The organism is Mycobacterium sp. EPa45 (assembly GCF_001021385.1).
Taxonomy (GTDB): domain Bacteria; phylum Actinomycetota; class Actinomycetes; order Mycobacteriales; family Mycobacteriaceae; genus Mycobacterium.
In genome coordinates, this window is record NZ_CP011773.1 from 341,644 (window position 1) to 803,016 (window position 461,373).

The window sequence follows — 461,373 nt, forward strand, 5'->3', positions numbered from 1 at the left end:
GCTTGACCCGGCCGTTGGAGATCTGGCCGGGTTGGTCACCGGTCACGCCGATCTTCTGCCGCAGCTGCCGCGCGACGTCGACGGCACCGGTGTTGTTGAAGTCCAGCCGCAGCGACACGACGTAGGGCCGGTCCGGGGCGGGTGCCGGCTGGCTCGGGTTGGGCACCACCACGACGCTGGGAACCTGCTTGGCCGCCTCCTCCAATTGGGCGACGGCGGTGTTCATGTCCGCATAGCTCGCGTCGGCGCGGGGTGCGGCGACGAGTGCGAGCGGGGAGGCGCCCTGTTGGGGGTAGTGGTCCTCGAGTTGATACTGCACATGCAGCGACTGGGAGCCGGCCACGTCGAAGCCGCCACCGGTCAGGTGGTTGGACTCCGCGAGGGCCAGATATACGGCCGGCACCAAAGCCAGCAACCAGCACGTGAAAACCAGCCAGCGGAATCTGCGCAGGTTGCTGCTCAGGCGCATCATGAACTGCTGGATGGCGATCTCCCCGCATTCTCCCCGGATTGCGTGGTTGCGAGCGTACCGCAGAAGACTGTGCGCTGACCTGTCGTGATCGGCGTCTTAGCTGGATTGAGACCTCCTGATCAGGCCTTCGTTACCCGAGCTCGATTGGCGGCCCAACCGTTGCCGGTGGCAGGATGTCCGATGACCACGCCAGGGGTCGGGGACCGTGCCGAGTCGCAGCGTTGCTGCGCAGCGGAGCGACGTCATCGATACGTCAGCGAATTCGAGGAGCCCCCATGCCTGCGCCCATCATCTCGTCGATCGCCGGCGTTCGCCGCGGTCTGTGCGCTGTGCTGGCCGCGACCGCGGCCGGCGGCGCGGCCGCACTGACGCTCTCCACGTCGTCGGCGACCGCGGCCCAGGATCCGTGCGCGGCCAGCCAGCTCGCCAAGACCGTCGGCACGGTGGCCACCAACACCGGGACGTATTTGGATGCCCACCCGCAGACCAACCAGGCGCTGACGACGATCTCCCAGCAGCAGGCCGGCCCCCAGACCGTGGTGGCGCTGAAGACCTACTTCGACGCCAACCCGCAGGCGGCCAAGGACTTGCAGGCGATCCAGCAGCCGTTGACGAGTATGTCCACGCAGTGCAAGTTGCCGGTGAGCCTGCCGCAGCTGCTCTCTCTGTTGCAGTCGGCTCAGGCCGGCGCGCAGGCCCCGGCCACCGGCAGTCCCGCCCCGCTGGGCAACGGTCCGTTACCCGGTCCGGCCAGCACCGGCACTCGGTGACCGGCGCGGCCCGGAATCTCCTGGAAAGGCCCTGAGCAGCTACGTCGGAACATTCTCACGATTGGTTAAGCTCAAGGCGCGAAAGTCTGCAGCAATTCTGCTTAGCTTTCCCCTGTCAGTAGCGGTTACTGGCACTGCTTCTCCCTACGCTAAGGAGTCCGAGCATGTTGCTTAATGCCCGTCTGGCCCGTCGCGCGGTCGTCGGAGCGATCGGCACGGGCGCCGTCGCCGGCGCGATGCTAATTGGCGCAGCCCCGTCCGCGCTGGCCGATCCGCCGCCGAACTGCACCGCCGCCGACCTTGCCGGAGTGGCCGCGGGTGTATCCGCCTCGACCTCGGCGTACCTGTTCACGCACCCGGACGTCAACGCGTTCTTCACCGGTCTGGAGGGTGCGCCGCGTGACACCATCCGGTCCGAGGTGAAGCAGTACCTGGACTACAACCCCTCGGTGAAGGCCGACCTGCAGGGCATTCGTCAGCCGCTGGTCGATCTGAAGAACCGCTGCGGTAGCGCTCCCGACGTTCCTGGCGCTTAGAACGCGGTGCGGGTAGGACAGCAGCCCGCGCAGGAAGGCGCCGGCCGCACCGTCCTGATGGTCGACGACGACCCGGATGTCCGGACTTCGGTGGCCCGTGGCTTGCGGCATTCCGGGTTCGACGTCCGGGTCGCGGCGACTGGCAAGGAAGCGTTGCGGCTGTTGGCGAATGAGAATCACGACGCACTGGTGCTCGACGTCCAGATGCCCGAGCTCGACGGTGTGGCAGTGGTGACCGCGCTGCGCGCGCTGGGCAACGACATTCCGATCTGCGTGCTGTCGGCACGCGACACGGTCAATGACCGCATCGCCGGTCTGGAGGCGGGTGCCGACGACTATCTGACCAAGCCGTTCGATCTGGGCGAGCTGGTGGCCAGGCTGCACGCACTGCTGCGGCGGGCCTCGCATTCGCATGAGGGTTCCGACGCCGTCACGATCGGACCGCTCACGATCGACACCGCCAGACGGCTGGTGTTCGTCAACGGCGACCGGGTTGAGCTGACCAAGCGCGAGTTCGACCTCCTGGCGGTGTTGGCCGAGAACTCCGGTGTGGTGCTGTCCCGGCAGCGACTGCTGGAGTTGGTGTGGGGCTACGACTTTGACGTCGACACCAACGTTGCCGACGTCTTCATCAGTTATCTGCGCCGCAAACTCGAACGCGAGGGTGTGCCTCGGGTGATCCACACGGTGCGTGGCATCGGGTATGTCCTTCGGTCGGAGCCGTGAGCCGGTCGTGAGTTCGCTGGGCCAGAGCCTGTCCCTGCGCAGCCGGGTTGCCCTGGCGGCCGCGCTCGCCGCCGCGATCGTAGTTGCCCTGCTGGCCGTGCTGACCTCGATCGTGCTGGCGAACAACGATGAGGCGCAACTGGATAAGCGTCTCGATTCGATCGTCGACGCCAGCATGTATCCCGAACAACTGCGCGATCCCAGCCGGGTGGTCACGACGGGACGATCACGGTCGACCGGCCAGGTCATGTTCCAGCGCGGGTTCCAGCTGCCGCCGCTGCCACCGGGAACCGCGACGGTCACCGTCAACAACGTCGACTATCGGGTGCGGACGGTGACCGTCGAGCAGTCCGGCGGGATCTTGGTCTCCATCGGTATCCGTGCCGACAGCATTCTGTTGAGCCGCGCCAGGATTCCGCTCTACGTGTTGATCGTGTGCCTGGCCGTGATGGTCGCGCTCGCGCTGGGCTGGATCCTGGCCGGGCCGGCGATCCGGCCGCTGCTGAAGCTCACCGAGCAGACCAGGCGGCTGGGCACGGGCCATGACCGGCTGGATCCGGTGCACGGCTCGCGGGAGGCCGAGGATCTCTCCGAGGCGATGATCGCAATGCTGAACCGGCTTGCGGATGCCCAAGCGGCGACCACGAATTCGCTTCAGGCGGCCCAGGATTTCGCGGCCAATGCCGCCCACGAACTACGCACGCCGCTGACCGCGATGCGGGCCGATCTGGACACGCTGCGGATTCACGATCTGCCACCCGACGAACGCGAGGAGGTGGTGGCCGACCTGTCCCGCGCGCAGCGCCGGGTCGAGGCGATCATCACCGCGCTGGGTCAGTTGGCCTCCGGGCAGCTGGCCCGCGCCGAGGATCGCGAGACGATCGATGTCGCGGAGATGCTTGACCGGGTAGCCCGCGAGAACATCCGCTCCGGGGTGAGCGAGATCATCGTGGAAGCCGACGAGGCAGGCACGGTGTGGGGCTGGCCGGCCGGCTTGCGGCTGGCCGTGGACAACCTGGTGCGCAACGCGATCACCCACGGCGAGGCCACCCGCATCGTGCTGCGCGCCCGCCGCGAGGGGCCGCTGCTGGCCATCACCGTGGACGACAACGGCCGCGGTCTGCCCGCCGAGGAACATCGAAAAGTGTTGGGCCGCTTCGCTCGTGGCAGCACCGCCACCGCCGGCGGTTCGGGTCTCGGCCTGGCGCTGGTGGCCCAGCAGGCCGCCCTGCATGGCGGCAGTATCGAGCTGTCCGACGGCCCGCTCGGCGGATTGCGTGCCGTGTTGACGGTGTCGACGGCTCCCGAGCCGGCCGCCCCGGCCGGGCAGGTTTAAGTACTGCGTCTGCGCACGACGGCCGCCACGGCGCGCCAGCCCAACAGCAACAGCGCGGTGACGATCGATGCGACGATGATGAAGCTCGTCGCCACGCCCTGAGAACTCGCCTTGCGCAACAACATTCCGACGATGACCGTGGCCAGCCAGACGATCACGCCGGTCGGTGCGATCGCGGTCGGCGCACGCCAGCCGCGGGAGATCAGCCAGCCGGCCAGAGTGCCGGACAGAAAAGGCCATGCGGTCTCGGCGATTCCGGGGAGCGTGAGGCCTTCGGCGTGGCTGCGGCGACCGATCGCGCAGAACACCACGACGCAGACGATGTCACCGGCCAGCGCCAGCGCGACCGGGCGGGTGTCGGTACGAACTGCCATGCTCGGATTCAAGCACACCGATACCTCAGTCCCGGGGTTCGTCGTCGGCGTCCGGGCACGGCGGCGGCAAGGGTCCCTGGAGCGCGGTGTCGGCCGGATCGTCGACGGCAGCGCCCTCGCTTTCGGCCTCCGCGGCCGCGATCTCGTCGGCGACGGCGTCCGGGTCCAGGGCTCCTTCGGTGCGGAACACGAAGAAGAACACCACCCACCCGATGGTCGAGATGAAGATCCAGCTGACCAGGCGATAGATCAGCATCGCCGAGATCGCCGCGGACAGCGCCATCCCGCTGGACACCAGCCCGGGTACCAGCACGGCCTCCACCACGAGCAGACCACCCGGCATCAGCGGAATCGACCCGACCGCGCGGGCCGCGGCGTAGGCGACGGTCAGCCCGGCCAGCGACGGCTTCCCACCGGTGGCGTAGGCGGCGAAGGCCAGGCACGCCACGTCGCAGACCCAGTTGAAGAACGACCAGCCGAACGCCACCCCGAGGGTGCGGCGGCTCAGGCTGACCGACTCAAGTTGCTTGAGCGTCTCGCGCCACTTGTGCAGCCCGGTGTCGGCGGGCTTGTTGCGCACCGAATTGACCCAGCCGAGGACCTTCACACCGATGCCGTCGATGAGTTCGGGCCGGGTGGCCACCGCCTGCGCGAGCAGCAACAGGGCGATGAACCCGCCAAGAGTGAACAACAGCGAGAACGGATTGTTCTTGGCGCCCAACAGGAATGCGCCGCCAAGGCCCAGCAGTGCCAGACCCACGACCTGCAGCGCACCCGACATCACCAGCTGCCAGGACGCGACCAGCGGAGAGGCGCCCCAGAGCCGCTGCTGCCGGTAACTGAACGTGGCCGAGAGCACCGGCCCACCCGGCATCGTGGTGCTCAGGGCGTTACCGGCGTAGAACGTCGCCTCGGAGCGCCACTGGTGCACGATCACCCCGGCCGAGCGCAACAGCGTCCGCTGGATCTGGGCGAAACTGTGCATCGACAGCATGGCCGCGGCGGCCGCCGCCAGCACCCACCAGCCGTTGGCCGAGAACAGGCTCATCCAGGCTTTGGCCAGCTGATCCCACACCAGGGTGGCCTCGACGACCAGCACGACCAGCGCGAGGACGAGCACCGCCCAGCGGACCCACCAGTACTTCCCGCGTGCCGGGGGTTCGTGATCCTCGCGGGCGGTGTTGACCGACGCGTCATAGGACACGCCGATCAGAGTAACGCCGTCGACATCCCGCGACGGTGTCCGGCACGGGATGTCGGGCTGGTCAGAGCGTCTTGGGTCCGACCGTCGTCAGACCGTACTTCGATACCTGCCAGCCGGCCATGAACACCCCGATCGGGAGAGCCTTGCCCTGTCCGACCGGGGCATTGTTCTCGGTCATCGAGCTGTCGTTGACGTACACCAAGCCCTTTTTCATATCGACTTCAGTGACCACGGCGGCGTGGTCGGCGTCGGTGTAGCTGTCGTCGTCGTCCTTCTCGTACCCGATCCCGGCCCCACCCCAGACGATCGCGACGGGATACCCGACCACCACGGCTTTGCCCTCGGCCAGCGCGGCCTGGAGGTCGCGAAGCGCTTCCTGGCCACCGGCCTGGGTCTGCGCATACTCCTTGGCAGCCACGGTGACGTTGTAATGCATCTGCATCAACACCCGCGCGTCCGCCGGATCGGCGGCTTCGTCGGTGTTCTGGTCTAGATACATCTTCGATCCTGGGTTCGCGACGCTGTCGGTGGTCTTCGCCCAGTCGACCCACTGCTGCTCGATGTCAGACGGAGGCGGGGTCTTGGTGGCTTGCGACACCGCCGCCGCGGCCGCTTGCAGGACGCAGTTGGAATAGCTCTGACTCACCCAGTACTGCTTGGCGTCTTCGGCGTTTCCGTACACCCCGGTGCCGGTGACAGTGACCGTGACCTTCTCGTCGATGGTGTCGGATTTCGCGGCGCCGATTCGGATGGCGAAGTTGTGCAGCGCATCCTGCAGCAGGCCGGCGAATCCGGGGAGCCTGGCGTCGCTTCCGTTGTCGATCCTGACCGTGAAGGAATCGGTGATGCCCGGCTGGATCAACGACTGATTTGCCGTGTAGACGAACGTTCCGGGAGCCTCGCCGGCGGTCACGGTCCCATACTTTGGCTGATCCTTGATCGTGTAGGTCACCCCGTAGCCGTTGTTGGCAGAGCCGCCGACGGTCACGGTGATCTGCTTGTCGGTCCCGTCCTGACCGCCGATCTCGGGACCGGCGCTGGGAGCGCGGTTGAAGAAGATGTAGGCGAGTCGGCGGCCGATCTCCTCGAACACCGCCGCCGGGGTTGCCGGCTGAGCGTGGGCCGACACCGCGGCGACAGCCGCCGCAGCCGCGGTCGGCGAGCCGTTGGCGCCCCGGGTGCCGGCCTGGCCCCCCGCCCCGTCCGGACTGCCACCTTCGGTTGCCTGGCCGGCTCCTCCGCCTTGTCCGCCGGTTCCGCCGTTGCCGCCCTTACCGCCATTACCACCCGAACCGCCGCTGCCGCCGCCGGTGGCCGCCGCGCTGTCGCCGGCGTTGCCAGCACCACCGCCGGCTCCGCCGACGCCGCCCTGACCGCCGCCCTGGCCGCCTTCGCCTGCGTTACCGCCGCCACCGCCGTTACCCGCGGCGCCGCCGTGAGTGGCTCCGTTCGCGCCGTTGCCGCCGACACCTCCGGTTGACCGCGCCGTCGCCACCCTTACCGCCACTTGCCGCCCGAACCGCCGGTCGCCTTGTCGGCGGACACGCGGCCGTCGCCGCCCTTGCCGCCCTCTCCACCCTTGCCGCCGGCGCCGCTGCTGCCCGGCGTGCCGTTCGAGGCGATGAACAGGAATCGGCCGGTACCCGGCGCGCCGCCGAGGGCCCCGCCGGCTCCGCCGTTGCCGCCGTCGCCGCCGTTGCCGCCGTCGATGAGGGCCGCATCGATGGTCTTTTCGTCCGGGCCATAGCCCTTTCCACCCGGGCCGCCGTCACCACCTGCGCCACCACTGCCGCCGTTGCCGCCCGTTCCGATGAACGCGCTGCCGTTGCCGCCGTGACCACCCGTGCCCCCGGCGCCACCGGACCCGCCGGTGCCACCGTCAACCTTGTTGCCGGGCGTCTTGTCGGGGTCGGAGCCATTGATGCCGACCACGCCGCCCTGGCCCTTGCCACCGTCACCGCCGTCACCGCCGGCACCGAAGAGCGAGAGCGCGCCGACGCTGCCGCCATTCCCGCCGTCGCCACCACCGGCACCGCCAGCACCACCGGCTCCACCGCTGCCCGCCCACAAGCCGCCGCGGCCGCCATTGCCGCCGGTACCGCCGTGGTCGGTGGCCGTGATGCCCTTCTCCGGACTGTCCCCGCCGGCGCCGCCATTACCGCCGAATGCCAAGAGCGAGAGCACCCCGCCACTTCCGCCATCACCACCGCGGCCACCGAACGAAGCCTTGCCGCCGGCACCTCCCTGGCCGCCGATGCCCCACAGGGACGTGGCCGCGGTGTCGCCACCCGACCCACCCACGCCGCCGGTCTGGCCGTTCAGGATCGCGTTTCCACCGGCGCCACCCGCGCCGCCGTTGCCGGTCACCAAACCGCCGGTGCCGCCGTGTCCACCGGTTCCGCCGGCAAATGCACCCGTCGACGTTCCGCCCGCGCCGCCCGCACCACCGTCACCGGACAGCCCGGCGGCACCGCCGTTACCGCCGAAGGAACCGGCTACCGCCTGTGCACCTGCGCCGCCGGCGCCACCGTTGCCGGACATCAATCCGCCGCGTCCGCCGTTGCCGCCGTCGCCGCTGTTCAGTGTGGCCACGCCGGCTCCGCCAGCGCCGCCGTTGCCGAACCAGCCCGCGTGTCCGCCTGCACCGCCATTGAAACCGGCGCCGCCGTTGCCGAATATGCCGCTGTTACCGCCCTGGCAGGCCGTGTTCGACGCGCAGGTATCGGCGGTCCACGAATAGCCGTTGCCGGACAGGATCCCGGCGTTCGGGTGCGCTGCGGTGCCATCGCCGACGAAGAAGCTGATGAGGTTCGCAGCTGCTGCTTCCGGCGTGGGGAGTGCCGACACGTTCGCGACGGCCGCTGCCGGTGTGGCGAGCCGGTTACCCGCCGCCTTCTTGCTCGATGTTGCTGTGTCCGACCCCGTGTTCGACGGTTTCGCGCGGGCACCGGACTTCTGTGCGGCCGAATGTCCGGTCGATTTCGACGGCCCCGCCGATGCGGAGCTACTCGAACTCGACGGCCCCTTCGCTCCCGCCGACCCGGTCGCGTCAGCGGAAGCCACCGCGGGCATCGACGCGATGGCGGCGCCGACGCCCAGCGCCACCACGGATGCACCCAGCCAGGCCAAGGCGTGCGAATTACCAAGGACGGCAAGGCCGAACTCGACGCGACTCAACCGCATCACATTCGATTCAGCGCTTGTACGACCTGATTTTGAGCCGACAGAATCCACGAACCAACCCCCCCGTTTGGGATCCGAGTCATCAGGAACGCCAGCGGTCGCAACCGGTTTCGGCGACGCAGCAAATGGAGCTTAAAACCAATTCACGCCGTCGTCTATAAACGATTTCAGTGTGCTTGTCGGCGCAAATATCGCCGCCGTTTGTTTTGCTGATTCGCCGCTGGCGCGTGACCGGGCGATTGCGACGAAACCCAGGTTCCATTCAGCGTAAGAGCCCACTCCCACTAGGCTTGGCCGCATGCCGGTGACTCGAGCTGCTGACGACGAATCGGTCGATCCCTTCCTCCGCAAAGCTGCAGCGTGGTCGTGGCGTTTACTCGTGGTCGGAGCGGCGATCGTCGCGCTGCTGTGGATCGTCCGCCGCCTCGAGGTCATCGTCGTACCGGTAGCCCTGGCGACCATGCTGGCCGCCTTGCTGTTGCCTGCCGTGGACTGGCTCGACCGCCGCGGTGCGCCGCGCGGTGGGGCGGTGGCCCTGGTGCTGTTGGCCGGCTTCGCCATCTTCGGCGGAATCCTGACTTTCGTTGTCAGCCAATTCGTTTCGGGCCTTCCCGGACTGGTCGAACAGGTCACGCACAGCATCGACAGCCTTCGTGGCTGGCTCATCGAGGGGCCTGCGCACCTGAGTCGCGAGCAGATCGACAACGCCGGCAACACTGCGATCAAGGCGCTGCGCGACAACCAGGAGAAGCTGACCACCGGCGCACTGTCCACGGCGGCCACGCTCACCGAGATCGTCACCGGCGCGCTTCTGGTGTTCTTCACGCTGATCTTCCTGTTGCACGGCGGCCGCAACATCTACGGCTTCGTGACCAAGATCGTCCCGTCACACACCCGCGAGCGGGTGCGTGACGCCGGGCGGGCGGGGTTCGGCTCGCTGATCGGCTATGTGCGGGCGACGTTCCTGGTGGCGCTCGTGGACGCCGTCGGCATCGGCACCGGCCTGGCGATCATGGGCATCCCCCTGGCGCTGCCATTGGCCTCACTGGTCTTCCTCGGTGCGTTCATTCCGCTGGTCGGTGCGGTGGTCACCGGGTTCCTCGCGGTGGTGGTGGCACTGCTGGCCAAAGGCGTCGTCTATGCCCTGATCACGCTTGGGCTGATCATCGCGGTACAGCAGCTGGAGGCGCACATCCTGCAGCCCCTGGTGATGGGCCGTGCCGTGTCGATCCATCCGCTGGCGATCGTGCTGGCGATCGCAGGCGGCGGCGTACTGGCCGGCATCGTCGGCGCGCTGTTGTCGGTGCCGCTGCTGGCCTTCCTCAACAGCGCCATCCGCGTGCTCGTCGCCGACGACCCCGCCGAGGAAGCGGCCGAACTCGAGGAGCGCGGCGACGCCGTCGTCATCGACGCCGAAGCCGACGTCGTCCCGCCGAAACGCCGCAAGGACTAGCCGGCCGCGGCTGACTGACTCAGAGCGACAACCGGCTCTCCGGTCTGACTACGAGCGCCCTTCGCGGCGCAACAGATCCGCCGCGCTGATGCCGCCGCCGCGGCGCTGGCGTTCCTCGCCCTCTTTCTTGCCGCGCGAATTCAGCTTCTCCGTGGCCACTTCGGAGTCGCCCTGATCGGGGCGGCTGACCGGGATGGCGCGGGTCTCCTCGGCGCTGACCGCGGGGGAGACGTCGTCGGTGCCGTTCTGGTCGTGCGGGGCCGGGATCGCCGTGGTGGTGTCCTCCGGAGCCGACATCGAATGCGTGGGCTCGGCCGACGGCGGCTGCGGTGGAGTCGGACCGGTGCCGGGCTTGCCCCGCAGCTCACCCAGCCACGACTCGATCTCCCGGTCCGGCGCCGGCGGCGCCGGCGGGCGGTGGGGCCGGGCCGCCGAGGTGGCGGTGTTCACCGCGTTCTTGACGACGTTCTTGGCCACCGAGAAGCGGGTGGTCGGGGCATCGGCAATCGCCCGGTCGCTGCGCTCCTGCCCACCGGCAGTAGTTGCCTCGACGGGATCCGGCATCCGCGCGGTCCCGGCCGCCGACGGTGCTTGCTGCGGCGGCGGATTGCGATATTCCGCGCGGCCCACGACACGGGGCATCGCCCGGCCCTCGCCGGGATGGGTCGGGTCGTGGACGGGACGGGCGGCCGGGGCAGGAGCGCCCGCACCGACCAGGGCGGGATCCGGCTCGCGCACGACCGGCCGCTTGCGCTCGTCGGGCAGGTGCGTCTCGCCGAGACCGATCCTGTTCTGCAGACGCTTCATCCAGCGCGGCGCCCACCAGCAATCGTCGCCGAGCATCTTCATGATCGCCGGCACCAGGAACATTCGAACGATCGTGGCATCCAGCAGCAGCGCGATCAGCAGACCGAACGCGAGGTACTTCATCATCACCAAGTCCGAGAACACGAACGCGCCGGCGACCACGGCCAGCACCAGGGCCGCCGCGGTGATCAGGCGGCCGGTGGTCGCGGTACCGATCCGGATCGCCTCGGTGGTGGACATGCCGCGTTCTCGGGCCTCCACCATGCGGGAGACCAGGAACACCTCGTAGTCGGTGGACAGGCCGTAGATCACCGCGATGATCAAACCGATCATCGGCGCCATCAGTGGCTGTGGCGTGTAGTTCATCACCCCGGAGCCGTGGCCGTCGACGAACATCCAGGTGAGCACGCCCATCGTGGAGCCCAGCGTGAGCGCGCTCATCAACGCGGCCTTGATCGGCAGCACCAGCGAGCCGAACGCGAGGAACATCAGGATCGTCGTCGTCACGATCAGGAGCACGACCATCAGCGGCAGCTTGGCGAACAGGCTATGGATACTGTCCTGCTCCAGCGCAGGTGTGCCGCCCACGTAGAGCGACACCCCCTTGGGTGGCGTGATCGACCGCAATTCGGTGATCTTCTTGGCCGCGTCGTTGCGGTTCACCAGACCGTTCTGGATCACCCGCACCGACGGATCCTTCGATGCCCCGTCGAGGTAGGACCGTTCCTTCCACATGGCGTCGGGGTTGTTGTCCGGGTCGGTGAACCCGCTGACCGCCATTGCCTTGTTGCGGACCTCCGCGACCTGCTGGTCGGTGACCGGTTGGCCGTCGTTGTTCTTCATCACCAGGGTCAGCGGCTCGGTGCGGAAGCCGGGGAAGATCTTGTCGAACTCCTCCTGAGCCGTGCGCACCGAGTTGTCCGGCGGCAGGTACTTCTCGCTGATGCCACCCAGGGACAGCTTCCCGAGCGGCACGATCAACACGATCATGAAGATCACGATCGGCGCGGCGAACAGGATGGGGCGCTTCATCACCCGGTTGACGAGCTTGCCCCAGAAGCCGGCCTCGACCTCTTCGCGGGTCTTGGTCTTCTGGGTCTTCTCGGCGAACCAGTCGATGATCGCGCGGGAGAAGCCCCAGTTACGCAGGAACGGCACCCGCAACAGCGTGCGGACGCCGAGCGCGTCGACGTTGGGGCCGAGGATGGCCAGGATCGCGGCCAGCACGGTGATCGACAGAATCGCCGACAGCATCACCGAGGCGATGATCGCGTAGGTGATCGACTTCAGGAAGCCCTGGGGGAACAGCAGCAGTGGCAGCGACGACGCCACGATGATGACCGCGGAGAAGATGACCGTGCGTCCCGACGTCATCATCGTCCGGCGGACCGCTGCTTCGGTGTCGTAGCCCTCGGCTATCTCTTCTCGGAACCGGCTGACGATGAACAACCCGTAATCGATCGCGATACCCAAGCCGATCAGGGTCACGACCGGTTGGGCGAAGAAGTGCACGGGTGTGACGAGGGCGATCAACCGCATGATGCCCAGCGCCCCGAGGATGGACAGGCCGCCGATGATGGCGGGCAGGCTGGCGGCGACCACGCCGCCGAAGACAAAGAACAGCAGCACCGCGACCAGCGGAATGGCGGCCACCTCGGCGCGCTGCTGGTCCTCGCCGATGGTGCCGGTCAGCTCGGCGGCCAGCGGCTGCAGGCCCGCGAGCTTGACGTTGACATCCTTGATGAAGAAGTCCTTGTCGACCTTCTTGTAATTGTTCAGGATCGTGTCGTCGTCATTGCCCTTGAGCTGGATCGACATGAACGCGTGCTTCTTGCTCGCGTCGGCCATGTTGGACAGCAACTGCGGGCTCTTGAAGTAGCCGATCGACCGCAGGATCTCGTCGGGGTGGTCTCGCTCGACCTGCGCGAGATTGTCCAGGATCTTCTTCTGGAAGTCCGGGTCGTCGACGGTCTTGCCGTCCGGTGCTGTGTAGATCGCGATGATGTGGCCGGACGTGTCTCGGCCGTAGGCCGCGTCGGCGATCAGCGACGCCTTCACCGAAGAGCTGCCCTCGTCGTAGAAGCCACTCTGGGTCACGTGCTTGCCGAGGCTGGCTCCGTAGATGCCGCCGCCGACGCACAGCGCGACCATGACCGCGATCACGATGTATCGGTAGCGATACACAGTTCGACCCCACCAGGCGAACACCTAAGCTCCTAACCAAATCTTCTGCGACCTGCGCATCGGTTTCTCCTACTCAGACGCGCGATGTCAGTAATGAGGACAGCGGCCGGAACGGTTGCAACCATGCCCCCTGCTCGGGGAGCGAATCTAGGCCGATTCGCGGCAGCGGCTCTCGGAAAACACCAGGAATGTCCTCCAGGTCGACAAACTCCAAGGTATCCGACGCTAACGCCCAGCTGGCATGTTCGCGAAATCCGAGCACGTAGGCCGGGGTGCCCGCCCTGGCGATTTCCTCGAGCGGCGCGCGGAACGCCTGCCCGTCGGCCGAGGCGACCAGCACGGCGGCGAGGCCCTCGGTGCGGCGGAGTTCGATGTGGGCGAGCATGTCGGAGTCGACGTCGCTGTCCTCGTCGACCTTCGGCTTGGCGAACACCGCGAAGCCCACGTTGCGCAGCGCCTCCACCCAGGGGCGGACGACGTCCGCGCTGCCGGGCGCGATGTTGGTGAACACTGTCGCCTCCGGTTCCACCGAGATTTCCGGGTGGCCGGCCGACAGTTCGGCAGTGCGGGCCAACAGCCAACGGCCCAACGCGTCGAATCGCGGCCGGTGTGCGGCCGTGGGGCGGCCGCCGAGGATCGAGCCCAAGCCCATGTCCAGGTTGGGTGCGTCCCAGACGAGAAGTACCCGCTGAACTGGCGGGCTCACCAGCTGATCGCCATCGTCCGGCAGGGCCGGAGCCGCCGCGTCGTGCATCACACTCATCGCTGCCTCACCCACAAGAGTTCGGCCACCGCGCTGCCCGCTTGAGCCGCCTTGGTCTCGTATTTGGTCGTCGGGCGCCGAACCGAAATCGGCAGCTCGTCGCCGGGCTGGACGCGGCGCAGCAGCGGTTCGGCGTCGCCGGCCTCGGCGATCTGCACGGCGTACCCCGCGTGATCGGTGGCGGCGTGCAGCACTCCGCCCGGCTGCAGCCGGTCGGCGATGAGCGCGATCGTGTGCGGCTGCAGCAGCCGGCGCTTGTGATGACGTGATTTTGGCCACGGGTCGGGGAAGAACACCCGGACTCCGGTCAGCGAGCCGGGGCCGAACATGTGCTCCAGGACGTCGACGGCGTCGCCGCGGACCAGCCGGATGTTGGACACGCCCTCTCGGTCGATGGCGCTGAGCAGCTGAGCGAGTCCGCGTTTGTAGACCTCGGCCGCCACCACGTCGATGTCCGGTTCGGCCATCGCCATCCCGAGCGTGGACGTCCCGGTTCCGCAGCCGATTTCCAGGACGACGGGCGCCTGTCTGCCGAACCACGCCGAGGTGTCCAACAGCCCTGCGGGTTTTTCACCGATGCGCGCCTGGGTGCCCATCTCCGGCCACAGCCGGTCCCAGGCGTCCTGCTGCGCCTCGGTCAACGTCGAGCGGCGCGAGCGAAAGCTGGTGATGCGCGGATACGGATGCGCTGGCCAGGCATCGGGCGTGGTTGAGCCCCCTTGGCGCTGCGCATGCATCAGTCCATGGTCGCTCATGAACAGAGGTGTACCCGCCTCGTGGTGCAGATTGATACCCAACAGTTGCCTTCCCCTGGTAGTGGCTCGCGCCACAGGCCCGCTGGTGTCAGCATGTCCGGTGTGGTGCGGGTCAGCGTGATCGGCCGTCCCGGGTGCGGTCGGCGCACGGTGACGCGGGTGCTGCATGCGGCCGGTGTGGCGATGGCAAGTGTGCCTGGCACGCCTGACCTCGATGTTTACGTGTTCGCCGAGACGCTGAAGCCCGAGGACCTGCGCGCGCTCGGCACACCGACACGGTCCGTCGTCGCCGTCCTCAACAAGGCCGATCTGACCGGCTTCGGCGGCGCCGGACCGGTTGCGGCAGCCGCCGAACGGTGCCGGATGCTCGGGGACCGCACTGGTGTACCGGTGTATCCGCTCGTGGGCCTTGCCGCAGTGGCTGCGCTGGACGACTCAGTCGTCGACGACGAGATGCTCGACGGGCTGCGGGCGCTGATCACCGAACCGGCTGATCTGGGCTCCACCGACCGGTTCGCGGCCGGCGAGCACCGTCTGCCGGGCTCGCTACGCCAGCGGCTGCTTGCCCGCCTCGATCTGTTCGGCATCGCGCACGCGGTGCTGGCGCTGCGTGGCGGCGCGGGCCGCGCGGAGGTCCTGGCCGCGCTGCGGCGGGCCAGCGCGCTCGACGGTCTGCTCGCCGGTATCGATGCTGCGGCTGCGCCGGTGCGCTACGAACGGCTGCCTGATTGCCCGACGGACGAGGCGGTCGACGCCAGAATGGCCGCGGCAATCGAGGTGGTGCGGGCCGCCGGCATGACGGTCGACGGCGGTGCCGGCGCCGCGGCGCACCTGCGGCGTGCGATCGTGTGGCAGCGGTATTCGCGCGGACCGGTCTCGCGGCTGCACGGCCGCTGCGGCGCCGATATCGCGCGCGGATCGCTGCGGTTGTGGGAACGCGCCGGCGGCGTCCCGGAGCCGCTACCGTGACCGAGCCCGTCGACGCTCTGCTGTCGCAGATCGACCCGAACCTGGCTGCGCCGTCGATCGTCCGCCGCGATGTGCTGCTGGTGGCCGGTCCGTGGCTGGCCGGCGCGAGCAGTGTGGCCCTCGCGCTGCGAGAGCAGCTGCCCGGACACACCGTGGTCGAAGCCGACGAGCTCGCCGCCAATGAGGCGCCGACCGCGGTGGTGTTCGTGGTTTCGGCGACGGCCCCGCTGACCGAGTCGGACTGTGTGCTGCTGGATTCCGTTGCCGGCGACACCGACACGGTGATCGGGGTGGTGGCCAAGATCGACGTGCACCGCACCTGGCGCGAGGTGCTCGACGCCGATCGCGCGCTACTGACTCAGTGGGCGCCTCGCTACTGCGATGTGACCTGGGTGGGTGCTGCCGCCGCGCCGGATCTGGGGGCACCCGTCGTCGACGACGTGGTCGCCGCAGTGCGGGATGCACTCGACGATGACTCCTTGGAGCAACGAAATCGATTGCGGGCGTGGGAAAATCGACTGCTGACACTGGCGCGTCGACTCGATCGTGAGGTGACCGGCGCAGGCCGGGAGGCGCGGCTGGCCGCACTGCACGAGCAGCGCACTGCGGTTCTGCAGCAGTTTCGGACGGACAAGTCGCAGCGAATGATCGCCCTGCGCAGCCAGATTCAGCAAGCCCGGCTTGCGCTGTCCTACTTCGCCCGCAACAGGTGTGCGTCGGTTCGGACCGAGCTGCAGGAAGACATCGCGTCCCTGAGTCGACGCACAGTGGTCGGCTTCCCCGACGAGGTTCGGCGCCGCGCCACCGAGGTGGCCGACGACGTCGCCGACGGAACCACCGGGCAGCTGACCGACATCGGCGACGTTCTGGGACTGGCCGTCGACCCGGTGGACTCGCGCCCGGTCGTCGACATAGGTGCCGCGCCGGTGCGCTCCCGCGGCCCCGAAACCCGCCTGATGCTGCTGTTCGGTGCGGCCTTCGGCGTCGGGGTCGCACTGACGCTGAGCCGGGTGTTCGCCGACCTCGCCCCGCGGTGGGCGGTCGGCGGTGCCATCGGCGGGGCGGTGACCGGGGTGGTCGTGACGCTGTGGGTGGTCGGTGTTCGCGGGCTGTTGCAGGACCGGGCGGTGCTCGACCGCTGGGTGGCGGAGGTGACCGGCCGGCTGCGCGCCGCGTTGGAGGAGTGGGTGGCCGGCTGTGTGCTGGCGGCCGAAGCATCGCTGGGCCGAGCCGTCGTCGAACGCGACGCCGTGGACAATGCGCGAACCGGGGATTCGGTGGCCCGGATCGACCGCGAGATTCGCCACCATGCGCTCGCCGTGACCCGTGCCACGGCGGCCCGCGACCGGGAGGGACCGGTCATCGGCCGGGCGCTGACGGCGGTGCGTGAGGAACTCGCCAGACTGAATCGATGCAATGCCCTCAATTACGGGCTTCTGAATCGTTCCTGTGAGTGATCGGACATAATCCCGATTAACCGCGGGTATCTCACCCGCGTTAACCTACTTTTCAGGGAGGACCGTGTCTCGGCGCGGAAACCGGCCTGCGTCCTGGCCACAAAAGTAAGCAGGAGATAGAGCGATGACTTCAGCGACCATTCCCGGTCTGGATAACGCACCGACCAAGCATGAGGGCCTGCTCGCTTGGGTCCAGGAAGTCGCCGAACTCACGCAGCCCGACCAAGTGGTCTTCGCCGACGGTTCCGAAGAGGAGTACCAGCGGCTGTGCGACCAGTTGGTCGCCGCCGGGACCTTCACCAAGCTGAGCGACTCCGAGGAGCCCAGCTCGTACCTCGCCCGCTCGGCCCCGTCCGACGTGGCGCGCGTCGAGTCGCGCACGTTCATCTGCTCGGAGCGCGAGATCGACGCCGGCCCCACGAACAACTGGATGGACCCGGCCGAGATGCGCGGCATCATGACCGACCTCTACCGCGGTTCGATGCGCGGCCGCACCATGTATGTAGTGCCGTTCTGCATGGGCCCGCTCGGGGCTGAGGATCCCAAGCTCGGCGTCGAGATCACCGACTCCGAATATGTGGTCGTCTCCATGCGGACGATGACCCGCATGGGCAAGGCCGCGCTGGAGAAGATGGGCGACGACGGCTTCTTCGTCAAGGCTCTGCACTCGCTGGGTGCGCCGCTGCAGCCGGGCGAAGAGGACGTGCCGTGGCCGTGCAACGACACCAAATACATCACGCACTTCCCGGAGACCCGTGAAATCTGGAGCTTCGGTTCGGGTTACGGCGGCAACGCGCTGCTGGGCAAGAAGTGCTACTCGCTGCGCATCGCCTCGGCGATGGCGCACGACGAGGGCTGGCTCGCCGAGCACATGCTGATCCTCAAGCTCATCTCCCCGGAGAACAAGTCGTACTTCGTCGCGGCCGCGTTTCCGTCGGCCTGCGGCAAGACCAATCTCGCGATGCTGCAGCCGACCATCCCCGGCTGGCGCGCCGAGACCGTCGGCGACGACATCGCGTGGATGCGCTTCGGCAAGGACGGCCGGCTGTACGCCACCAACCCGGAGTTCGGCTTCTTCGGTGTGGCTCCGGGCACCAACTGGAGCTCGAACCCGAACGCGATGAAGACCGTCGCGGCCGGTAACACCGTCTTCACCAACGTCGCGATGACCGACGACGGTGGCGTGTGGTGGGAAGGCCTCGAGGGCGACCCGCAGCACCTCATCGACTGGAAGGGCAACGATTGGACGCCCGACTCCGACGAGAAGGCCGCGCACCCGAATTCGCGTTACTGCACCCCGATGTCGCAGTGCCCGACGCTGGCCCCGGAGTGGGATGACCCGCAGGGCGTGCCGATCTCGGCCATTCTGTTCGGCGGCCGCCGCAAGACGACGGTGCCGCTGGTGACGCAGGCCCGCGATTGGCAGCACGGTGTGTTCATCGGTGCCACCCTCGGTTCCGAGCAGACCGCCGCCGCCGAGGGCAAGGTCGGCACCGTCCGCCGCGACCCGATGGCCATGCTGCCGTTCCTCGGCTACAACGTCGGCGACTACTTCGCCCACTGGATCAACCTCGGCAAGAACGCCGACGAGTCCAAGATGCCGAAGATCTTCTTCGTCAACTGGTTCCGCCGTGGCGACGACGGCCGATTCCTGTGGCCGGGCTTCGGAGAGAACAGCCGCGTGATGAAGTGGATCATCGAGCGCGTCGAGGGCAAGGCCAACGGTTCGACCACGCCGATCGGCATCGTGCCCAGCGCCGGCGATCTGGATCTCGAAGGCCTGGACGCCGATCCGGCGGACGTCAACGAGGCGCTGGCGGTCAACGTCCAGGAATGGCGCGACGAGCTGCCGCAGATCGAGGAGTGGTTTTCCTTTGTCGGCGAGAAGCTGCCGACCGGGGTGAAGGATGAGTTCGAGGCGCTCAAGCAGCGTCTCGCCGAAAGTTCCTAACCGCTGAGCGCACAACGAGGAGCCAGTTGACACCTGTCAACTGGCTCTGTCGTATTGTGCATCCATGCAGATCCGCGAGCATGCGCAGGCCACTCCCGACAAGCCGGCCGTCATCTTGTACCCGTCCGGAAAAACCGTCACGTTCGGCGAGATGGAAGCCCGGGCCAACCAGCTGGCACACCTGTTCCGCCAGGCCGGACTGGTCGAGGGTGACGCCGTCGCGATGCTCCTGGAGAACAACGAGCATTTCCACACGGTGATGTGGGCGGCTCGCCGCAGCGGCCTGTACTACGTGCCGATCAACACCCACCTGACCGCTGCCGAGGCGGCCTACATCATCAACAATTGCGAGGCCAAGGCCATCATCGGGTCGGTGGCGCTGCGCGAGACCCTCGCGGGCCTCGGCGCGGAATTGCCCGACGGCCTGCCGAAGCTGCTCGTGATCGTGGACGGCGAACTCGACGGCTGGCAGGCCTACCCCGACTGTGTTGCGGATCTGCCGACCACCCCCATCAGCGATGAGATCGAAGGCGACCTGCTGCAGTACTCGTCGGGAACCACCGGGCGCCCCAAGGGGATCAAGCGCGAGCTACCCCACCTGCCGCCGTCGGAAGCCCCTGGTCTGATGAGCGCTCTCGTCGGGTTCTGGATGGACCCCGACGGCATCTATCTGAGCCCGGCCCCGTTGTATCACACGGCGCCATCGGTGTGGTCGATGTCCATGCAGGGCGCCGGCATCACGGTCGTGGTGCTGGAGAAGTTCGACGCCGAGGGCACTCTGGACGCAATCCAGCGCTACCACGTCACCCACGGCCAGTTCGTGCCGGTGATGTTCACCAGAATGTTGAAGTTGCCTGAGAGCGTGCGTAACTCGTACGACATCTCCAGCCTGAAGCGCGTCATGCATGCTGCGGCGCCGTGCCCGGTGGAGATCAAGAAGCAGATCATCGACTGGTGGGGACCCATCGTCGACGAGTACTACGCCTCTTCGGAGGCCATCGGCTCGACGTTGATCAGCGCCGAGGAGTGGCTGGCCCATCCGGGTTCGGTCGGCAAGCCGATGCTGGGAAATCTGCACATCCTCGACGAGGACGGCAATGAGTTGCCCCCAGGAGAGCCCGGCGAGATCTACTTCGAGGGCGGTAATACCTTCGAGTACCTCAACGATTCCGAGAAGACCGCTGCGGCGCGGCATTCCGAGGGCTGGATGACTGTCGGCGACATCGGCTACGTCGACGAGGACGGCTATCTGTACCTCACCGACCGGCGCCACCACATGATCATCTCCGGCGGGGTGAACATCTATCCGCAGGAAGCCGAGAACATGTTGGTCACGCACCCCAAGGTGATGGACGCCGCGGTGTTCGGCGTGCCCGACGAGGAGATGGGCCAAAGCGTCAAAGGCGTGGTCCAGTTGGTCGATCCGTCGGAGGCGACGGACGAATTCGCCGAGGAGCTGCTGGCGTGGCTGCGAGATCGGCTGGCGCACTACAAATGTCCGCGGTCGATCTCCTTCGAGGCCGAATTGCCCCGCACCGACACCGGCAAGCTGTACAAACAGGAACTGATCGTCAAGTACTCGCCCGCGCCGACCGGCTAGATGCGTCTCATCGATCTCTGCGACCCGCCCCCGATCGGGGTTATCGGGCCGCCGGGCGTCGTGGTAGCGGTCGGGGAGTCATCGACACCCGAAGGTGAATTCTGGCTCGATACATCCACTTTCGCGTTGTCGGAGGGTGAGCAGGAAGATCGCCGGTTCGTCACGGTGGATTCGGTGAGCGACACGGTGGCCGAGCTGCGTGAGCGCTGCGCGCGTTGGCCGCACGCTGCTGCTGTGTGTGACGACGTGCTCCGGTCGGTGGACGTGACAGGTCCCGCGTTGCCGGGCATTATCACCGAATCACTGGCGTATTCGACGCTGCAGTCCGGACCCGAGTTCGCCCGCTGGCTACAATCCCGTGGGCCGGCAGCGTTGCGTGACATCCCCGACCCGGTACTCGCCGGGCGGGACGGCGGCACACTTCGGATCACGTTCAACCGGCCGCAGCGGCACAACGCGTTCAGTACCGATGCGCGGGCACTGCTGTTGGAGGCGCTGACCGTCGCGCTGCTCGACGACACAGTCACCGAGGTGGTGCTCGGCGGAAACGGCGCATCCTTCTGCAGCGGTGGTGATCTCGGCGAGTTCGGCACGTTCGCCGACCCGGCCAGCGCTCACCTCGCGCGAACCCGGCACAGCCCGGCGCTGGCTCTCGACGAACTGACGGGGCGGCTCGGCCGGTTGTGCCGGGCCGAAATCCACGGCCGCGTGCTGGGCAGCGGGCTGGAGATGGCGTCGTTCTGTGGCTGGGTGCGCTGCGATCCCGACGCGGTCCTCGGGCTACCGGAGCTGACGCTGGGATTGATCCCCGGGGCAGGCGGCACCGTGAGCATCACTCGGCGGATCGGCCGTTGGCGCACAGCCTTTTTGGTTCTCTCGGGCCAGACGATCGACCCGGCCACCGCGCTGGCGTGGGGTTTGGTTGATGAGGTCAGCTCGAGCGGCGCAGCGTGACCCGGTAGGTGTACTGCTCGGGCAAGAATTGGCTGACCGCCAGCTCGACCGGGGTTCCGGTGGTATCGGAGTACAACCGGTCCACCCGCAGCATCGGGTGCTCCGGTGGGCAGCCGAGTGCGCCGGCGACCACGTCGTCGGCGCACGCGACCGTGATCGACTGTGCCGCTTCGGCGATCGGTTGGTCGAGGTGCGGTTCCAGCACGCCGATGACGGTGTTGGTACCGACCGCGCCGTCGGCCAGCTCCGGAGAGTCGAACACCAGCCGGGCCACCGACTCCGGCAGGTGCACGGTGGTCACCACGAACGGGACGCCATCGTGCAGCCGGCGAAACACCACCGTGTAGACCACGTCGTGGTCGAGGCGAAGCCGGCTGGCCGCAGTCACGTCGACACGACGCGAAAGGCCCTGCAGCACTTCCATCGTGGTGTCTTCGGACAGGCTCATCAGGTCCTCGATGGAACCCAATTGCCGCAAATATCCCCGGGTCGCTCCGCTCCTGCCCGCCGGAAGATATTCCCGGGTCGCTCCGCTCCTGCCCGCCGGAAGATATTCCCGGTTGGCGTACGTCCCGCGGCCCGGCACCCGGTAGACCACACCTTCGGCCACGAGATCCTGGAACGCCCGGCGCACCGTCTGCCGGGACAGCCCGTGCTCGGCGACGAGCTCCGACTCGGTCGGCAAGCGCACCCCCTCGGGGTAGGACCCGGCCGCGATGTCGTCGCGAAGCCGTTGCCGTAGAACCTGATACGCGGGTGCGGGTTTCATGGCATCAAATGCCTCCGCGCGCCACCAGTTGACCGGCGATGACGTTGCGCTGAATCTCGTTGGTGCCCTCACCGACGATCATCAGGGGTGCGTCGCGGAAGTAGCGTTCGACGTCGTATTCGGTGGAGTAGCCGTAGCCACCATGGATGCGCACCGCGTTCAGCGCGATCTCCATCGCCACCTCCGAAGCGAACAGTTTGGCCATCCCGGCTTCCATGTCGCAGCGGCCCCCACTGTCGTAGCGCTCGGCGGCGTGGCGAGTGAGCTGGCGAGCTGCGGTGAGCTTGGTCGCCATATCGGCGAGGTAATTGCCGACGGCCTGATGCTTCCAGATCGGCTGGCCGAAACTCTCCCGGTCCTGTGCGTACGCCAGCGCGTCCTCAAGGGCTGCCGTCGCCACGCCAAGGGCGCGGGAGGCGACCTGGATGCGGCCGGTCTCAAGGCCTTTCATCATCTGGCCGAATCCGCGACCCGGCTCGCCGCCCAGGATCGCCGACGCCGGTACCCGGCAGTCGTCGAAGGCCAGCTCGCAGGACTCGACGCCTTTGTAACCGAGCTTGGGCAGGTCGCGCGAGATCGTCAGTCCGGGGGTCGGTGACTCGACGAGCACCACCGAGATGCCCTTGTGCCGCGGGGTGGCCTGCGGATCGGTCTTGCACAGCAGGGCGATCAGGCCGGACCGGCGGGCATTGCTGATCCAGGTCTTGGCCCCGGTGATCACCAGGTCATCGCCGTCGCGGCGGGCGACGCATGCCATGTTCTGCAGATCCGATCCGCCGCCCGGCTCTGTCAGCGCCATCGTCGCGCGTACCTCGCCGGTGGCCATCTTCGGCAGGTAGGTCTGCTTCTGCGCCTCGGTGCCGAAGATCTCCAGCAGCTTGGCCACCACGGTGTGTCCGCCCATCGCGCCGGCCAGGCTCATCCAGCCGCGCGCGAGTTCCTGGGTGACCTCGACGTAGCAGGGCATCGACACCGGGTTGCCGCCGTACTGCTCGCTGATCGCCAGGCCGTAGACCCCGATCTGCTTCATCTGCTCGATCCACGACTCCGGGTATGTGTTGGCGTGCTCGACCTCGCGAACCGACGGCTTGACGTCACGGTCGATGAACGCCCGCACGGTCTCCACCAGCATGGTCTCTTCGTCGTTGAGTGCTGTGATCACGTGGGCCGCTCCAAAAGGTCGTGAAATGTACGGCCATATTGACACGAACTGCGGGGAAGTACCAGTATGAGCGACTGTGACTTTGTACGGCCATATCGGCGGCGGCGAGGCCGGGGGACCCTACTTCGACGATCTGGTCGTCGGCCAGGTCTTCGATTGGGCGCCGTCGATGACGTTGACCTCCGGTGCCGCCGCGGCTCATCAGGCCATCCTCGGGGATCGTCTGCGGCTGTCTCTGGATGCGGATTTGGCGTACGCCGTGGTCGGTACCAATGCCCCGCTGGCGCATCCGGCGCTGGTGTGCGATGTCGCGATTGGTCAGAGCACGCTGGTCACCCAGCGCGTCAAGGCCAACCTGTTCTACCGCGGGTTGACGTTCTACCGCTATCCGGTCATCGGCGACAGCGTGTTCACCCGCACCGAGGTGGTGGGGCTGCGGCAGAACAGCGCCAAGCCCGGCCGGGCGCCGACGGGGCTGGCGGCGCTGCGGATGACCACCATCGACCAGGTCGGCCGTCTGGTGCTGGACTTCTACCGCTGCGCGATGCTGCCGTTGAGCGCGGATGCCGCCGACACCGGCCACGCCGACGATCTGTCGCTGATCGGCGCCGAGCTGCCTGCGGCGCCGGAGCCGGCGGCCGACTGGAACGCGTCGGCGTTCCGAGAGCGTGTTCCCGGCCCGCACTTCTACCCCGATATGGCGGGGTCGGTACTACGCAGCACCGCCGATGTCGTGAGCTCCGCGCCGGAGCTGGCCCGGCTGAGCCTGAACATCGCTGCTACACACCATGATTCGCGTGTCAGCGGTCAGCGTTTGGTCTACGGCGGCCACACCATCGGGCTGGCCCTGGCCCAGGCGAGCCGGCTGCTGCCGAATCTCGTGACCGTGCTGGGCTGGGCGTCCTGCGACCACACCGGTCCGGTGCATGAGGGCGACACCTTGTACAGCGAGCTGCATATCGAAGCCGCCGAACCGCTGCCCGATGATCGCGGCGGCGTGCTGACCCTGCGTTCGGTGGTCTATGCCGCAGCCGACGAGGGCGACGACCGTCAGGTGCTGGACTGGCGATTCACGGCCCTGCAGTTCTAGGTGGCCCCGGCCGCAGGTGGATGGTCGGTGCCCGCCTCTGCGCGCGAAGCGTCCGCTCCTCCCGGCGGCCCCTGTCCACGCTGCGGGGATCGACCGCGACGAGATATCTGGGCCGTTGGTTGTCGCGCTGAGGCGGACGACAAACCTGAGGCCTCTGCGCAGGGCCGCCGCACCGCGCAACAATGGACGGGTGAACGACTCCGGCGTCGAGTGGGCCAGCAGCGGGCTCGCCTGGCTGACCGGCCATGCTGACGGCCCGCCCGACCACTCGCGGTCCACGGTGCTGACCCGTGCCTTCGCCGTAGCTGCCGACATCACCGAACTCTGGGGGGCACGCGTCGACGCCGTCGCCGCGTTGACCGGCCGCGCCGCGTTGCTCGGACTCCACCGGCGCGGTCGTATCTCGACCGGCGGAGCAACCCGGCTGATGCCAACGCGCGACGGCTGGTGGGCGCTCACGCTCTCGCGCGCTGACGACACTGCCGCTGTTCCCGCGCTCATCGAGGCCGACTCTGAGCCGGACGATCCCTGGCCGGCGATTGCGCGTTGGTCCGCCCAGCGTTGCAGTGACGAGGTCCTCGACCGGGCCGCGTTGTTGGATCTGCCCGCGGCTCGCCTCGGCGAGACCCGCCCGGCGACACCTACGGTGCGAGCTGCCGGCCGCCGGGCACACCCGCGTCCGCCGAAGGGGCTCTTGGTGGCCGATCTGTCGTCGATGTGGGCCGGCCCGCTGTGCGGGCAGCTCCTCGCGGCGGCCGGTGCCGTCGTCGTCAAGGTGGAGAGCCCGGCCAGGCCCGACGGAACCCGATCCGGCAACCCCGCCTTCTTCGATTGGATCAACCACGGAAAGCTCTCCTACACCCTAGATTTCGACCATGATCATCCGCCGTTGCAAGCACTACTGTCCGCAGCCGACATCGTGATCGAAGGTTCGCGCCCCGGTGTGCTGGAGCGGCGAGGTTTGAGTCCCGAGGTACTGCCCGGCCCAGCCGGCCGCGTGTGGGTGCGCCTCACCGGTCACGGGCCGGACTCTCGGCGAGCCGCTTTCGGCGATGACGCGGCCGTCGCGGGGGGACTGGTCGGCGCCAGCCCGCGCGGCCCGGTGTTCTGCGCCGACGCCATCGCCGACCCCCTCACCGGCCTGGAAGCAGCACTGGCCGTGGCACATTCACTGCAGCGCGGCGGCGGGGAGACCGTCGATGTGGCGATGGCCGAGGTCGCCGCAACCTACGCGTCACTACCCACCGGCCCGTCAGAATCACCGAACGCCGCGGCCCAGCCGCAAGCACCCCTTCCCAACGCCCCCGCCCCGGCGCTCGGCGCCGACAACGCTGCCGTGGAAGAGCTTGTCCGACAGCGGACCTCGGTCACGTGCTGATCCAGCGGGCGCACCTCCTCGACGGGCGGATCGTCGACATCCGGGTGGGCGCCGAGATCCACGAGGTCGCCGAGCGGCTGACTCCGTGCCGCGGCGAGGACACGTTCGACGCCGCGGGCGGCACCGTGATACCGGGCCTGCATGACCATCACGTGCATCTGCGCGCCGCGGCAGCCGCACTGGATTCCGTCCAGGTCGGGCCGGCGCTGGTCCACAGCCGCGCCGAGCTTGCCGGCGTGCTGGCTCACGCACCGGTCGGCGAGGACGGCTGGATCCGGGCGGTGGGTTATCACGAATCCGCCGCAGGCCCACTGGATCGCGGTCTGCTCGACGCCCTCACTCCCGCTGTGCCGGTGCGTATTCAGCACCGCAGCGGTGTGCTGTGGTATCTCAACTCGGCCGGCCTCACCGCGGTCGGCCTGCCTGACCATCCCGACGGCAGACTACGCAGTTACGACAGCTGGTCGGACGCGGTCGCGCGCCGGGACACCTCGCTGGCCACGATCAGCCGGCGGCTCCTCGGTTACGGCGTCACCGGGGTCACCGACGCCACCCCGAACCTCGGCGCCGACGACATCGTCACGCTGACCGAGGAACACCGACACGGCGGCCTGCATCAGCGCGTGCGTTGGCTGGCGCCGGGAAAGCGGATCTTGCACGACGATTCGCTCGATCTCGACGAGTTGACCGACTGGATCGCCGATCGGCACCGGGACAACAGGGCCGTCGCCCTGCACTGCGTCACGGCCGGACAGCTGGTCGTCACACTGGCCGCGCTACGGGGGGCGGGTACCCATCCCGATGATCGCATCGAGCACGCGGCGGTGGTGCCCGCAGATATCATCGCCGAGCTCGCCGCCATCGGGGTGCTGGTGGTGACCCAGCCGAACTTCGTTGCCGAGCGCGGTGATCAGTACCTCATCGATGTCGATCCCCATGACCAGCCCGCACTCTGGCGGCTGGCATCGCTGCTGGACGCCGGCGTCCGGGTGGCGCTCTCAACCGACCTGCCGTTCGGCGATGCCGACCCGTGGGCATCCATGCGCGCCGCCGCGCACCGCACCACCAAGACGGGTAGCGTGCTGAACGCCAGCGAATGTGTTTCGGCCACAACGGCTCTCACATTGTTCACCGGACATGGCGAGCGCCCCGACCTGCCGAGGACGATCGAGCCGGGCCAGCCCGGAGATCTGTGCGTGCTCAGCGCAGCGCCGCCCGAAGTGCTCGACACCCTCGACGGTGACCTGGTGACCGCCACCGTGATCGCCGGCCACCTGCATCGCTAGCTCGCTAGCTGGATGTCGGCAGCTCGCGGAACGCCGTAGTCCGGTACGGCTCCGGCTCTTTCGGCAGACCCAGAACCCGCTCACCGACGATATTGCGCTGAATCTGGTCCGTGCCGCCGCCGATCGAGGTGAAGTAGGCATTGAGTGTGCGGAACGTGACCGCGTCGCCAACCGGGTTGTCCGGCCCGCTCAACATCGACTCAGGCCCGGCGATCTCGGTCTGCACCTTTGCCGTCTCGTGCAGGATCCGCGACATCGCGATCTTGCCCAGCGCCAGCAGCGTCGCGGCTTCGGCACGGTCTGAAGTCGCTTTGGCTCGCTGGGTGTTCCACCGGTTCACCGCCGCATACCCTTCGACACGCGCGATCTCCTGGCGGATGAACGAGTCGTCGAGCTTGCCGGCGCGCCGCGCCATCTCGACCAGGCTGTCGGCATCGGCCTGCGGCTTGCGGGCCGCGCGAGAGGTGCGCGCCAGATCACCCATCAGCCGTCGCTCGTAGCTCAGCGCCACCTGCAGCACCGACCATCCGCCGCCCGGTTCGCCGACCAGGTTCGCGTGCGGCACACGAGCGCCCGAGATGAAGACCTCGTTGAACTCCGACTCGCCGGTGATCTGATGAATCGGCCGGATCTCGACGCCGGGCTGGCGCATCGGGAACATGAAGAAGCTGATCCCGTTGTGCTTGGGCACATCCCAGTCGGTGCGCGCCACCAGCAGGCCGTAATCGGCAGTCTTGGCGAACGATGTCCACACCTTCTGGCCGTCGATCACCCAGTCGTCGCCATCCCGCTCGGCCCGGGTGCGCAGCCCCGCCAGGTCCGAGCCCGCGCCCGGTTCGGAGTACAGCAGGCACCACTTGGTCTCGCCGCGGATCGACGGGGGGATCAGCCGGTGCTTCTGTTCGTCGGTGCCGACGTCGTGCAGCGTGCAGGCGAACAGGTTGGCGCGGTCGTGCCCTGTGCCCGGTGCACCGAGCGCGGCGAATTCGGCTGCCACGATGCGCGATTGCGGGTCGGTCAGGCCCCGGCCCCACCACTGCGGCTCCCAGCTGGGTACGGCCCAGCCGGCATCGAACACCAGCTGTGCCCATTGACCGCGATCGGAGTTCGCATCCCAGTTATCGGCCAGCCACTGCCGGACCTCGTCGCGGACCTCGTCGTCGGTCATCGCTGTGCCTCCCGCAGTCGCACGTAGCGTTCCCGGTGCCACGCCGGTTCGCCGAACAGTAGGGCATCGGTGCGGGCCCGTCGCAGATACAGGTGCGCGGGATGCTCCCAGGTGAACCCGATGCCGCCGTGCACCTGGATGTTGTTCGCCGCCACCGTCACGTATGCGTCGGCGCAATATGCCTGTGCGACGGCCAAATCCGCGAGGCGGCCCGCGTCCTGGGCATCGAACGCCGCGGCGACATGCCGGGCCGCCGACAACGCCGACTCGGCCTCCAGCAGCATGTCGGCGCACATGTGCTTGATCGCCTGAAAGCTGCCGATCGCCCGTCCGAACTGGAACCGGGTCTTGGCGTAGTCGGCAGCCATCCGCATCACACACATCGCCCCCCCGGCCTGCTCGCCGAGCAACGCCACCGACGCGGCGTCCAACGCTTGATCGAGCGCGGCGCAACCCCCGTCCATGGTTCCGACCAACCGGGCCGGGGTATCGGCCAAGACCAGACGGCCCTGCTTTCGGGTCTGATCGACCGTCGACAGAGCGCTGATCTGCACGCTGTCGGGTTCGACTGCGAACACCGCATTTCCGGCCAACACGTAGATGCGCTCGGCGATGGTCGCGTCGAGGACGTAGGTCTTGGTGCCCGAGAGCCGCCACTGGGAACCGGCTGATTGCGCAACGGTTTTCGAGGCGCGGGGTGGTCGGGTCGACCCCTCCTCGGCGAACGCCACCGTGGTGATCAACTCCCCGGCGGCGATGCGCGGCAGTACCTCGGCCTGCTCACTCGAATCGCCCAGTGCGGCAAGCAACGCCGTCGTCAGCACCGCGGTGGACAGATAGGGCGCGCACAGCAGGGTGCGGCCCATGGCCTCCATGACCAGGCCCACCTCGACGGCACCGACTCCGGAGCCACCAAACTCCTCGGGTATCGCCAAGCCCAGCAGACCCATGCCGGCAAGCTCGGACCACACCGCCGGGTCGTACCCGGTGTCGGTGGCCATCAGCCTGCGGACCTCGGCCTCGGGTGATCGCTTGGCCAGCAGGTCGGTCACCGCGTCGGCCAGGTCCCGCTGTTCGGTGGTCAGCGACGGCATCGGCTCACGCCCCAAAACTCCGGCGCAGGCTTTCGCACTGGCTGGCAAAGAATGCCTTCGAAATGTCGGCCTTGGCCGCGATCCCGTCGAAACCGTGGAACGCGCCCGGCACCACGTGAACTTCGCACGGCACACCGGCAGCCTTGAGCCGCTCCGCGTAGTCGAGGTCTTCGTCGTGGAACAGGTCCAGCGTTCCGACTCCCAGCCACGCCGGCGGCAACCCGGCGAGGTCGGTGCGGCGTGCTGGTGCGGCGACCTCCGGATCGGCACCGCCCAGGTAAGCCCGCCAGCCGAACTTGTTGCTGGTGGCGTTCCACAGCCGCTGACCCGGGTTGTCGAGGTGCAGGCCCACACTGCGGTCGTCGATCATCGGGTACACCAGCAATTGGAAGACCGGTTTCACCCCGTCCCGATCGCGGGCCAGCAGAGCCAACGCCGCGGCGAGGCCGCCACCGGCGCTCGCACCGCCGATCGCGATGCGATCCGCATCGACCGCGGGCAGCCCGGCCAGCCACTGCAATGCGGTGTAGCAGTCCTCCAGCGGAGCGGGATAGGGATGTTCGGGCGCGAGCCGATAGTCGACGGAGGCCACCACGACGCCCAGTTGTTCGACGAACCGGCGGCACAGCATGTCGTCCTGGGCTGCAGTACCCAGGACGTAGCCGCCGCCGTGAATCCACAGCAGCGCCGGGGTGGTCGTCGACGCACCAACAGGCCGGTAGAGACGGACGCCGACGCCCGACTCCAACGTCAGGATCTCCACACCGTCGTTGTTGGGTCGCTGCAAGCCGGTCAGCCGGCGCAGGACCGGCAGGGTCCAGGGGGAGATCAGGTTGCGCGGGGTGAACCGCGCGGCTTTGCGCAGATCAGGATGGATGTCGGTGTTGACCACGCCGCCCAGTATGGCAACCCCCGATTTCGGCTAGGACAGGACCTTGATCCTCGACGACGCCGACAGTATCGTGGTGGCGGCAATTACGGAACTGTGCGTAGCGTAATTGCCGCTGGGTGAGAGGACACCGTCGATGACGACCAATCCGTATGCGGGGCAACCCTTCACGTCCTCCGACGAGGAGATCGCGGCGGCATTGGAGCAGGTCAGCATCCCAACTCTGCTGCTCTCGCTGGTGCACATCACCGGCGACCCGCGCTTCATCCGCGAGTTCAAACAGGCCGGCATCTTCCTCAACGAGGTCCAGGGCTTCATGTCCGAGGAGGACAAGGCGCGGGCGCGCGCGGTGGCGTTGGCGGTCATCGCCGACTACCGCGACCGCGGCTGCCCGGGTCCGGTGTCGCTGAGCGACGAGCTGATCGGGGAGATGCTGGACTGGGCGGCCTGCGAGCACGTCGACGACGAGTACCGCCCGATGGTTCTCGAGGAGATGGATCTCGAAGACGTCGACCCGCGCCGCCCCGCCGCGCTGGATCCCGCGGCGACGGCGGACTTCCCCGTCGTCGTGATCGGCTGTGGTGAATCCGGACTGCTGGCCGGGATCCGGCTCAAACAGGCCAACATCCCGTTCACGATCATCGAGAAGAACGCCGGCCCGGGCGGAACCTGGTGGGAGAACAGCTATCCCGGGGCCCGGGTGGATGTGGCCAATCACTTCTACTGCTACAGCTTCGAGCCGAGCAACGACTGGTCGCACTACTTCGCCGAACAACCCGAGCTGCGCGCCTACTTCGAGACCGTGCTGGCCCGGCACCAGCTCGACCAGAACGTCCGCTGGCAGACCGAGGTGGTCTCGGCCACCTGGAACGACGATGACGGTTCCTGGCGAGTCATGCTGCGGGACAAGGACGGAACCGAATCGGACATCCGCGCACGGGCGGTCATCACCGCCGTCGGCCAGCTCAACCGGCCCGCCCTGCCCGACATCGAGGGCGCCGACACTTTCGCGGGCCCGGCATTCCATTCGGCGGCATGGGATCACTCCGTCGACCTGACCGGTAAACGCGTCGCGCTCATCGGCGCCGGGGCCAGCGGCTTCCAGATCGCTCCGGCGATCGCTGACCAGGTCGAGCATCTGACGGTATTCCAGCGCACCGCGCAGTGGATGTTCCCGAACCCGATGTACCACGACAGCGTCCCGGACGGCGTGCGTTGGGCGATGAATCACCTTCCGTACTACAACCGTTGGTACCGCTTCCTGATCCTGTGGCCCGGCGCGGACAAGGGCTTGGAGGCGGCCCGCTCGGACCCGGACTACACCCACCCGGACGACCCCAACTACGCGGTCAGTGAGATCAACGCGGTGGCGCGCCTGATGTTCACCGACTGGATCACCACTGGAGTCGGTGACGATCAAGAACTCCTGAGCAAGGTGCTGCCCGACTATCCCGCTACCGGTAAACGCACGCTGCAGGACAACGGAACCTGGCTCACCACGCTGCGCCGCGACGACGTCGAGCTGGTGCGCACCCCGATCGAACGCATCACACCCCACGGTGTGGTCACCGCCGACGGTGTGACCCACGACGTCGACGTGATCGTGTACGCCACCGGCTTCCGAGCCACCGAGGTGCTCTACCCGATGGCGATCGTCGGCCGCGACGGTGTCGATCTGCGCACCTCCTGGGGCGAGCGACCCGCCGCTTACCTCGGCATCACCGTGCCCGGCTTCCCCAACTTCTTCATCTTGTACGGCCCGGGTAACCATCTGGCACATGGCGGCAGCCTGATCTTCAATTCCGAGTTGCAGATGCGCTACATCAACAGCTGTCTGGCTGAGGTCATCGAGAATGGTTGGCAGTCAATCGAACCGACGCAGGAGGCCACGCAGGAGTGGCATCGCCAGCATCAGGCCGAGATCAATACGATGGTGTGGGCGCACCCATCGATCGAGCATTCCTACTTCAAGAACGCCGACGGCGAGATCCACACCGTCAGCCCGTGGCGCTTGCCCGTCTACTGGAATGCGGTGCGTCACCCCGAGTGGTCGAACTTCGTTGTGACACAGGGAGAGTGAGGACACCATGCGCGCGGTGCTCATCGACACGCCGGGATCGGTCCGGGTCGACGATTGGCCCGACCCGGTGCTGCCTGGGCCGACGGGGGCGATCGTCGAGGTGACCGCGGCCGCGATCTGCGGCTCCGACCTGCACTTCTACGAGGGCGACTATCCGCTGTTCCAACCGGTCTCGCTGGGCCATGAGGCCATCGGCACGGTCGTCGAGGTCGGGCCGGATGTGCACACAGTGAAGGTCGGCGACCAGGTCATCGTGTCCTCGGTCGCCGGCTGCGGTCACTGCGCCGGGTGTGCGACCCAGAATCCGATCCTGTGCGCGTCGGGTCCGCAGATCTTCGGCTCGGGCGTGCTCGGTGGCGCGCAGGCCGAGCTGATGGCCGTGCCCGCAGCCGACTTCCAGCTGTTGAAGATGCCGGAGGGCATCAACACCGAGCAGGCGCTGCTGCTCACCGACAATCTGTCGACCGGTTGGATCGCCGCCAAACGCGCCGACATCCCCCACGGTGGCACCGCAGTGGTGATCGGCCTGGGTGCGGTCGGGCTGTGCGCGGTGCGCAGTGCGCTGTTTCAGGGTGCGGCACAGGTTTACGCGGTCGACCCGGTCGCGCAGCGGCGGGACCGCGCGGCCCGCCTCGGCGCGATCCCGATCGAACCGGCCGCCGCGCAGACCGTCGCCGAGGCCACCGACGGGCTCGGGGCGCACTCGGTGATCGATGCCGTCGGCAACGACACCACGCTGGACGATGCGCTGGCCACCGTTCGCGCCGGGGGCACCGTGTCGGTGGTCGGGGTGCACAACCTCAACCCATATCCGTTCCCCGCGCTCACCGCGCTGCTGCGCAGCCTCACCCTGCGTTGCACCACCGCCCCGGTTCAGCAGACCTGGCCGGAACTGATCCCGCTGCTGCAGAGCGGGCGCCTCGACGTCGACGGCATCTTCACCACTCGCCTGCCGCTGGACCAGGCCGCCGAGGGCTATGCCGCCGTCGCCGCACGCTCCGGCGAGGTGGTCAAGGTCCTCCTCACTCCGTGACCCGCGGTTGGCGTTTATCGGCCCTGCGCACTAGCTTTTCTTCGGTGATGTCCTCTGCTGCCGGTGCCGTCGCACGGTGGATCGCTCCGTTCTTCGCCCTCGCCGTCCTCGCCGGCCTGGTGGTGTCTGCCGCGCCGGTTCACACCGGCCCCATCCGCCTCGTGGATGACGCCGCCCCGGCCGGCGGATCGCCGTTCTACGTCGACCCGAACTCGGCAGCCATGCGGGCTTCGCGGGCCAACCCGGACAGCCCGGAACTGGCCTACATCGCCAACACCCCGCAGGCGTACTGGATCGACAATCTCGTCCCGGCCGCTGCGGTGAGCACCTACCTCAACGGGGCCTGGGCTGCCGGCGCCATGCCGATGCTGGCCATGTACTCCCTGCCGAACCGCGACTGCGGAAGCTTTGCCTCGGGCGGGTTCGGCTCGGGCGAGGCCTACCGCGGGTGGATCGATCGTGTCTCGTCCCAGATCGGGGGCGGCCCGGTGACGATCATCCTCGAACCCGACGCACTCGACATGGCCGACTGCCTGTCCGGCAGTCAGCGTCAGGAACGTTTCGACCTGATCCGCTACGGCGTCGACACACTGACCCGCAATCCGGCCGCCGCCGTCTACGTCGACGCCGGCCACTCCCGCTGGTTGCCTGCCGAGGAGATCGCCAACCGGCTCAACCAGGTGGGCATCGACCGCGCGCGTGGCTTCAGCCTCAACGTCTCGAACTTCCTCACCACCGATGAGGAAATCGGTTATGGGGACGCGATTTCCGGCATGACGGGCGGTAAGCCGTACGTCATCGACACCTCGCGCAACGGCAACGGGCCCGCCGGCGGTGAACTGTATTGGTGCAATCCGAGCGGCCGCGCGCTCGGCGCCCAGCCCACCACCGCCACCGGGAACGGCCACATCGACGCGTTCCTGTGGGTCAAGCGCCCGGGAGACTCCGATGGGTCCTGCGGACGGGGAAATCCGGGCCCGGGCAACTTCGTGAACTCCTTCGCGATCGAACTGGCTCGCAACGCAGGTCACTGACCCTCGGGCAAACCATCGTTTGCGGCGGGATTCACTGAGCACGACTGAATCTCGATTCGGCCAGCAAAGCAGTGAACATTGCCGAGGATTTGTCGTTTCGGAAAGTGTCAGCGGGGTACGCTCGCGCCATGAACCCGTGGACGACGGCTCGCTGGATGATGCAGGCCGGACCGGCCGACTACCTACTGGCGATGAGCGTGGCCTCCGCCCAGATTCCCGTGGTCGGCAAGCACCTCGAACCGCTGGGTGCGTTGAGCGCGATGAGTGTCTGGGGCGCCAGGCAGATGCCCGAACTCCTCGGTGCGGCCACCCGGTCGTGGCTGGCGCCGGACGCCGGCCGGGTACGCCGAGTTCAGCGCGAAAGCACGCGCGAGGTGGCCGAAGCGGGGCTGCGCGGTGTGGTCCTGCCCGAGGACCTGCAGATCGACTGGCCGGCGCCGGATACCAAACCGCCGGTCGCCCGGGCCTTGGAGCACCGTAAGCACCTCTACCGGTCGTCGGTGCGCTACGGCGATCATCCCACTCAGGTCCTCGACGTGTGGCGCCGGAAAGACCTGCCGGCCGAGCCGGCGCCGGTGCTGGTGTTCGTGCCCGGCGGTGCCTGGGTGCACGGCAGCCGGATGCTGCAGGGTTATGCGTTGATGTCGCATCTGGCGGCCCAGGGCTGGGTGTGCCTGTCGGTCGAGTACCGGGTTGCGCCGCACCACCGGTGGCCGCAGCACATCCACGACATCAAGGCCGCGATCGCCTGGGCCCGCGCCAACGTCGACCGGTTCGGCGGTGACCGTGATTTCGTTGCCGTCGCCGGATGTTCGGCCGGTGGCCACCTCGCCGCGCTCGCCGGGCTCACCATCGACGACCCCGAGTTCCAGGCGCACCTGCCGGAGGGGTCGGACACCGCCGTCGACGCCGTCGTGGGCATCTACGGCCGCTACGACTGGGAAGACCGCTCCACCCCGGAGCGCATCCGGTTCGTCGACTTCCTCGAGCGCGTGGTGGTCAACAAGAAGCAGAGCAAACACGGGGATCTGTTCCGTAAGGCCTCGCCGATCGCGCGGGTCCATCCCAAAGCGCCGCCATTCCTGGTGGTACACGGCTCCGGCGACAGCGTGATTCCCGTGGCGCAGGCGCAGAGCTTCGTCGAGCGATTGCGCGGGGTGTCGCATTCCCCGGTCGGCTATGTCGAATTGCCCGGTGCCGGGCACGGTTTCGACATGACCGACGGTGCCCGCACCGGGTCGGTGGCCACCGCAATCGGACTGTTCCTCAACCGGATTCATCGCGACCGCGCGATGATGTCCACCAAAGAGGTCATCTGAGTCTTGCCCCGCTGTATCGTCCCGACTGGGACGGGCGGTAGAGAGGGCTGAGGGATGAAAAGACTGCGTGGCTGGGATGCCGTCCTGTTGTACAGCGAGGCTCCGAACGTCCATATGCACACGCTCAAAGTGGCGATCATCGAACTGCAGGATCTCGGTGGTCGCACCTTCGGTGTCGAGGAGTTCCGCGACGTCATCCGGGGACGGCTCTACAAGCTCGATCCGTTCCGCTATCAACTGGTCAACATCCCGTTCAAATTTCATCACCCGATGTGGCGGGAGAACTGCGACGTCGACCTCGACTACCACATCCGCCCGTGGCGGCTGAAGGAACCGGGGGGCCGTCGCGAGCTCGACGAGGCGATCGGGGAGATCGCCAGCACCCCGCTGGACCGGGACCGCCCACTGTGGGAGATGTACTTCATCGAGGGCCTGGCCAACGGCCGGATCGCCGTGGTCGGAAAGATTCACCACGCGCTGGCCGACGGGGTCGCGTCCGGCAATCTGATGGCCCGCGGGATGGATCTGCAGAGCGGCCCCGACCCGGACCAGGATTTTCCGTGCGACCCCGCCCCCCGGCCCGGCGAGCTGGTGCGCTCGGCGTTCGCCGACCATTTCCGTCAGATCGCCAAGCTACCCGGCGTCATCAAGTACACCGCCGACGGGATGGCCCGGGTGCGCCGCAGCAACCGCAAACTGTCACCCGAGCTGACCATGCCGTTCACCCCGCCGCCGTCGTTCCTCAACCACATGCTCACCCCCGAAAGACGCTTCGCCACTGCGACTTTGGCTCTCGCCCAGGTCAAGGAGACCAGCAAGGCCCTCGGGGTGACGATCAACGATCTCGTGCTGGCCACCGCCGCCGGCGCGCTGCGGACGTTGCTGCTGCGCTACGACAAAGTCGCCGATCACCCGCTGCTGGCCTCGGTGCCGGTCAGCTTCAACTTCGACCCGGATCGCGTGTCGGGCAACTACTTCACCGGAATGATGGTGGCCGTCCCCGTGGATGTCGCCGATCCACTGGAGCGGGTGCGGCAGACACACGATGCCGCGGTGTTGGCCAAGGAAAGTCATCAACTCGTCGGACCGGAACTGGTCAGCCGGTGGTCCACCTATCTTCCGCCGGCACCGGCGCAGGCGCTGTTCAAGTGGTTGTCCACCAAGGACGGTCAGAACAAGGTGCTGAACCTGCCGATCTCCAACGTGCCCGGACCCCGCGAGCACGGGCGCGTCGGGGGCGCCCTGGTCACCGAGATCTACTCGGTCGGCCCGCTGACCACCGGCAGCGGAATGAACATCACCGTGTGGAGTTACGTCGACCAGCTGAACATCTCGGTGCTCACCGACAGCATCACCGTCGACGACCCGCATGAGGTCACCGAGGCTATGCTGCAGGCATTCTCCGAAATACGGGTCGCAGCAGGGCTTTCCGGTGAACTGGCGGTCGTGGAGACCGCCATGGCTCAGGCCTAGGGCCGCACCGCCGACTATGCCGGGGCGTCCTCGGACGGGATCGCTTCGGTCACCGCGCTCTCGGCACGCTCGATGCTTCGTTGGTGCCGGAAGCCGAGGATGATGCTGGAAATCAGCGAGATCGAGATGACGGCCTCGGCGATGAAGAACGACCCGAAGTCGATGATCGAACCGATCGGCGGGTTGCCGGGGACCGCATTGCGCAACGGGATCAACGCGAACAGGATGGCGGCCATCATCGAACAGCCGGGGAAGATCAAGCCGCGCCGCCAATGCAGGATGTAGAACGCCGCCACCACTGCGCCGGTCGCCAGGCCGAGCATCAGCAGCATGATGAACACGGCGAAGATGATGGTGGGCGCGCTGCGGTGCAGGCCGAGATTCACCACCGCGCCGCCGTTTTGGGAGGTGGCCGCCTTGGTGGTGATTCCGAAGAACGGGTCGGTGTTGACCACGGTGAGGGCGACCGGAACGTTGTTTCCCTGCGGATTGAAGACGTGCACCTCGAGCCGTCCGGTGTAGCGATCGAACGGGTAGTCGGTGACCGCGCCGTCCACGCTGACTTTCTGCTCGATGTCCGGGGCGGAGTCGCCGGCCTTGATCTCGGCCCTCCAGTTACCGATCGCGGCGGTCGTGAGCGTCGCGTCCTGGGCGAAATTCCCGTCCGGGTCGGCCAGTGCGCCGCTCGGCGCCACGTCGACGATCGTCACCGAAAGTTGTTGTGTCGCTGCGTCGACCTTGGTGATCCAGACGGTGACGTTGACCCGGTCGGGATTGTTGTCGTCGCCGAAGAAACTCTCCTGGTCGGTGTTGTTCCGACTGGCGAGATACCCCGTGATGCTCGCTGCCATCACCGCGATCAGCAACGCAACCGCGATGATCAGCCGGCGCATGCCGACATCGCGGACCCGTCGGATGTGGTTACGCATCCTTCTCCTTGTTCATCCAGCTTGCGTATACCCAGGACAGGAATTGTCCGACAGCTTCGGCTGACTGGTGTGCCCGCGGTGAGGACATGATGTCGAAACCGTGTTGCGCCCCCGGCAATTCGGCATAGAGCACCGGGCCTTGCGCCACCTTGCGGAACTCGTCGACGAACTCACGTGCTTCGTCGACCGGAATCACCGAGTCGTGTTCGCCGTGCAGGATGAAGAACGGTGGTGCCTCGGCGCGCACCCGGCGGATTGGCGATGCGGCGGTGTAGATGTCGCGGAACCTGGTGAACTGCCGCTTGACGACCAGACGTTCGAGGTAGCCGATGAACTCCCGGCGGCCATTGCCCTGCACGGTGTACCAGTCGTAGCGGCCGTACACCGGGACCGCGGCCATCACCGAGGTATCGGCATCCGGGAACCCGGGCTGGTACTGGAGATCATCGGCAGTCAAGGCGGCCAGTGCCGCGAGGTGCCCGCCCGCCGAGCCGCCGGTGATCGCCACGAAATCGGGGTCACCGCCGTAGTCGGCGATGTTCTCCTTGATCCACGCCAGCGCCCGCTTGACGTCGACGATGTGATCCGGCCAGCTATGAGTCGGGCTGACACGGTAATTCATCGCCACACAGATCCAGCCGCGATCGGCCAGGTGGCTCATCAGGGGGTAGCCCTGTGGACGACGCCAGCCGATCGCCCACGCCCCGCCGGGCACCTCCAGCAGCACCGGAGCCTTGCCGTCGCGCGGCAGATCGCGGTGGCGCCAGACGTCGGCCAGGTTGGCGCGGCCGTGCGGCCCGTAGCTGATCGTGCTGGACTTGTCGACGAAGCGGCGCCGCGACAACGTGGTCCGCCACGCCGGGGCGAGCGAAGCGACGGGAAAACGGCCCGCGGGCCGCCCGGACTTCGACGGTGTATTCGGCAGGGTCCTCAGCACGTCGGTGTAGTCCTCGCCGAGACCCTCGACCAACGCATCGTGCAGCACCGGCCCGGGTGTGGTCACATTGCGACGCTGGATCACCAGCAGGAACAACCACGACAGGGCCGTCAGCCCCAGGGCCGCGGCGCCGCGCCTGCCCCGGAAGTCGCCGCGCCGACCGCGCCGCACGGCATCGACGACGGAGCCGCCCAGGTACAGCATCGGCTGCTCCGAGGTGGGCCAGCCGAACGTGAAGGCCGCCAGGGTGGTGTAGCCCTGGCGGCCCAGTGGGCGAAACCCGTTGGCCGCGTTCGCTAATTCGACGATCGCGCGCGCAACAGGGCGCGGGCGCCGAAGCTCAGCCGTTAGACGTGCGCGCGATGAGTTCATTACGCAGGATCTTGCCAGTGCTTCCGCGCGGCAGTTCGCTCAGGATGGAGATTTCCCGCGGCACCTTGTAGTTCGCCAGGTTCTCCCGGACGTGGGCCTTGAGGTCGTCGGGGTTTGCGGTCGCTCCGTCGGTGAGGACGACGAACGCGACCAGCCGTTGGCCGAACTGTTCGTCGTCGACGCCGAGCACCGTCGCCTCGGCCACCTCGGCGTGGGCGGCCAGCGTCTTCTCCACCTCGATCGGGTAGACGTTTTCGCCGCCGGAGACGATCATCTCGTCGTCGCGGCCCACCACGAACAGCCGGCCCGCCTCATCGAGGCGGCCGATGTCGCCCGAGGACATGTAGCCGTCGTGAAAGTCCTTGGTATTGCCCGAGGTGTAACCGTCGAACTGGGTGGAGTTCTTCACGAAGATCCGCCCGACCTCGCCGGTGGGGACGTCGTTGAACTCGTCGTCGAAGATGCGGATCTCGGTGCCCATCGCTGGCTTGCCCGCCGTATCGGGCGCGGCACGCAGGTCGGCCGGAGTAGCGGTGGCGATCATGCCCGCCTCGGTGGCGTTGTAGTTGTTGTAGATGACGTCGCCGAACTCGTCCATGAACCTGGTGACGACGTCGGGTCGCATCCGTGACCCCGAGCAGGCAGCGAACCGCAGCGTGCGTCCGCTGTACTTCTTTCGGACATCGTCGGGCAGATCCATGATGCGGTCGAACATCACTGGCACCACACACAATCCAGTGGCCTTGTACTTATCGACGAGGGCCAGCGTCGCCTCCGGGTCGAACTTGCGCCGGGTCACCACGGTGCAGGCCATCGCCGAGGAGAACACCAACTGGGAGAAGCCCCAGGCGTGGAACATCGGGGCGACGACCACCGTCGTCTCACCGAGTCGCCACGGCGTGCGGCTCAGGATCGCGACGAGGTTGCCCGCTCCACCGCCGGAGTGCTTGGCGCCCTTGGGAGTTCCGGTGGTGCCCGACGTCAGCAGGATGAGCCGGCTCTTACGCTCATTCTTCGTGGCGCGCTGCCCGGCGTGCTTGGTTATCAGCTTTTCGACGGTGGGAGCCTCGGTCGGTTCGTCGGTCCAGGCGAGGATGCGGACCGCGCTGGGTCGGTCTGCCAGCGCCCGGTCGACCGATGGCGTGAACTCCTCGTCGTAGATGACGACGTCTGCGCCTTCTCGGTTGACCACCTCCGCCAGCGCCGGGCCGGCGAATGACGTATTGAGCAGCAGCACGTCGGCGCCGATCCGGGTGGCCGCGATCAGCGACTCGACGAACCCGCGGTGGTTGCGGGCCATGATGCCCACGACCTCGGGGGCGCCCCCCGGGAGCTGCTGCAGCGCGGCAGCCAGAGCATGCGCCCGCTGGTCGAGCTCGCGCCAGGTCAGTGTTCCCAGTTCGTCGATCAGGCCCGGGCTGTCGGGGCGGCGAGCGGCGGCGGTGGCGAACCCGGTGGCGATGCTCAGCCCCTCGTCGCGCGCGGCGGCCACCATCGCGACCGTGCGGTCCGGACGCATCGGAGTGAGGAGGCCGGCCTTGGCCAGGGTGACGACGGCATCGCCGACCGAGGTAAGCCGGGACAGCAGGTCCATCAGCCGATCACCGGCAGACGGCGTTCGGCGGCGAGTTCGTCCAGCGCGCGTTGCATCACGCCACGCACATGGGCGTCGACGGCGTGGATGTCGGGGTCCTCGCCGAACTGCTCGGTGATGTCGATCGGTTCGAGTACCTTCATGACGATCTTGGTGGGCAGGGGCACGTTCAGCGGGACGACGGCGCTCAAGCCGAACGGGAAGCCGAACGAGATGGGCAGGATCTTCGCCCGCAGCAGCTTGTCCAGTCGCAGCAGCTTGGCCAGGCCGGTGCCGCGGGAAAGGTAGATCTGGCTTTCCTGGCCGCCGATGGCCACCGTCGGCACGATCGGTACCCCGGCGTTGATGGCGGCCCTCACGTAGCCGGTGCGGCCGTCGAAGTCGATCTTGTTCTCGGCGAACGTCGGCCGGTAGACGTCGTAGTCGCCGCCGGGGAACACCACCACGACGCCGCCGGAGCGCAGCGCCTCGTCGGCGTTCTCGTGGTTGGCGCGGATGAACCCGTTCTTGATGAAGAAGTCGGCCGTCGGGCCGGTGAGCACCAGGTCGTGGCTCAGTGTGTAGACCGGCCGGTCATAGCCGAAGTGCTCATAGAAGCCGAGCGCGAACACCGGAACGTCCATCGGGAACAGGCCGCCGGAATGGTTGGACACCACCAGGGCGCCGCCCGCCGGGAAGGACTCCAGCCCGCGGACCTCGCTGCGGTGATAGAGCTTGAGGAACGGGCGCAGCACCCCCATCGTCTTCTCGACCAGACCCGGGTCCCACTTGGCCGTCTCGGTGCGTGTCACGTCGTTGGTGCTCACACATCCTCCTAGGAATTGAAACGTGTTCTAGTTTTGATGGTACCGGGCTGGCCGCGATCGTCTTACCTCGATAGTTACCATTCCGAGCGTGACTGAAAACGCCGTTACCGAAGAGCCCGCCGTCCTCACCGAGCGCCGCGGCCGGATTCTGATCATCACCATCAATCGGCCCAAGGCCAAGAACGCCGTGAACGCCGCGGTCAGCAATGGTCTGGCCGCCGCCATGGACGAGCTCGACGATGACCCGGGGCTGTCCGTCGGCATCGTCACCGGGGCCGGCGGCTCGTTCTGCGCGGGCATGGACCTCAAGGCATTCGCCCGCGGCGAGAACGTCGTGGCCGAGGGCCGCGGACTTGGCTTCACCGAACGCCCGCCGGCCAAGCCGTTGATCGCCGCGGTCGAGGGGTATGCCCTCGCCGGCGGCACCGAGCTGGCGCTGGCCACCGACCTGATCGTCGCGGCCAACGATTCGGCGTTCGGCATCCCCGAGGTCAAGCGCGGCCTTGTCGCCGGTGGCGGCGGGCTGCTGCGGTTGCCGCAGCGCATCCCGTACCAGATCGCGATGGAGCTGGCGTTGACCGGCGAGAACCTGTCCGCGGTGCGGGCCCACGAGCTGGGTCTGGTGAACGCGCTCGCCGAGCCGGGGCATGCGCTGGAGGCCGCGATCGAGCTGGCCGAGCGGATCACCGTCAACGGCCCGCTGGCCGTGGCCGCCACCAAGCGGATCATCACCGAGTCGCGCGGCTGGTCGCCCGAGGAACAGTGGAAGGAACAGGGCAAGATCCTGATGCCGGTCTTCGCATCGAAGGATGCCCAGGAGGGCGCCATCGCGTTCGCCGAGAAGCGCGCGCCGAACTGGACGGGCAGCTGACCGTTCGGCTCTTGACGTAAGCGTCAGTTAAGCCGACGATCTCCCTACCAGCCCGGCTAGAACCGTAGTTGGGATCGGTAGGGAGCTCGGGGGAGCTATGACTGACGGCATGGCGAAGAAACGACCGGCGGGGCGACGTCCCGAAACCGCGATCTGGTTGGGTACCGGCGCGCTGACGTTGGGCATCGGCGCGGCAGCACTGGTCGGCGGGACGGCGGTGGCGCACGCCGACACCGGAGCCGGCTCGGCAAAACCGTCCGTGGGTTCGGCGGCGCCGCATGCCGGACCCAAGGCCACCGGCCACAAGGCCCCTCGCGTCACGACCGCACGGCCGGCGGCTGCGGTGCACAAGACCGTGACGACTGCATCGGCCACCGCCTCCGCGGAAGTCGCACCGCCACCGTTGGTGAAGACGCCGCTGCAGGTGTTCTGCGACGGATCGGTCCGCGTGCTGATCGCACTCGGCGGCATGAGCCAGACCACCCCCACGCCGGCGCCGGGCAACCTGTGGCAACAGGGGCTGTACTCGGTGGCACGGTGGCTGGAAGACACCGTCAATCCGGCGGGCATTCCCAAGATCCAAGCCGTGAGCCTCGGCGAGCCGGATCAGCTCACCGGCGTCGTCACCGGGCGAATCGTGTCCAGCAACCCGGCCGGCGCTCCGCAGGCCTACCAGGTCACCGTTGATCCCAGTCTCGGGACGGTCACAGTCAACTCCGACGGCAGCTTCACGTTCACACCGCTGACGTCGGCGATCTTGGGTGCTCCGGACGGCGGCCTGACGGTGAAGATGAAGGTGTCCGCGTTCAACGGGGTGCAGCGGGCCAGCCAGACGGTCGCGGGTTCGGTCTACAACCCGTGGAGCCTGCTCAAGCAGACCATCAGCGTCGGCACCACCCCGCTGCAAGTGGCAGTCAGCCCCGATGGAACCCGCGCGGCGGTCACCAACGGGTCCGACGGTACGGTCTCGTTGATCGACACCGCCACCAACAAGGTCATCAGCACCATCGCCGTCGGCTCCTCACCGGCGGGCATCGTGTTCGACCCGACCGGCGCCCGCTTCTATGTCGTCAATGCCACCGGTGCGGTGACGGCGGTGTCGTTGCCGTCGAACACCGTGGGCGTACCGATCACGATCGGGACCGATCCACTGCTCATTGCGGTCGGGCCGGCCGGAACGCCCGCGGCGGGCAAGGTCTACGTCGCGAACTTCGGCACCAACGGAACCGGAAACACGGTGTCGGTCATCAACACCGCCACCAACCAGGTCACCGCCACACTGACCGTCGGCACGGGACCGGAGGAGGTGGCAGTCAGCCCCAACGGCACCCGGCTGTGGGTGGGCAACACCATGGCCAAGACCATCTCGGTGATCGACACCGCGACCAACGTGACGGTCAAGACGCTCCCGGTGTCCACCGGAGTCGGTTTCATCGCGTTCAGCCCCGACGGACAACTGGCCTACGTCTCGGATTTGACCACCCTCAACACGATCTCGGTCTTCAACACCGCCACCTATGCGAAGGTCGGCACCATCACGGTCGGCCAGCAGCCGGGCGGCATCGCGTTGAGCGCCGACGGCAGCGTGGCGTACGTGACCAACCAGATGGACAACACGGTGTCGGTGGTCAATACGGCAACCAAGACGGTGATCAAGACGATCACGGTGGGCCACAACCCGCTCGGTGTTGCCGTCAGCCCGGACGGCAAGTTCCTCTATGTCACCAACATCAACGATGCGACCGTCACGGTGATCCCGGTCTGAATCAGACCGCTCCGACCATCAAGTCCCACGGATTGCCGCCGGCGGCCAGTGCCAGCCGACCCAATCGTGTTGCGTACCAGGCGGTGTCGCCGAACTCTTCGATCCAGCTGCGGGCCCGCATGGTCGTCAGCCACAACCGATGCTCGAGTGTCACGCCGATCGCCCCGTGCAGTTGGTGGGCGGCGGTGACGACAGACGGCACGACGCGACCGAGCACCACCTTGGCCACTGTTACGGCGTAATCGGCTTGCGCACTGGCGAATCCGTGGTCGGCGACGGCGGCGACGGCGAGCTCGGTGGCCGCCCGCGCCCGTTCCACCTCGCCGGCCATCGCCGCCAACGTGTGTTGCACTGCCTGAAACGCGCTCAGTGGCCGGCCGAACTGTTCACGCTCCCTGGTGTGCGCCACCGAGAACTCGACCGCGGCATCCAGGGCGCCGACCGCCTGGACGCACCGCGCCCAGGCGCCGCGCCGCCTCAGTTCGTCGGCGGCGCCGTCCACGGTGACGAATTGCCCGGCGGCCACGCTGATGGTGCCGCGCGGTTCACCGCCGAGGTTGTGGCCATTGCTCACGGCAGTGGGCACCGTGACCGCCACCTGCAGTGCCTGGCCGTCACGCAACGCCACCACCGCGGCCCCGATGCCCGCGTACGGAACGCCGGTGACGGTTGTGCTGCCCGCCACTCCGGTCGCGATGGTCAGCGGTCCTTCGTCGGGGACCTCGAGACCGGCCTCGGCGGCGAGCCAGGCCGCCAGCACATCGGTTTCGGCCAGCGGAACGGTGACGGAGTGCCGGGCCAGCGCCCGCAGGACCACTGCGGATTCGGTTGCGCCGCCGCCTGATTCAGGGTCGCTAATCAGGCGGGTCAGCCCGGCGTCCTGCAGGTGCCGCCAGGCGGTTGCGTCGAACTCGTCGGGCAGGCCGCGATGCCCGATCCGCTCGTCGAACGACCGTGCTCCGATGTCTTCCGCCAGCCGCCGCAGGTCTGCGAGATCGTCGGTGCCGCCGCCGGTTCCGAACACGCCGCCGATCAGAGCTCGCGTCATCTCAGCCCCATTCCTCGAGCCACCACACCGCGCAGCACCTCGTTGGTCCCGCCGCGCAAGGTGAACAGCGGCGAATGCAGCCGCGCGACATCCAACAGTGCGCCGACCTTCTCGCGTCCCGGTGCCTCCGCGGCATAGGAGAACAGGTCGGAAGCCAACTCCACCGACTCCTGTTCGAAGCGGGTGCCCAGATCCTTGACCAGTGCGGCCTCGTTCGCCGGCGACTGGCCCGCGGCCAGTGCCCTGGCCACCGAGACCGACAGCTGTCGCAGCGAGATGACCCGGGCAAGTAGGTCGCCGACGGCCGCGGCGGTGTGGTCGTCGAGATCGTCCTGGTCGGCCAGCAGCCGCATCAGCGCAATCAGCAGTGGAGCGGTGCTCAGAATCCGTTCGGGCCCGCTGCGTTCGAACGACAGCTCGGCGGTGACCTGATGCCATCCCGCGCCGATGTCGCCGAGCAGATTCTCGTCACTGACGAACACCTCGTCGAATGTCACCTCGTTGAAGTGGTGTTCGCCCGACATCATCACGATGGGGCTGATCGTCGTTCCCGGACTGTCTGTGGGCACGATGAATTGACTGAACCCCGCGTGGCGCCGGGCGGGGTCCACCGGGCTGGTGCGGGCCAGTACGACGATCTGATGGGCCAGGTGTGCGCCGCTGGTCCACACCTTGGTGCCCGACAGCAGCCAGCCGCCGTCGGCCCTGGTCGCTTTGGCCGCCGACGCGGCCAGGTCGGAGCCGGCCTGCGGCTCACTCATCCCGATCGCCGAGAAGTACCGCCCGGCGGCGATTTCGGGCAGCAGTCGCCGGCGCTGTTCTTCGGATCCGTATGCCAGCAGACCCGGCGCGACCTGGCGGTCGGCGATCCAATGCGCCGCTACCGGCGCTCCCGCGGCGAGCAGCTCTTCGGTCACCACGTAGCGATGCAGGTGACTCAGGCCCTGGCCGCCGTAGTCGCGCGGAATGGTCAGGCCGAGAAATCCGGCGTCACCGAGCCGTGCGCTGAACTCCTCGTCCCAGCTCGACAACCAGGCATCAACGCTTGGCTGCCAACCGAATTCGCCGCGATCTTTACTCAGGAAGGCCCGCACCGAGGCGCGCAGCGCGGCAAGCTCGGGCTCGTTGGCGCACAGCGCGGCGAAACTATCGTTCACGTCGCTCACCGGTATCCCGTCACGCGCGCCAGGATCGCCACCTTGCCGTCGTCGCCGATAGCTTGGGCGTCTCCGATTGCGGAGTTACGTCCGACGCGCAACGCGGTTCCCTCGTAACGAGATTGATCACCGGCGAAGAACGGTCGCAGGAAATTGACCCGCAGCGACGCGGTGCGCAGCGGCTCGGCCTGCCCGTGGTTGATCGCTGCGGAGGCCACCAGTTCCAGCCCGGCGCTGCTGACTCCGCCGTGCACAATCCCGATCAGATTGTTGATGATCGAATCCGGTCGCTGGGCCAGCCGGTAGGTGCCGGCCTCCTCGGCCCGCCGTTCGGCGGACATCAGTTCGGTCATCGACGTCTGCGGCGTGCGCACCAAGGTGTCCGGCCCCCGCTGGATGGGTGCGTCGGGACCGCCGGTGATGGCGACGGTGCGCACGGTGCCGCCGCCGATCGTGCTGCCGCGGTGACTGAGCGTGCAGATGGCCAGCAGCGTCGCGCCGTGCGGGCCGAGCGGTCGGCTGCTCGCCACGACGGGTTCGTGCGGGGCGGCCTGAAGACTGTCGATCCCGTCCGGGCTCAGCTCGATCGAGAGCTCGCTGGACACCGTCCACTGCCCGGCTCCGCGACGGTAGAAGTTGGCCCGGCCGCCGACGTCGTCGACCAGGATCGCCAGCGGCCCGATCGTCGGCATCCCGGTGAACGGGTTGGTCAGATGGCCCACCGGCATGGCGGCCACGACGGTGAACTCGGTGAAGTTCTCGGCCAGTGTCGTGATGCCGAACCGGGTGATGACACTTTCCGGGGTCTCCGGGTCCTGGATGCCGGTGGCGGGTTCGGGTGTCGTCACACCTGGTATTCCAGCATCAGCGGTCGTGGTGCTGCACACCCGGTCCAGGAGCGCTTCGCCCGCTGCTGAGGTTTTGCGCGATCGATAGCTGAACTGTGCGTTACCGGCCGAGGATGAAGTAAGGCTCACCTCGCCGAAAACCGGGAAATACCTCCTCATCCACTGACGGTTCGGTAGCTTCCGTGAAACGGGCGGGCCGGGCCATCCCGCATGACGTGGGCGGGGGACTTCCGAAAATGACCGTGCGCAATTCGTTTCAGAGCATCGACCACATCGACCCCTCGCCCGGTTACGCCCGCTGGGTGGGGCGGGTCGGCGTGCTGGCAGTTGCCCTGGGCGTTGGCGCCGCGACGGCGGCGATGCCGATAGCCGCGGCAGACACCAACGGCTCGGGAAGCTCCACCGGTTCGAGTTCGCGCAACACCAGCCATGAGGGCTCCTCGGCCGATGCGCCCTCCAAGCGCGGGCCGGGAGTTGCACGCAGCGCCCCCCGCACTCGCGCCGCGGCGAAACCGGCGGCCCCGGCGAGTGGTTCGCAGTCAACCCCTTCCGCTGCGGACGACACTCCTGCAGCGACCGTCAAGCCGGCGGGCTCGGCCGAGTCGCCCAGCGTCATCGCCAAGCCGGCCTCGCCTGCTGCGAAGGTGGCCAATGTGGCGGCGCCGGGAGCGGCTGCGACGGCTGCCCTCGCCGGCAACCCGATCACCGATTTCATTCGGATGTGGGTCGGGAACGGCACCGCCGACAACCCCAATGGCGGCATCCTCTTCGGCAACGGCTACAGCTACACCACCGACACGTGCGCCGCCGCTACTGCGTGCAACGGCGGGAACGCGGGCCTGTTCGGTACCGGCGGGAACGGCTTCAACGGCGGGAACGGCGGCGCCGCCGGCTGGTTCGGCTCCGGCGGTGCAGGCGGTGCGGGCGTTTCCACCGTCAACGGTGGCAAGGGCGGCAAGGGCGGCGCCGGTGGCATGTTCACCGGTAACGGTGGCGACGGCGGCGCGGGCGCGGCCGGCACCGGTGCCGACGGTGGCGACGGCGGCAGCGTCGGGCAGCTGTCGCTCAGCGGCAGCGGTGGTTTCGGCGGCGCCGGCGGATCCGGAGTGACCGGTCAGACCGGTGGCGGCGGCAGCGGCGGTGGAAAAGGTGAGGCCGGCGGCAAGGGCGGCGTCGGTGGCAATGGCAGCTTGATCTTCGGTTCGGGCGGCGGCAGCGGTGCCGGCGGCAAGGGTGGCACCGGCGGCACGGGCGGTGCCGGCGCCGACGGTGTGAGCGGTGTCAGCGCCGCCGGTAACGGCGGTGCCGGAGGCGAAGGCGGCTCGGGCGGCACAGGTGGCGCAGCAGGCACGGGCGCATTCCTGTACTTCTTCGGCCGGGGCGGTGCGACTGGCAGCGGCGGTGTCGGTGGTACCGGTGGCGCGGGCGGTGTCGGGGGTGCGGGCAAGGGGGTCATGGCCGACGGTTCGACGCAGGCGGGCGGAAACGGCGGCGCGGGCGGCAAGGGCGGAACAGGCACTGCCGGTGCAGCATTCGGCACGGGCGGCGTCGGTGGTGCCGGCGGTGCCGGCGCGAGTGCCGGCACCGGAGCGACCGGTGGCACGGGCGGTGCCGGCGGCAAGGGTGCGGCAGGCACCGCCGCTGCGGCCGGCTTCGGTGGCGGCGGCGGTGGCGGTGGTGGCGGCGCTCACGTCGAGGCACTCAATGGTGGCGCTGTTGCCGGTACCGCCATCGGTGGCGCCGGCGGTGGCGGCGGTGACGGGACGGCTACCGTGGCCGGTATCGCGGGCGGCAAGGGCGGTGGCGCCAGCATCGTCGCGGACGGCACCCTCAGTTCGGCCACCGGCACGGCGACCGGCGGTGCCGGCGGCAAGAGCGGCGCCGGTGGTGGCCAGGGCGGCGATGGCGGTGCCGCGGGACTTCAGGCCGGCGCCAACGGCACCGTCGCTGGGAATGCGAAGGGCGGCAACGGCGGTGACGCCGCCGGCGCAGGCAGCATCGGCGGCGTGGGCGGCTCGGCCCAGCTGCAAGCGGGCACGTCGGCCAACACTCCCGTCGACTTCGGCCTGGTAAGCGGCAGCGCGAGCGGCGGCAACGGCGGTGCCGCCAGTGGTGGGGGCATCGGCGGTTCAGGTGGGGTCTCACTGGTCGTCGCCGCGGGGCCGACAGGCAGCGCGATTGGTATCACGTCCATCGGCGGCAGCGGCGGTGTGTCCAGCGTCAACGGCAAGGCCGGCGGGGACGGTGGTGAATCGCTGGTCAGCGGACTGAACGCCAGCATCACCGGCGGCACGGCGATCGGCGGCAGCGGCGGCGCTACCGTCGGCGGCGTCGGCGGTGCCGGCGGATACGGCTGGCTGCTGGCCAACGACATCTTCGGCCCTCAAGGCACCGCGATCGTCAACGGCACGTCGACCGCCGGCAACGGCGGTGACGGCGGAATCAACGGCACCGGCGCGAACGCGGCGGTCGGTGGCGACGGCGGTAGCGGTGGCAACAGCATCTATCAGAAGTCCGCCGGCCAGACGTCGACAAACGGAGTCAGCAAGGGCGGCAACGGCGGTGCCGGCGGCAAGGGCTCCAATATCGGCACCGCAGGTAACGGCATCGGTGGCGTCGGAGGCCACGGCGGGAACGGCGGCAACACCAGCGGCGTCCTGGGCGTGGGCACCGACGGCGATCCGGGCGGCAACGCCCTAGCCGACGGAACGCCGGGCACGGTCGGTACGCCCGGTACTGATAACCCCTGATCGATTGGAAACCAACGGGCACAGCCATTTCGGCTGTGCCCGTTGGTCATTCAGGAGTTCAGAGTCGGCACACCGAACTTCGTCACGAATTCCTTTGCCTTGATCAGGAATTCGAGCTGGGCGGCGACGGAATGAAGCGGCTGCAGGCTGCGCACCGAGCGGCACAGGACGACGGCGCCCTCCATTGCGGCCAAGGTCGTGTCCGCCAGCGCACTGGCGTCGGCTTCGTCGAAGCCCTCACGAAGATATGCTTGCCTGGAGGCCTCGCGCCAGCGGCCGAAGATCTCGCCGGCAACCGCGGTGAGTTGTTGTTCGTCATCACCGGAGCCGACCGCGGCGGCCAGCACCGGACAACCGGCGGTGTAATCGCTTGTGATCAAAGCGTCTTCCCACATTTCGACGTAGCGCCGAAGCAATACGCCGGCGTTTTCACAGGCGGCCTCGTCGATGGTGGAGCTGATCGCATACCCGGCGTACTCGAGCGCCTCGCGCAGGATCTGGCGGCGGCCTTCGGGGAAGTGGTGGTAGACCGAACCGCGCGGTGCGCCGCTGCGGGCCAGCACCTCGTCGACGGTCACTCCGGCGGCGCCGCGTTCGCGCAGTACCTCCGCGGCGGCCACCAGCATCTTGGTGCGGGTGGAGCTGCGGCCTGAGCGATCTGTTGTCGGTGTCCGGGTCATTCAGGCGGCGGGGGTGGGCCGGGCGGGATTACCCCGCCACGCCAGCGCTCGGACGCCGCGACCGAACAGCTGCTGGCGTTTGTCGGGTACCTGGCGCGTGAACCGGTGGCCGGCGATGTTCAGCTCGATCAGCCACATGATTCTCTCCTTGCAGGCAGATCTGGAGACTACCTCCATAACTATGCTTACGACCATAGGACGGCATCGCCGGCAACGCAAGTCCTAGGCTGACGCCAACGTTAACGGCAGGCAAACGGCCCTCAGGGGCCGACTGCCCAATTCCGCGCACCAGCACCTCTATGGTCAGAACCATAATCCGGAGCCCTGGTTGAACACCCTGATCAGCGCGGGTGAACCGAGCTAGGCTCGGGCTCAGCCGGCGATGAGGAGGACGCACGCGATGAGCCACTACAAGAGCAATGTTCGCGACCTCGAGTTCAACCTTTTCGAGTTGCTCGACTTGGAGAAGGCCCTCGACGACTATCCCGATCTCGACGCGGACTCGATCCGCGAGATGCTGGCCGAGGCGTCCCGCCTGGCCGAGGGGCCGGTGGCTGAATCTTTCGCCGAAACCGACCGGCATCCACCCACCTTTGACCCCGGCACCCACGCGGTGTCGTTGCCGGAACCGTTCCAGGCGTCGATGCGGGCTTGGCAGCAGGGCGAGTGGTTCCGCATCGGGTTGGCCGACGAAGTGGGCGGCGTCCCGGCCCCGGCGATGGTCACCTGGGCGATCGACGAACTCGTGCTGGGGGCCAATCCCGCCGTGTTCATGTACATGGCCGGCCCGATCATGGCCAACATCCTGTTCCACATCGGCAACGAGCAACAGAAGCACTGGGCGACGTTGGCCGCCGAACGCAACTGGTGCGCCACCATGGTGCTGACCGAGCCGGACGCCGGCTCCGACGTCGGTGCCGGTCGCACCAAGGCGGTCGACGCCGGCGACGGCACCTGGCACATCGAGGGCGTCAAGCGCTTCATCACCAACGGCGACGCCGGTGACTACTTCGAAAACATCCTGCACCTCGTGCTGGCTCGCCCGGAAGGCGCCGGTCCCGGCACAAAGGGACTGAGTTTGTTTGTGGTGCCCAAGTTCTTGCTCGACCCGCAGAGCGGTGCGCCCGGGGAGCGCAACGGCGCCTTCGTCACCAACCTCGAACACAAGATGGGTCTGAAGGCCTCGGCCACAACCGAACTCAGCCTGGGATTGCACGGAAAGCCGGCGATCGGTTGGTTGGTGGGCGATGTGCACAACGGCATCGCCCAGATGTTCAGGGTGATCGAATACGCGCGAATGTTCGTGGGCACCAAGGCTATCGCCACCCTGTCGACCGGTTATCTCAACGCGCTGGAGTATGCCAAGACCAGGGTGCAAGGTGCGGACATGACGCAGATGACGGACAAGACGGCTCCGCGGGTGACGATCATCCACCACCCCGATGTGCGGCGTGCCCTGATGACGCAGAAGGCCTACGCCGAGGGGCTGCGCGCGCTCTACCTCTTCACCGCTGCGCATCAGGATCCCGCAGTGGCACAGGTAGTTTCGGGCGCCGATCCGTCGATGGCCGAACGCGTCAACGACCTGCTGCTGCCGATCGTCAAGGGTGTCGGCTCCGAACGCGCATACCAGTGCCTGACCGAGTCGCTGCAGACATTCGGCGGGTCGGGGTTCCTGCAGGACTATCCGATCGAGCAGTACATCCGCGACGCCAAGATCGACTCGCTCTACGAGGGCACCACCGCGATCCAGGCCCAGGACTTCTTCTTCCGCAAGATCGCCCGGGACCAGGGCGGGGCACTGGCGCACGTCGTCGCCCAGATCGAGAAGTTCATCGACAGTCCGGACGCGCGGCCGGAGCTGGCCACCGCCCGCGCGTCACTGACCGACGCGTTGGACAACGTCCGCGCCGTCGCGACCGTGATGACCGGCTACCTGCTGGGTGCGCAGGAGGACGCGCGCGAGCTCTATCGGGTCGGACTGGAATCAGTGGGCTTCCTGCTCGGCGTCGGCGATCTGCTGATCGGCTGGTTCCTGTTGCGCCAGGCGGAGATTGCGCTGCAGGCACTCGACGGCGATCCCGATCCGCGTGAACAGGCCTTCTATCAGGGCAAGGTAGGGGTGGCCAACTTCTTCGCCGCCAACATCCTGCCGCGGCTGGCCGCCGAGCGGCAGATCGCGGAGTCGATCGACTTGGCGATCATGGACCTGCCCGAGGAGGCGTTCTGAGCGTCGGTCAAGATGGCGGGAGCAACCGGTAGGGACTGAACGAGGGAGGGTTCCCATGAAGGTGATCACGTCCATCGACGACGCGGCGTCCGCGGTCGGCGAGGAGCTTGGCGTCAGCGAGTGGCTACATATCGACCAGAAACGCATCAACGACTTCGCCGACGCCACCGGGGACCATCAGTGGATTCACGTCGACGTCGAAAAGGCGAAGGCCGAAAGCCCTTACGGCGCACCGATTGCGCACGGTTTCCTCACCCTGTCGTTGATTCCCGCGCTGTCCAAGGACAACTTCCGCGTCGAGAATGCCAAGATGGCGATCAACTACGGGCTCAACAAGGTCCGGTTCGTCGCGCCGGTGCCGGTGGACAGCAGCGTCCGGGTCCGCTCCGAGCTCGTCGGCGCGGACAAGGTCGACGACAACACCGTCAACCTCACCGTGAAACACACCATCGAGATCGACGGTGTCGACAAGCCGGCGGCGGTGGCCGAGATGATCGTCCGCGCGATCTTCTGACGCCGACACGAGAAAGCCCCCGACACGCAGTGCGTGCGGGGGCTTTCTCGCGTGCGTGATTACTCGGGGGTGTAGCCGAACGGCAGCAGCACGCTCTTGGCCTGGGTGTACTGCTCGATACCCTCGGGGCCGTTCTCGCGGCCGATGCCGGAGTTCTTGTAGCCGCCGAACGGCGCACCTGGATCGAACGCGTACATGTTGACCGCGTATGTGCCGGTTCGGATCTGGGCGGCGATCTTCATCGCCTTGTCGTTGTCGGTGGTGTACACCGAGCCGGCCAGGCCGTAGACGGAGTCGTTGGCGATGCGGACGGCGTCCTCTTCGGTGTCGTAGGGGATCACCGCCAGCACCGGTCCGAAGATCTCCTCCTGGGCGATGGTCATCGAGTTGTCGACGTCGGCGAACACCGTCGGCTGCACGAACCAGCCGTTGTCCAGCCCCTCGGGCCGGGCACCGCCGGTGACCACCCGCGCGCCTTCCTCGACACCCTTCTTGATGTAGCCCTCGACCCGCTCGCGCTGCTTCTCACTGATCAGCGGGCCGATCATCGCGCCCGGGTCGTCGGGCAGACCGATCGGCATGGCCGCGACCGCGCCGGACAACTTCTCGACGACCTCGTCATAGCGCGACCGCGGCGCGAGGATGCGGGTCTGGCCGACGCAGGCCTGGCCGCAGTTCATCAAGCCGGAGAACACCAGCATCGGCAGCGTCGAATCCAGGTCGGCGTCCTCGAGGATGATGGCGGCCGACTTGCCGCCCAGCTCCAATGTGCACGGCTTGAGCTTCTCGGCGGCGATCTTGGCGATCTCCTTGCCGACCGCGCTGGAGCCGGTGAACGTGAACTTGTCGATCTCGGGGTTGGCGGTCAGGGCACGCCCGGTCTCGGGTCCACCCGGCACCACCGACAGCACGCCTTCGGGCAGCCCGGCCTCGGCGAATACGTCGGCCATCGCAAACAGCGACAGCGGCGTCTCCGCAGCGGGCTTCACGACGACCGTACAACCGGCCAGCAGGGCGGGGCCGAGCTTGTTGGCGGCCAGGAAGAACGGCACGTTCCACGCGGTGACGGCGGCGACGACGCCGATCGGCTCGCGCAGCACCATCGTGGTGCCGTACACCCCGTCGCGGAAATCGCGCCAGGTGAACTTGTCGGCGGCCCCGGCGAAGTACTGGAACGACGACATCGCCGCGCCGTACTGCATCATGTCGACGATCGTCGGCGGCTGGCCGGTCTCGGCGGCCAGCAGGAACTTGAACTCCTCGGCCCGCTCTTCGAGGATTTTGACGGCGCGGCCCAGGATCTCGGCGCGCTCGGTGGGCGACATCTTCGGCCACGGGCCGGAGTCGAACGCCTTGCGGGCGGCGGCGCACGCGGCGTCGACGTCGGCTGCGACGGCCAGCGGCACCTTGCCGACCAGCTCGCCGGTGGCGGGGGAGTGCACTTCAATGACCTCGGCCGTGGCGGGCTCGACCCACTTGCCGCCGATGAACAGCTTGTCCCATTCGCTTTTGAACTTGGTGCCCGAAATAGTGCCCTGTGTCATGACCGTCACACTACCTACTGAGGACAGAAACTAGAACCTGTTCATTTCGGCCGGAGCGGTGGCCGCAGCACCAGCACCAAATTGCTCACCAGGAACTCCCGCACACCAGGCACATCGGTCAGCCACCACGCCCATCGCGGGTGGTAACGAGGGAATGCCGCGATCAGCGCGCCGGTGCCGGCAGCCCAGTTCAGTCCGGCGGCTGCCGAGACCGCGAAAAGCGACGACCCGTAGTTGTTCTTCGGGGGGTGGCCGTGCTTGCGGGTGTAGCGGGTGGCCGCCCTGGCACCACCCAGATAGTGGGTGAGGCCCATCTCGTGGCCGCCGAACGGCCCGAGCCAGACGGTGTAGGACAGGATCGCCAGCCCGCCGGGCCGGGTCACCCGCAGCATTTCCGCACCCAGTTGCCACGGGCGCGGCACGTGCTCGGCGACGTTGGACGACAGGCAGACGTCGACACTACCGGCGGCGAACGGCAGCGCCATTCCCGAGGCCCGGACGAACGAGCCGGGCCCCGCTTGCCGGACGTGCTCGGCGGCGTGCATCTCGCTCGGATCAGGCTCGACGCCGACGTAGTTCCAACCGGCCTGAGTGAAGGCGGTGGCGAAATAGCCCGGCCCGCCGCCCACGTCGACGAGCGTGCGCCCACCGGGGGTATCGCCGTGGCTTTCTTCCCAGAGGTCGGTGACCATGGCCGCGGTGTCGGCGGCCAGTGCGCCGTAGAAGCGGGCGGGGTCGGATTGTTCGTAGCGGAATTCACCGAGCAGCCGCGTCGATCGGCCCAGCGTCGCGCGCCGGGCGAACAGGTCGGTGACGGCCACGGGCCTACCCTAGTCAGCGCCCAGTTTCACGTTTCGCGGGGAAAGTTCGAGTGCAGAGCTGCAAAAGGTGAAACTCGGCCGGCGGTCTAGGCTGAACCCGATGTCCACACCCGTCCGCTCCGTCCTGCTGCTGTGCTGGCGGGACACCGGCCACCCGCAGGGGGGCGGCAGCGAAACCTACGTCCAGCGCATCGGCTCGCTGCTGGCCGAATCCGGCATTGACGTCACCCTGCGCACCGCCCGGTACCGCGGCGCATCCCGCCGCGAGGTCGTCGACGGTGTGCGGATCAGCCGAGGCGGCGGGGCTTACAGCGTGTACATCTGGGCGGGGCTGGCGATGGTCGCCGCCCGGTTCGGGCTCGGACCGCTGCGGGCCGTGCGTCCTGACGTCGTCATCGACACCCAGAACGGTGTGCCCTTCCTGGCCCGGCTCGCGTTCGGGCGTCGGGTCGCCGTCCTGGTGCACCACTGCCACCGCGAACAGTGGCCGGTCGCGGGCCGCTTCTTCGGCAGGCTCGGCTGGTTGGTCGAATCCTGGCTGTCCCCGCGCATGCACCGGCACAACCAATACGTCACCGTCTCGCTGCCGTCCGCCCGCGACCTGTCCGACCTGGGCGTCGACACCGCGCGTATTGCCGTGGTGCGCAACGGTCTCGATGAGGCGCCGCCGGACACCCTTACGGCGCAACGCTCGTCGGCGCCCCGGGTTGTCGTGTTGTCACGGCTGGTGCCGCACAAGCAGATCGAGGACGCACTCGATGCGGTGGCTGCGTTGCGGCCCCGGGTCGACGGGCTGCACCTCGATGTCGTCGGCGGCGGGTGGTGGCAAGACCGCCTCGTGCAGCGGGCCGAGCGGCTCGGCATCTCCGATGCGGTCACCTTCCACGGCCATGTCGACGATCGCACGAAACACACTGTGGTGCAACGGTCCTGGGTGCACGTGCTGCCCTCACGCAAGGAGGGCTGGGGCCTGGCGGTCATCGAAGCCGCTCAACACGGCGTACCGACCATCGGCTACCGGTCCTCGGGCGGCCTCACCGACTCGGTGATCGACGGGGTTACGGGCGTTCTCGTCGATGATCATCACGACCTGGTGGATCGCCTGGAACACCTATTGGCAGATCACGTTTTGCGCGACGAGCTCGGCGCGAAGGCCAGAGCCCGCAGCCGGGACTTCTCCTGGCAGCTGAGCGCCGCCGCCATGCGCACGGTCCTGGAGTCGGTCCACACCGGCGGCCGGGTCAGCGGCGTCCTCTAGCGCGGCCTGCCGCCACGGCCGCCCGCGCCTCCGGCCTGCCCGGCGCCCGGGTTGCCGGGGCCGCCTGCCCCGCCAGCACCGCGAATAGAGCCGCCCGCATTGCCGCCGTGCCCGCCTGGCCCTCCGACGCCCGGGGTTCCTGCGCCGCCGATCCCGCCGCTCCCACCGGTTCCGCCCGCACCGCCAACGATGAGCCCGGTGCCTCCGGTCCCGCCGTCGCCGCCGTGGCCACCGACTTTGCCACTGCCAGTGGCCTGGCCGCCCTCACCACCGGTGCCGCCGTTGCCGCCCGCGATGCCGCCGTCGCCGCCGTTTCCGCCGCGTCCGCCGTCACCGCCGTTCACGGTGGTCGAAAGTCCCCCACCGCCTGCTCCACCCGTTCCGCCGTTTCCGCCGCGGCCGAACATGCCGCCTTGGCCGCCGTCACCGGCCTGACCGCCTCGCAACTGGGCGTTACCGCCGTCTCCGCCCTGTCCGCCGTTGCCGGCGATGGCTCCACCCGGGCCGCCGACACCGCCGATGCCCCCTATGCCGGTGCCGGGAGTTCCCAGGTTCGATCCGCTACCGCCTCTGCCGCCGACGCCGCCGGTGGCCGAGCTGAACAGGCCACCAGCCCCACCGTTACCGCCGTTGCCCCCAGTGCCACCAGCACCGGCGCTCCCGCCGATTCCGCCGTTACCCCCCTCGCCGCCGGGGCCGATCTGCATGACAGCGCCGTTCCCACCGTTCCCGCCGTTGCCGCCGCCGGCCCCAGCTCCGCCGTTCCCACCGTTTCCGCCAGTCCCGCCGCGGCTGCCGGGGCCGACCGCGAAGATGGCTCCGCGCCCCCCGTTTCCGCCGTTTCCACCGTTTCCGCCGGTTCCGCCATTGCCACCGAAACCGCCGTTGCCGCCGTTTCCGCCGAATATCCCTGCGCTGCCGCCGTTTCCGCCGGAGGACCCGGCCGCTCCGTCGGCCCCGTTCCCGCCGTTACCCCCGTTGCCGAGCAGACCGGCGTTGCCGCCGCTGCCTCCCCGGAAACCGTTGCCCGCCATCCCGCCGAAGAGACCGGCGTTGCCGCCATTGCAGGTACCGGAGGTGCAGGTGGTGCCGTCGTAGCTGAAGCCATCGCCGAACAGCAGTCCGGCATTGGGATGTTCGGCGGTGCCGTTGCCAATAAGCCGAGGGACTGAAATCGGCACTGCGGCTGTGATTGCGTTGCCGAGAGTCTTTGCACCGCTTGAACACGGGGACGTCGCCGGTGCACAGGGTGATGCCCCCGGGGTCGGTGCCAGCGGGAGGGGTGCCGAAAATGACGCCAGTGTGATCGCCGGGTAACTCGGGTCTGACGGCGCGTCGGTGGCGAACAGGAACGCACCACCGGCGATGGCCGCGCTGGTGAATCCGATCCCAATCAAAGGCGCACTAGAGGACAACAACTTTCGATAAGCGGGCACGATCTGAAGCCTTTCGCGGCAGGAACTCCGTTGATCCAACTGACGGCATCACGCTGTTCACGAGTGATCGATCGGCAAGGTTCAATGCTGCGGGGAAAAACTCACAGCTGATTCCCGGGCTCGTCGTGTGACGATCCCCGGATGTCGAATATCTACTCCTACGTCCGCCACCCTCGCGCCGAGGAACTGGCGGCCAAAACGCCGGTCAAGGTGGCACACATTCGTGGCGTCGACCACGACAACTGGCTGGTGCGCTTCAATGCGAAGTTTGGACTGAGGATCACGGTGGTGGTCGGCACCATGTGGACCGCTTACCTTTTCACGCTGCTCGCCCTATTCGCGCTGCCCGACGCGATCAAACAGGGGACGTACTTCGTGGTGGTCTGGCTCTCCAGCAGCTTCCTTCAGTTGGTCTTGTTGCCGATCATCATCGTGGGTCAGAACATCCAGGCCAAGGCGTCCGACACCCGCGCCGACGAGACGTACAAGGACGCCGAGGCGGTGCTGAAGGAAGCGGCGATGATCCAGGACCACCTCAGCAAACAAGACGAACTGATCTCAAAGATCCTCGACCAGATCGGCCCGCTGGCCCCCAAAGTCGGCTAGCGCGAGCTAATTTCGATCCGGCTGAGCATCTCGATGAAGTGCTGGGCGGCCACGTCGACGCCCGCGTCGTCGTTGGTGCCGGCCAGATCGAGCAGCAACCCCCGCATGACAGCCAGCCCGAGCCGCGCGAGAGCCGGGTCGGCAGTGGCATCGGATGCTGACTGAACTTCAGTGAGCCAGCGATCGACCGCGCCGGGCAGCATTGTCGTGAACGGTGACTCGCCCTGCGCCCCGCGGGCATAGCACTCGAAGAACAGTCGTTCGAGCGCCCGCAGTTCCGGCCTGCGCAGGTGATCCCACATCGCGGCGAATCCCGTGCCATCGGTGATCAGCTCGCGCAACAATTCCATCTGCCTGCGCTCGACGTCGTCGACGATGGCCAACAGCAGATCGTCACGGGACGCGAAGTGGTGCAACAGCATTCGATGACTGGTTCCCACCGCGTCGGCCAGTTCCCGGAGCGAGCGGCCGCCGACGCCGTTCTCGGCGCATTCGGCTACGAGAGCGTCGAGCAACTCCCGGCGGCGCCGGCGGTCAGGCGTTCGAGCCACGAAGTTTCCGCAGGCCCTCGCTAGACGCCTTCAATCCCTGTGCCTCCATCGTCAGGTAGCGCTGCGTCATCTGCCGCATCAGCACACCCACGACGGACCCGAGGATGCCGCGCTGGACGAGTTCCTGGCGCACCACGGTCCGCCCGTCGGCCGTCGGCACCACGTCGTGTCGGGCCGTTGTCAACCCGCCTGGCGACCGCTGCTCCCAGGTCCACGACGCCCCCGGCTCGAGCTCGGTGACCGTCCAGACCAGCCGTGGCATCCGCGGCTGCTTGATCTCGAAGTGGCGCCCGACGGCCAGCTGCGCACCGTCGAGGCCACGCAGCCGGGTGACCGAGGCGGTCCAGTCCGGCCAGTGCTCGACGTTGCTGAACACCTCCCAGACCAGATCCGCGGGTGCGTCGATGTCGATACTGCTGGAACTGATCATGTACCAGATGGTACATCTTTGGGTCGGCGGTTGACCAGAAGGAGAATTCCGGCGCCGGTCAACATCACCACCCAGACCACGTGGGCGGCCACCACCGCGGCGCGTTTCCCTTGTGGCGCAGGCTGACTCACACCCCCGACGCGGTACAGCGTCAGCTCGCCGTCGCGGTAGGCGACCGGAAGCTGAGCCAGGTTCTGTTGCGCAATGCCCATCGATCCGGCACTACTCGATTCGACGACAACCCAGCCCACCCCGGCACCGGCCAGTGCTTCGGCGGGAGCGCCGGCCAGCAGCATCCGCTGCACCTCCCGGGCGTGGCCGCCCTCACCGGGCACGCTCGTGCCCGAGATCGTCAGGTCACCGGTGGCCAGCACGTCCGCGCGCACCCAGCGCGGCAACGGGTCGAGTACCGGCGCCGGACCGGCCCACGCGAACTGCCGCATGCTGTCGGCCGGCAGCACCGCGACGTCGGCCGGCTCGGCGTCGATCATCCGGGCGACCACCGGCCAGCCCTGCGGATACCGAACCGAGGAGACCGTGCCCCACACGCCGAAGACCAGATCGGGCAGCACTGCGAGCAGGGCCACCACGGCCCCCAGCGCGGTGATCGCGGGACGAGCCCGGGTGCGCAACGTCACCACGGCGGCCGCCGCCGCCACGGCGTAACCGGGCATCGCCAGCGCAACCCACTTCTGCCCGTCGCGCAGAATTCCCACCGCGGGCGCGGCCTCGACCACGTCCCGAAGCACAACCAGCCCGGGTCCGGTGGCCGCCGCGGCGGGTAACAGCACGCCGACCGCGGCCAGCACCAGCAGCGGCAGCACCTGCCGGCGGCGCAGCACCGTCGGCAGCCCGATGGCGACCACCGCCAGCAGCACCGCGGTCGCCAGCAACGCGAATAGTGTTGTGCGCGAGGCCGGAACGGCCTCGGCATTCCAGATCCCGCCCAGCCCCGCCAGGCTGCCGAGGGTGCCGAGGCCCGGCTCGGCCCGAGCCGCGAACGCCACCACACCCGGCGACGGCGACGAGCCGAGCCCGTCACCCAACGCCGACGCCACCAGCCACGGCGACGCAGCGAGCACCGCGGTCGCCAGCACCGCGCCTGCAGACCACAGCCGCGACACCCCGTCGCCGGGAACCATGACACAGACCAGGGCCACCACCGCGGCCAGCAACAGACCGGTTGGCGTCAAACCGGCCAGCGCGATCCAGAACACCAACGCCGCCCAGCGTGCCCGGGTCCCGCCGCTGCGCAACCGGACCACCGCGGCGGCCACCCACGGCAGGCAGCCGTACCCCACCAGCAAGCTCCAATGGCCCTGCAGCAGCCGCTCCGCGACGTAGGGATTCCACACCGCGAGAGTCGCCGCCACCAACTGTCCGGGCGTCCCGGCGTCGGGCACCAGCAGACCGGCGAGCCGCCCGGCGCCCCAGCCGGCCAGAAAGACCCCGGCGATCAACAGCGCCTTCACCACCACGCCGCCGTCGACCAGTGGCGTCAGCGCCGCGATCAGAAAATCCTGTGGCAGCGCACGCGGCGCCGACTCCGACAGGCCCAACGCGGCATCGGAGAAATACGAGCGGGGCGTGGACACCGCGTCGCGCAGCAGCAGATACCCCGGCGCCAGCAGCGGAGCGGTGATCGCGAGAGCCAACAGGAGCGCATATCCCGGCACCACCCACTCCCGGGCGGGGCGCGCCTGGGTCACGGCAGACCTCACCGCTGTGGCGGTGGCGGCTCCAGATCGGGTCTGGCGGCGGGCAACTTCTCGGTCTGCGCCTCGGCGGCAGGCATCGGCCCGGTTTCGTCCTTACCGAAGAACCCATGGTCAGCGGTGTCCAGGCCAGGGTCGATCAGCGCCGACTCGGCGCGCAGGCTGAAGGTGCCCAGCAGCGCCCCGCCGACCAGGGCCACCAGGCCGGCCGCGGTGAAACTGATCGGCAGCACCCGCGACCACAGGCCCACGCGGTCACGCTCGTCGCGGGCCGAGGCCACCCGGGATTCGACGGTCTGCTCGTTGGAGGTGACCTTGTAATCGACCACCGCCATCTCCGGCTTCAGCGGGTCGCGGGCGTAGTAGTGGTTGGCGTGTTCGGTGGACTTGACGATGACGCCGGTCACCGGATCCACCCAGAACGTGCGCTGCGCGGCGTAGTAGCGGGTCATCGTGACCGGCTCTTCCGGCGGCCCGGGCAGACCCCACAGCTCGGCTCGCGCGGTCACCTCGCCGTCCTCGTTCTTGTCATAGAGCGAGGCGTACTTGATCGGATCGACCAGCTTGCCGTCGGCGTCGTAGCCGACGTTCTGAGTGAACCGGTAGGTCGTCAGCCCGTTGACGTCCTCTTGCCCGTCATAGTTGGCGTCGAACGCCTTCTGCGCGATCGGGTCGAAGTAGGGATACGTCTTCTTCTCGGTGTCGAACGGGAATCGATAGGCCAGGCCATCGTGCGGCAGCGCGATGTTCGTCGGCGGCTTGTTGTCCTCGATGGTTCGTGGCTTCTGCACCGAACCGCCCGGGTGGGTGTCGTCGGACACCGCCAGCGCGGTGCCGCGGTTTACGGTCACCGTGTCCACCATGGCCAACAACAGTCCGTTGTCCTGTTGCTTGTCGCTGCGCCGCACGCTGGTGCCGACCTGAAGCGTCACCAGATCGGCGTTCGCCGGGGATTCGACAGTGATCTGCTGCTGTGACACCAGGGGCACGTTCTTGTCGACCACGAACTTCGTACCGACCAGTGATGACGGATCCAGCGCGCTGCCGGTGCCGTCGCTGACGAGTGTCTCGTCGATGTCGAGCGGGATCTTCTTGATCTTGCCGGAGGTGTACGTCGTCAACAGCAACGCGGCGATCAGGAGGGCGGCTCCGAGCCCGATGATGCCGAATGCCGCGATACGCACCATGCCTGCGCGATTCACGCTGCCGTGGCCTCCTCACTCGCGATCGTGCCGTACCTCACCTGACGGCGAAGCAAACCGAAGTCTGACCCTAACAGCCCAGCCCAAAGCACCGGTTCATTAGGAGGTCACCACCGCAGGCCAGGTGTACCCACTTTGGCGGGCCAACCGCGTCCGGCGCACACTGGCAGCTATGGCAGGTCCGGTGGAGCAGGTCGGGGGCACCCGCGGCTTCCTGCCCGCCGTAGAAGGGATGCGCGCCTGCGCGGCGATGGGGGTGGTCCTCACCCACGTCGCCTTCCAGACCGGCACCACCGGCGCAGTGGTCGGACGGCTGCTGCACCGCTTCGACCTGGCTGTCGCGGTGTTCTTCGCGCTCTCCGGCTTTCTGCTGTGGCGCGGCCACGCCGCCGCGGCCCGGGACTTGCGCCGCCGCCCGCCCACCGGGCACTACCTGCGCTCGCGGTTGGTGCGCATCATGCCCGGTTATGTGGTGGCGGTCGTCGTCATCCTGACGCTGCTGCCGGAGGCCAACCACGCCAGTTGGACGGTGTGGTGGGCCAACCTGACGCTGACCCAGGTCTACGTTCCGCTCACGCTGACCGCAGGCCTGACCCAGATGTGGAGCTTGTCGGTAGAGGTGAGCTTCTACCTCGCCCTGCCGATCCTGGCGGTCCTGGCCCGTCGGCTGCCGGTGCGGGCCCGGGTGCCGGTGATCGCTGCGGTCGCGCTGGCCAGCCTCGGCTGGGGTCTGCTGCCGATCCACACCATGCAGGGGGTCAACTTCCTGAACTGGCCGCCGGCCTACGCCTCCTGGTTCGCCGCGGGCATGCTGCTGGCCGAGTGGACGGTCAGCCCGGTCGGGTGGGCGCACAAACTGGCCCGAAACCGCTTGGCCGTCTTCGGTGTCGCACTGGCCGCGTATCTGATCTCGGCCTCACCACTGGCCGGCCCGAAGGATCTGGTTCCGGCAACTCTGGGGCAGTTCGTGATCCGCACATCGATGGGCGCCATCGTCGCCGGCGCCCTGCTGGCGCCGCTGGTGCTCGACCGCCCCGACACCGGCCACCCGATTCTGGGCAGCCGGTTCATGGTCACCCTCGGCCGGTGGTCCTACGGACTGTTCGTGTGGCACCTGGCCGCGCTGGTGATGGTGTTCCCGATGGTCGGCCGGTTCATGTTCAACGGCAACCTGATCGTCACGCTGGTGCTGACGCTCGTGCTGGGCTTCGCGATGGCAGCGGTCAGCTACGCCCTGATCGAGTCGCCATGCCGAAATGCCCTGCGGCGCTGGGAATATCGGCGGGCAAGCGCGGAACGCCCGGGGAATTGGTGGAGCAAGAAGGCGCCGGTGCCGCCGCTGGACAGTTCGGTCAGCGATACACCCGAGCCGGTGATCGCGCGCTGATGCTCAGGCCTGCAGCCGGGCGATGATCTCGTCGCGGACCGCGGATCGGCGCGCCTTGCCCGCGTCGTCGCGCAACGGGGTGTCGACGAACTCCACGGTCCGTGGCACCTTGTAATCGGCGAGCCGCTGCGCCACGAACGCCTTGACGTCCTCTTCGGTGAGCGCGCCACCGTCGGTGTGCACCAACGCATACGGCACCTGGCCGAGGTCATCGTGCGGCACCCCGACGACCAGACAGGACAGCACCGCCGGGTGCTCGGACAGCGCGCTCTCGATTTCCGCGGGGTAGGTATTGCGACCGCCGACGGTGAACATGTCGACACGGCGATCGGCGAGATACAGGTAGCCCTCGCCGTCGAACCAGCCGAGATCGCCGAGTGAATCCCAGCCGTCGCGCGACTTGGCGGTACTGCCGATGTAGCGGTAGGTGGGGAGCGAGCCCGGGTTCGGACGCATGTAGATCTCGCCGAGCACACCTGGCGGGCATTCGTTGCCGTCGTCGTCGAGTACCTTCATCTCGCCGGCCACCACGCGACCGACCGAACCACGGTGGGTCAGCCATTCCGAACCGCTGATGAACGTCAACGCCTGAAGTTCGGTGCCGCCGTACAGTTCCCACACCGCATCGGGTCCGAGCAGGTCGATCCACGCCTGCTTGACGGTCGGCGGGCAGACGGCGGCCACGTGCCACAACCGGCGCAGCGACGACAGATCATAGCCGTCGGGGTTGGCGTGATAGACCGGCAGCAGCCGCTGCATGATCGTCGGTACGGTGGTCAGGTAGTTGACCCGGTAGTCGGCGATGACCCGCAGGAAGCGCTCCGGGTCGAACCTGGGCAGCAGCACAAGATGCTGTCCGGTCGCCAAAGCGATGGTGGCCGAGGTGAACCCGGTGTTATGGCTCAGCGGCACCGGCACCAACTGGGTGTCGGTCGGTTGATTGCCCATGCCCATCGCCACCAGGTCGGCCGGGTACCGGCTGTCGCCACCGGCCTCGATGAGTTTAGGCCGTCCGGTGCTGCCGCCGGAGGCGATCGACTTCCACGCCGGTGAAACCGCTTCGGGCAGTGGGTCATCCGGAAGGTCGGGAGTACCGGTGAAATCCGCGGCCACCGACGGCACCAGACCGCGCGGATCGGTGCGGCCGACCAGCAGGGCGCGCGGCTTCAGGTCGAGCAGGCCCTCGAACTCGGCGTCGGGCAACCTCGGCGACAGCGGCTGCGGGATCGCGCCGAGCTTCCACACCGCGACTGTCGCCTGCACCCACTCGATCGAGTTCGCCACCGCGATGGTCACGTAATCGCCTTGACTGACCCCGAGTTCGGCATAGGCGCGGGCCAGCCGGTTCGACGTCGACTCCAGCTGAGCGCGGGTGATGGTGCGGCCCTCGCACGACACGGCGGGGCGATCGGGCGCCTCGGCAGCCAGCTGGCTCAGCCGGGCCCCCAGCGCCGGGATCTCGTCACTCATAGGCACCTTGCTTGGCGAAGATGTTGCGGGGGTTGTCCACCAGCATGGTGGTGATCTGCTCGTCGGTCACCCCACGCTGGCGCAGCGCGGGAAGGACATCGTTGTGGATGTGCCGGAAATGCCAGTTGGGCATGGCCACCGGGACGACTTCTTCCGGCAGCCAGTCGATGTAGCAGGACGCGTCGTGGGACAGCACCATCTTGTCGGCGTGCCCGCGTTCGCACATCCGCACCACGGTGTCGACCCGGTCGTCGAAGCTGAGGAAGCCGTCCAGGCCGAACCGGTCCATGCCGATATACGAGCCGCCGACGATCAGCTCCTCCAGGTAGCCCAGGTCGGTGGTGTCTCCGCTGTGCCCGATGATCACCCGGCTGAGGTCGACGCCTTCTTCGGCGAAGATCCGCTGCTGCTCGAGGCCGCGCCGGCTCAGCGCGTGGGTGTGGGTGGTGATCGGCACCCCGGTCTGTTTGTGGGCTTGGGCCACCGCGCGCAGCACTCGTTCGACACCCGGGGTGACGCCGGGTTCGTCGGTGGCGCACTTGAGGATTGCCGCCTTGACCCCGGTGTCGGCGATGCCCTCGGTGATGTCCCGGACGAACAGATCGGTCATGATCTCCGGACCGTCCAGCAGGGTTCCCGGGCCGGTGAAGTGGAAGTACATCGGGACGTCGTTGTAGGTGTAGATCCCGGTGGCCACCACGATCTGGAGGTCGGTCTGCGCGGCCACCCGCTGGATGCGCGGAATGTAGCGGCCCAGCCCGATGACCGTCGGGTCGACGATGGTGTCCACCCCGAGTGCCTTCAGCTCGTTGAGCTTGGCGACGGCGTCGGCCTCGCGGGCCTCGCCGTCACCCCAGCCTTCGGGATAGTTGGCCATGATCTCCTGCGACAGGATGAACACGTGTTCGTGCATGAACACCACACCCAGGTCGCTGGTCGCGACCGGGCCTCGCGCGGTCTCGACCTGTGACGGCTCTGTCATGGGTGACACCTTAACGGGAAATGCTTGTGCCCTCGGTGGTTTCGCTGTCAGTTCGCTCCCGTCGGGCAGCGAAGCGACCCGGGGACAGTCCCGAGGCGGCCAGCGCACCGACTGCGATCAGGGCAGGCAACTGCACCCAGGGGGAGTGGCCGATATAGCCGTCGACCGACCGCCACGGGTAACGCGCCAGCAGCGCGCCCGCCGCGATGAGCCCGCAAGCGCTGGCGGCCAGTGTCACCCGGTCGCGCAACCGGGCCCGGTCACGCAGCAGATAACCAAGCACCATCGCGATCCCGAACACCACCAGGCCGCCGACACCCGCGATCAGCCCCCCGGCGGCCATGACGCCCACGCCCCCTAGCAGATGCGGCGCCCACGGCCGGGCCGGCTCCCACGGGGGCGTCGGTCGGCGCGGCGGCACCAACGTCAGCAGCAGGAGCAGCGGCAGCAAGGACAGTCCGACGGCCAGACCGATCCGGTAGGCCCGGTTCGACGGGAAGCTGACCGTGATCGTGCCCTGCTCACCGGCCGGCACCACCCAGCCCTGCTGCCAACCGTTGACGATCACCGGGGTGAGCGTGACCCCGTCGGGCAGGTGCGCCACCCACCCCGGGTTCACGCTCTCCGGGACCACCAGCACCCGTGCGGTGGGCGCCCGCGCGACGTTGATCTCGCGGCGGTCGGCGCCCCAGCTGCGGATGTCGGCGGGAGTCGTTGGGGCTGTGGTGATTTGGCTTGCCAGTGGGCCGGACAGCTGAGCCCCGTCAACGACGAACGCCGAGCCGGGGCTGATCAACAGCTCCTGATCACCGGCCGGCAGGGCGATCGGCGCCGGGTCACACGCGCGGGCCGGGACCGGCTCGCCGTCCAGCAGCGCCCCGACCGTGGTCGTCACCGAGGTCTGTACGAACCGGCCCGAGACCGCGACGATCGGACCCTGACCGCACGGGATCTCGATGGCGCGCTTGCGGTTGACGGCGGCGTCGGCGGCGGCGACGGGCTTACCATCTGGACCCAGCACCGCCACCTCGGCCAGACCGGGCGGCTTCAGCTGATCGAAACCCAATGCGGTGCGGTCGATCACGTCATTCCAGTTCAGCAGACTGATCCGGACGGTATCGGTCATCCGCGGATGCAGGGCCACGGTTTGGGCACCGCCGTCGAGCCGGCGAACCTGCGGCCCGTCGCCCAGGTCGATCGCCACCATCGTCGGATGTGTTGGCAGCTGCGAGGAGCTCGGGGTCAGCACCAGGCCGGTGACGTCGGTGGGCTTCGGCAACGTCAGCGTCAGGGTCGGCGCACTCCGGTGCTGCACCACACTCTGCGGCGCGGTCCACGAGGTGCGCGGGTCGCCGTCGGTGGCCGCGTAGGCCGAGCCGTCGACGTCGATCAGATCGGCGTCGGCACGCGAGCGGACGGTGCCCGGCTGGGCGATGAGGTCTGCCAGGTGCGGTCCCTGCCGGGCGCGCACCCAGACCGTGGGCTTGACCTCGATCGCCTTGGGCACCGTCAGGGTGCGGCTCAGGGTGACCGGCTCCTCTGGGGCCAGTGACATCGACGCCGCACAGTGCACACCGTCGGGTGAATCGGCACAGCCCTGCCGGCCGAGCAGTTCGGAGCCCAGATCCCAAGCGGCGACGGCGGATCCGCCGGGCGGCCCGGGTACGGCGACGCTGTGCCGGATGTTCACGGGATGGGCGAAGCCGGACGCATCGAACTGGGTGACCGACAGATCGGTGATGCCGAACTGCACCCCGGACGAGCCGTCGTCGGTGCCGACCGCGGTGATCCGCACCCACGGCGACTCCCCGTATGGCAGGGCGACGGTCAGCGGTTTGCCGGGTTCGTCGAAACGAACTGTGGTGGTGCCGTTTTCGGTGGACACCTGCAGTCGCCGGACCTGGGCGCCGACGGCGGTGGCGCTCGGGGTGAGCGTCAGCGTCGCGTTGGTGACGGGACGGTCGAAGTCGATCTGCAGCCACTGCCCGATTGCGGCTTGTAGCGAGTTGGACACCCACGCGGTGGCCGAGTCGCCGTCGATCGCGGCGGTGGGTCCGCTGGCCGGCGCGACATTGGGCAGCGCGGTGGCATCCGAGGACGAGCTCGACGCGGACAGCCGCCCCCCGGTCCAGGCGCCGTGCACAGGCTTTGCGCCGGGAACCGGGTAGTCGGGCACCCGGTTGAAGGTGTTGCGGTGGTCGCCCTCGGCCCTTGCCGCTGACGAGTGGTCGTCGACGCGGCCGTAGTCAATTTCCCGGGCGACCGGGGTGTCGGTCACGGTCACCACCGGCACGGGAAGTCCGGCGCGCTGGGCGTCCGAGGTCAACAGCATCGGACCCAGCGGCGGCTGGCCGAGCAGCCTGCGGCGTTCGTCGATGCGCAGCAGCGACTCGGGGCCGCCGTCGACCCGGGCCATGCGACCTGCGTCCGTCAGATACGGCGCCCCTGGATTTTCTTGCGCACCAACATGATAGATCTCGATGGCTGGATATCGTGGGCGCAGCCCGCTGTCGCTGATGAACCCGTCCAGGGTGCCCGGTCCGACCGGTTCGCCGAACTGCGCGACCTTCTGCAGCCCTGGTGAGCCGTCGATGGCGCGGTGCACCAGCAGTGGGCGCGCCGACCGTGACTTGTCCGGATCGAGGTCGTTACGCACGACGACATAGGAGATGCCCTGGCGGGTCAGCGTGTCGGCCAGCCCGGCCGACGGTCGGCCCGCGGCGAACAGTCTCTGCACCGAGTCCAGCGCCCGTATCGTCTGCGGTGGGGTAAGAGGGATGGAATCGCGTACACCCCAAGGGCTTTCGCCGAGTACCTGGAGCGGTTCGTCGTGGCTGTTGCCCCAGACCTGGGTGGCGAACGGCGCGCCGGGGACCACCAGCACCCGGCCCGGGGTGGGGTGACCGGTGTTGTGCTCGGTCAGCCAGTCCGCGGCCTGGTGCCAGTAGTCGGGGATCGCGCGGAACGCACCCGGCGGGGTGAGCCGGCCGGTCCAGGCCATCGACGTGGCCACCATCAGCGCGGCCATGACCACGATGCCGACCGCCACCCGCTTGTCATTCTCGGGATGCGCGAACGCGCGAACCCACACCGGCCGGGGTGCGCTGCCGGGCAGCGGGATTCGGTTGAGCAGGTGCGCCAGCCCCAGTACCAGCGGGAGGCGGATGACCGGTTCGAGCTTGTGCACGTTGCGCAGCGGCGCGCCCGCCGCGTCGAGGAACGCCTGCACCTCATGCGCCACCGGGGAGCCTAGCCCGCCGGAGTAGCCGAGACCGAGCAGCACCACACCGATCAGCAGCATGGTGATCAGCCGGCCGCGGGCCGGCATCGAGCGCAACGCAAGCCCGGCCATCCCGCCCGCGGCGACCAGCGTGGAGGCCAGCACCATGGCCGGCTGGGTCACCAGTTCGGCGGCCGCAGTGGCGTTCGGCGCGACGAACGGAGTCCAGCTGTCGGTGCCACGCAGCATCTCGGTCAGCGATGCCCACTGCGTGGTGACCCCGGAGGATTCGATGAAGTCGAGGAACGGTGGGCTGATCCGGCCGAGCAGCAGCAGCGCGACCACCCACCAGGTGACCGCCAGCGCCGACGCCAGCAGCCACCACGCGGTGAACCTCAGCCAAGTGCGGTTGGGCCGATGGCACAGCCACCAGATGATCGCCGGCAGGCAGCCGGTGAGCGTCGCGACCGCATTGACCGCGCCCATCAAGGCCAGCGCCAGCCCGGCCCGCCCGGCCAGCACCCGCAAGGACCTGCTTCGGCCCAACGTCGCGGGCCCAGCGGCTCCGTCACCCCCGCGCAACGCCAGGATCACCGGCAGCAGCACCCACGGCGCCAGCATCATCGGCAGCGTCTCCGACGAGATCGACCCCAGCGTCGTCAGCACCCGCGGTGAGAGGGCGAAGGCGACGGCGGCGATGATGCGCGACGAGCGGGTGCCGATGCCCCGGCCGTCGTTCAAAGCCTCGGCCACCCGCAGCAGCCCCCAGAAGCCGGCGGTCAGCAGCAGCGCCCACCAGATCCGCTGGGTGACCCAGCCGGGCAGCCCGAGGATGTCGCCGAGCAGGAAGAACGCACCGTGCGGAAAGAGGTAGCCGTACGCCTGGTTCTGCGCCTGCCCGAACGGCAGGTCGCTGTTCCACAGATTCGCCGCGCGAGCCAGGAAGCGCAGGGGGTTGGCGGTCAGGTCGAGCTTGGTGTCGGGGGAGATCATGCCCGGCGACTGCGCGAAGGCCAGCACCAGCGCGACGAGGAAGGCACCGCCGAGCCAACGCCGCGACAGCGGCGGAGTCGTGATGGGCGCCTCCATGACCGACGGGGAGGCGGCGGTGAACGTGCTCAGACTAGCCGCGGTTGCCGTACTCGACGCGGTTCAGCACCGACGACGCGGGGTCGCCAGGCGACAGCGGCGGTTTGGTGTCCTGCTGGATCATCAACGTCACGCCGAAGATCGCGGCGGCCCCGAGCAGCAGACCGACCACGATGCTGGCAGCGGCAGGAACCACGAACCGGGTCATGGTCGCTTCTCCTCGCGGTTGCTGGGACGGTGCGGATCAGCGGGTGAAGACCCGCAGTGTCACTGGGTGAATACCCGCTGGCCAACCTAGCATGCGGCCAACCTTGGTTGGCCCTCGGCGAGGGCCGTGACAGCATGTGCGGATGCCCACACGCCTGTTCTCGATTCGCGGAGTCACGGCCCTGTCGGCGTCGGCGCTGCTGTTCGTCGGCTGCTCAAGCCCTGCGCAACGCCCGGCGGCCTCGTCGTCGGCGCCGGTCAGTGCGCCGTCGTCGGCCAGCACGGTGCCGTTGGCCGGGCCGGTCCCGGCGCCCGGCACCCCGGCGCCGCCCGCCTGCGGAGCCGGCCCGGAGTTGCTGGGTTCGATGTCGACGCGCGACAAGCTGGCGCAGGTGTTGATGGTCGGGGTGAAGAGCGCGGCCGACGCCCGCAACGTGGTGGACACCTACCACGTCGGCGGTATCTTCGTCGGCAGCTGGACCGACCTGTCGATGCTGACCGACGGCTCGCTGGCCGACTACGCCAACGCGGGCCCGCTGCCGCTGGCCGTCAGCGTGGACGAAGAAGGCGGCCGAGTGGAGAGGCTGTCCAAGCTGATCGGCGAGGCCCCGTCGGCGCGGGTGCTGGCCCAGACTCAGACGCCCGAACAGGTGTATCAGCAGGCCCTCGACCGCGGCCGCAAGATCCACGACCTCGGCATCACCATCGACTTCGCGCCGGTGGTCGATGTCACCGACGCCGCCGACGACACCGTGATCGGGGACCGGTCGTTCTCCAACGATCCAGCCAAGGTGACCGAGTACGCCGGGGCGTACGCGCGTGGCCTGCGCGACGCCGGTCTCCTCCCGGTCCTCAAGCATTTCCCCGGTCACGGGCACGGGTCGGGCGACTCGCACACCGCCGGGGCGGTCACCACCCCGGCACTGGATGCGCTGAAGAGCAACGACTTGATTCCGTACCGCACGCTGACGACGGAAGCCCCCGTCGCGGTCATGATCGGCCACCTCGAGGTGCCGGGGCTGACCGGGACGACGCCGGCCAGCCTGAGCGCCGCGGCGGTAGGCCTGCTGCGCAGCGGCGGCTACGGCGGACCGGGCTTCGACGGACCCGTCTTCAGTGACGACCTGTCCAGCATGGCGGCCATCGCCGACCGGTACGGCGTCGCCGAGGCGGTCCTGCGCAGCCTGCAGGCCGGCACCGATGTCGCGCTGTGGGTGACCACCGACGAGGTGCCCGCGGTGCTCGACCGGCTGGAGAAGGCGGTCAACGCCGGTGAGCTGTCGCTGCCCGCCGTCGAAACTTCGGTGCTGCGAATGGCGCGTCTGAAGGGGCAAAGTCCGCGCTGCGGCGGTTAGCCTGGACGCAACCTTTGGCGAAAGGCGGTGATATGGCGGGTGGCACCAAGCGGTTGCCCCGTGCCGTGCGGGAGCAGCAGATGCTCGACGCCGCTGTACAGATGTTCTCGGTCAACGGTTATCACGAGACGTCGATGGACGTCATCGCCGGCGAGGCGCAGATCTCCAAACCGATGCTCTATCTGTATTACGGCTCCAAGGAAGAACTGTTCGGGGCCTGCCTGGCCAGAGAACTCAGCCGCTTCATCGAAGCGGTGCGCGAGGACATCGACCTCAAGCAGAGCCCGCATGACCTGTTGCGCAGCGTCATTCTGTCGGTGCTGCAGTACATCGACGCCAACCGCGCGTCCTGGATCGTGCTCTACACCCAGGCCACCAGCTCGCAGGCGTTCGCGCACACCGTTCGCGAAGGCCGCGAGAAAATCATCGACATGGTCGCCAGGCTGCTGGAAGCCGGCACTCGAAACCCGGAGCCCAGCACCGACTTTCACATGATGGCCGTCGCACTTGTGGGCGCCGGCGAGGCCGTCGCGACGCGCGTCAGCACCGGTGACGCCGACGTCGACGAGGCCGCCGACATGTTGATCAACCTGTTCTGGCGCGGACTCAAGGGCGCGCCGTCCGACAAAGAGACCACGTCGGTCACGACGGGTTAGTCGCCGAGACGCCGTCCGGCATCGTCTCGCGCACGACGCGGATGAGTGCGGGCAGTCCGACCAGCAGGGCCGCGGACTCCGCGGCGCTGAGTCGGGCCGCCCAGGAGCGGAACTGCTCGGCGTAATTCGCCCCGATCCGGGCGTGCAGCGCCCGCCCCTCACTGGTGAGCCGCAAGCGCTTGGTGCGCAGGCTGGCCGGGTCGCGTTCACGCTCGACCAGCCCCAATCGCTCGAGATCGGCAACCAACCGGCTGACCGTGCTCTTCTCCAGTCTCAGCCGGTCGGCCAGTTCGCGCTGCGACAGTGGAACAGCGGTGTCGAGCTCGTGCACGGCGAAAGCCTGCGACATCGAGATCGGAAACCCTGGAATCTCCTGTTCGGGCCGGATCAAACCGGCCACCCGGACCAGATCCATGAACAGGGCATGAAGCCGATCGGCGTCGCCGTGATTCATGGGGATGTCCTCCCGGGTAGACAGTTGTGCAGAGCAACTATAGCGGGTAGCGTCGGCCGCATAGTTGCTTGGAACAACTGTTTGGAGGTTCGATGCGAGTCCACCATCACGGCAACTGCCCGGGCGTCTTCTCCGGCCGGGGCAGCCGAATCTACGACCTGGTTGCCCGGAAACTGTTGCGAGGTTTGTACGAGCGGATCGCCGACGATCTCGTCGACGTCCTGCCCGACGGGGCGGCGGTCCTGGATGTGGGGACCGGCCCGGGGGCGCTGGTGGCGGAACTGGCCAGGCGGAGGTCGGATCTGCACCTGGTCGGGGTAGATCTGTCGGCCGACATGGTCAGCGCCGCTCAACACAATCTTGAGGAGTTCGGCGATCGAGCGTCGGCACAACATGGCGACGTCACCGACTTGCCGTTCGCCGCTGACACTTTCGATCTCGTCGTCACCTCGTTCAGCTCGCATCATTGGGACGACCCCGCCGCGGCGGTTCCAGAAATCGCACGGGTGCTGCGGCCCGGCGGGCGGCTGTATATCTACGACTTCGGCTTCGCGCCGTTGCACGTCATTGCCGAAACCGCGCACAGCCGAGGGCTGTTCGCCTCGAATCCAATTCGCACCACGCGGATCCGTACCGGTGTGCTGTTCCCGCGACGCTGTACGCGCCAGGTGTTGACGGCCTGAAACTACAGCCCGCGAACCGTTCCGGTGAGGTGCGGGTAGCCCTTCGACAGGTTGCGCAGCGACAGGTCCCAGCCGTCGGACACCCGGTCGACATACAGACCGGCGGTGGCCGGCAGGATGACCGGCTTGCCGAACTTCACCGAGTAGCGCACGGCATCAGGTACCTGAGCCTCGATGTTCGCCAGAACCGCTGCCGCACTGAACATTCCGTGTGCGATTACGGTGGGGAAGCCGAACAGCTTGGCGCCGATCGGGGTGGTGTGGATCGGGTTGTGGTCGCCGCCGATCGACGCGTAGCGCCGGATCTGGCCGGGGCTGATCCGCAGAATCGTGTTGGGCGGCGGCAATTTCGGCCGCTTCGGCGGCTCCGCCTTGGGGCCGCCGGACAGGCTGGTGCGCTGCTGGTGCAGGAACGTCGTCACCTGATGCCAGGCACGCTCGTTGCCCACGTGAATGTCGGTGACGACGTCGACCAGCAGACCCTTGCGGTGCTCGCGAAGATTTTCGGCGTGCACCTTCAGATTGAGGGCGTCGGTGACCGCGATCGGGCGGTACCGGGTGATCTCGTTCTCCACGTGCACCGCACCCATTGCCGCGAACGGGAAGTCGAAACCGGTGATCAGCGCCATCACGGTCGGGAATGCCAGCACGAACGGGTAGGTCAGCGGGAGGGTGTCACCGAAGCGCAGGCCGGTGACCGACGCGTAGGCGGCGACGTTCGACGGGTCGATGGACAGGTCCGCAACGGTCAGGGTGCGGTTGGGCAGATGATCACCACGCGGGATGAACGGCAGCGAGCCCGCGGCGGCGCGCAGCATGTTGCGCAGTCCGCTCGGCTGTTCGGTCACAGTGCTCACCTTAGGCCCCCAGCATGGCCTGGCCGCAGACCCGGATCGTATTGCCGGTCACGGCATTCGATGCCGGGCTGGCGAAGTAGGCGATGGCTTCGGCGACGTCGACCGGCTTGCCGCCCTGGTACAGCGAATTCAGCCGTCGGCCGACCTCACGGGTGGCCAGCGGGATCGCGGCGGTCATCGCGGTCTCGATGAATCCGGGTGCGACGGCGTTGATCGTGATGCCCTTCTCCGCCAGCGACGGCGCCAGCGCCTGGGTGAGCCCGATCATGCCGGCCTTGGTGGTCGCGTAGTTGGTCTGGCCGCGGTTGCCTGCGATGCCGGCCATCGAGGACAGCCCGATCACCCGACCGCCCTCACCGATGCTGCCGTTCTCGACCAAGCCTTCGGTAAGCCGTTGCGGAGCAAGCAGATTGACCGCCATCACCGAGTCCCAGCGGGCGTCGTCCATGTTGGCCAGCAGCTTGTCGCGGGTGATGCCGGCGTTGTTGACCAGGATGTCGGCTCGGCCGCCGTTGTGGTCGGAGTAGTGCTCGCGCAGATGCTCGGTGATCTTGTCCACTGCGTCCTCGGCGGTGACGTCCAGCGGCAGGGCAGTGCCACCGACTTTCGCCGCGGTCTCACCCAGCGCGTCATGCGCTGACTCGACATCGATCGCGACGACCTTGGCACCGTCGCGGGCGAACACCTCGGCGATCGTGGCGCCGATGCCGCGGGCCGCGCCGGTGACGATGGCGACCTTGCCGTCCAGCGGCTTGTCCCAGTCGGCCGGCGGGGTGGAGTCGTCGGCCCCGACGTAGAAGACCTGGCCGTCGACGTAGGCCGACTTACCCGACAGCAGGAACCGCAGCGTCGACTCCAACCCGGTCGCGGCGGGTTTCGCCGCCGGCGAGAGGTAGACGAGCGACACCGTCGCTCCGCGGCGGAGCTCCTTGCCCAGTGATCGGGTGAACCCTTCCAGAGCGCGCTGCGCGATGCGTTCGTTGGCGTTGTCAGTGTGGTCCGGCGTGGTGCCCACCACGACGACGCGTCCGGACGGTCCGAGATTGCGCAGCAGCGGGGTGAAGAACTCGTAGAGGCCGCGCAGCCCGGCCGGCTCGGTGATGCCGGTGGCGTCGAAGACGAGCCCGCCGAACGAGTCGGCCCAGCGACCGCCCAGATTGTCGGCCACCACGTCATAGTCCTCGGCGAGGGCGGCGCGCAGCGGCTCGACCAGGCGGCCGTCGCCGCCGATCAGCAGCGAGCCGGCCAACGGCGGCTCACCCGCCTTGTACCGGCGCAACGTCTCCGGCTGCGGAATGCCGAGCTGCTTGGCCAGCAGCGCGCCCGGCGCTGAGTTGACGATCTGCGAGAAGAGGTCGGAAGCCACGGACATGCCTTTCGAGTTGCGATGCGGGTGGACCGGGAACGAACTTACTCCAGAGTAAGGAGCGAGTTTAGTATGGGTGGGTATACCCCTCCCAAACCGAACCCAAAGGGGAAGATTGACGTGGCCTCTACCACTGGAAACAGCCGCCGGGTCGCCGTGATCGGCGGCAACCGCATTCCGTTCGCCCGATCCGACGGTGCCTATGCCGAAGCCTCCAATCAGGACATGTTCACTGCGGCCCTCGGCGGTTTGGTGAACCGGTTCGACCTGGCCGGCGAGCGGCTCGGCGCGGTGATCGGCGGCGCGGTGCTCAAGCACAGCCGCGACTTCAACCTCATGCGCGAAAGCGTGCTCGGCAGTCAGCTCTCGCCCTACACCCCGGCGATCGATCTGCAGCAGGCTTGCGGCACGGGTCTGCAGGCAGCCATCGCCGCTGCTGACGGGATTGCCGCCGGACGCTACGAGGCGGCCGCTGCCGGCGGGGTGGATACCACCTCCGACGCCCCGATCGGCCTCGGCGAGGAATTGCGTCGAACCCTGCTCGGCCTGCGCCGGTCCAAGTCCAACGTCGACAGGCTCAAGCTGGTCGGCAAGCTGCCCGCGTCCCTGGGCATCGAGATCCCGACGAACGGGGAGCCGCGCACGGGGCTGTCAATGGGGGAGCATGCCGCCATCACCGCCAAGAAGATGGGCATCAAACGCGTCGATCAGGACGAGCTGGCCGCTGCCAGCCACCGCAACATGGCCGCCGCGTACGACGCCGGCTTCTTCGACGACCTCGTCAGCCCCTTCCTCGGGTTGTACCGGGACAACAATCTGCGGGCCGACTCCAGCGCCGAGAAGCTGGCCAAGCTCAAGCCGGTGTTCGGTGTTCGCAACGGCGACGCCACCATGACGGCGGGCAACTCGACTCCCCTGACCGATGGCGCATCGGTGGTACTGCTCGCCAGCGAGGAGTGGGCAACATCACACTCGTTGACTCCGCTGGCCTACTTCGTCGACTCGGAGACGGCCGCGGTCGACTACGTCAACGGCTCCGACGGCCTGCTGATGGCACCGACCTATGCGGTGCCCAGATTGCTCGCCCGCAATGGCCTGACCTTGCAAGACTTCGATTTCTACGAGATTCACGAGGCGTTCGCATCGGTGGTCCTGGCCCATCTGCAGGCCTGGGAATCCGAGGAGTACTGCAAGGAGCGCCTCGGTCTGGACGCGGCGCTCGGGGCGATCGACCGCTCCAAGCTCAACGTCAACGGATCCTCGCTGGCTGCCGGCCATCCGTTCGCCGCGACCGGCGGTCGAATCGTGGCCCAGCTGGCAAAACAGCTGGCAGCGAAGCGTAAAGAGACTGGTCAGCCGGTGCGCGGGCTCATCTCGATCTGTGCCGCGGGCGGCCAGGGCGTGACCGCGATCCTCGAGGCGTAGAAAAAAATAAAAAAAGTTTCGGTGGGTTTGTAACGAACCCGTACGGGCTACAGATGTATTGGATAGCTCCGTGTTGCCGTCTGACCCCCCGACCCGACGGCAACACGGGGCATCCTCTTTGTTTGCGTCCTTTCGGACGTGAACGAAGGACCGCCGCTGGACAAGAGGGGATTCCAGCGGCGGTCACTATGAGGACACGTTCCGCTGAGAATCTCTCGGCTATCCCCGATCCACCAGCCCCGACTGCACGAGTGCGGCGTCCACGAACTGTTGGACCGGACGGGCCTGGAAGAACCCGGTATGCCCACCGCGGTACCAGCCGATGTTCGGCCGTCCCCAGTGCTCCCACAATCCCAGCACCTGTTCGCGCGGGTGCACGATCCGGTCGGCGACACCGGCATAGATGAACCGGCCCTCCGGTGCCACCTTCGGCCGCATCGACAGTGGCGAGATCATGTTGCCGATCGGTTCAGCCAGTTCCAGCGTGAGGTGCCGCGGATCGTCGGGGCTCAGTCCGGCGTGGCGGCCCAGGATCGATACCAGGTTGGCCGGCGGCACGCCCAGGATGGCGCATGTCAGATCCTCGTCGAGGCTGGCGACCAAGGCCGCGATGTAGCCGCCCAGCGAGATGCCGTTCACGCCGATCTTGGCGTCGGGCTGTTGGAGCCGGATCCAGGCCAGCACCCGCCGGATGTCCCACACCGCCTGCGCGGTGGCGTGGACGTCGTCCATCACATCCTCGCCCGGGAACACTGCACCCTTGGGCAGTCCCTTGGCGCGCGGGCCGTGCATGGGCAGAACGGGCAGTACGACGTTGAGGCCAAAGGCCTCGTGCAGGTGCCATGCCCGAAACAGCGTGAGGTCTAGATTGGCGCGGCCCATCTCGGTGCCGTGCACGCACACCAGCCACGGACGGGGCTCGCTGTGGCGCAGCATCAGCGCGTACTCGCGCTGATTTCCGGTATAGCTGAGCCAGCGCTGGCGGCCGGGTTCCCGGGAGTAAGGCGTGTAACCGCTGTCGAACGACAGCCGCTCGTGCTTGCGGTTGCCGCGGCCGAAGGACCGGATCTTGACGTCGGTCGGCGCAGCGGGGCGAGCGAAGAAGCCTTCCGGCCGAGTGAGCCAGCCCCGCTTGCCGTAGAAGTCGATAGCCTTGAGGACTTCGGAGTTGATCCGGTCGTAGACCGCGGCGTCGCTCAGCGGGCGGCGCAGGCGCAGGCCGACCAGCACTATTTCGTCGCGCAGTGCGTGGGTGGCCAGCGCGAGCGTGGGCCGGGCGACGGGCAACTCACCACCCTCCCCGTCGAGGTACGCGCCCCATGAACGAGCGTAGTATCCAGCGGTTTTCGTGAACGGCGCGACAATATTCGCCAGAGGTACCGCGTTGCCCGATTTTCTGCCGGTCGGCGCGGGATGCCCGGAAATCGCTTCGTTGCTGTCAAGCATCGCCATACCTGTAATGTAGCCCATGGCCAGCTAACTGCCAGGGCCCAAAGTCCCGACCTAGGTGGGTAACGGGCATCAGTTGGCAAAAAGGGTCCAAAGTCACCGTCCGGATCGGGCCGAAATGCCAACGGCCCCGAGACCCGAAGGTCCCGGAGCCGTCGTGCACGGATAACTCAGAAGGCGGCTTCGTCGAGCTCCATGATGTCGTTGTCCAGCGTCTCGATCACCTGACGGGTGCTGGTCAGCAGCGGCAGCATGTTCTTCGCGAAGAACGACGCGACCGCGATCTTGCCCTCGTAGAACGAGCGGTCGGCACCGGTCGCGCCGGCATCGAGCGCGGCGATCGCAACCGCGGCCTGACGCTGCAGAAGCCAGCCGATGACGAGGTCGCCGACGCTCATCAGGAACCGGACGGAGGCCAGCCCAACCTTGTAGATGCTGGCGGCATCCTCCTGCGCGGCCATCAGGTTGGCGGTCATCGAGGCGGCCATGGCCTGGACGTCCTCGAGCGCCTTGGCCAGCAGCTCGCGCTCCGACTTCAGGCGGCCGTTGCCTGATTCGTTGGAGATGAAGGACTCGATCTGGCCCGCCACGTGCGCCAGCGCTACACCCTTGTCGCGCACGATCTTCCGGAAGAAGAAGTCCTGCGCCTGGATGGCGGTGGTGCCTTCATAGAGGGAGTCGATCTTCGCGTCGCGGATGTACTGCTCGACCGGGTAGTCCTGCAGGAAGCCGGAGCCACCGAAGGTCTGCAGGCTCTCGGTGAGCTTGGCGTAAGCCTGCTCGGAGCCGACACCCTTGACGATCGGGAGCAGCAGGTCGTTGACCCTGACCGCGAGGTCGGCCTCGACACCCTGCACATCCTTGGCCACCGCGGCGTCCTGGTAGGTGGAGGTGTAGAGGTAGAGCGCCCGCAGACCCTCGGCATATGCCTTCTGGGTCATCAGGCTGCGACGAACATCCGGGTGGTGGGTGATCGTGACGCGCGGCGCCGTCTTGTCGGTCATCTGCGTCAGATCGGCACCCTGTACGCGCTCCTTGGCGTACTCCAGCGCGTTCAGATAGCCGGTCGACAGCGTGGCAATAGCCTTGGTGCCCACCATCATTCGGGCCTGTTCGATCACGTCGAACATCTGCGCGATGCCTTCGTGCACTTCGCCGACAAGCCAGCCCTTGGCCGGGATGCCGTGCTGGCCGAAGGTCAGCTCACACGTGGCCGAAACCTTGAGGCCCATCTTGTGCTCGACGTTCGTGACGAACACGCCGTTGCGCTCACCGGGCTCGCCGGTTTCGAAGTCGAAGTGGTACTTGGGCACGATGAACAGCGACAGGCCCTTGGTGCCCGGGCCGGCGCCCTCGGGGCGAGCCAGTACCAGATGCAGGATGTTCTCGAAGAGGTCGTCGGAGTCGGCGGAGGTGATGAACCGCTTCACACCGTCGATGTGCCACGAGCCGTCGTCCTGCTTGACGGCCTTGGTGCGGCCGGCACCGACGTCCGAGCCGGCGTCCGGCTCGGTGAGGACCATGGTCGAGCCCCAACCGCGCTCGGCGGCCTTGATGGCCCACTTCTTCTGTTCCTCGGTACCGAGGTTGTAGACGATCTGGGCGAAACCGGCACCGCCGGCGTACATCCAGACCGCGGGGTTGGCGCCGAGCACGTGCTCGTGCAGGGCCCAGACCAGGGTCTTGGGCATCGGCATGCCGCCGAGCGCCTCGTCGAGGCCGACCTTGTCCCAGCCGGCGTCGATGAATGCCTTCACCGACTTCTTGAAGGGCTCGGGGAGGGTCACCGTGTGGGACTCGGGGTCGAACACCGGCGGGTTGCGATCACCGTCGGTGAAGGACGCGGCCAGCGGGCCTTCGGCCAGCCGGGCCATCTCGCCGAGCATCTCCTGCACGGTGTCGGCGTCGAGATCGCTGTACTCACCCTCGCCGAGGGCCTTGTCGAAACCGAAGACCTCGAACAGGTTGAATACCTGATCGCGGACGTTGCTCTTGTAGTGGCTCATGACAGCTCCTCCTCAGCGAGAATGTCATCTGAAATTCCGGATTTGTGGTTGGGTACTCGGGTCTAAGTTACCCACCAGTAACACGCCTAACTATACCGGCCGGTAACCGGAACGCAAGCCACTGTGAGCAAGTTCAGCCGACTAATCAACCCACTAGTCGGTTTGCGGGATTGCCCCGTCCGTCAATTCCAAACATTTCGCTGGTCAATGCGCATTGAGCAGGGTTGACCGACGAACAGCCGGCGGGCCCGGGGAGCGCCGATAGCGGTGCGATTTTCATCACACCGCTACGCCGGTACCGCGATTCAGTCCTCGGAGCCGGGTGGCGCAGGTGCCTCGGAGTCGGCAGCGGGCTCGGCAGTTGCCTCGGACTCGGCAGGTGCCTCGGCATCGGGCAGCTGCGAGACCAGGTGCTCGGCGAGCTCCCCGATCGTCGGATGGTCGAACACCGCTGTCGGGGAGATGTCGAACTTGCCGCCGAACTGGCCGAACAACCGGTTCCGCAGTTCGACGGCCATCAGCGAGTCCGTGCCGAGATCGAGGAATCGGCTGGACGCGGCGGGCGGTTGCGCGAGCCGCAGGAAGCCCTGCACCTCTTTCTGCAGGAACTCGGTGATGAAGCCGGCTCGTGCCGCGACCGGGAGTTCCTGCAACTGCCGCAGCAGTTCGCTGTCACCGACCACCGCGCCGTCGCCGGTGGGCAGCACCTGATCAAGCAGTGGCGGACGAATGCCGCCGAGCACCTTCGCCGTCCGCTGCCAGTTCGCCTTGAGCACCGTGGCCTGCGCCGCGCCGTGCCGAATAGCCTCGCCGAGCGCGGCCAGCGCCGCCGACGGCTCCAGCGGCATCATGCCCTGGGCGCTGAGGTTGGCGACGGCGGCCTGCGAACTGGCCATACCGCCGTGACCCCACGGACCGAAGTTCACCGCGGTCGCGGGCAGCCCCTGAGCCCGGCGCTGCGCGACGAGGCCGTCGAGCAGCGCGTTGGCGGTCGCGTAGTTGGCCTGCGCGGGTGAGCCCAGCACAGCCGACGCCGACGAGTACAGGATGAAGAACTCGAGGTCATCGTGCTTGGTCAACCGGTGTAGATGGTGTGCACCATAGGCTTTGGGCCCCAACGTGGTCCGGAACCGGTCGAGATCCTGCTGCGGAAGCAGCGCATCGTCGAGCACACCGGCCAGATGGGCGACGCCCGCAAGCGGCGGGAGCTCGTCCCGGATCTTGTCCAACAACTCGACGACCTCGGACTCCACTGCGACATCGGCCGTGAAGACGTGGATGCGGCAATGGAACCGCTCGGCGATGGCGTCGATGGTCTGCTGGACCTCTGCATCCGGAGCGCGACGGCTGGTGAGCACGATGTCGCCGGCGCCGAGCTGAGCCAGATACGACGCCGTGTGCAGGCCGAGGGCGCCCAGACCACCGGTGACCAGATAGCTCCGGTCACCGCGCGGCTGAAGCGGTTTGGGCATCTGCACCACGATCTTGCCGACGTGGCGCGCCTGCTGCATCCGCCGGAACGCGGTCCTGGCCTCGGTCAGCGGGTAGACCTCGGCAGGCACCGGCGTCCACTCACCGCTGGCCAGCCCGTCGGACACCTCGACCATCAACCGCTGGATGTGGTCCGGATCGGTCATCATCGTGACGTCCAGCGCGACGATCTCATAGTTGATGTCGGGACGCAGTTCCGCCATCTGCTCGGCCGTCCAGATATCGCGCTTGGCGATCTCAGCGAACCGACCGTTCTTGGCGGTGGCCCGCACCGTCGCCTCGACGAAGCCCTCGCTGGTCAGCGAGTTGAGTACGACGTCGACACCTTCGCCGCCGGTATCCGCGAGTATTTGATCGGCGAATTCCGTTGTGCGCGAGTCGTAGACGTACTCGACACCCATCGCTCGAAGCGTGGCGCGCTTGTACTTGCTCGCGGTGGCGAACACGGTCGCGCCATGGGCGCGGGCCATCTGCACCGCCGCCAGGCCCACCCCACCGCTGGCGGCATGGATCAGCACCTTGTCACCCGGATTGAGCTTCGCCCAGTCGAACGCGAGCCGGACCGTCAGCGCCGCAGCGGGAATCGTCGCGGCGTCCACCGCGCTGATCCCGTCCGGCACCGTCGCCAGCAGCGGCTCGGGCACGTTCAGCCGGCTGGCGAAGGCGCCCTGCATCGAGCCGAAGACCCGCTGACCGACCTCGAATCGGGTGACCTCGGAGCCGATTTCGGTGACCACACCACACAGATCGCCACCGATCGGGCCGGGATCACCGGGATACAGGCCGAGCACATTGAGCACGTCGCGGAAGTTGAGCCCGGCTGCCTCGATCCGGACCTGCACCTCGTTGGACTTCGGCGGGGTCACCTCGACCTCGCTCAGGCGCAGGTTGTCGATCGCGCCGCGCTCGGTGGGCGCCAGGGCGTAGTCGTCGCTGCGCGGCATCGGCAGCTGGCCGTTGCGCGCCCAGTGCAACAGCCGCGATACCAGGAAACGTCCTTGCCGCACAGCCATTTCCGGCTCGACGACCGACGTGCCCAGCGCACCGGCCAGCCAGCTGAGCGACTCGTCGGAACCGTCCCCGTCGATCAGGCGAACCCGCAGGCTCGGCTGCTCGGCGATCAGTGTGCGGCCCAGTCCCCACAGCGCGGCCTGGACCGGATCGACCGGCTCCCCGGGCTCGGTGGCGACCGCACGTTCGGTGACGATCCACAGCCCGTCGGCCAGCGTGTGGTTCCCCTCGGCCAGCGCGGTCTGCGCGGCGCCGAGGAAGGTGGCGATCTGCGCTTCCAGGCGAGCGGCCAGCTCGGCCGTCGACCCGTCACTGTCCACTTGTCCGGCACTGCGCCACACGATTCCGGTGACCGGCGCACCACGCTCGGCAGCCTCGGCGAACACCCGCTGCCAGGACTGCTGATCGGCGGCCTCATCGACCGTCACCGTCCCGGGCACCTCGGCCGCCAGTGCGTCGAAGCCGGCGATCAGCCAGGAGCCACTTGCGGCCTTCTCAGCATCGTCGGCAACCGGGCCCGCGATCTCCTGCCAGCCCAGGCTGTAGAGCAGCCGGGTGGAGTCGCCACCGAGCCCACGCATCAAAGCCTCGCGGGGCGCACGTTTGACCGTGAACTCAGCGATTCCACCGAGGACGCGGCCCTCGCGGTCCAGGAAATCGAGATCGAAGACCTGAGTTTCGTTGTTGATGGTGTTCTCGTGCCAGCGAGCACGGCAGTAGAAACGGCGCGGCATCTTCTCGGTCACCGTGACCTGTCCGTACCGCAACGGCAGGAACAGGTCGGTCATTCCCTGCTCGGCCGCCAGCGTCGCCGGGAAGGCCGGGAAGGCGACGCCGGTGCACAGGTCCAGCAGCACCGGGTGGATCGGCTCGCTGCCGAGGTGCTCGCCGAGTTCCTCGCCGATCGCGATGTCGCCGATGGCCTCGCCCTTGCCGACCCACAGCGACTTCAGCGAGGTGGACCACGTTGGGCCCCAGGCCAATTCCATGTCGTGGAAGATGTCGAACAGTTCCTGCGGCCGGGTGCGATTCATCTGCTCGATAGCCTCGTCCGGGGCCACCACCTCGGTCGGTTCGGCGTCGGGATCGACACCGGACAACAGGGTGCCGTCGGAATTCAACGACCACTCAGCCTCGCGAACCCCGTACGGGCGGCTGTGCACCTGGAATTTCCAGCCGTCGTCGACTGGATGTAGGGTCAGCTGCACCTCCCGAGAGGCCTTGTCCGGCAGAATGATCGGCTCGTAGAAGAAGACTTCCTTGACCCGCGCCGGTGCTCCCGCCGCGGCCATGGCCATCGCCGCGTACGTCGCGCCCGGCACGACCACGGTGCCGTAGATGACGTGATGCGCCAGCCACGGCTGGGTCTTGACCGACAGCACGTTGGTGTAGACGGTGTCGCCTGAAGCCAGATCCTTGGCACTGCCCAGAATGCCCGACGCCGCGGTGCCATCCGGCCGGATGCCGGAGGTCTTTGGCCAGTAGCGGCGGCGCTGGAACGGATACGTCGGCAACTCGAGCCGCTGGCCCGAGGTGTGGAATCGCGCCGCGAAGTCCGGCCGGTGACCGCAGATGTACGTCGTGGCAAGCGCTTCGGTCATCTGGCGCGCAGCGTTGGCGCCCTTGCGCAACGACACGATCGCCCGCGGCGTGGCCGACGACTCGGGCCAGACCTGCAGTGCGGCGGCAGTCAGGATCGGCTGCGGACCGATTTCCATCAGCACCGAGCACCCCAGAGCCGCCACGGTGCGCACACTCTCGGTGAACTGCACCGGCTGGCGGGAATGCCGCCGCCAGTATTGGGCATTGATCGGTGTCTCGGCGGTGAGCACCGCGCCGGTCCGGTTGCAGACCAGCGGGCGGGTCGGTACCGCGTACTCGAATTGAGTTGCGAACGACTCGAATTCGTCGAGTACAGGATCCAACAGCTCGGAGTGGAAGGCGTGACTCGTCTCCAGCCACGTGCACCGTGCGCCGTCCTCGCTGCACGCCGCGACGATCTGCTCCAGATCCTCGCCGGGTCCCGACAGGACGGTGTTGCGGCCGTTGTAGGCACCGATCGAGACCCGCGGGAAGCTCGCCGCGGCGCGCTCCACGTAATCGGGGTCGGCGAACACCGCCACCATCCGGCCGCCCTCGGGCAGGCTGCCGAACAGCCTGCCGCGCTCGGCAATCAACCGGATGCCGTCCTCGAGGCTGAAGACGCCGGCCACACACGCAGCGGCGTACTGGCCCACGCTGTGGCCCAGTACCACGTCCGGCTCGATGCCCCACGACTGCCACAACCGGGCCAGGCCCATCTCGACGGCGAAGATCGCCGGTTGCGCAAACGAGGTGTGGCGCAATGTTTCCGCGTTCTCGCGGTCACCGGAGAACAGCACGTCGAGTAGCGGACGCGGCAGCATCGGATCGACGGCCTGCGCGCAGCGGCGCAGGGTGTCGGCGAAGACCGGCTCGGTCTCGAACAGCTCCTTGGCCATACCCGGGTACTGGCTGCCCTGACCCGGGAAGAACCACGCAGTCGTCGGCGGGTCGGTGCACTCGCCGCGGAGTACGCCCGGCCGCAGCCGGTTCGCCACCAGATCGTCGAGCAGCATCTTCGCCTCGGACACCGAGTTCGCGACCACAGCGGCCCGGTGCTCGAAGTGCGATCGTCCCGACCCCGCGGTGAAGCTCACATCGGAGATCGAGGCGTCGGGATGCGCCTCCAGCCAGTCGGAGTAGCGCTGTGCCAGCGCGAGCAGACCCGGTGCGGAGCGTGCCGACAGGGGCAGCACGCTCAGCGGCTCGCGCACCGGCTCGGGTGTGGTGACCTCGATCGGCTCGTCGACCGGATCGTCACTGAATGCGGGCTGGGGTGCCTCTTCGATCAGAACGTGGGCATTGGTACCGGTGAAGCCGAACGAACTGACCCCGGCGCGCCGCGGTCGGCCGTCGGCCACCCACGGAGTGGCCTCGTCGACCACCCGCACGGGCAGTGAGGCCCACGGGATGTGCGGCGACGGGTTGTGGAAGTGCAGGTTCTGCGGCAGCAGTTCGTGCTGCAGCGACAGCACGACCTTGATCAGACCGGCCACACCCGCGGCGGACTCCAGATGTCCGATATTGGTCTTGGCCGTTCCCATCAGCAGCGGCCGGGCCGGGTCGCGGCCGGCGCCGTAGACGGCCGCGGCGGCCTGCACCTCGATCGGATCACCCAGCGGGGTGCCGGTGCCGTGGGCTTCGAGATAGTCGACGTCGCCGCCACCGAGACCGGCGCGCGTCAGCGCCGCCGAGATGAGCCGTTGCTGCGCACCACCATTGGGCACCGTCAGGCCGCTGGACGCACCGTCCTGGTTGACCGCGCTGCTGCGGATGACCGCGGCGATCCGGTCGCCGTCGCGTTGCGCGTCCGACAGCCGCTTGAGCACCAGCACGCCACAGCCCTCGCCGCGCACGTAGCCGTCGGCTGAGGCGTCGAAGGTCTTGCATCGGCCGTCGGGCGCCAGCATCCGGGCCCGCGACGCCGCGACGATCGACGCCGGGCTCAGCAGGACGTTCACCCCGCCGGCCAGCGCCATGTCGCAGTCACCCGAGTGCAGCGCCTGGCTGGCCTGATGCACGGCCACCAGCGACGAACTGCACGCGGTGTCCACCGCCATCGCCGGGCCTTCCAGGCCGAGGGTGAACGACACCCGGCCGGCAATCGCATTGAGCGCGTTGCCGGTGATGAAATGGGCTTCGAGATTTTCGACCGACTCGCCGGACAGCAGGTGCGAGTACTCGTTGGCCCCGACGCCGACGAAGACACCGGTGCGGCTGCCGCGCAAAGCGGACGGCGCGTACCCAGCCTTTTCCAAGCCCTCCCACGCGATCTCCAGCATCAGCCGCTGCTGCGGGTCGATCCACACCGCCTCACGCGGGGAGATGCCGAAGAACTCCGGATCGAAGCCGTCCACGCTCTCCAGGTAGCCACCGCTGCGGGTGTAGATCTTGCCCGGTGTCTGCTGATCGGGGTCGTAGTACTGGTCGACGTCGAAGCGGTCCTCGGGGATCTCGCTGATCGCGTCCACGGCGCCGGACAGCACGTTCCAGTACGCGTCGGAGTCGGGCGCCCCGGGGAACCGGCAGGCCACCGCGATGATCGCGATCGGTTCGTCGGTCGCCGAGCCCGCCAGCGACGTCGGCGCGGCCGCAAGCTGTGCGCCCGCCTTCTCGTTGAGGTTCAGCACGTCGCCGAGCAAGTAGTCCGCAACGTCGGTCAGCCGGGGGAAGTCCATGGCCAGGGTGGCCGGAAGTTCCTTGCCCACAGCTTGTTCCAGGCGGCGCCGCAGCTCGACGGCCATCAGGGAGTCCATCCCGAGGTCGAAGAATCCTGCCTCTTCGCGGACCTCCGACGCGTCGACCCGGGTCACCTCCGCGACGGTGTTGCGCAGGTACTCTAGGACGAGTTTCTTGCGCTGCTGCACCGGTGCCGCGGTGAGCTGTTCGACCAGTCGGGTGGTGCCCGATGCTCCGGTCGCCGCGGGCACCGATTCGGGAACCTCGCGGGCGACCTCGGCCAGCAGCGATCGGCGGCCGGCCTGCAGGTAGATCGGCAGGAAACGGGCCCAGTCGATCCGCGCCACCACGGCTTCGGCCGGCCCCTGGGAACCGGCGGCGGCCATGACGTCGGCCATGCCGGCCAGCGCGTCGGTGGGCGACAGGGTCTTGATTCCGCGCCGGTCCAGCTGGGCGCGGGCCTCCTGGTCGGCCATACCCGCCGACCAGGGGCCGAAGTTCACGCTGATGGCGGGGACGCCGCGTTCCCGCAGCCGCCAGGTCAGCCCGTCGAGGAAGGCGTTGGCCGCGCTGTAGGCGCTCTGTCCGTAGCTGCCCCACACCGACGAGATCGACGAGGTGGACAGGAAGAAGTCCAGCTTCAGATCGGCGCTGGCTTCGCTGAGATACCAAGCACCCCAAACCTTTCCGGAGAACACGCGGTCGACTTCGGTGCTGTCGAGAGAGCTCAGCGGGGTGGTGCTGTTCTCGCCCGCGGCGTGCACGATGCCGGCCAGCGGCGGGAGCTCGGCCTGCACGGTGGCCAGCAGGCGGGCCACGTCGTGCGGATCGGCGACGTCGGCCGCGATCACCCGGACCGTGCAGCCGTGCTGTTCGCCGAGTGCGTCGATCCGGCGCTGCGCGGCCTCGCCGGGCGTGCGCCGGCCGGTCAGCACCAGTTGGCGTGCGCCGTGCTCGGCCAGATACCCGGCGATCTCCAGTCCAAGGGAGCCGAGTCCGCCGGTAACCAGATACGTTGCTTCCGAACGCAATTCCAGCGGCGTCGCGTTGGGCTGGCCGGTCCGCCGGACCAGCCGCGGGACGTGAACGGCGTTGTCCCGCAGTGCGATCTGGTCTTCACCGGGGGATGCCGAGACGACCTGTTTGATCAGCCGCGACCAATCGTCGGCACCGGTGCCGGACAGGTCGGCGAGGCCACCCCACACCTGCGGGTATTCCAGCGCGGCGACGCGGCAGTATCCCCACAGGCTGCTCTGCTCCGGCGACACCGTGTCTGTATCGGTAACCCGTTGCGCGCCTTGGGTGAGCACCCATATCGGTGTGCGCAGTTCCGCGGCGGCGGCGGCCCGGAACAGGCGTTGGGTGCCGCCCAGCACGCGATGCTGCATCCGCAGCAGTGACCGCATCGACGATGCACCGTCGGAGTCCAGCGCCGCGACGTGCAGGATGCGTAGCGCCGGCTCGTCCTGCACGGCGGCGGTCAGTTCGGCGACCAGGCGTTCCTCGTCGGCGTCGGACACGGGCAAACCGAGAACCCGGTGCCGGTGGCCGTTGGTGGTCAGCGCGTCGACCAGGGGTCGCATGACGCCGGCGTCATCGCCGATCAGCAGCCAGGCCGCACCCTCGCCAACCTCCGACGAGGTACTCAGCGCCTTCTGCCAGCGGACCTCGTAGCGGATGTCGGCGATCGACTGTGCGCTCCGCTGCCGATTGTGTTGAGCGGCAAGCTTGCTCAGTACCTCGGCGGTCGTCGTGCTGCCGTCCGCGCCGAGCAGTGCGGCGAGTTCCTCGATCCGCCCGTCCTCGAGCAGCTGGACGGCCTCGGTGCGCGCGGCATCGTTCGCGGCCGGCTGGGAATGCTTGCTCTGATACCAGTACTGGCGATGCTGGAACGGGTAGGTCGGCAGATCGAGCTTGCGGGCGGGCTCGCGCACCAGCGCGGCGAAGTCCGGCACATGCCCGGCGACGTACGCACCCGCCAGGGCTTCGGTCAGCTGGCGGTGGTCGGCGCCGTTGCGCCGCAGCGAGGCAACCGCCTTGGGCGCGGTCGCCGGGTCGGGCCAGGCCCGCAGGGCCGCGGCGGTGAGCACCGGCTGCGGGCCGACCTCGAGGAGCAGCGCGCAGCCGAGTTCGGCCAGTGTTGCCACTCCCTTGGCGAACTGAACCGGCTGACGGGCGTGGCGGCGCCAGTACTGGCCGTCGAGCTTGGCGTTGCGGCCCAGGGTGGCCCCGGTCCGGTTGCATACCAGAATCCGTTGCGGCGCCGAGAATTCGAAGCTGTTGGCATAGGATTCGAAGGCGTCCAGAGCCGGGTCGAGCAGTGACGAGTGGAACGCGTGGCTGGTGTCCAGCCAGTCGCAGCGGGCACCGTCGTCCGACAACTGGGCGATCGCGCGCTCCAGGTCGGCGGCCGGCCCTGACAGCACCGTGTTGGCGCCGTTGTAGGCGGCCACCGACAGGCTCGGGAATTCGTCGGTCAGGCTCTCCACCCGGTCCGGGTCGGCGAAGACCGCGCACATCCGTCCGCCCGCGGGCAGGTCGCCGAACAGGCGACCACGCTCGGCCAGCAGCCGGGCGCCGTCCTCGAGGCTGAACACCCCCGCGACACACGCCGCCGAGTACTGCCCGACGCTGTGACCTAGCACGACGTCGGGCTCGAAGCCCCACGACTGCCAGAGCTTGGCCAAACCCATCTCCACCGCGAAGATCGCGGGCTGGGCATGCCGGGTCTGCTTCAGTGTCTCCGCGCCGTCTGCGTCGCTCAGGCCAGTTCCAAATACGATGTCCAGCAACGGCTTGTCGAGCACATCACCGACGGCTTCGGCGCAGCGCGTCATGGTCTCTGCGAACACGGGTTCGGTGTCGAACAGTTCGCGGGCCATACCGGCGTACTGACTGCCCTGCCCGGGGAACAGCCATGCGGTCTTCGGCGCGTCGACGCAGTCACCGCGCACCAGACCGGGCGCGGGCAGATCGTCGGCCAGCGCGCCGAGCAGTTCGCGAGCGGACTCAACGGAATTGACCACCAGTGCGGCCCGGTGCTCGAAGTGGGCGCGGCCGGCGCCGGCGGTGAGGCACACGTCGGCGAGGGTGGCATCGGGGTGCTCACCCAGCCAGCTGCGGTAGTGCTCAGCGGCCTGCACCAGGGCGGCCGGTGTACGTGCGGACAGCGGAAGCACGGCGAAGCGGCGGTCGTCCGACTGTCCGTCGGCGGCGACCGGAGTGGCAACCGGCGCCTCTTCGAGAATGACGTGCGCGTTGGTGCCGGAGAACCCGAACGAGCTGACGCCGGCGATGCGGGGCCGCTCGGAGCGCTCCCACGTGCGGGCTTTGTCGACGACCTGCACCGGGATCCGATCCCAGGGGATGTGCGGGGACGGGTTCTTGAAGTTCAGGTGCGGGGGCAGCTCGGAGTGCTCGAGCGACAGGACGACCTTGAGGACGCCGGCCACACCCGCGGCTGCCTCCAGGTGGCCGATGTTGGTCTTCGCCGATCCGATCAGCAGCGGCTGATCCGCATCGCGGCCCATGCCGAGGGCGGCGGCCGCGGCCTGAACCTCGATGGGGTCGCCCAGCGAGGTCCCGGTCCCGTGCGCCTCCAGGTAATTGATGTCGGTGGGCGCCAGACCGGCGCGTTCCAGGGCCTCGGCGATCACGCGCTGCTGTGCGACACCATTGGGCACCGTCAGCCCGCCCGAGGCGCCGTCGGAGTTGACCGCGCTGCCGCGGATCACGGCTCGGATGTGGTCACCGTCGCGGATCGCGTCTTCCAGACGCTTGATGGCGATGACGCCGCAACCTTCGCCACGCACGTAGCCGTCGGCCGAGGCGTCGAAGGTCTTGCACCGGCCGTCGGGAGCCAACATCCGCGAGTGCGAGAACGTGATCATGGTGGCCGGGCTGAGAATGACGTTCACGCCGCCGGCCAGGGCAAGGTCGCATTCGTCGAGCAGCAGCGCCTGGCACGCTTGGTGAATGGCCACCAGCGACGAGCTGCACGCCGTGTCGACGGTGACCGCGGGGCCCTGCAGTCCCAGCCGGTAGCTGATCCGGCCCGCGGCGGCGGCGCTGGACGTACCGACCGCCAGGTAGGCCTCGATCTCGGGGTAGGTCAGTGCATCGGACGCCATGCCCAGGAAGTCATGGGTTGCCAGACCGACGAACACACCGGTCCGGGTGTTCGCCAAAGACGTTGGCGCAGTACCGGAATGCTCTACAGCGCGCCACGAGGTCTCGAGCAGCAGGCGATGCTGCGGGTCCATCAGATTGGCTTCGCGCGCCGATACCCCGAAGAAAGGTGCGTCGAACCCGGTCGCGTCGTCGACGAACCCCGCCCGCCGGGTGACCATCTTGCCTGCGGCGTCCGGGTCGGAATCGAAGAACTCTTCGACGTCCCACCGGTCGGCAGGAACCTCCGAAATCGCGTCCCGACCGTTGTGCAGGACGTCCCAGTATTGATCCGCGTTCGCCGCTCCGGGCAGACGCGCCGCGTAACCGATGATCGCGAAACGAGGCGTCTGCTGCGTCGGACGTTCGGTAGGTGCCATCAGGTTGTGTTCTCCGCATCGGGCCGGTGAAATGTCGCTGTGCTCGGGAGACCACGTCAGGGCCAGGAACAACTTCCGATCGGCCTCGGCTTGGTCATCCCCCGACTGCGACGGCCGGCTCATCTCCCGACGGTCAGTATTGCATGTACGTTGCTGAACCAACGGGTTTCGATTCGTTCCCCGTGGGTACGTGGCCAGGCCTAACACAGGTATTTAGGGCCTTTAGTCACTACTTTTGACCTGGGGTTTTACGGGTCGACGGCCAAGTGCCACAGAGACAGGGGCTATCTTGGTCTGGCCACCTGCGGCCGGTCTCGTGGCCGTAGCCGCTCAGATCCGGGGAGGGGAATCTTGCACATCGGGAAGATCACGATCGGCACCATCGATGATTGGTCGCCGAGCCCCGGTGTGGTGATCTCCTGGCACCCGACGAAAGCCGCAATGGAGAAGGCGCGGCAGGCGCCGGTGAGTTCGGTGCCGGTCAGCTACATGCAGGGTCAGCATATTCGCGGTGTCTACGAGCAGGACGCGGCCGGACTCGATTACTCACGGCAGATCATCGCCACCTGTGAGGTTCCAGGCAAGTGCGATATCGACGCCATGAACCACGCGCTCAACGCGTATCTGCGCCGCCACGACACCTACCGCAGTTGGTTCGAATACTCCGGTTCCGGCGACATCGTCCGGCGCACCATCGCTGATGCCGCCGATATCGAATTCGAGCCGATCGACAACGGCGTCATGGCCGCCGAGGACGCTCGTAAACACATTGTCGACATCCCCACTCCGATGGAATGGGGCTGCTTTTCGTTCGGCGTCGTGCAGGGTGAAGATCACTTCGATTTTTATGCCAGCATCGACCATGTCCACGGCGACGCGGCCCTGATCGGGATCACCATGCTCGAAGCTCACGGCATGTACACGTCGCTGACGATGACGGGCCAGCCCATGGCCCTGCCCGAGGCGGGCAGCTTCGACGACTTCTGCATCCACGAGCGTGAATCCACGGCGGATCTGACCGTGGACTCCCCGGAGGTCCGAGCCTGGATCGAGTTTGCCGAGAACAACAACGGCACCATGCCTGAGTTCCCGCTGCCGCTGGGTAACGCGCTCGAACCGACGGTCGCCGACATGGTCGGCGAGATGATTCTCGATGCCGATCAGACCACGCGATTCGAATCGGCGTGTACGGCAGCCGGTGTTCGCTTCGTGGGTGGTCTGTACGCCTGCACCGCGATGGTGGAACATGAATTGACGGGTGCGACAACCTATTACGGGCTCACGCCCCGGGACACCCGCAGGACCTCGGACAACTTCACCACCCAGGGCTGGTTCACCGGTCTGGTGCCGATCACCGTGCCGATCGCCGCGACGACCTTCGCCGAAGCCGCGTGGGCGGCGCAGACGTCGTTCGATTCGGGACTGAGCCTGGCGCGCGTGCCGTATTACCGGGTGCTGGAACTGGCCCCGTGGTTGGACAAGCCGCGCCCGAACTTCCCGGTCTCGAACTTCCTGCACGGCGGCGCCGCGCCGCTCAACGCCGTGCTCGCCGCCGCTGACATGGGCTATTCGAACAACATCGGGATTTACTCCGACGGACGGTTCAGCTACCAGCTGACGATCTATGTTTTCCGGTACGAGGCCGGTACCGCGATGGCGGTGATGTTCCCGGACAACCCGACCGCTCAGAAGTCGGTCGCCCGCTACATCGATGCGATGAAGGCGGTGTGCGAACGGATCGCCGACAGCGGGCAATGGTGACGTGTTATTCGACTGCAGTGAAAGAGCGCGGGGCCTGACGGTCTCACGCGGTGTGAGGAAATTGTGCGACGGCTGACCGATTTTGTGGTGCGGTGGCCCTGGGCTGTTATCGGCGTCTGGGTTGCCCTGGCGGTCGCGTTGCCGCTGACGTTCCCGAGCCTGAACGAGATGGCTCAGAAACATCCGTTGTCGATGCTGCCGGGCGACGCCCCATCCAGCGTGGCGGCGCGGCAGATGACCGAGGCGTTCTCCGAGCCGGGCGGCGACGACCTGTTGCTGGTGGTGCTGACCGACGAGCGTGGTTTGAGCCCCGCTCACGAAGCGACCTACCGCAAGCTGGTCACCGCACTGCGCGACGACCAGCACGACGTCGTGATGCTGCAGGACTTCGTCGAAACACCCGCTCTGCGTTCGTTTTTGACGAGTAAAGACAACAAGTCCTGGGTGGTGCCGGTCGGGCTCGCGGGCGCACTGGGGACCCCGCAGTCCTACGACGCCTACAAGCGGGTGTCCAACATCGTCAAACAGACGACCGCGGGCAGTCCGCTGGACGTGCACCTGACCGGACCGGCGGCCACCGTCGCCGACCTCACCGTTGCCGGCCAACGCGACCGGCTGCCGATCGAGATCGCGATCGGCGTCCTCGTGCTGCTCGTGCTGTTGATCGTGTACCGCAACCCGATCACCATGTTGCTGCCGTTGGTGGGCATCGGAATTTCGCTGGTGATAGCGCAATCGGTGGTCGCGGGCTTGTCCCACACCACCGGTCTGGGGGTGTCCAATCAGGCCATCATCCTGCTGAGCGCGATCATCGCCGGTGCGGGAACCGATTACGCCGTCTTCCTGATCAGCCGCTACCACGACTACATGCGACGGGGCGAAGACTCCGACGGGGCGGTGCGGCAGGCGCTGACCTCGGTGGGCAAGGTGATCACCGCATCCGCTGCGACCATCGGAATCACGTTCCTGGGCATCAGCTTCGCCAAGATGGGGGTGTTCTCCACCGTCGGCGTCTCATCCGCTGTCGGGGTCGGGGTGTCGTTCCTCGCCGCGATCACACTGTTGCCGGCGATCATCGTCCTCACCGGCCCGCGCGGCTGGATCTCGCCGCGGCGCGAGCTGACCGCGCTGTGGTGGCGACGGTCCGGGATCCGCATCGTGCGCAGGCCGCGCCTGCACCTCGTCGCCAGCGTGCTGATCCTGATCCTGCTGGCCAGCTGTGTCGGGTTGGCGCGGTACAACTACGACGACCGCAAGGCGGTCTCACCGTCCGACCCGAGCTCGGTGGGATACACCGCGCTGGAACGGCACTTCAACCTCAACCAGTCCATCCCCTCCTACGTCCTGGTCCGATCACCGCGCGATCTGCGCAACCCGCGGGCGCTGGCCGACCTCGAGCAGATGGCCGAGCGCATCACCCAAGTGCCGAACATCGCGATGGTCAGCGGTATCACCCGGCCGCTGGGTGAGGTGCCGCAGGAGTTCCGCGCCACCTATCAGGCGGGTCTGGTCGGTGATCGGCTGGGCACCGGTTCGGCGATGATCGCCGAAAACATGGGGAGCCTGGACCGCCTGGCCGGCGGCGCCAACACGCTGGCGAACAATCTCGGCGACGTGCGCGGTCAGGTCGGTCAGATCACCTCCAGCGTCCAGAGCGTGGTCGACGCGTTCGGCTCCATCAAGGGCCAGTACGGCGGCGACAAACTGGTCAAGAACGTCGAAGTCGCGGCCAAGCTCGTCAACGCGGTCAACCGGCTCGGCAATTCGATGGGGGTGAGCTTCACCGCCGCCAGGGACATGTTCGCCTGGGTCGGCCCGGTGCTGGTCGCGCTGCACGGCAATGCGGTCTGCGACCTGGATCCGTCCTGCGCCGAGACCCGCGGCCACTTCCAGGCGTTGGCCGATGCGCGCAACGATGGCACGCTCGACGAAATCAATTCTCTGGCAACACAATTGCAGTCGATGCAGGACAAGCAGTCGCTCAACACGACGCTCAACCAGCTCAATGACGCGTTCAGCAGGCTGACGAAGCTGATGAAACAGATGGGCTTCGATTCGCCCGGCGGCGCACAGGCGGGCACGGCCAAGCTCCGGCAGGGTGCCGACCGCGCCGCCAGCGGCAGCCGGGACGTGGCCAACGGCGTCGACCTCGTCGTCGACCAGATCAAGCTGATGCGGACCGGACTCGACCAGGCCGCCTCGTTCCTGCTGTCGATGAAGCAGAACGCGGCGTCGCCGGCGATGGCCGGGTTCAACATTCCGCCCGAGGTTCTCGAGCTGCCCGACTTCAAGATGGCGTCGAAGATGTTCATCTCGCCCGACGGGCATTCGGTGCGGTATCTGGTGCTGACCAAACTCGACCCGTTCAGCGCGGCGGCGATGGATCAGGTCAATGCCATCAGTGACGCCGCCCGCAGCGCGCAGCCGAACACCTATCTGGCGGACGCCACGATCTCGATGGGCGGCTATCCCGCTGCGCTGCGCGACACCCGCGACTACTACCAGCAGGACATCCGCTTCATCATCGCGATCACGATGATCGTGGTGCTGCTGACACTGATGTTGTTGCTGCGGGCGATCATCGCTCCGCTGTATCTGGTTGGTTCCGTGGTGCTTTCGTACTTCGCGGCCCTTGGCATCGGCGTCCTGGTCTTCCAGTATCTGTTCCACCAACAGCTGCACTGGACCGTGCCGCCACTGGCGTTCGTGGTTCTGGTCGCCGTCGGAGCCGACTACAACCTGTTGTTCGCCTCACGACTGCGTGACGAGTCCGGGGACAGCACGCGTTACGGCGTCATCCGGACGTTGTCGTCGACGGGCGGTGTGATCACCGCGGCGGGCCTGATTTTCGCGGCGTCGATGTGGGGTCTGTTGTTCTCCAGCATCGGTACCGTGGTCCAGGGCGGGTTCGTCATCGGTGCCGGGATCCTGCTGGACACATTCCTGGTGCGGACTGTGACCGTGCCCGCCATGGCTACGCTGGTCGGAAACGCGAACTGGTGGCCGTCGAGATCGAGTTCGCAGGGGAGCGTCAAGGCATGAAGAAGCTACTCGCTGCAGCGACCACGGTGATCACGGTGTGTGCGACCGGCGGGATCGCCGGCGCCGATCAACCGTCACCCGGCGGTTCGCAGGGCGACGGTCCCACGCCGATCGGCACCGCGGGTCGGGGATACGCCCTCGGCGGTGCCCACGTCCTGGGCATTCCCTACGACGAATACATCCGCCGCACGGGTGCCGAGTGGTTCCCCGGTCTGGATCGGCAGATCGTCGACTACCCCGCCGGGCAGGTCCAGGGTCACACGCTGGAGCGCTTGTTCCCCGGTGTCGGCAAGCTCGAAGCCGACTTCCCCGGCCTCGGCATCGACGGCCCGAGTGTCGGCGAATCGGTCGACGAGGGTGAGGGCAACGTCATCCGGGCCGTCCAGGCGGGCGGGCCGGGTACTGCGATCGGGTTGTCCGAGGGCGCGATGGTGCTCAACGCCGTACAGAACCGGCTGGCCACTGATCCGAACGCGCCGCCACCGGATCAGTTGTCCTTCGCCACCTACGGCGATCCGATCGCTCCGCACGCCTTCGGGTCGGGCTTCCTGGCCCAGAATTTCCCGGTCGGCAGTGTCGTCCCGGCGCTGGACTACCAGATGCCGCCGCAGATCGACAGCCAGTACGACTCTTACCGGTTCGTCTCCGCCTATGACAGCATCGCCGACTGGCCGGACCGGCAGGACAACTGGATGGCGCTGGCCAACGCGGTCGTGGGACTGGCCACCGGTCACACCGCCGTTGCGTTCACCAATCCGAGTATGGTGCCGCCGCAGAACATCAGGACGACCGTCAACTCCAGAGGCGCGAAGACGACGACGTACATGATCCCCGAGCAGCACCTGCCGCTGGTGTTGCCGTTCAGGTACGCGGGAGTGGACGAAGGCACCCTCAACAAGCTGGACGCGGTGCTCAAACCGATGGTGGATTCCGGATATTCGCGTAACGATGATCCGCTGACCGCGCCGATCGAGGTCGACCCCGTCAACGGGTATGACCCGGCCGCCGTCACCGCGCCGGCTACCCAGGCCGCTTTCGGTGGTGGCACCGATCCGCTGTCGCAGCTGCTCGCCGGCGCGCAGTACGTGCTGAACCACGGCCCGAGCGCACACTGAGCTCAGATGCCGACAAGGCCCGCTGCGAGCAGGACGGCGCCGACGATTGCCAGCAGCACAGCGACCTCGCGGCGGCGCCGTGCGCGAACCCAGTTATTGAGTGAGGTCATCGCGGCATGGGTGCGCTGCGGGGCGACCAGGTAGGCCAGCAGCGGAATCTCCACCAACGCGAACGCCACCACGTTGAACGCGATCAAGGCTGCGAACCGGGCAGCGAAATCAACTGTGCCCGAGGCGATCACAGCCAACGCCGCAAGATAGTCCAGCGACGGTAGCGCGATGCCAAGACCGGCAACGCCGGCGACCCACAACGACGGGCCGTCGAGTAACCGGCTCAACCACGGCGGCACGGTTCGGTCGCGGCGGCCCTTGGTCACCGCGACAATGGCCGCGGCCGCCAGGGCCAGAGAACCGATCACGAGCTGAACCCTCGGCAGGGTGAAATGCGCGGAGGCCGGTATGTGCGACTCCAGCGCGAACAGCACCACCGCGCCGACCGACAGTCCCATCACGAAGCCGCCGCTCAGGAACGCGGCCAGCTGCAGATGCGGGCGTGGGCGACTCAGCATCACCACCGACATCCCGATGCGAAATGGTTCCAGGCTGACGGCGGCAGCCATCACCAGCAGGGTGAACCACATCGGCTGATCAGCTACGCGTCCAGCCGCACGAACTGTCCTTGCCAGTACTGCTCGACGCACGCGGCCCGGCGGATCTTGCCGCTGGTGGTGGTCGGAATCGACCCGGGCTCCACCAGGACGATGTCGGCCACCTGCAGGCCGTGGGAACGTGAAATAGCAGCGATCACATCGCTTTTCACCGATTCGAGGTCGGCATCGTCGCGCCTTTTGAGTTCGACGACGGTGACCAGTTTTTCGGTCTCCTCATCGGACACCGCGATCGCCGCGACCCGGCCACCGGTGATCTTCTGCACCGTCGCCTCGATGTCGTCGGAGTAGTGGTTGCGGCCGCGGACGATCAGCATGTCCTTGATCCGCCCCACGATGAACAGGTCGCCCTCGGAGACGAAGCCCTGATCGCCCGTGCGCAGCCAACCGGTCGTGGGGACGTCCACCGCCGGACCGGCCAGTGTGGCGCCGAACGCGGAACCGGTCTGCTCGGGTTTGCGCCAGTATCCTGCCGAGACATTCTCGCCATGCGTCCAGATCTCGCCGACAGTGCCGTCCGGGCATGTCTCGCAGGTCTCGGCGTCGACGATCCGCACCAGCGGCGACACCGGCAGTTGGTACCGCAACAACTGGGTGCCGCCGGGTTTACGAATGGCGTTGCCCAACGTCAGTTCGCCGGCGTCGAACTCGACCACTTCCGGCACCTCGTTCGCGGTGCTGCTGGCGACGTAGACCGTGGCCTCGGCCAGGCCGTAGGAGGGCGCCATCACCTCGGGGCGAAGACCAAAGGGGGCCAGGCGTTCGTTGAATCTGGCCACGGTCTCGGGGTGGATGCGTTCGGCTCCGTTGATGATGCCGATGACGCCGCTGAGATCGAGGCCCTCCAGTTCGTCGTTGGTGCTACGCCGCGCAGTGAGGTCGAAGGCGAAGTTCGGTGCGCCCGACCAGGCCTTGGGGTGGCGGGCCAGCGCCTGCAGCCACCGCGCCGGCCGCGACAGGAAGGCGATCGGGCTCATCAGGTCGGCCGGGTGCCCGCTGAAGATCGGCGCACCGATCCCGAGCATCAGTCCCATGTCGTGGTAGAACGGCAGCCAGGAGACGAGGCTGGTACCCGGGGGGAACTCGCCGCCGAAGTGCGGCACGTAGTCGGCCATCAGCTGGGCGAAGTTGGCACACATATTGCGGTGCGAGATCATCACGCCGGCGGGCAGCCGAGTCGATCCCGACGTGTACTGCAGATAGGCGATGTCGGGGCCGTCGGGCACCTCGGCGCTATCGGCCCCGGGCGGCGCATCGAGATCGAGGGTGTCCACGGCGATCGTGGCGATCACGGCGGCGCCGTCGTCGACGTACTGCGCGGCCACCTCGAACACCGCGGAGGTGGTCAACACGACAGTCGGCGACGTATCCGTCACGACCGCGCTGACCCGCTCGTCGTGCGACCCGGGCACGGGAACCGAGAGCGGGACCGCGATGAAGCCGGCCTGCATGGCCCCCAGGAACGCGACGATGTAGGCCAGGCCCTGCGGCGCGATGATCAGGGCCCGGTCGCCGGGGACGCCCTGCTGGCTGATCTCCTGCGCGACGTTGAGGGTGCGGCGGTACAGCTGAGACCAGGTCAAGGTCTCGGCGACGCCGTTCCAGTCCCGGTCGTAGTCGGTGAACGTGAAGGCCACGTCGTTCGGCGTCGCCTCGGCGCGTTCGCGCAGCACGGACAGGATGGAGACGTTCGGCACTTCCCAAGGCTACTCAACGAACATTTGAGCTGTACCCCGCCCTAGACGTCTCAATTGACCTCTGGCCGGGACTTATTCTGGCCGCATCGGGTGGCTACGTGTGAAAATGGACCCGTTATGAGCAACGCAGAGCTGAGCCCCGCTTCGCTGCGTGAGGCGTTCGGTCATTTCCCGTCCGGTGTCATCGCGATCGCCGCGGAAGTCGACGGTGTCCGCGTCGGCCTGGCGGCCAGCACCTTCGTGCCGGTGTCGCTGGACCCGCCGCTGGTCTCGTTCTGCGTGCAGAACAACTCCGAGACGTGGCCGAAGCTGAAGGACCTGCCGTCCCTGGGCATCAGCCTGCTCGGTGAGTCGCACGACGTGGCCGCCCGCACCCTGGCGGCCAAGACCGGCGATCGGTTCGCCGGACTGGAGACACATTCGCACTCCAGCGGTGCGGTGTTCGTACACGGCACCAGCGTGTGGTTGCAGAGCTCGATCGATCAGCTGGTGCCTGCGGGCGACCACACCATCGTCGTCATGCGCGTTCACGAAATCACGGTGCACGATGTGCCACCGATTGTCTTCCACCGCAGCACATTTCGCAGACTGGGCGCCTAGCCCAGCCTGATCGGACAACCCGCCTTCAGGGTTTCTCGGCGAGTTCGTCGCGATAGGCGGCGACGCGCCGCTCGAGTTCGGCCGCGTCCTCGGGCCGACCCTCCTTGCGGGCCAGCTCGGCGCGGGCGGACAGCTCACGGATCGCGGTGCGAATGTCGTTGACGCTATGGACAGTCCCCATGTTTCGAGGCTACTCACATCCCGCGCATTGCAAAGGGCCGCAAGATTCGGAAACGATTCTTGCGGCCCTTTGGCTGAAGACGTCTACTTCTTGCGGAACAAGATGTTGCCCAACCACACCACCGGGTCGTACTTCTTGTCGGCCACGCGTTCCTTCATCGGGATCAGCGCGTTGTCGGTGATCTTGATGTGCTCGGGGCACACCTCGGTGCAGCACTTGGTGATGTTGCAGAAGCCCAGCCCGTTCTCCTCCTGGGCCATGTCGCGACGGTCGATGGTGTCCAGCGGATGCATCGACAGCTCGGCCTGCCGCATCAGGTAGCGCGGCCCGGCGAAGGACTTCTTGTTCTCCTCGTGGTCACGGTTGACGTGGCACACGTTCTGGCACAGGAAGCATTCGATGCACTTGCGGAACTCCTGGCTGCGGTTCACGTCCTCCTGCTGCATCCGGTAGTCGCCGGGCTGCAGGTCCTTCGGGGGAGTGAACGACGGGATCTCCCGTGCCTTCTCGTAGTTGAAGGAGACGTCGGTGACCAGGTCGCGCATCACGGGGAAGGTGCGCAGCGGGGTGATCGTCACGACCTCGTCCTCGCCGAACGTCGACATCCGCGTCATGCACATCAGCCGCGGCCGGCCGTTGATCTCGGCCGAACACGAACCGCACTTGCCGGCCTTGCAGTTCCACCGCACCGCAAGGTCGCCGGCTTGCGTGGCCTGCAGGCGGTGCACGATGTCGAGCACGACCTCGCCTTCGTTGACCTCGACCGTGTAGTCCTGCAGGTCACCGCCGTTTTCGTCGCCGCGCCAAACGCGCAGTTTCGCGTCGTAAGCAGCCATTGTCAGCCCTTCCGGTCCGGGTGCTCGGCCAGTTGATCGTCGGTGTAGTACTTCTCGAGCTCGGACAGCTCGAAGGTGGCCAGCAGATCGGGCCGCATCACCGGCTGCTGCTCGGGCGTCACATCGACATCGGGAACGACGGCGTCCGCGTCGCCGGGGGCAACCCGGCAGACCAGGAGCTTATTGCGCCAGCCGGCGTCCATCTTGGGGAAGTCGTCGCGGGTGTGCCCGCCCCGGCTCTCGGTCCGGGCCAGCGCGGCCTTGGCCACGCACTCGCTGACCAGGAGCATGTTGCGCAGGTCGATGGCCAGGTGCCAGCCCGGGTTGAAGATCCGGCCACCCTCGACGACGACGTTGGCGTAGCGCGTCTTGAGCTCGTTGATCTTGACCAGAGCCTCTTCGAGTTCGCCCTCCTTGCGGATGATGCCCGCGAGGTCGTTCATCGACTGCTGCAGCTCGGCGTGCAGCGTGTAGGGGTTCTCGGGGTTGGCCTTCGGCTCGAACGGCGACAGCGCCAGTGTGGTGGCCTCTTCGATCGCCGCATCCGACACCGCGGGACGCTGCGAGAGTGCCCGGACGTAGTCGGACGCTCCGAGTCCGGCACGCCGGCCGAACACCAGCAGGTCCGACAGCGAGTTGCCGCCGAGGCGGTTGGAGCCGTGCATACCGCCCGAACACTCGCCTGCGGCGAACAGCCCGGGAGTGGTGCCGGCACCGGTGTCGGGATCGACCTCGATACCGCCCATCACGTAGTGACAGGTCGGGCCGACTTCCATCATGTCCTTGGTGATGTCGACCTCGGCCAGCTCGATGAACTGGTGGTACATCGACGGCAGCCGGCGCTTGATCTCCTCGGCGGGCATGCGCGTGGCGATGTCGAGGTAGACGCCGCCGTGCGGGGTGCCGCGGCCGGCTTTGACTTCGTCGTTGATGGCGCGGGCCACCTCGTCGCGAGGCAGCAGGTCAGGGGTGCGGCGCGCGGAGTCGTTGTCCTTGAGCCACTGATCGGCTTCTTCTTCGGTTTCGGCGTACTGCCCCTTGAACACGTCGGGGATGTAGTCGAACATGAAGCGCTTGCCCTCGGAGTTCTTCAGAACCCCGCCGTCACCGCGAACACCCTCGGTGACCAGGATGCCCTTGACCGACAGCGGCCAGACCATGCCGGTCGGGTGGAACTGGATGAACTCCATGTTGATCAGGCCGGACCCCGCGCGCAGTGCGAGCGCATGCCCGTCGCCGGTGTACTCCCATGAGTTCGACGACACCTTGAACGACTTGCCGATCCCACCGGTGGCGAGCACCACGGCAGGCGTCTCGAACAGGATGAACTTGCCGGTCTCGCGCCAGTACCCGAAGGCGCCGGCGATCGCGTCACCGTCCTTGATCAGATCGGTGATCGCACACTCGTGGAAGACCCTGATGCGGGCCTCGTAGTCGCCGAGTTCCTTCTTGTCCTCCTGCTGCAGCGAGACGATCTTCTGCTGCAGGGTACGGATGATCTCCAGACCGGTGCGGTCACCGACGTGTGCCAGGCGCGGATAGGTGTGCCCACCGAAGTTGCGCTGGCTGATCTTGCCGTCTTTCGTGCGGTCGAACAGCGCGCCGTAGGTCTCCAGCTCCCACACCCGGTCGGGGGCTTCCTGCGCATGCAGTTCGGCCATCCGCCAGTTGTTGAGGAACTTGCCACCGCGCATGGTGTCACCGAAGTGCACCTGCCAGCTGTCCTTGGTGTTGACGTTGCGCATCGCTGCAGCGCAGCCGCCCTCCGCCATCACCGTGTGCGCCTTGCCGAACAGCGACTTGGTGACTACGGCGACCTTCAAACCCCGTTCCCGGGCTTCGATCACCGCTCGTAGGCCCGCGCCGCCGGCACCGATCACGACCACGTCGTAGGAATGCCGTTCGACTTCCACCGTCATTTGACCTCGCTCAAACTGTGGTTATTCAAAGTTTCTGTCAGCCAACGAATCTCAGGTCGGAGATGGTGCCACTGGCCACCAGCGCGACGTAGAAATCGGTGAGCATCAGGGTGCCGAGCGTGATCCAGGCGTACAGCTTGTGCCGGGTGTTCAGCTTGCTGACCTGAGTCCAGATCCAGTACCGCACCGGATGCTTGGAGAAGTGCTTCAGCCGGCCGCCGGTCACGTGCCGGCAGGAGTGGCAGGAGATCGTGTAGACCCACAGCATCACCACGTTGCCGACCAGGATGATGTTGCCCAGCCCGAATCCGAAGCCGCCGGGCCCGTTCTCGGAATGGAACGCCACGATCGCGTCGTAGGTGTTGATCAGCGAGATGATCCCGGCGATGTAGAAGAAGTACCGGTGGGTGTTCTGGATGATCAGCGGAAAACGGGTCTCGCCAGTGTATTTCGCGTGCGGCTCTGCCACGGCGCAGGCGGTCGGGGACTGCCACACCGTGCGGTAGTAGGCGCCGCGGTAGTAGTAGCAGGTCAGCCGGAACAGCAACAGGAACGGCAGCGACAGGAACGCATACGGCAGCAGCGACAGTGGTCCGGTCGCGGGCAGGATCTGCGGCCAGAAGTCACTTGCCTCGCCGCAGGCCTTGCTCAGGCATGGCGAGTAGAACGGCGTCAGGTAGTGGTACTGCGGGACGAAGAAGTGGTCCCGCTGGAACGCGCGCACCGTGGCATAGATGATGAACGCCGCGAAGCCGAGGTCCGTCCAGATCGGTGCCTTGAGCCAATTGTCGGTCCGCAGTGTGCGTTGCGGTATCTGGGCACGGCCGGGTGAGAAGACGCCGGTCTTACCGCGATTAGTCGCAGGTGCGCTCATCTACTGTGATCCCCTTCGCATGAACTCATCGGAGGGTACCTAGATCACGGCACCCGGCTAAATTCGGGTCAGTGACGGTGGTGGCCGCCCACACCCTCATCGTCGACGTCGCGCCAGAAGGCGGAGTCGTAAGGGGTGTCGGGAATTCCGATCTTCTCGCCGGACATCACCGCCGTTTGCTGGGTTAGGGCAAGCTCATTGGCATCGATATCAAGAAGTTCCACGTCATTGAGGATGCGCTCGGCGTCGTTGACGATTCGGCGCATTGCCGGGGTGTCGGCGTAGCGACTCTTCAACGAGGTCACGCAGCGCCGCAAACCGCCGATCAAATGGTGAAGTTCGGCCAATTCTGTGGTGGTGGACAACGGGACCTCCCCGGGCTGAAGGTGTTATGGATCACAGTACGACACCCGATGCTAGCCACATTTGGATCGCGACGTGAGACAGGTCACGTCGGAAATGACATTGCGGCAGTCGCGTTGCACAACCCAGGATCATCACAACCACAGAGAGGGGACCCCGTGTCCGAGAAGAGCGGTCTTGCCCGACATGCCGAAGCGCTGCTGGCCCTGCATCAGCCGGGGAACCCGGTGGTGCTGCCGACGGTTTGGGATGCCTGGTCGGCGAACCTGGCGGTCGAGGCCGGCTTCGCGGCGCTGACCGTCGGCAGCCACCCGCTGGCCGACTCCGTCGGCAAGCCCGACGGTGAGGGCATGACGTTCGACGATGTCGTCGCGCGCGTCAGCCAGATCACCGCTGCGGTGGATGTGCCGGTCTCGGTGGACATCGAGTCCGGCTACGGGCAACCGGCCGAGCGCCTCATCGAGGGGCTGCTGAGCGCCGGCGCGGTGGGCCTCAACATCGAGGACACCGTGCACAGTGAGGGCAAGCGGTTGCGCTCGTCCGAGGAGCACGCGGCGTTGGTCGGCGCACTGCGTGCGGCCGCCGACAGCGCAGGTGTGCACGTCGTCGTCAACGCCCGCACCGACCTGTTCCTGCGCAACGACGGTGACGACGCCGACCGGGTCGACCGGGCCATCGCCCGGCTCAGCGAGGCCGCGGCGGCCGGGGCCGACGTGCTCTACCCGGTGGGCCGCCACGAGCCGGACACGATGCGCCGCTTGACTTCTGAGCTGCCGTTGCCGGTCAACGCCATCGCGATTCCGGAGTCCGACGATCCCTCCTCGTTCGCCCCGCTGGGCGTGGGGCGCATCAGCTTCGGGCCGTTCTGGCAGCGCGCGCTGACCGTGCGGGCCAACGAGATCTTGGACCGGTGGCGCTGACCGGCCGCCGAACGTGGGGGATCTCGTCGAGATCCAAGGGCGGATTCCTCGACTACCCCCACGCTCGGCGTTGACCGCCTAAGCCTGCGCCGAGAGCGCCGCGGTGTCGGCGTCATCGCTCGGGCGGCGCCGCGGTTGCGGGGGCAGGAAGTGGTAGTCGCCGCGGGGGTAGACCACCTGCGGCCACCAGAACCACCGGCCGAGCATCGTCGCGATCGACGGCATCAGCAGCGAGCGCACGATGAAGGTGTCGATCAGCAGGCCGATCGCGATCGTCGAGCCCATCTGGGCCAACACGACGAGCTTGCTGAACATCATGCCCGCCATCGTGGCGGCGAACACCAGCCCGGCCGACGTCACCACGCCACCCGTGCCGGCCATCGAGCGGATGATGCCGGTCTTGAGACCAGCGTGGATCTCGTCCTTGAACCGGGAGACCAACAGCAGGTTGTAGTCCGAGCCGACCGCCAACAGGATGATGACGGACATCAGCATGACCAGCCACTGCACCTGAATCCCGAACAGGTCCTGCCACAGCAGCACTGAGATACCGAACGATGCGGCGATCGAGCTGGCCGCCGTGCCGACGATCACCAACGCGGCGACCACGCTTCGGGTCAGGATCAGCATGATCGTGAAGATCAGCGTCAGCGACGACACGACCGCGATCAGGAGGTCGTAGCGCGCACCGTCGGACATGTCCTTGTAGGTCGCCGCGACACCACCGAGATGGATCTTCGCGTTCGACAGCGACGACATTTTCAGCGCCTCTTGGGCGGCCTTGCGCTCCGATTCCACGCGGGCGATGCCGTCCACCGTGGCGGGATCGCCCTCGTGGGTGATGAACATGCGGGTGGACTTGCCGTCTGGTGAGAGGAACATCTTCAGGCCGCGTTGAAAGTCCGGATTGCCGAAGGCCTCGGGCGGCAAGAAGAACAGGTCGTCGTTCTTGGCCTGGTCGAAGCTCTCGCCCATCGCCAGCGCGGTGTCGTTGGTCGCCTGCATCTGGTCCAGCAAGGCCTTCTGAGAGTTGTACGACGCCAATGCCAGGTCCCGGCTGACCTTCATCGACGCAATCGTCTGCGGGAGCAGGGCCGTCAGCTGCGGCGCGATCGCCGCCAGCTGATCGGTATTGCCCTGCACGCCTTCGGTTTTGTCGGTGACCTCGTCGATCCCGTCGAGGGAGTCGAACAGCGACCGGGCCGCGGCGCACAGTGGAATGTCGTAGCAGTGCGGTTCCCAGTAGAAATAGTTGCGCATCGGCCGGAACTGGTCGTCGAAGTTCGCGATGTTGTCGCGCAACTGTTTGGTGGTCTCCAGCAGATCCTGTGATCTGGCCGCCGAGTCCTGGGTGAGCTGAGTCTGCTTCAGCGACAGCTGGTACTGCTTCTCCAGGATGTCGATCGAAACATTCATCGAGTCAACCGTTTTCAGCTGGTTGTCCAGCTGGTCTCGCTGGAACGGCAGATTCATGTTGGTGGTCTGACCCGCCACGGACGTCTGGAACGGAATCGAGCTGTGCTGGATCGGAATACCCAGGGGCCGGGTGATGCTCTGCACCATCGCGATACCTTCGGTGTGCATGACGTTGCTGGCGATCTTGTTCAGCACCAGCATGTCCGCTGGATTGCGCATGTCGTGGTCGGCTTCGACCATGAGGATGTCCGGATTCATCCGGGCCTGCGTGAAGTGCCGGTCGGCGGCGGCGAAGCCCTGGTTCACCGGGGCTTCCGTGGGCAGGTAATAGCGGTCGTTGTAGGCCGGCTTGTAGCCGGGGATCGCCACGATGCCGATCAGCACCACGAACAGGCTGGCCACGAAAATCGGTGCGGGCCAACGGACAACGGCGGTGCCGACGCGCCGCCAGAAGCGACTCTGCGGCGGCCGCTTCGACTCGTACAGCCCGACGCGGCTGCCCAGGAACAGCACGGCAGGGCCGAGGGTGACCGCGATCGCCACGATCACGAGCATGCCGATCGCGACGGGCGCGCCCATGGTGGTGAAGTAGGGCAGTCGTGCAAAGGACAGGCAGTATGTCGCGCCCGCGATCGTCAGGCCGGAACCCACGATGACGGGGGCTACCGACTTGAAGGTCGCATAGTAGGAGTCGTCGCGGTCCAGCCCCATGCCACGGTCTTCGCGATATCGGCCGAAGATGAAGATGCCGTAGTCGGTGGCCGCCGCGATCGCCAGCATCGTCAGGATGTTGCCGGCGAACGTCGTCAGCCCAAACGCGCCGTGCAGCGCCAGGATCGATACCACGCCGCGGGCGGTCAGCAGCGCCAGGAACGTCAGGAACAGCTGGATCAGTGTGGTCCGGATTGATCGGTAGACGATGAGCAGCATGCCTGCGATCGCGGCGAGAGTGATCAGCGTGATCATGGCGAGGCTGGCGTTGCCGATGACGTGGAGGTCGTCGGTGAGCGCCGCCGGGCCGGCGACGTAGGCCTGTACACCGGGCGGGGCCGGTGTCTCCTTGATGACCTTGCGGACCGCATCCACGCCTTCGTTGGCCTGCGTCTGGCCCTGCTCGCCGGCGAGGTTCAGCATCACGTAAGACGCTTTACCGTCGGTACTTTGAGCTCCGGCCGCCGTCAGGGTGTCGCCCCAGAAGTCCTGGATGTGCTGAATGTGCTCGGGGTCTTGCTCCAGCTTGCGGATGATCTCGTCGTAGTACTGGTGGGCGTCCGGACCGAGGGGCTTCTGCCCCTCGATCACGATCATGATCGTGCTGTTGGAGTTGAACTCTTGGAAGTTGGCGCCCATCAACTTCATCGCCTTCATCGACGGCGCGTCTTCGGGTGCCATTGGCGCCGAGTGCATCTCGCCGACAACCTCGAGCTGGGGGGCGACGACATTGACCAGGACGGCGATCGCGATCCAGAACAGAACGATCGGCAGCGCGAGGATGCGGAGCAGGTGCGGGACGACCGGCCGCTTCGGCTTGCTGGCGGATTGCGGCCCGGTGGCGGTGTGGGTCATGCCGACTTCACCAGGCAGTAGGTCTGGGCGTTGACGCCATCGGCCGATTGCTCCTCACGGACGGTTCCGTTCACTGTCACGCGGCATCCAATCTGGTCGCCGTCGGTCTGCGCCATGAGGCTGGCGCTGACAGCCGGCAAGGTTGTCGACAGGGTGACCGACCACGGCAGCGGTGCGGTGATCGTGTGCACTTTGGCTTCGGGGTCGAAATAGCTAATCTGGGCGGTGGTTCCGGGTGTGCCGTAGACGTCGTAGACCATGACCTTGGGGTTGAACTGCACGATCTCGATGCCCGCACCCGCGCCTGCGTTGAGGTCTTGGGAGGCGAACATCCGGTGCAGACGAGAGACGACCAGGCCGGACACCGCCAGCACCACGATGAGAATCAACGGGATCCAGATGCGCTTCAGCACGCGGCCCACCGGAATAGCTTTCACCCGAACACCTTCCGTCAATTAGGCCGCGGTGCGACCGTCTCCGCCTCGCAGTCGGCGTTGGCGACGAGCCGGCCGATGAGCGGCAGCGCCACTCGCGCCGAAAGCCACAACGCCGACTGTTCCTCGGCCGTCAACGTTGTCAGCAATGCCGCCAAGCGTTCCCGGCGCAAGCGCTTGCGATCATCGAGCAACGCCTGACCGGCTTCGGTGATTCCGATCAGGCATGCGCGGCCGTCATCGGGGTCGGGAAGTCGGGTCACCAGCCCCGCACGCTCCAGCCGCTGGACCAACTGCGTCATGGAGGGCTGACTGACGCCTTCCTTGCCGGCAAGTGTGGTCAGCCGGATCGGCCCTTCGCGATACACCCGGTTCATCGTGAAGGCCGCGGACGCGCTCAGATCGGCTCGGTCGCTGAGGAACCGGATCGTCAGGTCCATCGCCTGGTCCAGGGCGTCGCCTACGCAGTCGCTGACGTCCTGCTCTGTCAGCTGTTTTCCCACCGGGTATCTATATCACGGGGGCTATGTAGCAGCAATTGGCAGACCCAGCCGCCGGACTCACAGTGACTTCCCAGGTTTGCTGTCCCTGCAGCGACAATGACGACGGCAGGGCTGCTTTGCCAAGCCTATGCATGTCGGCCAGTTACATGCTGTCCACTATCTATCGAGTTGCTACCAGACATCGCCGTCACGCCAGTCGCAAGCCAGCTCTGCCGTGACGTCGACCTCGACGTCGACGGGCAGGACGAAGATCGAGCCGTCGTCATCCGGCGTGCGGGTCGGTCCGCCCGGCGCCAGCACCGACGTCGGTCCCTGCCAGTGCATCCAGCCCCGGGGACGGTAGATCGTCTCGCCGAGTGGCGTCGAACTCAGGGCGCCGATCCGGTACCCGCCGCGGATCACCTGCTCGACCGCGTCGAGCACGGCGTGGGCCAGTCCCTGTCGCCGCCAGTCTTCGCGCACCGCGACGGCCTCCACATAGCCACACCGCAACGCGGTGCCGCCGTAGAGGAGTCGGCGTTGAACCACGGCCGCGTGGGCGATCAGCGCACCGCGGTGGCTGATGATCGCGTGCATCCCGCCCAGCGTGTGTTCCCAGTCCGAGTCGGTGAACTCGGCCGGGCCGCCGAAGGCTTCGGTGAGCATCTGCCGGGCGCTCTGGCGGGTCTCGTCGTCGAGGTCGCTGGTGTGGATCAGCCGGGCGGTATGGACCTGCGCGTGCACACCCTCAGCTCTACCAGCCCGGAGAGCCGCTCGCTGCGATACGGGCTCTGGTCCAGTGCAGTCGCACGGTCTGCCCGGGCCGGATCTGCGCGACCTTGTCGGTATCGGTGTCAGTGACGACACCGATGACGGGGTAGCCACCGGTCACCGGGTGATCAGGACCGAGGATCACCGGCTGGCCGTTGGGCGGGACCTGGATCGCGCCGCGGGTCGCGCCCTCGCTGGGCAACTGGCGGTCCGGCCATCGGTAGGTCAGCGGTCGCGCGGAAAGGCGCATGCCGACTCGGTCGCTTCGGTCGGTGGCCACCCAATCGGTGTGCACCAGCGCATCGGGATCGGTGAACCAGTCGTCACGCGGGCCGGGGACGACGCGCAGTTCCAGCGGGTACTCGGTGATCGCAGCCACCGGCGCCTGGTCGAGCTCGGGGTAGTCGTCGCTGTGGCTGCCGACGGGAAGCACGTCGCCCGCGCGCAGTGGCGCAGGCCCGATCGCCGACATCGTGTCGAAGCTGCGCGAGCCCAGCACCGGTTCGACGGCGATACCGCCGCGCACCGCGAGGTAGCTGCGCAACCCCGCCCGCGGTGTGCCGAGTGAGACCATTTCCCCGGCATGGACATGGCGAATGCTGTTGTTACCGAAAGGGATTCCACTGACGGTGGGATCGGTGTCGGCGCCCGTGACGGCGATGTCGACATCGCCGCCGCGCACCCGAACGGCGAATCCGCCCAGGGTGATCTCGACGGTGGCGCGGTCGTCGGGATTGGCCACCAGGCGGTTGGCCAACCGGTGTGCCGTGCGGTCGGCGGCTCCCGAGCGGGTCACCCCCACGTGGGCCAGGCCGGGACGGCCGAGGTCTTGCAGCAGGGCCAGGGGGCCGGTTCGCAGCACTTCCAGCGTGATCATGACGGGCTGCCCTCGATCGCCCGGAACTGCACCCACATACCGGGCGCCAGCAGCGCGGGTTGCGGGCGGTCGATGTCCCACAACACCGCGTCGGTGTGTCCGATCAGCTGCCAGCCCCCGGGTGACGGACGTGGGTAGACGCCGCTGAACTCGCCGGCCAGACCCACCGATCCGGCCGGCACGGTGGTGCGCGGATCGCTGCGACGCGGGACCGCCAACCTCGGATCACCGTCGATGAGATAGGCGAAACCCGGTGCGAAGCCGCCGAATCCGACCCGCCACGGCGTGCCGGTGTGGGCTCCGATCACCTCGTCAGGCGTCATACCGGTATGCGCGGCGACCTCATCGAGGTCGGGGCCGTCGTAGATGACGTCGATGGTGACGTCGGCACCGCCGTCCGGCTGATGGCCGATATCGGAGGGATCGACGCGCAGCTGTCGGAGGCGGTGCCGGATGGGCTCCTGGTAGGCCGGATCGGCGAGTTTCACCAGCACCGTCCTGGCGGCGGGCACGATGTCGAGGACACCGGTCAGTCGCTCCGCGCGCAGGCCCATTGCCATTGCCAGCACCTCGTCGGTGGACGGGCATTCCAGCAGCAGGGCGCGGTCGCCGTAGTCACGGATTGGGTTGGACACCATGCGATCTGTGACCCAGGATCAGACCATCAGGGTGTAGGTCGGCTCGTGCCGTTTGATGTAGGCGATGACTCGATACGTCACCGGCAGCATGACCACTTCGACCGCGGTCTTGTACACCCAACCCAGCGCGGTGTAGGTGATGAAGTCACCGAAGCTGGTGATGCCGATGGCGCCGGCCGCGATGCTGCAGAAGACCAGGGTGTCGCCGAGCTGGCCGGCGAATGTCGAGCCGATCAGCCGGGCCCACAGGTGCTTTTCCTTGGTGCGCTGCTTGATCTTGACGACGGTCCAGGCGTTGATGGTCTGTCCGACGATGAAGCCGGCCAGACCGGCGACGATCAGCTGGGTGTAAGCGTGAACGATGTTCTCGAAGTGCTCCTGGTTGGTGTAGAAGTCGGCTGACGGAAGGTAGATGGTCACCCAGAATGCCAGCGCCGCAAGGATGTTCATGGCGAAACCGAGGATGATGGCGCGCCGCGCGGCCTTGAACCCGTAGACCTCGGAGAGCACGTCGCCGATGACGTAGGTGAGCGGGAAGACGATGAAACCGCCGTCGGTGATGATCGACCAGTTCCCGATGACGGGCCCGAAAGCGACGCCTTTGGTGGCGGTGACGTTCGAGATGATCACCAGAGCCGTGAAGACCGAAACGAAAAGCGGATAGTAGCGGGAGCCGACCTGCGCGAATCCTGGAGTGGGGGAGTCGGTGCGCGCGGGAGCCTGGCTGCTTGTCACAGGTGCTATCCAAGCACGGCAGGTCAGCCGAGCGCGCGTGAAAGCAACGGCGGCAGCTGATCGGCTACCACGCGATACGACAGCGGCGAGGCGAACGCGATCGCGCCGGCGAGGTCCTTGCCGGTGAAGACGTTCCGGTTCTGCTTGGTTGCCCTCAGCGCGGCGACGGCGGGGTCAGCCAGCAGCGCCGCCTGATCGGAGTCGCTCTCGGTGGACCAGATCAGCACGTCGGCGGAGTCGAGGGCGTCGGCGAGTTTGTCGCGGGGGATGGCAGCCCGGTGGTCGTCGACGGCGTATGCCAAGAGGGCGTCGGCAATTCCGAAACCCATCGAAGTCAGAAAGTCGGTACGCCAGCCGGGCAGCGTGGCGGTCAGGGTGCCGCCGAAGAAGCTGCCTGCCAGCAGCGCCGCCTTCTTGTCCTTGAAGGTGGCGTTGTTCTTCGCCACGTCGGCGAACTTGCCGTCGATGTCGGCGATCAGTTGCTTCATCTGCCTGCCCTGGAATACCGCGGTTCCCACCGCGGCGGCCTGGTCCTTCCACGGCTCGAAGAAGGCGGCATCGCCGGATTGGGCGATGGTCGGGGCGATCGCCGACAGTTTCTTGTAGGTGTCGGCGTCGAGCCCGGCGTTCACGGCCACGATCAGGTCGGGTTTGAGCGCGGCGATCTGATCGACCTGAATTCCGTTGTCCAGATTGAGAACAACGGGCTGAGCCGGTCCGAGCTTGGGTTGTGCCCACGGCCATACGCCGAACGGTTGGTCACCGAACCAGTTCGTGACCGCGATCGGAACCACCCCGACAGACAGGAGATCATCCTGCTCGGTGAAGCCGGCACTGACGACGCGTTTGGGCGGCGCCGGGATGGTGGTCTCGCCGAAGATGTGCTTGACGGTCACCGACTTGGGGTTGGCGTCGTCGCCGGATCCGTTCGACGAGCAGGCCGCGGCAAGCAGCACCCCCGCCGCACCGGCGGCCCCCAGGAATCCACGCCTCGTCCACTGCGCGCTCACGGGTTTCTCCTATGTCAAGCCGCTGCCGTTTGGCAAGGCTGTGTTCGATTTCTGTGATCGGTGTGGAGATGGCTGTAGACGACGCGGGCCAGGCGGCGTTTGAGGCAGCGCAAGGCCTCGGTGCTGGAATCGCCTTCTGCGAGTCGGTGTCGGTAGTAGGTCTGTCCGAGGCCGGGAAGGCGGATCTGGGTCACGGCGATGCGGTGTAGCGCGGCGTTGAGTTGGCGATTGCCCGTGCGGGTCATGCGGACCCGTCCGGCGGTATTGCCCGACCACACAGGTATCGGCGCCACACCGCTGTGACGGGCGAAAGCCGCCTCGCTTTTGAAGCGAGTCACACCGGCGGTTTCACCGACGATCTTGGCCGCGGTGAGCTCGCCGCACCCCGGCATCGCCAGCAGTACCGGTGCGATGACCCGCACGCGCTCACCGATCCGCTTGGCCAACACATCGATCTGTTCGGTGAGCCGGGTGATATCCGCCAGCTCGTCGCGGGCGAGCTCAGCGACCAGACCAGGCACAGTGTCCAGCCAGTCGCCGAGCAACCTGCGATGCTTGGCTAGATCCAAAGAGCCCGATTTCGGGGCATGGTCGGGATCGAGTTCATGAACCCGCCACAACAACCGATTGATCGTCGAAGTCCGTTGCCCGACAAGGTCTTCACGGCGGTCAATCAGCAACTTCAGCTCGCGTGAGGTCTGGTCGTGTGAGGCGATCGGCAGATCGGGCTCCCGTAAGTAGGCCCGCGCCACGGCCAGCGCATCGATCGGGTCAGACTTACCCCGGGTCCGTGCCGAGGCTCTGGCATAGGCCATCAACTTCGGCGGCACCCGCACCACCTTCTGATCAGCAGTCAGCAGATCTCGCTCCAGCCGCGCCGACAAGTGCCGGCAATCTTCGATCGCCCACACCACCTCGACCCCGAACTGGGATCGGACCCACTGCACGGCCTGACGATGCCCGTCAGTGGTGGCCTTGACCACCTTCTCTGCAAGCTTGCGGCCCACCTCGTCGACGGCGACGAAGGTGTGCGTGCGCTTGTGTACATCGGCTCCAACAACAACCATGGTGGTTGCCTCCATTCACTGTGAGGTGACGGTTGGGCCGGTCGGCGGACACATCTCAGTGGGGGCGATGCCACGCTCCTATCAAGTCACGCCGGCCGGTCCTTCACACCTAATGCCGACAAAACCCATGCACGCCAACCCGAAGGCGGCACCGAGATTACGAGCCAGACACCAGGTGTAAAGGATCCAACCACCGCAAGAGCGGCAATCTCACCTTGACACTGACGCGAGATTAACCCACCACCAGTGAGATGCCGAGTCCAATCATTGTGACCGCAATCAGACCGTCGAGAATCCGCCACGTCAGTGGAGTAGCGAACAGTCCGGCCAGCCGTCGTGCGCCGAACCCGAGGCTGACGAACCAGACCACGCTCGCAGTCACCGCGCCGACGCCGAACAACCACCGGCTGTCGGTGTGCTGATTGGCCAGGGTGCCCAGCAACACGACGGTGTCCAGGTAGACGTGCGGATTGAGGAACGTCATGGCCAGGCACGTGAGCAGCACCGAGATCAGCCGGGTGGAACCCTCCTGCGCCGGCGCCATTCTCGACGGCTTCAGGGCTCGCCGCGCCGCCAGTGCACCGTAAACAAAGAGGAATGCCGCACCGCCGATCTTGGCCACCGTGACGGTGTGCGGGTGAGCGGTGATGATCGCCCCGACACCGGCGATGCCGGCGGTGATGAGTAGCAGATCAGAGACCGCGCAAACGCTGACCACCGCGAGGACGTGCTCACGCCGGATGCCCTGGCGCAGCACGAAGGCGTTCTGTGCACCGATCGCTGCGATCAGCGTGAAGGACGTCAAGAAGCCGACGAGCAGCGGCGAGGTCATGCCACGACGGTAGGAACGCCCGTCGAAGCAGTCTAGCTAAACCTTTTACAGCTGATTAAGCGAAGCTAATGTCGCCACGTCAGCAGATGGCGGCGGCCGCGATGAGCCCGAACGTGATGAGCACGATGCTCAGCACGAAGGCCGCGTGGCCCATGGACAGCGCCACGACGACGCCGGCCACACCGGCGACGAAGATCGCGACCATCAGCAGAGCCATCAACACCGGGTGCGGGTTGATGGCGGCGCGGGGGAGCGGCACGACTCTCGGTGCTTGAGGACGTTCCATGGAGCTCATCGAACACCTCCGGTTGTGACCTGGCTCATCATTCGAAGTATAGGTGATGGAAATCACAAACAAAACACGATTGGGTGCTGCGCGGGTTGCGTCGGCGCACGTCAGGGCTAGAGGCCGGCTCGGTCCAGAGCGTCGTCGAACTCCTCCGACGCCAACTTTTCGCTCTTTCCGGCGGCGATCGCTCGCTGATAGACCGCAAACAGGTCGCTTCCGACAAGGGCGAACTTCGCATCCCAGGTCTCGGAGTCCAGCCGCCAGTATCCGGCGATGTCGTATCGGTCGACGGTCCACGCGTGCCCTCGCAGGTACTTGCGGACCTCGCGGGACGACCCCGCCTCCCCGCCGAACCAGCAGTAATCGCAGGCCGTGAGGTCGACCTGGCCAATCAGTTCAGGGAGCCGACTGGGTGCGAAACCGTTCCCGGTGCCCATGGCGGGGACGACGGCCAGACCGGGGCGGGTCGGCAGGTAGTCCAAGTCGTGATGGTCGACTACCTCGACGATGACGGTGGTCGAGACGGTCAAGGGTGTTTCCTCGATGATGCGGGCGGCCGCCGGCAGGCCGGCAAGATCGGTGACCAGCAGCTGGCTGACGGTGCCCGCCGGTGGTCGGTACCACGAGCGGGGATGGTCAAGCCCGACTCGGTCGCCCGGTCGGGTTGCCTGCGCCCACCTGCTGCCGGGCCCGCCGGCGTGTACAGCGATGTCCAGGTCGATCTGGTCCCCGGCGTGGCGGCGCACGGAATAGGTGCGGCCCTCGCCGGTTGGTGTGGGGTCGAAGTAGACGCCGACGGCCGAGTCGGCGCCCGGTGGCACGACCAGCGATTCGGGTTCGTCCACGCGCAGGCTGACGCGGCGCAGCCGTGGGCTCAGCGGAAGCGTCTCGATGACCGTTGCGGTCGAGAAGCCCATCACACCGCCCCGGCCGCTCCGAGCGTGGTGGCGGTGAGGGTGGCGACGAGCGTGTCCTCATCTGTGTCGATATCGCCGTGCAGCCACCCGATGATCAGTTCCGTAGCGGCGGTCACCATCGCTCTGGTGGCCAGGAGTCGGTCCACCGACGGCTTGGGCGGGCCGGTGAAGGGCATCGCCTCGGCGGCGATGCGCTCAGTGAAATCGCCGACTTCCCGCTGTTGCAGCTCGCGCAGCCGGGGGAACCCGGGCGACTCCATGTAGAGACGGGCATCAGCCGCGCTGGCGACCAGCGTATGGACCACCGTGCGCAGCACGCCGTGGGCCCGTTCGGCCAGCGGAGCGGTGGTCAGCACGACCTCCATCGCCGCCTTGAGGCGGCCGTACAGCTCTTCGGCGCAGGCGTCGAGCAGGTCGTCTTTCGTGGTGAACTCGGTGTAGAAGTACCGCTTGCTCAGTTTTGCCCGCTGGCACACCAAGTCGACGGTCAGCGGCGCCACCCCGACCTCGGCGATCAGCGCGCGCGCGGCGTCGAGCAGTCGCTCACGGCGCTCCTGCGAGCGCTGGTGGGAGCTGAGCCCGCCGTAGGTGCGTCCTTCGACAACCATGACGCCATCTTGACCCATCGTGTGGGCCACGCCATAATCCAGAACGAAATCGTTCCAGATTACGCGGCCGACGCGAGGAGTCACCGATGACGACACGGATCATGGATGATGCGGCTCGAGTGCTGGCTGACCCACTGGCCTATACCGACGAGGCGGGCCTGCACGCGGCGCTCGCGCACCTGCGCAGGCACGCGCCGGTGTCGTGGGTGGACGTCGAGGGGTACCGGCCGTTCTGGGCGGTCACCAAGCACGCCGACATCATGGACATCGAACGGCAGAACGACCTGTTCACCAACGACCCGCGCTCGATCCTGGTGGCGACCGAACTCGACGACAAACTGCGTGCCGACCGGGAGGCCGGAATGGGCCTGAGCACGCTGATCCACATGGACGACCCGCACCACCGCGACATGCGCAAAATCGGCGCCGACTGGTTCCGCCCAAAAGCCATGCGCGCCTTGAAGGCTCGCTGCGACGAACTGGCCAAGATCTATGTCGATCAGATGGTGGAGCGCGGACCGAAACTCGACTTCGCCCAGGAGATCGCGGTCAACTATCCGCTGTACGTCATCCTGACCCTGCTGGGGCTGCCGGAGTCGGACTTCCCGCGCATGCTCAAACTCACCCAGGAACTGTTCGGCGGCGACGATACCGAGTTTCAGCGCGGTGATTCGGGTGACGCGATGCTCGCGGTGCTGCTGGACTTCTTCAGCTACTTCTCCGCGCTGACCGCCTCGCGCCGCGAAAACCCCACCGAAGACCTCACTTCGGCGATCGCCAACGCCACGATCAACGGAGAGCCGTTGTCCGACATGGACACCGCCTCCTACTACGTGATCGTCGCCAGCGCCGGCCACGACACCACCAGCGCCGGCATCGCCGGCGGACTGCTGGAACTGATCCGCAACCCGGCAGAACTGCAGCGGTTGCAGAACGACCCCGGCCTGATGGGCACCGCCGTCGAGGAGATGATCCGGTGCGTGGTGCCGGTCAAGGAGTTCATGCGCACCGCCCAAGCCGACACCGAGGTCCGCGGCGTGCCGATCGCCAAGGGCGAAGCTGTTCTGCTGTCCTATGTTTCGGCCAATCGCGACGACGAGGTGTTCGACGACCCGATGCGCTTCGACGTCGGCCGCGACCCCAACAAGCACCTGTCCTTCGGCTACGGCGTGCACTTCTGCCTGGGTGCTGCCCTGGCCCGGATGGAGATGAACAGCTTCTTCACCGAACTCGTCCCGCGCATCAAGTCCATCGAACTCGCCGGCGAGCCCGAGCTGATGGCCACCACCTTCGTGGGCGGCATCAAACACCTGCCGATCCGCTACTCCTTGGCGTGATTACGCCGCGGCGCTCCCCGTCGGCGGCGATAATGCGGGTGAGTCGGTCGCAAGAGGGGAAGTACTGACCATGAAGAAGTTGGCGGCGGCGCTGTTGAGCGCCATGGCATTGATCGCGATGCCGGTAACTGTCGCACCCGGTGCGCAAGCCGATGTGTGCGGCGACGTCGGAGGGCGTCATGTGAATGTCGGTGGTTGCACCAACGTCGCCGGTGACGTCGCCGTCGCGGGCGCAGTGGCCACCGACGATGACGCTGCGGCACAGGCGGCCTCCGGCCAGCCGCCGTGCTACACGCCGCAGGGGGTCCCGTACTACACCCCCGGTTCGGATCCCTGCTACTGAGCAACGCCCGTGAGGCTCGCCTGGATGCGGGCCAACTCGCAGCCTTCGCCGCGATAGTCGAGCTCGGCAGTTTCGAAGCGGCGGCCGATCAGCTACACGTGACGCCGTCTGCGATCAGTCAACGCATCAAAGCGCTGGAAAAGCACGTCGGCCAGGTGCTGCTCGTCCGCGGAAAGCCCTGTCTGCCGACAGCGGCAGGCGCGCCTCTGCTGCGGCTGGCCGCCCAGACCGCGATGCTGGAAGCCGAAGCCATCGCCGAGATGGCCGGTGGTGGTGAGTCGGCGCCGCGGCCACGCATCGCCATGGCAGTCAACGCGGACTCCATGGTGACCTGGTTCGCCCGTGTGTTGTCGGACCTGTCCGAGGTGTTGTTCGACATCCGAATCGAAGACCAGGACCATTCCGCCCGGCTTCTGCGGGAGGGTGTCGTCATGGGTGCCGTCACCACCGAGCGCACACCGGTGCCGGGGTGCCGGGTGCAGCCGCTTGGTGTGATGCGGTATCTGCCGGTGGCCAGCGCAGATTTCGTAAAGCGTTATTTTCCCGATGGTTTCACTGCCGACGCGGTGAGTTACGCGCCGTCACTGGCGTGGAACCGCGATGACGCGCTACAGGATGTGCTGGTGCGCAAAGTCTTTCGTCATGCGGTCGACCGACCCGTGAGTTATGTGCCCACCGCGGAAGGCTTCGGTGCCGCAGTGCACGCCGGAGTCGGCTGGGGGATGTACCCCGAACAGTCGGCGGCCACCGCCCTCGCCGACGGTTCGTTCGTCCAAATCTGCGATGTCCACCTCGACGTCCCCTTGTTCTGGCAGTGCTGGAAGCTGGACAGCCCCCTGATGGAGTCGTTGACGGCGACCGTGCTGGCCGCGGCGGCGACACTGCGCCGACGCTGACAGCAAATGCATCGCGGCCCACGCGAGGTTTGACATGCGGCTGATTCGGATAATCGAGCCGCATGAACGCGAGCCGACAGACCCGCTCGAAGGTCGTTGCGGCACTGGTGAGCGCGAGCGCGGTAGTCGCGGGTGTGTTTCTCGTGGCAATCCAGGTGGAGCGTGGCGGTGGTGAAACGGTGATGTCCGATCCCGGTTCGTTCACCGTCCCAGCAACCAACACGATGACCACCGGCGCCACCACAAGCACATCGCCCGGGCAGCCGTCGGTATCCGCCTCGGTCGCCACCCCGCAAATCACCACGACGCCGACGTCGGCCGCATCGGGCTAGCAGCGCGGTGCGGGGCCGTTTCGGGCGAGGACTACCCGTGACCGCAGGCGCCGGCCGCACCAGATCGGCGCGAGTCGGAGACGATCATCCTGCGCTGGTGACCGGTAGGAATGTGGCAGGGTGAAATTCATGGCTGACGCCGTCGAAACCGAGAACGTGCCCGCGCAACGTACCTTCTTCGGCCATCCCGTCGGCCTGGCCAACCTCTTCGGCGTCGAATTGTGGGAGCGTTTCTCGTACTACGGGATGCTCACCATCCTCGGCTATTACCTGTACTACTCGCTGACCGACGGCGGCCTCGGTCTGCCCAAGGCCACCGCCACCGGCGTCGTCGGCGCGTATGGCGGTCTGGTGTATCTGTCCACGGTGCTGGGCGGCTGGGTGGCCGACCGATTGCTCGGCATGGAGCGGACCGTGCTGTACGGCGGGGTGGTGGTCATGTGCGGCCACATCGCGCTGGCGGTGCTGCCCGGACTGGCGGGCGTCGGCGTCGGCCTCGTTCTGATCGCATTGGGGTCCGGTGCGCTGAAGGCCAACGCCTCATCGCTGCTGGGCACTCTCTACGAAGACGGCGACCCACGCCGCGACGGCGGGTTCACACTGTTCTATCTCGGTATCAACCTCGGTTCCTTCGTGGGCCCGCTGATCACCGGTCTCCTGCAGAACAAGCTGGGTTTCCACTACGGTTTCGGCGCTGCGGCCGTCGGCATGGCGCTCGGGCTGACGCAGTATGTGGTGTTCCGACGCAACCTGGGCGGCCGCGGCCACGACGCTCCGAATCCGTTGTCACGCAGGGAATTCACGCGCACCGCCGGCATCGCGCTGGTGATCGTGGTGGTCGTCGTCCTCGCCTTCGTGTTCGGTCTGATCACCTTGGCCAACCTCGCTCAGGTGACCACCGGGATTCTGATCATCGCGTCGATCGGGTACTTCGCGGTGATGTTGCGCAGCCCGCGCGTGCAATCGCTGGAACGAACCCGGGTGCGCGCGTTCATCCCGTTGTTCATCGCGAATGCGGTGTTCTGGTCCCTGTTCCAGCAGATCTTCACCGTGCTCGCGGTGTACTCCGACGAACGGATGAATTGGTCGATCTTCGGTTGGCGGGCGCCCTCGAACTGGGTCGGCTCCATCGAACCGGTGTGGATCATCCTGCTGTCACCGTTGTTCGCGACGATGTGGACCAAGCTGGGCCGGCGTGCCCCCACCACACCCCGCAAGTTCGCCTATGGCGTGATCGGCATGGGGGTGGCGTTCCTGCTGTTCCTGCCGATGGCCGGGACGACGGGGCGCACCGTTCCCGCGCTGGTCGTGGCGGCGATCATGGCGGTCTTCGCGATCTCCGAGCTGATGTTGTCTCCGATCGGCCTGTCGGTCACCACACAACTGGCGCCCAACGCTTTTCGTGCTCAGATGATGGCGCTGTACTTCTTCTCGGTCGGGCTGGGCACCTCGATGTCAGGTGTGCTGTCGGGTTACTACCATCCGGACCGCGAGTTCGCGTACTTCGGCATCCTCGGGGCGGTCGCGGTCGGAGTCGGCGTGCTGGTGTGGGCGTTGGCACCTCGAGTGAGTCGGCTGATGGAGGGAATTCACTGAGGCTGTGCGTCGAGCAAGCGCACCATCTCGGCACGCATTTCGACCTTGCGCACCTTCCCGGTGACGGTCATCGGGAACTCGTCGACCAGCCGCACATAACGCGGAATCTTGTAATGGGCCAACTTTCCGGCGGCGAACGCGCGCACGCCGTCGGCGTCGAGGTGCGCGCTGCCCGGGCGCATCTTGATCCATGCGCAGATCTCCTCCCCGAACCTCGGGTCGGGTACACCGATCACCTGGACGTCGTCGATGTCGGGATGGGTGTGCAGGAATTCCTCGATCTCCCTGGGGTACACGTTTTCACCGCCGCGGATGACCATGTCCTTGATCCGGCCGACGATCGTGCAGTAGCCGTCATCGCGCATCACCGCAAGGTCGCCGGTGTGCATCCAACCGTCGTCGTCGATCGCATCGCGGGTCTTGTCCTCGTCGTTCCAATAGCCGAGCATCACCGAGTAACCGCGAGTGCAGAATTCGCCGGTCGCACCGCGTTCGACCAGCGTGCCGGTCTCAGGGTCGACGACTTTGATCTCGACGTGCGGATGCGCGCGGCCGACGGTGGCGGTGCGCCGCTCGAGGTCGTCGTCGTGCAACGTTTGGCACGACACCGGTGAGGTCTCGGTCATGCCGTAGGCGATTGACACCTCCGCCATGTTCAAGGTGTCGACGCACCGCTTCATGATCTCCACCGGGCATGGGGCGCCCGCCATGATGCCGGTGCGCAGCGACGAGACGTCGCGGTGGGCCAGGTCCGGATGCCCGAGCATCGCAATGAACATCGTCGGTACCCCGTACAGCGCTGTGCAGCGCTCCTGTTCCACCGCGGCCAGTGCCGCGGCGGGATCGAAGCCGGCCGACGGGATCACCATCGTCGCCCCGTGAGTGGTGCAACCGAGGTTGCCCATCACCATGCCGAAGCAATGGTAGAAGGGAACCGGGATGCACAGCCGGTCGCCCCGGCCGAAGTTGATCAGATCTGTGACGAAGAATCCGTTGTTGAGGATGTTGCGGTGCGACAGCACCGCGCCCTTCGGTGATCCCGTTGTGCCGGAGGTGTATTGGATGTTGATCGGATCCGATGGGGTCAGCGAGTTCATCCGGGAGCGCAACTGGTCGGCGGGCAGGTTCTCGCCGCGTTGGCGCAGCGCCTCCCAGTCAGACGAGTCCAGGAATACGACTTCGGCCAGATCGGGTAGCTCGGGCCGTACTTCGGCTACCATGCTGCGGTAGTCGGATGACTTGAATTCACTGGTGGACAGGAGCATTCGGACACCGGCGTGCCGCAGTACGAAGGCGAGTTCGTGTGTGCGGTAGGCGGGATTGATCGTCACCAGGATCGCACCGACCTTCGCGGTGGCGTACTGCACGATGGTCCATTCAGCGCAGTTCGGCGCCCAGATGCCGACCCGATCCCCCTTGCCGATACCCGAGGCGATCAACCCTCGTGCCACCCAGTCGATCTCGCGATTCAGCTCGGCATAGCTCCACCGCCGGCCGGTGGAAACCTCGACCAGTGCATCGACGTCGGGGTATGCCGCCGCCGTTCGTTCGAAGTTCGCGCCGATCGTCTCGTCAAGGAGCGCGTGAACATCGGGACCGGCCGCATACGACCGCGGCGCACCATGCTGTTCGCGCAATAGATTCTTCTCCACCTTGCCACTGGCGTTGCGCGGCAACTCATCGACGACGACCACGCGCCTCGGGCGTTTGTACCCGGCCAGGTGTTCGCGACAGTGCGCCTCGATCTCGGATTCGGTCGGTGGCTCGTCACGATCGCGCGCCACGATCACGGCCAGCGGAGTCTCGCCCCACGTCGGGTCCGGCACGCCGATGACCGCGACCTCGGCGATCTTCGGATGCGCTGCCAAGACGTTCTCCACCTCGGCGCTGTAGATGTTTTCTCCACCCGAAATGATCATGTCTTTCTTCCGGTCGACCACGTAGATGTAGCCGTCCTCATCCTGCCGGACGAGGTCGCCGGAATGGAACCATCCGCCATTGAAAGCGTCCGCTGTCTGGACCGGCTTGTTCCAGTACTCCGTCATCACCAGCGGTCCCTGATAGACGATCTCGCCAACCGACCCCGGTGCGACATCGTTCATATCGTCGTCGACGATGCGGGCTTCGACGTTGAGCATCGGCGTGCCGACCGAACCGATCTTGCGGACAGCGTCATCGCCGTGCAACAGGCAGGTGATGGGGCTGCACTCGGTCTGGCCGAATGCCGCGACGATCTCCGCGTGCGGGAAGGCGTCCGCCATGCTCTGCAGCAACGTGGTGGAGGCCGGGGCGGCGCCCCACCACACTCGCCGAAGGTTCGAGAGGTCCCGTTGCCGCAGCCTGTCCACCGCACAGACCATCTGCCACTGGGATGGCGTCATCCAGCAGGAGGTCACCCGCTCGCTGACGATGGTGGACACCAATGCCTCGGGGTCGAAGCCGCCCGAGGGTGGAATGACGACCGTGCCGCCGGTGAAGAACGCGGGCAACATTCCCGAGACACCCGCGGTGTGGAACAGCGGCGCCACTCCCAGCCAACGGTCGTCCACAATGTGACCGAGCGTGGCTATCGAGCTGAATGCGTGCAGATGCAGGTTGCGATGCGACAGCACGGCGCCTTTGGGAAACCCCGTGGTGCCGGAGGTGTACATGATGAAGGCAGGTGCCTGATCCCCGACGACAATCTCGACGGGTTCGTCGGAGGCGCTGTCGATGGCGGACTGGAAGTTGCCGCCGATTGTGAGCACCGAGCGCACCGATGCCGCCCGTGCCCGCTCGACGACGGCGGCCAGCGCGGCATCGACCACGACCGCCGTCGCGCCGCTGTCGGCCAACAGGTAGGCGATCTCGTCGGGCACCAGGCGGAAATTGAGTGGTACGGCGATGGCACCCAACCGTGATGTGGCAAACCAGGTCTCGACCACCTCGAGGCTGTTGAGGCCCAGTACGGCGACCCGGTCGCCGCGGCGGATCCCGCGCTGGGACAGGGCATTGGCCAACCGGGTCACCCGGGCGTCGGTCTCGCCGAAGGTGCCGCGCCGGTGGGCGTCGACGAACCCGACTCGGTCAGGGCGCACCCGGGCGTGCCTGGCGAGGACGTCGCTGAGGGTGATGCCCGTCGACGCAGAGGTCATAAGCCGGCCCGATCGGCGAGCAGCGCTCGATGGTGGCTGCTACTGCCGAACAGTGCTTCGCATGCCTTGGCTCGGCGCAGGTAGTGGTGCAGGTCGCACTCCCAGGTGAAGGCAATACCACCGTGTATCTGGATGGCGGTGTTCGCGCACAAGGTGAACGTGTCTGCGGCCTGCGCCTTCACCAACGGGGCCGCCACTGCGAGTTCGCGGGGGTCGCCGGCGCTCATCGCCGCGAACATCACCGCCACCCGGGTCGCGTCGATCTCGATCGCCATGTCCGCGCACATGTGTTTGACGGCCTGAAACGTTCCGATCGGCCGACCGAATTGTGTTCGGCTGCGGGCATACTCGACGCTGCGGGCCAGGCAGGCTTCGGCGCCGCCAAGCATCTCGGCGGCCAGCAGCACCCGCGCGATGTCCACCACCCGATTCAGATCAGCAGATGTCGCCCCGAGACGTTCCGCGTCGGCCCGCCGTAGTGTCACTTGCGCGATCGGGCGCGTGATGTCGAAAGAGGGCAGCGGCTGGACGTCGACCCCCGCGGCGCGGGCGTCGACCACGTAGAGCCCCACCTCCACCTCGGTGCGGGCCGCGATGATGAGCAGATCGGCACCGTGCCCGTGCAGAATTGGGCCGCAGATTCCGTCCAGTACAGACCGGCCGTGGTGTCGGGTTGCCGACACCGTCGCCGACGCCGGGTCGCCGACGCCGGACCCGGTGGCCGCAAACGCCGCCACACACGTTCCCCCGAGCAGGCCCGGCAGCAGGCGGCGACGCTGTTCCTCGCCACCCAAGTGCAGCACCGCATGCAACGCAAACACGTGTGACGCCACCGGAAGTGGTGCCAGGGCACGGCCGAACTCCTCGAAGACAACGGCCGATTCGACCAGTGACGCGCCGGTGCCGCCGTATTCGGGCGGCACGGTCAAGCCGGGCAATTCCAACTCCCGGCATAGTCTCGGCCAGACGCGCTCGTCACGGCCGTGCTTGGACAGGAAGTCCCGCGTCGAATCGCGCAGCGCCAGATGTTCGTCGCTATACTGAAAGTCCATGTCAGCGTGGCTCTTTCGGAAGACCAAGCAATTGTTCACCGATCACGTTGCGCTGGATCTGCGAGCTGCCCGCGTATATGGTGGCCGCCCGCGCATAGAGGAACTCATCGAGCCAGCAAGCCGCCGAATTCTGTGTGCCAGGCACCGGAATGATCAGCGCGGCACCGTTGCCCGCACCGTCCGCGCACAGCGCGTCGACACCGAGGATGTCGACGGCCAGGTCGGTGTACCGGCGAAAATACTCGCTCCACATCACCTTGTTGATGGCGGCCTCGGCACCGGGGCGGCGCCCGCTCAACAGGTTGGTCAAACCGCGGTAACCCTGATAGCGCAGTATCTGTACGCGCGAATAGCACCAGGCGAGTTCATCACGGACCAGGGGATCGCTGTGCGAGCCCCGTTCCCTGGCGAGTTGTCGTAGCCATTCCAGCCCGCGGCCGAACTCTATTGTTGCTGTGGTGATTTGGGATCCGCGTTCGAAACCGAGGACCGTCATCGCGGTCGCCCAGCCTCCACCGACCCCGCCGAGCACATCGACGGCTGCGGCGCGGGCGTCGGCAAAGAAGACTTCGGAGAACGACGCGTGCCCGGCCGCGTTGGTGATGGGACGCACGACGACGCCGGGCTGGTCGACCGGCACGAGTAGAAGCGACAGGCCCTTGTGCTTCGAGACCCCGGGATCCGTACGCGCCAGCACGAAGATCCAATTCGCCGTGGGCCCGGCCGATGTCCAGATCTTCTGGCCGTTGATGATCCATTCATCTCCGTCGAGCACCGCGGTGGTACGCACCGACGCGAGATCCGAACCCGCGTCCGGTTCAGAGAAGCCCTGGCACCAGCGGTCCTCGCCGGAGAGGATCCGCGGCAGGAAACGCCTCTTCTGTTCCTCGGTGCCCAGCGCGATCAGTGTGTTGCCCAGTAGATCGATGCCGAACATATCGTTCTCGTCGCGCTCCGGTGCGCCGCCGCGGGCGAACTCCTCGGCCAGCACCGCCTGTTCGATCACCGAAAGTCCGCCGCCGCCGTATTCGACGGGCCAGGACACGGCCACCAGGCCGCGATCGACGAGAACCTTGCGCCACCGGTGCCGGAGTTGCTCCCGCTCCTTCGGCGGCAGCGCGCCAGGCCCCGTCCAGCCGGGCGGCAGTTGCTCAGCCAGGAGCGCCCGGATCTCGTCGCGGAACGACTGTGTTTCCCGGGGATAGTCGATGTCCACCTGTGCTCCGCTTCAGGGCCGGCTTTTGGTCGCGGGCAGGATCTCCGGCGCCAGCCGCCAGTCCTCGAGCCCATACTCAGGCGTTCCGATGCCCAGCGGGTCACCGGTCAACTCAGCCCAATGCGAGTGATTGAGCTGGTGCAGGGAGAAGCACGCATCCAGGGCGGTCGAGAAACCCATGGCATCGACGGTCTGGTTGACCGACTCCTTGATCAACAGGGAGGCCACCGTCGGCACCTTGGCGATGCGCCGGGCGAATTCGATCGTGCGCTCGGAGAGCTGTTCGGTCGGGAAGACCTTGCTGACCATGCCGAGCGCGTGGGCTTCATCGGCATCTAGCGAGTCACCGGTGAGCAGTAGCTCTTTGGCCTTGCGCGGCCCGAACTCCCACGGATGACCGAAGTACTCCACCCCGCACATGCCCAGCCGGGTGCCGACCACGTCGGCGAAAATCGTGTCCTGCGCGGCGACGATGAGGTCGCAGCACCAGGTCAGCATGAGACCGGCGGACAACACCATGCCGTGTACCTCGGCGATCGTGATTTTGCGCAGATTGCGCCACCGCTTGGTGTTCTGGAAGAAGTAGTGCCACTCCTGCCGGTAGCGGGCGTCGGCACCCGTCAGCGTTCCGCCGTTGCACTGATAGGTGGGGTGCTGACCGGGGCCGGGGGAGCGTTCTCGCACGTCGTCGGAGGAGCCCAGATCGTGGCCGGCCGAGAAGCACGGGCCGGCGCCGCGCAGGATGACGACACGCACGGTGTCGTCCTCTTCGGCCAGTTCGAACGCCGTTCCGAGTTCGACGAGCATCCCCCGGTTCTGCGCGTTGCGCTGTTTCGGGCGGTCGAGCGTGATCGCCGCGATCCGGCCGTCGTCGATCACGTCGTAGCCGATGTAGTCGAAATGCTGCACGAATGCTCCCTTCCGAAGCCGGCGCCTGCCCGCTGCTGATGCAGCACGCTACGCGGGCACCTGAGGCGATGTCCATAGACAGTACGCCAATATGAAAATCTTCGGCTCGGTAAACAAGCAAGAAAAATGGTTCTTGCTTGCAATCAAGTATCTTGCTAGTACTGTGTTGTAAATCGCAGCCGACGGACTAGATGCGCTTGCTCGACCACTACCGAGAGGGTTCAAGATGGAGATCGGAATTTTCCTGATGCCGGCGCATCCGCCGGAGCGCAGCCTGTACGACGCGACCCAATGGGACCTTGACCTCATCACGCTGGCTGACGAGCTCGGTTACGTGGAGGCGTGGGTCGGAGAACACTTCACGGTGCCCTGGGAGCCGATCTGCGCGCCGGATCTTCTGCTGGCTCAGGCGCTGCTGCGCACCAAGAACATCAAGCTCGCTCCCGGCGCACATCTGCTGCCCTATCACCATCCGGTCGAGCTGGCCCATCGGGTGGCCTACTTCGATCACCTCGCGCAGGGCCGCTTCATGCTCGGTGTCGGCGCCAGCGGCATTCCGGGAGACTGGGCACTGTTCGACGTTGACGGGCAGAACGGCGAGCACCGGGAGATGACCCGCGAGGCGCTCGAGATCATGCTGAAGGTCTGGACCGAGGACAAACCGTGGGAGTTTCGCGGGAAATACTGGAATGCCAACGGAATTGCGCCGATGTTCGAAGGGCTGATGAAGCGGCACATCAAGCCCTTCCAGGCGCCGCACCCACCGATCGGAGTGACCGGATTCAGTGCCGGCTCCGAGACGCTCAAGCTGGCCGGCGAGCGCGGCTACCTGCCGATGAGTCTGGATCTCAACACCGAATACGTTGCGACGCACTGGGATGCCGTGCTGGAAGGTGCCGAGCGATCCGGCCGGACACCGGACCGGCGGGACTGGCGGCTGGTGCGCGAGGTCGTTGTCGCCGAGACCGATGAACAGGCATTCCGCTATGCCGTCGACGGCATGATGGGCCGCAATATGCGCGAGTACGTTCTACCGACGTTCCGGATGTTCGGGATGACCAAGTTCTACAAGCACAACCCGTCGGTGCCCGACGAAGACGTCACTCCGGAGTACCTGGCCGAGAACACCTTTGTGGTGGGGTCCGTCGAGACCGTGGTCGACAAGCTGGAAGCCACCTATGACCAGGTCGGCGGATTCGGCCATCTGCTGATTCTCGGTTTCGACTACCTCGACAACCCGGGCCCATGGAAGGAGTCCATGCGACTGCTGGCCGAGGAGGTCATGCCACGGCTCAATGCCCGCATCGCCAAGAAGCCCGCTTCGGCGATCGTCTGACTCGAGAACGGGAGACATGCAGGTGCCCGAGATCACCGTGCAGTATTCGGATGGAGCGCGCAAGGCGATGCCGGTGCAGCCGGACCAGTCGATCCTGGAGGCTGCCGAGGAACACGGCATCGCGATCGTCAACGAATGCCAGAGCGGGATCTGCGGGACCTGCGTAGCCACCTGCGTGGCAGGCGATTACGAGATGGGCCGCACCGAGGGGCTGTCCGAGGTCGAACGCGACGCCCGCAAGGTGTTGACGTGTTCGACCTTCCCCAAGTCCGACTGTGTGATCAGCCTGCAATACCCGGCAGATGACAACGCTGCGCGACTGGTCACCGGCACGGGCGTGGTGACGGCGGTCGAGCATGTGTCGTCGACGACGGCGCTGCTACGTATCGACGTCTCCGGGCTCGCCCCGCTGGTCTATCGGCCCGGGCAATTCGCCCAATTGCAGGTGCCGGGGACCGCCGTCTGGCGCAATTACTCGTACGCGCACCCCGCCGACGGACGCACCGAGGTGGAGTTCATTGTCCGGCTGCTGCCGCAGGGGGTGATGTCGGATTATCTACGTGCAAACGCCAAACCCGGTGACCGAATCGCGATGCGCTGCAGTAAGGGTGGCTTTTACCTCCGCACGCCGGCGCGTCCGGTGGTACTCGTGGCCGGCGGTACCGGATTGTCGGCGATCCTGGCGATGGCGCACAGCCTGCGCGATGATCATCGCGGCCCGGTGCATCTGGTCTACGGCGTGCGTAACGCCGGAGACTTGTGCAAGCTTGCGGAACTAGAGGAGCTCAGGCGACGGTTGCCGGGGCTCGAAATCCACACCGTTGTGTCTCGTCCGGATGCCGCCTGGACCGGTCGGGTGGGACGGGTCACCGATGTGCTCGACGTGAGCATGTTCGACGGCGGTAACGCCGACGTATATGTCTGCGGCCCGGCAGGTCTGGTCACCGATACTCGAAAATGGTTGGACGACAACGGCATCAACGGCGTCGGCCTCTACTATGAGAAGTTCGTGGCCAGCGGGTCCGCGCGGCGGCGGACCACTCCCCGATTGAACTACCAAGCCGTCGATCTCGCCGACGTCCGCCGCCGCGGTCGTGGCACTGCGGTGGTGGTCGGTGGAAGCATCGCCGGGATCGCCGCAGCCAAGGTGCTCAGCGAGACCTTCGAGAACGTCATCGTCCTTGAGAAGGACCCGCCGCACACCCGCCGCGAGGGCAGGCCCGGTGCGGCACAGGGCTGGCATCTGCACCATCTGCTCACCGCAGGGCGCATCGAACTCGAGCGGTTCTTTCCCGGGATCGTCGCCGACATGGTTCGCGAGGGCGCGTTCGACGTCGACATGGCTGCCCAGTACCGCATCCGCCTCGGTGGCTCCTGGAAGAAACCGGGCACCGGGCCGATTCAGATCGTCTGTGCGGGCCGGCCGCTGCTGGAATGGTGTGTACGACGCCGTCTGGACGACGAACCCCGGATCAGCTTCCGATATGAATCCGAAGTGGCCGACCTGGTCTACGACAGCTCCAGCGACACCGTCATCGGGGTTGCAGTCACCGGCGACGGCGACGAACTCGAAATCGTGCCTGCGGAATTCGTGGTCGACGCCTCGGGGAAGAATACTCGCTTCCCGGAGTTCCTGGACCGCATCGGCGTCGGCGCTCCCGAGGTCGAGCAGGACATCATCAACTGCTTCTACTCCACGATGTTCCACAAGGTGCCACCCGAACGGCAGTGGGACGACAAGGTGATGGTCATCTGTTACGCATACCGGCCCTACGAGGACACCTATGCCGCGCAGTACTACACCGACAGCTCACGCACCATCCTGTCGACATCACTGGTGGCCTACAACTGCTATTCACCACCGCGCACGCCACGCGAGTTCCGTCAGTTCGCCGACCGCATGCCGTCAGCGGTGATCGGGGAGAACATCGACGGCCTCGAACCGGCCTCACCGATCTACAACTTCCGCTATCCCAACATGATGCGACTGCACTACGAGCGCAAACGCAACCTGCCGCGCGCCCTGCTGGTCGTCGGGGATGCCTACACCAGTGCCGACCCCGTCTCCGGACTGGGAATGACTTTGGCGCTCAGAGAAGTCCGGGAAATGCAACTGTTGCTCTCGAAGTACGAGCCCAACCATCCGGATCTGCCGCGTCGCTATTTCCGCAAGATCGCCAAGCTTGCCGACACCGCCTGGTTCGTGATCCGCGAACAGAACCTGCGCTTCGACTGGCTCAAGGACGCCGACAAGAAGCGTCCGTTCTACTTCGGTGCGCTCACCTGGTACATGGACCGGGTGATGGAGCTGGTGCACGACGACCCCGACGTCTACAACGAATTCCTCGCCGTCGTGCATCTGGTCAAACCCGCGGCCGCGCTGATGACACCCCCGGTCGCTGCCCGCGTGATCGGAAAATGGGCCCGGACCAGACTGTCGGGGCAGAAGACCCTCATCGAGCGCAACTACGAAAACCGCACCATCCCGGTGCCCGAGTACCTGGCCCAAACGGCGGAGATGCCCGTCGATTTGGCTACCAGCCGCTCCCGTTAGGAAAGAGGCCCGAGATGATCCATCGGATGCTGAACTGCCAGGGCACCCGGATCCACGCCGTCGAGGAGGGCGAAGGACCGCTGGTGGTCCTGGTGCACGGCTTCCCCGAGTCGTGGTACTCCTGGCGCCATCAGATCCCGGCCCTGGCTGCGGCGGGCTACCGGGTGCTGGCCATCGATCAGCGTGGTTACGGCCAGTCCTCGAAGTACCGGGTGCAAACCGCTTATCGCATCAAGGAATTGGCCAGCGACATCGTCGGCGTCATCGACGCATGTGGCGAGAAGCAGGCGGTGGTCGTCGGGCATGACTGGGGCGCCCCGGTCGCCTGGACCTTCGCGTGGTTGCACCCAGACCGCTGTCGTGGTGTGGTCGGGATCAGCGTGCCGTTCGCCGGGCGTGGCGTGATCGGCCTCCCCGGCAGTCCGTTCGGTGAGCAGCGGCCCAATGACTACCACCTGGAGTTGGCAGGCCCGGGCAAGGTCTGGTACCAGGACTACTTCTCCGAACAAGACGGCATCATCACCGAGATCGAAGAGGATGTTCGAAGCTGGCTGCTCGGTCTCACATACACGGTGTCCGGCGACGCCATGGCTGCGGCGACGCAGGCCGCGGAGGCGGCCGGGGTGGACCTCGCCGCAATGGATCCGATCGAGGTGATCCGTTCCGGACCGCTGTGCATGCCCCACGGGGCGCGGCTCAAGGACGCGTTCGTCTACCCCGAAAAGATGCCGGAATGGTTCACCGATGCCGACCTGGACTTCTACACAGGCGAATTCGAGCGATCCGGGTTCGGTGGCCCGCTGAGCTTCTATCACAACATCGACAATGACTGGCACGACCTCGCCGAATACGAGGGCACCCCGCTGACCCCGCCGGCGCTGTTCATCGGCGGCCAGTATGACGTCGGCACCACGTGGGGAGCCGAGGCGGCCGAACGCGCGCACGAAGTGATGCCGAACTACTGCGGCACTGAGATGGTGGCCGGCGTCGGCCACTGGATCCAGCAGGAGGAGCCCAAGGAAACCAACCGGCTGCTGCTCGATTTCCTTGGCGGACTGAGCTGATGGAGCCATGCGGATGAGAACCGCTCACGGACGGGTGCGGCGCGCCATCGCGGCCGTGGCCACCGGCCGCTGCTGCATCGTCGTCGACGACTCAGAGAACCAGGGATATCTGGTCTTCGCCGCGGATGCCGCCACGCCGCAGCTGCTCACCTTTACGGTCCGGCACACTTCCGGTTACATCCGAATCGCGCTACCCGGCTCGGACTGCGAACGGCTCGACCTGCCGCCGGTCTGTCACCGCGAGACCGCGCCGGCCGGCATCGCCGCCCAGCGGGTGACGGTGGACTTCCGTGAGACGAGCACCGGGATCTCGGCGATCGATCGGGCCCGCACCATTGCCGCCCTCGCCGACGCCAACGCCACGGCAGCCGACTTCCGCCGACCCGGGCATGTGATCCCGGTGCAGGCCGGGAGCCATGGCGTGCTCGGCTCTTCGCCGGGGGCCGCCGAGGCGGTGCTGGATTTGGCCCGCCTCGGTATGCGCCGGCCCGCGGGTGTGTTGTGCGAGATTGTGTCTCAACGGAATCCGGCCGGTATGGCCGAAGAATGCGAGTTGGCAGCGTTCGCCGGCCGGCATCGCATACCCATGCTCTCGGTCACCGAGCTCGCGACGTACCGGCGTCGTACCGAACCACAGGTCGTGCGGACGGCGGAGACCACACTCCCGACCGAGGCGGGCACCTTCCGGGTCGTCGGCTATCGAGACGCCCGAAACGGGGGTGAACATCTGGCGGTGATCGCCGGCAACGCTGACGCCGATACGCCGATGCCGCTGCACGTCCACCTCGAATGCCTCGGTGGCGACGTGTTCGGATCCCTGGCTTGCACCTGCGGTGCCGAACTCGCCCGTGCAGTCGCCGCAATGCGAGCCAACGGCACCGGCATGATCATCTACCTGCGCCCGCCCACCGCACATGCCTGCGGTGTCCTCACCGGCGGCGCCGCACCGGATCTGGTGTCCGGGAGCGTCGCGTGGATCCTGCGTGACCTGGGTGTGTATACGGTCAGGCTGTCCGACGATGCACCTGAGCTGGGCTTGTTGATGTTCGGGGCGATCCGTGAGCACGGGTTGCACGTCGAGTCGCCCGCCGCGGTGTGGCCGGTGGCAGGCTGACACGTGCCCTGGGAGACAACGGGATCGCAGAGGAGACGCGATGACGCATCCGGATCTGGCCGGTAAATCCGCGATTGTGACCGGCGCGGGAGCCGGCATCGGGCTGGCTATCGCCAAGCGACTGGCCGCCGAGGGCTGCCGAGTATTGTGCGCGGACATCAATGCCGACACGGCGAAGGCCGCGGCAGCCGAGCTCGGCGGCGACGCGGTCGGTCACCAGGTCGACGTGAGCGACGAATCGCAGGTGGCCGACATGGTCGAAGCATGCGTCGCGGCGTTCGGCGGCGTCGACAAGCTCGTCGCCAACGCTGGAGTCGTGCACTTCGCCCCGCTGCTGGACACCACCACCGACGACTTCGACCGGGTGATCGGGATCAACCTGCGTGGCGCCTGGCTGTGCACCAAACATGCCGCACCCCGGATGGTCGAGCGTGGCGGTGGCGCGATCGTCAACATGTCCTCGCTCGGGGGGCAGGTCGCGGCGGCGGGCACCGCCGCATACGGGATGTCGAAAGCCGGGATCATCCACCTGAGCCGCATCACCGCCGCGGAACTCCGCGCGGCCAACGTGCGATCCAACGCACTGCTGCCGGCCTTCGTCGATACTCCGATGCAGCAGACCGCGATGACGATGTTCGACGAGGCACTCGGTGCGGGCGGGGCCACCACCATGATCGGACGCCTACAGGGCCGCATGGCCGGGCCGGAGGAGATGGCCGGCGTTGTCGCCTTCCTGCTCTCCGACGACGCGTCGATGATCAACGGGACGGCACAGGTCGCCGACGGTGGAACACTCGCGGCACTGTGGTGAGCGGTCTCTTCGCCGGCCTACCCGGCAGCGTCGGCCTGGCTGGTCAGGATTGCCAGGGCGATCGTGGTCATCTCCAGCGCGACGTCGGTGCGGCGGGTGAGATGCCATGTGCGCGAAACGTCTTCGATGAAACTGACGGCGGCGGCCACGAGTAGTCGGGCCTGCGCAACGGTGGTCTGCGGGACCACGGTGCGGATGAGATCGATCCACAGACCGTCGCGGTCGGCCTGGTTCTTGACGAAGCTGTCGCGAACCTCGTCCGATGCCGATGACAGTTCGGTGATCGACACGGAGACCAGGTCGGGGTCGTCCAGACTGATCCGTACCCGCCCGGCTACGAGTCCACGGAGACGTTGTGGTGCAGGATCATTCGCACGCAGCACTCGAATACATTCGAGAGCGGACCACTCGTCGAGGCGACGTACCAGGGCATCGAGAATGGCCTGCTTCGAGGAGAACGAGCGGTACAGGCCCGGGCCCGCGATTCCGACGGTCTTGCCGATGTCGGCGGTGCTCACCGCGGGATATCCACGGGCACGGAATAATTGCGCACCCGCGGCCAGCAGCGTCTCGTACCGCGAGAACGCGGCCGCCTCCCGGCCGGCGGATCCGTCGATCGGGCCGAGCGCCCCGACCGGCGGCGTGCGCGCGGCCGCCATGCACGCTCGGTACAAGAGCTCCCTGAGCTCACCCCCCGACAGGTTGAGGCCATGTCGCCCAAGGCTTGTCAGCGTGCTCGACACTGCCCATGCCCGAAGCTCGACGTGCGCCGGGCTCAGCTCGGGCATCTCCAGGCGGACGCCGGACTGCATGCTCGCCACGATGGCGTTGATCCGGCTGCGTACCTCCGCACGGTCGCCATCGGTGAGGTAGCGAGCCTCTCGCTGCCACAGCACGGTCAACGCTCGGGTCTCGACGGCGGCAGAGATCAGGTCCGGCAATTCATCATGCAGGGGACGGGCGGTCGACTCAGGCGTGCGGCCCTCGGGGTTGCGAACACTTTGGTATTCATCCTGCGCGTTCAGAATCACGGCGGTGAGCAGGGCCTGCTTGTTGTCGTAATGGCGGTACAGGGCGCGAGCCGTCACACCGGCGGCCTCGGCGATCTCCTCCAGTTTCACCGAATGGAAGCCGCGGTCGATGAACAGCCGCGCAGCCTGGTCGAGGATCTGTTTCTTACGGTCCTTTGGCCTGCGCCTGACGATCGGGACGGCTGGCTGCATCGCTGGATGCCCCTTCCTCTCACCGGATTGCAACATCTTCGCAGATCCTCTCTGCCGCGACCCATAAACGTAACCAAAAAGTACATTGCTGCGAGAAACTGCATAATTGAGTGGGTGATTCAGTATCTATATAGCCGATACAGCTGTTATCAGCTATAGACATAGACCTGCGTTCCGCGTACTCTCGCGAAGGTGATCGGTCGTCTCGAAGCGACGGTGAAGTTATCTGGCGAGGCTTCGCTGAGCTGCCTGCCGGCGGTGGTGGGTGGCACCGCCCGGGGAGGAAGCGGCCTGCACGAACCCGACACCGGGGATCTCGTGGCGGGCGTGCAGCAGGCTGTCGATCGACTCATCCTGGCGTCATCGGTGAACGAGCTCTTCGCGCTGGCGGCAGCCGCGGCGGCCCGGATCGGGTTCACCCGGGTGCTGTTCTCCAGGCTTGATCACGGAACCTGGTTGACTCACAACGCTTATACGGCCGATGACCCCGACTTCGCCGAGCAATTGGTGGCATTCGGTACCGCGCACTCCCAACGGTTGGGCGGCCAACTCGTGGAGTCGGAGATGTTGCTCACCGGCATCCCGATCCTGGTGTGCGACGCGCAATCACATCCTCGGGTCTTCCGTAAGCTCGTCAGGTTCGCCCGCACCACCGATTACGTCGCCGCGCCGGTCCAGGCCTGGGGTGTGCCGGTGGCCATGATCCACGCCGACCGATATCCCGATCGCAGCGTCCAAGAGATCGACCGGCGGCTGCTCGGTCTGTTCGCCGGCGGCCTCGGCCTTGCGATCGAGCGGGCTCAACTCGCTGATCGATTGAAAGTGATCAACCAGGCGTCAACCCTACTGGGACATCGCCCGGATGAGGACGCCCTGCACGGTCGGCCGGATCAACAGCCCCCACCACGGTTGGCTGCGGTGTCGTCGCTGCCCCGGGCGGAACGTGCCACCGAGCGGCTCTCGCCGCGCGAATGGGATGTGTTGCGCAGCATCGCCCTCGGCAAGACCAACGCTCAGATCGCCAGCAGCCTGTTTCTCGCCGAGAACACGGTGAAGGTACACGTCAAGCGCATCTTGCGAAAACTGGGTGCTGGCAACCGGACTGAGGCCGCGGCGCTGTATCACCGGCTCACCCGTCGAGGCCCCTGCGACTGAATCGCGGAATCAAGGCCGCATCCTCGAAGCCGGGATCAGTCGGGAGGATTCCCGGCGCTCTGGTCGAAGCGATCTCTGTCCGCTGCCCGACGCTGCCGTGCGTCCACCTGCGGATCGTTCTTGTCGAAGGCTGCTGTCCGGCGTTCGGGGTTTGCGTGAACCCGCACGACCGACCCGATGTCGGGCGCCCAGAAATCGGTGGCGATGTGGGGCTCCTGCATGATGCATCGGTACGGCTGTTCGCCGGGAACGTGGACGTCGGCGACGTATTCGTAGATGGTCACCATGCCGTCCCCGGTGGTGACTTTGCCGCGCCGGTCGACGATGGTGGCCTCACCGTCGACAGTGCCGTGGCCGAACATTGGTCAACAGTACGTCGCCGTCCGCCGTCGCGGACCCTTGTCGCGCGGGCCGTGGTGAGTGGGCCGTGGTGAGTGGGCCGTGGTGAGTGGGCCGTGGTGAGTGGGCCGTGGTGAGTGGGCAATGTGGCGAGAAGGCTCCCTCGGGCCCGGCCGAGCAGCACAATGGCACTGCGAACCATCGAAAGAGAAGCCCATGAGCACGGATACGCCCGGCGGATTGCCACCAATCGAGGAGTTCCGCAGGAGGGCGGCCCACGTCGACCGTGAATTCGCCGACGCCCGACGGTACCTGTCGGCGATGTGCGACGACGACGATCATTCGTTAGGCGAGCTGATGGCCGAGATTCACCGCAATGGACGGGCCATGCAAGTGTTGGCAGCCATGGCGGTGCTTGCACTGGACTTCGCCAATTTGTCTGCGGACCGCCTCGGGGGTGATGTTCGCCGCTGGCTCGACTCGTCTGCGATGACGCCGGACACGGCCCAGGCCGAGCGCAGCCAGAGCGAACTCGGGGGAGAGGGATGACCGGCTAGGCCGCAGGATATCGAAAGTTACTGGGGCGGAGCCCTATCGATACACCGATGGGACCTGACTAGGTCCGCACGACCGACGGTCCCATGGCCTCGTAACCGCGTGCGTCGGCGGGCGACAGCTCGATGCCGGTCACGATCGAGTCGAAATCGGCCACGTCGGCGAACCGGCAGAAGCTGCTGACGCCGAATTTCGTGTGTGCGGCCACCAGAACCCGGCGACGGGCGACTTTGACTGCCATGTGCTTCACCGCGGCGACGGCCGGGTCGGGCGTGGTGAGGCCATGCTCGCGTGAAATGCCGTTCGTGCCAAGGTAAGCGACGTCAATCACCAGGCTGCCGAGCATGTCGGTAGCCCAATGGTCCACCGTCGCCAGTGTGCGGCCCCGCATCCGGCCGCCGAGCAACAGGACAGTCACCGACTCACTGTGCGCCAGCGCCTCGGCGGCCAGCAGTGACGAGGTCACCACGGTCAGCTCCTGCTCGGCCAGCCGCTCGGCGATCAGCCGCGGTGTGAAACCTTCGTCCAGGTACACCGTTTCGGCTCCGTGCAACAGCTCGGTGGCCGCGCCGGCGATCCGGTGCTTCTCAGCCAGGTCCACCTGGCTGCGGTACTCGACGGTCGATTCGAATGCCGCGGTCTCCAACGGGATGGCGCCGCCGTGCACGCGTTTGAGCATCCGGCGCCCGGCGAGGACCTTCAGATCACGGCGGATCGTCTCGGCCGCGACGTCGAGTTCCTCGGCCAGGGCGGCGACCTCGACTCGCCCGCGGACGCGGGCGAACTCGACTATGCGGCTTTGACGGGTGTCCGAATCCACGTCGGTATTCTCACCCGCCGGTGCCGCCGAGCACCGCTCGGACCTCGTCGGGTGTCGTGGCGTCGCGAAGCCGGGCCACCTCGCCGGAGTTCAGGAACACCCCGGCGATCTTGGTCAGCAACGCCATGTGGTCCTTACCGGCCCCGGCGATGCCGATGACGAACTCGGCCGGCTTGCCATTCCAGTCGATCGGTTGGGCGTAGCGCACAAAGGAGATTCCGGTGCGCCGGATGGAGTCCTTGGCCTCATTGGTGCCGTGCGGGATGGCCAGTCCGTTGCCCATGTATGTCGACACCGAGGCCTCCCGTTCGTGCATGGCGTGGACGTACGACGGTTCGACGGCGCCACAAGCCACCAGCAACCGGCCCGCCTCGCTGATTGCCCCCTCGCGGGTGGTGGCGGTGCCGGCCAGCACGATTGACTCGAGGGCCAGCACGTCCTCGCCGGGCGCCTCGTCGGCCTGTTCGACCGGGGCGGCCGCAATGCCGTTGCCGCCGTTGGCCTTTCCGAGCAGCTCGACGATCTCGTCGTACTGCGGCGCGTTCATGAAGTTGTCCACCGAGACGTGGACCGCCGACGGCGTCTTCTGCCGTGCGCGTGCGGTCAGATCCTGGTGAGTGACCACCAGACCGAAGGTGTCGGTGAGATTGGCGATGGACTGGTTGGTCACCTTGACGTCGGAGAAGCCGGCCCCCTGAACCTTCTTGCGCAGCACCGAGGCGCCCATCGCCGACGAGCCCATGCCGGCGTCGCAGGCGAACACGATGTTGGTGATGGGGCCGCTGTCGGTAGATCCCACCAGCGCCGAGGACACGCTCGATTTCTTGCCCTTGAGTGCCTCCATGCCCGCAGTCGCGGCGGCCAGGTCTCCGTCGTCGTCGGAGCGGTCGGTCTTCAGCAGGAGTGCGGCCACCGCGAATGAGACTGCGGCGGCGCCTACGACCGACAGCGTGACACCGAGGTAGCTGCCGGTGGCAGTCTGGGCGTAGACGGCGATGATGGAGCCCGGTGCGGCCGGTGCGCGCAGTCCGGATCCGAACAGCACGTTGATGAAGATGCCGGTCATGCCGCCGAGGATGGTGGCGGCGATCAGCTTGGGCTTCATCAGGACGTACGGGAAGTAGATCTCGTGGATGCCGCCGAAGAACTGGATGATCGCCGCGCCCGGTGCCGATGCCTTTGCGGCACCTCGTCCGAATGCCATGAACGCCAGCAGGATTCCCAGTCCGGGGCCGGGATTGGCTTCCAGCAGGAACAGCACGGACTTACCGGTTTGCAGGGCCTGAGTGGTGCCCAGGGGCGTGAGCACCCCGTGGTTGATCGCGTTGTTGAGGAACAGGACCTTGGCCGGCTCGATGAAGATCGACGTCAGGGGCAGCAGATCGTGGGCGACGAGGAAATCCACCACCCGGCCGGCGCCGTGGCTGAAGCCCGACACGATCGGACCGATTCCGAAGAAGCCGAAGGCGGCCAGGATCAGCCCGACGATGCCGGCCGAGAAGTTGTCGATGAGCATCTCGAAGCCCGGGCGGACCTTGCCGTCCCAGATGGCGTCGACCTTCTTCATCACCCAACCGCCGAGAGGCCCCATCATCATCGCGCCGAGGAACATCGGGATGTCGGTGCCCGCGATCACGCCCATGGTCGCGATCGCGCCGACCACGCCACCGCGGATGCCGTAGACCATCCGGCCGCCGGTGGCTCCGATCAGGATCGGCAGCAGGTAGGTGATCATCGGCGCGACGATGCCGCCGTCGGCGAAGTCCCCCCAGCCGCCGATCTTGGCCACCCAACCGCCCGGGTCGCGTAGCCCCGGGAAGATCCCGGTCAGCCAGCCGGCCTTGATGAACAGGGCGGTGATCAGGCCCCAGGCGATGAAGGCGCCGATATTGGGCATGACCATGTTCGACAGCGACGTGCCCAGCTTCTGAACATGAACTCGTGCCCCGGTCCGCGGTTTCGTCTCGGTGGTGGACAACTTGAGGCCTCCGATCTCTCCGGTGATGCCGATCACATCGGACCATCAGTAAAACCCACAACCGGGCAGCAATGCAAGCGATTCGGTCATAAACGGGCGAAATTGGCTGTGGTTTTATGCCCGGATTGCCGTTAGAGTGTGGGTCAGCTCACCCGGAGGAAGGACGATCGCCATGAAAGCCCTGCGCTTCTACGCCCCCGAGGACGTCCGGCTGGAGGATGTCCCGGAGCCCACCTGCGGACCCGACGAGGTCAAGATCCGGGTGCGCAACTGCTCGACCTGCGGCACCGACGTCAAGATCTTCTACAACGGCCACCAGAACCTGACCCCGCCGCGGACGATCGGCCATGAGATCGCCGGCGAAATCGTGGAAGTCGGCGCCGAGGTCAACCAGACGTACGGCAGCGAGTGGCGGGCCGGTGATCGGGTGCAGGTGATCGCCGCGGTGCCGTGCGGGCACTGTCATGAATGCCGCAAGGGCTGGATGGCGGTCTGCCAGAACCAGACATCGGTGGGATACCAGTACGACGGCGGGTTCGCCGAGTACATGATCGTGCCCAAGCAGGTCCTGGCCGTCGACGGATTGAACCGGATCCCGGAAAACGTCGGCTTCGACGAGGCCTCGGCCGCCGAGCCCTTCGCGTGTGCCATCAACGCGCAGGAACTGCTGGGCATCGAGGAGGGCGACACCGTGGTCGTTTTCGGCGCGGGCCCAATCGGCTGCATGCACATCCGGATCGCGCGCGGCGTGCACAGATGCGGTCCGGTCTACCTCGTCGACGTCAACGACAGCCGCCTGGCGATGTCTGCCGACGCCGTCGACCCCGATGAGGTCATCAACGCCGCCGACGTCGACGTCGTCGCGAAGGTCATGGAGCTGACCGGCGGCCGGGGTGCCGACGTGATCATCACCGCCACTGCGGCCAACATCACCCAGGAGCAGGCGATAGCGATGGCCGCGCGCAACGGCCGCATCTCGTTCTTCGGCGGGCTGCCGAAGACCAATCCGACGATCACTTGCGACTCGAACGTCGTGCACTACCGCCAGCTGCACATCCACGGCGCCAACGGTTCGGCGCCCGAGCACAACAAGCGCGCGCTCGAGTACATCTCGACCGGGCAGGTACCCGTCAAGGACTTGATCACCCGCCACATCTCACTGGACAACGTGCTCGACGCGTTCGGCATCGTCAAGAGCGGGGAGGCCATCAAGGTCACGGTCGAGCCGTAGTTCATCACGTCGGACTTCTCACAAAGGGTTTCATTCACCCCTCAGGTGGAACGCAGTCCCTGTACGCACGCCTATGAGGGGACCAGATGAACAACAAAGCTGAGCAGGCCCGTGAGGGCTTGATCGACTCGATCAAGGGCAAAGCCAAGGAGGTCGTCGGCGCCGTCACCGGCAACGATTCGCTGACCGCGGAGGGTCAGCTGGATCAGGTAGCGGCCAACCAGCGCAAGGAGGCCAACGCCGAGCAAGCGCTCGCCGACGCCGAAGCGGCCGAAGCCAGGGAACAAAAGTCCGAAGTCACGGCGGACGCAGCGCAGGCCCGTGCCGAGGTGACCGCTCGTGCCGCAACGGCCGAGCACGCTATCGACAACGAGGCGCAGGCCCGCAAGCGCGCGGCCGAGCAGAGTGCCCACCAGCAGGCGGCCACCGAGGCGGCGCGGGCGGAGCAGGACGCCCAGCGCGAAGCCACCAGCGCCGAGGCGCGGGCGCGGCTGGAATCCGAGCAGGCCCGCGAAAAGGTGGAGGCTGCCGCCGAGGAGCATCAGGATGCGGTACACGATGCCGTCCAGGCGCGGGCGGCGGCCGCGCAGCTGCGCGGCGAAGCCGACAAGCTGACCGACGATGCCGATTTACCCTGAGCCACAACGATTATCGAAATAGAGGAAATTGCTCAATGAAAATCTCTGACATGCCTTTCGCCATTATGCGGCTGCAATATCGCGCCGCGCGGCTGCCGCTGCAGATCGTCGAGGACCAGGTGATGGTTCGGTTGAAGAGCGAGTCGCCGGCACGTCTGGTCTATGAGCGCTCTTTCGGGGCGCTGGACGTGACCGTCGGCAACTTGCTCGGTGCCGCTGATATCGCCGAGCGGGGCGCAGCGCTCGCAGAGCGCAGTGAAGCGTTGCGTCTGGCTGCTGAGCTCGACGCCGAAGCCGACAGCGAAGTTCGCGAAGCCGGCGAGAACTTCAAGGCGCGGCGCGACGACGCCGACCGGCAACGGAAGAATGCCCAGGACAAGAAACAACAGGTGGTCTCCGAGTCGCGCCAGCAAGCCGAGGCGCGCAAGCAGAACGCGGCCCAGAGCGCGGCGGAGCGTGCCGCCGTCGTCAAAGAGCGGGTCGACAAGGCAGCATCGCAGCGCACCGCAGCGGTGGAGAACGCCAAGCAGACCGAAAAGGCCAACATCAGCGCCGCGGAGAAGACCGTGACCAAAGCGGCCCAGGCAAAACTCGACGACGCCCAGGAAAAGCGGAGTGAGGCGGCCTCGATCCGCAGCGACGCCGACCGGGCGAACGAACTCGCCGACGTCGAGAAGGAGAAGCGGCAGCAGGCACGGGCCGCCGAGAAGAACTAGCCGCGCAGGTACACCGTCGTCGTGTGAGTGAAAAACTCCCTGGCGGCGGTGCCCTGCTCCTTCGGGCCGAGCCCACTCTTCTTCGCACCGCCGAACGGCACGTGCGGATCAGCGCCCGCGGATTCGGAGTTGATGTGCAGCACTCCGACGTCGAGGTGCTCGACCGCATGGAGCGCACGGCTCAGGTTTTGCGTGAAGACGGCTGCCGACAAGCCGAATTCGCTGTCATTGGCCAGCGCGAAAGCTTCAGCGGCATCGGTGGCGCGCCGCACCGCGAGCACCGGCCCGAACAGTTCCGCCGACCAGATATCTGCCGGCGCGGTCAGCTCCAGCACTGTGGGCGCGACGAAGAAGCCCTCAGCCAGTAAGCCCTTGAAGTAGGGCTCGCCGCCGGCCAGCACCTCGGCGTCCTGTCCCATTGCGGTGCCCAGGCCCCCGTAGATATTCCGCTGGGCCGCCCCGGTGATGACCGGACCCATCTGCGTCGCGTCGTCGGCGGGGTCGCCGACGGCCAACGCGTCCGCCCGAGCGGCGAGTTCCGCCAGGAACCGGTCGGCGATCCTGTCCGTGACGACCAATCGTGATGTTGCCGTGCACTTTTGGCCAGCGGAACGGAAGGCGCCCAGCATCACCTGATCCAGCGCCAACTCGATATCGGCGTCGTCGAGCACGACGGCCGCGTTCTTGCCGCCCATCTCGGCCTGCACCGGCACGCCACGGCCAGCGGCCGCTGCGGCGATACGCCGTCCTACTGTCGTCGACCCGGTGAAGCTGATCGCGGCGATATCCGGATGCTCGACCAGTGCCTCACCGACCGGCGAATCGCCGATCACCAAATTGAGCACGCCCCGCGGAAGCCCCGCGGCGGTCAGCGCCTCAGCGAGTCGGACCGCCAGCAGTGGAACGGTGGCTGCCGGCTTCCACACCACGGTGTTGCCGTAGACCAGAGCGGGAGCGATCTTCCAGGCCGGAATGGCGATCGGGAAGTTGAACGGGGTGATGACCGCGACGACGCCGATCGGCTTGCGGGTCACCAGGATCTGTTCGCCCGTGCGCGGCGAGGCGAAGATCTCGCCGTCCTGTCGGTCGCCTTCGTTGCCGTAGTAGCGCAGGATCTGTGCGGCCCGCCGGACCTCGCCGATGCCCTCGGCCTTGGTCTTTCCCTCTTCGGTCGCCAGGTCCAGACCCCACGCCTCGGCATTGCGCTCGACGACGGCAGCGGCTTCCAACAGGACAGCGCCACGCTGATGGATCGGGGTTCGGGTCCAGCTCGTGAGCGCTTCGGCCGCCGCGGCCACGGCACTGTCGACATCGGCGACGGTTGCGCAGTTGCCCTCGGCCACAACCACGCTCGGCCGGGTCGGGTTGACGCTGCTGATGTGGTCTCCGCTGCCGGCTTGCCATTCACCGGCGATGAGGTGCCGCAGTTCGACGGCGTGGGTCATTTCAGCGGAACGCTGCCTGGCCGGTCAGTGCGCGTCCGATCGACAGCAGGTGCATCTCGGAGGTGCCCTCGTAGGTCAGCACCGACTCGAGGTTGTTCGCATGTCGCAGCGGTGAGTATTCCAGCGTGATCCCACTGCCGCCCAACAGGGTTCGGCATTCTCGGGCGATGGCCAGCGCCTCGCGCACGTTGTTAAGCTTGCCCAGGCTGATTTGCTCGGGGCGGGCGCCCTCGGCGTCCTTCATGCGACCGAGGTGAACCGCCAGCAGCATGCCCTTGCCCAGCTCGAGGGTCATGTTGGCCAACTTCTCTTGGGACAACTGGAAACTCGACAGCGGACGGTCGAACACCTCGCGCTCGCGCGCATAGGCGATCGCGGTCTCCAGGCTGTCGCGCGCCGCTCCCAGCGCGCCGAACACGATCCCGAACCGTGCCTCGTTGAGGCACGACAGCGGCGCACCCAGGCTCGTGGCCTCGGGCAGCTGCGCCGACGCCGGTAGCCGCACACCCTCCAACACCAGCTCGGAGGTCACCGAGGCCCGCAGCGACAGTTTCTTGTGGATGACATTGGCGGTGAATCCCGGAGTGTCGGTCGGCACCAGGAAGCCCCTGATCCCGTCGTCGGTCTGCGCCCAGACCGTGGCGACGTCGGCGAGATTGCCGTTGGTGATCCACATCTTGGTGCCGTCGAGCACCCAGTCGGTGCCGTCACGCCGTGCCTTGGTGCGCATGCCCGCCGGGTTGGAGCCGAAGTCCGGCTCGGTCAGCCCGAAGCATCCGATCGCCTCGCCGGTGGCCAGCCTGGGCAGCCACTCGTTCTTCTGCTCGTCGGAGCCGTAGCGGTAGATCGAGAACATCGACAGTGAGCCCTGCACCGAGACGAAGCTGCGGAAGCCGCTGTCGCCGGCCTCGAGTTCCATACAGGCCAGGCCGTAGCTGACCGAGTTGGTGCCTGCGCAGCCGTACCCCTGCAGGTGCATCCCCATCAGGCCGAGTTCGCCGAACTCCTTGGCGAGTTCCTTTGGCAGCGTCGCTGATTCGAACCAGTCCTCGATGTTCGGCCGCAGCCGGGTGTCGACGAACTTCCGCACGGTGGCCGCGATGTCCCGTTCGTCCGAGTCGAGCAGACGGTCCGTGCCGAACAGCTCCAGCGGGGTGTACACGTCCTTCTTGGCCGGCGCAGTCGTGGTGCTCATGGGTTATCCGATCCGGATCAGTTTCTTGTTGACGAACTCGTCGATGCCGAACCGGCCCAGCTCCCGCCCGAAACCGGAGCGCTTCACTCCGCCGAACGGTAGCTCGACCCCGTCGGCGCCGACCACGTTCACGAACACCATTCCGGCGTCGATCTTGTCGGCTACCCGCTTGGCCTGTTCTTCATCCGTGGTGAACACGTACGAGCCGAGGCCGAACGGAATGTCGTTGGCCAGCTCCACCGCCTCGTCCTCGGAGCTCACCTTGAACACCATCGCCACCGGGCCGAACAGCTCTTCGCGGTACGTCGCCGAATCGGGGGTGACACCGGTCAACACGCCCGGCGGGAAGTAGGCGCCGTCGCGCTTGCCTTCCGAAACCAAGTGGGCGCCGTCGGCCACCGCGCGGTCGATCTGCTCGGCCAGACGCTTGGCCGCGCCCAGCGACGACAACGGCGCCAGGCCGTCGGCGGCTTCGACCACCTTCTTGGTGAACTTGTCGAGGAACTCGTCGTAGAGGTCCGCCGAAACGATGAAACGCTTGGCCGCGTTGCAGGCCTGGCCGGTGTTCTCGAAACGGCCGGCCATCGCGGCCTCGACGGTCGCGTCCAGGTCGTCGCTGGAAAGCAGGATGAAGGGGTCGGAGCCGCCGAGCTCGAGCACCACCTTCTTCAGGTTGCGGCCGGCGATCTCGGCGACCGCCGCGCCTGCGCGCTCCGAACCGGTCAGTGACACCCCCTGCACTCGAGGGTCGGCGATCATCTCGGCGATCTGCTCGTTGGTCGCGTAAACGTTGACGTACGCCCCGGCGGGGTAACCGGCGTCGTCGAAGATGGCCTGGATGGCCTCGGCGGACTCCGGGCACTGCGGCGCGTGCTTGAGCACGATGGTGTTGCCCAGCGTCAGGTTCGGCCCTGCGAAGCGGGCGACCTGGTAATACGGGTAGTTCCACGGCATGATTCCGAGCAGTACGCCCACCGGACCGCGCTTGATCACCGCGCTGCCTTCGCCGTCGAGCAGCTCGATCGGCTCGTCGGCCAGGAACTTCTCGGCGTTGTCGGCGTAGTACTCGTAGATCGCGGCGCTGAAGTCCACCTCGCCGAGGGCCTGGTCGAGTGGTTTGCCCATCTCGCGATTGATGATCTCGGCCAGCTTCTCGCGTCGCTCGGTGTGCAGCGCGGCCACCCGGCGGATCAGGGCGGCCCGGTCGGCCACCGTCGAGGACTTCGACCACGTCCGGTAGGCCGCGGCGGCCGAAGCCAGTGCCTGCTCGATCTGTTCGTCGGTCGCGGTCGGGTACTCCCGCACGACATCGCCGGATTTCGGGTCGACCACCGCGTACAGACTCATGTCCCGTCCTCAGGGTTTAGTGGTGTAAAACTAACGAAGTTATATACCGCTAAACTTTAGCCGCACAAGGTCCGGTCGACCGGCCGTCTGCCGAAGGTGAGGTGTCCCATGCAGGAGGGCACCGGCGACCACGCTCTCGCCGGCGTTGACGGCTGGATGACAAGGCTGGGCCCGAAGTTGCGGCAGCTTCGCAAAGAGCGGTCAATGACGTTGGAGGCGGTCGCCTCCTCCGCCGGACTGACCAAGGGCTTCCTGAGCCTGCTGGAGCGCGGACAGACCACCATATCGGTGCCCAACCTGCTTCGCGTGTGCGAAATCCTCAGTGTCTCAGTGGGTTCGCTGTTCGACTATCCGGAGTCGCCGGTGGTTCGCGGCGGTGGTGCGCCAGTCGAGATGGGCGGCAGCGGAATCCGAGAGTACCTACTGACGCCGGAAACCGAACGTAATCTGCAGGTGATGCGGACGGTGTTGCATCCTGGCGGGGGGACCGGCGGGGCCTACACATTGGAGTCCGAAACCGTCTTTGTTTTCGTACTGCGCGGGTGCCTGCGCCTGACGGTGGACGGTCAGGAATCCGTCCTCAAAGCCGGGGACTGCTACACGTTCTCGGCGAAGGCAGCGCATTCCTGGGACAACCCCGGACCGGAGTCGAGCGAAGTGTTGTGGTCTATCACGCCCCCGATCCCACGGAATTCCGACCCGAATCTCCCCTGATCGTGCTGTACTGGCCGGAGAGTATGTTGCCGGGGAAGGTATTTGGGTGGCCAAGAAGTCAGCGGGAAAGCGTGCTGACGGCGACGAGAACATCGCCGTCGATCAACGCGTCCGTGTCTATGTCGACACCGACGACGAGGTACGTGGCGTCATTGTCGAGGATTTCGGGGACTTGGCCGGCCATGCCGTCGATGTCGGGGACGTGCACATCTCGGATGCCGCACGGCGCTGGGCGATCCTATTGGACGCCGGCACGCTTGTCTTCGTCGACAGCCACGAGATAGCTCCCGAGTAACTGAGTTCACCCCGCGCACGCCGGTCGGCGCGTTCCGACGCCAACGGCAAGTCGATCAGCCTGCAAGCCTGAGCTGCGGGTTCAGTAGCTGCAAACAACGCCACCTTGCCTGATGTCTGCGCGTTGCCCTAGTGTATGACGAAATCGTCATATGCGACGAAAAGCTCAGTCAGATGGGTTTGGAGACTCGATGGGGCGTGCGCGGTCTGCAGCGGAATACCGGCCGGACATCTACGCCCGTGGCGCGATTCTGGATCCTTACCCGCACTACCGGCGGATGCGGGCGCTCGGCTCCGTGGTCTGGTTGCCTCGTCAGCGGGTCTACGCGCTGCCGCGCTATGCCGAGTGCAAGTCGGTCCTACGCGATGACGAAACCTTCATCTCCGGAAACGGCGTGGCGCTCAACAGGATCAGCAACCGCCTGTCCCGTGGCACCACGCTGAACAGCGACGGTGCCGAACACGAGCGGCGGCGCAAGCTCGTCGCGCACCGGCTGATGCCGCGGGCATTGCACGCCATCTCCGACACCGTCGAGCGGCAGGCTGCCGACGTCGTGGACGCCGCGGTGGCGCGCGGCGAGGTCGATGGAGTGGAGCTGGCCTCTGCGCTGCCGCTCGCGATCGTGCCGGATCTGGTGGGCTGGCCCCGCGACCAGCGTGGTCACCTCATCGACTGGGCCGGAGCCACCTTCGACGCGCTCGGTCCGTTCAATCGGGAAGCGATCAAGTCCGTGCCGGGGACCGCTCAGATGCTCCGGTTTGCCCGGCAGGTCGTGCGCCGGCGCACCGTTCTCGCCGGGAGTTTGGCTGACGAACTGCTGACCGCCGCCGACGACGGCGTGCTGTCGGTCGACGAGTGCCCGGCACTGCTCGTCGACTACATCGCACCCTCGCTGGACACCACGATCAGCGCAATCTCTGCAGCCTTGCATCTCTTCGCCGGACATCCGCGGCAGTGGCAATTGCTGAGGGCCGAGCCGGACCGGATTCCGAACGCGGTGAACGAGATCGTGCGTTACGAGTCTCCGCTGCGGGCCTTCGCGCGCGAGGTCCGTACCCGCACCGACGTCGCGGGAACCGAGCTACCCGCCGGAGCGCGGGTGCTGGTGGTGTACTCGTCGGCGAATCGCGACGAACGGGAGTGGGACCGGCCGGAGGAGTTCGACATCACCCGGGATGCCGGTCGCCACATCGGCTTTGGTCAGGGTGCCCACGCCTGCGCCGGACAGGGCCTGGCCCGGTTGGAGACCTCTGCCGTGTTGCGCGCCCTGGTCGAGCGTGTCGACCGTATCGAGCTGACCGACGCACCGACGTGGGCGGTCAACAACATCATTCGGCGCCACCGTAGGCTGCCGCTGAAATTGGTTGCCGCCTAACCGAACAGCCGGCGGCGCCGAGCGGCAGGTACTCGGCGGGCGGCGTACGGCCACGGGTTGTTCCGCTCCGGGACAGACTGTGCGCGAATTTCTTTGAGTGTCCTCCGGAGTAGTTGCCGCAGTTCGTGCAAGGCGGGGTCAGGCCAGCGGTTCATGGTCTCGATAGGGTCATCACTCAGGTCGTAGAGCTCCCACTGGTCGTCGAGCGGACTGGTTCGATACGACTCACCGCCAGGGCCGTTTGCAGCGAGCTGCCGAACGCCGGGTTCGGTCCAGGTACCGGGATCGTCGAACGTGCGCACCAGCTTCCACAGCCGGCCTTCCACCCGCGTGACGAGCCCCTCGAAGTTCGCCGCGGTGTGCGCCGGGATCCGGATGCGTAGCGGTGCAGGTGGATTCACCGTGCGCCTGAGACGACGGGCCAGACCGGAAGCTCCGGTGTCGCCCTCGAGCATGTTGTCCCGGGTCATGATGTAGACCGCGCGGCTCTCGTCGTCGGGTGCGCCGTCGACAATCGGCATGAGATTACGGCCGGGCAGCGGGTGCACTTCGGTGAAGGACTCGGAAAGCATTGTCGCAGTCGACTCCACGTCGATGCCGGCGGCGCTGAGCAGGGTCGGCACCAGATCGACGTGGGAGGTGGGGGATTCGACGAGCCGCGGTCGAGTCGCTTGTTCTCCGATCCGCGCGATCACGAACGGCACCCGGGTGGCCTCGTCATAGAGGTTGAACCACTTCTGATGCAGACCGCCGTGGGCGCCGAGCAGATCGCCGTGGTCGGCGGTGCGCACCAGCACGGCGTGATCCGATCCGCCCTCGGTCACTGCCCGACGCACCCGATCGATGGGCACGTCGACTTCGGCGTGCAACCGGTAGTAGAGGTCGCGGTATCGCTGCGCGCCGCGGGCGTAGACGCGTTCAATGGCGGCCGCGGGACCGTACCCGGAGTAGTAGGCCTCCCGGAAGGCGATCTGTGCCGCGGGCTTGGTGCGCAGGTCTTCGTCCGCGGTGGGCGCAGCCGGAATCGGCGGTGGATCGAGCGGCGAGGGTTCCAGCGGGCTCCGCCTCGCCCACGTGGGAAACAGCACGATGTCGTGCGGGTTGACGAAGCTCGCCACGAGTAGAAACGGCCGCAGTGCAGCAGCATCGCCGGCGCGCCTGCGGGAGTATCGATCCTGCAACCAGGCCACCACCCGGTCGGCGATCAACGGGTCGCGCCGGACGCCACTGTTCGCCAGTCCCGCGCCGTGTGGTTCGGGCCCGACCCAGCCGGAGAACCCGAACGGTGCGAGCGGGTCGGCATCGAGATACCGTCGCACCGCACCGGGATCGACGACGCCGTCGTCGTCATTGGTCGCCAACGCCCCGCCGGTCGCGGCGTCGGTCAGATCGGCGTGCGAGATGTGCCATTTGCCGTCGTAATGGGTGTCATACCCCGCGGCGCGGAACCAGTTGCCCAGGGTGGGCACTTCGCCGCGACGCAGCCACCGCATCCGCGAATCGTCGAATGCCTTTCCGATGCCGTCGGTCTGGGTGACGCCGTGCAGGTCCGGGTACTGTCCGGTGAAGATCGTCGGCCTGCTGGGCACGCAGGCCAGCGAGCCGGTGTAATGATGCCCGAAGCTGACGCCGTGCTCGTCGAACCATCGCCGCCCGCTCAAAACCCGCTGCCGCCAAGCGAGCACGTCACCCGATTCGTAGGGCGGAGTCGCACGCTCCTCGTCGGTCATCACGATGATGATGTCGGGACGATCAGTCATGCTGGGCCTCCAGTCGTTTCGCCAGTCCGTCGAGCATCAGATCGAGCCGTTTGACGGTGGCTCGGCTGAACAGCCGTTCGGCCAGCCGCTGCACCGGATTGGTACCGATGGTCACCTCATTCGTCAGGGTGACCTCGGTGAGACCCCGCGCGATCGGCCGCAGCGTCCAGCAGCTGCGGAGACGACGCACCAGTGGGGGCAGGCCCTCGATGTCATAGGCGAGCGTGTGCGGTGGGTCGAAGTCGGTGATCCGCTCGACCAACGTCGATCTCCCGAGCTGGACGCGACGCGAGGTGCCGACGGGGCTGCCGAGGGCACCGTGCTCCAGTAGGCAGGAGTGGTCGACGAAGCCGACCCAGGAGCTGACCGCGCCGAAGTCCGCCAGCACGTCCCAGATCATCTGCGGGTCGGCGGCGACTGCTCGGGTGCGGCGAATCTCGGCCACCGGATCATTGAACCGCACTCACTCCTGCGATGTCGGCAATGTGGAGCCCACCGTGAACACGCGCCGATCGGTTACGCTGCGCGCGATGACCGAGGTTGTTCTCGCCCGTGCCCTCACTGACCTGCCCGACGATGTGTCGCGAGTTCCGGCGCCGGTCCTGCCGGCGGTCGAGCCGCCGTTTGCGTTACGGGTGGCGACCGCCGCGGATGCCGTGATGATCGCCGAGTGGATGAACCGTCCGCATCTGGCGCAGGCGTGGGAGTACGACTGGCCGGTCGGGCGCTGGCGACGGCATCTGCAGGCGCAGCTGAACGGCACATATTCCGTGCCGCTGATCGCCAGCCTCGATGGCGTTGCCGATGGATATCTCGAATTGTACAGGGCAGCAAAGGATTTGATTGCGACCTGTTATGACGCCGATCCCTACGATCTCGGATTGCACGCCGCGATCGCCAGTACGAGACTTCTCAACCGGGGCGTTGGCCTGGGCCTGCTCCCACAGATCATCGCCAACTTGTTCGCGGCCGAACCGCGATGCCGGCGCGTGATGTTCGATCCCGACCACCGCAACGCTGCCGCCCGAAGAGTGTGCGAGGCCGCAGGATGCACGTTCCTCGGTGAGTTCGACATGTCGAATCGGCGGATGGCCCTCTACGCCTTCGACCGCTCTGGGGTCTGACCACCGCCGCTGGGTTCCGGACGTCGTTGGAGCGGCAGCCGGACCCGGGAACTAAGGTTAGGCGTACCTATTGAAACTTAGGTAAGACTTAGCTAATCTCCGTCCGCGATATTAACTCGTCAATAATCTGGAGAAGGAGATTTCGTGCACGCCGCTGTCAACCTTTCGGGGGCTGATTTCGTTGCCAGCCCAGCAATCTCGGCGCGCCGCGCCGGCAGACTCACCATCGCCGGTGCGGCGATCGTGACCGCCGGTGCTTTGGTCGCCGGACCCGCCACCCAGTCCCTGCCTGACGAGATTCAGCGACGCGCGGTCCAGGCGGTCGAGCTGACCGGCCTGTCGGTCACCGCCTCACCGCTGACCGTTTACCCCCAGATCGTGACGAATACAGTCACCAACATTGCCGCGCTGACCCAGGCGATCGCGGCCGATCCGCTGCCGATTCTGTCTCAGGTCGCCCGCAACCAGATCGGCTACGCCAACGAAATCGGCGGCGCCATCGCCGGAATCCCCGCTGGCTGGGAAACCTATATGGCGGGTCGCGGCGGGACATTCCTGGCGAATCTCAAGATAGCCGTCGACCAGGGCAACAACGCCGAAATCGTGAACCAGCTGAGCAGCTTCGTGCTGTACGGCGCGCTGGCGACGATCACGCCGATCTACAACGCCCTGTTGACGTACACCCCTCGGGGCAGCACCGTGCCGAATCCTGGTATCCCACAACAGATCGCGCAGAACTTCGCGAATGCCGTCGGTGCGATCTTCAGCAGCACGACTCTGGTCAACGGCATCTTCCAACCGGTTTACGGTGCGGCGCTGAGTGTGTTGGCCACCGCCGGAGACATCGTCGGCGGACTGGTCCAGTCGGTGTCCGCCGGCGACGCGGTGGGAGCGATCAACACCGTGGTCAACACCCCCGGGTTGTTCGTGAACGCCGTACTGAACGGCTGGAACAACCCGAAGTCGGCTTCTCCCTTCCCGGCTCTGCTCACCTACATTCCGGTCGCACCCCCGACGGACCCGGCTAACGGAGTGACCGTGACCGGTCCGTCGATCGGCCTGCTGGGCAGGCTGCTGGTCTCGATCCCGCAGGCGATCGCCAAGGCCATTACTCCGCCGACCACTACCACCACGACGGCCAACAGCACCCCGGCTCTCACCGCGGTGTCGGCGGGGGTGCAATCCACTGAGACCTCTTCGGAAACCGCCGGCACGGCCGAGGTCGCCGAAAAGGCTCCGGCCAGCGCCGCTTCCACGTTGGCCGCGACCGGCACCAAGGCTGCCAAGAAACCTTCGCCGGCCGCGGCCACGGGCAAGGGTGACAAGGCGGCGGCCGGGGCCGGCACCGGCGGAGTGAAGAAGGCAGGCGTCGCGGGCAGCGCCCGTAGCAAGGCCTCGGCTTCCGGCTCGTCGGACACGAAGTAACGGTATGAGGAGCCGGGCCCCCATGTGGGGCCCGGCTTTTCAAGTGAGGACTGTCGACATGACCGACGTGACTGCAGCACCGCGAGCGCCGTTCGAAACGCCCTGCCGGGCCGCGATACCCGATGGCATGACACCGGCTGACGTGGTCGCACAGTTGGCGGCCGCGGTGCCCGAACGCACCGGAGCCGACTACCTCGTCTATGAGCGGCATGGCAGCTGGACTCTGGCGATCGGGGCGCGGACGTCCATCGAGCTGGATCGGGATGAATGTCGAATCCGCGATGGGCAGGCAGTCGTCTCCCGTGGGTGGACCGGACGCCCGGCACAGGTGCTCGCCGACGCACTGAAGGTCACACTGGTCGACGGAGAACCGGCATTCGGGTGGGTTGCATTCGAGTTCGGGGCGCACCGCCACGGTTTGTTCGACCAACTGCCGGCGGGCACACCGCTGGCCCGCATCTTCACGCCGCGGAGCCGAGTCATCGTGTCGGATAATGGCATTCAGATCATCAACGGCGGCGCGCAGCTAGGGGCGGCGATCCGCGCGCTGCGGCCGGCATCGCTCGGTACGCGCGCCGGCATCGTCGACGTCACGGCCGACCCCAGCGGGTACCGGGACCGCGTTGCCACGGCGGTCACCGAGATCCGGCACGGCCGCTATCAGAAGGTCATCCTGTCCCGCACCGTGGACGTGCCGTTCTCGCTTGATTTCCCGGCGACATACAGCCTCGGACGAAAGCACAACACGCCTGCGCGGTCATTTCTCCTGCGCCACGGGGGCATTCGAGCCCTGGGATTCAGTCCCGAGTTGGTGGCGGCGGTGCACAGCGACGGTGGGGTGGTAACCGAACCCCTAGCCGGCACAAGGGCATTCGGTCGCGGTGCGATCCACGACCGCGCGGCCCGGGACGATCTGCAGTCCGACGCCAAGGAGATCGTCGAGCACGCGCTGTCGGTGCGGACCTCCCAGCAGGAGATCGCCGAAGTCGCCGAGCCCGGCAGCGTCGCGGTCACCGACTTCATGACGGTCCGCGAGCGCGGCAGTGTTCAGCACCTGGGCTCGACCGTCGGCGGCACCTTGCTTCCAAACACCGACCGGATGGACGCGCTGGCCGCCTTGTTCCCTGCGGTGACGGCGTCGGGAATCCCGAAAGCGCCAGGCGTCGAGGCGATCCTGCGCCTCGACGAGATGCCCCGGGGCCTGTATTCCGGCGCGGTCGCGACGTTCACACCCGACGGTGGTATGGACGCGGCACTGGCGCTGCGGGCGGTCTACGAGGCCGATGCCCGGACCTGGCTGCGAGCCGGGGCAGGCATCATCGCCGCGTCGTCGCCCGACCGTGAGTTCGAGGAGACCTGCGAGAAGATGGCCTGCCTGGCGCCCTACCTCGTCGCACGCCCTGGCTGACCGGCTCAGGGTTGTAACCGCGCGACGATCGAGCGTTTGTCGATCTTGCCCACTGCTGTCGTGGGCAGCACCGCCATCGGTGCGATCATGTCCGGGCGGCAGTGCGCGGCGACGCCGCGCGCATCGAGATGGGCGTTGAGCTCGGCGAGCGTGACCGGTGCACCATGAGAAACAACTGCCGCGCAGATCTTTTCGCCCAGATACGGGTCGGGCAGCCCGACCGCGGCCGCAGCGGAGATCCGCGGATGCGCCACCAGGTGGCTCTCCAGATCGAGCGCCGACACTGTCTCGCCGGCACGAAGGATGACGTCTTTGACCCTGCCGGTGACCTCCAGATAACCGTTGGGGAGGCGGCGTACCGTGTCCCCGCTGCGATAGAAACCATCCCGGGTGAACGCGCGCTGGTTCTCCGCCGCTGCCCGGAAATATCCGTTGATGGTGTACGGCCCGCGCACCAACAGTTCTCCCGGCTCGCCGACTGGCACCTCGACGCCGGAGTCGTCCACGATGCGTAACTCGTCATCGTCGGCCAGTGGGCGGCCCTGGGTTGTCTCGAGGAGTTCCGGGGCGTCGTCGAGCCTGGTGTAGTTCAGCAGACCTTCGGCCATCCCGAATACCTGCTGTAGTCCGGGCGTCAGCGCCGACCGAATGTGCCGGGCATCTTCGGCGGCCAGCTTGGCGCCGCCGACTTGGAGCAACCGCAGGGTGGTCGGCTGCTGCTCCTCCCACTCGCAGGCCTGCGCCCACAGCCGCGCCAGCGCCGGCACCAGCGCGGTGACGGTGACGCCGTGGCGGGCGATCGCGGCGAACGCCGCCTCCGGGCTGGGGTCTCGGCCGAACACCACCGTGGCTCCGACGGTCATCGCGCCGAGCAAGCCGGGGCACGCAAGCGGGAAGTTGTGGCCCGCGGGCAGTACGACGAAATAGACGTCATCGCCGGTCATTTGGCACAACTGGGCGCTGGCCGTGGCGTTGTAGACGTAGTCGTCGTGGGTGCGGGGGATGAGTTTCGGGGCGCCGGTGGTGCCACCCGACACCAGCAGCACGGCCGGACCGCTGGTGTCTGGGTGCAGCTGCGGCGGTCGGGCATCACCGCCGCACAACTGCGACCACGACGTGTGCGACCCTGCAACACCGTCGACGATGATGTGCCGCAACTGGTTTGAGCGCTCCCGCAGCCGCTCGGCCGTTGCGCCGTAGTCGAAGCCGGCGTCGGTGCCCACGACGATCCCGACCGCGCCACTGACGTCGAGGAAGTGCGCCAACTCGCTATCGCGGTGGCCGGGCAGGCAGAGCACCGGCAAGGCGCCGGCCCGCAGCAGTCCGAAAAGCGCGATCGGGAACCGGCAAGAGTTGGGCAGTTGCACGAGAACGCGTTCCCCTGCGCCGATTCCCAGAGCATGGATCCCGGCAGCGGCCGCGTCTGCCCGCTGGTCGAGCTCGATGTAGGTCAAGCGGGTCGAGTCGTCAATGACCGCCGGGCGGTCCGGCCAACGCTGCGCTGCGGACCGCAAGATCTCATCGAGGGGCCGCCCGGCCCAGTAGCCCGCGTCGCGGTAGGACTTCGCGCGCTCTGCCGGAAAGGGGATGAAGCCGGTCATTGCCCTCCTGACGTAGGCCTGTGTGCGCATTCAGCATAGGGTAGCCTTCCCAAAGTTAGGTGAGGCTGTTCTGGGTTAGGGAGGCGACAGTGACCGCGACTGAGGCGGCCATGATCACCGACCGGATCGCCGAGATCCTCGGCGTCGACCACTCCGATATCGACCCCGACGGCGACTTGATCGCGCAGGGGCTGGATTCGATCCGCATGATGACGCTGGCTGGACGGTGGCGTCGTGCGGGTTTCGACATCGACTTCGCCAGGCTCGCGGCGGCACCGTCGGTCCGGGCCTGGGCCGGCTTGCTGGCGACGGCCACCCCCGCTGATCCGCTGTCGGACCACCCCCCGGTGGAGGGCGAGCCCTTCCCGATGGCGCCGATGCAGCACGCGATGTGGGTGGGCAGGCACGTCGATCAGCAACTCGGCGGCGTGGCCGCCCATCTCTATGTGGAGTTTGACGGTCCCGCGCTGGACCCCGAGCGGATTCGTGGCGCCGCCACCCAGCTGGTGGGGCGCCATCCGATGCTGCGGGTGCAGTTCTTCCCCGACGGGACGCAGCGCATCGGCGCGGCACCGACGTCGTTCCCGGTCGAGGTCGTGGATCTGCGTGCCTGTCCCGACGTCGAGGAGCGGTTGGCCGCAATTCGCTCCGCGAAATCGCGGCAACAGCTCGACGGGCAGGTCTTCGAGCTCGCCTTGACTCTGCTTCCGGGGCAACGCAGTCGATTGCATGTGGACCTCGACATGCAAGCCGCGGACGCGATGAGCTACCGAGCGTTGATGGCCGATCTCGCCGCCCTGTACCGCGGGGACGCACTTCCCGACATCGGATACACCTATCAGCAGTACCGCCAACACCTTTCGCCTCAGGACCGCTTCGCCGCCGACCGGCGTTGGTGGGCGGGGCGGGTGCCTGAGTTGCCCGACGCACCGGCGTTGCCGGTGGCACCCGTCACCGAACAGACCGACCCGCAGCGCCCCGGGCGTCGCTGGCATTGGCTCGATTCCCGCACCCGCGACCAGCTCTTCGAACGGGCCCGCCGCCGCGGCGTGACGCCCGCGATGACCCTGGCGGCTTCCTTCGCCGATACGGTCGCCAGCTGGTCGGCCGATCCACGCTTCCTCCTCAACGTCCCGCTGTTCGGGCGAGAACCGCTGCACCCCGACGTCGAGAAAGTGGTGGGCGACTTCACCTCATCGTTGCTGCTCGATGTCGACCTCGCCGCGGCTCACACCCCGACGCAGCGAGCCAAGGCGCTCCAGGACACCATGCACGAGGCGGCGGCGCACGCCTCGTACCCCGGTCTGTCGGTGCTGCGGGACCTCAGCAGGCACCACGGCACACAGGTGCTGGCCCCGGTCGTCTTCACCAGTGCCCTCGGCCTCGGTGAGCTGTTCTCTGCGGACGTGACAACACAATTCGGAACACCGGAGTGGATCATCTCGCAGGGGCCGCAGGTGCTGCTCGACGCCCAGGTCACCGAGTTCGCCGGCGGCGTGCTGCTCAACTGGGATGTCCGGGAGAGTGCCTTCCGTCCCGGCGTCATCGACGCGATGTTCGCCCACCACATCGACGAGGTGCAACGCCTGGCTCGTGCTGACGACGCATGGGACAGTCCCCGGGGACCGCTCTTGCCACCGGCGCAGCGCGCGGCCCGGGACGCGGCGACGACCACCGTTGCCCGCAGCGGAAAGATGTTGCACGACGGGTTCTTTGATATGGCCGCGCGTCAGTCCGATGCACCTGCGGTCTTCAGCAGCATGGGCGAGCTGAGCTACGGCGACCTGCACCGGCAGGTGCTGTCGGTGGCCGCCGCCTTACGGGCCGCCGGACTTCCCGACGGGGGAACTGTCGCGGTGTTGGGACCCAAGACGGCCGAACAGGTGCCGGCGGTTCTGGGCATTCACGCGGCCGGCGGGGTCTACTTGCCGATCGGCGTCGACCAGCCGACCGAGCGCGCGCAGCGGATTCTCGCCGGCGGAACGGTCGACATCGCGCTGTGCTGTGATCCCGAGCTGCCCGATGTGCCTGTTCGGTGCATGACCGTCGGCGACGCGATCACTCGGGGCAGCGCAGCCGAATTCGCTCCTGTCACCGGTGATCCGGACCGGTTGGCATATGTACTGTTCACCTCCGGCTCCACTGGTGAGCCCAAGGGTGTCGAGGTCAGCCACGACGCCGCGATGAACACCGTCGAGTTCATCGCTGAGCATTTCGGGCTCGGGCCCCAGGACCGGTGCCTGGCGCTGTCGACGCTCGAGTGCGACATCTCGGTGCTGGACGTCTTCGCCACCCTGGCCACCGGCGGGGCGATCGTCGTGGTCGACGAGGAACACCGCCGCGACCCCGACCACTGGGTGCGGCTCATCGAACGCCATCGGGTCACGGTGCTGCACTTCCTGCCGGGCTGGTTGGCGATGCTGCTCGACGTCGCCGGTCCGCTGCCGACGGTGCGGGTGGTCCCGACCGGAGGTGACTGGGTCACCCCGGTGATTGCACGCACGCTGCGCGACCGTGCCCCGAACGTGCGGTTCGCCGGGCTGGGCGGCGCCACCGAGACCGCAATTCACAACACCATGTGCGAAGTGACCGACGTTCCGGAGCACTGGACCGCGATTCCGTTCGGAAAGCCGTTGCCGAACAACCGGTGCCGCGTCGTCGGCGCGGGCGGTGCGGACTGTCCGGATTGGGTGGTCGGCGAGCTGTGGATCGGGGGTCGCGGTCTGGCCCGCGGATATCGAGGCAGGCCCGACCTGACCGCCGAGCGGTTCGTCGAACACGATGGACTGCGCTGGTATCGCACCGGGGATCTGGCCCGCTTCTGGCCGGACGGGACATGCGAGTTCGTCGGTCGCGCCGATCACCGGGTCAAGATCAGTGGCTACCGCGTCGAACTCGGCGAGGTGGAAGCGGCACTGAACCGGGTACCCGGCGTGCTCGGCGCCGTCGCGCTGACGGTACCCGGGCGCACCGGATCCCAGAGCCGGCTGGCGGCCGCTGTTCACCTGACAGCCGATGTCAGCGCGGGCTCGCTTCGGTCAGCACTGACCAAAGAGCTTCCTACGCACATGGTTCCGCAGCACTTCGAGGCCGTCGATCGGATCCCGTACACCGTGGGCGGCAAGGTCGACCGCAGCGCGCTCACCCGGCGGCTGGTGGCGGCCGTCGCCGCCGGAACCGAGCATCGGCCCCCGTCCGGCCCGGTGCAGTCAGCCCTCGCCGCGATCATCACCGACGTCCTCGGCGCGACCCGGGTCGGTGTCGACGACGACTTCTTCGCCCTCGGTGGCGATTCCGTCCAGGCCACCACCGTCGTGGCACGGATCCGGCAACGCCTGGACGTCGCGGCCGTCAGTGTCGCCGACATCTTTGCCGGCCGCACCGTCGAAGCCCTGGCCCACCGGCTCAGCGAGCTGGAGCCGGCCGACCGGCTCGAGGCCATCGCCGAGCTGTACCTCGAAGTGGCCCTCATGGACACCGCCGAGGTCACCTTGGCGCTCACCCGGAGGTCTCATGACTGACACCCTTGCCGATCCGTTCGATCCGCAGCGACTGGAGTTGTTGCGCCACAGGCTGACCCAGAACGGCTTGCTGGCGAAGCTGAATGCTCCGGCAGACCCGGCCGTCATGTCCGACGGTCAGCGCCGGATGTGGTTCGTCCAATCCATCGACGACACCGGCGCGCTGCTGAACGTCTGCGTGTCGTATCGGTTGACCGGTCAGCTCGACTCGACCCGGCTGGAGGCGGCCGTCAACGCCGTCGCCGCACGGCACCCGATCCTGCGCACCACCTACCAGACCGACGCCGACGGCGAACCGCGCCCGACGGTCCACGACGAGCTCGCCCCGGGCTGGGCCGAACACGACCTTCGCGACCTCGGCGCGCAAGCCCGCAGCCTGCGTCTGGAAGTTCTGGCACAGCGCGCCTTCACCACCCCCTTCGACCTGAGTGCGCACGCACCGCTGCGGATCACTCTGGTCCGCATCGGTTCCGATGAACATGTGCTCTTGCTCACGGCACACCACATCGCCTGGGACGACGCATCGTGGCGGGTGTTCTTCGCCGACCTCAGCCGGGCCTACCAGAGCGGCGCCTTGCCGCCTGCGCCGGCTGCCGAACCCCCGGTCTCGGGCAGTGGCGACGCGGATGTGGCGTACTGGCGCGCGCTGCTCGTTGAACCGCCCGAACCCCTGGAGCTCCCAGGCCCGGCGGGATCCGCGGTGCCGTCGCAGTGGCGAGCCGAACGGCGCAGCACCCGACTGGACCCGCGTGTGGTCGACGCCGTCACCTCGTTGGCACACGAGCGCGGCGCAACGCCGTACATGGTGCTGCTCGCGGCGTTCTCGGCGTTGGTACACCGTTACACCCACGCCGACGATTTCCTCGTCGCCGCACCGGTTCTCAACCGCACCTCCAGCGACGTCATCGGCTACTACGGCAACACGGTCGCACTGCGGGTGAGGCCGAACCGCTGGGGCACGTTCGCCGAGCTGGTCGACGCCGCACGCGACATCGCCGTGGGTGCCTTCGCCCATCAACGCGTGAATCTCGATCGGGTGGTCCGGGAGCTGAACCCGGACCGGCGCTACGGTGTCGAACGGATGGCGCGGGTCGGCTTCGGCATGCGCCACTCGGACGGGGACGGCTTCAACCCGCCCGGTGTCAGCTGCCGGCGGGCCGAATTTCGCGGCCAGTTCGCCCAATTGCCCTTGGGTTTCATGGTCGAGTTCAGCAGCGGCGACGCGGAGGTGGAGGTGGAGTACCTCCCCGAGGTGCTCGACCGTGGGCTGGCCGAGCAGATGCTGGACAGCTTCGTCGTCCTGCTCGGTGATGCCCTGGCCCAGCCCGACCGCATGCTGGCCGATCTGGCACTGCTCGACGACGCGGACACCGCATGGTTGTTCCGGACCTCCCGCGGCGAGGACTTCGATTGTCCGGCAATGACACTCGGTGATCTGATCACCGAGCAGGTGGTGCGGCAACCGGAGGCGACGGCCGTCGTCTATGAGGGCCGCCCCTACAGCTACCGGGAGATCAACGAGGCGGCCAACCGGCACGCACACTGGCTCGCCGCGCAGGGCGTCGGCGCCGAGGACCGGGTCGCGGTACTGCTGGAGAAGTCACCCGAGCTGGTGATCACCGCGCTGGGCATCGCCAAAGCCGGCGCGGTGTACCTGCCCGTCGACCCTGAGTATCCCGCGGACCGCATCGCCTATATCCTGACCGACGCCGACCCCAAGATGGTGGTCCGCGAGCCGATCGACGTATCTGATCTTCCGGCCCACGATCCCGCCCGGGAGCTGGTGCGGCCGTTCGGTCCCGACAACACCGCCTATCTGATCTACACCTCGGGGTCGACCGGCCTGCCCAAGGGGGTAGCGGTACCGCACCGGCCGGTGGCCGACTACTTTCGGTGGTTCGCCCGGGAGTATCAGATCGGAACCGGCGACCGCCTGCTGCAGGTGGCCTCAACGAGTTTCGACGTCTCGATCGGCGAGATCTTCGGAATACTGGCCCAGGGCGCTCGCCTGGTGATCCCGCGCAGTGACGGCTTGCGCGATATCGGCTACCTCACCGATTTACTTCAGCGCGAAGCGATCACGTCGATGCACTTCGTCCCGTCGCTGCTGGGTTTGTTTCTGTCATTGCCCGGTGTCGAGCAATGGCGCACCCTGCGCCGAGTGCCGATCGGTGGCGAGGCGCTGCCCGGCGAGCTGGCCGACAAGTTCCATGCCACCTTCGACGCGCTGCTGCACAACTTCTACGGACCGACCGAGACGGTCATCAACGCCTCCCGCTACAAGGTTCAGGGCCGGCAGGGCACCCGCATCGTGCCGATCGGCACACCCAAGATCAACACACAGATCTATCTCCTCGACGATGCGCTGCAGCCGGTTCCGCCCGGCGTGGTCGGCGAAATCTACATCGGTGGAACACAATTGGCCCACGGCTATCACAACCGTCCGGCGCTGACGGCCGAACGGTTCGTCGCCGACCCGTTCAACCCCGGCGGGCGTCTCTACCGTTCTGGAGACCTGGCGCGGCGCAGTCGCGACGGTGACCTCGAGTTCGTCGGACGCGCCGACGAACAGGTCAAGATCCGGGGCTTCCGCATCGAGCTCGGAGAGGTGGCCGCGGCCGTCACCGTCGACCCCAGCGTCGGCAACGCGGTCGTGATCGCCGCCGAGCTGCCGCACCTCGGCAAGAGCCTGGTCGCCTACATGGCACCGGCGGCAGGTGAAGTGGTGGACGTCGAACGGATCCGGATTCGCGTCGCCGCCGCGCTGCCCGACTACATGATCCCCGCCGCCTACGTCGTCGTCGACGAAATCCCGGTCACCGCCAACGGCAAGCTGGATCGGGCGGCGTTGCCGGCCCCCGAGATCGGGCCGGCGGTCGAATACCGGGTGCCGGTAACCGAAACCGAGCGCGCGGTAGCCGGGCTGTTCGTGGGGCTGCTCGGCGCCACCGAAGTGGGGTGCGACGATTCGTTCTTCGCACTCGGCGGGCACTCGCTCCTGGCTACGAAGCTGGTGGGCGCAATTCGCGAGGCCTGCGGCGTCGAGGTCAGCGTCCGCGATGTCTTCGAAGCCGGGAGCGTCGGCCGGCTCGCCGCGTTGATCGACGACCTCGGCGACGGCCCGACACGTCTCACCCGGCCGCCATTGGTCGCCGCCGCCGGCGACCCGGAGCGTTCCCCGCTGTCGGCCGCCCAGTTACGCAGCTGGTTCCAGTACCGTGTCGACGGTCCAAGCCCGGTGAACAACATCCCGTTCGCGGCCCGGTTGACCGGTCCGTGCGATGTCGACGCACTGGTCGCTGCGATCGACGATGTGATCGGCCGCCACGAGATCCTGCGGACCGTCTACCGCGAGATCGACGGTGTGCCCCATCAGGTGGTCGAGACCGGTCAAGCCGCGCAGGAGCGGCGTCTCGACGGGCCCGACAGCGGTTGGCTGACAACGCAACTCGACGCCGAGCGCGCGCACCGGTTCGAGCTCGAAACGGAGCTGCCAATTCGCATCGCCGTGCTGCGCACACCTGAAGAATGTGTGCTGTCGATGGTCGTGCACCACATCGCCGCCGACCACTGGTCGGCGGGTGTGCTGTTCACCGACGTGCTCACCGCCTACCGCGCGCGGAGAGAGGGCAGTGCGCCGTCCTGGCCGCCGTTGCCCCTCCAATATCGCGATTACGCGGCCTGGCAGGTCCAGTTGTTGTCCGACACCCAGCGGATGGACGCGCAGCGGCAGTTCTGGATGCGCCAGCTCGACGGCCTTCCGGAGGACACCGGCCTGCGGCCGGATCTGCCGCGCCCGCCGATCGCCGGCGGTGCCGGCGCGGCCCTACCGCTGTACTTCGACAGCGGGGTGCGGGAACGGCTCACCGCACTCTGCCGTGAGCTCGGCATCACCGAGTTCATGTTGCTGCAGACCGCCGTGGCGGTCGTGCTGAGTAAGGCTGGCGGCGGCCACGACATCCCGTTGGGCACCCCGGTGGCAGGGCGCACAGACCCCGAATTGGACCGGCTGGTCGGCTTTTTCGTCAACATCCTGGTACTGCGCAACGACCTGACGGGCAACCCCACCCTGCGCGAGACGCTGCTGCGGGCCCGGGAGATGGCCCTGGCGGCGTATGCCCACCAGGATCTTCCGTTCGACCGGGTGGTCGACGCGGTCAACCCGGTGCGGTCGTTATCCCGCAACCCGCTGTTCCAGGTCGTCGTCCACGTCCGCGAGGAACTCCCCGAAGACCAGTTGATCGAAGCCGGACCTGAGGGCGACACCCGGTTCAGCGCACTGGAGCCGACGTTCGATGTGGCGCACGCCGACTTGAGCGTGAACTTCTTCGTCGGCGACAACGGCTATCGCGGCCATGTCATCTACCGAACCGAGCTCTATCACCGGTCGACGATGGAGCGCTTCGCGGGCTGGCTCGAGCAGGTCGTCGAGGCGTTCGCCGCCGATCCCGACACCAGACTGCGCGATGTGAACCTGCTCGGTGCCGACGAGCTACCCCGGGTGCTCGGCCAGAGCCGGGGCATCGCGTCACCGCCCGACCGGCCGCGCACGGTGCCGGGTCTGCTCGAAGCGAGCCGGTCCTGGGGACATGACCGGGTAGCACTGCGAAGCGGAGACGACGAGCTCGATTACGCTGCTTTGCACGCTCGTTCGGATCGGCTCGCGCATCTGCTGGTAGGTCATGGGGCCGGACCCGGTTCTCTGGTCGGGATGTCGATGCGCCGTGGAATCGATCTGGTGGTCGCGCTGGTGGCGATCATGAAGGCCGGGGCTGGTTTCTTCCCGCTCGATCCGACCTATCCCATGGCGCGCAAGCAGTTCATGCTCGATGACGTCGAGCCCCCCGTCGTGGTCGTCACCGCTGAGGCCGGCGCCTCGCTGCCGGCCGCTGAGGGCGTCACGGTGATCTCCATGGATGACGCGGCGATCCGCGCCGAGCTGGAATCCACGGATCCCGTTGCCGCGCTGACCCTGCCGCACCCCGATGACCCGATGTACCTGATGTTCACCTCCGGATCCACCGGAAAGCCGAAGGGCGTCGTGGGCACCCACCGGGCGATGAGCACCAGACTGACCTGGCAGCTCAAGCATTACCCGGTGCCGGGCAATGACATCCGGCTCGCGCAGGCGCCGATGACCTTCCTGGAGGGGTGCATCGAAACCCTGGCCGGCCTGGCCGCCGGTGCCACGCTCATCGTTGCCGACGACGCCGAGCACCGCGACGCCGAGGCGATAGCGGGGCTGATCGAGCGGCACTCCGTGGTTCAGGTCACGGGTGTGGCCAGCCTGGTGTCGGCGCTCGTCGACAGCGCACCGAACGCGGTGCGCGCGCTGCGCCGGCTGGTGACCTGCGGTGAGCCGGTGAACGTCTCGCTGTTGCAGCGGTTGGTCGCCTGCGTGGGTGAGGGTTCGGCGCGAACCGTCGAGCTGCTCAATGCCATCGGTGCCACCGAGACCTCCGGCGCGTTGATCCGGGGTCCCCTGGATCTGCCCATCCCCAAGATCGGCAAACCGATGGAGGGTTCGCAGGTGTACCTGCTCGATGAGGCGCTGCAACCGGTCCCGGTCGGTGTCGTCGGCGAGCTGTATTACGCCGGTGAACAGATCGCGCGCGGGTATTGGAAGCAACCGGTGCTGACCGCGTCCCGGTTCATAGCGAATCCCTATGCTGCCGAGCCCGGTTCGCGCTTCTATCGCAGCGGCGATCGGGGCCGGTGGACCGAGGACGGGCGGCTCGAGTTCGTCGGCCGCACCGACCACCAGGTGAAGATCCGCGGATTCCGGGTCGAACTCGCCGAGGTCGAAGCGGCCCTGAAAGCCGCGGACGGAGTTGCCGTCGCGGCCGCGCGGACCTGGGACGGCCCCAGCGGCGCCGCGTTGGCCGGTTATGTCGTTCCGCGCGACCCGGTGGACGACCCGGCGGCATTCGCCGCCGCGGTGCGTGCGGCAGTGGCCGCGTCGCTGCCCGGCTACATGACACCGGCGACGATCTCGGTGCTCGACGTGATGCCCGCTACCGAGTCCGGAAAGCTGAACCGGCCCGCCCTGCCCCGGCAGGAGGTGCACACCACCGGTGCAAGGGAGCCGGCCCGCACCGACGCCGAGCGGACCGTCGCAACAGCGATGGAGCAGTTGCTCGACGTCGCCGAGATCGGCAGAGACGACGACTTCTTCGCACTCGGTGGGGACAGCATCCTGTCGGTCCAGCTCGCTGCGCGGATACGTGCGGCGGGTTTGACGGTCGAACCCCGGATGATCTTCTCGCATCCCACCGTGGCATCGCTGGCTGCCGCGATCGGCGACGGGTCCTCGGGTCAGCGTGAGAACCGCACCGACACCCGGCACGAGGCCATGAGCGTGTCGGGACTGACAGCGGGAGATCTGGCCGCCCTGAAGTCGTCGTGGTCGAAGGTCCGCCCGTCGTGACCACAGCTGCGACCGACATCGAGGACGTCCTCGCACTATCGCCACTTCAATTGGGGCTGTATTCGCACGCCACGCTGATCGGACCCGACGCCGACGACCCGTACGTCATCGCAATGACGGCCGATGTGACGGGTCCTCTCGACGTCGCTCTGTTGCGCGACTGTGCGGCGGCGATGTTGGTCCGCCACCCCAACCTTCGGGCCAGCTTCTGGCACCAGGACCTGCCGCGACCCGTGCAGATCGTGCCGGCCGCGGTAGGACTGCCGTGGCAGCACGTCTGCGCTTCGGATGACCGCCAGGCCGCCGAGATCGAAAAACGGCAGTGCAAAGAACGTTTCATCCTGCAGGACGGACCACTGATCCGGTTCCTGCTCATCGAGCTGCCGGGCCGGCGCTGGCGCCTGGTGGTTACTGCGCACCACATCGTGATCGACGGCTGGTCGCTACCGGTATTCATCGGTGAAATGCTCACGCTGTACCGCGCCGACGGAGACTGCGACGCACTGCCCGTGCCGCGGCTCTACCGCGACTACATCGGCTGGCTCGCCGAGCGTGATCCACAAGCCGGCGAACTCCGTTGGCGCAGACACCTCGCCGGGCTGTCCGGACCGACCATGCTGTCGCCGGCTCTGGGTGGCGACGGCTCGGGGCTACCCAAACGAACCGAGCTCTCGCTACCGGCCGCCGACACCGATCGCCTGGCCGCCGCTGCGCGCGTCCGAGGCGTCACCCTCAACACGGTGTTGCAGATGGGCTGGGCGCTGATCGTGTCCCGACTCACCGACCGTGACGACGTCGTCTTCGGAGTGACCGTGTCCGGCCGCCCACCCGAACTCGCCGGTGTGGAGACCATGGTCGGCCTGTTCATCAACACTCTCCCGTTGCGCGTGCGCCTGGACCCCAGCAAGACTGTCGGCCAACAGTGTTCGGCGCTGCAGCGCGAGGCCGCCGAACTGCGCGACCACAGCTATCTGACCCATTCCCAGCTGCGCTCCCTGGCCGGCGTCGGCGAGATGTTCGACACCCTGCTGGTCTACGAGAACTTCCCGCCCGGCGACGTGGTCGGCGGCCACGAGTTCGCAGCCGACGACGTCCGCTTCCGGCCCGCAGCGATGGAGAGCCTGACGCATTTCCCGGTGACCGTCGCCGCATACCGCAATACCGCGGAGCTGACCCTGCTGGTCGAGGTCACCGACAACGCGCTCGGCGCGATGTCCCCCGATAGCCTTGGCCGGCGGGTGCTGCAGACGATGCGCCGCCTGATCGACAGGTGGGACCGGCCGCTCGGCGGAATCGACATTCTGCTCGATGATGAGGTGCCCCCCGCCGAGTTGTCCGCACCCACCGCTGACGGCATCGGGGTGGCGCAGCGATTCTCTGAATCTGTTGTCAAACACCAGGATTCGATCGCGTTGTGCTGGGACGACGGCCAGCTGAGTTACGCGGAGCTCGATGAGCGGTCAGATCGTCTGGCCGGCTTTCTCGCCGAGTCCGGTGTCCACGCCGAAACGCCGGTCGCAATCCAGCTGCCTCGCGGCGCCGGCTATGTGGTCGCGATGCTCGGTGTGCTCAAAGCCGGCGGCATGTACGTCCCGATCGAACCGGCGATGCCGGCCGGCCGGGTCAATTCGATTCTCACTCAGAGCGGCGCCACCATCGTCGTCGACGAGGCCATCATTACGGCGGCCCGCGCCGCGCGGCGATTCTCCACGCGGACCTGTCCGGGCCAGGCGGCCTACACGGTGTTCACCTCCGGTACCACCGGAGAACCCAAGGGCGTCATCGGGACTCACGCGGCGTTGCTGGCCTACATCGATGACCACGCCGGGCGGATGCTGAAGCCTGCCGCCGAACGGCTGGGTCGCCCGCTACGCATCGGCCACGCCTGGTCGTTCGCGTTCGACGCCGCCTGGCAGCCCCTGGCCGGGCTGCTGTTCGGCCACACCGTCCACCTCATCTCCGAAACCGACCGCAGGGACGCCGACGCGCTCGTCGGGATCATCGACCGGTACGGGATCGACATGCTCGACGTCACCCCGTCGCTGTTCACTGGCCTGCGCCAGGCGGGTGTACTGGACTCGGGGCGGCTGTCGGTGCTCGCGCTCGGTGGCGAGGCTGTGGGCTCGGGGGAGTGGTCCGACATCCGAAAGTGCTGTGCCGAAACGCTGTTGGCGGCCCACAACTGTTATGGCCCAACCGAGGCGACGGTCGAAGCGGTGGTCGCCGCGATCGCCGACCACGAGGCGCCGGTGATCGGCTACCCGACCCGGTGGACCACCGCCGTCGTGCTCGATTCCTGGCTGCACCCCGTGCCCGACGGGGTGGTCGGCGAACTGTACTTGGCGGGTGAGCAGGTGACCCGGGGTTACCTCGGCCGACCCGCCGAGACCGCGGCCCGGTTCGTCGCCGCGGCGGGTGGTGGCCGGATGTACCGGACCGGGGACCTGGTACGCCGGAATCGCGACGGCGCACTGGCCTTCGTCGGCCGGGCCGACTCCCAGATACAGGTCCGCGGACATCGCGTCGAGCCGGCCGAGATCGAGGCGGTATTGGAGGACATCCCGGGTGTTCGGCACGTTCACGTCGCGGTCCAGCGGCATGCGACCGGCTCGCGGTTGGCCGCGTACATTGCCGGTGACGTCGCGGTGCCCGAGTTACGCAGACTGCTGCGAAACAGACTGCCGCGCTATATGACTCCGCACCGATTGATCGTCGTCGACGCCATTCCGCTGACCGCGAACGGCAAGGTCGACGAGTCAGCGTTGGCTGCGACCGCGGCACCCGCCGACAGCCCCGAGCCGCCGACCACCCCGACGGAGTTGGCGCTCGGCCACGCCGTCACCGAGTTGCTGGGCCTCTCCGCGGTCGACGTCGACGCCGACCTGCTCGAGCTGGGCCTGGACAGTATCGCCGCACTCTCGTTGGTGCAGCTCGCGCGCAGCAGCGGGCTGTCGCTACGCGCCCGGCTGGTCCTCGAGTGTGGCACCCTGCGTGAACTTGCCGCCGCCGTCGATCGGGACGCCGCCGAGGACCTCGTCGTCGGGACCGAACCGGAAGGCCCGATCCCGGCACTGCCCGCCGTGCACTGGCTTTACGAGCACGGTGATCCGCGCCGCCTGTCACAGGTGGAGGCGATCCGGTTGCCTTCCGATGCCACCGCGGAGCGACTGCGCCTGCTGCTCGACGGCATCGCCGCCGGGCACGAGATGTTCCGCAGCCGCCTCGACCGCTCGACGATGACGTTCGTCCCGGCCGGGCGCGACACCATTCCGCTTGCCGAGGTGGTGGTGTCCGGTGAGCTCGCCGACGCCGTCGCCGAACACGCTGCCGCCGCGATCGAACGACTGGATCCCGAAGGCGGGCAGCTCACCGAAGCGCTGTGGCTGCACCAGGCCGGCGATGCCGGCGTCCTCGTTCTGGTGGCCCACGTGTTGGTGATGGACCCCGGATCGTGGCGCATCGTGCTGGGCGAGTTGATGGCCAACTGGTCGACTGCCGGTTGCGAGTCCGTCCCCGTCAGCGGTGAGCGGATCAGCTACCGCCGGTGGGCCCATATTCTCGCCGGCCGAGCGGCAGAGCTCGACACCGCCGACTTCTGGCTCGCGCAGGTCGACGGCGAGGATCCGGTTCTGGGAGGCAGGCGAATTCGCCCCGGAGTCGATCAGTTCGGTGACCTCGCGATCACCGTCACGGTTGCCGAAACCGATGTCACCGCCGCCCTGCTCCGCGCTGAGGTGCCGATCCAGGACGTGCTGGCGCAGGCGTGTGCCCGCCTCATCGTCCGCTGGCGCGAGCAGCGGGGGCAGGTCAGTCCGGTTCCGCTGCTGGCACTGGAAGCGCACGGGCGCAATGACGCCGACGACACGGTCGGACTGCTCAGTGCGATCTATCCGCTTCGCATCCGGCCCGGTTACCCGCTACCCGAAATACCAGGGCAATCCACCGATTACGCGCTGCTGCGCTATCTACGACCGGATACCGCCGAACGGCTACGCGGCTTACGCGGACCCCAGGTGCTGCTGAACTATCTCGGCAGGCTCGACATGGACGCCGGTTCGCTGCTGGATCGGGGCCTCCTCGCCCACCTGTCGGTCATGACCGAACCGAACGTCGCGGTGCGCCACGAGCTGACCCTCGTCGCCGCCGTCGCCGGCGGCAAGCTGGTCACTCAGTGGCGGACGTTGCCGGATGTCTTCAGCGACACCGATATCGCTGTGCTGCAGCAGATGTGGAGTGACACCTTGCATGAGTTGGCAGAGGTGTCCGCGTGACCACGCGGCTGGCGATAATCGGCGCCGGAGCCAAGGCCGTCGCGGTGGCCGCCAAGGCGGCGACATTACGCGACATGGGTGTCGCCACACCGGAGATCGTGGCGGTCGAGCGCACGGAGGTCGCGGCGAACTGGCGGGCGGGCGGCGGTTGGACTGACGGTCAGCACCGGCTGGGTACAAGTCCGGAAAAAGATGTCGGTTTCCCGTACCGGTCGACGATCCTGCCCGGCCGCAACGGCGAACTCGACCAACGGATGATGCGGTTGAGCTGGCAGTCATACCTGGTGGCCACGGGTCGTTTCGCGGAATGGGTTGACCGCGGCAAGCCCGCTCCGACGCATGACATGTGGGCCAGCTACCTGCGCTGGGTGGCCGGCGCAGCCGGACTGAAAGTTGTTGACGGCGAAGTCATCCGGCTGTCACTCGATGGAGCGTCCTGGCTACTGCACACCGACACCAGCACCGTCGGGGCCGACGCGGTGATGATTACCGGGCCCGGCCAGCCGAGTCGATCGGTGCTGCCGGGGCATCCGCAGGTGCTGTCCATCGCACAGTTCTGGCAGCTGGCTTCCGAACGGGGCGCAATCGATGCCGAGCGCGTCGCGGTAATCGGCGGCGGCGAGACAGCGGCGTCGATGCTCAACGAGCTGTTCCGGCATCGGGTTTCCACGATCACCGTGATCTCGCCACAGGCCACGCTGTTCACCCGGGGTGAGAGCTTCTTCGAGAACCGGATGTTCAGCGATCCGACCGATTGGGCCGGCCTGACACTCGCCGAACGGCGCGATGTGATGGCTCGCACCGACCGCGGGGTGTTCTCGGCACGAGTTCAGGACTCGTTGCTGGCCGACGACCGGATCCGGCACCTGCGTGGCCGGGTCGCGCATGGCGTGGCGGCCGGCGACCGGATCCGCATCACCATGCACACCGACCGCCACGGTGAGCGGCTGGAGACGGTGCACGGATTCGACCTCGTCATCGACGGTTCGGGTGCCGACTCGCTGTGGTTCTTGCCGCTGCTGGGGCCGGACGTCTCCGACCTGCTCGAGGTCCGGCTGAACGGACCGCTGACCGGTGATCGTCTGCAACACGCGATCGGTGATGACCTGGCGCTGGCAGGCGTGGCGCCGAAGTTGTTTCTGCCCAACCTGTCCGGACTCAATCAGGGTCCGGGATTTCCCAACCTGAGCTGCCTGGGACTGCTCTCCGATCGCATTCTCGGAGCCAGGCCCGGCGCCCAGCCAAACCGATCCAACGGGAGGCACGTTGAGTACCAACCCATTTGATGCCGAGGACGGCCGCTTCTACGTCCTGGTCAACGACGAGGAACAGCACAGCCTGTGGCCGGCGTTCGCCGAGATCCCGGCCGGCTGGCAGGTCGCGTTCGGCGAGGCCGGCCGTGCGGAGTGTGTGGAGTTCGTCGAGCGAAGCTGGTCGGACATGCGGCCCAGGAGTCTGCGGTCAGCGACTCGACAGTGAAGTCACGCGATGCTAACTTCTCCGAACATTGGTTAGGCAAACCTAAGGAGCTGGGGCCGCGCTCGACCGTCGCCCCTGTACGATGCGCATGAACAACGGTGTAGTGACTTCGGGGCGTGGGGCGCGCCTGGACGCAGACCTGGTGAGCCGATTCGCCGCCTCCTGCAAAGCCCTCGGCCTGCCGGTGTACGACCGGCGCAGGCCCGCCGACATGCCGGCCGCACGCCGGGCGTTCACCGAGCTGACGCGCGTGGCCTACGACCAGTGTGATGCCTGGACGGGGCTGGCCGCCGCCGGTTCGGCGTCCAAGGACGTGCTGGCTGCGGTGGTCCGTACCGCCGACACCAGTGGTGTGCTGCAGAGGCGCATCGAATTGCCCTCGGGTGCATTGGGTTTCGACTACGACACCGGGCTGTATCTGCGGTTCCGCGCGACCACCACGGACGAGTTCCGGCTCGCCTACGCCGCCACGCTGGCGATCGACGGCGCGTTCCGGGCCGCCGAGGAGATCGTCAGCGAAATCCGTGTGCGACGGCCGGAATGGCGCGAGGCGCGCTGGGTTGACGTCGCCCTGCGGACCCGCGCGCACCGCTGGTCGGACGTCGTCAAGCTGCTGACCCCGGTGGTCAACGACGCGGGCCTCGACCCGTTCCTCGCCCATGCCGCCAAGGTTGCCCTCGGTGTGGCACTGGCCCGGCTCGGCATGTTCGCGCCCGCGCTGTCGTACCTGGAGGAACCCGACGGCCCGGTCGCGGTGGCCGTGGTCGACGGTGCACTCGTCAAGGCGCTGTCGCTGCGTGCATACGGCGACGAGGACACCGCCGCCGAGGTCCTGCAGGACCTGTATGCCGCCAACCCGGACAACGACCAGGTCGAGCATGCGCTCTCGGATCCGACTTTCGGCATCGTCACCACCACCACCGCCCGCATCGATGCCCGCACCGACCCGTGGGACGTCGGAACCGAGCCCACCGCAGACGACTTCGTCGACCCCGAGGCCCGGGAACGAAAAGCGGCGCTGCTCGAGGAAGCCGAACGCGAGCTCGACGAATTCATCGGCCTCGACGAGGTGAAAAACCAGGTGGCGCGCCTGAAGAGCTCGGTGGCGATGGCATTGCGGCGTGAGGAGCGCGGTCTGACCGTCGCCCAACGCACCCATCACCTGGTGTTCGCCGGTCCGCCCGGCACCGGTAAAACGACGATCGCGCGCGTGGTGGCCAAGATCTATTGCGGCCTCGGACTGCTGAAGCGGGAGAACGTCCGCGAGGTGCACCGTGCCGACCTGATCGGTCAGCACATCGGGGAGACCGAGGCGAAGACCAACGCGCTGATCGACAGCGCGCTTGACGGTGTGCTGTTCCTCGACGAGGCGTACGCATTGGTCGCGACGGGAGCCAAGAACGACTTCGGCCTGGTGGCCATCGACACCCTGTTGGCTCGGATGGAGAACGACCGTGACCGCCTGGTGGTCATCATCGCCGGTTATCGAGCCGACCTCGATCGCTTCCTCGACACCAACGAAGGCCTCCGATCGCGGTTCACCCGCAGCATCGTCTTCCCGTCCTACTCGCCTTCCGAACTGGTCGACATCGCCGTCGCGATGGCAGCCAACCGGGACAGCATCTTCGAACCCGCGGCGCTGCACGATCTCGAGGAGCTGTTCGGCCAGTTGGCGAATTCGTCGACCCCCGACTCGACCGGGGTGCCGCGCCGTAGCCTCGACATCGCCGGTAACGGCCGATTCGTCCGCAACGTGGTCGAAAGGTCGGAAGAGGAACGGGAATTCAGGCTGGACCACACGGACCTGGCCGGTGCCGACTTCACCGACGAGCAGCTGATGACGATCACGGGGGCCGATGTGCGTGCCTCGGTCGTGCCGCTGTTGCGGGGCCTGGGCTTGACGGTGCCCGCATGAGCGGCACCAGCGGCGGTGACGACCGGCGGTCTTTCTCGTCCCGCACACCCGCGAATGACAACCCGGAGCGGGTGACGTACCGGCGCGGATTCATCACCCGCCACCAGGTGACGGGCTGGCGATTCGTCATGCGCCGCATAGCATCCGGATTGGCCCTGCACGACACCCGGATGCTTGTCGACCCGCTGCGTAGCCAGTCGCGCGCGGTCTTCATGGGCGTGCTGCTGGTCGTGACCGCAGTTCTCGGCTGCTTTGTGTTCTCGGTATTGCGTCCCGGTGGAGTTCCGGGCAGCGACCCGGTACTGGCCGACCGTTCGACCGCCGCGCTCTACGTTCGCCTCGACGACCGGCTGCACCCGGTGCTGAACCTGACGTCCGCGCGTTTGGCCGTGGGACGGCCGGTGGATCCCACCACCGTCAGCGGCGAGCAGCTGGACAAGTTCGCCCGCGGTAGTTTGATCGGCATCCCGGGAGCACCGGAACGCATGGTGCAGAACACATCTCGTGATGCCGACTGGGCGGTGTGTGATGGGGCCGGCGGGTCTGTGGACACCGCGGGGGTCACTGTGGTGGCCGGCCGGATCGAACGCGGCGGCGCCCGCGCCGACGAGCTGGGCGCCGGGCGTGCCATGCTGGTTGGCGACGCCGGCGGGACCTGGCTGTTGTGGGACGGCCGACGCAGCCCGATCGACCTCGCCGACCGGCCGGTCACCGACGCGTTGGGGTTGCCCGCCGCGGCGCCCGCGGCCCGATCGATCTCGCCGGGGCTGTTCAACGCGATACCGGAAGCTCCGGCATTGCGCATCCCCCCGATCCCAGACGCAGGTCTGCCCGTCGGCTATCCGCTGCCCGCTGCGGCCCCGGTCGGTTCCGTCGTGATCGCCTACCGCAACGACGGCACTGCGATCAACTACGCGGTGCTGCCCGACGGGCTTCAGCCGATCAGCACCGTGCTGGCCGCGGTGCTGCGTAACGCGAACTCCTATGGGCTGGCACAACCGCCGCAACTCGGGGCCGACGACATCGCCCGACTGCCGGTCTCGTCGCTGCTCGATGTGGCGTCGTTCCCCGCCGCGCCGGTCAAGCTGGTGGACGCGTCGTCCGCACCGGTGACGTGCGCGCAGTGGGCCAAGATCGACGGCGCCGCAACCAGTTCGATGACCTTGCTCTCGGGTTCGATGCTCCCGCTGCCCGGCGGAACACATCCGGTCGAGCTCGTCGGCGGCGCCAATCCGGGTACGGCGAGCCGAGTCGTCCTGCCACCGGGGCGCGGCTACTTCGTCCAGACCGTCGGCCAGCAGCCGACGTCGCCGTCCGCGGGGTCGCTGTTCTGGGTGTCCGACACCGGCGTTCGGTACGGCATCGGCGGCGACCACACGACAACCGAAAAAACGGTGGCCGCATTGGGTCTGACCCAGTCACCGCTGCCGATTCCGTGGTCGGTGCTGACCTTGTTCGCCCCTGGCCCGGCCCTGTCCCAAACCGACGCCCTTGTCGCGTACGACGCCGTCCGGCCCGTAGTCCAGCAGGAGACCCGATGAGCCGGCTGATCTTCGAGGCGGGGCGGCGGTTGCCGGCCCCCAAAACCGATAACGGCACGATCGTCATCGAGCCGCCACCCGAGCTGCCACGGGTGGTGCCGGCGTCACTCCTGCGCCGCGCGTTGCCGTTCCTGATCGTCATCCTGATCGTCGGCATGGTCGTCGCGATGGTGGCCACCGGGATGAAACTCATTTCGGCGCAGACCCTGTTCTTTCCGTTCGTGCTCCTGCTCGCCGCCACCGCGCTCTACCGCGGCACCGACAACAAGATGCGCACCGAGGAGGTCGACGCCGAACGCGCCGACTATCTGCGCTACCTGTCGGTGATCCGGGACAACGTGCGCGCCGAGGCCGCCGCCCAGCGCGATGCGCTGGTGTGGTCGCATCCCGACCCGGCTGCGCTGACCGCTATCCCCGGAACGCGCAGGCAGTGGGAGCGTGACCCACACGACGGTGACTTTCTGGTCTTGCGCGCCGGCCTGCATGACGTACCACTGGCGACCACGCTGCGGGTCAAGGACACGGCGGACGAGGTAGACCTCGAGCCGGTGTCGCACAGCGCATTACGTGCCCTGCTCAACACCCAGCGCACCGTCCGTGGTGCCCCGCGGGGCATTGACCTGAAGTCGGTGTCGCGAATCACTGTCGTCGGTGACGCCGATGAGGTCAGGGCCGCGTTGCGCGCCTGGCTGGCTCAGGCCGTCACCTGGCACGACGCCGCCTCCCTCGGAATCGCACTGGCCAGCCCTGACCTCGAATCTCCGGCGTGGAACTGGCTGAAATGGCTGCCGCACAGCGACATCCCCGGACAGCTCGACGGTTGCGGACCAGCCCGCTACCTGGCGGCGAACACCGACGACCTCATCGCCTCGATCGGTCCGGCGCTGGCCGACCGCCCGCTGTTCGGTATCGACTCGGGCGATCCGGTGCGTCACTTGCTGGTCGTCATCGATGACCCGCGCCACGCCCCGGAGGACTCCGTTCTGGCCACCGGTCTTTCCGGGGTCACGGTGATCTACTCCGCGGCAGCGCAATCCGCTCCGCGACCGGGACAGTACGCCGATCCGGAGCGGCCGGTACTGCGGGTCGCCGACGGGGAAATCCAACGCTGGGAGAGCGACGGCTGGCAGACCTATGTCAACCACGCCGACCGGATGCCCACCGCCGACGCCGCGCACCTGGCGCGTGGCTTGGCGCGATGGGACTCCAACCCGACCCACGCCGGACTGCGCTCACCGGCCACCAGGGGGGCGAGCTTCACCACGCTGATGGGCATCCCGGACGCATCGGCGCTCGACATCGCCGACGTGTGGGCGCCACGGCCACGCGACGAGGAGTTGCGGGTGCCGATCGGTGTCACCGCGACCGGTGTGCCGCTGTACTTCGACCTCAAGGACGAAGCCGAGGGCGGTATGGGACCGCACGGCCTGATGATCGGCATGACGGGCTCCGGAAAGTCCCAGACACTCATGTCGATCCTGTTGTCGCTGTTGACAACCCACTCGGCCGAACGGCTTATCGTGATCTACGTCGACTTCAAAGGTGAGGCCGGCGCCGACGTCTTCCGCAACTTCCCGCAGGTAGTTGCCGTCATCTCCAATATGGCGGAGAAGAAGTCGCTGGCCGACCGGTTCGCCGACACGCTGCGGGGTGAAGTGGCCCGCCGGGAGAGCCTGCTGCGTGATGCCGGACGCCGAGTGCAGGGCAGTGCCTTCGGTTCCGTCACCGAGTACGAGGCCGCGCGACCCGCCGCCGAAGCAGTAGGGATCGAATTGCCGCCACTGCCGACATTGTTCGTGGTTGCCGACGAATTCACTCTGATGCTTGCCGCGCATCCGGAATACGCCGAGCTGTTCGACTACGTCGCCCGCAAGGGCCGCTCGTTCAGGATCCACATCCTGTTCGCGTCGCAGACCCTTGACATCGGTCGCATCCGCGACATCGACAAGAACACCTCTTACCGGATAGGCCTCAAGGTGGCCAGCCCCGCGACATCACGGCAGATCCTCGGCGTCGAGGACGCCTATCACATCGAATCAGGCAGGGAACACAAGGGAGTCGGCTTCCTGGTGCCCGCGCCGGGTGCTGCGCCCGTAAAGTTCCGCAGCACCTACGTCGACGGGATCTACGACCCGCCACGCCCGGTCACGTCGTATGTCGTGCCGTCGGCGCCCGAACCGGTGAAGTTCACCGCCGGGCCTTCCGCGCTCGGCGAAGACGTCGTGGTGTTATCCGATCACGAGAACGAACCGGCGGTGCCGCGGAAGCTCATCACCACGATCGGCGAACAACTGGCCCAGTACGGTCCGAAGGCACCGGCGCTGTGGCTGCCCCCACTTGACGAGCCGATCGCGCTCGGCGAGGTGCTCGCCGGTGCCGGCGTGCCGGCGCGGCAGTGGCGCTGGCCGCTGGGTGAGATCGACCTGCCGTTCGAGATGCGGCGTGACCCGCTGGTGTTCGACGCCACGTCCTCGGCGGGCAACGTGGTGATCCACGGCGGCGCCAAGTCGGGGAAATCGACGGCGCTGCAGACATTCGTGCTGTCGGCGGCACAGCTGCACTCGCCGCGCGACGTCACGTTCTACGTCCTGGATTACGGGGGCGGGCGCCTGCGTGGTCTGGAAGACCTGGCGCATGTGGGTGGTGTCGCCTCGCCGCTGGAACCGGAGCGGATCCGGCGCACCTTCGGCGAGCTGGAGCAGCTGCTGTGCTCGCGGCAACGCACTGCGGGACTCCAGGGCCCCTACACCGACGAGTACGGCGAAGTTTTCCTCGTCATCGACAATCTGTATGCGTTCGGTCGCGACAACACCGACGCGTTCAGCACCCGTAACCCGCTCCTGGCCGTCGTCACAGAGCTGGCCAATACCGGTCTGGCGCACGGCATCCACGTCGTGGTCACCACGCCGAATTGGCTGGAGGTGCCGCTGGCGATGCGTGACGGTCTCGGGTTGCGGTTGGAGCTGCGACTGCCCGATCCGCGAGACAGCAACGTCCGGGTCGCCGACAGCCTGCGCAGGCCCGCCGAATCGGTGCCACACGACCAGCCCGGCCGCGGCCTGACCATGGCGGGGGAGCACTTCCTGTTCGCCGAACCGGATCTGACCCGGATACCGGCGATCAATGCCGCCTACCCGGGAGTGCAGGCCCCGGCGGTGCGGTTGCTGCCCGCCATCCTTGACCCCGCCACGGTCGCCCCGCTGCATCGCGGTGGCGAACGAGTGGTGTTGGGGCAGCGAGAGTTCGATCTCGCGGCGGTCGTTCACGACTTCGCCGAGCATCCGCTGGTGATGGTGTTCGGTGACAGCAAGTCGGGCAAGACCACCCTGCTGCGGCACGTCATTCGCACCGTCCGCGACAACTCCAACGCCGCGGACGTCGCGTTCACAGTGTTCGACCGTCGCCTGCACCTCGTCGACGAGCCCCTGTTCCCCGAGAACGAATACAGCGCCAATATCGAGCGCGTCACCCCGGCGGTGCTGGGACTGTCGGCACTGCTCGAGCAGCGGCGTCCGCCGGCGGGTTTGACCGCGAGTGAACTGTCGGCCTGGGATTACCGCGCTCGCATCGGCTCGGCGCACGCCCACTACCTGATCATCGACGACGTCGACCAGATTCCCGACGGCCCGGCGCTGAGCGGTCCGTACGCCGGGCACCGCCCGTGGACGCCGTTGCTCGGCCTACTCTCCGCGGCAGGTGATCTCGGCCTGCGCGTCATCGTCACCGGCCGGGCCGGCGGGTCGGCGCACGCCCTGATGACGAATCCCCTGCTGCGCCGCATGAGCGACCTGCAGGCAGCAGTGCTGATGTTGTCCGGCAATCCCGCCGACGGCGCCAAGATCCGTGGGCATCGGTTCACCAGGTTGCCCGCCGGACGCGCAATGCTGCTGAACGACAGCGACGGCCTCGCCCACGTCCAGCTCGTCAATCCGTTTACCCACGCGCACAGCGCCTCTCATGTCCGATATACAGAGGAGAACCCGTCATGACCCTGCGCGTCGTCCCGGAGGGGTTGGCCGCCGCCAGCGCTCAGGTAGCGGTGCTCACTGCGCGCCTGGCCGCGGCCAACGCGGCTGCCGCGCCGATGATCACCGCGGTGCTGCCCCCCGGCTCGGACCCCGTCTCGTTGCAGACCGCCGCCGGTTTCAGCGCCCAAGGCCTCGACCACACCACGACCACCACTCTTGGGGTGACCGAACTCGGTCGCTCGGGTGCCGCGGTCGCCGAGTCGGGTTCCGGCTACGCCGCCACCGATGCCGCCGCGGCGGCGTCCTACGTGATCGCGCGGGGAAGCTGATGAGCGCGCCAATCTGGTTTGCGTCCCCACCCGAGGTCCACTCGGCGCTGCTGAGTGCCGGCCCCGGTGCTGGCACGATGCTGGCCGCCGCATCGGCGTGGGAGGCGCTGAGCGCGGAATATACAAGCGCAGCAGCTGAACTCACTCAGATCCTGACCGCGGCTCAGGCCGGTTCGTGGCAAGGGACGAGTGCCGAGAAGTACGTCGCGAGCCACGCCCCCTATCTGGCGTGGCTCGAGCAGGCCAGCGCCGACAGTGCCGGCGCCGCCGCCGCGCAACAGACGGCGGCCGCCGCGTACACCGCTGCCCTGGCAGCGATGCCGACACTGCCCGAACTGGCCGCCAACCACACCGTGCACGGGGTGCTGATGGCCACCAACTTCTTCGGCATCAACACGATCCCGATCGCCCTCAATGAGGCGGACTACGTCCGGATGTGGATCCAGGCGGCCACCACGATGAGCGTGTACCAAACCGTCGCGGGCACGGCGCTGGCGGCGACGCCACGCAGTGCCCCGGCCCCCACGATCGTGCTGCCCGGCGGTGAGGCGGCATCGTCGGCCGCGGCGCTGTCGACCGCCGCGCAACCGCAGGCCGACGAATCCGGCTCGGCGCTGACCAATTCCAACAGCATCCTCGATCTGCTGGAGACCTACATCAAGTCGCTCCCGGACGGCGATCTCATCTGGGACTTCCTCACCCATCCGGTGGAGAGCATTCAGCAGATGATCGCCGATTTCCTCACCAACCCGGTCCAGGCGTGGCAGACCTGGGGGCCGCTGCTGTCGGCGCTGGCGTACCAGGCGATCTTCCAGCCGGTCGGGTGGACAACCTGGGGCCTGGTCTTGAGCTCACCGCTGTGGGCCCCGATGCTCCTCGTCGCCGGACTGCCGCTGCTGGGACTGCTGACGCTGGTTCCGGATCCACCCGCCCCGGCGGTCACCCCGGAGCAGGCCCCCGCACCGGGCCCGGCGCGGCAACCGAGCCTGTGGCCGGTCTCGTCGGCGGCACCGACCGTCCCCGCCACAGCACCCGCGGCGCCCACCGCCGCCGGCGCGCCGACCGCCGCCCCGGCACCGGCGACGCCGGCACCCGCGGCCCAGGCCATGTTCTATGCCGTCGGCAGCGCCGACCCCGACGACGGACCCGGCCCGACGTTGATCGAGGGCAGTGGAGCCAAAGCCCCTGTCTTCGAGCCTGCCCCGGCAGTGGCCGCGCTGTCTTCGACGCAGGCCAGAGAACGCGCGAAGCGGCGCCGGGCGCAACGGCTCAAGGACCGCGGCCACCGCGACGAATACATGAACCTCGACTCCGACGCCGGCCCGCCATCGGAACCGGCACCGCAAGCCACCACGTCGCAGTCCGACCGGGGAGCGGGAACCATCGGATTCACCGGCACCGCAACCACATCGCGCGATGTCGCCGCGGCCGGACTGACCGAGCTCGCCGGTACCTCGCCCGACGAACGGCCCACCCTGCCAATGCTTCCGGCTACCTGGGAGACCGATCTACCCGAAACCGACAACCATCGAGAATGATTGGAGAATCACCGTGAGCATGCTGGACGCCCACATACCGCAGCTCCTCGCCGCCGAGGCCGCGTTCGGTGCCAAGACTGCGCTGATGCGCAGCACTATCGCCCACGCCGAACAGGCTGCCATGGCTTCGCAAGCCTTCCACATGGGTGAGTCGTCGGCAGCCTTCCAGGCCGCTCATGCGCGGTTCGTCGAGGTCGCCGCAAAGGTCAATTCGCTGCTCGATATCGCGCAGATCAACCTCGGCGAGGCCGGGGCTACCTACGTCGCCGAAGACGCGGCCGCGGCAACGACATACGGAGGATTCTGATGTCCCAGATCATGTACAACTACCCGGCCATGCTGGCGCACGCCGGCGACATGGCCGGCTACGCCGGCACGCTGCAGGCGGTCGGCGCGGATATCGCCACCGAACAGTCCGCGCTGCAGGGGGCCTGGCAAGGCGAGACCGGCATGACATACCAGGCCTGGCAGGCGCAGTGGAACCTTGCGATGGAGGAGCTGGTGCGGGCCTACCGGGCGATGGCAGGCACACACGAGACCAATACCCTGTCGATGCATGCGCGTGATCAAGCCGAGGGCGCCAAGTGGGGCTGACACTTGGCCGCACCTAACGCCGTCGAGCTGACCGCCGACGCCGCGTGGTTCGTCGCCGAAAGCATTGGCGCCGGGTCCTTTCCGTGGGTGCTGGCGATCACGCCCGCCGTGACGGACCACCGCGAGGCACCGGCGATCATGGTCGGCTTGCGGTCCGAACTGACTCGTGCAGAGGTGATGTCAGAGGCCGGGACGGTGGCTCCTGCCGTGGTCCGGTGGACGCGCACCGTATGCGCAGCTGACCGTTGGCTTGAGCTCCGCTATGTGCGCGGCAGTGGGCTGTTGCGCGGTTTGGTGGCCCGCCGTGGCGACCACACCGTCGTGGCGCTGCGCAGCGGTGGGCTCATCACCTTGACCGAACTCGACCTCAGCGATCCGCTCTCGCTTGCCCGGGTCGTTTCGGCGGCCCTGGCGGCCCGCGCACCCGCGCGATTCACCGAATTCACCCTCCCGACAAGGGCCGGGGTACGGGCCGACGAGAAGTTGCGGGCCGGAGCAGATCTCAACGGTGTCTTGGAGCACTTGGGCATCCCGGCTTCTGCGGTTCCGGTGGTGCGGTCGGTGTTCAGCGGAGCGCGCAGCTATGTCGAAATTCGCGCCGGCTGCGCCCGCGACGGAGTCCACGAGCTCAGCGAGGTCGGTGTGGGCATCGTCGACGCCGCGGCCGGGCGCGTGCTGGTCAACCCGGAGCAGGCAGCCGACGGGGAGTGGCTGTCGACGTTCTCGCCGGGCACGCCGTTCGCGATCGCGCTGGCTCTCGATCGGCTCACCGGCACTCTGGCGGGAGGTCGCTGGTTTCCCGCGGTGACGCTGGCCCGCGACTTCTCCAGCAATTGACAAGAGAGAGAACAACAATGACTGAAACTCCGGTGCTGCCGATCGTGCGGGTCGCCGTTCTGGCCTATGGCCGGATCACCGATGTGGCGCTGCCCGTGGACTTGCCGTTGCGCGAGATCCTGCCCGCCGTGAAGCGGCTGGTGCCGCCGCCGGACTCCCACGAGGAAGCGGCGAGCCCCATCCCGATGACCCTGGCTCCCATCGGCGGCGCGCCGTTCAGCGTCGACGCGACCCTGGACACCGTCGGCGTCGTCGATGGTGATCTGCTTGCGCTGCAACCGGTTCCGCCGGGGCCGACTGCGCCCGGCGTTGTGGAGGACATCGCCGACGCAGCCGTCATCTTCTCCGCCGCACGCCAGCGGCCCTGGGGGCCGCACTGCCTGCAGCTGGGTGCCCGGCTGGCCGTCGCTGTCTTCGTGGTGGCGCTGTCCGCAGTGGCCATCATCCACCGTTCGGTGACCGCCTCGACCATCGGCCTCTACGCCGACGCCGCGCTCGCGGTCCTCACCGCGGTCACCGGGCTGGTACTACGGGCACGGTCGGCCCGACTCGCCACGCAGGTCTCGGCGGTGGCACTGCTGCCGATCGCGGCGGCGTTCTGGCTGGCCGTGCCGGGAGTGTGGGCAGCGCCGCACGTGATGTTGGCCGCGGCTGGGGTGGCCGCGTGGTCGTTGATAATGCTGACCCAGACCGAGGACGGTGTCGGGTTATTCACTGCCACAGCGGTTGTCGGTGTCAGTTCTCTGCTCGTCGCAGGCGCCTCGGCGCTGTGGGAACTACCGGCCCGGACCGTTGGCTGTGCCCTCATTCTGGCGGCCCTGCTGCTCACCGTGTCGGCTCCGGCGCTGGCGGCGATGTGGGCCCGGTTCCCGCTGCCGGTCATCCCGGCTCCCGGTGATCCGACACCGTCGAGCCCGGCGGCCCGGTTGCTCGCCGACCTCCCACGCCGAGTGCGAATCGGCGAAGCCCATCAGACCGGACTGATCGCCGGCAGCGTTCTGCTGTCGGCAGCCGGGTCGCTACTCGTGGCCGGATGGACCGAAGGCCCCGGAGTGTGGGGCTGGTATCTGGTGGCGGCCGCCGCGGCCGCCACCGTGCTGCGCGCCCGAGTGTGGGACACCGCCGTGTGCAAAGGTTGGCTGCTCGCCCAGCCGTTCCTGGTCATCGGCGGGTTGCTGGTCGCCTTCACCGTCGACCACCGGTTCGTTCCCGCGCTGTGGGCGCTCGGGGTGCTCGGGGTGCTCACCGCGGTCTGGGTGTTCGTGGCCGTCAACCCGGACATCGCTGCTGCGGAGCGTTATTCGCTGCCGGTGCGGCGGATGGTCGGCTTCCTGGCCGCTGGACTCGACGCGACGCTGATCCCGATGATGGCCTATCTGGTGGGCATCTTCGCCTGGGTCCTCGATCGATGATGCGGACTGCCGCGGTGGTCGCGGTGGTGCTGGTGGTCACCGCTCCGGTGGCCGTTGCCGTGAACCCGCCCGTCGCCGACCCGGGGGCGCAGCCTCCGGCGGGGACGGCCGGACCGACCGCCGGGACGAGCCAACGCTCCGACTGCGTGACGACCGGGGTGCGCCCGGGCAGCGATCCCGGCGCGCTGACCGCCAACCAGGCGATGCTCAATCTGGCCGGAGTAGAACAATATTCGCGGGGTGAGGGTCAGACCGTCGCCGTCATCGACACCGGCGTGCGCCCGGGCCCTCGCCTGCCGAACGTCATCGGTGGTGGTGACTACCTTGCGTCCGGCGACGGGCTGACCGACTGCGACGGTCACGGAACTTTGGTGGCCGGGATCATCGGCGGTCAGCCCGGGGCCGACGGATTCAGCGGGGTTGCACCGGGAGCGCGGCTGCTGTCGATCCGGCAGGCTTCACCGAGATTCACACCCAACGCCGGCGGCAAGGACCCGGCGTCGGTTCAGGCAAGTGTGGAGATCGACACACTGGCCCGCGCGGTGGTTCACGCTGCCGATCTCGGCGCCACCGTCATCAACATCTCGACCGCCATCTGCCTGACCCCCGACAAACTCGGCGATCAGCAGACTCTGGGCGCTGCCCTGCGATACGCGGCGATCGACAAAGACGCCGTCATCGTCGCCGCCGCAGGTAATTCCGGCGCCGCCATGGACGGTGTGCGGGGTACGCAATGCGCAATGAATCCGCTGAGCGACCCGGCACGACCAGCCGATCCACGCAACTGGGCTGCGGTCAGTTCGGTATCGGTGCCGTCCTGGTGGCAGCCCTACGTCCTGTCCGTCGCGGCGCTGACGGCCGACGGACAACCCACCGACTTCACGATGGCAGGGCCGTGGGTCGGCATCGCCGCACCAGGGGAGAACGTCGTATCGCTGAGCAACGATGCCGCGGGCGGGTTGGCCAACGGGATGCCCGACGGGCGCGGCGACATGAAACCGCTGAACGGCACCAGTTTCGCGGCGGCCTACGTCGCCGGGGCGGCCGCTCTGGTCCGCAGCCGTAACCCGGGCATGCACGCCGACGAGGTGGTCCGGCGGCTCACGGCGACCGCGCACAACGGCGCGCAGGCCCCCTCCAACCTGGTCGGTGCCGGTGCGCTGGATCCGGTCGGTGCCCTCACCTGGAGAGTGAATTCCATCAGTGACACGGAGACGGCGACCAAAAGCGTGGCGGCGCCGGCACTGCCACCGCCGGCTGATCACACCCCGCGCACCGTGGCTTTCATTGGGACGGCGGTGCTCGCGGCCATTGTCGTCGTGGTGGCGGTCGCCACCCGCAGACGCAAGGAAGAATTGGAATGACTGATCTCCCTGGACCGGGCGCCGGTCGGCTCACCGTTGTCGTCCTCGCGGTCGTCTCGGCCGTGCTGACCTACCCGTGGCAATCGGTCACCGATCAGTGGGCGCCGGGCGTCGCGATCGCCGTAGTGCTGGTGGCGTTGATCTGGTGGCGAGGTCGCTTCCTGACCACCATCGTCTTGCAGCTCCTGCGAGTCACGTTGAGCCGCAGAACAACCCAGGGACCGTCCGCCGATGTGCGTTGGACGGACACCGATGCGGTGGCCACTGCATTGCTGCGGGTGGACCGCCGCGACGGCGATCTGCCGCTTCAACTGCTGACCGGTTACCTCAATCGCTATGGGCTGGTGTGTGACGCGGTGCGCGTCACCACTCGCACGGCCGGGGATGCCACCACGACGTGGATCGGCCTGACGCTCAGCGGTGCCCGGAATCTGGCTGCTCTGCAAGCCCGGTCTACCCAGATACCGCTGCGTCAGACCGCCGAGAACGCAGCTCGTCGGCTGGCCCACCATCTGCATGAAAGAGGCTGGACCGCAACATTAATCGACGGTGACGAAGTTCCGCTTCTCGCCGCGGCCGACGCCCGCGAGCGGTGGCGGACAGTCACCGACGCGCGTGGATATCTGACCACCTACGCCGTCGCCGACCCGGAGGTCGCCCTGGCCGCGGTGAGTGCCACCGACGCCCAGGAGGTGTGGACGGTGCTTGAAATCGCCGGACCGTCGTCGCCGGCGAAGCTGCGGTCCGGGGCGGTGATCCGCACCGAACACCGACCGGCCGGATCGGCGCCGGTGAAGGGACTGACATTGCTCTCCGGGCGGCAGGCCCCCGCTTTGGCTGCGCTACACCCGTTGTCGGGTGTACGCCTCGCCTGAACCACACGGCCGCAGGGCAGCAACGACGAACGACCCGGCACGGCACCACGAGCATCGCCGTCTTAAGGCGTGAGGGCGCTGGGCTGAAGGGGTCTTAAGGAGCGGCGGGAACCCGCCCACATCGCAACGGCAACGATAGCGATCAGTACGACGCCGATACCGAAGGTGCTCAGATCGAACGGCGCCGCGTTCGGGCCGCCGGCTTGTGCACGCGCGGAGCCGCGCAGGAACGGGACGATAATCAGAACGCCGACCGCCACCAGGGCTTCGCCCAGAATCACCGTTGGAAAGTGTTGGGCGGCAATTTGAAAGACGCTACGGTGGTCACCGTCGCGCTGCAGCGCGCGAATTCTGGGCAGTAGCACGCGCACGTTGTAGGTTCCGGCGCACAGCAGCGCGACCACCAGCGCGAGCTTGATAGCGAGGGCACGCCCATACGCGGTGGTGAGAAGCTGGCCCGGCGTTCCGACGTGGCTCCACGCCAGCCAGGAGCCGCTGACGATCAGAGCCCCAACGGCGATCATTGCCACCAGGCTGAACCGTTCCCACACCCGGGCCCAGTCCGCCGCTATCCGTTCTTCGTCTTGATCACAGGTCATGTTCCGGCGCATGGCGATTGCGGTTGCCGCAAGCACCACGAGGCCGCCCACCCAGACCATCGCACCCAACACGTGCACTGCCGTCAGCACATCGGTGGCGACTCGACTCAGATTGGAATACTGCAACGGGATTTCGGGAACGACCGCCGCGAGGAGCGCGAGGGCGGTGACGCCGCCGGCCAATGCCCGAGACTTCGTCCGGCGCATTGATACCAATCCGCAGGCGGCCAACGCCAGCGCGAGCAACTGGACGAGCGTGAGGCCGGTGACATGAGCGGCGGCACGAACTTGCAGTACAAGACCAAGCGTCACGAACAGCGCCGCAGGTACGGCCAGACTTCGGACCCGTCGCGAGACCGGACCGTCTGGTTCGGCCAACGTGCGGACGGTCAGACCGATTCCGAGCGGAACGGACAAGCTCAGGTAGTAGACGACCTGGGTGACAACGTCGATGGCTGCCGGGATGGGTGGAGCGGTGCCGGGCACGGTGACATCCTTACCTTCGAAGTGTTACTGACCTGCACGCTAGAGCTCCCGGCTTGGTTCACCCTATGTGCGGACTGTGCGTGGGGTGTGGTGCTCAGGGCCTGCCCTGGCGGCCCGAATACCCCTCCCACGGACTGTAATCCGCGATCAGCTCCTCCTGCGCCGGTCGGTGCGGCTCGGGAACGTGCTCGAGGTTGATCCGGATGCGATACCAGATCGAACTCGGCCCGCGCATCCCGTCGACCAGGATGTCGGTGGGCTGCAATGCGTTTGCGGCCTCGGGGTGACGATCACGCCAGACGTCCAACGCTGCCAAAGCCTCGTCGCGGGTCTTGGTCCGAGCTACCTCGATCAGCGGTTTGTTGCCTTTCGGCGGTTTCTCGGCCGGGCCGAGTTCCTCGGCGAGCTGCAGCAGCGCATCGAGGGAACCGACGGCGTCGTCCATCGACTCCCACGGGTCGCCGCGTTCGGCGAAACGGGCCGGAACAGTCCGGATCGTAAAATCCTCCGCCCGGCAGGCCGGGACCTCGTCCCACGTCAGCGGGGTCGACACCCGCGCGTCCGGGAGGGCCCGCACCGAGTAGGCCGACGCGACAGTGCGGTCCTTGGCGTTCTGATTGAAGTCGACGAACACACCCTGGCGTTCCTCTTTCCACCACTGACTGGTGGCCAGGTCGGGCGCGCGGCGTTGCACTTCCCGAGCGACGGTCTCCGCGGCCAGCCGCACTTGCTTGAACGGCCACTGCGGCGCGATCCGGGCATAGATGTGAAAGCCGCGCGAACCCGACGTCTTGGGCCAGGCCGTCAGCCCGTGATCCTCGAGCACCTCTCGCGCCACCTGGGCGACCTCCAGGATCTGCGGCCATTCGACGCCGGGCATCGGATCGAGGTCGATACGAAGCTCGTCGGGATGATCGAGGTCGGCGGAGCGGACGGGATGCGGATTCAGATCGACGCAACCGAGGTTGATCGCCCACGCGAGCCCGGCAGGTTCGTGAATCACCGCCTCCTTGGCGGTCGTACCGCGGGCGTACCGCAGTTCGGCGACCTCGATCCACTCTGGACGCTTTTCGGGCGCGCGCTTCTGGAAGATCGCTTCCTCGGTGATGCCCTTGACGAACCGTTTGAGGATCATCGGCCGGTCGGCGACACCGCGCAGTGCGCCGTCGGCCACCGCAAGGTAGTAGCTGACAAGGTCGGCCTTGGTGACCGGAGCACGCCCGTCGGCTGCCGGGAAGACAACTTTGTCGGGATGGCTGATGGTGACCTGGCGACCGTCCACGTCCATGAAGCCATGGTAATTAGGCAGCTCGTTCCGTCTTGGCTGCGACCTGAGTCACCTAGGGTTGGAACCATGCCTAGTCTTTTCGATCTCCCCGTGCAGGCACTGGCCAAGGCTCGACAATTGGCCGACCGCGGCTCCGCTGAGCTGCACTACCTGTTCAAAATGATCGAGTCCGGCGCGTTCCGCCTCGAGCCCCCACAGAATCTCGTCGCGATGGTGGCCGACATCCGTCGCTGGGGCGAGATCGGGATGGTGCCGGCTCTCAACGCACGCCGCACGCCCGACAAGCTCGCGATCGTCGACGACGAAGGGTCGATGACGTACAAGGAACTCGACGACGCCGCCCACGCAGTCGCCAACGCATTGCTGGCCAAAGGTGTCAAGGGCGGCGACGGCGTCGCGATCCTGGCCCGCAATCATCGCTGGTTCGTGATCGCCAACTACGGGGCTGCGCGGGTCGGCGCCCGCACGATCATGTTGAACACCGAGTTCTCCGGACCGCAGATCAGGGACGTCTCCGAGCGCGAGGGCGCCAAGCTGATCATCTACGACGACGAGTACTCCGAGGCCGTCAAGCTCGCAGAGCCCCCGTTGGGCATGCTGCGCGCACTGGGCACCAACCCAGACAAAGACCAGCCCTCGGGGAGCACCGACGAAACTTTGGCCGAGGTCATCGCCCGCAGCAGCACTGCGCCGGCGCCGAAGGCAACCAAACGGTCGTCGATCATCATCCTCACCAGCGGCACCACCGGCACTCCCAAGGGTGCCACGCGGAACACCCCGCCGACCCTTGCGCCGATCGGCGGGATTCTGTCCGCCGTGCCGTTCCGCGCCGGCGAGGTCACCTCGCTGCCGTCGCCGATGTTCCATGCGCTGGGTTATCTGCATGCCACCATCGCGCTGACGATGGGCTCGACGCTGGTGCTGCATCGAAAGTTCAAGCCGGACATCGTGTTGACCGACGTCCCGAAGCACGGGGTGACGGCCATCGTGGTGGTGCCGGTCATGCTTTCGCGCATGCTCGACGCGCTGGAGAAGATGGACGCCAAGCCGGACCTGTCGTCACTGCGGATCGTGTTCGTCTCCGGGTCGCAGCTCGGCGCGGAACTCGCCACCCGCGCGCTGAAGGACCTCGGCCCGGTCGTCTACAACATGTACGGCTCAACGGAAGTCGCGTTCGCGACCATCGCCGGGCCGAAGGATCTGCAGATGAACCCGGCTACCGTCGGTCCCGTCGTCACGGGTGTCAAGGTCAAGATCCTCGACGACAACGGCAATGAGCTGCCGCAGGGCGAGGTCGGGCGGATCTTCGTCGGCAACAGCTTCCCGTTCGAGGGCTACACTGGCGGCGGCCACAAGCAGATCATCGACGGGCTGATGTCATCCGGTGACGTCGGCTATTTCGACCACAATGGCCTGTTGTTCGTCAGCGGCCGCGACGACGAGATGATCGTCTCCGGTGGCGAGAACGTCTTCCCCGCCGAGGTCGAGGACCTCATCAGCGGCCACCCCGACGTTGTGGAGGCGACTGCGCTGGGTGTCGACGATCCCGACTGGGGTGCCCGGCTGCGGGCCTTCGTGGTGCTGAAGGAAGAAGCCGAGCTCACCGAAGAAGCCGTCAAGAACTATGTGCGCGAACACCTTGCGCGCTACAAGGTTCCGCGTGAGGTGGTGTTCCTGGCCGAGCTGCCGCGCAACCCCACCGGCAAGATCCTCAAGCGCGAACTGCGCGAGATCGAGGTCCAGTAGCGCGCTTTCCCCGCCCAAACCGACGAACCGCCGCGAAAGTGCGAGTAGATCGGGACATTTCGTCGATCTCGGCGCAGGCTACGGGTCGCGCGGCAAGCCCAGCAGCCGCTCGGCGATGATGTTCAGCTGCACCTCTGAGGTGCCGCCGTAGATCGTCGTCGACCGACTGCCCAGCAGGTACTCCGCCCACTTGCCTTGCAGCTCATCGGGATCGCCGATCGCGCCGTCGATGCCGAACGATGACACCGCGAACTCCGCGTAACCCTGCCCGGTGCGCATCGACAGCAGCTTCGAGATCGCGGCCGACGGCATCGCGTCGCCACCGGCGAGCGTCAGCAGGGTGCTCCGCAGATTGAGCAGCTTGGCCGCGTGCCCCTCGGCGATCAGTTCACCCGCCCGGTGATGACCGATTTGGTCGAAGTGACCCTTGCTGACGAAGTCGACGAAACCGTCAAGGTTCGCCAAGAAACCGGGTTCGCTGCTGCCGATCGAAACCCGCTCGGCCGTCAAGGTATTGCGGCTGACCTCCCAGCCGCGGTCCACCTCACCGAGGACCAGCTCGTCGGGCACGAACACGTCATCGATGAAGACCGTGTTGAACATCGCGTGGCCGGTGAGCTCACGCAGCGGCTTGACCTCGACGCCCTCGGCCTTCATGTCCAGCAGGAAGTAGGTGATGCCATTGTGTTTCGGCGCGCTCGGGTTGGTCCGCGCCAGCAGCGCGCCCCACTGCGCGTACTGGGCGCCGGTGGTCCAGATCTTCTGACCGGTGATCCGCCAACCGCCGTCGACCTTGGTGGCCTTGGTGGTCAGGCTGGCCAGATCCGACCCGGCACCGGGCTCGGAAAACAGCTGGCACCAGATCATCTCGCCGCGGAACGTCGGCGGCAGGAAGCGCTGTTTCTGCTCCTCGTTGCCGAAGGCCACTATCGACGGGATCAGCCAGGCGGCAATGCCCATCTGCGGGCGCTTGACCTGTCCGGCGGTGAACTCCTGGGCGATGATGATCTGCTCGATCGGCTTGGCGCCCCGGCCCCACGGCGTGGGCAGATGCGGCTGCACCCAGCCCGCCTCGGCGATCGCGGCCTTGCGCTCTTCCCGCGGAATCGCCTTCAGCGCTGCGACTTCGGCGCGGATCTCCTCGCGCAGCTGCTCGGTCTCGGGGTCGAGGTCGATGTTGATCGCTCGCATGCCGGTGCCCGTCGCAGTGTCGAAGACTTTCTGCTGATACTCGCTCGCGCGCCCGAACGCGGCGACCAGACCCAGCGTGCGGCGGTAGTAGACGTTGGTGTCGTGTTCCCAGGTGAAGCCGATGCCACCGTGCACCTGGATGCATTCCTGGGCGGTGTGCTGGGCGGCCGCCGGCGCCAGGCTGGCCGCCACGGCGGCGGCGAACTCGTACGCCGTTTCATCGTTGTTCCAACCCTTTTCGGCGGCCTCGTCCAATGCACGGGCGGCATCCCACACCGCCGCGGTGGCGCGCTCGGTATCGGCGATCATCTCGGCGCACTTGTGCTTGATCGCTTGGAACTGGCCGATCGGCCGGCCGAATTGCTCGCGGATCTTCGCGTACGCCGCAGCGGTATCGGTGGCCCAGCGGGCGATGCCGACGGCCTCGGCGGACAGCAGCGTGGTGAAGATCGCCCGTCCCGCCGGCTGCGCGAGGCGGGACAACACGCGGTCGGCGGTGACCTCGACGGCATTGGCGCGCACATGCGCCACCGGACGCAACAGGTCCACCGATTTGACGGGTTCGATCTCCAGTTGGTCGGCGTCGAGGATCACCCACTCCACGCGGCTCTCAACAGCGACCGGCAGCACCAGCAGCGAGGCCTGCGCGGCGGCGGGCACCGAGCGGGCTTCACCGCGGATGACCAGGGAGTCGTCCTGCCGGGTGGCCGTCAGGCCCGACTCCAGCGCGCAGGTGGCGATGAGCTCGCCGGAAGCCAGCTTGCTCAGCAGCTCCGCGGCGGGATCGTGGGCGGAGATCAGCGCGCTGGCGATCGCCGACGGCACGAAAGGTCCCGGCACCGCGCCGTAACCGAATTCGGCGATCACGATCGCCAGCTCCAGCAGACCGAAGCCCTGGCCGTCCACCGACTCGGCGAGGTGCAAACCGTGCAGGCCCTGTTCGGCGGCCGCTTTCCAGTACGGCGGCGGGGAGGGCACCGGAGTTTCCAGGGCCTCGTGCAGGACCTCTGACGGTGCGACGCGTGCGACGAGGGACTTCACCGAGTCCGCGAGGTCGTTGTGCTCAGGTGTGATCGCGATGGGCATGTGCGTGCCTCCCTATTAACCGGTCGGTTGGGAGTCAGGTTACCTGCCCGGTTGGATGTGGCCGCCAGGCGGCGCGTACCCCCGAATGTGCGTACCGATCGCTCTGCAGCTGAAAATCACGATCTGCGCGCACGCTCGACGCCGTTGTCCCGATCAGGGGTCGCGCGCAGGACCACCACCACAACCGCGGAGATGATCATGAAGACGCCCACGGCCCACATACCTGCCTTGTCGCTGCCGGTGAACTGGTTCAGCGCACCGGTGGCATACGGGGCCGCGAAGCCGCCGAGATTGCCGATCGAGTTGATCAGCCCGATCCCGCCCGCGGCTGCCGCGCCGGTGAGGAACTGCGCGGGCAGCGCCCAGAAGCTGGGAATCGCACTGAACACCCCCATCGCCGCGATGCACACCGGGATCATCACCAGCAGCGGAGAGTGCAGGTAGAGCGCGACCGGAATCGCCAAGCCGCCCAGCCCCATTGGGATCGCGACATGCCAGACGTGTTCGCCCTTGCGGTCGGCGTGGCGCGACCACAGGTACATCGCGATCGCGGCCAGGGTGTAGGGCACTGCGGTGATCAGGCCGACCTGCACGATCGACAGGTGCACGTCGAACGTCTTCTTGAAATCCGCGATGATCGACGGCAGGAAGAACGCCAGCGCGTACAGGCCGTAGGCGACACCGAAGTACACCAGGGACAGCAGCCAGATGCGCGGGCTGGTCAGCGCTCGGCGCAGCGGGAAGTCGAAACTGCCGGAGACCTCGCGTTCCTCGGCAGCCAGCACGTCGATCAGCCATTGCCGTTCGTTGGGCTCCAACCAGTGCGCCTCGGCCGGTCGGTCGGTCAGATAGAACCAGCAGATGACGCCGAGGATGATCGCGGGCAGGCCGACCCCGATCATCATGAACTGCCAGCCGGCCAGTCCGAGTACGCCCTCGCCGGCCTGGATCATCCACGCCGCCACAGGAGTTCCGATCGCCGCAGCGACGGGGCTGGCCATCATGAACATCGCCACGATCCGCGCACGGTAGGCGGCCGGGAACCAGCGGGTCAGATAGAAGATCACCCCGGGGAACAGGCCGGCTTCGGCGACGCCGAGCAGAAACCGCAACGCCAGCAGGGTGGGTGCATTTGGTGCGAATCCGATTGCGACGGCGACGATTCCCCACGACACGGCGATGCGGGCCAGCCAGCGCCGGGCGCCGAACCTCTCCAGGGCCAGGTTGGACGGCACTTCGACCAGAACGTAGCCGATGAAGAAGATGCCCGACGCCAGGCCGAACATGCTTGCGGTGAGTTGGAGGTGCTCGCTGATGTCGGCTTTGGCGATACCGAGATTGGTGCGGTCGAGGTAGTTGACGAAGTACAGCGCCATCAGAAACGGCACCGTCCGGACGATCACCTTGCGCAATGCGCGCGTTTCCAGTGACTTCTCACCGGTCGATGAGACGGACATCCTGCCTCCCGTTGACGACGTTGGCCAGGGCGCGGCCGTCGTACAGACGGCGGCAGTTGTCGACAGCCTCGCTCAGGTAGCGGCGCATGGTGTCGACGGTGAACCAGGTGACATGCGGAGTCACCACGACGTTGTCGAGCTGCAGCAGCGGGCTGTCCGCGTCGACGGGTTCTTCGGTGAACACATCAAGGCCCGCGGCGGCCAGCCTGCCGTCACGCAACGCATCGATCAGGGCCGGCTCGTCGATGACACCGCCACGAGATGTGTTGACCAGCACGGCATGTGGCTTCATCGCATCCAGCGCCGCCCGGCTGATCAGCTGGTTCGTCGCAGGTGTCAGCGGCAGGTGCAGGCTGACAATGTCGCTTTCGGCGAGCAGGTCGGGCAGCGAACGCCAAGCGCCGGTGCCGTCGTCGGCGGTGTTGGTGTGCAGGACGGTGCCACCCATCGCGAGCACGATCTGCTCGACACGCTTGGCGATGTTGCCGTAGCCCACCAGCCCCACGGTGCAGCTGCCGATGTCGCGAACGGTCTCGCCGAGGCTGGGATCCGTCGGCCAGCCATGGCCTTGCCGGGTCAGCTGATCCAGCGCGGGGAGCCGGCGCAACGCGGCCAACATCAGCAGCACCGCGCCCTCGGCGACCGAGGGTGCGTTGGCGCCGGGCATGTTGGCCACGGCGATTCCCAGCGCGCTGGCGGTCTCCACATCGATGGTGTTCACCCCGGCGCCCAGCTTGTGCACCAGCCGCAATCGTGGTCCGCGGCGCAGGTCGTCACCCGACAGTGGGCGCAGAACATGCCAGATCACGTCGGCGTCGGGCAGTTCCCGCTGCAGCGTCGCGTCGTCGTCTTCGTGGCACCAACGGACGTCGAGCCAATCTGATTCCGGGGCAACGATATTCAGCACGTTATTGCCGGGCAGGAAATGCGCCAGGACCCTTACCGCCACCGTTTGGCGATCCACTTCGTGATGATGTCCGCCTGCTCGCTGCGCGCTCCCGGCGTGGTGAAGTAGTGGTCGGTGTCGACGGAACACATCGTCTTGTCGGTGCTGGCCAACGCGTCGAAGATGCGCTGGGCGTCCGACGGGAACACGCCGGTGTCCTGTTCGGCGTTGATCACCAGCGCCGGGACGCTGACCCGGGCCAGATGCGGCTCGGCGCGGGTCTGCGCTGTCTTGAGGCTCCACATGCCCAGCCAACTGCGCAGCGTGCACGCTGCAGCGATGCCGTGGGCGGAGCGGTTGGCCTTGGCTGGAATACCCGCGTAGCAGAGATTGGGCTGACGTTTGGTGGGTTCGATGGCCGGGTCCACCATGCGAGGGTCGGCCCAGGTTCGCATCACGGTGAACGGCCGGTCGGAGAAGCCGGCCGCTTGCACCCGCTTGAGTTCGGTTTCCGCCCAATCGGTGATCGCGTGGTTGCGGGCGATCTGGGCGGACCGGTAGGAGGCCAGGAAGTCCGCGGAGAACGGCGGACCATTGTGTTCGTCGAACAGGTCGAGCGTGGGATCGGTTGCCACCGGATCGTTTTCGTCGATGACGGCGCCGTCCATCCAGGCGGTCAGTACGTCGGGACGCCCGGGATGTGCGGCACTGGCGATGTAACCGTCGGCGGGTGGCAGTTCGGTCACCCCCGCGGCGGCCCGCATCCCTGCGAGCGGCGTGACGTTGGGGTCGACAGCCTGCGATTGATAGGCCGCCATCAACGAGCCACCACCTGAGTTCCCGAGCAGAACAACCGTTTCCACACCCTGCACATCGCGCAGCCAGTGCACACCGACACCGATGTCGACCAGTGCGTGGTCGAGCATGAAGCTGCTCTCGAATCCCCGGAACCGGGTGTTCCAGCCGAGGAAGCCGACGCCGCGGGTGGCCAGGTAGTCGGCGAGGTAGTGCTCGGAGAAGTCGATCTGATAGTGGGTCGCGATGACGGCGACCTTGGGCTTGCGGCCCACGCCTCGGTGGTAGAGGCCCTGGCATGGGTGTCCTCCGGCTCCCGCCCGGCGCGCGGTGGGTGACGGAACCCCGATGAACTCACGCACGACTCCGGGGGTGGGCATGTCGGTGGCCTCCTCGGGGGTAGATCGCTCATAGACGATATTCGCCAGCGTCGATGTGCACGGCTGAATCCGGTGTTAGTTTCGGTTGGGAGAGTCGACCAGTTTCTGTGGGGGCACGCCATGATCAAGCCGCACAACACCAACCCGGAATTCGAGCTCGGGGGCATCAACCACATCGCGCTGGTGTGCTCCGACATGGAGCGCACGGTCGATTTCTACTCGAATGTGCTGGGTATGCCGCTGATCAAGTCGCTGGATCTGCCCGACGGCATGGGACAGCACTTCTTCTTCGACGCCGGCAACGGCGACTGCGTGGCGTTCTTCTGGTTCGCCGAGGCCCCGGACGGCACCGCGGGCAATACACTGCCTGCCGCGTTGCCCGGCCTGGGCTCGATCGTCAGCGCGGTCGGCTCGATGAATCATCTGGCCTTCCACGTGCCGGAGGAGAAATTCGACGAGTACCGCAAGCGGCTGAAGGAGAAGGGTGTGCGAGTCGGGCCGGTGCTCAACCACGACGACAGCCCCCAGGGCGCTACCCGCGAGCTGCACCCGGGGGTGTACGTACGGTCCTTCTACTTCAACGACCCTGACGGAATTGTTCTCGAGTTCGCCTGTTGGACAAGGGAATTCAGCGAGAACGAGGCGGTAACCGCCCCCAAGACCGCGGCTGACCGCAAGCAGCCGATCGGCACGGGTTAGTCCCGGAACAGCCGCGGGTCACCGAGCTCGTCGATGATCGCGGTGAGCTGATCGGCGAGTTCGGTGGGGGTCAGCGCGATCGCGCCGCCCAACCAGGCGCTGATGGTCTGCCCCACGCCGCCGACGACGAAGTGCGCGAACGCCTTGATCCGGTCGTTGGCGGGCCGGTGCAGCAGCGCCTCGACATGCTGGCCCGAGAGCATCGCGAATAGCGCGCCGGATTCCTGCCGCTTGCGCACCACGGTGGTGTTGGACAGCTGCGAGCTGAACATCAGCCGGCCCACCCGCGGATCCAATTCGATCGTCCGCACGATGTTGGCCATGGCCTCCCGGTTCTGCGCCTCGACCGGGGCCGTTGCCACCGCTGCCTGCGTAGTGGCTGCCAGGTCGGCGACCACCCAGTCGAAGACCGCGGCGACGAACTCGTCTTTATCGGCGAAGCTCTCGTAGAAGTATCGGGTGGCCACGCCGGCCTCGCGGCAGATGCCCCGAACCGTGAGCTCAGCGGGGTCAACGTCACTGCCCAATAGTTCGAGCCCAGCCTCCAGCAGACTCGCCCGGCGCCGGGCCAGCCGATCGGCGGCATCGACGCCGCCGTAGGGGCGTGCCTGCGTCATTAGCCCATCTTGACATTGCTACGGCCGGGGCGGCAATATTCGGAAACAATCGTTGTCAGATTTTGATAGGTGGCGCGCCGTGGTGATCCGTGAACCCGTCATCAGTCACGTCGATCGCCCGGTCAGTGAGCCGCCGAGGCCGTCGCGGCGCCGCCGCAAGTGGGGACCGGGTTTCGACGATGGCCTGATGGGTGTGGCGCTGTTGGCCGGCCCGGCGAACGTGATCATGGAGTTGGCCTTGCCGGGTGTCGGCTACGGCGTGATGGAGAGCCGGGTCGAGAGCGGGCGGGCCGACCGGCACCCGGTGAAACGGGCTCGAACGACCTTCACCTACCTCGCGGTGGCCACCCGCGGCACCGATGAGCAGAAGAAGGCGTATCGACGCGCGGTCAACAAGTCGCACGCCCAGGTGTACTCGACGCCCGACAGCCCGGTGGAGTACAACGCGTTCGACAAGGACCTCCAGCTCTGGGTGGCGGCCTGCCTCTACAAGGGCGGGGTCGACGTGGCCCGGATCTTCATCGGCGAGGCTGATGACGAGACCGCCGACCGCCAATATCAGGAAGCCATGGCGCTGGCCACCACGCTTCAGGTGCCCGCCGAGATGTGGCCTGCCGACCGCGCGGCGTTCGACAAGTACTGGCAGGAGTCACTGGACAAACTGCACATCGACGACACCATTCGCGAGTACCTGTATCCCTTTGCGGTGTCGCGGATCCGGGGGGTGCGACTGCCGAAGCGGCTGCAGGAGACCCTCGAACAGTTCAATCTGCTCATCACCACGGGGTTCCTGCCTCAGCGCTTCCGCGATGAGATGCAACTCGAGTGGAACGTGGACAAGCAGCGCAAGTTCGACCGTTTGATGGCACGCATCCGGTTCGTCAACAACCTGACCCCGCGAGTCATCCGCGAATTTCCGTTCAATCTCCTTCTGCGCGACGTGGATCGGCGCATCCGCACCGGCCGGCCGCTGGTCTGAGCGCTGCCGGGCCGCCCGGGTATCGCTACGGCGGCTGACCGGTGATACTGAGCTGGCACGCCAAACCTCAGAGGAGATCAGGTGCCGGAAACGAAGATCACGGTCATCTACGACAACCCCACCGATTCGGACGCCTTCGAGGCGGCCTATCAGGCCGAGCAGCTCGAAGCCGCCCGAAGGATTCCCGGGCACATTCGATTCGAGACCTCGAAGGTATGGCCGAAGGAGGACGGCTCACCCACGCCGGCCTACCGGATGATCGACCTGTACTACCCGGACTACGCTGCCGCCAGCGCGGCGGTGACCACCCCGGAGGCGGGCGCATTCTTCGAGGCGATGGCGCGACTGTCAACCGGTGGTGTTCGAGTCCTGTTCTCCGACATTCAGATTCCCTCACACTGACCATTGCCAGGCTCCGCGGGTACCCTCGCGGCAGTGCGAACTGACAACGACACCTGGGACATCACCACCAGCGTCGGCTCGACGGCATTGTTCGTCGCGGCCGCCCGAGCGCTCGAGGCCCAGAAACCCGATCCGCTGGCCGTCGACCCGTTCGCGGAAGTGTTCTGCCGAGCAGTCGGTGGTCCGTGGGCCGCGGTGCTGGATGGCGAAGCGCCCGACCATCCGCTGAAAACGGCGGAGTTCGGACAGCACTTCGTCACATTCCAAGCCGCGCGGACCCGTTACTTCGACACGTACTTCCGCGCCGCCGCGCAGGCCGGCGTGCGCCAGATCGTTCTACTGGCCGCCGGCCTCGATTCCCGCGCCTACCGGCTGGACTGGGCGCCCGGCACGACCGTCTACGAACTTGACCAGCCGCAGGTTCTGGACTTCAAACGCGAGGCTCTGGCCGCGCACGGTGCCACCGCGACGGCCGAGCGTCGGGAGATCGCGGTCGACCTTCGCGACGACTGGCCACAAGCCCTGCGTGACAGCGGCTTCCGAGCCGACCAGCCGTCGGCGTGGATAGCCGAAGGCCTGCTGATCTATCTACCCGCCAGCGCGCAAGAGCAACTGTTCACCGGCATTGACGCGCTCGCTGGTCCGGGCAGCCACGTGGCCGTCGAGGAGGGCAGGCCGATGGATCGCAACGTATTTCGCGAGAAGGTTCACGAGGCGAAGTCCGTCGACGACGAGCGTGGCCAGTGGTGGCAGTTGGTCTACAACGAGCAGCACGCGCCAGCGGCGCAGTGGTTCGGCGAGCGCGGGTGGACGGCCGAAGACATGACGCTGATCGACTACCTCGAGAGCGTCGGGCGTTCGGTCGAGTCCGCGGATGGCGAGGCGGCCAACATGCTGGCCGGCGTCACCTTGGTGAGTGCCGTCAAACGCTAGTCCCACATCACCGGGCGCAGGAACCGGTTGATGCGGCGCAGGTACTCCGGTTGGCTGACGTGCAAGATGTGGTTGCCCGGAAACCAGTGCAGCGCGCAACGATCCCAATGTTCCCAGAGCGCCTCGGCCTGCTCGGGCGGCGCCAGCCGATCGCCGAGACCGGTGATGATCAGCCGTCGGTCCTTCGGCACCAGCGGTTCGTAGTTCAGCGCGCAGTGGTAGGCCGACGCGGCCGCCGACTCATCGCGACCGATGGTGCCGAACTTGCGGCCCAATTCGATCAGTTTGTTGGCCGGCCACCACTCGTCGAACGTCGATTCCGGGGTCACCACCGGAACATTGGGGATCACCGCCTCCAGCCTGTCGTCGGCCGAAGCGACCAGTGCCGAGGTGTAGCCGCCCAACGACATTCCGGTGAGCGCGATGCGCTCGACGCCGTTGTCGCGCAACCAGTTCAAGACCGACCGGAAGTCGTGCACGGCCTGGGCCATCGTCTCGGCGAAGCCGGCCATGCCCTGCGAGAAGAAGCCGTATCCGCTGAAGGGCGAGCCCTTTTCGGCGCGTCGACCATGGAATGGCAGCGTGTAAAGCAGCACGTCGTATCCGGTTCTGTAGAACCACGGCAGCGAGAAGAACAGTCCGTTGAACAGATAGGGCGAACCCATGAAGCCGTGGATCACGCACAACGTCGGCCGCGGACCGTCGTCGTGCCGCCAGTGCTGCGCCCACACAACATTGTTGCGCTCCAGCCGTTTCCACTGCTTACGCATGTCCGGGTTGACCGGTTCGAAGCTGCTCTCGAACCGCATGTTCTCGACGTTGCCGCGGGCGATGTACTGGGCGATCGGGTTCGCGGGGCGGGTCGTGATGGTGGGAACGTCGGTGGGCGCCGGAAACGACGCCGTTGGGTCGTGCCGGGCCGCCAATTCGGCGTAGAACCCCAGATTGCGGCGCTCGCGGTGCAGGTCTGACCGTCGGACGATGCTCTTCGCAACGGTCGGGAGCATGGACGCTCCGACAAGTGAGGCGATCGCAGTGCGTAGGCCGATGTCGGCGAACGCCGAGGCGTCGGTGGTGAGCCGCTGCAGCGCGGTCAGATCGGAGCGGTTGGGCAATCCCTCGTAACCGGCGTCGGCACCCGGCACATCGGGTACCGGCACCGAGATCGGGAGGTCGACGTTCGACGTCATCGTCGCGGCCTTTCGGTCAGCTTCTGTCTTCGGATGCTAACCGGGCGGGCGGCTCACACGAGGCGATATACCGTCGCGCCGCCGACCTTCATCGGCGGGTAATGCTGCTGCACCCAGTCAGCGATCTGCCCGCCGTTGCGATCGTGGTTGCGCATCCGGCCACTTGCGACGTAGTAGCTGATCTTCTGAGCGTGCACATCGTCGATGAACTGCGCCAGGGTGGGCACCGGGTCATTGCTCCACCCGCCAATCGCCATGACCGCGCTGTTGGACGCCACTTCCAGCGATGCGGCCGCCTCGGAGCCGGATGTGGCCGCCGACCACATGGTGTGCGCGGATGCCAGCATTTGGGCCAACTGCGGGTCGACACGGCTGGAACCGGCGCCCATCATGATCGTTTCCGCGAAGCGGGATCCGACCGTCGGCCACACGTCGGCGGTATGGGCGGCATTGGGGATCGATCCATTGTGCGGGGTGGCAGCGGTGGCGACGGAGAACATCGTGGTGCCGCAGAGGCCCGCGACCAACGATGCGGCCAGCGCGACGGGGGTGAGCCGCGGCCATCTCGTCCGCGCCGCGGCGAACAGCAGGACCGCCGCCAGCGCTGCACTGCCGATGAGCCAGCGGGTCCACGACGGCCCCAACTGCGCGCGGTGCAGCAGGACGATGGCCCAAGCGGCGGCCGCCAGAACCATCAACACGGCCGCCGATCGGCTTCGGACGGCTGCGAGCCCGATCAACGCACCGGCGGCCGGCACCAAAGCGAGGGTGTAGTACGGGTGCACCATGCCGCTCATGTAGCTGAACACCGTCAGGCACACGACAAACCACACCGTCCACATCGTGAACCCGGCGGCTTCAATGCGGTTCAGCTTGCGGCGCAACGCAAGACATGCACCGGCCGCGATCGCGACGACGACCGCAGGCACCAACCAGGACGCCTCATAGCCCATTTCGCCGGAGAGAATTCGAAGTACTCCGGCGTGAGTGGTCCATCCGCTGGGATGTCCGTGCGACACCGCGTTGCCGCCTCCGACGATGCGGTCGACGCCGTTGTATCCCAACGCGAGATCGAGAACCGTGTTGTTCGTCGATCCACCGATGTAGGGACGCGAGTCCGCGGGCCGCACCTGGACGACGGCGACCCACCACCCGGCCGAAATCACCAGTGCCGCCGTGCAGCCCAGCAGATGGAGCAGCCGTCGCCACCAATTCGCCGGCGCGAACAGCAGATACGCAGCAGCGAAGGCGGGCAGCACCATCAGGCCTTCGAGCATTTTGGTGAGGAACGCCAGTCCCAACGCGACGCCGACGAGCATCAGCCAGCGCCATGACGCTCCGGGGAGGGCGCGCACCAGAAAGTAGGCGGCCGCGATCATGAGCAGGACCATGAGCGCGTCGGGGTTGTTGTAGCGGAACATCAACGTGGCCGCCGGGGTCAGGGCCAGCACGCTGCCGGCGATCAACCCCGCGATCACACCGCGTGTGGGTTCGGCGATGACGCGGCGCATGGTGGCGTACAGCAGGGCAACGGCCGCCACGCCCATCAGGGCTTGCGGCACGAGCACAGTCCAGCTGTTCATCCCGAACAACCGCACCGACAGACCCGTCGCCCACAGCGCGGCCGGCGGCTTGTCGACGGTGATGAAGTTGTTGGGATCCAGCGCTCCGAAGAACCACGCGCCCCAGCTCTTGGCGCCGGACTGGGCGGCCGCCGCATAGAACGTATTGCCGTAGCCGTTGATCGGCAGGTTCCAGAGGTACAGCGCAGCGGTGCCGATCAGCATCGCGGTCAGGGTGACGGCCGGCCACCGGCGCCTGTCACGTGCCGAACCCTCAGACGCTGGAGCGTCCAGCACGTCGGCGCGGTCGGCGGTGGCGGTCACCGCACCACGGTGCATGAAGCTGCTGGCGGGCGAGGCTTCGCGCAGCTGGGAAAGCGCTGTGTATGTGGTGGTCGGTGTGCGGCGAGGTGGCGTCGAGTCGTTGCTCAGGTGCGAGGCTGACGTTTCTCGTCGAGCAACGCCAGCACCTGTTTGACCAGATCGTCGATGTCGGCGCCGGTGGTGTCGACCACCAGGTCGGCGTCCTCGGGTGGCTCATAGGGGCCATCCACGCCGGTCAGCCCCTTCAGCTCACCGGCACGTGCCCGCTTGTACAGCCCTTTGGGGTCACGCTTTTCGCATTCGCTCACCGGTGTGGACACCCACACTTCGATGAAGGGCAGCTTGGCCGCGTCGTTGAGGGCGCGCGCGATGTCACGGTCCGACTTCAACGGCGACACCAACGACGCGAGCGCGACGACTCCCGAGTCGGCGAACAACCGGGTGAGATGACCAACCCTGCGGATGTTTTCGGCACGGTCACCGGCTGAGAAACCGAGGTCGTCGGACAGGCCGTGACGGATGTTGTCGCCGTCGAGCAGGTAGGCCACCTGACCCGACTCGACGAGTGCGCGTTCGACGGCGACGGCCAGGGTCGATTTGCCCGATGCGGGCAGGCCCGTGAACCAGATCGTTGCGCCGCGTTGTTGCGTTGCATTCCAGCGGAATTCACGATCCAGTGAGGATGGGTGCCATTTGATGTCATTGCGGGTCTGCTCACCCGGCTTGACTTCACGAGCCTCGAGGATCGTGCCGGCGCCGACGGTGTCGTTCGAGCGCTCGTCGATCAGGATGAAGGCGCCGTTGTCGCGGTCCTCGACGTAAGGGTCGGCCACCACGATCGAGCTGGTGCGCAGCGTGATCGAACCGATGTCGTTGATGGCCAGCTCAACTGGGCCGTCGAGCTCGTCGAGGGTCTCGGGGTCCAGGCGGCTGTGCAACGACTGGACGGTGGCCCGCACCGTCCGCGTGCCCTGCTTGAGTGCCACCCGGTCGCCGGCCCGCAGCGGCGTGTCGGTGAACCAGCACACGGTGGCGTCCAGTTCGCGCGCCAGGGTCGGCAGGTTCGCGTCATCGAGTCCGCTGACCAGAACATCGCCGCGTCCGACGTCGATGTCATCGGCGAGTTCTACCGAAACCGACAGTGGGGCAACGGCAGTCGTTCGCGCATCATCGAGGGTATCGACGGCGGTCACTACCGAACGAGTGCCGGATGGAAGCGAAATGACCGGATCGCCGACTGTCAGCGTGCCGGCGGAGAGCCGCCCGGTGTATCGGCGGCGTTGCTCGGCAGTCGGTCGCGACACCCACTGAATGGGCAGCCGGAGCCGGCGCTGCTCGGCCTGTGGCGCCGACAACTCCACCTGCTCCAGGTACTCCAGCAGCGTCGGCCCGTCATACCAGGGCGTCTGCGTCGACCGGTGCACGACATTGTCGCCATGCTTGGCCGCAATCGGAATGACCGTCAGATCGAGGCCACCCAGACGAGCCGACAACTGCCGCAACTGATCTTCGACCTCACTGAACCGCGCCTGGTCGAAGCCGACGAGGTCAATCTTGTTGATTGTGGCCACGAAGTGCTTGATGCCCACGAGCTTGGCGATTCGGGCATGCCGCCGGGTCTGCCGGAGGACACCCGCGCGAGCGTCGACGAGCAGGATCGCGACATGGGCATTGGATGCGCCGGTGAACATGTTGCGGGTGTAGCGCTCATGGCCGGGGGTGTCGGCGAGGATGTAGCTGCGGGTGTCTGTCGAAAAGAACCGGTAGGCAACATCAATCGTGATGCCCTGCTCGCGTTCGGCACGCAGACCGTCGGACAACGCGGCCAGGTCGGCCACGCCCTCCTCGTCGGTGACCGCCTCGAGGTGGTCGAGCGGCAGGCTGTCGGTGTCGTGCAGCAGCCTGCCGATCAGGGTGCTCTTACCGTCGTCGACTGAGCCTGCGGTCGCGATTCTCAGCAGCTGACGTGTCGCCGATGTCATCAGAAATAACCTTCGCGTTTGCGGTCTTCCATGGCGGCGACCGACGTGCGGTCGTCGGCGCGGGTCTCGCCGCGCTCTGAGACCGTCGCGGCTGAGATTTCAGCAATGACGCCGTCGATACCGGTGGCTTCGGAGCGCACCGCTCCGGTGATGGTCAGATCGCCGACAGTGCGGTAACGGACCCATTCGACCCGGGAGCGTTCGTCACCCTGCGGCTGGGCGTATTCGGACACCGCCAGCAGGATGCCGTCGCGTTCGAAAACTTCACGCTCGTGGGCGAAGTAGATCGACGGTAGCTCGAGGTCCTCGAGCTCGATGTAGCGCCAGATGTCCAGCTCGGTCCAGTTGCTCAGCGGGAAGACCCGAACCTGCTCGCCCTTCTTGATGCGCCCGTTGTAGAGCGACCAGGGCTCGGGGCGTTGGGCGCGTGGATCCCACTGACCGAACTCGTCGCGGAAGCTCAGGATCCGCTCCTTGGCCCGGGCTCGCTCCTCGTCGCGACGTGCGCCGCCGAATGCGGCGTCGAATTCGCCGGCCTCCAGGGCGTCGAGCAAGGTGCGGGTCTGCTGACGGTTCCGGGACGCACCGGGTCCCGGGTCGGCGACCCGGCCGGTGTCGATCGACTCCTGCACCGAAGCGACGATCAATTTGTGGCCCTCACCGGTGACCCGGCGATCCCGGAACTCGATGACCTCGTCGAAGTTGTGCCCAGTGTCGACGTGTAGCACCGGAAAGGGCAGGGGAGAGGGACGAAATGCCTTCTCCGCCAACCGCAACAGGACAATCGAGTCCTTACCGGCAGAGAACAGCAGCACCGGGCGCTGAAGCTCGGCGACGACTTCCCGGATGATGTGCACGGATTCGGCTTCCAGCAGCCGCAATTCGTCGACGTGGGTGGTGTCCACGGTGGTGGCTTCCGCGGTCATGTCGGCAGGCCCTCTCTTTCTGCATCGGCACGGTAGCGGTCTACCCATTCGTCGGAGCGCTGATCCGCCTGGCGCTCCAGGACGGGTGCGGGCGCGAGTCTGCGGTCCAGTCCGAGCGCTTCGAGGATCTGGCCGACGACGTCAGTCAGGTTGCGCCACAACACCGGATAGGGAACGTCGATGGGATGGACGTCCTCCTCGGCGAACCAGTTGCGCCAGCCTTCCTCCTGCTCGCGGAGCATCTGCACCACGTAGGCGATCGCCCTGGCGTGGTATTCGGCTCTGGCGTCACGCACCGGATCGGGTCGGCCCCGCCAGACTCGGGTCTGGACCGCTCGCCAGAACGACACCGCTTGGGAGATCACGTCCGGGCGGTAGACGTGGATCAGTACCGGATCGCTGCCGACGACGTCGCGGATGGCCGACAGCAGACCCGACCCTGACCGCGCCGGCAGGTCCTTGGCGCGGCTGAGCAACAGCGGGGTTTGGTTCCACATCAGTTTGCCGCCCCAGATGCCGTTGGGAGTGCGGCCGACAGTGCGGATGTAGTCCCGCCAGATTTCCGCCGGGGCCAGGTCCGGCTTGCCTTCGACGATCGGATCGAGCAATCGCAGAATCGATTCGTCATCGGTGTCGGCAAACCACTCCCTGGGCTGCGGCGACATGCTGGTGGTCGGCAGGTACTGGAAGAACTCCTGGGGTTCTCCGGCGACGCCGGTGGCTCGCAACGACTCGACCAGCAGCGTGCTGCCGCTTCGCTGGGAGGCGAGTACGAGGTAGGCGGTCGGATGATCGGGCATGAGCTGAAGCCTAATAGCACTGATACGTCGACGCCGACGTCAGAATTTAAACTCCCACTGACGAAAACTATTGCGGGAAGCCGATTTCATCTTCTAAACCTCGTTCCGAGGCGACAGCCGATCTGCTCGTCAGGGTAAAGCCGTGGATCTCGAAATAAGTTTCGGTGTAGCGGGCTGCGATACGGGTGCCGGCGAACTCAGACGGAATGGCGTCGCCGGTCTTCTGGCGCCAATCGTTCAGGCGGACCGCGAGCTCCTCGGCGATGGTCTCGACTTCCTCACTCGCGCCGGCCGTCAGCAGATTGATCGACTCGGCCGGGTCGGCCTCGAGGTCGTAGAGCTCGCGGGCCGGGCGAGGGCCGTTGATGAATGGTTCTACTGCGTGCCCTGATGGGCTTTCCTCGATATCCAGCGGCAGGTCCAGCAGTGGTCGTTGCGCGTAATTTTCGATGTAGCTGTACTTCTTGGTGCGGATCGCGCGGATGGGGTCGTAGGAGTCGTGATACGTCTTCTCGGTGTATACGTGATCGCGGACGGTATTATGCTGCCCGGCAAGCAGATTGGCGGCGTGCGACAGTCCTTCGACATCCTCGCCGGGGCCGATGCCGACCAGGTCCAGCAGGGTCGGCATCAGGTCGACGCCACTGAACAGCTCGTCGTAAACCAGTGGTGCGTTCTGGAGCCGCCGTGGCGGCCGGATGATCGTCGCGATCCCCGTCCCGGCGTCGTAGAGGGTGGACTTCGCGCGCGGGAACGCCGGCCCGTGGTCGGTCAGGAACACCACCCAGGTGTTGGCAGCCAGTCCCGTGTCGTCGAGAGTGTCCAGCAAGCGGCCGACCGCGGCGTCGGCGACGGCAATCGAGCCGTAGAAGTCCGCGAGGTCACCCCGTACCTCAGGGGTGTCGGGGAGGAAATCGGGAACGTCGACGTCGGCGGTATCAGCCGGCTCGTAGCGATCATGTGGATACGGCCGGTGGGTTTCGAAGAACCCGGCGGTCAGCAGGAAGGGGTTGACCTGCGCCAGTGGCGCGCTCTCGGTCAGCCACTCCTGAGCGCGTTCGACGACATATTCGCAGTAGGAGTTGGACACGTCGAACTCGTCGTACCCCAGTCGCGCCGGGAACGATGTTTCGTGTTGCATGCCGAAAAGTGCTGAGTACCAACCATTCTCATGGAGAATATGGGGCAGGGTACGCACCCCGGCGCGGTATTCGAAACCGTGATGCGCCAAGCCGACCAGTCCGTTGCTGTGCGGATAGCGGCCGGTGAAGAGGGATCCGCGCGCCGGGGAACACAACGGAGCGGTGGCGTGCGCGCGGGTGAACAGAATGCCCTCGGAGGCGAGCTGGTCCAGGCGCGGGCTCGACACCCCCGGATATCCGTAGACACCCAGGCAACGGCCCAGATCATGCCAGTGGACGATCAGCAGGTTGTCCCGGCTCACGAATGCCTCCGTTCAGCTCTCACGGGTCTAGCTTGCCCCGCCGGGTGACGGTGCCCGCATCCGGCGTCGGGCGCAAGGGTTTTCCACAGCCGGAATCCAGGTCAGGGTGCACGTCACGGGTTGTGTGGCACTCCGACCGCGCGGTAGACGTATTCCGGCGGCACATCGAATGACAACTGTCGAGCTGGCAGTCGACTCAGCACGTCGTCGGGGATGGCCACCTTGTACGACAATGACAAGTGACCGCTGAACTGTGGATCGACATCGGCGACATCGAGGTCCAAAGTGACTCCACTGCCTGATATTTCGACCCTGACGGCGCCCTCTCGGTGATCACTCCAGGGGAGGTCCATCGTGCGCCCGGCCACTTTGGGAAAACTCGACAACGTCGCGACGGCACGCTGCGAGGTGAACACCACTGATCCGACATAGCTTGCGAATGCTCCACTGGCTCGCAGGCCCGGTACCTTGCCGCTGAACCGGCGGCTCACCGCGACATATTCGGCGAGATAGATGATGCCCTCGCGCTCGAACTCCTCGCGCATCGCGCGTGGAAGCGCACCGATGCCGAACAATCGTCGTAGGAAGACGGCCACGCCGACGATCGTGCCAGACTCCCGTGGTACTCAAGAAGAGATGGCATCGAAAAAAACATGGCTGATCGCGTCGCTCGTCGTCGCTGTGGCCGTCTACGCGACGATGTGGGTCGGGTACGCCCTGAGCTGGGCGTGGCTGGATGCCGTCGACACCGACCTGCTGCAGGCGTTCCACAATATCGGTGCCTCGCGCCCGAGCTGGGTGTCGTTCTGGGTGGTGTTCTGCGCGGTGTTCGGGCCGAATGGCTTTCGGGTGGTCGCGCTGGTGTTGGTCATCGTCGCGTTGGTGCGCCGCAAAGTGGCCACCGCGCTGTTCTTGGTGATCAGCATCGGACTGATGGGCGCCGTCACCGAAGGTGCGAAGTACCTTGCCGGCCGGCCGCGGCCGGCGACGGCGCTGGCCCACGGATCGTCGACGTCGTTTCCGTCCGGGCACGCACTGGGTGTGATGGTCGGCGTGCTCGCCCTGCTCACGGTGCTGTGGCCGCACCTGAGCCAGCGGCTCAGGCTGGTGCTGGCCGTCGTAGGGGGCGCGTTGGTCCTCGTCGTCGGAGTGGCGCGGGTGGTGCTCAACGTCCATCACCCGTCTGACGTGCTGGCCGGCTGGGCCCTCGGCTACGTCTACTTCCTGCTCTGTGTACGGCTGGTGCCGCCGCGTGGGCTCAGTTCAGCGGCCGAAACACGGGAAGCACTCGATACTTCGCGCTGAACGACGCCTTTTCGTAGTCGTCGCCGACCTCGCCGTCGCGGGCCATTGGCGTCGGGCCGTCAACAGCCTCGAACGAGAACTCCGGTGCTTGGATCTCGTGGTACAGCGGGCTGCGTTCCAGGCGCCCGAGCGTCACCGCGGCGAGGATGCGCAGGCGGCTCAGTCGCTTGCCGGTTTCCAGGATGCGGACGTCGATCAGGCCGTCGTCCATGCGGGTCCGCCGAGCCGGAGCGAAACCCGACGGCAGATAGACGGAGTTGCCCAGGAAGAACAACGACGTCTGAATAGTCTTGTTGTCGTACCGGATTCGGACCGGTGTGCCCTTACGCAGCGCGTGCAACATCGCGTACATGCCCGCCAACGGCTTGCCGATCTTGTGCTCGAGCTTCTCCCGGGTCTGAACGAACAACGGGTAGGCGCCGATGCTGGCAGTGTTGATCACCATCTGGTCCTCGTTGAGGCAGACCAGATCCACACAGGACACGCTGCCGGAACGGATCGCCGTGACCGTCCGCTCGACGGTGTCGCAGCCGATGTCCTTGGCGAAGTGGTTGAAGGTCCCGGCGGGAAAGACCGCCAGGGGTAGCCCTTCTGCTATCGCCACCCCCGCGGCGCACGCGACCGTCCCGTCACCGCCGCCCACTCCGAGCACCTCGGCGCGTTGGGCGGCCTCACGCAAGACTTCGTCCGGGTTGTCGTCCTCGCCGAGTTCGACGATCTCCGCCTTCGGCAGCTTTTCGCGGACCTCGTCGATGACCCGGGTCCCGTTGCCGCTGCCCGAGGCCGGATTGATGACGAGCACGACGCCGTCGCCCTCGGGACGCTCCGGGGTATCGATCACCAGCGGTTCGGTCGAGGGCAGCTTGGCCGGCACGATCGGCGGAACCAGCCGGCCGCCCAGTACGGCGATCCCAGCGCCGATGCCGAATCCGGCGAACACGTCGCCGGGGTAGTGAGCTCCGGTGGCCACCCGGGATAGACCGACCAACCCGGCCAGCAGAGCCAGGCCCAGGCCCAGCGGGGGATTCTCCAGGCCGACGGCGACGGCGAAGGCGGCTGCGCTGGCCGAATGCCCGGAGGGCAGCGAGTTCGAGGTAGGTACTCGGCGTGACCGTCGGACCAGCGGCACCAGCGTGCGGTTGGGACGCGCGCGCTTCCACACCCGCTTGGCGCCCTGATTGGTCACCAGGCTGGTGATGCCCAGCGTGATCACCCCCCGGCCTGCGCCCCGGCGGGCTGACGGTGAACCCGTCGCGGCCAGGACCGCCGCGATCGCGAACCACAGCTTGGAGCGGTCTGCTGCGCGGGTGAGGATGGGCATGGCCTTGTCCAGCAGCAGGCTCGGCGACTCAGCAACGGCCTCGAAGACCTCGCGGTCCAGCGTGCCGAGGCCGCCCGTGATCTGACGGATGCCCTGACCTTCTAGCAAGCTTCGCGATGTCATCGCTCCACGGTATCGGGGTCAGGACTTCGGCTCGCCGGATGCCTCGTCTGTGGGCTTGCTGTCGGGCAGGATGATGCGCCTCGTGGCGACGGGTTTGCCGTCGACCTTCTTGGTGACTTGAGGGTTGGCGGGCGGCGGGGTGGTGATGCGGCCCTGAACCGGTGCGCCGTTCTTCACGGTCGGGACGGACACCCGCTTGGTGTCGGCCTTGGCGTCCTTCTCTGCGCCACCGGCGCCGTGCATCGCGCCGGGCGGAATCATCGGCATGCCGCCCATTCCGCCGGCGGGCGCCGAAGTGGGCGTGGCCATTCGCGGTGCCGGCACCTGGGTATTGGCTGCGGACGGCGACGTACCGGCGGCCGGGACCGGCGGCGGGCCGAGCATTGCGGTCGGCGAGGTCCCGCCGATGCCACCTCCGCCCCCACCGGATCCGCCACCGCCAGAACCCATTTCGCCTGGCGTCTCGCCGAAGTCACCGAGTGCCGGATCGGTGAGGCTGGCTTTGTCGAGCTCGGCGGCTTGTCCTCCCGCTTGCTGCATCATGCCCATGCCGGCCTGCATCATCTGTTGGGCGCCTTGCGCGACCTGCTGGGGAATCTGGGCCAGGGGCTGCAGAGCGCCGCCCATCGCTCCGGCCAGCGCACCGGCAAGCTGGGAGGCCATCTGCGGGAGTTGCTGGGCCATCTGATCGGCTTGGCCTTGGCCGGCGACGCCCTTCATCTCGGCGCTGGCCTGCTCGTCCTGGGCGGGGAACTTCGCTGCCGCGTCCGCGGTCTTGGAGTCGCGCTTGGCGTGTTCCTCGATGCTCTCGCTGTTGTCCTTCGGGTCACCGAGGTTGGCGGCGAGGCCGAGAACGCGGAGCAGTTGCTCGATCGGGGTCGCACCGGCGACGAGGGGGTCGGAGGTGATGGGTGGTGGGGGCATGTTCCCAGCGTTGGCCGCGACCCAGCCACCCTGATTCGAGTTCAGCTGTCCGCCGCCACTCATCGGTGCACTTCTCCCTTCAGCGCCAGGTTCAGGGCCTGGAACCACGCGAAGTGGTAGTTGGCAGCGGTCCTTTCGCCCTTGATCAGTGCATCGATGGTCGCCAAGAGCTGCCAGTTGCCGACATTAGCGGGGTCGACATGCTCGGGGTAGTCACCCAGAACTTGCCGGGAAACCGCCGCGAGGTGCTCGCGGAGGAGCTCAACTTCGGAGTCGAGGTAGCCGGTGCCGGTCGATGCGGCTTTGGCCAGGGTGTGGGCCAGTCGCGGTAGGCCGTCGCGCCACTTGGTGGCTTGGGAGAGTTCCCAGCCGAGGTCTTCGACCTCTTCGGTGTCGCGGGCGCGGATGGACATCTGGGTGGGTTCGGCGTCCTCGGCTGGTGTCAGGTATTGGCCGGGGGAGTAGGCGGCGGTGACGGTGGTCTCGCCGAGGAGGGCGTCGAGTGTCTTGCTGCGGTTGCCGGGTTTCAAAAGCTTGATGCCGGTGGGGATTTCGACGTGCGGCGGGATCCACCCGCTGGCAAGGTCGGTGGCCAGGACGGTGTTGCTGTCGTCGCGATCACCGATGGCCCAGCGCAGCTTGGGTTCTTGACGGGCGACGGCGTCGAGGAGTCGGTTGAGGCGCTGCTGGGCTTGGGTCTGGACGGCGCTGGCACCGGCCAACGCACCGGTTGTGGTTGCGGCGACGGCGTTTTCGGTGAGACCCGCGGGTGCCGGGGCTGCAGTTGTGGCACCTTGTGGAGCTTGGCGGACCACGGCGGGCTGGTTGAGCTGGGTGCCTGCCGACGGGTGCACTGGGGCGCTACCCGGTGCTGCGGCGGTCGGCATGGCTGGGGCAGCGGGCGCGGTGGCTGTCGGCGGGCGAAGGTCGGCGCCGTAGGCGGGCAGCGGACCTTGAGGAGCGACGGGAGCAGCAGTCGACGGCATGACAGGCGCTTGGGCGGCAGGGGCGGCGACGTAGGCCTGCGGCGCCTCGGCTGGCGGCGCGGCAGGTGCCTGGGCGGCGTCGTAAGTCGGTGCGGCGTGGGCGCTTTCGAAGAGCGGCGCTGCGGTCGGCGCTGTCGGCGCCATCGGCGGTGCGGCCATGCTCTCCGGATGGATCGGGGCCTGCGGCTGCATTGCGTGAGATGCAGTGTTGGACAGCGCTTCGGTGCCGGCCGACACCGGGTTGCCGGCTTGGGAGCCTGCGTTGAAGTTCTGCGCGAAGCCTTCGGGGGTGAGGGCGTTCGTGGGGGCGGAGGGGGAGAGGGCTGAAAGGTTTTGGGGCGAATTGACGGCGGGCGGGCCCCCACTGACGCTGCCAGTCAGACCGCTTGTTGCGCCACCTGAAGCTGAGGATGTCAATGCAGGCTGCGCCGTGCCCGCACTCGTTCGGGGAGGGCCACCTAGGACAGTCGGCGGTGTGTTACCCCCGCTAGAAGCCGATTCCAATCCGTGGCCGGTGGTCGTACCGCCCGACCCTCCCTGCACCAACGTTGAGCTACCAGTTGCCATAGCTGGAGAAGGAGTACCGGCCGCAGGGGTTGGTGTTCGGCCGCCCGGTGCAGGGAGGTCGGCCGTTGAAGTATTTCCAGTGTTGAGCAACGTGGACATGCCGGTGCCATTGGTTGCACCTGCACCGCTCATGGGGTTCGTCGAACCCTGTCCCGTCTTATCAAGCAGAGCGCTAACCTGGCCGCGGACCGACGCCTCGTTTGGAGAGCGAAACGCTTGGTCCAGGTCGACGCCATTGTGCTTGGCGAATTGCCTTGCTGATAAGTCCGATCCTTGACCGTCGAGGACCTTCTGAACCGCGCCAAAGACAGTGTCGCAATGACTTGCTGCGCTAGCGTTGGCTTGTGACTGCGCGTCCATTACCGCATTAACTATTTGGCTTAACTTGATGGGCGCGGGTGCTTTCGACTGTTGAATCTCATCAATGGCCGCGTTGCCGCGTGCAGCAATTTCACTTAGCTGAGTGCGGAGGTTCTGTGCTGAGCGATGCGTTTGCTCGTATGCCTGCTGATTTATGGCATTTTTTTCGGAGACTGCGCGAGCGCTGGTTTCGCCCGTCTTGAAGGCACCGCGCGCATCATCGGCGGTCATTCCCTCTTGCTCGCCCAGTGGACCGTTCTGAATTGATTGCAATAGGTCTGCATAGCTGTCGAATGAGGTACTAATTGCCCCCCGATTGGCCGCGGCTGTTGTTAGAGTTGTCAGCGACGTGACTCCAGGCCACTGGTGCCCTACAAGCAGTGAAGACCATTCTCCCGGAGGTAGATCACTCATTTGCACGCCTGTTTTATCGCGGCGTCAGCAGAGTCGGCTTGCTTAAAGAAGGGATCAAGTTCCGATTGTGGTGCCTCGCCGAGTTGGTCGATCGCTACGTTCTGGAATGCGCCAGCAGCCGCGCGCACGTGCTCCTGTAGATCACTAGGAGTAGCTGGATACTCTTCGAGAGTTCGCAAGAGAAAGCTGCTGCTTTCGCTTAAGGCCAAACGCACGTTCACAGCGACCGCAACGATCGCTGTCGGATCCTCGCCCCCGTTCTTCCTCCCCGTCGCGTTGATAGCGCGGTCGGCCTTGCCATAGGCGTCACACACAGCCTTCTTCGCGTCAGCAATCTCCTGATCGCTATACGTCTTGGCGGCAGGCGCCTCAGGCTTGGGGATAGGCCGGAACCATGCACCAATGGCAACCGCGACCGCGATCACCGCAATGACGATGGCAATAATCGTCGGCAACCGCGACGGGCCACCCGAAGACGGAGTCCCCTGCCACCCTGCTGGTCCTGCTGGCCCGGGTCCGTACGGCGCTTGTGACATGTCGGAATCGTATCCCCTGCGTTTGCCGGTCCGCTATTCACCAGCAATGGCAATACCCGCTCCCACCAGCCAGTACACGCAGTTCAGGTGCTTCTGGAAGCGATGCCAGATGATCCGAGGGGTCCTCACATCGTTAGCTGGCCCAGACGCAACCGTCACCGAACCTTGACTTGACCCATCAGGAACTTCACAGGGACCATGAACCGATGCGCCAAGTCGTCGTCTCGATCTGTGCTGCCTTCAGCGCGGCACTGCTGGCGCTGTCCTCGGCCCCGCCCAGCCATGCCGAAACCCCGTGGTTCCAAGCCAACGTCGGCAATGCCAGCCAGGTGCTCTCCGTCGTCAGCACCGGCGGATCCACCGCCAAGATGGACGTTTGGCAGCGCGGTGCCAACGGCTGGCAGCCCGTCCTGGTTGGCGTCCCCACCCACGTCGGCGCCAACGGAATGGTTCCGCAGTCCCATGACGGCGAATCGAAAACTCCCATGGGCATCTTCACCCTCGACTTCGCCTTCGGCACTCAGCCCAACCCCGGCGGTGGCCTCGAGTACGTCCAGGTCACCCGCGACCATTGGTGGGACGGCGATATGAAGAGCCCGACCTACAACACCATGCAGGTCTGCAAGAAGGCCGACTGCCCGTTCGACACCAACCCGGCCAGCGGTACCGAGAACCTCTACATTCCGCAGTACGCCCACGCAATCGTGATGGGCGTCAACAAAGCTCGCGTCCCCGGCAACGGCGGCGCCTTCTTCGTCCACACCACCGACGGCGGCCCCACCGCGGGATGCGTTTCGCTCGACGACGACACCCTCGTCAAGATCATGCGCTGGCTGCAGCCCGGCGCGCTGATCGCCGTCGCCAAGTAGCGCTCGTCGAGCGTGCGGGTTGTCGGTGGAATCGTCGTTGATCCTCACCGACAAGCCACACGCTCGGCGGTCGGGCCGCGGAAGAGAGCTAGGGATTTTTGTTGATCGCTTCGCCCGGGGTCGCCTTGAAGTTCAATGCCTCGGTCGACATGGTGATTTCGTAAGTGCGGTCGTATCCGGTCTTGGAAATCTTCCAGCCGTCAGGGGTTTTGCGGTAGCGGTCGCGGTAGAACGCCGCGCCTTCCAATACGAAATTGAATTCCGGAACGATCACCCGATCCTGCAGGTACCAGATTGCTTCGGCCTCGTCACCGTCCACGCTGATCTCCGGATGCGTGACCCGGTGCTCGGTGAGCACCCCGGCCGGCATCGACTTACGCATGAACTCGACCAGATCCTTGCGGTTGGTGAACCGGTGTTCCTCGCCCAGGGAGGAGCCGTAGTCACCGACGATGTCCTCGGTCAGAGTGTCGGCGAAATCGTCCCAATGCTTGGTGTCCAGTGCCCGCAGATAGCGGTACTTGACCTGCTTGATCGCCTCGATTGCTTCCGCATCAGCCATGCCGGTCATTGCAGCACACCGAATCTGTCGACGGGGGCAGTTGTCCCGGTGACAATGTCCCCATGGCTGAATCGGATAAGCCCGACGCCACCGTCCCGCGGACCAAGTTCATCGACGGCTTCCTGCGCTCGCCGTTCTCCGGCATCGCGCCGTGGATCGTCATGGCCATCATGTCGGGGCCGGGCCGCTTCGGGCAGGCCGCAGCCGCTGCGTTCGCGCTCACCCTCATCGTCATGTGGGCGGGCAGCCGACGTGGCATCAAGGTGCATTCGCTCGAAGTCTTCGGCGCGGTGGTCTTCGCTGCGTTCGTCGCACTCGGCATCTTCGGCTCCCCGACACTCGTCACCTGGCTCGAGCTGTGGGCCGGCGAAATCACCAACGGCCTTCTGGCCGCCTACGCGCTAACCACGCTCGCAATCCGCCGGCCCTTCACCATCGCCTACGCCCGCGACACCGTTGACCCCGCACACTGGGACAGCCCGCTGTTCATTCGGGTCAACTACGTCCTGAGCGCCGTGTGGGCGGGGGCCTTCCTGATCAACACGGCCGTCGGGACTCTCGGCGACGCGGTGCTGCACGACGGCGACAACTTCTGGACCGGGTGGATTGTTCAGCTCGCCGTGACTCTGATCGCCGTTGCGATCACCGAGTTCTACCCCGACTACGCACGCGCCAAATTCCTGGCATCCACCGGCGAATCCGAAGACACACCACCATCATTCGGGAAACTTCTCGACTGGCTACCCGGTTTCGTGATCGGCATCGGCATCGCCGGCTGGGTCAGCGATTCGTTCTCGGCGGGCGTGGGCATCGCGTTGATCGTCGTCGGCATCGTCGCGGGTGCCGTCGTGCGAAAACTGTTCCCCGACGAGAAAGAAGAGACGACATGACAAAGCTCGCGGTCATCTACTACTCGGCCACCGGCCACGGCACCGCGATGGCCAGCAGAGTCGTTGCGGCCGCTGAATCAGCGGGTGCCGAGGTGCGTCTTCGGCACATCGCCGAGACCCGCGACCCGGCATCCTTCGCTCAGAACCCGGCGTGGACGGCCAACTACGAAACGACGAAGGACAAACCTGCTGCGTCCGGCGACGATATCGTCTGGGCCGACGCAGTCATTTTCGGGACTCCCACCCGATTCGGTTCTCCCGCAGCGCAATTCCGCACGTTCATCGACTCGTTGGGCGGTTTGTGGGCGCAGGGCAAGCTCGCTGACAAGGTCTACGCGGCGTTCACGTCCTCACAAACCGCCCACGGTGGGCAAGAGACCACCCTGCTCGCCCTGTACATCACGCTGATGCACTTCGGTGGCATCCTCGTGCCGCCGGGTTACACCGATCCGGTGAAGTTCGGCGACGGCAACCCCTACGGAGTCAGTCACATCACCGGTCCGGAGAACAAGAACGAGATCAACGAGGCAACAGAGGCCGCACTCGACCATCTTGCCCGTCGCGTGGTCAGTGTCGCTGGGCGCCTGCAGGGAAGTTAGTCGAGCCCGGCCTCGTAGCGCTGAGCGATGGCCACGAGCTCCTCGCGAACCGTCGACTGGGGCAACGCGTTGATCCGGGCATACAGACGGCGTCGCCGCATGGACCGCTTCATATCGTCGCGAAACTGGGCGATGGACATACTTTTTCAACTCCTCGATGACCCCCGGGTCTGCGGGGGTGTTTGCTACTGACGTTCGCTATGCAGGGATCGCCTACATTTGGGGAACGCTTTGATGGTCCTTGTTAATTTCACGTAAATCAACTTTGACCATATGAGATTGGCAACAGTGGGCGTGGGACGGTGTGGCGCCGCGCACGATGGTCGCCCAGGTGTGACGGAGTTCGCTGTTCAGCCCTGCAGATACCGCGTGACCATGTCGACCAGGAGCCGACGTTCCCGCTCCCACTCCAGGTGCGAGTCGACGATCATCTCGACCAGCACCATGCCGCGCAGCGACGACCAGATCACTTCGGCCACTCCCGGATCATCGGAGATCAGTCGCCCCAGTTGATTGATCGCGGTGTTGATCTCCATCAGGTGTCGTTTGGCGGCATCGCCATGGGTGCCGCGGGTGGCCCGCAGAATCTCGAACGCCGCCAACGACGTCGGGCTGCTGTAGCAGCGGAACGCCGTCTCGACGACGACCTCGATCCGCTCCCGCAAGCCGAGGTCCGCGACGTCGGCCTCACCGAGGCTCTTCAGTAACCCGGCCACGCCTTCGTCGACCACTGCCATGAGCAGACCGTTGCGGTCGCCGAAGTGGTACTGGATCACGCCCCAGGTGACCCCTGCGCGCTCCGCGACATGCTTGGCCGTCGCAGCCTGAAATCCCTCTTCAACCACGCAGCGGACGGTCTCGTCGATGATCAGCGCGCGGGTGTCGTTTCCGCGCTTGCGCGGCGCATGGGTCTGCCGCGTGGGAGGAGTGCCCAGCGATTTCACATTGTTGACTTTATAACATTGAGCCAACTATGTTTCGCGTATGAGCCAGCCCCTCAGCCGTTATGCCCAGTTGTCCCGGGCCGAACTTGCCACCCTGGTGCCCGAGCTTCTGTTGATCGGCCAGCTGATCGACCGTTCCGGGATGGCCTGGTGCATTCAGTCGTTCGGCCGGCCCGAGATGCTGCAGATCGCCATCGAGGAGTGGGCCGGCGCCAGCCCGATCTACACCAGGCGCATGCAGAAGGCCCTGAAGTACGAGGGCACCGACATCTTCACCATCTTCAAGGGGCTCCAGCTCGACATCGGTGCCCCGCCGCAGTTCATGGACTTCCGCTACACCGTTCACGACCGCTGGCACGGCGAATTCCACCTCGACCACTGCGGAGCCCTGCTCGACGTCGAGCCGATGGGCCCCGAATACGTCAAGGGCATGTGCCACGACATCGAGGACCCCACCTTCGACGCCACCGCCGTCGCCACCAACGCCAAAGCGCAGGTGCGTCCCATCCACCGGCCGCCGCGCACCCCCGCCGACCGCCATCCGCACTGCGCGTGGACCGTCATCATCGACGAGTCGTATCCGGAGGTATCCGGCATCCCGGCACTGGACATCGTGGCCAAGACCAAAGCCGCCAACTGGGAGCTTGCCCCCATCGATCCGAATGATGAAGGCCAAGCGGACTATTCGGGAGCGCTGCTATCCGACGTCGACTTCGGCGCATTTTCGCATTCCGCGCTGGTGCGCATCGCCGACGAGGTGGTGCTGCAGATGCACCTGCTGAACCTCTCGTTCGGCATCGCCGTGCGCGCCCGCGCCAGTGACAACATCGACCTGGCCACCGACATCTGCACCAAACAACTCACCGGCATCGCCGGCGTTGCGGCGGAGCGGATTCAGCGAGCCCTCAAGCTGCCCAACGACTTTGACGGCCTGGCCAAGGTCCTCGAACTGCACCCGTTGTTCAACCCGGCCGGCTATGTCGTTGCCGAGGTGGAGGGTGGCCGGCTGCACGTGCATCCGTCGCCGTCGCACGACGACCGGTCGTGGATCTCGTTGTGCTCCCCGGCGTCCTCGGCGCCGCTGCAGGCCATCGCCACCGCTGTAGATCCATACATTGCGGTCCGTATCTCCGGCACCGACACCGAGTGGACCGCCGAGTTCGAGAAGACCGAGACCGCCACGAAGGATTCGCCGGAGGTTGAGGTCACCAAGTTCAGCAAGGGCGTCACCTTCGAGTTCGAAGAGCGGCGATCGCTTCCCCTGACGGTGGTGTAGCGGGTGGCCTACCGCGTGGTGCAATGGGGCACCGGAGCGGTGGGGGTCGAAGCCATCCGCGGCATCCTGGACCATCCGGACCTGGAACTGGTTGGCGTCAAAGTCTATTCAGAGGCGAAGGCCGGGAACGACGCCGGTGTGCTGGCCGGGCGGGATCCGATCGGCGTCCCGGCGGCGCTCGACGTCGACACCGCTGACGTCGACGCGGTCGTGTACGCGCCGCGCCATCCGTCGGTCGACGACGCCGTCGCGATCCTGGCCTCCGGCGCCAATCTGGTCACCACCGCCTTCGCGTTCCACCCCGCGCGGATGGCGGCGGCCGATCGCAACCGGCTTCAGCGGGCCTGCGCGCAGGGCAACAGCTCGCTGCACGGCACCGGGCTGAACCCCGGCAACCTCGGTGTGGTCGTGCCGTTGGCCCTGACCGGGATGTCGCGGACGATCGAGCATGTCAAGGTGCAGGAGCGCGCCGACTGGTCGGTCTACGACAGCACCGAAATCACGTTCGACCAAATGCACTTCGGCAGCCCGCCCGACGAGGTCGATGCTCAGACCGAAGGTCTGCGGTTCACCAGTCAGCTTTTCCAGGAACAAGTTTGGCTTCTCGGCGATGCGCTGGGCCTGAGCGTCGACGAGGTCATCACCGAGCTGGAAGTGATTCCCGCCAGCGCTGATCGCGCCGTGTGTGGCCGAACCCTGCGCGCCGGCACCGTCGCCGGTCAGCACTGGCAGTGGACGGGCCGACGCGACGGCATCCCGGTCGTTGAGGTCGAAACCCTGTGGACGGTAGGCGAACCGCAACCGAAGCATTGGCCGACGCCGCAGCACGGGTGGACCGTCACCATCGAAGGAACCCCGTCGATGCAGGCACATCTGATGACGCTGGCCAGCTTTCGCCGCGACGTATCGCTAGACGAGCATGTTCGGTCAGCCAGCGTGGCGACTGCGATGCAGGCTGTGAACGCCGTTGGTGCTGTGTGCGACGCTGCTGCGGGCTTCGTCACGATGGCGGACCTGCCGTTGAGTCTTTACCGCGGACGCTGAGACCGGTTGTCCTGCAGCGGCTCTGATATTGGTGACGGCGGTATTCACCGCTGTGGACACCTGGCCGTGTACCACGTTGAGCACCGAGCGGGCCTGGGTGATCCCAGCAGCGAGTGCGGTGCGCACGTTGCCGGTGCTCGCAAGCGTCGTCGCCGCGGCGTTGGCGGTCTGAACGATGCCTAGCAGCAGCGTCTCGCCGGCTTGGAAGGCCACCGCGGAGGCCACATTGATGCCCTCGACAATGGTCACCTGCAGAAGACCATGTGCCCCGGTCGGAACCGTCGGCTGTCCAGGCGGTTGGTTCAGCGCCTCGAGGATCTTGTCGCGCGCCGCACCGGGCGTCGTCTGGCCAGACAGCACATCCATCGTCTGCACGACAGCGACCTCCAGGGTGTCCTGTGCCTTGGGTAAAACAAGACTGAGGTCGTTGCCGATGATCTTCTCCACGGCGGTATCGGCCGGCATCGTCACCGCTGCGGCCGCCGCGCCGAGCGCCCCGGCGAAATTACCGGTCTGCAAGAGGCTTTGGACGAACACGGCCGGAGCCTCGGCAACACCGAGCGGAACTGTCACCGCGCCCTGCGCGATGAACGGGCAGATCAGGCTGCAGAACGTCAACTGATTGCGCAGGAACGCCAGGGGTATAGCCCCGATCGGGGCGGCGGTCAGTTCGATGTCGGGCACGGCGACGTTGGCGATACGGACTTCGACCGGCGGCGCCAGCGGGGCGATCGAGATCGCGACCATTGCGGTGGCCGCGGTGCTGCTGAGGAGACGGGTTCGCACGGACGCAGACATAGTCGGGACACGGTTTCGCCGTCCGCGAAGTTCACCTGGTCGACGGGACGGCGATCTGCGCGCACACTGGCAACCATGGAGAACAACGGACCGTTCGGGTTCGATCCCGACGACATCGACCGCGTGGTCAGGGAGGCCGGCGAGGGCCTTCGCGACGCTTTCGGGCGATTCCTGAACAGCTCGGGGCAGGGTGCCGCGTTCGGCGGCCTGTTCGAGGAGTTCACCCGCCAGTCACGGCCCCGGTCGCAGCCGGAGACCGCGGGGGAGGCCGGCGACGGGGTGTGGGCGATCTACATCACCGACGCCGATGGCAAGGCGCACGTCGAGCAGGTGTACCGAAACGAGCTCGACGCCTTGCGTGCCAACAAACACAACACCGACCCCACTCGCAACGTCCGGTTCCTGCCTTACGGCATCGACGTCAGCGTCCTGGATGCGTCCGAGAATGCAGACGGTGCCGAGGACCAGCCCGAGTAGTTACATCGTCAGGACCATGCGGTAGCGCGCACGGCCCTCGTCCATCGCTGCGTAGGCCTCGGCGGCCTCGGCCAGCGGACGCTCTTCGATGCGGGCCCGCACGCCGGATTGCAGCGCGAAATGCAGAGTGTCCTCGACGTCGGCGGATGTACCCGACGGATGCCCGACCACGCTGAAGTTGCCGAAGATCAGATCGCCGGGCGTGATCGGCAACGGGTCGAAGGTCGCGCCGACGATCACGAGCTCGCCCTGCGGCGCCAGACCTGGGACCGTGGCCGCCATGGCAGCCGAGTTGGCTGCCGTGGCCAGTACCACCTGGGCGCCTCCGAGTGCCTGCAGCGCCTCCCCGACGTCGCTCGCCGTGGAGTCGATGTAGTGGTGGGCGCCGAGTTCTTTGGCGTCGTCGGCCTTGCCTGCGCCGCGCGCGATCGCGATGGTCTCGAACCCCATGGCACGCGCCCACTGCACACCCAGATGTCCGAGTCCGCCAATGCCGAGGACGGCCACTCGATCCCCGGCCACTGCGCGCGTGGTACGCAGCGCGTTATAGGTCGTCACCCCTGCACAACCCATCGGAGCGGCTTCTGCGAACGACAGGCCCTCGGGGATTCGTGCGAGCGCCGTGCGTGGCACGATGACCGACTCGGCGTAGCCGCCCGGATAGTTCCAGCTCGGCACCTCGAGGTTCACGCACTGCATGAACTGGCTCTTGCGGCAGGGCAGGCACCTGTTGCAGTTTCCGCCGAACCAGCCCACCGCCACCCGGTCGCCTACTGCGAAACCCTCTACACCCGAACCTAATTCGGCAATCGTCCCGGCAATCTCGTGGCCGGGAGTGATCGGCCACGACAGATTCGGGAAGGAGCCGGTGACGAAGGCGTGGTCGGTGCCGCACACCCCGCACGCGTTGACCGCGATGCGCACATGGTCCGGCGGCGGCGAGGTGGTCTCCACCTCCGTCAGCTCCAGCGGGGCATTGGCTGATTTCACGTGAACGGCGCGGTGGGTGGCCATGGTTACCTCGATTCGAAGCAGAGTCTGGGTTCATTAAACTCAACCCAGCGTAAGGGTGGTTATTCCGATTCTGCCTCGCGGGTCCCGGTTTGAGAATGGTTGCTCTGGCGATTGATGTGGCTCCCGGTGGGGTGCCGGCCGAGTGGGCAACTCAGTCGAGGATGCGCCGAGCGACGTTGGTGCTCACCAGGTCCAGCAGTTCGTCAGCGCGGCCGGCCAGGATGGTACGAATCGCGTAGAGAGTGAAGCCTTTGGCCTGCTCGGCGGAAATCGCTGGCGGGATGGACATTTCCTGCCGGGCCACCACCACATCGACCAATGCCGGGCCGTCATGGGCCAGCGCGTCGGCGACGGCCTGTTCGAGATCGGCAGGGTATTCGACGCGTCGCCCGAACAACCCGATCGCCTGCGCGACGGCGCCGAAGTCCGGGTTCTTCAGTTCGGTGCCGAAGTTGACCACCCCCGCCGCCTTCATCTCGAGCTCGACGAAATTCAGCGACGAGTTGTTGAAGACGATGACCTTCACCGGCAGGTTGTTCTGCACCAGGGTGAGCAGTTCGCCGAACAGCATGGCCAGTCCGCCGTCACCGGCCAGCGCGATCACCTGTCGTCCCGGGTGAGCGGTCTGCGCGCCGATCGCGTGCGGCAACGCGCACGCCATCGACCCGTGAGTGAAGGATCCGGTGAGCCGCCGCTTGCCGTTCATCGTCAGGTACCGCGCGGCCCAAATGGTCGGTGAACCGACGTCGAAGGTGAAAACGGTGTCATCATGGGCGAACCGATTCACAACTCCGGCAACGTATTCCGGACGGATCGGGGTGCGGTCACGGTCATTGACGGCCAGCGAGTCCAAAGATTTGCGGGTGCGACGGTAGTGGTTGAGCGAGCGGTCCAGGTGAGTGCGATCGGCCTTCTGTGACAACATCGGAAGCAGCGCATCAATGGTGTCCTTCACCGAGCCGACCAGGCCGAGGTCGACCGGTGTGCGTCGGCCGAGATGGCTACCGCGAATGTCGACCTGGATGATGCGGGCGTCGTCGGGATAGAACTGCGAGTACGGGAAGTCGGTGCCCAGCATCAGCAGCACGTCGGCTTCCTTGATGGCCTTATAGCCGGAGGCGAAACCGAGCAGCCCCGTCATCCCGACGTCGTATGGGTTGTCGTATTCGATGTGTTCCTTGCCGCGAAACGCATGCACGATGGGCGAATTCAGCGTTTCGGCAAGCCGGATCAGTTCGCCGTGGGCGCCGGCGGTTCCCGCGCCGCCGAGGATGGTCACTCGCGTTCCTTCGTCGAGGATGTCCGCGGCGCGGCGTAGCGACTCGTCGTCGGGCCGCAGCACTGATCGGGTCGGCAGCACGGGTTTGGTGTTCCATTCGCGGTCCGGGAGCTTGGCCAGGAAAACCTCTCCCGGGATCACCAGGACCGCGACACCGTTTTCCTCGATGGCGGTGCGCATGGCGATCTCGATCAAGCGCGGGGCCATCTCCGGGGTGCTGACCAACTCGCAGTAGACGCTGCACTCGCGGAACAACTCCTGCGGGTGCGTCTCCTGGAAGTAACCGGTGCCCACTTCGTTGAGCGGGATGTGCGCGGCGATCGCCAACACCGGTACGCGAGTGCGTTGCGCATCGTAGAGGCCGTTGATCAGATGCAGGTTGCCCGGGCCGCAGCTGCCGGCGCACACTGCCAGGCGGCCGGTCAGCGCCGCCTCGGCTGTCGCGGCGAAGGCGGCCGTCTCCTCGTGTCGGACGTGCTCCCAGGTCATCCCCTCGGAGCGTCGGATTGAATCGGTGAAGCCGTTGAGGCTGTCGCCGGGTAGCCCGTAGACACGGTTGATGCCACTGGCGGTCAGCGCCGCGATGAGGTGCTGGGCGACGGTCGGCACAGCGGGAGTCTAGACCTCAGCAGCGATGGTGACGGGCCCATGAGCGGGCCGGGAGTTCTCTTCCTCAGTCCGGTGCCGGTCGATGGCGAAGCACAGCAGGCTGGCCAGGAACGCGACGATGGTGATCCCCGCTGCCAGTGCTGAAGGGCCCGAGCCACTGGGTGACAACGTGCTCAGGAACAGCGCGAACGCCACGATTGCCGACAAATTCAGCATCAGGCCCAGCGTGCGGAGAACCTCGCCCGAAGCGTTATCCCCGTTGTTCATTGTTGCTCCCAGTGGTCGAGTTGTGCTGGCTTAATTTCCCCGCCAGACGCCCGGTCGAAACCAGGTTTTTCAACCACTGGTTATCTCGCCGCTCTGTCGAGTCGCAGAGCGGCCTCAGCGCACCGGCTCAGACGGTTGTCAGCCCCGACTGGCCGGGCACGTGTAGGTAGCCGTTCGGATCGACCTCATCCCAGACCGCGGCATAGATCTGCACCTTCAGCGCCTGCGCCGCCTCTTCGACGTTGAGCAGGTCTGCCAGCTCGTCGTAGCCGTAGTACAGGATCGACAACGCGGTGGTGGCCAGGAGCACGTTGTTGATCGCCGCCTGCGCGACGTCCCGGTGGCCGATGGCGGCCTGATAAAGCGCCGGTAGCAGCTGGGCGATCGGCACCGCGGCGCTCAGGCCGGGCACCATCTGGGTAATCCGCCAGCTGGCCTCGTAAAGCTCACGCACGACCGGCCGGACCTCGGCGGGAAACACTGCCATCAAACCCTTTTCGGTGTTGTACACCGCGGCAGGCATGCCGTAGGGCTGCGGGTCGTCGACCGGGAACGGGTTCGGCACGTCGGGCAGGTTCAGGTCGGGGATCGTGACGTCATTGGCCGACGGGGTTACAGCTGCTGCGAGCTGGGCGGCCACCGGCTCCTGAACCTCGTCGTAGGGCGGCGGCGTCGTCGTCGACAACGGCAACCCGGACTCACCGCGGTTGTGCAGCAATGCAAACGGATCGAGGATGTTCCACGCCGTCGCGATGGCCCAGGTCTGCAACTGCAGGGCGGGCTCTTCCAGATTGAGGACGTCGGCGATCTCGTTGTAGCCGTAATACAGCACCGCCACCGGGTGGATCGTGGCAATGAGATTGTTGACCACCCGCTGGGCGGCGGCCTTGTCGCCCTGGAACGCGTCGGGCAGATCGGTGATGATGTTCGTCACCGGGACGATGATGTTGACCCACGGGATCATCTGAGTCAGGCGATAGCCGAGCTCAAAGCCCTCGCGCGCAACGGGTTTGACGAGGTCCGGGAAGACGTTCATGAACGACTCTTCGAGAGTCCAGATCGCGCCCGGCATGTCCTGTGGCCGCGGCTCAGGCGGCAACCACCGGAACGGGTTGGGGCTGTAAGGGACCGTCGCGTTCGCGGTGACGCCGGCCGTGGGCGTCGTCGCGGCCGATGTGGTGCCGGTGATGTCGGCGGCTGCGGCCGGTTTCCGTGCGCTGCGGCCCTTGAACAGGCCCTCCAGCTTCTCGACTTGCGCCGCCTCGAAATCGGCGGCGGTCGTGGTGGTGGTGGTGGTGCTCGTGAGGGTCGACGCGACGGACTTGGAGTCGGAAGCCGCTGCGCTGCTGACCTTGTCGGCGGGCTTCGATGCCGGTTTGGTGCGCTTGGCGGCGCCGGCCGTGGACTTCTTCGGCCCGGCGTCGGGCTTGGCCGATTCCGAGGCGCTCGACGAATCCGGTTTGCCGGAATCAGCGCTTGCTACGCCCTGGCCTGCCGCGGCAATAGCCGCGCCTACCCCGACCGCAACCGCGACCCCGCCAACATACCCAACGTATTTGTGTGACCCCATTTGCTGACCCTTCGTTAGCTCTAGGGCATCGTAGAGGAGGGGGCTGGTCAGGGCCACCCCAAACGGTGAACGGCATGGTTCTGAATGCTTGCCCTTGGCCGACATGCGGGCAGTCCAGCGCCGTTACAGGAACCCGTCATCGGCGATTGACGGAAATAGAATTCGAGGTCACCGCATGTTTGCGCGAGCGCCCGCGCGGCGTTGGTCTTGTCGACGTCAAGCACTGTGAATTAGCGGCGGCGCAAGTAAGTCGTCGGCGTGGCGGAGGCTCATTGTGGTCCGTGCCGGCACGGCACTTACCAGAGTGTCGGCTGACCTTTACTGAGTCGTCTGCGCAGGTCAATGGGCCGTTTACCGACAGTTACGCGAGGTGCAGTAGCAGTGATGGCCCCGGTTGCAGGCCGGGGCAGTATTTCGCTCTATGGTTTAGCAGTGCCAGATATTGATCGTCGAAGCCTGATGCTCATGGCGGGGTTCGGCGCGGTAGCCGCCGCGCTCCCGATGCCGGTGGCGGGAGCCACACCGACCCGCCCGCAAGCACCGCCGCAAAACACCGCCACCCCGACCTATCTGTTCCACGACGAGTTCGACGGACCGGCCGGCTCGGCTCCCGATCCCTCGAAGTGGCACATGGCGCAGGCGCGCGAGCTCATCAAGAACCCCGTGTTCTGGGATCGCCCGGAGAACATGGGCCAGTACCGCGACGATCGTCAGCACGTTTTCCTGGACGGGAACTCCAATCTGGTGATCCGCGCGACGCGCGACAACAACAAGTACGTCAGCGGAAAAGTCATCGGAAACTGGTGGGGCGGAATCGGAACCACCTGGGAAGCCAAGATCAAATTCAACTGCCTGACCGCGGGGTGCTGGCCGGCCTGGTGGCTGATGAACGACCATCCGGAAGTTGGCGGCGAGGTCGACCTGGCCGAGTGGTACGGCAACGGTGAATGGCCCTCGGGGACAACCGTTCACGCGCGTCTGGACGGGACTTCCTTTGCCACGCAACCGACTTCGATAGACGGTAACTGGCATACCTGGCGAGTCACCTGGAGCGACTCCGGAATGTACTTCTGGAAGGACTACGTCGATGGTGCGGAGCCGTACTTCACGGTTCCGGCGAACTCCCTGGACGAGTGGCCGTTCAACTTTCCCGACTACCGGATGTTCCCGGTGTTGAACCTGGCCGTCAGCGGTTCGGGTGGCGGCGATCCGCGACCGGGCACCTACCCGGCGGACATGCTCGTCGACTACGTGCGCGTCTGGTAGGCCGCTGGCGGCAGTGCTGTTATGCCGCAACCGAATTGCGGGCGTCGTTCGTAGTCCTGCTGCCGCGGTGAACACCGCGGCCAGTCAGGACCCAAAACGGCTTCGGCGTTTTGCGAATTCAGCAGAACGAGCCACCTCAGCGCGTTAGCCTTCGCTCAGGTCAGCGTTCCACGGGAGGAACAGGACAATGAGTGCTGCAACATTGGGTCGGTTCGGCGGATTGGCGTTGGCGCTCGGCGTGGGCGCCGTCGCGGCGCAGGGCGTTGCCTGGGCCGATGGTTCGAGCACCGGGTCGGCAGCGTCGGCCGGCTCACCACACGCCAATTCCAGGTCGGTGGGCCATTCCAGGGTGGCAGGCGCCGCACCGGTAGCCCTCAGCCGAAGAAGCAGTCCGGCGACAGCGCCTCGGGCGTTGGTGAAGACTGCCGTCACCAACCCGCATCTGAATGTCCAGCAGGACGTCCTGAGCCTGATCAACACACCCAGCGTGCTGTTGACCGGTCGACCGCTGATTGGCAACGGCGCCAACGGTAAACCGGGCACCGGGGCTGACGGTGAAAATGCCGGATGGTTGTTCGGCAATGGTGGCGCCGGCGGTTACGGTGCGACCGGCCAGAAGGGTGGAAATGGTGGGGCCGGCGGCTTGTTCGGCGGTTCAGGCGGGGCCGGTGGTGCGGGTGGCCTAGGCGGCGCGGCCGGCGGAAACGGTGGCGCCGGTGGATTGTTCGGTGGCGTCGGCGGAACCGGCGGAAGCGGCGGCCTCAATACCGCCGGCGTTGGGGGCAGCGGCGGTCAGGGCGGAACCAGTGGTCTTTTCGCTGCCGGTGCGGCAGGTGGCGTCGGCGGTAGCGGTACCACCGGCGGAGGGACCGGCGGTGCTGGCGCCACCGGCAATTTGTTCGGCGCCGGGGGCGTCGGTGGCGCGGGGGGCGCCGCGACGGTGAGCGGCACCGGGGGAACCGGGGGTGCCGGCGGTGCCGGCGGCGTTTTCGCAGGGGACGGTGGCGCCGGTGGAACGGGCGGCACGAGTGCCGCCACCGGAGGTAAGGGCGGTGCGGGGGGAGCAGCCGGATTCTTCACCGGGAACGGCGGCCCCGGTGGAGACGGCGGCGCCGCAAGCAACGGTGGCTTCGGTGGGGTGGGCGGAATCGCCGCGCTGATCGGCAATGGTGGCGCGGGCGGGTCCGGCGGGTTCGGCGTGGTCACCGACGGCGGCGGCGGGAACGGCGGCAACGCCAAACTCATCGGTATCGGCGGAAACGGTGGCAATGGCTTCACCGCCGGAACCAACCCGGCCGGGACCGGCGGCCAGGGAGGACTGCTGCTCGGCGCGACGGGCAACGACGGTCTCTTGTTCGGTTGAGCTGCGCCCCACGGAGCGAGCACAAGCATCAGCTCATGCCGGCGGCGATCACCTCGTCGACCTCGGTGGCCCGTGCTGCCATCTCGGCGTGCGCCTTGTCGAGCTGCTCGGCCTGATCTTCGTCAGCCTTCATCATCGACTCGATGTCGAAGTCGGCCATGTCTTGGACACCCATGTCGCGGAAGGCCCCCTGCACCTTGTCGCCCCACAGTCCGATGTCTTTGACGATCGGCACGATGCGGCTGAACAAGTGGGACCGGAACTGGATCATCAGCGGCGAGGTGTCCACCCACTCGGCGCAGGCTTGAACGTCGAGGCCGAGGGTCTCGAAGACCTCTTCGCCCCGGAACCGGTCGCGCATCAGGTAGCAGGCGTCGACGACGAACTCTTCGCGCTCGGCGCGCTCGACCTCGGTCAGCTGGGAGTAGTAGTCCTTCAGCGAGATTCGGCCGAACGCGACGTGGCGGGCCTCGTCTTGCATGACGTAGGCGAGGACCTGTTTGGCCAGTGAGTCTGGGGCCGCCATGTCACGCAGCACGCCGAACGCCGCGAGTGCGAGTCCCTCGATGAGCACCTGCATGCCGAGATATGGCATGTCCCAGCGGGAGTCGCGAAGGGTGTCCTCCAACAGCGAGGTCAGGTTCGTGTTGATCGGGTAGACCAACTCGACCTTCTCCTGGAGAAAACGTGAGAAGGCTTCGACGTGGCGCGCTTCGTCCATCGTCTGAGTGGCCGCATAGAACTTCGCGTCGAGGTCGGGGACGACTTCGACGATCTTGGCCGCGCACACCATCGCCCCCTGCTCGCCGTGCAGAAACTGCGAGAACTGCCAGGCTTGGAAGTGCTGGCGCATCTCGGCGTGACGGGCCTCGTCGGCGGCCTCCCACATCGGGCTACCGAACAGCGGATGGAACTCATCGGGCAGCCCCACCGGGTTCATCGGGTCGACGTCCTGGGACCAGTCGATCCGCGACTGTGCATCCCACTGCTTGTCCTTGCCCTTTTGATAGAGGGAAAGCAGGCGGGAACGACCCTCGTCGTACTCCCACGTGAACCGGGCATCGCCGGCGCTGGGAACCTCCCATGCGTACGGCGTGGGTACTTCGGTGTACTTGTCCTTGGTGGTCACTGCTTGCCGCCTCTCTGCCCGCTGAGCCGTTGTCATATGACTTGAATCACAGTGCGCCGAGATCGGCGGTGCCGTCAAGCAACACGGTCTGAACAGGGAAATTGAGGTAGTCGACTACTTAATGCGAGCTCGCTACTTCCAGTGGTCGTCGAGCAGCGTCGACCAGGCGTGGCTTACCTGCTTCCACTCGTCGGCGCAGCCCTGTGCGCGTTCTTGGGGGAGTCCGCCTTCAGTAACCATGTCCGCATTGGCCTCCGGGTTGGAGCCGTAGATCCAGCACTGCAGGTTGTAGACGCGCTGTTGGTCCAGCGAGTGGACGTCGGCCATGTCCGCAGCACCAAGCTCGGTCCGCGCGGATGCGGAGGCTTGGAATGCCCGCGCGAAGTTCGTGATGGCCTTCAATGACTCCGTATCGACTTTCCCGTTGTCGCCGGGCGTCAGCAGGATGTAGGCCGCCAGCTGGTCGGCGGCATCCTCCTCCTTACCGGTGATCGGCAGGTTGTAGAGGGTGATCGCCATGTGGCCGGCCTCGTGATAGAACGTCGCGTCCTCGGAACCGATGGCCGATGCGACCGGGTCTTTGTCGCCCGCCTTGGTGAAGATCTTCTGGCCGAGGTCCGCATCCTCGTAGCAGATGGTGATGGTCTTCTTGTCGGGGCTCCAGAAGGCATTCGCCTGATCGCACTGCGACCCGTGCAGGGGAATGTCGACGGGCAGCTTCAACGATTGGTTGATGTCCTCGGCGAGGTCCTCGAGGACCTTGTTGTCCTGCAACAGCTTTTTGCCGTTCTGCGCGTCGGGACTCGCGGCGTCGTCGTAGGTCACGACCATCTTGCCGCCGCTGGCATCTGATGCAGGAGTGTCGGTGGGGCCGTTGGCTTTTGGCGTCTGGGATGCCGCCGATACGTCCGAGGATTCGGCCTTCTCCTCCCCGCCGCCACCACCGCATGCGGTCAGCATCAACCCGATTGCCAACACCGGCAGAATGCGAGTGTTCATATCCCCGACCTCCGTTGCCGCGAACCCAGTAATTGACACGGTCGCAGATTCAACGGCCGAGCGGAGCGGGTTGGGCTAATTCGCGGAGCGCGACAGCACAAAGGTGATCGGGTTCTATTGTTATTTTGATATTTACCGACCTGAGCCTCCGAATTTTCTAAGCTGGGTCGATGCCGGATCCGGTGAACAGAATTATCGATCACATCCCGCTGCCCAATGGCGCCTTCTCTTTCGAGTACTTCAACGACACCCTTTACTGCACGGGTGGGACAACACGTCGAATTAACTTGCACACCAATGCGGTAGTGCAGATCGGACCGCAGGCGACATTCTCGGGCGCAATAGCAGTCGTCGACTTTCACCGTCCGTTCCCGGTGCCACCCGACGTTCTGGGATCGGGGACGCCTGACGGTCGGATCTACATCGCGACAGTCAGCGACAGCTTCGTCGACGCTGGTGGCATGGTCTCGTTCGATGACTTCGAAGCCGCCGAAATACTTCCGCCGCTGCTGGATCGCGTCACCCAGTTCAAGCTCTCGCCTCAGGCGGCATCCACCTTCCGCCCAGCCGTCTCCGCGATGGTGGTCTCCAGCGATGGCAAGTATCTGTACTACTTCGACCTGACCACTCGCATGCTTTGCGTGGTCGACCTCGAGGCTGGTCCGCGGATGCTGGGCGGCTACCAGCTCGACGGCTGGTCGATGAGCATGGTCATCAGCCCGGACGACCGCTTCATCTATGTCGCGCACCCTTTCGACAACTCCATCTCGGTGGTCGACACGACCGCGTGGCCGTCGGCGGTACGCAAGGTCCCGGTTGCCAACGGGCCGTTCGGTCTGGCGTTGAGTGCGGACGGCAAGCGGCTGTTCGTCGCGCAGACCGGCGACAGTAGTACTGGCGATCCCAGCGATCTGGGGGCCGGCACGCTTACCGTCCTCAGCACCGAGACCATGGAGCGCGTACAGGTACTCACCGGGGAGCGGTCCACCGGTGTGGCGGTCAACTCCGCGGGAACCCGTGCGTATGTGACGAACAATGCGACCGTCGGTACCGTATCGGTGGTTGACGTGACGGGCACTCCCGCGGTCATCGACACGATCACCGGCTTTGTGAATCCATCGTTCCTCAAGCTCAACGCCGACGGCACCCGCCTCTACGTCTTGGACTGGGCGAGCACGCCGGGCGTCGCGGTGGCGGCGGTCTGAACTATCCCGCTGGCTGCATCCGCATTCGCCATGGGGGCCGGGCTTCATTGAACGTCAACGCTTTTCCCTTCGGCCAGCTTGAGCTGTCGCGCGATCAAAAACAGAGGGAACGCCACGCTGATGGCGATCACGACTCCGGCCGCGACGTAGGCCCATACGTAGGGAACTCCGAGCCGCCGGGCCTCGGCGACCATGAGCACGGCAGCCGCCAAGGCGACGATCAGCAAGTCGTTCGTCAGCGACGAGGTCGCATAGTTGACGTAACCGGCACTGAAGAAGCCGATAAGGCCGCCATTTCCCGCACTGAGCGCGTAGGCGACCGTGTTGCCGAACGCGAAGACCAGCGCAGCTACTGCCAGCACCAGGTAGATGCCGCAGAGCAGCTTGTCCGTTCCGGATAATCGTGAAATCGACGTCATCGCCGGATTATGCGCCTTGTGATCCGGCTGTGGCTGTGTTTAACGCAGGCGCGAGACGCCAGGCCGAAGCCCGGCTGAACTCACCGTGGAAGGCCTAGAAGCCGCTATCGCAGCGATTTCCAAAACTCGCGGATGGTTTCGGCGATTAGCTCGACGTCGAGCAGGAGCGGTCCGAGGTGTCCCGCCCCGGTCACAGCCACGGCTCGCGCATGGGGCATCGTCGCGGCCGCGGTTTGGGCGTCGGCTGGTCGCCAGTGCTGGTCGGGAAGGTCACCGGCAATCAGGAGGGTGGGCACCGTTACGTTGGGGACGTCGTCGGTGAGGGCCTGCCAGCTGTGCATGAATCGGATGGTCCGTCGTACCGATTCCCGGTCGGTTTCTCTGAACGCGGTCATCATGGCAGCGGCCTGTTCCGGTTGTGCTGCAAGCGCTTTCGGACCCATCAGCGCATCGAACAACGCTTTGGTGATGAAGCGGTTTGGGCCTACGAGGCGGTAGATCGCCGCAAGGGGATACGTCTTGGTCCATCGTTGGCGACGGCTGACAGGAGTGAGCGGTGCGGCGATGGTTACCAGACTGCGTAACCGATGTGGCTGGCTGACCGCCGTGGTGATGCCCACGTGCCCGCCCCAGGCATTGCCGACCCAATCCACCGGCTCGTCGACTCCGAGCTGATTCAGCACCTCCCCGGCGGCGGTGGCGCAGTCGTCGAGGGTGAAGTCTCGGTGGATCGGACTGCTGCGGCCGTAGCCGGGACCGTCAATCGTCAGCACGCGCCGGTTCTCGGCGAGCATGTCCACGAGAGGGCCCCAACTGCGGGAGTCGACCCACAAGCTGTGCCAGAACACAGCTGGCGGACCCGAGCCGGCCTGTCCAACATGTAGCGGCCCAAGGCAAGTGGACACCAGACCGGAATCAGCAATGTACGCGACCATGTCGACCTCTCCACCACATGAGTCGGAACCGTCAGGGTCGAAGCCTGGCAATACCATACTGACTGTATGCTGATACCATACAGTTAGTATGGTAGCTGTCAAGGGTAAGCAGGACGCACGTGAACGGCTGGTCGCAGTGGCGACCGAGCTGTTCGGTGAACGTGGGTACCACCAGACGAGCACAGAGGAGATCGTCCGTCGCAGTGGCCTTACTCGCGGCTCGCTGTACCACCACTTCGCGGACAAGGCGGCACTCTTTGAAGAGGTGTTCGATCGGGCCGACCGCACGGTGAGCACACGGGTCCGTGCGGCGGCCAAGGCGGCCACCGACCGGGACGAGGATCCATGGTCGGTGTTCCTCGCCGGATGGGACGCGGTGCTCGATACCGCCATCGACGAGTCCCTGCAGCGCATCCGCGTCGTAGACGCCCCGGCAGTCCTCGGCTGGCAGAGATGGCAGCAACGCAACGCCCGATACACCCTCGCCAACATCGAAGCCGGTCTCGTCCGCCTCCTCGAGCATGGCGCGCTCGCACCTCAGCCAGTAGCCCCGCTGGCGGTACTCCTCATGGGACTCAGCAATCAGGGAGTGGCCGCAATAGCCGGAGCGGAAGACCCGATCAAGGCTCGCGAAGACATCGGCCGAGCGGTGCGCCGCCTGCTCGAAGGGCTTCAACAGGGGGCTTAAAGTCGAGACCGGGACCGCGAGGTGGGACTTACGGTCGTCCGACCGCCCGGCTTTGCCAGGGAAATAGCCAGGCGTGATACCGCAGGGCGCGTTGCGTTCGACATCGTTCACGCTGCTCGGCTGGAGCCGATGACGGGAATCGAACCCGCGTATTCAGCTTGGGAAGCTGATGTTCTGCCATTGAACTACATCGGCCTGGTGCTGACGAAGGATAGCAACCGCACCACCGCCGGTGCGCGGCTATACGCTCTTCGCGTGCTGCTCTCCGATCGTGATATCCGCGCCGCCATCGCCGACGGCCGGCTGGGCATCGATCCCTTCGACGACGCCCTCGTTCAGCCCTCGAGCGTGGACGTGCGACTGGACAGCCTGTTCCGGGTCTTCAACAACACCCGCTACACCCATATCGACCCCGCCAAGCAGCAGGACGAGCTCACCAGCCTGGTCGAACCCGCCGACGGCGAGCCGTTCGTCCTACATCCCGGCGAGTTCGTCCTCGGCTCGACCCTGGAGTGCTGCACCCTGCCCGACGACCTCGCCGGCCGCCTGGAGGGCAAGTCGTCGCTCGGCCGCCTGGGTCTGCTGACCCACTCCACTGCCGGCTTCATCGACCCAGGCTTCTCCGGCCACATCACCCTGGAGCTCTCCAACGTCGCGAATCTGCCGATCACGCTGTGGCCGGGCATGAAGATTGGCCAGTTGTGCCTGCTGCGGTTGACCAGCCCCGCCGAAAATCCGTACGGCAGCGCGAGCGTCGGGTCCAAATACCAGGGACAACGCGGCCCGACACCGTCGCGTTCGTATCAGAACTTCCTGCACTCCAAGCCCGGCGAGTAACCTCGAAGCTCCGGGGTCAGATGCCACCCACCAGCTAATCCGTTTGGCTGTAACAACGCCGCGAGCTGCGGCGATGAACTCTACGGTTAAGCGGCTCTAGCAAGGTGGAGCGCAGCAACGGGTCGGGGAGATCCAGCAAACAACCTTGGAGGGGTAGTGGACATCGCACTTGGTGTGTCCATGACGCCGACGGCGGTGCGCATGGTGCTGGTCGAAGGCGAGAAGGCCGACGGCGTGACCGTCGACCACGACGCCTTTGACATCGAGACCGGCGAAGGTGCAGCAACCGCAGCCGAACAGGTCGTCGCGGCAATTCTCGGTACCCGGGAAAGCGCCGCCGAAGGCGGGCACCGCCTGGTGTCGACCGGTATCACGTGGACCGACCATGCCGCGGCGGCCGGAGTGCGCGACGCCCTCGCCGCGCGCAAGATCGACGACGTTGTCCTGGTGTCCGAACTCCACGCCGCCGGTGCGCTGGCGCAAGCCGTCGGGCAGAAGATCGGCTATGACCGCACCGCGCTGATGTTCCTCGAGCGCGACACCGCGACCGTCTCGGTGGTGGACACCGCCACCGGCGACATCGTCAAGGTGCAGACCGAAGACCTGCACGCCCAGGATGCGGTCGCCGAACTGCAGCGGATGATCGCCGGCCTGGAGACCATCGCCGAGCCCCCGCAGGGCGTGTTCGTCCTCGGCTCCGGCGTCGACGTGGCGGCGGTGAAATCCCAGCTCTCACTCGGCACCGCGCTGCCCGTGCACGCTCCCGACGAAGCCGAGCTCGCGCTGGCCCGCGGCGCCGCGCTGGCCGCTGCCACAGCACCTCGCTACGACGCGTCGACCGTTGGCCTGGCCTACGCCCAAGATCCCGACGGCACCACCGCCGGCAAGGTCTACCCGGCTGCCGGAATGTACCCGGCGGGCGCGAGCACCGAAATGTCGGAAGCCGGCACTCAGATGGCCGCCGCGGGCTACATGGCCCCGCTCGGTTACAGCGAGGTCCTCGACGAACTCGACGGCGAGCTCGGCTACGACTCCCTGCCCGAGGAGCTCGACTTCGCTCCCGACGACTCCGGCCGCAAGCCGTTCCTGCTGGTCGGCAGCGCGCTGACATCGATCTTCGTGGTCGGTGTTGTGGCGCTGGTGATTTCGCTGGCGGTCAGCATCCGCCCCACCGTCGATCAACGGCCCAGCCCGGCCGAGAGCGTCATCGTGCCCAGCAGTCAGCCGGCCGCGCCTGCCGTCCAGCAAGCCGCACCGCCGGCCCCGCCGTCGGCTCCATCGGTGCCCGACACAATCCAGGAGCCCATCCCGGTTGTGCAGCAGGCTCCGCGGACCGTCTTTGTGACCCCGGCGCCGCAAGCTCCGGTACTGGCACCTGCCCCGGCGGCGCCCGCGCCTGCTCCGGAGGCGCCCGCCCCCGCTCCGGAAGCACCGGCGCCGGCCCCGGTTCCGATCGCTCCGGTCATCCCGGCGCCGATCCTGCCGCCGCCGGTCATCGTGTTGCCGCCGCCGATCCTGCCGCCATTCCTACGGCCGCCGCGGCAGCGGGACTACCCGTCGTACCCGTCGTCGCCGAACTATCCGTCGTACCCCTCGTCGCCGCCGCAGACGCCGACCTACCCGTCGTCGCCTCCCACGCAGCAGCCGTCGTACCCATCGCAGCCTTCGACGCCGCCGCAGCAGCAGGAGCCGTCGGCTCCCTCGGCTCCGGTGACCACGCAGCCGCCGGCCGCTAGTGGCTCGGGCGGTTACGGAGGCGGCTCAGGCTACGGAGGCGGCTCTGGCAGCGGCTCGGGCTCCGGCTCTGGCAGCGGCTCGAGCTCCAGCTCCGGGTCCGACGGCTCCCGCTCCAGCGGTGGTTCCGGTGGATCGAGCAGCGGCGGGGGATCGCAAAGTCCGCTGTGGCCGTTCCCCAGCTTCGGGCACTGACGCCGGAGTTCACCCGGCGTTAGCCTCGCGCTCAGTGTCGCGATGCAGTCAGATCATTGTGGCTGCCTATAGATGGCAGTGTGCGTTGCACTGTTTTTGGTACGGGTTATCTAGGCGCGACCCACGCCGCCGGAATGGCCGAGCTCGGCCATGACGTCGTCGGGATCGACATCGACCCCGGAAAGATCGCAAAACTGTCCTCCGGCGACATCCCGTTCTATGAACCCGGGCTCGCAAAGATGTTGCAGGACAATCTCTCTGCGGGTCGCCTGCGGTTCACCACCGATTACGACCTGGCAGCCGACTTCGCCGACGTGCACTTCCTGGGCGTCGGAACGCCGCAGAAAAAGGGCGAATACGGCGCCGATCTGCGCCACGTCAATGCCGTCATCGACGAATTGGTCCCGCGGCTGACCCGGCCTTCGGTAATCGTCGGCAAGTCAACGGTTCCGGTGGGTACGGCCGCCGCCCTGAGCCTTCGCGCGCAGTCGCTGGCAGCCGACGGTGTGGACGTCGAGATCGCCTGGAATCCGGAGTTCCTCCGCGAGGGCTTCGCAGTGCAGGACACCCTGCATCCCGACCGGATCGTCGTTGGCGTTCAACCAGATTCGCGACGTGCCGAGGCCGTGCTGCGGGATCTCTACGCACCGCTGCTCACCGAAGATGTGCCCTTCCTGCTCACCGATCTACAGACCGCCGAGCTGGTCAAAGTCTCTGCCAATGCTTTTCTGGCCACCAAGATCTCGTTCATCAACGCCATCTCCGAGGTGTGTGAGGCCGCCGGCGCCGACGTCCGCGTCCTGGCGGACGCGCTGGGTTACGACCCGCGTATCGGGCGCCGATTCCTCAACGCGGGGTTGGGTTTCGGCGGCGGTTGCCTGCCCAAGGACATTCGCGCCTTCATGGCCCGCGCCGGCGAGCTCGGCGCCAATCACGCGCTGACGTTCCTGCGCGAGGTGGACAGCATCAACATGCGCAGGCGCACCCGCATGGTCGAGCTGGCCACCACCGCATGCGGTGGTTCGCTGCTCGGCGCCAATGTCGCGGTGCTCGGTGCCGCCTTCAAGCCCGAATCCGACGACGTACGGGATTCGCCGGCGCTCAACGTCGCCGGCATGCTCCAGCTCAACGGCGCAACCGTGAACGTCTACGACCCGAAGGCCATGGAGAACTCGCAGCGCTTGTTCCCGACCTTGAATTACTCGACCTCGGCACTAGAGGCCTGCGATCGCGCCGACGCGGTGCTGGTGCTCACCGAATGGCAGGAGTTCGTCGACCTCGATCCGGACGAGCTGGCCCAGACGGTTCGGGCCAGAGTTGTTGTCGACGGCCGCAATTGCCTGGATGCAGCGAGCTGGGCTGCGGCGGGATGGAAGGTTTACGCGTTGGGCCGCCCGGTCTTGACGTAGGTTTTCCTTCGTGGACTTCGCAACAGCCCTGATCGCCGAGAATGCCGCGTTCGCTGATCTTCTGCGCGATGCCGACCTGTCGATTCCGGTGCCGACCTGCCCGGAGTGGACACTCGAGCAGCTGATGCGCCACGTCGGGCGTGGCGATCGGTGGTGCGGCCAGATCGTCGCCGAGCAGTCAATGGACTTCATCGACCCGCGCACCGTAGAGGGCGGCAAGCCGCCGGCCGGCCGGGACAACGAGATCGCCTGGCTGCAAGCTGGTCCGCGCCAACTGATCGACGCCGTCGCCGCCACCGGCGCCGACACCCTGGTGTGGACATTCCTGGGTCCGCGGCCTGCCGCGTGGTGGATCCGGCGGCGCCTGCACGAGATCGTCGTCCACCGAGCTGACGCCGCAATCGCGTTGGGCGTCGACTACACCGTCGACCCGGCCCTGGCCGCCGACGCCATCACCGAATGGCTGGAACGCGTCGAGATTCAGGCCGACGAAGAAGGTCCGGCCGGCGGCGACCGGCCAGTAGGGGACGGCCTGTCGATACACCTGCACGCCACCGATTCCGGTCTCGGTGGGGCCGGCGAGTGGACCATCCTCGGCCGTCCCGACGGCATCGCCGTCGAACAGGGGCACGGCAAGGCCACGGTCGCGCTGCGAGGACCGGCACGCGACCTGCTGCTGGCCGTCGTGCGTCGTCGCAGTGCCGCCGAGGAAGGCATCGAGATTTTCGGCGACGCGGGTGTCTGGGACACCTGGCTGGCACGCACACCCTTCTAGACCGGTAGTTTGAGCGAAATGAGCACTTCAGAGATCGCCACCGTGCTGGCCTGGCATGACGCGCTGAGCAGTTCGGACCTGGACACCTTGATCTCGCTGTCCAGCGACGACATCGAGATCGGTGACGCCGGCGGCGCCGCGCAGGGTCATGCCGCTCTGCGGGACTGGGCCCAGCGACTCGAGGCGACCCTCGAGGTTGGCCAGATCTACTACCGCGACGGAGTCGTGGTGGTGCAGGAGCGGTTGACCCCAAAGGCCAACCCGTCAGACGTCCGCACGACGGCGGCGGCGTTCCGGGTGGTCCACGACCACGTCACCTCGGTGTTCCGCCACGACGACCTGGCCGCTGCTCTGGCGGCTACCGAGATGTCCGACGAAGACCTGCAGGTCTGATCGACTTGCGCGGGATAATCCTGGCCGGCGGGTCGGGCACGCGGCTGTACCCCATCACCCAGGGGGTCAGCAAGCAGCTGCTGCCCGTCTACGACAAGCCGATGATCTACTACCCGCTGTCCACGCTCCTGATGGCCGGCATCCGCGACATCCTGGTGATCACCACCGGGCACGATGCGCCGGCGTTCCACCGGCTGCTCGGCGACGGATCCCACCTCGGCGTCAACATCAGGTACGCGGTGCAGGACCGCCCCGACGGGCTGGCCCAGGCGTTCCTGATCGGCGCCGACCACATCGGCACTGGAACCGTCGCACTTGTCTTGGGCGACAACATCTTTTACGGCCCCGGCGTCGGCACCAGCCTCAACCGATTCCGAGATCTTGTTGGAGCGGCCATCTTCGCCTACCGGGTGGCCGATCCGACCGCATACGGTGTGGTCGAGTTCGCCCCCGACGGCACGGCACTGTCGCTGGAGGAGAAGCCGGTCAATCCCAAATCCAGCTACGCCGTGCCCGGGTTGTACTTCTACGACAACGACGTCATCGAGATCGCCCGTGGGCTGCGGCCGTCAGCCCGCGGCGAACTGGAGATCACCGAGGTCAACCAGACCTATCTGGACCAGGGCCGGCTGATGGTCGAGGTGCTTCCCCGCGGCAGCGCCTGGCTGGACACCGGAACCTTCGACTCCCTCTTGGACGCAAGCGATTTCGTGCGCACCATCGAATATCGGCAAGGGCTCAAGGTCTCCTGCCCCGAAGAGGTTGCGTGGCGGATGGGCTTCATCGACGACGAGCAGCTGGCCAAGCGCGCGGCAGCGCTGATCAAATCTGGCTACGGCGGCTATCTGATGAACCTGCTGGACCAGGGGTAGCCAGCACCGCGGCAATCGCGGTGGTCAACGGCACCGACAGGGCCAGCGCGATACCGCCCACCGCCGAGCGGGCGATCTCGATTGCCACACTTTCACTGGTCAGCACGTCCCCTAGCGACCGGTTGGCCACACTGAACAACAGCAGAAGCGGCAGCGAGCTGCCGGCATAGGCCAGCACCAGCGTGTAGACCGTGCTGGCGATGTGGTCGCTGCCGATCCGCATGGCGCTCAGGAAGATCTGCTTGCGCGACCCGTGGGCAGCGTGGGCCAGTTCGAACACGGCCGACGCTTGAGTGATCGTCACGTCATTGAGCACACCCAATGAGCCGATGATGAACCCCGCCAGCAGCAAGCCCTGAATGGACACGTGCCCCATATAGGCGGCGACCTCGTTGTTCTGGTCCTCAGAGAGACCGGTTAAGTGGGCGAGTTCGATTGCTGCCCAGGACAACCCGGCCGCCAACAACATCGCGCTCAACGTGCCCAGCAGGGCGGCACTGGTACGGAGGCTGACCCCGTGCGCCAGATAGATGACCGCGTAGAGGATCGCCGCCGACGCGACCAGAGCCACCGGCACCGCGGGGGCGCCGTCTCGCAGTGCCGGTAGCAGGAAGGCCACCAAGACGGCGAAAGCGACGGCGATCCCGACCAGCGCACGCAGCCCCCGCCAGCGGGCCACCGCCGCGATGACGACCGCAAACGCAGCTGCCAGTGCGATCAACGGCCAGGTGCGCTCGTAGTCATAGAACGCGTAACTGGTCGTGCCCTGCTGGTCGACCTGGCGGAAGATCCGAATCGAGTCACCCGCCAACAGGTTTGGCTGACCCGGGCCCGGAGAGAACTCCAGCATGGTGGAGGCCCCCCGATTGGGCCCGCTGTCGATGGCCACCACCGTTTGCACGCAGCTGCCACTGCCGGCGATCCCGGGGGCCGGCGTCGCGGTGAGCACCTGGCCTGCCGACGGGCTGCCACAATCCGCCAGGCCGCTGGACACCACGTGACCACCCTCGGTGGTGACCGCGCCGCCCGCGCCGTTCTGAAACGGCAGCGGAATGTCGACCTTCGAGCCGCCCGGCCACAGCAGCACCGCACCCAACACCACGGCCAGACCGATCACCGCCAGGGCGATCACGACGATGCGGGCGGCCAGCGGACTCAGCGGCGCAGGGCCGGTGTGCGAATGCGAATGCGCCACCCGGACAGGGTAGAGGCGTTCACTGGAAACTTAAGTAGCCGACTACGCTAAGCGGCTCCCGTCATGGCCTGCATGCTCAGCTGACCAGGGTCAAGGAGGAGCGGATGGCCGTCGTCGGGGACCATGCCATTGTTCTCGGTGCCAGCATGAGCGGCTTGCTGGCCGCGCGGGTACTGAGTGACTTCTATCGGACGGTGACGGTGGTCGAACGCGACGACCTACCCGACGAACCCGTCAACCGGCGCGGGATCCCGCAGGGTCGGCACGTCCACGCCCTGCTCGGCCGCGGCGGCCAGATCATCGACGAGCTGTTCCCGGGGTTTCTGGGTGAACTCGTCGACGCTGGGGGCGTCTCACTCAACGACGGAGACTTCTCGAAGATCTACGTGTCGTTCGGCGGCCACACGGTGGTCCGGTCCGGCTTCTCGCGGCGGCCCGAGGCGGCGATGTACCTGTCCAGCCGGCCGTTCCTGGAGTATCACGTCCGGCGCCGGTTACGCGCCGTGCGCAACGTGACGTTGTTGGAGGGTCACGACGTCGTCGACCTGATACCGACCGCCGATCGGACCCGCATCACCGGCGTGCAAGTGGCAAGCCACGCCGACGGGTCGAAACAACGCCTGACCGCAGATCTCGTCGTCGATGCGATGGGCCGTGGATCTCGCACACCGGTGTTACTCGAAGGGCTTGGCTACCAGCGGCCGACCGAAGACCACGTCGTCGTGCATACCACGTATTCCAGTCAGCTGCTGCGCATCCCACCCGGACTCGTCGAGCAGGTCGTCGTCATCGGTGCCGCACCCGGCCGGCCCACCGGGCTGTTCTTGTCGAGCTACGAGGACAACCAGTGGATGTTCACCGTCTGGGGCATGCTGGGCAACGAGCCGCCGTGCGATCGTGCGGGCATGCTGGACTTCGCATACGATTTTGCGCCGCCGCATGTTTGGGCCGCCGCGCGTGCCGGCGAACCGCTGGGTGATGTGGTTCGGCACCGGATGCCATGGAGCCAGTGGCGGCGTTACGACAAGGTGCAGCGATTTCCGGATGGTTTGGTGGTGTGCGGGGACGCGCTGTGCAGCTTCAACCCCGTTTACGGTCAGGGGATGACGGTGGGGGCGCTGGATGCGCTTGCCCTGCGCGACTGCCTGAGCTCGGGCACCCATGATCTGCCGCGACGCTACTTCCGCAAGGCATCGAAATCCATTGCTATCGCCTGGCGAATGGCGGCCGGAAGCGACCTCGCATTCCCGGAAGTCGAGGGCCGTCGGACCCTCGCGACGCGAGCGGCGAACCGGATTGCCGACTGGGTTCTGAGCGTGTGTTCCTCCGACGTCGTTGTCGCCGAGAAGTTCTTCCGGGTCAACAACTTTCTCGACCCGCCGACTCGACTCCTGCACCCCGCGTTCATCTTTCAACTGGCGACGGCCAAGCTACGGCGCCGGCGCCGGGGTGAGCTATTGCCGATAGCCGGCCAGAAAGTTGCCTAGACGCTCGATGGCGCTGCTCAGATCCCGCGCCCAGGGCAGTGTCACGATTCGAAGGTGATCCGGTGCCGGCCAGTTGAACCCGGTGCCCTGGGTGACCAGAATCTTCTCCTGGAGAAGGAGATCCAGCACCAACTGCTCATCGTCGTGGATGTCGTGCACCTCGGGGTCGAGCCGAGGGAAGGCGTAGAGGGCGCCGGTCGGCTTGACACACGACACCCCGGGGATCTCATTGAGCTTGCTCCAGGCCACATCGCGCTGCTCGAGCAGACGCCCGCCCGGCAGGACCAGGTCGTCGATACTCTGGTGACCGCCCAGGGCGACCTGAATGGCATGTTGCGCAGGCACATTCGGACACAGTCGCATGTTGGCCAACAAGCTGATGCCTTCGATGAAGCTGCTGGCGTGTTCCTTGGGCCCGGTGATGATCAGCCAACCCGACCGGTAGCCGGCGACCCGGTAGGCCTTGGAAAGCCCGTTGAACGTCAGCGTCAGCAGGTCCGGCGCCAGCGTGGCCAGGCTGATGTGTTTCGCGTCGTCGTAAAGGATCTTGTCGTAGATCTCGTCGGCGAGTAGCAACAGTTGGTGCTTGCGCGCCAATTCGACCATCTGCTCGAGGATTTCGCGGCTGTATACCGCGCCGGTCGGGTTGTTCGGGTTGATCACCACGAGCGCCTTGGTGCGGTCGGTGATCTTGGATTCCAGATCGGCGACGTCGGGCATCCAGCCGTTGGTTTCATCGCACAGGTAATGCACCGGGGTGCCGCCGGCCAGTGCGGTCGATGCGGTCCACAGCGGGTAGTCCGGCGCGGGGATGAGCACCTGGTCACCGTTGTCGAGCAGTGCCTGCAGCGTCATCGTGATGAGCTCGGAGACTCCGTTGCCGAGGTAGACATCGTCGATGTCGAAGCGGGGAAATCCCTCAACCAGTTCGTAGCGGGTGAACACCGCGCGGCGTGCGCTGGGAATGCCTTTGGAGTCGGAGTAGCCCTGGGCGTCGGGCAGGGCGGCGATCATGTCGCGCATGATCACGTCGGGCGCCTCGAAGCCAAACGGCGCGGGATTGCCGATATTGAGCTTGAGGATGCGGTGACCCTCGTTCTCCAGACGGGTGGCGTGCTCATGGATCGGACCGCGGATCTCGTACAGAACGTCCTGCAGCTTGGTGGACTGCGTGAACGTACGTTGCCGGGGGTGCTGGCTGGTGCCGTGCCACGGTAACTGGTGCGTACTCACGGGTTAAGTGTCCCATTCCAATGCAACCTGGTTTCCCACGCACCGATTTGTGTCTTTGCTGTGACGAAAGATGTCACGGTTCGAGTTCAATTGTGGGACGCCTCGGATACAACTGTGATTCGGCTGAACGGCGGCGGTGATCGAGCGGCGAACTGACTGCTAACTTGGGGCGTCACTACGGCGCAAAGGGATGAACGTGGAGATCACACGCACGCTGACGATCGCTGCTGCGGCAGCAGCGGTTACCGCGATGGGCTTTGCTGCTTCTGCGTCTGCCGATCCGGCATCGATCAATGGCACCTACGGCGTGCGAGGCGGGGACGACGGGGCCGTCGTGACTTCGTCGTCGACCTGTGTCCCGGTGGTCAACGGCTGCACCGCCAACCTCAGCAGCAGCGTGGGCTGGACGAGCGTGGCGACGTTCACCGACGGCCGGTGGAACTTCACGGTGACCAAACCGGACGGAGTGGTCTGCGATGACGGCAGCTACGCGCCGGTCCGCATCGCCTACTCGGTCAACGCCGCGACGATGACGGGCACGCTGACCGCCGACTCCAACGGTGACTGCCCGGGCGGCCAGATCACGCAAGCGCCGTTCCAGCTGATCAAGGTCGGCTGACTCGGTCCGCACTCGTCAGTTCCGCGACCCGGCAGTGACTCACACGTAAATAACAGCTCGAAACCCGGTAGATGGGCGCCGCGCCGGTGTAGCTTCCCGCTCTAATACCAACGAGCGGCAGGTGAACACGATGATGCAGGCGCGGACCACTGGCGGGGCATTACTGGGCGTTCTAGTGTCCGGTGCGTTGACGGCCGCGGCCTGCGGCATCGCTCCCACCGCCAACGCAACGTGTGCGTCGTTCTTCGGCATCAACAACGGCGGAGGGTGCGGCAGTAGCCCGACGAGTATCGCTATTGCGGTCGGGACCGGCGCGCAGGCCTACGCCGAGGGGGTACTCGGCACCGCGGTTGCCATCGGCACCGACTCCATCGCCTCCATCCCCAGCGGTGGCCGGAATTTTGTTGACGTAGCAACCGCATTCGGGGATAACGCGCTCGCTGAAGCGGGGGGCCTTTTGACGGTCGCTCTCGCAGCGGGACAGAATTTGTCAGCCTTGGCCGCCACCGGCCTCTCCTCTTATCTGCCGGTTGCGAACGTCGCCATCAACCTGGGCTTCTCTCCCACAAATAATCTGAGCGTCGCAGAGGGCGTGGGCAATGTGTCCGTCAATCTCTTCGGAAGCGGCGCCGGACAAGATGTGCGGGCGATCGGGCTTGGCAACATCGCCATCAATCTGGGTGGAACAAGCAACGCGGTTCGCGCAAGCGTTGGTACCGGCACGCCTGCCTACTTCAGCTCGGCGTTGAATATCGGGGGCTCCGGCAACCTGGTGCAAGCAGGTTCGGGTCCCCTCGCAATCGCGGGCGCTCTCAACCAATTCGGGGCAACCGTCACCCAGTTCGCCCCCGGGATCAATCTGTTCACCAGGGTGGCGCTCGCGGCTGCGGCGCGAGTCCTCAAGGTCCATGCCGCGACCACCGCCAGTCACGTCACTGTGAAGGCAGCGCCCGCAACACTTTCGGGCTCAGCGGCACATCAGAAGCCCGTTGGTCATCCCGCTGGCGTCGGCCACGCGAGATAGGCGATGATGGCCGGTCACGGTCGGCTGACGCCACCCAGGCTGTAGTTATCGGACGAAAGTTCGAGTAGCGGTGTCGCCCACTACAGCCTCGTCGGCTTAGCGCTTGCCCGGTGGCCTCGCGCCCTTGGCGATGCCGAGACCCTTCACCGGCGGCGCGTCGGCCTTGGGTGCCTCAGCCTTCGGTTCCTCCGCCTTGACCTCTTCGGCCTTCGGTTCCTCAGCCTTGGGTGCCTCAGCCTCAGCCTCGGCCGGAGCCGGGGCCGGTGCCGGTGCGGCCGCCGGAGCGGACTTCTTGGCGCCCGGGCGACGAGCGCCCGCGGCGATGCCGAGCCCCTTGACCGCAGGCTCCTGAACGGGCTTCGCCGGCTCGGCCTCGGCCGGTGCTTCAGCGGCGGGCGCTTCGGCGGCGGGCGCTTCGGCGGCCGGTGCGGCAGCCTTCTTGGCGCCGGGTCGCTTGGCGCCCGCGGCGATACCGAGTCCCTTGACGGGCGCCTCCGCCTTGGCCGGTGCGTCGGCGGCAGGTGCCTCCGGAGCCGGAGCCGCAGCCGGTGCCTCGGCGGCCGGTGCGGCAGCCTTCTTCGCGCCGGGTCGCTTTGCGCCAGTGGCGATTCCGAGGCCCTTGACCGGTGCGGCAGGTGCCTCGGCAGCGGGAGCCTCGGCGGCAGGAGCAGCGTCGGCCGGCTTCTTGGCGCCGGCGCCGGGCCGCTTGGCCCCACCGGCGATGCCCAGACCCTTGACCGGTTGAGCCTCCTTGGCCGGTGCCGACGGCGCGGCTGCCGCGGGCTCCGGTGCCGACTCGGGCTCGGCCTCCGGCGCGGCGGGCGCCTCGGCCGGTGCCGCTGCTGCGGCGGCTTCAGCCTCGCGGGCAGCGGTGCCCTTTTCCGGCAGCGTGACCGTGCTCAGGTCCAGCGAGCCCAGCAGCAGCTGCGCGACGTCGAGCACCTCGACTTCGTCCGCCTTATCGCGGTCGCCGACACCGTCGGTGATCATCACGCGGCAGAACGGGCACCCGGTTGCGATCTTGGCCGGATCCAACGTCAGCGCCTCGTCCACGCGCTCGTGGTTCACGCGCTTGCCGATGTGCTCTTCCATCCACATCCGGGCGCCGCCCGCGCCACAGCACAGGCCGCGGTCGGCGTGCCGGGGCATCTCCTTCAGGGTCACGCCCGAGGCGTCGATCAGCTCACGCGGTGCGTCGTAGACCTTGTTGTGTCGGCCCAGGTAGCACGGGTCGTGATAGGTGACGTTGGCTCCACCATCAACGGCCTTGACCGGCACCAGCTTCTTGTCACGGACCAGGCGGTTCAGCAGCTGAGTGTGGTGCACCACGGTGTAGCTGCCGCCGACCTGCGGGTACTCGCGGCCCAGCGTGTTGAAGCAGTGCGGGCAGGTCACGACGATCTTGCGGTCTACCCGCTCGACGCCTTCGAACAGATCGTTCAGCGTCTCGACGTTCTGCGAGGCCAGCTGCTGGAACAGGAACTCGTTGCCGGAGCGCCGAGCCGAGTCGCCGTTGCAGGTCTCGCCGTCGCCGAGCACCAGGAACTTCACGCCGGCAGCGGCCAGCAGTTCGGCAACCGCCTTCGTGGTCTTCTTGGCGCGATCCTCGTAGGCGCCCGCGCAGCCCACCCAGAACAGGTACTCGAAGCCGGCGAACGACTCGACGTCCTTGCCGTAGACCGGGATGTCGAACTCGACCTCGTCGATCCAGGTGAGGCGCTCCTTGGCATTCTGGCCCCACGGGTTGCCCTTGGACTCCAGGTTCTTGTAGAGCACACCGAGCTCACTGGGGAATTCCGACTCCATCATCACCTGGTAGCGGCGCATGTCGACGATGTGGTCGATGTGCTCGATGTCCACCGGGCACTGCTCGACGCAGGCGCCGCAGGTTGTGCACGACCACAGCACGTCGGGATCGATCACGCCGAGCTGTTCGGCGGTGCCGACCAGCGGACGGGTCGCCTGCGCGGGACCGGAGCCCAGCACCCGCTCGAAGCCCGACTCCGGGACGGCGTGGTGCTCGTCGTGCTTCTCGCCCCGCAGCTCTTCGCCCAAACCACCTTCGGGGGTGTTCTCCATCGGGCTTTCCTTGTCGCCGAGGATGTACGGCGCCTTGGCGAACAGGTGGTCGCGCAGGTTCATGATCACGAGCTTGGGCGACAACGGCTTTCCGGTGTTCCACGCCGGGCACTGCGACTGGCAGCGACCGCACTCGGTACAGGTGGTGAAGTCGAGGTAGCCCTTCCAGGTGAAGTCCTCGATCTTGCCGCGACCGAGCACGGCATCTTCGGCGGGATCCTCGAAATTGATCGGCTCGCCCTTGTACTCGACGGGCAGCAGCGGACCGAGGCCATTGGGCAGGCGCTTGAACGTGACGTTGATCGGGGCCAGACCGATGTGCAAGTGCTTGGAGTGCAACACGATCAGCAGGAACGCCAGCATGACGCCGATGTGAGCGAGCAGTGAGATCGTCTCGATCCACACGTTGGCGGTGGTGCCGAGCGGCGCCAGCAGGGCGGCCATCCCGTGCGAGAAGAACGCACCCCAGCCATAGGGGAACGCCTCACCGAGTGCATTGACCGAGGCGCCGCGGAAGAAGGCGAAGGTCAGGATGACCAGGAAGATCATGAACAGGATCAGCCAGGCGCCGCCGGTGTGCGAGCCGTAGAAGCGCGACGAACGGCCGTACTCCTTGGGCTCGGAGCGCAACCGGATGATCGTGAACACGATGATGCCGAGCAGCACGGCTGCGGCGAAGAAGTCCTGCAGGAAGCCGAGCGCATTCCAGCGGCCGACCAACGGAATATGGAATTCGGGATTGAACAGAACACCGTAGGCCTCGAGGTACACCGACGCCAGAATGAAGAAGCCCCACATGGTGAAGAAATGCGCAAGGCCCGGGATGGACCACTTCAGCAGCTTCTTCTGGCCGAAGACTTCGGTGAACTGAGCCTTGATGCGAGCAGGGATGTCGTCCTTGCGACCGCTCTCGTCGCCGACCGGCTGACCCGACCGGATCAACCGGTACAAGAACTGCACTCGCTTTGCGGCAAACAGCAGCACCACGGCGGTCGCCAGCAGGCCGATGATCAGCCGAGCCCAGTCGAGAGTGGTCACGGAGAGCCTCCCTGTCGTAAGTTACTCCATGGTAACTTAGGTTAAGTTACCGATCGGTAACTTAACTTCAATCCAGCTCATAGTTACATCCCGCTGATCAGCGCCGCTACAAAGGCTGCCCTAAGTAGCAGGCAAGGTGGCTGGGGTCTCAGCTCTGGGGCGACAGAATCGCCCGTAGCATCGACAGCATCTCCGATCGGGACTCCGCACCGAGACGACGACGAATCCTGGCGACGTGGTGCTCGACGGTCTTCGCCGAAATGAACAGCTGCGCGCCGATATCTCGATATGGCATGCCCAGCAACAGCAACTCCGCCACCTCGCGCTCGCGGTCCGACAGCGGCGAGGACGTCGGCCGCGCGCCGGTCGATGCCGACGCCGACGCCTCGGATACCGCCGGCTGAGCGTCGTCGGTCCCACTGTCACCCACGGACAGTTTCAGGTCGCGCGCGACCTGCAGCATGAGTCCCGACACCTTGGGGTCGGAGGTCTGCAGCGCGGCCTGGCCGGCCAGCCGGGTGGCGTCCGCGGTCAGCCCAAACTCGGCCAGCCCGCGCGCGGCCGCACCGACGTCGTCGGCGTCGACCTGCCCGGCGAGCACTCTCAGCCAGGTCCGGCCGGCCACCGCCAGGGCCTTGGCGAACGGACTCTGCGCTGCGGCAGCGGTCAGAGCCTGGCCGTGCGGGGCCACCGCCGCGGGATCATTGGCCAGGATCCCGGCGTGCACCCCGGCCCAGCGCAGCGGAATCGACCAGGTGGGTGGGTTGCCCAGCGAATCCAGCAGCCCGAACGCCTGCTCGAGAGCGGGGGCCAGCCGATCCTGCTGGCCGATCCGGGCGGACGCCACCCAGAGCTCGCCCAGCGGCAATAGCGAGAACAAGTCGACCGAATACTCGACCAGCACCTCCATCGCGGCATACCAATACTTCTGCAGTGCGCCGGCATCCCCGCCTCGCCGCGCCAGCGCGGTGCGCAGCCCGGCCGCCCACAACGCATCCCGGCGATGGGTGTCGTCGATTCCGGTGATGTCACCGGCGGCCGCCGTGAATTGGCCGTCCTGCATCTTGGTCCAACCGAGCAGCAGGCGGTGCCGATGCGCGTACAGCGGGTCCTCGTTATCCCGGTCGGCGCGCACCGCCCTCGAGATGACACTGCGTGCACGGACCGGATCCCCGCCGTGCAGTGCCGCCAGCGTGACCAGTGCCGCCGGACTGTCCGGCAGCACCTGGCCCGCCGAATACTCCGCGGCCATCGCTGCCCCGAGTTTGAGGGCCGCCGTCGAGTAGGGCCCCTGCAACGTCGCCAGAAGTCCCTCGGCCAGGGTGCGCGCGGCGCGGGAGGCTGCGGTCGGCGGCCCTGCGCTCTGTACTGCCAGGGCGCGTTCGGCGGCGGCGCGATCACCGGTCGCGGTCAGTACGATCGCCGCTGCGGCGCCCACCGCCGCGTCGGGGTACGGGCCGAGCCAGTCGAACAACTCAGCGGCCTGCGCGGAGTTGCCGTTGAGCATCGCGACGCTGGCCGAGACCCGGACCGCCGCAGCCCGCTCGGCGGGGTCGTCGGAGGCCAGAAGGGCGTCGGCTTCGGTTGCCGCCGCGGATGATTCGCCGGCCAGGGCCAATGCGTCGGCCAGCTGCGCCCGCAGTTCGACCGCGCCCGCGTCGACTGCGGCTCGGAACAGGGCCGCGTCGGCGCGTCCCGCACCGGCTTGTCGTCGCAAGACCCCGGCCAATTGCTCGTCCCGGACGCCGTGTTCGGCCAGTCGCAGCGCAAGGTCGAGCGAGAGTGTCGACATCGCGATCTGTGACCGCAGCAATGCCGTCTCGACGTCGTGATGGCGGGCGTTGCCCAAGATCTGAGCCACCGCGCGGTGCACGACCCGCAGGAAGTGCGGGTTGTGCGCGGGCTCGATCAGCCCGGTGGCCCGCGCCCGGTCAATCAACAGCCTCGCTTCGTCGGCCGTAACATCCAGCGCTGCAGCCAGATCCGCAGCGCCGAGATCACGGCTGAGGGAGGCGATGAGCAATGCATCGAGCTCCGGTTCGCCGAGCCGGCGCAGCCGGTCGATGAGCGCAAACAATGCGGCCTGTGCGATCGGGGCAGCCGAGTACGGCCGAGCCGACGCCAGGGCGGCCTCGATCAGGAACGGGATGCCGGCCGTCGCGACGAAAATGTTGGTCACCAATTCGGTGCGTGGGGGATGGCCGGACGGATCGGTCATGAGCCTGGATATGTCGGCGGAAGTCAGCGGCCCCAATGAGATTCGAGGCCGCTCCCTGTCGATCGCCGTCATCAAGGCTTGTAGGGCGTCGTCGTAGTCACGCGGCTGGGCGGCCACCACGACCGTCGACGCCGGCTCGGCGACGAGCTCGGTGAGGCGCTGCAAATCGGTGCCGGTCAGCAGATGCGCGTCGTCGACCACCACGGCGGCATCGGCGGGGTCACCGTCCGCCGGCGCTCGGGTCAGCACGGCGGTGCCGGCGTCGCGCAGGGCTTCGCGGACCGCGACGAGCAACGTGGTCTTACCCGTTCCGACGCCGCCGGTCACCAACAGCTTGACCGGCCCCGACCCCAGCGCGCTGATCGCCTCGTGGGCAACCGGCGAAAGATGCTGCACCGTAACCGAATCAGGCACTGTTGACTAGCCCGAGGTAGGTGACGTCACGCCGGTGATGATGTCGCGCGTGGTCGGCGGCGCGGCTGTGGTGGTAACCGGTTTGACGGTGGTGGTTGGCGGGGCCTGCGTAGTCGTCGGCGGTTGGGTCGTCGTCGGCGGTTGCGTGGTCGTGGTCGGTGGCTGGGTGGTGGTCGTAGTCGTCGGCGGTGTCGTTGTGGTCGTGGTCGTCGTGGTGGTGGTTGTCGTCGTGGTGGTCGACGGTGTCGTCGTCGTGGTGGTCGTGGTGGGTGCGGTCGTCGTCGGGATGACGGTGGTGGTCGCCGGAATCGTCGACTCGGTGGGCACCCCGTCCGAGCCGGTGATCGTAACCGTCTGCGGCGGAATGACACTCGTCGCCGGAGCTTCGGTCGGGTCGCCAGGCTTGGTCACCCGGGTGGTCGTGGTCGTCGGTGTGCTGTCCGCGCTGGTGAGGGTGATGGCCAGTCCGCCCACCGCCACCGCTGCGAGTGCGGCGGCAATGCCGAACAGCAGCGGCGGGCGCCGGTACCACGGCACCGGAGCGGGGACCAGTTCGGTCTCCTCGTCCTGCGGCTCGAACTCGACCATCGGGCGCATCCCGGTGGCACCCGCCTGTTGGGCGTAATCGAAGGTGTAGTCCTCGCCCGAATACGGCACCGGCTCCGCGCCGGGCGCATCGTCCTGCGACCACGCCAGCGCGCGGAACGTCGCCGACGGCGAACCATCGGTCGCCGATTCCGTTGCGGCCACGCCCGCTGCCCCGGCGGCCCAGGCGGCCGGAGCGAGCCCGGTCGGGGCGTCGGCGGCGGCCACCGCCATGCCCGTCGGCGCATCCGGCGCGCCGCCGCGCGCGGCGATCACCGCAGAACCGATCGCCGCGTTGAGGCCAGGCAACGCCGTGGTGATGACCGGAACGCGCAGTTCCTCGGAAAGTCGTTGCGTCAGAATCGGTATCGCTGCACCACCGCCAACTGTTGCCACCGCGGCCAGATTGACCGCAGGGATCCTGTTGCGCTCCAGCACATCTCCGAGCGTGTCGAGGAAGCCCGCGAGCGGCTCGGCGAGGAGCGCCTCCAGTTCCGGTCGGGTGACCCGGATGTCGGAGCGAAAACCGGGCAGTTCGGCCGGCACCACAGTCGCGGTCTCTGAGGACAGCCGCTCCTTGGCCTGTCGGCACTCGTCGCGCAGCCGGGTCAGCGCGCCGACGGCGTTGGTGCTGGCCGGATCGATATTGGCCTCGTCGCGGATGCCCGCAAGCACCTGGGTCAGCAGTGCCTGGTCGAGCTGGTCGCCGGAGAGGTCGGTGAAGCGAACCGTCTCTCCGATCGGCTGCAGGTTCGCACCGGCGTCGGCGAGGGTGATGTTCGCTCCGCTGCCGCCGAAGTCGCACAGCGCGATCACCCCCTGTGATGGGAGGCCTGGATCGGCCTGCAAGGCGGCCAGGGCAGCCGTCGCATCCGAGATCAGCATCGGCGGAATGCCGTTGGGCGACAAGACAGGTCGGGTGCGCAGCGCACCGCGCAGGGCGCCGACCGCTCCGGCACCCCAGTACGCGGGAACCGCGACGACCAGATTGGACGGCGGCGAGCCGTCGTCGACCGTGCGGGCCATCGCCTCGAGCGCGTCGGCGATCAGGTCCTCTCCGCGGTGCGGTGACCCGTCGGCGGCCACCAGTGGCACCGGATCGCCTGCCCGCTCGACGAAGCCGCGGAACACCTGGCCCGACGCGGTGAGGTTCGGGCTCGTCAGCTCCGGGTTCTGGGAGGGGACGCCGACCTCGGCGGGTCGGTTGTCCCACAACGTCAGCACCGATCGGCGGGTGACTGGCTGGCGGCCCGGGCGCGCAGCCGCCAGGTTGGTCGCTCCGATCGACAACCCCAGCGAGTCGCTCAATTCGCACATCCCTTCGCCGCCTGATCGGCTGCCGTCAACACCATATCCCCTAATGTCTTCAGAACCCCTAAGGCCGCACCCCCTAATGGTGCCGCGCTTCGAGTGGCTTCGACACCGATCACGGCGCCCTCGTCCGCCGATAACATTCTTGGCAGCAGCTGGGATTCCACTGTGACTATCGGTGGCAGGAGAGAAGGCGTTTCCATGGCAAATTCGTTGCTCGACTTCGTGATGTCGCTCGTGCGAGATCCCGACGCCGCCGCACGCTACGCCGCGGACCCGGCGGGCGCGATCGCCGATGCCCATCTGACCGATGTGACCAGCGCTGACGTCAGCAACCTGATTCCCATGGTGGCCGACTCCCTGTCGGGACCGGTCTCGGGAGGCGGCTTCGGCCCCGGCCCCGCAGCCGGCGACGGGAACGTGTGGGCGAGCGGCGCGGCGACGGCCGCATTCGACGCCTTCGACCACTTGCCCGCGGCTGTCACCGCACCCGAGGTCCACTCGGTCATCACCGAGGTCGCGCAGCACGCGGATCAGGCCCCGTCGTTGATTACCGATCTCGGTGTCGACCCCGGTGCGCTGGACCTGCCGGGCGCCGCGGCCCAGGTCACCGACACCGTCCTTGACCACGGAGTGTCTCCCGATGCCGGCCACGACTGGGCGGATCCCGCGGCATGGGACCACAGCCACGCCGCCGACGACCACGGAGTCGACCACTCCGGCTTCGACCTGTTCTGATCCCCGGGCAAATCCCCACGTCCACCGCGACGTGGGGATTCGTCGCGTCTGGAGCTTTCCCTAGGGACCCCCTAATCCCCTACGATTCGGCCCCTAGCCGACCCTAGTAGGAGCGCGCTGACGAGGGGTGGCGACCCCGTTTTCGCCCGACGGTGCCGTCCATAACGTGGTCTCCAGATCGCCGGAGTCACTGGCGAATTCACCGAAAGGTCCGACAATGCTCACTCTCCTCGACTGGATTCTCGACCTGTTCCGCAACGAGGACGCCGCACGTGCGTTCGTCGCCGCGCCGGAGCAGACCATGCGGGACGCCGGGTTGGCCGGTGTGTCGGCAGCCCAGGTCTCGACGCTGGCGGCCACCGCTGTCCCCGGCCTGGTGCTGGGCGGCGGCGACCCGGTCGTCGGCCTGCAGCGCGCGGTGTCCAACCACTACGGCTTCGCGCCGGCCTACCAGCCGGTCTACGCGCCGTCGCCGACGTTCGCCCCGCAGACCGATCTCGCCAGCCACAACGACACCTCGCTGTTGAGCCCGGACCAGAATGCCGGTGCCAACGCCCAGCAGGGTGCGTTCAACCTCGGCTTCGGTGACATCACCTTCGGCAACAAGACCACGAATACCGCCACCAACGGCGGCGTGGTGGTCGACGGCCAGAACAAGGGTGACATCGTCAGCGGAGACGGCGCTGTCCTGGGCAACGGCAACGAGGTGAACAACGGTCACGTGGCGGCCGGCACCGGTTCCAACGTCGCGATCGGCCACAGCCATGTCTCTGACAACGGCACCACCGCCACCGGCGGCAGCACCGTGATCAAGGACAACAGCGGCCCGGTCCTGCACGACGTGGACGCCAGTGGCGGCAACGGCGGCGGCGCCTCGGCGGGCGGCAGCCTGATCGGCCTCGGCGGCGGCCACGCCTCCGGTGGTAACGCCGGCGGTGGTGGCATCACCATCATCGACAGCCATCCGTCGACCAACAGCGGCAATACGGCCAGCTCGCCGGTCAACACCCAGACCGAGACCCACACCACCACCTCGGTGACCGACCACTCCGACAACTCGGTGCACCAGACGAACGACAGCTCGACGCACGACTCGTCCAGCCACTCGCTCTTCGACGCCAGCCACGACACCACGCTGGTGAACAGCAATCTGGACAACAGCCACGACATGGCGCTGGCGTCCGGCAACCACCTGCTGGGGTTGTAGAGCAATCCGACGGCGGCGGGGATCTCCAGGATGTCTGGAGGTCCCCGTCGCTCGTCTGCGCTTACGGTGGACCACTGGGAGGACATGTGACGCAACCACAGCAGGACCCGCGCCGGGTGAGTGTGATCGTCGAGCTGATCGATCACACCAAGGCGATCGCCGACCTCAACGACCGTGGCGACCTGGTCGCCCGGCTCGCGGTCGCCAGGGAACGCATCACCGACCCGCAGATCCGGGTGGTCATCGCAGGACAGCTCAAACAGGGCAAGAGCCAGCTGCTCAACTCGCTGCTCAACATGCCGGTCGCCCGCGTCGGCGACGACGAGACCACCGCCCTGGTCACCGTCATCAGCTACGCCGAGCAGCCGTCAGCGACGTTGATCGTCTCCGTCGGCGAGGGCGTGCCGCCGCAGAGCATCGACATCCCGATCGATGACATCCGCCACGACCTTCGCCGCGCGCCTCAGGCGCAGGGCAGGGAGGTGCTGCGGGTCGAGGTCGGCGCGCCCAGCCCGCTGCTGCAGGGCGGCCTGGCGTTCATCGACACACCCGGCGTCGGCGGCCACGGCCAGCCGCACCTCTCGTCGACCCTCGGGTTGCTCCCGGACGCCGACGCGATGCTGATGATCAGCGACACCAGCCAGGAATTCACCGAACCCGAGATGCGGTTCATCCGCCAGGCCCATGAAATCTGTCCGGTCGGCGCGATCGTCGCCACCAAGACCGACCTCTATCCGTTCTGGCGCGAGATCGTCTCTGCCAACACCGCGCACCTGCAACGCGCCGGATTGCAGATGCCGCTCATTCCGGCATCCTCGCTGTTGCGCAGCCACGCGATCCAGCTCAACGACAAGGAACTCAACGAGGAATCCAACTTTCCGGCGCTCGTCTCATGGCTCTCGGAAAAGGTGCTCTCCCGCGAGAACGATGCGGTGCGCGACCATGTTGTCACCGAAATACGCTCCGCAGCTGAACATCTCAGCCTGTCGGTAAATTCCGAACTGTCCGCCTTGAGTGACCCGGATCAGGCGCGCCGGCTCACCGAGGACCTCGAGCGCCGCAAGCAGGAAGCCCAGGAGGCCCTGCAGCAGACCGCGCTGTGGCAGCAGGTCCTCAACGACGGCATCGCGGACCTGACTGCCGACGTCGAACACGATCTGCGGGCGCGATTTCGGTCCATCACCCAGCACATCGAGAGCGTCATCGACGACTGTGATCCCACCCAGCACTGGGCGGAAATCGGTGCGGAGGTGGAAGATTCCGTCGCCAACGCGGTCGGCGACAACTTTGTGTGGGCCTACCAGCGCGCCGAGAAGCTGGCCGAAGACGTCGCCCGGACCTTCGTCGAGGCCGGCCTGGATGCCATCAAGATGCCCGAGGTCAGCGCGGCCGAGATGAATGCCGGTCTGGGCCGGCTCAAATCGCTGGCTCGCCTGGAATCCAAGCCGATTGGCAAGGGCCACAAGGTGATCACCAGCATGAGGGGTTCGTACGGCGGTGTGCTGATGTTCGGCATGCTCACCTCGGTCGCCGGTCTGGGTATGTTCAACCCGCTGTCTTTGGGTGCGGGTCTGCTCCTCGGGCGCAAGGCATACAAGGAGGACATGGAGAACCGCATGATGCGGGTCCGCAACGAGGCCAAGACGAATCTGCGCCGGTTTGTCGACGACGTGTTGTTCGTGGTGTCCAAGGAATCCCGCGATCGGCTCAAGAACGTGCAGCGCCAGCTTCGTGACCACTACCGCGACATCGCCAATCAGACCACCCGCTCCCTGAACGAGTCGCTGCAGTCCACAATCGCCGCCGCGCGGATGGAGGAGACCGACCGCAACAACCGCATCCGCGAGCTCGAGCGGCAGGCCAACATCCTCACCCAGGTCATCGACAATGTCGAAAAGCTGGTTCCCGCAAGAACTCTCTAAGGCGAGGACGACCGAGTCTCGTTGAGCCGCGGACCCGACCGGGTGCCGGGCGGGTGGGTGACGCGGGTCGGGAAGGTGCCCGGGAATGTCGGAGCCACCCGCTCCGACGGTGGCACCTCCGATGTGATCGTGGTGCTCGAGGATGACGTGCTGCTGGTCGTGCTTTCACCGGGCAGCCCGATGTCGGTCGTCGACAGCCGCACGCTCGGATAGGACGCGCTCGTCGAGCCCGCGGTGGTCTTCGCGATGTGCGGGGCATCCGGCAGACGCGTGCCAGGAGGAAGCACGGTCTCGGTGTCGGTGGTGCTCCACTTGCTCGACATCGAGACCACCGCGTAGACGAGAAGAGCGACGACCGCCAGCCCGAGCAGCCCCGCAGCCGAGGTGGCCGCCGTCGAGCGGTACCACGGAGCCTTGTGCTGGGGCATGGCGGCTGATCCTAGCCGTCATACGCGCGGGCCGCCGGACCGTAGACTCGTCGTTCGATGAGCACCAGCGATCAGGTTCGCGCCATCCTGGGCGGCACCCGTCGCGCATACCAGGGTGAACCGGCGTACCGCGAGCGGCCCGATGTGTTCAACGAGCTGGACCGCATCGCCGGGCGGCTCAACCAGCCGATCCGCATCGCGTTGGCCGGGACACTCAAGGCCGGCAAGTCCACTCTGGTCAACGCGCTGGTGGGTGAGAACATTGCGCCGACCGACGCCACCGAGGCCACCCGCATCGTCACCTGGTTCCGGCACGGCCCGATCCCGAAGGTGACCGCCAATCATGTCGGCGGACGGCGCTCCAACGTGCCGATCGCTCGCGGCCAAGCCGGGTGGGCCGGACTGACCTTCGACTTCGGCCGGCTCGATGCCAGCGACATCGTCGACCTCGACGTGGAATGGCCGGCCGCCGAGTTGATCGACGCGACGATCATCGACACGCCCGGCACGTCCTCGTTGTCACGTGATGTGTCCGAGCGGACCCTGCGCCTGCTGGTCCCCGAGGACGGTGTGCCGCGAGTCGATGCCGTGGTGTTCCTGCTGCGCACCCTGAACGCCGCCGACATCGCACTGCTCAAGCAGATCGGCGAGCTGGTCGGCGGGTCCTCCGGGGCGCTCGGCGTCATCGGGGTGGCCTCCCGCGCCGACGAGATCGGCGCCGGCCGCCTGGACGCGATGATGTCGGCCAAGGACGTCGCGCAGCGGTTCACCGGCGAACTGGATCGGACCGGCATCTGTCAGGCAGTGGTTCCCGTCTCGGGCCTGTTGGCGCTCACCGCGCGGACTCTGCGTCAATCCGAGTTCGCCGCGCTGGAGAAGCTGGCGGCCGTCGACGCCAACGAATTGAACAAGGCGATGCTGTCGGTGGACCGCTTCGTTCGCGAGGACAGTGCACTGCCGGTCGACGCGCAGACCCGGGCTCAGCTGCTCGACCGGTTCGGCATGTTCGGCCTGCGGATCTCGATCGCCGTTCTGCGGGCCGGCGCCGCAACCGATTCGGTCACCCTGGCTGACGAACTGCTCGAACGCAGCGGGCTGATCGCGCTGCGCGACGTCATCGACCAGCAGTTCGCCCAGCGGTCCGAACTGCTCAAGGCGCACACCGCGCTGGTCTCGCTCCGGCGGTTCGTCGAGATGCACCCGATCACCGCGACGCCGTACATCATCGCCGACATCGACCCGCTGCTGGCCGACACCCATGCCTTCGAAGAACTCCGGCTGCTCAGTCAATTACGTTCTCGACCAACGACTTTGACCGAGGATGAGATGGTTTCGCTGCGGCGGATCATCGGCGGATCGGGCACTGATCCCGCAAGCCGGCTGGGGCTGACCCCGGAAACGCTCGACGACGGACCGCGCGCCGCGTTCGCCACGGCGCAACGCTGGCGCCGGCGTGCTGAACACCCGCTCAACGACCCGTTCACCAGCAGGGCGTGCCGTGCCGCCGTACGCAGCGCTGAGGCGCTCGTCGCGATGTACGCTGCCGGCGCTTAACCGCCGCCCGGCCGCGGGAAGCCCGGGATCGTCGGCAGCACGCGCTGCGTCGTGGTCACCGTCTCGGTCACCGTACTCACCGAGGTGGACGTGCTCGTGCTGGTACTCGTGCTGGTGCTGGTACTCGTCGACGGCGCCTCGGTGGTCGTCGTGGTGGTCGGCGTCGTCGTCGCGGGGGCCTCCGACGCGGTCGGTGACTCGGTCACGGTCTGGGTGACACCCGGTGCCGGAGCCTCCGTCGCCGACGTCGCGGCCGTGGTCGACGTTGTCGGCGAGGTCCTCGTGGTGGTCGTCGGGCTGGAGCCGCTGCCGCTGGTGAACTGGACGATCGCGTAGATCAGCAAGGCCAGGACGAGCGCCGTCAGGACACCGAGGCCGACCAGCGCCGCAGGCTTGCGGTACCAGGGGGTCGGCTCGGGCGGCGGCGGCGGGTAGTCGCCGTAACCGGTCGGAGCTCCGTATTCGGACTGCTGGTAGTCGCTGTAGGCCTCGCCGCCGGTGCCGCCGTAGTTTGCGTACTGCGTCGGGTCACTGTCGGAGTAGTTGTTCGGGTCGTCGGGGGAACCGTCGCGCGCCACGGGTTCCGATTCTAACCGTCAGCCGCTGCCCGGTTGATTGGGGAAGGCGGGGCGGTGGGTGGGACGCACGCTGATCTGCGGCGGCCGCGTCTGCGGGGTTGTCACGTTCGGGCGGTCGCCGCCGCTTTGCTGGGGGTAGCGCGGCGCCCAGGTACCCTGCGGCGGTGCCGGCGGCGGGCTGCCCGGTGGCGGCGGGGGAGGCGGCGGAGGTTCGGGCGGTTGTGAACTGGTCAGCGCGGTGGTCGTCGCCGGGGTTGTCGACGTCGATGACGGCGTGGTCTTCGAATGTCCGGAGTCATCGGAGTCCAGCGCCACCAGCAGGACCGCTGCGACCAGGATCGCGACGACACCCGCGCCTATCGCGCCTATCGCCAGCGTGGCCTGCTTCTTGCGGTACCACGGCCGTTCAGGAAACCAGAACGCATCCGGGGCGAACGGGTCGAACCCGTCGTCGACGGTGAGCACGGGCAGGGCGGGATCCGTCGGCGGGTCGGTGTCGCCGCTGGGCGAAGTCTCGGCCGCGCGCTCCGACCCCGGATACGGCTGCTCCGGATACGGCCCGAACGGGTCACCGAACGGGACGGGCGATGCCTCGTCGACATCCCCGGCGGGGTCGTGCTTCGCCACGGCTATCCATGCTAAACGGCTTGCCAGGGCCGATGCAGGGTTCGGCAATCAGGCGAGTTGCCGAACCACCTCGGTGGCGAACAGGTCGATGTGGTCGAGATCGGTCATATCCAGCAGTTGCAGGTACACCCGCTGCACGCCGGCTTCGATGAACGGCCCCAGGCGGTCGACGATTTCCCCGGGCGTGCCGACCAGCGGCGTGTTGGTGCGCAGCTCGTCGACCTCGCGGGAAATGGCCTGCGCACGGCGGCTGATCTCAGCGTCGTCGCGCCCGGCGCAGACCACGAACGCCGCCGAGTACACGATGTCGTCAGGTGCGCGGCCGGCGTCTCGCAGGGCGGCGCGCACCCGGTCGTATTGGGGTTCGACGAAGTCCAGCGCCGGGAACGCGAGGTTGTACTCGGAGGCGAACCGGGCGACCAACGCCGGGGTGCGCTTGGGTCCGTCGCCGCCGATGATGATCGGCGGATGGGGGTTCTGAGCCGGTTTGGGTAGGGCGGGGGAGTCCTTGACCGTGTAGTGGGTGCCGTCGTAATCGAAGGTCTGGCCCGCCGGTGTGGTCCACAGCCCGGTGATGATGTCGAGCTGTTCGCGAAGCCGCTCGAACCGCTCGCCCAGCGGCGGGAACGGGATCGCGTAAGCCAGATGTTCTTTCTCGAACCACCCGGCACCGACGCCGAGGTCGACCCGGCCCGAGCTCATCGCGTCGACCTGGGCCACCGAGATCGCCAGCGGCCCGGGATGGCGGAAGGTGGCGGAGGTGACCAGCGTGCCGAGCCGGATTGTGCTGGTCTCGCGGGCGATGCCGGCCAGCGTCACCCAGGAATCGGTCGGCCCGGGCAGACCGTCACCGCTCATCGCAAGGTAGTGGTCGGAGCGGAAAAAGGCTGAGTAGCCGAGGGATTCGGCGGCCTGCGCCACGGCGAGCTGATCGGCGTAGCTGGCACCTTGCTGGGGTTCGACGAAGACGCGGAAATCCATACCGCCCAGCTTAGAAAACCTCGGCCCCCTGGGTGCCGACGAACATTCCGTGCCCGGTGCCGTCGTTGGTGAACCGGGTTCCGTCGCTGCCGGCTGCAATGGTCCAGCCGACCGCGTGGTAAGTCGCGTAGTCGAGCGTCGTGGTCGGGATGTCGCCGAGGTTGCCGACGATCCAACGCAGGCTGCCGCCCGCGGTGACCTCGACGCCGTTGGCAGGAATTCCGTTGACGACGGGCGCGTTGGTGAAGTTCGATTCGCAGCCGACGGACTGCGAGTTGAGCTGGCAGCGGGTTTGACCGGACTTGGTTTCGATGTACACGTAGCCGGTGTCGCTGGGCGCAAGGTTCTGCCCGCCCGGGTTGGGCACCATGGGCGACGGTGTCGGGGTGGCCGACGATGTCGTGGTCGGCGTAGACACGGTCGGCTTGCTGCTGGGGAAGCTCGGCTCTCCGCCCGGCCCGCAGCCCGGACACCGGGCCGCGCCGTCGGTGGTGGTGCTGCACCCGGCGGCGGCCGCGCCCGCGGCCACCAGCCACATCACCGCAACTCCGGCTCTCACGCCGTGGGATTTCCGCACACCCAACTCCTGCCGTCGAATGTCAGGGTACGCATGCAGTGACGGAAGTGACTCGAGTGACTCGCGGGGTGAGGCTGGTCGAGCCTGACGAACCTTCGGCCGCGGCGACCGTGATCGCGTTAGATTCGACGCAGCGACGAAAGAGTGAGCCATGACCGACACCGGCGGCCTGTTGTTCAACCCGAACACGTACAACCCGAGACAGTTCGATCCCGAGACCAGACGCCAACTGCAGGCGCTGATCGGCTGGTTCGAGCAGCGCGGCAAGGCGCGGTTGCTTCAAGAAGACCATGACGCGGTGTGGGTGACCGACTTCTTGGAATTCGTCGGGAAGGAGCGGATTTTCGCCACCTTCCTGACACCATCGGAATTCGGCCTCGGGGATGACAACAAACGCTGGGACACCTCGCGTAACGCCGCGTTGAGCGAGATCTTGGGCTTCTACGGCCTGGCGTACTGGTATGCCGAGCAGGTCACGATCCTGGGTCTGGGCCCAATCTGGCAGAGCGACAACATCAAAGCCAAGGAGCGGGCCGCTGCGCAGCTCGAAGCCGGCGCTGTGATGGCGTTCGCCCTGTCCGAGCGCGAACACGGCGCCGACATCTACGACACCGACATGATCCTCACGCCGGCCGATGACGATGGCCTGGCCTTCCGCGCCAGCGGCGAGAAGTACTACATCGGCAACGGCAACGTGGCCGGCATGGTGTCGGTCTTCTCCCGCCGGTCCGATATCGAGGGCCCCGACGGTTACGTGTGGTTCGTCGCCGACAGTGCGCATCCGGCCTACGAACTGATCGGCAATGTCGTGCGCGGACAGATGTACGTCAGTAACTTTGCACTGCACGACTATCCGGTGCGCGAAGAAGATATCTTGTGCACTGGGCCAGAAGCGTTTTCGGTGGCACTCAACACCGTCAATGTCGGGAAGTTCAATCTGTGCACCGCCTCGATCGGGATGTGCGAGCACGCGTTCTACGAAGCGATCAGCCACGCCAACAACCGCATCCTGTACGGCAACCCGGTCACCGACTTCCCGCACGTGCGGGCCGGTCTGGTCGAGGCCTACGCTCGGCTGATCGCAATGAAGCTGTTCAGTGACCGGGCGATCGACTACTTCCGCAGCGCCAGCCTCGAGGACCGTCGCTACCTGCTGTTCAACCCGGCGACCAAGGCAAAGGTGACCTCCGAGGGTGAGAAGGTCGTGATCCTGCTGTGGGACATCATGGCCGCCAAGGGCTTTGAGCGCGATACGTACTTCACCCAGGTCACTCGGCTGATCGGGGCGTTGCCGCGACTGGAGGGCACAGTGCACGTCAACGTCGCTCAGATCCTCAAGTTCATGCCCAACTATCTGCTCAACCCGGGGGACTACCCCGAGATCGCCACCCGCGACGACCGGGCCGACGACACATTCTTCTGGGCGCAGGGCCCTGCCCGCGGTGCCTCCAAAGTGCAGTTCGCCGACTGGGTGCCGGTATTCGAAAAGGCATCGTCGGTACCGAATGTCGCGCGTTTTCTCGAGCAGGCGCGCGCGCTGCAACAGCTGCTGCTCACCGCCGCCCCCGACGCCGAGCAGCAGCGTGACCTCGACTTCATGCTCGTGATCGGGCATTTGTTCACGCTCGTGGTGTACGGCCAGCTGATCCTGGAGCAGGCGCAACTGCGTGGCATTGATCCGGATCTGGTGGATCAGATCTTCGACGTGCAGGTCCGCGATTTCTCGGCCTACGCGGTGGCGTTGCACGGCAAGACGAGTTCGACGTCGGCGCAACAGGAGTGGGCGTTGAATGCGGTGCGCAAGCCGGTGACCGATGCCGCTCGCTTCGACCGAGTGTGGGAGCAGGTCAAGGCATACGACGGCGCGTACGCCATGCGCCCGTAGGGCGCTCCCGAGTGAAGTGAAGCGTCGGCGTCTTCGAGATATCGTGTCCGATACAGCTGGTTCCGGGTGGGAGATGCGATGAGTGACGTGTTGAAGGTCGATATCGACGGCTTGTCGGCCGGCAGTTCGAAAATGGCCGAACAGTCGACCGCGTTGTCGGCGGCTCACGGCCAGTCGGTGAGCAGTGTGGGTGCGGCACAGAGCGGCTGGGTGGGCTCCTCGGCGCAGGCGCTGTCGTCGCTGACCGAGCATTGGAACACATTGACCGCCAAGCACACTGCCGCGTTGGACCATCAGGCGGCGGGTATGGACACCAGCGCCAAGATGTTCAGCTACATGGAAGAGCGCAATGCTGAGACGCTGAAGGCCGTCGGCGAGCAGGCTGACAGGACTACGTAGCGCTCATTTCGTTTCGACGGGCCAGCCGGGATAGCTGGGCAGCGTCGGGAAATCCGAGCGTGGTCGTTCTGCCGATGTCAGGTATTCGCGTCGTTCGACGCTGACGGGTGCGCGGTCGGCGCAGGCGGCTTGGTCCTGGGGGAACTCCGGCCATTCTTTCCACTCTTGGGTGAAGCCCTTGGTATTGAAGGCCCACAAGCTTCCGACAATTTTCCATCCACCGAACACGTCGATCAGCGAGTACGGCGACGGTCCCTTCTGAGGTGCCAACACGTCAAGGTTGCGGTCGGCGGGCGCGAGCAGGCTGATGCGTTCTACTACCAATGCGGCCGTTGCTCCGGCGTTGGGAGTTTGGATGCGGTACATGCCGTCGCGCTGCTGCCAAGCAGCGCCGTAGGTCCAGTTGCAGAGGATCACGGTGACGTCTCGTCCGGTCTCGGCAATGCGCAGAACGTGATTGAGTGCGGTGCCGGCCAATCGTTTGCCGTCGCCTCCCGGCTCGGGATACCGGCTCAACGTAGAATATGGGTTGCCCATGTTTGGTGGTGCATTCGGCTCGACGGCACGATTGAACCCGGGGTATAGATAATCGAGGCTGCCGCCGGAGGCCACTAGGGCCTTGGATTCGGTGTAAGCGCGTAGGGCGACAACCGGCTGGCTCAACAGGTCGATGCCGGGCTCGGCGGTCCACACAAAATGAAGATCAGACAGCGTGGGCGGCCACCGCTCCGGCTGTTTGGGTGGTGCACTCGGCGTTGCAGCGTGGCCGCAGCTGCTGACGAGGCCAGCGCCCATGGCAAGGGTAGCTGTTAGGCGGATGAGGGTGGTCAGGTGTCGACCCATCTCACTTCTTCTTGTTTTGCGGGTCAGCATCGTTAGTGACGGCGTTGTAGCGGTCGGTCATGTTCGTGAGTTGGCTTGCGACACCGCCGTCCACCCCGTGGTCGATGGTGTCGTTGACCGATGAGTTGACCTTCTGATCGTAAGTACCGAGCGATGAGTCCGTCCTTGGCGTAGTTGCCGCCACCCAGGCCTTGTACTCCTCATACGAACGCACATACGGCCCGTCGGGATGACTGGCGTCGGCCGGAGCGATCATTCCGTCAGGCAACCCTTGAACCTCAACGCCGTTGTGCACCAGGGCATTCAACATCTGCTTGGTGGCCTGGCCGGATTGCATGTCCGACATGTCGTGTTGGCTCCACTGATCCGTCGGCGCAGCTCCGATCAGTGACTCCTCTAAAGCCTGGCCGGTGACGGCTGAGCCGGGTGCCGCGATGTCCGCTGTCCCGAACGCGAGTTCGTATGCGGACTTCTTGAGGTCATACGCGGCCGCCGCCTTCGCGTCGTCGTTCATTCCCGTTGCATCGGTGGCGTTGTGGATACCGGAGTCGACCAAGCCCTGCAGTGTCATCGAGTTCTTGAGATGACCGTTGTCTCCGGAGACATCCACTCCGTTCTTGTAGTCGTTGGCCCACTGGTTCTGTTCGGCGACGGCATCGCGCCCGGCTTCGGCATTGAAGAAGTCCGATGCCTGCTTGTCGGTGCTCAGCACCGAGAAGAGACCCTTGGCGTTGGTCATCTTTCCGCTTTCGACGTCCTGCGCGGAGTCGATGTCGGCGAAGCCGTCGTGTCGCATCTCGGGGGAAGTCTGGGCGATGTCCGGAATGTATGGAGCTAGTCCGTGTGAAAGCCCGCGCACCGCCTCGGGATTCAACTGGCCCAGTGTTTGATCGCCGTCCATGTGAAGGAAAGCTTGTTCGTGCCCTCCCACATACGCTCCGTAGGCCGACGCCGTCTCGGCCGCCATCTTGGCGTCCGGTCCGTTGGCGGCATCACCGGTCCAGCTGAACATGTCGCCGACCGCCTTCCCGTTGTCACTCCAATCGGTGCTCAGCGCGCCCTTCATGAAGTTGTCCGAGTAAGCGGTGTCGCGAGTGATGTCGTGAATGGCCAGATGGTCCTGACCGGCAGTCGCCAGTACGTCGAGAGCGACTGGTTCGCCGTTGCCGGTGACACCCGAATAGCCACCCTTACCGCCTACAGGCGTGCCGTGGAACGTGGGCGAGTTCATCATTTCTGTCGCCTTATTGAGCATGCCGCGGTCCAGTGCGGTGCCCTGCCGCAACACTGGAGTCCCGTCTTTGACGATGTTCGTCAGCTTGCTCATCTCGCCGAGCTGGGACATGCCCTTCGACTGCAGCGTGCTCTGGACGCTGGACGGCAGCTGGCCGACGCCGCCGGTGGCCATGTTGTTCGCGTTTTCCAGCCCGCCTGCATCGGTCTTCGGGAAGTGAATGTTCGGGTTGCTCATCAGCTGCCAGGAATCGCCCATCGCCGACTTGGCGTCGCCCATGTTCTGTTCAGCGTTGGCGAGGGCGTCGACAGACATACCAGCCTGCTGGGATTGCATCTGACTCAAAATCGATGCCTGAAGCGGCGTGAGTGGTTCGTTGCCGGCTCGCTGGTCGGCGTTGATGGAGTTCAGTACCGCCTTGACCTCTGCGGCTGCCGATTTGTCGCCCGCCAGGGCGTGCTCGACGGTCTCCTTCGCAGCCTGTGGCGAGACCTTCGGATCGTCGCCGATGCTGTCGGCGGTCTCCGAGATGGCGTTGCTCACCGCTGTGGCGAGATGCTGATCCGTGGAGTTGGCTCGTCGCAGCAGGTCCACAATCGCGTCGTGCACGATCTGCACGTGATGTTCGACCTCGGCTCGTTCTTCCGGATCGTCGGGGATTATGTAGTGCAGTTCGCCAGTCGCGGTGTCGATCGCGATGCCCCAGTGGTCGGCCATGTGTTGGATCCGCGACCACTCTGCCTTGATGGATTCGACCTCTGAAGCCGCAGCCGAGACATCACGAGCTGCCTGGTCGCACTCGTCGGCGTGCGCGAGCATCGTGTTGCTGATGGCTACCGCCGTGCTCGCCGCGGCCTCCTGCGACATGCCTTGCCATTCCAGATTGGTGATGATCGCGTTCTGATTGTGGGCGACGTCGCGCACCTGGCCGGCGCGATTGTTCGCAGCGGTGGCCACCGCGCGTATCGACCCCGGATCCCACGTCTCCAGATCCGTCAGCGAAATCCCCACAGCCAGCAAACTTACCCGAGCTGGTGGCTATGGCAATTCACTTCGAGAAGCGGCGGAACTTTCGGAGATACGGCGGCAGCCGCCAGGCCGGTACCGATCTGGGCCAGTCATCGGCGCGGAAATAGGCATCGGAGCCACCATCGACGAAAATGACGCTGCCGCAGAGGAAGTCGGCGGAGTCGGACAGCATGAACACCACCCAGTCGGCCAGGTGCCCTGGGTCGCCGAAGCCGCCGATCGGCACCGGGAAGGAATGAATGGCCTTGGCCTCCGCCGGGGTGGCCAGCTGCTTTTCCAGCAGTGGCGTCAGGATCGCGCCCGGGGCGATGGCATTGAGCCGGATCCCGGCGCCGGCCCAGTCGCGCGTCACCGCGTGGCGGCGTACCCAGCGGCTGACGGCGATCTTCGATGCGCCGTACGCCATCGACGGCGCCGCTGGGCCGAGGATCCGAAGCGTCCGCACCGCCTTGTCGCGGTCACCGGCCAACAGCGCCCGAATGGCGCGACCGGGAATCGCCGGAATCGTGGTCGTCGAGTTGCTGGAGAAGACAACAGCTTTCGCGCGTTCACTCGCTGCGAGTGCCGGCCGCCACGCCTGCAGAAGCTCTACGACGCCGAAGTAGTTGACCTCGACGATGCGCTTGGGCTGCTCCCGACCTGGGGTGGGCCCGAGCCCGGCCGCCAACACCGCCCCGTCGAGCCGGCCGTCGCACGCGACACGTACGGCATCGGCGGCCGCCCGTCGACCGGCCGGCGTCGAAAGGTCGGTCACGATGTCAGCGGATTGAATGTCCACCCCGATCACGGTGTGCCCGTTGGCCCGCAGCCGCTCCACGACCGCGCTGCCCATGCCCGATGCCGAACCGGTGACTGCAAAGGTACCCACCGAGCGAGTATGGCCTACCGGTGACGTCGCCGGCTGCTCCCGGGCGTAACCTCCGATCGTGGACGTCGACGTCATGACCACCGCGCTGCCGCTGGGAGAAATCGGCAGCCTCGCGGAGCGCACTCAGAGCGCTGGATTCTCCGGGATGTTGTTCACCGAGACCGGCCGCACGCCCTACCTCAACGCTGCGGTGGCGTCGCAGGCCGCGCCGGGCCTTGAGTTGTCGACCGGTGTAGCCGTGGCGTTCCCGCGAAGCCCGTTCATCACCGCGGCGACCGCGTGGGAGCTTCAGGAGGGGACCGGCGGACGCTTCCGGCTGGGCCTGGGCACCCAGGTCCGCACCCACGTCGTGCGGCGTTATGGCACGCAGTTCGAACGTCCGGGTCCGCGGTTGCGGGACTATGTGCTGGCCGTCAAGGCGTGCTTCGCCGCCTTCCGCACCGGTACCCTCGATCATCACGGCGAGTTCTACGACTTGGACTTCATCACCCCGCAGTGGAGTGCCGGACCCATTGAGGCGCCGGATCCGAAGGTCGACATCGCGGCGGTGAACCCGTGGATGTTGCGGATGGCCGGCGAAGTGGCCGACGGTGTGCACGTTCACCCGATCGGCGAGCCCGGTTACATCGCGCGCCATGTGGTACCTAAAGTTGCTGAGGGAGCCGCGAAGTCGGGGCGCTCACCATCCGACATCGCGCTGATCGTGCCGGTGATGACGATCGTCGGCGACACCGACGAGGAACGGGCAGCCGAGCGGGAGCGGGTCCGGTTCTCCATGAGCTTCTACGGGAGCACGCCCAACTACGCGTTCATCTGGGACGAGGCCGGCTTCGAAGGCACCACCGCCCGCATCCGGGAAAAGCAGAAGGCCGGCGACATCAACGGGATGGCGGCCCAGATCACCGATGACCACATCGCCACGTTCGCCACCGAGTCGACGTGGGACGGACTGGCCGCCGCCCTGGCCGACAAGTACGGCGCTACCGCCAGCCGCATCGTGCTCTACAACGCGCTGGGCGACAGCGAGAGATTCGAGCGCTACGGCGAGGTGGCGCGACAACTCTCGCAAGGCACCGCGCTCGGGCGTCCGGCGCGGTAGCCTGCCGCCATGCCGGCGTGGATGTGCCCGTGACCACACATCTCGCGGTCATCGCGACGCTTGCGCTCGCGCTGCTGTTCAGCCCCGAGACGTTGGTCCTCGGACTGGTGGTCGCCAGTGACAAGAAGGTGCCCCGGCAGGCGACCCTCGCGTTCTCCGGAGGCGCCGTCGTCGGCATCGCCTTCGCCACCGGCATCGGGGTGGGTATCGCCGCGCTGACCGGGACGCCCGCGTCTGGCGCTGACCACGCCTCATGGCCGGGCTTCATCGTCCGGATCCTGATTGCCGCCGCGCTGCTGGCCATCGGTGTGCGCCGGGCGATCGGCGCGCTTCGGCACCGGCCGATTGCCGACGTGTCCAAGCCCGAGCACCGTCCGAGCAAGCTGCGGACCCGGCTGACCCAGCGTTTCCCCGGGCTGGACCCGAAGGCGGATCTGCCTGCCCATCAACGAATCAACCGCGCCGCAATGGCCGGCTTCGCGGTGTGTGGTCTGCACCCCAAAGTCTTTCCGATTGCGATCGCCGCCGGCCACCAGATACTGCAGATCGGCGACCGTCCCGAACGTGCGCTCGGCGCTGTGGTTTTCGCGGTGATCGCCGTCGTTCCCGCTCTGACGCCGACGGTCATCGAACTCGTCCGGCCGGGTGCGGCCGACCGCATCAAGGAAAGCTACGAGCGCATCATGAAGGTGCACGGCCGCTGGATCGTGGCCGTGCTCCTGCTGGCCGCCGCCGTATTCGTCGGCCACGGTGCGTTCGAGCACATGCCGAAGCACTGATGTGAATCGCGGGACCGGCGAGGCGAATTCGGTGCGCCTGGGCGGACTGCTCAGCGGCGTCTTGTTCACCCAGATCGCCAACAGCGCCGTGCATTTGGCGCAGCCACTGCTCGTCGCAGACCTGTCCGGGTCACTGGGCAGCGCCGCATTCTTCTCGGCATTCGGCACCGCACTGCACATGGTGGGTACCTACCTCGGCGGCTGGCCGACTGAGCGCTTCGGGGCCCGCCGCATACTGGTCGCCGCCACGCTTCTGCGTGGCGTGGTCCTGGCAGGCATACCCGCTGCGATGACACTCGGCTTGGTCAACCTAACCTGGGTCATGGTGTGTTACAGCGCGGAAGCGCTGATCCGCGGATATGTCGACACCTCCGTCCACACGATTCCCCTTGAACTTGCCGGGCACCGACCGCGGTTGCTGGATAAAATCAACTCCCGCTACGAGTTGGCCTTCGAGATCGGCGCTGTCGTGGGACCGCTCATGCTCAGCGGGTTGATGACCTGGTCGGCAGAAATCGTGTCGCACATCGTCATTCCGGTCGGCTTTGCTCTTTCGGCCGGGTGCTACCTACTGATTCCCGAGCGACCGGCCATCCCCGACGAAGACCGCAACCACGCCCACGGCGGTGCGTGGGCAGGTGTCAAGTACATCCTCAAGCACCGGTACCTGCTGATGGTGGTCCTAGGTCTGATGTTGTTCCACCTCTACGAACTACGCAAAGACCTGAGTGCGTTCTTTGCCAAAGGGCTGCTGCACCAACCGCATATGGCTGGTCACGTCGGATCGGCCTTCGCCCTCGGCGGGGTGGCGGGCGCACTGCTTTACACGGTCACTGTGCGCCGCGGCTCCGGCCGCGGCTGGATGTTCGCGGGAGTGGGCGGGACGTTGCTGCTCGCGGTCGGCTGGATGCCGGTGAACCTGTGGATCATGGTGGTGGCGGTGTTCCTGTTCGGGGTCAGCAACGTCTGCGCCCGGTTGGTCCTCACGCGCTGGCGGCAGGAGTTGACGCCGCTGGAGCACGCCGGTGGCGTGACCGCTGCCTCGGAGTTCGGCCGGACGGCCGCGTCGGTGGGGGTGGACAGTCTGGTCGGCGGGGCGTTCACCGCAGGAACCACCGCATATGGATCGTTCGGAATCGTCGGCGGCGCGCTGGGCATCTTCGCCCTGGCGCAGCTTGCCCTGGCGCGAGCACTGAAACGCCTGCCCGGCAACGAGATACCGGAGAGCAGCGAAAGCTAGGCCGCGTTGACGGTGACGGTCGACGGGTCGACCGTCGGCAGCGACAGCGCCACGTTCGAGATGGTGACCGAGCCGAGCGCCCCCACCGCGCGGTACGACGCCGACGACCCGAAGACCTGCAGCGTGACCGTCTGGCCGGGCTGCAGCGTCTGGGCCACCATCTCGAGGTCGACGTCGGCGATGCCCTGAGTGCCGTCGAGGGTCACCTTGATCGGGGTGACCTGGTTGCCCAGCACCTGGCCGGTTGAGCTGTCGACGAGCTGGGCGTACAGATGATCTCCCGTGCCGGTGCCCGAGTAGTTGAAGGTCAGGTGAGGCGCACCGACGACGTAGGTCGTCGTAGTGACGGCCGGCGTCGTGTAGTTCAGTGCATCGATCGCTCCAGACGACCCGATGGGCAACAGCCCGAACAGACCGCCCGCACCCAGGAGGGGCACGAGTGGCAACGTCTGGGCCGTGGTGCTGGACAGCATCACTGAGTCGCTCGGCGTCAGATCGTAGGAGGCCGACGAAAGGTGTTGTCCCCATTGGTCAACCCACTCGAACTGCGGGCCGGTGTCCACCGCATCGCCCTTGACGTAGCGATCAAGCCACGCGAGGGTGCGCTGTTGGACCAGTACGCCGCCGGTGTTGAACAGATCGTTCGTGCACAGGCCGTGACCGCCGCAGAACCAGATCACCTTGGTCGGGACGTTGTCCATGAGCACCTGCGCGTTGGCGTCGGCCTCAGCCAAGGTGAAGAGTGTGTCGACGGTGCCCTCGATCAACAGCGTGGGCGCGGTGATTTGATCGAGCAGGTAGTCGGGGCCGCGATCCGCCAGCAACGCCACATCCGTCGGTGTCAGACTGCCGGTGAGGTCGCCGTAGATGGTGGCCGGAATGATGGCCGGGTTGGTGCGGGCGAGCGTGAGAACCAGCACGGCTGACAGCAGCGTGCCCCAGCCGCTCTTGAACGACTGGGCCTTGTACAGCGAGGTCGTCAGACTGTTCCACGCGATCGTCGGCACGATCGCGTCGACCCGGTGATCGGTTGCCGCCGTGACCAATTGGATGCCGCCCCCGTAGGACGCACCCACCATGCCCATTCGAGGGTCGAGGTCCGCCGGATCGCCGTCGAGCTTCACCTCTGGCTGAGTCGCAACCCAACTGATGATCGCCGACACGTCACGTGCCTCGTAATCCGGCGAGTCGATCTGCAACTGGCCGCCCGAGAAGTATTCGCCGCGTGGGTCCCATGTCACGACGTTGTAGCCGGCATTGCGTAGCGCGAGGATGCTGGGCATGCCCAGGGCGTTGGTGAGGACTCCGTCGAGAAAGGTGCCGTCGATGCTCGTCTGGCCGGGCATCCCCAATCCCGGACCGTAGAAGATCGTCGGCGCCTGGACGCCCTGCTGCAGCCCGGTCGCCGGCATGAAATGGACGTAGATCTGAGCGCCGTCGACAGGCGAGACCACCTTGACGTCGCGCGGCCTCGCCGCGTTCGTCGGCGCGCCCGGCTGCACCGGGTAGCCGAACAGCGGATGAAGGATGTCGCCGAGGACTGGGATCTGGTGGATGAACGCCACGATCGGGGTGAACAGCACTGGCCCGAGCACCGGGATGTGCTGCAGGAATTCCAGCGGCGGGGTCTGCGGGATGGCAACGACCGACGTCGGGATCGCCGGAAGGTCCGCCGTACTCACCGTGGTTGCCGCGGTGGCCATGGTGCGCTGCGGTGCAGTGGTGGCCGATGATTCACGGCGGGACGCCGCTGCGAGCATCAGCGTCACCGGGGAATCGACCGGTGCCGCGGGATCGTCGGTCACGCCGCGCATCGCGGTCGCGGTCGCGGTCGCACGCGGCGCCGTCACCGACTGAACGGTCGACCTCGACGTGGTCTTACTGCCGGTGACAGTGCCCGAATCGGTGGTGGCCTTTCGGGCGCTCTTGGCCACCCCGCTGTGTTGCGACGAAGTTCCTGAGCTGGCCACACTCGCCGACGACGAATCCGAGGAACCGACGGGTGTGGCCGAGGCCTGCCCGGCTCCGGAGACGACGGCAACCCCGATTCCCAGCGCTACCGCAAGCCCACCGATTCGACCGACGAACGCCCCTGCACCCATTTGTCTATAAGTAGCGTGACGCACCGGTAATGTCTGGCGGTTGGTCCAACCTGTGACAAGTCTGACGTACTCGTCAAAATTCGCGCATTGGCCGATGTCGGCCGAGACGGCTTGTGGCGCAGCTACGATCGGGTCTCACACGACACGAGGGAGGCCGATGACGCGTCGGGTCCCCTTTTACGGATTCAACCGTCCAGGCGCGGAAGCCATCCGAGGCAGTCATCGCCAACTGGTGGCGGCAAGGCATGGCCGGCAGCGCCCAGGCTCACTACGAGACCGTGTACTCGTGGCTCGAGGACTACAGCGACGATCTGAGGAACATCACCGTCCCCGTCCTGGTGATGCACGGCGACGACGACCAGATCGTGCCATATGCGAGCTCGGTGCCCCGCGCGGTCGACTTGCTTGCTAACGGTGCTCTGAAGACCTACCCGGGCTATCCGCACGGCATGCTGACCACGCACGCGGACGTCTTGAATCCGGACTTGCTGGCGTTCATCAGGTCCTGATCGGGTTCGCGCACCTGGTGAACCCCCGACGTCGGCGTCGAGATCGACGCTGGCGCGCGAAAGTGCGAGAACGAACCCCGCTGACGTCGATTCCGGTGCGAAACAGTATCGCCGAGCGGACGAGTGGCTTTACCTCCGACAGCTCATCCGTCGCTGACCATTGCCTTCGCCCTGGCGATGTGTCCGTCGAAGCCCACAACTTCCACCTTCGTGCAATAACGCATCGCCAACTGCCGATACGAAATGGCATCACCCCGCCCACGCGCCAGAAGTGCATTGAGCCGAAGCAACATGATCTCCAGAATCGCCCAATCCTGATCGGCCGCGAGATGGGTTAACCAGTCGACGGCCTCTTCGGCTTCGGCGGTGTCCCCTTCGTGCCCGCGGTCCAGCAGTGCCTCGACGAGAACGCTCGCGCCCCACACGCCGTAACCGAGGCGTCCGGTCCTCCGAAGCACGTCCACCCCTTGGCGTATCAACGCGACGCCAACATCGCGGTCACCGCTTCTGGCCTCTTCCTGACCGATGAACACGTCGGCGAGTGGCACCAGGAACAGAGTAGGGATACCCAGGAATTGTTCCCGTACCGCACGCATCATTTCCAGTCCGCGGCGACGGTCGCCCGCGTCGTCGCGGTTCAACAGCGCGATTGCCAATGTGTACAACACCATGCAGGCGGCGACGTCGTTCGTCCCCTCGACGAGGGGCACCACCTGTTCAATCGTCCGCAAGAGCGAGTCGTCGACACGCAGCGCCCCGTATGTGATCGCGTGGCCGTACGACCAAGTGACAATGGCAGCAAGGGTTTCCGGGTCGCCGTTCTGGGCCATCAGGACGGCGCCATGAAGGTCCTCAAGCCATTGGGGACGCCCCAGCCACCATCGGGCCGCACCGCGCATTGCCAACGCGGCGGCCAACGGCGAGCCCAGTCCGAAGCCGGCACCCCTGGCCGGATCATCGTCGGCGAGGTCGATGATGGCCTGCGTCCACTTTGAGAGCTCGCCGAATTCACCGGCGTCGAACCAGACGTTGAAGGCAACGAACGCGAGCCCCACAGTGGGGTCGGGATCGCCGATCGACTCGAGCAGTGCCATCTGCTCGGAGGCCAGTGGTGACGCTTCGCGCGAACGCCCGGCGTAGAGGAGTTCGGTTGCCGCGCCGGTCATGCCGACCGCCAGCGAGACCTTGTCGCCGGCGGCGTTGCACAATTCCCGCAATTCCTCGAACCGGCGCAGGCTGCCCTCGCCGGCCGGGCTCCATCCGACGGTGGCGTACAGCATGGTCCGCGGCGCGATGCGCATAGACAGGTGGTCAGCGTCCTCGCCCGGCAGCTGATCGGCGATGCTGCGGGCTCGCTCCCAACTGCGGCGGGCGGCGTCGATGTCACGATTGGTCGACCACGCACCTGCACGCATGTGCCAGCCGTAGGCGCCGGGCAGTTCATCGGCCGCCTGCAGATGTTCGGCGATGAGGATCGCATTCTCCTCCAACGCATCCGCTGAATGTGCCTGGATCGCGGCGGCGACGCGTAAATGCCATTCGGCGCGATCGGACTTCAACTGCGACTCATACGCGACGGCACGAATCAACGGGTGTCGGAACGCATACCGGCCTTGCGGAGAGAACCCCACCGGGTCAATCAGCTCCGCACCGATCAGCTCATCGAATACCGGGTCGACGCCGAGTTCGGTGACGAGTTCAGCTTCGAAACGAATGCCAATCACCGCAGCCGCGTTGAGCATTCGTTTGCCGGAGACGCTCAACCGGTCGATCCGCGCCTCGACGGCCGCTTGTACCGTGGCCGGGACGCTCACTTCGGCGATAGCGGTCCGGCAGATGTAGCTACCGTGCTCACCGATCAGCACTCCGCGCTGGTCGAGTTCACGCACCATTTCTTCGGCGAAGAATGGGTTGCCGGCAGCGCGGTCGGCGATGACCGCCGCTAGCTCGCCGACCGACGGGTCTCGACCCAGCAACGCGTCGATCAACTCAGCGGTGTCCGAATCGGCCAGTGGGTCAAGGAAAATTGTTTGCGCTTCGTGGACGAGCAGCAGTGCGCCGCTGTATTCGGTGCGGGCGGTGATCAACACCATCGACGGGGTATTCGGAATGACACTGATGAAATCGGCCAACATCGATTCGCTCACGGGGTCGACCCAGTGTGCGTCTTCAATGATGTACAGCGTCGGTGTGGTACGGCCCAGCGTCGCGTTGTTGATCAATGTCGTTAGCCGGCGCTTCCGCACACCTGGATCAATCTGTGGCAGTGACACTTCTGGATCCGCGATGCCCAGCAAATCATCGAGTAGCAACAGGTCCTCTGAATCGGCCTCGATGAATTGTGCCCGCAGCTTCTCGCGCGCTGAGGCCGCATCGAGGTCGGACACTCCGATGGACACCCGAAGAAGTTGCGTGACCACCTGAAAAGGAATGTCGCTGGCATGGGCCTCGCAGAAGCTCCAGAAGACCTCGAAGCCGCGAGAACTCGCCAGCGCCGCTGCTTCCCTTGCCGTGCGGCTCTTGCCGATACCTGGCGGCCCAACGATGTTCACGACGCTGCCGCGACGACCGAGAGCGCGGTCCACCATCGCGTCGATAGCTGCCATCTCCCACCGCCGGCCGACCAAGTTTGCCTCGGTGCGCCGGGCGGGGATGTGACGCAGCTCTATGCCCGTGAGCCGCCGCGCGGCCACCGGTTTGTCGCTTCCTTTGATGTGGACCCATTCCAGGTCAGCCAGCACTGTCTTGTGCTCAACCAGCCGCGCTGTCGACTCCGACAGCAGCACCCCGCCGGGCGGAGCCGCCGACTCCATTCGCTGCGCCATCCCGACGTGCTGGCCGATCGCGCTGTAGCCCAGTGCGCCCGACCCGATCTCGCCGGCGATCACTCGACCCGAATTCAGGCCGACTCGTAGCTGCAACGCGACACCGTCGCGACGCGCCACGTCTCCTGCCAGCCGATGTGCCTCCTGCTGGATGGCCATAGCAGCGAGGCATCCGCGAAAAGCGTGGTCTTCTAGCGCAATTGGGGCACCGAACAGTGCCATGACGCCGTCGCCGGTGTACTCGACGGTTCCGCCGTAACGGCGTGCAGCCGTCGCCGACCTCTCCACGAGCTCGGTTATGATCTCGCGCATCCGCTCCATATCGAGCGTCGCCGCAATGTCCATCGACCGCACCACATCGGCGAACAAGACCGTCACCTGTTTGTACTCCGCCGAAAGGCTCGCACGGGTGAGTCGCGCTCCGCATTCGCTGCAGAAATTGGCGCCTGGGTGGAACTGCGCGCCGCATGAGCCACAGATCGGGACTGCTGCGGTGGGCTCCCCGCCGCCTCCCCGGCTCACGTCCACGGCGTTGATCGTTTCACCGCTGGTCAGCGCTGTCGAGCAGCCGGCGGGAACAAATCCGGAACACCCGCCGTTGACCCGTTCGACAACTTGAGTGAAACCGACTCAACTCTGGCTTGACAGCCGCCCGGCGGCAGGGGCAGTCTTGAGCCTGGTTCGCTCAGACCCAAAGACGTAACTATCAGGAGGATTCAACATGGCTCGTGCGGTCGGCATCGACCTCGGGACCACCAACTCCGTCGTGGCGGTACTGGAGGGTGGCGACCCGGTCGTCGTCGCCAACTCCGAAGGGTCCCGCACCACGCCGTCGGTGGTCGCTTTTGCACGCAACGGCGAAGTGCTGGTCGGCCAGCCCGCCAAGAACCAGGCAGTGACCAACGTCGACCGGACCATCCGTTCGGTGAAGCGACACATGGGCACCGACTGGTCCGTCGAGATCGACGGCAAGGACTACACCGCCCAGGAGATCAGCGCTCGCGTGCTGATGAAGCTCAAGCGCGACGCCGAAAGCTACCTCGGTGAGGACATCACCGACGCGGTCATCACCGTGCCCGCCTACTTCAACGACGCCCAGCGTCAGGCCACCAAGGAAGCCGGCCAGATCGCCGGCCTCAACGTGCTGCGCATCGTCAACGAACCGACGGCCGCGGCCCTGGCCTACGGCCTGGACAAGGGCAGCAAGGAACAGACCATCCTGGTCTTCGACCTCGGCGGCGGCACGTTCGACGTCTCGCTGCTGGAGATCGGCGACGGCGTCGTCGAGGTCCGCGCGACCTCCGGTGACAACCACCTCGGTGGCGACGACTGGGACGACCGGATCGTCACCTGGCTGGTCGACAAGTTCAAGGGCACCAGCGGCATCGACCTGACCAAGGACAAGATGGCCATGCAGCGGCTTCGTGAAGCCGCCGAGAAGGCCAAGATCGAGCTGAGCTCCAGTGGCAGCACCTCGATCAACCTGCCCTACATCACCGTCGACGCCGACAAGAATCCGCTGTTCCTCGACGAGCAGCTGACCCGCTCGGAATTCCAGAAGATCACCCAGGATCTGCTCGACCGCACGCGTGCGCCGTTCCAGCAGGTGATCAAGGACGCCGGCATCTCGGTGTCCGACATCGATCACGTGGTGCTGGTGGGTGGTTCCACCCGCATGCCCGCGGTCACCGACCTGGTCAAGGAACTCACCGGTGGCAAAGAGCCCAACAAGGGCGTCAACCCGGACGAGGTCGTGGCCGTCGGCGCCGCGCTGCAGGCCGGTGTGCTCAAGGGTGAAGTCAAGGACGTTCTGCTGCTCGATGTGACCCCGCTGAGCCTGGGCATCGAGACCAAGGGCGGCGTGATGACGAAGCTGATCGAGCGCAACACCACGATCCCGACCAAGCGGTCGGAGACCTTCACCACCGCCGACGACAACCAGCCGTCGGTGCAGATCCAGGTCTATCAGGGTGAGCGCGAGATCGCGGCGCACAACAAGCTGCTCGGCAGCTTCGAGCTGACCGGCATCCCGCCGGCTCCGCGCGGCGTGCCCCAGATCGAGGTGACCTTCGACATCGACGCCAACGGCATCGTGCACGTCACCGCCAAGGACAAGGGCACCGGCAAGGAGAACACGATCAAGATCCAGGAAGGCTCCGGCCTCTCCAAGGAGGAGATCGACCGGATGATCAAGGACGCCGAGGCGCACGCCGAGGAAGACCGCAAGCGTCGCGAAGAAGCCGACGTCCGCAACCAGGCCGAGTCGCTGGTCTACCAGACGGAGAAGTTCGTCTCGGAGCAGCGCGAAACCGAGGGCGGCTCGAAGGTTCCCGAGGAAACCTTGACCAAGGTCGACGCCGCGATCAGCGAAGCCAAGACGGCGCTGGCCGGTACCGATATCGGTGCGATCAAGTCCGCCATGGAGAAGCTGGGTCAGGAGTCGCAGGCTCTCGGCCAGGCCATCTATGAGGCGACGCAGGCCGATCAGGGCGCCGACGCCTCGGGCGGCTCGTCGTCCAATGACGATGTCGTGGACGCCGAGGTCGTGGATGACGATGAGCAGGAGCGCAAGTGAGTGAAGGTCGCGAGGAAGAACCGGTAACTGTCACCGACAAGCGCCGAATCGACCCCCAGACCGGAGAAGTTCGCGAGTCCTCCGGCCCGGCCCCCAGTGGGCCGGCGCCGGAGGCGGCGGGCGCCGGCGGGGAGCAGGCCGACAAGGTCGCCGAACTCACCGCCGATCTGCAGCGAGTACAGGCCGACTTTGCCAACTACCGGAAGCGCGCACTGCGCGATCAGCAGCTGGCCGGCGAACGGGCCAAGGCCACCGTGGTGAGCCAACTACTCACTGTGCTCGACGATCTCGACCGCGCGCGCAGCCACGGCGATCTGGAAACCGGCCCGCTGAAGTCGGTCGCCGACAAGCTGACGGCCGCGCTGGCCGGGCTCGGTCTGACGGCATTCGGCGCCGAAGGCGACGAGTTCGACCCGTCGCTGCACGAAGCCGTGCAGCATGAGGGCGAAGGCTCCAAGCCGGTGCTCGGCACCGTGATGCGGCAGGGCTACCGACTCGGCGATCAGGTGCTGCGGCACGCGCTCGTCGGGGTGGTCGACACCGTCGACGACGGCCCGGCGGCGTCTCAGAACGCCGACACGCCCGTCAACGGCGAGCAGAGTGGCGCGCAGAACGCAGAATCGAATTAGCGCAAGATCGGATCAACAACGTGACAAACGGTGAGAGGAGGTGACGCGGCATGGTTCAACGAGAATGGGTTGAGAAGGATTTCTACAAGGTGCTCGGCGTCTCCTCCGACGCCAGCGAGGACGAGATCAAGCGGGTGGCGCGCAAGCTGCTCGCCGAGAATCACCCCGACCGCAACCCGGACGACAAGGCGGCCGACGAGCGCTACAAAGAGGTCGGTGAGGCCAGGGACGTCCTGACCGATCCGGCCAAGCGCAAGGAGTACGACGAGACCCGGCGGATGTTCGCCGGCGGTGGTTTCCGCCGCGGCAACGGCGGAGGCAACTTCGGCGGCTTCAGTGGCTACGGCGCCGACGGCGGCGAGTTCAACCTGAACGACCTGTTCGACACGGCCGGCCAAACCGGCGGCACCAACATCGGCGACCTGTTCGGTGGCCTGTTCGGGCGCGGCGCACAACCACGGCCCAGCCGGCCGCGGCGCGGAAAGGACCTCGAGACCGAGACCGATCTCGACTTCCTGGAGGCGACCAAGGGTGTCGCGATGCCACTGCGGCTGACCAGCCCTGCGCCGTGCACGAATTGCCATGGCAGCGGCGCACGTCCGGGCACCAGCCCGAAGGTGTGTCCGACGTGCAACGGCTCCGGGGTGATCAACCGTAACCAGGGCGCGTTCGGGTTCTCCGAGCCGTGCACCGACTGCCGGGGCAGTGGCTCGATCATCGAGCATCCCTGCGACGAGTGTCGCGGCACCGGGGTCACCACCCGGACCCGCACGATCAACGTCCGGATCCCGCCGGGTGTCGAGGACGGTCAGCGCATCCGGCTGGCCGGCCAGGGAGAAGCCGGGCTGCGGGGTGCGCCGTCGGGCGATCTGTATGTCACCGTGCATGTGCGGCCCGACAAGGTGTTCGGCCGTGACGGCGACGACCTGACCGTGACGGTCCCGGTGAGCTTCACCGAATTAGCTTTGGGTACAACGCTTTCCGTACCAACCCTGGAGGGCAAGGTCGGTGTGCGGGTGCCGAAGGGCACCGCCGACGGCCGGATCCTGCGGGTGCGTGGGCGCGGGGTGCCCAAGCGCGACGGCGGCCACGGCGACCTGTTGGTCACTGTCAAGGTGGCGGTGCCACCCAACCTGGAGGGGCAGGCGCTGGAGGCGCTGGAGGCCTACGCGGCCGCGGAGCGGTCCAGCGGGTTCGACCCCCGGGCGGGATGGGCGGGTAACCGCTGATGGCCGCGTCCAACGAGTCCCGGGAGACCCGAACGTTTCTGATCTCGGTGGCCGCCGAGCTGGCCGGTATGCATGCGCAGACCCTGCGCACGTACGACCGGCTCGGTCTGGTCAGCCCTCAGCGCAGCTCCGGTGGCGGACGGCGCTATTCGGAACGCGACGTCGAGCTGCTGCGTGAAGTGCAGCGGCTGTCGCAGGACGAAGGCGTCAACCTCGCGGGGATCAAGCGGATCATCGAGCTCACCAATCACGTCGAGGCCCTGCAGGCCCGCGTCGAGGAGATGATGGCCGAGCTGGAGTCGTTGCGGGCCAAACAGCGTCGTGATCTGGTGGTAGCGCCGAAGAGCACGGCGCTGGTCGTGTGGAAGCCGCGCCGGTAACGGATTGTCGGTTGGGGCGCTAGCTGACGCGGATGGTGAACACCGAGACGGCGGGCCGCCCGGGCACCGCGGTGCTGTAGCGACCCGCACTCAGCGCATCGGTCGGCGCGGCCATCGGCTCCAGACCCACGACGTCGTCATTGCCCGGCGCGAAGATCTGCGCGGCCGGGAATCCGTGGTCGAAGACCACCTCGATGCGACGGTCGCCGCCGGCGAGTGCGAACACCCCGCCCGGCGGCACCGCGTCGTACCCGTCGTCAAATGTCTTGTCGCCCAGCTTCTCCGAGTAGGCCGGCCAATCCACTACCTCACCGGTCGGGATGCCCCGGTCGTCCACCGGCAGATGGTGCAGCGGCGGCGTTTCCAGCGTCCACTCTGAGCGCGGGACCCCCGGAATGGTCAGGTAGGGGTGGAAGCCGTAACAGAGCGGCACCCCCGCGGAGGTGGTGGCCGTAACCGTGGTCTCCACCGTCAGCGCGCGGTCGGCCAGCGCGATCTCGAGGGTGACCACATGCGGGAACGGAAAGCTGGCCAACAAGGCCGGCCGGCTGCCGTAGTCCAGGTCGGCGATCAGCCGGTTCTGCGATTGCTCGGTGACCAGCCAGCCCGGGTAGGCCGCAAGTACGCCGTGGATCGGCAGGCCGTGCGGGTCGGTGCGGACACCGCCCTTCCCGGGCGTCAACGTCACTGCGCCACCGTCGAGCTCATACCCGTTGGCGCTCAACCGATTTGCCCACGGGTACAGTATCGGGATGCCCAGCGTCTTACCGTCGCTCAGATAGGCCTGCAGTCCTCGACGCTGGCCCAGTAGCTCCACGCCGTCATCGGACAGGGAGGTGCAGACCATGCCCGCCGAGGGCACATAGGTCGCCGTCAACGGTGACGACGGATCACGCAGAACGACGGACGGCAGCTCGGCCATCGTCGCATCCTATCGATGCGCTACAGACTCGGCGGGGACAGAACACCGTCCCGTCGGGCGCGGCCGAAATTGGCCATCACCCGATCCATCACGATCGCGTAGGCGCCCCCGCTGTTGAGGATGTCATCCCGTTCTTGATGACGAAGGTAGGTATCCAGCCGCCGTTCCAGCGGCCAGTCCCAATACGTCAATTCCGTGTAGGGAGAGCAGAGGAATTCCCAGGCGATGGCGTCGAGTTCTCGGATGCCGTTCTCGTCAGCCGGACCGGCAGGTGTCATCCCCAACCCCTCACTGTTGCCACCCCGCCCTCAGACATCATCGCGCTAAAGGCAGCGGATAGGAAGGCGTAAATTTTGGGCGGTCAGCCCAGCGGGTCGTGCTGGATGCGCTCGGCCGGTGCGCCTTTGGCGAGCAACGCGTCGCGGGTGGCGCGGACCATGGCCGGACCGCCACAGATGAGAATTTGCCGATCGCCCCAGCCGCCGTACTTCGTCACCACCTCGGGCAGCCGCCCCGTCTGGCGCACATGCAGGCCTCGCGGCGGCTGAACGTCGGGATAGTCGGTGGCCCACGGCGGGTTGCTGGAATACTCCGAGACCGGCGACACCGACAGCCACGGGCTGGAGGCAGCGATCTCCCACAACGTTCGCAGGTCGTACAGCTCGCAGGGGTAGCGAGCGCCGAAGAAAAGGTGCACCCGCGGGTTCTCGCCGAATCGGCACAGGTCCATGATCAGCGCGCGCAGCGGGGCCAGTCCGGTGCTGCCCGCCACCATCAGCACGTCACCGCCGTCGCGGTCCACCTCCATTGCGCCGTGCGGACTGGACAGCCGCCAGCGATCGCCCGGCCGGGTCTCGGCGACGATCGAATTGCTGACCATGCCGCCGACTACCGAGCGGACGTGGAACTCGATGAAGCCGTCCGGGTCGGGCGGCATGGCGGGGGACAGGAACCGCCAGCGGCGCGGCCACTGCGGGACCTGCACGTTGACGTACTGCCCCGGGTGGTACGGCATCGGCCGGTCCAGGTGCAGGCGAACGACGGCGAGGTCGCGTGACACCCGGTGGTGTTCGAGGACTGTGCCGTCCCACCACGCGGGGCCGTCTTCGGCATCGGCCGCGCCGGCCATGATGCCGGTGATCAGATTGATGGCTTGGGTGGCGGCGTCGTCGACGGCGGGTGTCCAGCTGTCGATCAGATGGCTGCGCATCGCCGAGTACCACGCGTGCCGCATGCTGTCGTAATGCCGTTGTGTGACACCGTATTTGCGGTGATCGCGGCCGAGCTGGGCGAGGAAGGCCACCGGGGCCTGAGCGCGCTGCGCGACGAATTCGCCGAACACCCAGTGCATGGCCTGACCGAACGCGGCCCGCTGTGGCGCGAGCTCGGGCGGGAACAGGTCCCGCACTTCGGTATCGAGGGCGAACCACCGGGTGTAGAACCCGTGGAGCAGCTTGTCGGATGCGGCCTGCGGATCCCCGGAGTTCTCGAACGCAGCCCGCAGCACCGCAAGCGATTCACGATCCTCCAGACCCACGGCCGCGAGTGTAGGCCCGCGGGCTACAGGCCGTGAATGCCCTTGTACAGCACCATGACGCCGATGACGACCAGGATCACGGCCACCAGCGTCGCGTGCTGGGCCTCCATCCAGTCCTTGAGTTTGGTCAGCGGTTCGTCGAGCCGCTCACCGGCCACCAGGTAGGCCAGCACCGGTAGCGCTACCGAGGACGCGGCGACCGCTGTGAACACCGCGTCGGCCGTCCAGGCCCCGGTGGTCCCCAGCCCCGCCGAGCCGATCGCCAAACCTGCTGCGGCACACATGAACAGGACCTTGGGGTTGATGACCACCAGCACGACCGCGGTCACGAAGGCGCGTGGCGGGCCGATGCTCGTCATCGACGTCAGCCACTTGGGTGTGTGCTCCGAGCGGTTGCGGGTGAACCACCGGTAGAGCCCGAACACGATCAGCGCCGCCCCGATCACGATGCGCACATAGGGCGCCCATGTCGGTTGCCGGTTGAGTCCGCCGAGGGCGTTGGACACCAGCACGAAGACCGCGGTCAGACCGCCGATGCCCAGCACCCAACCAGTCAGAAACGCCAGGCTGGTGGGTCGGGGTGAGGGGGTGTGCAGCATCAGGATGCCGGGGATGATCGTCAGCGGCGACAACGTGATGACCAGCGCAAGGGGGATCAGTTCGGTCAGTTCCGAACCCAGACCGGTCGTCACAGGTGCCTCCTGGCTGTAGACAGACAACGCGCGGTCACGGCTGACCGTACTATCTCTGCCCGTGGGCATGGATGCCGACGAAGAAAAGGGTGATGGCGGCCACGACGGCCAACAGCACACCCTGGTCTACGTCTCCGGGGTGGCAGCGTTGGTGCTGCTCGCGATACTGGTGTACGCGGTACTGGACACCTCGGAGAGCTCGCAACGGCCCGACGGGCCGGTGACCTATGCGCCGGCGATCAGCACCGCGACGTCCTCGACCAAGAAAACATCCACCACGTCACGCACCACGTCGACGCGGATCTCCACCACGGATCTGAACCCGGGCTCCGCATCGTCGACCTCGACGTCGACGCAGACGCCGACGACGGAAGTGGTCATCCCGTCGGAGACCGAGTACTCCACGCCGACGACGACGGTCACGATGACCAACCCGTACGCCACGACCTCGGCTCCGAACGCCGGGCGGACCTGACCCATGGGCACGGCGACCGTCGTCACGATCTTTCATCCCTCGAATCACCCCGCGGACTTCACGGTGTGGGCCGGCGAAATGTGCGTCACTGCCACCGAGGCGACCGACTTCCGGATCTCCGTCCTGACCGATCCGCATCTGGATTGGGGGATCGCAGTCACGTTTGCCAGCGCGCGGGCGCTCCATGATTGGCTGGACAGCATCCCGCGCCAGCGTGCGCTGGATAGCGGCCGAAAGCGTGGAATCTTCTGTGCCACAGCAGATATGGTGGTCGGCGAAGATGGCGGGGTGCCGGCTGGGGTCGGGTTCTTCCGGCACACCGTCGCCCCGGGCCGGGCGGATGAATTCGTGGCGGCCGAGGCGCGGCTGGCCGCGGTGAGTGTGCAGTTCAGTGGATTCGAAGGATGTTGCACCTTCGCACCCGCCGCCGGCGGTGAGGCATTCGCGGTGCTGCGGTTTCGGACCGAACGACAACTCGGAACATGGCTGGAGTCTCCGGAGCGGTCGGAGGCGCTCGGACCGTTGCGCGAGAGCCTGACCCGCGAATTCTCGTTGGTGTCTTCGACGACGACGTTCGGCAGCACCGTGCGTACCGAGAACGGCCACACCGCGGTCACACCGAGGTGGAAGACGGCAATGCTGATCCTGTTGGTGCTGTACCGACGGTGATGCTGCTGTCGAGATTTCTGGGGCCGATCCTCGACAACGTCGGTGCTCCGCCCTGGTTGGCGATGTGGCTGAGCCAGGTGGTCAGCGTCGTTGCCCTGCAGTGGGCCCTGATGCCGCTGGCCGGGCGGTGGTTCCGGCGCTGGCTGGACCCGATCGTCGGGGCGGCAACCCGTATCAGTGCCGTGGGCGCCGGTGTGCTCGTGGTCGGCTACCTGGCGACGCTCGCCCTGTTCGCCGCGGTGCAATGGCTGCAGTACTGGGACTTTTCGCGTACCTAGATGCGCCTGAGCGTCCAGGCCGGGACCCAGTGCGTGACTGCCTTGCGTTTGGGTCCGTAGGCGATGTCGTAGGTGACCAGGCCCCACCAGTCGCCCTGCTCGCACAACCCCCAGCAGGACAACGTGCCCTTGACGACCTTGTGCATCTGGAGTCCGTGCGGGTGATAGCGGCCGGTCCGGTGTGGTTCACGTGGGAAGAGCACGGTCAGATCGACGAGCACGGGTTGGGCCGGATACACCGGCCGGAAGGGCGGCCGCAGTGGCTGACCGTTGTATCCGATCGACGTCAGCTCACCCACTGATCGATCATATGTTCGAATACGGTCACAGAAACAGGTGGCTGAAGCCTCTACCGGAAATTGGCGGGAATTTCGTAAACTTGAGCGGAACACACTCAACATTGACGGCGTTGTAAAGCTCGACAAGCTTTTCTAGACGAAATGGAGGTGTCGTGGATTCTTTCAACCCGACAACCAAGACTCAGGCGGCCCTGACCGCCGCGTTGCAGGCTGCCAGTGCCGCCGGCAATCCGGAAATCAGGCCTGCCCACCTGCTGTTGGCGCTGCTCACGCAGGCCGACGGCATCGCTGCGCCGTTGCTCGAGGCTGTCGGTGTCGATCCAGCCACCGTCCGCACCGAAGCCCAGCGGCTGGTCGACCGGCTGCCCTCGAGCAGCGGCGCGACCTCGCAGCCCCAGCTCTCGCGTGAGTCGCTGGCAGCGATCACCGCCGCCCAGCAGCTCGCCACCGAGATGGACGACGAATACGTCTCCACCGAGCACTTGATGGTTGGCCTGGCCACCGGCGACTCCGACACGGCCAAGCTGCTCACCGGCCACGGCGCGTCGCCCGAGGCCTTGCGGGACGCATTCGTGAAGGTCCGCGGCAGCGCCCGCGTCACCAGCGCGGACCCCGAGGCCACCTACCAGGCTTTGGAGAAGTACTCCACCGACCTGACCGCCCGTGCTCGCGAAGGCAAGCTCGACCCCGTCATCGGCCGCGACAACGAGATCCGTCGCGTCGTGCAGGTGCTGAGCCGGCGCACCAAGAACAACCCGGTGCTCATCGGCGAGCCCGGTGTCGGCAAGACCGCCATCGTCGAGGGCCTGGCCCAGCGGATCATCGCCGGCGATGTGCCCGAGAGTCTGCGCGACAAGACCGTCATCTCGCTGGACATGGGCTCGATGGTCGCCGGGGCGAAGTACCGCGGTGAGTTCGAGGAGCGGCTCAAGGCTGTACTCGACGACATCAAGAACTCGGCCGGGCAGATCATCACATTCATCGACGAGCTGCACACCATCGTGGGCGCCGGTGCCACCGGCGAGGGCGCGATGGATGCCGGCAACATGATCAAGCCGATGCTGGCCCGCGGTGAGCTGCGCCTCGTCGGCGCGACCACCCTCGACGAGTACCGCAAGTACATCGAGAAGGACGCCGCCCTCGAGCGCCGATTCCAGCAGGTGCTGGTCGGCGAGCCGTCGGTGGAGGACACCGTCGGCATCCTGCGCGGGCTCAAAGACCGCTACGAGGTGCACCACGGTGTGCGCATCACCGACTCGGCGTTGGTGGCGGCGGCGACGCTGTCCGATCGCTACATCACCGCCCGCTTCCTGCCGGACAAGGCCATCGACCTGGTCGACGAGGCTGCCAGCCGGCTGAAGATGGAGATCGACTCCCGGCCCGTCGAGATCGACGAGGTCGAGCGGCTGGTGCGCCGCCTCGAAATCGAGGAGATGGCGCTGGCCAAGGAGGAGGACGAGGCATCCAAAGAGCGCCTCGAGAAGCTGCGCTCCGAACTGGCCGACAAGAAGGAACAGCTCGCCGAGCTGACCACCCGCTGGCAGAACGAGAAGAACGCCATCGACGTGGTCCGGGAGCTCAAGGAGCAGCTGGAAACGCTGCGCGGCGAGTCCGATCGTGCCGAGCGCGACGGCGACCTGGCCAAGGCCGCCGAACTGCGGTACGGCCGGATCCCGGAGGTCGAAAAGCAGCTTGACGCCGCGCTGCCGCAGGCGGAGGCCCGCGACAACGTAATGCTCAAGGAGGAAGTCGGACCCGACGACATCGCCGAGGTGGTGTCGGCCTGGACCGGCATTCCCGCCGGCCGCATGCTCGAGGGCGAAACCGCCAAGTTGCTGCGCATGGAGGAGGAGCTGGGTAAGCGCGTCATCGGTCAGCGCAAGGCGGTGCAGGCGGTGTCGGATGCGGTGCGCCGCAGCCGTGCCGGGGTCGCCGATCCGAACCGGCCGACCGGGTCCTTCATGTTCCTGGGCCCGACCGGTGTGGGTAAGACTGAGCTGGCAAAGGCGTTGGCGGAGTTCCTGTTCGACGACGAGCGGGCCATGGTCCGCATCGACATGAGCGAGTACGGCGAGAAGCACTCGGTGGCTCGGCTGGTCGGTGCCCCGCCCGGATACATCGGCTACGACCAGGGCGGTCAGCTGACCGAGGCGGTGCGACGGCGGCCGTACACGGTGATCCTGTTCGACGAGATCGAGAAGGCGCACCCGGACGTGTTCGACGTGTTGCTGCAGGTTCTCGACGAGGGCCGGCTCACCGACGGGCAGGGTCGGACGGTGGACTTCCGCAACACGATCCTGATCCTGACCTCCAACCTGGGGTCCGGTGGTAGCGAGGATCAGGTGATGGCGGCGGTGCGCGCGGCATTCAAGCCGGAGTTCATCAACCGCCTCGACGACGTGATCATCTTCCACGGCCTCGAGCCCGGCGAGTTGGTGTCGATCGTCGACATCCAGCTGGCCCAGCTGCAGAAGCGGCTGGCGCAGCGCCGGCTCACCCTGGAGGTGTCGTTGGCGGCCAAGCAGTGGCTGGCCCAGCGTGGGTTCGACCCGGTCTACGGCGCCCGGCCGCTGCGGCGGCTGGTGCAGCAGGCCATCGGTGACCAGCTGGCCAAGTTGCTGCTGGCCGGTGACGTCCACGACGGCGACGTCGTGCCGGTGAACGTCAGTCCGGACGGCGAATCGCTGATCCTGGGCTGAGTTTCGACGGCCGAGCAGACGCAGAATCGCACAATCCGCCTCCCGCGGATGCGAGTCTGCGTCTGCTCGCGTCGTGGGGCCTCTGCTATTGATTGATGGTGCCGACCATTGATCCCGTCATCACCGCGGTTCCCGGGCGACCGAACCTACTGCTCGGGGCTTACGACCTGGCGACGCTGGGGTACCGCGCCGACGAGTTCTTCGTTGCCGGCACCGCAGCCTCGTATGAGCCCGACCAATTCCCGGGTCGCTCCGCTCCTGCCCGCCGAACCGGGACTGCCGAGTACGTCACCCGCATCGTGGTCCTGCGACCGCTCGACCAGGCGGCCTGGAACGGGACGGCCATCGTCGAATGGCTCAACGTCAGCGGCGGTGTCGACGCCCCGGCCGTCTGGTTCATGGCCCACCGGGAGATCGCCCGCGCCGGGTACGCCTACGTCGTCGTCTCCGCCCAACGCGTCGGGATCGAGGGCGGCCTCAGCCTGGTCGGCGACGCGTCTCTGAAAAAGCTTGATCCGCAACGCTATTCAGAACTCAGTCATCCAGGCGATGCGTACGCCTACGACATCTTCACCCAGGCGGGCCGGGCGGTTCGCGCCGGTGTCATCGACGGCCTGGTCCCAGAGGTCGTGCTCGCCGCGGGGGAGTCGCAGTCGGCCACCTTCCTGACCACCTACGTCAACGACGTCGACCCGGACGCCGCCGTGTTCGACGGCTTCCTGATCCATTCCCGGTTCGGCTCGGCGGCACCGCTGGACGGAACGTCCCTGCTCGACGAATCCGGGGCGTTCCACTCGGTGCCCGTGCCGTTCCGCGCCGACCTGCGCGTGCCGGTGTTGACGGTGATCACCGAGACCGATCTGCTCGGCGCGCGACTGCTGGGTTACAGCCACGCCCGCGTTCCCGACGCCGAGCACCTGCGGGTCTGGGAAATCCCCGGCTCGGCGCATGCCGACAACTACACGATCCGGGTCGGGTTCATCGACAACGGTGAAGTCCCGCTCGATCAGATCGTGGCGGCCTACGCGCCGACCAACGACCTGATGGGCCAACAGCTGCCGCACTTCATCAACTTCGCGCCCCAGCACCACTACGTGCTGCAGGCCGCGGTCGCGCAGCTGCACGACTGGGTGCGTACCGGGCGGCCGGCGCCGAGCGCGCCGCGGATTGCGCTCACCGACACCGACCCGGTCGACATCGTGCTCGACGCGAACGGTCTGGCCACCGGTGGCCTGCGAACCCCCTGGGTGGACGTCCCGACGGCGCGGACCTCGGGTGCCAGCAGCGACGACAACGTCCTGCTCGCCATCTTCGGCTCCGGCGAGCCGTTCGACGCCGAGACCCTCGCCAAGTTGTACCCCGGCGGAGCCGCCGAGTACCTGGAGCGGTTCACCGCGGCCCTGGACGAGGCGATCGCCGGTGGGTTCCTGCTCGCCGCCGACCGCACCGAAATACTCGAACTCGCCGCGGCGACCGGCCCGTAATAGGTCTGTGACCTGCTGGAGTTCTCGCAACCCGGCAGTGAGCAGATACGCTAGGCGTAATGGTTCCGTTCTGGTTCACGCTGTCCGCGCTCTGCTTCGTGGGTGCGGCGGTGCTGTTGTACGTCGACCTCGGCCGTCGGCGTGGTCTGGGCCGCCGCCGTAAATCCTGGGCGCGGTCGCACGGGTTCGACTTCGAACCCGAGTCCGCCGAGATCATCGACCGCTGGAAGCGCGGCGTGATGTCCACCGTCGGCGATGTCACCGCCCGCAACGTCGTGCTCGGGCAGATCCGCGGCGAGGCGGTCTACATCTTCGACCTCGAAGACGTAGCCACCGTGATCGCGCTGCACCGCAAGGTCGGCACCAACGTCGTGATGGATCTGCGGCTCAAGGGCATCGCCGAGCCGCGGGAGAGCGACGTCTGGCTGCTGGGCGCCATCGGCCCGCGGATGGTCTATTCGACCAACCTCGACGCCGCCCGCCGGGCCTGCGATCGGCGGATGGTGACCTTCGCCCACACCGCGCCGGACTGCGCCGAGATCATGTGGAACGAGCAGAACTGGACGCTGGTCTCCATGCCGATCTCGTCCACCCGCGCCCAGTGGGACGAGGGCCTGCGCACCGTGCGCCAGTTCAACGACCTGCTGCGGGTGCTGCCCCCGACCGTGCAGCCGGCGCTCACCCAGTCCGCCGGCCGTCGCAACGCCTCCCCGGGTCGCCCGCTCGCACCCGCGGGCCGTCGCGAGCTGCCGCCGGGTCACGTCGACGCTCCGCCGCCGCTGCGCCCGCAGCAGCCGCGCAATTCCGCCCCGGCCGGCACACAGGCTCCCAACTACCAGCGCTGAGCCGGTAGGGTCGCGGCGTGCCCCGTCCCGTCGCGCTCGTCACCGGCCCCACCGCGGGCCTTGGTGCGGGCTATGCCCGCCGCTATGCGCGCGACGGCTACAACCTCGTCCTGGTGGCGCGCACCGCGGAGCGACTCGACGACCTCGCCGCTGAGCTGAGGGCCGCTCACGGGGTCGACGTCGAAGTGCTGCGCGCCGACCTCACCGACGCCGCCGACCGCGACCGGGTCGCCGACCGGTTGTCCGCCGGAGTGCAGGTGCTGGTCAACAACGCCGGATTCGGTACCTCTGGCGAGTTTTGGACCGCCGACCCCGCTCAGCTGCAGGCCCAGCTCGACGTCAACGTCACCGCCGTCATGCACTTCACCCGTGCGGCACTGCCGCCGATGATCGCGGCCGGCGCAGGCACGGTGATCAACATCGCCAGCGTCGCCGGTCTGCTGTCCGGCCGCGGGTCCACCTACTCGGCGTCGAAGGCCTGGGTGGTGTCGTTCACCGAAGGGTTGTCCAACGGGCTGGCCGGCACCGGCGTCAGCATCCACGCGGTCTGCCCGGGATTCGTGCACACCGAATTTCACGAGCGAGCCGGTATCGACATGACGTCGATCCCGAATATCTTGTGGCTCAACGTCGATGACGTTGTGGCCGAAAGCCTGGCCGATGTGGCCAAGGGCAAGGTCATCGTCATTCCCAGCCTGCAGTACAAAGATTCCCAGCCTGCAGTACAAAGTGCTGACCTCGGTCGGCCGGGTGGTTCCGCGAGGGCTGGTCCGCGCAGTCAACAACGGAATAGGAAAAGGCCGTGGTCGCACCTGAACTCAACGCCACTGAACGCGCCGAACTCGCCGAGCTGGTGCGCCGGCTGTCGGTGGTATTCGGCCGCGTCACCCTGTCTTCGGGCAAAGAGGCCGACTACTACGTCGACTTGCGCCGGGCTACGCTGCATCACCGGGCCGCCCCGCTGATCGGCAGGCTGGTGCGTGAGCTGACCGCGGATTGGGACTACGCCGCCGTCGGCGGGCTGACCATGGGCGCCGACCCGGTGGCCAGCGCGGTCATGCACGCACCAGGCCGTCCCATCGATGCATTCGTGGTGCGCAAGGCAGTGAAAAGCCATGGGATGCAACGACTCATCGAAGGCGCCGAGGTGTCCGGCAAGCGGGTGCTGGTGGTCGAGGACACCAGCACCACCGGTGGCTCGGCGCTGACCGCCGTGAACTCGGTGCGTGAGGCGGGCGGGACCGTCGTGGGTGTCGCGACGGTCGTGGACCGCGCCACCGGGGCGGCCGAGGCGATCGAGGCCGAAGGGATTCCATACCGTAGCGTGCTGGGTCTGGCCGACCTGGGTCTGCCGAATCCCTGACGCGCACGGTGAATATCGACGAGGAGCCCATCGAGGCTTCGGAATGGCAGTGGGACGACGTCGTCGACGTGATCTGTGCCGGCGCCGGGCCCGGTGCGCTCGCCCACGCGATCTGGAGCGCCGACCATGACCTCGACGTCGAGCTCGCTGACGCCGAGATCTCCTCGCAGACAGTTGATCTCGACACCGCGGCTTATCTGCAATCGATGACCGATGATCTCGGGTCGGCCGACGCGCCGGCCCTCGATCTGGAGCTGTCGACCGTACGGGCCCAGCCGGTCCCGGTGGTCAAGGCCGATCGCCGCGCGACGATCGAGCCGTTCTTCGGATCCCGGCTGCGCGACTGGTCCGTGCGCTGCATGGCCTCGCCCTTCGGCGTGATCTACAGCCAGATACCCGAGATGATGACGCCCATGCGCGCAGACGGTGGCGAAACCATCCGGGTGGCGGCGCTGGGCGACTACCGACCAGACGAAGATCGCCCCGGCGCGGCACTGACCGACTGGCTGCGCCGACAGGCCGGCGAACGGGATATCTTCGGTGAGGCCGGTACGGCGTTGCAGCGGTTGATCTTCGAAGAGGGGCGCGTCGCGGGCGCCGCCCTGTCCACGCCGGACGGAACGAAGCTGGTCCGTGCGACCCTCGCTGTGGCCCTGTCGATCGGCGCGCCGCCTGCCGATACCGACTGGCCGGTCCAATCCGGGCTGCGGATGGGCGCGCAGGTGGCGGTGGTGAGCCGCACCGCCAGCCGCTTCGGCCGTGTCGAACTGCTCTACAGTTCCTGAGTCAGTTCCTGCTCGGCACTGAAAAGTCTACCGGGATAACGCCTTTGGCGAGCAGTTTGGCCATGGCGTCGCTGGGGATGGGACGGGACAGCAGGAAGCCCTGAGCGCGATGACAACCGTGCTGCAGCAGCGTCATCGCCGCGGTCGGTGACTCCACTCCCTCGGCGACGAGCTCGAGGTTGAATGCCTCGGCCAGCGCGATGATGGCGCGCACGATCGCCAGGTCTTCGGGATTGGTGCCCAACTCGAGGACGAAGCCCTTGTCGATCTTGAGGGTGTCCACCGGAAGCGACTTGAGATGGGTGAGCACGCTGTAGCCGGTGCCGAAGTCGTCGATGGCGATCCGTACACCGACCTCCTTGAGTCCGGCCAAGGTGATGCGGGTGGTTTCGATGTCTTGCACCACAACGCTTTCGGTGATTTCCAGGCACACCGATTGACCGTCGAGACCGAACTCGGCGATCGTGTCGGCAACCGACTCGACGAAGCCGTCTGCGACGAGCTGCACGGGTGAGACGTTGATCCGGATGATGGCATTCCTGCCGATGCCGCTGGCCTGCCAGCGGCTGAACTCCTCGCAGGCGGCACGCATCACCCAGCGCCCCAATTCGCCTGCCAGGTTGATGGATTCGGCGACATGGATGAACGAGTCCGGCAGCAGCAGGCCGCGCGTCGGGTGCTGCCAGCGCACCAGTGCCTCGGTCGCCAGGATCTCGCCGGTGCGCATGTCGACCTCGGGCAGATAGTGCAGGATCAACGAGCCGGTATCGATCACGTTCTGCAGGTGCAGCTCGATGTCGTTGCGGAACTCGCTCTTCAGCGACATCTCGTCGGTGAACACCGCGATCTTGTTCCCGCCTGCGTTCTTGGCATTGAGCACCGCCTGGTCGGCACGGCGCAGGAGATCCGACGTGGTGTCCCGGCCCGGAACACCCAGGGCGACACCGGCGCTGACTGTGCGGGTGAGCATCTCACCGCCGATCGTCACCCGGTCGCGCAGCGCCTCCTGCAGCCGGTGGGCGAGCGCCTCGGCGGCTTCGGCGTCGACCGGACCGGCCGGCACAATCACGAACTCGTCGCCGCCGAGGCGGGCGATCACGTCGCCTTCCCCGGTCTCCTCACGCAATCGCTCGGCGAACGCCTGGATGAACCAGTCGCCGGCGTGGTGGCCCAGATAGTCATTGATGGCCTTGAGCCGGTCGAGGTCGAGGAACAGGACCGAGACCGGACCCGGCTGACCGGCTCGCAGCCGCTCGTCGAGGTGGGCCAGCAGCGCGCGGCGGTTGTGCAGTCCGGTCAGGTCGTCATGCTCGGCGAGGTAGCGCAGCTGATCCTCGGCGACCACCCGCGCCTGCACCTGAGCGAACAACGATGCGATCGCCTTGAGCGCGTTGAGTTCCTCGGGCGTCCAGTCCTTGATGCCGAACTTGATGAAACCGATGCACCCGGTCGTCGTGTCGCCGGACAGCAGCGGGACCGAGGCCATCGAGGTCAGCGCCATGCCCGTGCCCTCTTCGACGAGGCGCTGGTAATCGTCCTCGGGAATCGGGTCGGGACGGAAGAAGACCGGCTCCTTGGCATGCTCGGCGGCAGCGAAGACCGGGTCGGCATCGGCGAAGTAAACGACGCCCAAGGGGTCGGGGTCGGGGATGAACGGCCGCACCGGCCATTCGGCGATCAGTCTTGTCGCGCGGACGCTGTGGTCGTTGTAGCGCAGGAAGCTCACGTCCACACCGAATGACCGGACCAGCTCCCCGAGAACCTCTTGCGAGACCTTTGCCGACGTTGCGGCATCGACAGCCATCAGCTGCGTCGCGACATGCGTGACGAGATTCTCCAGGCTGTCAGCAGTCCCGGTCTCGGAAGGTGTGGTCATCCTGCCATCTCGTGATTAGTGGAGCTTAGGAGATGGTATCGGTTTGTTGCTATGTGGCTAGCTTCCACTCCCGGCCAGCAAGCCGAAGCCGCTGAACTCGTCGGAGATCGTGGCGAGCATCCGCATCTCCTTGACGATCTTGGCCAATTGCTTCGGCTCGGCGTGGTTGGCAAAGGTCCGCCGGTCCCACCACATCATCTTCGTGCGGTAGCGGTCGCTGGGGTAGGGCGCGGCCGGAATTTTCGTGGCCACCACACCACCGGAGGTGCTCCAGCGGTCCAGGACGTGAGCGGCCGCGGTGGCCAGGATGAACTGTGCGCCCAGCAGGCTCATCGTCGGGAACGCGGTGCGGGCGAAGGTGCGGGTCAACTCGCCGCTGCGGGCCGGGTCGTCGCTGACCCAGGCCGACTTCATCTCCACCACGCCGAACGGCAGGCGGTCGGTGATCATCTTACGAACGGCGTCCTGGCCGGGCTGGCCGTCCCACTCGACGATCGCGTGCGATTCGTCGGCTTGCAGGTACGGGCCTTTGGCCCGCAGCCCGCCGAGCATGTTCCCGTTGTCGTCGAGCGCGGTGTAGAACAACGTGGTGTCTCGGCCGTCGCGGAACGAGTCGATGTCCAGCGCCGCTTCCACGCCGTGCTTCGCATAACTATTCAGCGCTCCCTGTAGGTAGTCTTCCCAGAGCCCGGGTTCGCTGTCGGGTTGGGCGAGCACGATCGTGCACCCGGTATCGGTGTCGCGCCAGCTAATGGTTTCGGGCAGGCGGTAAAGCTTTTGGTCCGGGAAGGCCAGCACTGATGCGTTCATTTTTTCCCATCTTTCGGGGGGCCTGGGGTAGGGGTTCCCGCAGCGGATACCGAGGTGAAACGTGGGTTATTTATTCGAACTCGCAAATATCAGTATCTCGCCGACAGGTGCCAAGACTCCAGCCGTTAGCCGGAAAAGCGCTGGTTACCAGGGGGTAGCCGACGAAATTCACAGGCAACGGAGGCCGCGCGGGCGGCTTGCGTGAACACCTGTGCGCACAGAATTCCTGGTCAAGGGCGGCGCAGCTGTCAAGCAAACTGGAGACCCTAGACTCTTCATCGTCGGAGACGAATCTGTTATTACCCCCCGCTCGAGGGGCGGATGGTATGTGCGGAGTGCGATCGAGGGGGCAGAAAGGGCGGTAGGTGACCGATATCGCACCGGCGTCGCGGTCCGGTGAGGACGCGGCGTCGCGGCGGATGATCACCGCCCTGGCGGTGGCAATTCTGGTAACCGGCAGCCTCTTCGGCGCCGGCGGATGCTCGGATAGCGCCAGCAAATTGAGTTATGGCGTGCCTCAGGCAAAGATCGGTGCCTCGCTGGCAGTGCTGGGCTGGAATCTCAGAGTTGCTGAATTCCGCTGGAACGGTGATTTTGTGCTCGTCGACATCGACGCCGCGCCCAGCGCTGTGCCCGATGTCGCCGGCCCGGCGGCTCCGGCTGCCGCACCGCACGCAAAACCCGAGGACATTCGATTCGGCCTCTACGGCACCCTTGCCCATCCGGTGGAGGCCGGCGGCCTCGGCAGCTGTGACCTTGTGCAGGGTGTCACCAGCACACCGCTGTCGGCGTCGCCGCAGCGACTCACCGGGACGGTGTGCCTGGGGCCGGTCAAGGAACACAGCGCGGCACGCGGTGTGTATGCCTACTCACCGCGAGACCGGATCGGCGGCACCACCGCGGCCTACCCGGCGGCGTTCCCGGTCGGCATGCTGCCGACGAACAAGAACGACACGGGGCTCACCGTCACCACCACCAGCGTTGACGCCTGGCGCGCCGACGGCACCCAGCTGAACCAGCAGGCACTCGGCGACCCGACGGTGTTCACCGGAAAGGGCTACATGCTCCTCGGACTGCAGGCCGACGCATCCGCGGCCCAGTACCGCGACGACTCGGCCCGCCGCGGCGGGCCGATGATGCTGTTGGCGGCGCCCAGCCTGCCGGGGCCCGGACTGAACCCGGCGTGCGCGGCCTACGGCGCGTCGGTGTTGATCCTGCCGGACGCCACGCTCGACGCGGTGCATGTCAACGCCTCACTGTGCACGCAGGGTGACATCAACGACGCGCTGCTGAATGCGACGGTGTCGGTGATCGGCACCCATGCCGGTCTGTGGGTGACCCGTGACTGACGCCGGTCCCACCGAGTGGAGCACCGGCGCCCCCGGCGTCGGACCCTGGGTGGGGGACCTGCCCGACGATCCCCGCTACGACGCAGACCTGTTGCGCCAGGGCGACACTCGCAACGTCGTCGACGCCTACCGCTATTGGACGCGGGAGGCGATCATCGCCGACATCGACCGGCGCAGGCACGCACTGCACATCGCGATCGAGAACTTCGGCAACGACGCCAACATCGGCGCGGTGGTCCGCACCGCCAATGCCTTCGCCGTCGACACCGTGCACATCGTCGGGCGGCGGCGGTGGAATCGGCGCGGTGCCATGGTCACCGACCGCTACCAGCGGCTGACCCATCACGAGAGCACCGAGGACCTGCTGGCCTTCGCCGCGAGGGCCGGACTGACCGTCGTCGCCGTCGACAACATTCCGGGCGCGGTGCCGCTGGAAACCACCGCGCTGCCGCGGAATTGCGTGCTGGTGTTCGGCCAAGAGGGGCCGGGCATCTCGGAGGCCGCCCGGACGGGCGCGGCCGTCACGGTGTCGATCGCGCAATTCGGCTCGACGCGCAGCATCAACGCCGCCGTCGCCGCCGGCATCGCGATGCACGCCTGGATCAGGCAATGGGCCGATCTGACCCAAGCCTGGTAGGGCAGGATTGACCGCATGGACCAGCTGTGGGCGAACCGCGCTGCCAGCGCCGAGGCTGCGATCGCGACGCGACACCTGCGCCGGCTCTGGCAGCTACCCGGGACGCAGCTCGGCGTCGTCGGCTGGCCGTCCACCCGGCGCGACCGGTGGTTCGGCACATGGCATTACTGGTGGCAGGCCCATCTTCTCGACTGCCTGGTCGACGCGCAGCTGCGCGACCCGCAGCCCGACCGGCTGGGCAGGATCAAGCGGCAGATCCGCGGGCACCGGCTGCGCAACAACGGACGCTGGACCAACAGCTACTACGACGACATGGCCTGGCTGGCCCTGGCGCTCGAGCGCGCCGAGCGGGTGGCCGGCGCCGGCCGTTCCCGTGCCCTGAAGACTGCCCTGAAGACATTGAGCGACCAGTTCGTCACGGCCTGGGTCCCCGAGGACGGCGGCGGAATCCCCTGGCGCAAGCAGGATCAGTTCTTCAACGCTCCGGCCAACGGACCGGCCGGGATCTTCCTGAGCCGCTACGAGGATCGGTTGCGGCGGGCCCAGCAGATGGCCGACTGGATCGACGAGACGTTGATCGACCCGGAAACCCACCTGGTGTTCGACGGCATCCGGGCCGGATCGCTGGTGCGCGCCCAGTACACCTACTGCCAAGGCGTCGTGCTGGGGCTGGAGACCGAGCTGGCCGCGCGCACCCATGATGACCGGCACCCGGTACGGGTGCGGCGGCTGGTGGCCGCGATCGCTGAGCACATGGCGCCGAGCGGAATCCTCAACGGGTCCGGCGGCGGAGACGGCGGGCTGTTCGCCGGGATCACCGCCCGGTACCTTGCGTTGGCGGCGACCGTCCTGCCTGGTGACTCAGCGGAGGACGTCGGCGCCCGCGACACCGCCCGCGGCATCGTGCTGACCTCGGCGCAGGCGGCGTGGGACAACCGCCAAAGTGTCGACGGTCTGCCGTTGTTCGGCCCCTCGTGGGGCAGCATCGCCGAGGTCCCCGCCGCCGGTGGCGCCGAGGCACGATTCGTCGAGGGCGCGGTGAATTCCTCGCAGACGCCCGAACGGGATCTGTCTGTGCAGCTGTCGGGTTGGATGTTGATGGAGGCGGCACATACGGTGACAGCGTGAGAGGCAGCAGGCTGGGGCGTGACCCGACCGCGAAACGCTTTGGTGAGAACGCCGCCGCGGCATTACTGCTGACGTTCACGCTGGTGGCCATCCTGTGGGCGAATTCACCCTGGGCGCATACCTATTCCGAGTTCTGGGAAACGCACGTCGGGTTGAGCTTCGGAAACATGCATGGCGAGTTGACGGTGAAGGAGCTCGTCAACGACGCGCTGATGGCGTTCTTCTTCTTCATCGTCGGCCTGGAGGTCAAGGCACAGTTCACCATCGGCGAACTCACCGAGCGTTCCCGCGCTCTGGTCCCGGTGGTCGCCGCGGTCGCCGGGCTGACGCTGCCCGCGTTGATCTTCGTGCTGTTCAACCCAACCGGTGAAGACGCCAGCGCGTGGGGTGTGGTCATCTCCACCGACACCGCGTTCCTGGTCGGGGCGCTTGCCATCATCGCGCCGAAATACCCGGCGCGCCTGCGGACCTTCCTGCTGACCTTGGCCGTCGTCGACGACGTGGGCGCACTGGCCGCGATCGCGCTGTTCTACTCCGAACGGATCCGGGTCGTCCCGCTGGTGGTCGCCGTGGTGATCGTCGCCGCGCTGATCGGGGTGCGCTACCTGCCCGCCGCGATCCGCGGGGCCGCGTATTCGCTTCTGGCCGTTGCCCTGTGGCTGGCGTTGTTCGCCGGCGGGGTTCACCCCACCCTCGCCGGTGTGGTGGTGGCGCTGGTGATACCGGTGTTCACCCCCGAGCGCCAGCGGGTGGAGGCGGCCGTCGACGTCATCCGGGCATTCCGTCAGTCGCCGAATTCGGAGTACGCCCGAGCCGCCACCCGCAGCCTGCGCGACTCGATATCGATCAACGAGCGGCTGGTGACCGGGTTCGGGCCGTACGTTTCTTTCGGGGTGCTGCCGTTGTTCGCATTGGCGAACGCCGGTGTGCGGCTGGACGCCGACACGGTGCTGGCGGCGATCCATTCACCGCTGACCTGGGGTGTGGTGGCGGGCCTGGTGTTGGGCAAGTTGGTCGGCATCACCGGGGCCACCTGGATCGTGCAGCGCACCGGGCTGGGCCGGCTTTCTCCGGGATTGACGTTGCGGCGGATCGCCGGTGGCGCGGCCCTGTCCGGTATCGGATTCACGATCTCGCTGTTCATCGTCGACCTGGCGATCACGGATCCGCGTTCGGCCGACCTGGCCCGGTGTGGCGTGCTGGCCGCGTCGGTGATCGCATTCACGTTGGGGTGGGCGGTCTTCCGGCTCACCGACAAGCTCAGCCCGCCGGTCCCGGTCGGCCTGAAGCTGGTGCGCGACGTCGATCCGGACCGCGACCACATCCGAGGCCGGGCCGACGCGCCGCTGACGCTGGTGGAGTACGGCGACTTCGAGTGCCCGTTCTGCAGTCGCGCCACCGGATCGATCGACGAAGTCCGCGCGTACTTCGGTGACGAATTGCGCTACGTGTGGCGGCATCTGCCGCTGGAGCGGGTACACCCGCGGGCCGTGGACGCCGCCCGGGCCAGTGAGGCCGCGGCCCTGCAGGGCAAGTTCTTCGACCTAGCGGTGATGATGTTCGAGTTCCAGGACTACCTGGAATGGCAGCACATCTATCGTTATGCCGACCAAGTTGGTTGTGACATAGCTCAATTCGACGACGATCTACATTCCTCGCGGGTGCTGCACCGGGTGGACGACGACGCCCAGGATGCCGAGTTGATGGACCTCAACGCGACACCGACGTTCTTCGTCAACGGTGTTCGGCATCGCGGGCCGTGGGATGCGGCCAGCCTCATCCGTGCTCTGGAAGCGGGCCGGCCGGATAGTTAGGGTGCGCGTCGGCCGGCGATCATCATGATCGGCGAGCCGGGTATCCGGCTCACGTTGACGTCCACCAGATCGGGCCGGTCGGCCAGCGCCCGGCCGTCGTCGAGGTCGATCGCGCGCCCGGCGATCCAGGTCCGGAAGATCGCGAGGTTGACCCGGTCGAGGAATCGCGGCGCCTTGTAGAACGTGATGAACCGTTCGGCGTCTTCGAAGGTGGCGCTGCGGTCCGCCTCGGTCACCAGAAGCGGTCCGCCGCGCTTGAGCACTCGGATGCATTCACCGATGCCGCGGCTCTGATCAGTCCAGTGCTTGATCGAGCCGTAGCTGAGGACACCGTCGAAGGTCTCGTCGGGGAAATCCAGATTGGTGGCGTCGCCGATCTGAAAAGTGACGCGGTCGGTGTAGGCGGCCATCCGCTTGCGGACGCGATCGATCTGCGGCTGGGCGAGGTCGATGGCAACGATGCGGAGATCGGGACGCTTGTCGGCGAGGTATTTGGTGAACAGTCCGCCGCCGCAACCCACGTCCAGCACATAGCCGTTCTGGGGGAGGTGCGGCAGGAAGTGATCGTCGACGGCATGCCGCGATTCGTAGACGGCGGGCGCGACCACTGTCTCGTACATCCAGGCGTGCGCACCGGTGTAGGTGTTGGTGATCTTGTCGAACGGTGCCATGACCATGGACGGCTCCTTTGTTCGCGTCGAGTGGGATGGATCCTACCAATCAGGCGGGCCGGGACAGCGGGCGTCGCCGGCTGCGGGTCGACGCCGGCCCGGCGTGCGCCAAGCGAAGAATGAGGACCAGCGATTCACCGGGTTGGACCCCGGCCAGATCGCTGAACTGTGACTTGAGCTCGACCAATTCAGGGGCGAAACCCGGTGACAGTTCAGCGAGTTCATGGCGATGCACGGCATGCAGGAACACCGGCGAGATGGGATGCACCGCCAGGCCGTGTTGCTGGGCGACGATCCATATCGCTTCGGCGGCCGAGCCGCCGCGGGCATAGTCGACCAGCTGGTCCCCGGACGTCGTGATCACCGCCAGCGCCGACGTCGCCCGCACGCGGTCAGCGACATCGTCACCGAGGGCTTCGCCGGCGTCCCAGTCCGCCAGCAGGCGCATCACGTCGGGGCGCCGCAGAATCTCCATCACCGCGAAGTCGGCCGGCGCGAGTTCGAGTCCGCGCACGTCGATCCCGCTGTCGGCGGGTTGATCACCGGGCCAGCGCATCTCGGAGATCATCTCCCGGTGCAGGCGAGGCGTGAGGAACCGGAGCCGGTCGGTGTTCGCCAGAACCGTTGCTGCCCTGTCGATGTCGCTGCGCTCGGTGAGCAGATGCAGCCCGGCGCCTTCGCGGGCCGCCCATCCGTGCAGCGCATCGAGCGTCTCGGTGCGCAACGGCTGTGGAGTGCCCTGGCGCCGATTGGTTTCGCGACGCAACATCGGCTCGTACAGCCCGGCGAGGTCGGTGTCACCTCCGTCGCCCAGCCTCAGCGTCGCCTCGAGCAGTGTGGAGCCACCGGTCGTCCACTCGACCGGGCCGAGAACACCGGCGTGCGCGGCGGCGATCCTGGCATTGAGTGTCGCCGCACCGACGGCCACCGCGCTGCCGCGGAACGCAACATCCATCATCGACTTGTATTGCGGCGCAATGCGGATCCGCACCGCTTCGGGGTCTGTGTCGATCTCCCACGGCTGGGCGTTACCGCCAGAGGGGGCACGGACCGCGGCCTGGGCGATCGCGGTCACCGGGTCACCGTAATCGCCGGGCTCCGGCGGCGGCGCGTCGGTTTCCGGCTGTCCCGGGTCGCCGAGTGCGGGTTCGGCGACCGCGTCGAGTGCCTGGCCGATGTCGATGCGCACCTGTCCGGATGCCAGCGGTTCGCCCAGACCGATACGGCGGGCGGCCTCGGCGACGATGGTGGCACCCAGCGTGACCTCGCCGGCCAGCTGCGGCCACGTCGACAGGGAGTGACCGACCTCGACCAGCGATGCGGTCAGCCGTCCCGACGACCGGCTGGCGTCGAGGTGGCGCAGCATGTACGGGATGCGGTCCTGCTGCGACAACGCTGCCAGCTGCGCCGAGTCCACGGCGCCGAGCACGCCGTGCATGACCGGGCGTTCCGGTTCGAGGTCGAAGCGTTCGACGTCGATCAGCCCGCGATCGCTGGTGGCCATGAGTACGGGCAGGCGCCGGTTCCGGGCCGCCTCACGGATCCGCACCTTCATGTCCAGCGAATCGCACTCCTCGACCACGATGTCGATGTCGTCGAGGAATTCGTCGAGTGACTCCGCACGTACGCCTGAGGTCATCACCTCCACGCGCAGGTAGGGATCCAGCTCCGCGATCCGCCGGGCCGTCACCACGGCCTTGTTGAGCCCGATGTCGAGAATCGTTGCCGGCACCCGGTTGAGATTCGACAGCTCCAGATGGTCGAAGTCGGCGAGTCGCAATGTGCCGCAGAGACCTTCAGCGGCAAGCGTGTGGGCGATGACATGGCCGACGCTGAGGCCGGCGATCGCGATGCGAACGGTGCCGAGGCGGCGTTGTTCGGCGCTGGTGATCAGGTTGCGGTTGCGGTCGGTGCGGACCGCACGAAACCCGTTCGGCCCCAGGATGGCAACGACAGTCCGGCGCCAGGGGTAGTGCGCCCAGGCGGTGGGTTCGTCGAGCAGCTCGGGCCCGGGGGCCGGGTGCAGCTTCCGGAGATCCTCTGCCAACGCGGCGCGGTGGTCGATGAATTCCACACCGGGGTCTTGGCGCAGTGCATCGAGGGCCGGATCACCGTCGTGCAGGATGGTGGCGGAGTAGCTCGCTGTTTCGTCAACGGCCATGTGTCAGCGCTTTCGGATTCGGGCGCGGATCGGCGCGCCGGCGATCATTGTGAAATGCAGGGCAAGCGGGAATTCTGCTTCGACAGAGGTGATCTCGACTCGGCGGATGATGCTCGCCAAAGCGAGGGTGACTTCCAGCATTGCGAAATGGTCGCCGATGCACGAGCGCGGGCCGCCACCGAACGGAATGTACTGCCACCGCTCGAGCTTCTTGGCGGCGTCCTGGCCGAACCGGTCGGGATTGAAGCGCAACGGCTCGTCCCACAGGGTCGGGTCGCGCTGAACCGCCATCCTGCCCAGCACCACCATGGTCCCGGCCGGTACGCGGTAACCGCCGACATTGAGGTCGCGGCAGGCCATCCTGGTTCCGGTGGGCGCGGGTGGACACAGCCGCAGCGACTCGCGCACCACCTGCGCGGTATAGCCAAGATCAGGCAGGTCGTCGGGGTTGAGCGCCCGATCCGGCAGGGCCGCGACCTCGGCGAGAACACGGTCCTGGCAGGCCGGGTCGTGTCCGAGCGCCCACAACGCGTAGGCCAGCGTGGTCGCGGTGGTGTCGTGGCCGGCGAAGAGAAAGATGATGATCTCATCGCAGATCTCGTTGTCGGACAGGCGCTTTCCCGTCTCCGGGTCTTCCGCGGCGATGAGCGCGTGGACCAGCGGTGCCACCCGGGTCGGATCACGGCGGCATTCGCTGACGATCTCCCCGGCGAGTCGGTGCAGTTTGGCGCTGGCCTCCCGCGCCCGGCGTCGCGCCGGTGTCGGCAGCCAATGCGGCGCGCGGACCGGACGCGTGGCGCGGGCGATCGCATACGACAAGGCGACGCGCAGCGGCTCGGCGACGTCGTCGGCGCGTGCTTCGAGATCGATGCCGAGCACGGAGCGGCCCAGGGCGCGAAGGGTGAGTGACCGCGATTCGGCGTCGAGGTCCACCTCGCCACCGTCTGGCCAAGCGGCGCAGACGGAGTCGGCGGCCTGTGCCATGTGGCCGCCGAATTCGCGAACCCGCTGTTTGGTGAAGACGGGCTGGATCGTACGCCGCCGCGGCCGCCACGGCTCGTACGGCAGGTCGGCCAGGTTCGCGCCGATGATCCGGCGCATCTCGTCGAACACCGGGCTGGTCTTGTCGACCGATCCGTCCTTGATGCTGAGCACGTCGCGCAACGCCGCCGGGGAGGTGACGAGCACCATCGGCGGCATCAGCCAGCGCGGGCCGACGGTGAACCGGGTCACCGGGCCGCCGGCGTCTCGCAGCCTCTCGGTGCCGGTGCTGAACTCCTTCACGGCTTTCAGACGCTGGCGCAACGGCATCGGGTTCACCGGCGCGAGCGGCAACGATTCGAGGCCACCGCTGCTTGGGGCCTGAGTCACGTGGTCCTCCACTATTTCAACGAGGAACGAAAGCTTACCGATCGAGTCCGGGTTTAATGATGAGGGCGTAAACGGCGCGGGAAGAAGGTTCTTGGATGGGGATTCGACCGCTGTGGCGGATACCGGGCATCGTCGCGCGTGAGCGGCTGCATCCGCCGGGCCGGCAACGCATTCCCGAACCGATGGTGATGGACGACGCCGAATCCGTTGCCTTCTTTCACGCCGGCGGCGAGGCCAACCCGGGGATGCGAGCTGTGTATGACCTGTGCGCCCGCGCGCTGGACGCGATGCTGCCGCAGGGCGGACGCCTGCTCGATCTCGGCATCGGCTCCGGGCGGGCGTTGAGCGCGGTGCTGCGCCGGCGCCCGGACGTCCACGCCGTCGGTGTCGACCTGGCGCCCAACATGCTGGCTACGGCCCGAGAGCTGTTCGCGACCGAGGGTCTCGACGGGCGGGTGGAATTGGTGCAGGCTGATATCACCGCCCTGCCGGAGTCGCTGGCCGGTGCGCCCTGGGATGCGATCTCGTGCATGTGGACTCTGCACCAACTGCCGGACGCCGACGTGCTCAGTGCCGCCTTGCGCCAGATCGCGACGGTCCGGCGGGACAGCGGCGCGGCACTGTGGATCTCCGATTTCGCGCGGCTGCGTGATCCGTCGGCATGCCCGGCCATGCTGCAGTGCGTGGATCCCGACTCACCGATGGGCTTGCGGCAGGACGCGATCGCCAGTGAGGCGGCGGCGTTCACTCGCGAGGAACTGTCGGCAGCGCTAGCCGTGGCGGGGCTCGACGGGTTGAGCTCGGGCCATGCCACCCCATTGCCGTACCTGCAGGCCTACTGGGCGTTCGGCGAGAAAGGCAGACCAGCCCCCGCCGCCAAGCGCGTCTCGCAGCTGCACGGCCAGGCCCGGCGTGAGGCCGCGTTGCTGCGCTGGGGCTTCACCGCCAAGCCGTTCTGATCGCTAGACCGGAATCGTTGTACCCGTTTCCTTTTCGGCGAATTGCACCACCTGGGCGGCGGCGTCGTAGTCGCACGCCTTTGGTGAGCGGCCGATCAGTGCCGGCTCGCCGCGCAACGCCAGCCGAGCACTGACCCCGACATAGCTGCCCGGCGGTATCGGTTCGCTGATGCAGTACAGCGTCGGTGCCGCGCCCTCGTCGATGTCGTTGGCGAACCGGTCGGCCACCCCCTTGGCCACCTTGTGCGCCAACGACATCAGCATCGAATCCGACGTGTGGGTCAGGTTGGAGGCCACCCAGCCGGGATGAACCAGTTGCGTGACGACACCGGAGTTGGCGGCGCGCAGGCGGCGGTCGAGTTCCAGGCCCCACAACATCATGGCGAGCTTGGAGTGCGTGTAGGCGCTCATCGGGCTCCACTTGCCCTGGCGCATGTGCATATCGTTCAGACGCAGCGTCGCGGTGCGATGACCGTCGGAGGCGACGTTGATGATCTGCGACCGCACCCGGGCGAACAGCAGGTTCGTCAGGGCGAACGGACCGAGCAGGTTGGTGCCGAGCGTGGTCTCGAAGCCGTCGACGGTCTCGCGGCGCTTGTCGGTCAGAGCACCGGCGTTGTTGATCAGGATGTCGACCTCGCCATCGAGCCGGTCGCCGAAGCTGCGGACCGAGGCGAGGTCCGCCAGATCCAGCTCGATCACCTCGGTGGAGCCGTTGATCTCGGCGGCGCGCTGGGCTCCCAGCGCGGTGTTGCGGACGGCCATGATGACGTGGGCACCGGCGTGGGCGAGGGCCCGCGTCGTGCCCAGTCCGACACCGTTGGTCGCGCCCGTCACGATGATCCGTCTACCGGTGAGATTGCCGAGCCGGGCCGGCGACCACTGCGTCACGCGGGGCAGCATAGCGGGAATTCTGGACAAACAAGACCATCTAACCAATTGCTCTGCGATCATGCCCCTTGACATGAGTGACAGTGCGCAGGCAATCACCAACCTCATCTACGTCTATGCCGAGCTGATCGACGCCGGCGACCTCGATGCGGTCGCCGACCTGTTCACGCACGGCCGGATCTGCGGCGTGGAGAACGGCCCGCCGGAGACCGTGTTCGAGGGCCGGGACCGGGTCCGCGAGATGTATGAGATGGCGACCCGCCTCTACGAGGACGGGACGCCGAAGACCAAGCACAACACCAGCAATGTGCAGCTCTACGTCGACGACGAGGCCGGCACGGCGCGCAGCAGGTCCTACTACTGCGTCACTCAGGCCACGCCGGACCTCCCGCTGCAAGTCATCGTCACCGGCCACTATCACGACACGTTCCATCGGGTCGACGGTCAGTGGTGGTTCGACTCCCGCACCATGTTCGTCGACCAGGTCGGCGACGTCAGCCACCATCTGAAGTTCTGAGCTCATGGCTGGGACGGGCACCTTTGCAATGGCGGCCGTCCTGGCCGACGCGCAGCACAAGGAAGGGCTGACCGACTGGGGGCCAGGCGACTTCGAAGGACCCCTCGGCGTCCTGCTCGACGACTACCCCGGTGCCGGGCTCAATGCGATCGGCGAGCACATCCTGCGGTCGGGCATCGTGCACAGCCTGCGGATGCGGTTGCGCACCCAGGAATGGGTCCGCCGCCATCCCGAGATCCTCGACGAGCAGATCGAGGCGCCCATCGTGGTCGTCGGGATGATGCGCAGCGGCACCACGCTGCTGCAGCGGCTGCTGGCCGCCGACAGCCGGCTGCATTGCGCCCGCGGCTGGGAAGTCGTGGAAGCCGCGCCCAAGCTGGGCTACGACTTCGCCGGCACCGACCCGCGCATCGCGATCAGTGAGATGCGGGAGAACAAGTCCCGGGAGCTGGCGCCCGAACTGTTCGCCATCCATCCGATGTACGCGCGAGAGGCCGAGGAGGAGATCGTCTTTCTCGCCGACGCGTTCCTGTCCCACGTCCCCGAATCCGGTGCTCACCTGCCCAACTACCGATCCTGGCTGAACACACAGGATTTCGCGCCCGCCTACCGTTATCTGCACCGCATGGCCCGTTTCCTGCAGTGGCAGAAGCGCCGTCGAGGAGTGACCGCAGGACGCTGGGTGCTCAAAACCCCCGCGCACCTCGGCTACCTCGACACACTGCGCGCCGAGTTCCCCGATGTGCACGTGGTGCACATGCATCGCGACCCGCGCACCACGGTGGCCTCCGGAGCCAGCCTCAACGCGACGCTGCACGCCATGCACGCCGACGCGGTCGACACCCACCGGGTCGGGGCGCAGTGGCTGGAGCGGATGGGCTGGACCAATGACCGCGCCATGGCGGTGCGCGACAGTTGGGCCGACGAGGGGCAACGGGTCACCGACATCCAGTACGCGGACGCCGTCGCCGATCCGATCGGACAGGTGGGCCGTGTGTACGACGCGGCCGGGTTGGACCTGACGGACACAACGGTTGCCGCGATGAAAGACTGGCTGGCCAACCGCCCTCGCGAGCTCCCGCGCCCGCCGTACGACCTGGGCGCCTACGGGCTGACAAACGAACAAGTCGATGAACGATTCTCGCTGTACAACAAGCGCTTTCGAAAGGACAAACAATGATCGCCGATGATGCGGTGGCGACGCCGTCCCAGCATGAGCAGGAGCTGGCCGCGTTGGAGCTGACCGAACACCCGGTGGTCAAGGAGGCCTATCGGACGGTCGCGGAGAACTGGCTGAGCCGCGCCAAGGCCTCCGACGCCATGCGGGAGCGGTTCGACGCCGCCTTCGCCGAGGTGATGTTCTCGGCAGCCGTGTGGTCGTCCAATCAGGACAAGCTGCGGCCGAAAGTCAGTTGCATCACCCGGCTGGCGCATCCGGTGGGTGATCGGCAGATTCCCGGATCACGTTGGGGCATCGACAATCCCGACACCGTCTACCGGGTGATTCCGATATCCGGCGACGAGCGGTATGTGATCCGCGGCCGTGTCGGCGAGCACCGGATGACCGAGAACTACTTCACCCTCTGGGACGCCAACATGGGCACCGTGGCCGTGCTCAACGGCAAGACCATGGACGTCGACAGCGACGGAAGCTACACGATCACCGTGGACGCTGATCCCGCCGACGGCAGGCCCAATCACGTCCAGACCACGCCGGAGGCACACGAGTTCTATATTCGCGACGTGTTGTTGGACTGGGCCACAGACGATCCCAACCACATCACCGTCGAGCGTCTCGGTGGCGCGCCGGGAACACCGGCCCGCACCCTCGACGAACAAGCGGACGCCACTGCGGCAATGATGGCGTACTTCGCCAACTTCACCGGCAAGCTCAGCCACGGCATCTACAAGATGCCGGCCAACCACTTCGACTTGGCCTGGTCCGCGGACAAGGTCGGCGCCATGAAGAATCAGGTGTACGTCATGGGCCGGTTCGACCTCGGACCCGATGAAACCTTCGTCGTCGACGTCAAAGACGGTGGCGCCGAATACTTCACGGTCCCGCTCAGCAACATCTGGGGCACCACGCTGAATATCGTCGACCGCACCGGCAGCCTGAACAAGGCCCAGTCGGTGCCCAACGAGGACGGCAGCTACACCTACGTCATCTCGCCCGTCGATCCCGGGGTTGCGAACTGGATCGACTCGGACGGGCTGCGGGAAGGCGTACTGACCTTGCGGATGGCGGAGTTCGGCGACGGCGGCCCGACACCCGATCTGGGCGCGACCGGTCGCGTCGTACCGCTCGACCGGCTCGATGACGAGGTGCCCGGACTGGCGCGGGTGACACCTGCACAACGGGCCGAACAGTTGGCGCTGCGGCGGCAGGCGTATCTGCGCCGGCTACCCGAAGGCACCCCGAACGAGAGGACCAACTGAGATGGCCCGCTGGTTGATCACCGGCTGCTCGACCGGCTTCGGACGTGAGATCGCCCGCGCCGCACTAGAAGACGGCCACCAGGTGCTGGTGACCGCCAGGCGCGCCGATGCCGTGGCTGATCTCGTCGAGGAGTTCCCCGACCTGGCAGCAGCGGCCGCGCTCGACGTGACCGACACCGGTCAGATCGCGGCCGCGGTGCGCGCCGCCGAGGATGCCTTCGGCGGCGTCGACGTCCTGGTCAACAACGCCGGGCACGGCTACCTCTCGGCGGTCGAGGAGGGTGAAGACGCCGAGGTGCGAAAGCTGTTCGACGTCAACTACTTCGGTTCGGTCGACATGATGAAGGCGGTGCTGCCCGCGATGCGCGCCCGCGGCTCGGGACATATCGTCAACATCTCCTCGATGACCGGGTTGGTGGCCAATCCGCCGAACGCGTACTACTCGTCGACCAAGTTCGCACTCGAAGCCGTCAGCGAGGCACTCGCCTCCGAGGTGGGCCCACTGGGCATCAAGGTGACGCTCATCGAGCCCGGCGCCTTCCGGACCGATTGGGCGTCGAGGTCGATGAAGGAGTCCGGTGCGCCGATCAACGAGTACGCCGACGTCGCCGCACGCAAGGACCTCATCAAGCAGTTCGCCGACCACCTGCCGGGCGATCCGCGCAAGGTGGCCGAAGCCGTTCTGATGGTGACCAAGCTGGAGGATCCGCCGCTGCGGCTGCTGCTCGGCCGTGACGTCCTGAAGGCGATGCGCGACAAGATCGCCGCGTTGTCGGCGTCGATCGACCAGTGGGAAGCGGTCACCAAGGACGTGAACTTCCCCAGTTAACCCGGCGGTCGATAAGTGCGAGGCAAAGGCGCGCTCCGCCATTGCTTTTGGCGAATGTGTGCCAACCGCCCCGGATCCGCTTAGTTTTGATGTTGTGCAGGACGTTCTTTCGGAGCTTGCGGCGATCTGGCGGACCGGCGAAACCGCCGGCCTCGCCACCGTCGTGCGCACCTTCCGGTCGGCACCGCGGCAACCCGGTGCGGCCATGGTGGTGGCGCCCGACGGCTCCGTCAGCGGTTCGGTGTCGGGCGGCTGCGTGGAGGGCGCGGTCTACGAGTCGGCCACCGAAGTCGCGGCCACCGGGGTACCGCGGCTGGAACGGTACGGCGTCAGTGACGACGATGCTTTCGCCATCGGGCTGACCTGCGGCGGAATTCTGGACGTCTTCGTCGAGCCGGTCTCGCAACGCAGCTTTGCGCAGCTCGACCGGGTCGTCGACGCCATCGCCGAGCATCGCCCGGTGGCGATCGCCACCGTGATCACCCACCCCGACCACGACTGGCTGGGCCGCCGGCTCGTCCTCGGACCGGAAAGTGTCGACGGCTCGCTCGGTTCGCCGCGAGCCGACGCCGCCGTGACCGACGATGCCCGCGGCCTGCTGGCGGCTGGGCGCAGCGAGGTGCTCACCTATGGTCCGGACGGTCAGCGTTTGGGCGAGGGCATGGAGGTTTTCGTCGCCTGTCACGCGCCGCGCCCCCGGATGCTGGTGTTCGGCGCCATCGATTTCGCCGCCGCGGTGGCTCAACAGGGTTCGTTCCTCGGCTACCGCGTCACCGTCTGCGATGCCCGCGGGGTGTTCGCGACTCCGGCCCGGTTCCAAACCGCCCACGAGGTGGTCGTCGAATGGCCGCACCGCTACCTGGCCGCCCAGGCCGAGGCGGGAGCGATCGATTCGCGCACCGTGATCTGTGTGCTCACCCACGACGCAAAGTTCGACGTACCGCTGCTCGAGGTGGCCCTGCGCCTCGACGTCGGATACGTCGGGGCGATGGGATCCCGGCGCACCCACGACGACCGGCTGGCGCGGCTGCGCGAGGCGGGCCTGACCGACGCGGAGTTGAGCAGGCTGGCCAGTCCGATCGGACTGGACCTGGGCGCCCGCACTCCCGAGGAAACCGCGGTGTCGATCGCCGCCGAGATCATCGCGCGCCGATGGGGCGGCGGCGGACGTCCGCTGTCGGCGACCAGCGGCCGGATCCACCACGACGATGATCACGACAGTCCCTCGGCGGCAGGGCAATTGAGCGAATATCTGAGTCGCTAGCGACGTCGCTCTATCACATCAGGGGCCGGTGCATCGGGCCGCCCCACCGCCCTGGCAGGCTTGTCGACAACGAGTACCGCACCGCACTCGCCACCGGATGAGGAGAGCCCATGAAGATCGACCACGAGTTCACCGTCAGCGTCCCGATTGCGAAGGCCTGGGAAGTCCTCAGCGACTTGGAGCAGGTGGTTCCGTTGATGCCGGGCGCTCAGCTGACCGGCCAGGAAGGCGACGACTTCCTGGGCAAGGTGAAGGTCAAGGTCGGTCCGGTGACCAGTGAGTTCAGCGGCAAGGCGCACTTCGTGGAGCGCGACGAGGCCCTGCACCGGGCCGTGGTCGACGGCCGCGGCAAGGAGGCCCGCGGCACCGGCAATGCGGCGGCGGTCGTCGTTCTGCAGCTACACGAGGCCGGTGACCACACCCGGGTCACCGTCGAAACGGATCTGAAGATCGTCGGCAAACTGGCGCAATTCGGCAGCAGCATGCTGCAGCAGGTATCCGAAAAGCTACTCGGGCAGTTCGTCGACTCGCTGGAGGCCAAGCTGGCCGGGGGCAACGACGTACCGGAAACACCCGAGAGCGCCGTCGAAGCCGTCCTGGACACCCCGGCGACGCCCGGCGCCGCAGGTCTGGGCACGGCGGCAGCCACGGCCACTCCGCGCGTAGCGCCCGCGTCCACGCCCGCCAAGGAGCCAGAACCGATTGACCTGCTGGCGCTCGCCGGCGGCACGTCGGTGACCAAGTATGCGGCGGCAGGCGTCGCCGCGCTGGTGCTGCTGATCCTGATCGCGGTCGTCGTGCGACGCCGCGGCTGACCTTATTTCTTGGTCTGCGGTGTGGCGACCATGATCGGGCCGTTCATCGACCCGTCGACCGCCGACTTGAACTCGCCTTGAGTGCCGTCGGAGTCGATCGCTGCACCGTCGGCACCGCTATCGCCGTCCTGTACGGCAAACGTTGTGGTGGGGCTGCCGGCTGACGCGATGCCGATCCCGCCGAAGAGTGCTGCCAGGCCGATGCCCGCTGAAGCTAGGAGTCCGCTGAGGACGATTTTGACCATTTGCTGTGACCTTTCACGCGATCAGCGCAAACTAGCCGCCGATCCTGTGAGGTTTGCTGTGCGCTAGCTGGTAAACGGCTGGGTCGGCGGCGCACGTGCCGGTCAACGCGATACCGCGGTGATCACGCGGGCAAATTTTTACGACTCGGTAACCGATCCCGTGGCCGCTTTGTCGGCCTTGCGCCGCTTGTACCACTCCCAGATCATCGGAGCGATCGATGCGAGCGCGATGAGGATGAAGATCGGTTCGAGCAGCTTCCGAATGATCTCGAACTGCCCCAGCCCGTAGCCCAGCAGCGTCAGGCCGATACCCCACAGCAATGCGCCGATGACATTGAACAGCGTGAAAACCCCGTACCTCATCTTCGCCGCACCTGCGGTGATCGGGGCCAGCGTGCGCACGATCGGGACGAAACGGGCCAGCACGATCGCGAACGGCCCGCGCTGTTCGAAGAAGATGTGCGCCTCATCGAGGTAACGCTGCTTGAGGACCCGCGCGTTCGGTTTGAACATCGCGGTGCCGAGGAAGCGGCCGACGAAGTAGCCGACCTGGCCGCCGAGGATCGCGGCGAGCGGGATGAACACCAGCAATTGCCACAGCTGGAAATTGGCGCTGACGTCGGCGCCCTGCGCTGCGGTTCCCGCGGCGAGCATGCCCGCCACGAACAACAGCGTGTCGCCGGGCAGCACCGGGAAGAGCACACCGGACTCGATGAAGACGACAACCAGAATGCCGACCAGAGCCCAGGTGCCGAACTGCTCGATCAGCTTGAGCGGGTCGAGGAAGTCCGGCATGAGCGCCAGCGTGGTGGTGGTCACGAGGGACAAGGGTACCGGTGGCAGCTGTTGATACCGGCGTCACGCCGACCCGTGCCAGTCGATCGGCTTCTTGTCATACTGACTGCGTTGCGCAGGAGAGTCGGAAGGAAGTGCCATGCCCATCGCCACGCCCGAGGTTTACGCGGAGATGCTGGGCCGCGCCAAGGAGCACTCGTTCGCTTTCCCGGCGATCAACTGCGTCGGCTCGGAGAGCATCAACGCGGCCATCAAGGGCTTCGCCGACGCCGGTAGTGACGGCATCATCCAATTCTCCACCGGCGGGGCTGAATTCGGCTCCGGACTGGGCGTCAAAGACATGGTCACCGGCGCGGTGGCACTCGCCGAGTTCGCTCACGTCGTCGCCGCGAAGTACCCGATTACCGTGGCCCTGCACACCGATCACTGTCCGAAGGACAAGCTCGACACCTACGTCCTCCCGTTGCTGGCCATCTCGGCCGAACGGGTGGCCAAAGGCGCCGACCCGTTGTTCCAGTCGCACATGTGGGACGGCTCGGCGGTCCCGATCGACGAGAACCTGTCGATCGCACAGGAGCTGCTGAAGCAAGCGGCCGCGGCCAAGATCATCCTCGAGATCGAGATCGGCGTGGTCGGTGGTGAAGAGGACGGCGTCGAGGCCGAGATCAACGACAAGCTGTACACCACCCCCGAGGACTTCGAGAAGACCATCGAGGCCCTCGGCGTCGGCGAGCACGGAAAGTACCTGCTGGCGGCCACGTTCGGCAATGTGCATGGCGTCTACAAGCCGGGCAACGTCAAGCTCAAGCCCGAGGTGCTGGCCGAGGGGCAGCGGGTCGCTGTCGCCAAGCTCGGTCTGCCCGACGGGTCCAAGCCGTTCGACTTCGTCTTCCACGGCGGCTCGGGCTCGCTGAAGTCCGAGATCGAGGACTCGCTGAAGTACGGCGTGGTGAAGATGAACGTCGACACCGACACCCAGTACGCCTTCACCCGGCCGATCGCGGCGCACATGTTCTCCAACTACGACGGCGTGCTCAAGGTCGACGGTGAGGTCGGCAACAAGAAGGTCTACGACCCGCGCAGCTACCTCAAGAAGGCCGAGGCTTCGATGTCCGAGCGCGTCATCGAGGCGTGCCGGGACCTCCACAGCGCCGGTCGATCCGTCACGGCCGGCTAGCTGTGATTTCGGCGCGGTTTCGTTCGCTCAGCGGCGGTTAGCGCGCCGAAATCGCTCGCTGGACGACCGCGATGACGCGTTCGGGATACTCGGTCAGGTCCAGCCATGTGAAGCGCAGTACCTGATAGCCCGCGAGAACGAGAGCGTTCTGTTTCCTGCGATCGCGTTCGAACGACTCGGGACCGGTATGGAAAGCAAAGCCGTCGACCTCGACCACCGCCTTCGCGGCGCGAAACAGGACGTCCACCTCGTAACCGAGGACCGTCTGGTTCGCCTTCCACCCGCAAATGCCCGACGTCTTCAGTAACTGGGTGAACAATCGCTCGGCTGTGGACTTCGTGCCGTCGTCGGCCGCCTGCAGGAGTTGTCGCGCTGCCGGAGAGCCGTATCTGCCGGTGTTGCGGAGGTGCGCTCCCCACAGCTGACGCAGTTCGGTGTGCCGTTGCAGGGCTTCGTCCATCAGCTTGGGGCCGCCGCCGCGGCGCACTGCGGCCTCTATCGCTGTGAGCGGAAGCGCGGTGACGCGCAGGCCTCGATATTCGACGACGTCGAGGGGTTTGAGGTCGCGCCGCCGGACCCGAGATCCAAAGTGGCGACGTCCGTGGCTGTTGCGCGGCACCGTCACTTCGACGGTGTCGGGCGCGAATCGGGTCAGCCCGAGCCACCACGCTGCCGCAAGGCCGCTTGCGCACGCCGAGTTTCCATAACCCCACACCGCCGCACGGACGCGAGCTGCGTCGGTGAACTCGCGGTCGTCGACAAAGAAGACTCCCGGCGAGCACCGCCGCCAGCGCCCGGCACGAACACGCCGTCGTACCGCTTGCTCGGTCAGGCCCGCGTCGTTCGCCTGAGCCAACGTGATGACACCGTCGTGGCGTCGCAGGAGATCATCGATCACTCAAGGTTTGGACACCCGCGCGTTCCGAGCGGTTCCCACTCCCGCGATTTCGGCGCGGAAACCGCCGCTGAGTGAACGAAAGCGCGCCCAAATCCCTCAGGACGCTTGGCAGATCTTCCACTGGTCGTCGCGGAACTGCAGGTCGAAACTGCGGGTTGACCGCGTTGCCGGATCGAATGCCATGAACGAGGTGACGTTGGCTTCGGCGTGGTCGCCGTTGACGACCACCTCGTCGATGCTGGCCACCACCGGGTACTGCCGGGCCGCGGCCACCCGCGCATGGGTGTCCGACCAAGCTGCGTCATCGTATTTGACGTAGCTGTCTCGGGTCTGGCCGCACGTGATACCGCGCAGTGTGGCCAGGTCGCCGTTCTGGACGGCGGTGTCGAAGTGCTGGATGGTCGAGCGGACCATGTCCTCCTGCGTCGCCTTGGCGGAGTCGCGGCGGGTGAGCAGCACCGTGACCAGGATGGCCACCGCTGCCAGCGCCGCGATCACGGCGATCACCGCGAGCACCAGCGCCCAGCTGCGCCGACGCGTCGCCGCCGGTCGCGCCGGGATGGCCTGCGGTCCGGTTCGCGGTGTGCCCGACGCCGGGAACACTTCGGTCGGCGTCGAGAAGATCTCGGTCTCCGGATCGGGTTCGCGATGAATGATCTGCGTCGACCCCGCATCGAATCCTGGTGCGGTGAAACGACGTTCCGCCGGCGGGTCGCTGGCCCCGAACACTTCGGTGGCCGCGTCGGTCTCCTGAGGCGCCTGCTCGTCGCCGGCGGGCGCGACGGGTCCGGTGACCTCGTCGTGGTCGGGCCCGGATGGGTTCGACATGGGGGCTGCCGTCCTCCTGAAGTACTGGTGCTTCTGACCCTAACCGTTGGGTCCTGCCATCGGCTGGCGGTGGCACCGGCACAATAGGGCAATGACATCGTTTGGTGACCTTCTGGGCCCGGAGCCCGTGCTGCTGCCTGGGGATATCGAGGCCGAAGCCGAACTGCTCGCCGGGGAGAAGGCCGCGATCGTCGCCGCTGCGCACCCGTCCGCGTCGGTGGCATGGGCCACGCTGGCCGAGGAAGCGCTGGCCGACGACAAGGCGGTCACCGCGTACGCCTACGCCAGGACCGGCTACCACCGCGGTCTGGACCAGTTGCGCCGCAACGGCTGGAAGGGATTCGGTCCGGTCCCCTATCGTCACGAACCCAACCGCGGCTTCCTGCGCTGTGTGGCGGCGCTTGCCCGGGCCGCCGACACGATCGGCGAGACCGACGAGTTCGCCCGCTGCCTCGACCTCCTCGACGACTGCGATCCGGCGGCGCGCGTCGAACTCGGCCTGGCCTAACGGTCCTGCGCCAGCGACTGGCGCAGTTCGGTGACCTCGTCGGCCAGAAACGCCAGCGGGTCGCCCCGCTCGGGTGCCGGCGCACCGGTGCGCACCGCCGCCGCCAGCGCCGCCAGCGCCTCGACATGCGGTTGGGCTGACCGGCCGCCGAACAGCGAGCGGCCGAACTCGACACCATCGGCGCGGTGCTCGATCGTCCAGCAGGCCGCGATCGTGCGATACGCCAGCTGTTCGGTCGCCGTGACCGCGGGCAACAACTGCTCGGCGACCTCCTTCTGCCGGGCTGACCCGGCCAGCGCCGCATCGTCGGATTCCATCAGCGCGATCGCGGCGAGCTGCAGGTCCCGGCGAGCGGCCCGAGCCGCCAACCCGGTCGTGTCACCGGCGGCGACGTAGGGCAGCACCTGTGCGGCCGCTTCCAGCGTGCGCCCGATTGCGTCGGTCAGCCGGGTGGATTCCTGCCAGCGCACCGCCACCAGGTAGACGGCCACCCCGATCGCGCAGCCGATCAAGGTGTCGATGCCGCGGGCCAGCAGCAGGTGGCCGACGTCGATCGCATGTGTACCCGACGAGATGGTCAGCGCCGCGGTGGTGATGAAAACCGTTGCCAGCGCGTAGTTTCGGACCACCAACACTTCGATGATGAAGTTCAGCAGGGCCAACAGCAGCACCAGCCAAAGATCGTGAGGGTGCAGCGACAGGATCAATCCGGCCAACCCCAGGCCCACCCAGGTGCCTAGCAGTCGCTCTCCGCCGCGGCGCAAGGTGCGGCTGCGATCCGCGCCCTGATGCAGCACCAGCACTGCGGCCGCCATCGCCCAGTAGGCATGGTCGACGCCGAGGGCCATCGCGGCCGCACCCGATAACAATGCTCCGACAACGACGCGCTGCATGATGTGGCGCACCGGCGATCCCGGACTGATCGCGCGGCGCAACACGGTGACCAGTGGAGGACTGCCCAGCGGAATCCGGTCGGCGCCGCGGGTCGCGACCGCGTCCGGTGGCAACTGCAGCGCGCCGAGTTTGCGGGCCTGCTCGGCGGTCTCCGGCTCCGGGGCGGTCCCCTGCGCGGCGGCGTTGACCGCCGCCGTGAACAGCACATGCACCGCGTGGTTGGCAGCGCGCAGCCGGTGCAGGACGCTGCTCGGGTGTGCTTGCAGCGGTTGATAATTCACCAGCACGCTCCACGAGCGGTGCAGAGCGCTGGCCGCGCGGTGCCGGGCCGCGCGCTCCTGCGGCGAGTTCGCGGCTTCGATGTAGCCGGCAACCGCCTCGGCCGCAGCCGCGACGGCCGCACGCTCGGGCTTGCGATAGTGAACCAACGCGCCGGCCATCTGAACCAACCACGCCACCGCGCCGCCGGCGAGCACCAGCAGCCCGATCGTCCACGGCGCCAAATGGGCTGCGGAGACACCGATTCCGGCCGCGCAGGCAACGACGAAGATGTAGGCGCCGGGTGGTCCGACGGTTAGAGCGTTACAGAGCCAGACCGCGGCGACGGCGACCAGTGACACGACGAGGACGCCGAGCCACGGCACCTGCGCCGACCAGTCGCCCAGCGAGACGGCTCCGGCGAGTGCCACCGCTACCGTCGCCAATTCGAGGCCGCGGTTGGCGTAGGGCCGGTCGCCGCCGAACCGCGACGTGAAGGCACCGAGGGTGGCGATCAGCCCGGAGCTCATCGCCCCGGCCGCCCAGCCTGCCGTGACGGGGATCGCGGTGCTGATCGCCGCGCGCAGGCCGATGGGCCAGCGCGGCGGGGTGTTCAACTAGCTCACCAGTCGGTCTGGCCGGGGCAGTCGTCGGCGCAGCCGGGCGGTTCGACCTGCACCGTCGCGTGTTCGAGACCTCGGGCGGAGAGCACCGCCCTGGCATCGTCGAGCACCCGGTCGGAGTCCCCGCTACTGGTCAGGTGCGCGGTCACCATGTCCTTGCCCGGTACCAGGGTCCACACGTGCAGATCATGCACCTCGGTGACCCCGTCCACGGCGGCCAGCGCCGCTCGGAGTTCCTCGACATCGATGTGGGCGGGCGAGGATTCGGACAGGATCCGCAGCGCGGCGCGGGCCAGCCCGATCGCTCTGGGCAGCACCCAGAGTGCGACGAACACCGCCACCACGACGTCGGCGTACGGCCAGTGCGTCGTCACGTTCACGATGCCGGCGATCAGCACGCCGACGCTGCCGACGGTGTCGGCCACCACCTCCATGTAGGCGCCCTTGACGGCCAGGCTCTCCTCGGATTGCGAACGCAACAGCAGCACGACCGCGAAGTTGGCGACCAGGCCGGCGACGGCGACGACGATCATCGGAACGCCGGGGATCTCCGGCGCGCTGCCCAGCCGCTCGACCGCTTCGTAGAGGATGAACACCGCGACCCCGAGCAGCAGCACGGCGTTGGCGACGGCGGTGAATACCTCGGCCCGGTGCCACCCGTAGGTGCGGGCCGCCGAGGCCGGACCGTGGCGCGCCAGCAGCACGGCGGTCAGGCCCATGAACATGGCGACCAGGTCGGTCAGCATGTGTCCGGCGTCGGCCAGCAGGGCGATCGAATTGATCGTCAGCGCGGTCGTCAGCTCGATGACGAAGAACACGGTCAGGATGCCCGCGGCGATCAGCATCCGGCTCACCCGCGCGTCACCGCCGTGGCTGTGGTCGTGTCCGGCTCCCATGCGAGAAATATATGCAGAAAAGCGCATATGTCGCAAGCATTGGCCCTCCGCGTGACTGACGTCACGGAACTGACGGAAACGGAAATTTCTTGCCAAGTCGCTGCCGGACGGCGGGTAGCTGGCTAAGTTGATGTTTGCCAACCCGGGGGATGGACCGAGCCGGGGGGCAACGACGGAGGGGATCGCTGCCCCCCGTCTTGGTGCCCGGATCAGGTGAAGGCAGACCAGAACCGGGTCAGCTGCGAGCCGATCGAGGCCAGTCCGCCCGGCACTCCGGACAGATCGAAGAACCAGAACACCAGCCCGAAGAACCATTGGTTCAGGGCCGGAGCGAGCAGCAGAAGCAGCAGGAACAGGAAGCCGAATTGCTTGGCCGGCGCCACCGCACGCTGCGTCTCGGGGCTCAGATGCGGCTCGAGCGCCCCGTATCCGTCCAGGCCCGGAATCGGCAACAGGTTCAGCAGCAACGCGGTGATCTGCAGGAAACCCAGGAACGCCACCGCCGACCAGAACACGCCGTGGCCGTGGTCGTAGAACATCCGAGTCGCCGCCAGCAGGACGACGGCCAGCACGAGATTGGCCGCCGGACCGGCAAGGCTGACGATGCTGCGCTGACGCGGAGTCATGAACCAGGTGCGAACGTAGACGGCGCCACCCGGCAGCCCGATGCCGCCGAGGGCGATGAACAGCAGCGGCAAACCCAGCGACAGCAGCGGGCTGGAGTACTTCAGTGGGTTGAGGGTCAGATAGCCGCGAACCGCGACGTCGTGGTCGCCAAAGCGCCAGGCCGTGTACGCGTGGCCGAATTCGTGCAGGCACAGCGACACCAGCCAGCCGGCGATGACGAAAATGAACACCCCGACGTAGGCCAGCGGCCGCACGGTTTCGGCGGCCAGCCAGGCCAGCACCCCGCCGGCGACGGTGGTCGCGACGATCACCAGGAAGACGGGGCTGGGCCGCACCGACTGGCGCAACGGACGAACGCTCACCTCACGAAACTACCGGACACCCGCGATGACCTGCGGTCACGAGACCCGCAGCCAGCCGGTGGTGTGCCGGTAGAACGCCGAGCGCGTGACCTCACGGGGCAGCGCAACCCCGTCGCGCACCACCCGTGCGCCGGTGGTGCCCAGTTGAGCGGCACGGCCGGCCAGCCAGCGCCGCGGCCGCATCCGGCCGGTGAGCACCGTGGCCCGCAGCCCGGGCATCTCGGCTGTCGGCTCGATTCGCACGGCCGTCACCTCACCGTCGAACAACAGATCGTCGTCGACGACGGCTTCCCCCCGGATCACCCGGTCCTCGCCGGGTGGCAGCCAGAACGCGGCGTCCACGACCGCCGAACCGGTCTCATCGCGGATCAATGGAACGCGTTGAGCCACACCGGCAATCGCGCGCCGGGCACCCCGCCACCGAGGCACCTGCGCCACTTCCACATCGAGGCGGTCGATGCGCATCAGCCGGGTGAGGACCGCCGCCAGGTCGGCCGAAGATCCCACGACCACCACCCGCGACGCCCCCTGTGCCGCGGCGTCGATCCCGGCCACATCGTCGCCATCGTGGCAAGGCAGGGATGCCAGCGCGCGGGGCAGCCGGCGGCCCCCGAAACGCAACACGGCGATCTTGGTGTTGGTCAACGACACTCCTCGTGCTGCGCTCCGATAGGGTAGGTCACCGGCTGCACCACAATAAGCAGGAGAAACACCATGCCGGCAATCGTCCTCATCGGCGCCCAGTGGGGCGACGAGGGCAAAGGAAAAGCCACCGATCTGCTCGGTGGACGCGTGCGGTGGGTGGTGCGCTACCAGGGCGGTAACAACGCCGGGCACACCGTGGTCCTGCCCACGGGCGAGAACTTCGCCCTGCACCTCATCCCGTCGGGAATCCTGACCCCGGGCGTCACCAACGTCATCGGCAACGGTGTCGTCGTCGACCCGGGCGTGCTCTTGGGCGAGCTCGCCGGGCTGGAGGACCGCGGCGTCGACACCTCGGGGTTGCTGATCTCCGCCGACGCGCACCTGCTGATGCCCTATCACGTGGCCATTGACAAGGTGACCGAGCGCTACATGGGCAGCAAGAAGATCGGCACGACGGGTCGTGGCATCGGCCCGTGCTATCAGGACAAGATCGCCCGGATGGGCATCCGGGTGGCTGACGTCCTGGACAGCGACCTGCTCGCCGCCAAGATCGAGGCGTCGCTGGAGCTCAAGAACCAGGTGCTCGTCAAGATCTACAACCGCAAGGCGCTGGAGGCCGGCGAAGTACTCGACACGCTGCTGGCTCAGGCCGACGGCTTCAAGCACCGCATCGCCGACACCCGCCTGCAGCTCAACACCGCGCTGGAGGCCGGCGAGACGGTGCTGCTGGAGGGTTCGCAGGGCACGCTGCTCGACGTCGACCACGGCACCTATCCGTACGTCACGTCATCGAACCCCACCGCGGGCGGCGCCGCCGTCGGGTCAGGCATCGGGCCCACTCGGATCACCACCGTGCTCGGCATCCTGAAGGCGTACACCACCCGGGTCGGATCGGGACCGTTCCCCACCGAGCTGTTCGACGAGCACGGCGAGTACCTGGCCAAGACCGGCGGGGAGATCGGCGTAACCACCGGACGCCGCCGTCGCTGCGGTTGGTTCGACGCCGTGATCGCGCGTTACGCCACCCGGGTCAACGGCATCACCGACTACTTCCTGACGAAGCTCGACGTGCTGTCGAGCCTGGAGACGGTGCCGATCTGCGTCGGCTACACGATAGACGGCAAGCGCACCGACGAGATGCCGATGACCCAGAGCGACATCGCCCGCGCCGAGCCGATCTACGAAGAACTGCCCGGCTGGTGGGAGGACATCTCCGGCGCACGCGAGTTCGAGGATCTGCCGGTCAAGGCGCGTGAATACGTTTTGCGGCTGGAAGAGCTTGCTGGAGCCTATGTTTCGTGCATTGGTGTCGGCCCGGGCCGCGACCAGACGATCGTGCGTCGCGATGTGCTGGCCCCGCGATGACCGATCGCGACGAATACGACCTTGACCCTGACTACTACAAACACGGCGGCTTCCCGAGATTCGAAGTCGCCCAGCCCGGCCCGGGATTCGGCCGGTTCCTGACCGCGATGCGCCGGGTGCAGGACCTGGCCGTGTCGGCCGACCCTGACCCGGACACCTGGACCGCGGCCGCTGATCGCGCCGAAGAGCTGGTGCGATTGCTGGAGGACTTCGAAGCGCCCGAGGGGGTCGGCCCGGCCAATCGGGTGCCGAGCTTGCCCGGTGCCGGTAGCCTGCTGATGCCGCCCTACCGCGTCACCCAATTCGATTCCAACGCAGTGGAATTGACGGTCCGGTTCAGTCGGTTTCATGTCGGCGGCAACTACGCTGTGCACGGCGGGGTGCTGCCCCTGACGTTCGACTCGGTGTTCGGGATGGTCATCCACGCCACCGGGCGCCCGATCAGCCGAACCGCGTTTCTGCACGTCGACTACCGCAACGTCACCCCGATCGACACCGAGCTGACCGTTCGTGGCTGGCTACGAGAAGCCGAGGGCCGCAAGGCCTTCGTCAACGCAGAGATGAGAACGCCGGAGGGCACGCTCTGCGCCGAAGCGCACGGGTTGATGGTGCGTCTGCTGCCCGGGCAGCCTTGATGTCTGTCACCATGACCGGGTGACCGACTTCAGCAATGGCACCAAAAGCTCGTCAACCGTGAAAAGCCTGACCACACCCCGGGCGGCCGCGGCAGCGGGCGTCGCCTTCGCGTTGTTGTTCGGCGCCAACCTCATCCTGATCCGGTCGTCCCTGCCCGAAGGCGCCGAACCCGGTTCGCAGTGGCTTGATGCCGCCGGCGGCAAGATGAAGATCGCTGCCATGCTGATGCCGTTCGCCGGCATCAGCTTCCTGTGGTTCATCGGCGTCGTGCGCGACGGCCTTGGCCGGCTGGAAGACCGGTTCTTCGCCACCGTGTTCCTGGGCAGCGGCCTGTTGTTTCTGGCGATGATGTTCGTGACGAGTGCGATCGGGGCGGGTCTGGCCGCCGGAAACAACGCGCTGGGTCACGAGCTGCTCGGGCAATCCGAGGTGGCACTGTTCGGGCAGATGGTGGTGTTGGCGCTGTCCAAGACGTACGCGCTGCGGATGGCGGCGGTGTTCATGATCTCGTTGGCGACCATCTGGTTGCGGACTCGCCTGATGCCTCGCTGGCTGGTGTACACCAGCTATCTGCTCGCGGTGGCGCTGTTGATCGCCAGTGACATCAGCATGTGGCTGACGTTGAGCTTCCCGATCTGGGTGCTGGTGGTGAGTATCCTGCTACTCGCCCGTGCGGGAGTGTTCGAGGATCACCAGGCGAGCGCGAGCGAACGCAAACCGTAGATGAAGTGAAACGGCTTGAACTCGATTTCGTCGAACGGCCCGGCGAGTGTCAGTGCCGGGAATCGGCGCAGCAGGGCCGGGAACGCGATCCGCATCTCCATGCGGGCCAGCGGTGCACCCAGGCAGTGGTGGACGCCATGGCCGAATGCCAAGTGGCTCACGATATCTCGCTTGATGTTCAGTACATCGGGGTCATCGACGAACGAGGCGTCCCGGTTGCCGGACGCCAGGGACGCCAGCACCAGACTGCCTGCCGGTATCAGAACCCCCCCGACGTCGGTGTCGGTGGTGGTGAACCGGGGGATGCTGTTGTGCACGATCGACAGCCAGCGAAGCAGTTCCTCGACGGCGGGGGCAACCGCATCGGGGTCGTCGCGGACCGCGGCGAGCTGATCGGGGTTGCGTAGCAGCGCCAGAGTGCCCAAGCTCAGCATGTTCGATGTGGTTTCGTGGCCGGCGAGCAGCAGCAGTGCGGCGATACCGATCAGCTCGTCGTCGCTCAGTTCGGCACCGTGCTCGCGCACCAGCATGCCGAGCATGTCCTCACGGGGCGCGCGGCGGGCCGAGGCCACCAGTGCGCCCATGTACTCGCGGCCTTGGCGCACCAGCTCCAGGCGTTCGGGGATCGGGATGGACAGGTCGAGCTGGCGGGCGCTGCGGCGCTGGAAATCGTCGCGGTCGGCGTAGGGCACTCCGAGTAGCTCACAGATGACCAGCGACGGGATCGGCAGCGCGAACTCGGCCACCAGATCGGCTGGCGCACCGGCAGTCTCGAGCGCATTCAGCCGTGCCTCGACGATCTCGACGATGCGTGGCTCGAGCGCCTTCATCCTGCGCACGGTGAACTCGCCGGTCAACATTCGGCGCAGCCGGGTGTGCTGGGGCGGATCGAGCCCCAATAGGTTGCCCGCGCGGGCGCCGGCCTGTTCCTCCTCCGGGACTTGCGGGGCGCCGGGCACGATGAATCCCGGCGGTCTGGCGTTGGTGAAATGCTCGTGATCGGCCAGCACCGACTTGACATCGTCATAGCGGGTGATCAGGTAGACCTGCATGCCGAATGCGTTGACGGCAGTGACCACGCCGCTGCCCTCGCGGATATCGCGCAGTTCGGGTGTCGGGTCGAACCCGTTGCGCCGCATGTGCAGTGGTGGCAGCGCGGCGGCAGATGTCATCCCACGACGTTACGCGCCCTCTGCGGCGTCCAGCTCGGCGCGCGAGAACGCCGGCCACCAGATCGCCGGGCCGATCAGGGTGAACAGGGCCGGAATGACCACGGTGCGAACCACGAAGGTGTCCAACAGGATGCCCAGACCCACGATGATTCCCAGCTGGGTCAGCACGATCAACGGCAGCACGCCCAGCACGGTGAACACCGCCGCCAGCACGATGCCGGCGCTGGTGATCACGGCGCCGGTCGCCGACACCGCTCGCACGATCCCACCGCGGGTGCCGTACTGCGGTGTCTCCTCGCGAGCCCGGGTCACCAGGAAGATCGTGTAGTCCACGCCGAGTGCGACCAGGAACAGGAACGCGAACAGCGGTGTGGTGTTGTCCAGTGCGGGAAAGCCCAGCAGGTGCACGCTGACCCAACCGCCCAATCCAAGTGCGGCCATTGTCGACAGCACGGTGGCTCCCACCAGCACCAGCGGAGCGAGCGCTGCCCGCAGCAGGATGTACAGCACGGCGAGCACCACGACCAGGATGGCTGGAATCACCACCCAGCGGTCGCGGACCGCGGCATTCTTGGCATCCAGTGCCTGCGCGTCCGAGCCGCCCACCAACGCGCCGGGATCGGCTCGGTGGACTGAATTGCGCAGGGCGGCAATGCTATCGAATGCCGCGTCTGAGGCAGGCTCGGCAGTGAGCACGACCTGCCACTGGGTGAGCCCGGTAGTCGACTCGCCCGCGGGGTTGACCGACACGACGCCCGGGGTGGCCCGGATGGCCTGCTCGATTGCGGCGCCGGAGTCGGTGTGACCGATGACCCGGGTCGGGTCGGTGAGGCCGCTGGGGAAGTGGGCCGACAGGGTCCGGTAACCGGCCACCGAGTCGGCACTGACCCGGAACTGGTCGATCTGATTCAGCCCCACCGGGGTTGCCAGTAGTCCGGCGGCCAGTGCGATCAGCACTGCGGTGGAGGCGACGGTGACCCGGCCGGCATGATTCGACACCCAGTCCGCGACCCGGTGCCACGCGCCGGTGGCGGTGATCTGCTCCCCACCGGCGCGAGGGACGAACGGCCAGAACAACTTCGGGCCGAACAATGCCAGCAGTGGCGGTAGCATCAGCAACACGAACACGGCGGCGACCACCAGGCCGGAGGCGGCCTGGACACCAAGGCTGCGGGTGCTCGGTGATGACGCGAACAGCAGCGTCAGCAGGGCGAGCACGACCGTGGCATTGCTTGCCGCGATCGCCGGCCCGGCGAACCGGACCGCGGTGCGCAGGGCGCTGCGGTGATCGGGGGCTGACCGCAATTCCTCGCGGTAGCGCGAGATCAGCAGCAGCGCATAGTTCGTCCCCGCACCGAAGACCAGCACGCTCGTGATGCCCGACGTGGAACCGTCGGCGGCCATGCCGGTCGCTTCGGCGATGGCGGAGCCCAGCACCGCGGCGACCCGATCGGCGAACGCGATGACCAGAAGGGGTACCAGCCACAGCACGGGCGAGCGGTAGGTGATGATCAGCAGCAACGCGACCACCGCGCCGGTAACGGCCAGCAGGGTGATGTTGGCGCCCGAGAACGCGTTGGCGATGTCGGCGCCGAACGCCGGACCGCCGGTGACATTGACCGCAAGGCCGTCCGGCAGTCCGGATTTGGCCGCGTCCCGCAGCGACTTGACTTCATCGTTGAGCGCGAAGCCGGACAGCGTCGCATCGACCGGCACCGGTGCCAACGCCGCCTTGCCGTCTTCGGAGGCGGTCACCGGGATGGGCGGACCGCCCTTGCCGGTGATGGCGATCATCCGGACTCGCGCGGCGTCGGCGGCGGCCAGGTCGGCCGGTGTCAGCGCCGCGCCGTCGGACCGGCTGACGACGAGGATCACCGGGGCCGCCCCGCCGCCGGGGAAGTCCTTGAGCAGCGCAGCTGCCTTCGCCGATTCGGCGCTGGTCGGCAGCGCGACCGGCGACTGGTCGGCCGAGGAACCCTGACCGATGACGCCCATCAGGCCGCCACCGATCACCGCGATGAGCAGGGCTAATAGCCAAGAATGTCGGTTGCTGACGAGCTCGCCGATGCGATCCCATACGGGACGCCGGCCGTCGAGTCCTCGGTGCATGACACCAAGATAGCTTCAATTTCTTAACATTTCATCTACTTAACGGATATCCTCGGCACATGGACTCATCCGGCCGGCCCGCTCTGGAGTCCGCCGTGGTCGCCGACGTCCAGGCGCTGTCGGCCGAGTCCGACCAGATCGGGCGGGCGTTCGCCGGGATCCACCGGCTATCGGCCAATGACTTCCGCGCACTGGTGCATGTGATGGTCGCCGAGAACGCCGGTACTCCGCTGACCGCCGGCGAGCTGCGCACCCGAATGGGACTGTCGGGGGCGGCTATCACCTACCTGGTCGAGCGGATGATCGAATCCGGCCACCTGCGGCGGGACTCGGATCCGGCCGACCGACGCAAGGTGATCCTGCGCTACGCCGATCACGGCATCGAGGTGGGTCGGGCGTTCTTCACACCGCTGGCCACCCACACCCATCGCGCCATGGCGGAACTGCCCGATGGGGATCTCGCGGCAGCGCACCGAGTCTTCACCGCGGTTCTCGAAGCGATGACCGCGTTCCGCGCCGATCTGCGTTCATAGCCGGTCACTTGCCGGTCGCGTTATTTTTGCCGACTTTGCTGCGGGCCATGCTGAAGTAGGCAAAACTATTGGCGTCTAACGGGTCTTGGGGAATCGGGTGCTTATGAATCGAGCCAGACAACTCTGCGTGGGAGTCGCCGCCGCGGGCATCTTCGGCCTGGGGACTACGGTCGCCACCGCGGTTGCCTACGCCGACTCGACCGAATCCAACGCGAGCCCGTCGACCAGTTCCTCGAAAACCAACACGGCAAGTGCCGGACCGAAGGCCCGCGCGCGCTCGCAGAATCTGTCATCTCAGCCGGCGACGAAGGCAAGAAGCGCCGGCACGGTCAACGAGCCGGCGGCGGCGACGGCCAGCCGAAAAGCGGCTCGTACTGCGACACCGCCCGCGGCAGAGGCGCTTTCGTTGGCTCTGTCGACGTTGGGCGTCACGCCGGTGACCTCGGCCGGCGGAGCCTCGAACCCGGCATCGCCCGGGCTTGCGCGTAGCCGCCGTGGCGCTGTCATCACCGCGACGGCATTGCCGGCGGCCGGTAGTGACGGATCGGTCAACACCCTGGGGGTCAGCACTCCAACGCACGTGCTGGTGATCGGAATCGACGGCACCAACCTCAGCGCGATCCTGGCAGACCCCGCCAATGTGAACCTGCAGGCCCTGATGTACGGCGGGACCACCGCCGCGTCGACGATCGTCGGACACACCACGATCTCCAACCCCTCGTGGACGGGAATTCTCACGGGCGTGTGGGGGGAGACTGCCGGCGTCATCAACAACGTCTTCACGCCGTGGACCTACAACACCTGGCCGACGATCTTCAATCGGCTCGAGGAGTTCGACTCGACGATCAAGACCACCGCGATCGCCGACTGGGAGAACATCGCCCAGATTGCCGGCGCCGGTGCGCTGCCCGCGGACCTGATCAAGTTCTTCCCGAAGTACAACAACAGCTGGCTGGACACCGACGATCTGGTGGGCCAGGCGTCCGTCGAAGCGATCAAGGGCACCACGGCCGGCACGTCGAGCTTCCAGTTCAGCTACTTCGTCGGGGTCGACAACACCGGGCACGAGTTCGACGCCGGCTCACAGGAGTACCGCGACGCGCTGCGCAACGTCGACGCGAACGTCGGTGACATCATGAAGGAGGTCAACCTCTGGAATGCTGCGCATCCGATGGAGAAGTGGACGGTGCTCGTGACCACCGACCACGGCCAGGTGCCCTGGCCGACCATCCGCATCGGGTCCGACATGCGCGCGCACGGTTTCCAAACACCCTGGGAGACGACGACGTTCGTGATCGCGAACGGTACCGGCTTCACCGCGGGCGCGATCAACAACACCTACCTCAATATCGACGTCGCGCCGACGGTGGCGGCGCTGTTCGGTCTGACTTTCTCAGCCGAGGGCATGCCCCTGATGGACCGTTCCGCGAATGATTACAAGCCGGTCGCGGCAGGCCAGGCAGCGCTCAATCAGGCCCTCACCGACGCGATCGCCATGTACGGCTATCCCGACATCGCCACCAACGTGGCGCTGGTCGTCCGGACCATCGCGGCCACCATCCCGTACGTGGTGTACACCCTGTTCAACGGCCTCACCGCGGACATGTCGTCACCGCTGAAGCTGCCGATCCAGTTCGTCGGCGCGGTCCTCTATCAGCTGACCAACATCCCGGCGCAGATCATCGCGCGGCTGACCGGCGTGACCGGCAACCAGATCATCCCGCCGGACCTGTGGCCCTACACGCCGGTGCCCGGCGTGCAACCGCTGCCGCCGGTGGCCGGGGTGCCTGCCCCGGAGGCCATCGCCGTCTGAGCGCACGGCGCCGTCCCGGGTCGCTGTGTTCGTGCCCGCCGGTGTCAGCAGCCCCTGGTTAGGTGGGGGCGTGCTCGACACCGTCGCCGTGGAGAACTATCGGTCGCTGCGCCGCCTGATCCTGCCGCTGCGCGGCCTCAACGTCGTCACCGGCCCGAACGGCTCCGGTAAGTCCAGCCTGTACCGGGCGCTACGGCTGCTGGCCGATTCGGCGCGCAACGGCGCGGTCAACGCGCTGGCCCGGGAGGGCGGGCTGAGTTCGACGATGTGGGCGGGGCCGGGTGACAAGGGTCCGGTCAGCCTCAAGTTGGGCTTTGCCGGTGAGGATTTCGGCTACGCCGTGGACTTCGGCATGCCGCAGGAGACGAAGACGGCGTTCAATCTGGACCCCGAGATCAAGTCGGAGACCGTCTGGGCGGGTGCGGCGCTGCGACCCTCGACGCTGCTGGCCCAACGGTCGGTGCGAACGGTCCTGCTCCGCGATGTCGACGACGGCTGGCGCACGGCGGGGACGCTGCGGCCGTTCGACAGCATGCTCAGCGAACTCGCCGACCCGCAGGCAGCGCCCGAGCTGCTGGCACTGCGTGAGCGGGTCCGGTCCTGGCGGTTCTACGACCATGTCCGCACCGACAGCGACGCGCCCGCCCGGCAGCCCCAGATCGGCACGCGGACAATGATGTTGAGCCATGACGGTGCGGACCTGGCCGCTGCACTGCAAACCATCTCGGAGATCGGCGACGCCAGTGCGCTGGCCGAGGCGGTGGACAACGCGTTCCCCGGCAGCACGGTGCAGATCCGCACCGACGGCCGCTTCGAGGTGATGCTCCGCCAGCCCGGCATGCTGCGCGCCCTCACCGCGGCCGAGCTTTCCGACGGCACGCTGCGCTACCTGCTGTGGGTCGCCGCTCTGCTCACCCCGCGACCGGCCGAGTTGACCGTGCTCAATGAACCGGAGTCCAGCCTGCACCCCGACCTGTTGCCCGCACTGGCCGCGCTCATCGCGCGGTCCGCGGAACGTTCGCAGATCGTCGTCGTCACCCATTCCGGCGCGTTGGTCGCAGCATTGCGCGCCCATCAGCCCGACGTCAGCGCGATCGAACTCACCAAAGACGAGGGCCGGACCGCGATCGTCGGACAGGGCCTGCTCGACGAGCCGCCCTGGCACTGGCCTGCGCGGGGATGAGCCCACCTATCCTTGGGCATCATGCGGGTGATGCTGGTCGGGTCGGGTGAGCTGAGTCGCGAATTGGTGCTGGCGTTCCAGCGGCTCGGAGCCGAGGTGATCGCCGTCGATCGGTACGCCGACGCACCCGCTCACGAGGTCGCCGACGAGGCGCTGGTCGTGAAGATCACCGACCCCGAAGAGCTGACCGCCGCCATCGCCCGCGTCGAACCGGCCTACATCGTCGTCGACACCAACGCCGTAGCCATCGACGCGCTGCGCGCGGCGGCCGACAGCGGCACCACCCAGGTGGTGCCGGGCGTCTACGCCACCCAGCTGAGCTTGGACCGGGAGGGGATGCGGCGGCTGGCCGCCGACGAGCTGGGCCTGCCGACCGCGCCGTTCTGGTTCGCCGGGTCGGTCGACGAGCTGACCGCCGTCGCGGACCACGCCGGCTTCCCACTGGTGGTGAAACCGGTGATCGGGGTGCCCGGCCAAGGCCAGTCGGTGCTGCTGCGCCCCGACGACGTCGAGCCCGCATGGCAACGCGCTGTCGTGGCCGGCGGGCGGGTACCGCACAACCGAGTGCTGGCCGAGACCGTCGTCGAGATCGACTATGCGGTCACCTTGCTGACGGTGCGGACCGACGGTCCAGCCGGACCGACCCTGCACTTCTGCGAGCCGATCGGGCATCGTCAGGTCGACGGTGGAGTTCTGGAGTCCTGGCAGCCGCAGCAGATGACGGTGGCAGCGCTGGGCGCGGCGAAGTCGGTGGCCGCCCGGATCGTGCGGGCGCTCGGCGGTCGCGGGGTGTTCGGGGTGGAACTCCTGGTCCGCGGTGACGAGGTGTACTTCTCCGACGTCAGCGTCCGCCCGTATGACAGCGGCTTGGTCACGCTGCGAACCCAGCGCTTGTCGGAATTCGAGCTGCATGCCCGTGCCGTTCTGGGATTGACGGTGGACACCATCATGATTTCGCCCGGCGCAGCCGAGGTCACCTACGGCGGTGCCGAGGAGAGCGCCGGCAGTGCGGACATCAACCCGGCGATTCTGGCCGAGGCGCTGGTCGTCCCGGAGAGCGACGTGCGGCTGTTGGGTCGGCACGAGGGAGGCGCGCGATTGCGGCTCGGGGTCGCGTTGGCCACTGCCTCCGACGTCACCACCGCCCGCGATCGGGTGCGGCAGGTGTCGACCGCATTGCACCGGGTGTGGCAGCCGTGACCGAGCGCGAGGACGACGGCGCCAGTCCGATGCCGATTCTGATCGCCCTGGGCGTAGCGGTGCTCGTGCTTGCCGCGGTGGGGATCGCTTGGCTGGTCGACAAGAAGCCGATGAGCGAGGACGTCTTGGTCGGGCGCGCCGCCGTCGGCCAGAACGACGCACTGCAGCGCGACAACTACTCGGACTTCCGCAAGTACACCTGCGCCGCCCAGCAGGGAGTCGAAGCGGATGTTCTTGCCGGCCAACACAAGTCGAAGGACGCCCACGGTGCGCGGTACGTCGACGACATCACCGATGTGAAGATCGACGGTGACAAGGCCACCGCGACCGTCACTTACCACTTCGAGCACGCGGCCGGCGCCTTGCTCAAGACGCCGATGACCTTCGCCCGCGAGAACGGGGAATGGACGGTCTGCTCGCCGGGGCCGGTCTAGGTGCGCTCGGTTCGCGCCAGGTAGTTGTGGGAGACTCGGGCACGTGAGCTATGCAGGAGATATCACCCCTGAGGAGAGCTGGAAGCTGCTCAGCGAGAACCCCGACGCGGTGCTGGTGGACTGCCGCACCGACGCCGAATGGCGATGGGTCGGTGTGCCCGATCTGACCAGCCTGGGCCGCAACGTCGTGTTCGTCGAGTGGAACCGCAGCAACGGTCAGCGCAACGAGGACTTCGTCGCCGAGCTGAACGCCGCGGGTGTCACGCCCGGTGATCGTCCGGTGGTGTTTATCTGTCGCTCCGGCAACCGTTCCATCCCGGCGGCCGAGACGGCGACCGCCGCCGGGATCGCGCCGTCTTACAACATGCTCGACGGCTTCGAAGGCCAGCTCGACGGAGAAGGCCATCGGGGCAGTAATGGCTGGCGCGCACTGGGTCTGCCCTGGAAGCAGTCATGACCGACGAGGTGCCTTCGGTTCGCATACCCGCGCCGCTGCCCGACGGTGTCAGCCAGGCGACCCTGGGGGTGCGGGGTGGCCTGCTGCGCTCCGAGTTCGAGGAGACCGCCGAGGGGATGTACCTCACCTCGGGCTACGTGTACTCCTCGGCGGCCGAGGCGGAGAAGGCATTCACCGGCGAGATCGACCGGTATGTCTACTCCCGCTACGGCAATCCGACGATCTCGATGTTCGAGGAACGGCTGCGGCTGATCGAGGGCGCGCCTGCCGCGTTCGCGACCGCGTCTGGCATGGCCGCGGTGTTCACCTCACTGGGCGCGCTGCTGGGCGCCGGCGACCGGTTGGTGGCGGCGCGCAGCCTGTTCGGCTCGTGCTTCGTGGTGTGCAACGAAATCCTGCCGCGCTGGGGCGTGGAGACCGTCTTCGTCGACGGCGATGACCTGTCGCAGTGGGAGGAGGCGCTGTCCAAGCCGACGCAGGCAGTGTTCTTCGAGACCCCGTCAAACCCCATGCAGTCGCTGGTCGACATCGCCGCGGTCTCCGAGATGGCACACTCTGCCGGAGCAAAAGTGGTGTTGGACAACGTCTTTGCTACTCCGCTGCTGCAGCAGGGCTTCCCGCTCGGTGCGGACGTGGTGGTGTACTCGGGCACCAAACACATCGACGGTCAGGGTCGGGTGCTCGGCGGGGCGATCCTCGGTGACAGGGAATACATCGACGGACCGGTGCAGAAGCTGATGCGCCACACCGGTCCCGCACTGTCGGCGTTCAACGCCTGGGTGCTGCTGAAGGGTCTGGAGACGATGGCGGTGCGGGTGGACTACTCGAACCGTTCCGCGCAGCGGATCGCCGAATTCCTGCAAGCCCAGCCGGGTGTGAACTGGGTGAAATACCCATTCCTGGAATCACATCCGCAGTTCGACCTGGCCAAGCGCCAGATGCGTGGCGGCGGCACCGTGGTCACCTTCGAATTGGACGGCGGCAAGTCGCGGGCTTTCGAGGTGCTCGACAAGCTTCAGATCATCGACATCTCGAACAACCTCGGTGACGCCAAGACGCTGATCACCCATCCGGCGACCACCACACATCGCGCGATGGGTCCGGAGGGCCGGGCCTCGATCGGGCTCGGCGACGGCGTGGTCCGGATCTCGGTGGGGTTGGAAGGAACCGAGGATTTGATCACCGACCTGGAACGTGCGCTGGGCTGACGTGTCCCGAAAATCCGACGCCAAGAAGGCCCGTCGCAAGAAGCGGCAGATCGTCCGCGACCAGCGCTGGCTTCCTGGTGACCTGAAGGACACTGTCGACGACATCGATGTCGAACTCGCCCAGGCGGTCGAGACATTCGACGAGTGGCTGGTTGCCCGCGGCTGGACGTTCGACGCCGAGTTCTCCACCGAGACTTTGATCAGCTGGTTCTTCGAACCGTCGGCCGCCGCGGTGGCCGACGAGCGTTACGAGCCGGTCACGCGGATCTGGATCACCGCGTCCGGCGAGGACGACGACTTCCCCGAGGGCGTCAAGGCGGTACTGGTCGGCACCGGCGAAGAGCAGGGCGCGCTCTACAGTGTCGCACCGGAAGTGCTTCTCGCCCAGATCGATTCGATCGAGAGCTATCGGCCCGGCGGCGCCGTGCCGGTGCTGGCTTAGTCAAAACAGCAACAGGGCGGCCGTGACCAGCATGACGACGGCCGTGGCGCCGTGCACGCCGAGGCTGATTGATCTCGGACCGTTGTCGCGGTGCACGATGAGCGCGTCGGCGACCGGGATCATCGTGGCGGCCAGAATGATCCAGCCAAGTAGATGTGCGGCGCCGGCAATCATGAGGATGATCACGAAAATCCCCGATGCGATATCGCGCACCCCCTTGACGTAGAGGTAGGCGCTTACGGCTGGCTGGCGTGGATCGGCCGGAACACCGTAGCCGGCCGCAGCGACGCGGGGGGCGACGATGAACCGCGCGCCGATGACGATGATGGCCGCTGCGATGAGCCCGGAAAGCGCGTAGCCGATGGTGATGGTCATGATGAAAACCTCTCGTATATCAGTGAATTGGGTCGAGCAGAATGGCTTCGACATCGACGATTCCGCGGGTGTCGAAGCCGGCCATGTCGGCAGCGAACTCGGGGCTTGCCATGATGCGCTGTGCGAGTTTGTCGGGATCGGCGTCGGCCGGGTAGCGAATGAGCGCCACGAGCCGGTGTGCGCCGCCGGATCGCTCCGCCCACACCGCTTGGGTGCTGACCCCGAAAGTGAGGAAGGTGTCCAGGTGCCGATCCCAGTGCACCGTCGCGTATTGCTGCAACGCCTCGGCTGACCGGAGGGTGTAGATCCGCAGCTGATACATGGTCAAATCGCCAGTGCTACACAGAGAGCGGCGATCGCGAGGCCTTGCAGGGCCGCCCGAGCGTTGATGACGCGATCCCACTTCGCTTGCAGCGCACGTGCGTTCGGAAGCAGGTGGCCGCTGACTGCGGCCGCCGTCAGCTGGCGATTGATCGGTGCGCTCACCCGTGCGTAGATGATGAGCCAAATCAGCAGCAGGACCACTGCGATCCCTGCCGCCGTTGCCTGCGCACGGTGTCCGCTCATCGCGGCGAGCACCGCACAAGCCGTGGCGGCGAGCACGCCGAGCACGCCGGGCGCCGGCATGCGGCGGTCTCCGTATTGGTGCACGCGGCCGGTGACCACCACGAGGGCATCGTCGTCGACGGCCGCCAGGGCTGGTTTGAGCACCATCGCGCAGAACACATCGGTGCCATAGACCACGGCGGTAGCCAGCACCGCGACCACTGCCGTGCTGTTGGTGATGAGGGTGAAATCCATGTCGCGCTCCGATCAGACGTAGGTGTTAGCAACGCTAACCCCGGGCGCGGGTCAATCGCAATAGCAGTGCTATTTTTTCTAGCTGTGCTATCGTACGGTATGGCTCTGGATGATCGCCGCGAGCGCGAACGGGCTGCGCGGCGACGACTGATCGTCACGACCGCACGTGCGGTCGCCGAAGCCGAGGGCTGGGATGCCGTCACGACCCGGCGCTTGTCGACGGAGATCGAATACAGCCAGCCGGTGTTGTACAAGCACTTCGCCGGCATGGATCAGATCGCCGATGCGGTCGCGGTCGACGGGTTCGGCGAGCTGGCACAGGCCATCGAGGCTGCCCGCACCGGCGCCGCGAATTCCGGCGACTCGTTGGCCGAGGTCGCGTTGGCCTACCTGGACTTCGCGCGTGACAACCCGGCGGTCTATGACGCGATGTTCACCCGCGCGACCAGCCTGCGCTTTGCCGCTGACGACACCCCGGCTGAGATGGAGGCGGCCTTCGCCGAGGTGCGTCAGGCGGTCGGCGACGTCGCTGGTGCCCGCGACGCCGACACCCTCACGGAAGTGTTCTGGGCTGCGCTGCACGGACTGGTCACGCTCGGCCGCGCCGGGCGGCTCCGCCCCGGTTACGAGGCGCAGCGGGTCAGACTGCTCGTCACCGAGTTCACCGACCGGGCCGGGACGTCAAGTGGTCGCCCTGTCGTCGACCACCGGCGCGGCGCCCGCTAGTTCTGCTCCGGGGTCTCCACGACGCCGGTGGCGCTCTGGGCGCGCTTCTCGTAGGCCGCGCGGGCGGTCGTGTCGAAGTCGAGGAACACCCGGTCGGTGCCCATCTGCTTGGACAGCCAACGCCGTCCGCGCGGTGGCAGGAACATCACCGCGGCGGCCAAGAAGCGCGAGAAGCCCGGAACAGAGATCGACGTGGTCGGCTTGTCCAGTGCCTTGACCACGGCGGCGGCGATGTCCTCGGGCTGCACCGGCTTTGTCGCGGCGGTGGTGTGCGTGCCCGAGATCAGCTCGGTGTTTGTGAATGTCGGCATCACGCAGCTGATTTGGACACCCTGGGGGGCGAATTCGTCAGCCAGCCCGGTAGACAACCCAACCACCGCGAACTTGGTGCCGGCGTAGAGGGCCTGCCCCGGCACGGCCAGCATGCCGGCCATCGAGGCGATGTTGACGATGTGACCGCTGCGGCGCCGGACCATTTCCGGCAGCACCAGCCGACAGCCGGTGAGCACGCCGTAGAAGTTCACCTCGACGGCGGTGCGGACCGCTTGATCGGTGTGGTCGAGGAACGGGCCGACCGGCATGACCCCGGCGTTGTTGATCAGCACATCGATGTGGCCGCCGCCGTCGGCGCGGGCCTTGTCCAGAAACGTCGCGAAGGACTCCGGGTCGCTGACGTCGAGCGGATAGCCCGAGACCGGGCCGAGCTTGCTGAGCTGCGCCACCGCCGACTCCTCCAGCGCCACGTCCCGGTCACCGATGACCACGCGCGCGCCGCGCTGCAGGAGTGCCCTCGCGGTGGCGAAACCGATGCCCCGCGCGGCGCCGGTGATCGCGATGGTCTTGCCGCGGATGTTGTCCATGGCCGGGAACTTTACAGGTGTCAACTTTCGGGTGAAAGGGTGTTTCGAGAATCACCTCGGATGGCGCCGTGCATGCACACTCGATGAGTGAGCGGATTGCGTTTCGTGCCCGTCAACCTCGACGACGCGCTGGCCGGACCGCTGCTGGCGGAGCTCGCCGTCGAGTACGCCACCCGCTATGAGGCGCCGGAAGCGGCGGTGGCGGCGTGGCTACGCAACCATTCGGCCGGTGAGTTCAGCCCGCCCGACGGAGGCATGTTCATCGGGGTGCTCGACGGACTGCCGGTGACCGGCGGGGCGTTCTGCCGCTTCGACGACGACACCGCCGAACTCAAACGAATCTGGACCGACAGCCGGCACCGCCGGCAGGGTCATGCCGCTGCGCTCCTCGCGGCCCTGGAGACCGAGATCGCCCGCCGCGGCTACCGGCGCATCTACCTCACCACCGGCAACCGGCAACCTGAAGCCGAGGCGCTCTACGACAGCTGTGGCTACAGCCGCCTGGCCGAGCCGCTACCCAGTGCTGCCGACCAGTATCCGATCGCTTTCGTCAAAGTCCTGTTCGACGGCTAGCTGGGCACATTTGAAATCAGGGTGATCACAACCCCCGGTTCCGGAATGCGTTCTGCCACGGCACGTTAGACAGTTGTGTGATGGCGCAAAACCCTCTGCACCTCGGCGTCGCGCTCGACGGCTACGGCTGGCACCCGCGGGCCTGGCAGCACACGCTGGCCGCCGACCCGACGGTCGGTCCGGTGACGTCCGGCCGGTACTGGACGGAGCTCGCCGCCACCGCCGAGCGCGGGCTGCTGGACTTTCTCACCATCGACGACAGCTTCACCGCTCAACCGGGGCGCCAGGCGCAGATCAGTCCGCGCCGGCTCGCCGGCCGGGCGGACGCGGTTCTGGTCGCGGCCAGGATCGCCCCGGTGACCCGCCACATCGGGCTCATCCCGGTGGCGACGGTCACCCACACCGAGCCGTTTCACGTCTCCAAAGCCATCGCGACACTGGATTTTGTCACCCGCGGCCGGGCCGGCTGGCAGGCCAGGGTGAGCCCGACCGCGCACGAGGCAGCCGTGTTTGGCCGGCGAACTGTGCCCGACGGAACCGAATTGTTCGACGAGGCAACCGACTTCGTCGATGTGGTGCGACGACTGTGGGACAGCTGGGAGGACGACGCCGTCATCCGCGACGTCGCCACCGGCCGCTACGTCGACCGCGACAAGCTGCACTACATCGACTTCGCCGGCAGGTACTTCTCGGTCAAGGGCCCGTCGATCACCCCTCGCCCTCCGCAGGGCCAGCCGGTGGTCGCGGCCCTCGCGCACGCGCAGCGGGTATATGACTTCGCCGCCGCCGCAGCCGATCTGGTATTCGTCACCCCGACCGACGAGGCCTCAGTCCGGGAGATACTGAGTCAGTTGAGTGGCGCGGCGAAGCCCGTCGCCGACCTGGTGGTTAGCTTCGGTGGCGACGGCGACTTCCGTTCCGATGCACTGATATTCACCGGCGGCCCCGCGCAGCTGGTCGAGGTGTTGCTGGGTTGGCGAGACCTCGGCCTGTCCGGGTTCCGGTTGCGTCCCGCGGTCAACGCTACCGACCTGCCGGTCATCGTCGACGAGGTGGTGCCACTGCTGCAGCGGGCCGGTCAATTTCGCACCCGCTACCGCGACGGCGAGACGCTGCGGGAACGGTTCGGCCTACCGGCCGCCGTCAACCGCTATGCGAAAGCGGGTGTGTGATGAGCGTCCCGCTGTCGATCCTCGACCTTTCGCCGATCAGCGCGGGAAGCGATGCGGCCACCGCGCTGCACAACACCGTCGACCTGGCGCGTCACGCCGAACAGTGGGGCTACCGCCGATATTGGGTCGCCGAGCACCACTTCGTCGCTGTCGCGAGTTCGGCTCCGGCGGTCTTGATCGGCCAGATCGCCGCGGCCACCGAACGGATCCGGGTGGGCGCCGCGGCGGTCCAACTCGGGTACACCACCGCGCTGGCCGTCGTCGAGAGCTTCGGTATGCTCGAGCAATTCCACCCCGGGCGCATCGACCTCGGGCTCGGTCGCTCGGGTCAGCGCCGAAAAGAAGCCGAGCGCGGCGAGCAGCCGCCGCGCCCCGCTGAACCCTGGCGTGAGGTCGACGGCGTCGTGGTGCCGTCGGCGTTCGATACGCGGACATTGCTCGCCAGCCCGCGGATGCGGGCGCTGTCAACGGTTCTCACCCAGCCCGAGGCCGTGTCGCCGGACTTCGCCGACCAGGTCGGCGACGTCCTGGCGCTGCTCGACGGCAGCCACACGGTGCAGGATTTCCCCGTCCACGCCGTACCCGGGGAGGACTCCGGTCTCACACCCTGGATTTTCGGCAGCAGTAGGGGACAGAGCGCCGAAGTCGCCGGGGCGCGGGGCCTGCCGTTCGTCGCGAGCTATCACATCACGCCCAGCTCGGCGCTCGACGCCGTCGAGGCCTACCGGGCCGCCTTCACCCCGTCGCTGCATCTGTCGAAACCACACGTGGTGGTCTCCGCCGACGTCGTCGTCGCCGACGACTCCGCCACCGCGCACCATCTGGCGAAACCGTTTGGGCGATGGGTGTATTCGATTCGTGCGCAGGGCGGGGCGGTGCCGTACCCGGATCCCGACACCGTCGAACCGCTGACCGACCAGGAGCGGGCCGTGGTCGAGGACCGGCTCGCCACCCAATTCGTCGGCGACGCCGAGGAGGTGGCCGACAAGCTCGCCGCCCTGGTACGGGTCACCGCCGCGGACGAGCTGGTGGTGACGACCGCGACTCATCAGCACGCCGACCGGTTGCGCTCATACGAACTATTGGCCAAACGTTGGGGTGTGGCAGGATGACTCGCGAAGGTAAGCAGCGCAAGCAGGTTCACCTGGCGGCACACTTCCCCGGGGTGAACAACACGACCGTGTGGTCCGATCCGGACTCCGGCAGTCAGGTGGAGTTCGACTCGTTCATCCATCTCGCCCGTAAGGCCGAAGAGGGGCTGTTCGACTTCTTCTTCCTCGCCGAGGGCCTGCGACTGCGTGAGCACCGCGGCCGGATCCACGACCTGGACGTGGTGGGTCGCCCCGACACCTTCACGGTACTGGCGGCGCTCGCGGCCGTCACCGAACACATCGGCCTGGCCGGCACGATCAACACCACGTTCAACGAGCCGTTCGAGGTGTCCCGGCAATTCGCCAGTCTCGACCACCTCTCCGATGGCCGTGCAGCGTGGAACATGGTGACGTCGTCGGATGCGTTCACCGGCGAAAACTTCAGGCGTGGCGGCTTTCTCGAGCACGCCGACCGCTACCGGCGCGCCGAGGAATTCATCACCGTCGCCCGTGAGTTCTGGGACAGCTGGGCCGCCGACGCGGTGATCGCCGACCCGGAGACCGGCACCTACGTCGACCCGGACCGGATCAAGACGGTGTCACACCGTGGCCCGCAGTTCGACATCCGTGGGGTGAGTACGTTGCCCGGGGGGCCGCAGGGCCATCCGGTGCTCTTGCAGGCCGGCGACTCCGACGAGGGCCGCGATTTCGGCGCCAAGCACGCCGACGCTCTGTTCACCGGGCACGGTGCGCTCGACGACGGGCAGCGTTACTATGCCGACGTCAAGTCCCGCGCGGTGGCGCACGGCCGAAATCCCGACCACCTCATGGTATTTCCCGCGGCGACGTTCGTCCTCGGCGATACCGCCGCCGATGCCGAGGAGAAGGCCCACTACATCCGGCGCCAGCAGGTCACTCCGCAGACCGCGATCGCGATGCTCGAACAGGTCTGGCAGCGCGACCTGTCCGGCTACGACCCGGACGGCCCGTTACCCGACGTCGAACCCGCCGACGACCCGACCGTCAGCCAGGGCCGGGTGCGACACGGTGACCCCAAGGCGCTAGCCAACGCCTGGCGGCAGCGGTCCGAGGCCGACAATCTGTCGATCCGGGAACTGGTCATCGCGGTCACCAGCAGGCAGCAGTTCGTGGGCACCGCCGAGCATGTCGCGGCCGAGATCGACCGGCACGTCCAAGCCGATGCCTGCGACGGGTTCATCCTGGTTCCGCATCTGACCCCGCATGGGCTGGACGAGTTCATCGACACCGTCGTGCCGCTACTACAGGAGCGCGGCGTCTACCGCACCGCCTACGAAGGCGTCACGCTGCGTGACAACCTCGGATTGAATGCGCCGGAGCGCAGCCGTCAGGCCGGAGTCGCCTGACGCGCCGCGTCGCGCACGGGCCCCACCCACAGGTCACCGTGCCCGGGTATCAGCACATCGGCCTCCAGCATCGCCAGCGCCGACAGGCTGCGCACGCAGCCCGACTCGTCGTGGTTGAACACCCGGTGCAGGAGCTGCGGACCCTTGTTGGGCGCCAGCGGATGTCCGGTCACCAGCGCGTCGCCGGCGACCAGCACCCCGTCGACGATGTAGGAGCAGTGCCCACCGGTGTGGCCCGGTGTCGGCACGGCCACCGGCCGGCCGGGCAGCGTCGAGGCAATGTCGTCGGTGAGTACGCCCGCCGTCGGAATGCCTTCGTGGGTCAATGCGCCCTTGCGCATGATGTCCAGCGACCACTTCACCCAGCGGGGCTGCCAGGCGTGCCTCATCAGGTCGACCGGGGACGCCTGCTGCAGGTATTCGCGTTTGGCGTGGCCGACCTCGTCGGCGTGGCAGTAGACCGGGGTGCCGTGGGTCTTGGCGAACCAGATCGCGGTGCCGAAGTGGTCGACGTGGGCGTGGGTCAGCAGGATCGCCGTCACGTCAGTCGGGCCGAACCCCAATTCGCGAAGCGACGTCAGCACGTCGTCGCGGCTGCCCGGAAAGCCGGCGTCGATCAGCATGACACCGGCGTCGTCGCTGACCACCGTCCAATTGACCAGTGGTGTCTGCGCCATGTGGACGTGTTCGGTGATTGCGGTCAGGGCCACGGCCATGTCGCGAGTCTAGGCGCGCATCCTCGACTAGGACTCGGTCACTCGTCGTCCGGCGAAGGGGAGTAGAAACGAGAGCGTGGCTGAACTGAAACTGGGTTACAAGGCGTCGGCGGAGCAGTTCGCGCCGCGTGAGTTGGTCGAGCTGGCGGTGCTGGCCGAGGCGCACGGGATGGACAGCGCGACGGTGAGCGACCACTTCCAGCCGTGGCGTCACGAAGGCGGCCACGCGCCGTTCTCGCTGGCGTGGATGACAGCGGTGGGCGAGCGCACCAAGCGGCTGATCTTGGGCACGTCGGTGCTGACCCCCACCTTCCGCTACAACCCGGCGGTGATCGCCCAGGCGTTCGCCACCATGGGATGTCTCTACCCGGATCGGATCTTCCTCGGGGTCGGCACCGGTGAGTCGCTCAACGAGATAGCCACGGGGTACGAGGGCGAATGGCCGGAGTTCAAGGAGCGCTACGCCCGGCTGCGCGAATCGGTGCGGTTGATGCGCGAGCTGTGGCTGGGCGACCGGGTCGATTTCGAAGGCGAGTACTACAAGACCAAGGGTGCCTCGATCTATGACGTGCCCGAGGGCGGCATCCCGATCTACATCGCCGCGGGCGGACCCCAGGTGGCCAAGTACGCCGGACGCGCCGGTGACGGATTCATCTGCACGTCCGGCAAGGGCGAGGAGCTGTATAAGGACAAGCTCATCCCCGCCATGAAAGAGGGTGCCGAGGCGGCGGGCAAGAACCCTGACGATATCGACCGCATGATCGAGATCAAGATCTCCTACGACACCGATCCCGAACTGGCGCTGGAGAATACGCGATTCTGGGCGCCGCTGTCGCTGACCGCCGAGCAGAAGACCAACATCCACGACCCGCTCGAGATGGAGAAGGCAGCCGACGAGCTGCCCATCGAGCAGGTCGCCAAGCGGTGGATCGTGGCCTCGGATCCCGACGAAGCAGTCGCCAAGGTCAAGGACTACGTCGACTGGGGCTTGAATCACTTGGTGTTCCACGCTCCCGGCCACGACCAGCGCCGGTTCCTGGAGCTGTTCCAGAAGGACCTCGAGCCGCGGTTGCGTAAACTCGGCTAGGACTTTCAGCTGGGGTGAGGAACGGCCAGGACATGGCTGACCACGTCAGCCATGTTGCGCCGGAATGCGCTGCGCGAGAACGTCTCGGCGTGACGGCGGATCTGCGCCGAATCGAACGCAGCACTGTCGAAATGTGCCAGCACATCCGCGAACCGACCGATGACCGATTCATCGTCGCCCGGCGGAATCAAGGTGCCGGTGACGCCGTCGATCACGCTGTCCAGCACGCCGCCCACGCCGAGTGCGATCATCGGGGTCCCGCATGCCATAGCCTCCACCGGCACGATCCCGAAGTCTTCTTCACCAGGCATGAGACAAGCCTTGGCGCGTCGCAGGACGCTCCGGAGTTCCTCGTTCGAGACTCGTCCGAGAAACGTGATGTCCTTGCCGCCAGCCAGCTTTCGGCAGTCCTCCAAATCCCGGCCGCCACCGACGACCACCAACTTCACCCCGGCCTCGGCGGCAGCCTTGACGGCGATATCAGGTCGTTTATAGGCAACGAGGCGGCCCGCGAGGACGAAGTAGTCCTCAACCGGTTCGGTCGGGTCCGGTGTGAAGAATTCGGTGTCCACCGGAGGGTGAACGACCTCCGCCTCGCGATGCCAATGCTTTCTGATCCGATCGGCGACGGCGGTGCTGTTGGCAACAATCGTGGTCAGCTTCTTCGCGGCGCTCAGCTCGGTGTTGACCGCGATGTGCGACAGCGCTTGGAGTGCCAATCGACCGGGTAGTGAGCCCGCCTCGGCGTCACGCATCTTCTTGTTCCACGCCCAGCGCGCCGGGGAATGAACATAGGCGATCGTCGGTCGCGTTCCGGCCACTTCAGCGGCTGCCACAGCGAAGGCGTGGTGGCTGATGATGACGGCCTCCGCCGACCCGAAATCGCATCGCCTGAACCAGGCTGCTGCGAGCGGAAGCAACGGTGCATAGCTTCGATAGCCGAGGTAGCGATATCCCTGCGACAGTGGCCCGGTCACCACCCGATCGGTGAACTCGGCGGTTACCCGGCGATCCACAATCGGAATGTAGACCGGTGCGTCGGGCCACTCGCGTGCCAATTGCGTGACGACATGTTCGGACCCCGCGATCTCCGTCAGCCGTTCGTGGACGATTGCGATCACGTCTCACCTCCCCACTGCAGACTCAGTTGCCTGTCACAAGCCAGGACAAACGTCCTCCGGCCGCCAGCATATTCTCGCCCGGCGATCGTCCGGGCCCTTTTGAATTCATCCGCGAGCCTGGTCATTCGACGTGATGTGCGAGCGGCCGAGCGTGGGCACGTAAGAAAGCGAATCTAACTGTCGGGACGACAATTTCAGTGCGGAAGTCTGGACAACCGAAATTGGTACGGCGTGGTGATGGCGGATGAAACTGTCGGTTCCGCTTCGAGTACGACAAGCTAGGGGTGTGACCGCCGCTCGCACCACAACGTCGATCTACATCGCCTCGCCGGAGGGTGACACCGGCAAGTCCACCGTCGCGCTCGGGATCCTGCACCGGTTGACCGCGATGGTGCCGAGGGCGGGAGTGTTCCGGCCGATCACACGGCGAGAGAATCGCGACTACATCCTCGAGCTGCTGCTGGCGCACAGCAATGCCGGCCTGACATACGAAGAGTGCGTCGGCGTCAGCTACGAGCGGCTGCACGCCGATCCCGACGGGGCGATTGCCGACATCGTCGACCGCTACCACGAGGTGGCCGACCGTTGCGATGCCGTGGTGATCGTCGGATCGGACTACACCGATGTCGCCACTCCGACCGAGCTGAGCGTGAACGCCCGTATCGCGGCCAACCTGGGCGCACCCGTGGTGCTGTCGGTTCGCGCTCGTGACCGGACTCCGCAGGAAGTGGCTCAGGTGATCGAGCTGTGCCTGGCCGAGCTGGCCGCGCAGCACGCCCACACAGCGGCGGTGGTCGCCAACCGGGCCAACCCCACCCAGCTGGCGGCGGTGGCCGAGGCCTGCGCGGATCTGGGGCCCCGCGTCTACGTTCTGCCCGAGGAGCCCTTGTTGGTGGCCCCGACGGTCGCCGATCTGCGTGACGCCGTCGGTGGCGTTCTGGTGCATGGTGACTCCTCGCTGCTCGGCCGGGAGGTGATGGATGTGCTCGTCGCGGGGATGACCGCCGAACACTGTCTGGAGCGGCTGACCGAAGGCGTCGCCGTGATCACGCCGGGTGATCGCTCCGACGTGGTTTTGGCGGTGACCAGCGCACACGCCGCTGAGGGCTTTCCTTCACTGTCGGCGATCATCCTCAACGGCGGCCTGCCGCTGCACCCCTCGATCGCCCAACTGGTCAACGGCCTGGGCCTGCGGCTGCCGATCATCGCCTGCGACCTCGGCACGTTCGAGACCGCCAGCGCGGTGGCCGGCACCCGGGGCCGGGTCACCGCTTCGTCGCAGCGCAAGATCGACACCGCGCTCGCTCTGATGGAGCGCTACGTCGACATCGACGAGCTGCAGGAACGGCTCAGCCTACCGATCCCCACCGTCACCACGCCGCAGATGTTCACCTATCAGCTGATGGAACGGGCCAGGGCCGATCGCAAACGAATCGTGCTCCCCGAGGGCGACGACGACCGCATTCTGCAGGCGGCCGGCCGGCTGCTGCGCCGTGGGGTCGCGGAACTGACGATTCTCGGCGGGGGGTCTGAAGTTCGCTCGCGCGCAGCAGAATTGGGCGTCGACCTGACAGCTGCCACCGTTCTGAACCCGCGCACCAGCGAGCTGTGTGACGAATTCGCCGCGCAGTACGCCGAACTTCGCAAAAAGAAGGGTGTGACGCTGGAGCAGGCGCGGGAAGTCATCCACGATGTGTCCTACTTCGGAACGATGCTCGTGCACAACGGGATCGTCGACGGCATGGTGTCGGGCGCCACCCACACCACCGCGCACACCGTGCGACCCGCGTTCGAGATCATCAAGACCCAGCCCGACGTATCCACCGTGTCGAGCATCTTCTTGATGTGTCTGTCCGACCGGGTCCTGGCCTACGGCGATTGCGCGATCGTGCCCGATCCGACCGCCGAGCAGCTCGCCGACATCGCGATCAGCTCCGCGCGTACTGCCGCTCAATTCGGGATCGATCCCCGAGTGGCGATGTTGTCCTACTCGACCGGCACCTCGGGCACCGGTGCCGGCGTCGACAAGGTCAGGGCGGCAACCGAACTGGTACGTACCCGGGCGCCGGAGCTGTTGGTGGAAGGGCCGATCCAGTACGACGCCGCCGTCGACTCGACCGTCGCAGCGGCAAAGATGCCAGGCTCTGAGGTGGCCGGCCGTGCCACGGTGCTGATCTTCCCGGACCTCAACACCGGCAACAACACCTACAAGGCGGTGCAGCGCAGTGCGGGCGCCATCGCCATCGGCCCGGTGCTGCAGGGCCTCAACAAGCCCGTCAACGACCTGTCCCGCGGAGCGCTCGTCGAAGACATCGTCAACACCGTTGCGATCACCGCGATCCAGGCCCAGGGGAAGTGATGAGCTCTACTGTTCTGGTATTGAACTCCGGCTCGTCGTCACTGAAATATCAGCTACTGGAACCAGATACCGCCGCGTCGCTGGCCCACGGGATCGTCGAACGGATCGGGGAGTCGACGTCAACGGCGACCCTGGTGCTGGGCAACAACGAGATTCGGCGCGACGGCCGCATCGCCGATCACGAAGCGGCCCTGCGGACCGCGTTCGACCTGTTCGCCGAGACCGGCCAAGCGTTGGACGGATTGGGACTGATCGCCGTTGGTCACCGCGTGGTGCATGGCGGCGAGGATCTGTACCGGCCCACGATCGTCGACGACGCGCTGATCGCCAAACTGCGGGAACTCGCCCCGCTGGCGCCACTGCATAATCCCCCGGCGGTGCTGGGCATCGAGGTGGCCCGTAAGGTGCTGCCCGACCTGGCTCACGTCGCGGTCTTCGACACCGCCTTCTTCCACGATCTACCCGCCGCCGCGACCACCTATGCGATCGATCGGGATCTGGCCAGACGATGGCAGATTCGCCGCTACGGCTTCCACGGCACTTCGCACCAATATGTGCGCCAGCAGGCCGCGCGTTTTCTGGGCGCCCCGATCGAATCGCTCAACCAGATCGTCCTCCACCTCGGCAATGGCGCCTCGGCGTCGGCGATCGCCGGTGGCCGCCCCGTCGACACCTCGATGGGGCTTACGCCGATGGAGGGTCTGGTGATGGGCACCCGCTCCGGTGACATCGACCCGGGCGTGCTCGTCTACCTGTGGCGCTCCTGCGACATGGGTGTCGAGGACATCGAGACGATGCTCAACCGGCGCTCCGGAATGTACGGGCTCAGCGGTGAGATAGACTTCCGCGCCATCCACCGGCGAATCGAAAGTGGCGACGACGCAGCTCAATTGGCTTACGACGTCTACATCCACCGGTTGCGCAAATACCTCGGCGCCTATCTGGCGATCCTGGGCCATACCGATGTGGTGACGTTCACCGCGGGCGTGGGGGAGAACGATGCGCGTGTACGGCGCGACGCGCTGACCGGGCTGGCGCCACTGGGGATCGAACTCGACGAGCACCTCAACGACAGTCCGGCCGGAGCTGCCCGACGGATCTCCGCCGAGAAGTCGCCCACGACAGTGCTCGTGATCCCGACGAACGAGGAACTGGCGATCGCGCAGGCCTGCCTGACAGTGGTCTAGAGGTTGCTTACTTGGCGCCGGGCATCGGGATCTCCTTGACGCCGGGGGTGCCGATCTTGCCTGCCAGCCATGGCAGGGCGTCGGCGAACGCATAGCCCGCGCCCTGGAAGTCGTGGGACGCATGGGTGTTCACCACCGCACACTCAATGCCGTAGCTGCTCAGCAGCGAACACAAGGCATGAGCGATGTCGGCGTGGTCCTCAGAATTGGTATCCCACTGGGACGGCGCCGAGGGTGGGGTGCCGATGTGTTCGCCGGGCCGGTACTCGGCGGAGGTATCCGATGACACCGCGAACCACGCCGACATGCCGGTGTAGGGCCCGTGCCGGACCACCGCGGATTTCGGGTCGAAGGTCTCCCAAGCCGCGGCATCGCCGCCGAATAATCGGGCGATGGTCTGCTCCCGGGTGCCGGCATTGGGGCCGAGCTGACCGTCGATGTCGACGATTGCATTGAACACCTCGGGGTACATGACGCCGAGCATCAGCGCGCAGGTTCCCCCCGACGACCACCCCGCGACGCCCCAGCTCGCGGCTTTCGGGCTCACGCCGAAGGTCGAGACCACATAGGGCACAACATCTTTGATGATATGGTCGGCGGCGTTGCCGCGGGTGCCGTTGACGCATTCGGTGTCATTGCTGAAGGTCCCGCCGACGTCGGGAAAGACCATCACCGGGGCATTGCCGTAGTGCCGCGCAGTGAATTCGTCCAGCGTGAGCAGCGCATCGGCCGACCGCAGCCAGTCGTCGGGACGGCCGAACTCCCCGCCGAACATCATCACCGCGGGCAGCTGGGGTGGTGGTGAGGTAGCAAACCATGCCGGTGGCAGGTAGACGTATTCCTGCCGGTGCGAAAAGCCGGATGCGGCAGCGGGTGTCGTCATTTTGACGACGACACCCTGGGCCGGCCTGGCCCCGTTGCTCTGCATGTCGGCCAGGGTTGACTGGTCAATCCAACGCGGCGGCTCGTTGCCGGTGACCCGGTCCCAGGCGGACTGCACGGTGGGGAAGTAGCCGACCCAGGTGTTTACCGCCAGCGCGGCGCACAGCAGACACAGCGGAACGGCCAGGATCGCCGCAGTGCGGCGCGGCCATCCGGTACCGACCCAGCCGGTGATAAGCACGACGACGGCGACCCCGATGCCGACGATCCACAACCAGAAGGCCGCGGGCGCCGGATCCTGCGACATCCCCTGGTCTTCGATGAACCAGAACGTCAGTGCCGCGCAGATGCCGCCGGCGATCACCGCGACCGGCAGCCAGATCCTCAACCACCGCGGTGATCTCCTGCCGATCGCCGCCACCAGGACCGCGGCGGCGAGGACTTGCAGCGCGATCAATAGCCAGCCATGTGTGAGGCTCAAGATGTACGGCCTCCGCAATCATTGTGTGTCGGAACGAGGTCGACGCGCTGGTTGATCCAGTCCACCGCCTCGGTCATGTCGAGCTGGTCCGGTGCATCGGCGGCGAGGCGGCGGATCGTGAGGACGTCACCCATCTGACACGCGCGGCTCAGCGCGGCATCCACCCACCCGGCGGGGACCAGAGGATCCTGATCGCCGTAGATCACCAGCATCGGAGCCTGCGTGGGCCCTTGCGGCAGGCTGCTTTTCTTGAGGAAGCCGCGAAGGGTGGTCACGGCGGCCGGTGAGTGGGGTCTCAGATCGGCGGGGGTGATCTGTCCTGCGATCGTGGCGCGCTCCCGCAATCCGGCGGCGTCGCAGGCCAGCAGTGCATCCCATTTCTGCGCTACGATCCCGCCGCGGTAGTCGTCCAGGTGGAAGTCGTCGGGGTACGAGTTCTTCAGTCCGGCGAGAAGCGCTGGGAGATCGAGTTGTTGCTGGCTGTTGAGGGTGCCCGCCTCGGCAGCATCGGCCAGGCCCGTTATATCGGAAACCGGCGAAATCGCGACCGAGCCGAGCAAGGTGAGCCCTTGGCCTTGGTTCGCCATCAGTTCGTTGGCGGCCCAGGCCGCCTGGCCACCCTGACCGATGCCCAGGGCGGCGAAAGACGTCGAAGCCGGGGTGACGGCACGTTCGATCAGTTTGCGGGCGGCTTTAACCGAGTCGATCAGGTTGTAGCCGACGGTCGTCGAGTCGAGGTATGGATGATAACTGTCGCGGCCCGGCCGATCCTTGATTCTGTCCAGGTCCCCCAGCCCCTGGTAGTCGGGCATCACCACGGGATAGCCGGCCTGCAGTAGCTGTCGCACGACAGCGGGCGAAGTGAGCTGAGGCGAAGTCGAGGGCCCGCATCCGGGCAGCGAACCCGTCGTGGGATGGCCGAACGCGACGACGTGCCAACCCCCTTCCGGGGGGCGGCCCTTGGGGGCCAAGAGTATTCCGGTGACGTGAGTGGTGCTGTCGTTGATCCCTGAGCGCGATGCGTAGGTGAAACGCTGCGCCCAGCCGACCGCAGATTGCAGCGATGGATCGAGGTCGGTGACCGCGTCACTGGTGACGAGATCGCCGTAGTTCTCCGAGGCGGTCTTCTGTTTTTCCGTGGGCCGCGGCGGTCGGCTACTGCAGCCAGCACCGACAAGAGCAACGAGCATCAGGATAAAGAGGGCCTTTGCGGCCGGTATTCGTCGCACAACTGGATGCTAGTAGCCGCCGGGACGATCGCGCCGGGGGTTTGCGGCGGGTCGGTTGGCCGGGGTGATGTCTACCGCGGTGGTCGCGGGTCGTACGGGTCATCGGGATCTGGCTCGCCGAACCACCGCGACGGGGTGTGTTCGGGGTAATGGTCGTGCCAGGCCCACCATTCGTAGGGTTTACTCTGCGGATAGCCCTGCGGTGAGTCCTCCCACGTCTCCTGGCGCCCCAGTGCGGTCATATCAAGGAAATGCCAAGTGTTGACGAAGATTTCGTCGCCGCGACTATCGATGAAGTAGGTGCGGTAGATCTGGTCATCGTCGCGGATGAAGGCATTGGTTCCGTGCCACTGGTCGACACCGAAGTCGACGTCGAAGGCGCTGTCCGGCCCGGGTACCATGGTGTACCACGGAATGTCCCAGCCCATTGTGGCCTTGATGCGCGTGATGTCGGCTTGCGCCCCTCGGGACGCGTAGACCAGCGTGGTGTCGCGGGCGTTGAGGTGTGCCAGGTTGCCGATGTGGTCAGCCATCAGGGAGCATCCGACGCAGCCGTGGTCGGGCCAACCGTGGACTCCGGGATCCAGGAACGCCCGGTACACGATAAGTTGGCGACGGCCCTGAAACAGGTCCAGCAGGCTGACGGTGCCGTCGGGCCCGTCGAACTCGTAGTGCTTCTCGACGGGGGTCCACGGCATCCGCCGGCGCAACGCGGCCAGCGCGTCGCGGGCGCGGGTCAATTCCTTTTCTCCTGCCAGCATTTCGTGACGGGCGGTCTCCCACTCGGCGGCCGACACGATGTGGGGAGTCTTCATGTGCGCTCCTTAAAAACATTCAACAAAACAGTTGAGTATCTGACTTCAGCGAACCACGAGGAGCGGCTATAGTCAACAAGATGGTTGAAGATCAAGTCTTGGACCGGGCCTATGGTGCACTCGCCGACCCGACGCGTCGCCACCTGATCGAGGCGTTGCGGCATGGTGATGCGCGGATCACCGACCTTGCTGCCCCGTTGCCGATGACCTTCGCCGGCGTATCCCGCCACATCGGGGTGCTCGAGTCGGCCGGGCTCATTCATCGGGAGGTGCGCGGCCGCGAGCACTGGGTGTCGCTGCGGCCGGAAGGCCTTGGCGCCGCCCAGCTTTGGATCGACGAACAGACCCGATTCTGGTCGGAGCGCGCCGACGCACTGGCCGCACGGCTGCGCCGCAAGAAGGGCGAGCACCGGTGAGCGAGACGGTGACCGTCGTCGTGCAGCGGGTCATGCCGGCGTCGCCCCAGGTGGTCTTCGACGAGTGGCTCGATCCCGAGGCGCTGCAGGAGTGGATGTGCCCGGACCCCGTGCGGGTCGTCGACGTGACCGTCGAGGCGCGCGTGGGTGGCACGGTGCGCTTCGACGTCGACGACTCGGGCACCAGGGTGCTGATCAGCGGGCAGTTCTTGACCATCGACCGCCCGCGTCTGCTGCGGTTCACCTGGAGCAACTCGAATTGGGCGGACCCGACCCGGGCCAGCATCGTCAACGTGACGTTCGAACCGGTCGGGGCGGGCGAGACGCTGATGTCGATCGAGCACTCCCTGCTGCCGACAAGCGAATTCGAGTCGTTTCACAACGGCTGGATCGCCACCTTCGAGCAGCTGGCAGGCAGGCTGGAGTCGAGGGTGCCCTGAGCGCACTCGCCGCCGTACCGCAAACCCGGCGCAGCAGCCCTCAGAACGTGCTGGTGGGCCGCACGTTGTTGGCCATGTCTACCAGCGCGTAGCGGTGCGCTTGACTGGTGGCCACCCGGGCCAGGCTCCGCAGCGACGCTTCGACGCCGAGACGTAAGCCGTGTTCGGTGAACGGGAAGCCAAGAATGTGGTTGGTACTGGCGGTGTTCTCACTCATCCAGTCCATCGCCGTACCCAACACCAGTGCGCGTATCTGCAGCACGCGCGGTTCAGAGTCGGGCAGTGCCTCCACCCGGCGCGCGGCATCACGGATCTGCTCCTCGGACAGCTCGCTGGCCGACCGTCCGGACAGCAGCGTCACCGCGCTGGTCAACCGCGCGGTGGTGAAATGCCGTGAGGCGGCAGGCACTTCGTCGAGTGTGCGGACCGCCGCCTCGCGATCGCCCTCCACCGACAGCGCCCGGGCCAGGCCGAAGGCGGCCGAAATGGAATTGTTGTCGGTCTGCCAGACCGTTCGGTAGAACGGCAGCTCGTCGGAGGTGGCGGCCAGTTCGGCCGTTGCCGCCAATGCCAACTTTGGCGCCAACTCGCCCGGGAAAATGTCCAGAACTTCAGTGAAATGCTTTGTCGCCGAATCATAGTCGCCGGTCAGAAGCTCGGAGACGGCCTTGAACCAGATCAGCCGCCAGCGCCAGCCCACCCGCTCGGCCAGGTCGTCGAGCTTGCGGTTGGCCTTGGCGACATCACCCAGGTCGAGCAGCGCCCGCACCTCCATCAACGGCAACTCCATTGATTCCGTCAGATCGACACCCTCGGAGTCCAATCCGCCGTGTCGGGCCGCGCGGAGCGAATCCAGTGTCTGGACGGGTTGCGACAGCACCGTCGTCGAGAGCACGGTCGCCGCGATGTCCGTCGGATCCACCAGCGGAACCGGCAGGGCCGTGACGATCTCGGCCGCGGTCAGCTTCTCGGCATGGGCCATCCCGTCGAGGTAGACGTCGGTGTGCGCCACCAGTAATTCCACCCCGAACGCCGCGCGGGTACGGGTGAACACCGTCGACAGGCCGGGCCGCGGCACACCGGTGTCCTCGGCGACGACTTCCCTCAGCACACCCAGCAGCTGCGAGGACATCTCCTCGGCGCTGGCGAACCGGCGGCGCGGATCGGGGTCGATCGCCCGGCGCAGCAGCCGCGCGAACGAATCATATTTCTTGAGCACCGGGTCGTCTTCGGGAAGGCCGTCGACGTAGCGCCCCTTGCGAGTTCGCAGCTTCAGCGTCAACGCGGCCAGGGTGCGACCCACCGTGTAGATGTCGCTGGCGACGGTCGGTCCCGTCCGCACGATCTCCGGCGCCTGGTAGCCGGGTGTGCCGTAGAGATAGCCGAACGAGTTGATTCGTGACACCGCGCCGAGGTCGATCAGCTTGAGCTGCTCCTCGGTCACCATCACGTTCTCCGGCTTGAGATCGTTGTAACACAGGCCGATCGAATGCAGATAGCCCAGCGCCGGCAGGATCTCCAGCATGTAGGCGATGGCCTCCGATACCGGAAGCTTCTCGCCCTTGGGCGCTTTCAGTGACTTGCCGCCGACGTACTCCATCACGATGTAGCCGACGGGCTCACCGTGGGAATCGGGGTGCTCGACGAAGTTGAAGATCTTCACGATCGAGGGGTGAACAACCTCGGCGAGGAACTGACGTTCGGCCATCGCGATCGCCTGCGCCTCGGCGTCGCCGGAATGAACCAGACCCTTGAGCACCACCGGTCGTTCGTTGACGTTGTGGTCGACGGCGAGGTACACCCACCCGAGACCACCATGTGCCACACAGCCTTTGATTTCGTACTGGTCGGCGACCATGTCCCCGGGAACCAGCTGCGGCAGGAACGAATACGCGCTGTTGCAGTGCGGGCACCACCCCTCCGATGCCGCCTCGCCGTCCTCGGTCTTGCGACCCACCGGGCGGCCGCAGTTCCAGCAGAACCGCTTCGACTCGGCGACAACAGGATTGACCATCAATGCCGCGAGCGGGTCGATCTCGGGGTACCGGGGTATCTCTACCAGCCCACCACCGAGGCGCCGGGTCGGCGACAGCTTGCGGGCCACGGTGGCGTGGTGCATGGACTCGGGCTCGGTACCCACGCTGCCGATCGAGTCGTCATCGTCGTCCTCGAACTGCGGACGATATATCGCCTGAGTGGCCATCGGCCACATCGTCGACGTCGAATCCATGGTGAGGTCGTCGAACGCCGCCGGCTGCGTTCCGACGTCGACTTCTGGCTGATCCGACGCGGCCATCAGTCGAGGTACCTCGGTGTCGGGGGAGCCGGCGCAGGTCCCAGCACCGTCAACCACTTGCGGTACAACGTGTTCCAGGTGCCGTCGCGCCGGATGCGCTCCAGCGTCCCGTTGACGAAGCGCACCAGGGAAGTGTTGGTCAGGTTGATGCCGATGCCGTACGGCTCCTGGGCCATGTTCGGTCCGATAATGTGCAAATACGGATCCTGGGCCACCAGGCCGGCCAGAATGGAGTCGTCGGTGCTGACCGCGTCGACCTCGCGCTGCTGCAACGCGACCAGGCAGTCTGCCCAGCTCACCACCGTCACGATGATCGGCGGTGGCGCGATCTGGCGCACCCGGTCCAGGGACGTCGTGCCGCTGGCGACGCAGACCCGCCGCCCGGTCAGGTCGGAGGCCTGCGAGATGGCCGATTCCCGCGGCGCCAGAATGCGTTGATAGGCAGTGAAATACGCCGTCGAGAAGTTGACCAGCTTGCGCCGCTCGCAGGTGATCGTCATGGTCTTGACCACGATGTCGACGGTGTTGTTCTGCAGCGCGGTGATCCGGTCGGCCGACGACAAGATCCGGTACTCGACGGCCGACGGGGTCCCGAAGATATCGCGGGCCACCTCACCGGCGATGTCGACGTCGAACCCGGTGATCTCGCCGGTGATCGGATCGCGGAAGGAGAACAGGTTGCTGCCGACGTCCAGCCCGACGATCAGCCGGCCCCGGGCGCGGATCCCGGCCACCGCCGCGTCAGCTTCGGCCTTGGTGGGAAACGGCTTCAGGCTGGCGGTGCGATCGCAGGAGTTCTCCGAGGGATCCGGGCGCTGGGGCGGCTCGGGGGCGAGCTCCTGCATCCCGGCGGGCGTGGGCGGCGCCAGCGTCGGCACCGGCGGGGCGCCGATGAATTCGGTCTTGCCGCAGCCGCTGAGCACGGTCGCTGCGGCGACCGTGATGCACAGCAACCGGCGCACGCTCATCATCGGTACTCGCTGAGCCGCGGCCACAGTCCGAGCGCCACGGCGATCGCCGCCCCGACCGAGAGCACCACCCCGCCGACGGTGGTGCCCGACAGCACCCGGCGGGCGGACAGGATGTCATTGCGCAGTTGGTTGCGGCTCTGCCGGATGCCACTGGACAGCGCCGCATCCAGCTTGTCGAACGCCGGCGTCGAGTCGTCCTCGCCGGTGCCCAACGCCACCTGGGTGGCGGCCTGGTAGTTGCCGACCGAGATGTAGGCGTTGATCCGCTCGTCGGCTTGCCGCCATTTGGTCAGCAACGCGTCGGCGTTGGCCAGGTCGTCCTTGGCGATGGCGTCCTTGCGACCCAGATAGTCGGCGAGCTGAGTGTGCATGGCTTCAACACGTTGGTAGTAGGAGCGCTTACGGAGGTCTTCGTCCCCTCGCCGGATCAGCGACAGCGTCTCGTCGGCGCGTGCCTGCTGAGCCGTGATAGCCAGGTTAGTCACCGTTTTCAGCGACTCGGCCGCGGTGTTCTTCGCGGCCCGGCTGCCGGCGGTGGAGACGATCAGCGCCGAACCCACCCAGATGATCATGATCACGATCGCCAGACCACCGGCGATCAGGCCGACGTTCACCCGGCGTTTGGTGCGGTCGGCCAGCCATCGATGCCCGAACACCCCGAACAGGAGCGTCACTGCTACCAGCAAGATCACCGGCGCCGGGATGCGGGTGGATGCTGTGGTCTCGGCGTCGACGCGCGCCGAGGTCTGCTCGTACAGCCGCTGCGCGTCGGGCAGGATCTGCTGCTGCATCAGCGCCGAGGCTTCGGAGAGGTACGACGAGCCGACCGGGTTGCCCATCCGGTTGTTGGTTCGCGCCGTCTCGATCAGGCCGGTGTACACCGCGAGCTGTGCGTTGATCCGGCCCAGCAGCTGCACCAGGGGCTCGTCGGTGAGGCCGCTGGATGCGCGGGTGACCGCGACAGCCGCGTCGGTGATCGCCTGCTCGTAGCGCTGGCGCACGGCGCGCGGCTCCGAGCCGGCGATGAACGCGGTCGCCGCGGCGGCATCAGCCACCGAGAGCGTGGTGTAGAGCTGGCCGGCGGCGAAGGCCAACGGCTCGGTGTGGTTGAGCACGGCGGTCAGCTGCGTTTGCCGGTCGGTGATCGTCGTCGAGGTGGCGAAGGCGCTGAGGATGCCGAGCGTGGCGAGGATGACGCCGAGGGTCAGGATGCGTCCCGGCGTCGTGCGGACGAACCACCACCGGGGGTGAGCGGGCGGAGTCGTCGACCGTTGGCCCAATGGCTCGGTCGACGGGTGCGCCAGCTCAACGGTCACCGCTTGCGGACCTCATTCCCTGTTGTCCGGATCCTCTGCTGCCCCGTGCCCGGATACCCGGGCGCGCTTCCTGAGACAATCCTAAGAGGTCCTGTGACGGATGGGGCGGGATCGACCGACCTGGGTCCGGCGTGGCGTGCTTATCCTGAACGCGTGCGCGGCGATGGCGACGGCTGGGTGGTGTCGGATACCGGCACGCCTTACTGGGGGCGGCATGGCGCCGCCGGGTTGTTGCTGCGGGCGCCTCGGCCCGACGGCACGCCTGCGGTGCTGCTGCAGCACCGTGCCCCCTGGAGTCACCAGGGCGGCACCTGGGCGCTTCCGGGCGGCGCGCGCGACAGCCACGAAACTCCCGAGCAGGCCGCGGTGCGGGAGGCCCACGAGGAGGCCGGGCTGCTCGCCGAGCACGTGCAGGTCCGCGCGACGGTCGTGACCGCGGAGGTGGCCGGCGCCGGGGGAGTGCATTGGAGCTACACCACCGTCGTCGCCGACGCCCCCGAACTGCTGAGCACCATTGCGAACCGGGAGAGTTCCGAGTTGCGCTGGGTGGCCGAGGACGAAGTGGTCGAGCTGCCGCTGCACCCCGGGTTCGCCGCCAGCTGGGAACGCCTGCGCATCACCACCATGCTGACATCGCACGATCACGAGGACTGTGTGCTGCCGGTGCCGCACACCGTGGAGATCCAGACCGGCGTCTTCGCCTGGTGCACCTCGACAGCAGCCGAGGTCAGCTAGTTGTACTGACCTGAGAGGTTAGGTACGCGGCTGGCGGGTGGTTGACCGCCGAGTGCGGTGTGGCCGCGGTGGTGATTGTAGGTGTGCAGCCAGATCGGGAACTGGGTGCAGCGTTCGGCGTCGCTGGTGTAGAGCCGGGCGTAGGCCCATTCATCGGCCAGGGTTCGGTGGAAGCGTTCTACCTTGCCGTTTGTCTGCGGCCGATAAGGGCGCGTGCGACGGTGTTCAACGTCGCCTAAGGCCTCACGGAAGGCGTGAGAGCGGTAGCAGGACCCGTTGTCGGTCAACACGTTCCGCACGGGGATGCCGCATTCGGCGAACCAGGCGTTGGCGCGTAGCCAAAAGCCTGCCGCGGTCTCTTTGCGTTCATTGGGCAACAGTTCTGAGTAGGCCAGCCGGGAGTGTGCGTCAATCGCCGTGTGGAGGAAGTGGTGACCGTGCAAGGGATGGCGGTACTTACTGCGAAGTCCAGAGCCTTTGTCGGCCTGGGAGTTGCGCTGGCCGATCGTGCGGCCCAGCATCCGCCAGCCGCCACCAGCGGGGATCTTGCCCAGTTTCTTGACATCGACATGCACTAGATCCCCGCACTGGGAGGTTTCGATGCGGCGGATCACACGTCCGGTGGGTCGGTCCAGCCACCGAAGCTTGGCCACTCCGTAGCGGGTGAGTACCCGGTGCACCGTGGAGGGGTGAATGCCCAACAAATACCCGATGCGAGCTGGTCCCCACCGGCGCAGGACCCGGACTTTGATGATCCGCCGCTCGATGCGGGTCGGTGTCTGATTCGGACTTCGGTGCGGCCGTGAGCTGCGGTCGGCCATGCCGGCCTCACCCTGTTCGCGGTATCGAGTCGCCCACCGAGAGGTGGTGGTGACCGAGACCTGGAAGCGTTCAGCGGCTCGACGCAGCGGCCAGCCGTCCTCAACGACGCAACGAGCCAGCCTCAGACGACCGGTTTCGGACAAAGGGGCATTACGGTGGGACACGAAGACCTCCGGTTGGTGAAAGCGTTCCTAGACAGCTCGCACTTCACTCGGAGGTCTTCGTCATGTCACCACGCCACGCCGTCACCAACGTCCGTGGTCAGTACAGCTAGTCGGCAACGCCGCAGTGAGCCGCTGGGCGGCGGCCTTCGGATCGTCGGCCGCGGTGATCGCCCGCACCACCACGATCCGGGTCGCACCGGCCTCGAGCACCTCGGGCAGGCGAGTTTCGTCGATCCCGCCGATCGCGAACCACGGCTTGGCCGACTGCATGGTCGAGACTTCCCGAACCAGATCGAGGCCCGGCGCGGGCCGGCCCGGTTTCGTCGGCGTGGGCCAGCACGGGCCGACGCAGAAGTAGTCGACGTCCTCGGTGAGCGCCCGGGCGGCCTCGCCGCTCTGGTGGGTGGAGCGCCCGATCAGGGTCTGCGGGGCGATGACCTCGCGGGCGATCGGCAGCGGCAGATCGTCCTGCCCGAGATGCAGAATGTCGGCTCCCGCCGCGCGGGCGATGTCGGCGCGGTCGTTGACGGCAAGCAGAGCGCCGTGGCGTCGAGCCGCCTCGGCCAGGATTTCCAGCGCGGCGAGCTCGTCACGGGCCTCGAGTGGGCCGAACTGCTGCTCACCGGGGGAGCCCTTGTCGCGAAGCTGAATGATGTCGACGCCGCCGGCCAGCGCCGCGTCGGCGAACTCGGCCAGGTCACCGCGCTCACGGCGTGCGTCGGTGCACAGATAGAGCCGTGCGCTTGCGAGCCTGGTGTGGGGTTCGTGCACACCGCGACGGTAGCGACTAGCGTGAATGGTTGGCACGGGAGCCCCGGGAGCGGGGCTGAGAGTGGAGCGCACCCCGCCCAGACCGTCACCACCTGATCCGGGTCATGCCGGCGAAGGAAGCGAAAGGGATATGTCGAAGGATTCTCTGGCCGTCATCGGGGGCGGTGTCATCGGACTCGCGGTGGCACGGCGCGCCCTGCTCGACGGGTTGTCGGTACGGGTGCACCGGACCTCCTCAAACGGGGCGTCGTGGGTGGCCGGCGGCATGCTGACCCCGCACAGCGAAGGCTGGCCGAGCGAGGAGCGGCTGCTGCAGCTGGGCTTGGAGTCGCTGCGCCTGTGGCATGCCGGCTTCCTCGACGATTTGCCCGCCGACGTCGTCACCGCACGCGAGTCGCTGGTGGTCGGTGTCGACCGGGCTGACGCGGCCGACCTGCGGACCGTCGCGGACTGGTTGTCGGCACAGGGCCACCCGGTCACCGTGACGAACACCGCCCGCGACACCGAACCGCTTCTGGCCCAAGGCATTCGGCACGGCTTCCTCGCCGCCGACGAGCTGGCGGTGGACAATCGCAAACTGGTGGCGGCCCTGGAGGCACACTGTGAGCAACTCGGGGTTCGGTGGGCGGCGCCGGTCGAACGCCTCGACGACGCCCGCGATGGTGTCGACACCGTGGTCATCGCCAACGGCATCGATGCACCCGCGCTGTGGCCGGGTCTTCAGGTCCGGCCGGTGAAGGGCGAGGTGCTACGGCTGCGCTGGCGACGTGGCTGTATGCCGGTGCCGCAGCGCGTGATTCGGGCGCGGGTGCACGGCCGTGCGGTGTACCTGGTGCCCCGGGTCGACGGGGTGGTGGTCGGGGCGACCCAGTACGAACACGGCCGCGACACCGCGCCGTCGGTGGCCGGGGTGCGCGAGCTGCTCGACGACGCCTGCGAGGTGATTCCGGCCCTGGGCGAGTACGAGCTGGCCGAGTGCGCGGCGGGGTTGCGGCCGATGACCCCGGACAACATGCCGATCGTCGGGCGGCTCGACGACCGCACCCTGGTGGCCACCGGGCACGGCCGGTCCGGATTCCTGCTGGCGCCGTGGACCGCCGAGCGTATCGCCGCAGAGTTGATTGGAGCACCCGCGTGAAGCTGATGGTCAACGACGAGGAACTGGAAGTCGATGACGGCACCACGGTGTCAGGCTTACTGGACAGTCTCGGCTTTCCCGACCGCGGCATCGCCGTCGCCGTGAACTGGTCGGTTCTGCCTCGCTCACAATGGAATTCGGTGGTGCCCGAGGGTGCCCGTGTCGAGGTGGTAACGGCGGTGCAAGGTGGTTGAGCAGCTCACGATCGCGGGTCGTACGTTCGGCTCGCGACTGATCCTGGGCACTGGCGGTGCGCCGAGCCTGACGGTGCTGGAAGAGGCGCTGGTGGCCTCGGGCACCGAGTTGACCACCGTCGCGATGCGCCGGGTGGACGCCGAGGGCGGCACCGGCGTGCTGGATCTACTTGCCCGCCTGCAAATCACCCCGCTACCCAACACCGCGGGCTGTCGCGGCGCGGCCGAGGCGGTGCTGACCGCGCAGCTGGCTCGTGAGGCGCTGGGCACCAACTGGATCAAACTCGAGGTCATCGCCGACGAGCGGACCCTGCTACCGGATGCGATCGAATTGGTCCGCGCTGCAGAGCAATTGGTGGACGACGGCTTCGTGGTGCTGCCCTACACCAATGACGACCCGGTGCTGGCCCGCCGGCTCGAGGACACCGGGTGCGCGGCGGTGATGCCGCTGGGCTCGCCGATCGGCACCGGGCTGGGAATCTCCAATCCGCACAACATCGAGATGATCGTCGCGGCCGCCGGGGTTCCGGTGATACTCGACGCCGGAATCGGCACCGCCAGCGACGCCGCGCTCGCGATGGAATTGGGTTGCGATGCGGTACTTTTGGCCAGCGCCGTCACCCGGGCTGCGGATCCGCCGGCGATGGCGGCAGCGATGTCGGCAGCGGTGACCGCCGGTCTGCTGGCCCGGCACGCCGGGCGGATTCCGAAGCGGTTCTGGGCACAGGCATCGAGCCCGGCCATCAGCTGGCAGGATGCGTGAGCCGCTACGTCGCTCTCGGTAGCTCGATGGCGGCCGGCCCCGGGATCAAGCCCAGGGCGGCCGGTTCGCCGTTGCCGGCCGGCCGGTCGGCGCGCAACTACCCGCACCTGGTTGCCGAACGTCTGAGCCTCGACCTCGTCGACGTCACCTACTCCGGGGCCACCACCGCGAACGTGCTGCGCGACCGCCAACGCGGTGCGCCGCCCCAGATCGAGGCCCTCGATGGTTCCGAGGAGTTGGTCACCGTCACGATCGGCGGCAACGACGTCGGGTATGTCCCGTTGCTGTTCGCGGCGACGCTGCCGTCGGTGCTGCGTAAGCTTCCGGTGCTCGGTGACACGTTGCGTGAGCTGCTGGATCCCGCCGCTCGTGAAGCCGCGCTGAACCAGGTGGGTGCCTCGCTGCGGGAAGTCGGCGAGGTGTTGCGTAGTCGGTCGCCGCGCGCGCGAATCATGTTCGTGGACTACCTGACTCTGCTGCCGCCATCGGGAACGCCGGCGCCGCCGCTGGCTACCGACGTCGCCGACCTTGGCCGCCACGTCGCGCGGCGGCTGGCGGACGAAACCGCTGCCGCGGCTGGGGCCACCGGGTGTGAGGTGGTCCACGCCGCCGACGCGAGCCGCGATCATCACGCCTGGTCTGATGACCCGTGGACGATCGGCGCCGGCTCGTTGTTGCCGTGGCGTCCGAAACCGTGGCATCCCAATGCCGCAGGCATGCAGGCGGTGGCCGAACTGGTCGTCGCGGGCTTTCGTCAGCCGTAGGTGTTGGCGGGCGGGTCGATTCGCACGACGCGGATCGACTCAAGCGTCGGGATCGCCGCTGTGCCGGAATAGGTTTGGCCGGAGGGGACAGTGCCCTCCACCCTCAGCCAGGTGTTTTCCGGCATCGAGGCCGCCGTCTGTGCGGCGGGCCCGGACAGGTGCAGTCGGGCCAGTTGCGCGTCGGCCGCACAGCAGATGATGACGATCTTCGCCAGATCGGTCTGTTCCCCGTTGCGCATGGTGAAGCCGGTGGTGGTGATCGGCTGACCGTCCAGCCCCCCGGCCTTGCCGACAGCCACCCGCATCAACACTTCCGGCAGCGACAACATCGGCGCCGGTCCAGGCGGCAGTGGCGGGAACGATCGTGCGACGGACACCGTCGCGGGCGCGGCGGCGCGGGCGCTCAATGCCGGTGGCACCACGAAGATCAGCATGATCACCGGCAGCACCAGCAGCCAGACGATGCCGTTGCGGTGATGGTGAAAAGTATGCTGGTGAGCTTCACCCCGCCGGATGTCGCGCGCGATCGCGGTCAGTGCGAGCCCGATGAGCACGGCGGCCGAGATCGCGAGCCACGGCAGCATCCCGGGCTTGACGTAGCGGGTGTATGCCCCGGTGACCGTGACCATCACCAGGGCGATGCCGACGATCAGCAGCAGGGTGTTCTCGGTTTCGCGTCTCACAGCAGCGCCAGTCCCACCGCCGTCGCCAGCACCGTCGCGACCACCAGTGTGGCCGGCGCGAAGCGCAGCGCGAAACCGCGTCCGAACAAACCTGCTTGCATCGCAACGAGTTTCACATCGACTGCCGGGCCGACCACCAAGAACACCAGCCGCGGTACCAGCGGCACCATGGTGAGGCTGGCCGCCACGAAAGCGTCGGCCTCCGAACAGAGCGCCAGCACGAACGCCAGCAATGCCATCGTCACGACACCGATCAACAGATGGCCGGCCAGATGCTCGAACACCCACGGCGGCACCAGAACCCGCAGTGTGGCGGCAGCCGCCGCGCCGATCACGAGGTACGAGGCGGCCTGCAGGAAGTCGTGCCGGGCGGCCTCGGTGAAGGCGACCCAGCGGGACGGGGCGTCGTCGTGGGAGCGGGGCAGCATGCGGGTGACCCAGCCGGGTCGACCCCAGCGCGACCACACGATGCCCATGACCACCGGGGTGGCCAGTGACGCGATGCAGCGGGCGGCCACCATCTGTGGCTGACCCGGGAACGCCACAGCGGTCGCGACCAGCACGACCGGATTGATCGCCGGCGCGCTGAGCATGAACGTCAGAGCCGCGGCTCCTGCCGCCCCGTCGCCGAACAGTCGCCGGGCCACCGGCACAGACCCGCACTCACAACCCGGCAGCGCCGCGCCGGCCACCCCGGCCGTCAGCACGGCTACCGGCGCCCGCCTGGGCAACCATCGGGCCAGTCGCTCCGCGGACACGAAAGCGGCGATCAGCCCGCTGATCACCACGCCGAGCACCAGAAAGGGCACGGCCTGCAGAAAAACCCCGGCGAACACCGTTCCCGCGATAGCCAGCTGCGGGTTGCCTGCGACCCCGTCGCGCATCCAGGTGCCGACCAGCGCGCACACCACCAATGCGGCCACCAGCACCTCGGTCGAGGTCATGAGGCGGCGGCGTGGGGAGGTGACGGTCATCGAGGACATGGTGCCACTCGAACCTGCGCACCGACCGATACGTAACCTGGGCGCGATGAAGCACAGACACCTGGCCGTCGCGGGCCGCGTCGCGCTCGCCGTCGCCGTCGTCGCCGTGGCGGGGTGCAACCGGCCGGCCGACCCCGGAAAGCCGGCGGCCCCGCGCCAGGCCGCCGCGCAGTTCGCCGACCAGCTGCGTCAGCGGGTCACCACCGACGCCATGGTCGCGCACCTGCAGAAGCTTCAGGACATCGCCAACGCCAACAACGGCACCAGGGCGGTGGGCACCCCCGGCTTCGACGCCAGCGTCGACTACGTGGCGGGCGTGCTGCGATCGAAGGGGTTCGATGTGCAGACCCCCGAGTTCCAGGCCAAAGTCTTCAAGGCCGGCCCGGCCGAATTGCGGGTCGGCGGCGACACCGTCACCGCGCATACCGCAGAGTTCAGTCTGTCCACTCCGCCGCAGGGCGTGACGGGACCACTGGTCGCCGCGCCCGCCGATGACACGCCCGGCTGCGCACCGGCCGATTACGACGGTCTCCCCGTCCAGGGCGCGGTGGTGCTGGTGGATCGGGGTAGCTGCCCCTTCGCCGACAAGCAGGCCATCGCCGCCAAGCTGGGCGCGATCGCGATGATCGTCGCCGACAACGTCGACGAACAAGCGATGGGAGCCACCCTCGGCGAGACCACCGACGTCAAGATCCCGGTGGTCGGCGTGACCAAGGCCGACGGGGCGCGGCTGCGGGCCAATCCCGGGCCGACGATGCTCAAACTTGAAGCCAGCACACAAGTGGTCAACGCCCGCAACGTCATTGCGCAGACCAAGACCGGGTCGACCAGTGACGTGATCATGACCGGCGCTCACCTGGACAGCGTCCCTGAAGGTCCCGGAATCAACGACAACGGTTCCGGCGTGGCCGCGGTCCTGGAGACCGCAGTGCAACTCGGGTCCAATCCTGATGTGAAGAACGCCGTGCGGTTTGCCTTTTGGGGGGCCGAAGAGCTCGGGACCATCGGGTCGAACAAATACATTGAGTCGCTGAACGGCGACCAGCTCAAAGACATTGCGCTGTACCTGAATTACGACATGATCGGCTCACCCAACCCGGGCTACTTCACCTACGACGGTGACCAGTCGACGGCACCGGGGCGGGGCGACCGGGTACCGCGGGTGCCGGAGGGTTCGGCAGGCATCGAGCGGACGTTGGTCGCGTATCTGAAGGCGGCCGGAAAGACCCCGCAGGACACGTCTTTCGACGGACGGTCGGATTACGATGCGTTTACGAAGGCGGGCATTCCGTCCGGCGGCCTGTTCTCCGGTGCCGAGGAGAACAAGACCGCCGATCAGCAGAAGCTGTGGGGCGGTACCGCCGACGCCCCATTCGATCCGAACTATCACAAGGCCACCGACACCATCGAGCACGTCGACAAGGCCGCGCTCGGCATCCTCGGCGGGGGAGTGGTGTTCTCGGTCGGGATCTACGCCCAGGACATCGAGGGCCGCAACGGTATTCCGGTTCGCGATGACCGCACCCGGCATGCCGGTGCGGTCAACTGACGCGTGAGCACACTCGCCAGAGTTCCTCGGCGGCTTCGAGGTTCGCTGCCTTGAGGCGCTGCCCGATGACCGGCTGGGCGAGCCAGTCCAGTACCGGCTGTTTGACGGCCGGCTCGAGCGGCTCGCGCACCGTGAATGCCCACTCCACGAGTTCACCGAGGTGCTGGGTGGCGGGGATCATCTCGATCCTCTGCCAGCGGTCCAGGTAAACCGGCAGCGGCTGGTCGCACCAATAGGTGAAGTCGATGAGGGTGGGACTGTCGGAGAAATAGCCCAGCGCGGCGGGATAACCGCCCAGCAGGCCGCGCCAGAGGTCGTCGACCAGGTTCGTGACGACAGCCCGCTCCGATGCGCTCCAGGACGAGACGTGCTCGCGCAGCCTGCGTAAATCAAAGGCGAACACCGGGGACTGCTCCTCGAGCAGCGCTTCGATGAGCCGGGGAAAGAAGTGTCGAAAGTCGTCGTCGTCCAACGACATCACATGAAGCGCCTCCAACTGCAGCAGCGACAACGACCGCAGCGGAGTCGACCTGATGTCGGCGGCCGACCACTGCGGGCCGCACTGTTCGCACACCTCCACCGCGCGAGGCAGCGGGTACTTCGCGAAGCCGGCGTACAGATCCTCGACGGCCGGGATCACGACGAACGCCTACCGCGCAGCACCCCCAACGCCCGCATCCCGTGGTAGATGACGAGCGCGGCGATCGAGCCGAGCGCGATGCCGGTGAACGTGAGATTGCCGATGGTCCAAGTGAAGTCGGCGATTCCGATGATCAGTGCGATCGCGGCTGTCATCTGGTTGATCGGCAGACTGAAGTCGACATGATTGGTCAGCCAGATCCGCACGCCGAGCACGCCGACCAAACCGTAGAGCACGATCGTCGCACCGCCGAGCACGCCTGGTGGGATGGCCGAGATCGTCGCTCCGACCTTGGGGCACAACGCCAGAAGGACCGCGGTCGCGCCCGCCACCCAGTAGGCCGCGGTGGAGTAGACGCGCGTCGCGGCCATCACCCCGATGTTCTCGGCATAGGTCGTCGTGGCCGACCCGCCGCCGCACCCGGCCAGCACCGTCGCCAGACCGTCGGCGGCCAACGCGCGGCCGGTCAGCGGATCGGTGTCGACTCCGGTCATCTGACCAACCGATTTCACATGCCCGATGTTCTCGGCGATCAGTGCGATCACTGCCGGTAAAAACATCGGTAGCACAGACAGATTCAGCGTCGGCGTCTGGAACTTCGGCAGTCCGATCCAGCCGGCCGCTGCAATTCCCGCGGTGTCCACCTCGCCGAGGGCCAGGGCAAGCAGGTACCCGGCGACCACGGCCAGGAAGATCGCCAGCCGCCCGACGATGCCGCGAAAGAACGCCAGCACGGCGACCAGCAGTACCAGCGTGACGATGCCGACCAACGGTCCCTTTTCGAAGTTCGTCTTGGCGGCCGGTGCCAGGTTGAATCCGATCAGCGCCACGATGGCACCGGTGACGACCGGCGGCAACGCGAGGTCGATCCATCGGGTTCCGGCCAGGTGCACGGCCAGACCGATGACGATCAGCAACACCCCGACAGCGATCAGTCCACCCAGCGCGCTGCCGGCCCCGTGCGAGGCCACGGCGGCGGTTACCGGAGCGATCACCGAGAAGCTGGAGCCGAGATAGCTGGGCAGCCGGTTGCCGGTGATCACCAGAAACAGCAGCGTGCCGATGCCGGAGAACAGCAGGGTGGTGGCGGGCGGGAAGCCGGTGAGCACCGGGACCAAGAACGTCGCGCCGAACATGGCCACCACGTGCTGGGCCCCGATTCCCAGCGTGCGGGGCCAGCTCAGCCGCTCGTGCGGTGCGACGACGAAATTCTCATCGGCGCGGCTTTCCACTGGCGTCCAGGTCAAGGGGATCACGGTCTGAAACTCAACCGCATTGAGGGCTTGGCCGCACGCCGTATCCACGAAGTGGTCGGTCATGGGGGCCGGATTGAACCGGTGGGCCCGGTGCACCGTGTAGAGGCATGTTGATGTTCATATGACGCAGGCTTCTGCTGCTTGCCATCGACGGTAGGCGGTCGAGGGTCCGAAACCCTCTTCGACGAGGGAGAGGCTGCGAGTAAATGGTTGCGTCACAACAGAAACTGAGTGCTGCGGTGTTGACGGTGGGGATGATGGCCGGCGCCGGCGTTATCCTACAGACCGTTGCGCCACAATCTCCGGTGCGCCCGGCCGCCATCGGCGGCGAACGCATTTCGGATCGGGCATTGATCGCCCTCGTCACGCCTTATCCGCTGACCGTGGCTCCAACACCGGCGGTGACACCGGTCCGCGGCCCGGGCTTCCACCGCGCCGACGCCGGCGTTCCGGCCGCGATCTCGGTCACTCCTTCGCTAAGCAATCTGATTCTGTTCTCGCGCAATACTTTCGATACGCGTGTCACGCGTCCGCGAGTCGCGGCGGCGCCGTCGGTGCACCCAGCGGCGTCTCACACCGGTTCGGCAGACAGGGCGGTCGTGACGACGCCGATCGCGGCGATGGCTCCCAGCGATGTGGTCGGCGACTTCGTCCGGTTCTTCGTCGGGAACGGCGGGCCGGGGCAGAACGCCGGCTTGCTGGTGGGCAACGGCGGTGACGGCCTGCCCGGGCAGAACGGTGGCCGTGGCGGCCTGTTGTTGGGGAACGGCGGCAACGGAGGTACCGGCGTGGGCGGCCAGGCCGGCGGCAACGGGGGCAATGCGGGACTGTTCGGCAACGGTGGTGCGGGCGGATCGGTGAGCGCAACCAACGGCGTCGCCATCGGCGGAGCCGGCGGTAATGGCGGGCACGGCGGGCTCATCGCCGGCAACGGCGGGAGCGGCGGCCGTGGTGCAACCGGTCTCAGCGATGACCAGGACGTGGTCGGCGGCCGCGGCGGGCGCGGCGGCGATGGCGGGCTGGTGAGCGGAAATGGCGGAGCCGGTGGCGACGGCGGCGGTGGACTCAGCGAAACCGGCAATGCGACCGGCGGGGCAGGCGGGCGAGGCGGAAACGGCGGGATCGCGTCAGGTAACGCCGGCGACGGCGGTGTCGGCGGCAATGTCGAAACCAGCGTCGGGAATGTCGTCGGCGGAGCAGGCGGCGGGGGTGGCCACAGCGTTATCTCCGGCATCGGCGGGCACGGCGGCAACGGGGGACGCGCGGTCTCCAGCGGTGGCGATGCCACCGGCGGCGCGGGCGGAGACGCCGGCGGAGGTGGTGTGTTGACCAACGGTCCGGGCGCCGGTGCGGCAGGCGGCACCGGTGGACGCGCCACCAGCGCCGGAGGAGTGAATGCCCCGGGAACCGCCACCGGCGGCGCCGGCGGCAGAGGCGCGGCTGGTGCCCCCGGACAAGTGGGCGGCCAAGGCGGTTCCGGTGGACATGCCGCGTCGACGGCCGGCGTCGGCCATGGCGGCAGCGGCGGCAACGGTGGCGCCGGCGGCATCGGCGCCCCGGGTGGTGCTGGCGGTCCCGGCGGCACCGGCACCGGCACCCCCGGTAGCGGCGACGGAACCGCGGGCAGGCACGGGTAGCTAGACGCGATGTCGCCGGACGGCGTACACAGCGGCGCCGAGCGTGAGTACCGCCGCGCCGGACAGCACCGACGCAAGCGGCAGCGCGACTGCCAGGACCACACACCCGACCAGTCCGAGCGCGGGAATGACCCGGCCGCCGAGAGTCCATGCCGAGGCGTTGGCGACGGCGTAGTACACCAGCACCGCGAACGATGAGAAGCCGATCACCCCACGGACATCGGCCACCGCGGCGATTATCGCGACCACCACACCGACGGCTACCTCGGCCCGGTGCGGGACACCGAAACGCGGATGCACGCAGGCCAGGGCACCTGGCAGGTGGTGATCGCGCGCCATGGCCAGCGTGGTCCGTGATACCCCGAGGATCAGCGACAGCAGCGAGCCCAACGCCGCCACCGCTGCACCGACTCGCACCACCGGCTCGAAGCCGCCGGCCCCGGCGGCGCGCACGGCGTCGGCCAATGGTGCTGCGGCCGTTGCCAATCGGGCGGGACCGAGCTCCCCGAGCACGGTGACCGCGACAACCGCATAGACGACAAGGGCAAGACCGAGCGCGATCGGGATAGCCCGCGGAATGGTTCGGGCCGGATCGCGGACCTCCTCGCCGAGGGTCGCGATCCGCGCATAGCCGGCGAAGGCGAAGAACAGCAGACCGGCCGCCTGCAGCACGCCGGGGAGGGTGCCCTGGCCGAGCCGCAGATGCGCGACCTCGGTATGCCCCGAGGTCACCACGATCACCACGACCGCGGCCAGCACGGCCAGCACGACGGCGACGATGACGCGTGTCAGCAATGCCGACTTCTGGATGCCGCGGTAGTTCGCCGCCGTCAACGCCACCACCGCAGCAACCGCGACGGCGTGGGCGTAGGCGGGCCAGACGTAGAAGCCGACAGTCAATGCCATCGCCGCACACGAGGCGGTCTTGCCGACCACGAAGCTCCAACCGGCCAGGTAGCCCCAGAAGTCGCCGAGCCGTTCCCGGCCGTAGACATACGTCCCGCCGGATTGCGGGTACATCGCCGCCAGCCGCGCAGACGAGGTGGCGTTGCAGTAGGCGACGACCGCGGCGACCGCCAGACCGACCAAGAGCCAGGATCCGGCGGCGGCGGCGGCGGGGGCCAGCGCGACGAAAATCCCGGCGCCGACCATGGAACCCAACCCGATGATCACCGCGTCGGTGGTGCCCAGGCGTCGCTGCAGCGTGCTCACCGGCGGGATGTTAAGCCCTGGAGATGAATGCGGACCGGCGTGGGAGCGGTTTCCCGCGCCCAAGCCGGTCCGGCACGGTCCCCCGACCCATTTCGCGTGGCATCCTCAAAAACCAACGACGTACGCGTCGCCGTGCCAGATCAATGTAAGCCAAAAATCTGACGAGGCCGTAAATGTTGTCAGAATTGTGATCTTGAAAAGATCAGCGATTGCGGGCGATATTTGCACCCAGGTACGCGCCGTAAGCCAGCAGCCCGACCAGCGCGAGCTTGCGGGTTTTTGGCGCGATCAGGGCCAACCCGATCGCGGTCTCGATGCCGCCGTCGATGTACGTGTGCTGCACGGTGTTGTCCGGAAACGCCGACTTGGTGGCGGACTCGAACAACTCCGGGCGCACGAAATGCGACAACCCGGTGGCGGCCACAACCACCCCGGTCGCTTTGATCAACGGCTCTGCAGACATCGACGTCCTCTCGGGTCTAACTGACGCGGTAGTCGGACACCGGATACGTCGATGCCTCGCGTAGAGCCTGGTGCGTAGTCATCGGGCGCAACAGCGTCGCCTCACCACTGGGATTGAAATAGTACGACCGCGAGGACGCGCAGTCGCCGAGGGTGAACAAAGAGGTGCCGAGCAACTCGGTCATCTCATCGAGGTACCGGGTGTTGGCTTCCTCGGTGACCTCGAACGTGGTCGCCCCGCGGCGCCTCAGCTCACCGAAGAGCCGGTCCATGTGCCGCATCTGGTATTCCATCGAGTTGAAGAAATTCAGCCCGAGGAACGCATACGGACTGGCCAGACTCAGGAAGTTCGGGAAGTAGGGAACCGACACGCCTTGGTAGGCCTGGAACCGCGTCTCGCGCCACCACTTGCCCAGGTTCCGGCCGTCGCGGCCAATCACCTCAATGGCCGGGAAGTTGGCCTCCCAGAGGTCGAAACCTGTTGCCAGCACCAGGGTGTCGATGACGGCCTTGGTGCCGTCCTTCGCAACGATCCCGTCAGCCTCGATGTGGTCGATCCCGCTGGCCTGCAGGTGCACATTGGGTCTGGTGAAGGCTCGATAGAACTTGTTGGAGAACGTCGGCCGTTTACAGCCGAAGTCGTAGTCCGGGGTGAGCTTGCGCCGCAGTTCCTTGTCGCGGATGACGGTGAAGCGCCACACCTTGGACAGTCCGGCCGCCGCGCGATTTCCCAGCGGGAAACGGCTGTAGTGCAGGATGCCCCAGTCGACCAGCACCTCATAGATGAAGTCGGTGACAGCGCGGATAGCGCGCTGGGCCAGCGGGACACGAGCGAACAGCCGCTTTGCCCGCGCGCCGAACCTGATGTCGATCTTGGGGACCACATAGATCGCGGTGCGCTGATAGACGGTGAGATCGGCTGCGTCCTTGGCCAATTCGGGGATCAACTGGACCGCGGTGGCGCCAGTGCCGATGATCCCGATCTTGCGGTTGGTCGGGTCGTAGCTGTCGTCCCAATCGGCGGTGTGGACGACCTTGCCCTCGAAGCTTTCGATGCCCGGGATCTCGGGTGTGTGCGGCTGCGACAGGAAGCCCGTCGCGGTGATCAGATACCGCGCCGCGCACGTGTCACCGTCGGCGAGCGTGACGTGCCACAGCTTGTCTTCCTCGTCCCACCGGGCGCTCTCGACGGTCGTGTTGAACCGGATGTGACGGCGCACGTCGTACTTGTCGGCGACATCGTCGGCGTACTGCTTGATCTCGGCCCCGGTGGAAAAGAGCCGGTTCCAGTTCGGGTTGGGCTCGAAGAAGTACGAGTACGTCGTGGTGGGGACGTCGACGGTCAACCCGGGGTAATGGTTGACGTACCAGGTGCCGCCGAGATCGTCTTCGCGGTCCAACACGGCGAAGTTCTCGATTCCGAGGCGTTTGAGCTGGATTGCCGCACCGATTCCTGCGAAACCGGCGCCGACGATGATCGCGTCGAGCTGGGTACCCATGCAAACAGGATACCGTAACTTACTCTCGAGTAATATACGCCGTTGGACCCGAGTCGTGGGGACCAATGTCGCCACCGTCGTGTGCACACTCGATGCCGAGGGCGCACAGTCAGGACAGCGCCGCCAACGCCGCGTCGACCGCCAGGGTGGGCACGTCGAGCTTCTTGGAGCCCAGGTCGTGACGTGCTCCGGTGACCTCGACGATGGAAACCGGCGAGCTGATGAGCGTCGCCGCCGCGCGCAACTCCTCGATGGTCCCGAACGGGTCGGCAGTCCCATGGGTGAACACCGTCGGGATGGTGATGCCGCCGAAGTGCTCGGTGCGCAACCGGTCGGGCTTGCCGGGGGGATGCAACGGATACGAGAACGGGGTCAACACGTCGGCGAGGTCTGGGTTCTCGACGACGACCATCGAGGTCTGCCGTCCACCGTAGGAGTGCCCGCCCGCGATTACCGGGCCGTCGGCCAGCGAGCGGGCCAGCGTGAGCGCGTCGACGATGCCATCCCGGTCACCGCCGGCCGACCCCGACGGCGGCCCCTTCGGCCGGCGTCGCCGATAGGGCAGGTTGTAGCGCACCGCCAGCCAGCCGCGGGACGCCCACTCATCGCAGATCCGGATCAGCAGCGGCGACTCCCGGCTCCCGCCGGCGCCGTGGGTGAGCATCACCACTCCGGCCGGTGTGCCTTCGGGTTCGTGTGTGATTCCCGCGATTTCGTCGAGGTCACTCATCTGCCTGCAGCCGCCACAGCGCCGACACGGGGCCGTGCCCGTTGCCGAGTGGATAGGCCGCACGCAGGCACTCGGTGACCCAGGCCTTGCCGAATGCCACCGCTTCGGGCATCGAATACCCGTGCGCCAGCGCGCACGCGGTCGCCGCGCCCAACGTGTCACCCGCCCCGTGGTCGTGACCCGTGTCCACCCGCGGTGCGTCGAACTCGTGGAAGTCGGTGCCGTCGTAGAGCAGATCCGGACTGTGCGTCGACCCCCGCAGATGACCGCCCTTCACCAGCGCCCACTGCGGCCCCAGCGCGTGCAGCGCCTTGGCGGCATCGCGCTGGGTCTGTTCGTCGACCACGTCGATACCGACCAACAGCCGCACCTCGTCGAGATTGGGCGTGACGAGGCTGGCCAGTGGGAAGAGCTCGGTACGCAGGGTCTCCAGCGCCGAGGGATGCAGCAGCGGATCGCCGTGCATGGAGGCGCACACCGGGTCGACGACGAACGGCGTGGTGCCGGCCAGGCCGAGGTCACGCCAGGCGCCCGCGACCGTCTCGATGATCGCCGACGACGCCAACATGCCGGTCTTGGCGGCCTGCACGCCGATGTCGCTCACCACCGCCTCGATCTGTCCGCCGATGATGTCGGTCGGAATCTCGTGAAAGCCCTTGACTCCCATGGAGTTCTGGACGGTAACGGCGGTGACCGCGACCAGTGAGTGGACGCCGAGCAGTGCGAAGGTGCGCATGTCGGCCTGGATGCCGGCGCCGCCGCCGGAGTCGGAGCCGGCGATGGTCATGACCCGCAGCGGGGTTTGGCCCGGCGGGGTCAACGGCAGGAAATTCACGGCGTCGAGTTTTCCAGAGGGATGTACACCCGGTTGCCGTGTGCGGCGAACTCCTCGGATTTGGTGGCCATGGCGTCGCGAATGTCCTGCGTGATGCGCATCGAGCAAAACTTGGGTCCGCACATCGAGCAGAAGTGCGCGGTCTTGGCGGGCTCGGCAGGCAGCGTCTCGTCGTGGAACTCCCGCGCGGTGTCGGGATCCAGTGACAGCGCGAACTGGTCGTGCCAGCGGAAGTCGAACCGGGCCCGCGACAGCGCGTCGTCGCGTTCCTGCGCACGCGGGTGACCCTTGGCCAGATCAGCGGCGTGCGCGGCGATCTTGTAGGCGATCACCCCGTCCTTGACATCCTTGCGGTTGGGCAGGCCCAGATGTTCCTTGGGCGTGACGTAACACAGCATCGCGGTCCCGGCCTGGGCGATGATCGCCGCGCCGATCGCCGACGTTATGTGGTCATAGCCCGGTGCGATGTCGGTGGCCAGCGGTCCCAGCGTGTAGAACGGGGCCTCCTCGCACAGCTCCTCTTCGAGGCGCACGTTCTCCACGATCTTGTGCATCGGAACGTGGCCCGGGCCTTCGATCATCACCTGCACCCCAGCGGCTTTCGCGACTTTCGTCAGCTCACCCAGGGTGGCCAGCTCGGCGAACTGAGCCGCATCGTTGGCGTCGGCGATCGAACCCGGCCGCAGGCCGTCACCGAGCGAGAAGGTGACGTCGTAGCGCGCGAGGATCGTGCAGAGTTCCTCGAAGTTGGTGTACAGGAACGACTCTCGGTGATGAGCCAGACACCACGCGGCCATGATGGACCCGCCGCGGCTGACGATCCCGGTGACCCGCTTGACGGTCAGCGGGATGTGGCGCAGGAGCACGCCGGCGTGCACGGTCATGTAGTCGACGCCCTGTTCGCACTGCTCGATCACGGTGTCGCGGTACACCTCCCACGTCAACTGGGTCGGGTCACCGTTGACCTTTTCCAGTGCCTGGTACATCGGCACGGTGCCGACCGGCACCGGCGAGTTGCGCAGAATCCACTCCCGGGTGGTGTGGATGTCGGCACCGGTGGACAAGTCCATGATTGTGTCTGCGCCCCATCGGGTGGCCCACACCATCTTGTCCACTTCTTCGGCAATCGAGGAGGTGACGGCCGAATTGCCGATGTTGGCATTGACTTTCACCGCGAAGGCCTTGCCGATGATCATCGGTTCGCTCTCGGGGTGACGGTGGTTGGCGGGGATCACGGCGCGCCCGCGCGCCACCTCGTCGCGGACGAGTTCGGCCGGGACTCCCTCGCGGGCCGCGATGAACGCCATCTCCGCGGTGATCTCGCCGACGCGGGCGCGCTGCAACTGGGTGCCGCGGTCGGTCACGACGCCGGGCCGGGCGGGCAGCCCGGCGTGCAGGTCGATCACTGCCTCGGAGTCGGTGTACGGACCGGAGGTGTCATAGAGATCGAGGTGGTCACCGTCGGTCAGGTTCACCCGGCGAAACGGCACCCGGGCTCCGTCGTCGAGGAGGCGGTAGAACTTCGTGCTACCGGCGATCGGGCCGGTGGTGACGGTGGGATCGACAAAGAGATCGGTCATTTTCACTCCCTACGCCGGCATTACCCGGACAGGTTCTACGGTCGACGGCCGTCAGCCGTCCTCTCAGCGCACTGTCGTGTGCGCTCCCGTGTGGTTGGTTTCCGTCGCCAACAGTAACCCACGCCGCCGGGCGCGCGGACGAGCCACGAGTTTCACGTTTCGCAGCGGTCCACTCGAACCTTGGCTGCGAAAGGTGAACTTCGATAGGGCTCGCCGGGCCCAGCGCCGGATCGTTGTCGGGCGCCGCTGGCATGCTCCCGTCGTGGCCAAGCGGGAGGTGTTCCTGGGCCGGGAAGCGTTGGCGGATGGCCGGCTCACCCGGAGTGAGTTGGCCCGCTGGTATCGGCCGGTGTTCCGCGGCGTCTACGTGCCAAAGGATTCACCCGTGACGTTGTGGGACCGGGCGAAGGCGGCATGGTTGGCGACCGGCCGTCAGGCCGTGGTCACCGGGGTCGCAGCGTCCGGTCTGTACGGCGCGAGTTGGGTCGACCCACAGGCCACCATCGAGTTGATTTCGACGCGGCATGCGCGGCCGCAACCAGGTCTGGTTGTCCGGCAGGAGTCGATCGCACCTGACGAGGTCACGAAAGTCGCAGGCATTCCCGTCGTCGTGCGCGCCCGCGCGGCCTTCGATCTGGGTAGGCATCTGGGCCGCGGTGAAGCTCTCGCCAAGATGGACGCGCTGATGCGGAACCAAGTGTTCTCCGTCGAGGACGTGCTCATCCTCGCCAAGCGGTATCCCGGTGCGCGGGGACTCAGGCAGTTGGCCGACGTGTTGCCGCTGGTCGACGGCGGAGCGGCCGCACCGAAGGAGACGCGGCTGCGGCTGCTGTACATCGACGCGGGCCTGCCACGTCCAACGACTCAGGTGCCGGTGCTCAACGGCTGGCAGGCGCTTCGGATTCTCGACCTGGGCTGGGAGCAATTTCGTGTCGGCTCGGAGTACGACGGGGACGTGCATCGCACGAACCGTCGCGCGTATGTGAAGGACGTGCGACTCCGCCCGATTGTCGAAAGCCTTGGCTGGGCGGTCGATCACGTCATCAAGGAAGACCGCGACGACGAGATCGTCGGGCGCGCCACCGCACTGCTGCGGTCCCGCGGCTGGAAGCGGTAACCGACGGGTGCGCGTCGATTTTCATGTTTCGCACGCGTGCACTGGATCTTTCGCTGCAAAAGGTGAATTTCGAGCGGGAATAACGATTGGCCCTAAATGATTTGTATAGCTAACATATGCGTTATTGCGCCGGGTGGCGCCCATTGCGATTTGCTCCACGCTTGCATACGAAACGAGATTCGCCCGTGACGACCGAGCTTGACCCTGCACTGGCCGAGACCGACCGGCGCCGCCGCCGGATGGACCACGACCATCCGCACTACAAGTGGGTCGTCCTGTCCAACACCACGCTGGGCATCCTGCTGGCGGCCGTCAACGCCTCGATCGTCCTGATCTCGCTGCCTGCCATCTTCCGGGGCATCGGTCTCAACCCACTGGCGCCCGGCAACGTCAGCTATCTGCTCTGGATGCTGATGGGCTACCTGGTGGTGACCGCCGTGCTGGTGGTGCCGTTCGGCCGGCTCGGCGACATGTACGGCCGGGTCAAGATCTACAACATCGGCTTTGTCGTGTTCACGCTGGCGGCCGTGGCGCTGTCGTTCGATCCGTTCCATCTCGACGGCGGCGCGATCTGGTTGATCGCCTGGCGCGTGGTCCAGGGCGTCGGCGGCGCAATGCTGATGTCGTCGTCCTCGGCCATCCTGACCGACGCCTTTCCGGCCAACCAACGCGGCATGGCGCTGGGCGTCAACATGGTCGCGGCGGTGGCCGGCTCGTTCCTGGGCCTGCTCATCGGCGGCGTGCTCTCCGAGATCCACTGGCAGGCCATCTTCTGGGTGGGCGTGCCGATCGGCATCATCGGCACCCTCTGGAGCGTGCGCTCCCTGAAGGAACTGGGTGTGCGCAATCCCGGCCGCGTCGACTGGGCGGGCACCGTCACGTTCGGTGTCGGCCTGACCGTCCTGCTGATCGGCATCACCTACGGCATACAGCCCTATGGCGATTCGACGACCGGGTGGACGAGCCCGATGGTGCTCGGTTCGATCATCGGCGGTTTATTGCTGCTGGTGGCGTTCTGTTTCATCGAACTCCGCGTGTCGCAACCGATGGTCGACATCCGGCTGTTCCGTTCGGCGGCCTTCGGTATGGGCAATCTCGCCGGGTTGATGTCGTCGGTCGGCCGCGGCGGTTTGCAGTTCATGTTGATCATCTGGCTGCAGGGCATCTGGCTTCCGTTGCACGGCTACAGCTTCGAGTCCACCCCGCTGTGGGCGGGCATCTACCTGCTGCCGGCGACCTTCGGCTTCCTGGCAGCCGCTCCGATCGCCGGATCGTTTGCCGACCGGTTCGGTGCCCGCCCCTTCACGGTCGGTGGCATGCTCTTGATGGCCGCAACTTTCATTGCGCTGCTGGTGATTCCGGTCAATTTCGACTACTGGGTATTCGCGGGGCTGGTGTTCCTCAACGGCGTCGGCGGCGGCATCTTCACCGCGCCGAACACGGCTGCGATCATGTCCAGCGTTCCGGCCGCACAGCGCGGCGCCGCCTCGGGAGTGCGCTCGACGTTCTTCAATGCCGGCAACTCGCTGTCCATCGGCATCTTCTTCTCGCTGATGATCGTCGGGCTGGCCCACACCCTGCCCGCCGCGATGAGCGAAGGTCTTCAGGCACAGGGTATTTCGGCGTCGGTCGCCCACGATGTGGCCAACCTGCCGCCGGTCGGCAGTCTGTTCGCGGCGTTCCTCGGCTACAACCCGATCGGCGAACTCCTGGCGCCGTACAACGCCTTGCATCAGCCGGGTGTCAACACCGAGGTGCTGACCGGGCAGACGTTCTTCCCGAATCTGATCACCGAGCCGTTCCACACCGGTCTGGTGGTGGTGTTCGGCGCCGCCGCCGTGATGATGGTGATCGGCGCGATCGCGTCGATGTTCAACCCGGGCCGCTACGGCTCGGAGGAGATCACCGGCGACCGGGTGCCCGCGACGACGACCGAGTAGCCGGCGGCGGGGCGGTGCCCTCGGCGACCCAGCGATGGAGGCGGCCCGCGGTGCGCCACATCGCGGCCTGCAACTCGGCCGGACCCACCTCGGCCTGAGCACTCGCGGTGAGACGGTCGGAGATCCTGGCCACGGTGAGTGCACCCATCCGGGCGGTGCGATCCCGGGAGGCTCGCATACTCTGCGATATCGCCTCCCGGAATTCGAGGAGATCGCCGACCGTCCTGGAACCGCCGGCCGGGCGTTGCCGTCGATACTCTTCGATGAGCGCGTCGATACAAGTCAACGCCTGATGGGCAGTGCTTTTCGGGATCGGGATGCTGAGGTCCGAGCTCACTGTGGCAGCCCAGCACACCAGCCCGAACAGATCGTGACGAGCCGAATACGGCCGCGAATCACGAATCCGAACGGCCGACCAAAATGAGGTCGCGAAGCGCGAAGGCCGGCACGGCGAGCGCGTGGGAGAGTTGAGCCGCATACGAGCGCGCGATGGCGGGGCCGTCGCGCTGTTCGTCGAAATCACCGGTCAGATCGACGGCGATCCGGCAGCCGAAGGTATCGCTGGCCTCGACCACGTTGACGCCGAGCACGCCGGCGGGCATCGGCAGTTCCCGGGCGGCGGCACGCACATGCTCGATCGTGGCTGACCAATCGACATACACCGAAACAAACGACCCCATCCCGAACATGGTCCTTCCGCTCACTCGTGGTCGCCACACGAATCGCCGAATGTTCATCTGCCGGAAACCCGGCGACGCTTACTTGGGCCGGAACGACGACTGCAGTAGCCGGGAGTCCATGTGGCTGGGTGTGGCGCCGGTGGTGGCGTAGACGTAGACCGCGGCACGGAAGATCGCGCCGAGGGCGGTGAAGACGAGGATCAACGCCAGCAGGTAGACGGCCGCGATCGGGCCGAGCGTCCACGCCGCGGCCTGCCCGCCGACACCACCCGCCAAGACCGTGATGAGGGCGACGATGCCGATCAGCGGGAGCGCGAACAGCGTCGAGATCAGGCCGAGTCCGCCTGCGCCGGCCAGGGATTCACCCCAGGTGCGGCGCAGCAGCGCCGAAGACCGTTTGATGGCCCGGATCGGTCCGACGCCTTCGGTGACGACAACTGGGATCGCGAAGTAGGTGGCCACACCCCAGAGTGCGCTGAAGATGCCGCTGAGCAGGTCGCCGAAGAATCCGAGCTTTTCAGTCAGAAGTGACTCCACGGCCTGCAGGATCACTCCGACGGTGGCCGCAAGCAGTGACCAGCCGAGGATCTGCGGCAGTCGTTTGGCCGCCGCGGCGAATCCTGATCCGATGGTCGGTGGCTGGCCCGCGAAACTCTGCAGCGCACAGGAGATGAGCGCGGCGTTGCAGAACACCACGACGAACGTGCACAGGAAGTACCAGACGAACAACGCGGCGTAAACGATGCCCTGAATTTCGTTGTCGGACAGATTCATGCCGACGCCCAAGGCGGCGCCCACGCCGGTGGGAATGACCATCACGGCGGTCACGCCGAGCAGTGCGATACCGGAGAACACCGGGAACACCGCCAGTTTCGGGTAGTCCTTGAGTACCCCCCAACTGGCCTTGACCATGCCCCAGCCGCGCGTGACCGATTCGAACATCACCGTGTCCTTACCCCGACCAAATGTTCGGGGGACACGGTAGCGCGGTCAGTCGGACTTCGTGGAGATGTCTGCATTTTCAAGGCGCCCGCCATGACCCACACCCACACCGGCGTGTCCTGCGCCGCAGCGGGTCTGTCCCACTCTGGCTCCGGATCGGCGCCGCCTTCGGTAGCTTCGGAGATCGTGCCCGCGCTGACGAACCGCCAGATCCTCCTTCGCCGCCGCCCCTCGGGCCTGGTGCAACCCGCCGACACCGAGCTGGTCACCGCACCCGCACCCGATCTCGACGAGGGGGAGGCGCTGCTGCGCACCACATATGTGGGCCTCGACGCCGCCGTCCGCACCTGGTTGGACGACCAGCCGAGCTATCTGCCGCCCGTGCAACTCGGCGAGGTCATCCGCGCGGCCGGGATCGGCGAGGTCGTCGAATCACGATGCGCAGCCTTCGCGGTCGGTGACATCGTCACCACACTGACCGGCTTCCAGGACTACGCGATCATCCGCGACGACTTGTTCAGCACCCCCATACCGGGCGAGACCGACCAGCTGGCCATCATGAGCGTGTACGGACCGACCGGCGCCACCGCCTATTTCGGCATGACCGACATCGGCCGACCGAAAGAGGGCGAGACGGTGGTGGTGTCGGCCGCGGCGGGCGCCACCGGCTCGGTGGCCGGGCAGATCGCCAGGATCGCAGGCGCCCGGGTAGTCGGCATCGCCGGCGGTCCTGACAAATGCCGGGCGGTGGTCGAGGACTTCGGCTTCGACGCCTGCATCGACTACAAGAGCGACGACCTTCCTGCCGCACTGAAACAGCACTGCCCCAAGGGAGTTGACGTCTACTTCGACAACGTCGGCGGCCCGATCCTGAACGCCGTGCTGGGCCGGCTGGCGCCCAAGGCCCGGGTGGTGCTGTGCGGCGTCATCTCCAGCTACCTGACCGGTGAGCACCCCGGACCGGCCAACTACGTCAACCTGCTGGCCAAAACCGCCTCGATGCAGGGGTTCAACGCCCTGGACATGTGGGGTCGCTTCGACGAGGCGTTCGCCGATCTGCGCCGCTGGGAATCCGAGGGCAAGCTGGTTCACCGCGAGACCGTCTTCGAGGGCCTGGAAACCTGCGTCGACGCACTCAACGGGCTGTTCACCGGCGCCAACATCGGCAAGATGCTGGTGAAGGTCAGCGAACCGTCGAGGGTTTAACGGCTCAGGTTGACCAGCACCGGCGCGTGGTCGCTGGGGGAGGGGTCGCCCTTCTTGCCCGGGCGGCGTTCGTCCTTGACGATCTCGGCGTGCGTGACCCGCGCCGTCAAAGCCGGTGAGCCGAGGATGAAGTCGATGCGCATGCCGCGGCGCTTCTGGAAGGCCAACTGGGTGTAGTCCCAATAGGTGTACACCCCGGGGCCCGGCGTGTACGGGCGCACCACATCGGTGAACTTCGTCTCGACGATGGCGTTGAAGGCGTTGCGTTCCGGTTCCGACACGTGCGTGGCGCCATCGAAGACCGCGATATCCCAGACGTCTTCGTCCGTCGGGGCGATGTTCCAGTCGCCGACCAGGGCGATCGGGGCCTTCGGATCGTGCTGCAACCACGATTCGGCCGTATCGCGAAGGGCGGCAAGCCATTCCAGCTTGTACTGATAATGCGGGTCGGCCAGGGTGCGGCCGTTGGGCACATACAGGCTCCATACCCGGACACCGGCGCAGGTGGCCGCCAGGGCGCGGGCCTCGGCCTTGGCGTCGTCGTCCTTGCCCCAGGAGGGTTGTCCTTCGAAGCCGACTTCGACGTCGTCGAAGCCGACGCGGGAGGCGATCGCCACCCCGTTCCATTGGTTGAACCCGCAGTGCACCACCTCGTAGCCGGCCTCGAGGAACGGCATGGTGGGGAACTGGTCGTCCGAGCACTTGGTCTCCTGCATGGCCAGCACGTCGACGTCGGCGCGGCGCAGCCAATCGGTGACCCGGTCCACCCGCGCGCGAATCGAATTCACGTTCCAGGTGGCCAGGCGCAAGACGTCGTCGGGCATGGGCTACAGCGTACGTGCGGTCAAATCTGCTCTCGTACGCCGCATGACGACGCGGCTGTCAGCTTCGACCGGCAGGCTGACTGGACCGGTGATGCCTGTCACGGGCTTCCATGGGGCGGGGCCGGCGCGGCGGATGATGGGCATACGGCGCGCCATGGTCGTCAGCGCCTCGGCGAGTTCAATTCTCGCCAGGTGTGCGCCCAGGCAGTAGTGGATACCGCCGCCGAACGTGAGCATGGCCGGAGCACCGTTGCGCGTGATGTCGAAGCGGTCAGGTTCGTCGTAGACGGCCGGATCGCGGTTCGCGGCGGCAGTGTTGGCGATGACCAACGTGCCAGCCGGGAGGGTGACTCCGGCCAGTTCGACGTCTTGTTGGGCGACACGCATCGTCGTGAAGACGACCGGCGAATAGCGCATCACCTCCTCGACGGCTTGGCGGGCGAACTCGGGATGCTCTGCCAGAAGCGTCCATTGGTCGGGGTGGTCGCAGAACACCTGCACCGCGGCGGCCAGTTGGTTGCGTGTGGTGTCGGTGCCGGCCATCAGCAGGGTCGCGGTCAACGTCAGCAGTTCGTCGTGGGTCAGGCGATCACCATCCACCTCGGCCCGCATCATGTCCGAGAGCAGGTCGTCGGTGAGAGTGTGACGCCGCAGGGTAACCATGTGGTCGAGGTAGGCCTCGAGTTCATTCCAAGCGCGCAGGATGTCAGGACCGTCATTGGCGACGTTCCAGTCGAAGAACTTGAAGATGTCATCGGCCCAATCGGAGAACAGGTGCCAGTCTTCGCGGGGTGTGCCGACCAGCGCGCAGATGATCGGAATCGGATATTGCTTGGCGATGTCGGCGACCACGTCGAATCGGCCGGCGTCGGCATGGCGGTCGGTGAGCTCAGTGATGACATCGACGCATATCGTCCGTAGCTGCTCGGCCGCCTTGGGTGTGAAGGCCCGCGACACGAGTCGCCGCTGCCGATGGTGTTCGGCGCCATCGAGGCTCAACAGACCCTTAACAGCGATCTCCCACAGCTCGCCCGAAGTTATACCTTGCGCGGCGAGGGCAAATCCTTTCGGCATGACGAACCGGTCGTCGCGCAGGACGGTGCGGACGAGGTCGTGTGTCAGGACCTCCGGTCCGTGGGGGCCCAGGGCGATGGGACCGTGTTGGCGCGCCTGCCGGATCAGCTCGTGCGCCTCGTCGGGGATATCGGCCTGCTCGTAGGCGATGGTTGGTAAGTCGGTGACGGTGCTTGTGCCTATGGTCATACATCGACCATGTGGTTTCGGCGTCCGAACAAGATCGGTCGAACATCGTATTTCTGCAACGGAGGGTCGTACATTTACGCGGTTGCGCTGATGTTTTGCGCTATGCCGTCGCTGCACCCTGACTAACATGAGCGCAACCGAGTGGAGCGAGCTGGGCGTGAGCGGACTGCCGACCGGCACGGTGACGTTGCTGCTGGCCGACGTCGAGGGATCTACCCGGCTGTGGGAGACCCAGCCGGACGAGATGACGGCCGCCGTCGCGCGTCTTGACCGCACGCTGAGCGACGTCGTCGCTGCGCATGACGGCGTGCGACCTGTAGAGCAAGGTGAGGGCGACAGCTTCGTCGTCGCGTTCGCCCGCGCCAGTGATGCCGTGGCATGCGCCCTGGATTTGCAACGCGCCCCGCTGACGCCAATCCGCTTACGGATCGGCGTGCATACCGGTGAGATCCAGCTGCGCGACGAGGGTAACTACATGGGCGCCACCATCAGCCGGACGGCGCGGCTGCGCGATCTGGCGCACGGTGGCCAGACGGTCATGTCCGGCACGGCGCACGATCTTGTCGTCGACCGGCTCCCTGCCGACGCGTGGCTGAGCGAGCTCGGCATGCATCCGCTGCGGGACCTGCCACGCCCGGAACGCGTGGTGCAACTGTGTCACGCGGACGTCCACAACGACTTCCCGCCGCTGCGCACGGCGAGCAGCACTGCGGCACATAATCTTCCAGCTCAATTGACGAGCTTCATCGGGCGCGACGCTGAGATGACGCAAGTTCGACTTCTCCTGGCGCAGAACCGACTGGTCACTCTGACGGGCGCGGGCGGCTCGGGAAAAACGCGACTAGCGGTGCAAGTCGCAGCGCGCGCAGCCGGCGAATTCAGCGGGGGGATCGCCTATGTCGATCTTGCCCCGATTTCGCATCCCGACCTCGTGTCGGTGGCCGCGGCACGGGCGCTCGGCCTGCCCGATCAGCCGGGCCGCTCTGCAACCGACACCCTGGTCCGATACGTCGGCGACCGCCATCTGCTCATCCTGTTGGACAACTGCGAACACCTGCTGGACCCCTGTGCCACTCTCATCGACACACTGCTGGCCGAATGTCCCGCGCTGGTTTTGTTGGCGACAAGCCGTGAGCCGATCGGGGTGGCCAGCGAGGCGACGTGGCGAGTCCCGTCTCTGTCGCTGAACTGCGAGGCGATCGATCTGTTCCGCGACCGCGCCCTCAAGGTGCGGCCCGACTTCGTGGTCACCGATGACAACGCGTCGGCGGTAACCGAGATATGCCGTCGGCTCGACGGCATGCCGCTCGCGATCGAGCTTGCCGCGGCTCGGGTGCGGGCGCTGTCCGTTGTGGAGATCGTCGACAGCCTGCATGACCGGTTTCGGCTGCTAACCGGCGGGGCGCGCACAGCGGTGCGGCGCCAGCAGACTCTGCGAGCATCCGTGGATTGGTCGCATGCGCTGCTTACCGAGCCTGAACGCATCCTATTCCGGCAACTGGCTGCATTCACCGGTGGCTTCGACCTCAGCGCGGCGCAGGCCGTCGGCGGTGGTGGAAGTCTCGAGCGCTACCAGGTTCTCGACGAACTCACGCTGCTTGTCGACAAGTCGCTTGTCACCGTCGAAAGCGCCACGGGCCCAACGCGATACCGATTGCTGGAGACGGTACGTCAGTACGCGCTGGAAAAGCTGGCCGAGTCCGGTGAGGCCGACGCCGTCCGAACACGGCACCGCGACTACTACATGTCACTGGCGGTCGCGTTGGACAAGCCCGAACACGCTGATCACGAACAGCGGTTGGACCATGCCGAACTCGAGATCGACAATCTGCGTGCCGCATTCGCGTGGAGTCGCGAACGCGCGGACATGGCTGAAGCGTTGACCTTGGCGTCGGCGCTGCAACCGCTGTGGTTGGCGCGTGGCCACATCCGAGAAGGCCTGTCCTGGCTGGGGGCAACACTGGTCGACGCCCATGCCGATTCCCCGCAGGCAACGCGAGCACGTGCACTGGCCGACAAGGCCATGCTCGAGTCCTGGATGGCCGCGGGAAACGCAGATCAAGCGGAAGAGGCGCTGACAATCGCTCGCGAAGTCGCTGACCCGGCGCTGCTGGCGCGGGCGCTCACGGCCAACGGTTGTGTCCGTGGGCACGACCCCGAGCAGGCTCGTCCGTACTTTGCCGAGGCACTCGAACTTGCCCGCTCGGTTGACGACGCGTGGCTGGTCAGCCAAATCCTTGGTTGGCAGGCCTACGGCGCAACGATGATCAGTGACCCGCGTGCGGCTCACGCGGCGGCGGAGGAGGGACGCGGTTTTGCCGACGAGATCGGCGATCGATTTGTGTCGCGGCAGTGTCGCTGGTGTCTTGGACTCGCCCAATTGTGGCGTGGCGACCTGACCGATTCCGTCGCTGAGTTCGAGGAAACCGCCGTCGAGGCCGAAGCCGCTCACGACGTGCTGTGGGGTGCGATGGTGCGGGCCAGCCAGGGCTGGCCGCTGGCCTACCAGGGCCAGACATCTGCCGCTGAGAAGGCGATCGAGCTGGCAATCGAAGCCTCAGCCGAGATTCGTGGGATGCCGTTGGGTTTTGCGTATTGGGTGCTTGCGCTGGCCGCGCTGGCCGCAGGCGATGTCGAGCGGGCCAAACACGCCGGCGCACTGGCGTCACCGCTGATGAACCTGCAGCCGGAAGTTGCGGTGACAGGCTGGTATCTGACCGCTGAAACAGCGCTCGCCGGAGGCGATCTCGACGAGGCACGGCGGTGGGCCGATAAGGCGGTCGCAGCGAACATCGACAGGCCGGCCTACGAGGTGATGGCGTTAACGGCACGCACCCGTGTCGCGATCGCAGAGTGCCGGCCTGAAATGGCCGAAGACTGCGCCCACCGGGCGTTGCGCCAGAGTGTCGCAGTGGAGTTGTACCTCGGTGTTCCGGACATCCTGGAGTGTCTGGCGGCCCTGGCCGCGACGGCCGGTAGTCACGCGGAGGCAGTGCGACTGTTCGGGAGCGCCGATGCCGCACGGCAACGGCGCGGCATCGTCAGGTTCAAAATCCACGACCCCGGATACAACGCCGCTGTCGCGATGCTGCACGAAGCATTGGGCGAGAAGGCCTTTGAGGCTGCGTGGGCCGAGGGTGCCGCGTTGTCGACAGACGAAGCGATCGCGTATGCCCAGCGTGGTCGCGGTCAGCGCAAACGGCCATCGAGCGGATGGGCGTCGCTGACCCCGACCGAGCTCGATGTGGTCCGGCTGGTCAGTGAGGGTCTGGCGAACAAGGAGGTCGCCGATCGGCTGTTCGTCTCGACGCGGACGGTGCAGACGCACCTCACGCACGTATACGCCAAGCTCGGACTGACATCCCGGGTGCAGCTCGCGCAGCATGCAGCGCGCCGCGACAAACTCGCGGAGTCGTAGGAGCGATCAACCGACGAACAACTCGAACGGCGGTCACGCGGTCAACGAGCGGGCATCGACGTAGCGGTGGTGATGATGCAGTCGGAAGCCCAGCGAGTGATACAGCATGATGGCCCCGGCATTTTCGGTCAGCACCTGCACATAAGCCCGGGTCGCGCCGTGCTGCGCGCCCCAGCCGAGCAAGGCCATGCACAGCCGCCTGGCATGCCCACGCCTGCGGTGCTCGGCGTTGACGTGCACGGCCGAGATGCCAAGCCAACGGGTGCCGTCCGGTGCGGAGGTCACCGCGCCGCGCCCGACCGCAGCGTCGGGGATCGAGGCGAACACGACCTCGCCGTCGACCACCGCGGTCAGCACTTCGGCCGGCACGTCACGCTCGTAGCAGGCCAGCCACACCGGGTCGGGCCGGTCGAGGAAGCTCACCGCAGGATCCGGTTCGCCGCCGGCGACGTCGGTGACCATCACCCGGGTGTGCTTGATGCCGTCGGCCCGAATGGGCAGCAGCCGTTCGGGCAGCGCGAGCCACGGTGCCAGGTTTCGCTGCGCGTACCAGTCGACGATCGCAGGCAATGCCGCAACGGTCGATGAAAAGTCCAGCGGCACAGCCGAGTTGGCCCGACTGGTGTAGCCGCCCGCGGCCCGCAGCAACCAACCGTCGTGCCAGTGCTGTTCGGTCCCCGGCCAGGCCAGCGCCGCCGCGTGCTCGAGGGCCCGGATCTGTGAGGTCCGCACCGGCACCGCACTGAGCTCGCGCACTGCGACGACTTCGGACGGCGGGATCTCCACCAGGCCGTCGGACTTGGTGCGCACCACGATCATGGGTTCGTGGGCCAGCAACTCACCGATCACGTCGGTCATCGGCGGTGTGGTGCCCGCCGGCAGGCGGTAGCGGATGCTCACCCGGCTGCCGGTCGGCGGCAGACTGGTCATGAGCTCAGTGACCGAACGGGTCGGGCACCTCACCGGGTGTCCACGACAGGCCGGGCACCCCCCAGCCATTCGATTTGATGGTGCGCTTGGCCGCCCGGGCGTGCCGGCCGATCAGGTGGTCCACATAGAGAAACCCGTCGAGGTGCCCGGTCTCGTGCTGCAGCATGCGGGCAAACAGATCGTGGCCTTCCAGCGTGACCGGATTGCCGTCGGCGTCCAGGCCGGTGACCCGGGCCCACTTCGCGCGGCCGCGCGGAAACGATTCGCCGGGCACCGACAGGCAACCCTCGTCGTCGTTGTCGGGGTCGGGCATCGTCTCCGGGATCTCCGAGGTTTCCAGCACCGGGTTGATGACCACGCCGCGGCGGCGCGAGGTCTTGCCGCGCTCGTCGGCGCAGTCGTAGACGAACAGCCGCTTGCCCACGCCGATCTGGTTGGCCGCCAGTCCGACTCCGTTGGCCGCGTCCATCGTGTCGTACATGTCTTTGATCAGATCGGCCAGATCCGCGGGCAATGAACCGTCGTCAGCGACCGGCACAGGTTGGGTCGGGGTGTGGAGGACGGGATCACCCAGGATCACGATTGGTCGCACTGCCATGGTCGGCAAGCTTAAGTCAGCCGACGCGCGGGCTTGGCTGCCGTCCCAACCGGCTCCACCGTGATTGAATGAGCGCCAAGCAAAGGGATGTCTCCTTCAGGTCTTCGAAAGGGTCAGCAGATCGAAATGGACGGCGCCATGGCACGGGCCGAGCGGTCTAATGACGACGCTGACCTTCCCGATGGGTTGACTCGCCGCGAATACGACGTCCTCGCTTTCGAGCGACAGTGGTGGAAGTACGCCGGGGCCAAGGAAGAGGCCATCAAGGAGCTCTTCTCGATGTCGGCGACCCGCTACTACCAGGTGCTCAACGCCCTGGTCGACCGTCCCGAGGCGCTGGCCGCCGATCCGATGCTGGTCAAACGGCTGCGGCGGCTCCGGGCGAGCCGGCAGAAGGCACGCGCGGCCCGCCGACTCGGCTTCGAGGTCCCCTGATTTTTCTCCGTTTGCGGACCCGCTGGTTACAGTGGGCGCGATGAACGACCGCGTACCTGATTCCTCCGGGCTGCCGCTGCGCGCCATGGTGATGGTGCTGCTCTTCCTCGGCGTGATCTTCCTGCTGGTCGGTTTCCAGGCCATGGGCTCGGGCAACGACAGCAGCAGCGACGACACGTCGACGCGGACGGTCACCACCACGACGTCCAAGACATCCGCCGCACCGGCGGCCAAAGCCGAGGTGCGGGTGTTCAACGTCGGCGAAGGTGAAGGCGCCGCCAGCCGCATCGGTGACCGGCTGCGCGAGGCGGGCTGGAACGTCACCGAGACCAGCAACCTGCAGGCGCCGCCGCTGTCTGCCACGACGGTCTACTACGGCACGACCGACGGTGAGCAGGCCGCCGCCGAGTCGGTCGCCAAGGTGCTCAACGCGCCGGTGGCCCCGAGAATCCCGGAAATCGCCGAGCAGCCACCGGGCGTGATCGTTCTGGTGACCGGATAGGCTTCGGCTCATGGTCACGACCGTCAGCCCGCTGAGAACTGCCGCCGCCGTCCTGTTCGTCGCTCCCGTCGCCGTGTTGAGCGCGTGCAGCCCGAACGAACCGATCGCCTCGCAGCCCGGTACACCGCCCGCGGTGTGGACCGGCTCCCCGGCGCCCGCCGCCGCTGGTGAAGGCACCCACGCCGCGGGCAACGGTGAAGGCACCCACGGCGCGCCCCAGGCGTCCGCGTCCAGCGCCGACACCCTGACCGCTCAGATCAAGACTGCCGACGGCACCCAGGTCGCCGCGGCGACCTTCGAGTTCCAGGACGGCTTCGCCACGGTCACCGTGCAGACCACCGGTACCGGCAAGCTGGCGCCGGGCTTCCACGGCCTGCACCTGCACTCGTTCGCCAAGTGTGAGGCCAACTCCGTCGCCCCGGCCGGCGGCGCTCCCGGTGACTTCCTGTCCGCGGGGGGCCACTTCCAGGCCGGCGGTCATACCGGGCATCCCGCGAGCGGCGACCTGGCCTCGCTGCAGGTACGCGAGGACGGCTCGGCGATGTTGGTGACCACGACCAACTCGTTCACCAAACAGGATCTGATGGGCGGCAACGGCACGGCGATCATCATCCACGCCGACGCCGACAACTTCGCCAACATCCCGCCGGAGCGCTACCAGCAGATCCAGGGCGGCGCGCCCGGTCCGGACGAAGCCACGATGGCCACCGGCGACGCCGGCAAGCGGGTGGCGTGCGGTGTCGTCGGCACCGGTTAAACCGCCTGCGGAGAAGCCCGGCCGAATCGACTTCGCCGGTTCACCCCGGCCGACACTCGGCGTCGAGTGGGAGTTCGCGCTGATCGACACGGCCACCCGGGACCTCAGCAATGAGGCTGCCGCCGTGATCGCCGACGTCGGCGAGAACCCGCACATCCATAAAGAGCTGCTGCGCAACACCATTGAGGTCGTCACCGGCGTCTGTGACACCGTCGACGAGGCCATGGCCGATCTCAGGGGGACCCTGCGCGGCGCGCGCGACATCGTGCACGAACGGGGTATGGAGCTGTTCTGCGCGGGCACCCACCCGTTCGCCTCCTGGTCCACCCAGAAGCTGACCGATGCGCCGCGCTACGCCGAGCTGATCAAGCGGACGCAGTGGTGGGGACGGCAGATGCTGATCTGGGGTGTGCACGTGCACATCGGGGTGTCGTCGGCGCACAAGGTCATGCCGATCATCTCCTCGCTGCTCAACCAATATCCCCATCTGCTGGCGCTGTCGGCCTCCTCGCCGTTCTGGGCCGGCGATGACACCGGCTACGCCAGCAACCGGGCGATGATGTTCCAGCAGTTGCCGACCGCGGGTCTGCCGTTCCAGTTCCAGACCTGGCGGCAATTCGAGCGGTTCGTGCACGATCAGAAGAAGACCGGCATCATCGACCACATCAACGAGGTCCGTTGGGACATCAGGCCGTCACCGCATCTGGGCACCATCGAGGTCCGGGTGTTCGACGGCGTGTCCAACCTGCGGGAGCTCGCGGCCCTGGTGGCGCTGACGCACTGCCTGGTGGTCGACCTGGATCGTCGGCTGGAAGCGGGTGAGCAGCTGCCGGTGATGCCGCCCTGGCACGTGCAGGAGAACAAATGGCGCGCGGCCCGGTACGGCCTGGACGCCATCATCATCCTCGACGCGGACAGCAACGAACGGTTGGTCACCGAGGATCTCGACGACCTGTTGACCCGGCTGCAGCCGGTGGCCGAATCGCTGCACTGCGCGGACGAATTGGCCGCGGTGGCCGACATTCCGCAGCGCGGTGCCTCATACCAGCGCCAGCACCGGGTAGCCGAGGCGAGCGGCGGCGACCTGCGCGCGGTGGTTGACTCGTTGGTCGGGGAGCTGGACATCTAGGCCGCGCCACGACCGATGCGGGCGCCAGCCCGAGGAGGAGTGGCGCAATGGACCCGAGGGAGGCACCCATGAGGATTCGACGACTGGGATGTGCGGTGATGGCTGCGACCGTCGTCCTGACCGGTGCCGGCTGCGCCAAGGCGATCACCGGCACCCCGGTGGCCACACCGGGCGAAGCGGGCAAGGGCATGGTCCCCGCGGATCTGCTCACCACGACGTGCCGGGAGTTCTTGACAATGGACACCGTCACGCGGCGCGAAGTGATCGTGGCGATCGGCAAGAGCGGAAATCAACTGGTCGCCTCGAATCCGCAACTGTGGGCTGGGGTGGCGAGCGCGCTGTGCGGATTCGTCGATCCCAGTGCACCGGTGAAAGACGTGGTCATGGGGCAGGGCATCCGGTAGCCATGACCGCCCAACCGATGTTCCCGCTGCAGGCGGCGCTGCTGCCCGGGGAATCGTTGCCGCTGAGGATCTTTGAGCCGCGATACTCGCAGCTGGTGCTCGACTGCCTGGAGATGACCGACCCGGCGTTCGGGGTGGTGCTGATCAGCCGCGGTCGCGAGGTCGGCGGCGGCGATGTCCGCAGCGATGTCGGGACACTGGCCCGCATCACCGAGTACGCCGACCTTGGCATGGGCCGCTACCAGCTGGCCACCGTTGTGGGCGAACGGATTCGGGTGCGCGAATGGCTCGACGACGACCCCTACCCGCGCGCCGTCATCGACCCCTGGCCCGACGAGCCTGGTCCGCCGGTGACGCATGAGCGGATCGGCGGGATCGTCGACCAGATTCTGGCATTGTTCGAGCGGATCGTCAGCGCACGGGGTGGGCAGCTGCCGCCCGATGCGCTCGCGGTCGCGCCGGAGGTCGCCGACGATCCGTCCCGGCACATCTACACGCTTGCCTCGCGGGTGCCGATGGGGCAGGCCGACCGCTACGCGGTATTGGCGGCGCCGACGCTGTCTGAGCGCGTCGACGTGCTGGCCGACGCGATCGAAACCGTCTCGGCTCTGGTCGAATTCCAGATTTCCGACGAGTAGCGCTCAGAGCTTCCTGGCATCCAGCAGGACGGTGTCCGGCACGGGATCCTCGAGGTCGTCGGGCACTGGCCGCTTATAGTGCTCCATCAGGTCGACCGCGGAGGTCGCGGTGACCTCCCAGCCGCGCTCGGTCAGCCACTTCTCGACATCGGTGCGGGCCTCCATGTACCACAGCCGAGTGACGTCGGGCACTTCCGGACCGCCGGCCTCGGCAGCGGCGCGGCGGGCCTGCGCCATCCGCTCTTGGCGGCGGGCCAGCTGTTCGGCCGAGTAGAAGACTTCACCGAACGCCTCGACGGATAGCCTGCTCCCAGCGGCGCTGAGCTCGTCGATCTGCTCGAACAACGCGTCCTGGGCCGCGGCGGGCAAGTACGGAAGCAGCCCTTCCGCCGACCATGCGGTCGGGGTGGGCGGATCGAAACCGGCCTGCCGCAATGCAGTTGGCCAGTCATGACGCAGATCGACAGCGACCGCGGCATACTCGGCGGCAGGCTTTGCGTGGTGTTCGGCGAGCACCCGTTCTTTGAACTCGAGCACCTTCGGTTGGTCGATCTCGTACACAGTCGTGTCGCTGATCCAGGGCAGCCGCCAGGCGCGGGTGTCGAGGCCGGCGGCCAGGATCACGGCCTGGTCCAGTCCGTTGGCGCCGGCGGTGGTGAAGAAGTCGTCGAAAAACTTGGTGCGCGAGGCGATGTAGGCCGCCAGGGCCTGTACTCGCACCGGGTTGTCGACCAGAATCGGTGAGCGCCAGCCCGCCTCGACGGCGGCCTCGATGAAGAAGTGCGCGTACGGGTCGAGGTAGAGCGGGCATTCGGCGTCGGTCTCCGCCGCTCGCGCGCGGGCCACGCTCAATGCGGTGGCGCCGACGCCCTCGGTGATGTCCCAGCTGTCGTCGTCGGTTCGGCTCACGGCTCCCGCTTCGCTCCCTCGGTGTTATCGTCACGCATCTCGTCGACCGTCAGCTCGTCACTGACCTTTTGCTCACGGTAGGCCAGTTGCCCGACGCGGTGCGCGATCACGGGCGCGGTTATCAGAGTGAACAACGCGGTCAGGACGAGCATGCCGACGTCGACGTTGCCGGACAGCCGGATCGTCGCGCCTCCGAGCACCAGCACCAGGCCCAGCACCTGCGGTTTGGTTGCTGCGTGCATGCGGGTCAGGGTGTCCGGGAAGCGCAGCACGCCGATGGCCGCGGTCAGCGCCAGCGCCGAACCGGCCAGCACCAGCACGCCGGCCAGCACATCCTGGACATTCATGTGTCGTCCCGCCCCGCGGCGTCGGGCACCCGGAATCGGGCCACGCTCACCGAGCCCACGAAGCTGATCAACGCCAGCGCCGCCAGGCTGTAGGTGACGGTGGTGTCCAGGCTGAACGCCGCCCAGGTGCCGATGCCGCACATCGTGACCGCCACCAGGGTGTCGACCGCCACCAGCCGGTCCAGCGTGCTGGGCCCCAGTAGCAACCGGATCATCGTCACCGCGGCCGCCGCGACGAGCATCACGCCCGAAAGCACCCACACGATCGTCATGCGCGATCCGCCTCCGCTCCTCGCTCGGACGTCATGTCGTCACCATCTTCTTCGGATTCGCCTGCCGCAGGCTGCCATTCGGAGTCTCGCTCGAACGCGGCGATCAGCAGCCGTTCCAGCTGCGCCAGCTGCCGGTAGAACTGCTCCACCGAGCGCCGGGATCCCACGTCGAGCACGTGGACGTACACCAGCCGGCGAGTCTGATCTATCTCCAGCACGATCGTCCCCGGCGTGAGGTTCATGATGTTGACGCCCAAGGCCAGAACAAGATCCGACTTCAGCGCCAGGTGACCGCGCAGCACCGCCGACAGCGGTGGCTTACCCGGCCGGATCGCCAGCCAGGCCACCTGTACCGAGGACTGCATCAGCCACCAGGTGACGTGCAGCGCCAACCGCAGCAGCGACAGCGGATGCAACCGGCCCTGCACCGGCACCGGCGGCAGCGGCAGTAGAACCACGATCAGCAGTGCCACAGCCAGCCCGGAGAGCACGTTGGCTACCGACACGGTGCCCCAGAGCAGCAGCCACACCAACGTCAGCCACACCAGCGTCCACACCCGGAGCGCCCACAACCTCATCGGTGGCTCCCCAGCACTGCGGTGATGTACTGGCTGCGGTCGAGCACCTCGTTGGCAGCCCGGTCGGTGTAGCCGAAGATGGGGCCGGCCGCCACCGTCAGCGACAGCCCGACCGCGATCAAAGCCATTGTCGGAACGAGCATTCCGACAGGCATCCGGCCGACGTCCCCGCGGTCGTCGAAGGCGACGTCGTCGGAGTAATCGTCGAGCAGCACCGACGGTGCGGAGTCGGCGAGCGCACCTTCGGGTGCGTCGACACGCGAGCGCCAGAACGCCTTCGTCCACACCCGGGATACCACGTAGAGCGTCAGCAGGCTGGTCACCACCGACCCGGCGACCAGGAGCCAGGCCAACACCGATCCGTTGGCGGTGCCCGCCTGTAGCAGCGCCACTTTACCGATGAAGCCCGAAAACGGCGGGATACCACCGAGATTGAGGGCAGGCACGATGAAGACGAAGGCCAGCAGCGGGCTGGCGGCGGCCAGCCCACCGAGGCGGCGCAGCGTCGAGGCGCCGGCCTGCCGTTCGATCAGGCCGACGACGAGGAACAGGGTGGTCTGCACGACGATGTGGTGCGCGACGTAGTAGATCGCACCGGACATGGCCACGCGGCTGGACAGCGCGATGCCGAACACCATGTACCCGATATGACTGACGAGGGTGAACGACAGCAGCCGCTTGATGTCGCTCTGTGCGATCGCACCGAGAATGCCGACGAGCATGGTCAGCAGCGCCGCGACAAGCAGCACGTCGTCCAGCCGGCCCGCGGGGAACAGCAGTGAGTGTGCCCGGATGATCGCGTACACACCGACTTTGGTGAGCAGACCGGCGAACACCGCGGTGACCGGGGCCGGTGCGGTCGGGTAGGAGTCCGGCAACCACGACGAGAGCGGGAACACCGCGGCCTTGATCCCGAATGCCACCAACAGCACCGCGAAGATCGCGCTGCGGGTGCCGGTGTTGACGTCCTGCAGGCGCAGCGACAACTCGGCCATGTTCAGCGTCCCGGTGGCCGCATAGATGAGCGCGAGGCCGATCAGGAAGATCAGCGACGACACCATCGACACCATCACGTAGGAGATGCCGGCTCGCACCCGCTCCTTGCTGGCGCCGATGGTCAACAGCACGAAGCTCGCCGACAGCAGCACCTCGAACCCGACGTACAGGTTGAACAGGTCGCCGGCCAGGAACGCCGTACACACTCCGGCCGACAGCACCAGGTAGGTGGGCAGGAAGATCGACACCGGCTGGTGGGTGTCGCCGTCCCTGATGCCCTGACCGATGGCGTAGAACACGACGGCCAGCAGCACGATCGCCGACACCACCAACATCAGCGCCGAAAGCCGGTCGGCCACAAGCGTGATGCCCAACGGCCCCAGCCCCGCCTCGGTCGGGCCCCAGCCGCCGACATGCAGTGCCTGGGTGCCGTCGCGGTCGGTCAGGTACAGCAGCACCGCGCACACGGCCAGCACACCCGTCAGTGCGGCAAGCGTGATCAGTCGTTGCAGCCGCGGCTTGCGGCCGGCGATCAACGTCAGCGCCGCTGCCACCAACGGGATCAGCACGGGCAGCGGCATCAACACCGCAGCGGTGCTCATCGCGACCCGTCGTGCCCGGGCAGGGCGTCTAGTTCGTCGGGCTCGTCGGTGTCCAGCGCCGGCACATGCTTGGGTGCGTCTTCGTCGATCGCAGCAGCTTCGGAGTCGGAGAGCTTCGACACCCGGGCGTCCTCCGGGTCGTTGCCGACCTCTTCCTTCGTGGTCAACCGGAACGAGCGGTAGGTCAACGCCAGCACGAACGCGGCGATCCCCATCGCGATTACGATCGCGGTCAGGATCATCCCCTGCGCCAGCGGGTCAGCCGTCGTCCTCTCCGAGCCGCTGGTACGTCCGCGGATGGGCGGATTCCCCGTCTCACCGCCGACGGTGAGGATCAACAGGTTGACTGCGTTGCCAACCAGGAGCAGGCCCAACAGCATTCGGGTCAGGTTACGCGAAAGCAGTAGGTACACACCGCAACTGGTGAGACCGCCGATGATGATCAGCGGAACGAGGTAGACGATCATAACGCCCTCGCCCTCAGGGCGGGCCGCGACGCGGCGGCCAGTTCCTCGTCGATGCGCGCGCCGAGGCTGCGCAGCACGTCAAGCACCAGGCCCAAGACGATCAGATACACGCCGAGGTCGAAGAACAGTGCGGTCACGAACTTCACCGTGCCCAGCAACGGCAGGTGCAGCGAGATCACCGCCGAGGACAACGCGGGAGCGCCCAGCAGCATCGAGCCGACGGCGGTGCCGCCCGACAACGCCAGTCCCGCACCGAGGATCTTCCCGGCGTCCAATGGCAACGTCTCGCCGAGTTCGTAGCGGCCGCCGGCCAGGTAGCGCAGCACCAGCGCCAGGCCGGCCGTCAGCCCCCCGGCGAACCCACCGCCGGGGGTGTTGTGCCCGGTGAAGAAGAAGTAGACCGACAGCACCATGATCAGCGGGAAGATCAGCCGGGTCGCGACCTCGAGCACCAGCGAGCGGTTGCGCGGGTGGCGCAGCTCGCTGCCGCGCAGCCAGGTGGTGTCCCCGACGGCGGGGCTGTACGCCATCGCGGGCAGCGCCCCGATATCGGGCTGACCGGCGTCCGCTACTCGCGGCGCGGCGCCGAAGCGGCGGTGACGGAACACCAGCGACGCGACACCGGTGGCGGCGACCACCAGCACGGAGATCTCACCGAGGGTGTCCCAGGCGCGGATGTCGACCAGCAGCACGTTGACGGTATTCGATCCGTGGCCGCGGTCATAGGCGGCGTCCGGCAACAGGTCAGCGATGGGGGTGCCGGTGCGGGCGGCCATCGCGAACGTGGCCAGCGCGGTGACGGTGGCGCCGACGGCGAGCGCGAGCCCGACTCGGGGGAGGCGGAAGCGCCTGGACTCCTCGGCCTCCGCGGGCAGGGTGCGCAGCACCAGCACGAAGATCACCAGAGTCAGGGTTTCCACCAGGAATTGGGTCAGGGCCAGGTCGGGGGCGCCGTGGAAGGCGAAGATCGCGCCGCAGCCGTACCCGGTGATGCCGACCAGCAGCACGGCAGCCAACCGGTTGCGCATCACGGTGGCGGCCACCGCGGCGGCGAGGATGAGCAGGCCCACCACCGGCTGGACCAGTGAATCCCACAATCGCAGCTGGGGATGGTCGCGCGGACCGAAGGCCAGCACGACGACGGGGAACAACACCAGCGTCGACAGGATCACCGACTGGGTCACGGGAATCGATCCGCGCTGAGTGACGGCCGTGAGCCGCACCGAGGCGACGTCGGCGCCGCGAATCACCGCGTCGTAGATCCGGTCGGCGTTCCCGAGCGGAAGCCAGGAACCCAGCTGGGCCAGGCGCAGGCGCTCGCGGCTGACGAACGCCCCGATTCCGATCGCCAGCACCAGCGCCGAGAGCAGCAGCGGCAGGCCGAATCCGTGCCACAGTTCCAGCGTGTAGTGGCCGTCGTCGGCGCCGGCCGCCGGCATCGTCGCGGCGTAGCTGTCCAGGGTGGTGTCCAGGCGGCTGGGCACCAGACCGAAGACCAGTCCGGCCGCGGCGAGGACGGCCGGCGCCGCCAGGAACGCGGCGGGCGGGCGGTGGAGGTTGGCCACCAGGATGGTGGGACCGTGAGATCCCTTGCGCGCGAACGCACCCCACAGGAATCGCAGGCTGTAGATGGTGGTGAAGACCGACCCGGTCACCACGCCGGCGAGCACGACAGGTGCCCAGGCGCCAAGCGATTGGCTGTGCGCGAGGGTTTCGAAGTCGGCCTCTTTGGCGACGAACCCGAGGAACGGCGGCAACGCGGCCATGCTGGCGGCCGCGGCCGCGGCGATGACGAACAACCCGGGCATCCGGTTACCAAGCCAGGCCAGCCGGCGGATGTCCCGGGTGCCGGTCGAGTGGTCGATGACACCGACGACCATGAACAGCGCCGCCTTGAACAATGCGTGGGCGCACAGCATGGCCAGGCCGGCCAGCATCAGATCCCGACCGCCGGCACCGACCATCACGGTGAGGAAGCCGAGCTGGCTGACCGTGCCGAAGGCGAGGATCAGCTTGAGGTCGTTTTCGCGGACTGCACGCCAGCCGGCGAGCAGCATGGTCAGCACACCGAGCGTGATGACGGTGGGGCGCCAGCCCGGTGAGTCGGCGAACCCGGGCGTCAGCCGCGCGATCAGGTAGACGCCGGCCTTGACCATCGCGGCTGCGTGCAGGTACGCACTGACCGGGGTGGGCGCGGCCATCGCGCCGGGCAGCCAGAAGTGGAACGGCACGATCGCCGACTTGGACAGCGCGCCGACGAGCACGAGGACGATACCGACCGCGACGGCGGTGCCGTGCGGGGCGTCGGCGATCAGTTCGGAGAGCAGGTAGGTGCCCGCGGAGTGGCCGAGGATCACGATGCCGGCCAGCATCGCCAGGCCGCCGGCGGTGGTAACCAGCAAGGCCTGCATGGCGGCCCGACGGCTGGTGGCGCGTTCCGCGTAGTGCCCGACGAGCAGGAACGACAACACCGTGGTCAGTTCCCAGAATGTGTAGAGCAGGAGCATGTTGTCGCTGACGACCAAGCCGAACATGGCTCCGGAGAATGCGACGAGTTCCGCGGCGAAGCTGGGCAGCCGGTTCTCTTCGTGGCCGTCGCGGTGGTGGAAGTATTCCGCGCAATAGAACAGCACCAACGCGCCGATCCCCAGAACAAGCACGCTCATGATCGCGGTGAGGGTGTCGAAGCGCAGTGTGATGTTCATCGACAGTTCCGGGACCCACGGGATGTCGACAGTCGGGGCGGGTCGTCCGCTTTCGGGCCAGTTGAGCCCGACCCAGACCAGCGACCCCGCGGGCACCAGAGCCAGCGGGTAGAAGGCCAGTCGCCCCCATCTCCACACGAGCGCCGGCGCCACGGCGGCGGCTATCGCATGCGCGATCAGGATGGCGAGCATGGCACTCCGATGTTGTGACGCGCCAGCGCGTCGGTGATCTACCGGTCGGTCGGGGTGTCAGCCAAAGGTTTTCGGCTATGTCCTCAGTGCAGTCTACGTGGTTGACGGTGCGGCAGAATTGTCGGTCGGAGGCTCGTGCGGCTCAGCGTTGTGGTGCCGGTGCTGAAAGTGCCTGTTCGGCAATGCGTTTCAGCATGTGGCGGACGACCGCCCGGTGTCCGCCCGATCCGATCACCAGCGCTCGGTAGATGCTTCCCTTCACCCCCGGGAAGGCCGCGCGCGTCTGCGCCGCCACGCGGGTTCCGCCGTCGGTCTCCGATAGCAGGAAGGTCAATTCGTAGACCGCGAACCAGTGCCGGCCCGTGCACGCGAAGCGTTCCGGTTGCTCGGCGGCGCCGAGGACGAACCCGAACGGGACCGTCTCGGGGTCGTCGGGGTTGCTACACATCGTTGACAACACTGCGTGCCATGTCGTCGTCCGATCCGCATGGACGGTTATGGCATGCTCGTCGATATAGGGTAAACGTTCCATATAGAAGGACTGTACTAGATCATGGCGCCGCCGCGGAAGCACGGAACCGACGCGATCCTGGATGCGGCGCGCGGATTGATCCTGGCCGAGGGGCCGCGGGCGGCCAGCGTCGCTGCCATTGCCAAAGCCAGCGGCGCGCCGGTCGGCACCCTGTATCACCGATTCGGCAATCGCGACGGGGTCGTGACGGCGGTATGGCTGCGAGCGCTGGAGCGCTTCCAGGTCCGTGCGATGGCGGCGTCCGGCTCGGAGCCGATGGAGGTCGCGGTTCAGATGGCAGTGGCGGCGCTGGACTTTGCGCAGGACTGCAATGAAGATGCGCGGCTGCTGTTGGCCATCCGGCCGGGTGATCTGCGCGACGCCGAGCCCGCCCCGGACTTCACGGCGACGTTGGCTGCGATGAATGCTCCGCTGACCCATCGGGTTGCCGAGCTGGCCCGCCAGTTGTACGGGCGTGGTGACGCCCGCAGCGTCGACGCTGTCACGAGGGCGGTGGTCGACCTGCCGTACGCGGTGGTCCGCAGGCACGCGCACGACGCCGGGATGCCGCCCTGGGTGCGGGCAGATGTCGCGGCGTCAGTTCGGGCCTTGCTGACCGCATTCCCCTTGAGCGCGCCTAGCGCTGCCGATACGTGACGCTTTGCACGGCATTGGCGGCCGGGTTCGCCGTGTAGAGGACATCGGTCGTGCCCGATGCACTTCCGGACATCCGGGCTCTGCTGGCGTCGGTGCTCCAGCGATGGCGATGCCACCGGCGTTCGACAGGTGGTCGGGATGCCGGAACGCGAAATTGCAGTTCGCCGGTCCACCCTTGGCGCGGCGTTTGCCCTTGAGGAAACCGGTTGCGCCGGAAGCGATCCGGGCCGGGCAGCTCGCGACGTTGGTGGTGATCTCCGGCACGAAGACGAGGTCGTGTTCGCATGCGTTGGTCAGCTCGAATTCCCACCCGTTGTAGTTCGGTCCCCACAGATCCGGCCAACTGAAGACGACGACCTGGGGCCGGTCGCCGGGGGTATCGGGGAAGTCGACGAACATGCGCTGGTCGCTGTCTTGTGCGGTCTCGCGGGTGATGGTGCCGTCGGCGGACGCCTGAATGAAGATCCGGGCGCTGGTCGATCCGCACCGGTACCCCAGATCGGCGTTGGCGGGCCCGTCGAACAGGAACGGCGGCGACGAACTCTTGGTGCCCTTGGCGTAACCGATTCGGCCCGCCTTGATCGGGCCGTCGGCGCTGTCGATGTTCGAGTTCCCGAAGTAGATCGGCACGAGGTCAACCGGGGTTTGGTTGTGGATCTCGAACTCCCAACCGTCATGGTTGCGGCCCCAGCCGAATTGGGCCAGCTGATTGCGCATCACGTTCATCGTCGCGTTCACGGTTTTCCTTCTGCCGATGCCTCACGTGCCAAGTGGCACCAAGGATCCCGCAGAAGCCCGCTGTTGCGCGTCGGCTGATCGGTGGGTGATGAGGAGGAAACTGTTGTCCCCCTATCGGAGTACTTGTGCGCTACCGGCAGAGGCTGCGTACCGGAAGTACATGCCCCAGCAACCCGATTGCCCCGCCGAGAATCGGCCACACGGGCCAGAAGTACGCCGTCTCGCCGGTGGTGAGGGCCACGGCCAGCCACACCGCGAGGACGATCGCCACCATCGCCAAGTAGCCGGCCAGGTGGATCCGCACCGACGCGCGGGCGGCTTTCTTCCGGGCGGCGACGCGGCGGGGGTCGGTGCGTCGCAGATAGTCGACCGGTAGGTCGGCCAGCACGCGGTGCAGCTCGTCGGCGCTCTGTGCAGCGAAGGCTGCCTGGATGCGGGTCTCGTACTCGGCGAGGTCGAAGTAACCCTGCGCCAGAGCCAGGGACAGCAGGTCAGCGGTATTTTCCCGGTCGTGATCTCCGACTCGGACAGCGGCGACGCTCATACCGTCCAACTCTGACATGTCATTAGTGGACTGTCAATGGGTGTTGTTGAATTGCGGCATGAGCGAGCAGAACAGAATCGTCAGCGCCAACAGGCGGATCGCCGCACCCGCGAAGGTCATCTTCGAGCTGATCGCCGACCCGGCCCGTCAGCCGGAATGGGACGGCAACGACAACCTCGCGCAGGCGGCCGCAGACCAGCGGGTGCACGCCGTGGGAGACGTGTTCACGACGACGCTCACCCTGGGTGCGGACCGGGAGAACCATGTCGTCGAGTTCGACGAGGGCCGGCTGATCGCGTGGCGGCCCGCCCCGCCGGGGGAGACCCCGCCGGGTCACCTGTGGCGCTGGCAGCTCGACGCGATCGACGACCGCACCACCGACGTCACACACACCTACGACTACACCGACCTGCGCGACCCCGAGCGGTTGCCGCGGGCGCAGGCCACCACGGCCGACAAGTTGCAGGCCTCGGTCGACCGGCTCGCCGCGCTCGCCGAACGGGACTAGCGTCCTGCGGCAAAATCCCGGAGCGACTCCACCTGCGCCGCGTCCAGCGATGGCCGCACCGTTTCGCGGGCCTTGGCCACATCGGCGGCGGTGACGTCCGCGGCGTCGATCGAGCGGCGCATCGCGGTCAGTGCGGCCTCGCGCAGCAACGCCACGCAGTCGGCTGCGCTGTACCCATCCAGGTCGCCGGCCAGCGCGTCGAGGTCGACTTCCGGTGACAGTGGCACGGATCTGCCTGCGGTGCGCAGGATTTCGCGACGCGCATCGGCGTCGGGAGGCTCGACGAACACCAGCTTCTCCAGCCGGCCGGGTCGCAGCAACGCCGGGTCGATCAGATCCGGCCGGTTGGTCGCACCGACCACCACCACATCGCGCAGCGGTTCGATGCCGTCGAGCTCGGTCAGCAGCGCGGCCACCACCCGGTCGGTCACACCGGAGTCGAAGCTCTGCCCGCGCCGCGGCGCCAGCGCGTCGATCTCGTCGAGGAACACCAGGGAGGGCGCGGAATCCCTTGCCCGGTCGAACAATTCGCGGACGGCCTTCTCTGACGAGCCGACCCACTTGTCCATCAGCTCGGCACCCTTCACCGCGTGCACGCTCAACCGACCCGAACTGGCCAGCGCACGCACCACGAAGGTCTTGCCGCAGCCGGGCGGCCCGTAGAGGAGTACTCCCCGGGGCGGGTCGACGCCGAGGCGGGCGAAGGTGTCCGGGTGCTGCAGCGGCCACAGCACGGCCTCGGTGAGTGCCTGCTTTACCTCGACCATGTCGCCGACGTCGTCGAGGGTGACCGACCCGACGGATACCTCCTCGGTGGCCGAGCGCGACAGCGGCCGGATGACGCTCAGCGCGCCCTTGAGATCCTCCTGGGTCAGCGCCGGCGGCTTACCGTCCTCGCTGGCGCGGGCAGCCGCCCGCAGGGCCGCCTCGCGGACCAGGGCGGCCAGGTCGGCGCGGACGAATCCCGGTGTGCGATCAGCTATTTCGTCGAGCATCAGATCGTCGGCGGGTACCTCACGCAGCAGCACCTCCAGGAGTGCTTTGCGGGTGGCGCCGTCGGGCAGGCTCAAGCCCAGTTCGCGGTCGCAGAGGTCCGGTCCGCGCAGGCGCGGATCGACCGCGTCGGGCTGCTGGGAGGTTGCCACCAGAACCACGCCGGGTGCGGCCACGGCCTTGCGCAGCTCGGTGAGGATCATCGCCGCGACGGGTTCGGCCGGGGTGGGCAACAGCGCGTCGATGTCGGTGACCAGCAGGACTCCACCGCCATTGGTGACAGTGGCGACCGCATCGGCGACGGCGCGGTGTCGATCCTGCGCAGCGAGCGCGCCCGTGTCGGGACCGTCGAGCTCGACCAGCCGGCGCCCAGCGCACACCGCACGCACCAGAGTGGCCTTGCCGACCCCGGCCGGACCGGTGACCAGCACACCCAGATTCGGTTTGGCGCCAAGCTTTTCCAATAGCTCCGGCTGATCGAGTGCCAGCTTGAGCCACTCGGTGAGCCGGCCCGCCTGCACGTGCTGACCCTTGAGGTCGTCGATCGACACGGGTGGGGCCTGCGGCCACACCATGGGCTGGCTGACCGCTGCGGTGTGTCCGGGGCCGCCGGGCGCCGGGGTCACGCCGTCGCCCCAGGTGACCGACGAATTGGGTTGCACGCTCACCGGTCCCGCCGGATCGGTTCCGGTGACCGTCAGCAGCTCCGAGGTCCAGGTGATGCCGACCGAGGACGCCAGCGCCGAGCTGGCCTCGGTGGTGGAGGTGCCGGGGCCCAGGTCGCGCGGCAGCAGCGACACGGTGTCACCAACGGTCATCACCTTGCCCAGCAGCGCCTGGCGCAGCGCCGCCGACGACACCGAGCGGGTGGCCAGGGTGGACCCGCGCAACGTGACCGAGCGTGCGCCGTACACGGTCACCGGCGCCACCAGCACCGCGGTATCCTCGCGCAGACCGGCGTTGGACAGCGTGACGTCGTCCAACAGCGCGGTGCCTGCCGGGGTGCCCGCCGGGGCGATCCCGGCGACAGCGGAGGTGGTTCGGGAGCCGGTGAGCGACACCGCATCCCACTCGCGGATGCCAAGCGCGGCGATGGCCTCCGGATGCAACCGCACCACGCCGCGCCTGGAGTCCAGCGCCGAGGTGTTCAACCGTGCCGTCAGCGCCAAATTCGAGGGCACGCGCTAACCGCCCGGCTTGCGCAGGCCCAGCCTGGCCACCGACCGCCGCCGCGTGGGTTGCCTCGACCGGCGGATCGCCCTGCGCGCGGCGCGCTGCTGGCGGGGCTGGTCGTTCCATGCCTCGGGATGGGCGGCGACCCAGCGCTGGCTCCGCACCGCGAACGGGATGTGCACCACGTAGGCGGCGATGATCAGCAGGATGACCAGATAGGGGAACACGAACGCGGCGGCGACTCCGATCGCCAGCAAGGCCAACAGCGGAGCCACCATGTTGGGCCGCACTGTGAAGGTGTGCACCTTGCGCATCGGGATTCGGCTGACCACCAGCAGCGAGACGCCCACCATCCAGATAGAGACCGCCCAGTACGACGTCCACCAGCCGTCGCCCCACTGCATCTTGGCGGCCAGCGGGCCGATCGCACCGATCGCGCCGGCGGGCGCGGGCATCCCGACGAAGTACTCCTTGGTGTACGCGGGCAGATCGGCGTCGAGCAAGGCGTTGTAGCGGGCGAGCCGCAGCACGATGCACACCGCGTAGAGCAGCACCACCACCCAGCCGATGCGGGTGTCGGCCAGCAACAGGGCGTAGACGATAAATGCCGGTGCCACACCGAAATTCACCGCATCGGCCAGCGAGTCGATCTCCTCGCCCATCCGGGAGGTGGCTTTGAGCACCCGTGCGATACGTCCGTCGAGAGCGTCCAGGATGGCTGCGGCCGCCAGGAAAGCCATGGATTCGGTGGGCCGGCCGTCCAGGGCGTACTTCACCGACGTCAACCCGAGGCAGATCGCCAGCACTGTCACGGCGCTGGGCAGGAGTCGGGTGCTGATGAGCGGGCGCGGGCGGGGTTTGATCACGGCAACTGCGCCAACACCGTCTCGCCGGCGAGCGCACGCTGACCGGGTTCGACCAGGATCTGCGAGCCGGCGGGCAGGTAGGTGTCCAACCGGGACCCGAACCGGATGAGCCCGTAGGTGTCGCCGATCGCGACCTTGTCACCGGCGTGCAGATCGCAGATTATTCGACGCGCGACCAGGCCGGCGATCTGTACGACCACCACTTCCCGTCCTTCCGGCGTGCGGATCAGCACGCTGTTGCGTTCATTGTCCTCACTGGCCGCCGCAAGGTCAGCGGAATGAAAGCGGCCGGGCCGGTACTCCACGGCGATCACCTCACCGCCGACCGGGAGGCGCTGCACATGGGCGTCGAGCAGCGACAAGAAGATGCTCACGCGGAGACGCAAACCGGCGGGCAGGCCGAGCTCGGCCGGGGGCTCGGCCTCTTCGATCAGACAGATCAGCCCGTCAGCCGGGGCTACCACCACGCCGGGGCGGTGCGGTGGGTTACGGGGCGGATGCCGGAAGAAGCCGGCGTTGGCGGCGGCTGCCAACAGGCCCGCGCGGCGCAGCCATCGGTTCTTGCGGCCGACGGCCGCCACGGCCAGGCCCGCCGAGATGAACGGCAGGCCGGCGGGGTGAACAGGGGGAACGGAGGAACGCACCAGCGCGACCAGCCGCTGGGGGCCGGACTTCATATTGTCTTCCGCGGTGCGGGGGCGTCTGGCCATCGGCGACGATTCTACGTGCGCGCTGTGAACGCTCGGGCGAGGACCTAGGAGAGATCCCAGAGCTGGACTTGGTCGCCGGCGGACATCTCGGTGACGTCCTCGGCGATCTCCAGCAGGCAGTTCGCCGAGGCCAGCCAGCGCAGGTGATGCGAAGCCGGCGGCCCGTAGGTGGTGACGGTGCCTGCCACGGGGTCGTACACGCCGCGGCGGAACTGGCGCTTGCCTTTGGGTGACGTCAGATCGTCGGCCAGCACGGCGGTCCGGCGGGACCGCTGCGGGTTGGGCAGGCCCATCGCCGCACGCAGGGCCGGCCGGACGAACACCTCGAAGGACACCAGCGCGCTGACCGGGTTGCCCGGCAGCGTGATGATCGAGGTACCTGCGCTGCCCGATGTCGCCGGCCCGGCGGCTCCGACGCGTCCAGCGCCCTGCGGCATCCCCGGCTGCATGGCGACCTTGACGAACTCCACCGCTCCCGCGCCGAACGCGTCCTTGACCACCTCGTACGCGCCGGCGCTGACGCCGCCGGTGGTGATGATCAGATCGGCTTGGCCGTAGTAGCCCTCCAGCACCGTGCTGAATTGGGCAACGTCATCACTCGATGTCGGGGTGGCCACCACCTCGCCGCCGGCCTCGCGAACCGCGGCGGCCAGCATGATGGCGTTGGATTCGTAGATCTGGCCGGGCTGCAGTTCGGTGCCCGCGGACACCAACTCCGAACCGGTTGACATCACCAGAACACGCAGCCGTGGCTGCACCGTCAGCGAACCGAGACCCAACGCGGCGGCCAGCCCCAGCGCGGCCGGGGTCACGACTTGCCCAGCCCGCAGCACCGTCGTCCCCGCCGTCACATCCTCGCCCGCGCGCCGCACATGCTGGCCGGGTTTGGGCGCCGATCGGATCTCGACGGTGTCGATCCCACCATCGGTGGCCTCCACCGGCACGACCGCCGTCGCACCCGCGGGCAGCGGCGCTCCGGTCATGATCCGGTGCGCGGTTCCCGGCGCCAACGTGAGTGGGTCGACGCGTCCGGCCGGAATATCCTCGGCGACAGGCAGTTTCACCGGCTTGGCCTCGGAAGCCGCGGCGACATCGTCGGCCAGCACGGCATAGCCGTCCATGGCGGAATTGTCGAACACCGGCAGTGACAGCGGCGCCGCCACGTCAGTGGCCAGGGCCAATCCCTCGGCCTCGGCCAACCCGACCGTCGCCGCCGCCCGCGCGGTGATCAGGTCGGCAACGACCCGCTGATGTTCTTCGACGGTGCGCATCAGATGCCGAACGTGACGCCGGTGAGCTCTTCGGACACCGTCCACAGGCGCTGCTGGATGTCCCGGTCGTGTGACTGCGTGCTGGAGCTCACCAGCTTCGGGTGGCCGCGCAACTCGCGGAACCCGTCGGGCCCGTAGTACTGACCGCCGGTGACGGTCGGGTCGGTGGCGGCCCGCAGCGTGGCCAGCGCGCCCAATTCCGGGCTGTTCAGCAGCAGGCTGCTGATCAGCTTGACGCCGGGCAGCGAGGAGCCGGGCACATGGCGGATCAGCTCGGTGTCCGAGACGCCCGGGTGTGCGGCAACCGCGATGGTCTTGGCCTGGGCGGCGGCGAGCCGGCGTTGGAGTTCGTACGCGAACATCAGATTGGCCAGCTTCGACTGCCCGTAGGAGGCGACGCGCTCGTAGCGGCGACGTTCCCACTGCAGATCATCGAATGCGATCTTGGCGCGAATGTTGTGCGCGACGCTGGCCACCACGACCACCCGCGACCCGTCGACCGGCAGTAGGTGGTTCAGTAACAGCCCGGTGAGTGCGAAGTGACCCAGATGGTTTGTGCCGAATTGCAATTCGAAGCCATCGGCGGTGGTCTGCTTGGGCGGGTACATCACCCCGGCGTTGTTGATCAGCAGATCGATCCGGGGATAGGCGCTGCCGAGCTCGGCGGCGGCTTCGCGCACCGATGCCAGCGACCCGAGATCAAGCTTGTGCACCGTCACCTCGGCCGACGGTGCGAGGCGCCTGATCTGGCCGGCTGCCGCCTCGCCCTTCGCGGTGTCACGAACGGCCATCACCACCCGGGCGCCGCGCTGCGCCAGCACTCGCGCGGTGTCAAAGCCCAGCCCCGTGTTGGAGCCGGTGACGATCGCGATGCGTCCGCTCTGATCGGGGACGTCGGCCTCGGTCCACTTTCCTGCGCTCATGGCATGACGATAGACGGGCTCAAGTTGCAGACAATCGGTGGCGGTTTACTGTCGCCCTATGGCTATCGGTGGGGTGTTGTTCGACATCGATGGCGTATTGGTGACCTCGTGGAAGCCGATCCCCGGCGCGGCCCAGGCGGTAGCGGTGCTGGCCGATCGCCAGATTGCGCGGTCCTACCTGACCAACACCACCACCCGTACCCGCCAGCAGATCGCATCGGCATTGTGCGATGCCGGAATAGACGTGCGGCCCGACGAGGTGATCACCGCAGCCGCGCTGACCGCCGACTATGTGCGGGCCAACTACCCCGACGCCCGCTGCCTCCTGGTCAACAACGGCGACATCACCGATGACATGCCGGGCATCGACATCGTCGACTCGAGCGACTACGACGGTGCCGATCTCGGGGTCCCCGATGTCATCCTGCTGGGCGGGGCGGGCCCGGAGTACAGCCATCGCACGCTGAGCCGGGTGTACGAGTGGATGGCCCAGGGAGTGCCGGTGGTGGCGATGCACCGCAGTACCGCGTGGACCACCACCGAGGGCCTGCGCATCGACACCGGCATGTACCTGATCGGCATGGAAGAAACGTCCGGACGCAAGGCCACCGCGGTCGGCAAGCCGGCCCCGGCGGGGTTCCTGGCGTCGGCAGCGCGGCTCGGTGTCGATCCTGACGAGATGTACATGGTCGGCGACGACCTCAACAACGACGTGCTGGCCGCCCAGGTGGTGGGGATGACCGGCGTACTGGTGCGCACCGGCAAGTTCCGTCAGGACACCCTGGATCGTTGGGCAGCAGACGAATTCGCGATGCAGCCCAACCACGTCATCGACTCCGTAGCAGACCTGCCAGAGTTGCTCGGGCTCGGCGGCGAGCGCGGCGACTAGCGGAGTTCGGTGGCGATGAGTTTTCCCGGTCGCACAGGTCTACCTGGATATGACCGAAATTCTGATTGTGACCACCATCATTGACGCACCCCCTCACGCCGTGTTCGGCGTGCTGGCCGACCCGAAAACTCATGGGGACATCGACGGCACCGGCTGGGTGCGGGAACCGCTCGACGACGGGCGCGAGCTGACCGAGGTCGGGCAGATCTTCCGCATCGCGATGTACCACGACAACCATCCCGACAAGCACTACGAGATGGCCAACCAGGTCACCGCGCTCGAACCTGACCGCGCCATCGGCTGGGCTCCGGGGGGACTGCAAGAGGACGGCCGCATCGAGCTCGGCGGCTGGACGTGGCGCTACGACCTCGAGCCCGTCGGCGAGCAGCAGACCAACGTCACGTTGACCTACGACTGGTCAGGTGCCACCGCCGAGATCCGGAAGAACATCATGTTCCCGCCGTTCCCGGTCTCGCACCTGGACAATTCGCTGGCCAATCTGGCAAAACTGTCCGTCGTCAGGGCGTGAGGCCGCGGGCCGCGTGATGCGGCTGTTCGACTGACGCACTACGTCTGACGGACCCGCCGCGCGGGTGCGTGTTAATTTGCTGCGTCTACCCGCCGCGGCACCCTTCCGTGTGGTAAGCATTCAGCCAATGGTGGTGCCGAAATGGGACCATGGGCTTTACCTGTCGGGGGAACGGTCATGCCATATATGAATTCAATTCGCGCGAAAATTGGAACCGGTAGCAGAGCCACACCCCTAACGTCGGCACCCGATCTCATCGCTTGAGATTTCGGAGAACGGACACGAGGGGCGCGCGGTGCCAATCCTTCTAACCGGGCAAGCGCCCGGGGAGCAGATGCGAGCGCAGGCGGGCGGCAAAGCCCACAACCTGTGCGAGCTGACTGCTGCCGGTTTTCCGGTGCCACGGTGGGCAGTCCTCGGAACTGACGCCTTCGACGCAGCTCTGGCGGCCGCCGGATTGAGCATCAGCGAAGCGCCGCTCACGTTGGCCGAGCGACTTCGGGAAGCCGCGATCGCCGAGTCCGCCCTTCGCGAATTGACCATGCCTGGCGAGATTCGCGAGGCGATTGTCGCGGCACTGGAATATGTGGGCGCCGAAACCGTGGCCGTGCGTTCATCGGGGCGGCAAGAAGACGGGGTCCGCGATTCCTTCGCAGGACTGTTCGACACGTTCCTGAATGTCGCCGGACTCGATGCCACTGAGGATGCCGTCCGGCGTTGCTGGGCCTCGGCGTTCTCGCAACGTGCGACGCAGTACCGCCATGTGCGCGGGCTCGACTTCCGCGATGTTGCCCTCGCCGTTGTCGTGCAGCGCTCGTTGAAGCCGCACAGCAGCGGGGTCATGTTCACCGCGGACCCGCTCACGGGTTCAACTGAGCGAGTGGTGATCAATGGCGTCTTGGGCCTGGGCGAAGGATTGGTTTCCGGCGCTGTGGACTCGGACTCCGTGAGCATCGACAAAGGCACCGGTCTGGTCGTAGAGGAGCTGGTCTGCGCCAAGACCGAGATGATGGTCGGCACCGCCGGTGGCGGAGTAGCCACCGTTGATGTCCCGGCCGATTGCCAACGTCAAGCCAGCATCAACCCCGCGTTACGCGACGTGTTGTTCGACTTGGGAATTCGACTGGAGCAGCATTTCGGCTGCCCCCAGGACGTCGAATGGGCCGCCGACGAGACCGGCACGTGGATCCTGCAGTCCCGTCCAGTGACCACTCTCGAGCTCCAAACAGGCTGTGAACCGGAGCATTCCGGTGAGGTATGCAACGACGCTCGCATCTGGGACAACTCGAACATCATCGAGAGCTTCGCCGGAGTCACGTCGCCGCTGACCTTCACCACGGCGCGCAAACTCTACGGCGACGTCTACCGGTCGTATGCGCGCAGCCTCAGAGTCCCGCCCGCGCAACTCGAACAAATGGAGTCCTGGCTGCCGGTGATGCTCGGCCAGTTCAACGGGCATGTCTACTACAACCTGCTGCACTGGTACCGGATGGTGGGCATCGCACCGGGGTATCCGCTGAATCGGCGCGTCCTGGAAGTCGCGCTCGGCGTCAGCGAGCCACTCGACCGCCAGACAGCAAAACTGTTGCACCCGTTCACCTTCTCGAACCCCATCGAGAAGGCGATCTCGCGGGCCCGCACCACCATCACCTACTTCCGCAGCATCCGGACCGTCGATGCCATGATCGAGGACTTCGACGAAACGTTCGTCGACTTCATCGAGCGCCACGGACTGATGGACGTCTCGGCCATGGACGGGCAGTCGGCATATCGGATGTTCCGCCAGATCTACGATGAAGTCGCCGATCTCTGGGGCCCGATGATGGTGCTCGACGCCATGCTCCTGACAATGGTCGGATCGCTGGCCGTCCTCACCAAGGTGTTTCTGCGCGGCGCACCGGAGTGGGTTCAGTTCGCCGTGGTCAATCCCGAACCCGACGTCATATCCGTCGAGCCGGCCAGGGAACTGACCGACATCGCCGCATTCGTCCGAGAGCATCCCGACCTCGACTCCTTTATCGCGGCGGTCGAGCCCACCGTCGCCTACGCCGAACTCGCCCGGCGGGCCGCGGAGGCCGGGCCGCCGGAATGGCAAGAGCTGCATCGCAAGATCGAGGACTACATCGACAGGTTCGGGTATCGGTGCCTCGACGAACTCAAGCTGGAGACGCCCGATTTGCGGCAAGATCCCGCCGGAATCTTCCATCTGTTGCGAATGGACGCTGCCGGCCAGCGTGAGCACACCGGTGACTCCGCTCAGGACTACCTCGATACGCACCTGCGCGGGCCGCGCCGGAAAATGTTCGACGCGTTGCGACGAAAGATCCAACGAGCGGCGACATACCGCGAACACCTTCGCTTCTGCCGCACCCAGGGCTTCGGGATCCTGAAATCTCTTGTGGGCGTGATGGCCCGGGAGCTCGAGCAACGGGGAACGATTCACAGTCGCTCCGACGTCTTCCTGCTGCGCATCGACGAGCTGTTCGGCCTGCACGAAAGCGAGATGACAGCGGCCGCCGCGCAAGCTGCAATCCGCCGCCGGAAGATTTTGCAGGAGAGCTACTCTCGATACGCGGCGCCCGCCCGCTTCACCACGACAGGGTCGGAATACACGGAACGGGAGTTGGCCGAGGCCGGCTGGCGGCTATCCGAGGACGCGACGTATGCGCCCGCCGGAACAGTGCTTACCGGGACGCCGTCCAGCCCGGGAGTGGTGACCGGTCGCGCGGTGGTGGTGGAGAAGCCGCAAGACTTCTCCAGCGGCATCCTGGTGGCGTACCGGACCGATCCGGGTTGGGCGGCCGCACTGCCGTTCGCGTCCGCTCTCCTCATCGAACGTGCATCCCCGCTCACCCACGTCGCGATCATCGCTCGCGAATTGGGAGTGCCGACCGTGGTACAGATCGACGGGCTGACCAACGCGATTCGCACCGGTATGACGGTGAGCGTCGACGGCGCCAGTGGCCGGGTCGTCCTGCTGGAAGAGCCTTGATCATGAACGACGTGGACAGGATTCGCGGATGGCTGATGGCCCCGCGCGAGGACACCTGGATCCGACTCGCGAACGACAAAGGTGGCTGGGACCTCGCCAGTTACCCTGACTTGGCGGACCAGGCGCTACGCATCGCGGCCCGGTTGATCGACGAGGGTGTCCGCACGGGTGACGTCGTCAGCGTTCTGATGCCGACATCGGATCTGTGCCTGGCGACGATGTTCGGCGTTCTGGCAGCCGGTGCAACGCTCACACCGATAGTGCCGCCCATGTTTCAACCCCCTGACCAGTACACCGCGCACCTCCAGGGAATTCTCGGCGCGTCGGGATGCAATGCCATGGTGGCTTCGTCGGCCTTCGCCGAACTAGCTCGGCGTGCGATCGGGGGCCTCGCCCACGGGCCGAAACTGATTGCACTCGACGACGTTCCGGAGCGTGAACCGCTGGCGGAACTGGCGCCGCCGGCGCCCGCGGTTCTGCTGCAAATGACATCCGGATCGACGAGCGCACCCCGCGGGGCCAGTATCAGCTGGCACAGCCTGGCCACCAACCTCAACGTCATGGAAGAACTCTGCGGGATGGCCGATGGTCAGGTCGGCGTGTCCTGGCTGCCGCTGTATCACGACATGGGGCTGATCGGAGTGCTCTTCCAGGCCATGACGCGGCAACGGAACCTGCAGCTGATGCGCCCCGATCAGTTCGTCCGCGACCCCCTTCGGTGGCTGAAAGCGGCGGCCGCCTCGCAGCACACCGCCTCGCCGTCGTTCGGGCTGGTGTACACCAGCACCAGGCTCAAGCCGGCGGATCTCGGCGACCTCGATCTGTCCGGGCTGCGCACGCTGGTCGTGGGCGCCGAGCCCATCAATCCCGCCCATCTGCGCGCGTTCACGGAACTCACTGCGGCGAACGGCTTCTCACCCGATGCGTTCATGCCGTCATACGGCCTCGCCGAGCACACCTTGTTCGCCACCTCACACCGGCTGGGCGAGCCGCACACGATGGTTCGGGTGGACCGATCCGCGCTGCGCTACGGCCATCCGGTTCGGGTGCTGGCACGCGTCACCGGTGACATCACTGCTGACTCCGGCAGCGACTGGGTGGTCTCGGTCGGCAGGGCTGCAACTGGGCATCAGGTCTGGATCGCCGACGAGTCCGGTGACCGGTTGCCCGATGGCATGTTGGGTGAGGTCGTGCTGTCGGGACCGTCTGTGGCTCAGGGCTATCACGGAAATTCGGACAGCACAACTCGATTCGTCGCCGGGGAGTTGCGGACCGGCGACGCCGGATTCCTGCTCGACGGGCACTTGCACGTGCTGGGCCGGATGGGGACGAGTCTGAAGATCAACGGGCGCAGCGTCTTCACCGAAGACCTCGACGTGACCACGGCTGCCGCCCTGGGAATAGCGCCGAGTCGCGTTGTCACCGTTGCGGTCAACGAGGCCGAGCGGCCCGGTGTCGCGGTCTTCATCGAACACATGAAGGTGACCCCCGACATGATCACCGCGGCCCTCAGAGCCCTGCAGGCGAACGTCGGCGATGAAGCGCCGCTGTGGCTGATCAGCACTCCGCGGGGATCGCTGTCACGTACGTCGAGCGGCAAGCCGCGCCGGGCACACATGTGGCAACAGTGGCAAGCGGGCCGATTCACCAGGGCCCGATTGCTCGCCATCGGTGGAGCGAAACGAGACGTACAGGGACTCCAGCGGATCCGCACGCTGTTCGAGAAGACTCGCGAGCTTGCCGTGATTCCTGATGATGCGACAGTGCATTTCGAGGGTTCGCTCGCCGAGGGCTTCGGGAACGAGGGCTCCGACATCGACTTCCTGTTACTGGTGCCCGGCACGGCCAAGCAGGCGGTGATGCCGACGGTCCTGTTCGTCGACGGTCGTCGGGTGGAGGTCCGGGCGCAGTCGCACGAGCAGATACTCCAGCGGCTGCTGAAAGTCAGACGGGCCGTCGACAGAGCTTCGATCAGCGGGGTGTCCGAGGACCTGCTGAACCGGGTGCAGCGGTTCCTGCGCGGCATCCCGCTGTTCGTGGGACCCGACTACGCGCAGCTGCGCGACGTCGTCTCCTACGCGGAGCTGACCGGTTTGATGAGTTCGTGGTGGCGTCGGCGGGCCAGCGGATGCCTGCGCCATGCCGTCGCCCTGACGCTGCTCGGCGACGAGTACGAGGCTGTCAGTTGGGCACGAGAAGGCCTGGCGCAGCAGATGAAAGCGTTCCTCGCTATCCGCGGCGAGGGGTACATCGAGATCAAATGGCTGCCCGAGCAGATCGCCCGGCTGCGCGAAGATGCCGACGACAACGTCGTCGCCCTCCTCGATGACTACCAGGTCCTCGACGCCACGCATCCTTCGGCGGATTCGAGGCGCGACTTCATCGAGCGGGCGCTGGCGTTGGCGGTCCGGCTGGGCGGGCCGAGGCTCGCGATCGATCCCGCGAACGTCGTCCTGCGGCGCGTACCGGGTGTCACGACCTGGCCTATCGGGTCCGCCACCCACGTCGTGCGCGACAGGACCGACGTGTTCGTGCTATCCGCCGATTGCGCCGCCTCATGGCGGCAGGTGATCTTCGGTGAGTCGATCGCCAAGACACGGGCGGCCCCGCAACACCTTCGGCTTTTCGCCGATTACGGGCTGGTGGGCCTGGCCTGGCGTGGTGGCGGAGCTATCACACCGGTGGCGGCGATGTGCGCCCCCGGCCGCCCACTCACGCCGCTTCCGTCGAATCAACGGCCGGTGGTCACCATCGACGGCGCGTTCACCGCCGCCGGCATCGTCCGATCACCCTTGGGTGCAAGGGCTTTCGCCGAATGTGCGGGCGCACTGTTGCTGGCCAACATGGTGCTCGAGAACGCGCGCGAAGACTTCTACGGTGCGATCAAAAACGAACAGTGGCAGGTGGCATCGTTATGCGGGCGCCGGATCGTGCTGATGGCGGTGCGAATCTTGGCCAGTGCCTGGGGGATCACCCCGCTACCTGCTGATCCGGTGCTGCTGAACAGGCTGGACATGCTGGTGCCGGAGCATCCACAGCTGGCGGAATGCGCTCGTAGCCTCATCGAGCTCTCGATCGGTGATCAGGACGAAGCATCCTCGGCGCAAACCGAACTCGACACGTTCGTTGCGCAGGTACGGAAGGTGACCTGCGGGGAGAATTTCCCCTCCTCGTTCTCGTCCCGCGACGAGTGGCAGCGGACCATCCGATACGGATACCACTGGTTGCGGATGGGCGGATATTTCGATGCCTACACCGAACTCGACGAGACGCGCGATCTATTGGCCAGCGGCGGCGCCCAACCATCAGCGAGGCCGACCCAATGACCGACATCCGCGAAGAGGTGCTGGCCCTGGTCGCCGCGATGGCTCCCGACACCGCCGGCGAGCCGGAACTCAGCAGTGCCCTGGTCGGTGACCTCGGCTACACGTCGCTGCGGTTGCTCGAACTGTCGATCGCGGTCGAGCGCGCCTTCGAGCTACCGCAGCTCGATCAGGAAATGCTTGCCGGCGTCGCCACGGTGGGGGACCTGGTGAATCTCGTTCAGGCTCAGAAGGAGCCGATATGAGCGGGACTGTCTTGGTCACCGGCGCCGCCGGACATGTCGGCGGCGACGTCGTCGCCCGACTCTCGCGGCGCGGCCACACCGTCATCGGGCTGACCCACGATCGGCCGGTCCCTGCGGCACGAACATTGACGGGCGACATTCGCAACGAAGATTTCGGTCTCGACCGGCAGACGGTGTCGGAGCTGGCCGGCGAGGTCGGCTTGGTGGTGCATTCGGCCGCGGTCACCGACTTCGGACTGCCGGAGCAGCGCTACACCGAGATCAACGTCGACGGAACCGCCAATGCGTTGGAACTGGCGCGCCGCGTCGGCGCCGGCTTCGTCTACGTGAGCACGACCTACGTGTGCGGCGAGACAGAGGGAGTGTTCTGCGAGGACCAGCTCGACATCGGCCAACAGTTCAGCAATGACTACGAACGCAGCAAGTACCGTGCCGAACAACTGGTCGCCGCCGCCGGACTTCGATCGGTTGTCGTCCGGCCCGGGATCGTGACCGGTGAGTACCGCACCGGAAACACTCAGAGCTACAAGCACATCTATCAACTGCTGAAGGTGATAGTCGAGGGCAAACTGCGAACATTGCCCGGGAACTATTCCGCCACATTGGGACTCGTTCCGATCGGCCATGTCGCCGACGTGGTCGTGGCCGCGGTCGAGAAGTTCGACGACAATGTCGGCCGCCGTTTCCATGCGGTGGGCGCCAACTCGCTGTCGTTGCGTACGGTCTCCGATGTCCTCGCGGAGTATCCGTCGTTCCGCATCCCCGACTTCGTCCCGCCCAGCACCTTCAGCGAATTCGAACTCGATGAGATCGAACGCCGGTACTACCAGAAGGTCGGGACGCTGTATACGAGCTATCTGCGGCGCAGGCTGGACTTCGACAGCACCAACACCCGCGAGCGCCTCGGGTTGACACCGCCTGCAATCGGTCCCGGGTACTTCCGACGCCTGCTCGATTCCTGTTTGCGCAGCGGCTATTTAGGCCGGCCCGAGCCATCCGTCGCCGAGATCCTGGCCGGCCTGCAGGCGAAGAGGAGCTCCGCATGATCCGCACCGACAGCCGCTACGACTCGGATACCTATTTCATCGAAACCTGCGATGCGCTGGCCGCGATGGACATCGATCGCGAAGCATTCGCTCACGAGAACGCGCTGATGCTGCTCAAACCCGATGCGGCCGTCACCGGGGCGATGGGTTCGGCCATCACCTGGTTGGTCGACCACGGTTACCGCATCGTCGGGGCGTACCCGGTGCAACTGACGTATCTGCATCTGCGGGCGCTGTGGTACTTCAACTGGCACCGCGCCACCGCCGAGCGACGCCGGGTTGCGGATCGTCTGGCCAGGTTGTCACCGTCGCTGGTCCTCGTCGTTAGACATCCGGACAGCGATCAGCCGGTCTCGGTCCGGTTGACGGCGGACAAGGGACCTGCCGATCCTGCTGAGCGGCAACCGAACCATCTCAGACACGCCTTGGCGGCCGGAACGTACCTTCTCAATAAAGTTCATACTCCCGACGACCCGGACGATGTGTTGCGGGAGTTGAGTATCTACTTTCCCGAGCCGCAACTGCGCGCCGTGATCTCCGCATGCGTCGATGGCGCCGACGCAACAGTTGATGCCGTTCGCATCGTCGACGGCATCGAGTCCGGCCTGGACCTCAAGCGCGGTGACCTCGCCGCCGCGCAGGATGCGGTCTGGCAAGACCTTGGGGGGCTCGGTGCCTGGGACCGACCTCAAACCGGCGAGGAATGGCTGGCTGCATTGGTGGACGCGGACAAGCGTGACATCGGTGTCGATCCATGGTTTCGGATCGTGATCGAGTCGTCCTACCTCCCGATGCACCGCGAAGGAAAGTGATCGGACATGAACGAGGACAACCATTCTCAGACAATTCGCCGCGAATTGGTACACAAACGAGCGGTCTCCGAAGTGCTGGTCACGTCGGTGGCGAATCAGGGCGGAGCGTGGTTGGTTCACGCGCAATTGCCGCGCCTGCACAGCTTCCACTCTGACGGGGTGGGACGGCAACGCACCTATTACGACCCGCTCTTGGTTCTCGAGGCATTCCGGCAGGGGTGCATCGCGGGCAGCCACCTGTTCTATGCCGCGCCGCCCGACGCTCGGCACACCGTGCGCTTGTACGAGCTGTCCGTCGTCGACTTCGACCATTTGGAGTGCGGCGCGGAGATGCTGGATCTCGAGTTGAACATCGTGGTGCAGAAGGAGTTCCGCCGGGACGAACACGGTGCCGTCCACGGCCTTGAAGTCCGTGCCGTCGCGGCCCACCAGGGCGCCAAGACCATGGAACTGGGGGCGGCATTCAACTGGATGCCGTTGGAGAAGTGGGATCGGATGAGGGCAGGATCGAGTTGGGATCCCGGACCGCAGCCTGCCCCTGCTGTTCCCTCGTCGGTCGGCCGGACGCGGACCGAGAATGTCGTGATCGGTACACCCGATCACGCGGTCGAGGGTGGCTCGGCGAGTGCACCGCTGGTGGTGGATATCGGGCATGCGACGCTGTTCGACCATCCCCTCGACCACCTCCCCGGCGGCCTGATCATCGAGGCGGCTCGCCAGCTTTCACTGGCGATCGCAGACTCGCACGCGCCGAACCTGGTGGGGCCGTCGTGGCTGAAGATCGGTTTCCAGTCCTTCGCCGAGATGGACGCGCTCAGCACAGTTCGGATGACCCAGGACGCCGCCGAGCCGCTGATCTTCCGCGGTGACATCACGCAGTCAGGTCAGACCAGGGCAACCATCGAACTGGCCTTCATGGAATGACGGTCCTGCGACGGACGGGCGGTGTCGGCGCGTTCCTGATCGAACGATGCCTGCCCGTCTATCCCGTCTACCTGGCGCTGTGGGTTGTCGCGGTCGAGTGCATGGTCGTCGTGGTCGGTGACTCATCCGGCCCCTGGCGTCCGTCCTGGGATACGGCGCTGAAGATCCTGGCGCTCAATGCTGCCGGCGCCTTCCTGCGGATGGTCGACGATCAGAAGGACCTCGAATACGACACCGTCTACAACCCGCAACGGCCACTGGTTCAGGGCCGGATCAGCAGCCGGGAGTTGCGGATCGCCATGGTTCCTGCGGCCGCGGTGGCGTTGCTGCTGGGAGCGACGGTCTCGGTCTGGACGACGGTGCTCGTGGCGTTGATCCTCGGGTACAGCCTCGTCCTGTGGTGGCTGGAGTCGCGTGTTCCGGTGGTACGGGACAACCCGATCGTGAACTTGGCCGCGGCATGCCCCGCGCAGTTCCTGGCAACAGGTTTCGCGATGACCGGCCTGCCGGGTACCGGTGCTGCGTCCTCGCTGCAGTTGGCCGCCGTCCTGTTGGTGTTCACCGCCGCATTCCTGCAGGTGGAGCTGGCGCGCAAGACCACACGGGTGTCGGACGTCGGCGACCTGCGCTCGTACTCCAGGGTCATCGGCCCCGCTGCGAGCGGCATCGCGGTCTTGGTCCTGGGTTTGTCGGCCGTGTTGGTGGAGTTGTTGCTCACCGCGCCGTGGAGCTGGGCGGCGCACTGGTGGCCGATTGCCTGGTCGCCGCTCGCCGCTGCCGTGCTGCCGCTCGTTTCGGCGTGGATCTTCTTTGTCAGACGAGTCGACCACCACCCTCGCAGTGTTCCAACGGCTTTCGTGATCATCTTCTATCTCTCCATCGTCGGGCAGGGCTTGATCTACCACTAGAAGGGTGCAATTGTGCGGATCCTCATACCATTGGTCGGGAGTCGGGGGGACGTCCAGCCCGGGGTGGCGCTGGGTTTGGAACTCGAGCGCCGCGGCCACGACGTGATCATCGGAGCACCACCGAATTTCGTCGACTTCGTCGCGAAAACCGGTCTGACAGCCCGGCAATTCGGTCCCGATGTACATGCGCTGTATTCCTCTCCCGAAGGCCAGCGCGCCTTGGCGGCCGGTAGCACATTCAAGCTGATGTCGATGGTGTCGAAGCAGATGTCGGAATACGCCGACCGGATGGACGACGAACTGATCGACATCTCCCGCGGCGCGGAGATGATCGTCTGCACCACGTTCAGCGAGGACCGCTCGGCGATCATCGCTGAATCCCTGGGCATCCCGATGGTGACACTGCATACCTACCCGTGCCGGAAGAACAGTCACTACGCCCCGCCGGGATCGGTGCCTGCCGGCTGGCCGGTGCCCGGTGTCTTCAACCGGGTGGCCTGGGCTGCGATCGAGCGACTGCGGACCGTCGTCTTCGGCAAGTACCTGAACAACCTTCGCGTCAAGCTCGGCCTGCCACGATCGCGAGCCAGCACCGAATCGATTCTGGCGGGGCGGAACGTCCCCGAACTACAGATGTACGACCAGGCATTCGTGCCTGGTCTGGCCGAGGAGTGGGGCTCGTCGCGGCCGATGGTCGGGTTCCTCTGGTTACCCCAGTCAGCCCGGGCGGCGATCGGCGAAGCGGCTGAAGACCACACCGAGGTGCTCAAGTGGGCGGACGAGGGGACGCCACCGATCTTCTTCGGGTTCGGCAGCATGCCCATTCTGGATTTCGCATCGGTACTCGGCATGATCGAGCAGATCTGCGTCAGGACCGGCGAGCGGGCGCTGGTCAGCGTCGGCGGCGCCAGCCTGAGCGCGGAGATGCGGAATACCTCCGACCGGGTGAAGATCGTCGATTCGCTGGCGCACGATCTCGTTTTCCCGCACTGCAAGGCGGCCGTCCACCACGGGGGAATCGGTACTCTCTTCGAGAGTCTGCGGGCCGGGCTGCCGACGTTGGTCTGTTCGGTATCGTTCGACCAGCCGGTGTGGGGACACCAGGTGGAGAAACTCGGGGTCGGCGCCCACGTTCCGTTCACCAAGCTGCGGGCGGAGACCCTCGGCGCCGGGATCGACGCCGTGTTGGATCCCCAGATGCGCTCCCGGGCAGAAGCTTTCGGTGCCCGCCTGCAGGCGACCGGTGACGGTGTACCGCGGGTCTGCGACATCGTGGAGAAGACCGCGGCGCGCTAGCCGCGGCGTCGGGGCGTGAACGTAACCGGCAGGGATGCCGGCGACAGGACGAAATCCTTGGCCTGCGGCTTGACCTCGAACCCGGCGGGCAGCTGGATATCCCACCGGGAGAACAGGGCCGCGGCCTGCAGAGTGATGGACAGCAGCGCGAATTGGCTTCCGGGGCAATGCCGTTGACCCAAACCGAACGCCATCATGAGCTCACGATCGCCGGACCCGGATTCCCAGCGCTCGGGTTCGAACGCTCGAGCATTGGGGAAGTATCGATCCTGCAGATGCACCATCAACGGGCTGAACAAGATGTTGGTGCCGTCCGGAATTTCCACCGAGCCGATCCGTACCGGGCCGTCGGCGGTGAGGATGCTGATCCACGGCGCCCACAGACGCAGCGTCTCGGTCAGAACATTGCGCAGGTAGCTCAATGCGGGTACATCGCCCACTTCCACCGGGCGAGAGCCGATTACCGAATCCAGCTCGTCGCGGATCTTCGCGGCGACGTCGGGTGCCCGGCTCGTTTCGTAGATGAGCCACGAGAACATCGAGGATTGGGACCCGATGCTCGCCGCGAGCGACAGGAGTAACTCGTCGACGAGGTCGTCGTCGGACAGTGTTGCTCCGGTCTCTTCATCGACATGGTGCAGGAGGGCCGACAACATGTCGCCTTCGTCCGGTTCATCGCGTCGGCGCTCGATCAGCGACCTCAGGGCCGCACGTACCTGCCGGGAATGAGCGATGAACCGGCGGTTGGCCAGCACCCGCAACTGTCTCGCGGCCTTGGGCAGGGCGCCGCGGATGATGACTTCGCTGAGCAGCCAAGGGGTTCGCTCACGGATGACGTCGATCTCCTCGGCGTCGGTCTGGGCGCGCAACAAGGTCGCCAGCATGGTCCGCATCACCAGCTGATGCACGCTCGACCGCAAATCCTTCTGGGCGCCGCTTGCAAGCGAGCTCGACCAGTCGTCGGCGATCGTCGCGACGGTGAGCCCGTACTCGCCCAGGCGGCGCTGCCGGAAGACCGGAGCGATCAATCGGCGGCGCAGATCGTGTTCGGGTCCACTGAGGACATTGGTCGCGCCGCTGACCAATTCGTGAATGGCCTCGCGCATCGGTTCGCGATGGAAAGCGCCTGCGCGCCCGAGGCTGACGTCGCGGATGAGCTCCGGGGTGGTCAGCAGGTACGACGCCCGGGGCCCTAGGTACACCCGGACGATGGGACCGATCTCAGGAGCGCGCAGCAGCAGGTCGCGTGGATCACCCGTCACCATGTGGGCGTGGCCGATCAACGGCAGACGCCCTGGCGCCGTGGGGATTCCAGAGAGGCCGGAAGCCGTCATGGCGGCAGCGTAGCTGGTTTACGACGACGTGAGGCTGCGAACGGCTTCGATGCGGGCCCTGAGCTGATCGCTGGTGGCCGCGGCCACCGGTGGGCCGCCGCAGACCCGGCGCAATTCGTTGTGGATCTGTCCGTGCGTCTTGCCGGTCCGGTGGTGCGCCAGCGACACCAGGGCGTTGAGCTCGCGGCGCAGGTCCCGCAGTTGGCCGTGCGTCGTCAGTCGTGGAACCTCACCACTGGCGGTGCGCTTCTCGATCTGTTCTTCTTGCCTGCGCCGCAACAGATCTCGCATCGACTCGGCGTCGAGCAGGCCGGGGATGCCGAGGTAGTCGGCCTCCTCGTCGCTGCCCGCGGGCGTGGCCGTACCGAACGACGACCCATCGAAGATGACCTGATCGAGCTCGGCGTCGGCGCCCAGATACTCGATCTTGTTATCGCCCTCGTCCGGCTCGTCGCGGTTCTGCTTGGCGAGCTCGGCCTCGAGCGGGTCGTCGTCGAGATTCTCGCGATGCGGCTTGCCCAGCACGTGGTTGCGCTGGGCTTCCATCTCGCTGGCGAGCAGCAGCAGGTTCGGAACCGACGGCAAGAAGATGCACGCCGTCTCGCCCGGCCGCCGCGACCGCACGAACCGGCCGATCGCCTGCGCGAAGAACAGCGGGGTCGACGCGCTCGTCGCGTACACGCCGACCGCCAGTCGCGGCACGTCGACGCCTTCGGACACCATGCGCACGGCCACCAGCCAGCGCGAGGTGCTCGCCGAGAACGCAGAGATGCGATCCGAGGCGCCTTTGTCATCGGACAGCACGACGGTGGGTGCCTCGCCGGTGATCTTCACAAGCAGGTCGGCGTAGGCGCGGGCCGCGGTCTGGTCGGAGGCGATGATCATGCCGCCGGCGTCGGGCACGTGCTCGCGAAGGCCGCGCAGCCGGGTGTCGGCCGCGGCGATCACCGCGGGCATCCACTCGCCGGCGGGGTTGAGCGCGGTCTTCCACGCCCGGGCGGTCTGCTCGGCGGTCAACGGTTCACCCAAGCGGGCGGCGTGTTCCTCGCCGGCACTGTCGCGCCAGCGGGCCTCACCGGAGTAGGCCATGAACATGACCGGGCGCACGACGCCGTCGGCCAGCGCGTCGGAGTAGCCGTAGGTGTGGTCGGCCTGCGAGCGGGCAAAGCCGTCCGGACCGACTTCGTAGGTGACGAACGGGATCGCGCTGTCGTCGCTGCGGAACGGGGTCCCGGTCAGCGCCAGCCGCCGTGTCGCGTCGTCGAAGGCCTCCCGGATCGCGTCGCCCCACGTTTTCGCGTCGCCGCCGTGGTGGATCTCGTCGAAGACGACGAGGGTCTTGCGGTTCTCGGTGCGCACCCGGTGCCGGGTGGGGTGGCTGGCGACCTGGGCGTAGGTGACGACGACCCCGTGATACTCCGCGGAGGTCTGCGAGTTCGAGTTGGAGAACCTGGGGTCCAGGGAGATGCCCTGCCGGGCCGCGGCCTGTGCCCACTGGATCTTGAGGTGCTCGGTCGGGACCACGATGGTGACGGCCTCGACGGTGCCTTCGGCGAGAAGTTCGGCGACGATCCGCAGGGCGAAGGTGGTCTTACCGGCGCCGGGGGTGGCCACGGCGAGAAAATCGCGCGGCTTGGCAGCCAAGTACTTGACCAACGCCCGTCGCTGCCAGCCCCGTAACGTCTGGGTGCTGGGCGCATCAACTGCCCGCACCCCTGGGACTCCTCTCGGTCGAGATGGACTCTAACGCAAGCAGATCCGCCTGCGCACTTCGATCCGGCGTGTCGTCAGACCAAGAAGTTGTCGTTGCGAATGAAGAACTCGCGACGTTCCTCGTCGGTCAGTTCGCCGAGCTTGGGCAACCCTTCGAAATAGAACTCACGCGGTGCCCCTGGAGCAAACAACATCAAGATCGAGGCGGGCTCGTCGGACTGGTTCCCGAAGCCGTGGATGCCACCGGGTGGGACGTAGAGGTAGTCGCCTTGCTCACCGACCGTCCAGCCGCTGCCGTCGAAGAGTTCGATCCGGCCGGACAGCACGAAGAACGACTCCGACATGGCCTTGTGGAAGTGCGGCCCCGGGCCGCCCGCCTTGGGCCCTAAGTCGACGCGGTACAGGCCGAAGTCGCCGCCGGTCGACTTCTCGGTGGCCAGGTAGGTGTATTTGATCGGGCCGACTTCGAAGTCGGCCGGGGTGTCGGCCTTGCGCAGGCTGGCGCTGACTTCGCCGTTGCCGTCGTACCGGGGCGGGGGATAGGGCGGCACATGGAGAGACATTGCCCCTAGTCTGCACCTCAGCCGAGCGGGTACACGACTCCGGTCAGCTCTTCGGAGATCGCCCAGAGTCGGTGCTGCGCCGCGGTGTCGTGGGAACGGCGGTTGGAGGAAACCAGCTTCGGATAACCCCGCATCTCGAGAAATCCGCCCGGTCCGTAGTACTGGCCGCCGCGCACGGTCGGGTCGGTCGCCGCGCGCAGCTGCGGAAGTGCACCCATTTCGGTGCTCTGCTCGATCAGTCCGAACGCCGATCGGACCGGCCCGGGCATATAGCGCGACAGCTCCGAACTCGATCCGCCGGGATGCGCGGCGGCAGCGATAGTGCCGGTTCCGGCCAGTCGTCGCTGCAGTTCGTAGGTGAACAGCAAGTTGGCCAGCTTGGACTGGCCGTAGGCCAGGGCTCTGTTGTAGCTGCGCTCGGACTGCAGGTCATTGAACCGGATCCACCCGCCGCGGTGTCCGACGCTGCTGACGGTCACCACCCGGGATCCCGGGCTGGCGAGCAGGCGATCCAGCAGTAATCCGGTGAAGGCGAAGTGGCCGAGGTGGTTGGTGCCGAACTGCAGCTCGAAGCCGTCCTTGGTGGTTTGTCGGGGGCTCATCATCACGCCGGCGTTGTTGACGAGCAGGTCGATGCTGTCGTGGCCTGCGCGCAGCTGCTCGGCGGCGGCTCGGATCGACTCCAGCGAGGTGAGATCCAGTTCCTGCAGCGAGACGTCGGCGCCCGGGTATCGCCGGCCGATCAGATCGGCGGCGGCCTTGCCCTTGTCGAGGTTGCGTACCGCGAGCACCAGGCGAGCGCCTTTTCCGGCGAGCGCGTGCGCTGTCTCGTAGCCCAGGCCGGTGTTCGCGCCGGTGATCACGGCCGTGCGGCCGGTTTGGTCCGGAATGTCGGCAAGGCTCCAGATTGGCCTTTGAAAGGGCACAGCTTCTCCTCGTTTAAACTCAATAAACGGAGCGCGCGCCCCGGTTTCTTCGACTATACGGAACGTGCGCCCCGCTTTGTCAACGCGTAAGGGGTGTGAGGTGGGTCTGAGCTGCCGGCCGTTACGGGCCGATGCCGCGCGCAACCGCGCTCGGGTGCTGCAGGTGGCCTACGAGGTCTTCGCTGAGCAGGGGCTGGCCGTGCCGATCGACGAGATCGCCCGGCGCGCCGGCGTCGGTGCGGGCACCGTCTACCGTCATTTCCCGACCAAGGAAGCGCTTTTCGAAGCAGTCATCGGCGAGCGGGTGCGCTTGGTCGTGGCGCGAGGGCGCGAGCTACTCGCCGCTGATCCGTCCACCGCGCTGTTCGAATTCCTGCGCGAGATGGTGCGTTCAGGCGCTGCCGACCACGGGATGGTCGAGGCGCTGGCGAGGTACGGGATCGACCTGGACTCCGCGGCGCCCGGCGCCGAAGCGGAGTTTCTCGGGGTGCTGGGGGAGATGCTGGTGGCGGCGCAAAAGGCCGGTGCCGCGCGAGCCGACGTCGGCGTCGCCGAACTCAAGGCACTGCTGGTCGTGTGCAAGAGCGGCCAGGAATACGGCGACGACGTCGCCGACCGGATCACCGACGTGATCGTGGCCGGTTTACGCGCAGGCTGATCACTCGCTGAGAGATACCAGGGAAATCCCTGTATCGGCGTAAGGTCCCGCGTCCCTATATCTGTAACTGCGTAACAACACGCAATACCGGGGCGGGGGCCAGAGCATGACGTCATCGAGGGATTCACAAGCGCAGCTGCCGGCGACGGACGGACGGCTTCGATTCGAGAAGTCGGTTGGACGGATCGGTGCGCTGGCGGTGGCGTTGGGTGTCGGTTTCGGCCTTGGCACTCCGCTTGCCTGCGGCGTCGCCAACGCCACGGGACCTGACGCGGGCTCGAGCGCCGACGGGGGAGCAGCGAGCGGCCGCAGCGGAAGCGGCACGGGGAACAGTGGGCGACAGAGGGCACATCCGCATCTGGCGACCCGCGATGTGTCGAAGTCCGGCAGCGCAGTCCAAGCGCCGGAGCGTCACTCCATCACGCCCCGTGCCGCATCCAATGCATCGCCGGAATCCGAGACCGTTTCGCCGAAGCAACGGCACGGCGCGGTTTCGGCGGCAGTTGACAAGACCGACGAGGGCGCTGAGGGGTCGCCGGCGTCGGTGACAGTCAGCGTTTCGCCCGCGGCAGCGCTCCCCGGTGATGGCGGCCCCGCTGATCCCAGCGGACCTGTGTCGGCGCCGATCACGCTCAAGAGCATCGTCACCGACGCGCTCACCTGGATCGGGCTGGGCGGTCTGGCACCCGCGCTGCCGATCCCCAACGTGCCGGTCCCGCCGTTCTTTGAAGCTCTCTGGCTCGGCATGCGTGGCTTCCAACGCACGGTCAACAATCAGCGCCCCGGAGTCCACCCCACCCTGCTCGAACCGGATCCCGACGGCACGATTCGCGGCAACGTCAACGCCACGGACTTCGACGGCGACCCGCTGACCTACTCGGTGTCCGGGCCGGCGACCAAGGGTGAGGTGTCGGTGGAGTCGGACGGCAGCTTCACCTACAAACCCGGTGAGCAGATCGCCGCCACAGGCGGCAAGGACACGTTCACGATCCAGGTCGACGACGGTGCCACTCATGGATTGGCTGGCCTGCTCGGCCTCAGCGGTCCGGGCACGGCGACGGTCACGGTCACGGTGGCGGCGCCGGTGGTCCCGGTCAACCACGCCCCGACCAACGGTGTTGCGGACGTGCATGATCCGGATGGCGACGGCAAGGTGACCGGGACCGTCACGGCCACCGACGCCGACGGCGACACCCTCAAATACTCGCGAACCACATTGCCCAGCAAGGGTTCCGTGGTGGTCAACGAGGACGGCTCCTTCACCTACGCCCCCACCGCCGACGCGCGCCATGCTGCCTCCGCCAACGGTGCGGGTGTGGTGCATGACAGCTTCACGGTGACGGTCAGCGACGGCAATGGCGGCACACTGGCGGTGCCGGTGTCAGTGGTGGTCAGTTCGAAGAACTCGGCGCCAGACGGTGTGTCGGTCGACCCCGGCACTCCGAACGCGACCACCGGCGTGGTGACTGGATCAGTGCACGCCACCGATGCTGACCTTGACACGCTGACGTACACGGTCTCGACGCAGCCCGGCCATGCGCAGCAATTCGATTTCAACAGCACCACAGGCGCTTTCACCTACAAGCCGACCGACGATGCGCGGCACGCGGCGGGTAGTGGCGGATCGGTGACAGACTCGTTCGCAGTCACCATCACCGACGGGCATGGCGGCACGACCACGACCGGTGTCACTGTGACGGTGGCACCGTCCCTTCCGGTCAATCATGCGCCGGCGGCCGGCAACGATGCAGCGACCACCAAGGAAAACGTGCCAGTGTCGATTTCGGTGCTGGCCAACGACTCTGACGCTGACGGCGACACCCTGACCATCACCGGTACGGCAACGCCGTCGCACGGCAGCGTCACACACAGCGATACCGGCGTCACGTATACCCCGAACACCGGCTACCACGGCGCGGACGGCTTCACCTACACGATCAGCGACGGCAATGGCGGCACGGCGACCGCCACCGTCAACATCACCGTGTCAACCGTGACCGACACGCCGCCGAGCAGTACTCCCGTCGACGGATACCCGTTGTTCACTGCACCGGTCGTGACGCGCGATGGCACTGTGTACCAGTTGCTTACGAACCTGGACTTTGTGACTGCCAGCGTCGCGATCATCGACAGGCACGGCGCGACCAAGGTCGTGGCGTTGCCAGGATCACGCGCCAACGTCTTGCTGGCCCGGCCTGGCGGGGACGTCATCGTCACCACCCTCAAACAGATCGGCGAGGACGAGTTCGACGACCGCTCCTACCACACGCTCGTATCGGTGATCAGACCCAATGGCGCTATCTCCACTACGGAAGTCGCCGGTCTCGCCATCAGCAATCCCGTCGTCGCTGCGAACGGCACTGCCTACCAAATGGTGATGACGACGGTCGACACCGGTGTTGTGGCCCCGGACGGCACGCAGGCAACTGCCCACACGATGGTGGTCCTGCGGGTGGACCAGGGTGGCGCGGTCAGTACGCAGACCCTGGGCGCAGTACCGAGCGGCACGGTGTACGGGCACCCGACCGGAAACGTTGTCACCGATGCCCAGGGCAATGGGTATGTGGCTTTCGGTGGGGCGACGATCAATTCGACCAGCTTCGCCTATGCGGCGGGCATCATGGTCATCCCGGCGCAGGGGACGGCATTCCTGTCGGATCTGGTGACTGACAAGTTTCTAGCCGGCCCGGTGGTGGTCACTCCCGCTGGCACGGCGTACGTCACGTTCCTCGATGACGACGACTCGACGATGGTGATGAAGCTTTCGGGTCACACCACCAACTTGTACGGGCATATCGTGGGCCGACCGGACAAGGTGGTCGGCACCTCGTTAGAGACGGTGGTTGTCGGCGCCGGCGAAGCCGCCTATCTGGTCACCACCACGTTCTCCACCGATGACGGCAGCCCCGTCAGCCACATCACCAGAATCGGCGGAACGACCATCGATGTACCGGTGCGGCTCGAGGAGCCGTTGCTCGTCGCACCGGATGGCGGTGCCTTCCAGGCGCTTTCGTACAGCGAAGTCCTGGTCATCAGTCCGGGCGGGGGCGCCAAGACCGTGACCGTCGATGCCACGAATTTCGTGTTGGGTCCGGACGGGAAGGGCTACGCACCCACCGCGGACCACGTCACCGTAATCACGACCGGCGGAACAACGTCCGATATCACGCTCGGCGGAACGGGTGCATCACCGTTGGTGTTCGGGCCGGACGGGACACCGTTCCGGGCGGTCGACACGGGCACGGGCTACGTCATCAAGAATCTGACCACCGGTGCTACCAGTGGCCCATTGGCCAAGTCCGACAGCACTTCTGACGGAGCGGTGCTGGCCGTCGGCCCGGATGGTACTGCCGTCTTCGTGCCGACGAAGACGGCGGGCGGTTCCTCTCCCGTGCAGATCCTCACCTACACGCCCGACGGGTCGACGATCATCAGTTCTCCGGTCAACGGCGCCGGCGTCGGGGGATTTGCATTTGGGCCCGACGGCACGGCGTATGTGGGCGTGATCGGACAAAACGGCGACGGCAGCTTCGGCACGACCATCGTGTCGATCACCTCCTACGGAGCTACGACGGGACCCACGGTAAACGGAATCACGGCCCAGATGGCGGCCACCGATCACGGCCTCTACACGTTCGTCATGTCGATAGGCTCCGACGGTAGCTTGGGTAGTACTCAATTAGTCTCTCTCCCAGCGGTTCCCAATGCCGCTGAGCCGTCGACGACCATCACGAAGACCGTCAACAGAGCCACTGGCGTCGTCACCGGACAGATCACTGCGGGCACAAAGCTCGGTGAGGGCGTCTCCTGGTCCGGTTCGACCACCACTGCACTGGGCAGCCTTATCGTGCGCCCCGACGGAACCTTCACATTCACCCCCAGTGGCGCCGCGCGGGCCTATGCCGAGGAATCGGGCAAGGTGTACAACGTCATCGGGTCGTTCACCGCCACCAACAGCGCCGGTGAGTCGTACACGATCGCGTTCAACGTGCCGCTCCTGCCGACGAATTACCCGGTGACCCCGTCAACGCCGCAGCTGTATCCACTGCACACGGCCTACGGGGCCGGACCGACGTGGGGTAGTGACCCTGATGCTCTGCTCAGTCAGGCCGGTGTCGTCAGTTCCTGGTTCGGCGAACCCGCGCTGGAATGGACCGTTATCCACCAGGTACTGACCGACGGACGAAATTTTGAAGACTGCAGTCCGTGCAGCGGTCACGGTGAGTGGGATTGGGACTACACCGAGTACAAGATTTCCTACACCGGCCACCCCGACCTTACCCATGACGCCGACGGCACACCGATCAACGCCGAGGTGTACGTGATCAGCCTCCTGCATGTGCCCGGTATGAAGTACTACGAGGGCTATGTGATCGGCTACCGAAAGATGGCCAAAGACGACGCCATCTACGTCAAATCCGACATGGTTACCAAGAGCAGGGTCGTCAGTGACACCGGCGTCGTGACAGAAGCCTTCATCGACTACGACGCCATCGAAGTCGTGCCGGGCACCTTCCCAGAAGACTGGTTTTACCAGCGCGATCCCGGCGATGTCGGCGGCTTCATCTTCGACAACGAATTGCCCAGTGATGCAATGATTCCTGAGGTCGAGAAGCAATATACCGAGGGCGTGGGATCGGTCCTCGACTATTACCAGAGCATCCATACCGGTCTTGAAATTGGTGGAAACCTGGCGTCCATCTTCGGTTCGATGGCCGTCGATCCAGAAACCGGGGTATTCACCGCTGTGCAGGGCGCGCGGAAGGTCAAGCTGGCGATCAAAGCTGTCAGGGCCGTCGGCGAGCACCTCGAAGACATCAAAGACCCGGACCAATTTTTGAACTCCAACATGTTCCTCGCCGAAGGGCCGGCTGTCGGACCGACTCCCGGCGTCGGCATTCCGGATTAGTGCTCGGCAACCCTGACCATCGTCAGGATTGGTCCGGGCAGCACGCTGACGGCGTAAACAGTTTCCTTGCACTCGCCATGGTCGAGTGCTAAAAAGGTGGTTGGCACTCGCGACCGGCGAGTGCTAGGTCGGGACGGTGAGGCCGGGGCCGCGTACGCGCGGAGCACTCTCCAGCCGTCCGTCGCGGGCACTGCACCCGACCGAAGACGTGCCATCCCCAACCGGAGGATTCACTTCGCAATGTCCAAGATCATTGCTTACGACGAAGAGGCCCGCCGCGGCCTCGAGCGGGGCCTGAACGCCCTCGCCGACGCGGTAAAGGTGACGTTGGGCCCCAAGGGTCGCAACGTCGTCCTGGAGAAGAAGTGGGGCGCCCCCACGATCACCAACGATGGTGTGTCCATCGCCAAGGAGATCGAGCTCGAGGACCCGTACGAGAAGATCGGCGCTGAGCTGGTCAAGGAAGTCGCCAAGAAGACTGACGACGTCGCTGGAGATGGAACGACGACGGCGACTGTCCTCGCCCAGGCCCTGGTTCGCGAGGGTCTGCGCAACGTGGCCGCCGGGGCCAACCCGCTCGGCCTGAAGCGCGGCATCGAGAAGGCCGTCGAGAAGATCACCGAGACGCTCCTCAAGAGCGCCAAGGAGGTCGAGACCAAGGACCAGATCGCGGCCACCGCCGGGATCTCCGCGGGCGACCAGACCATTGGTGACCTGATCGCCGAGGCCATGGACAAGGTCGGCAACGAGGGTGTCATCACCGTCGAAGAGTCGAACACCTTCGGCCTGCAGCTCGAGCTCACCGAGGGTATGCGCTTCGACAAGGGCTACATCTCGGGTTACTTCGTGACCGACGCCGAGCGTCAGGAAGCGGTCCTCGAGGATCCGTACATCCTGCTGGTCTCGGGCAAGGTCTCGACCGTCAAGGACCTGCTTCCCTTGCTGGAGAAGGTCATTCAGTCGGGCAAGGCGCTGCTGATCATCGCTGAGGACGTCGAGGGCGAGGCCCTGTCCACCCTGGTGGTCAACAAGATCCGTGGCACCTTCAAGTCCGTCGCCGTCAAGGCCCCGGGCTTCGGTGACCGCCGCAAGGCCATGCTGCAGGACATCGCGATCCTGACCGGTGGCCAGGTCGTCAGCGAGGAGGTCGGCCTCTCGCTCGAGACCGCCGATGTCTCGCTGCTGGGTCAGGCCCGCAAGATCGTCGTCACCAAGGACGAGACCACCATCGTCGAGGGTGCCGGTGATTCCGACGCCATCGCCGGCCGGGTGGCCCAGATCCGTGCCGAGATCGAGAACAGCGACTCCGACTACGACCGCGAGAAGCTGCAGGAGCGCCTGGCCAAGCTGGCCGGCGGTGTTGCGGTGATCAAGGCCGGAGCTGCCACCGAGGTGGAGCTCAAGGAGCGCAAGCACCGCATCGAAGATGCCGTGCGCAACGCCAAGGCCGCCGTCGAGGAGGGCATCGTCGCCGGTGGTGGCGTGGCTCTGCTGCAGTCGGCTCCGGCACTGGACGAGCTGTCGCTCACCGGTGACGAGGCGACCGGTGCCAACATCGTGCGCGTCGCGCTGTCGGCTCCGCTGAAGCAGATCGCCTTCAACGCGGGCCTGGAGCCCGGCGTTGTCGCCGAGAAGGTCCAGAACTCGCCCGCCGGAACCGGCCTCAACGCCGCGTCCGGTGAGTACGAGGACCTGCTCAAGGCCGGCGTTGCCGACCCGGTGAAGGTCACCCGCTCGGCGCTGCAGAACGCGGCGTCCATCGCGGCGCTGTTCCTGACCACCGAGGCCGTCGTCGCCGACAAGCCGGAGAAGGCCGCCGCACCTGCGGGCGACCCGACCGGTGGCATGGGCGGTATGGACTTCTAGTAAGTCAACGAAAAGCCCCGGCTCGCTTTGGCGAGTCGGGGCTTTTTCGTTATCCCCGCCCCTTGTCGCCGCGAGTGTGCGGTTTCATACGCAACACGCCGCGGCTCACGTATCGGGTCGCACTCTGGCGACCGGCTGTGGACAGGCGAGACGTATTTCGCGAAGTGCTGACACTGTTCGCGGATGCGGACTGTTCCCTGGCCGTTCATTGCGGAGGAGGTGCTCGACGCGAAGGCGCTCACCTTCCGCGAACTGAGGCGATTCCATGCCGCGGTCTATCCGGGCGTGTGGGCGCCCCGCGGCGTCGAGCTCTCGGCAATCGATCGAGCGCGTGCCGCCTGGCTGTGGTCGGGCCGCAGCGGTGTGCTGGCCGGCTTGTCGGCATCGGCGTTGTGGGGCGCGAAATGGATCGATGCTGATGCGGCTGCGGAACTGGTGCACAGCAATCGGCGTCCGCCTCGATTGATCGCCGTCCACTCGGACACGTTGTCGGCCAATGAGATTCGACAAGCGCACGGGCTGCCGGTAACCGCACCGGCTCGGACGGCTTTCGATCTCGGACGACGCCTCGACTTCGACGCGGCAGTGCAACGGATCGACGCCCTCATGCAGGCCACGGACGTGAAGATCGATGACGTCCACGCGGTGATGGCGCAGCATGCCGGCGTCCGCGGATTGAAGCAGTTGAGGTCGGTGCTGGATCTGGTCGACGGTGGATCCGAATCCCCGTACGAGTCACTGACCCGAATCATGTTGGTCAGGAGTGGTTTTCCGCGGCCGCAAACCCAGATCCGAGTGTGCGACGACGAGGGCTTCGTGGTCGCCCGGCTGGACATGGGATGGCCGGAGTACCGAGTGGGTGTCGACTTCGATGGCGCCCATCATTGGACCGACCCTCGACAGCGATCGAACGACGTCGAACGTTACGCACGGTTGCCAGAGCTCGGCTGGATCGACGTACGCGTGACGAGCTCGATGCTGCACAACAACCCGGGGGTGTTCCTCAACCGGGTCGGTGCCGCCCTCACGGCGCGTGGTTGCTCGCGCACGTGGTGAGTGTGCGTATTCATCCGCGAACGACGGCGTGTTGCGGATGAAACCGCACACTCGAGGCCTGCTGCTAGCCGCTCAGCGGGACACAGTCGTCGCCGCAGCCGGACGCCGTCGGCGCCCCTGGCACGGCCGGGCGATGCAGCACCGCCCGCTGTGGAATCACCCGCAGCCGTTCGTCGGCAAACTCGCCGCGGCCGTCGACGATCAGGCTGTATCCGCCCGCCTCGCGGGGCGGCCACACCACCGTGACGTCGGGATGGGCGAGCGCGTTGCGACGCGTGCTGTTGCCCACCGAGCCGACGTCGAGCACACCCCCCACGAGCTGAGGGTCCACCGCCACCGTGTGCGCACGGTGGTCGTCGCTGACGGTGATCAAATAGCCAAACATATAGTCGGCCAGCGTGCCGGCGAGCTGACCGAGGTCCACCTTGACGCTCATGGGCCGACGATACTGCTGCCAATCCGTCGGAGCCTGGGGAATACCGGCACTGTGCCCTAGGGTTCTCAAGCAAATGCCGCTGCCTACGCCTTCACCCACGTCCACCGCCGTCGTCACCGGGGCCTCCTCCGGCATCGGCGCCGACCTCGCCCGCGAACTCGCCGCCCGCGGACACGGCGTCACGCTCGTCGCCCGCCGCGAGGACAAGCTGCGAGAGCTCGCAACAGAACTCGCCGACCAGGTCCGCGTCGAGGTCATCGCGGCAGACGTCGCCGACGCCGATGCCCGCGCCGCATTGTTCGACGAAGTCGAACGGCGTGGATTGACCATCGACATCCTGGTCAACAATGCGGGCATCGGCGTGGTCGGCGCGGTCGCCACTGCTCCGGTCGCCGACGAGATCGCACAGGTGCGGGTGAACGTCGAGGCTGTCATCGACCTCACTTCGCGCGCCGTGCAGCAGATGGTGCCGCGCGGTCGCGGCGCGATTCTCAACGTCGGATCGACGGCGGGATTCCAGCCCTTCCCCGGCCAGGCCGGCTATGGCGCCACCAAGGCATTCGTCCGCTACTTCACCGCGGGCCTGCGCGGCGAGCTGGCCGGCACCGGCGTCACCGCCGCGGTTCTGCACCCCGGGCCGGTGCGCACCGAATTCCTGACCGCGGCCGGGATGGACGAGCGCGTATTCGCCGACGCCTTCCCGAAATTCATGTGGATGCCGTCGCGAACCGTCGCCAAGATCGGTATCGACGCGCTCGCCGGCGACCGCGGTGACGTGATCGCGGGCATCCAGAACGTGATCAGCACCCGGATCTTTCAGGCGCTGCCGCACCGCGTGCTGTTGCCGCTGCTGGCCAAGCAGCACCCGGCCCTCAAGCGCGACGCGTCACGCCGCTGACGAGGGCCAGGGCCGCATCCATCCTTCGACCGGCAGGTCCAGCCCGTTGCACAGCGTGCAGACCGTCCGGTACCAGCCGACAGCGATCAACAGCTCCATGCGCTGCTCGTCGTCGAAGCTCTCGCCCAGCGCCTCCCACGTCGACGACGACCACGACCCGGTGCGCTCCAGCTCATCGACCGCTTCGATGAGCACCCGCTCCTCGGCGCTCCACCGCGAATCGTCGGTCTCGCCGATCGCCAGTGCGTCGGCCTCCTCGCCGGACACCCCGACGATCGGACCCCAGAACGCGGCTTGCCCGCCCCACTCGTAGGCGCAGTGCACCAGTCCGCAGATCCGCAGGATCGCGATCGTGCGGACCCGCGGTGGCAGCTTCGTGTCGAGGTAGAGCGACTCGCCCATCTTGCGCAGCTTGCGGGCCATGTCGGGATGGCGCTGCAGACACCGCACCAGCAGCAGCGGTTCGTAGGTGCGGTCGGGATGGCCCCAGCTGCCGATGTCGTTGGCGTCGGAGTCGCTCCACGGCTGGGCCAGCGGCGCCACCCGGCTCACAGGGCGGGCGCCGGCTGCCGGCCACGGATCAGCCGGCCCGGCCGAGCCGACGTGGGCACCCCGTTCTGCGAGATCACCTCACCGGAGACGATCGTCGCCACGTAACCGTCGGCAGTCTGATCCAGCCGTCGCCCGCCTGCGGGCAGATCGGATTTGACGGTCGGCTGGTGCAGCCGCAGGGCGTCGGGGTCGATCACGTTGACGTCGGCCTTGTAGCCCACCGCGAGCCGGCCGCGGTCGGCCAGGCCGGCGACACGCGCAGGCACCGATGTCAGCTCCTGGATCACCCGCTGCACCGACAGCCGGCCCGACTCCCGGTCGCGGACCCAGTGCGTCAGCATGTAGGTGGGAAAGCTTGCGTCGCAGATCATTCCGTAGTGGGCGCCACCGTCACCCAAGCCGAGGACGACGTCGTCGCGCTGAATCAGCTCCGCCACCGTGTCCAGCGAGTTGTCGCGGAAGTTGGCCAGCGTGACCAGCAGCATGGCGTGACCGTCATCGTCGAGCAGCCGGTCGTAGGCCTCCTCCAGTGGCGTGACACCGCGGGCGCGGGCCCGTGCGCCGATCGAGTCCTCCGGCGCTGGTTCGTAGTTCGGCGGATCGCCGAGGGGGTACATGTAGTCCCAGGCCTGAGCCGCGAACATCAGCGGATGCCCGTCGCTGGCCGGGCTGTCATTCAGAATGCGTTCCCGCACTTCCGGTTTGCGCATCTCGGCGACGCGCTCGGCCAGCGGTAGGTCGGCGATCTCCCGGTACGACGGGTACATGACGAACGGGTTGCCGGACAAATCCAGCCCGAGCACCAGCCCGATCGGGCGCGGGAAGATCTGTCCGGTCACGTCGCCACCGTTGGCGTTGGCCTTCTCGACCATGCGCAAGGCGTCGAGGTGGATCGGCGGTCCGGCGTTGCCGATCGCGAGCGTGAACGTCACGGGCAGGCCCACGTCCGAGGCGACGTCGAACACGGCACTCAGCGCACCCTCGTAATCGCCTGCCATGAGGTCCGGCACGAACTGCAACAGTCCGCCGCCGGCATCGTCGACGCCGCGTGCGATCGCCTCGATCTCCTCGTACTGCGCCTCGTAACTCGGAATAGGTTGTCCGCCAGAGGTTTTGTGCAAGGTGAGACGCGACGAGGCGAAGCCCAGTGCGCCTGCACGGATCGCTTCCTCGGCCAGTTTGCGCATCAGCGCCAGATCCTCGGCGGTGGGCAGCTCGCGGTCGACGCCGCGCTGACCCATGACGTAGACGCGGAGCGGGGAGTGCGGAAGGAACGCGGCGACGTCGATGTCCCGGTGCCGCGCATCCAGCGCGTCGAGGAACTCGGGGAACGTCTCCCAGGTCCACGGCAGCCCGTCGACCATCACCACGCCGGGAATGTCCTCGACCCCGGCCATGACGTCGACGAGGACGTCGTGGTCCTCGGGGCGGCAGGGCGCGAACCCGACACCGCAGTTACCCATCACCGCGGTCGTCACGCCGTGCGCCGACGACGGCGTCATTCGGTCCGACCAGATTGCTTGCCCGTCGTAATGGGTGTGCAGGTCGACGAATCCAGGCGTGACGAGCAGTCCCGTGGCGTCGATCTCGCGGTCGCCGTGCTCGGAGACGGTGCCGACCGCGGCGATGACGCCGTCGGACACGGCGACGTCGCCTGAGTAGGGCTCGCCGCCCAAGCCGTCGACGATCGTGCCGTTGCGGATGACCAAGTCGTAACTCATGGGCTCAGATTACGTCGGCTGCCAGTATGGGAGCTGTGATCGATCACTTCGGAATCAACTGCGACAAGTACGCCGAGTCCCAAGACTTCTACGACAAGGTCCTCCACGTCCTGGGCTACCACCGGGTGATGGACTTCGGTGAGGCCATCGGTTACGGCACCGACGGCAAGCCGACGTTCTGGATCGCCGATGCCTCGGCCGGCGAGGCCAACGGGCCCAACCGAGAGGTGCACATCGCCTTCGAGGCCAAGGACGCCGAATCGGTGCAGGCCTTCTTCCACACGGCTCTGGCGCTGGGTGTCGAGCCACTGCACGCGCCGCGGCTGTGGCCCGAGTACCACCCCGGCTACTACGGCGCATTCGTGCGCGACCCCGAGGGCAACAACGTCGAAGCGGTGTTCCACGGTGCCCAGCCTGAAGCTCAGGTCCCGACGAACTCCGCGTAGCGTCACAACCATGGCTGACTCACTGTCCGACGCGGATGCGGCCCGCGAACTCCTGCGTGATTCCTTCACCCGCATCATCGAGCACGTCCAGGACATCACCGACGACCTGACCGACGAGGTCTCGTTCTTCCGGCCGACGTCGACGGCGAACAGCATCGCGTGGCTGGTGTGGCACAGCGCGCGGGTACAGGATGCGCAGCTCGCCGACATCGCCGGAACCGAGCAGGTGTGGTTCACCGGCGGATGGGTCGACCGCTTCGATCTGGACTTGCCCCGCGACGCGCACGGCTACGGTCACACCGCCGAGGATGTGGGCAAGGTGAGAGCACCCGCCGATCTTCTGGCCGGCTACTACCACGCCGTGCACAAGGTCACCCTGGAGTACCTGGCCAGCGTCACCACCGACGAGCTCGCTCGTGTGGTCGACACGAACTGGGATCCGCCGGTCACAGCGAGCATGCGGTTGGTCAGCATCATCGACGACTGCGCTCAGCATCTGGGCCAAGCGGCTTACGTGCGGGGCATCGCTCGCTGACCACCACCGCGGTCCGTTGGTGGCCGCCGCTCGGGCTGGTGGCGATGGTGCTGCTCGGTTGGGCTGTGGGGGAGGGCTCGACTCCGGTCGACGACTGGTTTCAGCGAGCGCACGGAAGCGTGCTGGGCTGGTTGCTGTTCTTCACCGATCAACGCACGGTGCTGGTGATTCTGGTTGGGGCAATGATGTTGGCCGCCTACCGGCGGCGCTGGCTGCTGGTCGCCTTGGTGGGGGTGAGTCCCATTGCGGCTGTGTGGCTTTCGAGTGTGGCCAAGCAGTGGTTCGGCCGGCAGAAGGGTGGGGCGGTCGCCTATCCCAGCGGACACACCACGTTGATGGTGGTGGCGCTCGGCATGGTGCTTCTGGTGGTGGGTGCGCGGCTGGTTGTCGCGGTGGCCGCCATCGCCTGGGCGCTGCTGGGGATGCTCGGTCAGGCAGTGACCTATCACTACTTCACCGACGCGGTCGGCGGGCTCCTGCTGGGCAGCGCGATCGTCTGCGGCGCGTTTGCTGTAATCGCACGAGATTGTTGACGTCGACGTCACAGCGTGCGATGCTCCCGGGGCGGAAATTGCCGTGCCAACAGATTCGGGGGGAATCCATGTCTAGTGCTGTACGTCTGCATACCAAGCTCGCTGCCGCGGTGATGACCGCCGGCGTCGTGGCGACAGCGCCGGCGGCAGTTAACGTCGCGCCGGCGGCCTTGCCCGTAGGAAGCGGCTTGGGTGTGCTCCCAGTGTCGTTCGTCACCGACGCGCTCTACGGGGCCGGTGACGTCGTGAGTGCCGTCGCCGAGGCTGTTTCCATCGGCACCGACCTCGCCCTCGGGCTCAACTACTACTGGGACGACTCCGATTTCGGTGCGGGAGTCCCGGTCAACCCGGTGTTCTTGGCGGCCGCCGCGCTGCAGAATCCTGGCAGTGCGGTGAGCTATCTCGCGCAACTGCTGCTGAACCCCTCGGACAATTACGCGAACTACACATATCCCTGGTATTTCAAGACCGCGGTCGTTGACCCACTGGTCGCGTTGCTGCCGACCGCGTTGGCCTCGGCGGTCAGCAACGCTGTCAACGGCGTCGCCGACGGCATCAACGATGCCTTCGGCGCACTGCCCGACCCGACCGCAGCCGTTACCGCCCTTGCCGACATGTACAGCACTCCGGCTGGGCGGGCGGTGTATGCGGTCCAAAATGCCATTGCACTTCCGGTGACGCTGCTGACCGCCGTGACGTACTACCTGGCGTACCTGCCGGCGAGTGTTGAGGCGACGGCCGAGTCGGCAATTCAGAATCCCGCCGAAATCCCGGGACTGCTGAGCAAATTGGTCTACAACGCGTTGGACCCTGATCTTTACGATGGGTTGCTGGGCAACCTGTCCTACAACCTCATCAAGCCTGCACTCTTCCTTCCGGCACCGATCGGGGAGAGTTCGCTGGGAGCCCATGATGGTCTGGCCTGGAACCTCTACGACGGTTTTGCGACCGCCGTCAACGGACTGCTGAGCAGACTTCCGGCGCCCATCACGCCGACACCGTTCGCTGCGGCTGCGGCTGCGGCAGCGGCTTCGGCGACACCAACAGCTTCGGCGGTGGCTAAGGCAAACGACACTGCGGTGAAAGAGGATTCGGCGTCGACCGACCAGACGTCGACCGACGTGGACGGCACCAACGCAGACGTGCAGGCCGCCGAGACCCCGAACACCCACGCGCAGGTACATCCCGGCCGCAAGGCAGTGACCCCGGAACACAAGTCGGCCAAGCAGGGGCAAGCCGGTAAGTCCGATGGTCATGCGAGCGGCCAGGGCCGCTCAGCGCGTCCCGGGAAGTCCGATAACGCCGCCTGAGCCCGGGTCGTTCACCATGGCGTCACCCCCGGTTTCATTCACGCTGCTAATTTCCGCGCGTGTCACTAGACAGCCATGGCTACACGGTTTTCGATGACGACGATGACGACCCAGTGCTGCTCGACGCGGCCGGTTTGGCCGTCGACACGTGGCGGGAGAATTACCCCTACGACGAGCGGCTGACCCGCAATGAGTACGAAGAGCAGAAGCGCCTCCTGCAGATCGAGCTGCTGAAGCTGCAGAAGTGGAGCCAGGCCAACGGCCTGCGGCACGTCATCGTCTTCGAAGGGCGCGACGCCGCGGGCAAAGGTGGCACCATCAAGCGGTTCATGGAGCACCTCAACCCGAGGGGGGCGCGGGTCGTCGCGCTGGAGAAGCCGACCGAGAAGGAAACCACTCAGTGGTATTTCCAGCGCTACGTCAATCACCTGCCGGCTGCCGGCGAGCTCGTGATGTTCGACCGGTCCTGGTACAACCGCGCCGGGGTCGAGCGGGTGATGGGGTACTGCACGCCCAGGCAGCATGCCGAGTTCATCCGACAGGCGCCGCTGTTCGAGCAAATGCTGGTCAACGACGGCATCAGCCTGACCAAGCTGTGGTTCTCGGTCTCGTCCAGCGAACAGCGCACCCGGTTCACCATCCGGCAGGTCGACCCGGTGCGGCAGTGGAAGCTGTCTCCGACGGATCTGGCCTCGCTGGACAAATGGGATGCCTACACCGCGGCCAAAGAAGACATGTTCGCCTGGACGGATACCGAGATCGCGCCGTGGACCGTCATCAAAAGCAATGACAAGAAACGCGCACGGATCAACGCGATGCGCCACGTGCTGAGTAAGTTCAACTACGACAACAAAGACCATGAGGTGGTCGGCACCCCCGACCCCTTGATCGTGGGCCGCGCAACTCACTCCGACTGAGGCCTCGCGTCCCCACCGAGGAGGACGCGTGCGGTTCGCGGCGACGCTACTGATGTGGCTCGTCACGACGCTCTTGTTGGCGGTCGCGCTGCCGGCGGCATGGGTGCAGCAGCATCTGGTCGACGAAGACGGCTACGCAGCGCTGGCGCAAAAGGCGGCGGCCGATCCCGGGCTGCAGTCGGCGATGGCCTCGGAGTTGACGTCACAGGTGGGCCGATTGGGCACCGGCGTGAACACACAGACGGTGAGCCTGGTCGCTGCCGCCTACACCGCGAGTTCGACGTTCCCGGGCCAGTTCGCCCAGGCGAATCGATTCGCGCACCGATGGCTGTTCACCGACCGGGTTCGTTCGACTGTCGATTCGCAGGGCCGCTGGGTGATCGACGTCGCGCCGATGCTGTCCGATGCTGCGTTCAAGGAGACGCTCAGCGAGTACAACGTCACGCTGCCGTCCTCGATGCCAATCCCGTTGACCGACAACGCTCCATCGGCATTGCGGCCCGGGGCGTTGCGTCCGGTGGCGACTTTTGGCCCGTGGGTCAGCGTCGGCGCGGCCGTCGTGGCCGGACTGTTCGCCCTGCTGACTCTGTTCGTAGCCCGGAGTCGGGGCAAGATGCTGGTGGGTTTGGGCGTGTCGGCTCTGCTGGTCGGTGCTTCAGGCTGGGCGGCAATCGAATTCGGCCGGCGTCGGCTGAACACGGTGCTCGACAACTCATCTGGTGAGATTCGGCGAATCGCCGAGGTGATGGTTGGTACGGCGCAGGACAGCATGCATCAGTGGCTGAACATCACGCTGGTGGTGGGTGGAGGTCTGGTGATCATCGGGGTGATCGTGTCTCTGCTGGTGAGCTTGGCGAAGTCGAGTTAGAGATGCCGTTCGTCACCGATATCGTCGGCCCGCAGGAGCCCGTCACCGAGTGGCCACCGCTGCACCCAGGCACGCTTCGCCGGACGAGCACGATCGACACACATCCGCAGAACTCACAGGTGGCCCGTGCACAACTGCGCGCCCGTGACATCCGGGTGGATTCGTCAGGCGACCAGGAGGTGCTCGACGACGTCGTCGTGCTGGCACGGTTGACCGATGGCATGATCGACGAAATCAGCGGCGATGATCCACGATTGAATCGGCTGCTTGGCGCAAGGGTGGCGCAGGGTTTTCGTGCCAGGGTCCGGGAACTGCTCGGAACCGCCACCGCCCGCTCACCCGCGCTGTACCTTCTGCTCGACGACTGGGTCGGCGCGTCGCTGGTGACGGGCTACGGTGCCCACTACGCCGATGTCACCGGCGGGGTCGAGTGGCCGGTGCCGGATGCCATGTCCGACCATATGGCGGGTGTCTGCTCGGGCTTCGCTCCCGACGCCTCGATCATCCAGTTCACCCGCCGCAACCTGCTCTTGCCATGCGTGCGTGGGCCGCTCGCACCATCGCTCGGCGTTGACGGGATACACCCCGTGGAGCCGCTTCGCCCGCACGGTATGCGGCGGATGCGGAGGCTTGACGTTCTCCCAAGCGGCGTGACAGCCGCATTCGACGCGCATTTCCGCGACTCCCACGTCGACGGCGACGGCATCGAGACAATCGTGCACGAGTACACCGTTGTCGGCGAGATAGATCTTGCCTCGCAATCGATTTCGGAGCTGACGGCCGAGGCAAGGGTGCTGCCGTGGCAGGAATGCCCGGGTGCCTTGGCCAGTGCGCGGCGACTTGTCGGCATGGCGGTGGGCGAGGTGCGCGACCGAGTCCGCACCGAGTTCACCGGGATCTCGACGTGCACCCATCTCAACGACACGCTTCGGTCGCTGAGCGACGCGCAGGCGCTACTTGCCGCCGGCTAGATTCCGGCTGCCATGCTCGCCAGGGGCACTCGTTGTCCTCTTTGGCGTAGTGCCGGGCGACCGGATCCCGCAAGCCGTATCGAGCGGTCAATCATCCGCACTCTCGGGAGCCAGTGCTGGCGGCCGGTCGGGACGACGGTTGTTATTGAAGGCCGAATAGACTCGGCCATTGATCTTGATGTGGTTGGTCCACTGGAATGCAATCGCCAGCACGGCGACACCCGTGCCGAGCGCGAAAAACATTCCTTGGCCCCAGTTGGGGATCTGAGAACAGAACAACAGGGCGATACCAAGTGTGCACCCAATCCAGTACACGCGGCGCTCGATCGAGTCTGGCGACAAAGTCGCCGATTTCCACAGCGGAAACATGCTGAGAATTCCCCCCGCGATTATTGCGATCAGACCGGCGTAGGCCAAAGTGTGCGCCATGATTACCAACTCCCTCCACCGCCGCCAGTAGACCTCAATGCTGGGTCGAAAAGCGACCCGATGCCACCGCCAACCTGTTCGCCGGCACTGCTTCCCACCACACTGGCCGCCACTACGATCGCCGCCGTCGTCCAAGGGCCGGTGAAGGACCCGGCGACGGCTGCGGCTCCCCACGCGGCCGCAGAGCCACCCGCGAACCCGCCGACGGCACTGCCTAGCTCTTCATTGCTTTCGCCCTGGATGCGATCGGTGATTGCAGAGCCGAGCTGAATGATGTCACCAACTCGTCCGACTTTTCCGGCGATATGTGCCCACTTCTCCGCGTCGGCCGGTGACAGCAGGTCTTCCAGCTTCGCGTGGCGCCCGCCGGGCACCCGCTCGCCGTAGGCTTCGACGCCCGCGGATGCAGGACCCGTGTAGTCAGTGAGATCGCTTACTCTATGGACCAAGTCACTGATCACCGATTTAGCGCCATCCTCCGACATGCCTTGGCTGGTAAGGGCGTTCATCGCCTGCTTGACAGCGACGACGCGGCCGAACTGGTCTCCTTCGTCTAGGGACTGTGTCGCTTGGTCAGCGGACATCGGCGGCAGACCGTAAAGCCCCTGCTCCAAATTTCGTTGCATGTCTAGCCGCTTCTGTGCCTGTGTTCGCGCATCTCCACCCAGAACAGGATCCTTCGGTAACGGCCCGACAAAGTGCGCCATGCGGAAATCGTCGAGTCGTTCGCCCGCGAGCCGACGCGCGTCCGTATTGGCCGCCGGATTCGTCACCGTGGCGAAATCGCGCAAACGTGCTGCGGCATCGGCCTTTTCCTGAGTCATCGGCCCGTCGCTATTGACCAGTGCCTCATCCTTGGCGCGCTGGTTTGCATCGTAGTAGTCGGTGGACTCCCGCCCGCGCTGCTCGGATCCAGGCTCACCGTCACCGTCGACGTCCTCGATCGGCGCGGGATCGTAGCCGTGCTCGGCACGCAGGTCTGTCAGCGACGACTCCAACTTGGTGCCGTAGTCGTCACGCAGGGCTTCCACCTGATGTAGCACCCCGGACGTCGCGGCGATTGCATTGTCCTCCAATGCCGAAGTGTCCTGATCGTGGGCCAACGCTTGATCGATCAGCGCGTCGATGTAGTGCAACTGGGTGTTGAGAGTTTCCACCTGCATGCCGGAAAAGCGCTGCGCTTCAGCCAGGTTCGCGGCAATATTGGATAGGTCTGTACCGATCGCGGGCAGCTGATCTCGTTGAACCATCAATCGCGTGGTGGCGCGCTGAACCTCAGCGCTGTCATTGATCGGATGCTCGCCGTTCTCCCGGTTCCACGACGCCCGGAAGCGCTGCTGTGCCTGTTCGAACTCCGTGTATGTCTCGGCCGTGCAGGCACCAGCGCTGTAAAACGCACGGCCAAGGTCGGCGATCGCTCCCGGGTCTCCGCTCTGCAGCGTCTCGTCGACCTTCCATGGATTACCGCCGGCCTCACCGATGAGGGCGCCGACGCTGATGTGGACCAGGCTCGGGTATTCGGTCACAGCACCGAACGCAGAGCCTCGGCGTTGCGCTCCTCCATCTCGACGAACACCGACGCGGTCTTGTGGCCCTTATCGCCGAGGACCCCAAGTCGGTTCTCGTGGTCGCGTAGCCGCTGGATGTGGTTGCTGTGCGCGTCGGACAGCGCGCCGTGAAACGACTCCGCTGCCGGGAACGCACCGAAGATGCCCGACGCCGGGTTGACACGGCTCAGCTGGTCGGCGCCCTCCATCGCAAAAGAGGCAGCGTTGTACGAGCGGTTTGCGCCCGACCGCATCTCATCGACGTCGACCTGCACTGAACACCCCCTGACGAGTTAGCTGCCAGCTAGAGGGTACTACGTCATCCGCGCTGGTCAACTCACCCAATCACCCCAGCATGCGATGCAGGAACGAGTAACTCAGCGCTGACTTGAAGGCGGTCTGGGCGTTGTCGGCCGCGCCGGCGTGGCCGCCCTCGATGTTCTCGTAGTACCAGACCGGATGTCCCGCCGCTTCGAGCGCAGCCGTCATCTTCCGGGCATGACCGGGATGCACCCGGTCGTCACGCGTCGACGTCGTCACCAGCACCGGGGGATACCGCTTGTCGGTGGAAATGTTCTGGTACGGCGAGTATTCCGAAATGAACTCCCAGTCCTGCGGATCGTCCGGGTCGCCGTACTCGGCGACCCACGATGCTCCGGCCAGCAGCAGATGAAACCGCCTCATATCCAGCAGCGGAACCTGGCACACCAGCGCGCCGAAAAGCTGCGGGTACTTCGTCAGCATGATGCCCATCAGCAGCCCGCCGTTGCTCCCGCCCTGAGCACCCAGCTGCGCGACGGTGGTGATCCCGCGGGCGACCAGATCGCTTGCCACCGCGGCGAAATCCTCGGCCACCTTATGCCGGCCCTCGCGCATCGCCTGCGTGTGCCAGCTCGGTCCGTACTCGCCGCCACCCCGGATGTTGGCCAGAACGTACGTACCACCCCGCGACAGCCACAACCGACCCAACACTCCGTCGTAACCCGGGGTGCGAGACACCTCGAAGCCGCCGTACCCACCCAGCAGCGTCGGGCCTGCGGTCTGATTGTGTTTGTGGCCGACGACGAAGTAGGGAACCGCCGTGCCGTCGTCGGAGGTTGCGAAATGTTGGGACACCGCCAAGTCCGCGGCGTCGAAGAACGATGGGGCCCGTTTGATCTCGGTCAGCTCTCCGCCTGCCCTGCCGTACAGCAGTCGTGACGGCGTGATGAAATCGCTGGAATCCAAGAAGATTTCGTCGCCGTGCTCATCGGTGGCGACGATCACCGTGTTGCCCTCCACGCCCACGACCGGTTCCCGAAGCCAGGATCCCGGCGTCACGACCTCCACCCGGCTGGCCACGTCGACGAGTGTCACCAGCAGCAACCGATCGAGCGTCCACGAGTACTGGTGCAGGCTGGAACGTTCGTCGGGCTCGAATACGACAGCCAATTCGGCTGTGCCAGCGAGGAATTCCTCGTATTTCGCGGCCAGCAGCGATCCGGTCCGGTACGACGCGGTGCCGGTATCCCAGTCGCTGCGCAATTCGATCAGTAACCACTCGCGGTGAATCGACAAGCTCGCGTCGGTCGGGGCGTCAATGCGAATGAGTTCACCGGATCGGAGCTCGTACACCTCGTCGTTGAAGAAATCGACGGCTCGGCTCACGTGGGTGCGTTCGTACCCAGGCGTCCGGTCGACTGACGCCCCCACGGCCACGTCAGTGACCGGACCGGTGAACACCGTCTCCGCCTCGGCCAACGGCTGGCCACGCCGCCACCGCTTCACCATCCGGGGATAACCGGACTCGGTCATCGAGTCGGGTCCGAAATCCGTACCCACCAGCAGGGTGTCGACGTCCTCCCACGAGACCCGTGATTTCGCCTCCGGCAATTCGAACCCGCCGACCACGAATTGCCGCGTCGCCATGTCGAATTCGCGCACGATCGCCGCATCCGAGCCGCCCGGCGACAACGACACCAGTGCGCGCGTGAGGTCCGGTTCGATGACGTCGGCGCCGGCCCAGACCCACTTCTCACCGTCAGCCGCCGCGAGCTCGTCGACGTCGACGATGACGTCCCAGTCGGGATCCTCGCTCAGGTAGCTCTTCAGCGTGGTCCGTCGCCACAAGCCTCTCGGGTTGGCGGCGTCGCGCCAGAAGTTGTACAGATACTCGCCGCGCCGGCGCACGTATGCAATGCGCGCATCAGTGTCGAGCACTTCCAGGGCCTCGGCGCGCATCTGCTCGAACAGCTCTCCGCTGAACTCCGCGACGGTCGGATCGTTGTGCTTGCGCACCCAGTCGAGCTGGTCCTCGCCGGCGATGTCTTCGAGCCAGAGGTAGGGGTCGTCGGCCATGTGTCCATTCTGCGGGCAGCGGTAGTGTGAGCTGTGTTACACGTCGGATCGACGAGGAGTCTGCCATGACTGTTTTCGCCCGCCCCGGTGCTTCGGGGTCTGCCATGTCTTTTCAGGCTCGGTATGAGAACTTCATCGGTGGTGAGTGGGTGGCGCCCGCGGGTGGTCAGTATTTCGAGAACCCGACGCCGGTCACCGGCGAAGTCTTCACCGAGGTGGCGCGCTCCACCGACGCTGATATCGAGAAGGCGTTGGATGCCGCGCACGCCGCCGCCCCCGCCTGGGGCAAGACCTCGGCGGGGGAACGGTCGGTCATTCTGAACAAGATCGCTGACCGTATCGAGGCCAATCTGGAGTCGATCGCGTTGGCTGAGTCGTGGGATAACGGCAAGCCGATCCGTGAGACCTTGAATGCCGATATTCCGTTGGCGGTGGACCACTTTCGTTATTTCGCCGCCGCGATCCGCGCTCAGGAAGGCGCCCTGTCGCAGATCGATGAAGACACCGTCGCCTACCACTTCCACGAGCCACTCGGGGTGGTGGGGCAGATCATTCCCTGGAACTTCCCGATCCTGATGGCGGTCTGGAAACTCGCGCCGGCACTGGCCGCGGGTAACGCGATCGTCCTCAAGCCGGCCGAGCAGACCCCGGCCTCGGTGCTGTACCTGATCTCGTTGATCGCCGATCTGCTGCCGGCGGGGGTGTTGAACGTGGTCAATGGGTTCGGGGTGGAGGCCGGCAAGCCGCTGGCCTCGAGCAACCGGATCGCCAAGATCGCGTTCACCGGGGAGACCACCACCGGCCGGTTGATCATGCAGTACGCCTCCCAGAACCTGATCCCGGTCACGTTGGAGTTGGGTGGCAAGAGCCCGAACATCTTCTTCTCCGATGTGATGGCCGCCAACGATGACTATCAGGACAAGGCGTTGGAGGGTTTCACGATGTTCGCCCTCAACCAGGGTGAGGTGTGTACGTGCCCGTCGCGCAGCCTGATTCAGTCCGACATCTACGACGAGTTCCTGGCGATGGCGGCGATCCGCACCAAGGCGGTGCGCCAGGGTGATCCCTTGGACACCGAGACGATGATCGGGGCGCAGGCCTCGAACGATCAGTTGGAGAAGATCTTGTCCTACATCGAGATCGGCAAGAGCGAAGGCGCTCAAATCCTGACCGGCGGGGAACGTGCCGAGTTGGGTGGCGATCTCAATGGCGGTTACTACGTGCAGCCGACGATCTTTACCGGCGACAACGCGATGCGGATTTTCCAGGAGGAGATCTTCGGGCCGGTGGTGTCGGTGACGTCGTTCACCGATTACGACGACGCGATCCGCATCGCCAACGACACCCTCTACGGGTTGGGGGCCGGGGTGTGGAGCCGCGACGGCAACACCGCCTACCGCGCGGGCCGCGATATCAAGGCCGGCCGGGTCTGGACCAACTGCTACCACGCCTATCCCGCGCACGCGGCGTTCGGCGGCTACAAGCAGTCCGGCATCGGCCGGGAAAACCACAAGATGATGCTCGACCATTACCAGCAGACCAAGAACCTGCTCGTCTCCTACTCCAACAAAGCCCAAGGATTCTTCTGATGAGTGATGCGCCGCCGCGGGCACTGATCACCGCGGCGGCCGCCGAGCTCCTGCACAGCCTGCAGCAACGGCACGGGCCGGTGATGTTCCACCAGTCCGGCGGCTGCTGCGACGGCTCCTCGCCGATGTGTTACCCCGACGGTGACTTCATCGTCGGCGACCGTGACGTGCTGCTCGGGGTGCTCGAAGGCGCCCCGGTGTGGATCTCCGGCCCGCAATTCGAAACCTGGAAGCACACCCAGCTGGTCATCGACGTCGTGCCCGGTCGCGGCGGCGGCTTCAGCCTGGAAGCCCCCGAGGGCATGCGCTTTCTGAGCCGGGGCCGGGCCTTCACCGACGCCGAAAACCAGTTGCTGGCCAGCGAATCTGTACTGACCGGAGCCGACTACGAGCGTGGCGCGCGCCCCACCGAACGCCTCGATCTGGTGGTCGCCGAGGCTGCCGACGCATGTGCAATCCCTGGTCGGCGCGCCGGAGTCGTTCAGCAATAGTCCGGGCGACTGCAAGTACCCTCAAAAGGGTGATACCCCTGCCCCGGGCATGGCTGCTCACAAGTGCGTTGCTGGTCGGCACGGTGACCGGTCTGATTGCGGCGGTCGTGGCCACCCTGCTGGTCAAGACGCCGATTCGCCCCGATCTGGTCGTCGGCCTGGTGGTGGCTGTCCCGAGCGTCATCGGAATGTTGCTGATCCTGTTCTCCGGCCGGCGCTGGATCACGACGGTGGGGGCGTTCATTCTGGCGATGGCGCCAGGTTGGCTGGGGGCGTTGGTTCTCGTTCAGGTGGTGTCCAGTGGGTGAAAAAACGTCCCTTCCGTCGACCGAGCCCCATCACGCCCCGATCTTCGATACCGGCCCGCATCCTGACGTGCTCAGGTCGCTGACGGATGAACCCGAGGCGGAGGTCTCGGAGGAGTCCATCGCGTTCAGCGAGTTGGAGCATTTCGACACCGACGCGTTCCTGCGCCCGCTCGACGGGATCCCGCATGCCGAACCGGTCGTCGTGCCTCCCGCGTCGAAGGCGGTCGAGGGCGCCTACCAACACGTGAAGCGGTGGCAGTTCGTGTTCCTCGTGGCCGCGGTCTGGGTGCTGGCCGCGGCAGCCGGCCTGGGCTTCTACTTCTGGTGGTACACCTCGCTGCACAAGACCCCGGCGGTCTTCTGCGTGCTGATCTACCTGATCGTCTGCTCGGTGGGCAGCATGCTGATGTCCATGGTGCAGAACCGTCCATCGCTAACAGCGCTGGCCATCGCCCTGATGTCGGCGCCACTGGCCTCGGTGGCCACCGCTGCGCTGCTACACGGCGCCTACTACTTCGAATGGATCGCCCGCCCGACGATAAGCTGAGGTCGTGACTCACTATGACGTCGTCGTCCTCGGAGCCGGCCCTGGCGGGTACGTCGCGGCTATCCGCGCCGCCCAGCTCGGACTGAACACCGCGATCATCGAACCCAAGTATTGGGGCGGGGTCTGCCTCAATGTCGGCTGCATCCCCTCGAAAGCGTTGCTGCGCAACGCGGAGCTGGCCCACATCTTCACCAAAGAGGCCAAGACGTTCGGCATCAGCGGCGAGGCCACGTTCGACTACGGAGCTGCGTTCGATCGCAGCCGCAAGGTCGCCGACGGCCGCGTCGCCGGCGTCCACTTCCTGATGAAGAAGAACAAGATCACCGAGATCCACGGCTACGGGAAGTTCACCGGACCGAACAGCATCGAGGTCGATCTCAACGAGGGTGGCACCGAGAAGCTCGAGTTCGACAACGCGATCATCGCGACCGGATCGAGCACCCGCCTGGTTCCCGGTACGTCGCTGTCGGAGAACGTCGTCACCTACGAAAAGCAGATCCTGTCGCGGGAGCTGCCGAAGTCGATCGTCATCGCCGGCGCCGGCGCCATCGGCATGGAGTTCGCCTACGTTCTCAAGAACTACGGCGTCGACGTCACCATCGTCGAGTTCCTGCCGCGGGCGCTGCCCAACGAGGACGCCGAGGTCTCCAAGGAGATCGAGAAGCGGTACAAGAAACTCGGCGTGAAGATCCTCACCGGCACCAAGGTCGAGAAGATCGAAGACGACGGATCGACCGTCACCGTCACCGTCAGCAAGGACGGCAAGACCGAAGAGCTCAAAGCCGAAAAGGTGATGCAGGCCATCGGTTTTGGACCCAATGTCGAAGGATTCGGTCTGGACAAGGCCGGAGTCGAGCTGACCGACCGCAAGGCGATCGGGATCGACGACTACATGCGCACCAACGTCCCGCACATCTACGCGATCGGCGACGTCACCGCCAAGCTGCAGTTGGCGCATGTGGCCGAGGCGATGGGTGTGGTGGCCGCCGAGACCATCGCCGGCGCCGAGACGCTGGCATTCGGCGACTACCGGATGATGCCGCGCGCGACGTTCTGCCAGCCGCAGGTGGCCAGCTTCGGTCTCACCGAGGAGCAGGCCCGCGACGAGGGTTACGACGTCGTCGTTGCGAAGTTCCCGTTCACCGCCAACGGCAAGGCGCACGGCCTGGCCGACCCCACCGGGTTCGTGAAGCTGGTTGCCGACAAGAAGCACCTGGAGCTGCTCGGCGGGCACCTGATCGGGCCTGACGTCTCCGAGCTGCTGCCGGAGCTGACCCTGGCCCAGAAGTGGGACCTGACCGCCAACGAGTTGGCCCGCAATGTGCACACCCACCCGACACTGTCGGAGGCTCTCCAGGAATGCTTCCACGGTCTCGCCGGCCACATGATCAACTTTTGAGGCCGACACTGATCGCCGGCATCGGCGGACTTGTGCTCGGCCACATCCTGTGGCTGGTTGGTATTTCCCTGGCCACCGACGGAGAAGATGTCAGCTTCTGGGTGCTGATCCTGTCCGCGGTGATCGCAGTGCTGGCCGCAGTGATCGGCTATCTGGCGTGGCGGAATTATCAGCGCAAGAACTCCAGGTGGGCGGCGTTCCTGGGCTGTGTGCCGGTCTCACCGGTGATCTTCACCCTGATCGTTCTGGGCGTCACCTATCTATAGCCGTTTCTCTCAGCTGATCGGCAGGGACGTGCCAGGCGGGCGCCGGTCCCACCTCTAGTCGGGGAAGTCCATCGGCACCCGCAGCGTCGCCAGAATAGCGGCAATAGCGTCGTAATGCCCTGCCAGGGCGCAGAATTCGATCACCTGCTCGCGGGTCAGATGTGTCGACAAGTCGGTGAACGCCTCGTCGGACAGGTCGCGGTTCAGCACGAACTCGTCGACCGCCGTGAGCAGGGCGCGCTGACGATCGGTCAGGCCCTGGGCGGCGGGGCCGGCAAAGATCTTGTCCTGCAAGGCCGAATCGACCCCGCGGCTGCGGGCCAGTCTGCGGTGCTGCTGCAGTTCGTACTCCGAACCGCGCAGGTGGCCCACTCGCAGGATCACCAACTCCTTGTCCCGCTTGGGCAGCTTGCCCCAGTTCAGCAGCACGCCCGAATACGGCAGAAACGACAGGAACAGCAGCTTGTGCTGGCCCAGCACCTCGAACAGATGCATGTGGGGAGCCCTGATCGACCGTGCGCCCAACCGGGAGATGCCCCAGTTGAGTACGCCGAGTTCGCGCCGGCTGCCGGGCGGAATGCGTTGACCCATCAAGACTCCTTGACCAGATAAGGCGACACCGTGCTGCGGTGCTCGTCGAGATCCAGCGCCCGGCCCAATGCCGGAAAAGCGCGCTGCGGGCAGTTGTCGCGTTCGCACACCCGGCAGCCGGCGCCGATCGGTGTCGCGCTATCCGCGGACAGGTCCAGCCCTTTGGAGTACACGAGTCGGCTGGCGTGCCGCATTTCGCAGCCCAGTCCGATCGCGAAGGTCTTGACCGGCTGACCGTAACGCGAAGCCCGGCGTTCGACTGTCCGCGCCACCCACATGTAGTTCTGCCCGTCGGGCATCTGAGCGATCTGGACGAGAATCTTGCCGGGGTTCGAAAACGTCTCGTAGACGTTCCAGAGCGGACAGGTGCCGCCGGCGGAGGAGAAGTGAAAACCGGTGGCGGACTGCCGCTTCGACATGTTGCCGGCCTTATCCACCCGGACGAACGAAAACGGAACGCCGCGCATGGACGGCCGCTGCAGCGTCGAGAGCCGGTGGCAGATCGTTTCATAGCTGACCTGATAGAACGCCGACAGCCGTTCGATGTCGTAACGGAAACTCTCCGCCATGGAGTGAAACTGCCCGTAGGGCAACACCGTTGCCGCCGCGAAGTAGCTGGCCAACCCGAGCCGGGCCAGTTTGCGCGACTCCTCGCTGGTGAACTTGCCCTCATCGACCAGCTTGTCGATCAAGTCCCCGCATTCCAGGTATGCCAGCTCGGTGGCCATCTTGAAGACCTGCTGGCCCGACGACACATGATTGCTGATTTCCAGTGTGCGTGCGACGGGGTCGTAACGGTGCAGCACGGTGTCGCCCATGTCGACGCGGCGGATGATGTGCACGCCGTGCACCATGGTGAGGCGGTCGGCCAACTCCCGCGACAACTCCGCCCGGTGCATCCGCATCCGGATGGTGAGATCCTCAGCGGCGGTGTCGAGTTCATGAAGATAGTTCTGCCGCTGGTAGAAGTAGTCGCGGACTTCCTCATGCGGCATCGAGATCGACGCCGAGCCGCTGCCGCCGGTGTTGAGGTTGAACCGATCCTCGGTCGCCGCCGCGAGCTGGGCAGTGGTGATCCGGTAGCGGCGGTGCAGATTGACGATCGCGCGGGCGATCGCCGGGTGGGTGCCGACGATGTCGGCGACTTCGGTCATGTCGACGTCGAGGTCGAGGTCGCGATCCATCGTCACTTCGCGAAGCTCGGCCACCAACCGGGTGTCGTCCTCGGACGAGAAGAACGTGGCGTCCACGCCGAACACCTCGGTGATGCGCAACAGAACCGCGACGGTCAGCGGTCGCACATCGTGCTCGATCTGGTTGAGATAACTCGGCGAGATCTCCAGCATCTGGGCCAGCGCGGCCTGGCTGAATCCGCGTTCGCTGCGCAGCTGTCGTATCCGGGAGCCGACGAACGTCTTCGCCACGCGTCCAGCCTACCCAGGCCTGCGAAGGATGCTTCGCAGCGTTGGCAACGCAGGCTGGTTGGTTTTGGACAGGGCCTTTGGCATGATCGCGCTGGGACGGGATGGGAAGGACCACAGCGACATGACCACCAGCATCACCAACACCGGATTGGCCAAGGTGTTGATGCCCGTTCCCGACCCGCATCCCGACGTCTTCGGCCGCGAATGGCCCCTTCGTGTCGGCGATATCGACCGCGTGGGCAGGCTCCGCCTGGATGCCGCCTGCCGCCATATCCAGGACATCGGCCAGGACCAGCTGCGCGAGATGGGCCACGAGGAGACGCATCCGTTGTGGATCGTCCGGCGCACCATGGTCGACCTGATCCGGCCGCTCGAATACCCGGAGATGCTCCGGTTACGTCGCTGGTGCTCCGGCACCTCGAATCGCTGGTGTGAGATGCGTGTCCGCATCGACGGCCGCAAAGGCGGACTGATCGAGTCGGAAGCCTTCTGGATCAACATCAATCGCGAGACACAGGGGCCGGCCCGCATCGCCGACGACTTCCTGGAAGGGCTGCAGCGCACCACCGACGTCAACCGGCTTCGGTGGAAGGCTTATCTGAGCGCAGGCTCCCGGCACGACGCCAATGAGATCCGCGATTTCCCGATTCGGGTGAGCGACATCGACCTCTTCGATCACGTCAACAATTCGGTGTACTGGAAGGTGGTCGAGGAGTTCCTGGCCCCGCACCCCGAATTGCTCGAGGCGCCCCTGCGAGTCACGATCGAGCACGATGCGCCGGTGGCGTTCGGCGACAAGCTCGAGATCCTTCTGCACGTGTATCCATCCGGTTCGACCGACAAATTCGGCCCCGAGCTCGCGGATCGGACTGTTAGAACGCTCACATACGTCGTCGGCGAAGAGGTCAAAGCCGTCGCGTCGATCTTCGCGCTCTGAGGTCCGCGGTTTAACAGTACGGGCGTACTGACCAGCGGAAACCCGCTACTGGACGGTAACTTCTGAACCGGTTCAGGTGATGGCTGCCTTCGCAACCTTCGCAGAGTTACCGATCGCGTTGGCGAAAATTGGCACTCTTAATGGCTTGAACTGCGCTAATGGTGCGAGGCATGCTCGAGTCAGCACACCAGCCAAGCCGCGTTGACGTTAACAGTTCGTGTGTCGTCAAGGTGGCCACTCGATCGAAAGAAGGAGCGCAGGCGCCCATGACACTGTCCAACGTCGGCCAGCCGAAGACCCCAGAAGAAATCCAGAAGGACTGGGACACCAACCCCCGCTGGAAGGGTGTCACCCGCACCTACACCCCGGCCGACGTCGTCGCGCTGCAGGGCAGCGTCGTCGAGGAGGCCACCCTGGCTCGCCGCGGTGCCGAGGTGCTGTGGAACCAGCTGCACGACATGGAGTTCGTCAACGCGCTGGGCGCGCTGACCGGCAACATGGCCGTCCAGCAGGTCCGCGCCGGCCTGAAGGCGATCTACCTGTCGGGTTGGCAGGTCGCCGGTGACGCGAACCTGTCCGGTCACACCTACCCCGACCAGAGCCTCTACCCGGCCAACTCGGTGCCGCAGGTCGTGCGCCGGATCAACAACGCGCTGCTGCGCGCCGACGAGATCGCCAAGGTCGAGGGCGACACCTCGGTGGAGAACTGGCTGGCCCCGATCGTCGCCGACGGTGAGGCCGGCTTCGGTGGCGCGCTGAACGTCTACGAGCTGCAGAAGGCCATGATCGCCGCCGGTGTCGCCGGTTCGCACTGGGAGGACCAGCTGGCCTCGGAGAAGAAGTGCGGCCACCTCGGTGGCAAGGTGCTGATCCCGACCCAGCAGCACATCCGCACCCTGACCTCGGCCCGTCTGGCGGCCGACGTCGCCGACGTGCCAACGGTCGTGATCGCCCGTACCGACGCCGAGGCCGCCACGCTCATCACCTCCGACGTCGACGAGCGCGACCAGCCGTTCATCACCGGTGAGCGGACCTCGGAAGGCTTCTACCGGGTCAAGAACGGCCTCGAGCCGTGCATCGCCCGCGCCAAGGCCTACGCGCCGTACTCCGATCTGATCTGGATGGAGACCGGCACCCCGGACCTCGAGCTGGCGGCGAAGTTCGCCGAGGGCGTCAAGAGTGAGTTCCCGGACCAGATGCTGGCCTACAACTGCTCGCCGTCGTTCAACTGGCGCAAGCACCTCGACGACGCGACGATCGCGAAGTTCCAGAAGGAACTCGGCGCGATGGGCTTCAAGTTCCAGTTCATCACGCTGGCCGGCTTCCACGCCCTCAACTACTCGATGTTCGATCTGGCCTACGGCTACGCCCGCAACCAGATGACCGCTTACGTCGAGCTGCAGGAGCGCGAGTTCAACGCCGAGGAGCGGGGCTACACCGCGACCAAGCACCAGCGCGAGGTCGGCGCCGGCTACTTCGACCGGATTGCCACCACCGTTGACCCGACGAGCTCGACGACCGCACTGAGCGGCTCGACCGAAGAGGGTCAGTTCCACTGATCTAGACGCTGAGCAGACGCAAACTCGCACGATCGGACACCCGAGAGTGCGAGTTTGTGTCTGTTGGCGCCTCTAGTAGAAAGTGTCTTCGTGAGCATTGAACGAGTAGGTGTGGTCGGAGCCGGACAGATGGGCTCCGGCATCGTCGAGGTGTCGGCCAAGGCGGGTGCGAACGTCGTCGTCTACGAGCCGACCGACGCGTTGATCAACGCCGGCCGGGACCGGGTCACCTCCTCGCTGGAGCGAGCGACGAGCAAGGGCAAGCTTTCAGAAGCCGACCGCGACGCGACGCTGGCGCGGCTGACGTTCACCACGGATCTCGCGGAACTTTCCGATCGCCAGCTGGTGATCGAGGCCGTCGTCGAGGACGAAGCCGTCAAGGGCAAGATTTTCGCTCAGCTCGACGAGCTCATCACCGACCCCGACGCCGTGCTCGCGTCCAACACGTCGAGCATCCCGATCATGAAAATCGCTGCGGCAACCAAGAATCCGAGCCGCGTGCTCGGCTTGCACTTCTTCAACCCGGTACCGGTGTTGCCGCTCGTCGAATTGATCAACACGC

At 66.8% G+C, this 461,373-nt stretch carries 399 protein-coding genes, 1 tRNA gene, 5 pseudogenes and 2 riboswitches (2 of these 407 cut by a window edge); of the genes and pseudogenes, 204 read left to right on the forward strand and 201 right to left on the reverse strand.

Features of this window, described 5'->3' with window-relative positions; all coding sequences use genetic code 11:
* Nucleotides 1-472 carry the beginning of an efflux RND transporter permease subunit gene (locus AB431_RS01675; RefSeq protein WP_047328483.1) on the reverse strand. Its footprint begins 2,465 nt before the window's first position, so the window shows 472 of its 2,937 coding nt (coding positions 1-472); it begins with the start codon at nucleotides 470-472; its stop codon lies beyond the left edge, outside the window.
* Nucleotides 473-747: 275 nt separating this feature from the next.
* Between AB431_RS01675 and AB431_RS01680 the strand changes: the two genes are divergently transcribed.
* From AB431_RS01680 to AB431_RS01695, 4 genes are all read left to right on the forward strand, one after another.
* A complete protein-coding gene (locus tag AB431_RS01680; RefSeq protein WP_047328484.1) occupies nucleotides 748-1,242 on the forward strand; it encodes a hemophore in 495 nt (164 codons plus the stop codon).
* 164 nt (nucleotides 1,243-1,406) lie between these two features.
* Entirely contained in the window at nucleotides 1,407-1,778 is a 372-nt protein-coding gene (locus AB431_RS01685; RefSeq protein WP_047328485.1) for a heme-binding protein, read from the forward strand.
* A 57-nt stretch (nucleotides 1,779-1,835) separates the two neighbouring features.
* Complete coding sequence (locus AB431_RS01690) at nucleotides 1,836-2,504, forward strand: response regulator transcription factor (RefSeq protein ID WP_170310646.1); 669 nt, start codon at nucleotides 1,836-1,838, stop codon at nucleotides 2,502-2,504.
* Between the two features lie 7 nt (nucleotides 2,505-2,511).
* Nucleotides 2,512-3,840 (forward strand): HAMP domain-containing sensor histidine kinase, encoded by a 1,329-nt coding sequence (locus tag AB431_RS01695; protein ID WP_235435799.1) that lies wholly within the window; start codon nucleotides 2,512-2,514, stop codon nucleotides 3,838-3,840.
* On the opposite strand, the gene AB431_RS01700 is transcribed toward AB431_RS01695, so the two are convergent.
* The 4 genes and pseudogenes from AB431_RS01700 to AB431_RS30705 form a co-directional block, all read right to left on the reverse strand.
* On the reverse strand, nucleotides 3,837-4,214 hold the full coding sequence (locus AB431_RS01700; protein WP_047328488.1) for a DUF3054 domain-containing protein: 378 nt from the start codon (nucleotides 4,212-4,214) through the stop codon (nucleotides 3,837-3,839). The two genes, AB431_RS01695 and AB431_RS01700, sit on opposite strands and share 4 nt — an antisense overlap.
* A gap of 25 nt (nucleotides 4,215-4,239) precedes the next feature.
* Nucleotides 4,240-5,411 (reverse strand): annotated as a pseudogene (locus AB431_RS01705) (YbhN family protein).
* A gap of 68 nt (nucleotides 5,412-5,479) precedes the next feature.
* Nucleotides 5,480-6,913 (reverse strand): Ig-like domain-containing protein, encoded by a 1,434-nt coding sequence (locus AB431_RS29335; protein WP_052960148.1) that lies wholly within the window; start codon nucleotides 6,911-6,913, stop codon nucleotides 5,480-5,482.
* Nucleotides 6,914-6,915: 2 nt separating this feature from the next.
* Nucleotides 6,916-8,595: a PE family protein gene (locus tag AB431_RS30705; RefSeq protein WP_158423498.1), complete on the reverse strand. Its 1,680-nt coding sequence runs from the start codon at nucleotides 8,593-8,595 to the stop codon at nucleotides 6,916-6,918.
* A 304-nt stretch (nucleotides 8,596-8,899) separates the two neighbouring features.
* On the opposite strand from AB431_RS30705, the gene AB431_RS01720 reads away from it, so the two are divergent.
* Nucleotides 8,900-10,054, forward strand: coding sequence for an AI-2E family transporter (locus AB431_RS01720; protein ID WP_047328490.1), 1,155 nt, complete (start codon nucleotides 8,900-8,902; stop codon nucleotides 10,052-10,054).
* Between the two features lie 48 nt (nucleotides 10,055-10,102).
* On the opposite strand, the gene AB431_RS01725 is transcribed toward AB431_RS01720, so the two are convergent.
* The 3 genes from AB431_RS01725 to trmB are packed head-to-tail and all read right to left on the reverse strand — an operon-like array spanning nucleotide 10,103 to nucleotide 14,545.
* A complete protein-coding gene (locus AB431_RS01725; protein ID WP_047328491.1) occupies nucleotides 10,103-13,069 on the reverse strand; it encodes an MMPL family transporter in 2,967 nt (988 codons plus the stop codon).
* A gap of 49 nt (nucleotides 13,070-13,118) precedes the next feature.
* Nucleotides 13,119-13,799: an NYN domain-containing protein gene (locus tag AB431_RS01730; RefSeq protein WP_369803106.1), complete on the reverse strand. Its 681-nt coding sequence runs from the start codon at nucleotides 13,797-13,799 to the stop codon at nucleotides 13,119-13,121.
* A gap of 5 nt (nucleotides 13,800-13,804) precedes the next feature.
* Entirely contained in the window at nucleotides 13,805-14,545 is a 741-nt protein-coding gene (gene trmB / locus AB431_RS01735) for a tRNA (guanosine(46)-N7)-methyltransferase TrmB (RefSeq protein WP_235435984.1), read from the reverse strand.
* A 111-nt stretch (nucleotides 14,546-14,656) separates the two neighbouring features.
* On the opposite strand from trmB, the gene AB431_RS01740 reads away from it, so the two are divergent.
* The 5 genes from AB431_RS01740 (at nucleotide 14,657) to AB431_RS01760 (ending at nucleotide 21,494) form a co-directional block, all read left to right on the forward strand.
* Nucleotides 14,657-15,532 (forward strand): hypothetical protein, encoded by an 876-nt coding sequence (locus tag AB431_RS01740; RefSeq protein WP_047328493.1) that lies wholly within the window; start codon nucleotides 14,657-14,659, stop codon nucleotides 15,530-15,532.
* A complete protein-coding gene (locus AB431_RS01745) occupies nucleotides 15,529-16,989 on the forward strand; it encodes a hypothetical protein (protein WP_047332973.1) in 1,461 nt (486 codons plus the stop codon). Before AB431_RS01740 ends, AB431_RS01745 begins: the two co-directional genes overlap by 4 nt.
* A 124-nt stretch (nucleotides 16,990-17,113) precedes the next feature.
* A complete protein-coding gene (locus AB431_RS01750) occupies nucleotides 17,114-18,940 on the forward strand; it encodes a phosphoenolpyruvate carboxykinase (GTP) (RefSeq protein ID WP_047328494.1) in 1,827 nt (608 codons plus the stop codon).
* Nucleotides 18,941-19,004: 64 nt separating this feature from the next.
* Complete coding sequence (fadD4, locus tag AB431_RS01755; RefSeq protein WP_047328495.1) at nucleotides 19,005-20,540, forward strand: fatty-acid--CoA ligase FadD4; 1,536 nt, start codon at nucleotides 19,005-19,007, stop codon at nucleotides 20,538-20,540.
* Nucleotides 20,541-21,494, forward strand: a complete 954-nt coding sequence (locus AB431_RS01760) for an enoyl-CoA hydratase/isomerase family protein (RefSeq protein WP_047328496.1) — start codon at nucleotides 20,541-20,543, stop codon at nucleotides 21,492-21,494.
* Here the strand turns inward: AB431_RS01760 and AB431_RS01765 are convergent.
* Both AB431_RS01765 and AB431_RS01770 read right to left on the reverse strand, forming a co-directional pair.
* Entirely contained in the window at nucleotides 21,472-22,263 is a 792-nt protein-coding gene (locus tag AB431_RS01765) for a GntR family transcriptional regulator (protein ID WP_047328497.1), read from the reverse strand. The two genes, AB431_RS01760 and AB431_RS01765, sit on opposite strands and share 23 nt — an antisense overlap.
* Before the next feature lie 4 nt (nucleotides 22,264-22,267).
* Nucleotides 22,268-23,425 carry an acyl-CoA dehydrogenase family protein gene (locus AB431_RS01770; protein WP_047328498.1) on the reverse strand — a complete coding sequence of 386 codons (1,158 nt, stop codon included), beginning with the start codon at nucleotides 23,423-23,425 and terminating at the stop codon, nucleotides 22,268-22,270.
* Nucleotides 23,426-23,594: 169 nt separating this feature from the next.
* On the opposite strand from AB431_RS01770, the gene AB431_RS01775 reads away from it, so the two are divergent.
* From AB431_RS01775 to AB431_RS01785, 3 genes are all read left to right on the forward strand, one after another.
* Nucleotides 23,595-24,515: an acyl dehydratase gene (locus AB431_RS01775; protein WP_235435985.1), complete on the forward strand. Its 921-nt coding sequence runs from the start codon at nucleotides 23,595-23,597 to the stop codon at nucleotides 24,513-24,515.
* Nucleotides 24,516-24,705: 190 nt separating this feature from the next.
* Nucleotides 24,706-25,893, forward strand: a complete 1,188-nt coding sequence (locus AB431_RS01780; protein WP_047328500.1) for a CoA transferase — start codon at nucleotides 24,706-24,708, stop codon at nucleotides 25,891-25,893.
* Nucleotides 25,887-27,179: an amidohydrolase family protein gene (locus AB431_RS01785; RefSeq protein ID WP_047328501.1), complete on the forward strand. Its 1,293-nt coding sequence runs from the start codon at nucleotides 25,887-25,889 to the stop codon at nucleotides 27,177-27,179. The genes AB431_RS01780 and AB431_RS01785 overlap by 7 nt, the downstream gene beginning before the upstream one ends.
* 4 nt (nucleotides 27,180-27,183) lie before the next feature.
* On the opposite strand, the gene AB431_RS01790 is transcribed toward AB431_RS01785, so the two are convergent.
* The 3 genes from AB431_RS01790 to AB431_RS01800 are packed head-to-tail and all read right to left on the reverse strand — an operon-like array spanning nucleotide 27,184 to nucleotide 30,333.
* On the reverse strand, nucleotides 27,184-28,347 hold the full coding sequence (locus AB431_RS01790; protein ID WP_047328502.1) for an acyl-CoA dehydrogenase family protein: 1,164 nt from the start codon (nucleotides 28,345-28,347) through the stop codon (nucleotides 27,184-27,186).
* A complete protein-coding gene (locus AB431_RS01795; RefSeq protein ID WP_047328503.1) occupies nucleotides 28,344-29,441 on the reverse strand; it encodes an acyl-CoA dehydrogenase family protein in 1,098 nt (365 codons plus the stop codon). The genes AB431_RS01790 and AB431_RS01795 overlap by 4 nt, the downstream gene beginning before the upstream one ends.
* A gap of 4 nt (nucleotides 29,442-29,445) precedes the next feature.
* The gene (locus AB431_RS01800; protein WP_047328504.1) at nucleotides 29,446-30,333 is read right to left on the reverse strand and encodes an alpha/beta hydrolase; all 888 of its coding nucleotides are present in this window, start codon (nucleotides 30,331-30,333) and stop codon (nucleotides 29,446-29,448) included.
* A gap of 133 nt (nucleotides 30,334-30,466) precedes the next feature.
* Between AB431_RS01800 and AB431_RS01805 the strand changes: the two genes are divergently transcribed.
* The 5 genes from AB431_RS01805 to AB431_RS01825 all read left to right on the forward strand — a co-directional run bounded on the left by AB431_RS01805 (nucleotide 30,467) and on the right by AB431_RS01825 (nucleotide 37,269).
* Nucleotides 30,467-32,410: an NAD(P)/FAD-dependent oxidoreductase gene (locus tag AB431_RS01805; RefSeq protein WP_047328505.1), complete on the forward strand. Its 1,944-nt coding sequence runs from the start codon at nucleotides 30,467-30,469 to the stop codon at nucleotides 32,408-32,410.
* A gap of 7 nt (nucleotides 32,411-32,417) precedes the next feature.
* A complete protein-coding gene (locus AB431_RS01810) occupies nucleotides 32,418-33,443 on the forward strand; it encodes an alcohol dehydrogenase catalytic domain-containing protein (RefSeq protein ID WP_047328506.1) in 1,026 nt (341 codons plus the stop codon).
* A 47-nt stretch (nucleotides 33,444-33,490) separates the two neighbouring features.
* The gene (locus AB431_RS01815) at nucleotides 33,491-34,477 is read left to right on the forward strand and encodes a glycoside hydrolase family 6 protein (protein WP_047328507.1); all 987 of its coding nucleotides are present in this window, start codon (nucleotides 33,491-33,493) and stop codon (nucleotides 34,475-34,477) included.
* Between the two features lie 128 nt (nucleotides 34,478-34,605).
* Nucleotides 34,606-35,796: an alpha/beta hydrolase gene (locus AB431_RS01820; protein ID WP_047328508.1), complete on the forward strand. Its 1,191-nt coding sequence runs from the start codon at nucleotides 34,606-34,608 to the stop codon at nucleotides 35,794-35,796.
* A gap of 54 nt (nucleotides 35,797-35,850) precedes the next feature.
* The gene (locus AB431_RS01825; RefSeq protein WP_047328509.1) at nucleotides 35,851-37,269 is read left to right on the forward strand and encodes a wax ester/triacylglycerol synthase family O-acyltransferase; all 1,419 of its coding nucleotides are present in this window, start codon (nucleotides 35,851-35,853) and stop codon (nucleotides 37,267-37,269) included.
* A gap of 14 nt (nucleotides 37,270-37,283) precedes the next feature.
* Here AB431_RS01825 and AB431_RS01830 read toward each other — a convergent pair whose 3' ends face one another.
* The 4 genes from AB431_RS01830 to AB431_RS01845 are packed head-to-tail and all read right to left on the reverse strand — an operon-like array spanning nucleotide 37,284 to nucleotide 41,841.
* On the reverse strand, nucleotides 37,284-38,198 hold the full coding sequence (locus AB431_RS01830) for a DUF4436 family protein (RefSeq protein ID WP_235435800.1): 915 nt from the start codon (nucleotides 38,196-38,198) through the stop codon (nucleotides 37,284-37,286).
* A complete protein-coding gene (locus AB431_RS01835) occupies nucleotides 38,191-39,507 on the reverse strand; it encodes an alpha/beta hydrolase (RefSeq protein ID WP_047328511.1) in 1,317 nt (438 codons plus the stop codon). Before AB431_RS01835 ends, AB431_RS01830 begins: the two co-directional genes overlap by 8 nt.
* Nucleotides 39,476-41,101, reverse strand: a complete 1,626-nt coding sequence (gene fadD12, locus AB431_RS01840; RefSeq protein WP_047328512.1) for an acyl-CoA ligase FadD12 — start codon at nucleotides 41,099-41,101, stop codon at nucleotides 39,476-39,478. The genes AB431_RS01835 and fadD12 overlap by 32 nt, the downstream gene beginning before the upstream one ends.
* Nucleotides 41,101-41,841: a 1-acyl-sn-glycerol-3-phosphate acyltransferase gene (locus tag AB431_RS01845; protein ID WP_369803107.1), complete on the reverse strand. Its 741-nt coding sequence runs from the start codon at nucleotides 41,839-41,841 to the stop codon at nucleotides 41,101-41,103. Before AB431_RS01845 ends, fadD12 begins: the two co-directional genes overlap by 1 nt.
* A 154-nt stretch (nucleotides 41,842-41,995) precedes the next feature.
* On the opposite strand from AB431_RS01845, the gene AB431_RS01850 reads away from it, so the two are divergent.
* Together AB431_RS01850 and AB431_RS29345 are read left to right on the forward strand one after the other, a co-directional pair.
* On the forward strand, nucleotides 41,996-42,778 hold the full coding sequence (locus AB431_RS01850) for a crotonase/enoyl-CoA hydratase family protein (RefSeq protein WP_047328514.1): 783 nt from the start codon (nucleotides 41,996-41,998) through the stop codon (nucleotides 42,776-42,778).
* A 109-nt stretch (nucleotides 42,779-42,887) separates the two neighbouring features.
* Entirely contained in the window at nucleotides 42,888-44,543 is a 1,656-nt protein-coding gene (locus AB431_RS29345) for a YncE family protein (protein ID WP_158423499.1), read from the forward strand.
* 1 nt (nucleotide 44,544) lies between these two features.
* Here the strand turns inward: AB431_RS29345 and AB431_RS01860 are convergent, their stop codons facing one another.
* Genes AB431_RS01860 through AB431_RS01870 form a run of 3 tightly spaced genes read right to left on the reverse strand, consistent with a single transcriptional unit; the run spans nucleotide 44,545 to nucleotide 47,596 of the window.
* A complete protein-coding gene (locus AB431_RS01860; protein WP_047328515.1) occupies nucleotides 44,545-45,591 on the reverse strand; it encodes an acyl-CoA dehydrogenase in 1,047 nt (348 codons plus the stop codon).
* Entirely contained in the window at nucleotides 45,588-46,748 is a 1,161-nt protein-coding gene (locus tag AB431_RS01865; protein WP_047332975.1) for an acyl-CoA dehydrogenase family protein, read from the reverse strand. Before AB431_RS01865 ends, AB431_RS01860 begins: the two co-directional genes overlap by 4 nt.
* A 5-nt stretch (nucleotides 46,749-46,753) precedes the next feature.
* Nucleotides 46,754-47,596 carry a PaaI family thioesterase gene (locus AB431_RS01870; RefSeq protein ID WP_047328516.1) on the reverse strand — a complete coding sequence of 281 codons (843 nt, stop codon included), beginning with the start codon at nucleotides 47,594-47,596 and terminating at the stop codon, nucleotides 46,754-46,756.
* 182 nt (nucleotides 47,597-47,778) lie between these two features.
* Here AB431_RS01870 and AB431_RS31455 point away from each other — a divergent pair, with 182 nt between their 5' ends.
* Nucleotides 47,779-50,346: a PE family protein gene (locus AB431_RS31455; protein ID WP_158423500.1), complete on the forward strand. Its 2,568-nt coding sequence runs from the start codon at nucleotides 47,779-47,781 to the stop codon at nucleotides 50,344-50,346.
* Between the two features lie 50 nt (nucleotides 50,347-50,396).
* On the opposite strand, the gene AB431_RS01880 is transcribed toward AB431_RS31455, so the two are convergent.
* Both AB431_RS01880 and AB431_RS30950 read right to left on the reverse strand, forming a co-directional pair.
* Nucleotides 50,397-51,026, reverse strand: a complete 630-nt coding sequence (locus AB431_RS01880) for a TetR/AcrR family transcriptional regulator (protein ID WP_082135517.1) — start codon at nucleotides 51,024-51,026, stop codon at nucleotides 50,397-50,399.
* Nucleotides 51,027-51,164, reverse strand: a complete 138-nt coding sequence (locus AB431_RS30950) for a hypothetical protein (protein ID WP_200902686.1) — start codon at nucleotides 51,162-51,164, stop codon at nucleotides 51,027-51,029.
* Between the two features lie 262 nt (nucleotides 51,165-51,426).
* Here AB431_RS30950 and AB431_RS01885 point away from each other — a divergent pair, with 262 nt between their 5' ends.
* Entirely contained in the window at nucleotides 51,427-53,256 is a 1,830-nt protein-coding gene (locus AB431_RS01885) for an acyl-CoA dehydrogenase (protein WP_047328518.1), read from the forward strand.
* Between the two features lie 55 nt (nucleotides 53,257-53,311).
* Nucleotides 53,312-53,770, forward strand: coding sequence for a MaoC family dehydratase (locus tag AB431_RS01890; protein WP_047328519.1), 459 nt, complete (start codon nucleotides 53,312-53,314; stop codon nucleotides 53,768-53,770).
* A gap of 59 nt (nucleotides 53,771-53,829) precedes the next feature.
* Here the strand turns inward: AB431_RS01890 and AB431_RS01895 are convergent, their stop codons facing one another.
* Together AB431_RS01895 and AB431_RS01900 are read right to left on the reverse strand one after the other, a co-directional pair.
* Nucleotides 53,830-55,314, reverse strand: coding sequence for an aldehyde dehydrogenase (locus tag AB431_RS01895; protein WP_047332977.1), 1,485 nt, complete (start codon nucleotides 55,312-55,314; stop codon nucleotides 53,830-53,832).
* A gap of 41 nt (nucleotides 55,315-55,355) precedes the next feature.
* A complete protein-coding gene (locus AB431_RS01900) occupies nucleotides 55,356-56,135 on the reverse strand; it encodes a class I SAM-dependent methyltransferase (RefSeq protein ID WP_047328520.1) in 780 nt (259 codons plus the stop codon).
* A 100-nt stretch (nucleotides 56,136-56,235) separates the two neighbouring features.
* Here AB431_RS01900 and AB431_RS01905 point away from each other — a divergent pair, with 100 nt between their 5' ends.
* Nucleotides 56,236-57,393 (forward strand): glycosyltransferase family 4 protein, encoded by a 1,158-nt coding sequence (locus AB431_RS01905; RefSeq protein ID WP_047328521.1) that lies wholly within the window; start codon nucleotides 56,236-56,238, stop codon nucleotides 57,391-57,393.
* Here the strand turns inward: AB431_RS01905 and AB431_RS31390 are convergent.
* Nucleotides 57,390-58,427, reverse strand: coding sequence for a hypothetical protein (locus AB431_RS31390; RefSeq protein WP_369803108.1), 1,038 nt, complete (start codon nucleotides 58,425-58,427; stop codon nucleotides 57,390-57,392). The two genes, AB431_RS01905 and AB431_RS31390, sit on opposite strands and share 4 nt — an antisense overlap.
* Nucleotides 58,428-58,970: 543 nt before the next feature.
* Here AB431_RS31390 and AB431_RS01915 point away from each other — a divergent pair.
* Nucleotides 58,971-59,435: a DUF1003 domain-containing protein gene (locus AB431_RS01915; protein WP_052960153.1), complete on the forward strand. Its 465-nt coding sequence runs from the start codon at nucleotides 58,971-58,973 to the stop codon at nucleotides 59,433-59,435.
* Here AB431_RS01915 and AB431_RS01920 read toward each other — a convergent pair.
* From AB431_RS01920 to AB431_RS01935, 4 genes are read right to left on the reverse strand one after another with little or no spacing between them, the layout of a single operon-like run.
* Nucleotides 59,432-59,986, reverse strand: a complete 555-nt coding sequence (locus AB431_RS01920; RefSeq protein ID WP_047328522.1) for a TetR/AcrR family transcriptional regulator — start codon at nucleotides 59,984-59,986, stop codon at nucleotides 59,432-59,434. The genes AB431_RS01915 and AB431_RS01920 overlap by 4 nt on opposite strands.
* On the reverse strand, nucleotides 59,970-60,416 hold the full coding sequence (locus tag AB431_RS01925) for an SRPBCC family protein (protein ID WP_047328523.1): 447 nt from the start codon (nucleotides 60,414-60,416) through the stop codon (nucleotides 59,970-59,972). The genes AB431_RS01920 and AB431_RS01925 overlap by 17 nt, the downstream gene beginning before the upstream one ends.
* Complete coding sequence (locus AB431_RS01930; RefSeq protein WP_082135519.1) at nucleotides 60,413-62,125, reverse strand: hypothetical protein; 1,713 nt, start codon at nucleotides 62,123-62,125, stop codon at nucleotides 60,413-60,415. Before AB431_RS01930 ends, AB431_RS01925 begins: the two co-directional genes overlap by 4 nt.
* A gap of 8 nt (nucleotides 62,126-62,133) precedes the next feature.
* Nucleotides 62,134-63,333, reverse strand: coding sequence for a DUF3068 domain-containing protein (locus AB431_RS01935; protein ID WP_047328524.1), 1,200 nt, complete (start codon nucleotides 63,331-63,333; stop codon nucleotides 62,134-62,136).
* A 172-nt stretch (nucleotides 63,334-63,505) separates the two neighbouring features.
* Between AB431_RS01935 and AB431_RS01940 the strand changes: the two genes are divergently transcribed.
* A complete protein-coding gene (locus tag AB431_RS01940) occupies nucleotides 63,506-64,720 on the forward strand; it encodes an acyltransferase (protein WP_047328525.1) in 1,215 nt (404 codons plus the stop codon).
* Nucleotides 64,721-64,723: 3 nt separating this feature from the next.
* Here the strand turns inward: AB431_RS01940 and AB431_RS01945 are convergent, their stop codons facing one another.
* The 4 genes from AB431_RS01945 to AB431_RS29775 are packed head-to-tail and all read right to left on the reverse strand — an operon-like array spanning nucleotide 64,724 to nucleotide 71,689.
* Nucleotides 64,724-66,190, reverse strand: a complete 1,467-nt coding sequence (locus AB431_RS01945; protein WP_047328526.1) for an AMP-binding protein — start codon at nucleotides 66,188-66,190, stop codon at nucleotides 64,724-64,726.
* Nucleotides 66,183-67,172 carry a phosphotriesterase gene (locus tag AB431_RS01950; protein WP_047328527.1) on the reverse strand — a complete coding sequence of 330 codons (990 nt, stop codon included), beginning with the start codon at nucleotides 67,170-67,172 and terminating at the stop codon, nucleotides 66,183-66,185. Before AB431_RS01950 ends, AB431_RS01945 begins: the two co-directional genes overlap by 8 nt.
* Before the next feature lie 10 nt (nucleotides 67,173-67,182).
* On the reverse strand, nucleotides 67,183-71,481 hold the full coding sequence (locus AB431_RS01955; protein WP_047328528.1) for an alpha-(1->3)-arabinofuranosyltransferase: 4,299 nt from the start codon (nucleotides 71,479-71,481) through the stop codon (nucleotides 67,183-67,185).
* Nucleotides 71,482-71,515: 34 nt separating this feature from the next.
* Complete coding sequence (locus AB431_RS29775) at nucleotides 71,516-71,689, reverse strand: DUF2613 domain-containing protein (protein ID WP_071948071.1); 174 nt, start codon at nucleotides 71,687-71,689, stop codon at nucleotides 71,516-71,518.
* A 142-nt stretch (nucleotides 71,690-71,831) separates the two neighbouring features.
* Here AB431_RS29775 and AB431_RS01960 point away from each other — a divergent pair, with 142 nt between their 5' ends.
* The gene (locus tag AB431_RS01960; protein ID WP_047328529.1) at nucleotides 71,832-73,043 is read left to right on the forward strand and encodes a glycoside hydrolase family 3 N-terminal domain-containing protein; all 1,212 of its coding nucleotides are present in this window, start codon (nucleotides 71,832-71,834) and stop codon (nucleotides 73,041-73,043) included.
* A gap of 32 nt (nucleotides 73,044-73,075) precedes the next feature.
* Entirely contained in the window at nucleotides 73,076-73,699 is a 624-nt protein-coding gene (locus AB431_RS01965; protein WP_047328530.1) for a TetR/AcrR family transcriptional regulator, read from the forward strand.
* Here the strand turns inward: AB431_RS01965 and AB431_RS01970 are convergent.
* Nucleotides 73,686-74,153, reverse strand: a complete 468-nt coding sequence (locus AB431_RS01970) for a MarR family winged helix-turn-helix transcriptional regulator (protein ID WP_052960154.1) — start codon at nucleotides 74,151-74,153, stop codon at nucleotides 73,686-73,688. The genes AB431_RS01965 and AB431_RS01970 overlap by 14 nt on opposite strands.
* A gap of 92 nt (nucleotides 74,154-74,245) precedes the next feature.
* Here AB431_RS01970 and AB431_RS01975 point away from each other — a divergent pair, with 92 nt between their 5' ends.
* On the forward strand, nucleotides 74,246-74,836 hold the full coding sequence (locus AB431_RS01975) for a class I SAM-dependent methyltransferase (RefSeq protein WP_052960155.1): 591 nt from the start codon (nucleotides 74,246-74,248) through the stop codon (nucleotides 74,834-74,836).
* 2 nt (nucleotides 74,837-74,838) lie between these two features.
* Here the strand turns inward: AB431_RS01975 and AB431_RS01980 are convergent, their stop codons facing one another.
* Nucleotides 74,839-75,654, reverse strand: a complete 816-nt coding sequence (locus AB431_RS01980) for a MaoC/PaaZ C-terminal domain-containing protein (protein ID WP_047332983.1) — start codon at nucleotides 75,652-75,654, stop codon at nucleotides 74,839-74,841.
* A gap of 40 nt (nucleotides 75,655-75,694) precedes the next feature.
* Nucleotides 75,695-77,059 carry a 3-oxoacyl-ACP reductase gene (locus AB431_RS01985; RefSeq protein WP_235435801.1) on the reverse strand — a complete coding sequence of 455 codons (1,365 nt, stop codon included), beginning with the start codon at nucleotides 77,057-77,059 and terminating at the stop codon, nucleotides 75,695-75,697.
* Nucleotides 77,060-77,131: 72 nt separating this feature from the next.
* Here AB431_RS01985 and AB431_RS01990 point away from each other — a divergent pair, with 72 nt between their 5' ends.
* On the forward strand, nucleotides 77,132-78,484 hold the full coding sequence (locus AB431_RS01990) for an acetyl-CoA C-acetyltransferase (RefSeq protein WP_369802966.1): 1,353 nt from the start codon (nucleotides 77,132-77,134) through the stop codon (nucleotides 78,482-78,484).
* 219 nt (nucleotides 78,485-78,703) lie between these two features.
* Here the strand turns inward: AB431_RS01990 and AB431_RS01995 are convergent, their stop codons facing one another.
* From AB431_RS01995 to AB431_RS02005, 3 genes are all read right to left on the reverse strand, one after another.
* The gene (locus tag AB431_RS01995) at nucleotides 78,704-79,930 is read right to left on the reverse strand and encodes a S9 family peptidase (protein ID WP_144418414.1); all 1,227 of its coding nucleotides are present in this window, start codon (nucleotides 79,928-79,930) and stop codon (nucleotides 78,704-78,706) included.
* Nucleotides 79,931-80,103: 173 nt separating this feature from the next.
* Complete coding sequence (locus AB431_RS02000) at nucleotides 80,104-81,939, reverse strand: acyl-CoA dehydrogenase (protein WP_047328534.1); 1,836 nt, start codon at nucleotides 81,937-81,939, stop codon at nucleotides 80,104-80,106.
* A gap of 305 nt (nucleotides 81,940-82,244) precedes the next feature.
* Nucleotides 82,245-93,248, reverse strand: a complete 11,004-nt coding sequence (locus tag AB431_RS02005; protein WP_047332984.1) for a type I polyketide synthase — start codon at nucleotides 93,246-93,248, stop codon at nucleotides 82,245-82,247.
* 351 nt (nucleotides 93,249-93,599) lie between these two features.
* Here AB431_RS02005 and AB431_RS02010 point away from each other — a divergent pair, with 351 nt between their 5' ends.
* The 3 genes from AB431_RS02010 to pe all read left to right on the forward strand — a co-directional run bounded on the left by AB431_RS02010 (nucleotide 93,600) and on the right by pe (nucleotide 99,166).
* A complete protein-coding gene (locus tag AB431_RS02010) occupies nucleotides 93,600-95,009 on the forward strand; it encodes a condensation domain-containing protein (RefSeq protein WP_047328535.1) in 1,410 nt (469 codons plus the stop codon).
* 63 nt (nucleotides 95,010-95,072) lie between these two features.
* A complete protein-coding gene (locus AB431_RS02015) occupies nucleotides 95,073-98,051 on the forward strand; it encodes an RND family transporter (RefSeq protein ID WP_047328536.1) in 2,979 nt (992 codons plus the stop codon).
* Nucleotides 98,048-99,166 (forward strand): acyltransferase PE, encoded by a 1,119-nt coding sequence (gene pe / locus AB431_RS02020; RefSeq protein ID WP_047332985.1) that lies wholly within the window; start codon nucleotides 98,048-98,050, stop codon nucleotides 99,164-99,166. Before AB431_RS02015 ends, pe begins: the two co-directional genes overlap by 4 nt.
* Nucleotides 99,167-99,168: 2 nt before the next feature.
* Here the strand turns inward: pe and AB431_RS02025 are convergent, their stop codons facing one another.
* Nucleotides 99,169-99,807, reverse strand: coding sequence for a GAP family protein (locus AB431_RS02025; RefSeq protein ID WP_047328537.1), 639 nt, complete (start codon nucleotides 99,805-99,807; stop codon nucleotides 99,169-99,171).
* 11 nt (nucleotides 99,808-99,818) lie between these two features.
* Nucleotides 99,819-101,531: an AMP-binding protein gene (locus tag AB431_RS02030; RefSeq protein ID WP_047328538.1), complete on the reverse strand. Its 1,713-nt coding sequence runs from the start codon at nucleotides 101,529-101,531 to the stop codon at nucleotides 99,819-99,821.
* A 117-nt stretch (nucleotides 101,532-101,648) separates the two neighbouring features.
* On the opposite strand from AB431_RS02030, the gene AB431_RS02035 reads away from it, so the two are divergent.
* On the forward strand, nucleotides 101,649-102,131 hold the full coding sequence (locus AB431_RS02035; protein ID WP_047328539.1) for a flavin reductase family protein: 483 nt from the start codon (nucleotides 101,649-101,651) through the stop codon (nucleotides 102,129-102,131).
* Nucleotides 102,132-102,156: 25 nt separating this feature from the next.
* Here AB431_RS02035 and AB431_RS30955 read toward each other — a convergent pair whose 3' ends face one another.
* The 5 genes from AB431_RS30955 to AB431_RS02055 all read right to left on the reverse strand — a co-directional run bounded on the left by AB431_RS30955 (nucleotide 102,157) and on the right by AB431_RS02055 (nucleotide 106,306).
* The gene (locus AB431_RS30955) at nucleotides 102,157-102,312 is read right to left on the reverse strand and encodes a hypothetical protein (RefSeq protein WP_144418164.1); all 156 of its coding nucleotides are present in this window, start codon (nucleotides 102,310-102,312) and stop codon (nucleotides 102,157-102,159) included.
* Nucleotides 102,313-102,395: 83 nt separating this feature from the next.
* A complete protein-coding gene (locus AB431_RS02040; RefSeq protein WP_047328540.1) occupies nucleotides 102,396-103,148 on the reverse strand; it encodes a succinate dehydrogenase/fumarate reductase iron-sulfur subunit in 753 nt (250 codons plus the stop codon).
* Nucleotides 103,149-103,150: 2 nt separating this feature from the next.
* Nucleotides 103,151-105,067 (reverse strand): fumarate reductase/succinate dehydrogenase flavoprotein subunit, encoded by a 1,917-nt coding sequence (locus tag AB431_RS02045; protein WP_047328541.1) that lies wholly within the window; start codon nucleotides 105,065-105,067, stop codon nucleotides 103,151-103,153.
* A 37-nt stretch (nucleotides 105,068-105,104) separates the two neighbouring features.
* Nucleotides 105,105-105,941, reverse strand: coding sequence for a hypothetical protein (locus AB431_RS02050; protein WP_047328542.1), 837 nt, complete (start codon nucleotides 105,939-105,941; stop codon nucleotides 105,105-105,107).
* A 68-nt stretch (nucleotides 105,942-106,009) separates the two neighbouring features.
* Entirely contained in the window at nucleotides 106,010-106,306 is a 297-nt protein-coding gene (locus tag AB431_RS02055; protein WP_047328543.1) for a hypothetical protein, read from the reverse strand.
* Between the two features lie 156 nt (nucleotides 106,307-106,462).
* Here AB431_RS02055 and AB431_RS02060 point away from each other — a divergent pair, with 156 nt between their 5' ends.
* Nucleotides 106,463-107,224: an isocitrate lyase/phosphoenolpyruvate mutase family protein gene (locus AB431_RS02060; RefSeq protein WP_047328544.1), complete on the forward strand. Its 762-nt coding sequence runs from the start codon at nucleotides 106,463-106,465 to the stop codon at nucleotides 107,222-107,224.
* A 78-nt stretch (nucleotides 107,225-107,302) separates the two neighbouring features.
* Here AB431_RS02060 and AB431_RS02065 read toward each other — a convergent pair whose 3' ends face one another.
* The 13 genes from AB431_RS02065 to AB431_RS29350 all read right to left on the reverse strand — a co-directional run bounded on the left by AB431_RS02065 (nucleotide 107,303) and on the right by AB431_RS29350 (nucleotide 118,866).
* On the reverse strand, nucleotides 107,303-110,206 hold the full coding sequence (locus AB431_RS02065; protein WP_047328545.1) for an RND family transporter: 2,904 nt from the start codon (nucleotides 110,204-110,206) through the stop codon (nucleotides 107,303-107,305).
* Nucleotides 110,203-110,643, reverse strand: a complete 441-nt coding sequence (locus AB431_RS02070) for an MmpS family transport accessory protein (RefSeq protein ID WP_047328546.1) — start codon at nucleotides 110,641-110,643, stop codon at nucleotides 110,203-110,205. The genes AB431_RS02065 and AB431_RS02070 overlap by 4 nt, the downstream gene beginning before the upstream one ends.
* 14 nt (nucleotides 110,644-110,657) lie before the next feature.
* Nucleotides 110,658-111,143 carry a MarR family winged helix-turn-helix transcriptional regulator gene (locus AB431_RS02075; RefSeq protein ID WP_235435803.1) on the reverse strand — a complete coding sequence of 162 codons (486 nt, stop codon included), beginning with the start codon at nucleotides 111,141-111,143 and terminating at the stop codon, nucleotides 110,658-110,660.
* A gap of 171 nt (nucleotides 111,144-111,314) precedes the next feature.
* On the reverse strand, nucleotides 111,315-111,866 hold the full coding sequence (locus AB431_RS02080) for a GNAT family N-acetyltransferase (protein WP_047328547.1): 552 nt from the start codon (nucleotides 111,864-111,866) through the stop codon (nucleotides 111,315-111,317).
* A gap of 10 nt (nucleotides 111,867-111,876) precedes the next feature.
* Nucleotides 111,877-112,770 (reverse strand): 5-oxoprolinase/urea amidolyase family protein, encoded by an 894-nt coding sequence (locus tag AB431_RS02085; RefSeq protein ID WP_047328548.1) that lies wholly within the window; start codon nucleotides 112,768-112,770, stop codon nucleotides 111,877-111,879.
* Nucleotides 112,767-113,408, reverse strand: coding sequence for an allophanate hydrolase subunit 1 (locus AB431_RS02090; RefSeq protein WP_047328549.1), 642 nt, complete (start codon nucleotides 113,406-113,408; stop codon nucleotides 112,767-112,769). The genes AB431_RS02085 and AB431_RS02090 overlap by 4 nt, the downstream gene beginning before the upstream one ends.
* Before the next feature lie 18 nt (nucleotides 113,409-113,426).
* Nucleotides 113,427-114,143: a queuosine precursor transporter gene (locus tag AB431_RS02095; RefSeq protein ID WP_047328550.1), complete on the reverse strand. Its 717-nt coding sequence runs from the start codon at nucleotides 114,141-114,143 to the stop codon at nucleotides 113,427-113,429.
* 23 nt (nucleotides 114,144-114,166) lie between these two features.
* Complete coding sequence (locus tag AB431_RS02100; protein ID WP_082135520.1) at nucleotides 114,167-115,153, reverse strand: ABC transporter substrate-binding protein; 987 nt, start codon at nucleotides 115,151-115,153, stop codon at nucleotides 114,167-114,169.
* 14 nt (nucleotides 115,154-115,167) lie between these two features.
* On the reverse strand, nucleotides 115,168-116,220 hold the full coding sequence (locus tag AB431_RS02105; RefSeq protein WP_047332988.1) for an IS110 family transposase: 1,053 nt from the start codon (nucleotides 116,218-116,220) through the stop codon (nucleotides 115,168-115,170).
* 232 nt (nucleotides 116,221-116,452) lie between these two features.
* Complete coding sequence (locus tag AB431_RS02110; RefSeq protein ID WP_047328551.1) at nucleotides 116,453-117,052, reverse strand: LysE/ArgO family amino acid transporter; 600 nt, start codon at nucleotides 117,050-117,052, stop codon at nucleotides 116,453-116,455.
* A gap of 79 nt (nucleotides 117,053-117,131) precedes the next feature.
* Nucleotides 117,132-117,347: a hypothetical protein gene (locus AB431_RS02115; protein WP_144418166.1), complete on the reverse strand. Its 216-nt coding sequence runs from the start codon at nucleotides 117,345-117,347 to the stop codon at nucleotides 117,132-117,134.
* 107 nt (nucleotides 117,348-117,454) lie between these two features.
* Nucleotides 117,455-118,258 carry a siderophore-interacting protein gene (locus AB431_RS02120; protein ID WP_047328553.1) on the reverse strand — a complete coding sequence of 268 codons (804 nt, stop codon included), beginning with the start codon at nucleotides 118,256-118,258 and terminating at the stop codon, nucleotides 117,455-117,457.
* Complete coding sequence (locus tag AB431_RS29350; protein ID WP_158423502.1) at nucleotides 118,258-118,866, reverse strand: TetR/AcrR family transcriptional regulator; 609 nt, start codon at nucleotides 118,864-118,866, stop codon at nucleotides 118,258-118,260. The genes AB431_RS02120 and AB431_RS29350 overlap by 1 nt, the downstream gene beginning before the upstream one ends.
* A gap of 86 nt (nucleotides 118,867-118,952) precedes the next feature.
* On the opposite strand from AB431_RS29350, the gene AB431_RS02130 reads away from it, so the two are divergent.
* The 5 genes from AB431_RS02130 to AB431_RS02150 all read left to right on the forward strand — a co-directional run bounded on the left by AB431_RS02130 (nucleotide 118,953) and on the right by AB431_RS02150 (nucleotide 123,370).
* Nucleotides 118,953-120,203 (forward strand): cytochrome P450, encoded by a 1,251-nt coding sequence (locus AB431_RS02130; RefSeq protein WP_047328554.1) that lies wholly within the window; start codon nucleotides 118,953-118,955, stop codon nucleotides 120,201-120,203.
* A 70-nt stretch (nucleotides 120,204-120,273) separates the two neighbouring features.
* Entirely contained in the window at nucleotides 120,274-120,546 is a 273-nt protein-coding gene (locus tag AB431_RS02135) for a hypothetical protein (protein ID WP_047328555.1), read from the forward strand.
* A complete protein-coding gene (locus tag AB431_RS02140) occupies nucleotides 120,543-121,442 on the forward strand; it encodes a LysR family transcriptional regulator ArgP (RefSeq protein ID WP_047332990.1) in 900 nt (299 codons plus the stop codon). Before AB431_RS02135 ends, AB431_RS02140 begins: the two co-directional genes overlap by 4 nt.
* Before the next feature lie 62 nt (nucleotides 121,443-121,504).
* Nucleotides 121,505-121,774: a hypothetical protein gene (locus AB431_RS02145; protein ID WP_047328556.1), complete on the forward strand. Its 270-nt coding sequence runs from the start codon at nucleotides 121,505-121,507 to the stop codon at nucleotides 121,772-121,774.
* Nucleotides 121,775-121,903: 129 nt separating this feature from the next.
* Nucleotides 121,904-123,370, forward strand: coding sequence for a peptide MFS transporter (locus AB431_RS02150; RefSeq protein WP_047332991.1), 1,467 nt, complete (start codon nucleotides 121,904-121,906; stop codon nucleotides 123,368-123,370).
* Here AB431_RS02150 and AB431_RS31105 read toward each other — a convergent pair.
* The 5 genes and pseudogenes from AB431_RS31105 to AB431_RS02170 form a co-directional block, all read right to left on the reverse strand.
* The gene (locus AB431_RS31105) at nucleotides 123,364-125,007 is read right to left on the reverse strand and encodes an AMP-binding protein (protein ID WP_047332992.1); all 1,644 of its coding nucleotides are present in this window, start codon (nucleotides 125,005-125,007) and stop codon (nucleotides 123,364-123,366) included. The two genes, AB431_RS02150 and AB431_RS31105, sit on opposite strands and share 7 nt — an antisense overlap.
* Nucleotides 125,002-126,504 (reverse strand): annotated as a pseudogene (locus AB431_RS31110) (long-chain-fatty-acid--CoA ligase); the annotation flags it as partial. The gene AB431_RS31105 and the pseudogene AB431_RS31110, both read right to left, overlap by 6 nt.
* On the reverse strand, nucleotides 126,501-127,556 hold the full coding sequence (locus AB431_RS02160) for an acyl-CoA dehydrogenase family protein (protein WP_047328557.1): 1,056 nt from the start codon (nucleotides 127,554-127,556) through the stop codon (nucleotides 126,501-126,503). The pseudogene AB431_RS31110 and the gene AB431_RS02160, both read right to left, overlap by 4 nt.
* 1 nt (nucleotide 127,557) lies before the next feature.
* Nucleotides 127,558-128,772: an acyl-CoA dehydrogenase family protein gene (locus tag AB431_RS02165; protein ID WP_047328558.1), complete on the reverse strand. Its 1,215-nt coding sequence runs from the start codon at nucleotides 128,770-128,772 to the stop codon at nucleotides 127,558-127,560.
* 12 nt (nucleotides 128,773-128,784) lie between these two features.
* Entirely contained in the window at nucleotides 128,785-129,681 is an 897-nt protein-coding gene (locus AB431_RS02170; protein ID WP_047328559.1) for an enoyl-CoA hydratase, read from the reverse strand.
* Nucleotides 129,682-129,907: 226 nt separating this feature from the next.
* Between AB431_RS02170 and AB431_RS02175 the strand changes: the two genes are divergently transcribed.
* Genes AB431_RS02175 through AB431_RS02195 form a run of 5 tightly spaced genes read left to right on the forward strand, consistent with a single transcriptional unit; the run spans nucleotide 129,908 to nucleotide 136,560 of the window.
* Nucleotides 129,908-131,017, forward strand: coding sequence for an LLM class flavin-dependent oxidoreductase (locus AB431_RS02175; protein WP_047328560.1), 1,110 nt, complete (start codon nucleotides 129,908-129,910; stop codon nucleotides 131,015-131,017).
* Nucleotides 131,018-131,033: 16 nt separating this feature from the next.
* Complete coding sequence (locus tag AB431_RS02180; RefSeq protein ID WP_047328561.1) at nucleotides 131,034-133,571, forward strand: FAD-binding oxidoreductase; 2,538 nt, start codon at nucleotides 131,034-131,036, stop codon at nucleotides 133,569-133,571.
* 14 nt (nucleotides 133,572-133,585) lie between these two features.
* A complete protein-coding gene (locus AB431_RS02185) occupies nucleotides 133,586-134,635 on the forward strand; it encodes an alpha/beta fold hydrolase (RefSeq protein ID WP_047328562.1) in 1,050 nt (349 codons plus the stop codon).
* Between the two features lie 13 nt (nucleotides 134,636-134,648).
* The gene (locus AB431_RS02190; RefSeq protein WP_047328563.1) at nucleotides 134,649-135,749 is read left to right on the forward strand and encodes a 3,4-dihydroxy-2-butanone-4-phosphate synthase; all 1,101 of its coding nucleotides are present in this window, start codon (nucleotides 134,649-134,651) and stop codon (nucleotides 135,747-135,749) included.
* A 40-nt stretch (nucleotides 135,750-135,789) separates the two neighbouring features.
* Complete coding sequence (locus AB431_RS02195) at nucleotides 135,790-136,560, forward strand: glucose 1-dehydrogenase (RefSeq protein WP_047328564.1); 771 nt, start codon at nucleotides 135,790-135,792, stop codon at nucleotides 136,558-136,560.
* 17 nt (nucleotides 136,561-136,577) lie between these two features.
* Here AB431_RS02195 and AB431_RS02200 read toward each other — a convergent pair whose 3' ends face one another.
* Nucleotides 136,578-137,783, reverse strand: a complete 1,206-nt coding sequence (locus AB431_RS02200; protein ID WP_047328565.1) for a TetR/AcrR family transcriptional regulator — start codon at nucleotides 137,781-137,783, stop codon at nucleotides 136,578-136,580.
* Nucleotides 137,784-137,975: 192 nt separating this feature from the next.
* On the opposite strand from AB431_RS02200, the gene AB431_RS02205 reads away from it, so the two are divergent.
* Nucleotides 137,976-138,938, forward strand: coding sequence for a response regulator transcription factor (locus tag AB431_RS02205; protein ID WP_144418169.1), 963 nt, complete (start codon nucleotides 137,976-137,978; stop codon nucleotides 138,936-138,938).
* Nucleotides 138,939-138,973: 35 nt separating this feature from the next.
* Here the strand turns inward: AB431_RS02205 and AB431_RS02210 are convergent, their stop codons facing one another.
* A complete protein-coding gene (locus tag AB431_RS02210; RefSeq protein ID WP_047328566.1) occupies nucleotides 138,974-139,300 on the reverse strand; it encodes a hypothetical protein in 327 nt (108 codons plus the stop codon).
* A gap of 193 nt (nucleotides 139,301-139,493) precedes the next feature.
* Here AB431_RS02210 and AB431_RS02215 point away from each other — a divergent pair, with 193 nt between their 5' ends.
* A complete protein-coding gene (locus AB431_RS02215; RefSeq protein WP_047328567.1) occupies nucleotides 139,494-139,826 on the forward strand; it encodes a hypothetical protein in 333 nt (110 codons plus the stop codon).
* A gap of 67 nt (nucleotides 139,827-139,893) precedes the next feature.
* On the opposite strand, the gene AB431_RS02220 is transcribed toward AB431_RS02215, so the two are convergent.
* The gene (locus AB431_RS02220; RefSeq protein ID WP_047328568.1) at nucleotides 139,894-140,652 is read right to left on the reverse strand and encodes a DeoR/GlpR family DNA-binding transcription regulator; all 759 of its coding nucleotides are present in this window, start codon (nucleotides 140,650-140,652) and stop codon (nucleotides 139,894-139,896) included.
* Between the two features lie 10 nt (nucleotides 140,653-140,662).
* Nucleotides 140,663-142,666 (reverse strand): PTS mannitol transporter subunit IICBA, encoded by a 2,004-nt coding sequence (locus AB431_RS02225; protein ID WP_200902687.1) that lies wholly within the window; start codon nucleotides 142,664-142,666, stop codon nucleotides 140,663-140,665.
* A gap of 136 nt (nucleotides 142,667-142,802) precedes the next feature.
* Between AB431_RS02225 and AB431_RS02230 the strand changes: the two genes are divergently transcribed.
* The 3 genes from AB431_RS02230 to AB431_RS02240 all read left to right on the forward strand — a co-directional run bounded on the left by AB431_RS02230 (nucleotide 142,803) and on the right by AB431_RS02240 (nucleotide 145,215).
* The gene (locus tag AB431_RS02230; protein ID WP_047328569.1) at nucleotides 142,803-143,861 is read left to right on the forward strand and encodes a zinc-dependent dehydrogenase; all 1,059 of its coding nucleotides are present in this window, start codon (nucleotides 142,803-142,805) and stop codon (nucleotides 143,859-143,861) included.
* A gap of 86 nt (nucleotides 143,862-143,947) precedes the next feature.
* Nucleotides 143,948-144,499: a CsbD family protein gene (locus AB431_RS02235; protein WP_047328570.1), complete on the forward strand. Its 552-nt coding sequence runs from the start codon at nucleotides 143,948-143,950 to the stop codon at nucleotides 144,497-144,499.
* Between the two features lie 50 nt (nucleotides 144,500-144,549).
* Nucleotides 144,550-145,215, forward strand: coding sequence for an IF2 family translation initiation factor (locus AB431_RS02240; protein WP_235435806.1), 666 nt, complete (start codon nucleotides 144,550-144,552; stop codon nucleotides 145,213-145,215).
* On the opposite strand, the gene AB431_RS02245 is transcribed toward AB431_RS02240, so the two are convergent.
* The 3 genes from AB431_RS02245 to AB431_RS02255 are packed head-to-tail and all read right to left on the reverse strand — an operon-like array spanning nucleotide 145,212 to nucleotide 149,202.
* The gene (locus AB431_RS02245; protein ID WP_047328572.1) at nucleotides 145,212-146,660 is read right to left on the reverse strand and encodes an aldehyde dehydrogenase family protein; all 1,449 of its coding nucleotides are present in this window, start codon (nucleotides 146,658-146,660) and stop codon (nucleotides 145,212-145,214) included. The genes AB431_RS02240 and AB431_RS02245 overlap by 4 nt on opposite strands.
* A 1-nt stretch (nucleotide 146,661) precedes the next feature.
* Nucleotides 146,662-147,855 carry an acyl-CoA dehydrogenase family protein gene (locus AB431_RS02250; RefSeq protein WP_047328573.1) on the reverse strand — a complete coding sequence of 398 codons (1,194 nt, stop codon included), beginning with the start codon at nucleotides 147,853-147,855 and terminating at the stop codon, nucleotides 146,662-146,664.
* A gap of 3 nt (nucleotides 147,856-147,858) precedes the next feature.
* Nucleotides 147,859-149,202: an NAD-dependent succinate-semialdehyde dehydrogenase gene (locus AB431_RS02255; protein ID WP_047328574.1), complete on the reverse strand. Its 1,344-nt coding sequence runs from the start codon at nucleotides 149,200-149,202 to the stop codon at nucleotides 147,859-147,861.
* A 108-nt stretch (nucleotides 149,203-149,310) separates the two neighbouring features.
* On the opposite strand from AB431_RS02255, the gene AB431_RS02260 reads away from it, so the two are divergent.
* From AB431_RS02260 to AB431_RS02270, 3 genes are all read left to right on the forward strand, one after another.
* Nucleotides 149,311-149,916: a helix-turn-helix domain-containing protein gene (locus AB431_RS02260; RefSeq protein WP_082135522.1), complete on the forward strand. Its 606-nt coding sequence runs from the start codon at nucleotides 149,311-149,313 to the stop codon at nucleotides 149,914-149,916.
* Nucleotides 149,917-149,962: 46 nt separating this feature from the next.
* Nucleotides 149,963-150,211 (forward strand): hypothetical protein, encoded by a 249-nt coding sequence (locus tag AB431_RS02265; protein ID WP_047328575.1) that lies wholly within the window; start codon nucleotides 149,963-149,965, stop codon nucleotides 150,209-150,211.
* A 190-nt stretch (nucleotides 150,212-150,401) separates the two neighbouring features.
* Nucleotides 150,402-151,586 (forward strand): cytochrome P450, encoded by a 1,185-nt coding sequence (locus tag AB431_RS02270; RefSeq protein ID WP_047328576.1) that lies wholly within the window; start codon nucleotides 150,402-150,404, stop codon nucleotides 151,584-151,586.
* Here AB431_RS02270 and AB431_RS02275 read toward each other — a convergent pair.
* Both AB431_RS02275 and AB431_RS02280 read right to left on the reverse strand, forming a co-directional pair.
* On the reverse strand, nucleotides 151,583-153,346 hold the full coding sequence (locus AB431_RS02275; RefSeq protein WP_047328577.1) for a sulfatase-like hydrolase/transferase: 1,764 nt from the start codon (nucleotides 153,344-153,346) through the stop codon (nucleotides 151,583-151,585). The two genes, AB431_RS02270 and AB431_RS02275, sit on opposite strands and share 4 nt — an antisense overlap.
* Nucleotides 153,339-153,746, reverse strand: coding sequence for an SRPBCC family protein (locus AB431_RS02280; RefSeq protein ID WP_235435987.1), 408 nt, complete (start codon nucleotides 153,744-153,746; stop codon nucleotides 153,339-153,341). The genes AB431_RS02275 and AB431_RS02280 overlap by 8 nt, the downstream gene beginning before the upstream one ends.
* 130 nt (nucleotides 153,747-153,876) lie before the next feature.
* On the opposite strand from AB431_RS02280, the gene AB431_RS02285 reads away from it, so the two are divergent.
* The 3 genes from AB431_RS02285 to AB431_RS02295 all read left to right on the forward strand — a co-directional run bounded on the left by AB431_RS02285 (nucleotide 153,877) and on the right by AB431_RS02295 (nucleotide 157,303).
* Nucleotides 153,877-154,470 (forward strand): GNAT family N-acetyltransferase, encoded by a 594-nt coding sequence (locus tag AB431_RS02285; RefSeq protein ID WP_047332997.1) that lies wholly within the window; start codon nucleotides 153,877-153,879, stop codon nucleotides 154,468-154,470.
* 144 nt (nucleotides 154,471-154,614) lie between these two features.
* The gene (locus AB431_RS02290; RefSeq protein WP_047328578.1) at nucleotides 154,615-155,895 is read left to right on the forward strand and encodes a hypothetical protein; all 1,281 of its coding nucleotides are present in this window, start codon (nucleotides 154,615-154,617) and stop codon (nucleotides 155,893-155,895) included.
* A gap of 58 nt (nucleotides 155,896-155,953) precedes the next feature.
* On the forward strand, nucleotides 155,954-157,303 hold the full coding sequence (locus AB431_RS02295; RefSeq protein ID WP_047328579.1) for a salicylate synthase: 1,350 nt from the start codon (nucleotides 155,954-155,956) through the stop codon (nucleotides 157,301-157,303).
* Nucleotides 157,304-157,308: 5 nt separating this feature from the next.
* On the opposite strand, the gene AB431_RS02300 is transcribed toward AB431_RS02295, so the two are convergent.
* Nucleotides 157,309-158,934: a (2,3-dihydroxybenzoyl)adenylate synthase gene (locus tag AB431_RS02300; protein WP_047328580.1), complete on the reverse strand. Its 1,626-nt coding sequence runs from the start codon at nucleotides 158,932-158,934 to the stop codon at nucleotides 157,309-157,311.
* An 80-nt stretch (nucleotides 158,935-159,014) separates the two neighbouring features.
* Between AB431_RS02300 and AB431_RS02305 the strand changes: the two genes are divergently transcribed.
* From AB431_RS02305 to eccE, 16 genes are all read left to right on the forward strand, one after another.
* On the forward strand, nucleotides 159,015-162,425 hold the full coding sequence (locus AB431_RS02305) for a non-ribosomal peptide synthetase (protein ID WP_047332998.1): 3,411 nt from the start codon (nucleotides 159,015-159,017) through the stop codon (nucleotides 162,423-162,425).
* Complete coding sequence (locus tag AB431_RS02310; protein ID WP_047328581.1) at nucleotides 162,418-168,852, forward strand: non-ribosomal peptide synthetase; 6,435 nt, start codon at nucleotides 162,418-162,420, stop codon at nucleotides 168,850-168,852. The genes AB431_RS02305 and AB431_RS02310 overlap by 8 nt, the downstream gene beginning before the upstream one ends.
* Nucleotides 168,849-173,123, forward strand: coding sequence for a non-ribosomal peptide synthetase (locus AB431_RS02315; RefSeq protein ID WP_047332999.1), 4,275 nt, complete (start codon nucleotides 168,849-168,851; stop codon nucleotides 173,121-173,123). Before AB431_RS02310 ends, AB431_RS02315 begins: the two co-directional genes overlap by 4 nt.
* Complete coding sequence (gene mbtG, locus AB431_RS02320; RefSeq protein ID WP_047328582.1) at nucleotides 173,120-174,409, forward strand: NADPH-dependent L-lysine N(6)-monooxygenase MbtG; 1,290 nt, start codon at nucleotides 173,120-173,122, stop codon at nucleotides 174,407-174,409. The genes AB431_RS02315 and mbtG overlap by 4 nt, the downstream gene beginning before the upstream one ends.
* Nucleotides 174,390-174,602 carry an MbtH family protein gene (locus tag AB431_RS02325; RefSeq protein ID WP_047328583.1) on the forward strand — a complete coding sequence of 71 codons (213 nt, stop codon included), beginning with the start codon at nucleotides 174,390-174,392 and terminating at the stop codon, nucleotides 174,600-174,602. The genes mbtG and AB431_RS02325 overlap by 20 nt, the downstream gene beginning before the upstream one ends.
* Before the next feature lie 88 nt (nucleotides 174,603-174,690).
* A complete protein-coding gene (gene eccA, locus AB431_RS02330; protein WP_082135524.1) occupies nucleotides 174,691-176,517 on the forward strand; it encodes a type VII secretion AAA-ATPase EccA in 1,827 nt (608 codons plus the stop codon).
* The gene (eccB, locus tag AB431_RS02335; RefSeq protein ID WP_047328585.1) at nucleotides 176,514-178,058 is read left to right on the forward strand and encodes a type VII secretion protein EccB; all 1,545 of its coding nucleotides are present in this window, start codon (nucleotides 176,514-176,516) and stop codon (nucleotides 178,056-178,058) included. Before eccA ends, eccB begins: the two co-directional genes overlap by 4 nt.
* On the forward strand, nucleotides 178,055-182,047 hold the full coding sequence (gene eccCa / locus AB431_RS02340) for a type VII secretion protein EccCa (RefSeq protein ID WP_047328586.1): 3,993 nt from the start codon (nucleotides 178,055-178,057) through the stop codon (nucleotides 182,045-182,047). Before eccB ends, eccCa begins: the two co-directional genes overlap by 4 nt.
* Nucleotides 182,044-182,355 (forward strand): PE family protein, encoded by a 312-nt coding sequence (locus AB431_RS02345; protein WP_047328587.1) that lies wholly within the window; start codon nucleotides 182,044-182,046, stop codon nucleotides 182,353-182,355. The genes eccCa and AB431_RS02345 overlap by 4 nt, the downstream gene beginning before the upstream one ends.
* Nucleotides 182,355-183,893: a PPE family protein gene (locus AB431_RS02350; protein ID WP_047328588.1), complete on the forward strand. Its 1,539-nt coding sequence runs from the start codon at nucleotides 182,355-182,357 to the stop codon at nucleotides 183,891-183,893. The genes AB431_RS02345 and AB431_RS02350 overlap by 1 nt, the downstream gene beginning before the upstream one ends.
* A 13-nt stretch (nucleotides 183,894-183,906) precedes the next feature.
* Entirely contained in the window at nucleotides 183,907-184,200 is a 294-nt protein-coding gene (locus tag AB431_RS02355) for a hypothetical protein (protein WP_047328589.1), read from the forward strand.
* Complete coding sequence (locus tag AB431_RS02360; RefSeq protein ID WP_047328590.1) at nucleotides 184,200-184,487, forward strand: WXG100 family type VII secretion target; 288 nt, start codon at nucleotides 184,200-184,202, stop codon at nucleotides 184,485-184,487. The genes AB431_RS02355 and AB431_RS02360 overlap by 1 nt, the downstream gene beginning before the upstream one ends.
* A 3-nt stretch (nucleotides 184,488-184,490) precedes the next feature.
* The gene (locus AB431_RS02365) at nucleotides 184,491-185,324 is read left to right on the forward strand and encodes an ESX secretion-associated protein EspG (RefSeq protein WP_047328591.1); all 834 of its coding nucleotides are present in this window, start codon (nucleotides 184,491-184,493) and stop codon (nucleotides 185,322-185,324) included.
* Nucleotides 185,325-185,341: 17 nt separating this feature from the next.
* Nucleotides 185,342-186,736 carry a type VII secretion integral membrane protein EccD gene (gene eccD, locus AB431_RS02370; RefSeq protein ID WP_047328592.1) on the forward strand — a complete coding sequence of 465 codons (1,395 nt, stop codon included), beginning with the start codon at nucleotides 185,342-185,344 and terminating at the stop codon, nucleotides 186,734-186,736.
* Complete coding sequence (mycP, locus tag AB431_RS02375) at nucleotides 186,733-188,100, forward strand: type VII secretion-associated serine protease mycosin (protein WP_047328593.1); 1,368 nt, start codon at nucleotides 186,733-186,735, stop codon at nucleotides 188,098-188,100. Before eccD ends, mycP begins: the two co-directional genes overlap by 4 nt.
* Complete coding sequence (gene eccE / locus AB431_RS02380) at nucleotides 188,097-188,975, forward strand: type VII secretion protein EccE (protein WP_047328594.1); 879 nt, start codon at nucleotides 188,097-188,099, stop codon at nucleotides 188,973-188,975. Before mycP ends, eccE begins: the two co-directional genes overlap by 4 nt.
* A gap of 62 nt (nucleotides 188,976-189,037) precedes the next feature.
* On the opposite strand, the gene AB431_RS02385 is transcribed toward eccE, so the two are convergent.
* On the reverse strand, nucleotides 189,038-189,952 hold the full coding sequence (locus AB431_RS02385) for a copper resistance D family protein (RefSeq protein WP_144418170.1): 915 nt from the start codon (nucleotides 189,950-189,952) through the stop codon (nucleotides 189,038-189,040).
* 202 nt (nucleotides 189,953-190,154) lie between these two features.
* Nucleotides 190,155-191,348 (reverse strand): DNA polymerase domain-containing protein, encoded by a 1,194-nt coding sequence (locus tag AB431_RS02390; RefSeq protein ID WP_047328595.1) that lies wholly within the window; start codon nucleotides 191,346-191,348, stop codon nucleotides 190,155-190,157.
* A gap of 66 nt (nucleotides 191,349-191,414) precedes the next feature.
* Here AB431_RS02390 and fadD2 point away from each other — a divergent pair, with 66 nt between their 5' ends.
* Nucleotides 191,415-193,094: a long-chain-fatty-acid--CoA ligase FadD2 gene (gene fadD2 / locus AB431_RS02395; RefSeq protein WP_047328596.1), complete on the forward strand. Its 1,680-nt coding sequence runs from the start codon at nucleotides 191,415-191,417 to the stop codon at nucleotides 193,092-193,094.
* Between the two features lie 78 nt (nucleotides 193,095-193,172).
* Here fadD2 and AB431_RS02400 read toward each other — a convergent pair whose 3' ends face one another.
* From AB431_RS02400 to AB431_RS02415, 4 genes are all read right to left on the reverse strand, one after another.
* A complete protein-coding gene (locus AB431_RS02400) occupies nucleotides 193,173-195,371 on the reverse strand; it encodes an acyl-CoA dehydrogenase (protein ID WP_047328597.1) in 2,199 nt (732 codons plus the stop codon).
* A gap of 116 nt (nucleotides 195,372-195,487) precedes the next feature.
* Nucleotides 195,488-196,828 (reverse strand): MFS transporter, encoded by a 1,341-nt coding sequence (locus tag AB431_RS02405; RefSeq protein WP_047328598.1) that lies wholly within the window; start codon nucleotides 196,826-196,828, stop codon nucleotides 195,488-195,490.
* Complete coding sequence (locus AB431_RS02410) at nucleotides 196,806-197,792, reverse strand: 2-hydroxyacid dehydrogenase (protein WP_235435807.1); 987 nt, start codon at nucleotides 197,790-197,792, stop codon at nucleotides 196,806-196,808. The genes AB431_RS02405 and AB431_RS02410 overlap by 23 nt, the downstream gene beginning before the upstream one ends.
* Complete coding sequence (locus tag AB431_RS02415) at nucleotides 197,768-198,889, reverse strand: alpha/beta hydrolase (RefSeq protein ID WP_047328600.1); 1,122 nt, start codon at nucleotides 198,887-198,889, stop codon at nucleotides 197,768-197,770. The genes AB431_RS02410 and AB431_RS02415 overlap by 25 nt, the downstream gene beginning before the upstream one ends.
* 120 nt (nucleotides 198,890-199,009) lie before the next feature.
* On the opposite strand from AB431_RS02415, the gene AB431_RS02420 reads away from it, so the two are divergent.
* Nucleotides 199,010-199,588 (forward strand): VOC family protein, encoded by a 579-nt coding sequence (locus AB431_RS02420; protein ID WP_047328601.1) that lies wholly within the window; start codon nucleotides 199,010-199,012, stop codon nucleotides 199,586-199,588.
* On the opposite strand, the gene AB431_RS02425 is transcribed toward AB431_RS02420, so the two are convergent.
* Nucleotides 199,585-200,205 (reverse strand): TetR/AcrR family transcriptional regulator, encoded by a 621-nt coding sequence (locus AB431_RS02425; RefSeq protein ID WP_047328602.1) that lies wholly within the window; start codon nucleotides 200,203-200,205, stop codon nucleotides 199,585-199,587. The two genes, AB431_RS02420 and AB431_RS02425, sit on opposite strands and share 4 nt — an antisense overlap.
* Nucleotides 200,206-200,284: 79 nt before the next feature.
* On the opposite strand from AB431_RS02425, the gene AB431_RS02430 reads away from it, so the two are divergent.
* From AB431_RS02430 to AB431_RS02440, 3 genes are all read left to right on the forward strand, one after another.
* The gene (locus tag AB431_RS02430; RefSeq protein WP_047328603.1) at nucleotides 200,285-201,184 is read left to right on the forward strand and encodes an oxygenase MpaB family protein; all 900 of its coding nucleotides are present in this window, start codon (nucleotides 200,285-200,287) and stop codon (nucleotides 201,182-201,184) included.
* Nucleotides 201,185-201,265: 81 nt separating this feature from the next.
* Complete coding sequence (locus AB431_RS02435) at nucleotides 201,266-201,586, forward strand: EthD family reductase (protein ID WP_047328604.1); 321 nt, start codon at nucleotides 201,266-201,268, stop codon at nucleotides 201,584-201,586.
* A 33-nt stretch (nucleotides 201,587-201,619) separates the two neighbouring features.
* A complete protein-coding gene (locus AB431_RS02440; protein ID WP_047328605.1) occupies nucleotides 201,620-202,519 on the forward strand; it encodes a class I SAM-dependent methyltransferase in 900 nt (299 codons plus the stop codon).
* On the opposite strand, the gene AB431_RS02445 is transcribed toward AB431_RS02440, so the two are convergent.
* The 7 genes from AB431_RS02445 to AB431_RS02475 all read right to left on the reverse strand — a co-directional run bounded on the left by AB431_RS02445 (nucleotide 202,516) and on the right by AB431_RS02475 (nucleotide 211,343).
* Complete coding sequence (locus tag AB431_RS02445) at nucleotides 202,516-203,709, reverse strand: alpha/beta hydrolase (RefSeq protein ID WP_047328606.1); 1,194 nt, start codon at nucleotides 203,707-203,709, stop codon at nucleotides 202,516-202,518. The two genes, AB431_RS02440 and AB431_RS02445, sit on opposite strands and share 4 nt — an antisense overlap.
* Nucleotides 203,710-203,762: 53 nt before the next feature.
* A complete protein-coding gene (locus AB431_RS02450) occupies nucleotides 203,763-205,595 on the reverse strand; it encodes a glycosyltransferase family 39 protein (RefSeq protein ID WP_047333001.1) in 1,833 nt (610 codons plus the stop codon).
* 104 nt (nucleotides 205,596-205,699) lie between these two features.
* Nucleotides 205,700-207,577 (reverse strand): adenylyl-sulfate kinase, encoded by a 1,878-nt coding sequence (cysC, locus tag AB431_RS02455; protein ID WP_047328607.1) that lies wholly within the window; start codon nucleotides 207,575-207,577, stop codon nucleotides 205,700-205,702.
* Nucleotides 207,577-208,503, reverse strand: a complete 927-nt coding sequence (gene cysD / locus AB431_RS02460; protein WP_047328608.1) for a sulfate adenylyltransferase subunit CysD — start codon at nucleotides 208,501-208,503, stop codon at nucleotides 207,577-207,579. The genes cysC and cysD overlap by 1 nt, the downstream gene beginning before the upstream one ends.
* Nucleotides 208,500-209,303, reverse strand: a complete 804-nt coding sequence (locus AB431_RS02465) for a Stf0 family sulfotransferase (RefSeq protein WP_047328609.1) — start codon at nucleotides 209,301-209,303, stop codon at nucleotides 208,500-208,502. The genes cysD and AB431_RS02465 overlap by 4 nt, the downstream gene beginning before the upstream one ends.
* A 67-nt stretch (nucleotides 209,304-209,370) precedes the next feature.
* Complete coding sequence (locus tag AB431_RS02470) at nucleotides 209,371-210,747, reverse strand: sulfatase (protein WP_047328610.1); 1,377 nt, start codon at nucleotides 210,745-210,747, stop codon at nucleotides 209,371-209,373.
* 113 nt (nucleotides 210,748-210,860) lie between these two features.
* Nucleotides 210,861-211,343, reverse strand: a complete 483-nt coding sequence (locus AB431_RS02475; protein ID WP_047328611.1) for a hypothetical protein — start codon at nucleotides 211,341-211,343, stop codon at nucleotides 210,861-210,863.
* A 40-nt stretch (nucleotides 211,344-211,383) separates the two neighbouring features.
* Here AB431_RS02475 and AB431_RS02480 point away from each other — a divergent pair, with 40 nt between their 5' ends.
* On the forward strand, nucleotides 211,384-212,052 hold the full coding sequence (locus AB431_RS02480) for a phosphatase PAP2 family protein (protein ID WP_047328612.1): 669 nt from the start codon (nucleotides 211,384-211,386) through the stop codon (nucleotides 212,050-212,052).
* On the opposite strand, the gene AB431_RS02485 is transcribed toward AB431_RS02480, so the two are convergent.
* From AB431_RS02485 to AB431_RS02500, 4 genes are all read right to left on the reverse strand, one after another.
* A complete protein-coding gene (locus tag AB431_RS02485) occupies nucleotides 212,006-213,496 on the reverse strand; it encodes a bifunctional phosphatase PAP2/diacylglycerol kinase family protein (RefSeq protein ID WP_047328613.1) in 1,491 nt (496 codons plus the stop codon). The genes AB431_RS02480 and AB431_RS02485 overlap by 47 nt on opposite strands.
* 18 nt (nucleotides 213,497-213,514) lie before the next feature.
* A complete protein-coding gene (locus AB431_RS02490) occupies nucleotides 213,515-214,483 on the reverse strand; it encodes a hypothetical protein (protein WP_047328614.1) in 969 nt (322 codons plus the stop codon).
* Entirely contained in the window at nucleotides 214,480-215,598 is a 1,119-nt protein-coding gene (locus tag AB431_RS02495) for a DUF5631 domain-containing protein (protein ID WP_144418171.1), read from the reverse strand. Before AB431_RS02495 ends, AB431_RS02490 begins: the two co-directional genes overlap by 4 nt.
* A 1,145-nt stretch (nucleotides 215,599-216,743) precedes the next feature.
* Nucleotides 216,744-217,202: a hypothetical protein gene (locus AB431_RS02500; RefSeq protein WP_052960159.1), complete on the reverse strand. Its 459-nt coding sequence runs from the start codon at nucleotides 217,200-217,202 to the stop codon at nucleotides 216,744-216,746.
* A 287-nt stretch (nucleotides 217,203-217,489) separates the two neighbouring features.
* Here AB431_RS02500 and AB431_RS02505 point away from each other — a divergent pair, with 287 nt between their 5' ends.
* Entirely contained in the window at nucleotides 217,490-218,152 is a 663-nt protein-coding gene (locus tag AB431_RS02505) for a L,D-transpeptidase (protein ID WP_047328616.1), read from the forward strand.
* 88 nt (nucleotides 218,153-218,240) lie between these two features.
* Here the strand turns inward: AB431_RS02505 and AB431_RS02510 are convergent, their stop codons facing one another.
* The gene (locus tag AB431_RS02510) at nucleotides 218,241-218,723 is read right to left on the reverse strand and encodes a nuclear transport factor 2 family protein (protein WP_047328617.1); all 483 of its coding nucleotides are present in this window, start codon (nucleotides 218,721-218,723) and stop codon (nucleotides 218,241-218,243) included.
* A 53-nt stretch (nucleotides 218,724-218,776) separates the two neighbouring features.
* Here AB431_RS02510 and AB431_RS02515 point away from each other — a divergent pair, with 53 nt between their 5' ends.
* Both AB431_RS02515 and wrbA read left to right on the forward strand, forming a co-directional pair.
* Nucleotides 218,777-219,604 (forward strand): hypothetical protein, encoded by an 828-nt coding sequence (locus AB431_RS02515; protein ID WP_144418172.1) that lies wholly within the window; start codon nucleotides 218,777-218,779, stop codon nucleotides 219,602-219,604.
* Nucleotides 219,601-220,203, forward strand: coding sequence for an NAD(P)H:quinone oxidoreductase (gene wrbA, locus AB431_RS02520; protein WP_047328618.1), 603 nt, complete (start codon nucleotides 219,601-219,603; stop codon nucleotides 220,201-220,203). Before AB431_RS02515 ends, wrbA begins: the two co-directional genes overlap by 4 nt.
* Here wrbA and AB431_RS30960 read toward each other — a convergent pair.
* Nucleotides 220,200-220,343, reverse strand: a complete 144-nt coding sequence (locus AB431_RS30960) for a hypothetical protein (protein ID WP_200902688.1) — start codon at nucleotides 220,341-220,343, stop codon at nucleotides 220,200-220,202. The genes wrbA and AB431_RS30960 overlap by 4 nt on opposite strands.
* 210 nt (nucleotides 220,344-220,553) lie before the next feature.
* Nucleotides 220,554-221,147, reverse strand: coding sequence for a TetR/AcrR family transcriptional regulator (locus AB431_RS02525; RefSeq protein WP_047328619.1), 594 nt, complete (start codon nucleotides 221,145-221,147; stop codon nucleotides 220,554-220,556).
* 40 nt (nucleotides 221,148-221,187) lie between these two features.
* Here AB431_RS02525 and AB431_RS02530 point away from each other — a divergent pair, with 40 nt between their 5' ends.
* Entirely contained in the window at nucleotides 221,188-222,423 is a 1,236-nt protein-coding gene (locus AB431_RS02530; RefSeq protein ID WP_047328620.1) for a hypothetical protein, read from the forward strand.
* A gap of 3 nt (nucleotides 222,424-222,426) precedes the next feature.
* The gene (locus tag AB431_RS02535) at nucleotides 222,427-223,467 is read left to right on the forward strand and encodes a dihydrodipicolinate reductase (RefSeq protein ID WP_047328621.1); all 1,041 of its coding nucleotides are present in this window, start codon (nucleotides 222,427-222,429) and stop codon (nucleotides 223,465-223,467) included.
* Here AB431_RS02535 and AB431_RS30300 read toward each other — a convergent pair.
* The gene (locus AB431_RS30300; protein ID WP_144418173.1) at nucleotides 223,351-224,253 is read right to left on the reverse strand and encodes a hypothetical protein; all 903 of its coding nucleotides are present in this window, start codon (nucleotides 224,251-224,253) and stop codon (nucleotides 223,351-223,353) included. The two genes, AB431_RS02535 and AB431_RS30300, sit on opposite strands and share 117 nt — an antisense overlap.
* 87 nt (nucleotides 224,254-224,340) lie before the next feature.
* Here AB431_RS30300 and AB431_RS02545 point away from each other — a divergent pair, with 87 nt between their 5' ends.
* Nucleotides 224,341-224,742: a hypothetical protein gene (locus tag AB431_RS02545; RefSeq protein WP_047328622.1), complete on the forward strand. Its 402-nt coding sequence runs from the start codon at nucleotides 224,341-224,343 to the stop codon at nucleotides 224,740-224,742.
* Here AB431_RS02545 and AB431_RS02550 read toward each other — a convergent pair whose 3' ends face one another.
* From AB431_RS02550 to AB431_RS29355, 4 genes are all read right to left on the reverse strand, one after another.
* On the reverse strand, nucleotides 224,743-225,756 hold the full coding sequence (locus AB431_RS02550) for an alcohol dehydrogenase catalytic domain-containing protein (RefSeq protein ID WP_047328623.1): 1,014 nt from the start codon (nucleotides 225,754-225,756) through the stop codon (nucleotides 224,743-224,745). It lies immediately after the preceding gene.
* Nucleotides 225,757-225,907: 151 nt separating this feature from the next.
* The gene (gene poxB, locus AB431_RS02555) at nucleotides 225,908-227,644 is read right to left on the reverse strand and encodes a ubiquinone-dependent pyruvate dehydrogenase (protein WP_047328624.1); all 1,737 of its coding nucleotides are present in this window, start codon (nucleotides 227,642-227,644) and stop codon (nucleotides 225,908-225,910) included.
* Between the two features lie 9 nt (nucleotides 227,645-227,653).
* Nucleotides 227,654-227,911 (reverse strand): hypothetical protein, encoded by a 258-nt coding sequence (locus AB431_RS02560; RefSeq protein WP_047328625.1) that lies wholly within the window; start codon nucleotides 227,909-227,911, stop codon nucleotides 227,654-227,656.
* Nucleotides 227,912-228,038: 127 nt separating this feature from the next.
* Nucleotides 228,039-229,481 (reverse strand): hypothetical protein, encoded by a 1,443-nt coding sequence (locus AB431_RS29355; protein ID WP_052960160.1) that lies wholly within the window; start codon nucleotides 229,479-229,481, stop codon nucleotides 228,039-228,041.
* 441 nt (nucleotides 229,482-229,922) lie between these two features.
* Here AB431_RS29355 and AB431_RS02570 point away from each other — a divergent pair, with 441 nt between their 5' ends.
* Nucleotides 229,923-230,747, forward strand: coding sequence for a family 16 glycosylhydrolase (locus AB431_RS02570; RefSeq protein WP_047333006.1), 825 nt, complete (start codon nucleotides 229,923-229,925; stop codon nucleotides 230,745-230,747).
* Nucleotides 230,748-231,162: 415 nt separating this feature from the next.
* Nucleotides 231,163-232,110 (forward strand): hypothetical protein, encoded by a 948-nt coding sequence (locus AB431_RS30720; RefSeq protein ID WP_052960162.1) that lies wholly within the window; start codon nucleotides 231,163-231,165, stop codon nucleotides 232,108-232,110.
* Between the two features lie 28 nt (nucleotides 232,111-232,138).
* Here the strand turns inward: AB431_RS30720 and AB431_RS02580 are convergent, their stop codons facing one another.
* Nucleotides 232,139-233,239, reverse strand: a complete 1,101-nt coding sequence (locus AB431_RS02580; RefSeq protein WP_047328626.1) for a ferritin-like domain-containing protein — start codon at nucleotides 233,237-233,239, stop codon at nucleotides 232,139-232,141.
* Nucleotides 233,240-233,371: 132 nt separating this feature from the next.
* Nucleotides 233,372-234,238: a DUF4344 domain-containing metallopeptidase gene (locus AB431_RS02585; protein ID WP_082135527.1), complete on the reverse strand. Its 867-nt coding sequence runs from the start codon at nucleotides 234,236-234,238 to the stop codon at nucleotides 233,372-233,374.
* Nucleotides 234,239-234,408: 170 nt separating this feature from the next.
* Between AB431_RS02585 and AB431_RS02590 the strand changes: the two genes are divergently transcribed.
* A complete protein-coding gene (locus AB431_RS02590) occupies nucleotides 234,409-235,443 on the forward strand; it encodes a YncE family protein (RefSeq protein ID WP_144418174.1) in 1,035 nt (344 codons plus the stop codon).
* A 44-nt stretch (nucleotides 235,444-235,487) separates the two neighbouring features.
* Here AB431_RS02590 and AB431_RS02595 read toward each other — a convergent pair whose 3' ends face one another.
* Together AB431_RS02595 and AB431_RS02600 are read right to left on the reverse strand one after the other, a co-directional pair.
* Nucleotides 235,488-235,862: a DUF2834 domain-containing protein gene (locus tag AB431_RS02595; protein ID WP_047328628.1), complete on the reverse strand. Its 375-nt coding sequence runs from the start codon at nucleotides 235,860-235,862 to the stop codon at nucleotides 235,488-235,490.
* 104 nt (nucleotides 235,863-235,966) lie between these two features.
* Nucleotides 235,967-236,797 (reverse strand): alpha/beta fold hydrolase, encoded by an 831-nt coding sequence (locus tag AB431_RS02600; protein ID WP_047328629.1) that lies wholly within the window; start codon nucleotides 236,795-236,797, stop codon nucleotides 235,967-235,969.
* Nucleotides 236,798-236,885: 88 nt separating this feature from the next.
* On the opposite strand from AB431_RS02600, the gene AB431_RS02605 reads away from it, so the two are divergent.
* Nucleotides 236,886-237,485 (forward strand): TetR/AcrR family transcriptional regulator, encoded by a 600-nt coding sequence (locus AB431_RS02605; RefSeq protein ID WP_047328630.1) that lies wholly within the window; start codon nucleotides 236,886-236,888, stop codon nucleotides 237,483-237,485.
* A gap of 121 nt (nucleotides 237,486-237,606) precedes the next feature.
* Here AB431_RS02605 and AB431_RS02610 read toward each other — a convergent pair.
* Nucleotides 237,607-237,680 (reverse strand) — tRNA-Gly (locus AB431_RS02610).
* A 60-nt stretch (nucleotides 237,681-237,740) separates the two neighbouring features.
* Between AB431_RS02610 and dcd the strand changes: the two genes are divergently transcribed.
* The 6 genes from dcd (at nucleotide 237,741) to rfbA (ending at nucleotide 243,700) form a co-directional block, all read left to right on the forward strand.
* A complete protein-coding gene (gene dcd, locus AB431_RS02615) occupies nucleotides 237,741-238,322 on the forward strand; it encodes a dCTP deaminase (protein WP_047333009.1) in 582 nt (193 codons plus the stop codon).
* 156 nt (nucleotides 238,323-238,478) lie between these two features.
* The gene (locus tag AB431_RS02620) at nucleotides 238,479-240,251 is read left to right on the forward strand and encodes a membrane protein (protein ID WP_047328631.1); all 1,773 of its coding nucleotides are present in this window, start codon (nucleotides 238,479-238,481) and stop codon (nucleotides 240,249-240,251) included.
* An 80-nt stretch (nucleotides 240,252-240,331) separates the two neighbouring features.
* Nucleotides 240,332-241,660, forward strand: coding sequence for a UDP-glucose/GDP-mannose dehydrogenase family protein (locus tag AB431_RS02625; RefSeq protein WP_047328632.1), 1,329 nt, complete (start codon nucleotides 240,332-240,334; stop codon nucleotides 241,658-241,660).
* Nucleotides 241,661-241,670: 10 nt separating this feature from the next.
* Nucleotides 241,671-242,435: a maleylpyruvate isomerase family mycothiol-dependent enzyme gene (locus AB431_RS02630; protein WP_047328633.1), complete on the forward strand. Its 765-nt coding sequence runs from the start codon at nucleotides 241,671-241,673 to the stop codon at nucleotides 242,433-242,435.
* A gap of 18 nt (nucleotides 242,436-242,453) precedes the next feature.
* Nucleotides 242,454-242,828 (forward strand): nuclear transport factor 2 family protein, encoded by a 375-nt coding sequence (locus AB431_RS02635; protein ID WP_047328634.1) that lies wholly within the window; start codon nucleotides 242,454-242,456, stop codon nucleotides 242,826-242,828.
* Between the two features lie 5 nt (nucleotides 242,829-242,833).
* On the forward strand, nucleotides 242,834-243,700 hold the full coding sequence (gene rfbA / locus AB431_RS02640; RefSeq protein ID WP_047328635.1) for a glucose-1-phosphate thymidylyltransferase RfbA: 867 nt from the start codon (nucleotides 242,834-242,836) through the stop codon (nucleotides 243,698-243,700).
* Here the strand turns inward: rfbA and AB431_RS02645 are convergent.
* Nucleotides 243,651-244,895, reverse strand: coding sequence for a YibE/F family protein (locus AB431_RS02645; RefSeq protein WP_047328636.1), 1,245 nt, complete (start codon nucleotides 244,893-244,895; stop codon nucleotides 243,651-243,653). The genes rfbA and AB431_RS02645 overlap by 50 nt on opposite strands.
* Before the next feature lie 104 nt (nucleotides 244,896-244,999).
* Here AB431_RS02645 and AB431_RS02650 point away from each other — a divergent pair, with 104 nt between their 5' ends.
* Nucleotides 245,000-246,382: an NAD(P)/FAD-dependent oxidoreductase gene (locus tag AB431_RS02650; RefSeq protein ID WP_047328637.1), complete on the forward strand. Its 1,383-nt coding sequence runs from the start codon at nucleotides 245,000-245,002 to the stop codon at nucleotides 246,380-246,382.
* Here the strand turns inward: AB431_RS02650 and AB431_RS02655 are convergent.
* Entirely contained in the window at nucleotides 246,350-247,615 is a 1,266-nt protein-coding gene (locus tag AB431_RS02655) for a pyridoxal phosphate-dependent aminotransferase (RefSeq protein ID WP_047328638.1), read from the reverse strand. The two genes, AB431_RS02650 and AB431_RS02655, sit on opposite strands and share 33 nt — an antisense overlap.
* A gap of 196 nt (nucleotides 247,616-247,811) precedes the next feature.
* Here AB431_RS02655 and AB431_RS02660 point away from each other — a divergent pair, with 196 nt between their 5' ends.
* Nucleotides 247,812-248,234, forward strand: coding sequence for a hypothetical protein (locus AB431_RS02660; RefSeq protein WP_144418175.1), 423 nt, complete (start codon nucleotides 247,812-247,814; stop codon nucleotides 248,232-248,234).
* A gap of 121 nt (nucleotides 248,235-248,355) precedes the next feature.
* A complete protein-coding gene (locus AB431_RS02665) occupies nucleotides 248,356-249,258 on the forward strand; it encodes a hypothetical protein (protein WP_144418176.1) in 903 nt (300 codons plus the stop codon).
* Nucleotides 249,259-249,354: 96 nt separating this feature from the next.
* On the opposite strand, the gene AB431_RS02670 is transcribed toward AB431_RS02665, so the two are convergent.
* The 3 genes from AB431_RS02670 to AB431_RS02680 all read right to left on the reverse strand — a co-directional run bounded on the left by AB431_RS02670 (nucleotide 249,355) and on the right by AB431_RS02680 (nucleotide 256,900).
* The gene (locus AB431_RS02670; RefSeq protein WP_047328641.1) at nucleotides 249,355-252,375 is read right to left on the reverse strand and encodes a heterodisulfide reductase-related iron-sulfur binding cluster; all 3,021 of its coding nucleotides are present in this window, start codon (nucleotides 252,373-252,375) and stop codon (nucleotides 249,355-249,357) included.
* Between the two features lie 148 nt (nucleotides 252,376-252,523).
* Nucleotides 252,524-255,007 carry an isoniazid response ATPase/transcriptional regulator IniR gene (gene iniR / locus AB431_RS02675; protein WP_047328642.1) on the reverse strand — a complete coding sequence of 828 codons (2,484 nt, stop codon included), beginning with the start codon at nucleotides 255,005-255,007 and terminating at the stop codon, nucleotides 252,524-252,526.
* Between the two features lie 6 nt (nucleotides 255,008-255,013).
* Entirely contained in the window at nucleotides 255,014-256,900 is a 1,887-nt protein-coding gene (locus tag AB431_RS02680; protein ID WP_047333010.1) for an Hsp70 family protein, read from the reverse strand.
* 204 nt (nucleotides 256,901-257,104) lie between these two features.
* Between AB431_RS02680 and AB431_RS02685 the strand changes: the two genes are divergently transcribed.
* The 3 genes from AB431_RS02685 to AB431_RS02695 all read left to right on the forward strand — a co-directional run bounded on the left by AB431_RS02685 (nucleotide 257,105) and on the right by AB431_RS02695 (nucleotide 260,770).
* Nucleotides 257,105-257,641 (forward strand): IniB N-terminal domain-containing protein, encoded by a 537-nt coding sequence (locus AB431_RS02685; protein ID WP_047328643.1) that lies wholly within the window; start codon nucleotides 257,105-257,107, stop codon nucleotides 257,639-257,641.
* A 217-nt stretch (nucleotides 257,642-257,858) separates the two neighbouring features.
* Complete coding sequence (locus AB431_RS02690; protein ID WP_047328644.1) at nucleotides 257,859-258,848, forward strand: IniB N-terminal domain-containing protein; 990 nt, start codon at nucleotides 257,859-257,861, stop codon at nucleotides 258,846-258,848.
* An 86-nt stretch (nucleotides 258,849-258,934) separates the two neighbouring features.
* On the forward strand, nucleotides 258,935-260,770 hold the full coding sequence (locus tag AB431_RS02695) for a dynamin family protein (protein ID WP_047328645.1): 1,836 nt from the start codon (nucleotides 258,935-258,937) through the stop codon (nucleotides 260,768-260,770).
* On the opposite strand, the gene AB431_RS02700 is transcribed toward AB431_RS02695, so the two are convergent.
* The gene (locus AB431_RS02700) at nucleotides 260,767-261,198 is read right to left on the reverse strand and encodes a hypothetical protein (RefSeq protein ID WP_047328646.1); all 432 of its coding nucleotides are present in this window, start codon (nucleotides 261,196-261,198) and stop codon (nucleotides 260,767-260,769) included. The genes AB431_RS02695 and AB431_RS02700 overlap by 4 nt on opposite strands.
* 57 nt (nucleotides 261,199-261,255) lie before the next feature.
* Between AB431_RS02700 and AB431_RS02705 the strand changes: the two genes are divergently transcribed.
* Nucleotides 261,256-262,752 (forward strand): dynamin-like GTPase family protein, encoded by a 1,497-nt coding sequence (locus AB431_RS02705; RefSeq protein WP_047328647.1) that lies wholly within the window; start codon nucleotides 261,256-261,258, stop codon nucleotides 262,750-262,752.
* Here the strand turns inward: AB431_RS02705 and AB431_RS02710 are convergent.
* Genes AB431_RS02710 through AB431_RS02725 form a run of 4 tightly spaced genes read right to left on the reverse strand, consistent with a single transcriptional unit; the run spans nucleotide 262,749 to nucleotide 265,476 of the window.
* Entirely contained in the window at nucleotides 262,749-263,330 is a 582-nt protein-coding gene (locus AB431_RS02710) for a hypothetical protein (RefSeq protein WP_047328648.1), read from the reverse strand. The two genes, AB431_RS02705 and AB431_RS02710, sit on opposite strands and share 4 nt — an antisense overlap.
* Nucleotides 263,331-263,348: 18 nt before the next feature.
* The gene (locus AB431_RS29365; protein ID WP_052960163.1) at nucleotides 263,349-263,957 is read right to left on the reverse strand and encodes a hypothetical protein; all 609 of its coding nucleotides are present in this window, start codon (nucleotides 263,955-263,957) and stop codon (nucleotides 263,349-263,351) included.
* Nucleotides 263,958-264,005: 48 nt separating this feature from the next.
* Nucleotides 264,006-264,938, reverse strand: coding sequence for an LLM class F420-dependent oxidoreductase (locus AB431_RS02720; RefSeq protein ID WP_047328649.1), 933 nt, complete (start codon nucleotides 264,936-264,938; stop codon nucleotides 264,006-264,008).
* Between the two features lie 10 nt (nucleotides 264,939-264,948).
* On the reverse strand, nucleotides 264,949-265,476 hold the full coding sequence (locus AB431_RS02725) for a hypothetical protein (RefSeq protein WP_047333012.1): 528 nt from the start codon (nucleotides 265,474-265,476) through the stop codon (nucleotides 264,949-264,951).
* A 190-nt stretch (nucleotides 265,477-265,666) separates the two neighbouring features.
* Between AB431_RS02725 and AB431_RS02730 the strand changes: the two genes are divergently transcribed.
* Together AB431_RS02730 and AB431_RS02735 are read left to right on the forward strand one after the other, a co-directional pair.
* Nucleotides 265,667-267,400: an acyl-CoA dehydrogenase family protein gene (locus AB431_RS02730; RefSeq protein ID WP_047328650.1), complete on the forward strand. Its 1,734-nt coding sequence runs from the start codon at nucleotides 265,667-265,669 to the stop codon at nucleotides 267,398-267,400.
* A gap of 78 nt (nucleotides 267,401-267,478) precedes the next feature.
* The gene (locus AB431_RS02735; RefSeq protein WP_047328651.1) at nucleotides 267,479-267,799 is read left to right on the forward strand and encodes a WXG100 family type VII secretion target; all 321 of its coding nucleotides are present in this window, start codon (nucleotides 267,479-267,481) and stop codon (nucleotides 267,797-267,799) included.
* A 3-nt stretch (nucleotides 267,800-267,802) separates the two neighbouring features.
* On the opposite strand, the gene AB431_RS02740 is transcribed toward AB431_RS02735, so the two are convergent.
* Genes AB431_RS02740 through AB431_RS02750 form a run of 3 tightly spaced genes read right to left on the reverse strand, consistent with a single transcriptional unit; the run spans nucleotide 267,803 to nucleotide 271,773 of the window.
* Nucleotides 267,803-268,672: a hypothetical protein gene (locus AB431_RS02740; RefSeq protein WP_144418178.1), complete on the reverse strand. Its 870-nt coding sequence runs from the start codon at nucleotides 268,670-268,672 to the stop codon at nucleotides 267,803-267,805.
* On the reverse strand, nucleotides 268,644-270,887 hold the full coding sequence (locus AB431_RS02745) for a hypothetical protein (protein ID WP_052960165.1): 2,244 nt from the start codon (nucleotides 270,885-270,887) through the stop codon (nucleotides 268,644-268,646). Before AB431_RS02745 ends, AB431_RS02740 begins: the two co-directional genes overlap by 29 nt.
* Before the next feature lie 37 nt (nucleotides 270,888-270,924).
* The gene (locus AB431_RS02750) at nucleotides 270,925-271,773 is read right to left on the reverse strand and encodes an SDR family oxidoreductase (RefSeq protein WP_047333014.1); all 849 of its coding nucleotides are present in this window, start codon (nucleotides 271,771-271,773) and stop codon (nucleotides 270,925-270,927) included.
* 73 nt (nucleotides 271,774-271,846) lie between these two features.
* On the opposite strand from AB431_RS02750, the gene AB431_RS02755 reads away from it, so the two are divergent.
* The 3 genes from AB431_RS02755 to AB431_RS02765 are packed head-to-tail and all read left to right on the forward strand — an operon-like array spanning nucleotide 271,847 to nucleotide 274,891.
* Nucleotides 271,847-272,872 carry a TIGR03617 family F420-dependent LLM class oxidoreductase gene (locus AB431_RS02755; RefSeq protein ID WP_369803109.1) on the forward strand — a complete coding sequence of 342 codons (1,026 nt, stop codon included), beginning with the start codon at nucleotides 271,847-271,849 and terminating at the stop codon, nucleotides 272,870-272,872.
* 29 nt (nucleotides 272,873-272,901) lie between these two features.
* Nucleotides 272,902-273,651 (forward strand): GAP family protein, encoded by a 750-nt coding sequence (locus AB431_RS02760; RefSeq protein ID WP_158423504.1) that lies wholly within the window; start codon nucleotides 272,902-272,904, stop codon nucleotides 273,649-273,651.
* Between the two features lies 1 nt (nucleotide 273,652).
* Nucleotides 273,653-274,891 carry an MFS transporter gene (locus tag AB431_RS02765; RefSeq protein ID WP_047328655.1) on the forward strand — a complete coding sequence of 413 codons (1,239 nt, stop codon included), beginning with the start codon at nucleotides 273,653-273,655 and terminating at the stop codon, nucleotides 274,889-274,891.
* Here the strand turns inward: AB431_RS02765 and AB431_RS02770 are convergent.
* A complete protein-coding gene (locus AB431_RS02770) occupies nucleotides 274,888-276,993 on the reverse strand; it encodes a S9 family peptidase (protein ID WP_047328656.1) in 2,106 nt (701 codons plus the stop codon). The genes AB431_RS02765 and AB431_RS02770 overlap by 4 nt on opposite strands.
* Nucleotides 276,994-277,165: 172 nt before the next feature.
* Between AB431_RS02770 and AB431_RS02775 the strand changes: the two are divergent.
* Nucleotides 277,166-277,502, forward strand: a pseudogene (locus tag AB431_RS02775) (alpha/beta fold hydrolase); the annotation flags it as partial.
* A 143-nt stretch (nucleotides 277,503-277,645) separates the two neighbouring features.
* Here the strand turns inward: AB431_RS02775 and AB431_RS02780 are convergent.
* Complete coding sequence (locus tag AB431_RS02780) at nucleotides 277,646-280,849, reverse strand: adenylate/guanylate cyclase domain-containing protein (protein WP_082135849.1); 3,204 nt, start codon at nucleotides 280,847-280,849, stop codon at nucleotides 277,646-277,648.
* 199 nt (nucleotides 280,850-281,048) lie between these two features.
* Between AB431_RS02780 and dnaK the strand changes: the two genes are divergently transcribed.
* Genes dnaK through AB431_RS02800 form a run of 4 tightly spaced genes read left to right on the forward strand, consistent with a single transcriptional unit; the run spans nucleotide 281,049 to nucleotide 285,140 of the window.
* On the forward strand, nucleotides 281,049-282,902 hold the full coding sequence (gene dnaK / locus AB431_RS02785) for a molecular chaperone DnaK (RefSeq protein WP_047328657.1): 1,854 nt from the start codon (nucleotides 281,049-281,051) through the stop codon (nucleotides 282,900-282,902).
* On the forward strand, nucleotides 282,899-283,531 hold the full coding sequence (gene grpE / locus AB431_RS02790; protein ID WP_047328658.1) for a nucleotide exchange factor GrpE: 633 nt from the start codon (nucleotides 282,899-282,901) through the stop codon (nucleotides 283,529-283,531). The genes dnaK and grpE overlap by 4 nt, the downstream gene beginning before the upstream one ends.
* Nucleotides 283,532-283,581: 50 nt before the next feature.
* Nucleotides 283,582-284,760: a molecular chaperone DnaJ gene (gene dnaJ / locus AB431_RS02795; RefSeq protein WP_047328659.1), complete on the forward strand. Its 1,179-nt coding sequence runs from the start codon at nucleotides 283,582-283,584 to the stop codon at nucleotides 284,758-284,760.
* Nucleotides 284,760-285,140, forward strand: a complete 381-nt coding sequence (locus tag AB431_RS02800) for a heat shock protein transcriptional repressor HspR (RefSeq protein ID WP_047328660.1) — start codon at nucleotides 284,760-284,762, stop codon at nucleotides 285,138-285,140. Before dnaJ ends, AB431_RS02800 begins: the two co-directional genes overlap by 1 nt.
* A 19-nt stretch (nucleotides 285,141-285,159) precedes the next feature.
* Here the strand turns inward: AB431_RS02800 and AB431_RS02805 are convergent, their stop codons facing one another.
* The 4 genes from AB431_RS02805 to AB431_RS02820 all read right to left on the reverse strand — a co-directional run bounded on the left by AB431_RS02805 (nucleotide 285,160) and on the right by AB431_RS02820 (nucleotide 288,291).
* The gene (locus AB431_RS02805; protein ID WP_047328661.1) at nucleotides 285,160-286,062 is read right to left on the reverse strand and encodes an aldose 1-epimerase; all 903 of its coding nucleotides are present in this window, start codon (nucleotides 286,060-286,062) and stop codon (nucleotides 285,160-285,162) included.
* Nucleotides 286,063-286,082: 20 nt separating this feature from the next.
* Entirely contained in the window at nucleotides 286,083-286,340 is a 258-nt protein-coding gene (locus tag AB431_RS02810) for a hypothetical protein (RefSeq protein WP_047328662.1), read from the reverse strand.
* Between the two features lie 83 nt (nucleotides 286,341-286,423).
* Nucleotides 286,424-287,599: an FAD-binding oxidoreductase gene (locus tag AB431_RS02815; protein ID WP_047328663.1), complete on the reverse strand. Its 1,176-nt coding sequence runs from the start codon at nucleotides 287,597-287,599 to the stop codon at nucleotides 286,424-286,426.
* A gap of 23 nt (nucleotides 287,600-287,622) precedes the next feature.
* Nucleotides 287,623-288,291, reverse strand: coding sequence for a GAP family protein (locus AB431_RS02820; RefSeq protein WP_047328664.1), 669 nt, complete (start codon nucleotides 288,289-288,291; stop codon nucleotides 287,623-287,625).
* A 61-nt stretch (nucleotides 288,292-288,352) separates the two neighbouring features.
* On the opposite strand from AB431_RS02820, the gene AB431_RS30305 reads away from it, so the two are divergent.
* The 3 genes from AB431_RS30305 to AB431_RS29370 are packed head-to-tail and all read left to right on the forward strand — an operon-like array spanning nucleotide 288,353 to nucleotide 289,713.
* Nucleotides 288,353-288,766 (forward strand): hypothetical protein, encoded by a 414-nt coding sequence (locus AB431_RS30305; protein ID WP_144418179.1) that lies wholly within the window; start codon nucleotides 288,353-288,355, stop codon nucleotides 288,764-288,766.
* A 3-nt stretch (nucleotides 288,767-288,769) separates the two neighbouring features.
* Nucleotides 288,770-289,435 carry a hypothetical protein gene (locus AB431_RS02830; protein WP_052960167.1) on the forward strand — a complete coding sequence of 222 codons (666 nt, stop codon included), beginning with the start codon at nucleotides 288,770-288,772 and terminating at the stop codon, nucleotides 289,433-289,435.
* Nucleotides 289,432-289,713, forward strand: a complete 282-nt coding sequence (locus tag AB431_RS29370) for a hypothetical protein (protein WP_144418180.1) — start codon at nucleotides 289,432-289,434, stop codon at nucleotides 289,711-289,713. Before AB431_RS02830 ends, AB431_RS29370 begins: the two co-directional genes overlap by 4 nt.
* Here AB431_RS29370 and AB431_RS02835 read toward each other — a convergent pair.
* Entirely contained in the window at nucleotides 289,710-290,012 is a 303-nt protein-coding gene (locus tag AB431_RS02835) for a hypothetical protein (protein WP_047328666.1), read from the reverse strand. The genes AB431_RS29370 and AB431_RS02835 overlap by 4 nt on opposite strands.
* 152 nt (nucleotides 290,013-290,164) lie before the next feature.
* Here AB431_RS02835 and clpB point away from each other — a divergent pair, with 152 nt between their 5' ends.
* The 6 genes and pseudogenes from clpB to AB431_RS02865 all read left to right on the forward strand — a co-directional run bounded on the left by clpB (nucleotide 290,165) and on the right by AB431_RS02865 (nucleotide 297,188).
* Complete coding sequence (gene clpB / locus AB431_RS02840; RefSeq protein ID WP_047328667.1) at nucleotides 290,165-292,711, forward strand: ATP-dependent chaperone ClpB; 2,547 nt, start codon at nucleotides 290,165-290,167, stop codon at nucleotides 292,709-292,711.
* 95 nt (nucleotides 292,712-292,806) lie between these two features.
* Nucleotides 292,807-294,195, forward strand: a complete 1,389-nt coding sequence (locus AB431_RS02845; RefSeq protein WP_047328668.1) for an alpha/beta hydrolase domain-containing protein — start codon at nucleotides 292,807-292,809, stop codon at nucleotides 294,193-294,195.
* A 59-nt stretch (nucleotides 294,196-294,254) separates the two neighbouring features.
* A complete protein-coding gene (ttfA, locus tag AB431_RS02850; RefSeq protein ID WP_047328669.1) occupies nucleotides 294,255-295,040 on the forward strand; it encodes a trehalose monomycolate transport factor TtfA in 786 nt (261 codons plus the stop codon).
* Between the two features lie 17 nt (nucleotides 295,041-295,057).
* Nucleotides 295,058-295,856 (forward strand): annotated as a pseudogene (locus AB431_RS02855) (SDR family NAD(P)-dependent oxidoreductase).
* Nucleotides 295,843-296,403: an orotate phosphoribosyltransferase gene (gene pyrE / locus AB431_RS02860; RefSeq protein WP_047328670.1), complete on the forward strand. Its 561-nt coding sequence runs from the start codon at nucleotides 295,843-295,845 to the stop codon at nucleotides 296,401-296,403. The pseudogene AB431_RS02855 and the gene pyrE overlap by 14 nt, the downstream one beginning before the upstream one ends.
* 8 nt (nucleotides 296,404-296,411) lie before the next feature.
* Nucleotides 296,412-297,188 carry a hypothetical protein gene (locus tag AB431_RS02865; RefSeq protein ID WP_047328671.1) on the forward strand — a complete coding sequence of 259 codons (777 nt, stop codon included), beginning with the start codon at nucleotides 296,412-296,414 and terminating at the stop codon, nucleotides 297,186-297,188.
* A gap of 1 nt (nucleotide 297,189) precedes the next feature.
* Here AB431_RS02865 and AB431_RS02870 read toward each other — a convergent pair whose 3' ends face one another.
* Nucleotides 297,190-299,064 carry a bifunctional diguanylate cyclase/phosphodiesterase gene (locus AB431_RS02870; protein ID WP_047328672.1) on the reverse strand — a complete coding sequence of 625 codons (1,875 nt, stop codon included), beginning with the start codon at nucleotides 299,062-299,064 and terminating at the stop codon, nucleotides 297,190-297,192.
* A 57-nt stretch (nucleotides 299,065-299,121) separates the two neighbouring features.
* Nucleotides 299,122-299,874 (reverse strand): hypothetical protein, encoded by a 753-nt coding sequence (locus AB431_RS02875; RefSeq protein ID WP_047328673.1) that lies wholly within the window; start codon nucleotides 299,872-299,874, stop codon nucleotides 299,122-299,124.
* A gap of 419 nt (nucleotides 299,875-300,293) precedes the next feature.
* Here AB431_RS02875 and AB431_RS02880 point away from each other — a divergent pair, with 419 nt between their 5' ends.
* The 4 genes from AB431_RS02880 to nhaA are packed head-to-tail and all read left to right on the forward strand — an operon-like array spanning nucleotide 300,294 to nucleotide 304,802.
* Nucleotides 300,294-301,223 (forward strand): hypothetical protein, encoded by a 930-nt coding sequence (locus AB431_RS02880; protein ID WP_047333016.1) that lies wholly within the window; start codon nucleotides 300,294-300,296, stop codon nucleotides 301,221-301,223.
* Nucleotides 301,216-301,860 (forward strand): RNA methyltransferase, encoded by a 645-nt coding sequence (locus AB431_RS02885; protein ID WP_047328674.1) that lies wholly within the window; start codon nucleotides 301,216-301,218, stop codon nucleotides 301,858-301,860. The genes AB431_RS02880 and AB431_RS02885 overlap by 8 nt, the downstream gene beginning before the upstream one ends.
* Nucleotides 301,861-301,875: 15 nt before the next feature.
* Entirely contained in the window at nucleotides 301,876-302,988 is a 1,113-nt protein-coding gene (locus AB431_RS02890; RefSeq protein WP_047328675.1) for a glycoside hydrolase family 76 protein, read from the forward strand.
* Nucleotides 302,985-304,802, forward strand: a complete 1,818-nt coding sequence (gene nhaA / locus AB431_RS02895; protein ID WP_047328676.1) for a Na+/H+ antiporter NhaA — start codon at nucleotides 302,985-302,987, stop codon at nucleotides 304,800-304,802. Before AB431_RS02890 ends, nhaA begins: the two co-directional genes overlap by 4 nt.
* On the opposite strand, the gene AB431_RS02900 is transcribed toward nhaA, so the two are convergent.
* Genes AB431_RS02900 through AB431_RS02910 form a run of 3 tightly spaced genes read right to left on the reverse strand, consistent with a single transcriptional unit; the run spans nucleotide 304,799 to nucleotide 309,005 of the window.
* Nucleotides 304,799-305,479 carry a class I SAM-dependent methyltransferase gene (locus AB431_RS02900; protein ID WP_047328677.1) on the reverse strand — a complete coding sequence of 227 codons (681 nt, stop codon included), beginning with the start codon at nucleotides 305,477-305,479 and terminating at the stop codon, nucleotides 304,799-304,801. The two genes, nhaA and AB431_RS02900, sit on opposite strands and share 4 nt — an antisense overlap.
* Before the next feature lie 43 nt (nucleotides 305,480-305,522).
* On the reverse strand, nucleotides 305,523-307,634 hold the full coding sequence (locus AB431_RS02905) for an Rv1355c family protein (RefSeq protein WP_047328678.1): 2,112 nt from the start codon (nucleotides 307,632-307,634) through the stop codon (nucleotides 305,523-305,525).
* Nucleotides 307,635-307,637: 3 nt separating this feature from the next.
* A complete protein-coding gene (locus AB431_RS02910) occupies nucleotides 307,638-309,005 on the reverse strand; it encodes a cytochrome P450 (RefSeq protein WP_047333017.1) in 1,368 nt (455 codons plus the stop codon).
* Between the two features lie 95 nt (nucleotides 309,006-309,100).
* Here AB431_RS02910 and AB431_RS02915 point away from each other — a divergent pair, with 95 nt between their 5' ends.
* Nucleotides 309,101-309,964 carry a class I SAM-dependent methyltransferase gene (locus tag AB431_RS02915; RefSeq protein ID WP_235435809.1) on the forward strand — a complete coding sequence of 288 codons (864 nt, stop codon included), beginning with the start codon at nucleotides 309,101-309,103 and terminating at the stop codon, nucleotides 309,962-309,964.
* Between the two features lie 3 nt (nucleotides 309,965-309,967).
* On the opposite strand, the gene AB431_RS02920 is transcribed toward AB431_RS02915, so the two are convergent.
* Nucleotides 309,968-310,867 (reverse strand): SDR family NAD(P)-dependent oxidoreductase, encoded by a 900-nt coding sequence (locus AB431_RS02920; protein ID WP_047328679.1) that lies wholly within the window; start codon nucleotides 310,865-310,867, stop codon nucleotides 309,968-309,970.
* A gap of 61 nt (nucleotides 310,868-310,928) precedes the next feature.
* On the opposite strand from AB431_RS02920, the gene AB431_RS02925 reads away from it, so the two are divergent.
* The 6 genes from AB431_RS02925 (at nucleotide 310,929) to AB431_RS02950 (ending at nucleotide 316,719) form a co-directional block, all read left to right on the forward strand.
* Entirely contained in the window at nucleotides 310,929-311,372 is a 444-nt protein-coding gene (locus AB431_RS02925; protein WP_047328680.1) for a nuclear transport factor 2 family protein, read from the forward strand.
* 4 nt (nucleotides 311,373-311,376) lie between these two features.
* Complete coding sequence (locus AB431_RS02930) at nucleotides 311,377-312,552, forward strand: sulfotransferase (RefSeq protein ID WP_047328681.1); 1,176 nt, start codon at nucleotides 311,377-311,379, stop codon at nucleotides 312,550-312,552.
* Nucleotides 312,552-313,811, forward strand: a complete 1,260-nt coding sequence (locus AB431_RS02935; protein ID WP_047333019.1) for a DUF1214 domain-containing protein — start codon at nucleotides 312,552-312,554, stop codon at nucleotides 313,809-313,811. Before AB431_RS02930 ends, AB431_RS02935 begins: the two co-directional genes overlap by 1 nt.
* A 1-nt stretch (nucleotide 313,812) precedes the next feature.
* On the forward strand, nucleotides 313,813-314,640 hold the full coding sequence (locus AB431_RS02940) for an oxidoreductase (protein WP_047328682.1): 828 nt from the start codon (nucleotides 313,813-313,815) through the stop codon (nucleotides 314,638-314,640).
* Between the two features lie 94 nt (nucleotides 314,641-314,734).
* Nucleotides 314,735-315,904: an XdhC/CoxI family protein gene (locus tag AB431_RS02945; protein ID WP_047328683.1), complete on the forward strand. Its 1,170-nt coding sequence runs from the start codon at nucleotides 314,735-314,737 to the stop codon at nucleotides 315,902-315,904.
* Nucleotides 315,905-316,014: 110 nt separating this feature from the next.
* Nucleotides 316,015-316,719 carry an SRPBCC family protein gene (locus AB431_RS02950; protein WP_047328684.1) on the forward strand — a complete coding sequence of 235 codons (705 nt, stop codon included), beginning with the start codon at nucleotides 316,015-316,017 and terminating at the stop codon, nucleotides 316,717-316,719.
* Between the two features lie 2 nt (nucleotides 316,720-316,721).
* Here the strand turns inward: AB431_RS02950 and AB431_RS02955 are convergent, their stop codons facing one another.
* Entirely contained in the window at nucleotides 316,722-316,964 is a 243-nt protein-coding gene (locus tag AB431_RS02955) for a hypothetical protein (protein ID WP_047328685.1), read from the reverse strand.
* Nucleotides 316,965-317,102: 138 nt separating this feature from the next.
* On the reverse strand, nucleotides 317,103-317,759 hold the full coding sequence (locus AB431_RS02960; RefSeq protein WP_047333020.1) for a VTT domain-containing protein: 657 nt from the start codon (nucleotides 317,757-317,759) through the stop codon (nucleotides 317,103-317,105).
* 139 nt (nucleotides 317,760-317,898) lie between these two features.
* Here AB431_RS02960 and fbaA point away from each other — a divergent pair, with 139 nt between their 5' ends.
* Nucleotides 317,899-318,936, forward strand: a complete 1,038-nt coding sequence (gene fbaA, locus AB431_RS02965) for a class II fructose-bisphosphate aldolase (RefSeq protein WP_047328686.1) — start codon at nucleotides 317,899-317,901, stop codon at nucleotides 318,934-318,936.
* Between the two features lie 37 nt (nucleotides 318,937-318,973).
* Here fbaA and AB431_RS02970 read toward each other — a convergent pair whose 3' ends face one another.
* Nucleotides 318,974-319,834 (reverse strand): DUF559 domain-containing protein, encoded by an 861-nt coding sequence (locus AB431_RS02970; RefSeq protein ID WP_047328687.1) that lies wholly within the window; start codon nucleotides 319,832-319,834, stop codon nucleotides 318,974-318,976.
* 96 nt (nucleotides 319,835-319,930) lie between these two features.
* Complete coding sequence (locus tag AB431_RS02975) at nucleotides 319,931-320,662, reverse strand: hypothetical protein (protein WP_047328688.1); 732 nt, start codon at nucleotides 320,660-320,662, stop codon at nucleotides 319,931-319,933.
* A gap of 91 nt (nucleotides 320,663-320,753) precedes the next feature.
* On the opposite strand from AB431_RS02975, the gene AB431_RS02980 reads away from it, so the two are divergent.
* A complete protein-coding gene (locus tag AB431_RS02980) occupies nucleotides 320,754-321,170 on the forward strand; it encodes a DUF3151 domain-containing protein (RefSeq protein WP_047328689.1) in 417 nt (138 codons plus the stop codon).
* Here the strand turns inward: AB431_RS02980 and AB431_RS02985 are convergent.
* From AB431_RS02985 to AB431_RS03000, 4 genes are all read right to left on the reverse strand, one after another.
* Nucleotides 321,167-322,939 carry an FUSC family protein gene (locus AB431_RS02985; RefSeq protein ID WP_047328690.1) on the reverse strand — a complete coding sequence of 591 codons (1,773 nt, stop codon included), beginning with the start codon at nucleotides 322,937-322,939 and terminating at the stop codon, nucleotides 321,167-321,169. The two genes, AB431_RS02980 and AB431_RS02985, sit on opposite strands and share 4 nt — an antisense overlap.
* A 5-nt stretch (nucleotides 322,940-322,944) precedes the next feature.
* On the reverse strand, nucleotides 322,945-323,841 hold the full coding sequence (locus AB431_RS02990) for a cation diffusion facilitator family transporter (RefSeq protein ID WP_047328691.1): 897 nt from the start codon (nucleotides 323,839-323,841) through the stop codon (nucleotides 322,945-322,947).
* Nucleotides 323,842-324,050: 209 nt separating this feature from the next.
* Complete coding sequence (locus tag AB431_RS02995; RefSeq protein ID WP_047328692.1) at nucleotides 324,051-324,830, reverse strand: site-2 protease family protein; 780 nt, start codon at nucleotides 324,828-324,830, stop codon at nucleotides 324,051-324,053.
* Nucleotides 324,831-324,866: 36 nt separating this feature from the next.
* On the reverse strand, nucleotides 324,867-325,475 hold the full coding sequence (locus tag AB431_RS03000) for a hypothetical protein (RefSeq protein ID WP_047333021.1): 609 nt from the start codon (nucleotides 325,473-325,475) through the stop codon (nucleotides 324,867-324,869).
* A 69-nt stretch (nucleotides 325,476-325,544) separates the two neighbouring features.
* On the opposite strand from AB431_RS03000, the gene AB431_RS03005 reads away from it, so the two are divergent.
* From AB431_RS03005 to AB431_RS03015, 3 genes are read left to right on the forward strand one after another with little or no spacing between them, the layout of a single operon-like run.
* Nucleotides 325,545-326,840 carry an adenylosuccinate synthase gene (locus AB431_RS03005; protein ID WP_047328693.1) on the forward strand — a complete coding sequence of 432 codons (1,296 nt, stop codon included), beginning with the start codon at nucleotides 325,545-325,547 and terminating at the stop codon, nucleotides 326,838-326,840.
* A complete protein-coding gene (locus tag AB431_RS03010; protein ID WP_047328694.1) occupies nucleotides 326,837-327,475 on the forward strand; it encodes a PaaI family thioesterase in 639 nt (212 codons plus the stop codon). The genes AB431_RS03005 and AB431_RS03010 overlap by 4 nt, the downstream gene beginning before the upstream one ends.
* 19 nt (nucleotides 327,476-327,494) lie before the next feature.
* Entirely contained in the window at nucleotides 327,495-328,199 is a 705-nt protein-coding gene (locus AB431_RS03015; RefSeq protein WP_235435811.1) for a hypothetical protein, read from the forward strand.
* On the opposite strand, the gene AB431_RS03020 is transcribed toward AB431_RS03015, so the two are convergent.
* Both AB431_RS03020 and AB431_RS03025 read right to left on the reverse strand, forming a co-directional pair.
* Nucleotides 328,166-329,371, reverse strand: coding sequence for a cytochrome P450 (locus tag AB431_RS03020; protein WP_047328695.1), 1,206 nt, complete (start codon nucleotides 329,369-329,371; stop codon nucleotides 328,166-328,168). The genes AB431_RS03015 and AB431_RS03020 overlap by 34 nt on opposite strands.
* 9 nt (nucleotides 329,372-329,380) lie before the next feature.
* Nucleotides 329,381-331,480 (reverse strand): MMPL family transporter, encoded by a 2,100-nt coding sequence (locus AB431_RS03025; protein ID WP_082135531.1) that lies wholly within the window; start codon nucleotides 331,478-331,480, stop codon nucleotides 329,381-329,383.
* A gap of 59 nt (nucleotides 331,481-331,539) precedes the next feature.
* Here AB431_RS03025 and AB431_RS03030 point away from each other — a divergent pair, with 59 nt between their 5' ends.
* On the forward strand, nucleotides 331,540-332,013 hold the full coding sequence (locus tag AB431_RS03030; protein ID WP_047328696.1) for a MarR family winged helix-turn-helix transcriptional regulator: 474 nt from the start codon (nucleotides 331,540-331,542) through the stop codon (nucleotides 332,011-332,013).
* 294 nt (nucleotides 332,014-332,307) lie between these two features.
* Here AB431_RS03030 and AB431_RS30725 read toward each other — a convergent pair whose 3' ends face one another.
* Nucleotides 332,308-332,583, reverse strand: coding sequence for a hypothetical protein (locus tag AB431_RS30725; RefSeq protein WP_052960169.1), 276 nt, complete (start codon nucleotides 332,581-332,583; stop codon nucleotides 332,308-332,310).
* 16 nt (nucleotides 332,584-332,599) lie between these two features.
* Between AB431_RS30725 and AB431_RS03035 the strand changes: the two genes are divergently transcribed.
* The 7 genes from AB431_RS03035 (at nucleotide 332,600) to AB431_RS03065 (ending at nucleotide 338,750) form a co-directional block, all read left to right on the forward strand.
* A complete protein-coding gene (locus AB431_RS03035; RefSeq protein WP_158423505.1) occupies nucleotides 332,600-333,826 on the forward strand; it encodes an alkaline phosphatase family protein in 1,227 nt (408 codons plus the stop codon).
* Between the two features lie 70 nt (nucleotides 333,827-333,896).
* On the forward strand, nucleotides 333,897-335,009 hold the full coding sequence (locus AB431_RS03040; RefSeq protein WP_047333025.1) for an AAA family ATPase: 1,113 nt from the start codon (nucleotides 333,897-333,899) through the stop codon (nucleotides 335,007-335,009).
* A gap of 21 nt (nucleotides 335,010-335,030) precedes the next feature.
* Nucleotides 335,031-336,209, forward strand: coding sequence for a formate-dependent phosphoribosylglycinamide formyltransferase (purT, locus tag AB431_RS03045; protein ID WP_047333026.1), 1,179 nt, complete (start codon nucleotides 335,031-335,033; stop codon nucleotides 336,207-336,209).
* Nucleotides 336,206-336,643 (forward strand): lumazine-binding protein, encoded by a 438-nt coding sequence (locus AB431_RS03050; protein ID WP_200902690.1) that lies wholly within the window; start codon nucleotides 336,206-336,208, stop codon nucleotides 336,641-336,643. Before purT ends, AB431_RS03050 begins: the two co-directional genes overlap by 4 nt.
* A gap of 43 nt (nucleotides 336,644-336,686) precedes the next feature.
* Nucleotides 336,687-337,100, forward strand: a complete 414-nt coding sequence (locus tag AB431_RS03055) for a rhodanese-like domain-containing protein (RefSeq protein WP_047328697.1) — start codon at nucleotides 336,687-336,689, stop codon at nucleotides 337,098-337,100.
* Entirely contained in the window at nucleotides 337,097-338,308 is a 1,212-nt protein-coding gene (locus AB431_RS03060) for an O-succinylhomoserine sulfhydrylase (protein WP_047328698.1), read from the forward strand. The genes AB431_RS03055 and AB431_RS03060 overlap by 4 nt, the downstream gene beginning before the upstream one ends.
* A gap of 1 nt (nucleotide 338,309) precedes the next feature.
* Entirely contained in the window at nucleotides 338,310-338,750 is a 441-nt protein-coding gene (locus AB431_RS03065) for a hypothetical protein (RefSeq protein ID WP_047333028.1), read from the forward strand.
* On the opposite strand, the gene AB431_RS03070 is transcribed toward AB431_RS03065, so the two are convergent.
* The 3 genes from AB431_RS03070 to AB431_RS03080 are packed head-to-tail and all read right to left on the reverse strand — an operon-like array spanning nucleotide 338,751 to nucleotide 339,926.
* Complete coding sequence (locus tag AB431_RS03070; protein WP_047328699.1) at nucleotides 338,751-339,125, reverse strand: DUF4267 domain-containing protein; 375 nt, start codon at nucleotides 339,123-339,125, stop codon at nucleotides 338,751-338,753.
* 19 nt (nucleotides 339,126-339,144) lie between these two features.
* Entirely contained in the window at nucleotides 339,145-339,447 is a 303-nt protein-coding gene (locus tag AB431_RS03075) for an NIPSNAP family protein (protein WP_047328700.1), read from the reverse strand.
* A 2-nt stretch (nucleotides 339,448-339,449) separates the two neighbouring features.
* Nucleotides 339,450-339,926 (reverse strand): DUF1772 domain-containing protein, encoded by a 477-nt coding sequence (locus AB431_RS03080; RefSeq protein ID WP_047328701.1) that lies wholly within the window; start codon nucleotides 339,924-339,926, stop codon nucleotides 339,450-339,452.
* A gap of 99 nt (nucleotides 339,927-340,025) precedes the next feature.
* On the opposite strand from AB431_RS03080, the gene AB431_RS03085 reads away from it, so the two are divergent.
* On the forward strand, nucleotides 340,026-340,652 hold the full coding sequence (locus AB431_RS03085; protein WP_047328702.1) for a TetR/AcrR family transcriptional regulator: 627 nt from the start codon (nucleotides 340,026-340,028) through the stop codon (nucleotides 340,650-340,652).
* Here the strand turns inward: AB431_RS03085 and AB431_RS03090 are convergent.
* Nucleotides 340,649-341,512: an SDR family oxidoreductase gene (locus tag AB431_RS03090; RefSeq protein ID WP_047328703.1), complete on the reverse strand. Its 864-nt coding sequence runs from the start codon at nucleotides 341,510-341,512 to the stop codon at nucleotides 340,649-340,651. The genes AB431_RS03085 and AB431_RS03090 overlap by 4 nt on opposite strands.
* A gap of 87 nt (nucleotides 341,513-341,599) precedes the next feature.
* Here AB431_RS03090 and AB431_RS03095 point away from each other — a divergent pair, with 87 nt between their 5' ends.
* The 4 genes from AB431_RS03095 (at nucleotide 341,600) to AB431_RS03110 (ending at nucleotide 345,733) form a co-directional block, all read left to right on the forward strand.
* Nucleotides 341,600-342,085 carry a GNAT family N-acetyltransferase gene (locus tag AB431_RS03095; protein WP_047328704.1) on the forward strand — a complete coding sequence of 162 codons (486 nt, stop codon included), beginning with the start codon at nucleotides 341,600-341,602 and terminating at the stop codon, nucleotides 342,083-342,085.
* 80 nt (nucleotides 342,086-342,165) lie between these two features.
* A complete protein-coding gene (locus AB431_RS03100; protein WP_047328705.1) occupies nucleotides 342,166-343,257 on the forward strand; it encodes an LLM class flavin-dependent oxidoreductase in 1,092 nt (363 codons plus the stop codon).
* Nucleotides 343,257-344,369 (forward strand): LLM class flavin-dependent oxidoreductase, encoded by a 1,113-nt coding sequence (locus tag AB431_RS03105; protein ID WP_047328706.1) that lies wholly within the window; start codon nucleotides 343,257-343,259, stop codon nucleotides 344,367-344,369. Before AB431_RS03100 ends, AB431_RS03105 begins: the two co-directional genes overlap by 1 nt.
* A complete protein-coding gene (locus tag AB431_RS03110) occupies nucleotides 344,366-345,733 on the forward strand; it encodes an NtaA/DmoA family FMN-dependent monooxygenase (RefSeq protein WP_047328707.1) in 1,368 nt (455 codons plus the stop codon). Before AB431_RS03105 ends, AB431_RS03110 begins: the two co-directional genes overlap by 4 nt.
* Here the strand turns inward: AB431_RS03110 and AB431_RS03115 are convergent.
* On the reverse strand, nucleotides 345,715-346,449 hold the full coding sequence (locus AB431_RS03115) for an MBL fold metallo-hydrolase (protein ID WP_047328708.1): 735 nt from the start codon (nucleotides 346,447-346,449) through the stop codon (nucleotides 345,715-345,717). The genes AB431_RS03110 and AB431_RS03115 overlap by 19 nt on opposite strands.
* Before the next feature lie 76 nt (nucleotides 346,450-346,525).
* On the opposite strand from AB431_RS03115, the gene fgd reads away from it, so the two are divergent.
* Entirely contained in the window at nucleotides 346,526-347,536 is a 1,011-nt protein-coding gene (fgd, locus tag AB431_RS03120) for a glucose-6-phosphate dehydrogenase (coenzyme-F420) (protein ID WP_047328709.1), read from the forward strand.
* 5 nt (nucleotides 347,537-347,541) lie between these two features.
* On the opposite strand, the gene AB431_RS03125 is transcribed toward fgd, so the two are convergent.
* Nucleotides 347,542-348,657 carry a glycosyltransferase gene (locus AB431_RS03125; RefSeq protein ID WP_047328710.1) on the reverse strand — a complete coding sequence of 372 codons (1,116 nt, stop codon included), beginning with the start codon at nucleotides 348,655-348,657 and terminating at the stop codon, nucleotides 347,542-347,544.
* Nucleotides 348,658-348,943: 286 nt separating this feature from the next.
* On the opposite strand from AB431_RS03125, the gene pta reads away from it, so the two are divergent.
* Both pta and AB431_RS03135 read left to right on the forward strand, forming a co-directional pair.
* Nucleotides 348,944-351,016 carry a phosphate acetyltransferase gene (pta, locus tag AB431_RS03130; RefSeq protein WP_047328711.1) on the forward strand — a complete coding sequence of 691 codons (2,073 nt, stop codon included), beginning with the start codon at nucleotides 348,944-348,946 and terminating at the stop codon, nucleotides 351,014-351,016.
* Entirely contained in the window at nucleotides 351,016-352,203 is a 1,188-nt protein-coding gene (locus AB431_RS03135) for an acetate kinase (protein ID WP_047328712.1), read from the forward strand. The genes pta and AB431_RS03135 overlap by 1 nt, the downstream gene beginning before the upstream one ends.
* Before the next feature lie 7 nt (nucleotides 352,204-352,210).
* On the opposite strand, the gene AB431_RS03140 is transcribed toward AB431_RS03135, so the two are convergent.
* From AB431_RS03140 to AB431_RS03150, 3 genes are all read right to left on the reverse strand, one after another.
* Complete coding sequence (locus tag AB431_RS03140) at nucleotides 352,211-353,566, reverse strand: alpha/beta hydrolase family protein (RefSeq protein WP_047328713.1); 1,356 nt, start codon at nucleotides 353,564-353,566, stop codon at nucleotides 352,211-352,213.
* Complete coding sequence (locus tag AB431_RS03145) at nucleotides 353,563-354,756, reverse strand: lipase family protein (protein ID WP_047328714.1); 1,194 nt, start codon at nucleotides 354,754-354,756, stop codon at nucleotides 353,563-353,565. Before AB431_RS03145 ends, AB431_RS03140 begins: the two co-directional genes overlap by 4 nt.
* A gap of 110 nt (nucleotides 354,757-354,866) precedes the next feature.
* Nucleotides 354,867-355,610 carry a DUF899 domain-containing protein gene (locus AB431_RS03150; protein WP_047328715.1) on the reverse strand — a complete coding sequence of 248 codons (744 nt, stop codon included), beginning with the start codon at nucleotides 355,608-355,610 and terminating at the stop codon, nucleotides 354,867-354,869.
* Between the two features lie 80 nt (nucleotides 355,611-355,690).
* Between AB431_RS03150 and AB431_RS03155 the strand changes: the two genes are divergently transcribed.
* Both AB431_RS03155 and AB431_RS03160 read left to right on the forward strand, forming a co-directional pair.
* Complete coding sequence (locus AB431_RS03155; RefSeq protein ID WP_047328716.1) at nucleotides 355,691-356,026, forward strand: helix-turn-helix transcriptional regulator; 336 nt, start codon at nucleotides 355,691-355,693, stop codon at nucleotides 356,024-356,026.
* Complete coding sequence (locus tag AB431_RS03160; protein WP_047328717.1) at nucleotides 356,023-356,466, forward strand: SRPBCC domain-containing protein; 444 nt, start codon at nucleotides 356,023-356,025, stop codon at nucleotides 356,464-356,466. The genes AB431_RS03155 and AB431_RS03160 overlap by 4 nt, the downstream gene beginning before the upstream one ends.
* Before the next feature lie 40 nt (nucleotides 356,467-356,506).
* Here AB431_RS03160 and AB431_RS03165 read toward each other — a convergent pair whose 3' ends face one another.
* Genes AB431_RS03165 through glnX form a run of 3 tightly spaced genes read right to left on the reverse strand, consistent with a single transcriptional unit; the run spans nucleotide 356,507 to nucleotide 361,049 of the window.
* Nucleotides 356,507-358,762 carry a serine/threonine-protein kinase PknG gene (locus AB431_RS03165; protein ID WP_047328718.1) on the reverse strand — a complete coding sequence of 752 codons (2,256 nt, stop codon included), beginning with the start codon at nucleotides 358,760-358,762 and terminating at the stop codon, nucleotides 356,507-356,509.
* The gene (locus tag AB431_RS03170) at nucleotides 358,762-359,733 is read right to left on the reverse strand and encodes a glutamate ABC transporter substrate-binding protein (RefSeq protein ID WP_047333029.1); all 972 of its coding nucleotides are present in this window, start codon (nucleotides 359,731-359,733) and stop codon (nucleotides 358,762-358,764) included. The genes AB431_RS03165 and AB431_RS03170 overlap by 1 nt, the downstream gene beginning before the upstream one ends.
* Complete coding sequence (gene glnX / locus AB431_RS03175) at nucleotides 359,730-361,049, reverse strand: protein kinase G-activating protein GlnX (RefSeq protein WP_047328719.1); 1,320 nt, start codon at nucleotides 361,047-361,049, stop codon at nucleotides 359,730-359,732. The genes AB431_RS03170 and glnX overlap by 4 nt, the downstream gene beginning before the upstream one ends.
* A gap of 153 nt (nucleotides 361,050-361,202) precedes the next feature.
* Between glnX and AB431_RS03180 the strand changes: the two genes are divergently transcribed.
* The gene (locus AB431_RS03180; protein ID WP_047328720.1) at nucleotides 361,203-361,784 is read left to right on the forward strand and encodes an NUDIX hydrolase; all 582 of its coding nucleotides are present in this window, start codon (nucleotides 361,203-361,205) and stop codon (nucleotides 361,782-361,784) included.
* Here the strand turns inward: AB431_RS03180 and AB431_RS03185 are convergent.
* Nucleotides 361,781-362,770, reverse strand: a complete 990-nt coding sequence (locus tag AB431_RS03185) for an IS481 family transposase (RefSeq protein ID WP_047328721.1) — start codon at nucleotides 362,768-362,770, stop codon at nucleotides 361,781-361,783. The two genes, AB431_RS03180 and AB431_RS03185, sit on opposite strands and share 4 nt — an antisense overlap.
* An 81-nt stretch (nucleotides 362,771-362,851) precedes the next feature.
* The gene (gene thiE / locus AB431_RS03190; RefSeq protein ID WP_047328722.1) at nucleotides 362,852-363,541 is read right to left on the reverse strand and encodes a thiamine phosphate synthase; all 690 of its coding nucleotides are present in this window, start codon (nucleotides 363,539-363,541) and stop codon (nucleotides 362,852-362,854) included.
* Between the two features lie 24 nt (nucleotides 363,542-363,565).
* A riboswitch (TPP riboswitch) is annotated at nucleotides 363,566-363,677 on the forward strand.
* On the opposite strand from thiE, the gene thiO reads away from it, so the two are divergent.
* From thiO to AB431_RS03210, 4 genes are all read left to right on the forward strand, one after another.
* A complete protein-coding gene (gene thiO, locus AB431_RS03195) occupies nucleotides 363,672-364,679 on the forward strand; it encodes a glycine oxidase ThiO (RefSeq protein ID WP_047328723.1) in 1,008 nt (335 codons plus the stop codon). (Overlaps the previous riboswitch by 6 nt.)
* Nucleotides 364,676-364,873, forward strand: coding sequence for a sulfur carrier protein ThiS (gene thiS / locus AB431_RS03200; protein WP_047328724.1), 198 nt, complete (start codon nucleotides 364,676-364,678; stop codon nucleotides 364,871-364,873). Before thiO ends, thiS begins: the two co-directional genes overlap by 4 nt.
* Nucleotides 364,866-365,636, forward strand: coding sequence for a thiazole synthase (locus tag AB431_RS03205; protein ID WP_047328725.1), 771 nt, complete (start codon nucleotides 364,866-364,868; stop codon nucleotides 365,634-365,636). The genes thiS and AB431_RS03205 overlap by 8 nt, the downstream gene beginning before the upstream one ends.
* Nucleotides 365,633-366,400: an SGNH/GDSL hydrolase family protein gene (locus AB431_RS03210; protein ID WP_047328726.1), complete on the forward strand. Its 768-nt coding sequence runs from the start codon at nucleotides 365,633-365,635 to the stop codon at nucleotides 366,398-366,400. Before AB431_RS03205 ends, AB431_RS03210 begins: the two co-directional genes overlap by 4 nt.
* Here AB431_RS03210 and AB431_RS03215 read toward each other — a convergent pair.
* Together AB431_RS03215 and AB431_RS03220 are read right to left on the reverse strand one after the other, a co-directional pair.
* The gene (locus tag AB431_RS03215; protein WP_047328727.1) at nucleotides 366,391-367,083 is read right to left on the reverse strand and encodes a TIGR03943 family protein; all 693 of its coding nucleotides are present in this window, start codon (nucleotides 367,081-367,083) and stop codon (nucleotides 366,391-366,393) included. The two genes, AB431_RS03210 and AB431_RS03215, sit on opposite strands and share 10 nt — an antisense overlap.
* Nucleotides 367,080-368,057 (reverse strand): permease, encoded by a 978-nt coding sequence (locus tag AB431_RS03220; protein ID WP_047328728.1) that lies wholly within the window; start codon nucleotides 368,055-368,057, stop codon nucleotides 367,080-367,082. Before AB431_RS03220 ends, AB431_RS03215 begins: the two co-directional genes overlap by 4 nt.
* Before the next feature lie 55 nt (nucleotides 368,058-368,112).
* On the opposite strand from AB431_RS03220, the gene AB431_RS03225 reads away from it, so the two are divergent.
* Nucleotides 368,113-369,615, forward strand: coding sequence for a M28 family metallopeptidase (locus AB431_RS03225; RefSeq protein WP_047333030.1), 1,503 nt, complete (start codon nucleotides 368,113-368,115; stop codon nucleotides 369,613-369,615).
* Here AB431_RS03225 and AB431_RS03230 read toward each other — a convergent pair.
* The gene (locus AB431_RS03230) at nucleotides 369,608-370,255 is read right to left on the reverse strand and encodes a hypothetical protein (protein ID WP_047328729.1); all 648 of its coding nucleotides are present in this window, start codon (nucleotides 370,253-370,255) and stop codon (nucleotides 369,608-369,610) included. The two genes, AB431_RS03225 and AB431_RS03230, sit on opposite strands and share 8 nt — an antisense overlap.
* Nucleotides 370,252-371,511, reverse strand: a complete 1,260-nt coding sequence (locus AB431_RS03235) for a uracil-xanthine permease family protein (protein WP_047333031.1) — start codon at nucleotides 371,509-371,511, stop codon at nucleotides 370,252-370,254. The genes AB431_RS03230 and AB431_RS03235 overlap by 4 nt, the downstream gene beginning before the upstream one ends.
* Before the next feature lie 698 nt (nucleotides 371,512-372,209).
* On the opposite strand from AB431_RS03235, the pseudogene AB431_RS31520 reads away from it, so the two are divergent.
* Nucleotides 372,210-372,902: pseudogene (locus AB431_RS31520) on the forward strand (hypothetical protein); the annotation flags it as partial.
* Nucleotides 372,903-373,148: 246 nt separating this feature from the next.
* Here the strand turns inward: AB431_RS31520 and AB431_RS03245 are convergent.
* The 6 genes from AB431_RS03245 to thiC all read right to left on the reverse strand — a co-directional run bounded on the left by AB431_RS03245 (nucleotide 373,149) and on the right by thiC (nucleotide 379,466).
* Nucleotides 373,149-374,300, reverse strand: coding sequence for an APC family permease (locus tag AB431_RS03245; RefSeq protein ID WP_235435899.1), 1,152 nt, complete (start codon nucleotides 374,298-374,300; stop codon nucleotides 373,149-373,151).
* Between the two features lie 262 nt (nucleotides 374,301-374,562).
* Nucleotides 374,563-374,823: a membrane protein gene (locus tag AB431_RS03250; RefSeq protein WP_047328730.1), complete on the reverse strand. Its 261-nt coding sequence runs from the start codon at nucleotides 374,821-374,823 to the stop codon at nucleotides 374,563-374,565.
* 16 nt (nucleotides 374,824-374,839) lie between these two features.
* The gene (locus AB431_RS03255; protein WP_047328731.1) at nucleotides 374,840-376,321 is read right to left on the reverse strand and encodes an NAD(P)/FAD-dependent oxidoreductase; all 1,482 of its coding nucleotides are present in this window, start codon (nucleotides 376,319-376,321) and stop codon (nucleotides 374,840-374,842) included.
* 109 nt (nucleotides 376,322-376,430) lie between these two features.
* Nucleotides 376,431-377,051: an alpha/beta family hydrolase gene (locus AB431_RS03260; protein WP_047328732.1), complete on the reverse strand. Its 621-nt coding sequence runs from the start codon at nucleotides 377,049-377,051 to the stop codon at nucleotides 376,431-376,433.
* Nucleotides 377,044-377,886, reverse strand: coding sequence for a bifunctional hydroxymethylpyrimidine kinase/phosphomethylpyrimidine kinase (gene thiD / locus AB431_RS03265; RefSeq protein WP_047328733.1), 843 nt, complete (start codon nucleotides 377,884-377,886; stop codon nucleotides 377,044-377,046). Before thiD ends, AB431_RS03260 begins: the two co-directional genes overlap by 8 nt.
* A complete protein-coding gene (gene thiC, locus AB431_RS03270) occupies nucleotides 377,883-379,466 on the reverse strand; it encodes a phosphomethylpyrimidine synthase ThiC (RefSeq protein ID WP_047333034.1) in 1,584 nt (527 codons plus the stop codon). The genes thiD and thiC overlap by 4 nt, the downstream gene beginning before the upstream one ends.
* Nucleotides 379,456-379,566, reverse strand: a riboswitch (TPP riboswitch). Its footprint overlaps the gene before it by 11 nt.
* Before the next feature lie 129 nt (nucleotides 379,567-379,695).
* Between thiC and AB431_RS03275 the strand changes: the two genes are divergently transcribed.
* Nucleotides 379,696-380,583, forward strand: a complete 888-nt coding sequence (locus AB431_RS03275; protein WP_047333035.1) for a hypothetical protein — start codon at nucleotides 379,696-379,698, stop codon at nucleotides 380,581-380,583.
* A gap of 239 nt (nucleotides 380,584-380,822) precedes the next feature.
* A complete protein-coding gene (locus AB431_RS03280) occupies nucleotides 380,823-382,523 on the forward strand; it encodes an MFS transporter (protein WP_144418422.1) in 1,701 nt (566 codons plus the stop codon).
* Here AB431_RS03280 and AB431_RS03285 read toward each other — a convergent pair.
* The 3 genes from AB431_RS03285 to AB431_RS03295 form a co-directional block, all read right to left on the reverse strand.
* The gene (locus AB431_RS03285) at nucleotides 382,486-382,860 is read right to left on the reverse strand and encodes a hypothetical protein (RefSeq protein WP_047328735.1); all 375 of its coding nucleotides are present in this window, start codon (nucleotides 382,858-382,860) and stop codon (nucleotides 382,486-382,488) included. The two genes, AB431_RS03280 and AB431_RS03285, sit on opposite strands and share 38 nt — an antisense overlap.
* Before the next feature lie 58 nt (nucleotides 382,861-382,918).
* Nucleotides 382,919-383,203, reverse strand: a complete 285-nt coding sequence (locus AB431_RS03290; RefSeq protein ID WP_144418181.1) for a hypothetical protein — start codon at nucleotides 383,201-383,203, stop codon at nucleotides 382,919-382,921.
* A 78-nt stretch (nucleotides 383,204-383,281) separates the two neighbouring features.
* Nucleotides 383,282-384,145, reverse strand: a complete 864-nt coding sequence (locus AB431_RS03295) for a DUF6159 family protein (protein WP_047328737.1) — start codon at nucleotides 384,143-384,145, stop codon at nucleotides 383,282-383,284.
* 186 nt (nucleotides 384,146-384,331) lie between these two features.
* Here AB431_RS03295 and AB431_RS03300 point away from each other — a divergent pair, with 186 nt between their 5' ends.
* Complete coding sequence (locus tag AB431_RS03300; protein WP_047328738.1) at nucleotides 384,332-385,351, forward strand: NADP-dependent oxidoreductase; 1,020 nt, start codon at nucleotides 384,332-384,334, stop codon at nucleotides 385,349-385,351.
* On the opposite strand, the gene AB431_RS03305 is transcribed toward AB431_RS03300, so the two are convergent.
* Both AB431_RS03305 and AB431_RS03310 read right to left on the reverse strand, forming a co-directional pair.
* On the reverse strand, nucleotides 385,348-386,160 hold the full coding sequence (locus tag AB431_RS03305) for an exodeoxyribonuclease III (RefSeq protein WP_047333036.1): 813 nt from the start codon (nucleotides 386,158-386,160) through the stop codon (nucleotides 385,348-385,350). The two genes, AB431_RS03300 and AB431_RS03305, sit on opposite strands and share 4 nt — an antisense overlap.
* A gap of 18 nt (nucleotides 386,161-386,178) precedes the next feature.
* Entirely contained in the window at nucleotides 386,179-387,438 is a 1,260-nt protein-coding gene (locus tag AB431_RS03310; protein ID WP_047328739.1) for a cytochrome P450, read from the reverse strand.
* Nucleotides 387,439-387,565: 127 nt separating this feature from the next.
* Between AB431_RS03310 and AB431_RS03315 the strand changes: the two genes are divergently transcribed.
* On the forward strand, nucleotides 387,566-390,856 hold the full coding sequence (locus AB431_RS03315; RefSeq protein WP_047328740.1) for a LuxR C-terminal-related transcriptional regulator: 3,291 nt from the start codon (nucleotides 387,566-387,568) through the stop codon (nucleotides 390,854-390,856).
* A 33-nt stretch (nucleotides 390,857-390,889) separates the two neighbouring features.
* On the opposite strand, the gene AB431_RS03320 is transcribed toward AB431_RS03315, so the two are convergent.
* A complete protein-coding gene (locus AB431_RS03320; protein ID WP_047328741.1) occupies nucleotides 390,890-391,786 on the reverse strand; it encodes a GNAT family N-acetyltransferase in 897 nt (298 codons plus the stop codon).
* A 4-nt stretch (nucleotides 391,787-391,790) separates the two neighbouring features.
* On the reverse strand, nucleotides 391,791-392,384 hold the full coding sequence (locus AB431_RS03325; protein WP_047328742.1) for a peptide deformylase: 594 nt from the start codon (nucleotides 392,382-392,384) through the stop codon (nucleotides 391,791-391,793).
* Between the two features lie 126 nt (nucleotides 392,385-392,510).
* Between AB431_RS03325 and AB431_RS03330 the strand changes: the two genes are divergently transcribed.
* The 6 genes from AB431_RS03330 (at nucleotide 392,511) to AB431_RS03355 (ending at nucleotide 396,249) form a co-directional block, all read left to right on the forward strand.
* Complete coding sequence (locus AB431_RS03330) at nucleotides 392,511-392,819, forward strand: DUF3263 domain-containing protein (RefSeq protein ID WP_047328743.1); 309 nt, start codon at nucleotides 392,511-392,513, stop codon at nucleotides 392,817-392,819.
* A 40-nt stretch (nucleotides 392,820-392,859) separates the two neighbouring features.
* On the forward strand, nucleotides 392,860-393,321 hold the full coding sequence (locus AB431_RS03335) for a LytR C-terminal domain-containing protein (protein WP_047328744.1): 462 nt from the start codon (nucleotides 392,860-392,862) through the stop codon (nucleotides 393,319-393,321).
* 10 nt (nucleotides 393,322-393,331) lie between these two features.
* Complete coding sequence (locus tag AB431_RS03340; RefSeq protein ID WP_047328745.1) at nucleotides 393,332-394,078, forward strand: superoxide dismutase family protein; 747 nt, start codon at nucleotides 393,332-393,334, stop codon at nucleotides 394,076-394,078.
* Nucleotides 394,059-395,207: a glutamate--cysteine ligase gene (locus AB431_RS03345; RefSeq protein WP_047328746.1), complete on the forward strand. Its 1,149-nt coding sequence runs from the start codon at nucleotides 394,059-394,061 to the stop codon at nucleotides 395,205-395,207. Before AB431_RS03340 ends, AB431_RS03345 begins: the two co-directional genes overlap by 20 nt.
* Before the next feature lie 68 nt (nucleotides 395,208-395,275).
* Nucleotides 395,276-395,611, forward strand: a complete 336-nt coding sequence (locus AB431_RS29380) for a hypothetical protein (protein WP_144418182.1) — start codon at nucleotides 395,276-395,278, stop codon at nucleotides 395,609-395,611.
* Nucleotides 395,612-395,613: 2 nt separating this feature from the next.
* Nucleotides 395,614-396,249, forward strand: a complete 636-nt coding sequence (locus AB431_RS03355; protein ID WP_047328747.1) for an LON peptidase substrate-binding domain-containing protein — start codon at nucleotides 395,614-395,616, stop codon at nucleotides 396,247-396,249.
* Between the two features lie 3 nt (nucleotides 396,250-396,252).
* Here the strand turns inward: AB431_RS03355 and AB431_RS03360 are convergent, their stop codons facing one another.
* The 8 genes from AB431_RS03360 to AB431_RS03395 form a co-directional block, all read right to left on the reverse strand.
* Nucleotides 396,253-397,158 (reverse strand): SAM-dependent methyltransferase, encoded by a 906-nt coding sequence (locus AB431_RS03360; RefSeq protein WP_047328748.1) that lies wholly within the window; start codon nucleotides 397,156-397,158, stop codon nucleotides 396,253-396,255.
* A complete protein-coding gene (gene mnhG, locus AB431_RS03365) occupies nucleotides 397,155-397,505 on the reverse strand; it encodes a monovalent cation/H(+) antiporter subunit G (protein ID WP_047328749.1) in 351 nt (116 codons plus the stop codon). The genes AB431_RS03360 and mnhG overlap by 4 nt, the downstream gene beginning before the upstream one ends.
* Complete coding sequence (locus AB431_RS03370) at nucleotides 397,502-397,777, reverse strand: monovalent cation/H+ antiporter complex subunit F (RefSeq protein WP_047328750.1); 276 nt, start codon at nucleotides 397,775-397,777, stop codon at nucleotides 397,502-397,504. Before AB431_RS03370 ends, mnhG begins: the two co-directional genes overlap by 4 nt.
* Nucleotides 397,774-398,355: a Na+/H+ antiporter subunit E gene (locus tag AB431_RS03375; RefSeq protein ID WP_047328751.1), complete on the reverse strand. Its 582-nt coding sequence runs from the start codon at nucleotides 398,353-398,355 to the stop codon at nucleotides 397,774-397,776. Before AB431_RS03375 ends, AB431_RS03370 begins: the two co-directional genes overlap by 4 nt.
* The gene (locus AB431_RS03380; protein WP_047328752.1) at nucleotides 398,352-399,953 is read right to left on the reverse strand and encodes a Na+/H+ antiporter subunit D; all 1,602 of its coding nucleotides are present in this window, start codon (nucleotides 399,951-399,953) and stop codon (nucleotides 398,352-398,354) included. The genes AB431_RS03375 and AB431_RS03380 overlap by 4 nt, the downstream gene beginning before the upstream one ends.
* On the reverse strand, nucleotides 399,950-400,420 hold the full coding sequence (locus AB431_RS03385) for a Na(+)/H(+) antiporter subunit C (RefSeq protein ID WP_047328753.1): 471 nt from the start codon (nucleotides 400,418-400,420) through the stop codon (nucleotides 399,950-399,952). Before AB431_RS03385 ends, AB431_RS03380 begins: the two co-directional genes overlap by 4 nt.
* Nucleotides 400,417-403,317: a Na+/H+ antiporter subunit A gene (locus AB431_RS03390; protein ID WP_047328754.1), complete on the reverse strand. Its 2,901-nt coding sequence runs from the start codon at nucleotides 403,315-403,317 to the stop codon at nucleotides 400,417-400,419. Before AB431_RS03390 ends, AB431_RS03385 begins: the two co-directional genes overlap by 4 nt.
* Nucleotides 403,318-403,459: 142 nt before the next feature.
* Entirely contained in the window at nucleotides 403,460-403,849 is a 390-nt protein-coding gene (locus tag AB431_RS03395; protein WP_047328755.1) for a hypothetical protein, read from the reverse strand.
* A 21-nt stretch (nucleotides 403,850-403,870) separates the two neighbouring features.
* On the opposite strand from AB431_RS03395, the gene AB431_RS03400 reads away from it, so the two are divergent.
* Complete coding sequence (locus tag AB431_RS03400; RefSeq protein WP_047328756.1) at nucleotides 403,871-404,485, forward strand: TetR/AcrR family transcriptional regulator; 615 nt, start codon at nucleotides 403,871-403,873, stop codon at nucleotides 404,483-404,485.
* Here the strand turns inward: AB431_RS03400 and AB431_RS03405 are convergent.
* Nucleotides 404,426-405,223 carry a hypothetical protein gene (locus AB431_RS03405; RefSeq protein WP_047328757.1) on the reverse strand — a complete coding sequence of 266 codons (798 nt, stop codon included), beginning with the start codon at nucleotides 405,221-405,223 and terminating at the stop codon, nucleotides 404,426-404,428. The genes AB431_RS03400 and AB431_RS03405 overlap by 60 nt on opposite strands.
* 130 nt (nucleotides 405,224-405,353) lie before the next feature.
* A complete protein-coding gene (locus AB431_RS03410) occupies nucleotides 405,354-405,785 on the reverse strand; it encodes a DUF1707 domain-containing protein (protein WP_369802978.1) in 432 nt (143 codons plus the stop codon).
* 40 nt (nucleotides 405,786-405,825) lie between these two features.
* Here AB431_RS03410 and AB431_RS03415 point away from each other — a divergent pair, with 40 nt between their 5' ends.
* A complete protein-coding gene (locus AB431_RS03415; RefSeq protein WP_047328759.1) occupies nucleotides 405,826-406,275 on the forward strand; it encodes an SRPBCC family protein in 450 nt (149 codons plus the stop codon).
* On the opposite strand, the gene AB431_RS03420 is transcribed toward AB431_RS03415, so the two are convergent.
* From AB431_RS03420 to AB431_RS03440, 5 genes are read right to left on the reverse strand one after another with little or no spacing between them, the layout of a single operon-like run.
* A complete protein-coding gene (locus AB431_RS03420; RefSeq protein ID WP_047328760.1) occupies nucleotides 406,272-408,449 on the reverse strand; it encodes an AAA family ATPase in 2,178 nt (725 codons plus the stop codon). The genes AB431_RS03415 and AB431_RS03420 overlap by 4 nt on opposite strands.
* A 3-nt stretch (nucleotides 408,450-408,452) precedes the next feature.
* Nucleotides 408,453-409,307: a CDP-diacylglycerol--serine O-phosphatidyltransferase gene (gene pssA, locus AB431_RS03425; RefSeq protein WP_047328761.1), complete on the reverse strand. Its 855-nt coding sequence runs from the start codon at nucleotides 409,305-409,307 to the stop codon at nucleotides 408,453-408,455.
* Nucleotides 409,304-410,017, reverse strand: coding sequence for a phosphatidylserine decarboxylase (locus AB431_RS03430; RefSeq protein ID WP_047328762.1), 714 nt, complete (start codon nucleotides 410,015-410,017; stop codon nucleotides 409,304-409,306). Before AB431_RS03430 ends, pssA begins: the two co-directional genes overlap by 4 nt.
* A 44-nt stretch (nucleotides 410,018-410,061) precedes the next feature.
* Nucleotides 410,062-411,288, reverse strand: coding sequence for a gephyrin-like molybdotransferase Glp (glp, locus tag AB431_RS03435; protein WP_047328763.1), 1,227 nt, complete (start codon nucleotides 411,286-411,288; stop codon nucleotides 410,062-410,064).
* On the reverse strand, nucleotides 411,288-412,211 hold the full coding sequence (locus AB431_RS03440) for an SDR family NAD(P)-dependent oxidoreductase (RefSeq protein ID WP_047328764.1): 924 nt from the start codon (nucleotides 412,209-412,211) through the stop codon (nucleotides 411,288-411,290). The genes glp and AB431_RS03440 overlap by 1 nt, the downstream gene beginning before the upstream one ends.
* A gap of 58 nt (nucleotides 412,212-412,269) precedes the next feature.
* Here AB431_RS03440 and AB431_RS03445 point away from each other — a divergent pair, with 58 nt between their 5' ends.
* The 10 genes from AB431_RS03445 to AB431_RS03495 all read left to right on the forward strand — a co-directional run bounded on the left by AB431_RS03445 (nucleotide 412,270) and on the right by AB431_RS03495 (nucleotide 425,175).
* On the forward strand, nucleotides 412,270-413,100 hold the full coding sequence (locus tag AB431_RS03445) for an HAD-IIA family hydrolase (protein ID WP_047328765.1): 831 nt from the start codon (nucleotides 412,270-412,272) through the stop codon (nucleotides 413,098-413,100).
* A 49-nt stretch (nucleotides 413,101-413,149) separates the two neighbouring features.
* On the forward strand, nucleotides 413,150-413,629 hold the full coding sequence (locus tag AB431_RS03450; protein WP_047328766.1) for a polyketide cyclase: 480 nt from the start codon (nucleotides 413,150-413,152) through the stop codon (nucleotides 413,627-413,629).
* Between the two features lie 295 nt (nucleotides 413,630-413,924).
* Complete coding sequence (locus AB431_RS03455) at nucleotides 413,925-416,621, forward strand: phosphoenolpyruvate synthase (protein ID WP_235435813.1); 2,697 nt, start codon at nucleotides 413,925-413,927, stop codon at nucleotides 416,619-416,621.
* Nucleotides 416,622-416,623: 2 nt separating this feature from the next.
* Nucleotides 416,624-419,947, forward strand: a complete 3,324-nt coding sequence (locus AB431_RS29385; protein WP_052960174.1) for an AMP-binding protein — start codon at nucleotides 416,624-416,626, stop codon at nucleotides 419,945-419,947.
* The gene (locus AB431_RS03470; RefSeq protein ID WP_047328768.1) at nucleotides 419,944-420,189 is read left to right on the forward strand and encodes an acyl carrier protein; all 246 of its coding nucleotides are present in this window, start codon (nucleotides 419,944-419,946) and stop codon (nucleotides 420,187-420,189) included. Before AB431_RS29385 ends, AB431_RS03470 begins: the two co-directional genes overlap by 4 nt.
* Nucleotides 420,186-421,235, forward strand: a complete 1,050-nt coding sequence (locus AB431_RS03475) for an SDR family oxidoreductase (RefSeq protein WP_047328769.1) — start codon at nucleotides 420,186-420,188, stop codon at nucleotides 421,233-421,235. The genes AB431_RS03470 and AB431_RS03475 overlap by 4 nt, the downstream gene beginning before the upstream one ends.
* Nucleotides 421,232-422,047: a nucleoside-diphosphate kinase gene (locus tag AB431_RS03480; RefSeq protein WP_047328770.1), complete on the forward strand. Its 816-nt coding sequence runs from the start codon at nucleotides 421,232-421,234 to the stop codon at nucleotides 422,045-422,047. Before AB431_RS03475 ends, AB431_RS03480 begins: the two co-directional genes overlap by 4 nt.
* A gap of 6 nt (nucleotides 422,048-422,053) precedes the next feature.
* Nucleotides 422,054-422,971 carry an AfsA-related hotdog domain-containing protein gene (locus AB431_RS29390; RefSeq protein WP_052960175.1) on the forward strand — a complete coding sequence of 306 codons (918 nt, stop codon included), beginning with the start codon at nucleotides 422,054-422,056 and terminating at the stop codon, nucleotides 422,969-422,971.
* On the forward strand, nucleotides 422,968-423,879 hold the full coding sequence (locus AB431_RS03490; protein WP_047328771.1) for a UbiA family prenyltransferase: 912 nt from the start codon (nucleotides 422,968-422,970) through the stop codon (nucleotides 423,877-423,879). The genes AB431_RS29390 and AB431_RS03490 overlap by 4 nt, the downstream gene beginning before the upstream one ends.
* Nucleotides 423,880-423,891: 12 nt before the next feature.
* Nucleotides 423,892-425,175, forward strand: coding sequence for a glycosyltransferase (locus tag AB431_RS03495; RefSeq protein WP_047328772.1), 1,284 nt, complete (start codon nucleotides 423,892-423,894; stop codon nucleotides 425,173-425,175).
* Here the strand turns inward: AB431_RS03495 and AB431_RS03500 are convergent.
* The 4 genes from AB431_RS03500 to AB431_RS03515 form a co-directional block, all read right to left on the reverse strand.
* The gene (locus AB431_RS03500; protein WP_082135535.1) at nucleotides 425,172-426,509 is read right to left on the reverse strand and encodes a cytochrome P450; all 1,338 of its coding nucleotides are present in this window, start codon (nucleotides 426,507-426,509) and stop codon (nucleotides 425,172-425,174) included. The two genes, AB431_RS03495 and AB431_RS03500, sit on opposite strands and share 4 nt — an antisense overlap.
* Before the next feature lie 18 nt (nucleotides 426,510-426,527).
* Nucleotides 426,528-428,222 carry a DEAD/DEAH box helicase gene (locus AB431_RS03505; protein ID WP_047328773.1) on the reverse strand — a complete coding sequence of 565 codons (1,695 nt, stop codon included), beginning with the start codon at nucleotides 428,220-428,222 and terminating at the stop codon, nucleotides 426,528-426,530.
* A gap of 74 nt (nucleotides 428,223-428,296) precedes the next feature.
* Nucleotides 428,297-428,785, reverse strand: a complete 489-nt coding sequence (locus AB431_RS03510) for a cupin domain-containing protein (RefSeq protein WP_047328774.1) — start codon at nucleotides 428,783-428,785, stop codon at nucleotides 428,297-428,299.
* 17 nt (nucleotides 428,786-428,802) lie between these two features.
* Complete coding sequence (locus AB431_RS03515) at nucleotides 428,803-429,711, reverse strand: SDR family NAD(P)-dependent oxidoreductase (RefSeq protein ID WP_235435814.1); 909 nt, start codon at nucleotides 429,709-429,711, stop codon at nucleotides 428,803-428,805.
* Between the two features lie 100 nt (nucleotides 429,712-429,811).
* Between AB431_RS03515 and AB431_RS03520 the strand changes: the two genes are divergently transcribed.
* The 4 genes from AB431_RS03520 (at nucleotide 429,812) to AB431_RS03535 (ending at nucleotide 438,200) form a co-directional block, all read left to right on the forward strand.
* Complete coding sequence (locus AB431_RS03520) at nucleotides 429,812-430,369, forward strand: TetR/AcrR family transcriptional regulator (protein ID WP_047328775.1); 558 nt, start codon at nucleotides 429,812-429,814, stop codon at nucleotides 430,367-430,369.
* Between the two features lie 106 nt (nucleotides 430,370-430,475).
* Entirely contained in the window at nucleotides 430,476-435,278 is a 4,803-nt protein-coding gene (locus tag AB431_RS03525; protein WP_047328776.1) for a tandem-95 repeat protein, read from the forward strand.
* Between the two features lie 240 nt (nucleotides 435,279-435,518).
* Complete coding sequence (gene groL, locus AB431_RS03530) at nucleotides 435,519-437,144, forward strand: chaperonin GroEL (protein ID WP_047328777.1); 1,626 nt, start codon at nucleotides 435,519-435,521, stop codon at nucleotides 437,142-437,144.
* Nucleotides 437,145-437,327: 183 nt separating this feature from the next.
* Entirely contained in the window at nucleotides 437,328-438,200 is an 873-nt protein-coding gene (locus AB431_RS03535) for an endonuclease domain-containing protein (protein ID WP_047328778.1), read from the forward strand.
* Nucleotides 438,201-438,264: 64 nt separating this feature from the next.
* On the opposite strand, the gene AB431_RS03540 is transcribed toward AB431_RS03535, so the two are convergent.
* Nucleotides 438,265-438,636, reverse strand: coding sequence for a hypothetical protein (locus tag AB431_RS03540; RefSeq protein WP_047328779.1), 372 nt, complete (start codon nucleotides 438,634-438,636; stop codon nucleotides 438,265-438,267).
* A gap of 73 nt (nucleotides 438,637-438,709) precedes the next feature.
* Here AB431_RS03540 and AB431_RS03545 point away from each other — a divergent pair, with 73 nt between their 5' ends.
* A complete protein-coding gene (locus AB431_RS03545; protein WP_047328780.1) occupies nucleotides 438,710-439,534 on the forward strand; it encodes an SDR family oxidoreductase in 825 nt (274 codons plus the stop codon).
* On the opposite strand, the gene AB431_RS03550 is transcribed toward AB431_RS03545, so the two are convergent.
* The gene (locus tag AB431_RS03550) at nucleotides 439,523-440,086 is read right to left on the reverse strand and encodes a carboxymuconolactone decarboxylase family protein (RefSeq protein WP_047328781.1); all 564 of its coding nucleotides are present in this window, start codon (nucleotides 440,084-440,086) and stop codon (nucleotides 439,523-439,525) included. The genes AB431_RS03545 and AB431_RS03550 overlap by 12 nt on opposite strands.
* Nucleotides 440,083-441,807 (reverse strand): amidohydrolase family protein, encoded by a 1,725-nt coding sequence (locus tag AB431_RS03555; RefSeq protein WP_047328782.1) that lies wholly within the window; start codon nucleotides 441,805-441,807, stop codon nucleotides 440,083-440,085. The genes AB431_RS03550 and AB431_RS03555 overlap by 4 nt, the downstream gene beginning before the upstream one ends.
* 35 nt (nucleotides 441,808-441,842) lie before the next feature.
* On the opposite strand from AB431_RS03555, the gene AB431_RS03560 reads away from it, so the two are divergent.
* From AB431_RS03560 to AB431_RS03590, 7 genes are all read left to right on the forward strand, one after another.
* Complete coding sequence (locus AB431_RS03560; RefSeq protein WP_047333043.1) at nucleotides 441,843-442,253, forward strand: VOC family protein; 411 nt, start codon at nucleotides 441,843-441,845, stop codon at nucleotides 442,251-442,253.
* A 10-nt stretch (nucleotides 442,254-442,263) separates the two neighbouring features.
* Complete coding sequence (locus AB431_RS03565; RefSeq protein ID WP_047328783.1) at nucleotides 442,264-442,788, forward strand: mycothiol transferase; 525 nt, start codon at nucleotides 442,264-442,266, stop codon at nucleotides 442,786-442,788.
* 44 nt (nucleotides 442,789-442,832) lie between these two features.
* Nucleotides 442,833-443,321 carry a PA-phosphatase gene (locus AB431_RS03570; protein WP_047333044.1) on the forward strand — a complete coding sequence of 163 codons (489 nt, stop codon included), beginning with the start codon at nucleotides 442,833-442,835 and terminating at the stop codon, nucleotides 443,319-443,321.
* 68 nt (nucleotides 443,322-443,389) lie between these two features.
* Entirely contained in the window at nucleotides 443,390-444,631 is a 1,242-nt protein-coding gene (locus AB431_RS03575; protein ID WP_144418183.1) for a hypothetical protein, read from the forward strand.
* A 59-nt stretch (nucleotides 444,632-444,690) separates the two neighbouring features.
* Nucleotides 444,691-445,548, forward strand: a complete 858-nt coding sequence (gene ppk2, locus AB431_RS03580) for a polyphosphate kinase 2 (protein WP_047328785.1) — start codon at nucleotides 444,691-444,693, stop codon at nucleotides 445,546-445,548.
* A gap of 28 nt (nucleotides 445,549-445,576) precedes the next feature.
* Nucleotides 445,577-446,416: a hypothetical protein gene (locus tag AB431_RS03585; RefSeq protein ID WP_047328786.1), complete on the forward strand. Its 840-nt coding sequence runs from the start codon at nucleotides 445,577-445,579 to the stop codon at nucleotides 446,414-446,416.
* 2 nt (nucleotides 446,417-446,418) lie between these two features.
* The gene (locus AB431_RS03590) at nucleotides 446,419-447,387 is read left to right on the forward strand and encodes a DUF2889 domain-containing protein (RefSeq protein WP_047328787.1); all 969 of its coding nucleotides are present in this window, start codon (nucleotides 446,419-446,421) and stop codon (nucleotides 447,385-447,387) included.
* Between the two features lie 87 nt (nucleotides 447,388-447,474).
* On the opposite strand, the gene AB431_RS03595 is transcribed toward AB431_RS03590, so the two are convergent.
* The 4 genes from AB431_RS03595 to AB431_RS03610 all read right to left on the reverse strand — a co-directional run bounded on the left by AB431_RS03595 (nucleotide 447,475) and on the right by AB431_RS03610 (nucleotide 451,700).
* Complete coding sequence (locus tag AB431_RS03595) at nucleotides 447,475-447,816, reverse strand: hypothetical protein (protein WP_047328788.1); 342 nt, start codon at nucleotides 447,814-447,816, stop codon at nucleotides 447,475-447,477.
* A 2-nt stretch (nucleotides 447,817-447,818) separates the two neighbouring features.
* Nucleotides 447,819-449,342 (reverse strand): hypothetical protein, encoded by a 1,524-nt coding sequence (locus AB431_RS29395; protein WP_052960177.1) that lies wholly within the window; start codon nucleotides 449,340-449,342, stop codon nucleotides 447,819-447,821.
* Nucleotides 449,339-449,638 (reverse strand): DUF2563 family protein, encoded by a 300-nt coding sequence (locus AB431_RS03605; RefSeq protein WP_047328789.1) that lies wholly within the window; start codon nucleotides 449,636-449,638, stop codon nucleotides 449,339-449,341. The genes AB431_RS29395 and AB431_RS03605 overlap by 4 nt, the downstream gene beginning before the upstream one ends.
* Nucleotides 449,639-449,708: 70 nt before the next feature.
* On the reverse strand, nucleotides 449,709-451,700 hold the full coding sequence (locus AB431_RS03610) for a prolyl oligopeptidase family protein (protein ID WP_047328790.1): 1,992 nt from the start codon (nucleotides 451,698-451,700) through the stop codon (nucleotides 449,709-449,711).
* Between the two features lie 65 nt (nucleotides 451,701-451,765).
* Here AB431_RS03610 and adh point away from each other — a divergent pair, with 65 nt between their 5' ends.
* The 6 genes from adh to AB431_RS03640 are packed head-to-tail and all read left to right on the forward strand — an operon-like array spanning nucleotide 451,766 to nucleotide 456,300.
* Complete coding sequence (gene adh / locus AB431_RS03615; protein ID WP_047328791.1) at nucleotides 451,766-453,289, forward strand: aldehyde dehydrogenase; 1,524 nt, start codon at nucleotides 451,766-451,768, stop codon at nucleotides 453,287-453,289.
* Nucleotides 453,289-453,780, forward strand: coding sequence for a DUF779 domain-containing protein (locus AB431_RS03620; RefSeq protein ID WP_047328792.1), 492 nt, complete (start codon nucleotides 453,289-453,291; stop codon nucleotides 453,778-453,780). Before adh ends, AB431_RS03620 begins: the two co-directional genes overlap by 1 nt.
* Nucleotides 453,781-453,809: 29 nt before the next feature.
* Nucleotides 453,810-454,088 (forward strand): putative holin, encoded by a 279-nt coding sequence (locus tag AB431_RS03625; RefSeq protein ID WP_047328793.1) that lies wholly within the window; start codon nucleotides 453,810-453,812, stop codon nucleotides 454,086-454,088.
* Nucleotides 454,081-454,635 carry a hypothetical protein gene (locus AB431_RS03630; protein ID WP_047328794.1) on the forward strand — a complete coding sequence of 185 codons (555 nt, stop codon included), beginning with the start codon at nucleotides 454,081-454,083 and terminating at the stop codon, nucleotides 454,633-454,635. The genes AB431_RS03625 and AB431_RS03630 overlap by 8 nt, the downstream gene beginning before the upstream one ends.
* A gap of 4 nt (nucleotides 454,636-454,639) precedes the next feature.
* Nucleotides 454,640-456,034: a dihydrolipoyl dehydrogenase gene (gene lpdA, locus AB431_RS03635; protein ID WP_047328795.1), complete on the forward strand. Its 1,395-nt coding sequence runs from the start codon at nucleotides 454,640-454,642 to the stop codon at nucleotides 456,032-456,034.
* Entirely contained in the window at nucleotides 456,031-456,300 is a 270-nt protein-coding gene (locus AB431_RS03640) for a hypothetical protein (protein ID WP_047328796.1), read from the forward strand. The genes lpdA and AB431_RS03640 overlap by 4 nt, the downstream gene beginning before the upstream one ends.
* A 54-nt stretch (nucleotides 456,301-456,354) precedes the next feature.
* Here the strand turns inward: AB431_RS03640 and AB431_RS03645 are convergent, their stop codons facing one another.
* Complete coding sequence (locus AB431_RS03645; protein ID WP_047328797.1) at nucleotides 456,355-456,891, reverse strand: carboxymuconolactone decarboxylase family protein; 537 nt, start codon at nucleotides 456,889-456,891, stop codon at nucleotides 456,355-456,357.
* Nucleotides 456,891-458,315: an acetate metabolism transcriptional regulator RamB gene (ramB, locus tag AB431_RS03650; RefSeq protein WP_047328798.1), complete on the reverse strand. Its 1,425-nt coding sequence runs from the start codon at nucleotides 458,313-458,315 to the stop codon at nucleotides 456,891-456,893. The genes AB431_RS03645 and ramB overlap by 1 nt, the downstream gene beginning before the upstream one ends.
* A 121-nt stretch (nucleotides 458,316-458,436) precedes the next feature.
* Between ramB and AB431_RS03655 the strand changes: the two genes are divergently transcribed.
* The 3 genes from AB431_RS03655 to AB431_RS03665 form a co-directional block, all read left to right on the forward strand.
* Complete coding sequence (locus AB431_RS03655) at nucleotides 458,437-459,252, forward strand: acyl-[acyl-carrier-protein] thioesterase (protein WP_047333046.1); 816 nt, start codon at nucleotides 458,437-458,439, stop codon at nucleotides 459,250-459,252.
* A 272-nt stretch (nucleotides 459,253-459,524) separates the two neighbouring features.
* On the forward strand, nucleotides 459,525-460,811 hold the full coding sequence (aceA, locus tag AB431_RS03660) for an isocitrate lyase (RefSeq protein ID WP_047333047.1): 1,287 nt from the start codon (nucleotides 459,525-459,527) through the stop codon (nucleotides 460,809-460,811).
* A gap of 90 nt (nucleotides 460,812-460,901) precedes the next feature.
* Nucleotides 460,902-461,373 carry the 5' portion of a 3-hydroxybutyryl-CoA dehydrogenase gene (locus AB431_RS03665; protein ID WP_047328799.1) on the forward strand. 383 nt of this gene lie beyond the right edge of the window, so only the first 472 of its 855 coding nucleotides appear in the window; its start codon is at nucleotides 460,902-460,904; its stop codon lies beyond the right edge, outside the window.

Bases quoted from the DNA above. Each gene is read 5' to 3' on its own strand.
- mnhG (WP_047328749.1), bottom strand. From the start codon at position 397,505: ATGAATGTCCAGGATGTGCTGGCCGGCGTGCTGGTGCTGGCCGGTTCG.
- AB431_RS30950 (WP_200902686.1), bottom strand. From the start codon at position 51,164: ATGTGGCTGATCGAGCTGAACATCGCCGGCCACCGGTTCACGCGCCAG.
- AB431_RS02000 (WP_047328534.1), bottom strand. From the start codon at position 81,939: ATGAGCCACTACAAGAGCAACGTCCGCGATCAGGTATTCAACCTGTTC.
- AB431_RS03105 (WP_047328706.1), top strand. From the start codon at position 343,257: ATGAGCGTCCCGCTGTCGATCCTCGACCTTTCGCCGATCAGCGCGGGA.
- mycP (WP_047328593.1), top strand. From the start codon at position 186,733: ATGATGCGGACTGCCGCGGTGGTCGCGGTGGTGCTGGTGGTCACCGCT.
- AB431_RS01820 (WP_047328508.1), top strand. From the start codon at position 34,606: ATGAACCCGTGGACGACGGCTCGCTGGATGATGCAGGCCGGACCGGCC.
- AB431_RS02295 (WP_047328579.1), top strand. From the start codon at position 155,954: ATGACCGACGTGACTGCAGCACCGCGAGCGCCGTTCGAAACGCCCTGC.
- AB431_RS01795 (WP_047328503.1), bottom strand. From the start codon at position 29,441: ATGCCGTCGCTGACCACCGAACAGCGGGACCTGGCCGACGCGGTGACC.
- AB431_RS02560 (WP_047328625.1), bottom strand. From the start codon at position 227,911: ATGAACAACGGGGATAACGCTTCGGGCGAGGTTCTCCGCACGCTGGGC.
- AB431_RS02400 (WP_047328597.1), bottom strand. From the start codon at position 195,371: ATGCCCATCGCGATCACACCTGAGCACAACGACCTCGCGGACTCGGTG.
- AB431_RS02870 (WP_047328672.1), bottom strand. From the start codon at position 299,064: ATGACCACACCTTCCGAGACCGGGACTGCTGACAGCCTGGAGAATCTC.
- AB431_RS02390 (WP_047328595.1), bottom strand. From the start codon at position 191,348: ATGGACGTGGACGGTCGCCAGGTCACCATCAGCCATCCCGACAAAGTT.
- AB431_RS03610 (WP_047328790.1), bottom strand. From the start codon at position 451,700: ATGGCCGACGACCCCTACCTCTGGCTCGAAGACATCGCCGGCGAGGAC.
- AB431_RS03510 (WP_047328774.1), bottom strand. From the start codon at position 428,785: ATGTCTCTCCATGTGCCGCCCTATCCCCCGCCCCGGTACGACGGCAAC.
- AB431_RS29390 (WP_052960175.1), top strand. From the start codon at position 422,054: ATGAACGAGGACAACCATTCTCAGACAATTCGCCGCGAATTGGTACAC.
- AB431_RS02740 (WP_144418178.1), bottom strand. From the start codon at position 268,672: ATGCTGACCCGCAAAACAAGAAGAAGTGAGATGGGTCGACACCTGACC.
- AB431_RS02930 (WP_047328681.1), top strand. From the start codon at position 311,377: ATGGCTGGGACGGGCACCTTTGCAATGGCGGCCGTCCTGGCCGACGCG.
- AB431_RS03135 (WP_047328712.1), top strand. From the start codon at position 351,016: ATGAGCTCTACTGTTCTGGTATTGAACTCCGGCTCGTCGTCACTGAAA.
- dnaJ (WP_047328659.1), top strand. From the start codon at position 283,582: ATGGTTCAACGAGAATGGGTTGAGAAGGATTTCTACAAGGTGCTCGGC.
- AB431_RS01980 (WP_047332983.1), bottom strand. From the start codon at position 75,654: ATGCTGCGCGCCGCCGCGGGCTCGCTGCCGTTCATCCCGCGTGGTGAT.
- AB431_RS02050 (WP_047328542.1), bottom strand. From the start codon at position 105,941: ATGAGCGCACCTGCGACTAATCGCGGTAAGACCGGCGTCTTCTCACCC.
- AB431_RS01960 (WP_047328529.1), top strand. From the start codon at position 71,832: ATGCCCACACGCCTGTTCTCGATTCGCGGAGTCACGGCCCTGTCGGCG.
- AB431_RS01995 (WP_144418414.1), bottom strand. From the start codon at position 79,930: ATGCTTGACAGCAACGAAGCGATTTCCGGGCATCCCGCGCCGACCGGC.
- AB431_RS02770 (WP_047328656.1), bottom strand. From the start codon at position 276,993: ATGGGTGCAGGGGCGTTCGTCGGTCGAATCGGTGGGCTTGCGGTAGCG.
- fadD4 (WP_047328495.1), top strand. From the start codon at position 19,005: ATGCAGATCCGCGAGCATGCGCAGGCCACTCCCGACAAGCCGGCCGTC.
- AB431_RS02005 (WP_047332984.1), bottom strand. From the start codon at position 93,248: ATGGCACCTACCGAACGTCCGACGCAGCAGACGCCTCGTTTCGCGATC.
- AB431_RS01890 (WP_047328519.1), top strand. From the start codon at position 53,312: ATGAAGGTGATCACGTCCATCGACGACGCGGCGTCCGCGGTCGGCGAG.
- AB431_RS02215 (WP_047328567.1), top strand. From the start codon at position 139,494: ATGAGCACGGATACGCCCGGCGGATTGCCACCAATCGAGGAGTTCCGC.
- AB431_RS02420 (WP_047328601.1), top strand. From the start codon at position 199,010: ATGATCAAGCCGCACAACACCAACCCGGAATTCGAGCTCGGGGGCATC.
- AB431_RS02900 (WP_047328677.1), bottom strand. From the start codon at position 305,479: ATGGTCATGGCACCGTTCGACAAGATCACCAACACCTACACCGGTGCG.
- AB431_RS02990 (WP_047328691.1), bottom strand. From the start codon at position 323,841: ATGGGAGCCGGACACGACCACAGCCACGGCGGTGACGCGCGGGTGAGC.
- AB431_RS02065 (WP_047328545.1), bottom strand. From the start codon at position 110,206: ATGACCCACACCGCCACCGGGCCGCAATCCGCCAGCAAGCCGAAGCGG.
- AB431_RS02350 (WP_047328588.1), top strand. From the start codon at position 182,355: ATGAGCGCGCCAATCTGGTTTGCGTCCCCACCCGAGGTCCACTCGGCG.
- AB431_RS02810 (WP_047328662.1), bottom strand. From the start codon at position 286,340: ATGACACCTGCCGGTCCGGCTGACGAGAACGGCATCCGAGAACTCGAC.
- AB431_RS01685 (WP_047328485.1), top strand. From the start codon at position 1,407: ATGTTGCTTAATGCCCGTCTGGCCCGTCGCGCGGTCGTCGGAGCGATC.
- AB431_RS02025 (WP_047328537.1), bottom strand. From the start codon at position 99,807: ATGTGGTTCACCCTGCTGGTGATGGCTGCCGCCGTCAGCCTGGAACCA.
- AB431_RS03010 (WP_047328694.1), top strand. From the start codon at position 326,837: ATGACCGATCGCGACGAATACGACCTTGACCCTGACTACTACAAACAC.
- AB431_RS02545 (WP_047328622.1), top strand. From the start codon at position 224,341: ATGGAGAACAACGGACCGTTCGGGTTCGATCCCGACGACATCGACCGC.
- AB431_RS02270 (WP_047328576.1), top strand. From the start codon at position 150,402: ATGGGGCGTGCGCGGTCTGCAGCGGAATACCGGCCGGACATCTACGCC.
- AB431_RS03320 (WP_047328741.1), bottom strand. From the start codon at position 391,786: ATGACCAGTCTGCCGCCGACCGGCAGCCGGGTGAGCATCCGCTACCGC.
- AB431_RS01805 (WP_047328505.1), top strand. From the start codon at position 30,467: ATGACGACCAATCCGTATGCGGGGCAACCCTTCACGTCCTCCGACGAG.
- AB431_RS03090 (WP_047328703.1), bottom strand. From the start codon at position 341,512: ATGGACAACATCCGCGGCAAGACCATCGCGATCACCGGCGCCGCGCGG.
- AB431_RS03025 (WP_082135531.1), bottom strand. From the start codon at position 331,480: ATGCACCGAGGACTCGACGGCCGGCGTCCCGTATGGGATCGCATCGGC.
- AB431_RS02135 (WP_047328555.1), top strand. From the start codon at position 120,274: ATGAAGAAGTTGGCGGCGGCGCTGTTGAGCGCCATGGCATTGATCGCG.
- AB431_RS03005 (WP_047328693.1), top strand. From the start codon at position 325,545: ATGCCGGCAATCGTCCTCATCGGCGCCCAGTGGGGCGACGAGGGCAAA.
- AB431_RS02920 (WP_047328679.1), bottom strand. From the start codon at position 310,867: ATGCTGCCCCGCGTGACGCAGTGGTCGCCGGCCCGGCTCGGCAATCTC.
- fadD2 (WP_047328596.1), top strand. From the start codon at position 191,415: ATGCCTAGTCTTTTCGATCTCCCCGTGCAGGCACTGGCCAAGGCTCGA.
- AB431_RS01965 (WP_047328530.1), top strand. From the start codon at position 73,076: ATGGCGGGTGGCACCAAGCGGTTGCCCCGTGCCGTGCGGGAGCAGCAG.
- thiO (WP_047328723.1), top strand. From the start codon at position 363,672: ATGTCGAAGGATTCTCTGGCCGTCATCGGGGGCGGTGTCATCGGACTC.
- AB431_RS02605 (WP_047328630.1), top strand. From the start codon at position 236,886: ATGGTAGCTGTCAAGGGTAAGCAGGACGCACGTGAACGGCTGGTCGCA.
- AB431_RS03085 (WP_047328702.1), top strand. From the start codon at position 340,026: ATGGCTCTGGATGATCGCCGCGAGCGCGAACGGGCTGCGCGGCGACGA.
- AB431_RS02300 (WP_047328580.1), bottom strand. From the start codon at position 158,934: ATGCGCACACAGGCCTACGTCAGGAGGGCAATGACCGGCTTCATCCCC.
- AB431_RS02120 (WP_047328553.1), bottom strand. From the start codon at position 118,258: ATGGGCTTCTCGACCGCAACGGTCATCGAGACGCTTCCGCTGAGCCCA.
- AB431_RS02090 (WP_047328549.1), bottom strand. From the start codon at position 113,408: ATGGTGTCCAACCCAATCCGTGACTACGGCGACCGCGCCCTGCTGCTG.
- AB431_RS01740 (WP_047328493.1), top strand. From the start codon at position 14,657: ATGTCCGGTGTGGTGCGGGTCAGCGTGATCGGCCGTCCCGGGTGCGGT.
- AB431_RS01690 (WP_170310646.1), top strand. From the start codon at position 1,836: ATGGTCGACGACGACCCGGATGTCCGGACTTCGGTGGCCCGTGGCTTG.
- AB431_RS01940 (WP_047328525.1), top strand. From the start codon at position 63,506: ATGGCAGGTCCGGTGGAGCAGGTCGGGGGCACCCGCGGCTTCCTGCCC.
- AB431_RS01915 (WP_052960153.1), top strand. From the start codon at position 58,971: ATGTCGAATATCTACTCCTACGTCCGCCACCCTCGCGCCGAGGAACTG.
- AB431_RS01950 (WP_047328527.1), bottom strand. From the start codon at position 67,172: ATGACAGAGCCGTCACAGGTCGAGACCGCGCGAGGCCCGGTCGCGACC.
- AB431_RS03020 (WP_047328695.1), bottom strand. From the start codon at position 329,371: ATGACATCTGCCGCCGCGCTGCCACCACTGCACATGCGGCGCAACGGG.
- AB431_RS02445 (WP_047328606.1), bottom strand. From the start codon at position 203,709: ATGACGTCGAACGTCGACCTCCCGATCTCGGTGCCGGTACCCGATGTG.
- AB431_RS01775 (WP_235435985.1), top strand. From the start codon at position 23,595: ATGACGTTGACCTCCGGTGCCGCCGCGGCTCATCAGGCCATCCTCGGG.
- AB431_RS02755 (WP_369803109.1), top strand. From the start codon at position 271,847: ATGACCACCGCGCTGCCGCTGGGAGAAATCGGCAGCCTCGCGGAGCGC.
- AB431_RS31390 (WP_369803108.1), bottom strand. From the start codon at position 58,427: ATGGCGGGCAACGGTTTCCGGGGAGGCAGCGGCGGCAACGCCGGTCTG.
- AB431_RS01760 (WP_047328496.1), top strand. From the start codon at position 20,541: ATGCGTCTCATCGATCTCTGCGACCCGCCCCCGATCGGGGTTATCGGG.
- AB431_RS01730 (WP_369803106.1), bottom strand. From the start codon at position 13,799: ATGCACGACGCGGCGGCTCCGGCCCTGCCGGACGATGGCGATCAGCTG.
- AB431_RS29355 (WP_052960160.1), bottom strand. From the start codon at position 229,481: ATGGGGTCACACAAATACGTTGGGTATGTTGGCGGGGTCGCGGTTGCG.
- AB431_RS02345 (WP_047328587.1), top strand. From the start codon at position 182,044: ATGACCCTGCGCGTCGTCCCGGAGGGGTTGGCCGCCGCCAGCGCTCAG.
- AB431_RS03595 (WP_047328788.1), bottom strand. From the start codon at position 447,816: ATGGCGCACACTTTGGCCTACGCCGGTCTGATCGCAATAATCGCGGGG.
- AB431_RS01975 (WP_052960155.1), top strand. From the start codon at position 74,246: ATGCGAGTCCACCATCACGGCAACTGCCCGGGCGTCTTCTCCGGCCGG.
- AB431_RS03255 (WP_047328731.1), bottom strand. From the start codon at position 376,321: ATGGGTACCCAGCTCGACGCGATCATCGTCGGCGCCGGTTTCGCAGGA.
- AB431_RS02515 (WP_144418172.1), top strand. From the start codon at position 218,777: ATGGCTGAATCGGATAAGCCCGACGCCACCGTCCCGCGGACCAAGTTC.
- AB431_RS02175 (WP_047328560.1), top strand. From the start codon at position 129,908: ATGGAGATCGGAATTTTCCTGATGCCGGCGCATCCGCCGGAGCGCAGC.
- AB431_RS02595 (WP_047328628.1), bottom strand. From the start codon at position 235,862: ATGACGTCGATTTCACGATTATCCGGAACGGACAAGCTGCTCTGCGGC.
- AB431_RS02200 (WP_047328565.1), bottom strand. From the start codon at position 137,783: ATGCAGCCAGCCGTCCCGATCGTCAGGCGCAGGCCAAAGGACCGTAAG.
- AB431_RS03545 (WP_047328780.1), top strand. From the start codon at position 438,710: ATGCCGCTGCCTACGCCTTCACCCACGTCCACCGCCGTCGTCACCGGG.
- AB431_RS03525 (WP_047328776.1), top strand. From the start codon at position 430,476: ATGACGTCATCGAGGGATTCACAAGCGCAGCTGCCGGCGACGGACGGA.
- AB431_RS01860 (WP_047328515.1), bottom strand. From the start codon at position 45,591: ATGACGCGAGCTCTGATCGGCGGCGTGTTCGGAACCGGCGGCGGCACC.
- AB431_RS02510 (WP_047328617.1), bottom strand. From the start codon at position 218,723: ATGACCGGCATGGCTGATGCGGAAGCAATCGAGGCGATCAAGCAGGTC.
- AB431_RS02600 (WP_047328629.1), bottom strand. From the start codon at position 236,797: ATGGTCGCGTACATTGCTGATTCCGGTCTGGTGTCCACTTGCCTTGGG.
- AB431_RS03110 (WP_047328707.1), top strand. From the start codon at position 344,366: ATGACTCGCGAAGGTAAGCAGCGCAAGCAGGTTCACCTGGCGGCACAC.
- AB431_RS03395 (WP_047328755.1), bottom strand. From the start codon at position 403,849: ATGGAACGTTTACCCTATATCGACGAGCATGCCATAACCGTCCATGCG.
- AB431_RS02635 (WP_047328634.1), top strand. From the start codon at position 242,454: ATGAGCACTTCAGAGATCGCCACCGTGCTGGCCTGGCATGACGCGCTG.
- AB431_RS03375 (WP_047328751.1), bottom strand. From the start codon at position 398,355: ATGAGGTTGTGGGCGCTCCGGGTGTGGACGCTGGTGTGGCTGACGTTG.
- AB431_RS02130 (WP_047328554.1), top strand. From the start codon at position 118,953: ATGACGACACGGATCATGGATGATGCGGCTCGAGTGCTGGCTGACCCA.
- AB431_RS03445 (WP_047328765.1), top strand. From the start codon at position 412,270: ATGGCTATCGGTGGGGTGTTGTTCGACATCGATGGCGTATTGGTGACC.
- AB431_RS02310 (WP_047328581.1), top strand. From the start codon at position 162,418: ATGACTGACACCCTTGCCGATCCGTTCGATCCGCAGCGACTGGAGTTG.
- AB431_RS02360 (WP_047328590.1), top strand. From the start codon at position 184,200: ATGTCCCAGATCATGTACAACTACCCGGCCATGCTGGCGCACGCCGGC.
- AB431_RS30960 (WP_200902688.1), bottom strand. From the start codon at position 220,343: ATGTCCATCGCCCAGTTTCGCGACGATATGAAGCGGTCCATGCGGCGA.
- eccCa (WP_047328586.1), top strand. From the start codon at position 178,055: ATGAGCCGGCTGATCTTCGAGGCGGGGCGGCGGTTGCCGGCCCCCAAA.
- AB431_RS03115 (WP_047328708.1), bottom strand. From the start codon at position 346,449: ATGGCCGTGGCCCTGACCGCAATCACCGAACACGTCCACATGGCGCAG.
- AB431_RS02150 (WP_047332991.1), top strand. From the start codon at position 121,904: ATGGCTGACGCCGTCGAAACCGAGAACGTGCCCGCGCAACGTACCTTC.
- AB431_RS01945 (WP_047328526.1), bottom strand. From the start codon at position 66,190: ATGAGTGACGAGATCCCGGCGCTGGGGGCCCGGCTGAGCCAGCTGGCT.
- trmB (WP_235435984.1), bottom strand. From the start codon at position 14,545: ATGCATGCGCAGCGCCAAGGGGGCTCAACCACGCCCGATGCCTGGCCA.
- AB431_RS01925 (WP_047328523.1), bottom strand. From the start codon at position 60,416: ATGATCAGTTCCAGCAGTATCGACATCGACGCACCCGCGGATCTGGTC.
- AB431_RS03570 (WP_047333044.1), top strand. From the start codon at position 442,833: ATGGTGCTGCTCGGTTGGGCTGTGGGGGAGGGCTCGACTCCGGTCGAC.
- AB431_RS02305 (WP_047332998.1), top strand. From the start codon at position 159,015: ATGATCACCGACCGGATCGCCGAGATCCTCGGCGTCGACCACTCCGAT.
- AB431_RS02285 (WP_047332997.1), top strand. From the start codon at position 153,877: ATGACCGAGGTTGTTCTCGCCCGTGCCCTCACTGACCTGCCCGACGAT.
- AB431_RS02035 (WP_047328539.1), top strand. From the start codon at position 101,649: ATGAGCAACGCAGAGCTGAGCCCCGCTTCGCTGCGTGAGGCGTTCGGT.
- AB431_RS02275 (WP_047328577.1), bottom strand. From the start codon at position 153,346: ATGACTGATCGTCCCGACATCATCATCGTGATGACCGACGAGGAGCGT.
- AB431_RS02485 (WP_047328613.1), bottom strand. From the start codon at position 213,496: ATGACATCGCGAAGCTTGCTAGAAGGTCAGGGCATCCGTCAGATCACG.
- fadD12 (WP_047328512.1), bottom strand. From the start codon at position 41,101: ATGGACCTGCTGTCCCGGCTTACCTCGGTCGGCGATGCCGTCGTCACC.
- AB431_RS03155 (WP_047328716.1), top strand. From the start codon at position 355,691: ATGGTTGAAGATCAAGTCTTGGACCGGGCCTATGGTGCACTCGCCGAC.
- AB431_RS01790 (WP_047328502.1), bottom strand. From the start codon at position 28,347: ATGACCGACGACGAGGTCCGCGACGAGGTCCGGCAGTGGCTGGCCGAT.
- AB431_RS03325 (WP_047328742.1), bottom strand. From the start codon at position 392,384: ATGGCAGTGCGACCAATCGTGATCCTGGGTGATCCCGTCCTCCACACC.
- AB431_RS02530 (WP_047328620.1), top strand. From the start codon at position 221,188: ATGAGCCAGCCCCTCAGCCGTTATGCCCAGTTGTCCCGGGCCGAACTT.
- AB431_RS29345 (WP_158423499.1), top strand. From the start codon at position 42,888: ATGGCGAAGAAACGACCGGCGGGGCGACGTCCCGAAACCGCGATCTGG.
- AB431_RS02415 (WP_047328600.1), bottom strand. From the start codon at position 198,889: ATGCCCACCCCCGGAGTCGTGCGTGAGTTCATCGGGGTTCCGTCACCC.
- AB431_RS03620 (WP_047328792.1), top strand. From the start codon at position 453,289: ATGAGTGATGCGCCGCCGCGGGCACTGATCACCGCGGCGGCCGCCGAG.
- cysD (WP_047328608.1), bottom strand. From the start codon at position 208,503: ATGACCGCGGAAGCCACCACCGTGGACACCACCCACGTCGACGAATTG.
- AB431_RS02975 (WP_047328688.1), bottom strand. From the start codon at position 320,662: ATGTCGAACCCATCCGGGCCCGACCACGACGAGGTCACCGGACCCGTC.
- AB431_RS29775 (WP_071948071.1), bottom strand. From the start codon at position 71,689: ATGACCCGGTTCGTGGTTCCTGCCGCTGCCAGCATCGTGGTCGGTCTG.
- AB431_RS03100 (WP_047328705.1), top strand. From the start codon at position 342,166: ATGGCGCAAAACCCTCTGCACCTCGGCGTCGCGCTCGACGGCTACGGC.
- AB431_RS03250 (WP_047328730.1), bottom strand. From the start codon at position 374,823: ATGTCTGCAGAGCCGTTGATCAAAGCGACCGGGGTGGTTGTGGCCGCC.
- AB431_RS02255 (WP_047328574.1), bottom strand. From the start codon at position 149,202: ATGAGTCTGTACGCGGTGGTCGACCCGAAATCCGGCGATGTCGTGCGG.
- AB431_RS03535 (WP_047328778.1), top strand. From the start codon at position 437,328: ATGCGGACTGTTCCCTGGCCGTTCATTGCGGAGGAGGTGCTCGACGCG.
- AB431_RS03070 (WP_047328699.1), bottom strand. From the start codon at position 339,125: ATGACCATCACCATCGGCTACGCGCTTTCCGGGCTCATCGCAGCGGCC.
- AB431_RS03075 (WP_047328700.1), bottom strand. From the start codon at position 339,447: ATGTATCAGCTGCGGATCTACACCCTCCGGTCAGCCGAGGCGTTGCAG.
- AB431_RS03145 (WP_047328714.1), bottom strand. From the start codon at position 354,756: ATGCTCGTTGCTCTTGTCGGTGCTGGCTGCAGTAGCCGACCGCCGCGG.
- AB431_RS02280 (WP_235435987.1), bottom strand. From the start codon at position 153,746: ATGATCTGGGACGTGCTGGCGGACTTCGGCGCGGTCAGCTCCTGGGTC.
- AB431_RS03565 (WP_047328783.1), top strand. From the start codon at position 442,264: ATGGCTGACTCACTGTCCGACGCGGATGCGGCCCGCGAACTCCTGCGT.
- AB431_RS01765 (WP_047328497.1), bottom strand. From the start codon at position 22,263: ATGAAACCCGCACCCGCGTATCAGGTTCTACGGCAACGGCTTCGCGAC.
- AB431_RS02045 (WP_047328541.1), bottom strand. From the start codon at position 105,067: ATGACGGTGGAAGTCGAACGGCATTCCTACGACGTGGTCGTGATCGGT.
- AB431_RS01905 (WP_047328521.1), top strand. From the start codon at position 56,236: ATGTCCACACCCGTCCGCTCCGTCCTGCTGCTGTGCTGGCGGGACACC.
- AB431_RS03555 (WP_047328782.1), bottom strand. From the start codon at position 441,807: ATGAGTTACGACTTGGTCATCCGCAACGGCACGATCGTCGACGGCTTG.
- fbaA (WP_047328686.1), top strand. From the start codon at position 317,899: ATGCCCATCGCCACGCCCGAGGTTTACGCGGAGATGCTGGGCCGCGCC.
- AB431_RS02160 (WP_047328557.1), bottom strand. From the start codon at position 127,556: ATGGACTTTCAGTATAGCGACGAACATCTGGCGCTGCGCGATTCGACG.
- AB431_RS02650 (WP_047328637.1), top strand. From the start codon at position 245,000: ATGGCCGTCGTCGGGGACCATGCCATTGTTCTCGGTGCCAGCATGAGC.
- AB431_RS02700 (WP_047328646.1), bottom strand. From the start codon at position 261,198: ATGCCCCAGCACAAGGCTCCGTGGTACCGCTCGACGGCGGCCACCTCG.
- AB431_RS01815 (WP_047328507.1), top strand. From the start codon at position 33,491: ATGTCCTCTGCTGCCGGTGCCGTCGCACGGTGGATCGCTCCGTTCTTC.
- AB431_RS01895 (WP_047332977.1), bottom strand. From the start codon at position 55,314: ATGACACAGGGCACTATTTCGGGCACCAAGTTCAAAAGCGAATGGGAC.
- AB431_RS01845 (WP_369803107.1), bottom strand. From the start codon at position 41,841: ATGGGGGTGCTGCGCCCGTTCCTCAAGCTCTATCACCGCAGCGAGGTC.
- AB431_RS01830 (WP_235435800.1), bottom strand. From the start codon at position 38,198: ATGCGTAACCACATCCGACGGGTCCGCGATGTCGGCATGCGCCGGCTG.
- AB431_RS01880 (WP_082135517.1), bottom strand. From the start codon at position 51,026: ATGACCCGGACACCGACAACAGATCGCTCAGGCCGCAGCTCCACCCGC.
- AB431_RS03335 (WP_047328744.1), top strand. From the start codon at position 392,860: ATGAACGACCGCGTACCTGATTCCTCCGGGCTGCCGCTGCGCGCCATG.
- AB431_RS01720 (WP_047328490.1), top strand. From the start codon at position 8,900: ATGCCGGTGACTCGAGCTGCTGACGACGAATCGGTCGATCCCTTCCTC.
- AB431_RS03380 (WP_047328752.1), bottom strand. From the start codon at position 399,953: ATGAGCACCGCTGCGGTGTTGATGCCGCTGCCCGTGCTGATCCCGTTG.
- AB431_RS02040 (WP_047328540.1), bottom strand. From the start codon at position 103,148: ATGGCTGCTTACGACGCGAAACTGCGCGTTTGGCGCGGCGACGAAAAC.
- AB431_RS03060 (WP_047328698.1), top strand. From the start codon at position 337,097: ATGACCGACGAGGTGCCTTCGGTTCGCATACCCGCGCCGCTGCCCGAC.
- AB431_RS03260 (WP_047328732.1), bottom strand. From the start codon at position 377,051: ATGAGTGACCTCGACGAAATCGCGGGAATCACACACGAACCCGAAGGC.
- AB431_RS03340 (WP_047328745.1), top strand. From the start codon at position 393,332: ATGGTCACGACCGTCAGCCCGCTGAGAACTGCCGCCGCCGTCCTGTTC.
- AB431_RS02915 (WP_235435809.1), top strand. From the start codon at position 309,101: ATGGGGATTCGACCGCTGTGGCGGATACCGGGCATCGTCGCGCGTGAG.
- thiC (WP_047333034.1), bottom strand. From the start codon at position 379,466: ATGACCGATCTCTTTGTCGATCCCACCGTCACCACCGGCCCGATCGCC.
- AB431_RS03390 (WP_047328754.1), bottom strand. From the start codon at position 403,317: ATGCTCGCCATCCTGATCGCGCATGCGATAGCCGCCGCCGTGGCGCCG.
- AB431_RS30955 (WP_144418164.1), bottom strand. From the start codon at position 102,312: ATGGGGACTGTCCATAGCGTCAACGACATTCGCACCGCGATCCGTGAG.
- AB431_RS02240 (WP_235435806.1), top strand. From the start codon at position 144,550: ATGCCTTTCGCCATTATGCGGCTGCAATATCGCGCCGCGCGGCTGCCG.
- AB431_RS03655 (WP_047333046.1), top strand. From the start codon at position 458,437: ATGACCACCAGCATCACCAACACCGGATTGGCCAAGGTGTTGATGCCC.
- eccA (WP_082135524.1), top strand. From the start codon at position 174,691: ATGAACAACGGTGTAGTGACTTCGGGGCGTGGGGCGCGCCTGGACGCA.
- AB431_RS02105 (WP_047332988.1), bottom strand. From the start codon at position 116,220: ATGGTTGTTGTTGGAGCCGATGTACACAAGCGCACGCACACCTTCGTC.
- AB431_RS02905 (WP_047328678.1), bottom strand. From the start codon at position 307,634: ATGGCCGTTGACGAAACAGCGAGCTACTCCGCCACCATCCTGCACGAC.
- AB431_RS02230 (WP_047328569.1), top strand. From the start codon at position 142,803: ATGAAAGCCCTGCGCTTCTACGCCCCCGAGGACGTCCGGCTGGAGGAT.
- eccB (WP_047328585.1), top strand. From the start codon at position 176,514: ATGAGCGGCACCAGCGGCGGTGACGACCGGCGGTCTTTCTCGTCCCGC.
- AB431_RS02925 (WP_047328680.1), top strand. From the start codon at position 310,929: ATGAGTGACAGTGCGCAGGCAATCACCAACCTCATCTACGTCTATGCC.
- eccD (WP_047328592.1), top strand. From the start codon at position 185,342: ATGACTGAAACTCCGGTGCTGCCGATCGTGCGGGTCGCCGTTCTGGCC.
- AB431_RS02210 (WP_047328566.1), bottom strand. From the start codon at position 139,300: ATGTTCGGCCACGGCACTGTCGACGGTGAGGCCACCATCGTCGACCGG.
- pe (WP_047332985.1), top strand. From the start codon at position 98,048: ATGAAGAAGCTACTCGCTGCAGCGACCACGGTGATCACGGTGTGTGCG.
- AB431_RS02550 (WP_047328623.1), bottom strand. From the start codon at position 225,756: ATGGCCACCCACCGCGCCGTTCACGTGAAATCAGCCAATGCCCCGCTG.
- AB431_RS01750 (WP_047328494.1), top strand. From the start codon at position 17,114: ATGACTTCAGCGACCATTCCCGGTCTGGATAACGCACCGACCAAGCAT.
- AB431_RS02720 (WP_047328649.1), bottom strand. From the start codon at position 264,938: ATGGATTTCCGCGTCTTCGTCGAACCCCAGCAAGGTGCCAGCTACGCC.
- AB431_RS02110 (WP_047328551.1), bottom strand. From the start codon at position 117,052: ATGACCTCGCCGCTGCTCGTCGGCTTCTTGACGTCCTTCACGCTGATC.
- AB431_RS02260 (WP_082135522.1), top strand. From the start codon at position 149,311: ATGCAGGAGGGCACCGGCGACCACGCTCTCGCCGGCGTTGACGGCTGG.
- AB431_RS29350 (WP_158423502.1), bottom strand. From the start codon at position 118,866: ATGGTTGTCGAAGGACGCACCTACGGCGGGCTCAGCTCCCACCAGCGC.
- AB431_RS02495 (WP_144418171.1), bottom strand. From the start codon at position 215,598: ATGCAGCCGCAGGCCCCGATCCATCCGGAGAGCATGGCCGCACCGCCG.
- AB431_RS02465 (WP_047328609.1), bottom strand. From the start codon at position 209,303: ATGCCCGATCATCCGACCGCCTACCTCGTACTCGCCTCCCAGCGAAGC.
- AB431_RS02705 (WP_047328647.1), top strand. From the start codon at position 261,256: ATGAGCACCAGCGATCAGGTTCGCGCCATCCTGGGCGGCACCCGTCGC.
- AB431_RS02190 (WP_047328563.1), top strand. From the start codon at position 134,649: ATGAGAACCGCTCACGGACGGGTGCGGCGCGCCATCGCGGCCGTGGCC.
- AB431_RS01990 (WP_369802966.1), top strand. From the start codon at position 77,132: ATGGGTGGGTATACCCCTCCCAAACCGAACCCAAAGGGGAAGATTGAC.
- AB431_RS02145 (WP_047328556.1), top strand. From the start codon at position 121,505: ATGAACGCGAGCCGACAGACCCGCTCGAAGGTCGTTGCGGCACTGGTG.
- AB431_RS03440 (WP_047328764.1), bottom strand. From the start codon at position 412,211: ATGAGCGCAGGAAAGTGGACCGAGGCCGACGTCCCCGATCAGAGCGGA.
- AB431_RS02735 (WP_047328651.1), top strand. From the start codon at position 267,479: ATGAGTGACGTGTTGAAGGTCGATATCGACGGCTTGTCGGCCGGCAGT.
- AB431_RS03540 (WP_047328779.1), bottom strand. From the start codon at position 438,636: ATGAGCGTCAAGGTGGACCTCGGTCAGCTCGCCGGCACGCTGGCCGAC.
- AB431_RS02480 (WP_047328612.1), top strand. From the start codon at position 211,384: ATGGCATCGAAAAAAACATGGCTGATCGCGTCGCTCGTCGTCGCTGTG.
- AB431_RS02590 (WP_144418174.1), top strand. From the start codon at position 234,409: ATGCCGGATCCGGTGAACAGAATTATCGATCACATCCCGCTGCCCAAT.
- AB431_RS03385 (WP_047328753.1), bottom strand. From the start codon at position 400,420: ATGATCGTCTACCTCGTTCCGCTGATCATCATCGGCGGTCTCACCAGT.
- AB431_RS02955 (WP_047328685.1), bottom strand. From the start codon at position 316,964: ATGGTCAAAATCGTCCTCAGCGGACTCCTAGCTTCAGCGGGCATCGGC.
- AB431_RS03290 (WP_144418181.1), bottom strand. From the start codon at position 383,203: ATGGGGTCGTTTGTTTCGGTGTATGTCGATTGGTCAGCCACGATCGAG.
- AB431_RS01680 (WP_047328484.1), top strand. From the start codon at position 748: ATGCCTGCGCCCATCATCTCGTCGATCGCCGGCGTTCGCCGCGGTCTG.
- AB431_RS03310 (WP_047328739.1), bottom strand. From the start codon at position 387,438: ATGACCATAGGCACAAGCACCGTCACCGACTTACCAACCATCGCCTAC.
- AB431_RS03170 (WP_047333029.1), bottom strand. From the start codon at position 359,733: ATGATGAGCGTGCGCCGGTTGCTGTGCATCACGGTCGCCGCAGCGACC.
- groL (WP_047328777.1), top strand. From the start codon at position 435,519: ATGTCCAAGATCATTGCTTACGACGAAGAGGCCCGCCGCGGCCTCGAG.
- AB431_RS01885 (WP_047328518.1), top strand. From the start codon at position 51,427: ATGAGCCACTACAAGAGCAATGTTCGCGACCTCGAGTTCAACCTTTTC.
- wrbA (WP_047328618.1), top strand. From the start codon at position 219,601: ATGACAAAGCTCGCGGTCATCTACTACTCGGCCACCGGCCACGGCACC.
- AB431_RS03400 (WP_047328756.1), top strand. From the start codon at position 403,871: ATGGCGCCGCCGCGGAAGCACGGAACCGACGCGATCCTGGATGCGGCG.
- AB431_RS01835 (WP_047328511.1), bottom strand. From the start codon at position 39,507: ATGAACTCATCGCGCGCACGTCTAACGGCTGAGCTTCGGCGCCCGCGC.
- AB431_RS02980 (WP_047328689.1), top strand. From the start codon at position 320,754: ATGACATCGTTTGGTGACCTTCTGGGCCCGGAGCCCGTGCTGCTGCCT.
- AB431_RS02830 (WP_052960167.1), top strand. From the start codon at position 288,770: ATGGGCACGGCGACCGTCGTCACGATCTTTCATCCCTCGAATCACCCC.
- AB431_RS02730 (WP_047328650.1), top strand. From the start codon at position 265,667: ATGACCGACACCGGCGGCCTGTTGTTCAACCCGAACACGTACAACCCG.
- AB431_RS02690 (WP_047328644.1), top strand. From the start codon at position 257,859: ATGCTCACTCTCCTCGACTGGATTCTCGACCTGTTCCGCAACGAGGAC.
- AB431_RS02845 (WP_047328668.1), top strand. From the start codon at position 292,807: ATGGTGCCGACCATTGATCCCGTCATCACCGCGGTTCCCGGGCGACCG.
- AB431_RS02245 (WP_047328572.1), bottom strand. From the start codon at position 146,660: ATGACCCACGCCGTCGAACTGCGGCACCTCATCGCCGGTGAATGGCAA.
- AB431_RS02875 (WP_047328673.1), bottom strand. From the start codon at position 299,874: ATGAACGCATCAGTGCTGGCCTTCCCGGACCAAAAGCTTTACCGCCTG.
- AB431_RS03355 (WP_047328747.1), top strand. From the start codon at position 395,614: ATGACCGCCCAACCGATGTTCCCGCTGCAGGCGGCGCTGCTGCCCGGG.
- AB431_RS03080 (WP_047328701.1), bottom strand. From the start codon at position 339,926: ATGGATTTCACCCTCATCACCAACAGCACGGCAGTGGTCGCGGTGCTG.
- AB431_RS02195 (WP_047328564.1), top strand. From the start codon at position 135,790: ATGACGCATCCGGATCTGGCCGGTAAATCCGCGATTGTGACCGGCGCG.
- cysC (WP_047328607.1), bottom strand. From the start codon at position 207,577: ATGACATCGGCGACACGTCAGCTGCTGAGAATCGCGACCGCAGGCTCA.
- AB431_RS03415 (WP_047328759.1), top strand. From the start codon at position 405,826: ATGAGCGAGCAGAACAGAATCGTCAGCGCCAACAGGCGGATCGCCGCA.
- AB431_RS02185 (WP_047328562.1), top strand. From the start codon at position 133,586: ATGATCCATCGGATGCTGAACTGCCAGGGCACCCGGATCCACGCCGTC.
- AB431_RS02405 (WP_047328598.1), bottom strand. From the start codon at position 196,828: ATGTCCGTCTCATCGACCGGTGAGAAGTCACTGGAAACGCGCGCATTG.
- AB431_RS02805 (WP_047328661.1), bottom strand. From the start codon at position 286,062: ATGGCCGAGCTGCCGTCCGTCGTTCTGCGTGATCCGTCGTCACCGTTG.
- AB431_RS03470 (WP_047328768.1), top strand. From the start codon at position 419,944: ATGACCGACATCCGCGAAGAGGTGCTGGCCCTGGTCGCCGCGATGGCT.
- AB431_RS02425 (WP_047328602.1), bottom strand. From the start codon at position 200,205: ATGACGCAGGCACGCCCCTACGGCGGCGTCGATGCCGCCGATCGGCTG.
- AB431_RS03150 (WP_047328715.1), bottom strand. From the start codon at position 355,610: ATGAAGACTCCCCACATCGTGTCGGCCGCCGAGTGGGAGACCGCCCGT.
- glp (WP_047328763.1), bottom strand. From the start codon at position 411,288: ATGCGCACCGTCGAAGAACATCAGCGGGTCGTTGCCGACCTGATCACC.
- AB431_RS01955 (WP_047328528.1), bottom strand. From the start codon at position 71,481: ATGGAGGCGCCCATCACGACTCCGCCGCTGTCGCGGCGTTGGCTCGGC.
- AB431_RS03645 (WP_047328797.1), bottom strand. From the start codon at position 456,891: ATGGGTCAACGCATTCCGCCCGGCAGCCGGCGCGAACTCGGCGTACTC.
- AB431_RS03220 (WP_047328728.1), bottom strand. From the start codon at position 368,057: ATGACCGTCACCTCCCCACGCCGCCGCCTCATGACCTCGACCGAGGTG.
- AB431_RS02585 (WP_082135527.1), bottom strand. From the start codon at position 234,238: ATGAACACTCGCATTCTGCCGGTGTTGGCAATCGGGTTGATGCTGACC.
- AB431_RS01970 (WP_052960154.1), bottom strand. From the start codon at position 74,153: ATGAATCACGGCGACGCCGATCGGCTTCATGCCCTGTTCATGGATCTG.
- AB431_RS02890 (WP_047328675.1), top strand. From the start codon at position 301,876: ATGGACCAGCTGTGGGCGAACCGCGCTGCCAGCGCCGAGGCTGCGATC.
- AB431_RS02505 (WP_047328616.1), top strand. From the start codon at position 217,490: ATGCGCCAAGTCGTCGTCTCGATCTGTGCTGCCTTCAGCGCGGCACTG.
- AB431_RS03575 (WP_144418183.1), top strand. From the start codon at position 443,390: ATGTCTAGTGCTGTACGTCTGCATACCAAGCTCGCTGCCGCGGTGATG.
- dnaK (WP_047328657.1), top strand. From the start codon at position 281,049: ATGGCTCGTGCGGTCGGCATCGACCTCGGGACCACCAACTCCGTCGTG.
- AB431_RS02950 (WP_047328684.1), top strand. From the start codon at position 316,015: ATGAAGATCGACCACGAGTTCACCGTCAGCGTCCCGATTGCGAAGGCC.
- AB431_RS03225 (WP_047333030.1), top strand. From the start codon at position 368,113: ATGAAGCACAGACACCTGGCCGTCGCGGGCCGCGTCGCGCTCGCCGTC.
- AB431_RS03500 (WP_082135535.1), bottom strand. From the start codon at position 426,509: ATGACGGCTTCCGGCCTCTCTGGAATCCCCACGGCGCCAGGGCGTCTG.
- AB431_RS29385 (WP_052960174.1), top strand. From the start codon at position 416,624: ATGAACGACGTGGACAGGATTCGCGGATGGCTGATGGCCCCGCGCGAG.
- eccE (WP_047328594.1), top strand. From the start codon at position 188,097: ATGACTGATCTCCCTGGACCGGGCGCCGGTCGGCTCACCGTTGTCGTC.
- AB431_RS03475 (WP_047328769.1), top strand. From the start codon at position 420,186: ATGAGCGGGACTGTCTTGGTCACCGGCGCCGCCGGACATGTCGGCGGC.
- AB431_RS03450 (WP_047328766.1), top strand. From the start codon at position 413,150: ATGACCGAAATTCTGATTGTGACCACCATCATTGACGCACCCCCTCAC.
- AB431_RS02880 (WP_047333016.1), top strand. From the start codon at position 300,294: ATGATCACCGCCCTGGCGGTGGCAATTCTGGTAACCGGCAGCCTCTTC.
- adh (WP_047328791.1), top strand. From the start codon at position 451,766: ATGACTGTTTTCGCCCGCCCCGGTGCTTCGGGGTCTGCCATGTCTTTT.
- AB431_RS03490 (WP_047328771.1), top strand. From the start codon at position 422,968: ATGACGGTCCTGCGACGGACGGGCGGTGTCGGCGCGTTCCTGATCGAA.
- AB431_RS03295 (WP_047328737.1), bottom strand. From the start codon at position 384,145: ATGTTCGAATCGGTCACGCGCGGCTGGGGCATGGTCAAGGCCAGTTGG.
- AB431_RS02960 (WP_047333020.1), bottom strand. From the start codon at position 317,759: ATGCCGGACTTCCTCGACCCGCTCAAGCTGATCGAGCAGTTCGGCACC.
- AB431_RS03030 (WP_047328696.1), top strand. From the start codon at position 331,540: ATGGACTCATCCGGCCGGCCCGCTCTGGAGTCCGCCGTGGTCGCCGAC.
- AB431_RS03370 (WP_047328750.1), bottom strand. From the start codon at position 397,777: ATGACGATCGTGTGGGTGCTTTCGGGCGTGATGCTCGTCGCGGCGGCC.
- AB431_RS03480 (WP_047328770.1), top strand. From the start codon at position 421,232: ATGATCCGCACCGACAGCCGCTACGACTCGGATACCTATTTCATCGAA.
- AB431_RS03280 (WP_144418422.1), top strand. From the start codon at position 380,823: ATGGACCACGACCATCCGCACTACAAGTGGGTCGTCCTGTCCAACACC.
- AB431_RS02685 (WP_047328643.1), top strand. From the start codon at position 257,105: ATGGCAAATTCGTTGCTCGACTTCGTGATGTCGCTCGTGCGAGATCCC.
- AB431_RS03330 (WP_047328743.1), top strand. From the start codon at position 392,511: ATGGACGGCGCCATGGCACGGGCCGAGCGGTCTAATGACGACGCTGAC.
- purT (WP_047333026.1), top strand. From the start codon at position 335,031: ATGCGGGTGATGCTGGTCGGGTCGGGTGAGCTGAGTCGCGAATTGGTG.
- AB431_RS02725 (WP_047333012.1), bottom strand. From the start codon at position 265,476: ATGTGGCTGGTGGCCGCGGGCGCGGCCGCCGCCGGGTGCAGCACCACC.
- AB431_RS02085 (WP_047328548.1), bottom strand. From the start codon at position 112,770: ATGATCACGCTGGAAGTGCTGCGAACCGGCCCCCTGGCCCTGCTGCAA.
- AB431_RS01810 (WP_047328506.1), top strand. From the start codon at position 32,418: ATGCGCGCGGTGCTCATCGACACGCCGGGATCGGTCCGGGTCGACGAT.
- AB431_RS02235 (WP_047328570.1), top strand. From the start codon at position 143,948: ATGAACAACAAAGCTGAGCAGGCCCGTGAGGGCTTGATCGACTCGATC.
- AB431_RS03315 (WP_047328740.1), top strand. From the start codon at position 387,566: ATGAGCGCAACCGAGTGGAGCGAGCTGGGCGTGAGCGGACTGCCGACC.
- AB431_RS02180 (WP_047328561.1), top strand. From the start codon at position 131,034: ATGCAGGTGCCCGAGATCACCGTGCAGTATTCGGATGGAGCGCGCAAG.
- AB431_RS02800 (WP_047328660.1), top strand. From the start codon at position 284,760: ATGGCCGCGTCCAACGAGTCCCGGGAGACCCGAACGTTTCTGATCTCG.
- AB431_RS03165 (WP_047328718.1), bottom strand. From the start codon at position 358,762: ATGGCCGCGTCGGATCAGCCAGAAGTCGACGTCGGAACGCAGCCGGCG.
- AB431_RS01700 (WP_047328488.1), bottom strand. From the start codon at position 4,214: ATGGCAGTTCGTACCGACACCCGCCCGGTCGCGCTGGCGCTGGCCGGT.
- ttfA (WP_047328669.1), top strand. From the start codon at position 294,255: ATGGTTCCGTTCTGGTTCACGCTGTCCGCGCTCTGCTTCGTGGGTGCG.
- AB431_RS02250 (WP_047328573.1), bottom strand. From the start codon at position 147,855: ATGAGCACCACGACTGCGCCGGCCAAGAAGGACGTGTACACCCCGCTG.
- AB431_RS02490 (WP_047328614.1), bottom strand. From the start codon at position 214,483: ATGAGTGGCGGCGGACAGCTGAACTCGAATCAGGGTGGCTGGGTCGCG.
- AB431_RS03410 (WP_369802978.1), bottom strand. From the start codon at position 405,785: ATGTCAGAGTTGGACGGTATGAGCGTCGCCGCTGTCCGAGTCGGAGAT.
- AB431_RS02115 (WP_144418166.1), bottom strand. From the start codon at position 117,347: ATGAGCTCCATGGAACGTCCTCAAGCACCGAGAGTCGTGCCGCTCCCC.
- AB431_RS01825 (WP_047328509.1), top strand. From the start codon at position 35,851: ATGAAAAGACTGCGTGGCTGGGATGCCGTCCTGTTGTACAGCGAGGCT.
- AB431_RS02940 (WP_047328682.1), top strand. From the start codon at position 313,813: ATGGCCCGCTGGTTGATCACCGGCTGCTCGACCGGCTTCGGACGTGAG.
- AB431_RS03590 (WP_047328787.1), top strand. From the start codon at position 446,419: ATGCCGTTCGTCACCGATATCGTCGGCCCGCAGGAGCCCGTCACCGAG.
- AB431_RS03245 (WP_235435899.1), bottom strand. From the start codon at position 374,300: ATGGTCGGCGCCGGGATTTTCGTCGCGCTGGCCCCCGCCGCCGCCGCC.
- AB431_RS03430 (WP_047328762.1), bottom strand. From the start codon at position 410,017: ATGGCCAGACGCCCCCGCACCGCGGAAGACAATATGAAGTCCGGCCCC.
- AB431_RS29380 (WP_144418182.1), top strand. From the start codon at position 395,276: ATGAGGATTCGACGACTGGGATGTGCGGTGATGGCTGCGACCGTCGTC.